The organism is Bacteroides sp. AF25-38AC, from assembly GCF_003602995.1.
GTDB lineage: Bacteria > Bacteroidota > Bacteroidia > Bacteroidales > Bacteroidaceae > Bacteroides > Bacteroides uniformis.
Map to the genome: position 1 here is coordinate 1 of NZ_QTMD01000001.1, position 336,956 is coordinate 336,956.

General features: G+C 46.4%; 291 protein-coding genes, 4 tRNA genes and 4 pseudogenes. 165 read left to right on the forward strand and 134 right to left on the reverse strand.

Annotation, left to right across the window (positions count from 1 at the left end; all coding sequences use genetic code 11):
* Positions 1-136 precede the first annotated feature (136 nt).
* Positions 137-805, forward strand: coding sequence for a pentapeptide repeat-containing protein (locus tag DWY55_RS00010; RefSeq protein ID WP_016273353.1), 669 nt, complete (start codon positions 137-139; stop codon positions 803-805).
* Positions 806-870: 65 nt separating this feature from the next.
* Positions 871-2,160 (forward strand): phosphopyruvate hydratase, encoded by a 1,290-nt coding sequence (gene eno, locus DWY55_RS00015; RefSeq protein ID WP_022402052.1) that lies wholly within the window; start codon positions 871-873, stop codon positions 2,158-2,160.
* 96 nt (positions 2,161-2,256) lie between these two features.
* Here eno and bglX read toward each other — a convergent pair whose 3' ends face one another.
* The 7 genes from bglX to DWY55_RS00050 form a co-directional block, all read right to left on the reverse strand.
* Positions 2,257-4,509: a beta-glucosidase BglX gene (bglX, locus tag DWY55_RS00020; RefSeq protein ID WP_057097658.1), complete on the reverse strand. Its 2,253-nt coding sequence runs from the start codon at positions 4,507-4,509 to the stop codon at positions 2,257-2,259.
* Positions 4,510-4,511: 2 nt separating this feature from the next.
* The gene (locus tag DWY55_RS00025; RefSeq protein ID WP_022402049.1) at positions 4,512-5,807 is read right to left on the reverse strand and encodes a glycoside hydrolase family 2 TIM barrel-domain containing protein; all 1,296 of its coding nucleotides are present in this window, start codon (positions 5,805-5,807) and stop codon (positions 4,512-4,514) included.
* Between the two features lie 18 nt (positions 5,808-5,825).
* A complete protein-coding gene (locus DWY55_RS00030) occupies positions 5,826-7,205 on the reverse strand; it encodes a family 16 glycosylhydrolase (protein WP_022402048.1) in 1,380 nt (459 codons plus the stop codon).
* Positions 7,206-7,281: 76 nt separating this feature from the next.
* A complete protein-coding gene (locus tag DWY55_RS00035) occupies positions 7,282-8,646 on the reverse strand; it encodes a hypothetical protein (protein ID WP_022402047.1) in 1,365 nt (454 codons plus the stop codon).
* A 24-nt stretch (positions 8,647-8,670) separates the two neighbouring features.
* Positions 8,671-10,278 (reverse strand): RagB/SusD family nutrient uptake outer membrane protein, encoded by a 1,608-nt coding sequence (locus DWY55_RS00040; RefSeq protein ID WP_022402046.1) that lies wholly within the window; start codon positions 10,276-10,278, stop codon positions 8,671-8,673.
* A 20-nt stretch (positions 10,279-10,298) separates the two neighbouring features.
* On the reverse strand, positions 10,299-13,493 hold the full coding sequence (locus DWY55_RS00045; RefSeq protein ID WP_022402045.1) for a SusC/RagA family TonB-linked outer membrane protein: 3,195 nt from the start codon (positions 13,491-13,493) through the stop codon (positions 10,299-10,301).
* Positions 13,494-13,784: 291 nt separating this feature from the next.
* Positions 13,785-16,676 carry a triple tyrosine motif-containing protein gene (locus DWY55_RS00050; protein ID WP_057097712.1) on the reverse strand — a complete coding sequence of 964 codons (2,892 nt, stop codon included), beginning with the start codon at positions 16,674-16,676 and terminating at the stop codon, positions 13,785-13,787.
* Between the two features lie 537 nt (positions 16,677-17,213).
* Here DWY55_RS00050 and DWY55_RS00060 point away from each other — a divergent pair.
* The 7 genes from DWY55_RS00060 (at position 17,214) to DWY55_RS00090 (ending at position 21,839) form a co-directional block, all read left to right on the forward strand.
* Positions 17,214-17,287 (forward strand) — tRNA-Thr (locus tag DWY55_RS00060).
* A gap of 145 nt (positions 17,288-17,432) precedes the next feature.
* Positions 17,433-17,978 carry a DUF4199 domain-containing protein gene (locus tag DWY55_RS00065; RefSeq protein ID WP_022401599.1) on the forward strand — a complete coding sequence of 182 codons (546 nt, stop codon included), beginning with the start codon at positions 17,433-17,435 and terminating at the stop codon, positions 17,976-17,978.
* Positions 17,979-18,032: 54 nt separating this feature from the next.
* The gene (locus DWY55_RS00070) at positions 18,033-18,986 is read left to right on the forward strand and encodes a glycosyltransferase family 2 protein (protein ID WP_016273343.1); all 954 of its coding nucleotides are present in this window, start codon (positions 18,033-18,035) and stop codon (positions 18,984-18,986) included.
* Positions 18,987-18,988: 2 nt separating this feature from the next.
* Entirely contained in the window at positions 18,989-19,474 is a 486-nt protein-coding gene (locus DWY55_RS00075; RefSeq protein WP_005835917.1) for a DUF6452 family protein, read from the forward strand.
* On the forward strand, positions 19,443-20,210 hold the full coding sequence (locus DWY55_RS00080; protein ID WP_022401600.1) for a DUF6048 family protein: 768 nt from the start codon (positions 19,443-19,445) through the stop codon (positions 20,208-20,210). The genes DWY55_RS00075 and DWY55_RS00080 overlap by 32 nt, the downstream gene beginning before the upstream one ends.
* Positions 20,211-20,217: 7 nt before the next feature.
* Positions 20,218-20,796 carry a manganese efflux pump MntP family protein gene (locus tag DWY55_RS00085; RefSeq protein ID WP_005826852.1) on the forward strand — a complete coding sequence of 193 codons (579 nt, stop codon included), beginning with the start codon at positions 20,218-20,220 and terminating at the stop codon, positions 20,794-20,796.
* Positions 20,797-20,822: 26 nt separating this feature from the next.
* On the forward strand, positions 20,823-21,839 hold the full coding sequence (locus DWY55_RS00090; RefSeq protein WP_005835913.1) for an FAD:protein FMN transferase: 1,017 nt from the start codon (positions 20,823-20,825) through the stop codon (positions 21,837-21,839).
* A 21-nt stretch (positions 21,840-21,860) separates the two neighbouring features.
* On the opposite strand, the gene DWY55_RS00095 is transcribed toward DWY55_RS00090, so the two are convergent.
* Together DWY55_RS00095 and DWY55_RS00100 are read right to left on the reverse strand one after the other, a co-directional pair.
* Positions 21,861-22,229: a DMT family protein gene (locus DWY55_RS00095; RefSeq protein WP_005826856.1), complete on the reverse strand. Its 369-nt coding sequence runs from the start codon at positions 22,227-22,229 to the stop codon at positions 21,861-21,863.
* Between the two features lie 21 nt (positions 22,230-22,250).
* Complete coding sequence (locus DWY55_RS00100; protein ID WP_022401601.1) at positions 22,251-23,000, reverse strand: ATP-binding protein; 750 nt, start codon at positions 22,998-23,000, stop codon at positions 22,251-22,253.
* 165 nt (positions 23,001-23,165) lie between these two features.
* Here DWY55_RS00100 and DWY55_RS00105 point away from each other — a divergent pair, with 165 nt between their 5' ends.
* The 6 genes from DWY55_RS00105 to DWY55_RS00135 all read left to right on the forward strand — a co-directional run bounded on the left by DWY55_RS00105 (position 23,166) and on the right by DWY55_RS00135 (position 30,129).
* Entirely contained in the window at positions 23,166-24,596 is a 1,431-nt protein-coding gene (locus tag DWY55_RS00105) for a tetratricopeptide repeat protein (protein WP_057097653.1), read from the forward strand.
* Between the two features lie 8 nt (positions 24,597-24,604).
* A complete protein-coding gene (locus DWY55_RS00110; RefSeq protein WP_005826862.1) occupies positions 24,605-25,075 on the forward strand; it encodes an NfeD family protein in 471 nt (156 codons plus the stop codon).
* Positions 25,076-25,123: 48 nt separating this feature from the next.
* Entirely contained in the window at positions 25,124-26,125 is a 1,002-nt protein-coding gene (floA, locus tag DWY55_RS00115; RefSeq protein ID WP_005826863.1) for a flotillin-like protein FloA, read from the forward strand.
* Between the two features lie 93 nt (positions 26,126-26,218).
* Positions 26,219-27,097 carry a nucleoside phosphorylase gene (locus DWY55_RS00120; protein WP_009036776.1) on the forward strand — a complete coding sequence of 293 codons (879 nt, stop codon included), beginning with the start codon at positions 26,219-26,221 and terminating at the stop codon, positions 27,095-27,097.
* Between the two features lie 281 nt (positions 27,098-27,378).
* On the forward strand, positions 27,379-28,773 hold the full coding sequence (gene mnmE / locus DWY55_RS00130) for a tRNA uridine-5-carboxymethylaminomethyl(34) synthesis GTPase MnmE (protein ID WP_005826869.1): 1,395 nt from the start codon (positions 27,379-27,381) through the stop codon (positions 28,771-28,773).
* Between the two features lie 189 nt (positions 28,774-28,962).
* Positions 28,963-30,129: a site-specific integrase gene (locus DWY55_RS00135; protein WP_120177977.1), complete on the forward strand. Its 1,167-nt coding sequence runs from the start codon at positions 28,963-28,965 to the stop codon at positions 30,127-30,129.
* Between the two features lie 15 nt (positions 30,130-30,144).
* Here DWY55_RS00135 and DWY55_RS00140 read toward each other — a convergent pair whose 3' ends face one another.
* Genes DWY55_RS00140 through DWY55_RS00150 form a run of 3 tightly spaced genes read right to left on the reverse strand, consistent with a single transcriptional unit; the run spans position 30,145 to position 31,337 of the window.
* Entirely contained in the window at positions 30,145-30,417 is a 273-nt protein-coding gene (locus tag DWY55_RS00140) for a hypothetical protein (RefSeq protein ID WP_007565103.1), read from the reverse strand.
* Complete coding sequence (locus DWY55_RS00145) at positions 30,390-30,866, reverse strand: hypothetical protein (RefSeq protein ID WP_120177978.1); 477 nt, start codon at positions 30,864-30,866, stop codon at positions 30,390-30,392. The genes DWY55_RS00140 and DWY55_RS00145 overlap by 28 nt, the downstream gene beginning before the upstream one ends.
* A 42-nt stretch (positions 30,867-30,908) precedes the next feature.
* Positions 30,909-31,337 (reverse strand): XRE family transcriptional regulator, encoded by a 429-nt coding sequence (locus DWY55_RS00150; protein ID WP_120177912.1) that lies wholly within the window; start codon positions 31,335-31,337, stop codon positions 30,909-30,911.
* A gap of 158 nt (positions 31,338-31,495) precedes the next feature.
* Here DWY55_RS00150 and DWY55_RS00155 point away from each other — a divergent pair, with 158 nt between their 5' ends.
* The 32 genes from DWY55_RS00155 (at position 31,496) to DWY55_RS00300 (ending at position 51,936) form a co-directional block, all read left to right on the forward strand.
* Complete coding sequence (locus DWY55_RS00155) at positions 31,496-32,035, forward strand: DUF2786 domain-containing protein (protein ID WP_007565097.1); 540 nt, start codon at positions 31,496-31,498, stop codon at positions 32,033-32,035.
* A gap of 4 nt (positions 32,036-32,039) precedes the next feature.
* Positions 32,040-32,273, forward strand: coding sequence for a hypothetical protein (locus DWY55_RS00160; RefSeq protein WP_007565095.1), 234 nt, complete (start codon positions 32,040-32,042; stop codon positions 32,271-32,273).
* Positions 32,260-32,664 carry a hypothetical protein gene (locus tag DWY55_RS00165; protein ID WP_120177914.1) on the forward strand — a complete coding sequence of 135 codons (405 nt, stop codon included), beginning with the start codon at positions 32,260-32,262 and terminating at the stop codon, positions 32,662-32,664. Before DWY55_RS00160 ends, DWY55_RS00165 begins: the two co-directional genes overlap by 14 nt.
* Positions 32,661-32,888: a hypothetical protein gene (locus tag DWY55_RS00170; RefSeq protein ID WP_120177915.1), complete on the forward strand. Its 228-nt coding sequence runs from the start codon at positions 32,661-32,663 to the stop codon at positions 32,886-32,888. Before DWY55_RS00165 ends, DWY55_RS00170 begins: the two co-directional genes overlap by 4 nt.
* A gap of 2 nt (positions 32,889-32,890) precedes the next feature.
* Positions 32,891-33,181: a helix-turn-helix domain-containing protein gene (locus tag DWY55_RS00175; protein ID WP_007565090.1), complete on the forward strand. Its 291-nt coding sequence runs from the start codon at positions 32,891-32,893 to the stop codon at positions 33,179-33,181.
* Between the two features lie 35 nt (positions 33,182-33,216).
* Complete coding sequence (locus tag DWY55_RS00180) at positions 33,217-34,125, forward strand: hypothetical protein (RefSeq protein WP_120177916.1); 909 nt, start codon at positions 33,217-33,219, stop codon at positions 34,123-34,125.
* Positions 34,126-34,131: 6 nt separating this feature from the next.
* Complete coding sequence (locus DWY55_RS00185; protein WP_120177917.1) at positions 34,132-34,740, forward strand: hypothetical protein; 609 nt, start codon at positions 34,132-34,134, stop codon at positions 34,738-34,740.
* A gap of 38 nt (positions 34,741-34,778) precedes the next feature.
* The gene (locus DWY55_RS00190; protein WP_120177918.1) at positions 34,779-35,090 is read left to right on the forward strand and encodes a hypothetical protein; all 312 of its coding nucleotides are present in this window, start codon (positions 34,779-34,781) and stop codon (positions 35,088-35,090) included.
* Positions 35,087-36,028 (forward strand): YqaJ viral recombinase family protein, encoded by a 942-nt coding sequence (locus tag DWY55_RS00195; protein WP_120177919.1) that lies wholly within the window; start codon positions 35,087-35,089, stop codon positions 36,026-36,028. Before DWY55_RS00190 ends, DWY55_RS00195 begins: the two co-directional genes overlap by 4 nt.
* A gap of 55 nt (positions 36,029-36,083) precedes the next feature.
* Positions 36,084-36,269, forward strand: coding sequence for a hypothetical protein (locus DWY55_RS00200; RefSeq protein WP_038606979.1), 186 nt, complete (start codon positions 36,084-36,086; stop codon positions 36,267-36,269).
* Positions 36,270-36,423: 154 nt separating this feature from the next.
* Positions 36,424-37,800 carry a putative quorum-sensing-regulated virulence factor gene (locus DWY55_RS00205; RefSeq protein ID WP_120177920.1) on the forward strand — a complete coding sequence of 459 codons (1,377 nt, stop codon included), beginning with the start codon at positions 36,424-36,426 and terminating at the stop codon, positions 37,798-37,800.
* Between the two features lie 12 nt (positions 37,801-37,812).
* Complete coding sequence (locus DWY55_RS00210; RefSeq protein ID WP_120177921.1) at positions 37,813-38,781, forward strand: DUF4373 domain-containing protein; 969 nt, start codon at positions 37,813-37,815, stop codon at positions 38,779-38,781.
* The gene (locus tag DWY55_RS00215) at positions 38,778-40,601 is read left to right on the forward strand and encodes a bifunctional DNA primase/helicase (RefSeq protein ID WP_120177922.1); all 1,824 of its coding nucleotides are present in this window, start codon (positions 38,778-38,780) and stop codon (positions 40,599-40,601) included. The genes DWY55_RS00210 and DWY55_RS00215 overlap by 4 nt, the downstream gene beginning before the upstream one ends.
* Before the next feature lie 20 nt (positions 40,602-40,621).
* Positions 40,622-41,188: a hypothetical protein gene (locus tag DWY55_RS00220; protein WP_120177923.1), complete on the forward strand. Its 567-nt coding sequence runs from the start codon at positions 40,622-40,624 to the stop codon at positions 41,186-41,188.
* A 1-nt stretch (position 41,189) separates the two neighbouring features.
* Positions 41,190-41,375 carry a hypothetical protein gene (locus tag DWY55_RS00225; RefSeq protein ID WP_120177924.1) on the forward strand — a complete coding sequence of 62 codons (186 nt, stop codon included), beginning with the start codon at positions 41,190-41,192 and terminating at the stop codon, positions 41,373-41,375.
* A complete protein-coding gene (locus DWY55_RS00230) occupies positions 41,363-41,596 on the forward strand; it encodes a hypothetical protein (RefSeq protein ID WP_120177925.1) in 234 nt (77 codons plus the stop codon). The genes DWY55_RS00225 and DWY55_RS00230 overlap by 13 nt, the downstream gene beginning before the upstream one ends.
* The gene (locus DWY55_RS00235) at positions 41,593-41,838 is read left to right on the forward strand and encodes a hypothetical protein (RefSeq protein ID WP_120177926.1); all 246 of its coding nucleotides are present in this window, start codon (positions 41,593-41,595) and stop codon (positions 41,836-41,838) included. The genes DWY55_RS00230 and DWY55_RS00235 overlap by 4 nt, the downstream gene beginning before the upstream one ends.
* Positions 41,839-41,851: 13 nt before the next feature.
* The gene (locus DWY55_RS21890) at positions 41,852-42,025 is read left to right on the forward strand and encodes a hypothetical protein (RefSeq protein WP_157232647.1); all 174 of its coding nucleotides are present in this window, start codon (positions 41,852-41,854) and stop codon (positions 42,023-42,025) included.
* Positions 42,026-42,027: 2 nt separating this feature from the next.
* The gene (locus DWY55_RS21895) at positions 42,028-42,183 is read left to right on the forward strand and encodes a hypothetical protein (RefSeq protein WP_165859498.1); all 156 of its coding nucleotides are present in this window, start codon (positions 42,028-42,030) and stop codon (positions 42,181-42,183) included.
* On the forward strand, positions 42,180-42,464 hold the full coding sequence (locus DWY55_RS00240) for a DUF4884 domain-containing protein (protein WP_120177927.1): 285 nt from the start codon (positions 42,180-42,182) through the stop codon (positions 42,462-42,464). Before DWY55_RS21895 ends, DWY55_RS00240 begins: the two co-directional genes overlap by 4 nt.
* On the forward strand, positions 42,442-42,639 hold the full coding sequence (locus DWY55_RS00245) for a hypothetical protein (RefSeq protein ID WP_120177928.1): 198 nt from the start codon (positions 42,442-42,444) through the stop codon (positions 42,637-42,639). Before DWY55_RS00240 ends, DWY55_RS00245 begins: the two co-directional genes overlap by 23 nt.
* Positions 42,636-42,893, forward strand: a complete 258-nt coding sequence (locus DWY55_RS00250; RefSeq protein WP_007565052.1) for a hypothetical protein — start codon at positions 42,636-42,638, stop codon at positions 42,891-42,893. Before DWY55_RS00245 ends, DWY55_RS00250 begins: the two co-directional genes overlap by 4 nt.
* Before the next feature lie 3 nt (positions 42,894-42,896).
* A complete protein-coding gene (locus DWY55_RS00255; protein ID WP_007565050.1) occupies positions 42,897-43,271 on the forward strand; it encodes a hypothetical protein in 375 nt (124 codons plus the stop codon).
* A 76-nt stretch (positions 43,272-43,347) separates the two neighbouring features.
* Positions 43,348-43,722, forward strand: a complete 375-nt coding sequence (locus tag DWY55_RS00260; RefSeq protein WP_007565048.1) for a hypothetical protein — start codon at positions 43,348-43,350, stop codon at positions 43,720-43,722.
* Between the two features lie 87 nt (positions 43,723-43,809).
* On the forward strand, positions 43,810-44,187 hold the full coding sequence (locus DWY55_RS00265; RefSeq protein WP_120177929.1) for a hypothetical protein: 378 nt from the start codon (positions 43,810-43,812) through the stop codon (positions 44,185-44,187).
* 90 nt (positions 44,188-44,277) lie between these two features.
* Positions 44,278-45,834, forward strand: coding sequence for a DNA methyltransferase (locus tag DWY55_RS00270; RefSeq protein ID WP_120177930.1), 1,557 nt, complete (start codon positions 44,278-44,280; stop codon positions 45,832-45,834).
* Positions 45,835-45,838: 4 nt separating this feature from the next.
* Positions 45,839-46,117 (forward strand): S-adenosylmethionine decarboxylase family protein, encoded by a 279-nt coding sequence (locus DWY55_RS00275; RefSeq protein ID WP_240058943.1) that lies wholly within the window; start codon positions 45,839-45,841, stop codon positions 46,115-46,117.
* Positions 46,114-46,692, forward strand: coding sequence for a hypothetical protein (locus tag DWY55_RS00280; protein WP_007565040.1), 579 nt, complete (start codon positions 46,114-46,116; stop codon positions 46,690-46,692). Before DWY55_RS00275 ends, DWY55_RS00280 begins: the two co-directional genes overlap by 4 nt.
* Before the next feature lie 102 nt (positions 46,693-46,794).
* Entirely contained in the window at positions 46,795-48,381 is a 1,587-nt protein-coding gene (locus tag DWY55_RS00285; RefSeq protein WP_243633615.1) for a hypothetical protein, read from the forward strand.
* Positions 48,382-48,414: 33 nt separating this feature from the next.
* Positions 48,415-49,803, forward strand: coding sequence for a phage portal protein (locus tag DWY55_RS00290; protein ID WP_120177932.1), 1,389 nt, complete (start codon positions 48,415-48,417; stop codon positions 49,801-49,803).
* Positions 49,804-49,820: 17 nt separating this feature from the next.
* Positions 49,821-50,045: a hypothetical protein gene (locus DWY55_RS00295; protein ID WP_007565033.1), complete on the forward strand. Its 225-nt coding sequence runs from the start codon at positions 49,821-49,823 to the stop codon at positions 50,043-50,045.
* Positions 50,029-51,936: a hypothetical protein gene (locus DWY55_RS00300; protein ID WP_133303477.1), complete on the forward strand. Its 1,908-nt coding sequence runs from the start codon at positions 50,029-50,031 to the stop codon at positions 51,934-51,936. The genes DWY55_RS00295 and DWY55_RS00300 overlap by 17 nt, the downstream gene beginning before the upstream one ends.
* Here the strand turns inward: DWY55_RS00300 and DWY55_RS00305 are convergent.
* The 10 genes from DWY55_RS00305 to DWY55_RS00345 form a co-directional block, all read right to left on the reverse strand.
* A complete protein-coding gene (locus DWY55_RS00305) occupies positions 51,923-52,144 on the reverse strand; it encodes a hypothetical protein (RefSeq protein WP_122132180.1) in 222 nt (73 codons plus the stop codon). The genes DWY55_RS00300 and DWY55_RS00305 overlap by 14 nt on opposite strands.
* 119 nt (positions 52,145-52,263) lie before the next feature.
* Complete coding sequence (locus DWY55_RS00310; protein WP_007565027.1) at positions 52,264-52,608, reverse strand: HigA family addiction module antitoxin; 345 nt, start codon at positions 52,606-52,608, stop codon at positions 52,264-52,266.
* Positions 52,609-52,614: 6 nt separating this feature from the next.
* Complete coding sequence (locus DWY55_RS00315; RefSeq protein ID WP_038607017.1) at positions 52,615-52,929, reverse strand: type II toxin-antitoxin system RelE/ParE family toxin; 315 nt, start codon at positions 52,927-52,929, stop codon at positions 52,615-52,617.
* 237 nt (positions 52,930-53,166) lie between these two features.
* Positions 53,167-53,421, reverse strand: a complete 255-nt coding sequence (locus DWY55_RS00320) for a hypothetical protein (protein WP_120177935.1) — start codon at positions 53,419-53,421, stop codon at positions 53,167-53,169.
* 223 nt (positions 53,422-53,644) lie between these two features.
* Positions 53,645-54,070 carry a hypothetical protein gene (locus DWY55_RS00325; RefSeq protein WP_133303478.1) on the reverse strand — a complete coding sequence of 142 codons (426 nt, stop codon included), beginning with the start codon at positions 54,068-54,070 and terminating at the stop codon, positions 53,645-53,647.
* A 129-nt stretch (positions 54,071-54,199) separates the two neighbouring features.
* A complete protein-coding gene (locus tag DWY55_RS00330; RefSeq protein WP_007565019.1) occupies positions 54,200-54,391 on the reverse strand; it encodes a hypothetical protein in 192 nt (63 codons plus the stop codon).
* A gap of 59 nt (positions 54,392-54,450) precedes the next feature.
* Positions 54,451-55,608 (reverse strand): hypothetical protein, encoded by a 1,158-nt coding sequence (locus tag DWY55_RS00335; protein WP_120177936.1) that lies wholly within the window; start codon positions 55,606-55,608, stop codon positions 54,451-54,453.
* Between the two features lie 20 nt (positions 55,609-55,628).
* Positions 55,629-55,760: a hypothetical protein gene (locus tag DWY55_RS22490; RefSeq protein WP_270369211.1), complete on the reverse strand. Its 132-nt coding sequence runs from the start codon at positions 55,758-55,760 to the stop codon at positions 55,629-55,631.
* Between the two features lie 16 nt (positions 55,761-55,776).
* Entirely contained in the window at positions 55,777-55,983 is a 207-nt protein-coding gene (locus tag DWY55_RS00340; protein WP_120177937.1) for a hypothetical protein, read from the reverse strand.
* 16 nt (positions 55,984-55,999) lie between these two features.
* Positions 56,000-56,239 carry a ribosomal large subunit pseudouridine synthase B gene (locus DWY55_RS00345; RefSeq protein ID WP_120177938.1) on the reverse strand — a complete coding sequence of 80 codons (240 nt, stop codon included), beginning with the start codon at positions 56,237-56,239 and terminating at the stop codon, positions 56,000-56,002.
* A gap of 319 nt (positions 56,240-56,558) precedes the next feature.
* On the opposite strand from DWY55_RS00345, the gene DWY55_RS00350 reads away from it, so the two are divergent.
* The 6 genes from DWY55_RS00350 (at position 56,559) to DWY55_RS00375 (ending at position 60,188) form a co-directional block, all read left to right on the forward strand.
* Positions 56,559-57,269: a hypothetical protein gene (locus DWY55_RS00350; RefSeq protein ID WP_120177939.1), complete on the forward strand. Its 711-nt coding sequence runs from the start codon at positions 56,559-56,561 to the stop codon at positions 57,267-57,269.
* A gap of 25 nt (positions 57,270-57,294) precedes the next feature.
* On the forward strand, positions 57,295-57,867 hold the full coding sequence (locus DWY55_RS00355) for a hypothetical protein (RefSeq protein ID WP_007565007.1): 573 nt from the start codon (positions 57,295-57,297) through the stop codon (positions 57,865-57,867).
* A gap of 13 nt (positions 57,868-57,880) precedes the next feature.
* Positions 57,881-58,972, forward strand: a complete 1,092-nt coding sequence (locus DWY55_RS00360) for a hypothetical protein (protein WP_007565006.1) — start codon at positions 57,881-57,883, stop codon at positions 58,970-58,972.
* A 13-nt stretch (positions 58,973-58,985) separates the two neighbouring features.
* Complete coding sequence (locus tag DWY55_RS00365) at positions 58,986-59,318, forward strand: hypothetical protein (protein ID WP_007565004.1); 333 nt, start codon at positions 58,986-58,988, stop codon at positions 59,316-59,318.
* Positions 59,315-59,638, forward strand: coding sequence for a hypothetical protein (locus DWY55_RS00370; RefSeq protein ID WP_007565002.1), 324 nt, complete (start codon positions 59,315-59,317; stop codon positions 59,636-59,638). The genes DWY55_RS00365 and DWY55_RS00370 overlap by 4 nt, the downstream gene beginning before the upstream one ends.
* A gap of 109 nt (positions 59,639-59,747) precedes the next feature.
* Positions 59,748-60,188, forward strand: coding sequence for a hypothetical protein (locus tag DWY55_RS00375; protein ID WP_007564998.1), 441 nt, complete (start codon positions 59,748-59,750; stop codon positions 60,186-60,188).
* A gap of 86 nt (positions 60,189-60,274) precedes the next feature.
* Here DWY55_RS00375 and DWY55_RS21900 read toward each other — a convergent pair whose 3' ends face one another.
* Positions 60,275-60,595 (reverse strand): hypothetical protein, encoded by a 321-nt coding sequence (locus tag DWY55_RS21900; protein WP_165859499.1) that lies wholly within the window; start codon positions 60,593-60,595, stop codon positions 60,275-60,277.
* A 73-nt stretch (positions 60,596-60,668) separates the two neighbouring features.
* On the opposite strand from DWY55_RS21900, the gene DWY55_RS00385 reads away from it, so the two are divergent.
* The 18 genes from DWY55_RS00385 to DWY55_RS00470 all read left to right on the forward strand — a co-directional run bounded on the left by DWY55_RS00385 (position 60,669) and on the right by DWY55_RS00470 (position 79,893).
* Entirely contained in the window at positions 60,669-61,127 is a 459-nt protein-coding gene (locus DWY55_RS00385) for a hypothetical protein (protein WP_007564993.1), read from the forward strand.
* A gap of 9 nt (positions 61,128-61,136) precedes the next feature.
* Positions 61,137-61,219 (forward strand) — tRNA-OTHER (locus DWY55_RS21905).
* Between the two features lie 28 nt (positions 61,220-61,247).
* Entirely contained in the window at positions 61,248-61,763 is a 516-nt protein-coding gene (locus DWY55_RS00390; protein ID WP_007564991.1) for a hypothetical protein, read from the forward strand.
* A 241-nt stretch (positions 61,764-62,004) separates the two neighbouring features.
* A complete protein-coding gene (locus DWY55_RS00395; protein WP_007564988.1) occupies positions 62,005-66,006 on the forward strand; it encodes a tape measure protein in 4,002 nt (1,333 codons plus the stop codon).
* 2 nt (positions 66,007-66,008) lie between these two features.
* Positions 66,009-66,494, forward strand: a complete 486-nt coding sequence (locus DWY55_RS00400) for a hypothetical protein (RefSeq protein WP_007564986.1) — start codon at positions 66,009-66,011, stop codon at positions 66,492-66,494.
* Entirely contained in the window at positions 66,491-67,417 is a 927-nt protein-coding gene (locus DWY55_RS00405; protein WP_007564984.1) for a hypothetical protein, read from the forward strand. Before DWY55_RS00400 ends, DWY55_RS00405 begins: the two co-directional genes overlap by 4 nt.
* Before the next feature lie 4 nt (positions 67,418-67,421).
* Positions 67,422-68,162 carry a hypothetical protein gene (locus DWY55_RS00410; protein WP_027200019.1) on the forward strand — a complete coding sequence of 247 codons (741 nt, stop codon included), beginning with the start codon at positions 67,422-67,424 and terminating at the stop codon, positions 68,160-68,162.
* Positions 68,163-68,179: 17 nt separating this feature from the next.
* A complete protein-coding gene (locus DWY55_RS00415; RefSeq protein WP_120177941.1) occupies positions 68,180-68,935 on the forward strand; it encodes a hypothetical protein in 756 nt (251 codons plus the stop codon).
* A gap of 320 nt (positions 68,936-69,255) precedes the next feature.
* On the forward strand, positions 69,256-70,398 hold the full coding sequence (locus DWY55_RS00420; protein WP_243633616.1) for a hypothetical protein: 1,143 nt from the start codon (positions 69,256-69,258) through the stop codon (positions 70,396-70,398).
* 70 nt (positions 70,399-70,468) lie between these two features.
* A complete protein-coding gene (locus DWY55_RS00425) occupies positions 70,469-70,837 on the forward strand; it encodes a hypothetical protein (RefSeq protein ID WP_007564976.1) in 369 nt (122 codons plus the stop codon).
* A 308-nt stretch (positions 70,838-71,145) separates the two neighbouring features.
* Positions 71,146-72,171 carry an RNA-directed DNA polymerase gene (locus tag DWY55_RS00435; protein ID WP_027200022.1) on the forward strand — a complete coding sequence of 342 codons (1,026 nt, stop codon included), beginning with the start codon at positions 71,146-71,148 and terminating at the stop codon, positions 72,169-72,171.
* Positions 72,155-72,568 (forward strand): hypothetical protein, encoded by a 414-nt coding sequence (locus DWY55_RS00440; RefSeq protein WP_027200023.1) that lies wholly within the window; start codon positions 72,155-72,157, stop codon positions 72,566-72,568. The genes DWY55_RS00435 and DWY55_RS00440 overlap by 17 nt, the downstream gene beginning before the upstream one ends.
* Before the next feature lie 187 nt (positions 72,569-72,755).
* Positions 72,756-76,418: a hypothetical protein gene (locus DWY55_RS00445; protein WP_120177944.1), complete on the forward strand. Its 3,663-nt coding sequence runs from the start codon at positions 72,756-72,758 to the stop codon at positions 76,416-76,418.
* A gap of 81 nt (positions 76,419-76,499) precedes the next feature.
* Entirely contained in the window at positions 76,500-77,102 is a 603-nt protein-coding gene (locus DWY55_RS00450; RefSeq protein ID WP_120177945.1) for a hypothetical protein, read from the forward strand.
* Positions 77,103-77,110: 8 nt separating this feature from the next.
* Positions 77,111-77,698, forward strand: coding sequence for an N-acetylmuramoyl-L-alanine amidase (locus DWY55_RS00455; protein ID WP_120177946.1), 588 nt, complete (start codon positions 77,111-77,113; stop codon positions 77,696-77,698).
* Positions 77,699-77,701: 3 nt separating this feature from the next.
* Complete coding sequence (locus DWY55_RS00460; RefSeq protein WP_120177947.1) at positions 77,702-78,193, forward strand: hypothetical protein; 492 nt, start codon at positions 77,702-77,704, stop codon at positions 78,191-78,193.
* 300 nt (positions 78,194-78,493) lie between these two features.
* Positions 78,494-79,564 carry a type I restriction endonuclease gene (locus tag DWY55_RS00465; RefSeq protein WP_120177948.1) on the forward strand — a complete coding sequence of 357 codons (1,071 nt, stop codon included), beginning with the start codon at positions 78,494-78,496 and terminating at the stop codon, positions 79,562-79,564.
* Positions 79,561-79,893: a hypothetical protein gene (locus tag DWY55_RS00470; protein WP_120177949.1), complete on the forward strand. Its 333-nt coding sequence runs from the start codon at positions 79,561-79,563 to the stop codon at positions 79,891-79,893. The genes DWY55_RS00465 and DWY55_RS00470 overlap by 4 nt, the downstream gene beginning before the upstream one ends.
* A gap of 408 nt (positions 79,894-80,301) precedes the next feature.
* On the opposite strand, the gene DWY55_RS00475 is transcribed toward DWY55_RS00470, so the two are convergent.
* Both DWY55_RS00475 and DWY55_RS00480 read right to left on the reverse strand, forming a co-directional pair.
* Positions 80,302-81,168 (reverse strand): P-loop NTPase fold protein, encoded by an 867-nt coding sequence (locus tag DWY55_RS00475; RefSeq protein WP_243633617.1) that lies wholly within the window; start codon positions 81,166-81,168, stop codon positions 80,302-80,304.
* A gap of 286 nt (positions 81,169-81,454) precedes the next feature.
* Positions 81,455-81,820, reverse strand: coding sequence for a trypco2 family protein (locus DWY55_RS00480; RefSeq protein WP_005646259.1), 366 nt, complete (start codon positions 81,818-81,820; stop codon positions 81,455-81,457).
* A gap of 311 nt (positions 81,821-82,131) precedes the next feature.
* Between DWY55_RS00480 and DWY55_RS22235 the strand changes: the two are divergent.
* A pseudogene (locus DWY55_RS22235) lies at positions 82,132-82,412 on the forward strand (hypothetical protein).
* Between the two features lie 139 nt (positions 82,413-82,551).
* Here the strand turns inward: DWY55_RS22235 and DWY55_RS00495 are convergent.
* Positions 82,552-83,445: a hypothetical protein gene (locus DWY55_RS00495; protein ID WP_005646255.1), complete on the reverse strand. Its 894-nt coding sequence runs from the start codon at positions 83,443-83,445 to the stop codon at positions 82,552-82,554.
* A gap of 175 nt (positions 83,446-83,620) precedes the next feature.
* Between DWY55_RS00495 and DWY55_RS00500 the strand changes: the two genes are divergently transcribed.
* From DWY55_RS00500 to DWY55_RS00550, 11 genes are read left to right on the forward strand one after another with little or no spacing between them, the layout of a single operon-like run.
* On the forward strand, positions 83,621-83,863 hold the full coding sequence (locus DWY55_RS00500) for a helix-turn-helix transcriptional regulator (RefSeq protein WP_005646253.1): 243 nt from the start codon (positions 83,621-83,623) through the stop codon (positions 83,861-83,863).
* A gap of 14 nt (positions 83,864-83,877) precedes the next feature.
* On the forward strand, positions 83,878-85,731 hold the full coding sequence (locus DWY55_RS00505) for a site-specific DNA-methyltransferase (protein WP_005646249.1): 1,854 nt from the start codon (positions 83,878-83,880) through the stop codon (positions 85,729-85,731).
* Positions 85,728-86,813, forward strand: coding sequence for a virulence RhuM family protein (locus tag DWY55_RS00510; RefSeq protein WP_007855535.1), 1,086 nt, complete (start codon positions 85,728-85,730; stop codon positions 86,811-86,813). Before DWY55_RS00505 ends, DWY55_RS00510 begins: the two co-directional genes overlap by 4 nt.
* A complete protein-coding gene (locus DWY55_RS00515) occupies positions 86,810-89,155 on the forward strand; it encodes a DEAD/DEAH box helicase (protein ID WP_007855534.1) in 2,346 nt (781 codons plus the stop codon). Before DWY55_RS00510 ends, DWY55_RS00515 begins: the two co-directional genes overlap by 4 nt.
* A 5-nt stretch (positions 89,156-89,160) precedes the next feature.
* Positions 89,161-89,379: a DNA modification system-associated small protein gene (locus DWY55_RS00520; protein WP_005646242.1), complete on the forward strand. Its 219-nt coding sequence runs from the start codon at positions 89,161-89,163 to the stop codon at positions 89,377-89,379.
* An 8-nt stretch (positions 89,380-89,387) separates the two neighbouring features.
* Positions 89,388-91,388, forward strand: a complete 2,001-nt coding sequence (locus tag DWY55_RS00525; protein ID WP_005646239.1) for an AAA family ATPase — start codon at positions 89,388-89,390, stop codon at positions 91,386-91,388.
* Positions 91,389-91,393: 5 nt separating this feature from the next.
* Positions 91,394-92,980: an ATP-binding protein gene (locus tag DWY55_RS00530; protein ID WP_005646237.1), complete on the forward strand. Its 1,587-nt coding sequence runs from the start codon at positions 91,394-91,396 to the stop codon at positions 92,978-92,980.
* 23 nt (positions 92,981-93,003) lie between these two features.
* Positions 93,004-94,836, forward strand: a complete 1,833-nt coding sequence (locus tag DWY55_RS00535; protein WP_005646236.1) for a P-loop NTPase fold protein — start codon at positions 93,004-93,006, stop codon at positions 94,834-94,836.
* A 5-nt stretch (positions 94,837-94,841) separates the two neighbouring features.
* The gene (locus DWY55_RS00540) at positions 94,842-95,591 is read left to right on the forward strand and encodes a hypothetical protein (RefSeq protein ID WP_005646234.1); all 750 of its coding nucleotides are present in this window, start codon (positions 94,842-94,844) and stop codon (positions 95,589-95,591) included.
* A complete protein-coding gene (gene qatC / locus DWY55_RS00545; protein WP_007855533.1) occupies positions 95,576-96,991 on the forward strand; it encodes a Qat anti-phage system QueC-like protein QatC in 1,416 nt (471 codons plus the stop codon). Before DWY55_RS00540 ends, qatC begins: the two co-directional genes overlap by 16 nt.
* On the forward strand, positions 96,988-97,677 hold the full coding sequence (locus DWY55_RS00550; RefSeq protein ID WP_005646230.1) for a TatD family hydrolase: 690 nt from the start codon (positions 96,988-96,990) through the stop codon (positions 97,675-97,677). Before qatC ends, DWY55_RS00550 begins: the two co-directional genes overlap by 4 nt.
* 109 nt (positions 97,678-97,786) lie before the next feature.
* Here the strand turns inward: DWY55_RS00550 and DWY55_RS00555 are convergent, their stop codons facing one another.
* From DWY55_RS00555 to DWY55_RS00575, 4 genes are all read right to left on the reverse strand, one after another.
* Positions 97,787-101,737, reverse strand: a complete 3,951-nt coding sequence (locus DWY55_RS00555) for a hypothetical protein (RefSeq protein ID WP_007855531.1) — start codon at positions 101,735-101,737, stop codon at positions 97,787-97,789.
* Positions 101,734-102,768 (reverse strand): ComEC/Rec2 family competence protein, encoded by a 1,035-nt coding sequence (locus DWY55_RS00560; protein WP_005646225.1) that lies wholly within the window; start codon positions 102,766-102,768, stop codon positions 101,734-101,736. Before DWY55_RS00560 ends, DWY55_RS00555 begins: the two co-directional genes overlap by 4 nt.
* A 117-nt stretch (positions 102,769-102,885) precedes the next feature.
* Positions 102,886-103,206: a helix-turn-helix domain-containing protein gene (locus DWY55_RS00565; protein WP_008151786.1), complete on the reverse strand. Its 321-nt coding sequence runs from the start codon at positions 103,204-103,206 to the stop codon at positions 102,886-102,888.
* A gap of 980 nt (positions 103,207-104,186) precedes the next feature.
* Positions 104,187-105,887: a response regulator gene (locus tag DWY55_RS00575; RefSeq protein WP_008663778.1), complete on the reverse strand. Its 1,701-nt coding sequence runs from the start codon at positions 105,885-105,887 to the stop codon at positions 104,187-104,189.
* Positions 105,888-106,294: 407 nt separating this feature from the next.
* Between DWY55_RS00575 and DWY55_RS00580 the strand changes: the two genes are divergently transcribed.
* The 4 genes from DWY55_RS00580 to DWY55_RS00595 all read left to right on the forward strand — a co-directional run bounded on the left by DWY55_RS00580 (position 106,295) and on the right by DWY55_RS00595 (position 110,485).
* On the forward strand, positions 106,295-107,470 hold the full coding sequence (locus tag DWY55_RS00580; protein ID WP_120177950.1) for an MFS transporter: 1,176 nt from the start codon (positions 106,295-106,297) through the stop codon (positions 107,468-107,470).
* A gap of 168 nt (positions 107,471-107,638) precedes the next feature.
* Positions 107,639-109,075 (forward strand): Na+/H+ antiporter NhaC, encoded by a 1,437-nt coding sequence (gene nhaC, locus DWY55_RS00585; RefSeq protein ID WP_005835906.1) that lies wholly within the window; start codon positions 107,639-107,641, stop codon positions 109,073-109,075.
* 66 nt (positions 109,076-109,141) lie between these two features.
* Positions 109,142-109,732 carry a DUF4251 domain-containing protein gene (locus DWY55_RS00590; RefSeq protein ID WP_005826513.1) on the forward strand — a complete coding sequence of 197 codons (591 nt, stop codon included), beginning with the start codon at positions 109,142-109,144 and terminating at the stop codon, positions 109,730-109,732.
* A 90-nt stretch (positions 109,733-109,822) separates the two neighbouring features.
* Complete coding sequence (locus tag DWY55_RS00595) at positions 109,823-110,485, forward strand: response regulator transcription factor (RefSeq protein WP_117878015.1); 663 nt, start codon at positions 109,823-109,825, stop codon at positions 110,483-110,485.
* Here the strand turns inward: DWY55_RS00595 and mnmA are convergent.
* Together mnmA and DWY55_RS00605 are read right to left on the reverse strand one after the other, a co-directional pair.
* Complete coding sequence (mnmA, locus tag DWY55_RS00600) at positions 110,476-111,540, reverse strand: tRNA 2-thiouridine(34) synthase MnmA (RefSeq protein WP_005826509.1); 1,065 nt, start codon at positions 111,538-111,540, stop codon at positions 110,476-110,478. The genes DWY55_RS00595 and mnmA overlap by 10 nt on opposite strands.
* Before the next feature lie 22 nt (positions 111,541-111,562).
* Entirely contained in the window at positions 111,563-112,849 is a 1,287-nt protein-coding gene (locus DWY55_RS00605) for an O-acetylhomoserine aminocarboxypropyltransferase/cysteine synthase family protein (RefSeq protein ID WP_005835904.1), read from the reverse strand.
* Between the two features lie 184 nt (positions 112,850-113,033).
* On the opposite strand from DWY55_RS00605, the gene DWY55_RS00610 reads away from it, so the two are divergent.
* Positions 113,034-114,455, forward strand: coding sequence for a S41 family peptidase (locus tag DWY55_RS00610; protein ID WP_022401627.1), 1,422 nt, complete (start codon positions 113,034-113,036; stop codon positions 114,453-114,455).
* A gap of 13 nt (positions 114,456-114,468) precedes the next feature.
* Entirely contained in the window at positions 114,469-115,374 is a 906-nt protein-coding gene (locus tag DWY55_RS00615) for a DUF4595 domain-containing protein (RefSeq protein WP_035449471.1), read from the forward strand.
* A gap of 8 nt (positions 115,375-115,382) precedes the next feature.
* Here DWY55_RS00615 and DWY55_RS00620 read toward each other — a convergent pair whose 3' ends face one another.
* Positions 115,383-116,195: an alpha/beta hydrolase gene (locus DWY55_RS00620; RefSeq protein ID WP_005826503.1), complete on the reverse strand. Its 813-nt coding sequence runs from the start codon at positions 116,193-116,195 to the stop codon at positions 115,383-115,385.
* Positions 116,196-116,289: 94 nt separating this feature from the next.
* Here DWY55_RS00620 and DWY55_RS00625 point away from each other — a divergent pair, with 94 nt between their 5' ends.
* From DWY55_RS00625 to aat, 9 genes are all read left to right on the forward strand, one after another.
* On the forward strand, positions 116,290-117,582 hold the full coding sequence (locus DWY55_RS00625) for a hemolysin family protein (RefSeq protein ID WP_120177951.1): 1,293 nt from the start codon (positions 116,290-116,292) through the stop codon (positions 117,580-117,582).
* A 44-nt stretch (positions 117,583-117,626) separates the two neighbouring features.
* Entirely contained in the window at positions 117,627-118,106 is a 480-nt protein-coding gene (locus DWY55_RS00630; protein WP_005826499.1) for a copper resistance protein NlpE N-terminal domain-containing protein, read from the forward strand.
* A gap of 160 nt (positions 118,107-118,266) precedes the next feature.
* Positions 118,267-118,701, forward strand: coding sequence for a DUF6078 family protein (locus DWY55_RS00635; protein ID WP_008663796.1), 435 nt, complete (start codon positions 118,267-118,269; stop codon positions 118,699-118,701).
* A gap of 503 nt (positions 118,702-119,204) precedes the next feature.
* Complete coding sequence (locus tag DWY55_RS00645; protein WP_009036640.1) at positions 119,205-119,654, forward strand: DUF1016 N-terminal domain-containing protein; 450 nt, start codon at positions 119,205-119,207, stop codon at positions 119,652-119,654.
* The gene (locus DWY55_RS00650; RefSeq protein ID WP_057252729.1) at positions 119,644-120,501 is read left to right on the forward strand and encodes an SDR family NAD(P)-dependent oxidoreductase; all 858 of its coding nucleotides are present in this window, start codon (positions 119,644-119,646) and stop codon (positions 120,499-120,501) included. Before DWY55_RS00645 ends, DWY55_RS00650 begins: the two co-directional genes overlap by 11 nt.
* Before the next feature lie 42 nt (positions 120,502-120,543).
* Positions 120,544-121,233, forward strand: coding sequence for a glycine zipper family protein (locus DWY55_RS00655; RefSeq protein WP_117749306.1), 690 nt, complete (start codon positions 120,544-120,546; stop codon positions 121,231-121,233).
* Positions 121,234-121,265: 32 nt separating this feature from the next.
* Positions 121,266-121,577, forward strand: coding sequence for an ATP-dependent Clp protease adaptor ClpS (locus DWY55_RS00660; protein ID WP_117878011.1), 312 nt, complete (start codon positions 121,266-121,268; stop codon positions 121,575-121,577).
* Between the two features lie 12 nt (positions 121,578-121,589).
* The gene (locus tag DWY55_RS00665) at positions 121,590-123,830 is read left to right on the forward strand and encodes an AAA family ATPase (RefSeq protein WP_117878009.1); all 2,241 of its coding nucleotides are present in this window, start codon (positions 121,590-121,592) and stop codon (positions 123,828-123,830) included.
* A gap of 4 nt (positions 123,831-123,834) precedes the next feature.
* Positions 123,835-124,485: a leucyl/phenylalanyl-tRNA--protein transferase gene (aat, locus tag DWY55_RS00670; protein ID WP_005835880.1), complete on the forward strand. Its 651-nt coding sequence runs from the start codon at positions 123,835-123,837 to the stop codon at positions 124,483-124,485.
* 90 nt (positions 124,486-124,575) lie between these two features.
* On the opposite strand, the gene DWY55_RS00675 is transcribed toward aat, so the two are convergent.
* Both DWY55_RS00675 and DWY55_RS00680 read right to left on the reverse strand, forming a co-directional pair.
* A complete protein-coding gene (locus DWY55_RS00675) occupies positions 124,576-125,433 on the reverse strand; it encodes an MBL fold metallo-hydrolase (protein WP_117878007.1) in 858 nt (285 codons plus the stop codon).
* A gap of 58 nt (positions 125,434-125,491) precedes the next feature.
* Positions 125,492-127,087: a sensor histidine kinase gene (locus DWY55_RS00680; protein ID WP_117878005.1), complete on the reverse strand. Its 1,596-nt coding sequence runs from the start codon at positions 127,085-127,087 to the stop codon at positions 125,492-125,494.
* Between the two features lie 451 nt (positions 127,088-127,538).
* Here DWY55_RS00680 and DWY55_RS00690 point away from each other — a divergent pair, with 451 nt between their 5' ends.
* Genes DWY55_RS00690 through DWY55_RS00700 form a run of 3 tightly spaced genes read left to right on the forward strand, consistent with a single transcriptional unit; the run spans position 127,539 to position 130,078 of the window.
* On the forward strand, positions 127,539-129,167 hold the full coding sequence (locus tag DWY55_RS00690; protein ID WP_165859500.1) for an RluA family pseudouridine synthase: 1,629 nt from the start codon (positions 127,539-127,541) through the stop codon (positions 129,165-129,167).
* Between the two features lie 38 nt (positions 129,168-129,205).
* Complete coding sequence (locus DWY55_RS00695) at positions 129,206-129,676, forward strand: GNAT family N-acetyltransferase (protein WP_035449481.1); 471 nt, start codon at positions 129,206-129,208, stop codon at positions 129,674-129,676.
* Between the two features lie 12 nt (positions 129,677-129,688).
* Positions 129,689-130,078: a VOC family protein gene (locus DWY55_RS00700; RefSeq protein WP_008663810.1), complete on the forward strand. Its 390-nt coding sequence runs from the start codon at positions 129,689-129,691 to the stop codon at positions 130,076-130,078.
* A gap of 4 nt (positions 130,079-130,082) precedes the next feature.
* Here DWY55_RS00700 and nfo read toward each other — a convergent pair whose 3' ends face one another.
* The 3 genes from nfo to DWY55_RS00715 are packed head-to-tail and all read right to left on the reverse strand — an operon-like array spanning position 130,083 to position 131,788.
* Positions 130,083-130,925: a deoxyribonuclease IV gene (gene nfo, locus DWY55_RS00705; protein ID WP_005826472.1), complete on the reverse strand. Its 843-nt coding sequence runs from the start codon at positions 130,923-130,925 to the stop codon at positions 130,083-130,085.
* A 4-nt stretch (positions 130,926-130,929) separates the two neighbouring features.
* Positions 130,930-131,247, reverse strand: coding sequence for an MGMT family protein (locus DWY55_RS00710; protein ID WP_117878003.1), 318 nt, complete (start codon positions 131,245-131,247; stop codon positions 130,930-130,932).
* Positions 131,248-131,305: 58 nt separating this feature from the next.
* Complete coding sequence (locus tag DWY55_RS00715) at positions 131,306-131,788, reverse strand: PepSY-like domain-containing protein (protein ID WP_005835865.1); 483 nt, start codon at positions 131,786-131,788, stop codon at positions 131,306-131,308.
* 145 nt (positions 131,789-131,933) lie between these two features.
* On the opposite strand from DWY55_RS00715, the gene DWY55_RS00725 reads away from it, so the two are divergent.
* From DWY55_RS00725 to DWY55_RS00735, 3 genes are read left to right on the forward strand one after another with little or no spacing between them, the layout of a single operon-like run.
* A complete protein-coding gene (locus DWY55_RS00725; RefSeq protein ID WP_005826468.1) occupies positions 131,934-132,392 on the forward strand; it encodes a GNAT family N-acetyltransferase in 459 nt (152 codons plus the stop codon).
* A gap of 36 nt (positions 132,393-132,428) precedes the next feature.
* Positions 132,429-132,707, forward strand: coding sequence for a zinc ribbon domain-containing protein (locus DWY55_RS00730; RefSeq protein ID WP_005826465.1), 279 nt, complete (start codon positions 132,429-132,431; stop codon positions 132,705-132,707).
* 2 nt (positions 132,708-132,709) lie between these two features.
* A complete protein-coding gene (locus DWY55_RS00735) occupies positions 132,710-133,066 on the forward strand; it encodes a nitrous oxide-stimulated promoter family protein (protein ID WP_034525499.1) in 357 nt (118 codons plus the stop codon).
* Here DWY55_RS00735 and DWY55_RS00740 read toward each other — a convergent pair.
* The 3 genes from DWY55_RS00740 to DWY55_RS00750 are packed head-to-tail and all read right to left on the reverse strand — an operon-like array spanning position 133,012 to position 134,454.
* Positions 133,012-133,218 carry a hypothetical protein gene (locus tag DWY55_RS00740; RefSeq protein ID WP_005826462.1) on the reverse strand — a complete coding sequence of 69 codons (207 nt, stop codon included), beginning with the start codon at positions 133,216-133,218 and terminating at the stop codon, positions 133,012-133,014. The genes DWY55_RS00735 and DWY55_RS00740 overlap by 55 nt on opposite strands.
* 2 nt (positions 133,219-133,220) lie before the next feature.
* Positions 133,221-133,685, reverse strand: a complete 465-nt coding sequence (locus DWY55_RS00745) for a MaoC family dehydratase (RefSeq protein WP_005826461.1) — start codon at positions 133,683-133,685, stop codon at positions 133,221-133,223.
* Between the two features lie 22 nt (positions 133,686-133,707).
* Positions 133,708-134,454, reverse strand: a complete 747-nt coding sequence (locus DWY55_RS00750; protein WP_009036626.1) for an SGNH/GDSL hydrolase family protein — start codon at positions 134,452-134,454, stop codon at positions 133,708-133,710.
* Between the two features lie 212 nt (positions 134,455-134,666).
* Between DWY55_RS00750 and DWY55_RS00760 the strand changes: the two genes are divergently transcribed.
* The 5 genes from DWY55_RS00760 to DWY55_RS00780 are packed head-to-tail and all read left to right on the forward strand — an operon-like array spanning position 134,667 to position 139,427.
* Positions 134,667-136,538 (forward strand): PAS domain-containing sensor histidine kinase, encoded by a 1,872-nt coding sequence (locus DWY55_RS00760; protein ID WP_117878001.1) that lies wholly within the window; start codon positions 134,667-134,669, stop codon positions 136,536-136,538.
* A 23-nt stretch (positions 136,539-136,561) separates the two neighbouring features.
* Entirely contained in the window at positions 136,562-136,972 is a 411-nt protein-coding gene (locus DWY55_RS00765) for a secondary thiamine-phosphate synthase enzyme YjbQ (protein ID WP_005826454.1), read from the forward strand.
* Positions 136,973-136,984: 12 nt separating this feature from the next.
* A complete protein-coding gene (locus tag DWY55_RS00770) occupies positions 136,985-137,710 on the forward strand; it encodes an SDR family NAD(P)-dependent oxidoreductase (protein ID WP_005826453.1) in 726 nt (241 codons plus the stop codon).
* A gap of 42 nt (positions 137,711-137,752) precedes the next feature.
* Entirely contained in the window at positions 137,753-138,733 is a 981-nt protein-coding gene (locus tag DWY55_RS00775; protein WP_117877999.1) for a lytic transglycosylase domain-containing protein, read from the forward strand.
* 25 nt (positions 138,734-138,758) lie between these two features.
* Positions 138,759-139,427: an MgtC/SapB family protein gene (locus tag DWY55_RS00780; RefSeq protein WP_009036622.1), complete on the forward strand. Its 669-nt coding sequence runs from the start codon at positions 138,759-138,761 to the stop codon at positions 139,425-139,427.
* A 6-nt stretch (positions 139,428-139,433) separates the two neighbouring features.
* Here the strand turns inward: DWY55_RS00780 and DWY55_RS00785 are convergent, their stop codons facing one another.
* From DWY55_RS00785 to DWY55_RS00795, 3 genes are all read right to left on the reverse strand, one after another.
* Entirely contained in the window at positions 139,434-140,207 is a 774-nt protein-coding gene (locus DWY55_RS00785; RefSeq protein ID WP_117877996.1) for a TIGR03915 family putative DNA repair protein, read from the reverse strand.
* A complete protein-coding gene (locus DWY55_RS00790; protein WP_117878062.1) occupies positions 140,204-141,469 on the reverse strand; it encodes a putative DNA modification/repair radical SAM protein in 1,266 nt (421 codons plus the stop codon). Before DWY55_RS00790 ends, DWY55_RS00785 begins: the two co-directional genes overlap by 4 nt.
* A gap of 94 nt (positions 141,470-141,563) precedes the next feature.
* Positions 141,564-141,740 carry a histone H1 gene (locus DWY55_RS00795; RefSeq protein ID WP_005826447.1) on the reverse strand — a complete coding sequence of 59 codons (177 nt, stop codon included), beginning with the start codon at positions 141,738-141,740 and terminating at the stop codon, positions 141,564-141,566.
* 149 nt (positions 141,741-141,889) lie between these two features.
* Between DWY55_RS00795 and DWY55_RS00800 the strand changes: the two genes are divergently transcribed.
* The 6 genes from DWY55_RS00800 (at position 141,890) to DWY55_RS00825 (ending at position 147,915) form a co-directional block, all read left to right on the forward strand.
* Complete coding sequence (locus DWY55_RS00800) at positions 141,890-142,531, forward strand: helix-turn-helix domain-containing protein (protein WP_025834754.1); 642 nt, start codon at positions 141,890-141,892, stop codon at positions 142,529-142,531.
* 244 nt (positions 142,532-142,775) lie between these two features.
* Positions 142,776-144,164 (forward strand): alanine/glycine:cation symporter family protein, encoded by a 1,389-nt coding sequence (locus DWY55_RS00805; protein ID WP_117877994.1) that lies wholly within the window; start codon positions 142,776-142,778, stop codon positions 144,162-144,164.
* An 86-nt stretch (positions 144,165-144,250) separates the two neighbouring features.
* Positions 144,251-144,877 carry a hypothetical protein gene (locus DWY55_RS00810; RefSeq protein ID WP_005826441.1) on the forward strand — a complete coding sequence of 209 codons (627 nt, stop codon included), beginning with the start codon at positions 144,251-144,253 and terminating at the stop codon, positions 144,875-144,877.
* 163 nt (positions 144,878-145,040) lie between these two features.
* Entirely contained in the window at positions 145,041-147,137 is a 2,097-nt protein-coding gene (locus tag DWY55_RS00815; protein WP_117877993.1) for a KamA family radical SAM protein, read from the forward strand.
* 54 nt (positions 147,138-147,191) lie between these two features.
* Entirely contained in the window at positions 147,192-147,767 is a 576-nt protein-coding gene (locus DWY55_RS00820; RefSeq protein WP_016273281.1) for a uracil-DNA glycosylase family protein, read from the forward strand.
* 75 nt (positions 147,768-147,842) lie between these two features.
* Positions 147,843-147,915 (forward strand) — tRNA-Trp (locus DWY55_RS00825).
* 57 nt (positions 147,916-147,972) lie between these two features.
* Here the strand turns inward: DWY55_RS00825 and DWY55_RS00830 are convergent.
* From DWY55_RS00830 to DWY55_RS00845, 4 genes are all read right to left on the reverse strand, one after another.
* A complete protein-coding gene (locus tag DWY55_RS00830; protein ID WP_025834749.1) occupies positions 147,973-148,518 on the reverse strand; it encodes a 7-carboxy-7-deazaguanine synthase QueE in 546 nt (181 codons plus the stop codon).
* Positions 148,505-148,837, reverse strand: coding sequence for a 6-carboxytetrahydropterin synthase QueD (gene queD, locus DWY55_RS00835; protein ID WP_005826426.1), 333 nt, complete (start codon positions 148,835-148,837; stop codon positions 148,505-148,507). Before queD ends, DWY55_RS00830 begins: the two co-directional genes overlap by 14 nt.
* A gap of 105 nt (positions 148,838-148,942) precedes the next feature.
* On the reverse strand, positions 148,943-149,776 hold the full coding sequence (locus DWY55_RS00840; RefSeq protein WP_117877991.1) for a phosphodiester glycosidase family protein: 834 nt from the start codon (positions 149,774-149,776) through the stop codon (positions 148,943-148,945).
* Between the two features lie 14 nt (positions 149,777-149,790).
* The gene (locus DWY55_RS00845; protein WP_005826422.1) at positions 149,791-150,663 is read right to left on the reverse strand and encodes a pyridoxamine kinase; all 873 of its coding nucleotides are present in this window, start codon (positions 150,661-150,663) and stop codon (positions 149,791-149,793) included.
* 35 nt (positions 150,664-150,698) lie between these two features.
* Here DWY55_RS00845 and DWY55_RS00850 point away from each other — a divergent pair, with 35 nt between their 5' ends.
* Positions 150,699-151,058, forward strand: a complete 360-nt coding sequence (locus DWY55_RS00850) for a YbaN family protein (RefSeq protein WP_025836368.1) — start codon at positions 150,699-150,701, stop codon at positions 151,056-151,058.
* Positions 151,059-151,184: 126 nt separating this feature from the next.
* Here DWY55_RS00850 and DWY55_RS00855 read toward each other — a convergent pair whose 3' ends face one another.
* From DWY55_RS00855 to DWY55_RS00875, 5 genes are all read right to left on the reverse strand, one after another.
* Positions 151,185-151,763: a nucleosidase gene (locus DWY55_RS00855; protein ID WP_117877988.1), complete on the reverse strand. Its 579-nt coding sequence runs from the start codon at positions 151,761-151,763 to the stop codon at positions 151,185-151,187.
* Between the two features lie 65 nt (positions 151,764-151,828).
* Positions 151,829-152,119: a winged helix-turn-helix domain-containing protein gene (locus tag DWY55_RS00860; protein WP_005835827.1), complete on the reverse strand. Its 291-nt coding sequence runs from the start codon at positions 152,117-152,119 to the stop codon at positions 151,829-151,831.
* A gap of 1 nt (position 152,120) precedes the next feature.
* Complete coding sequence (locus DWY55_RS00865) at positions 152,121-152,903, reverse strand: hypothetical protein (protein ID WP_008663830.1); 783 nt, start codon at positions 152,901-152,903, stop codon at positions 152,121-152,123.
* Entirely contained in the window at positions 152,900-153,523 is a 624-nt protein-coding gene (locus DWY55_RS00870) for a hypothetical protein (RefSeq protein ID WP_008663832.1), read from the reverse strand. Before DWY55_RS00870 ends, DWY55_RS00865 begins: the two co-directional genes overlap by 4 nt.
* Positions 153,524-153,538: 15 nt before the next feature.
* Entirely contained in the window at positions 153,539-153,913 is a 375-nt protein-coding gene (locus DWY55_RS00875; RefSeq protein ID WP_008663834.1) for a DUF2141 domain-containing protein, read from the reverse strand.
* A gap of 554 nt (positions 153,914-154,467) precedes the next feature.
* Here DWY55_RS00875 and DWY55_RS00885 point away from each other — a divergent pair.
* From DWY55_RS00885 to DWY55_RS00900, 4 genes are all read left to right on the forward strand, one after another.
* A complete protein-coding gene (locus DWY55_RS00885; protein WP_008663836.1) occupies positions 154,468-154,761 on the forward strand; it encodes a hypothetical protein in 294 nt (97 codons plus the stop codon).
* 14 nt (positions 154,762-154,775) lie between these two features.
* Complete coding sequence (locus tag DWY55_RS00890; RefSeq protein ID WP_008663838.1) at positions 154,776-155,066, forward strand: cell division protein ZapA; 291 nt, start codon at positions 154,776-154,778, stop codon at positions 155,064-155,066.
* Between the two features lie 125 nt (positions 155,067-155,191).
* A complete protein-coding gene (gene rny, locus DWY55_RS00895) occupies positions 155,192-156,730 on the forward strand; it encodes a ribonuclease Y (protein WP_005835816.1) in 1,539 nt (512 codons plus the stop codon).
* A gap of 85 nt (positions 156,731-156,815) precedes the next feature.
* A complete protein-coding gene (locus DWY55_RS00900; protein WP_008663843.1) occupies positions 156,816-157,586 on the forward strand; it encodes a copper homeostasis protein CutC in 771 nt (256 codons plus the stop codon).
* 136 nt (positions 157,587-157,722) lie between these two features.
* On the opposite strand, the gene DWY55_RS00905 is transcribed toward DWY55_RS00900, so the two are convergent.
* Both DWY55_RS00905 and DWY55_RS00910 read right to left on the reverse strand, forming a co-directional pair.
* On the reverse strand, positions 157,723-158,325 hold the full coding sequence (locus DWY55_RS00905; protein ID WP_005835815.1) for an OmpH family outer membrane protein: 603 nt from the start codon (positions 158,323-158,325) through the stop codon (positions 157,723-157,725).
* A 25-nt stretch (positions 158,326-158,350) separates the two neighbouring features.
* Positions 158,351-158,584, reverse strand: coding sequence for a hypothetical protein (locus DWY55_RS00910; RefSeq protein ID WP_005835814.1), 234 nt, complete (start codon positions 158,582-158,584; stop codon positions 158,351-158,353).
* A 238-nt stretch (positions 158,585-158,822) separates the two neighbouring features.
* Here DWY55_RS00910 and DWY55_RS00915 point away from each other — a divergent pair, with 238 nt between their 5' ends.
* The gene (locus DWY55_RS00915; protein WP_008663847.1) at positions 158,823-160,280 is read left to right on the forward strand and encodes an aminoacyl-histidine dipeptidase; all 1,458 of its coding nucleotides are present in this window, start codon (positions 158,823-158,825) and stop codon (positions 160,278-160,280) included.
* 39 nt (positions 160,281-160,319) lie between these two features.
* A complete protein-coding gene (locus tag DWY55_RS00920; RefSeq protein ID WP_117877983.1) occupies positions 160,320-161,378 on the forward strand; it encodes an endonuclease/exonuclease/phosphatase family protein in 1,059 nt (352 codons plus the stop codon).
* On the opposite strand, the gene DWY55_RS00925 is transcribed toward DWY55_RS00920, so the two are convergent.
* Genes DWY55_RS00925 through DWY55_RS00935 form a run of 3 tightly spaced genes read right to left on the reverse strand, consistent with a single transcriptional unit; the run spans position 161,375 to position 164,779 of the window.
* The gene (locus tag DWY55_RS00925; protein ID WP_117878060.1) at positions 161,375-162,544 is read right to left on the reverse strand and encodes a mechanosensitive ion channel family protein; all 1,170 of its coding nucleotides are present in this window, start codon (positions 162,542-162,544) and stop codon (positions 161,375-161,377) included. The two genes, DWY55_RS00920 and DWY55_RS00925, sit on opposite strands and share 4 nt — an antisense overlap.
* Positions 162,545-162,602: 58 nt before the next feature.
* Positions 162,603-163,286: a response regulator transcription factor gene (locus DWY55_RS00930; protein WP_005826392.1), complete on the reverse strand. Its 684-nt coding sequence runs from the start codon at positions 163,284-163,286 to the stop codon at positions 162,603-162,605.
* A 38-nt stretch (positions 163,287-163,324) separates the two neighbouring features.
* Entirely contained in the window at positions 163,325-164,779 is a 1,455-nt protein-coding gene (locus tag DWY55_RS00935) for a sensor histidine kinase (RefSeq protein WP_117877981.1), read from the reverse strand.
* A 198-nt stretch (positions 164,780-164,977) separates the two neighbouring features.
* On the opposite strand from DWY55_RS00935, the gene DWY55_RS00940 reads away from it, so the two are divergent.
* Together DWY55_RS00940 and DWY55_RS00945 are read left to right on the forward strand one after the other, a co-directional pair.
* A complete protein-coding gene (locus DWY55_RS00940; RefSeq protein WP_117680529.1) occupies positions 164,978-165,844 on the forward strand; it encodes a GLPGLI family protein in 867 nt (288 codons plus the stop codon).
* A 19-nt stretch (positions 165,845-165,863) separates the two neighbouring features.
* Positions 165,864-168,461: a carboxypeptidase regulatory-like domain-containing protein gene (locus DWY55_RS00945; RefSeq protein ID WP_117877979.1), complete on the forward strand. Its 2,598-nt coding sequence runs from the start codon at positions 165,864-165,866 to the stop codon at positions 168,459-168,461.
* Between the two features lie 10 nt (positions 168,462-168,471).
* Here the strand turns inward: DWY55_RS00945 and DWY55_RS00950 are convergent, their stop codons facing one another.
* The 7 genes from DWY55_RS00950 to DWY55_RS00980 form a co-directional block, all read right to left on the reverse strand.
* Positions 168,472-169,149 carry a phosphatase PAP2 family protein gene (locus DWY55_RS00950; RefSeq protein ID WP_117680531.1) on the reverse strand — a complete coding sequence of 226 codons (678 nt, stop codon included), beginning with the start codon at positions 169,147-169,149 and terminating at the stop codon, positions 168,472-168,474.
* 3 nt (positions 169,150-169,152) lie between these two features.
* Entirely contained in the window at positions 169,153-171,051 is a 1,899-nt protein-coding gene (locus DWY55_RS00955; RefSeq protein WP_120177952.1) for an LTA synthase family protein, read from the reverse strand.
* A gap of 115 nt (positions 171,052-171,166) precedes the next feature.
* Positions 171,167-171,823 (reverse strand): fructose-6-phosphate aldolase, encoded by a 657-nt coding sequence (gene fsa / locus DWY55_RS00960; protein ID WP_005835793.1) that lies wholly within the window; start codon positions 171,821-171,823, stop codon positions 171,167-171,169.
* Positions 171,824-171,925: 102 nt separating this feature from the next.
* Complete coding sequence (locus DWY55_RS00965; RefSeq protein ID WP_117703728.1) at positions 171,926-173,398, reverse strand: ATP-binding cassette domain-containing protein; 1,473 nt, start codon at positions 173,396-173,398, stop codon at positions 171,926-171,928.
* Positions 173,399-173,408: 10 nt separating this feature from the next.
* On the reverse strand, positions 173,409-175,406 hold the full coding sequence (gene pulA / locus DWY55_RS00970; RefSeq protein WP_117703706.1) for a type I pullulanase: 1,998 nt from the start codon (positions 175,404-175,406) through the stop codon (positions 173,409-173,411).
* 34 nt (positions 175,407-175,440) lie between these two features.
* Positions 175,441-176,010 carry a crossover junction endodeoxyribonuclease RuvC gene (gene ruvC, locus DWY55_RS00975; RefSeq protein ID WP_005826381.1) on the reverse strand — a complete coding sequence of 190 codons (570 nt, stop codon included), beginning with the start codon at positions 176,008-176,010 and terminating at the stop codon, positions 175,441-175,443.
* Complete coding sequence (locus DWY55_RS00980; RefSeq protein ID WP_022401655.1) at positions 176,007-176,312, reverse strand: DUF4286 family protein; 306 nt, start codon at positions 176,310-176,312, stop codon at positions 176,007-176,009. The genes ruvC and DWY55_RS00980 overlap by 4 nt, the downstream gene beginning before the upstream one ends.
* A gap of 103 nt (positions 176,313-176,415) precedes the next feature.
* Between DWY55_RS00980 and DWY55_RS00985 the strand changes: the two genes are divergently transcribed.
* Both DWY55_RS00985 and DWY55_RS00990 read left to right on the forward strand, forming a co-directional pair.
* A tRNA-Ala gene (locus DWY55_RS00985) sits at positions 176,416-176,489 on the forward strand.
* Between the two features lie 94 nt (positions 176,490-176,583).
* Positions 176,584-177,507, forward strand: a complete 924-nt coding sequence (locus tag DWY55_RS00990) for an urea transporter (RefSeq protein ID WP_022401656.1) — start codon at positions 176,584-176,586, stop codon at positions 177,505-177,507.
* Here the strand turns inward: DWY55_RS00990 and DWY55_RS00995 are convergent.
* Positions 177,435-177,860: pseudogene (locus DWY55_RS00995) on the reverse strand (MFS transporter); the annotation flags it as partial. The gene DWY55_RS00990 and the pseudogene DWY55_RS00995 overlap by 73 nt on opposite strands.
* A gap of 220 nt (positions 177,861-178,080) precedes the next feature.
* On the opposite strand from DWY55_RS00995, the gene DWY55_RS22565 reads away from it, so the two are divergent.
* The 8 genes from DWY55_RS22565 to DWY55_RS01035 all read left to right on the forward strand — a co-directional run bounded on the left by DWY55_RS22565 (position 178,081) and on the right by DWY55_RS01035 (position 186,909).
* The gene (locus DWY55_RS22565) at positions 178,081-179,379 is read left to right on the forward strand and encodes a site-specific integrase (RefSeq protein WP_120177953.1); all 1,299 of its coding nucleotides are present in this window, start codon (positions 178,081-178,083) and stop codon (positions 179,377-179,379) included.
* Between the two features lie 20 nt (positions 179,380-179,399).
* Positions 179,400-180,731: a site-specific integrase gene (locus DWY55_RS01005; RefSeq protein WP_120177954.1), complete on the forward strand. Its 1,332-nt coding sequence runs from the start codon at positions 179,400-179,402 to the stop codon at positions 180,729-180,731.
* Positions 180,732-180,773: 42 nt separating this feature from the next.
* Positions 180,774-181,907 (forward strand): DUF6043 family protein, encoded by a 1,134-nt coding sequence (locus tag DWY55_RS01010; protein ID WP_120177955.1) that lies wholly within the window; start codon positions 180,774-180,776, stop codon positions 181,905-181,907.
* A gap of 286 nt (positions 181,908-182,193) precedes the next feature.
* Positions 182,194-182,475, forward strand: coding sequence for a helix-turn-helix domain-containing protein (locus tag DWY55_RS01015; RefSeq protein WP_243633621.1), 282 nt, complete (start codon positions 182,194-182,196; stop codon positions 182,473-182,475).
* Complete coding sequence (locus DWY55_RS01020) at positions 182,468-183,886, forward strand: DUF3987 domain-containing protein (protein WP_120177957.1); 1,419 nt, start codon at positions 182,468-182,470, stop codon at positions 183,884-183,886. Before DWY55_RS01015 ends, DWY55_RS01020 begins: the two co-directional genes overlap by 8 nt.
* A 135-nt stretch (positions 183,887-184,021) precedes the next feature.
* Positions 184,022-185,089 carry a DUF6371 domain-containing protein gene (locus DWY55_RS01030; RefSeq protein ID WP_120177958.1) on the forward strand — a complete coding sequence of 356 codons (1,068 nt, stop codon included), beginning with the start codon at positions 184,022-184,024 and terminating at the stop codon, positions 185,087-185,089.
* On the forward strand, positions 185,086-185,229 hold the full coding sequence (locus DWY55_RS21910) for a hypothetical protein (RefSeq protein ID WP_165859501.1): 144 nt from the start codon (positions 185,086-185,088) through the stop codon (positions 185,227-185,229). The genes DWY55_RS01030 and DWY55_RS21910 overlap by 4 nt, the downstream gene beginning before the upstream one ends.
* A 246-nt stretch (positions 185,230-185,475) precedes the next feature.
* Positions 185,476-186,909: an AAA family ATPase gene (locus tag DWY55_RS01035; RefSeq protein ID WP_120177959.1), complete on the forward strand. Its 1,434-nt coding sequence runs from the start codon at positions 185,476-185,478 to the stop codon at positions 186,907-186,909.
* Positions 186,910-186,920: 11 nt separating this feature from the next.
* Here DWY55_RS01035 and DWY55_RS01040 read toward each other — a convergent pair whose 3' ends face one another.
* The 16 genes from DWY55_RS01040 to DWY55_RS21920 all read right to left on the reverse strand — a co-directional run bounded on the left by DWY55_RS01040 (position 186,921) and on the right by DWY55_RS21920 (position 204,836).
* Positions 186,921-187,661 carry a hypothetical protein gene (locus tag DWY55_RS01040; protein ID WP_165859502.1) on the reverse strand — a complete coding sequence of 247 codons (741 nt, stop codon included), beginning with the start codon at positions 187,659-187,661 and terminating at the stop codon, positions 186,921-186,923.
* Positions 187,662-187,856: 195 nt separating this feature from the next.
* Positions 187,857-189,587, reverse strand: a complete 1,731-nt coding sequence (locus tag DWY55_RS01045; protein ID WP_120177960.1) for an ABC transporter ATP-binding protein — start codon at positions 189,585-189,587, stop codon at positions 187,857-187,859.
* A 9-nt stretch (positions 189,588-189,596) separates the two neighbouring features.
* Positions 189,597-190,217 carry a class I SAM-dependent methyltransferase gene (locus tag DWY55_RS01050; RefSeq protein WP_120177961.1) on the reverse strand — a complete coding sequence of 207 codons (621 nt, stop codon included), beginning with the start codon at positions 190,215-190,217 and terminating at the stop codon, positions 189,597-189,599.
* A gap of 9 nt (positions 190,218-190,226) precedes the next feature.
* Entirely contained in the window at positions 190,227-192,029 is a 1,803-nt protein-coding gene (locus DWY55_RS01055; RefSeq protein WP_120177981.1) for an ABC transporter ATP-binding protein, read from the reverse strand.
* Positions 192,030-192,039: 10 nt separating this feature from the next.
* Positions 192,040-192,861: a class I SAM-dependent methyltransferase gene (locus DWY55_RS01060; protein WP_120177962.1), complete on the reverse strand. Its 822-nt coding sequence runs from the start codon at positions 192,859-192,861 to the stop codon at positions 192,040-192,042.
* Between the two features lie 194 nt (positions 192,862-193,055).
* Positions 193,056-193,667, reverse strand: a complete 612-nt coding sequence (locus DWY55_RS01070; protein ID WP_120177964.1) for a TetR/AcrR family transcriptional regulator — start codon at positions 193,665-193,667, stop codon at positions 193,056-193,058.
* Positions 193,668-193,750: 83 nt separating this feature from the next.
* On the reverse strand, positions 193,751-195,250 hold the full coding sequence (locus tag DWY55_RS01075; protein ID WP_025277674.1) for a PepSY domain-containing protein: 1,500 nt from the start codon (positions 195,248-195,250) through the stop codon (positions 193,751-193,753).
* Positions 195,247-196,140 carry a hypothetical protein gene (locus DWY55_RS01080; RefSeq protein WP_120177965.1) on the reverse strand — a complete coding sequence of 298 codons (894 nt, stop codon included), beginning with the start codon at positions 196,138-196,140 and terminating at the stop codon, positions 195,247-195,249. The genes DWY55_RS01075 and DWY55_RS01080 overlap by 4 nt, the downstream gene beginning before the upstream one ends.
* A 13-nt stretch (positions 196,141-196,153) precedes the next feature.
* Positions 196,154-197,068 carry a hypothetical protein gene (locus tag DWY55_RS01085; RefSeq protein WP_120177966.1) on the reverse strand — a complete coding sequence of 305 codons (915 nt, stop codon included), beginning with the start codon at positions 197,066-197,068 and terminating at the stop codon, positions 196,154-196,156.
* A complete protein-coding gene (locus DWY55_RS01090) occupies positions 197,037-197,309 on the reverse strand; it encodes a hypothetical protein (protein WP_243633622.1) in 273 nt (90 codons plus the stop codon). Before DWY55_RS01090 ends, DWY55_RS01085 begins: the two co-directional genes overlap by 32 nt.
* Before the next feature lie 8 nt (positions 197,310-197,317).
* Entirely contained in the window at positions 197,318-198,028 is a 711-nt protein-coding gene (locus DWY55_RS01095) for an HmuY family protein (protein WP_120177968.1), read from the reverse strand.
* The gene (locus tag DWY55_RS01100; protein ID WP_120177969.1) at positions 198,025-200,385 is read right to left on the reverse strand and encodes a TonB-dependent receptor; all 2,361 of its coding nucleotides are present in this window, start codon (positions 200,383-200,385) and stop codon (positions 198,025-198,027) included. Before DWY55_RS01100 ends, DWY55_RS01095 begins: the two co-directional genes overlap by 4 nt.
* Positions 200,386-200,466: 81 nt before the next feature.
* Positions 200,467-201,099, reverse strand: a complete 633-nt coding sequence (locus DWY55_RS01105) for a DUF4903 family protein (RefSeq protein ID WP_025277680.1) — start codon at positions 201,097-201,099, stop codon at positions 200,467-200,469.
* Between the two features lie 582 nt (positions 201,100-201,681).
* The gene (locus tag DWY55_RS01115; RefSeq protein WP_120177970.1) at positions 201,682-203,109 is read right to left on the reverse strand and encodes a hypothetical protein; all 1,428 of its coding nucleotides are present in this window, start codon (positions 203,107-203,109) and stop codon (positions 201,682-201,684) included.
* Positions 203,110-203,265: 156 nt separating this feature from the next.
* Positions 203,266-203,799 carry an outer membrane beta-barrel protein gene (locus tag DWY55_RS21915; RefSeq protein WP_165859503.1) on the reverse strand — a complete coding sequence of 178 codons (534 nt, stop codon included), beginning with the start codon at positions 203,797-203,799 and terminating at the stop codon, positions 203,266-203,268.
* Positions 203,760-204,836: a hypothetical protein gene (locus DWY55_RS21920; protein ID WP_165859504.1), complete on the reverse strand. Its 1,077-nt coding sequence runs from the start codon at positions 204,834-204,836 to the stop codon at positions 203,760-203,762. Before DWY55_RS21920 ends, DWY55_RS21915 begins: the two co-directional genes overlap by 40 nt.
* A gap of 154 nt (positions 204,837-204,990) precedes the next feature.
* Here DWY55_RS21920 and DWY55_RS01125 point away from each other — a divergent pair.
* Both DWY55_RS01125 and DWY55_RS01130 read left to right on the forward strand, forming a co-directional pair.
* A pseudogene (locus DWY55_RS01125) lies at positions 204,991-205,917 on the forward strand (ATP-binding protein); the annotation flags it as partial.
* Between the two features lie 120 nt (positions 205,918-206,037).
* Positions 206,038-206,319, forward strand: coding sequence for a helix-turn-helix domain-containing protein (locus tag DWY55_RS01130; RefSeq protein WP_120177971.1), 282 nt, complete (start codon positions 206,038-206,040; stop codon positions 206,317-206,319).
* A 95-nt stretch (positions 206,320-206,414) separates the two neighbouring features.
* Here the strand turns inward: DWY55_RS01130 and DWY55_RS01135 are convergent.
* The 4 genes and pseudogenes from DWY55_RS01135 to DWY55_RS01150 all read right to left on the reverse strand — a co-directional run.
* Positions 206,415-207,194, reverse strand: a pseudogene (locus DWY55_RS01135) (MFS transporter); the annotation flags it as partial.
* Positions 207,195-207,311: 117 nt separating this feature from the next.
* The gene (locus DWY55_RS01140) at positions 207,312-208,649 is read right to left on the reverse strand and encodes a RagB/SusD family nutrient uptake outer membrane protein (RefSeq protein ID WP_005826376.1); all 1,338 of its coding nucleotides are present in this window, start codon (positions 208,647-208,649) and stop codon (positions 207,312-207,314) included.
* Positions 208,650-208,668: 19 nt separating this feature from the next.
* Positions 208,669-211,962, reverse strand: a complete 3,294-nt coding sequence (locus DWY55_RS01145; protein WP_117703704.1) for a SusC/RagA family TonB-linked outer membrane protein — start codon at positions 211,960-211,962, stop codon at positions 208,669-208,671.
* A gap of 43 nt (positions 211,963-212,005) precedes the next feature.
* Positions 212,006-214,648: a zinc-dependent metalloprotease gene (locus DWY55_RS01150; protein WP_117703703.1), complete on the reverse strand. Its 2,643-nt coding sequence runs from the start codon at positions 214,646-214,648 to the stop codon at positions 212,006-212,008.
* 356 nt (positions 214,649-215,004) lie between these two features.
* Between DWY55_RS01150 and pheS the strand changes: the two genes are divergently transcribed.
* From pheS to DWY55_RS01180, 6 genes are all read left to right on the forward strand, one after another.
* Positions 215,005-216,039 carry a phenylalanine--tRNA ligase subunit alpha gene (gene pheS / locus DWY55_RS01155; RefSeq protein ID WP_117703702.1) on the forward strand — a complete coding sequence of 345 codons (1,035 nt, stop codon included), beginning with the start codon at positions 215,005-215,007 and terminating at the stop codon, positions 216,037-216,039.
* Between the two features lie 106 nt (positions 216,040-216,145).
* Complete coding sequence (locus DWY55_RS01160; protein WP_005826370.1) at positions 216,146-217,342, forward strand: MFS transporter; 1,197 nt, start codon at positions 216,146-216,148, stop codon at positions 217,340-217,342.
* Complete coding sequence (nth, locus tag DWY55_RS01165; protein WP_005826369.1) at positions 217,339-218,013, forward strand: endonuclease III; 675 nt, start codon at positions 217,339-217,341, stop codon at positions 218,011-218,013. The genes DWY55_RS01160 and nth overlap by 4 nt, the downstream gene beginning before the upstream one ends.
* A gap of 88 nt (positions 218,014-218,101) precedes the next feature.
* Positions 218,102-219,361 (forward strand): phosphoglycerate kinase, encoded by a 1,260-nt coding sequence (locus DWY55_RS01170; protein WP_085929901.1) that lies wholly within the window; start codon positions 218,102-218,104, stop codon positions 219,359-219,361.
* 74 nt (positions 219,362-219,435) lie between these two features.
* On the forward strand, positions 219,436-220,461 hold the full coding sequence (locus DWY55_RS01175) for a porin (protein ID WP_120177972.1): 1,026 nt from the start codon (positions 219,436-219,438) through the stop codon (positions 220,459-220,461).
* Positions 220,462-220,542: 81 nt separating this feature from the next.
* Complete coding sequence (locus DWY55_RS01180; protein ID WP_117703701.1) at positions 220,543-222,735, forward strand: tetratricopeptide repeat protein; 2,193 nt, start codon at positions 220,543-220,545, stop codon at positions 222,733-222,735.
* On the opposite strand, the gene DWY55_RS01185 is transcribed toward DWY55_RS01180, so the two are convergent.
* From DWY55_RS01185 to DWY55_RS01205, 5 genes are all read right to left on the reverse strand, one after another.
* Positions 222,732-223,313, reverse strand: coding sequence for a Maf-like protein (locus DWY55_RS01185; protein WP_008663872.1), 582 nt, complete (start codon positions 223,311-223,313; stop codon positions 222,732-222,734). The two genes, DWY55_RS01180 and DWY55_RS01185, sit on opposite strands and share 4 nt — an antisense overlap.
* Positions 223,314-223,359: 46 nt before the next feature.
* A complete protein-coding gene (locus tag DWY55_RS01190) occupies positions 223,360-223,890 on the reverse strand; it encodes a KdsC family phosphatase (RefSeq protein ID WP_005826358.1) in 531 nt (176 codons plus the stop codon).
* Between the two features lie 79 nt (positions 223,891-223,969).
* Positions 223,970-224,767 (reverse strand): Rossmann-like and DUF2520 domain-containing protein, encoded by a 798-nt coding sequence (locus DWY55_RS01195; protein ID WP_087332735.1) that lies wholly within the window; start codon positions 224,765-224,767, stop codon positions 223,970-223,972.
* Between the two features lie 4 nt (positions 224,768-224,771).
* The gene (locus DWY55_RS01200) at positions 224,772-225,107 is read right to left on the reverse strand and encodes a hypothetical protein (protein ID WP_087332736.1); all 336 of its coding nucleotides are present in this window, start codon (positions 225,105-225,107) and stop codon (positions 224,772-224,774) included.
* Between the two features lie 2 nt (positions 225,108-225,109).
* Positions 225,110-225,646, reverse strand: coding sequence for a nitroreductase family protein (locus DWY55_RS01205; protein ID WP_005826354.1), 537 nt, complete (start codon positions 225,644-225,646; stop codon positions 225,110-225,112).
* Positions 225,647-225,739: 93 nt separating this feature from the next.
* On the opposite strand from DWY55_RS01205, the gene DWY55_RS01210 reads away from it, so the two are divergent.
* Entirely contained in the window at positions 225,740-226,723 is a 984-nt protein-coding gene (locus DWY55_RS01210; RefSeq protein ID WP_087332737.1) for a GNAT family N-acetyltransferase, read from the forward strand.
* Positions 226,724-226,735: 12 nt separating this feature from the next.
* Here DWY55_RS01210 and DWY55_RS01215 read toward each other — a convergent pair whose 3' ends face one another.
* The 15 genes from DWY55_RS01215 to DWY55_RS01290 form a co-directional block, all read right to left on the reverse strand.
* Positions 226,736-229,315 (reverse strand): alpha-amylase family glycosyl hydrolase, encoded by a 2,580-nt coding sequence (locus DWY55_RS01215; RefSeq protein WP_117703700.1) that lies wholly within the window; start codon positions 229,313-229,315, stop codon positions 226,736-226,738.
* A gap of 171 nt (positions 229,316-229,486) precedes the next feature.
* A complete protein-coding gene (locus DWY55_RS01220) occupies positions 229,487-231,247 on the reverse strand; it encodes an AAA family ATPase (RefSeq protein WP_009036587.1) in 1,761 nt (586 codons plus the stop codon).
* A 727-nt stretch (positions 231,248-231,974) separates the two neighbouring features.
* Positions 231,975-233,864 carry a glycoside hydrolase family 13 protein gene (locus tag DWY55_RS01230; protein ID WP_009036586.1) on the reverse strand — a complete coding sequence of 630 codons (1,890 nt, stop codon included), beginning with the start codon at positions 233,862-233,864 and terminating at the stop codon, positions 231,975-231,977.
* Positions 233,865-233,933: 69 nt separating this feature from the next.
* Positions 233,934-235,034 carry a glycosyl hydrolase 53 family protein gene (locus DWY55_RS01235; protein ID WP_016273191.1) on the reverse strand — a complete coding sequence of 367 codons (1,101 nt, stop codon included), beginning with the start codon at positions 235,032-235,034 and terminating at the stop codon, positions 233,934-233,936.
* A 100-nt stretch (positions 235,035-235,134) separates the two neighbouring features.
* Positions 235,135-236,592, reverse strand: coding sequence for a DUF5115 domain-containing protein (locus DWY55_RS01240; protein ID WP_009036584.1), 1,458 nt, complete (start codon positions 236,590-236,592; stop codon positions 235,135-235,137).
* A gap of 34 nt (positions 236,593-236,626) precedes the next feature.
* Complete coding sequence (locus DWY55_RS01245) at positions 236,627-237,799, reverse strand: SusF/SusE family outer membrane protein (protein WP_009036583.1); 1,173 nt, start codon at positions 237,797-237,799, stop codon at positions 236,627-236,629.
* A gap of 39 nt (positions 237,800-237,838) precedes the next feature.
* Positions 237,839-239,515 carry a starch-binding outer membrane lipoprotein SusD gene (gene susD, locus DWY55_RS01250; RefSeq protein WP_009036582.1) on the reverse strand — a complete coding sequence of 559 codons (1,677 nt, stop codon included), beginning with the start codon at positions 239,513-239,515 and terminating at the stop codon, positions 237,839-237,841.
* A 20-nt stretch (positions 239,516-239,535) separates the two neighbouring features.
* A complete protein-coding gene (locus tag DWY55_RS01255) occupies positions 239,536-242,565 on the reverse strand; it encodes a SusC/RagA family TonB-linked outer membrane protein (RefSeq protein ID WP_117749329.1) in 3,030 nt (1,009 codons plus the stop codon).
* A gap of 719 nt (positions 242,566-243,284) precedes the next feature.
* The gene (locus DWY55_RS01260; RefSeq protein WP_117703698.1) at positions 243,285-245,762 is read right to left on the reverse strand and encodes a glycoside hydrolase family 2 TIM barrel-domain containing protein; all 2,478 of its coding nucleotides are present in this window, start codon (positions 245,760-245,762) and stop codon (positions 243,285-243,287) included.
* A gap of 28 nt (positions 245,763-245,790) precedes the next feature.
* Complete coding sequence (locus DWY55_RS01265) at positions 245,791-246,966, reverse strand: arabinogalactan endo-beta-1,4-galactanase (protein ID WP_117703697.1); 1,176 nt, start codon at positions 246,964-246,966, stop codon at positions 245,791-245,793.
* Positions 246,967-247,043: 77 nt separating this feature from the next.
* Positions 247,044-248,153, reverse strand: a complete 1,110-nt coding sequence (locus DWY55_RS01270; RefSeq protein ID WP_117703696.1) for an arabinogalactan endo-beta-1,4-galactanase — start codon at positions 248,151-248,153, stop codon at positions 247,044-247,046.
* 28 nt (positions 248,154-248,181) lie between these two features.
* Positions 248,182-249,351, reverse strand: a complete 1,170-nt coding sequence (locus tag DWY55_RS01275; RefSeq protein WP_117703695.1) for a SusE domain-containing protein — start codon at positions 249,349-249,351, stop codon at positions 248,182-248,184.
* Positions 249,352-249,369: 18 nt separating this feature from the next.
* Positions 249,370-250,983: a RagB/SusD family nutrient uptake outer membrane protein gene (locus tag DWY55_RS01280; protein ID WP_117703694.1), complete on the reverse strand. Its 1,614-nt coding sequence runs from the start codon at positions 250,981-250,983 to the stop codon at positions 249,370-249,372.
* A 21-nt stretch (positions 250,984-251,004) separates the two neighbouring features.
* Positions 251,005-254,073: a SusC/RagA family TonB-linked outer membrane protein gene (locus DWY55_RS01285; RefSeq protein WP_165853108.1), complete on the reverse strand. Its 3,069-nt coding sequence runs from the start codon at positions 254,071-254,073 to the stop codon at positions 251,005-251,007.
* Between the two features lie 232 nt (positions 254,074-254,305).
* Entirely contained in the window at positions 254,306-258,253 is a 3,948-nt protein-coding gene (locus tag DWY55_RS01290; protein WP_034528576.1) for a two-component regulator propeller domain-containing protein, read from the reverse strand.
* A 168-nt stretch (positions 258,254-258,421) separates the two neighbouring features.
* On the opposite strand from DWY55_RS01290, the gene DWY55_RS01295 reads away from it, so the two are divergent.
* The 6 genes from DWY55_RS01295 (at position 258,422) to DWY55_RS01320 (ending at position 269,058) form a co-directional block, all read left to right on the forward strand.
* Positions 258,422-259,426, forward strand: coding sequence for a LacI family DNA-binding transcriptional regulator (locus DWY55_RS01295; protein WP_005826336.1), 1,005 nt, complete (start codon positions 258,422-258,424; stop codon positions 259,424-259,426).
* Positions 259,427-259,445: 19 nt separating this feature from the next.
* Positions 259,446-260,819 carry an MFS transporter gene (locus tag DWY55_RS01300; protein WP_035449528.1) on the forward strand — a complete coding sequence of 458 codons (1,374 nt, stop codon included), beginning with the start codon at positions 259,446-259,448 and terminating at the stop codon, positions 260,817-260,819.
* A 321-nt stretch (positions 260,820-261,140) separates the two neighbouring features.
* Complete coding sequence (locus tag DWY55_RS01305; RefSeq protein ID WP_005826334.1) at positions 261,141-263,459, forward strand: family 65 glycosyl hydrolase domain-containing protein; 2,319 nt, start codon at positions 261,141-261,143, stop codon at positions 263,457-263,459.
* Between the two features lie 157 nt (positions 263,460-263,616).
* Positions 263,617-264,669, forward strand: coding sequence for an efflux RND transporter periplasmic adaptor subunit (locus DWY55_RS01310; RefSeq protein WP_009036569.1), 1,053 nt, complete (start codon positions 263,617-263,619; stop codon positions 264,667-264,669).
* A 50-nt stretch (positions 264,670-264,719) separates the two neighbouring features.
* Positions 264,720-267,749, forward strand: coding sequence for an efflux RND transporter permease subunit (locus DWY55_RS01315; RefSeq protein ID WP_009036568.1), 3,030 nt, complete (start codon positions 264,720-264,722; stop codon positions 267,747-267,749).
* Between the two features lie 34 nt (positions 267,750-267,783).
* Positions 267,784-269,058: a TolC family protein gene (locus tag DWY55_RS01320; protein ID WP_117703692.1), complete on the forward strand. Its 1,275-nt coding sequence runs from the start codon at positions 267,784-267,786 to the stop codon at positions 269,056-269,058.
* Positions 269,059-269,148: 90 nt separating this feature from the next.
* Here DWY55_RS01320 and DWY55_RS01325 read toward each other — a convergent pair whose 3' ends face one another.
* The 9 genes from DWY55_RS01325 to DWY55_RS01365 form a co-directional block, all read right to left on the reverse strand.
* Entirely contained in the window at positions 269,149-270,384 is a 1,236-nt protein-coding gene (locus DWY55_RS01325) for a sodium ion-translocating decarboxylase subunit beta (RefSeq protein WP_005826328.1), read from the reverse strand.
* The gene (locus tag DWY55_RS01330; RefSeq protein WP_005826327.1) at positions 270,384-272,222 is read right to left on the reverse strand and encodes a biotin/lipoyl-containing protein; all 1,839 of its coding nucleotides are present in this window, start codon (positions 272,220-272,222) and stop codon (positions 270,384-270,386) included. The genes DWY55_RS01325 and DWY55_RS01330 overlap by 1 nt, the downstream gene beginning before the upstream one ends.
* Positions 272,223-272,261: 39 nt before the next feature.
* Positions 272,262-272,519, reverse strand: a complete 258-nt coding sequence (locus DWY55_RS01335; protein WP_005826326.1) for an OadG family protein — start codon at positions 272,517-272,519, stop codon at positions 272,262-272,264.
* A gap of 192 nt (positions 272,520-272,711) precedes the next feature.
* Complete coding sequence (locus DWY55_RS01340) at positions 272,712-273,164, reverse strand: HU family DNA-binding protein (RefSeq protein ID WP_243633624.1); 453 nt, start codon at positions 273,162-273,164, stop codon at positions 272,712-272,714.
* 490 nt (positions 273,165-273,654) lie between these two features.
* Complete coding sequence (locus DWY55_RS22495) at positions 273,655-273,789, reverse strand: hypothetical protein (protein ID WP_005826323.1); 135 nt, start codon at positions 273,787-273,789, stop codon at positions 273,655-273,657.
* 221 nt (positions 273,790-274,010) lie between these two features.
* Positions 274,011-275,585, reverse strand: a complete 1,575-nt coding sequence (locus tag DWY55_RS01350; RefSeq protein ID WP_005826320.1) for a peptide chain release factor 3 — start codon at positions 275,583-275,585, stop codon at positions 274,011-274,013.
* A 21-nt stretch (positions 275,586-275,606) separates the two neighbouring features.
* A complete protein-coding gene (gene rfbD, locus DWY55_RS01355; protein WP_044468347.1) occupies positions 275,607-276,461 on the reverse strand; it encodes a dTDP-4-dehydrorhamnose reductase in 855 nt (284 codons plus the stop codon).
* Positions 276,462-276,535: 74 nt separating this feature from the next.
* Positions 276,536-277,081: a DUF4924 family protein gene (locus DWY55_RS01360; protein WP_057089248.1), complete on the reverse strand. Its 546-nt coding sequence runs from the start codon at positions 277,079-277,081 to the stop codon at positions 276,536-276,538.
* Positions 277,082-277,132: 51 nt separating this feature from the next.
* Entirely contained in the window at positions 277,133-277,786 is a 654-nt protein-coding gene (locus tag DWY55_RS01365) for a LysE family translocator (protein WP_044468349.1), read from the reverse strand.
* Between the two features lie 140 nt (positions 277,787-277,926).
* Between DWY55_RS01365 and DWY55_RS01370 the strand changes: the two genes are divergently transcribed.
* The 5 genes from DWY55_RS01370 to DWY55_RS01395 all read left to right on the forward strand — a co-directional run bounded on the left by DWY55_RS01370 (position 277,927) and on the right by DWY55_RS01395 (position 289,480).
* The gene (locus DWY55_RS01370) at positions 277,927-280,179 is read left to right on the forward strand and encodes a family 20 glycosylhydrolase (protein WP_117703683.1); all 2,253 of its coding nucleotides are present in this window, start codon (positions 277,927-277,929) and stop codon (positions 280,177-280,179) included.
* Between the two features lie 187 nt (positions 280,180-280,366).
* Entirely contained in the window at positions 280,367-284,071 is a 3,705-nt protein-coding gene (purL, locus tag DWY55_RS01380) for a phosphoribosylformylglycinamidine synthase (protein ID WP_117589138.1), read from the forward strand.
* A 172-nt stretch (positions 284,072-284,243) separates the two neighbouring features.
* Positions 284,244-288,287 carry a two-component regulator propeller domain-containing protein gene (locus DWY55_RS01385; RefSeq protein WP_117963503.1) on the forward strand — a complete coding sequence of 1,348 codons (4,044 nt, stop codon included), beginning with the start codon at positions 284,244-284,246 and terminating at the stop codon, positions 288,285-288,287.
* 17 nt (positions 288,288-288,304) lie between these two features.
* Positions 288,305-288,847, forward strand: coding sequence for a chromate transporter (locus DWY55_RS01390; RefSeq protein WP_005826309.1), 543 nt, complete (start codon positions 288,305-288,307; stop codon positions 288,845-288,847).
* A gap of 63 nt (positions 288,848-288,910) precedes the next feature.
* Positions 288,911-289,480: a chromate transporter gene (locus DWY55_RS01395; RefSeq protein WP_005835643.1), complete on the forward strand. Its 570-nt coding sequence runs from the start codon at positions 288,911-288,913 to the stop codon at positions 289,478-289,480.
* Positions 289,481-289,532: 52 nt separating this feature from the next.
* On the opposite strand, the gene DWY55_RS01400 is transcribed toward DWY55_RS01395, so the two are convergent.
* Both DWY55_RS01400 and DWY55_RS01405 read right to left on the reverse strand, forming a co-directional pair.
* Positions 289,533-291,044, reverse strand: a complete 1,512-nt coding sequence (locus DWY55_RS01400; RefSeq protein WP_034525493.1) for a glycoside hydrolase family 10 protein — start codon at positions 291,042-291,044, stop codon at positions 289,533-289,535.
* 40 nt (positions 291,045-291,084) lie between these two features.
* A complete protein-coding gene (locus DWY55_RS01405) occupies positions 291,085-293,034 on the reverse strand; it encodes a sensor histidine kinase (RefSeq protein ID WP_120177973.1) in 1,950 nt (649 codons plus the stop codon).
* A 184-nt stretch (positions 293,035-293,218) separates the two neighbouring features.
* Between DWY55_RS01405 and uvrA the strand changes: the two genes are divergently transcribed.
* Positions 293,219-296,002, forward strand: coding sequence for an excinuclease ABC subunit UvrA (gene uvrA, locus DWY55_RS01410; protein WP_120177974.1), 2,784 nt, complete (start codon positions 293,219-293,221; stop codon positions 296,000-296,002).
* A 100-nt stretch (positions 296,003-296,102) separates the two neighbouring features.
* On the opposite strand, the gene DWY55_RS01415 is transcribed toward uvrA, so the two are convergent.
* Positions 296,103-297,281 carry an energy transducer TonB gene (locus tag DWY55_RS01415; RefSeq protein ID WP_120177975.1) on the reverse strand — a complete coding sequence of 393 codons (1,179 nt, stop codon included), beginning with the start codon at positions 297,279-297,281 and terminating at the stop codon, positions 296,103-296,105.
* 112 nt (positions 297,282-297,393) lie between these two features.
* Between DWY55_RS01415 and DWY55_RS21925 the strand changes: the two genes are divergently transcribed.
* Entirely contained in the window at positions 297,394-297,576 is a 183-nt protein-coding gene (locus DWY55_RS21925; protein ID WP_044467943.1) for a hypothetical protein, read from the forward strand.
* Between the two features lie 208 nt (positions 297,577-297,784).
* Here the strand turns inward: DWY55_RS21925 and DWY55_RS01420 are convergent, their stop codons facing one another.
* The 3 genes from DWY55_RS01420 to DWY55_RS01430 are packed head-to-tail and all read right to left on the reverse strand — an operon-like array spanning position 297,785 to position 299,950.
* Positions 297,785-298,273, reverse strand: coding sequence for an outer membrane beta-barrel protein (locus DWY55_RS01420; protein WP_044467944.1), 489 nt, complete (start codon positions 298,271-298,273; stop codon positions 297,785-297,787).
* A gap of 25 nt (positions 298,274-298,298) precedes the next feature.
* Positions 298,299-298,520, reverse strand: a complete 222-nt coding sequence (locus DWY55_RS01425; protein ID WP_005826297.1) for a hypothetical protein — start codon at positions 298,518-298,520, stop codon at positions 298,299-298,301.
* Positions 298,520-299,950, reverse strand: a complete 1,431-nt coding sequence (locus DWY55_RS01430) for a carbon starvation protein A (RefSeq protein ID WP_008663941.1) — start codon at positions 299,948-299,950, stop codon at positions 298,520-298,522. The genes DWY55_RS01425 and DWY55_RS01430 overlap by 1 nt, the downstream gene beginning before the upstream one ends.
* Positions 299,951-300,072: 122 nt before the next feature.
* Between DWY55_RS01430 and DWY55_RS01435 the strand changes: the two genes are divergently transcribed.
* A complete protein-coding gene (locus tag DWY55_RS01435; RefSeq protein ID WP_227212859.1) occupies positions 300,073-301,530 on the forward strand; it encodes a glycoside hydrolase family 10 protein in 1,458 nt (485 codons plus the stop codon).
* Here DWY55_RS01435 and DWY55_RS01440 read toward each other — a convergent pair.
* Positions 301,514-302,722, reverse strand: coding sequence for a hypothetical protein (locus DWY55_RS01440; RefSeq protein WP_118931046.1), 1,209 nt, complete (start codon positions 302,720-302,722; stop codon positions 301,514-301,516). The genes DWY55_RS01435 and DWY55_RS01440 overlap by 17 nt on opposite strands.
* A gap of 128 nt (positions 302,723-302,850) precedes the next feature.
* Here DWY55_RS01440 and DWY55_RS01445 point away from each other — a divergent pair, with 128 nt between their 5' ends.
* The 3 genes from DWY55_RS01445 (at position 302,851) to DWY55_RS01455 (ending at position 307,907) form a co-directional block, all read left to right on the forward strand.
* Positions 302,851-304,029: an ATP-binding protein gene (locus DWY55_RS01445; protein WP_005826292.1), complete on the forward strand. Its 1,179-nt coding sequence runs from the start codon at positions 302,851-302,853 to the stop codon at positions 304,027-304,029.
* A gap of 41 nt (positions 304,030-304,070) precedes the next feature.
* Positions 304,071-307,628 carry a pyruvate:ferredoxin (flavodoxin) oxidoreductase gene (gene nifJ / locus DWY55_RS01450; RefSeq protein WP_005826291.1) on the forward strand — a complete coding sequence of 1,186 codons (3,558 nt, stop codon included), beginning with the start codon at positions 304,071-304,073 and terminating at the stop codon, positions 307,626-307,628.
* Between the two features lie 90 nt (positions 307,629-307,718).
* Positions 307,719-307,907 carry a hypothetical protein gene (locus tag DWY55_RS01455; RefSeq protein ID WP_005826290.1) on the forward strand — a complete coding sequence of 63 codons (189 nt, stop codon included), beginning with the start codon at positions 307,719-307,721 and terminating at the stop codon, positions 307,905-307,907.
* 62 nt (positions 307,908-307,969) lie between these two features.
* Here DWY55_RS01455 and DWY55_RS01460 read toward each other — a convergent pair whose 3' ends face one another.
* The 11 genes from DWY55_RS01460 to DWY55_RS01515 form a co-directional block, all read right to left on the reverse strand.
* Positions 307,970-310,729 (reverse strand): substrate-binding domain-containing protein, encoded by a 2,760-nt coding sequence (locus tag DWY55_RS01460; protein ID WP_120028790.1) that lies wholly within the window; start codon positions 310,727-310,729, stop codon positions 307,970-307,972.
* 71 nt (positions 310,730-310,800) lie between these two features.
* Positions 310,801-311,688 carry a carbohydrate kinase family protein gene (locus tag DWY55_RS01465; RefSeq protein WP_005826288.1) on the reverse strand — a complete coding sequence of 296 codons (888 nt, stop codon included), beginning with the start codon at positions 311,686-311,688 and terminating at the stop codon, positions 310,801-310,803.
* Between the two features lie 234 nt (positions 311,689-311,922).
* On the reverse strand, positions 311,923-313,089 hold the full coding sequence (locus DWY55_RS01475; protein WP_005826285.1) for an MFS transporter: 1,167 nt from the start codon (positions 313,087-313,089) through the stop codon (positions 311,923-311,925).
* 18 nt (positions 313,090-313,107) lie between these two features.
* Complete coding sequence (locus tag DWY55_RS01480) at positions 313,108-314,922, reverse strand: GH32 C-terminal domain-containing protein (RefSeq protein ID WP_005826284.1); 1,815 nt, start codon at positions 314,920-314,922, stop codon at positions 313,108-313,110.
* 133 nt (positions 314,923-315,055) lie between these two features.
* Complete coding sequence (locus DWY55_RS01485; RefSeq protein ID WP_005826283.1) at positions 315,056-317,236, reverse strand: glycoside hydrolase family 32 protein; 2,181 nt, start codon at positions 317,234-317,236, stop codon at positions 315,056-315,058.
* 4 nt (positions 317,237-317,240) lie between these two features.
* The gene (locus tag DWY55_RS01490; RefSeq protein ID WP_227212870.1) at positions 317,241-319,274 is read right to left on the reverse strand and encodes a glycoside hydrolase family 172 protein; all 2,034 of its coding nucleotides are present in this window, start codon (positions 319,272-319,274) and stop codon (positions 317,241-317,243) included.
* A gap of 35 nt (positions 319,275-319,309) precedes the next feature.
* Positions 319,310-320,794 (reverse strand): glycoside hydrolase family 32 protein, encoded by a 1,485-nt coding sequence (locus DWY55_RS01495; RefSeq protein WP_117877943.1) that lies wholly within the window; start codon positions 320,792-320,794, stop codon positions 319,310-319,312.
* A complete protein-coding gene (locus tag DWY55_RS01500) occupies positions 320,794-322,929 on the reverse strand; it encodes a glycoside hydrolase family 32 protein (RefSeq protein ID WP_005826278.1) in 2,136 nt (711 codons plus the stop codon). Before DWY55_RS01500 ends, DWY55_RS01495 begins: the two co-directional genes overlap by 1 nt.
* A gap of 73 nt (positions 322,930-323,002) precedes the next feature.
* A complete protein-coding gene (locus tag DWY55_RS01505) occupies positions 323,003-324,787 on the reverse strand; it encodes a RagB/SusD family nutrient uptake outer membrane protein (protein ID WP_117877941.1) in 1,785 nt (594 codons plus the stop codon).
* A 19-nt stretch (positions 324,788-324,806) separates the two neighbouring features.
* A complete protein-coding gene (locus DWY55_RS01510; RefSeq protein WP_061411206.1) occupies positions 324,807-327,878 on the reverse strand; it encodes a SusC/RagA family TonB-linked outer membrane protein in 3,072 nt (1,023 codons plus the stop codon).
* A gap of 258 nt (positions 327,879-328,136) precedes the next feature.
* Positions 328,137-328,988, reverse strand: a complete 852-nt coding sequence (locus DWY55_RS01515) for a patatin family protein (protein ID WP_008663962.1) — start codon at positions 328,986-328,988, stop codon at positions 328,137-328,139.
* A gap of 95 nt (positions 328,989-329,083) precedes the next feature.
* Between DWY55_RS01515 and DWY55_RS01520 the strand changes: the two genes are divergently transcribed.
* Complete coding sequence (locus DWY55_RS01520; RefSeq protein WP_034525503.1) at positions 329,084-330,283, forward strand: aminopeptidase C; 1,200 nt, start codon at positions 329,084-329,086, stop codon at positions 330,281-330,283.
* Positions 330,284-330,327: 44 nt separating this feature from the next.
* Here DWY55_RS01520 and DWY55_RS01525 read toward each other — a convergent pair whose 3' ends face one another.
* Complete coding sequence (locus DWY55_RS01525) at positions 330,328-332,088, reverse strand: 1-deoxy-D-xylulose-5-phosphate synthase (RefSeq protein ID WP_117877939.1); 1,761 nt, start codon at positions 332,086-332,088, stop codon at positions 330,328-330,330.
* A 336-nt stretch (positions 332,089-332,424) separates the two neighbouring features.
* On the opposite strand from DWY55_RS01525, the gene DWY55_RS01530 reads away from it, so the two are divergent.
* Genes DWY55_RS01530 through DWY55_RS01545 form a run of 4 tightly spaced genes read left to right on the forward strand, consistent with a single transcriptional unit; the run spans position 332,425 to position 336,895 of the window.
* Positions 332,425-333,318, forward strand: coding sequence for an electron transfer flavoprotein subunit beta/FixA family protein (locus DWY55_RS01530; protein WP_120177976.1), 894 nt, complete (start codon positions 332,425-332,427; stop codon positions 333,316-333,318).
* Between the two features lie 4 nt (positions 333,319-333,322).
* The gene (locus DWY55_RS01535; protein WP_005826260.1) at positions 333,323-334,342 is read left to right on the forward strand and encodes an electron transfer flavoprotein subunit alpha/FixB family protein; all 1,020 of its coding nucleotides are present in this window, start codon (positions 333,323-333,325) and stop codon (positions 334,340-334,342) included.
* Positions 334,343-334,356: 14 nt separating this feature from the next.
* A complete protein-coding gene (locus DWY55_RS01540) occupies positions 334,357-335,178 on the forward strand; it encodes an energy transducer TonB (RefSeq protein ID WP_044468029.1) in 822 nt (273 codons plus the stop codon).
* 10 nt (positions 335,179-335,188) lie between these two features.
* Positions 335,189-336,895 carry an acyl-CoA dehydrogenase family protein gene (locus DWY55_RS01545; protein ID WP_005826256.1) on the forward strand — a complete coding sequence of 569 codons (1,707 nt, stop codon included), beginning with the start codon at positions 335,189-335,191 and terminating at the stop codon, positions 336,893-336,895.
* The last annotated feature ends 61 nt before the right edge of the window (positions 336,896-336,956 follow it).

Consider the following 336,956-nt stretch of genomic DNA (forward strand, 5'->3'; position numbering starts at 1 on the left):
ACTTTTTGTTGCTCAGGAACTTATAAATAAAGTTAAATTATAGTGTTGCGGAATTAAGGATTAAGTATCACATTAGGAGTCCTGGCAGCCTTCGCCGGCGGCGCCTTCGGACGCTGTATATAACCCAAACACCCCTATGAAACCCAGCAAGCCTTTTGTCATGCCTCCCGTACGCATCATCCCTCCTACCTTAGAGGGACAAAGTGAAAGTTCCAAATCATTGGAAGAATGGCTGAATACGGAAGAAACTGTCAGAGACCTTCACTTCGGTAAACGGACAGAGGAACACATGGAGTATTCCTACAAAAGCATCACCAACTGTACTTTCAGTCATATCCAATTCAGCGCCTGCAAACTGAAATCCTGCCATTTCACTGATGTACGTTTTGAACATTGCGACCTTTCCAACATCTCATTTGCCGAAAGTTCTCTGTTCAGAGTGGAATTCATATCCTGCAAACTGGTGGGAACCAATCTGCCGGAAACAATATTGAACCATCTGACAATGAAGGACTGCAATGCCAGATACCTCAATCTTTCCATGAGTAAAATCAATCAAGCCCGCTTCACCTCTTGTGACTTGCGCAACAGCGACGTCAACGACTGCAAACTTGCCTCCATCGCCTTTGAAAACTGTGAGCTGGTAGAATCCGAGTTTTCACACACCCCTCTAAGAGGAATCGACTTGAGCGACTCACACATAGGAGGTATACGCCTCAACCTGCCCGACATACGGGGAGCCATCGTCAATACTTCCCAAGCCATGGAGTTGACTGCTCTTTTAGGCATTACAATAAAGGATTAAAAACGAAAAACAATTCCTTGTTTTCATTTGTTAGTAAGATAGTTTATAATTAAAATTGACTGAATATGAAAATAGAGAAGATTATCGGACGTGAAATCCTCGATTCAAGAGGTAACCCAACTGTAGAAGTAGACGTAACCTTGGAATCCGGCTTCATAGGCCGTGCATCTGTCCCGTCAGGAGCATCCACGGGAGAACACGAAGCATTGGAACTGCGTGACGGTGACAAAAAACGTTACGGAGGCAAAGGTGTCCTGAAAGCCGTGGACAATATCAATAATATCATTGCTCCCAAGCTCATCGGTATGTCCGCCCTCGACCAGATGGGTATCGACCATGCCATGCTTGCACTGGACGGAACCAAAACGAAAGCCAATCTGGGTGCCAATGCCATCCTCGGCGTATCTCTTGCTGTAGCCAAGGCTGCCGCCGCTTACCTTGACATCCCACTCTACCGATATATCGGTGGTACAAATACCTATGTGATGCCTGTACCGATGATGAACATCATCAACGGCGGTTCGCATAGTGACGCTCCCATTGCTTTCCAGGAATTCATGATACGCCCCGTAGGTGCCACTTCCTTCCGCGAAGGTTTGCGTATGGGTGCCGAAGTGTTCCACGCACTGAAGAAAGTCCTGAAAGACCGTGGCCTCAGCACAGCAGTAGGCGATGAAGGAGGTTTTGCTCCTAATCTGGAGGGTACAGAAGATGCCTTGAACTCCATCATTGCCGCCATCAAGGCTGCCGGATACGAACCGGGCAAAGATGTAATGATTGCCATGGACTGCGCTTCTTCCGAGTTCTACCATGATGGCATCTACGATTATACCAAATTCGAAGGTGAAAAAGGCAAGAAACGTACTGCCGACGAACAGATTGACTATCTGGAAGAGTTAATCAACAAGTATCCCATCGACTCTATCGAAGACGGCATGAGCGAGAACGACTGGGACGGCTGGAAAAAACTGACCGACCGTATCGGCAACCGTTGCCAGTTGGTAGGAGACGATTTGTTCGTCACCAATGTGGACTTCCTTGCAATGGGCATCGAAAAAGGCTGTGCCAACTCCATATTGATTAAAGTAAACCAGATAGGTTCGCTGACCGAAACACTGAATGCCATCGAAATGGCACACCGCCACGGATATACTACCGTAACTTCCCATCGTTCCGGTGAAACGGAAGATGCGACTATCGCAGACATAGCCGTAGCTACCAACAGCGGACAAATCAAGACCGGTTCGCTGAGCCGCTCAGACCGTATGGCAAAGTACAACCAACTGCTTCGCATCGAAGAAGAACTGGGAAGCAATGCGGTGTATGGATATAAGAAAGTTATAAGTAATAAGTGATGAGTTATTTGCCGGAAGGCGGGGCTTATAAAGAAGAAAGCAGAAGGGGCGAACCGTCACGGTCCGCCCCTTCTCTTTTTAACCTTAAATCAACAATCAATCTACTACCTTAAAGAAAACTTCTTCTCCACTTTGGCTATCCGGTGCCACCCAAAGAGCAAAGTCTCCGGCTTCCACCGTCTTCACCATATCTATATTCCAGAAAGCAAGTTCACTTATCGGAAGTTCAAACGATACATTTTTCTTCTCACCCGGCTTCAATGTGACGCGAGCAAAGCGTTTCAGCTCTTTCACCGGACGGGTCACCGAAGCAAACTTGTCCTGCACGTAAAGCTGGGCTACCTCGGTACCTTCATACTTTCCGGTATTCTCAAGATCGAAAGTCACAGTCAGCACATCTTCCTTCTTCAGATTGGCAGACGAGAGTTTCACATTATCATATTTGAACGTCGTATACGACAGACCGTAGCCAAACGGATACAGCGGATCGAAACCTGCATCCATATAGAAAGAAGTACATCCCAACGAAGTCTGCCCCGCTTCCAACGGAATGTCATTCAGCAAAACCTCATTCCGCGTAGCCGGACGTCCGGAACTGTTATGAGCATAATAAACCGGTATCTGTCCTACCATCTTCGGGAAAGTCACCGGAGTCTTGCCACTTGGCACAGCCTTACCCCACAGCAAGTCGACCAATGCCGGTCCTCCCATGGTTCCGGGATGGAACGAATAAAGTACAGCTGACGAGAGTTCGACTTCCTTTCCTATGGTCAACGGACGCCCTGCCATTACGACAGTAACCACCGGTTTTCCTGTTTTCGCCAAAGCGGCAATCAGTTCGCTTTGCGCACCTTGCAGGTTCAGGTCGGCCAGGCAATGCGCCTCTCCTGAAAGAATAGCCTCTTCGCCTACAAACGCCAAAATAACATCAGCACGTGCAGCGGCAGCAGCGGCTTTGGCAACACCTGCCATATTCTTGTCACGGCTATAAGTCAGACCCGGCTCGTATATCACCTGCACTTTGTCCCCCACCAGTTCCTTGATAGCCTTCAACGGTGTCACGGTTTTTGTCTTGTCACCATCAAATACCCAGGTACCCAATTGGTCATAAGGTGCATTTGCCATCGGACCTACCACAGCAACCGCCTTTACCGAAGATTGCAAAGGCAATGTCTCCTTTTCGTTCTTCAACAAGATGGCCGATTCCACAGCAGCTTGCTTGGCAGCCTCCAGATGAGAAGGAGCATAAAGTTCCTCTATCCGTTTCTCATCCACATAAGGATTATCAAACAGTCCCAACCGGAATTTGATACGCAGAATATTCCGCACGGCATCGTCTATAGCAGACTTCTTGACCTTACCTTCTTTTATCAATTCCGGCAATTCCTTGACAAACGTATAGCTGACCATCTCCATATCCACACCAGCATTCACCGCCTTCATTGCTGCCTCTTTAGAATCGGCAGCAAAGCCATGTGCCATCATTTCGGCTACCGAAGCCCAGTCTGACACTACTATTCCATCAAATCCCCATTCACCACGAAGCACATCTTTCAAAATAAAAGTGTTTCCGGTAGACGGTGCTCCGTCATTGTCATTAAACGAAGTCATGAAAGTGGCTGCCCCTGCCTTGGCCACAGCTTCAAAAGGAGGAAGGTATACATCCCTCAAACGACGCTCCGGAATGAAAGTGGAATTATAATCACGCCCGCCCTCGGCAGCACCATAACCTACAAAATGTTTAGGACATGCGGCTATGGAAGTCGGACTGTTCAGCGAATCTCCCTGGAAACCTTCGACCATAGCAACACCCATCACTGAAGTCAAATAAGTATCTTCGCCACATCCTTCGGCCATACGCCCCCAACGGGGATCGCGAGCCACATCTATCATCGGCGCAAATGTCCAGCGGATACCCACGGCAGAAGCCTCCACAGCCGCTACCCGTGCACCATCCTTAGCCACCTGCGGGTTGAAAGATGCCGCTTGTCCCAAAGGAATAGGGAATATGGTCTTGAAACCGTGGATCACATCACGCGCCATCAGCAAGGGGATGCCCAAGCGGGACTCCTCCATTGCCACACGCTGCAAGGCATTGACACGCACCGGATCTACTTCATTCAGGATAGACCCGACTTCACCTTTCTTTATCAATCCGCTCATATCCTCTATGTTACCATAAGAAGAAATCTGGTTCATCTGCCCAATTTTTTCTTCCAATGTCATACGGGACAACAGCGCTTCTATTTTCTGCTCGATGACTGCGTCATTTTTTGTATCCTGCACTTGAGTACAAGATATAAAAGGAAGCAGCAACAAACAAGCAGAGAGCATTTTCATTGTTTTCATCTTTAATCTATTACTTGAAATGGAATATTTGCTGTTGAGACAAAGCCCGTATTATCAAGTACATATACGTACAAACGATATTCTCCGGGAACTTTAATTGCAGTCTCATACACATTTTTATCTGACATAACCACCTCACCGACTCTTTCCGGACGCGGTTCATAAGAACCTCCAAAGCCCAGCACTGTAGCTTCTTTAAGCACTTCCCAAACATAAGTCAGAGAATCATTTTCCTTGTCTATGGCCGCAACCTCTGCTTTCAATGAAGCACCTGCCTTGATGCGGACATTATCAATAGCACTCTTCCCATTGACAGTCATCATACCCAGAATTACCGGAGCCGTTTCATCCAGTTCCTTACCAGTCCACACTCTTTGCATAGCCTCTACCATAGGAGTCTTTTCTCCTTTCAGAGGCAGCATATCCACCGTGTCTTCTACAAACATACTGAACCAGGTAGGCGTACGTTCTTCTTTTTGTCCCCACAAGAATACAAAAGAGCCCAAGCAACGGGGATTGGCAGAAATATATTGCGTATAACGCTCTTCGTACACCTGCCGTTTTTCTTCACTGGTCTGCTCTATGGGTGCTTTCCACTCGGTAGAAGCTGTTTCCCACCAACCGGTCGGTCCCCACTCGGTAATCATAAATGCACCCTTGTAGTCCGACTTGTCAACAACCATCTGTACCTCTCCCATCGGACCATATACATTGATGCCCACATAATCGAGAGATGGAGCATACTTTGCCACAGAGTCCAATGCCGACGGATTGTAGGAAATCACTGTCGAAACCAGATGACGCTTGTCTATCGACTTAATCAGCTGTGCCAGTTCTTCCACAAAATTCCATGCGGCAGCTATATTGGCATTTTCCAACTCAATTTCATTGCCAATACCCCAAGCCAGCAAACTCGTATCATTCTTGAACGTTTCTGCCAACAAGCGGACTTCTTCGCGCATCTTGTTCTTATATTCATCATCGTAATAGCGTATGGAGTCTTTGGTCATGCCTATTCCCTGCATTACGTACATGTTGTGCTCCGAAGCCAATGCCAGGTTTTTCTTTATCTCCTCCACATTACCTCCCCAGGTTCTGAAGGCATTGGCACCACTCTGGGCGGCAATGTCCAACCGATATGTGCCGCCTACGCCTTTAATATAGGTTTCTTTTCCGTCGATATAGAGCGCATAACTATCACCCATTCCTATTATCTTAATGCCGTTCTCTACAGAAGGAGAGCAAGCAAAAAAGAAAAGAGAGAACAAACAACAAACCTTATTAAATATTTTTTCCATTCTCCTAAATTTTAATGACTACTTTTTCTGAAACACACGTATATAATCTATAACACATGTAACAGGTAGTGCAGACTCATCAACTCCCTGCATACCACCCCAGCTACCTCCCCAGGCAAGGTTAAAAATAATATAATATGGTTTATCATATGGCCAATTGACCACCCCTTTATTATCATTATCATAAGTGAGTTGAACTTTACCATCCACATAAGTGGTAATATTTTGTGCAGTCCATTCTATGGCGTAAGTATGGAATTCTCCTTCAGCTTTCTCAATCGTCATAGCATGAGTCACTTGTGTGCCGTTAGTATGATTATGTCCTTCAGCATGAAGACTGGAAGACACTTCATTAGGTACCACACCTACTTCTTCCATAATATCTATTTCGCCACATTTTGGCCATCCCTCCTTATTCCAATCTACATTACAAGGCATCATCCAAAATGCCGGCCAAGTCCCCTTACCCTTAGGCAACATCATGCGAGCTTCAATGTATCCATACTGCCAGCCCTCCGATTCATGGGCATAGACACGACCGGAATATATCTTTCCATCATCTCCTTTAAAACAATGAATACGTAACTTCCCATCTGACAATTCTGTCACCCGCTTGCCATTGACTACTCCATCCACATAATTTTGGAGTTCATTGTTTACCCAACCTGCATTCTGCACTTCATGTCTCCAATGAGTGGCATTGAGCTCTGTACCTTCAGTAAACTCATCATGCCAAACTAATTCATATCCTTCACGTTCTGGTATGGCAGTAATTCCAGCACCCTCTTGAATGACAAAAAACATTCGTTTTTGTCCCTCTCCTGTCACCGCCATTGTAGCCGTACGGCTTGTCAAACTAGTATTGGCGGTATAAGCAACAATCACGCGTGCTTTATCGCGACTCACAGTCACCCAATCCGCATCAGATTGGACAGTCCAATCATCACTGTCATACACCGTCACCTCAGCATTACCTGCTCCTGAAGTACAAAGTACCTCTTGTACAGAAAATCTGATTCCACCTTTCTGCTTTACCTGCACATATTCACTTTGGGTGCCGGAAGTCACAGTTATCCTTCCATACCGCTCGGCATCCTTGTTCTCCTTTACGGTTACTTTAATTACTCCTTCCTTGCTTTCCCCATTTTCCAGAGTAAGGCTTATCCATCCATCTGTAGAATGAGCAGTCCATCCCTCGCTTGTCGTTGTTACCTTTATCTCATAAGTGTCTTCTAAAGCCATAGCATCCAAGACTGACGGTAATACAGACAGCTTCACTTCATTCGGAGTTTCGGGTATATCCGGTGTTCCAGAAGGTATTGAACCTTCATCTCCACCACCACAGGCCAGTAACAAGCCAGCCATACATAAAAGAGAAAATAGAGACATATTTTTCATTATATGTATTTTAGACAAAAGCCACTTCTCTCCGGTAAGTTCATGCCAGAAAGAAGTAGCTTTCGTATACAGTTAATTACTTCTTAATTATAGTGATATTAGCAATTACGAAATCAACACCAGCTTCACAACCACCAAAATCATAAATCAATTTTACAGGAGACGCAGCACCTTTAGCAAACTTACAATCTGCAAACTTAATAACCTGCAATTTTCCAGCCTTCAATTGAACATCATTCTTATAAAAGGCCTGATTATCATCGTCATCTATTTGACAAAGTTTCACTGTCACACGGCTATCTGCAGTTGCCATTACCACACAAGAGAAATCAAACACATCATCAGCTGAAAAACCAAGTGATGTTGTATTAAACACATTCTGTGCCTGCCACTCTGCAGCAGTAGCAGAGTTAGACGTAATAGTATATATACGACCATTAGCCTCGAATCCAGGATCACCAATCTGAGCCCAGCCTGCATCTGCCCACCAGAAAGACATTTCAAAAGCTTGAGTATCGTCTATGGCTTTCCAGATATTATCAGCTGAATTATAATCCAACGGAATGACATTTGCATCATTATGCTCTGTTATAAAAAAGTTCTTAACAGTAAATACTGTACCTTCTGGTGCACCCGCAAAGTCAAAAGCCACTTTGAGATTTCCATCAAATCCGACACAGCCAGTTAAAGCTATTACATTATTTCCCTTATGTAACGGGAATATATTTTCGGTAAAGAACGTACCATCATCACCTTCTTTCTGTGGCTTGACCGTCGCACCAACGCCATCCACACTCGAATTAATCACAACAGAGAAGTCGTAAGTCTTACCTGCCGACAGTACGATACCCGTATTTTCAACCTGCATCTGCGCCTGCCATCTCTCAGAACCACAGCCATTCATTGTAAAAGTAATGCCCGTTGCCACATCTCCTTCATTGTCCGGATCTGCTATCTGAGTCCAACTGCCATCTGCAAACCAAAAACGAAGCGTTGCTGACGTACCCTCAAAGAGATTTGTTCCTGCCGTAAAACCAAGCCATTCAGTCGGATCATCTGTAGGAGCATTAGGATCTACCCAATTTTCAGTTACTTCGATATTATGAGAAAGTACCTTTTGATCGCAAGCAGAAAATGCATACAAATAAACCGGATAACTACCTTTCTTCTTAAATTGGCAAGTGATGGAAGCGCCAACGGCAAACTCTTCTAATTTCTTACCATCAGTACTGATAAAATAACGAATATCATCCAAGTCTTGTGAAGAGTTAGTAATAGTATAAGTATTATCCGCTCCTTCACTAACTGTCAGCGACAAAGCATCTTGAGAAACGACAGAGCCTCCCAAACTATGGTCATCACTGTCCATTGGGGCACAAGACGATATCCCCATAATAGCCATGCTCAATGCAAAAAAGCCATATAATAGATTCTTTTTCATAATGATTCCTTTATTGATAGATGATTAATAACCTTCATTCTGTTTCAATTCAAATTCAGTTCCCTTAGTAGCATCAATATCACCTTGCGGAATAGCTACGTATTTATTGTGAGATTTCCAAGTACGCGCACTATTTATTCCCGGTACATTGCCTACGTTCAACACCTCTGTGATACCCCAACGAACTACATCATAATAACGGTGTCCTTCACCAACAAATTCATAATGATTCTCATTGATAATATTCTGTTTGTTCACTGCAACACGGTGGTTAGTATCACCAAACGCGCGGTCACGAACCATATCTAAGCATTGCTGTGCAGAAATACCTTTCTGTTCAGCCACACCTTCCACTCCTACAAGTTCAGCATATGCCAATAAAGTCTCGGCATAACGGAAAATACGCAAATTATTACAATAATTTAAAGCTATAGTACCCGTCGGTTTATGATAACCCTTGCGAGCCGCATATTTTGCCAACCAGAATCCCGTATCCTGAAAACGAATAACATAAGAACCTCCTGACGCAATTTCCACTTTGTCACCCACATTACCACCAGTACCTTTACCACGATAATCACGGATAGAGGCCTCGCGACGAGTATCACCAGCAGCAAACATTTCATAGGTTTCTTCACGCACCGGTCCAAATCCCCATCCGTCTTCGTAAGTATTAGTAGGATCACTCAAAGTACTTGGTGAAATGTAAGCCGGAAGATTGGTACCACCAGTAGCCCACTGATTTCCCCAGTCCTTACCTTCACCAATGTGATTGGCTTCAAAAATAGATTCTTTGTTGAATTCGCCTTCATCTACCCAAATATCAGCATACTTAGAAGTCAATTCAAACTCACCACTGGCAATAATCTCAGCCAATCCACTGGCTGCTTCCGCATATTTAGCATTATCTTTCTGATACATGACAACACGAGCTTTCAACATCAAGGCAGCAGCAAGACTAGCACGTCCGCTATTCGCTCCACCATTTGTAGAATACTTCACTCCAGCTTCTTTAAAGCTAGCGATAGAAGCGTCCACATCCTTGATAATTTGAGCATATACCTCATCCGGACTCAGTTGCGGACCAACATAGGGAGGTTCATACAATGTTTCCTGGAAAGGCACAGAGCCAAAACTTCTCCACAACATATAGAGATAATAGGCACGCAGGAAAAATCCTTCACCACGGTACTGTGAAATAAGTTTCAACTCTGCAGGGTTGTTTGTCGTAGCAGTCTCACAAAGTCCCAAAGCACTATTTACTCGAGTAATGCCAGAAGTATAAATATTCCAAGTACCATGCAATGTGCTATTACCCGTAGTAGTAAACATCGACACATTCAAGTTCATACCTGACATACCATCTTGAGCATCACCACCACCTTTCCAAAGATCATCGCTTTGAATGTCACCAATATAAACAGATGATTCATAAGAACCGCCTGCGTATGAATCCAACAAGAGAATTTGATAAGCTGCTGCTAGACCAGAGTTAATATTCATCGGGTCACCTGCTGCTCCAGCAGCACCCTTTGACGCCGGATCAGGATTTAAGAAACTATCGCCGCAAGAGGTCAAGGTCATGCCTGATGCCAAAACTGCCGCTACTATATAGAATTTAAATTTGTTCATAATCTGATTAATTTTAATGTTTAGAATGTGATGTTAGCTCCTACTGTAATTGTACGAGATTGTGGATAGATACCCTTGTCTACACCCAACGTGGTATAACCACCAGATGCCAGTTCAGGATCAAATCCTTCATAACCAGTAATGGTAATCAAGTTCTCAGCTCCCACATAAAGACGCAAGCGCTGAATAGAAGCTTTGCGAGTAAGAGTTGCAGGAAGCGTATAACCAATCTGAGCATTCTTCAAACGGAGATAAGAACCGTCGTGAATATAAAGGTCAGAAGAAGTCCAGTTTCCATTAGGATTGGCAGAAGTCATCCGAGGAATACGATTCGAAGTACCCTCCCCATGCCAACGGTCCATAATCCAAGAAGGACGGTTCATAGCTGGAACATCACCACGTTGCGCAAAATCAAATACATCATTACCCAAAGTCCCTTGGAAAGAAAGACTCAAATCGAAGCCTTTCCACTCTGCACCAAGCGAGAAACCGAAGGTCCAATCAGGCATACCTTTACCAATTTTAGTACGGTCTTGGTCATTGATAACACCATCACTAGTAACATCCACGAAACGAACATCACCTGGTCGTGCATTAGGTTGCAAGAGCTCGCCATCTTTATTCACATAACTGTTCACTTCATCCCAATTCTGGAAAATACCATCTGTCTTACGACCGTAAAAATAAGGCCATACCTCTCCGTTCTTGGCATGTACATAATCACCTACACCAGAAGCACCTGCACTCTCGTAATTCTGTTCACCAGAAGCATTACCCAAATCCAACAGTTTGTTTCTCGAATAAGACCAGTTAGTATTAACCCAATAAGAGAAATCTTTGATATTATCCTTCCAGCCGAGTTCCATTTCAATACCCCAGTTCTCCATAGAGCCTAAATTACCCCAAGGTTTGCTTTGACCAATATAAGTAGGAACCGGCATTTCTGCTAACATATCCGTTGTCTTTTTATAGTAATAGTCAAATCCAAAACTCAAACGCTGATTGAGGAAACGCATGTCTATACCAAAGTCTGTTTGTGTGGAGGTTTCCCATTTGATATCAGGATTAGCAGCAGCAGCCGGAGAAGTACCATATATCATCGCGCCACCATTTTCACCAGGTTTCGTAAAATCATTCATATTAGGTTTATAACTTCCACCAAAATAATAGTTTTGGCCACCACTCATCAAGGCACGATAACGGAAATCACCGATAGACTCATTACCATTCTGCCCCCATGAAAAACGGAATTTCAAAACATCAAACCACTCAGGTTTCATTTTTGCCAAATAAGGTTCATTCCAAACATTCCAACCTAATGAGAAGGACGGAAATACACCCCACTTATTGTTGGCACCGAAATGTGAAGAACCATCACGACGAACTGTCACCTGTAACATATAACGTTCAGCAAAGTTATAATCTATACGTCCGAAATAAGAGGCAATAGAAGTATGAGTTGCATCACCTATTCCACCCCATAAAATAGATTCTGTTTCAGCAGCTGTAGCAGATCCGATATTAGCATGAATAGGATTCAAATCAAACAAATCAAAATCTTTACCACCAATATTACGTGAACGATAGCGAGCAGCAGATTGTCCCAATACAACAGAAACATTATGCTTTTCAGCGAAAGTCTGATTATAAGAGAAATAATTTTCTGTCTGCCAACGCATACCACGGTTCATCTCACTTTGAACCCAGCTAGCATCTGTATGGGTCATTGTACCCAGATAATCGGGATAGCCATAACCGTCATACCCCCAGAAAGCCAAATCCACACCATAACTAGAACGGAATTTTAAGCCGGGGAGAATATTCAGCTCAGCATAAAATGTACCCACTATTTTATCTGAATTATTACGTCCCAATGTCGGTCTATTTAATTGTGCAACCGGATTGGTCAATTCTTGGAAACCTGAAGGCGGCAAAGAAAGCACTTTACCATCTTTCACAATAGCATTGGGATAGCTAGCAAGGATTGACTCTCCTTCTTCCTCAGAAGCATAAACCGGAACTAATGGAGAAAATGCAATAGCACTACCTAAAATAGAACCATACTCAGAGTTAGCTTCAACACTGGTTGAATGGTCACGAGTATAACCAAGGTTTACACCTACCGTAACTGCATTCAGATATTTACGATCTTCAACCTCGAATACTTTATAAGTAGAGTTACTACGAACAGACAAACGTTCATAATTGGAACGTCCATAATTACCGCCAACAATACCTTCTTGATTGAAATAACCCAAAGAAAGAAAATACGTCATTTTGTCATTACCACCATTAATACTCAGCTGATGTTGTTGAACTGGAGCATCGTAGTTGAAAACTTCATCCTGCCAATCTGTATCTACCATATTATTAGCAATATCCGCTGCTGAATAACGAGGAGCATTACCATCATTTATCTGCATTTCATTCATGATAGTCATATATTCATGAGCATTCAACACGGCTTTCTTTTTCCAAGGATTCTGCCAGCCATAACTGAAGTCATAGCTCACGGTAGTCTTTCCCTTACTACCAGACTTTGTGGTCACCAGAACCACACCGTTAGCGGCACGGGCACCATAGATAGCTGCAGAAGCAGCATCTTTCAAAATTTCAATGGATGCAATATCAGTAGGATTCAAATAATTAATTCCACCACCGACAGGCATGCCATCCACAATATATAACGGATCAGAATTATTAACCGTACCAATACCACGAATACGCACCTTAGAATCAGAATTAGGCTGACCGGATGATTGTGTGATCTGCACACCAGAAACTTTACCTTTTAAAGCATCTTCCACACGCGAAGGCTTCGTCAAATTCAATTCATCAGCTCCAACCTTGCTGATAGCAGCCGTCACAACAGATTTCTTCTGTACGCCGTAGCCCACAACAACCACTTCATCTAGTGTCTCAGTGTCTTCCTGAAGAATAATTTTTAAAGATCTCTGGCCATTTACCGCTACTTCTTGTGACTTAAAACCAATATAGGTAATAGAAAGTGTTGCGTCGGCAGGAACCGACAATGTAAAATTACCGTCCAAATCAGTAATTCCACCATTGGTAGTTCCTTTAACTACCACATTTACTCCAGGCAACGGTTCATTATCCGAACCGCTTACCACTGTACCTTTTACCTGTATATTTTGGGCATATACAGAAGCCAAGGTAAAGCTTAACAGAAATAAAACTGATAATAACTTTTTCATAAGTTTTACTAAATTAAGATTAACGTTTCTCGGTTTTGTTCTCAATCGAACAGTGCAAACATAGAGTAAAATGCAATAAAACAAATAAAAAACAATCATTCTTAAATACGTCAAATCTGAAATTCAAATACGTTATCAATACGTCATCAGCAAATAACTTACTAATAATCAATAATTAATATATACTTTTAAGTATTACGTCACAACATGTTATATAACACAAAAGGGAGAAATTTAACATTCCTCCCTTTCATACTCTTCCTTCTTTTAAAGGAAGTTAATATCTAAAGGCTACAGTTTATTGCTTAAATAATCCGTCAAACTATCCTCTCTCTCTAAAGCGAACTTCTTACGAAGACGATAACGGATTGTTTCAACTCCACGAACCGAAATGTTCAGCAGAGGTGCTATTTCTTTCGTGGAAAGATTCATCTTTAGATAAGCGCACATCATGCGTTCGTTGTGGGAAAGTTCAGGATGCTTGGCATGAAGACGTTTCATAAAATTGTTATGTATCAAATCGAACTGGTCTTCAATACGCTTCAAAACCTCATCACTCTGTATATTACCGTCTATTTTATTATTAATAAGTATGAGTTGCTGTTTTCCTTCCCGAGCCCCCTCACCCTTCAGCAAGGCGGATACTTTAAGTATCTCTGACTTGATTTCAGTCAGCATTTCATTCTTACGGACAAAGTTTATCATCAGATTGGCCATTTCCTGACTCTTATGTTGCAAATCGTATTCCAATTTTTCTTTCTCCAGCTGCATAATCTGCTTTTCCTGACGGGCTTTCTCCTCTTCGTACTCCCTTTCCATATCGTGCAACTCTTTATCTTTCTCGATTACCGCCTGCTGTTTCTTCCGTTTCACACGGACATCATCCCAACGATAGACATACCATAAGGCAAGCAAAGCCAAGATGATATAACAAACGTATGCAGCAGCACTACGATACCACGGCGGAAGTATACGGAAAGCAATTGTATCCGATGATGTCGTACCGTCAGGAAAGACCGCCTTAACTTCAAACGTATATTCACCTTCCGACAGATTACTATACTCTTTGGTGCGTACCGTTGTAAAATCGGACCAGCTCCCCTTATTCAGACGATATTGAAAACGGACATCATCTCCTACCGCAAAGAAAGAAAGGGCATAGTCAAAACGAACGGAATTCATGGAATAAGCTATCACCGGAACCGGCTTCTCTCCTAAAAAGTTTGCGGTATATACCAATGAATCCTTGGGATAAGACAGATACATGTTCCTTATATATAAGGAATGGCTACGATCCTGACGCTCCCTTACGGCCGGGATACTGAACAAAGCGAAACCTCCTTCATTAGGAACCACCATCAGCGAATCTGAAAGAGGAATAATCGTTTCAAAACCGGGTACCAGTTCAATCAGCGATTGCTGGATGGGATTAATGCTTGTATTCGCCCCCCGCTTATAGGTACCCAGATTGGCAATACAGATTTCGTGAGGGCTCAAACTTATCAACTTATCGTGATACTCCAAGATATGCGAATAGGCCGTGGTGCCATTCAAAAGGTTGTTCATATCCGGACAAGGCTCCATGACATCTTTATGAGGATTATGCTTATAGATTCCCCGGGGAGTGGCAAAATACACCCGGTCTTCTATCTTCGCTATATACATATCACGTCCTACCGGGAAACCATCCTTCGCGCTATATTCCTTTATACGGACAGCTTTTGTCAAATCATTATCCAAATCCACACGGGTAACGTGGTCTGTATTATACACCCAAATCACCTTATCACTTTCCTGCTCAAAAAGACGGCAAGAATCGTTCACACCCTCAATCTTGCCAACCACCTGCCATTCTCCATTCTTTTTCCCAACCAAATAAATACCGTTATATACCCCGACATACATAAGGTCCGTACGTCCTGCCACAAGCTGGCAACACCAGACGCCGGTAATGTCCGTCACACGTTTTACGGAAGTCCCATTGATAAGGAAAATACCACGGTCGTGCAGACAGAAGAGTTCATCACCTATACGGCAAAGGTTCCAGACCTGTCCGCTAGATTGGGGCATCGGACGGATATCCGGCAAATCGCCGTTCATCTGTACCGGATAAGAAGTGTAATACAGCCCCCGATTGGTGCCTAAATAAAGATAGCCGCCTTCTACCGCCGCCGTATATCCCGTGCCGTAAGAATAAGGATAGGAATAGAGATTCGTAAAAGGAGAACTCAGACAGACGTAGTCAATGCCGCTATCCAGACCGGCCCAGAGGTTTCCGGTCGTATCGAAGGAGACAGAAAGCACCGTATTGTTACGCAAGCCGTTGTTCTCATTGAAATATTTCAGTTGCATGGTGCTGCAATCCACCAGTACCAATCCTTTATGAATGGTTCCCAAGGCAATCTTATCATCCTTTTTGGCCACGCAAAAGACTTCATTCTCACGCATAAACTCTTCGGCACCGGTGATAAACGGTTCCATCGTACGCCCGTCACAATAGTAAAGTCCGTTGTATGCAGTCACCACCAGAACACCTTTCTTATAAGGTATAATGCCACGAATACGTTTGGAAGCCAACGCATCAGCACCCTGAAGAGGAAAAAAAGTGTTTCCAACCAAAAGCCATACGCCCCTGTCCGTACCGATATAAAGAATACCATTGACCATATTGGAACAGTCTATCTTGGCATTCATTTCAATGGCGGTATATTTTCCGTTCAGGTACTTCACCACGCACCCGTCCCCTTGGAAATACAAGATATTGTCAGTCTCATGGATGCCCCACACGTTTCCAAGAAAACGAACGGAACTCTCCAAAGTATCGGACATGCAATGATAGGCCAAAGAACCGTCCGCATCCGGTTCATAATAGCCGAACTCATTGATGCCCCCCACATAAATTCTTTTTTGGGTGGCAGAAGCCAGAACGGAACGCACATCGGAAGCATTGTTCAATGGAAACACGTTCCAGACATTGCCATCAAATTGCACCATACCGTTCTTGTTGGCGAAATATACCCACTTGTCATCATAGGGTGCTATCTGCCAAGTCTGGGTCCCCTTGCCATAAACACTTTTATCAAAATTGACGATAAAGCTATTCCAGCCGGCAATTGCTTCGACCAAAGGGAGAAAAAGAAAAAGGCAGAAAAAAAGGTAGAATGACAATATGTGTTTGTTCATGCGTATAATGACTATATAGTTAGTTGCACAAAAATAATGCTTATTTTCAAGGTAGCGCACAATAGCCTATCAGTTTTTTCGTCCCCGATTATTATTTTCTTCTCGAATGGCAATCTTTTGCATTACTATACTTTAGATTCCGGTATACTAAGAAGTATTCGTCCGACAGTTGTTGAATTATCGTCCGACAGCTGTCGGACGATAATTCAACAACTGTCGGACGATAAGGTTACACATATCGGACGAATACTTTTTAGTAAAAGGAATATTTGTCCATCGTAATGCCGGAAAGAATCCGTACCTCCCCTCCAAAGTATCTGTATAAGGAGCCGTGAAGAGGGATAGAATAGAGAATCTAAAAAAACAAATAAAAAAATCGCCGCAAGCTATTGCAGATTTCAAAATAATGCCTACCTTTGCAACCGCAAAACGAAAACGGGTAAGTCCTATACGGCCAGCTCCCTTCGAATCCTCCAGGGCTTGATCGCAGCAAAGGTAGTTGGTTGTAGCGGCGCGATATAGCAAGCTTACCCACCCGCCTCTTTAGCTCAGTTGGCCAGAGCACGTGATTTGTAATCTCGGGGTCGTTGGTTCGAATCCGACAAGAGGCTCGAAAGAAAAGCAGATGATACGAAAGTGTTACCTGCTTTTTTCTTTTTGCCCCGCAAAGAATCCTCTAATTTATTTAAAATCTACACATCGGCTTGCCCTTGAATCCAACTATATTTGTACCTTTGCATATTATTTCTAAGAAAGATGGCAGAAAATAGAGGTTACATGCAACGATACGCAATGCTGTTCGGTACCTATATGGGAGGTTTCTGGATATTGAAGTTCATACTCTTTCCTGTGGGGCTGTCGGTTCCTTTTTTACTTTTCCTTTTCATGGGACTCACGCTATGCGTACCTTTTATGGGATATTATTATGCACGGATGTATCGTAATCAGGTATGCGGAGGCGGCATCAGCTTCCTGCATGCATGGATATTCACCGTTTTCATGTATATGTTTGCTGCGCTGCTTGCCGCCGTGGCACACTACATCTACTTCAGGTTCATAGACCACGGATATGTGATAAACACGTGCGAAACGATGGTAGACACGCTTGCCCAAAGCAACATGCCGGGAATGGATTCGTACATCGCCACCTATCAGGAAGCTCTGGAGACAGCCCGACTGCTCAGTCCTATCGACATTACGCTACAGATGATATCGTCCAATGTGTTTTGGGGTTCGATACTGGCTTTCCCCACCGCCTTGTTCGTGATGAGACGCAAGAAAGACAACGCTCCGGCAAAGTGACGGAACAGTAAAAAGAAATGTTATTTCAATTGTAAATAGAAAAATCATACATCAATGGATATTTCAGTTGTCGTACCACTATATAATGAAGAAGAATCACTCCCCGAATTGTTCGCATGGATTGAGCGGGTGATGAATGCCAACGGCTTTTCATACGAAGTGATTTTCGTTAACGACGGAAGTACCGACCGTTCGTGGCAGGTTATCGAGCAATTGCAGGCACAAGCTCCGGACAAGGTACGGGGCATTAAGTTCCGCCGCAACTACGGGAAGTCGCCGGCATTGTTCTGTGGTTTCGAACAAGCACAAGGCGACGTCGTGATAACCATGGACGCCGACCTGCAGGACAGTCCCGACGAAATACCCGAACTCTACCGCATGATTACCCAGGAGGGCTACGACCTCGTATCGGGCTGGAAGCAGAAACGTTACGACCCGTTGTCGAAGACCCTCCCCACCAAATTGTTCAATGCCACCGCCCGCAAAGTATCGGGCATCAAAAACCTGCACGACTTTAATTGCGGACTGAAGGCATATCGCAAAGAGGTTGTCAAGAATATAGAGGTATACGGCGAAATGCACCGCTACATCCCCTACCTGGCCAAGAACGCCGGCTTCAAGAAAATCGGCGAGAAAGTGGTGCACCACCAGGCACGCAAATACGGAAAGACCAAGTTCGGGCTGAACCGATTTGTAAACGGGTATCTGGACTTGCTTTCCCTTTGGTTCCTTTCCCGGTTCGGCATCAAGCCCATGCATTTTTTCGGATTGCTGGGTTCATTGATGTTCATCTTCGGCTTCATAGCCGTGGTCATAGTGGGTGTCAGCAAGTTGTACTACATGCACCATGGCATGCCCTACCGTCTTGTAACGGACTCTCCCTACTTCTACCTCTCGTTGACCTCCATGATTATCGGCACACAACTATTCGTGGCAGGATTCCTCGGAGAGCTGATTTCACGTAATGCCCCGGAACGAAACAAATATCAAATAGAGAAAACCATTTAACGATGAAAAAATTAGTCAGACTTGTCATACTCGGAGCTATCCTTTGCCCGATAATAAGCATAGCTATCTCCTGCTCGGAGGAGGCAGATTGCTCCATGACGGCACGCCCCATGGTGAATTGCATTCTTTATAGAGTAGACCCCGAAACCCAATATGTGGAGAACGACACGCTCGACTCGCTCACCGTGACAGCATACGGCACCGACTCCATCATCATCAACAACCAGAAGAAGGTACACGACATCTCCCTGCCACTGCGCTATACGGAGGATTCCACCAAGCTGATATTCAAGTATAGCCGGACCAAGAGTGACACGATGGTGATACGCCACACCAACACCCCCTATTTTCTATCGATGGATTGCGGCTATCAGATGAAGCAGGCCATCACAGACGTAACGTGCACCCGCATCTCTCTGGACTCGATATACATCAAAGACAATGAAGCAGGCATCTATGGAAAGGAAAATCTTAAGTTATTCTATTAGTCTGGCACTCTGCCTGCTGATGTTCCTCCCCCTACGGGCGCAGAACGGGAATCCTACCGCTCCCCCCCAGGGAGCACCTCCCAAGAAGGAGAAGAAGGACGCGAAAGAAGAAGTGCACTATCCGTTATACAACGGCATGTCCGTCGGCTTGGACTTGTGGGGAATCGGAAGCTCCGTATTTGGAGGAGATTTCCTGAGTTCCGAAGTGGCCGTGGATGTAAACCTCAAGAACCGCTTCTTCCCTATTGCCGAACTGGGATATGGCTCCACGGACACCTGGAGTGACAAAGGCATACACTACAAAAGCAACGCCCCCTACTTCCGCATAGGAATGGACTATAACACGCTATACAAGAAGCAGCACGGACACATGCTACTCGTAGGCTTGCGTTACGGTGTAAGCAGCTTCAAGTATGATGTAGACGCCTTGGGACTGGACGACCCGATATACGGTGGCATCGTAGGCAATCCGAATCTGGACGACGAGATATGGGGAGGCAGCCTGCCCTATAACCATAAAGGAATGAAAGGCTCCATGCAATGGGCGGAATTTTGTGTCGGTATCCGGGCGCACGTCTGGAAGGCATTGTACATGGGCTGGTCACTACGCTTCAAGTTCAAATTGTCTGCCTCGGCCAATGAATACGGTGACCCGTGGTATGTGCCCGGTTTCGGGAAATATGGCTCCAACACGATGGGAGTAACCTATACGATAACTTATAAACTACCTCTTTAAGCGACTTATGACAGGGTTAGAGATTTGGCTACTGGCTGTAGGACTTGCGATGGATTGTTTCGCCGTTTCTATAGCCAGCGGAATTATATTGAAACGCGCCCGGCTGCGCCCTATGCTGGTGATGGCCATCAGCTTCGGCTTTTTCCAGGCTTTGATGCCTCTGCTGGGATGGATAGGCGCCAGTTTTTTCAGCCACCTGATAGAAAGTATTGACCATTGGATTGCATTCGGTATCCTTGCCTTCCTGGGCGGACGCATGATAATGGAATCCTTCAAGGACGAAGATTGCAAGCACGAGTATGACCCTACCAGCCTGAAGGTGGTGCTCGCTCTGGCCGTGGCAACCAGCATCGATGCATTGGCGGTAGGTGTTTCGTTTGCATTCCTCGGTATCAAGCAATTCTCGGCTATTCTTTCCCCCATCGGCATTATCGGTTTTGTATCATTCGCCTTGTCGATGGTCGGCCTGATGTTCGGCATCCGTTTCGGATGTGGCATAGCCCGCAGACTGCGCGCCGAACTTTGGGGAGGGATTATCCTCGTCATCATCGGTACCAAGATATTGGTAGAGCATCTCTTCTTTTAATTAAAAAGTAAAAACTCAGATAGGATATGGAAAAGAAAGTACAACGGAATTTTTTATGGATTGCCCTACTGGTACTGGGAACCATCTGGATACTTGCCCGCCACAACCAAGTCACTCCTTATCAGACGGATAACGGACTGATATTCGGTACGGTATATAAAGTGACTTATCAATGTGACCAAAATCTGAAGGCGGAGATAGAAGCGGAACTCAAACGTTTCGACGGTTCCTTGTCCCCTTTCAATGACACGGCGACCATTACGCGCATCAACCGCAACGAGGACATTGTGCCCGACACATTCTTTACCAACGTCTTCCGACGTAGCATGGAAATCTCCCGGGAGACCGATGGTGCCTTCGATATCACCGTTGCCCCTCTTGCCAATGCCTGGGGATTTGGGTTCAAGAAGGGTAACTTCCCCGACTCTGCCATGATAGACAGCCTGCTGGAGATGACAGGATACGAAAAAGTAAAATTGTCCGATGAAGGGAAAGTGGTGAAAACAGACTCGCGTATAATGCTCTCGTGCAGCGCTGTGGCAAAAGGATATGCAGTAGATGTCATAGCCCAACTTCTGAAGAAGAAGGGTATCCGCAACTTTATGGTCGATATAGGCGGAGAAGTGGTTGTTCACGGGCAAAACCCTCAAAATGGACCTTGGCGCATCGGTTTGAACAAGCCGATAGACGACTCACTGGCAGTGAACCAGGAACTGCAAGCAGTGCTGCAAGTCACGGATTTAGGCATGGCTACATCGGGCAATTATCGCAACTACTACTATAAAGACGGAAAGAAATATGCGCATACCATCGACCCGCGTACCGGCTATCCGGTACAGCACAGCATCTTGTCAGCCACCGTCATTGCCAAAGATTGCATGAGTGCAGACGCCTATGCCACGGCATTCATGGTGATGGGGCTGGAAGAAGCAGAACGCGTGGCGGATGCACATCCGGATATCGACGCCTGTTTCATTTATACGGATGAAGAAGGAAAGCTTCAAACGTTCTTAACAAAAGGAATGGAGAAGTATATGAAATAATGTGCAAATGCGATTAACCCATCATTTATAAAATACAAAATATACCGCCAGTACCAGACATACAAAAGCGGCAAAATGATTCCAATGCAGCGTTTCCCCCTTGAAAAGAACCGTTGTGAACACCGTAAAGATAATCAAAGTGATTACTTCCTGAATCACTTTGAGTTGCATCAATGAGAACGGGCCTCCATTGCCTAAAAAGCCTATCCGATTGGCCGGAACCTGGCAAGAATACTCTGCCAAAGCTATTACCCAGGAAAACAGCACCACGGCATACAACGGCCAGTTGGAGATGACTTTTGTCTCTTGTAGCTTCAGATGCCCATACCAGGCAAACGTCATGAAAATATTAGATACAATCAATAGCAAAATGGTATAAAATGCTTTCATATAGTGATTAATGATTAGTGATTAATGATTAATGATTGCAGGCAGCAATTCCTCTTGCACATTCGTCATACTCCCCCATAGACTATAGCGTGCCTCAGGATTCATTTCCTCCAACTGTTTCAGAATGCCTTTCATTGCACTACGACTGGATTGTGACTCATACGGACAATTCTTCACCTGCTTACGATACCCCCTCACTTGCGCCAACTCCATCAAATCCGCCTCATGTACCAGACACATCGGACGGATAATCGTCATATCAAACTTCTTCATTACCAGCCGGGGGGGCATAGAGCTGAACGCTCCCTGATAGGTGATATTCATCAGCAAGGTCTCCAGAATATCATCCATGTGATGGCCTAACGCGATTTTATTGCATCCCTGCTCCTTGGCTACGGTAAACAATGCCTTCCGCCTATTCCAAGAGCAAAGAAAACAAGGAGACTTGCGGGTATCGGTCGTGGCATCAAACTCCGTTTCAAAGAGAACAAAAGGCACTCCCCACGACTCTACGTACTCCCTCAGATAGTCCACATCGCTTTGATAAGGTATATTCTTCATCACTACATGTACGGCGACAACGGAAAAACAGGGTTTATAGACACGGGCACGCCGTGCCAACAATTCCACCAGCGCCAAAGAGTCCTTGCCTCCCGAAAGCCCGATAAGAATCTTATCGCCGTCCTCTATCAGCCCATATTCCACCACACCTTTGCTAAACCGCTTGTCTATGCGGCGCAACATCTTTTCTTCTTCAGTAAATTGTGCCATTGATACGAGTTATGAGTTATAAGTTATGAATTATAGCTCTTCCGGTTGCAAAAGTAAGGCAAAAGAACGATTTAAAGAAGAATTAACAAAATAGAATTACGGAAACCAGCTTTATTCACGATAAATTTGTATTTTTGACCTTCTGAACAATCAGCATGTATCAATATGAATAAAAAATATATCCTTTTCTTTCTATTCGGCCTTTTGAGCATAACAATTTCCGCACAAAGCCTGGCAGAAGCCAAAGCCTTGTACGAGAAGGGAGAATACGAAGAAGCCAAGCCCACTTTCAAGAAACTCGTCAAGACACAACCTGGTAATGGAAATTACAACCTATGGTACGGTGTATGTTGCCTGGAAACCGGCGAACCCGCAGAAGCCTTGAAGTACCTGGAAAGCGCCGTCAAGAGACGTGTCCCCAGCGGGCAACTCTATTTGGCCCTGGCATACAATGATCTATATCGGTTCGAAGATGCCATCGAGACTTATGAGACCTACATTTCCGACCTGAAAAAGAGAAAACGCTCCACCGAAGAGGCCGAACAATTATTGGAAAAAAGCAAATCCAACTTGCGCATGCTGAAAGGCGTGGAAGAGGTCTGCTTCATCGACAGCTTTGTGGTAGACAAGGAAAAATTCCTGGATGCATACAAAATCAGCCCCGAATCGGGCAAGCTGTTCATGTACGACACCTACTTCAATGATTCCGGTAAGGAAGGCGGAACGGTATACGAAACGGAGCTGGGCAATAAGCTATATTATAGCGAAATGCAACCGGACAGCACCCTCAGTATCCTTTCGCGCAACAAGTTGCTGGACAAATGGAGTGATGGCAGCTTGTTGCCCGGAAGCATCAACGAGGCCATGAATGCAGACTATCCCTATGTACTTACGGACGGTATCACTATCTACTATGCTTCGGATGGCCCTGGCTCGATGGGAGGATATGACATTTTCGTCACCCGTTACAATACGAATACCGACTCCTATCTGATGCCGGAAAATGTGGGCATGCCGTTCAATTCGCCCTACAACGACTATATGTACGTCATCGACGAATTCAACGACTTGGGATGGTTTGCCTCCGACCGCTACCAGCCCGAAGGCAAAGTGTGTATCTATGTATTCATTCCCAACTCATCCAAGCAAGTGTACAACTACGAAGGGATGGACCCGGACAAGATGATATCATTGGCGCAACTTCACTCTATCAAGGACACATGGACGGACACCGATGCGGTAAAGGGCGCCCGAGAAAGGCTTCGGACTGCTGCCAACGCAAAGCCGCGGACTACCAAGAAGCATGATTTCCAATTCATCATTGACGACCACTCCACCTACTACCAGCTGGACGATTTCCGCTCCCCACAGGCCAAAGCCTCGTATGGCAAATACAATCAGCTGGAGCAGAGCTACAAACAACTGCAGGAGAAACTGGAAGATATGCGTTCGGAATACTCCCGAGCCAACAAGCAGGAAAAGGACAAGATGTCCGCCGCCATCCTCGACCTGGAGCAACGTGTACGGCAATTGTCCACTGAGATGGAGCAGACTGCCATTCAAGTGCGCAACCTGGAAAAACAAGCCACCAAATAAAGACAACTATGGATATACTCATTATCGCCTCATTGATTATAGGAGCAGTAATCTTGTTCTTAGTGGAATTATTCGTAATTCCGGGCATCAGCGTTGCCGGTTTTCTGGCAGGAGGTTGCATCATCTTTGCCAACTACTATGCCTTTGCCTATATGGGCACCACGGCAGGTGTCATTACGCTTATCATATCTGCCCTGGCTTGTATCGGCTCGTTGGTATGGTTCATGCGCTCCAAGACACTCGACAAAATTGCATTGAAAAAAAACATCACCTCCAAAGTAGACCGTAGTGCCGAGGAAAAAGTCAAGGTAGGTGATATAGGCGTAACCACTACTCGCCTGGCTCTTATCGGCTATGCCGAAATCAACGGAGACATCGTGGAAGTAAAGTCATCAGACGGCTTCCTGAACGAAAAGACTCCGATTATCGTAGACCGTATTGCCGACGGAGTCCTCTTAGTGGAGCGGCTCAAGCAGTGAAATTTCAGAAATCAACCTATTTATAACTAACAATTAATATTTAATCTCATGGATCCAAGCACAATGTATTTAACCGCCTTCCTCATTATAGGAGGCATTATTTTCCTGGTACTTTTCTTCCATTATGTACCGTTCTTCTTGTGGCTGTCTGCCAAAGTATCGGGAGTAAACATCTCGCTGGTACAACTTTTCCTGATGCGTATCCGTAATGTTCCTCCTTATATCATTGTGCCCGGCATGATTGAAGCTCATAAAGCAGGATTGCAAAACATCACGCGCGACGAACTGGAAGCGCACTACCTTGCCGGAGGTCACGTAGAGCGGGTGGTACACGCACTGGTATCCGCCTCTAAAGCCAATATCGAGCTGCCGTTCCAGATGGCAACCGCCATCGACCTTGCCGGCCGTGACGTATTCGAAGCCGTACAGATGTCCGTTAACCCCAAAGTAATTGACACTCCTCCCGTGACAGCTGTTGCCAAAGACGGTATCCAGCTGATTGCCAAGGCCCGTGTAACGGTGCGCGCCAATATCCGCCAATTGGTGGGAGGTGCCGGAGAAGACACGATTCTGGCCCGTGTAGGCGAGGGTATTGTGTCTTCCATCGGTTCGTCAGAGAATCATAAGTCTGTATTGGAGAATCCGGATTCTATCTCCAAACTGGTATTGCGCAAGGGGTTGGATGCCGGAACAGCATTCGAAATTCTGTCCATTGACATTGCTGATATTGACATAGGTAAGAATATCGGTGCCGCCCTGCAGATAGACCAAGCCAATGCCGACAAGAACATTGCTCAAGCCAAGGCAGAGGAACGCCGCGCCATGGCCGTAGCCACAGAGCAGGAAATGAAGGCAAAAGCCCAGGAAGCCCGTGCCAAAGTTATCGAGGCAGAAGCGGAAGTACCCAAGGCCATGGCCGAAGCATTCCGCAACGGCAATCTGGGTATCATGGACTATTACCGGATGAAGAATATAGAAGCCGACACTTCCATGCGCGAAAACATTGCCAAACCGACGACGGGCAATACCAGCCAGCCGTTGAGTAAATAACCCGGAAAGTAACTGACGAAACGCCGGAACCGGTGAACAAGAATCGGTTCCCGACGTTTCTATTTATAAACAAAAGATTAAAGCCTCAAGCATATGAAGAAATATTTCGCCTCTTCCGAACTGATCATCAATGAAGACGGTTCTGTATTTCATCTTCACGTAAAGCCCGAATGGCTGGCAGATAAAGTCATCTTGGTAGGCGACCCCGGACGGGTGGCACTGGTTGCCTCCCATTTCGAGAACAAGGAATGTGAAGTGGAAAGCCGCGAGTTCAAGACTATCACCGGTACTTACCAGGGGAAACGTATTACGGTGGTTTCCACCGGTATCGGATGTGACAACATCGATATCGTGATGAACGAACTGGATGCCCTGGCAAACATCGACTTCGAGACGCGCGAAGAAAAGCCCCGCCTACGTAGCCTTGAGCTGGTACGTATCGGCACCTGCGGCGGCTTGCAACCCTACACTCCGGTGGGTACATTTGTATGTTCTGAAAAGTCCATTGGTTTCGATGGGCTGCTCAACTTCTATGCCGGACGCAACTCCGTGTGCGACCTGCCCATGGAGCGTGCCTTCCTCAACCATATGGGATGGTCCGGCAACATGTGTGCCCCTGCCCCCTACGTCATTGATGCAAGCACTGAACTGATAGACCGCATCGCACAAAACGACATGGTACGTGGCGTAACGATTGCCGCCGGGGGCTTCTTCGGACCTCAAGGACGCGAGTTACGCGTGCCGCTTGCCGACCCACATCAGAATGAGAAGATTGAAAAATTTGAATACAACGGCTACCGTATTACCAACTTCGAGATGGAAAGTTCTGCCCTGGCAGGCTTGAGCCGTCTGATGGGGCACAAGGCCATGACGGTATGCATGGTCATTGCCAACCGCCTGATAAAAGAAGCTAACACGGGATACAAGAATACGATAGATACTCTTATCAAAACAGTACTCGACCGTATCTAAGTATCCTTCAAGAAATGCTCCTCCCTTTCCTTCAGCCAATCCTAGGAGTAGGGTTTAGTAATGACTTCATCACATCCTGCCTGACGTGCCTGTTGCTGGTCTGTATAGTGTAGCAATGTCCTGCTATACCCACAATGGGCACAGAGGCGGATTAGGCTTTATAAGCATCTATCCATTATCGATTTGCACAAAGTTACGATAAAAGCCCATAAGTTGAATCACCATCTCTCTTTTTTGTAAAGAAACCATTATCTTTGCTGAATAAAAATAAGCCGGATAAAATGAACCAAGATACCATTTGTGCCATAGCCACCGCCCAAGGGGGAGCCATAGGATGCATCCGTGTCTCCGGACCGGATGCCATAGAGATAACATCCCGCATATTTACCCCTGCCCGGAAGGGGAAGAAGCTGAAGGATGCCAAGCCATACACACTTACCTTCGGTCATATCCATGAAGAAGAAAACATCATAGACGAAGTACTTGTAAGCTTATTCCGTGCCCCCCACTCGTACACGGGCGAGGATAGCACGGAAATCATGTGCCACGGTTCGAGCTATATTCTTCAGAAGGTGTTGCAATTGCTCATCGGCAATGGTTGCCGCCTGGCCGCTCCCGGTGAGTACACGCAACGGGCCTTCTTGGGCGGCAAAATGGACCTAAGCCAGGCCGAAGCCGTGGCCGACCTCATCGCCTCCACCTCTGCCGCCACTCACCGCCTCGCCATGAGCCAAATGCGCGGTGGGTTCAGTAAAGAGCTGGCCTCACTACGCGACCAATTGCTGCACTTCACATCACTCATAGAACTGGAGCTGGACTTCAGCGACCACGAAGAACTGGAATTTGCCGACCGCTCCGAGCTATGTCTCCTAGCAGACGGCATAGAGCAGGTAATTTCCCGTTTAGTACAATCCTTCAGTGTAGGCAATGCCATCAAGAACGGCGTGCCCGTAGCCATCATCGGCGAAACGAACGCTGGTAAATCCACCCTGTTGAATGCACTACTAAACGAGGAACGAGCCATTGTAAGCGACATACACGGGACAACCCGCGATGTGATAGAAGACACAGTCAATCTTGGTGGGATAACTTTCCGATTTATTGATACGGCAGGCATACGCGAAACGAACGACACCATCGAGAACCTAGGAATTGAGCGAACCTTCCAGAAATTGGAGCAGGCGGAAATCGTGCTCTGGATAGTTGATGCCACGAATGCCGTCTCACGGATACCACAACTAACTACCCAGATACTTCCCCGTTGCGAAGGGAAACGGCTCATTCTCGTATTCAACAAGACCGATTTGGTGCAAGATGCCTCAACCATCCCCAACTCCAGTTTCACCGTGGCCGCTACTAATGTGCAATGCATCTCCATCTCTGCCAAAGGACGTACCAACCTCGACAAGCTTCAGCAAATGCTAATCTCTGCCGCTAACCTGCCCACGGTTACCCAAAACGATGTCATTGTCACGAATATACGCCACTACGAGGCTTTGACCCATGCCTTGGAAGCCATCCACCGGGTCCAACAAGGATTAGCAGAAAATCTATCCGGAGATTTTGTTTCACAAGATATCCGCGAATGCATTTTCCATCTAAGCGATATTGCAGGGGAAGTTACGAACGATATGGTACTTGGGAATATTTTCGAACATTTTTGCATCGGAAAGTAAAGTAAGTAAAACGGAAAGCAAAAGGCATACAAAACGGGTGTAATCAATGATAGATAACAGTTAATCAATCAATGTTTTACACACCATATAAACCGATATAAAATTTTTCTCTGATTATACCCGTTTTATTATTTTTTTGTTGTTATTTTGTTGCTCGTATCGAAAACAGCAACAAAAGCAACAAAAATTATGGGAAAATCGAAAGAACCGATAAGGCTCAGACAGAGAAAGACCGCTTCGGGGAATATCACGTTATACCTCGACATCTACCTGAACGGGAAAAGGTCTTATGAATACTTGAAACTCTATCTTATCCCTGAAACGAACAGAAAGGATAAGGAGAAGAACCGTCAGACGCTTCAACTCGCCGAGGCGATAAAAGCCAAGCGGGTTGTTGAACTTCAAAACGGAGAATACGGTTTTAACGCCGCCTACAAACTTGAAACGAACTTTCTTGACTATTACCGGGCTATGTGTGAGAAACGTCACGGCAACCCCGAGAGCCGGGGAAACTGGGGTAATTGGTATAGCTGCCTCAAACACCTTGAACGGTATTGCAAGCCTAACACCACATTCAAGGACATAACACCTGAATGGATAATCGGTTTTCGTGAACACCTTGACAAGAACGCCCGTTGCAGAGACAAACGGAAGATTATCACAACGGAAGAAGTGACAAAGCCGCTTTCACAAAACAGCAAGGTCAGTTACTTCAACAAACTCCGTGCCTGCATCAACCAAGCATTTGAAGACAGGATAATACCGCATAACCCACTTCGTGGCATTGAGGGTTTCAAACAAGCTGAAACGGAAAGAAGTTATCTGACATTGGAAGAAGTCAAGGCGATGGCTGCTGCCCATTGCAAATACCCAGCCTTGAAAAATGCGTTCATGTTCTCATGCCTGACAGGTCTTCGCAAATCAGACATTGAGAAACTCCGTTGGCGTGAAGTTCAGCAGCAAGGAGACTTTACCCGGATAATCTTCAAACAGAAGAAGACGGGCGGGCAAGAATACCTTGACATCAATAAACAAGCGGTTCAATACATGGGGGTTCGCCGTGAACCTGATGACCGGGTTTTTGTCGGTTTCAAATACAGTGCCTATATGATAGCTGAGTTAAGGATGTGGGCAAATAGGGCGGGAATAACAAAAGACATCACGTTCCATTCAGGGCGGCACACATTCGCTGTCCTCATGCTTGACCTCGGCGCAGAAATCTACACGGTTCAGAAACTTCTCGGGCACAAGGAACTTTCAACAACACAGATTTACGCGAAAATCCTTGATAAGAAAAAGCAGGAGGCGGTTGCGATGATACCCGATATTTTCGGGGCTGATGACAACAAGGAATAAGGGACGGGGGCAGCTTCACGGCTTTGCCCCCGTCCTCGTTTCATAGAAATCCCCCTCGCCTGTCAGAAGCCAGCGTGCGGAAACCTTGTATTCTTTCACTATATAAGTCAACCAAGCGGGTTGAAAAATGTCACTTGCCAAGTTCTTTTCAAGTTTGTTCAAATTCCAACGATTTATATCAAACTCACGTGTAAAAGTCTGTTTTCCTCTTATCTTCCCGTCATCTTTCAGGCGGTAAAGAGCCTCAAAAAAACGGCGTACTACCTTTTGGCTGTCTTCTGTCTGCATAATTCATCTGATTTAGCGGCTGCGGTTGCAAATTTGGTGTTAATTTCTCTCTCCCGGAGATTAAGGCGTTCCCTCCATGATTGAAGCGTGTCGGGGCTGAAATCGGCTTTCTCCCCCTCTCTTACTTGACGTTCAAACATGCGGAGTTCATCGGGTGTCATAACGGGAATGAAACGTTCAAGTTCCATGACCTGAAAAACGTGTTCAAGGGCTTCACGGCGCAAGTCCGCTTGTTTCTCATCACTCAGCATTTCCCCCTGCCCTGTCAAGAACCAACGGGCGTTTATCTCGGGCAAAGCCTCAATGATTGAGACCACGGGTTGCAAGCCGAAATCAACACCTTTCAGAAGTTTAGACAGATATTGCGGCGACCAATTCAAAAGGGCTGCAAAGGCGGTCTGTCTCCCGCCAGTCTTATACTTTATAATATCTTGAAGTCTTCTATTCATATCCATATTTAGGTATTTTGAAAACACTTTTCCCGACAACCGCTATACGGCAACGGCAGAGCTTGCATTCCCTTCCCGGCGGGCATTGATTTTTTTGTTTTCCTGAATCTGTTCTTTCAGCATTTCCATTAATTCATCTATTTGCTTGTCACGGACTGAAAGGCTTTCCGCTTGCTGCTTGATGATTTCCCAAGCATCTTTAGGAACAGCCACCCCGCCGTCTTCACTGTTCAGATTATTAGAAAGGAACATTTCTCCCTCGCCTGATTGAAGCCAAACAAAGTTTATATTTTCATCAAGGGAACAAATTCGCTTCATAAACTTCTCGGAAAGAGGTACTTTACCCGTAACAATCTGAGAGAAAGAAGACTTTGTATATCCCAGAGTTTCAGCCAAAGCCCTTTCATTTTCCGCTATTTCCTTGAAAATAAGCCAATTTATAACTTTTTTCAATCGTCTAAGATGTTCCATTAGTAAATATAATTATTGTTAAATTATAAATTTAATTTCGATTTATTCTTTCAAAATAATTACTTTGTTTATATTTGCACCGTCATACAATTTTGTATGCGGACAAATATACGAAATAATAAATAAAATCGGAATAAACTGATAAGTAAATTTTTGATATGGAAAGAATTACTGACAAACTCAAAAAACTTCTCGCTCTCGCAGAACGGGGATGCGGAGGGGAGGCAGAGAACGCCCGCCGTCTTCTTGAAGAACATCTGAGAAAATACGGTATGACGCTTGAAGACATCTGCGAAAACAATATTTCACGCAGGACATTCAAGTATAGGAACAAAGAAGAACGCACGATTATCATTCAAGTCTTCCTATCGGTTCTTGGTAGCAAGAGCGAAGCATTTAATGGGTCAACTTACAGTGCTTCAAAGAAGACAATCTACATAGACCTGACAGACTTGGAATATGCCGAAATATCCGACATGGTTGCGTTCTTCAAGTCTCAGTTTAACAAAGAGAAAAAACGCCTAATGAAAGACATTCTCCACGCTTTCGTCAACAAACATAACATCTTTGATTGTACCCCTAACGATGATGACAAGGCAAGCGACAAGGAAATAGACCTTGAAGAACTCATGCGCATTTTATCCCTATCAAATGGTATGGAAGACGTGACATACAGAAAAGCAATTTCAAACAAATGACGATATGGAAACAATGATTTTTAAGACACCTTGCCAAACAGAACGGGAAACCCGTGACTTGGCTATTTACAACGAGTATAACGCCCTGATTGCCGTTGAGGGACAGAGTAAAACGCTCGTAACAGAACACCTGATGAAGAAATATAACATACACAGCGCAGGAACTATTTACTTGATTCGCCGCCGTGTGGAGAAGAAATTGGAAGCGCAGAAAGGGGGTATAAATGGCACTAAGTAAAGAGGCGCAAAAAATCAAGACCGAGTACAATAAAAAGTACATGGAAAGATATTGGGAGCGCAAAGCTGAAAAGAGAAAAAACGAGACCAAAGCGGCGGCAGAAAAGACAAAGACTGTGACAACAAAAAGAACGACAAAGACTGTGAGCACCGTTACAATCAAAGAAACAGAACTTTTTGAATGGCTTTTCCCCGAACCGCACGTCACGGAGGTAACGGTCTCCCGGAACGGACAGTCTGACGCACAGTATATCAAAGCCCTTGAAACGGCTAACAAGACCATAAACACGGAAAACGCCCGTCTTCAAAAACTCTTGATTAAATATCAAGACATCGTAAGAACGGGATTGAAAGCGATAATGTTTGACATCGAAAACTGTAGGTCATTATGAAAAAGAAAATTATTCAATGGGGGCTGATGACCGTTCTCGGTCTTTGGGGAATGGTTTCATTCATGGTTCTCGCAGGAGAAGAAGCCCCCGATGTATGTATGACATTGGGCGATTTCTTTCTGATTAAAGCCCTTGCGATAACAAGTTTTTCAGGTTGTATTCTATGCGGGAAATGGCTCTCAAAAAAGGGTCTTTTACCGGAAATAAACATACAGGAGGATTGAATATGGAAATCACTTTGGAACAACTCAATGAAAAAATAGACAACCTTTCACGGTTGACGCTTATCAGTTCAAAAACGGTTCTTGACTTTGAAGAAACGATTCTGTTCACGGGATTGAGCAAAGGACACCTTTACCGCCTGACAAGCAACCGACAAATACCATACTTCAAGAAAAACCGCAAACTATATTTCAAGAAGTCTGAATTGGAAGAATGGATGCTTGAACGGCGCATACCGACAGAAGAAGAAATTCAAAGTCAGGCTACAACATATTTAGCAACCCATAAAATTTAAATCAATCATTTTATTAACAATCAAATTTCATCATTATGGAAAATGACATTATTGAAATCAAACAAGCTGAAATGCTTGCGGGAATTACCCGGTCAGAAATTGACATTCAGATTGCCACGGCGAAGCAATATCCCCGTGACCTGAATACAGTCTTGAACAAAATCGCCACCTATGCCACAATGGATAGGGAAACGGCAGAAGACTGCTTCTATGTTCTCAGAAGAAAGGACGCAAACGGTAATGACAACACCATTGAAGGGCTTTCAATCCGTATGGCAGAAATTATCGCAGGGGCTTGGGGAAACCTGAGAGTTCAGACCCGTATAATCGGGAATGACGGGCGTAAAATCACGGCTCAGGCTGTCTGCCATGACCTTGAAACAAACTACGCCGTATGCAAGACCGTTGACCGCCGAATAACAACGAAAACGGGCAAAACATATAGTGACGATATGCAGGTTGTGACAGGCAACGCTGCCTCTTCAATCGCTTTCAGAAATGCAGTCTTGGCGGTCATACCGAAAGCCGTTACAAAACGTGTCATCAATGAAGTTAAAAAGGTTGCGCTCGGTCAGGCGATTGACGTTGAGACATCACGCAAGAACTGTTTGGCAAACTTCGCAAAAGCGGGTGTGACGGAAACCATGATTTGCCAATATCTCGGTATCAAGACTATCGCAGACATAGACAAAGAACGTCTGTTTGAACTGAGAGCCACTTGGAACGCAATCAAAGAGGGAACGACAACCGTTCAGGAAACCTTTGTCAAACCACAACTTGAAGCCAAAGCACAAGAAGAAGCCAATAAAAAGACCGCTTCGGCGGCTGACAAGGCGGCAGCGGCTATCGCACAAGCAACGGGAGAGATACCCGCCAACGTTGACCCTGAAACGGGTGAAATAAAAGAAGAAAAGTCAAAGAAAACATCAACATCTAAAAAGTAAAACATTATGAAAGAAGTAATTGAAGTCAAAAGAGACGATTTGCGGGAACTTTATCAGGTATTAACCAATTACCCGGCAATTTCAAAAGAACAGGTTCAGAACGAAATGCACAAGGTTTTCGGGGAAGATACATTCAAACCCAAAGACATCATGGAGCGTGTAAAGACCTTTGAAGACGCTTGCCGTGAACTTGGGGAAGAACACCCATTTGTAAGGTCATATAACGGTTATACAAACAACATCCACGAAAACAATAAAAACGATACGGACATACTTGCATACCTCAAACTCCGTATCATCTGCGCCGCCTTGAACGAGGGCTGGGAGCCTCAATTCACAGAGGACGAATGGCGTTATTATCCTTGGTTTTGGCTCTATACTCAGAAAGAAATCAATGACATGGATGAAGACGAAAAAACAGACCGCCGCTTAATGTCAACAGGCGAATATCAAACAGGTTATGCGGGTCTCGCTTATGCGGATTCGCATTACGCCCCCTCGAATGCGAATGCGAGTATCGGTTCTCGCCTTTGCTTAAAGAGCGACACGCTCGCCGTTTACTGCGGGAAACAGTTCATCAACATCTGGGCAGACTTCTGTCTTATCCGCAAGTGAGTAACAACAAATGTTTAACATTCAAATATCAACAATTTATGGAAACTAAAAATAACAGCGAATTTATGTCACAGGTTGACGCATTTTCAGAAGAAATGCAGAAGTTTATAGAAAAGTCTGATAAGAGACACGCCTTAATTATCATCGCCTCTGAGCCTGACGAAAACGGGGAAAGCTCACGTCAAACCGGGTCTATCATGGGAAATGAAGAAGAAGTCGTTCACGCTTTAGTCGGGTTTATAAGACAACCCCAAGGACGTGAGTTGTTAAAGAGAGCTGCTTCTCTAAGTATGCTTGATTCTTTAATGAAATCAGTATTAAACGCAAAAGAACGGGAGGAAAGAAAATGAGCTACACGATTATCAGACCGAAAGACCGTAACGAATGGCTTGAACATAGAAAGTCAGGTATCGGGAGCAGTGAGGTTGCAACCATTCTCGGGTTGAACCCGTGGGAAACCCCTTATCAGCTTTGGAGACGCAAGGTTGGTCTTGATGAACCTAAAACAGAGACCTTTGCTATGAAAGCGGGGCACTATCTCGAAGACGCAGTTGCGCAGTTTTGGCATGACGATACGGGACGTGAAATAATCAAGTCATCAGCCGGGGACTGGCTGATAAGAAACAATGAACGCCCCTATCTACAGGTCAGCCCTGACCGTACATATTGGCTCGCAGGAGAAAAGAAGAACGCTTCAAACAAAGGTATTTTGGAATGTAAGACCACCCAAATGAAAATTTCCTCTGACGATCTGCCGAAGCATTGGTTCTGTCAGGTTCAATATCAACTCGGAGTTGCAGAATTGAAAGAGGGCAGTTTGGCTTGGCTCTGTTCAGGACGTGAGTTCGGCTATAAAGACCTGTCTTTTGTTCCTGACTTCTACGCATGGATAGTTGAAGAAGTTGAAAAGTTTTGGCGTGACAACATTCAGGGGAAGAAAGAACCCGAAGCGACATCGGTTCAAGACATTCTGCTGAAATTCAACCGTCACACGGACGGGAAAATCGTTGAAGTGAATGACGCTATTTTCTCAGACTATCAAAAGTTGAAAGAAGTCAAGAAAGAGATGGATAAACTTGATGAAATCAAGACAGAGTTGGAAGAACGCATTAAACTTGGCTTCGGAGATGCAGAGGCTATCAGCTACGGAGGTCAGACGCTCGCCACATGGAAAGCCCCCAAGCCGTCAATGAAGTTTGATGACAAGGCTTTCAAAGCCGCACACCCTGAAATGGTTTCCGAGTTCTCAAGGGAGGTTCAGGGGGCACGCCGCTTCCTGTTAAAATAAGGTTCAATCAACAAAGAAAGGTCAGACGGTTATGTATATCATTTCAAATAAGCAAATGGAAGATATAATCAGCTATATCGAAGCATGGAAAGACGGGGTTCAGGTTGAAGAAAAGGACACCCGGACTTATAACAAGGTTCGCCTCGCAAATATCCTTGTGAAGAAACTGAAAGCGAAACAGCCGCTTTCAAAGCCTGAACTTTCTGAGAGCCTTAAAAAAAATCTTCGTGATTTAAAGTGATTATAATGTAATCACTTATCTTTGCAATAACCGAAATGAAAAGACAGTTAAACAACGATATAAACTCCGTACATGGGTTGAACATCCGAAAGGTTTTCAAACGCTTGCTGTTATGCGTGGTTAGCCCTAAATACGGAGTTTTATTCTCTCAAATATGATAACACTCAGAGAAAACCAAACAGAGCCGATAAACAAGGCTATTCAGTTCTTCACGGAAAAGAAACCGAAGCCGAGTTTGATTGTTCTCCCGACCGCTTGGGGAAAATCAATACTGACGGCTTTTGTCGCAAAGAACAGCAACGATAAAATGATTGTTCTTCAACCCTCGAAAGAGTTGCTCGAACAAAACTATTTGAAATATTGCTCACTATGCGGGGATTTCGCCTTGAATGCGGGCATTTACAGCGCGAGTTTCGGGCGAAAGGACATCGCCCATATAACTTACGCCACGATAGGCTCAATAAAGAGCCTCGGGGCTAAATTCAAGTCTCTCGGGTTTACAAAAATGTTGATTGATGAAGCGCACCTTTATCCCCGTGAGGCTGACAGTATGCTCGGGCGTTTCCTGAAAGAAAGCGGTATAACCCACGTTCTCGGAATCACGGCTACCCCCGTGAAGCTGCAAACGAACCGGGATAAGGACGGACAGAACTTCTCAAAACTTGTCATGCTGACCTCCCGTTCAAAAAAAGGAAACTTCTTCAAAGAAATCATTCATGTCGGACAGGTGGCTGAAATGGTTCGCCTCGGCTTTTGGTCTCCGCTTCAATATGAGACAACGGGATTCGACAGCAGTCTTCTTGTCTTCAACAGTTCAAAATCTGAATACACGGAAGAAAGCGTTCAGCGGGCGTATGACGCAAACGGAGGGTCTGAACAGATTGTTCAAGCCCTTGACAGACATTCAGACCGCCGCCATATTCTTGTCTTCGTTCCCTCTGTTGAGGACGCTATAACGCTTTCAAAGAAATACCCAAACTCAGCCGTGATTTACGGGGAAATGGATAAGACGGAACGTTCTCAGGTCATCACACGTTTCAGGGCGGGCGAAATACGGGTCATATTTAACGTCAGAGTGCTTTCGACAGGCTTTGACTATACAGGTATCGACTGCATCGTTTTAGGCGTTTCTACGGCTTCTATCGCCTTGTATTATCAGATTATCGGACGTGCGACACGTATTGACCCCGAAAAAACGGACGCTTTGATTGTTGACCTCGGCGGCAATGTTGAACGTTTCGGGCGTGTTGAAGACATCACGTTTGAGCAGGGTAAAATGTGGCGAATGTTCGGAACGGGCGGGCGGCTTCTGTCAGGCATACCCATTTCGGACATCGGTCATTACACCCGTGAAGACACACGGGCGATAGACGCTCGGGCAGAAGCCCCGATTGAAATCATGCCTTTCGGCAAATATAAGGGGAACAGAATAGCGGACATTCCCCTTGATTACCGTCAATGGATGATACGCTCCTTTGAATGGAACGCAAGGAACGAGAAACTCCGCAAATCAATTCTTACAACCCTATAAATCCATCAGGCTATGGCAAGACCGAAAAAACAAACCGTTGATTATTTCCCGCACTTCGTCAAGGGCGGGCGCACGATTTTCATCCTTGAAAATAAGTTCGGGAATGACGGATATGCGTTTTGGTTCAAACTCCTTGAAATTCTCGGGGAAAGTGAGGGGCATTTCTATGATTGTTCAAACGCTTCAAATTGGGAGTATCTTCTTGCCAAAACACGTGTCACAGAGGAAAAGGCGAAAGACATTATCAACGTCTTGATAAATCTAAACAAAATTGACATTGAGCTATGGAACGAACATCATGTTTTATGGATTGCGAATTTTGTCAGAAACCTTTCAGATGTTTACAGAACCCGTAACACCAACCTCCCGTCAAAACCCTGTTTTGAAGACAAGAAACAGCCTGAACAGAAAGTTCCTTCCGAGAAAACACAGGATGAAGAACGGTTTTCTACGCAAGAAACCCCTAAAGGAGAGGAAAGTAAAGAAAAGGAGAGCAAAGAAAAATATCCTTATCAGGATATATGCGCCTTGTGGAACTCAATCTGTGTTTCTCTGCCGAAAGTTCAAAAACTCAATGACAACAGGCGAACAAAAATAAAATGCCGTTGTGACGAATGGGGCAAAAGCCGTGAGACTTGGATACAGACCGCAGAAGACATCTTCAAGCGTGTTCAGGCTTCCGACTTCCTGACCGGGCGGCAATCCAACAAAAGGGCGTGGACGGCGACATTCGATTGGATTTTTGAGAACGGTTCAAACTGGATAAAGGTTCAAGAGGGCAACTACGACAACGATAAAGGCAGCGGCGTTCAGAACGGTTCAAAAGTCACAAAGGTTCAACTCGGTGTCGGCGAGTTCTATGACAACTCAGGGCGAAGGACATACGGTTCAGGCAAGGCAATAATACCTCCTACAGCCCCGCCACGTCCGTCTGACAGACACGCTTGGGATTCATCATCAAACACTTGGATTTTATTATGAGCATAAATTGGGAAAAATACGGGATAAAAGCCCCATACGGGCGTTCAGGGAACAGAAAGGTTTTCTGCCCACAGTGCCATGACCAGCGTCACGACAAACGTGACAAAAGTCTTTCTATCAACCTTGAAACAGGCGAGTTCAATTGTCATTACTGCGGCTTCTCGGGCTGTGCAGCGGAAAAAGAGCCTTGGGAAAAAGAAGACCGCCCGTGGCGCAACGCCGCCCCCATACGCCGCGAGAAACCCGTTTACAAGAAACCCGCCCCACGTCAGGACTGTTCTTCAATCTCTGGGAAAGCCCTTGAATGGTTCAAAGGGCGTGGCATCAGCGAAAAGACCCTGACGGCGATGAAAGTAACCGAGGGGCTTGAATGGATGCCACAGAAGAAAGGCAAAGCGAATACGGTTCAGTTCAACTACTACCATAACGGGGAACTTGTCAACACGAAATTCAGAACGGGAGACAAATGTTTCAAACTCTGTTCAGGCGCAGAACTTCTCCCATACGGGATTGACAACATCAAAGGTACGAAAGAATGTATCATCACAGAGGGCGAAATGGACGCTCTGTCATTCTTTGAATGCGGACGGACAGATGTTGTGAGCGTTCCGAACGGGGCTAACTCAAACCTTGACTACCTTGATGATTATCTCGAAGAATACTTTGATGACAAAGAGACAATATACATCGCATCCGACACGGACACGAAAGGCGTTGTTCTGAAAGAAGAACTGATAAGGCGTTTCGGGGCTGAACGTTGCCGGATAATTGAATACGGGGACGGATGCAAGGACGCTAACGAACACTTGCAGAAGTACGGGCGTGAAAGTCTTCTGAAATGTATCGCTGACGCTCCCGAGATAAAGATTGAGGGCGTTTTCACGCTGTCAGACTTTGAACAATCCCTTGACGCTCTGTTTGAGCATGGCTTGCAGAAAGGGGTAACAATCGGGCATGACAACTTCGACCGATTGTGTTCTTTTGAAACAAAGCGTCTGTGTATCATCACGGGCGTTCCGAGTTCGGGTAAGTCTGAATTTATTGACGAAATTGCAGAACGATTGAATATCCGCTACGGCTGGCGTTTCGCTTATTTCAGCCCGGAGAACGCCCCGCTGGAATATCACGCCTCAAAACTGATTGAGAAGTTCACGGGCAAACAGTTTGACAAAGAACACTTGACCTACGGGGAGTACAAACAAGTGAAACAACACCTTGAAACAAATTTCTTCTTCATATCCCCGAAAAGCGATTTCAGGGTTGACGCTATTCTCGAAAGGGCGAAATTCCTTGTCAGACGCAAGGGGATTAAAGTTCTCGTTATTGACCCATATAACAGGCTTGAAGATGAAAGCGAGGGCAAGAACGAGACTAAATACATATCAAGGCTGCTTGACAAACTGACAAACTTCGCACAGCAGCACGATGTGTTGGTCATCCTTATGGCGCACCCAACAAAGATGCAGAAGAACAAAGACGGCGAGCCTGAGATACCGACACTTTATGACATCAGCGGCTCGGCTAACTTCTACAACAAGGCTGATTTCGGTATTGTCGTTCACAGAAACCGACTTGAAAACACGGTTGAAATCTACGTGAAGAAAGTGAAGTTCAGACACCTCGGAGAGTGCGGCATGGCTCTGTTCAAATATAACCTGAACAACGGGCGTTACAGCCCCTTTGTCAACGGAACAGAACCCGTTTGGGACAACAGCAACCATTTACAGGAAGAAATCAAGCGGCGTGAACAGGAAGCCTTTGAAGCCTCTCAATTCAACTGGGATGACTTTCAGCCCTCCGATGAAGAATGCCCGTTTTAACCATTTAACAGAAAATAGATATGAAAACGTATGTAATCACACTCTCACAGGTTTTCCCGACATGGCACAAGCGAGCGGGAGAACCGACAAAATTCAGAGCAGCTTTCCTAAGCGGACAGACCTGTTCAAAATGCAAGAAACGTAACCATGCCATGTGTACGAGCGAATGTTTCTCAGGCTTGAAAATACACACCATACGGGCAAACTATCCACTATGGCTGAAACGCATCACAGAGGTTCAACAAGGCAAGGCAGTTCTCTCTGTCAGACAATGGTCGGGAAAACCATACAGAAGCCCACAAATTGAAATAACAAGACTGACTGTGAAACACAGTGTTGGTATTCAGAAAGTTGTATTTTATAGAACTGAGTGGTATGATGATGACAACAAATACCATTATTGCTATGATGTTACATTGGATAACGACAAAGGAATAAACATTGATGATATTGCTCGCAATGATGGTTTAAATCCTATTGATTTTATTGAATGGTTTGACAGGGATATATGTAAGCAAAAGTTAGATGATGATGGTAGAGTTCATAAAGAACTTGCAATTATTCACTTCACTAAATTCCGGTATTGACATGAAGCCGAAAGAATTTTTTGACGCTGTTGTCCGAATGAGAGAAAAGCAGCAAGAATACTTCAAAACAAAGACAAGTTCAGCCCTGACAGAAAGCAAGAGACTTGAACGGGTCATTGATGACGAAATAGAGAGAGTTCAAAGAATTATCCACGAAAGACAGAACCCGAAGTTATGGCAAGATTAGACATTGAAAGGCAAAAACGGCTTGAACCCACACGCATTGAACATGCTGTCAGTCGCATTCAGGAACTCGGCTTTGAGATTGTTCAACGTGACAACACTCAGATACAGTTCATTCACAAAGGACAATCAGTGACGTTCTTTCCGTACAGCGGATGGGCGACAGGAAAAAGCATAAAGGACGGGCGGGGTCTTGAAAGACTTCTTAAACAGTTGAGACCATGAGACCAAGAGGAAACGGACTGACAACGCTTCACGATGAGAAGCAAGAAGAACGGGGCTTCTTCTGTATAAAGCTGGTTCAGTTTCTGAACACAGAAGCCGAAATGGGAACAGAAGAATACAAGCGGCTTTGGGATGAAAGGTTCTCAGCCGCTAAGAGTGGTTCATGCTTTTATAGAAACCGCTGCCCGATATATGAAAGAACGGTCAAAAACAGACCCGTACAACTGAATTTATTCACTTAAAAAATAACGAAAAATGAAGAATTATCAATTTGAGGAAATAACATTTTGGCTCTCGTTGATTGCGTGTTTACTGGCTTATGATGCAGAAATATTGTGGCTTGCAAAAATATTGGCAGGAATAAGCGTGATAAACTTTTTTTGCGCAATCGTTACGGCTTGGATAGATGTGAAACATAAAAAGAATTGAAAATGAAAATGAGAAAACAGAAAAAACAAATCCCTGCGGATTTTCGCAAACAGATGTATGAGAATTACAAAGCTAATATGGCTTTCTACGGTAAGCCGATAAGTTCATATAAACAGTGGCTCAAAGATGTGTTTAACACTAAAATACCAACAAAATGAAAAAGATTATTATCATTTCAATCGCACTCTTAGCCCTGACAGCGTGCGAATCAAAACAAGTTGAAGAAGTCAAGGCGAGTTCTAACCAATCATACCCCGTTGAAAAACTGTTCACGGTTGACGGTATCACGGTTTATCGTTTCCGTGACAATGACCGTTACGTTTACTTCACAAACAGAACGGGCGATGTTCAATACAGTTATCAAAAGAGGGTTGGAAAAGCAACAGAAAATGTCAAGGTTCAAACAATGTGTAACAATGGGCAGGAAAATCAACATTGAAGAAGTCAGGGGCTTTCTTGAAGCCTCTAACAGACAGTTCGAGCAGGGAGGCATATACCTTGAACGTGCTCTGTTCAAACGTGACGATAACGGGGTTCTGACGGGTATCACGCTTTCATACGAGGACAGAACAACATCTGACACACAAGAAACAAAAAAGGAGAAACAAGTATGAAAAACGTGACACGGTGTAAAATAACGCTTTCAAACGGTCAGCGTTATACATTGAGAGACCCGGAAGACATCGGCGGCATTGACAGCAACCGCACGGCATTATTCGTCTTCAATAACGGGCAAATTTACAGAGGATGCACGGACGGAGAGGTTGACGATGACGGGGATTTCTGTCTTTCAAAAAAAGACACGCATCATCGCATAGGGCTTCCCTTTGACCGTCTTCTCGGATGGGCTTACGAAAAGGAGGGCTGACTTATGGGAAACAGCCTGAATGACGTTTGTGACCGTCTTCAAGAAAAGTTGGGTCTCCTTGATGAAGCGGTAAAAGAGTTAAAAGAGGCTTTGATAAACGCTCAGGAATCTTTAGGAATGTCTATCGCTGAGATTGAACGGGCTATCGAACAAATATCAAGGCTCGGGGCTGAATGTCTGATGGAGCAAGTTATTGAACGCAGCTTGGAATATGAACTGAAAAAAATAAGCCTTGAAGATTATAAAATCTGTTCTGAACCAGCAGAGCGTGACCCCTACCCTCCATATAGGGAACGGCTGCATCCCCGGAAGCACTGGCAACGGAAACCCTATTGGCTCAGAACCCGGAGCAACCCGAAGAAAAAAGGCTATCATTAAGCCTGAGAGCCTGAACGCAAATGAAGTGAACTTATTACAGAAAACGGATATTTAATCGAATAAAAAACAAGAAATTATGGGTAATTTTTCAATCAAAGAAGACCTTTTGAAACTGAAAGGGGCGTTCATAACAAACTTCAAAGGGCGCACGGAAACAAAACGCTGTCTTGTCATCCCGGTTGATGACAGCGGGCTTTATGTCGGGGAAAAAGGCGTTTATCTGAACCTAACAGCCATAGAAATGGAGAACCCGCAGTATAAAGAAACACACTGTATCAAACAGTCACTTGACAAGGAGATATACGAAGCCTTATCAGAAGAACAGAGGCAAGCCCTCCCGATTATCGGCGGCATGAGACCGCTTGTGAAGAAAGCCGCCCCACAGATGAATGTCGGTTCAACCTTTGACGGGGCGCAAGCTGTGGAAAATACGGATGACCTGCCATTCTGATGAAATGAGAATAAACACAGACAAAGGGGAGCAATCCCCTTTCTGTTTTCCTTGCCTTTAAACAAGCCCCAAAAATCACATTAAAACATGAAAGCTGATAAAAGTATCGCAAAAACAAAGAAAAGCCGACAGACGGCGGCAAAACCGCCCCTTCGTGACGTTTTCACGGTTATTTGTAAGACCGATTTAAAAGTAGATTGTGTAAAAGAGTTCAAATTTCACCCCGTCAGGAAGTGGCGGTTTGATTACGCCGTGCCTGAACACAAAATCGCCCTTGAAGTTGAGGGCGGTGTATGGACGGGCGGGCGGCACACTTCCCCAAAAGGTTTTCTCGGAGACATTGAGAAGTATAATACGGCTACACTTATGGGCTGGCGTGTGTTCAGAACAACGCCTGATGACTTGTACAAGAAAAAGACCCTTGATTTGATGAAATCAGCCATTTTGAATGATTTTGCCCCTTAAAAAGCCCCTTTTTTGTCTAAAAGTGATTACTTTATACTCACTTTTTCATATTTTTGTGCGTACAATGTAATCACTAAGCAAAAAAAGAGTATGAAAACAGAAACGATTCATCTTTCACAGATTCAGGTTAACGGGGCGAATCCCCGTACAATCAAGAATGACAAGTTTGAAAAGTTGATTAGGTCTATTCTAATTCTCCCGAAGATGCTTGAACTTCGCCCGATAGTCGTTGACAACACGTTCACGGTTCTTGGTGGGAATATGCGTCTTCGGGCTTTGTCTGCTATCGCTGAAATGTCTCCCGCTGAAATAAACACCCGGCTTGGGGAATGTTCAGGATACGCACAGAAGACAGAAGCAGAACGAGACCTTTTACGCAGTCATTGGGAAAAGTGGCTTGACAGACCAACAGCCCATGTTATCAAGGCTTCTGAACTGACAGACGCAGAACAGCGGGAGTTCATCATCAAAGACAACGTGGGTTATGGAGAGTGGGACATGGACGCTCTCGCCAATGAATGGGACACGGAAGAACTTGTTGATTGGGGCTTAGACCTGTGGGAAGACAAATCAAATAGCGAAAGCGGGAACAGTTCTTCTTCCCTGCCGAACAGCGCACCCGAATCATCATTGTTTGACCGCTTTGTCGTTCCCCCGTTCTCTATCCTTGACACCCGTAAAGGCTATTGGCAAGACCGCAAGAAGAAGTGGTACGACATCATCGGGGATATGGGAGAAAGCCGTAATGATACGCTTGTGACAAGCCTTGAAATCAAGTACAAAGACTTGTATCAAAGAACCCGTGAACACAGGAAAGAACTTGGCATTTCATTCAAAGAGTACATCGAAAAGTACGTTCCGAAAGAAGAGCTTGAACGGGAACAGTCGAAAATCGTTGCTCAGGGCGTTTCTATCCTTGACCCCGTTATGGCTGAAATCGTCTGCCGTTGGTTTGGGTTCAAGAACTGTCAGACGTTTGACTGTTTCGCGGGCGATAGCGTTTTCGGCTTTGTTTCTGCTTATCTCGGCAACCAATTCACGGGCATTGAACTGAGAGAACAGCAAGCGAGCCTGAACAACGAGCGTGTGGCTGAAATGACAGCCCGCTATATTTGCGATGACGGTCAGAATGTGGCAAAGCACATCAACCCCGAGAGCCAAGACCTGCTGTTCAGTTGTCCCCCATATTTTGACCTTGAAAAGTATTCAGACCTCCCGAATGACGCAAGCAATCAGGACAGCTATGAAGACTTCATTCAGATATTGAAGAACGCTTTCACGGCGGCTGTCGGCTGTCTGAAAAATAACCGTTTCGCCGTTATCTGTGTGGGCGATGTCCGTGACCGGAAGACGGGCTTTTATTATGACTTCTGCGGCGACATCAAGCGGATATTCAAAGAAGCGGGCGTTCTTCTGTATAATGAAATCATCCTTGTTGAACAAACCGCTTCAACAGCCCTGAGAGCCGCCCGGTATATGGAGACAAGAAAGGTCGCAAAGACGCACCAGCACATTCTCGTGTTCTTCAAAGGCAACCCGAAAGACATAAAGAAAGAATACCCGAAAATTGAGTACACAGAAGAAGACATGGTTCAGTTTGAAGCCACTGAAACTTCTTCTGAGAGTGAAACAACTGAAAATGAATAAGACCATGCAAGCAAAAATCTGGAATCACGCCCAATGGGTCAAAGAGACCGACCCGAAAGCACTGCGGGGAATGTTTGACGAACTTCTCCGTAAAGCGGGTTTCAATGTTCTGAGTTGCACGGAACATCATTTCAGCCCACAAGGTTACACGGCTTTATGGCTGCTTTCCGAGAGCCACTTTGCCGTTCATACGTTTCCTGAGTTCGGGCGAACATACATCGAACTGTCAAGCTGCAACCTTGACTTTTATCTGAACTTTCTTTCAATGACAAAAGAACTATGAGCAAGGCACAGGAAAAGAAAAGAAACCAACTGAAACAAGCCCGTCTCGAAATCGTGGCGGGAATGTACAAGCGGGGTTACAGCCTCAGAAAAATTCAATCAGAAGTCGTGAAGCGGCTTGAACTGTCTTCTTATTCTCTCGCCACGGTTCACAAAGACGTGCAGACGCTTCTTGACGAATGGCGGGAAAACAGAATTGAAGATATGGACGCTGCTCTGACGCTTGAACTTGAACGCATTGACGAAACCTGCCGGGAACTATGGGAACAGTGGGAAAAGTCAAAGACTGATTACAACAAGACACAACGCAAGCAGAAAGGCTCTCCCGCCCGTGACAACGAGACGGGGCAGACTTCAATCAGGACATATCAGACAGAAAGGACGGAAACAGAGGTTATCATGCTCGGAGACCCGTCATATATCGCCGAAATCAGGAAACAACTTGAAGAACGGCGTAAGCTGCTTGGTCTTTACGCTCCCGAAAAGAAAGACATCAACGGAAATGTATCTTTCGCCTCTCTGCTGATTGAAAGCGGCTTGTTGGATGAACCCGAAACGCAGGACGAAGCAGAATAACACCGATTGCGCCCGAATGTGGCTCTAAAATCATTCACTCGTATAAAGTTACCATTTGAAAACGAAAGCCCGGCACAGGGCGAATCAGCAAAAAATAACTCAATGAAGAAACAGAATAAAGATATTCTCCGCAAGAAAGGTCTTGAACTGATGAACCTATGGCGGGCAGACTGGAACAGGTTTGTCCGTGAAGCCCTCGGAGTGACCCTTGACAAAGAACAGCAAGAAATACTGTCAAGCGTTCAATACAACAGGCGAACATCGGTTGCATCGGGTACAGCCCGTGGAAAAGACTTCGTGGCGGCTTGTGCCGCTATCTGTTTCTTGTATCTCACACCTCGTTGGAGAAAGAACAGTTTGGGAGAAATTGAACTTATTGAAAACACCAAGGTCGCTTTGACTGCTCCAACAGACCGTCAAGTAAAAAACATTATGATGCCTGAGATAAGCCGCCTTTTCAACAGAGCCAAAGCCCGTGGCGTTGAACTTATCGGAAAACTGAACGCCTATGACATAAGAACAAACAACGATGAATGGTTTCTGACGGGCTTCAAGGCTGATGAACACAACCATGAAGCGTGGTCAGGCTTTCATGCGGTTCACACGATGTTTGTCGTAACCGAGGCAACAGGTATCGGGGATGACACGTTTGCCGCCATAGAGGGAAACCTGCAGGGCGACAGCCGTATCCTTCTTGTCTTCAACCCAAACAAGACGGTAGGTTATGCCGCCAAGTCTCAGAAAGGCGACCGTTGGCACAAATACCGTCTGAACAGCCTGACAGCCCCGAATATCGCGAGCAAGAAGATTATTATCCCCGGTCAGGTTGATTACGATTGGGTGTTGGATAAACTTGAAAATTGGTGTGAGAAAATATCCCCTGATGAAATCATATCAGAAATGGATGACTTTGAGTTCGAGGGGCAATGGTATCGTCCGGAAGACCTGTTCAGAAAGAAAGTCCTCGGTCTGTTCCCGAAAGTCGATGAAGACACGCTTATCCCCCGTCAATGGCTTGAAGAAGCGCATGAACGTTGGAAACAAGCCAAAGGGCGTGAACCGCTTCGGGCTGACCTCAATATTCTCGGTGTTGACGTGGCGGGCATGGGGCGTGACGCAACGTGCTATGTTCTTCGCCGTGACAACTGGGTGGCTTCCTTTGACACACACAATTCAGGCGGCGTGGCAGACCACATGAAAGTGGCTGGTAAAATCATGGTTGCCCGCCGACAGAACATCGGTCTTTACGTCAGCATTGACACAATCGGAGAGGGTGCGGGCGTTTATAGCCGCTGCGTTGAACTTGAAGACGAACCCCATTATATCCTGAGTTGCAAGTATTCAGAGAGCGCAAAGACCCCTAACGGGCGTGAACTGAGTGACATCACGGGGCAAAACAAGTTCTTCAATATGCGTGCTTATCTGTTTTGGGCTGTCCGTGATTGGCTGAATCCAAGAAACAACACGGGAGCCATGCTGCCTCCGGATGACAAGTTTGACGAAGAAGCCACGGAAATAAAGTTCTCGGTAAAGTCTAACGGCAAACTTTATATTGAGCCGAAAGAAGACATCAAAGAACGCCTCGGGCGAAGCCCTGATAAGTTTGACGCTTTGGCTAACACGTTCTATCCCGTTCGGTATGCGAAACCTATCAACGTGAACAGAATTGCGAAAATGATACGGAGATAACAAACAGAATGTTCAATTCAAAAAATATCAAAAATGACAATCGAAGAAATTTTAAATTCGGACATGACGGCAGAACAGAAGATAGCCGCCCTGAGTGAAAAGACCGTGAACGTCCCTGTTTGGGGCGGCAGAAAAGGGCTTGAAATGGAGTATAACCCGAAGTTTCATCCCGTCATGGATAGACAGAAATACCCCGACATCGTGAACGAAGACGGGATTCAGCCCGTGACCCGCATTGCGCTCGGCTTTCAGAAACTCGCATCAAAGAGAATGACAGAGCTGGTTACGGCTATACCTGTCAAGCGTGTGTTCAAGCCTGAGAACGACAAACAGAAAGAAGTGGCGACATTCATCACAAGCGTCCTCGACAAGAACCGCATCGACAGCGTTGACATAGACCGTGCGAACAGGTTCTTTGCCGGCTGCGAGATTATGACGTTATGGTACGCCCTTGAACAGAACAACACGCTTTACGGAAGAAAAAGCCCCCTGAAAATCCGTTGTCGCACGTTCTCCCCCATGCTCGGCGATGACCTATACCCCCTTTTTGATGAATACGGCGACATGATAGCAATGTCAGTCGGCTATCAAAGGAAGAAAGGGAGAAAGAACGTGAAGTTCTTTGACGCATACACGGCAAACAAGCACATCAAATGGTCTTCTGAAAGCGGTTCATGGCAGGAGATTGAGAATGAAGATATAACGCTTTTGAAAATCCCCGCAATTTACGCCTGCCGTCCTTTCCCGATTTGGGAATTCACGTCAGATACCGTTTACGAAATTGAATGGTCTTTGAGCCGTAACGGTAATTACATCCGTGAGAACTCAAAGCCACTGTTCTGTGTCTTCGCTGATGAAGCGATAAGTTACGGCGATGAAAAAAGCCCTGATAAGGAAGCCCGTGCCGTCATGCAATACCCGAAAGGCTCAACGGCGCAGTATGTCACTTGGCAACAAGCCGTTGAGAACCTGAAATTCCACGTCTCAGAGTTGAGAAACCTCTATTTCACAATGCTTCAACTCCCTGATTGGTCTTACGAGAAGATGTCGCAAGTCGCCTTGTCAGGAGAGAGCCGGAAACAACTGTTCATTGACGCACAACTGAAAGTCAACGATGAAAAAGGACCGCTGATTGAGTTCTTCGACCGTGAAATAAACGTTATCAAGGCTTACGCAAAGATTGTTTTCGGGGAAAGCTACGCCGCCGACATTGACGCTCTGAAAGCTGAAATCATCATTACCCCGTTCACAATATCGGATGAAAAGGATGACATCAACAACCTGATGACAGCCAACGGTGGCAAGCCTCTTATGTCTCAGCGTGAATCCATTGAGCGTTACGGGCAATCTGATGACGTTGACAAGACGCTAAAAGAAATCAAGGAAGAGGAAATGTACGATAACCTTGAAATGACTGAATAACAAGAAAGGGGGAGATTATGGCTATATCAAGAAGAAGACAACCGCCAAAAACCGAAGAACAACCGAAATTTCAATGCCGTGACTGCGGGCACAGCTATGATTGGCATGAGATAGGAGCAAACGGGAAACCGTTCATGTGCCGTTGCCCGTTCTACACGGGAGGCAAGTTCTGTCGCTTTCTCTCAGCCCCTCAGTGCGAACACTTCATCAAACGGGAGGTAAACAATGGCAAGGTTGAATAAATGGGAACGTCAACACCTGAAAGACCTGTCAGCCCTTGACAAACGCATAGAACAGATTTACGAGGCTGCTGTCAAGGAAGCCGCACGTATCGGTGCGACCATAAGCGATTTTAACCCCGACAGGCTTTTTTCTTTCAGCGACTATCCAATTACACGCAAAAGAATAGAAAAGCTGTTGTCGGGGCTAAAAAGCGGGTTGTCGGCGGCGATAGTCAACGGCATAAACTCCGCTTGGACGCTATCAAACAACAAGAACAACGAACTCACCCGTCAGGTCTTCGGGGATAACGTGGGAAAACTCTCTCAGGCTCAATACCGCCGTTATTTCTCCACGAACGATGAAGCCCGTGAAGCGTTCATTCAGAGAAAGACAAACGGGCTGAACCTATCAGACCGCGTATGGAACTATACGAACCAGTTCAAGGAGGAAATAGAACTCGGGCTTGATGTCAGTTTGAGAAACGGCGTATCTGCCGAGGACATGACAAAAGAACTGCGTCAATACCTTAAATTCCCCGACAAACTGTTCAGACGTGTCAGGGATGAACACGGGGTTTTGCAGCTATCCAAGCGTGCGGCGGCTTTTCATCCCGGTCAGGGCGTTTACCGTTCTTCATTCAAGAACGCCCGCCGCCTCGCCGCCACAGAAACGAACATCGCTTATCGCACGGCAGACTATACCCGCTGGCAAGACCTTGATTTCGTTGTCGGAATTGAAATCAAGCTGAGTAATAACCACACTTTGAACGGCGTTGCGTTCAGGGACATTTGCGATGAACTGAAAGGGCTTTACCCGAAAACGTTCAAGTTCACAGGGTGGCATCCACATTGCCGCTGTCATGCCGAAACAGTATTGAAGACCGAGGAAGAAATGGCAGAGGACAACCGCCGTATTATGGCGGGAGAAGAACCCGTTCAAGGAAGCAAGAACGAGGTCAAAGATGTACCCGATAATTTCAAACAATGGCTTGCTGATAATGAAGACCGGGCGAAACGTATGTCATCTGTTCCGTACTTCATCCGTGATAACGTGAAGTTTATTCCTGAAAGGTTCATTCAGAACATGGGGACACTGAAAGGCGGTCAGGATGCGGGGCTTATTGAGAACCTGAAAGAAGCCTTTCTGAAACTCAAAGACCCAAACTATATCACGGGCAAAGAGGTTCAGAACACGATTAAGACCTTTGCCCAGAACAACCCCGATTTATTCCTCGGCGGGTTGACAGATGTCGTGATAACACGGGCTAAAGGCGTAAGTTTCTTTATGGCAAACTCCCGGTCTTATCTGAACTCCACAGGGGCTTATAACATGGCGGGGAACACAATCAAGATTGCTAACCGGGAATTCAGACTTGTCAGCGGCGAGATATTCAACCCGCTTGAAGAAGTCAAGGGGGCTTTAAAAGCCATATCAACGGGTGTTGATATGACATTCAAACAAGAATACGCCCTTGAAAGCCTATGGCATGAAATACGCCATGCGCAAGCTGTCGGTTGGAAAAACCTGAGAAACAAAACTGATTTAAGAAGCCGTTCAATGGAAACTATCAATCAGTTCTGCGCACGTCATTCATACCGTGACTTTGTGAAAAGCCTCGGAGGAAAGGCGGTCAACGCTAAAGAAATCATTGAACGGGGTTATGGTTATGGGCGTTTCGTTTCTAATTTTCAAAACCTATTGAAGCATATAAACGTCACACAAGCAGAAGCGCACGCCCATTTCAAAGACATCATTCTGAAAACCCCGTATGAAGAAATCCACGAGGAAATCGTGAAGTTTGTTCAAACGAAAAGTAAATATGACTTGAAAACAGCAAAAGAACTTGTTAAAAATCTCAGAATGTCTTCAAGTGAATTTGCAGAAACACTAAGAATAATCAAGGGTGCGTAACCGTCCGATAAAAATCCAACTTCATATCAAGCGGAAGTTTATCAGCGTACCTTGCCATCCTGTTATTATCCCCTCGGGTATGAAAAAGGGTGGCAAGGTCTAAATATGCAGTATCTTCCCCCACAATAGCCAAATAACGCTCCTTGTCAGATATTCCGATGTCTTCACGCTCTTTGTCTGTTATGTTATAATCAAAAACTGTTTCCATACTCTGATTTGTTAAGTTATTTTCTCCGAATTTGACGTACAAACGCTTTACTTTCCAAATTGGTGTAAGTCTTCACGTTTTAAATTATCGCCCGGCATTCGGGCGCAATCGCAACGCCACTAAAGAACGGCGGCAATTTTGCGGATATTATCCAAACGCTGCATGAAAGATTTGTCTTTTTGGGCGATACGCACATTGTATCTCATTTGAAGACGCATCAACGGTTCAGCTTCAACCCCCAGCGCAGCCTCGAACATCATCGCTGTTTTTTCAGTGACAGGTCGGCGGGCGTTCAATATCTCATTCAGAACAGAATAGCCTATGCCCATCCGTTCTGCCAACTTGCGTTGAGAAATCCCCCTGTATTCGATTTCTTCTTTCAAGATTTCCCCCGGATGCGTGGGAAACGCAGGTTCAAGATTGTTAGCAATCATTTTTGGGTCAACTCCCGGTATTGTTATCATAATCAATCATTTATAATGGTTTGACAAATCTGTTATATTGCATATCGTGGCAACGGTTTCCCCGTCTTTGGTATGTTCCTCGAATTCAATGCGATATTGGTCATTCACTCTCACAGAAGAAAGACCCGCTTTATCGTCTTTCAATTTCTCGTAATTCAATGCGTTGTATCGCATTAACCCCAAGACATTTGAAGTGTCCCGCATCAAATCTATCACACGAATATATTTCCGTATAATTTGAGGCTGAAAACGGTGTTTCTTATCCGTTCGCCCGGTATTATACATTTCCCGAAGATATTCTTCGTTGAAGATTATTTCCATATTCAGTTCTTTTTCTGCGGCAAAGATAAGTTCTTTTCCTGAGAGTTCGCAAAAAAAGCGAATATTTTTTAAAGCCTCAAACGGGTAAGACGAACAGCATGATTACACTATAATCACAAACAACCCCGATTTACCCGTTTTTAGCCCCGCTGTTGAATTTTCACAGCTAATCTCGTAAGTTTATAATCCAACCTAAAATCACGTCTTAAATCGGCTTATTTGGGCTTGTTTTCATCATCAGCCTGTGAACGGGCTTTTTTGCGCCTTACTGTGAATCGCCTCCTGAGTTATCAGGCAACGTTTCCCGTCATACGGCGTACCGTCAGGCAGACCGATGTTGTACAAGCGATTGACCTTACAGCCGATTTGTTCTGCCGTGAAGACATCATAAATCGCCGCAAGTGACGTGAAGAAAAACTCTATTCTTTCGTCATCGTTCAATGGCGGTTCTTTGAACTGAACCCGGTAAATCGTCTTTTGCTCTTTCGCCATAGTCTTTTTCTGTTTAACGCCCCAAACCTTGTGTCAGGCGAACCCCTCCAAAAAACGGCGTGTGCGCCTGACCCGTCAGGGTCTTTTTTTATACTACGTTAGTAGTATTTTTTTCTATATTCTTTTCTTTCCTCTCCTTTAGGGGTTTCTTGCGTAGAAAACACTAATTAAACAGAGTTTTCTACGAGAAAACATATATTATCTCGTAGAAAACATTGATTTTTCAATTGAAAAGTTCTTCAACCCTATAAAAAGCCGACCTCCGTTTGATTGTTTTCGCTGTCTCTACACCCCATATCCCGGCAACAAGCCTGATAGCTTCTATATCCCCGTCAAAGGCAATGCAACATTCATGGTTATTGTATTCATAGCAATAAACCTCCTGCGGGTCACATTCATTCTTTATTCGGGCTTCCATGTCTTCGTAAAACTTGAACAGGCGTTCTATACCGTCTTTTGTACCATAGCCCCCTGCGCCGAAACTGTAAATCTTCTCCCCGTCATTCAAAGGGCGTATTCCTTTCATACCCCTTGCGAATGATTCATTACCGAAAGCGAAGAAGCAATCGTATTTCTTCACGTCAACCGAATCACGTTCATTACAGAGAGCCTTATAACGTCCCAAAGTCCGAGCGTTCTTCCATGTCATTAAACAATCATTTTCAATATCTTCATTGAACTCAAATTTCTTTTCGTCTGTCATCGTTGTTTCTCAGTTATTAAACCCGACACAGGGCTTTTACGGCTCTCTGTCGGGCGTGGTTAAACATCATGTCAACTATTCAAAATCGGGATAAGTCATTTCAATAGGCATATCAGGTTCTCCCTCAAAGTCATTATTGCAAGCTGAATATAATTCAGGCGTATCGCTCCCAAGCGTAATGTCTTTCCATAATTTGCCGTTGGTGTCTCTGTAAACGGGTCTGTCCCAACAGTCAATACCGATAAATGTCAAATCTGTCTTTTTCATTGCAGTCTATTTTTAAGCCCGCAAACCCGCTTTTGACGGGTTCACGGGAGATTGTTAATTTATGCTTGTAATTTCACTCGGTTGAGAAGTGCCCCTGAAATTTCATGTAGTTCACGGCTTCTTTCGGGTGTCAGTTCACGGGCGTGAGCCGTGATTGCCTGAGTGAGTTTCCAAAGGGTTGAACCGCCCTGAACGCCGTCATCTGGGTCATTGCGCATCAATATCTTTTCAACCTCTTTCCCCTCCTGTTTCAGAAGACTTCCGTTCTTCGTCAGGTTCTTCAACTCATGCTCGAAGTCAACATCAATTTCGGAAGCCCCCTGTATCTCGTAGGCTTTCTTCATCAGGTTCTCTTTGCTGAACAGTCCCTTTGTCAAGTCTTTGACCGCTGAAACTGTGGTCTTCGTGTCAAGTTCATACGTTTTGTTGGATAGTTTCAGGTTGTCCGGCAGTTTAGAACCCAAGTGAACCTGTTTCATCACGCTTTCACGAACCATGCCATTGAGACAAGCCCCGTTCAAAAGAAACGCCCGCATATCAACCGCCCCGTCCCCGTAATCAGAAGTTGAGAAGCGTGCGCCAGCGAATATAATAACATCGCCGTTCTTCGCTGTCGGGATAACAAGTGGCTGTGGCAGGATTGTTTCAGCCCAAACCTTTGTGTCGTTCATATAAGCGTCCGAAATAACCGCTCCTTGCTTTGCCGCTTCCTGAACAAAGGCGGTCAGGATTTCAACACTGTTCAAACGGCGATAACTGTCAGAGAGAACGCCTCGAACCTGTTCCCCTACGGTTCTGACAAGAACACGGCTTCTTTCCGTCCAACCGCTATGCTCGTTCAGGATTTCTGCGGCAAGGCTTTTCGCCCATGTAGCCCCTTGCGCAAGCTGTCTGAGATAACGTTGCGGAACTCCCATTCTGTCGGCAAGCTGACCTATGGCATTATCATGGAGTGAGAACTGACCGTCAGGCATGTTCATTACCAGCTTGTCGTCCCCGCCGTTGAATGTTATCACGGGGCTGTGGTCTTTCTGTCTCAGGTTAACGCCTATCGGGGCAATATAGTCCTGCGATATCTTTCCCTCGTTGATAAGGCGTTCCATTGTCGCCTGAACTCCAACGGCTTTGCCGTCAATCATTTTTTGAACCTTGTTGATTACAACATCATTCAAACCCTGTTGCAGGGTCTTTTCGTTTGTCACTGTCATTGTTTCCATACTTGAAAATTTTATTTGGGTTAATACTGAATTGATTTTTCTAAATATGCCTTTGCTTCCTCATACAAGGCGGCTTCTGTCAAGTCATCTGAACTTGGTTCAAATCCCGCCCAAAAAGCCGCTTCGATAATACTGCTCATATTGTCTTTCATAATTCTGCCCTCCTGTTCAGATTGAAAATTCGCGTTTGAAGTCTTCATCGAAATTGATAGTATCAACGAGAATAGTCATAAGGCTTCTTTTGCTCCCAACTTTTGCGATACTGAAAAGACCGCTTTCCTTTTGTTCGTCTGTGGCGATGAAGATAAATCCTTGTTTCGTTTCGGGCTTGAAAGGGAGAACCTGACGGTTCAGTTTTCTAAAATTGATTGCCATAATCTTTTCCTCCTGATTATTTGATATAAAATGAAAATTTGATACCTCTCCTGAGTTTGCATACGCATTTGTCTTCAACGCTGCTGAAAGCCCGCTTCAAAAGTTTGTTGAACATTTCAACGCCGATCAGAGCGATAGCCCCTGAAACACCAACCAGCTTGTGAACTCTGTTTCCCTTGCCGTCAACGCCTGAAACCTTAATTCTGAAATTACGGTTGATTTCTCTTGTGCTGTATGCTAAACTCGTTGTCTTCATATCTTCTGTTTTTTGAGGTTCAAAAGTGATTATATCTTAATCACGTTGCAAATATAAGTTAAGTATTTTGGAAATAATCAACTTTTTCGGATGAAAATTAACTGGACAGATTATTTTTAACCCCACTTAACTCCACTTCCGTAGTATTTAACTCCACTATCTTAAAAACAGCCTCAAAATAGCCTAAAAGCATATTTTATAGCATAAAAACTGAGACAAACAAGAAAAAAGCATTATTTTTCTGAGTATATTGTAATCACTTTAAGAAATAAAGCATACCTTTGTTGCGTAAACTTTTCAGTTAAACAAAGCATTCATTATGAAACAAAAGATTTTAGAGGCGTTGAAAGCCAAATTTCCGGGGGTCAACGCAAATGTATTGAACAGGATTGCCGATAAACTCGCCAAGACTGTAACCACAGATGAACAAATAACAACTGCTATTGCAGGGGTAACAAAAGAGTTCATCGAAATCATTGAAAGCTACGGCGACAGCCGTGCGACAGAAGCCCAACAGACAGCCGTACAAACCTATGAAACCAAATACGGTCTGAAAGACGGGCAAAAGATTGATAACGGGGGCGGCTCTCAGGGCGGTCAGCAAGGAGGAACGCAAACCGTTCAGACACAATCCGCAGGGGGCGAGCAAGTTCCGGCTTGGGCACAGGCTCTTATCGAAAGCAACAAGACGATAACCGAGCGTTTGAACAAAATGGATGGAGACCGTACAACTGCAACCCGCAAGCAACAACTTTCCACAATCATTGAAAAACTGCCTGAAAATCTACGTAAGGCTTACGAGCGCACACCTGTTGACGGTCTAACCGATGAACAGTTCAACACGCTTGTCGGCGAAATCACTACCGAAGTGGACGGCATTGTCAATGACACACGGGCAAAAGGGGCTGTTTTCGGAAGACCTGCCGCACAGAACGGCGGTTCATCAAGTCAAGGGAACGAACTGACAAAAGAGCAAATAGAGGCTATATCACACCGTGATAACAAGCCCGCTGACGGTCAGCCGTTCTAATGTTTAACATTCAAAATTTACCAAAATGGGAATGACAGTTCAAAGACGTAAGGATACCCGCACCCCCCGTGTCTTTATGCACAAAGTAGCGGATATTCGTGGCGGTGTTTCGGTCAAGGTTTCTGAACTCGGCGGCGATTTTCTGAATGAGGGCGCAGTACTAAGCGCACCCGACAACGGCATTTGCCACGCTGTGAAGATTGCCGTTCTGTCGGCAGAAGCGACAGATACCGCAACTGACATCAAAGTAAATAAAGGTCACAATTTCAAAGTAGGCGATTTCGTCATGGCTGATGAGGGCGGCAAGGCTTACGCTATCACATCTATTACAACCACAGAGAAAACCCATGACACAATCAAGGTCGGAACCACTCTCGGCGTGAAGATTGAGAAAGGCGGCTTTATCATTGAAGCCGCAGCGGAATCGGCAGAGAAAACCTCAAAACTGAAATACACCCCGCTTTCACTTGTCGGAACAGGCAAGCCCATCGTGCAAAACTCAAACCTTGACACGGACGCTTGGCTTATTGGCGTGACAAAGGGCAACCCGCTTCCTGAATGCGTGATGAAACACCTCAAAGGTATCATAAACTATTAATCGTAAGTAATTTATGGGAACTATTGTAAATACAATGATTCAGGGTTTGACCGAACAAATGGTTCAAGCCCGTCTGAACTCGGCTGACGCTTCGGGCTTCCTTTTCGGGAAACACTTCCCCGTTAAGAAAGTCAACGGCTTCAACTGGAAAACCTTAACGAACCAGCTTGAAAAGAAGAATGTCGCCGCCGACCTGCATACCGATAACGGAACTATCATGCGTAAACGCCGCCCGATATTCGAGAGCGCACGTGGAGATATTCCGTTTATCTCTATCAGCCGTGAACTTTCACGTTCTGAAATCAAAGATTATCAAACGGCTTTGGCTTTCGCTCAGGATGAAGATGCGACCAAACTTGTTGAATATTGGGGCAATGATGTTGACTTCTGTTTCAACGGCGTTCAGTCTGAGGAAGAATACATTGCATGGAAACTTGCTTCAAACGCTGGCGTGCTTAAATTCACAACCACCACGAACGCAACCTATGCCAATGAATTTGACCTTGACTATGACGTGGATGATGAGATGAAAACCAAATCATCCGTTGATTGGAACAGCAAGTCAACTGCTGACATTATCGGCGACCTTGCTAAATTCGTGAAGTTGGGTAAGGAGCATAACCTGAACTTGAAGTACGCTTTCATCAATTTGGATGAACTGTACAAAATCTGTTCTGCGGAACAAATTATTAAACAGTGCGCTTCTTTCGCCGCCAACGCCCTCGGTATCTCTCAAACACCTGACTTGGCTGCTGTAAATACCATGCTCGCAAAACAAGCATGGCTGAACGGTATTCAACTGCGTGTTATCGACCAAACCATCACCCGTGAATTTTCAGACGGTTCACAGACTTCTGGCAACCCGTTTGAGAACAGCCGTATGATTTTGTCAGAAAGTGAAATACTCGGTTCCACGCAGTATGACATTCTTCAGGAAAATGAAGAAACAATTCTGAGAGCCGTGCGTGCCCATACAGTCGTGAAGAAGTACGGCACGATTGAGCCTAAGAGCGAGGTTACAATCGGTCAGGCTGACGCTATTCCCGTATTTGATACGGCTTACCGTAACATCTACGTGAGAACGGACGCACAAGATTGGGATTAAAGACGGTTGACCTATGGCAAAAGTTATCGAAGCATTGAAAGGGCTGAACTCGTACCCCGTTCCTCTCCGCACGCTCGTTGAAACAGCGGAGAAACGGGGGCTGAACCTTGACACGGAAACGACAGCGGAAATCCTGAAAGGAAAGGCATACAACCTTGCCGCCGCTGACATCTTTCTGTGGCTGTCTTTCGCCCCTGACGTGTCTCAGGGCGGTCAGTCCTATTCATTCACGGACGAACAAAGAACGCAACTCCGCAATCACGCTAAAGCCTTGTACAAAGACTTTGACGATGACAGCGGCAGCGCAAACAAACCTATTTACGGATATAAAGGTTCTCGGCTATGATTATTCAAAACGGAACAATCGAATTCAAGACAAAGACAGCGGGCGGGATTGACCCTGAAACGGGTTATCCCGTCAAACCGTCTTCCGTGGCATGGGGCGAACCTGTTCCATGTCAATTCAAGGCGAAGAAGTTCAACCAACTCGGAATTATCAAGGGGGAACACTTCACAGTGGCTTCCTATGAAATCCTGATTGAAGAACAGCCCGTTCCATCGGAACAGCTACGCTTGAAAGACTTGTCAGGAAAAGAGATTGGCACATTTTCAATCATTCAGGCAGAACCGCTTGAAGCCGTGTGCGAAGTAAGAATTTTGGTCTAAAGCGATGTGCGGCTGTATGTCGGCTTTTCTTTTTCAACCCGGTCAAACATACCAATAAGAAAAGTAAACGCCACATGCGCCGATTTCGCAAAAAATAACTGAGAAGAATATGCCTATCACACAACTAACACCGATGTCGGAGATTGACAGATACACGGAACAGCAGCTTGAAAGGCTGAAACAAGTTCTTATCCGAAACCTGATGTATATCGGGGAGACAGTCTTGAACAGGGCACGTTCAACCAATTCTTACAAAGACCGCACGGGCAACCTGAGAAGTTCAATCGGCTACGTTATCACGGTTGACGGGCGAATAATCCATTCATCCAGCTTCCAAACCGTGAAACAAGGCAAGGACGGTTCTTCAAAGGGGGCAGCGTATGTGAAAAGCCTCGCAAGAAAATTCCCGCAGGGGATTTGCCTTATTGTCGTGGCTGGTATGAACTACGCTTCTTATGTGTCCGCAAAAGGGCTTGACGTTCTTGACAGTTCAGAACTTCTTGCCGAGCGTCTTGTACCGCAAATGTTGAAGCAACTCGGATTTCATTAAACAGAATTTATATGGCTAAGACTTCAAAACAGATTCAAGGGGATGTGTACCGACTACTGCAAGACAGCGTTCTTTCGGGAATGATTTCAGGCGAGGTTTACAGAAGCGGTTACCGCCCACGTGACAGTAACAGAGAAGATGCGGTGGTAATCTTCACAACGGGCTTGCCTGACGAAGTTCAGACAGGTGTCGTTACCGTGAATATCTATGTACCCGATACTGACTTGTACGGAAACGGAGTTCTCGTTGAAGATGGTCAACGGACAGAAGAAATTGAGCGTCTCGCCAATGATTGGGTCAACAGCCTGACCGCCGATAAGTCCTGTTATAAATTCAGGCTTCAACAAACCATTTACACGGAGGCTGAACCTGACATCAATCAGCATTTCATCGTTGTGAAACTTCATTACGAGTTCTTCGGCAGCGATGATGCGCCTCTAAATATCAAATAAATTGTAGAACATTAAAAACGAAGAAGTTATGGCAGTTTTATCATGGGGTAAATGTAAGATTGAAACAACCCCGTCAACAAATGGCGCACCCACTTCCCCGGAGGCTTGGAAAGCCCTTGACACGCCGAAAGAAGACACAACGAAAATCACCCCCACGGCGGGAACCGAGAAGACCGCCACAGAGGAGGGCGGCGAACTTGTTGATGTCCGTTACGGAAAGAATACTTATACACTCGAATTTGACATGTTTGTCAAAAAAGGTACGGAACGCCCGTTTGAAGACAATGACGGGTTAATCGCAGGAGAACACGCTTTCCGCATAACTCCCGAAGACGAAGAATGCGAGGGCGCACAGATTGACCGTTCCGTGGTTCGTTGTGATGAAAGCTATTCAACCGCTGACGGTAAAATGCTTCATTACGTTGCACGTTGCCTGAAACCCAAGACGGGCAAAACCGTTAAGCCTTACACAAAAGGGAGTGAGTAAGAATTTTCAGCGGGGTTGATACACTGGTTTATCCACCGTGAAGCCTGAACGCATTTCCCGGTTGCATGTCGGTTCGATTCCGACCCCCGTCTCTAATCATAACTTAGAAATTCGTCAGATATGAATAAGACAATAGAACAAACGGTTGCTGAAACCATCCTTGAACAACCTTTTGAAGTCAAGGTAGGCGAAAAGTCATATCAGGTTGCCTCCGCAAGCACGGCAACCCTCATACTTGTCTCAGAAGCGATTTCACAACTTCCACATATTGCGCTTGACACGGAGAAGGTCGTTGAAGAAACATTATCCGTAGCGAAAGACTGCCGTATTCTCGGAGATATAGCGGCTATTCTCATTCTTGGTGCAAAGAACATCACAGAAAAGAAAAAAGTTCCGCAAATCAAAGAAAAACGGTATCTGTGCGGGCTTATTCGCCGACCATACACGGTTGAAGTTGAAATTACCATTGACAAGAAAGCGGAACTCGCAAAAGAGCTTCTTGAAGATGTCTCCCCGAGGGAACTGAACCTGATTGTAAGCCAAATCTTATCAAGAATGCAGATAGCCGATTTTTTCGGGCTTACCACTTTCCTTGCAGAACTCAATCTTCTTCATCCGAGGAAAGTGGAGAACTAAATGACAGCATTTGGGCTGTCGTAGGCGGTTTTGCAAAAGGCTACAATCTGACCTTTGACTATGTTTTGTACAATATCAGCTATACGAACATGATAATGTACGGGGCTATTCTCCCGACATACGATAAAAAGAAAAATGACGGAAAAAAGGATGAAGGACAAAAAGTTATCAAGGCAGATGACCCAAGAAACAAAGAAGAAGTAAGGAAATTTTTTGAAACCTGTGATTAAAGGCAGAAACAATGAACAACGATAAAGGAAGACTGAATTACGGTGTCGGGCTTGACAACTCCCAGTTAAGGGTAGGAGTAGCCGAATCACGGCGTTTGCTCCAAGGCATAGGGCAGACAGCGGTTGACGAAGGCGCAAGGATTGACGATTCATTCAAAAGAATCGGCAGGACTGTCGCAGGCGTGTTTGCCGTGTCTCAGATAAAAGATTTCATCACGCACGTTGCGACTGTCCGTGGAGAATTCCAACAGCTTGAAATCGCTTTCAAAACCATGCTCGGCTCTGCGGGTCAGGCAGATGTTTTGATGACCCAGCTTGTCAAGACAGCCGCCACAACTCCGTTCGGTCTGAAAGACATCGGTCAAGCCGCAAAACAGCTTCTTGCCTACGGTGTCGCCGCAAATGACGTGAACAGCACTTTGATACGCCTCGGGGACATCGCCGCCGGGCTTTCAATCCCTATCAACGACCTTGCCTATCTGTACGGAACGACAATGGTTCAAGGACGTTTGTACACACAAGACCTGAACCAATTCTTGGGGCGTGGTATTCCTCTTATGGAAGAACTCGCAAAACAGTTCGGCGTAGCTGAAAATCAGGTCAAACAACTTGTAGAAGACGGAAAAGTCGGATTCCCCGAAGTTCAGAAAGCCATTGAGAACCTGACCAACGAGGGCGGTAAGTTCGGCGGTCTTATGGAAGCTCAGTCAAAAACAATCACAGGGCAGATTTCAAACATTGAGGACGCAATCGACACAATGTTCAATGCCATAGGTCAGTCACAGGAGGGGGTAATAAACACCTCTCTTGGTCTTGTCTCAACCCTGATTGAGAACTGGGAAACAGTCGGTAACATCCTTTTGACAATCATCGCTACATACGGGGCATATAAAGCCGCCGTTATCGCTGTCGCAGCCGCACATAAATTGATGAACATTTGGGGAACTGTTAGTGCTTTTCTGTCTCTAACAACCTCTATACGTTCAGCCAAAGACGCTATGTTGCTTTTCAACATGGCTGTAAAAGCAAATCCGCTTGGTTTGGTTCTGTCTGTTCTTGCAGCCGCCGTGACAGCTTTCCTTGCTTTCAGAAAATCAACGGACGAAGCCGCTGACGCTCTGAAAAAGGAACGTGAGGAAGCCGAAGCGTTCAACAAACAGGTTAGCGAATCAGCGGGCAAAGCCATTTCAACGTATAAACGTCTTCAAGACGAATACAAGAAATGCAAGTCAGCCCATGAAAAGCGTGAGTGGATAAAAGAAAGTCAGACGAAGTTCAAAGAATTGGGAATTGCCGTCAACAGCGTCAATGATGCTGAAAACATCTTTGTCAAGAACACTTCCTTGATGATGAAAGCATTTCAGAAACGTGCGGAAGCCGCCGCATGGCAATCCCGTCTTGATGAAGCCTACGCAAAGAGGGTTGAACGCCAAATGGCTCTTGAAGACCAAATGGATAAGATTCAGGCGGGAAGCAAAGTGCCGGGATATTCACACACGACACAAGGAGGCTATGAATACGTTGACCGCAACGGAGCATGGGTTTACACCGAGGCAGGTGCGAGAAAAGCCCGCGAAGCGTTCAAACAGACAATCGCCAATGACCCTGTTCTGAACGAAATAGACGCTCGTATAAACAAGTATTCCGAGAAAATGACCTCTGTTTCATCTGACTTTCAAAAACTGTTTGAACAAGCGGGTACAAGCCAGAAGACAACGCAGGAAAAGAACGAGGAAAAGAGACTCGCTAAAGAACAGCAAAAAATCGCCGATGAAACAGCCCAACGCACGGCTAAAATCAAGGAGTATTCAGCAAAGGTTTCAGAAGCAGTTTCACAAGCCGAGATAGACATCCGTCAGGCTCAAATCAACGAACTTGAAGACGGTTATGAAAAGACCGTTGCGCAGGTGCAGTTGAACTATGACCGCCTTATCGCCGAGAACGATAAACGGGCGCAGAAAATGATTGAAGACCTGAAAGACAAAAAAGTGCTTGAATGGCTCAATCAGAACCCGAAAGCGACAAAGGAACAACAGCTTGAATACCGGGCTTCCTTGAACCTGACAACCTCTGACCTTTCTTCCGAGCAGCAAGCAATGTTAAAGTCTTATGCCGAAGTTGCAAGGCAGATTCAAGTCAAAGGTAACAAACAAGCCCTTGACGATATGATGAAAGACATTCTGACCTATGAACAGCAACGTCTAAAAATAACAGAGGAATACGAGAAAAAACGTGAAAGCCTCTATGAAACAGATAAAGACGGCAACAAGAAGCTCCGTAAGGGTGTCACACAAGGAAACGTGGACGAACTGAACCGTGCTGAACAGGAAGCCTATAAAGGCATAGACGAACAGTTCGCACAACGTGAAGAAACGTATCAGGCATGGTGCGATGAAATAGCGGAACTAACCCTTAAACAGTTGAAGAATGTATTAGCGGAGGCAGAAAAGGAACTTGCCGAACTTGAAAAGAACGGCGGGTCTTCTGATAAAATCGCTGTTGCCCGTGCCAAAGTCGCAACAGCCAAAAAGAATGTTGAGAAAGCACAGGCTAAAAATGATATAAATCCCGGCAAACGCTCAATCAAAGAATGGGAGGACTTGTACAAGACGCTTCAAGAATGTGAACGGGAGTTTGAGAGCATTGGCGACACGGTCGGCGGCGTGGCAGGCGAAATCATTTCAACGGCTGGCAGCATCATGACCGCTTCTCTGTCAATGATAAACGGTATTGTTCAGCTTGTGAATATGTCTGCCACCGGTATTCAGGGAACAGCGACAGCGGCAGCAACAGCCATTCAAACGGTTGAAAAGGCTTCTGTCATCCTGACTATCATATCGGCTGCCATGTCAATAGCCATGCAGATTGTGAACCTGTTCAACAATGATGACAAGAAGCAAGAAGAAATTGAAGCCCTGCAGGATAGAATAGACCAACTCCAATGGGAACTTGACAACGCAGATATTGTGCGGTTACAAGAAAATAGCGGAAAAGCGGTTGAACGTGTGAAACGGGCTTTATCTGAGACTTACAAAGAACTCCTGAGAAATAAAATCGCTGTCAATGACGTAGCAGGGGCTTGGCGACTTCTGTTCAGCAACGTTTCAAACAACGCAGCACTGCTTCAAAAGACCGCAGAAAAACTCGCCACGGCGTATGCAAATATCGCTTACACGGCTGACAAGGCTCTCGGGGGTGAGAAATACAGCAACGCCCAAGAACAGCTTAAAAACCTCGCCCAGCAGCAACTTCTTATTCAAGAACAAATCAGGAATGAAGAAGACAAGAAAAAAACAGACCACGGTAAGATTGATGAATGGAACAGAAAAATTGAAGAACTCGGCGCACAGGCTGTCGCCATCATCAATGACATGGTTGAGGACATCATCGGCGGTTCAAGTTCCGATATTGCCAAAGAACTCGGAGACGCTTTTTTTGAAGCGTTTCAGGCTGGCGAAGATTACGCCGAGGCATGGGGCGATAAGGTCAAAGACATCGTGGCTGACGTGATGAAAAGAATGTTGGTTTCCAAGTTTCTTGAAGAACCTCTTGGGGAGATATTCGACAAGTACAAGGCTAAATGGTTCAAGGACGGTCAGTTTATCGGTCTTGACGCTGTTATCCAATCCATGAGTGGTTTCGCTTCTGACTTGAACGCTGTCGGAACAGATTTCGCCAAGATATGGGAAAACCTGCCTGAGAACGTCAAATCAATGTTTGAGGTAACAGCAGACGCAACCCGTGAAGCCTCTCAGAAAGGAATCGCCACAGCTTCGCAAGAAAGTGTTGATGAATTGAACGGACGTGCGACAGCCATTCAGGGGCACACGTATTCAATCGCTGAGAACACGAAAATCATTCTTTCTGTCGTGAACATGATTTTACAGTCAGTATTGAACATTGAGAAACACACCGAAAACATGGCAGGACGCATTGAACGCATTGAAAGCTCAGTCAAAGAGACAAAAGATACAGTTAACGATTTCGCCTTGAAAGGCATAAAAATGATATAAGTATGGAAGACATTATTAGACAAGTTTACGCCCAATGGAGGGTTGCCAAAGAGCAAGCCCGGCAGGAGTGCGATAGCCGTTCCCTGCCAAATATGGCAGAGAAATACCGTATGTGTGATATGTTCAAAGGCACGGAAGATTTACAGAGCCTTATACGGCTGTTCACAAGCCCACAAGGTATGGAGTTCTGTATCAAACACCGTTTCCCGAATATAGCGACTTTCAGGCTGTTCAAGCCGTTCAACCCCGAGAAGTACGGTGTTTACATTGATGCGGGTATAATCACGCTGAGAAACCCGGGAAAAGCGGTTCTTATCGGGCGTACAAACGCAACGATAAACTGTGACACGCTTGAACGCCATGAAATTTTTCTTCTTCACGGGGCTAAAGCGTTCATCAACGCCTCGGGCTGGGCGGTTGTTTCCGTCAAGGGGTCAACGGGTTGCCAACAAATTCGTAACGTGTCAGGAAATGCGGTAATATTATGATGTCAGGACGATTTTACATAGACGGTAAGGATGCGTTCACAGAGTACGGCATCTATGTTCAGGAGGGGGGCTACAACGAACTTGTGGCGTTCCCGCCTCTGAAAGCGGTCACAAGCAACGACTGGCAGGAAGAAGACGGCATAGAACCTGACTTGTCAGAACCTACCTTGAACACGAAGGAATTTTCCTTAAAAATTGTTCTCTCAGGCATGGATTACCGTTGGGGAGGCTTCATAGAACGATTGTCAGACAAAGCCTATCATACGTTTGATTTCAGGGAGATAGGACGTACTTACCGTCTTCGTCTTGTGTCAAACCCTAACACGGATTTGGCAACGCATCTCGGTTTCATCACGATAAAGCTTGCCGATGATTTCCCTTTGGACGGGTACACCTACAAAGAACCTGAAAGCACTGTTCCCGGTTCTGATTATTATGAACTTGACGGGAAGCCGTTCTCTGTTTATGGGGTTCATGTGTTGGAGGGAACGCTTAATGAAATAGAGAAATCGCCGAATGTCAAGACCAGCCTCCTGCGCAATATCAACAAATTGAACGGGGCTTTGTATGACGGGGAAAAAGTGACCTATAAGGCAAAGGACGTAAAGATAAACTGCCTTATGAAAGCCGCCTCACTGACTGAACTGTGGCGCAACTATAACGCTCTGCTGTATGACCTTGTGCGTCCTGAACAACGGCTGTTATACTCTGATGAAACGGGATATGAATACCCCTGCCATTATAAAAGCTGTTCCGTGTCCGAGTTTTACGCCTCTGATAAAATATGGCTCAAATTTACCGTTACCGTATGCTTCATTTCATTCAGGCTTGAAGACGATGAATTTGTGCTTGCCACGGAAACACGGGATTTGGTTGTGACAGAAGACGGGGAGTTTGCGATTGACTTACGAAAAATAATATGACATTATGGGATTGAAAAGAATTAAAATCAGCGAATTAACCCTTTCCGACAATCTGAAAGGATTATACACTATCGGCGTTAAGCTGATAAATGGGGTTCAAACGAGCGTCAAGGTCAGTCTGGAACACATTCAGACCGCCTATGAAAATGCCGTAGCCGCAACGAAAAAAGCCGAGACAGCCGCCAATAGTGCGAACACCGCAGCGGGTTCAGCCAACAGTGCCGCTTCCTCTGCAAACAATGCGGCTACGAAAGCAAACACGGCGGCGGGAAACGCTGACAAGGCAACCGCAGCAGCAAATACCGCCACAACCAACGCAAACAATGCGGCAACAAAAGCAAATACCGCCGCTTCCAATGCGGACAAAGCCCGTGAAGATTTAGAAGAGATAAAGGAAGCCGCCGTGACCGCCACCAACTCAGCCAACAGTGCCGCTTCCTCTGCCAACAGTGCGGCTACGAAAGCAAACACGGCGGCGGGAAACGCTGACACGCAAGCTGACCGGGCAAAGGAACAGGCTGACAACCCGCCCAAAATGGGAGACAATGGAAATTGGTGGAAATGGGATGAAGCTCAGAAAAAGTATGTCGATACAGGTGTGCTCGCAAAAGGCGGCGTGCTGTACCCGACATTCAGCATAGACGATGATGACATGATTCTATACATGGAATTTGAAGATGAAGTAAGCGACAAACTTATCAAGTTTGATGAACAGACGGGAGAACTTTATTTGAATGTTGGATAACTTAAAGTTACACGAATATGACAAAGATACCTTTAGGAAAAGTGGCGTTTACGGACGCAGGTTCTTATAACGCCGGAAAGACTTACAAGCGGTTTGACTTTGTTGACACGGAAGACAGTTCCTATTTGTCGTTACAAGACAATAACAATGGACACGCCGTCACTGAAACCGCTTGGTGGAAATGCCTCGCACGGGGCACAAAAGCCACAGAAGCCGCAAAAAAAGCCAACGATGCGGCTGCATTGGCAAACGAAAAAGCTGTGGCGGCAGATACGGCGGCTGGGCGTGTGAATGCCGCAATAACGCAAGCCAATACCGCTGCCACAAACGCTCAACAACAAGCGTCAGCCGCAGGAGAAGCGGCGGCAGAAGCAACGGAAAGTGTGGCTGAAATGAACGCCGCCCTCGCCCGTTTGGAAGAATTGGAGCAGACAATCACGGCTAAAGACCGTAAACAGCCAACGGGAATGGAATTAGAGTTTCCTAAAAAAATAACAAAAGGGAACAAAGACATTCTGAGAGTAATAGCTACCCTATCCCCGGCGGGAACGGGTAACAATGTCCTTTTCTTGGGCGATGACAAAGCGGTTTCCGTTGCCCCTGACGGTTTTCTGACCGTGAACAGTGTCGGCATAAGCAAAATACACGTCATTCCGACAGAAAACACAAGCATTTATCGAACCATTGATATTGAAGTCGTTCCGCAGTCTGTCAGGCTTTGCACGAAATCAACTTTGCGCCTAACCGCAAATGGCAAATTCAGGTTCAATTAAAATAATTTTTCAACAAATAAAACTTTTAAATTATGGCACTATCAACAGATGAAGAAAACAAAGTAAGGGAAATCATTGAAGCGTTCACAAACGGAAAACGATTGAGTGACTTACCCAATGTTTCTGGGAATAACCCATTCAATCTTTTGTGTGAGGTCTTAGAAGACGGAGAAAGCAAAAAAGCAGCTCTCGCAACTATGTTGCCTTATATGGAAGAGCAGTGTATGTACGGCATTGAGCGAGACAAGACCGTTTCATCACGTTTAGTAACCCGAATTGGCAATACTGCTCTTCACAAGTCCCTTCCCGTACATAACCGCATGAGGGGCTGTCTTCTTGACGATGACGGCAACGTGGTTGAATATCTCAATCCACGTGATTGGACGGGGCATGTCAGAGACGGTTCACGGGGACAAGTCATGGTCGAGTTTGGGGACTTCTATTGCCGTTTTGAAACAAGCGCAAATATTGAGCGGGTCAAATTCTCTCTCTTTCCTCTTCCCGGCTATCGTTATGTTCCTTTGATGTACGTATCGGCATACGAAGCTACTGTTCAGAGAAGTACGAACAAGCTATCTTCTGTGGTCAATACAACGGCTGACTACCGAGGCGGTGCAAATCAGGCTGACTGGGACACACTCTCAAAAACGGTTCTCGGAAGACCAGCTACACAAATCAGCCGCACGAATTTCAGAACGTATGCCCGAAACAGAAAAGCGGGCAGCACTAAGTGGAACTGTATGACGTATGACGTTCAAAAGATGCTCTATTGGCTCTTTGTTGTTGAATACGCAACGCTCAACTCTCAGGAGGCTTTCAACACCCAATTGACGGCTGAGGGCTATCGTCAAGGCGGTCTCGGAGACGGGGTTACAACACTTGACAGCGGCAAATGGAACACGTTTAACGGTTATTATCCTTTTATCCCTTGTGGCTATACGGATGAACTCGGAAACGGAACAGGCGAAAAAGAATATACCATGCCCACTGAATATGACGCTTCTTCAAAGAAAGTCAAAGTGTGCCGTTATCGTGGTATCGAAAACCCGTTTGGGCATATTTGGCAGTGGACTGATGGCATCAACGTACGCATTAATCCCGGCTCGAACGGCTTGTCAGAAGTCTTTGTTTGCTCTGACCCCTCAAAATTCAATGACAGTAACTATAACGGATATAGTCATGTTGGGAATGAAGCCCGTGCCGAGGGATATGTTAAAGAAATTATTTTTGGAGAAAGCGGCGAAATCATTCCTGCTCTCGTAGGCGGCGGTTCTACCACATATTTCTGTGACTATCACTATACAAACATCCCTGCTTCGGTGGCTCTCCGTGGTGTCCTGTTCGGCGGGCACGCGAATGACGGTGCGGGTGCGGGTCTCGCTTATGCGCTTTCGCATGACGCCCCCTCGAGTACGTATGCGTATCTCGGTTCTCGCCTTTGCTTTATACCCACGTCAGCGTAACACGCTTTGAGTGATAACCTTTTCCCTGCCTCTTTGTGGGGCAGGGTTCAAATAATAACAGTATAAAACGATGATTGAAGAAATGAACAACATACCAAAAGAAGATGACGGAAGCCTCGCTTTCCTGAATATCCCGAGAGATGAAAACAGCAGGAGTTTCAATTGTGATGAAACGACACAATCAAAACTCGTAAACACCACGTTTTGGGTGGTTGATTTCATTGAAGAAGTTCCGACAAGATTCAGCAAGGCTAAAGGAGTAAAAGGTCAGACGCTTGTAAAAATCAAGCCATCAAAAGACAGTTTGGAATCAGATGCCAAGAAATTTTTCACTGGTTCATCCGACATTCTTTATGTTTTGAAGAAAATCAAAGAAATGAATAAGTTTCCCCGAAAAGTTACTTTGAGGGGTAACGGTAACAGATATTATTTTGAATAAGAAAACAATGAAATAACAAAATAAAAAAGGTGGGTCATTCTTGTGGTGTCCTGTTCAGCGGTAACGCGAATAACAGTGCGAATGCAGGTCTCGCTTATGCGAATTCGAATAACACCCCCTCGAATACGAATGCGAATATCGGTTCTCACCTATGCTTTAAAATTGGTTTTGACAATATGAAACAATATAAAAGAATGACAGCCTTGCCACTTGGCAAAAGATTTCAAGCAAACCTCCTAAAAGTGTTGGTAGGAACGCCTGTTGTATGGGCTACCGAAGACTCTGAATAAGAAAAGCAAAGCAAAAAGATGAAAAGAATAGGTAATTTATACAATAAAGTAATCTCCGTGGAAAATTTGCGTGAAGCTGACGAAAAAGCACGCAAAGGCAAAACAAACACATACGGAGTTAAAGTTCACGACAAAAATCGTGAAGCAAATATTCTTGCTCTTCATGAAGCATTGCTGACAAAGACGTTCAAAACCTCCCCTTATGATGTCTTCACGATTTTTGAACCCAAGGAGAGGCTTATTTTCCGTCTTCCATACTATCCTGACAGAATAGTACATCATGCCGTCATGAATGTTCTTGAACCGATTTGGGTCAGGACTTTCACGCACAATACTTTTTCATGTGTCAAGGGACGTGGGATAGAGGGGTGTGCCCGGCATATAGATAAAATCATTGAGAAGTACAAAGGCAAGCCATTATACTGTCTTAAAATTGATATAACCAAATATTATCCCTCCATTAACCATGAAGTCTTAAAAAAAATTGTACGCCGGAAGATAAAAGACAAAGACCTACTGTGGCTTCTTGATGAAATTATTGACAGCGCAGAGGGGCTTCCTATCGGGAACTATCTTTCACAATATCTCGCCAACCTGTTCTTGTGCTATTTCATGCACCGTGTGAACGAAGTATTGAAACTTGACGCAGCCGAATACGCTGATGACATCACGTTTTTCTCTTCATCAAAAGAACAACTGCGGGAAGCGTTCAAAGAGATAAGAAAAATGATTGAAGATGAACTAAAACTGAAAATCAAAGGAAACTATCAGATATTCCCAATAGCAGCCAACCGTTATGACAAACACGGGCGTGCGCTTGATTATGTCGGTTACAAGTTCTACCGTAATCAAAAACTTATCAGAAAGAGTATAAAGAAGAATTTCTGCCATACCGTTTCACGGCTAAACCGACGTACCCCATTGCTTGACGCAAAGGCTTATAAACAAGCTGTTGCCCCGTGGCTCGGTTGGGCAAAACATAGTGATAGTAAACATTTATTAAAAACAATCATTAAACCGTGTTATTATGATAGCATTTTATGACAATCAGCCTGCCAAATTGGAGGCAGTCGGAAACGGAAGTTACGTTTACCGCTTCAACATTCAGAAAGTTGAAAAACCCGCCACCGTTGAACCAAGCGAACTCGCTTCTGACGATGAAGCCCCGGTTCAGGAACAATGGAAATGTGAAGAAGCTACCGTGTGGGCTCCGCTTTCTTCAAACAAGATAACTGAAACAGTTATCACGGAGAAGTGGGACAACAACCGGGAACAAAAACTTGTGAATGAGTTCAACGCAGCGAACCTCGGTATGATTGGAGGGGCGAAATCAAGCGAGGAAGCCAAGGCAAAGATTGAGGCATACAAAGCCTATCTATCCGAACGTGCTACCCTGAAAGCGCAAGTGGATGCAGACTGCCTTGAATACGGTATTCTGTAACTTGTAAAAACCGCTTCCCGTCACGTTATTCAAACATAAAATGTGACGGGAAGAATGGTTATTCTTGAAAAAGCCTTTTTTTAGCCCCGTAGAACGCTTAAAAAGTGATTACAATATAATCATACCATTTTAAAAAGAAAGTTTAACCACGGGGAAATTCGGAAAAAATAACTCAAAGTTTAGTAGTATGATAATTTACAATAATGCCGGAAACAAGGTTCTTGAAATCGAGGTTGATGATAACAGTTATCGCAATAGGGCTGTCATGGGAGACCATAGTTTAACGTTGTACTATTCACTCCCCGAACACGTTGAAATCCCAGTAGGCTCTTACTGTGAGTTTCAAGGCGAAACGTTCACGCTCAAACGCCCGGAGAATTTCAAGATGAAACATAAAAGACTGTTTGAATACACGGTGCTTTTTGACCCGCCCGAAGCAAACGCAAAAGTTTGGAAATTCAGAAACCCGGTTGACGGACGTTTGAAATTTTCGTTGACTGCAAAGCCGCATGAACATCTTCAAATGTTTGTTGACAATATGAACCGCCGTGACAAAGGATGGACGGTTGGCGAATGTATTGACGGTGTTGAAACCCTGATTGCCTATGACCATGATTTTTGTATTGACGCTCTAACCCGCATGGCATCAACATTCAAGACAGAATACGAGTTTACGGGAAAACGTGTGTCATTACGTAAGATTGAATACAACAAAAGTAACCCCCTCCCGCTGTCTTATGGATGTGGCAACGGGTTCAAGCCGGGTGTCGGACGTTCAAATACGGGAGACAACCCGCCAACGGAAATTTTGTTCGTTCAAGGCGGTACGGACAATATAGACCCGTCAAAATACGGTTCTTCCGAGCTTCTTCTTCCCAAGAACCAAACACTCGCTTATGACGGCGAACATTTTGAAGATGAAGACGGCTTCATAGCCAAGAACGCCCGCCGTTATGTCGTTGATGAAGCAGGGCTTTCAATACGCCGTGATGACAAACAACTGTCATCACTCGCCGAAGATAGTCTTGACTGTTCTGAGATTTACCCGAAACGTGTCGGTACGGTCAACACGGTTGTAGTTATTGATGAGAAAAACAACTTTTATGACATTGTTGACACGTCAATCCCATCTTCACTGAATTATGAAGAATGCTTGATAGAGGGGGAAACTATGACCGTTGTTTTTCAGACGGGTATGCTTGCCGGACGGGAGTTTGAGGTTAAATATTACCATAATGCCGTTAAAGGAAAGGCGGCACGCCGTTTTGAGATTGTTCCCGCAGACATAGACGGGCAAACTATGCCAAATACCACATTCGCCCCTAAATCGGGCGATAAGTATGCCGTATTCAAATGTATGCTTCCCACGGCTTACATTTGTGATAATGCCACGAAAACAGGCGCATCATGGGATATGTTCCGGGCGGCTGTAAAATGCTTGTTTGATAATGAAGACCTGAAATTCACATTCACGGGGGAACTTGACGGGATATGGTCGAAAAAAGATTGGGTAAACATCGGGGGGCGCATCAAACTCGGAGGATATATCCGTTTCTCTGACGAACAGTTTCAGAAAGATGGCGTTCTCGTGCGTATAACGGGTATAAAAGATTATATCAACAAACCACATAGCCCCGTGATTGAACTTTCAAACACAACGGTAAGCGGCAGTGTTTCATCAACATTGAATGACCTGAAAAGTGAGGAAGTCATCGTTGATGACCTACACCGTGACGCTATTCAATTCACAAAAAGACGGTTCAGGGACGCAAAGGAAACAATCAGCATGTTGGAAGAAGCATTGCTCGACAATTTCACGAACTCAATCAACCCGATTGCCGTTCAAACGATGTCAATGCTTGTAGGCGATGAAAGTCTTCAATTCCGTTTTGTGAACTCAAAGACAACCCCCGTCCCGGTTACGCACAGAATTGTCTATGACAATGAGACGAAACAACTGACAGCGGCAGCGGGTATCATACAACACATGACCCTCGGTATCAATACGGTTAGTGCATCGCACAAGGTTTCGGAATATAAATTTTGGGATATGACAGCCTACACAAGCGCATTGCTTGATGACGGTAAGAAGAAGTATTATTTGTATGCAAAAGTCTCAAAGACGGCACAAACAGGTGTTTTCACCCTGTCTGAAAATGCAATCAAATTAGAGGGTGTTTCAGGCTTCTATCATCTTCTTGTCGGTGTCCTGAACTCTGAATATAATGAAGAACGGAGTTTTGTCACTCTGTACGGTTTTACAGAAATCCTTCCGGGACGTATCACGACAGACAAGATTGTTTCCACAGACGGGAACACTTATTTTGATTTATTGAAAGGTATCATATCCGGGCAAATAAAGTTCAAATCAGGTTCATCGGGCTTATATGAACTTGATGAATGGGAAGCCGTGAACGGTTTGATAACTCAGGCTCAGAACACCGCCAACGCCGCCGTAGAGAGCGCAAAGAACGCCAATACCGCCGTTGGAAATTTAAACGACTATGTGGACGGTGCGTTCGCTGACGGCATTATTACGGAAGCGGAAGCGAAAGCGATTGAGAAGTACATCAACACAGTGAACAACACGAAAGCCGCCGTGGAAGCTGCGTATAACAAACTGTACACAAACGCCTATCTTACGGGAACGGCAAAAACCGGGCTTCTGAATGCCAAGGTTACGCTTATGGGCAGTATTGAGAACCTTATCAGCGCAATCAATTCCGCTATCGCCGATGGTAAAACCACCGTAACCGAAAAAAACAATGTTGACAGTAAATACGCCACTTTCAACAGTGCGTATGCAGACTTTAATACAGCCGTAGAAGCCGCCAATAAAGCTATTCAAGACACGCTGAAAGGGTATTCAGATTCGGTTCTAAACACCGCCAACGCCGCCGTAGAGAGCGCAAAGAACGCCATTGCACAGGATTTGGGTTACGCGAATTTCGCTGATTTGGCAGAGAAAGCCGCCGCGAATGAAACCATTATTGTAGGAGGCAAAATCAACACAACATTGATTAACGCAGAACTTATAGTTACGGCGGCTTTGCTTGCCAAATTGGTTAAAGTGACCGAACTTATTGCAGAAAATTTGACTGTTACCGGAAATTCAAAAATAGCCGGGTTCAGCGTCAGTGGAAACGGGCTTACCAACACCCCGTTTAACAATGATGCGTATGTGATATTCCGTAATGACGCACATAAATGTTTTGCGGGTATCGGAGGAAACGTGCTGCCGACATCATCAGGGTTGAGAGCCGTAGCAAGATTTGAGAATGAAGACACGTCCGATTGGTGGGGTTTGGGACGGAATGTCGCAATGTTGCTTTCTGCCAAAAACGGAACGTATAACCATGCTTTTTTAGGCGATGGCAACGGTACTCTGAACGGATGGATAGACGGCTACAAGTACAGCAAGCTTACGCTTTCTTCCGCTAATACAATTTATAACGGTTATTCCAATCTTAAAGACAATAACCGATGGGTAATTTATAGCAGCGTGGATAATTCAGGAATAACTCTGCCAAAACTCTCAGAGGTCAGAGAGGCACTTGGAATAGGCACAAGCACAAAGTTTTGTGTGGTATTTACCGTTATCTCAGACCTTGATTCAAAGGATTTCGATATATACGGAAGAAATAGCAAGAAGAGTAGTGATGGAACTTACCCATGGAATACGTCTGAATACCCCAATTTGGTACATTGGGACAACGACCACTGGGACAGCGTGGCAATGGGAGCAGGTGACAGCCTTACGGTGTTGCTTATATATGATTCAAGTAAAGGAGGAAGCAAAGGCGGTTATCCCCTGACCTATACAGCGAGAATAATCAATAGACAGAATTAAAATAGATTATAATTAAACAACTTTAAAAGTGAGTATATTGTAATCAGTTTGTATATATTTGCAAATAAAACTCAAAGACTTATGGAATATTTACCAGCTATTATCAGCGCAATAGGCACAATCATCGCCGCATGGTTTGCTTATAATCAGTACACGAAAAACAAGCTCACGGACTTAAAAATTGAGAAGTTCAGAAAGGATGAAGAAATCAAAAGCATTCGCCGAGCCGATAATTCTTCTATCGTTTACGGGGAATTATGGAACATTCTTCACGAACTTGACGCTGACAGAGTTTATATTGTTCAGCCCCACCCGTTGGGCAATGAAAGTCTGTTATCAATCTATTATGAAGTAAAGCGTAAAGGTGTTGAGCCAATGAAGCCACATGTACAAAATCTTCGTATCGCAGACGTGGCTAAATTCAGTTCTGATATGGTTAAAAACCTGTTTATGTATATCACGGATATAGACACACAGGTTCAAGACAAATACGCAAAATCAATTCTATCAAGTTACGGATGCGAGGCGGCTGTGGTAAAGCGTTTAAATGATAACAAGCATGATTGGGTCGGTTCAATTTTCTGTGAGTTTACACGCCCGATTCATGTATCAGAAGATGAAGCGAGAGAGATTATGCACCGATGTGCGATGAATATTCAATACCTATTACCAGAATATAAATAAGAACGAGTATGAAAATTCTAATTGACAACGGTCACGGGGTTGACACGGCGGGCAAGCGTTCCCCTGACGGCTCTTTGAGAGAGTACAAATACGCAAGAGAAATAGCCGAAAAAGTTGTATCAGAGTTGAAGAAACGAGGCTTTGACGCTGAACGTATCGTCACAGAAGAAAACGACATCAGCCTATCCGAACGGTGTCGGCGTGTAAATTCCATTTGTGACAGAGTAGGAACGAAGAACGTCATTTTCGTTTCTATTCATTGTAATGCAGCGGGAAACGGTTCTCAATGGATGAACGCACGTGGATGGGAAGCGTGGACTTCTGTCGGTCAGACAGCCGCCGATAAAATGGCAGACTGTCTGTATAAGGCGGCAGAGGAAACAGACTTCAAAATTAGAAAGGACACAACGGACGGAGACCCCGACAAGGAGGGGCATTTGTATATCTTGAAACACACGAAATGCCCCGCCGTTCTGACTGAGAACCTTTTTCAAGACAATAAAGAAGACGTGGCGTTTCTTCTGTCAGAAGCTGGAAAAGAAACGATTGTCTGTCTTCATGTCAAAGGTATTATCAACTACTTAAAGACAATCTGAAAAATGAAACATCTTCCCTTGCTCTTACTATTGACATTCATTATAGGCGGCTGTGCTTCAAGCCGCCGCCTTTCTGAAAGCGTTCATCAACAAGACAGCATTGGTATTAGGGTTGAAACCCGTATTGAATATGTACCCGATACTGTCTTTATTGAAATACCGGCACAAACGTCAGAACGTGAAACAGCCGATAGTACATCGCATCTTGAAAACGATTACGCAACGTCTGACGCACGGATAAACCCTGACGGAACTTTATACCATAATTTGAAGACTAAGCCGCAGAAAAAACCCGTAGAGTTTGAAAAGCCCGTTGAACGCAAAGACAGCGTTATTTATAAGACAAAGACCGTAACAAAAACGAAAATCGAAAAAGTTCCCCGTGACCTTACTTGGTGGCAGAAAACACAGATTTACGGCTTTTGGGTCATTCTTTTCATTCTTGTGATTATTTACAGGAAAAAGATTTTATCCCTTGTAAAATGGCTTATCTGATTATCTTATAAAGAAATAAAATCGGAAATTATATCGGAATTTGGCAATTATCTGTATCTTTGAACCGACATATTTGAAAAGTATAGCGTTTGCTATTGTTTTGAGGTCAAGAAAATCGCCAATTTTTATGCAGCCTTAAAAGCAATGGTAGATGCCCACGTCATATCCGTGGGCATTTCCCTTGTTAGGCTGCTGGTGTTTGGCGATACCTCTTGACCAATAAAGGAATGCCCACGTTTTTTTGTGTGTATCTGTGAACAACGGCAACCACTATAAGAAGAACCGTTAAATAACAGATATATGGATTTCAAAGATTCAATAAAACAAATCTCAGAACGAATCGAGACCCTCAAAGCCAATCTTCCGACAGAAGAAGCGACAAAGACGGCTTTGATTATGCCTTTTATAAACGCATTGGGGTATGATGTCTTCAACCCTTTGGAGGTGTTGCCTGAAATGTGTTGTGACATCGGCACAAAGAAAGGCGAAAAAATTGATTACGCCATAATGAAAGACGGCGAGCCGATTATACTTATTGAGTGCAAGCATTGGGAACAAGACCTAAACCTGCATGACAATCAACTGTTACGTTACTTCAATGTCTCAAAGGCAAAATTCGGCGTATTGACAAACGGCATAACATACAGGTTTTACACAGACCTTTCAGAACCAAACATTATGGATGAAAAGCCGTTCTTGGAAATCAATATGCTTGACCTGAAAGACACGCAAATCGAAGAATTGAAGAAATTCCATAAATCGTATTTTGATGTTGATATGATTCTGAGTTCAGCAAGCGAACTTAAATACATGGGGGAATTAAGAACCGTCATCGGGAAAGAGTTCACGAATCCGTCCACTGATTTTGTGCGTTTCTTCGGGAAACAAGTGTACGAGGGGGTATTTACACCGAAAGTGCTTGAACAGTTCACGACACTTGTAAAGCGGACAATTAACAACTATGTTAGCGATATAATATCAGACAGGCTGAAAGCTGCCATAAAAGATGAAGAACAGCCCACAGAACAAGGCATGCCAACGGTTCAACAACCGACAGAAGAACAGCCAGATAACGGGATTGTTACCACAGAGGAAGAACTGGAAGCATTCTATATCGTGAAATCACTTCTGAGAAACATTTTCCCGGCTGAACGGATAACTTATAAAGACACACGTTCTTATTTCGGTGTTTCCATAGACAATAATGTGCGAAAGACTGTCTGCCGCTTTTATTTTGACCCTCCTACAAGAAAAAGACTTGCGGTCATTGACGAAAACAAAAGTGAAAAGATGTACAAGTTAAATTCAATCAATGATATTTATAACTATGCCGATACTCTGATTGAGGCGGCAAAAAAATATTCATTATGAGGATTATTATTTTATTAATCATATCTATGGGGCTGTTCCTTTCTTGTGGAAATGGCAAGAAACTACCCAATGTAGGAGATAAGGTTTATGTGGTTCAAGAATGTCTTTCTGCTGTCAGTGAAGATGATTTTGCAGAATTGAACAAGGTGTGCAATAGAAAAGACGAAAGCAGGTTGGAAGAAATGATATTATCAGAAAAGGTTTTTATACTAAATCCAACAAATGAGTGTAAATTGATTGAGGCTAAATTTGGCAAATATAAAATTCGAGTAAAAGTTGATTGGGATAAAGAAATAGACTTGTGGGTTGCTTCTGAATTTATCAAATAAATATACATGCACATGAGAATAACATCAAGAAGTCAGCTAACACCGAATGGCGTTTTCTGTGCCCCGATGATTCCGGCAATGATAATTTACACCGATAAAAGATTTGGGCGGCACATACAGAAAATTCGATGAAAATAACTTTCAGATGGCAAGGCAGGGTGTTCACGGTTACGGACACCCTGTTTTCGTGAAGTCATCTTCTTCCTTGCAGAGATAACGGGCGACTTTATGACACACATCATCGGGAATAAACTAACCTTGATTAATGATTTTGCGGAGAGCAACAAAATCCGTATCTTTGATACCTGAGAACAACACAAAAAAAATGTGCTTTTACAAATTTGTTGCTACTTTGTTGCTCTCACTCACGCACCGAACGGCTAAAATTCTAAAAACCAATAGATTATATCAAATAAAGAACATTTTGCATCGGAAAATATCATCCTTTACAGCATATACGAAGACTATGTTTCTACTAACTATTTTAGATTCATTGAGTAATTGGTTTAACTCTCTTAGCTTTAGAAATATATCTGGACTGCCGAACCTATCCAAATCCTCTATAATAACAACATTATATTTAGTTACTTGAAAGAAATATAGAATTTCATCCAAATGATTATTAAAGATTGAAGTTTCTTCTTTAATTTCAATAACTCCATCTTTAAGGTTCAACTTATTGAGTTTTGAATTACCATATGATCGTACAAAATATTCCACAACAAAATAAAGGATTGTCAGCATATATAATATCGCTATGCTGTCAAATATAATATTATAATCACCCCAATTAAGTGCATTACATATACTTTCAACTCTCAACCATTTTGGTTCAAAAGCTATTAAAAACGATATAAAAAACAGGATAGCATTTAATGAGATTTTTCTTAATGTCCCCTCATCAATGTGTATAATTCGCTTAAATCTTGAATTCTGGACTGTTGAAGTTTTTTCCCGGTATATAAGTTGTTGTAATATACTATATTCAATTCTTCTGTTTAGCTTTTCAATTTCTTCATCAGTCTTTTGGGGAGGATTTTCTTCCTCATCTGCCTTTAAAGTTGCTAATGAAATAGGGAGATATTCATAATTACCAAAATTCTTCCTGAGAGTCAATAGAATTGAACTCTTACCGGAGCCAAATGGTCCAGTAAGAGCTATATTTTTTATTTTTCCTTTTTTCAAGGCTTCTTCAATTACTTCATTTAATTCCTTAACCGTTTTATAAGAGGAATCTTCAGAAGTCAGAATTTTTGGATTTAATGCTCTAATCATATTTTATCCTATCTCGTTTTTAAATCAATCTAATCTTTCCAGTCAGCAACTGCTGCATTATTATATTTAGCCTTTTTTACCTTCAAAGGCGTCTATTTCTCTGTCCATGCTTGAAAAATAGCTTTTGCTCCTGTAACTCTTTTGGGCAACCAACCTTTAAGTCTAAACATCATTTGGCGAAATCCTTTTTTGACTATTGGATGTTCCTTTAGATATGCCAATGAAATAAAGTGATTATTTACGACATTACCCTAAAATACCTCCTACTCTATAAAAAGCTTATGTATTACTTCCCAATTATATTTGTTACAGGTAAACAGACTGGGATCGAGAATTTCACTCTACTTTCATTTGATGTACTTTTACCTTCTTGAGATTTTCCACCAACTCCTATAAATGATACTCCTAATTTGCCTTCAATCTTTCCTTCTTCTGACTCAATAACAGTAACAGCGATATCCATATCTATCAATTGTACTCGTCTTTGGATATTAACGTGTTCTGGTTGTTTGGGAATACAAAAATCTCCTTGTTCCCCAATTGTAATATTAGGGTTTACAATAACGCCATACTGATTACATTTCTTAGATGCCTCTAATATACCTAATGATATTTGTTCAATGGTATTGCTTATAAAATCTTTCAGTTCCATATATTTATATGTTAATTCAGAATACAAAGGTAATGAATATCAGAGATAAACTATCCAAAGTTATTAGTTATAAAATAGCAAAATTGTAGATTTGAACAATTGAAGTACAAGACCGCGGGGTAAAGAGACTAGCATTCAACGTCAGAGGGAGCCTCAATTTATTGGTATATCAGAACCCCGAAAATCCAAGTGGTAAGATTTGATGGAAAAACGCTTGTACGGCGTTCGGATAATGATAAGATGTTCGACTACATTATTGCTTCCAATAATGAGAATAAGCCCAAAGAACGGATAACGAATATGTATGCGAAATGAATTTATACATCCGTTTTGGGGAATACGGTTGTGGTGTTGGCAGCATCTCCGACTGAAGCACCATCATTGTGCGCAGCAACTTTAAACTGAACCAGCAGGAAAATCTGAAAGACCTTGCCCGTTTCTTCAAGGAGTACGCCCCATGCTATGGTTACAAATACCTCTGCACCGAAGATGATGACTACAAGTATTATCAGACCCTTGGTTTGAAACTTATCCACAGAGGATTTTTCAGACAATATAATTATGGATGCCGTTGAAGGAGTTGGAGGTGTAATGTGTATGTCTTTATTAAGGAGAGGATTTTCCTCTCCTTTTTTACCGTTACCCCTAAAATAATGTAATGGTAATTACATTTCTTACATGTATAAACACCATTATTTTTATAAATTTATATTCCAGGTAATCATATTGTCTTATATTTTATATTCAAAATTTAGTCCTTGAAGAAATTTTTGAATATAGTGTTTGGGAATATTCTGATCACATAATACAGAAGAGAATGTTTTTGATAGTATCGATGAAAATTCATCAGGGAAAATATCTTTTAATGAAGACATTAACTTTCCAAGTAATGATATTCCGAAACTGTATACAGGATCAAAAAGTTCATCTTCCATTTCAAGATTTAGGTTACTTGTACTTAATCCATGAACATAATCAGAGAGTGATGAAAAGAAAGATGAAGGACATTTAAAGCCCATTAAGTCATACATTTTCTCCCATGAAAAGCGGCTTTTGGGAGAAGAACGAAGCGACTGAAATCTCCAATTATGACCTTCTATTAGTTTATCGATGAACATTTTATTATTTGCATAAATAGGTAATGATTTTATCTGACATACTGAAAAATTACAAGCCTCTTGATAATTCTGTTTGGCTGCTTTAACCTGTAGGCACAATTTTTCATAATCTTCCTTACTAATACTCTCATTATATGTAGGATTATTAGATAATTGATTTATACGATTTTGTAGTCCATCTATTATATAAAGATAGTGTCGCAATAATTTTACATTTATATCTTCCTCTCTGTAAATAAGAATAAAGGATGAAATACTATCTGCCATTGAACGAATGATCATATTTGCTATCACATAGTCTCTATCTCTTTCTATTACTGAATGTAAAGTGTCAGCTGTTTTTACAATACGTTCAGCTATCACTAAAGAATAGTCTTTTACAGAATTTATGTCACTGGAGTTATAGTTACCTTTTAAGAACATCACTTCATACTTTAGTGTGGTTAGAATTATTCTAAACGATTCTTCGCAAGTAATTCCTGTTCTTTCTAATTCGGGTATTTTCATTGTTATAATGTTTATTCAACCTACTTAAAAACAAAGTTAGTCATAGTTTGCGACTTTGCATCTTTTTAGTCTATATAATTGAATTAATTCGCAAATCTTATTGCAAATAGTCCTATTGAAATGATGAAAAATAGATAGGCTTTCTTATCTTTGCATGGAACGAAAGAAAATCCTTATGGAAAAAGAAAAAGACATAAACCGCATCAAGGTTGTGCTTGTGGAGAAGAAGCGGACCAACAAATGGTTGGCCGAACAATTAGGAAAGGACCCTGCCACGGTATCGAAGTGGTGTACAAACACATCACAACCCGGACTGGAAACGCTGCTGGAGATAGCGCGTGTTCTGGATGTAGATATTAAAGAACTGCTGAACTCTACACGTGACGATGTTCAGTTAGTTAGAATTCAAAAACAGTAAAGCCAAGTAATGTTATGAACAGTAATGATAGAGCCAATCTCATAAAACGTATCAATACTCTAGAAGGACTGACCGATAAAGAACGTAGTGACTTGTTAGGTTTGTTACGAGAAAATAAAACTTATGGTCTGGTATGGGAAGATAAGCCGGAGGACGTAGAAGAACGTCTTCGCGAAGAACTGCCCATCTTGACAGAGGTGCCGGAACGTGTCATTATTAGTGAAGATAATGATGCACCAAACCATATTCTGATTGAAGGAGATAATCTGGAAGCTCTTGCTATTTTGGCTTATACACATGAGGGAAAGATAGATGTAATCTATATCGATCCTCCATATAATACAGGAAATAAAGATTTTATATATAACGACAGTTATGTGGATAAGGAAGATTCTTATCGCCATTCTAAATGGTTGTCATTTATGAGTCGTCGTTTGAAAATTGCCAAGAAGTTGTTATCTGACCGTGGAGTAATTTTTATTTCTATTGATGATAATGAACAAGCGCAGTTAAAGTTGCTTTGCGATGAAATTTTTGGAGCAGATAGATTTATTACTAATTTAATTTGGCAAAAAAAAACAGGTGCAGCAGATGCCAATGGAATAGCAATAATTACCGAATATATCCTTGTATATTGTCTCGATCCTCAAAATGCTAAAAATATTTTTTCTTATAACAAAAATGCTTTTGATATAAAAAGATATAGATACACTGATGAATTTGAGAAAATACGAGGACCATTTTATTACGACTCTTTAGATAGAGGTAGTATTCAATATAGTGATGGACTTAATTACGGAATTGAAGCACCTGATGGCTCTATGATTTTCCCAAATGGAAGACTTTCTTTTGTTAATGATGGATGGACTTGGAAATGGAGTAAAGAAAAAGTTGAATGGGGAATCAAAAACAAATTTATTGAGATTGTACCAACAAACAAAAAGAAAAATGGTTGGGCTGTTAAATATAAGATATATTTAAATGTTGATAATGAAGGTAATGCAATAGAAAAATCTGTACCTTATAAAAATCTTATAAGTGGTATTTTAAATGCAGATGCAGCAAATGATATCAAAACTATTTTTAATTCTAAGGCTTTCAGCTATGCGAAGCCTATAGAATTAATCAAATTATTTATTAATTTAATAGCCAATAAAAAAGGAATTATTCTCGACTTTTTCGCGGGAAGTGGTACTACCCTCCATGCCACTATGCAACTTAATGCAGAAGATGGAGGTCACCGCCAATGTATTCTTGTTACAAATAATGAAAACAACATTTGTGAAGAAGTTACTTACGAACGAAACAGGCGAGTAATTCAAGGTTATACAAACGCAAAAGGCGAAGAGGTAGCAGGTTTAACAAAGAACAATCTCCGCTATTACCGTACCGGATTTGTTGGTCGCAACCGCTCGATGCAGAATATGCGAAAACTGGTTAATCTTGCTACAGATATGCTTTGTATCAAAGAAGACCTTTATACGGAACAAAACACCTTTGGAGGTCAGAAAACCTATAAAGGTATCTTCCGCTATTTCGATGATGGTAAAAAACAGATGCTTGTAATTTATCGTGAAGAAGCCATCGATGAATTGGTTGATATAATCTATGATATGGACATACCTCAACCAATAAAAGTTTATGTGTTCTCACCCAGTGAAGACCCTTGGGAAGGTTCGTTTGATGATGTCAGCGACAAGGTGGAGCTATGCGCTCTGCCACAAGCCATATACAATACTTACCGCAGAATTCTTCCCAAGAAAAAGGATGCCATCATTGCGCCGGAAGATGATGCTCTGGCAACCACTCAAAAAGATAAAGACCTGTTTGATGGAATGTTGAACTTTACAGATGAGGAGGAAGCATGAAAGAGCAGTCAGATAAGAATAAAAAGAAAAAAGAGCAAGTAACTGTACGCAGCAGTGCAGCAGAATACTTGAACTATGTGGCATGCGTGGGAAATGATGAACAGCAAATAGAAATACGCTACGAAGATGAAAACATTTGGCTCACCCAGAAACTGATGGCAGCACTATATGGTGTAGAAGTACATACCATCAATTATCATATCAAAAAGATATTCGCAGATAGTGAATTGCAAGCAGATTCAGTTATTCGAAAATTTCGAATAACTGCTCCGGATGGGAAACAGTATAACACAAATCATTATTCATTGGAAATGATTATTGCTGTTGGTTTCAAGGTTAATTCAGAAAAGGCCGTACAATTCAGAAAATGGGTAAATGGAATAGCCAAAGAGTACACCATTAAAGGGTGGGTTATGGACTCGGAAAGATTGAAGCGCGGAACTTTTCTTACTGATAAATATTTTGATGAACAACTGGAACGTATCCGTGAGATACGCGCCAGTGAACGTTTGTTCTATCAAAAAATAACGGATTTATATGCAACAGCCGTAGACTACGACAAGACAGCATTGGCTACTCGACGTTTTTATGCTACAGTACAGAATAAGATGCACTATGCTGTTCATGGACATACTGCAGCGGAACTCATTGTAGAACGTGCAGATGCCACAAAAGAACACATGGGATTGACTACATGGGCTGATGCTCCTGATGGGAAAATACGGAAAAGCGATGTAGTGATAGCTAAAAATTATTTGTCAGATACAGAAATGGGACAACTTCAACGCATGGTTACTGCCTATCTGGATTTTGCAGAATCAATGACTTTGCGTCACATTCCTCTGACTATGGCCGACTGGGAACAGCGTTTGAACAGTTTTATCAATCTCTTTGAATACGGTCTTCTTAATGATGCCGGACGTGTGACTGCTGAAATTGCACGTTTGCATGCAGAAACGGAATTTGAAAAGTACAGAATCATACAAGATCAGTTATTTTTATCTGATTATGACCGTTTCCTACTGGAAATGAAAGAGATAGAAAAGAAAAACTTAGAGAATAAAAAAGGAAGAAAACAATGAAAAATATACCATACCAACAGAACGCTGTCAATGAACTGACCGATAAAACAATCCGTCTGTTAAACCTCGGTGGCAAACGACACAAAATTGTGTGTGAAGCGCCAACAGGTGCGGGAAAAACGGTCATGACCTGTCAGGCTTTGGCAAATATAACCGACGAATTGAAAGAACGTGGTGACAGCCGTTATCAGGAAGTTGCCTATATTTGGTTTGCACCTCGTAAACTTCACCTGCAAAGTTATGTCAGCTTAAAGAATGCCTTTGGCGAAACACGGAAACTTCGGCCTGTAATGTTTGACGAGATTGACCAGAGTGAAGGCATACAATCTGGAGAAATATTGTTTGTCAACTGGGAAAGTGTGAACAAAGAAAGTAATGTCATGGTACGCGAAAACGAAAGCTTTGCTTCTTTGTATGAAATTGCACGACGGACACAAGAAGAATACGATTTGCCCATTGTTGCCATCATAGACGAGGAACACATGTTTTGGTCAAAAACTGCCGATAAATCGGCAGCAGTGCTGGAACGTATCAATCCGGCTGTGGAACTGCGTATTTCGGCCACTCCCAAGACACTTCATCCTGATGAAAAAGTAAAAGTTTACCGACAGGATGTTATTGCGGCTGAAATGATTAAGAAAGAAGTCGTGCTGAATCCGGATATAGAACTGGATTTCAGTGAAGAACGCACACTGAACGAAAATCTGATTAAGGCGGCATTGGCAAAACGTAATCAGTTGGCTGAGCTTTATCAGGAATTGGGCGTCAAAATCAATCCCCTATTACTTATCCAGCTGCCCAACGATGTGAAGGAAACCATGACTTCGGAAGATCAAGCTATCACAGAACAGGTGAAAACCTATTTGGAAGCTATATGCGGGATAACCGCCGAAAATGGATTATTGGCCGTATGGCTCGCCAACGAAAAAGAGAATCTCGCCGGACTGGAACGTCCCGATAATATGACGCAAGTATTGCTATTCAAAGAAGCAATTGCTTTGGGTTGGGACTGCCCTCGTGCAGCTGTTCTTTTGATCTTCAGAAAATTGCAAAGCGACCAGTTTACAATACAAACCGTAGGACGTATTCTGAGAATGCCGGAACAGAAACATTATCCGAAAGAACAGCTTAATATCGGTTATGTTTATACCGATATTGCAAAAGATAAAATTCAGATTGTCACAGCCGACTCTGACTATATCCTGAAAAATACAATTACGGCATGCAGACGTGAAAATCTTGAGAATGTGTCTCTACCGGCTTACTATTCAGAACGTCCTAATGTGGAACGAAATTATTTGGGGCCAGACTTCAAGAAAACATTGTATGAAGTAGCAGATGAATTCTGGAAACTGGAAAGAGGTGCCGGCTTGTTTTCTATCGCAGAATTGGCCACCTTAAGAAATGATAATGCTGAATTTACTCCGTTGCCGGAAAGTGATGACGATTTAGTAAATGAAAACAGAAGACGGGTAAAGAATTCAATTCGTTTGGATGTCAAGACAATCAATGTGGAGATTCCGAAAGATGTACACTTCCAGAATGAAGAACAGATATTGAAAGTAGATCAAGTGCGCTTTGCCCGTAAAGCATCTGAAATAGACCGCGTATTTATGGCATATATAAGCGGTAAAGGACATCAATTTGAGAGTAAAGGTAGAGCTGATAAAATAGCCAACTACCTGCTTGAAATGCTTGCTGACTATTTTGGAGTCTTCGATACTGATGCAAAAAAGGTAGTCCTTTATTATGATAACAAACCAAAGTTTGACCGTTTGCTGGACATGGCCTTAGAAACATACGCCCGTAAAAGAGAACATGCGAAAAGAAGATCTGCCGCTGCCAGAGAATTAAAACAATACAACTGGGAAGTTCCGGAAGAAAGAGTCTATGACAGTGAAACCAACCATATTGAGACTGCAAAAAATCATGCTTTGTTGCCATTCGTACAACTTAACGAAGCTTCTAATCCAGAGAAGGAATTTGTGAAATATTTGGAAGAACATTCACAATGGATTGACTGGTGGTATAAGAATGGGGACAAAGGAAAACAACATTATGCCATTGCATACGGAAAATCTTTATTTTACGTTGATTTTGTTATCCGTATGAAGAATGGACATGTATATCTTTTCGATACGAAAAGTGCCGGAAGTGATGTAACTGCTCCGGAGAAACATAATGCCTTGTTGCAATATATCCAGGAATATTCAACTAAAGATACACCTCTTTATGGAGGAGTTATCATTCAAGATGGAAGTAACTGGCTATATTCCAAACTACCTATTGAGAATACTACTGATTTGTTAAACTGGGATGCTTTTTATCCTGAAAACGCATAAAGATTATGGCTAAAGGTATAGATCCGAAATTTGTTCACTACGGCATCCGCAAAGATGATTTAGCTATGATAGAAGCAATCTGTGAAGCGGAAGGTGTAGATTTTGACTGGTTAAGTGAAGATATTCTGAAGGCCTATCATGCCAAGAAGGTTGACGTGATAGAAATGAGTGATAATGAAACGGAAGACATCATCCGTAATGCAATCCAAAAAATACGTCAATAAATACGATTATGCTGATACAGAGAATTAAAATAAGCAATTATAAGACTTACTTGTCACTTGATCTGGATTTGACAGTCGATGACGATCGCCCTATTATTCTGATTGGCGGTGCAAATGGTGGCGGTAAGACTACTTTATTCGAGGCCATAAGCGGAGCTCTTTATGGTTTGAAAATTGAAAACAAAGAGCATTTCATGGAATTGCTCAATCAGGGAGCCTTAAATACAGCCAAACCTGAGATTTCCTTACAAATAACATTTGTAGGGAAAGTACTCGGCCAGCAACAGAAGTACATATTAAAGCGTGTTTATCAGTTAAATCCGCAAGGCAAGCCATTGGAAAGCGTATCGCTGAACATGAACGGGAACATGTATGTTTACGGTACAATGACTGCTCCCAAAGACCGGGTAAAAGCAGAACAGGAAATCAATAAAATCATCAAAGCTAATCTGCCTCAGGAACTGAGCCAGTATTTCCTGTTTGATGCAATGCAATCGAGTGAATTGCTGAAGAAAAATGTATTTGCCCAAACCATTCGTGATAATTTTGAGAATGTGTTGGGCTTCAAAAAATACCTTCAGTTAAAGCGTGCTGCTGAAAAACTACAGCAAGAATGGGCACAGCAACGTCTTGAAGCAGAAAAAGAAGCACAGGAATATAATGAATTATGCGCACAAAAAGACAAACTGACCGCAGACTTAAATACGTGTATAGCGGAACAAGATACAAAATATAAGTATCTTGCGTCGGTAGAAGTGGAATATAAACGGGCAAAAGACGGTGCCCAAGAAGCATCTGCCCTTAATAAGAAGATACAGGAACTTGCCAGTAAAATTGACGATATTGTAAAACGTGCAGCAACGTATGCTGAGGACTTGAAAGCATTTGTTGATAACATAGAAATTGATTTATTCTTACCTAAATTAGCTTCGAACCTGGCACAAGAAATCAATAATATCCTCCACATAAAGGAACAACTTCAGAAAGAGAATACTGGTGCTTATCCGTTGGAGACATTGAAAGACGTGACAAATAAAATTATAACTTACTTAAAAGATTTGTCACTATGCAGTGAATCTGTGGATGAAGAACAGGTTGTATCTCATATTGTAGCTATCCAAAATAGTACTAATAAAGAAGATCCTTTTGGTTATCTTGACGAAGCGGAAGTAACCGCTTTATCCAACTTGGTAAAAAGAACTGGCTCCAATCAGTTCATTGCACTTGACCGCCAACGCCAGGAACTGGAAATTCAACTTTCCACGTTGGATAACTTACGTTCGCAAAAACAGACCTTGGAACAAACACAGGCCGGTGGTAATGAATATCTAATTCAAAATTATGAAGCCGCTCAAAAACAGATAGAGAAACTGAAAGGTCAGGAAGCGACTCTGAAAGCAGACATTCAACGTCTTGAGAAACGGATTCATCAGTTTGATGTACAAATCCAGCAAGAACCTGATATTAAATTCGACACTTTGGTCAAGCTTAAACCTCTGTTTGAAAAGATTGCAGACAGTTTGCTGAAGAAGAAAAAAGCCCAGATTGAAAGTGAAATGCAACAGCAACTCAACAAGTTACTGGTTTCATATAAAGGTCATGTAGCCAAAGTTGAGTTGTCCGACAGCATTGAACAATTCAATATAAAACTCTATCATACTGCCGGAAATGAGATTTCATTGAATCAGCTTAATGCTGCATCCAAACAAATCTTCATCCAGGTTTTATTGAAAGTATTGCGAAACCTGGGAGATTATAATCCACCTGTAATGATTGATACAGTAATGGGTGTTCTTGATAATGAAAGTCGTGATGCCTTGATGGAAGAATATTTTCCACAATTGGCAGAACAAACGATTTTGCTTTGTACGACCTCTGAAATCAGAACAGACAGCGACTACATCAAACTGGAACCGTTTATTTCCAAAACCTATACACTTCATCGCAATGTAGAAGCACAGAATACTACGGTTGAAGACGGTTATTTTGGTTTAACTCTTAATCAGTAAAAGAAATGAGCATCATAAATTTTTCAAATACGCGCCAGATGGAAGGATTGTTTGACGCAATCAATCCAATCAAGGAACTGATTGAATCAAAAATCAATCTTTCCAGAACAGCTGATCGGGAGAAACGTATAAACTTGAATCAGAATAAGGTAATGCGTATCTGCTTCATCGTGGGACTAAGTTTGCCTACAAAACGTTCCATAGATGATTATAAGGATATACAGCTATCAGTGTCATCAGCCAGAATCATACCAAGTTTTTTCACGATGCATGATTTAAGTACCTTATATTCAGCATTGTTAAAGCTAAGATATGCAGACTTGAATATTGATTGGACTCAAAACGCTACTCTTTCTCGAATTATCGCAGCAGAAATGCTTCGTGGACGTGACTATCTGATGTCTGACAACAATCTGGATTCCTTCTTATACGCTATGAACAACAAAGTAGCCATGACAAAAGATATTCCAGTGCTGAATCTTCTGATTGGCAACTATGGTGATGAAGAAATGGAAGCGACTTTGGACATAAACAGTCGTTCCATTACCAACTCACAGATTATCATTGCGGGAGCTACAGGATCTGGAAAGACTAATTTGCTGGCTGTTTTGATTCAGCAATTCAGAATGTTATCCACAGAATCACAATATCCCGTGAACTTCCTTTTGTTTGATTACAAAGGAGAGTTCAGCGATATACAGAATAACCATTGGTTATCACTTTTCGATGTGGACCGTTCTTGTATTCTGGATCCATTGACACAGCCATTGCCTTTTACTCCATTTAAGGATTTCACTGGGCGTTCTATCAATGAAATCAATCTGTACTCTACAGAAATGTCTTCTGCTTTATGTTCCATAGACCGAGTAAGTGCGAGTGCCAACATGAACAATCGTCTTAGTGAAGCTATTGTAGAAGCCTATAAATCGACAAATGGCGCCCCTATTTCATTTGAATTAATGCTGAAATGCTATCAATCACGAATGAAAGATGCAAATAATGATGATAGTATTTCTTCTGTTCTGAAGCAATTGGTTAATGCGCATATCTTTGAATCAGAAGATAAAGTTTCTTTGATTGATGACAGCTACATCATCAAGATGGATGGATATCCAAAAGATGGCCCTATAGCCAAAGCTATTGTGTATTTCCTGATGTCTAAACTTAATAACATTTATGAGTTATTGGATAAACAAGCAGTGAATGATGAAGTAGTACAAATACGTCATTTCTCTATTATTGATGAAGCTCACTATATGCTTGACTTTGACAATCGCCCTCTGCGTAATCTAATTGCTGTAGGCCGAAATAAAGGTCTGAGTATTATCCTTGCCACTCAGAACATGAGTAGCTTCAAATCAAAAGGTTTTGATTTTTATGCCAATGCACAATACCCACTTATTATGAAGCAGCAGACTATTGATGATAAGGTCATCAAAGACTTGTTTGGCGTGAGTGGTCAAGAACTTCAAGAAATCAGAACTGCTATAGCCGGACTTCAAAAGGGTGAGCTGATTATAAAAGACCAGATGGCTTTTGCCCTTGGCATGGGGAATAAGTATAAGAAAATTAATGTGACACACTTGATATAAACAATTTAATTTAAGAGTATAAGATGTGGTCAGATAATGAAACAACGCAAGATTTGCTTGGCTATCAGGTCCATGCAGATTTACTCAAAAAAATAATTTTGAATGATGATATGTTACCCATTTCCATAGGGGTATTTGGAAATTGGGGATCTGGAAAAAGTAGTTTGATGCTATTGCTTCAAAAGTCCTTGCATGAATGGGAAAAATCTCAACATGAAAAGGGTTGTAAGATTATACTTCAAGTGTATTTTAATAGTTGGCAGTTTGAAAGCTATGACTCAACAAAACTGACAATGATAGAAAGTATATTAGAAGCACTTGACAAAGATATTAATAAGCGAAAAAATGTATTTGAACGGGTAGATGATTTGCTCGAGCGAATCAACTTTTTGAAAGCAGGCGTATTTATCTTGAAGAAAGCCTATGAAAATCTCACTCCTGATTGGCTGAAGAAATGGTTGCCAACAAAGGAAGACCTTGATAAGATAACAAACAAGGATAAATACAACAATCTACTTAAAGATGTAGCAAAAGGTAATACATCAAAATTTATCGCAACATTCAGAGAACTCTTTGATGAATTGGTTGACGATATGGGATATAAGGCTGTTGTTGTCTATATTGATGATTTGGATAGATGTGAACCCAAAAGAATTATTGGTTGCCTGGAGGCCGTCAAGTTGTTTGTAAATGTAAGGAAAACCGCATTTATCATTGGTGCAGATGAACGTATTATTGAATATGCTATTAGTCAGCATTATCCTATTCAAATGAAGAAAGAAGATATATCCAGTCCATTTTCAGACTATTTGGAAAAACTCATTCAGCTACCATACAAACTGCCACGTTTGTCTGACAACGAGCAAGAGACTTATATCACACTTCTTCTATGCAAAAATCATTTAAATGATATCTACTTTAATGAAATACATCAGAAATATTTGGAGTTCAGAAAAACAGACAAGCATTCCAAATATAATATAGATGACATCAAAGCAAATATTTCCAAAGATAAAAAAATTGATTTTCATGCAGTAGAATATCGTTTACCAACTGTACCTCTTATTAAGCGTTTTTTAAATGGTAATCCACGACAACTAAAACGTTTTCTAAATACCTTATATGTACGTCAAGAGTTAGCTGAGGTAGCAGGTTTTACAGATATACGCCCTGAAGTATTAACCAAACTAATGGTATTGGAGTACAACACACTGTACAATTCTCGTTTTGAAGAACTTTATAAACTTCAAAATGCAAATGGAGGTGTTTTGCCATTGGATGATGTTGAGCAAGAAGCAAAAACTGAAAATGGTATTCAAAATCCACAATGGAAAGACAACTGGTCGTCAGATTATTTGAGGCAATGGTTAAGCTCAGATCCGTCATTAAAAGATATAAATTTACAAAACTACTTCTGGATAGCACGAGATGCTTTGAAAAATGAAAAACCAATAGCTTCGTTGGTTACAAACAAAGTCATGCTGTTATTCCGAAGATTATGTACCTTGCAAACAAACAGTATGATGAAGCGAGATTTGCCTGGAATTATTAATGCTTGCGATGATTCAGAAAAAGACATGATTATTCACTTGATTAATGATAACCTAAGAAAAGATCCAAAGTCAGAAAATTGTTGGAGAATACTTAATTGCGATGAGAATAATTTATTATTTGGTGACAAAATAGACAGATTAAAATTATTATTCAGTAATATAAAGACCGAAGATATAGATACAAAAGCGGATATATTTTTTGTTAGAATGCTTTCATTAAGCAATGAGATACATAACTATATAAATAGTTTGCCAAAAGCGAACCCTTTAACAAAAGCTATCGAACGAAAAATTCAAAAATAATAAATATGGGTACATCACAATCACATAATTTGAAATCTTCGCCTAATTGGTCTGCAGCAAAACGAGCCATGACGAGTCTAGCAAATGGAACAGACAATAAGCCTGCCTCAAATGCAAAGTTTTTTGGTAATTTAGGAATAGCGCTCGGCAATGGTTTGTATAGGGGTGGCAGAATTGGAGGGCATGGAGGTAAGAGAGGCGGCAGTTCGTTTGGACGTGCTGGTGGACATGCAGTCAGAGGGTTGGCTACTGTTTTAAACAATATTAAACAATATGGACTTGTATCAAGTTTAGGCATTGATAGACTGCCTGATACACAAAAGCCGAAAACGCCACATGATTTCAAGGAATTGCTTTTGCACGAGATCATTGGAGACAATGATTCTACAATGGATGATGCAGCAGCAACTTATGCAATGGATAAAGTGCTGAATGATATTTTGTCAGATTGTAAAGACGGACAAGAAATTGAAGATAAACTTCAGAATGCAACAGATGACGATCTTCATGAATGGATTATAACATTTGAAATTGAATACATACTGGAATATTCTGCAGAATTATTTCAAAGCCACATATTTGACAAAGGGAGTAATCCCGAAGAAATAAAGAAGGACATGAGAGGTTGGCTTCATAACGAACTAGATGAGAAGTTAAGCAAAGAACTAACTCAAATCGACTTCAATAGCCGAGAAGGAAAAGAATACCTGGATTCTTTAACATCAGAAATATTGGATATATGGAAACAAGAATAAACATTAATTATACTCCGTCAAAAACAAGCGAAGTTTTTGGCCTTTTTACTCTTTCATTTCAAGGAAGTGACGGAAAAATTCATTCTGTCAACACAAAGTTTAATCCCAAACAGTTATGGGAGTTTTCACGAGATACATCATCTGTTGCTTTTGATTTATTAGTTTTATCCATGATTGTATATAATGTGGACAGAGCTGTACTTCGTTTGTCTAATTCAGATGATGGATGGAAACGAAACTTGATATTATTGAATGTTCCTGTAATAAATCTTGAGGATATGAATAAAGGTCGTGAAGCTTTTAATAAAGCAATCAATTTTCTTACGGGCGACAATTGGGATATTCACTTTATACAGGCAGATTCATACTCGTATAATCCAACTAAAAAAGTAAAGGAATATGATCCTCAGTTTTTTGAAAAGGTTGCATTGTTTTCAGGAGGTTTAGACTCATTGATTGGATTTATAGATGAGGCCAGCACTCTCTCTGTTGATAAAAAGATACTACTTGTTTCACATATGGAACTGGGCAAAGAGCATAGTGATCAAAAAAGCATTTTAGAATATTGCAGGGAAAACAATATCTTTTCGAATAAATACGAACAAGTGTTGCTGAACGCAGGGCTTAAACCTCATTCTTGGAATATTAAAACTCCAACAGAGAGTACATTCCGCTCACGTTCCTTATTATTTTTTGCAGCAGGAATATATATTGCAAACAAAATATCCCCACAATGTCAATTGATAGTTCCAGAGAATGGAACTATATCAATAAATATACCTCTTGATAGTGGAAGAAGGAGTTCATGCAGTACTCGAACTACGCATCCTACTTTTATCAAACGCATACAGGAGGCTTTATATGCTATAGGTATATCAAACTCAATATACAACCCATATCGATTAAAATCAAAAGCAGACATGGTTCTTGAGTGCTGTCAAGATACTTCGAAAAAGGCAATTTTAGAATCATTAGTTGACTTATCATGCTCTTGTGCAAAACGTGGTCACAATGTTTTTTGGGACAAAAGCGGAATAGAAATACGCAATGCCAAAATCAAACATTGTGGTATGTGTTTGCCATGCTTATATAGAAGAGTCGCACTAGATACAATAGGTCTAGATAATGAGGCATTGCTTGGCACTGATGTACTTCATGGCATTAAATTTAATCTTGACAATAAACATCAAAAAAGGAATAGGGATTTTAACGCTCTTCTGTATTTCCTAAAAAACAGAATGAATGAACGTACAATTCGCCAAGAACTATTCTTTAATGGAATTATAGAAAAGCAGGAGTTAGATGAATATACATCATTAGCCTTACACTCATACAGACAAGTTATCAATTGGCTTAAGAAAAAAGCTACAAATGAAATACAAATAAGAGCAGGAATATGATTATAGACACCCATTGTCATTTTGACATGATGCCAAATCCTGAACAGTATCTCAAACAACAAGAGGTAAAAAAGAATATCTCGATAGGAATGACAAATCTGCCAAGTCATTTTTTATTGGGCTATGAGCATGTAAGACAATATAAGTTCTCACGTTTGGCTTTAGGATTTCATCCATTATATGCAAGCGAAAATAAAAATGAATTACGACTATTTAGCCAGTGTTTAGATAAAACTAGCTATATTGGTGAAATCGGTCTAGATTTTAGTAACGAAGGACTAAAAACAAAAGATGATCAAGTTTTCGTTTTAGAGAAAGTATTGCAGCTATTAAGTAAAAAAAATAAAATAGTAAGTGTCCATTCCAGACGAGCTGAAAAAGTCTTGTTCGAAATGCTGATTACCTATGGCATTAAGAATGTAATATTCCATTGGTATTCAGGTCCTCTCTCTCTAATTCCTAAGATAGTAGAACATGGATATTATTTTTCTGTCAACGAAAAAATGACAAAAACTAATAGTGGAATAGAAATAATTAAGCGCATACCACGTAATCTTATTCTAACAGAAACAGATGCCCCTTTTAATAAAGTTTGCTCAATCAGTAATACTCTAACAAATATAGGTTTGGGAGAAAGTGTCATTTATGATAATTTTAGCCGCCTTATATATACTATTAAAAGATAGTTAGGCACTAAAAATATATTGTGTAAATGGAAATACGGGATTCAATTTAGAGTCTCGTATTTCCAAGTACATAAAATTTTAGGTGGGGTGTGTACAGCGTTAATTATTTTCACATTCCGTGTCTTATCTTCCTAAAATCCTCTTCATCTTTCTCCATGTCAAGCAACTTCTTTTCGTTATTAATACATTTTTGTGCCCATTCCCGTACCTCTTGTTTTTGATGATCCAACAACTGTTCAAAACATTTGATATTCCTCTCGTAATATGGGGATATATCACCACTCCATGAGAAAGAGCCTAAATTAGATGAAATATTATCCCTTACATCTTTTCGTTCCCCGAAATTATCCAGAAGCCAGATAATCCATTTATTGAAATACTCTTTTTCATTTCCATCGTCTTCTTTTTCAAAGCAAGGTACCATTAAGGCAATCCTTGCAGGTGCAGACTCTGGATTCTCTATGCAAAGCTGTTTGATTAACTCTTCGTTGATATCAAATAGCGGACCTTTGTCAAAGCTAAACCCAGACCCCAGCTCATCCTTCACTTGGAAATAGAACAAGAAAGTATCTGTTCCCAAAAAAGCATTAACAAATTCCGGCCATACATCATCGAAATAATCCTTTAACAATTCTGTGAACACTCCTTCAGTATTTAAATGCACCATCTGAGTGTTGTACAAGTCGATAAACTTCCTGTTTACTTGCTTTGCAAATTCAGCATCATGCCATAATTGTAAGGTCTCTACAAGAAGACGGCTATAGTCATATAGTAAATGTCCCATATTGCTATTTATTTGAAACTTTAACATCGCTTCTTTTACAATGTTAACAGTTTCGTCTAGGTCGTCTTTTCGCATCATGAATCGTTCTGATATTACGTATGCAATCAAATCATTTGGACGATCAGGAAAACAATCTCTCAGAGCCTTTAGTATTAACAAGTAATGTTCGGAACTATTCGACCTGAAATACTGGAGATAAGTAGCTAGATAGTCTATCGTCAGAACTCCGCTCTCTTGTTCTGAAAAAAGCTGATAAAAATGACTTATCTTATCGTCTTCGGTGCTGGCCATTAATGATACATATAGGTATTCATGTCCGTCATCTCTTAATCTCTTCAGAAACGACAACAGTGGTTTCTTTTCCTTGGCGCATGAAGATAGGTTACCAAAAAACGGGCTATAGAAGTCTTGGGGCATTGTTGCTAATACATTAAAGATGGTATCAAAAAGTATTCCTAATTGTTCGTCTGTGGCTGTTGTTACTAATCGTTTTACAAACTCGATAGGAATATACTTGTTATCCTCAAGTAACGCTTTCACTTCTTCAGTATTAGCATATATCTCCTTGTCTATGAACTCAGCCGCCAGCGGAGCATACAGTTTCTCGGATAACTCGATTTGTTCTTTGTCCTTCAGTCGGTATTGTCCATGCTGTATATACCTGGCTTCGTTCAGTTGCATTTTAAAAGATTGGTTCCTCATTTTCTCCATCAGTCCCGCAATTCCTAAGGATTTCGCGTCGATGCCAAAGGTATGTACCATCTGGAATAAGGCCTCATAACCAGTGTCCCAGGCATAGTTTTTTAGTTCTGCTATTTTCTCCAAGAGCGGAACAAAGACTTCCTTTCGTACTGTACGTGCCCAATTGTAGACTTTTCTTTCTGCCATTTCGGCCAAGAGATTGACAATCTCAGGATTCTTGTTTATCCATTCCAACAACAAGTCCCGGCATCCGTACCAGTATTCGAAGATTTCATCCCAAGTATTCGGTGTATAGTCCTTCCTGTTCTCAAATCCGAACTTCTCGGCTCCACCTATCCGGACAAATCCTCCGTTTTGTAATGCAGCTTCAAAGCAACGTATGGTTAACGGTATATAAGTCTCTCTCTCATCGATGAGTCCTTGCAGGGTCGCCAAGCGATCCTTCAGATTTACTTCTGTTCCTGCTAAATAAATATGGAACAGTTGAACTAATTGTGCCGTAGCATTATTACCAATCTCTTCATTCTCGGCCACGGCCAATCGTGCCATCATGAACACGCCATCATGATAACTCTCGCGGGCAAAGCAAAGACGTTCTAGAGCCCAGATTATATTCCGCCTTACATCACCATAAACCTGTTCTCTCAGCCAATCGATATCCTTGTATCCAAGCACTCTCCGTAAATGTGTAGCTATAGCGGCAGGGTTCACGGTACTCATGGCGAGGAAAAGTTCAGAACCCAAACCAGAACATAAGTTCTCCTCGTCGAAAAAAGGGTGGTCGATGTTTGCATTGACCAGTTGCCCTACCATTTTAAATGCTTCCTTGTTACCGGACATCTGCTGTATGTGCTTACAGAAGCCTTCGCTAATGGCTGTTTGTATGCTTGGTGGCTGTTTTTTGATGTCCTCAATAAGTTCGTTGAAATGTATCCGTGAATTACACACATATTTAAACCACTCGGCAGTCAGCCAGACAGCTAGTGGAAATGGCCTTACATAAAGCCATTTGCCTTGTATATCAATCAGTGTTGGATGGTATTTCGTCACGATTCTTACCGCGATACTCCTCCGCTCTTCATATTCCATTCCGTTAAGTGGCGTTACGTGATTGTTACCTAACAGGTATGCAAAACCCTCATGTGTAGCATCTTCATAAGGGAGGGGTAAGCAAAGTGATAATGTTTGCCAAATCTTTTTTTCCTCTTCTTCTTTATTGGGGGTAAGGTTTAGTAACTTCGGCATTAGATGCGTTACATCCTCGGGACCAGCAATTTTGTTATTCTTGTATGCCTTAACAAGTTCTATCGCCATTTGAGGGTATCCACCTGCTAACTGTTTGATAACCAAAATGTCATTCTTATTCTGTTCATCTTCGTGCAGTGCCTCACTAATATAGTGTCCTATGCTCTCCTCCATGTCTTGAGGTCTTAACTTAATAACGGGGAAAGTGATACGTTCAAGCTCTTCATTAAAATAGTCATGATGAGCAAAAATCAATCGAAATAAGTTGTTGTATTTATCTCTGATACTGATAATTTCCGTAACAAGTTCCATTGGGCAGTCATCCACGATGATAATTCCATCACTTTCGGGATTATCTTTCAGTATTTGCTTCAACTCGCCCATCAGTTTATCTCGATTACCATTAAATTTCGTATAATATCGGTTTGGTTCGCGTTCTGTCTCCTTGAAAGCCTCATAAATCAGTTTTGACTTACCCATTCCCGATAATGCTGTCAGCAGCAGCGTTGAAGTATCATCGTCCCTCAGTTGGTCGATAATCTCTTTCGTCTTATCGTTTTCTATAAAGTAACCAGTCTGATTCAGATTATAATCGGATTTGTCTAATAGATTTAACAGTTGACGGCTATCAACCTCTCGAGCCACACCGGTGTCGGCAATAAACGTATATTCACGACTGTCGACAATGGAATCCAACAATCCGCTTGGAATATAATTGGATGAAGGCATACAAATAAACTCGTTGTTGTTCCCATCAAATCTACCTACTTCCGACATATAGGCAACCATATACAGTACGTCGTCCGTACCTTGATAGAAGATACCTCCTCCAGATGTTCCTTCAAAGTTTATTTTAGGACTTAAATTTTGAAACTGAAGTTGAATATCTGTACTTGCCCAACTTTTTTCCCCTCGTTTTACAACATCGTAGATTTTCAGAGAAGTGTCGTCTTTATGAAAACCACAGAGGATTGCTTGGCCAGATATATCCGTTGTCAATAGTCGCACTTGGTCAAGTCCCGATGTGGGCATACCGTTGGGTTTTATCACACGCAACACAGTAGCATCATCCTCTTCTGGCTTGTTGTAGTAAACCACTTCTTCCACAGTTAAGTGGAATGTCCGGCTGTTCCTCTTGAGCAAAATACCTATCTGCTCTTTGTCTAGAGGGCCATCCTTGGTATCTTTTTGTATTATATGTGCAGCAGTAAGGACATAGAGGTTCTCTCCGACAGAAACGATGATGCCCGATCCTTTATTGTTGTTGGAACACTCAATCTTAACTGTTACCTTTCTTAGGGCTTTTATGTTTGCTTTTGTCAGATTCATAGTTCTTTGATATTATCATGTACTTCAAAATTCCATTTTTCACATTCGCCTTCATTTAAAAAAGGAATACCATTTGTTTCAATCAGTTCTAATTTATAATTAAAATACAAATGTACTTTTGTGTCCATGTTCCTTTTCGTGTGGCATAAAATATGAGCGATTGTAGTTCTATCGGGGTGATTGGAACTTCCGTTGCCTCCGTTGGTCGATATAATAAACTTATCACATTGGATAATGTCCAATAAGCTATTGCTCGTATTGTTTCTACTTCCATGATGCGATACCTTTACGAAATCAACGACTAATGGGTTTTCTTCAGAGTAGCCTTTTTCCTCTCTCAGGTATCTCTCCACATTCTGGGGATAGCTGTCGCCCAACATCAATATGCTCAGATTATCACACCTTAGGATAAAGGCTATACTCGCTGCATTTGCCAATTCATTATCCTTCTTCAGATTAGGCTCTGGGGGTATTTCTTTTGCTAATTTATCGAGAGGTTTCTCTAGGTCTATCGTATCCTTCTGAGTCGCATTCAATAGCTGCCTCGCTTCATCTTTCTGTTTCTCTATGACCATCTTCGTGACATCCTCTGTAGGTGATACCACCTCTATGCTGGCAAAAGGCCTATCAAACTCCATCCCCTCATGCAAATCATTACGCCAGACCATTCCATGTTGCTTTGCCAATTCATTCAACCTTACGGATAGCAGCATACCGTGTGCGGCAGTTGTATACTTACTCGCTGCCACCTCTACGTAACCTGCGCAGTTTGCCCATACCTCTTTAGCTGGTATCATGTTATCGTCCAAGCATGTGTCTACCAACTGCAGAATTCCACCAATATGATCTTCATCATAATGGGTCAGTACCATAAGGTCAGGAGTGCCCAACTCATTCAACTTGCGCTTAAGCTCAAACCCACAACTCCTTGGCCCACCATCAACAACGACTACCCCCTGAGTATCTCCACGAACGCATTCTATAATGAACGCATCGCCATGTTTTACAGGAAGGAAATAAATCTTACTCATTTATGTGTCTATATTTTTTTTGTATCTACAATACTTCACTTATATATATTGATATGCCCTCCAATCAGTTTTGGCTCTTTAAGCCAATCAAAATCAACAAATATATAGAGTCTTTTCTTATTCCTTTTTGGATGCTCTTTCTCGTTTCTTAAGGCTCAAATCCTGCAAGGCCTTTCCCATTGCATCTTCTTTTGCAAGCAGAAGAATATCATCATCCAGCTGAAGTGCATAAAGCACCCTAAGATAAATGCCTATTGCCACCGTTGGTACACCTTTCTCTATGCGTGAAACCGTCAGAGGTGAACAGGTGGCACGTTCGGCGACTTGGGCAATACTAAGATTCCTGCGTAGTCTGGCCAGCCTGATCTGCTCACCTACTATCAACATCTTCTGCTCTAATTTTCTTGGCAACTTGGTACCCATTGTACTTTTTGTCATAGCTCAACATATCATATAATATACAAATATAGCAGTTTTACTTTATTTTATGATGTGTTACAGAGATAAATTTTTGAATTTATTCCTGTTGAAATCTGCTTTGGTCATATTATTGGGCGTTGGAGATATTAAATGCTATTATATTATTCATAAGGCTGATATTTTACAGATAACAAACAATATATTATTTATAGAAAGAAAGCAATAATTTGAACAGAAAAAGAAATAATACTTCCTTTTCTGTACAGAATATTACTACTTAGGTAATCTTGAAAAATAGCGACCGCTGTCACATAGGTCTGTTGTTTGTAACAATCACCGAAACACTGACCACACACAGCAATTGAACTATTTCAAAGCTCTTATTGCCGGCGAAAAGGCCATCAGTTCGACCGAAGTGATGCATCGCTATCAAATCTCTTCAACAACCTCAATATTCCGTTCAAAGGCAGTCCTTATCAAGAATGATTATTGGATAATAAAGCCGGTGAAATCTCGTTCCAAGACCCGATTTATGCCTATTGGTTGAAGACTGAATACTTCGCAAAATAATCATAATGTCCCCCCGGTTTCAGAGCCATTTTTGTACCTTTTCTCATCAAAAAACGGCATTTTTCACAAGTTTTTGTACCGCGCATTTTGATATTCAAGAAATTACACTTACTTTTACTTTCCAAAATGGAGGTACAAGCCGAGAATGGTGCTAAAAATCACTAACTTACACATTCTCAGATACTTGCCAACCTGCTGGTTGTACCTTTTAGAGCGCTATGCTATTGATAATCAACGATGTACACATGCTGCATCGGCAAGTAAAGCTAATCATATATACCCAGTTATCCCCAAAACGAAAACGATGAGAGATTTTCCTTTATAGATAGCTTAGGATGTTCAGTTCTCCTATCTCCCATTTCAAAACAAAGGCTGTCCATTATCTAATATGTGACAGCCTTTCTATGAAAGTTTTCTTCAGATAAATATCATACTTTTTTCATAAACTCCTTCGGTGTTTTTCCAAAATACTCCTTATACCTGCCTCTGAAGTTTTTCAGATTTCGCATACCCACCATTTCAGCAACCATAGTCACAGAAAATTTTCCGCTTTCCAAAAGTTCCCGTGCCTTCTCCATCCTGATTCTCGAAATCAAATATTTGGGTGCTTCTCCCGTCAACAACTTCCACTTATTATAAAAGGTTGTCCGGCTCATGCACATCCTGGAGGCAATATCATCTACTGTCAAATCCTCTTTATCCATATTCTCCATAATGTAAAGCTTCACTTCATTCAAAAATGCCAGATTGGCATCCTGCTGAGCCCGCTCCATAGGTTTCGTTAAAAAATCTTCTCCAAAAACTTTCTGAAGAAATGTCTTCCGAAGAAAACGGCTATTATTTATCAATATGGATATTTCCACTTTAAGGTCCTCCAGATTAAAGGGCTTACATACAAAGAGATCAGCCTGAGAAGAACAACGCTTTTCCCGCCGTTTCACATCAATGTGCGCCCCCATCAATATCACCGGAATAAAGGAGGTGTCCCTCGACGTCTTCAGTTTAGAAGAAAGTTCCTCACCGCTCATACCTTTCAACATGATATCACAAATCACCAAATCCGGATACTCTTCACATATTACCTCCAATGCTTCCTGACCGTCATCAAAGCTCCTCACTACAAAACATTCCGATAAACGTTTCTCAAGATAATCCTTGAATCCCTTGTCATTATCCGCAAGTATCACTAAAGGTCTATCCATATTTTTTTTCTTCGAGAAACCATGGAAAGCTATTTCCGACTCATTCACCTGAAAAGTGTCCGGAATATTTAAGGATGTATCCCCCCCCGAAACCGCACACGAACATCTTATGGGAAATCGAAGCAGAGCCTCCTTTTCCAAAGTCAGTATTTTCCCGTCACATATATTCATCAACTTGTCAAAAAACACACCGCCCATGCCATACTGCTTGCCATGCAGAGGTCGCAGAATAGGAAGCCGCGACGAGTACCATCTGCAACATTTCAGAAATCGCTTGTTGCCTGTATCCTTAATCCTGATTGCCCAGTAATCTCCCTTCAACGAAACCTGCATCGAGAGATGCGTTTCCGGCAGAGAACACTCGATGGCACTCAATACAAACCGGTCGATAACCGGAGATATCTTTCCCGGATCAAACCAAGCGCTTGCATAGTCAAAATCCGGAACCAAATCCAGCTTCATCTGTAACCCGGCCACATGAGACTGTAAAAAAGACACTTTCTTCCTCATAAATGCGCCGATTTCATGTTCTGCAACTACCAGGCTACCAGAATTGCCAAATAGTCGTTTCAACTCCATCAACGCTATCAAGTGCTGCTCCAGCCCGCCTATATGATGAAGTGCAACAGCCAGTTCCTTCTTTATGTCTTCCGGACAGTCTCCTTCGTAAACTGCCCCTAACGGTGTCTTAATCAAAGAAATGGGATTACGTATGTTTTGAAAGGTATCAATGAAATACTGATTTCCCTCTTTCAGTAAATCTCTTTCTTCACTGATACAGAGTAAATGGAACAAAAGCCAACATAATATACAGATTCCACTAGCCACTATTGGCAGAACAGACCAGGGAACCTTATGATATACGCCGATGGATAGCAGGAAAACGCATAATGACACTACTATTATTATTATCGATAAATGTTTCATACTATTATAAGTTTAAGTAATAATGATTCATACTAATATATACCCGAGTTTTCAGTCAATAGCAGGATAATCCCAAGTATGTCATCAGGAGGCGGTCTAATGGGGGAACGGTAGGTTCCTTGAGTCATCGAATTCACCTTACCAACCCTCGTTTGCTAGCAGAGCCTGCATTTCGTCCACCTGTATTTCATACCCAGCAACTCTCTAAACCATTCATTTCCCATGCCCAACGTATCTTTAAATATCAATACAACATTCCGCTTATCCAAGATAGCTCCAATCAATTATTCTCAAACAAAATAATAGTATAACAAACGGAAAGGCTAAAAAGATGATACCACTTCACACATATTCTTATCATACTCACATATCTTGCGCATGAAACAGAAAGACATTATCTTTGCAGCATGAAACAAGAACTGAAAGAAAACGGAGGATTACCGGCACATATACTCTGGACACTTGCTATCGTAGCTGGCGTGTCCGTAGCCAACTTGTATTACAATCAACCCCTGCTTAATATCATGCGGCATGAATTGGAAGTTTCTGAATTCAAAACGAACCTCATTGCCATGATTACACAAATCGGATATGCGCTGGGATTATTGTTCATCGTCCCATTAGGAGACCTCTATCGACGCAAGAATATCATCCTAACGAATTTCTTCCTACTCATATTTTCCCTTCTAGCCATTGCCATGGCACCGAACATCTACATCATCTGGGCAGCATCACTCATTACCGGCATCTGCTCCATGATACCCCAAATATTTGTACTGATTGCCTCGCAATTCTCACGCCCCGAAAACAAGGGACGGAATGTAGGTGTCGTCATCTCAGGATTACTGACTGGAATACTTGCATCACGTGTTGTCAGCGGATTTGTGGGTGAAGTGCTTGGCTGGCGTGAAATGTACTTCATCGCCGCTGGAATGATGTTACTATGCGCTATCGTTGTATTAAAGGTACTACCGGACATACAACCGACTTTCCAAGGCAAATATTCCGGGCTGATGAAGTCTCTTTTCTCATTAGTAAGAGAATACCCCTCTCTACGAATCTACTCGATACGTGCAGGACTGGCCTTTGGCTCATTCCTTGCCATGTGGTCCTGCCTTGCATTCAAAATGGGAGAAGCCCCGTTCCATGCATCCAGCGATGTCATCGGCATACTAGGGCTCTGCGGCATTGCCGGAGCCTTAACCGCATCTTTTGTAGGAAAATATGTAAAAAAGGTAGGCATACGCAATTTCAACTTTATCGGTTGCGGAATGATTCTGCTTGCATGGGCCTCGCTCTTTTTCTGCGGAAACAACTATGCAGGTATCATTACCGGTGTCATTCTTATAGACATAGGCATGCAATGTATCCAACTCAGCAACCAGACCAGTATTTTCGACATCTACCCGTCTGCCTCCAATCGGGTAAATACGATTTTCATGACCACTTACTTCATCGGCGGCTCTTTGGGTACCTTCCTTGCAGGAAGCAGTTGGCAGACTTGGGGATGGAGTGGCGTGGTCGGCACCGGCGTTATTTTAACAATAATATCGTTGTCCATCACCCTTTACAGCAAGAAATAACAAGGATACTATCATTTTTCCAAGCAAACGCAAAGATTTGATAATTTTTATTTGTCATGCAAAGGATAAGGAAGATATTGAACAGAATTGTTATACCTTTGTCGCATCAAACTATAAACGACAGATTGATAATAGATTCGTCAACCAAGCATAGTCAAAAACAACCCTATGAATTCAGCAAAGAAAATACCCTCTCCACTCGTTTCTCTATTTCCCATCGCTTTTCTCGTAGGAATGCTGTTCGCCACCATCCATACTTTCGGAAGTGACGCCTTGAGTGGAGGAAGCCAGATTTCCCTGCTTGCCACCACTGGTATGTGTGTCTTTATCGGCATGACTTTCTACCGCATCCCTTGGAAAGATTATGAACTTGCCATCACCAACAACATTTCAGGTGTTGCCACAGCTATCATTATTCTATTGATTATCGGTGCTTTGAGCGGCACATGGATGATAAGTGGGGTGGTACCTACCCTTATATATTATGGTATGCAGATTATCCATCCGAATTTTTTCCTTGCTTCTACCTGCATTATTTGTGCATTGGTATCAGTAATGACGGGAAGTTCATGGACCACTATCGCCACCATCGGTATCGCCCTTTTGGGCATAGGTAAGGCACAAGGTTTTGAAGAGGGATGGATAGCCGGTGCCATCATTTCGGGAGCCTATTTCGGAGACAAAATTTCACCGTTATCGGATACCACGGTCCTTGCCTCATCCGTAACGGAAACACCGTTATTCAGCCATATCCGCTATATGATGATCACCACCGTCCCCTCTCTCCTCATCACCCTTGTCATCTTTACAGTAATGGGACTCACACACGAAACGAACAATACACAACAGATCGCGGAATTTACGGCAGCATTGGACGCCAAATTCAACATTACTCCCTGGTTACTGGCTGTTCCCGTGATTACGGGAATACTGATTGCCCGGAGAGTGCCTTCCGTCATCACACTCTTTCTCTCCACTCTGCTGGCAGGGATATTCGCCTTCATCTTCCAACCGGGACTACTGAATGAGATAGCGGAAGGTGGGAATATGTTCAAAGGGATAATGATGACATTCTATGGCAGTACCAGTCTACAAACTGACAGTGACATGTTGACAGAACTGATTGCCACACGAGGTATGGCAGGAATGATGAATACCATCTGGCTCATCATCTGCGCCATGTGTTTCGGTGGAGCCATGACGGCAAGCGGCATGCTAGGAAGCATCACTTCCCTATTCGTCCGCTTCATGAAGAATACAGCCAGCATGGTAGCATCCACCGTATGTTCCGGATTGTTCCTGAACCTTGCCACGGCAGACCAGTACATCAGCATTATCCTCACCGGAAACATGTTCAGCAACGTTTACGCAAAGAAAGGCTACGAAAGCCGGCTACTTAGCCGTACCACGGAAGATGCCGTTACCGTCACCTCCCCGCTTATCCCATGGAACACCTGCGGCATGACGCAAGCCACCATTTTGAGTGTACCCACACTGACCTACCTTCCCTATTGCTTCTTCAACCTTATCAGTCCGGTAATGAGTATCTTTATTGCTGCTATCGGATATAAAATAATTAAAAAACCGGTGAACAATCCTGGATAGGCATTGTTCTTGCAATAAACTTATAACGAACAATTTATTTAAACCTAAACAAAAAAAGATTCGATTATGAAAAAGTTTATTGCATTAGCAGCAGTAGTATTGGTAAGCATGGCAACAACGACCATGTATGCACAAGAGAGTAGAGCTGAAAAGCGCGCAGACCGTAAAGCCCAAAGAGACGCAGAACGTGCACGCCTGAAAGCTGAAGAACAAGCACAGGATGCCATTTCGTACGATGACGCAATGGCGGCCTTGAAAGCTCACCAGTTCGTAATGGAGGCAGACCAAGTGATGTTCCGCAACGGACAGACCGCATTTGTAAACTCCAACACCAACTTCGTATTGGTCAACCAAGGACGTGGCACCGTGCAGGTAGCCTTCAACACCGTATACCCAGGTCCTAACGGCATTGGCGGTGTAACAGTAGACGGAACCGTATCGGACATCCAAATGACTACCGACAAACGGGGCAACGTGAATTGTAACTTCAGCATCCAGGGTATCGGCATTTCCGCCCAGATATTCCTTACGCTGACCGATGGCGGGAACAACGCAACCGTAACCATCAGCCCGAACTTCAACTCCAACACCATGACTTTGAGCGGGAACCTGGTTCCGCTGGAACAATCCAACATATTCAAGGGACGTTCCTGGTAAAACCCTTATATAAATATATATATTCCCACTCCGCCACAAATCACACTAAAAAGTGTACATTTGTAGCGGAGTTTTTTATATACCAATGTCATGAGAGAATTTATCATTGCAGACAATCAAGATATCACCAAAGCAGGCATGATGTTCCTATTGGGCAGACAGAAAGACACCTCCCTGCTGCTGGAAGCCGACAACAAGGCAGAACTGATACAGCAACTACGCCTGCATCCCACCGCCGTTGTCATTCTGGACTATACCCTTTTTGATTTTTCGGGAGCTGAAGAGCTAATGGTACTTCACGAACGCTTCAAGGAAGCCGATTGGCTACTCTTTTCCGACGAATTGAGCCTACCGTTCCTGCGCCAGGTATTGTTCAGCAGCATGGCATTCGGCGTAGCGCTGAAGGATAATTCCAAAGAAGAGATACTGACCGCACTACAATGCGCCTCACGCAAGGAGCGATTCATCTGTAATCACGTCAGTAACCTGCTGCTCGCAGGCAACGGTTCCTCCTCCCCCACTCATCCTACCATCAAAGATGATTTACTGACTACTGCCGAACGGAGCATCCTAAAAGAGATAGCCCTGGGGAAAACAACCAAAGAAATAGCTGCCGAACGAAACCTCAGCTTCCATACGGTAAACAGCCACCGGAAGAATATCTTCCGGAAACTGGGTGTAAACAATGCGCACGAAGTCACCAAATATGCCATGAAGGCAGGCATCGTAGACTTGGTGGAATATTATATATAAATCTCCCCGCTCCCGACACACAGCCGGGCATCAGCATCATACACCACTCCGAACTGGCCCGGAGCAATGCCTTGCAGCTTTTCTTCCGAAACAATGCGGTAACCCTCCGCCTCCTTTTGCAACCTGCCTTTGACAAACTCCGGCGTATGGCGTATCTTGAAAGTCACCTCCACCTCTTCCTGCGCTCCCTTCCAGGGATTATCCGTAATGAAATGAAAATCGTACATACGGAATTCATAGCCGTATTGCAATGCCGTATCACATCCGCGGGACACGTAAATCACATTCTCCTCCACATCCTTGCGGACAACAAACCACGGTCCTCCACCCAACCCCAATCCTTTACGCTGGCCGATGGTATGAAACCAATAGCCCCGATGCTTGCCCAACTTTCTACCCGTTTCCAACTCCACAATATCCCCTTCCCTTTCGCCAAGGAAACGGCGCACAAAATCATTATAATCAATCTTTCCCAGAAAGCAGATGCCCTGACTGTCACGACGTCTGGCGCTGGGCAATCCGGCACGCAGGGCTATGTCACGAACCTCATTCTTCATCAGTCTGCCCAATGGAAACATCAGTTTGGAAACTTGCAGATAATCTATCTGTGCCAGAAAGTCGGTCTGGTCTTTCACGGAATCGGCAGCGGTACCGAGCCATGTCTTTCCATCCCTCAACACCGTAGTGGCGTAGTGCCCGGTTGCCGTGACATCGAAATCCTTCCCCACACGTTGCTCAAAGCACCCGAACTTTATCAGCTTGTTGCACATCACATCCGGATTGGGAGTCAAGCCACGTCTTATTTTATCAATGGCATAAGCCGCCACCTGGTCCCAATACTCCCGGTGCAGGTCCACTACTTCCAACGATAATCCATAACGCCGGGCAATGGCAGAAGCCATCTCCATATCCTCTTCCGCAGAGCAGTCCATATAATCGGCATCGTCCCTCCCTATTTTGATATAAAATAGAGAAGGACGGTAACCTTGTTCGCAAAGGAGATGTACCACCACGGAGCTGTCTACACCTCCCGACAATAATACAGCAATATTCATTCTATCGTATACTGTTATTCTTTTAAATTCTGTCAAATGCCTGGGACAAGTCGTCCAGCAAATCATCGATATGTTCTGTCCCGATGGAGAGGCGGACCGTGCCCGGTTTGATGCCTTGTTCTTCCAATTCCCGTGCACTCAATTGGGAATGGGTAGTGGTGGCAGGATGGATAACCAGGGATTTCACATCAGCCACATTGGCAAGCAACGAGAATATCTGTAAACTGTCAATAAACGTCTGCGCTTCCTTCACACCGCCCCGCACCTCAAACGTAAAGATAGAACCGCCTCCATTCGGAAAGTATTTCCCGTAAAGCGCGTGGTCAGGATGCTCGGGCAGGGACGGGTGGTTCACGGCAACCACTTTGGGATGCTTCTTCAAGAATTCAACCACTTTCAAGGCATTCTCCACATGACGTTCCACGCGAAGCGACAACGTCTCCAATCCTTGCAACAGAATGAAAGCATTGAAAGGACTGATTGTGGCACCGGTATCACGCAACAATACGGCACGGATACGGATGGCATAGGCAGCAGGACCGGCAGCGTCGACGAAACGTACTCCATGATAACTCGGGTCCGGTTCCGTCAGTTGGGGAAACTTCCCCGAGGCCACCCAGTCGAACTTGCCGCTATCTACAATAACACCACCCAAGGACGTACCATGCCCTCCGATGAACTTCGTTGCCGAATGGACTACAATATCTGCCCCATGCTCTATGGGACGAATCAAGTAAGGAGTACCGAAGGTGTTATCTATAATCAGAGGAATCCGGTGACGGTGTGCTATTTCAGCAACGGCATCAATGTCAATGATGTTGCAATTCGGATTTCCCAGCGTTTCAATGAATACTGCCTTGGTATTCTCCTGAATCGCTTTCTCGAAATTGTCCAGATTGCCCGGGTCCACAAAAGTAGTGGTAACCCCGTAGGCAGGCAATGTGTGGGCCAGCAGATTATACGTTCCGCCGTAGATGGTCTTAGCTGCCACGATATGGTCGCCTGCACGGGTGATATTCTCAAAGGCATAAGTGATGGCTGCCGCACCCGAGGCTACGGCCAATCCGGCAACACCGCCTTCCAGAGCCGCCACACGTTTCTCGAACACATCCTGGGTGGAATTCGTCAACCGCCCGTAAATATTCCCCGGGTCCTGCAAGCCAAAGCGGGCTGCCGCATGGGCCGAATTACGAAATACATACGAAGTTGTCTGATAGATAGGTACGGCGCGGGCATCAGTTGCCGGGTCGGGTTGTTCTTGTCCAACGTGAAGTTGTAGAGTCTCAAAGTGCAATTTCTTTGTTTCCATTGTCGTTTGTATTTTAGGTGAATAAACCGTTTCTCATTCGGATGTTGCAAAGATAGAGCGATAAGCCGGGGCAGACAATGACACAGATTAGGGAATTTTATACCACAATTGTGGTAGATAAGCAAGCAATTTTCTATCTTTAGATAAGATAGACTGCATTTCGGCAAAACTTTTTCATGCAAGCATGAAAGTTCTGCACTCAATTTGCACTATCTTTGCCCCCATGAAAGCAAGAAATATACTGATACTCATATTGGGAACCCTGATTCTTCCCATTTATCTGACTTCCTGCGGGGTGGACCGCTGGAAAGAGTATGCCGGACAGACCCAGACAGACCGCTGGATTGACGATACCATGCGTGTGTGGTACTATTGGGTAGACGCTATCCCCCATACCAACGACCTGAACTATTTTCAAGCCCCTTTCACTTTCTTTGCCTCGCTCAAATCCGAAGAAGACAAATTCTCCACCATCGACAGTCTGGTCAGCGTCACCACTACCCGCAGCATCCCCTATACGGATTACAGCTACGGATTCCAGTTCACTACCAACCAGATAGAAGTAGAAGGAGAAGAGAATGCCATTGTTGCACAGATTCTTTACGTTGCCGACGGAAGCCCGGCCTCGGAAATCGGGCTAAAACGGGGTGACTGGATTATGAAGATGGACGGGAACTTTATTACTGAACAGAATTATAAGAAACTGTATGGAAGTAGTGCCATGGAACTTACAGTAGGTTATTACGACGTGGAGAAAAATGCCATCGTTGCTTACGACAAACCCAGACAGATAGCATCGGCGCGTCCCGTCAACGACAACCCGGTGCACTATAAGAATGTATATACATCAGGCAGCAAGAAAATAGGTTATCTGGTCTACAACCACTTCAGTTCCGGCCCCACGGACAACAGTAATGAATATGACAACGACCTGCGCAGCGCATTCCAATATTTCGCATCACAGCAAGTCAACGAATTCATCCTTGACTTGCGCTACAACAACGGTGGATTACTGAGTTGCGCAGAATTGCTGTGTACCATGCTTGCACCTTCCTCCGCCTTGGGACAAGAGTTGGGGTACCTGGAATTCAACAACCGCTTCAATCCGCAGATAGTACCGTTCACCCTGAATTCCGGACTCATCGGAAACGGAGCAAACCTAAACCTGAATACTCTCTACGTACTTACCAGCAGCCAGACTGCCTCCGCCTCCGAAATGGTGATTAACTGCCTCGACCCGTATATGGATGTTGTCATAATCGGCGGTACTACCGTAGGCAAGAATGTAGGTTCCAGGAATTTCTCCAGCCCCGAACTGATGATAACGATGAATCCCATCGTCTGCAAGATATACAATTCGGAAGGGAAATCTGATTATGAATCCGGATTCCAACCGGCCTACTCGGGATATGTAGTGAATGAGATGAGCGACATGTCACGTTTCCTGCCCTTTGGAGATACCAACGAAGCCTTATTGAGCACTGCACTCGGCGCCATCGACGGAAGCATACAACCGCCCGCACAAGAAGATACCCGTTCTTTAAGAGTGACCACTCTCGCAAACTCCATTGAACGTCGGGCAAGCCATGCCGTACGCATCAAATAAAAAGACAAATAGGATGAAACTAAACAGAAGAGTTACAATCATCACCCGATTTTCGGGAATCATGTTCAGCCTGCTGTTGCTCGGCGGACTGGCAGCTTGCAGCGATGATAACAATGGCAGTGATACGCCAGAACCGGAGCCGTCAACCTACCCCACCACTCCTTTCTCCAAAATCGAACTCAAAGAAGTGATAGAGAGCGATGCGCAACCGGTTACTGCCACCCACACCTACCTTTACAACAGTGCAGGCAGGCTGACCAGCTACACCGGCAAACAGAGCTTTACAGCAGGAGACGAACTCTTCGAGATAGAGAATACCACTACTGTCGAATACAAGGACCATCAAGCCGTGATAACCGACGAAGCAGGTACAGTATCAACCTACACGCTGAATGACAAAGGTTATGCCACCACTTGTACCAGTCAGGATATGGCAGGAAATACCCGTACTTACACCTTCTCCTACCTCATCAACACCGAAGACAAATACTATCTGGAAAACATCACAGAAAAGCTGGACGACGGAAAAGAATACTCATTCATTACAATAGACTACAGCAACTTCCGGGCATTGCGCATACAGCAAAAGGTTGACACTTTTGAGCACAACAGTACGGCTACCACACCATCAGGCAATGAAATTGCAAATATCTCCGAAATACCAAGCCTATTCATTACGGACATGTATCCGCTTTCCATGCATGCGGTTGCCATATACGGGAAGATATTGGGAGAACCTGCAAACTATCTGATTACCCAACTCATCCCGGACAGCAACGGAGAAAGTGAAGAGACCACCACCTATACTTATACGTTAGATAACCGGGGTATCGTCACTTCCTGCCATGCAGTCGTCAGGCATATAAGGAACGGCTACGAGCAGGACTACACACGCACCGTGAACTATACCATCGAATAATAAGTTACTTACTTCTTAAAGAACTTGTCGAAGAAAAGGACGTGATAGTCTATGGAGTTGTTCCAATACGTTCCGGTATGTCCACCGGGACGGGTGATGAAGTCATGGTCTATCTTCCTTGCCAGCAGCCGGTTGTGCAAGTCCTTGTTCACTTCAAGAAAGAAATCGGCCTCACCGCAGTCGATGATTAGCGCCAAGTCTCCATTTACAATCTTATCCAGCTGGTTGACCACCGTATGCGCATCCCAAGATGCCTTGTTGGCAGCAAACTCTCCCAACTGCTTGTTCATTTCCCAATTCTGGGGGAACGGCCGTATATCCACTCCTCCACTCATACTGCCCGCCGCACCGAACACATCCTTATGGCGGATAGCACTCCACAAAGCACCGTGGCCACCCATACTCAATCCACTGATGGCACGTGCCTTTCTATCGGGAATGGTAGCATAGTTCCCGTCTGTATACTTCACCAGTTCCGAGGTGACAAAAGTCTCATAACGGTAGGCAGGATTCTCCGGACTGTCCCAATACCAACTGTTCTTGCCGTCCGGACATACAAATATGATTCCTTTCTCATCCGCCATCTGCGGCAATTCCGGCTTCAGTTGCACCCAGCTCCGCGCATTGCCGCCATAACCGTGCAACAGATAAACCACCGGACAAGCCTGCTTGCCGATAGCCTTATCAGGCAATACATACACAACTTTTACATCCTTATTCATGGCTGCACTTCTCACCAACACCGTGTCTACACGTGCCGCCTGCAACATTACGGCAGACAGACACCACAAAAGCCCCAAGGCAATAATTCTTTTTTTCATCTATTTATTGTTTATTTTTTCTAACGGATGGCAATATTAACAATAAATACTGAAAAATCATTATCTTTGCCTCACAAACTATTCAAAATCCACTATGGAGTTTATTATCATTCTACTTTTACTTATTCTGAACGGCATTTTTGCCATGTATGAAATCGCTTTAGTCTCCTCAAGTAAAGCACGCCTTGAAACTCTTGTCGGAAAAGGGAACAAAAGAGCCAAAGGAGTATTGAAACAACTGGAAGAACCCGAAAAAATCCTCTCCACCATCCAAATCGGTATTACTCTTATCGGTATCGTATCCGGTGCCTATGGTGGTGCCACCATCGCTGATGACGTAGAACCGCTGTTCGCCCTCATTCCGGGAGTAGCCGCCTATGCCAAGACTCTCGCCATGATTACCGTAGTAGCCATCATCACCTATCTGTCGCTCATCATAGGCGAACTGGTGCCCAAGTCCATCGCCTTGAACAACCCGGAACGATGGGCCACCATGCTCAGCCCCTTCATGATTGTGCTGACCAAGATTTCCTATCCGTTTGTATGCCTGCTGAGCGCTTCCACCAAACTGATGAACAAACTCATCGGACTGAACAGCGGCGAAGAACGCCAAATGACACAAGACGAACTGAAGATGATTCTGCACCAAAGCTCGGAACAAGGCGTCATCGACAAAGACGAAACGGAAATGCTGCGTGACGTGTTCCGCTTCTCGGACAAAAGAGCGAATGACCTGATGACCTATCGCCGCGACATCGTCGTGCTCCATCCCACAGACACACCGGAAGAGGTGCTGCGTATCATCCACGAAGAACACTTCAGCAAATATCTCCTGGTGGAGCGGGGAAAGGACGAGATTATCGGTGTGGTTTCCGTAAAGGACATCATCTTGATGATGGGCGGCGAACAACCCTTCAACTTACGTAGTATTGCACGCCCTGCTTTGTTTATTCCGGAAAGTTTGTATGCAAAGAAAGTTTTAGAGCTGTTTAAGAAGAACAAAAACAAGTTCGGAGTTGTTGTAGACGAGTATGGAAATACAGAAGGTATCATCACCCTGCACGATTTGACGGAAAGTATCTTCGGAGACATCCTCGAAGAGAATGAAACGGAAGAAGAGGAAATCGTTGTTCGTCAGGACGGTTCCATGCTGGTGGAAGCTTCCATGAATCTGGATGACTTTATGGAGGCGATGGGCATTATGAACTATGATGACCTGAAAGAAGAAGACTTCACCACCTTGAGCGGTCTTGCCATGTTCTTGATAGGACGGGTGCCGAAAGCCGGAGACTTGTTCAGCTACAAAAACCTGGACTTCGAAGTGGTGGATATGGACCGCGGACGGGTGGACAAGCTGCTCGTCATCAAGAAAGAAGAAGATGAATAACAAACGCTATTGCGTCTTTATAATTAACTTAAACCATTAAAGCAATGAAAAAAGTAATGATGATTGCAGCCCTTGCCGCTGCATTGGTATCCTGCCAATCAAAAGGAACTCAGAACAATGACGCCGTCGCCATGGACGAAAGTGTAATGGCTGTTACCGGCAATGACTCGTCTGCCGTAGCCGTATACGAAGGAATCCTTCCCGCCGCCGACGGTCCGGGCATCCAGTATGTATTGAGCGTAGACAGTGTAGGTCCCGACGGAGAAAGCGGCTACACGCTGGTAACAACTTATCTGGATGCCGAAGGCCCCGGAAAGAACAAGAGCTTTACTTCCAAAGGAAAGAAAGAAGTTATCCAGAAAGACGTCGACAACAAGAAGAAAACAGCCATCAAGCTGACCCCGAACGACGGGGACACTCCGGTGTACTTCGTAGTAGTGAACGACACAACCCTGCGCCTTGTCAACGACAGCCTGCAGGAAGCAGTGAGTGACTTGAATTATGACATCATCCAGGTGAAATAGTCCATCCATACTTATAAGAAAGAACGGTACAGCCGGAATTACTGAATTCAGTGGTTCCGGCTGCTGTTTTTTCAATGAGGGGGCATTTCAAACAAGAGAACAGAAGGCTATATCAAAAAGTTAGTGCTATCTTTGTCGCTTCATCAAAGTATATATAAACATGAAACATTCTTCCGAGAAACCTTTAGCACCTGCCAACTACTCACGCTGTTTCAACAACCAATGCCCGAAAGCCGACAACTGCCTGCATCGCTTAGCCGCCCTTCGCGATACCCCCGAGTACCCGTCCATCCGCATCATCAATCCACTGTGTATTCCAGAGGATAGCAGCCAATGCGCCTATTTTCAATCGACACAAAAGATACATGTCGCGTGGGGAATCAGCCACTTGCTCGATGAAGTTCCCTACAAGAATCTCCAACCTCTGAAAAGCCAGTTGATAGCCCATTTCGGCCGCGGAAAATACTACCGCTTCTACCGGGAAGAATCTTACCTTTCCCCCGAAGACCAGAACTATATCCGCAGAACTTTCCACCAATACAACATTCCGGGAGAACCGGCTTTCGACTCTTACAGCGAGGAATACAAATGGTAGAAAGGTAATCTTCAGCCCCCTTTTCATATCATTTTATCACTGAAAATATAGATAACACTTTAGTTCACAACGGTGAACACTTTGTTACAACAGTAAGAAACAAAGTGTTCACATACTATGAAACAAACTGTTTTCTTTAACGGAACAAACTGTTTCCTACTAATGAAACAAACTGTTCTCCATATTGAAACAAACCGTTCTCCTTAGGGAAACAGACGGATTCCCTTTTGAAGCCCTACAAGGGGAATAATTATCGCCTGCGAAAATATAGGAGGAAATACAGCGACATAGTGCGATACCTATTCTCTGCAAAACGGGTGAACGTGTTCGGGAGGATATTGCAGCAACACGGGATGAGGTAAAGGAAAGAGAGGGGGAGATGGTATATTGTGTGGTAAAAGTGGAGAGGTAGAAAAGACGGAAAGGATTACAGTTGAAATAAATTCTTTTTCTTAACTTTGTGAAATAGAAACATCGAATATGACGATGAAGAAAATAAAAAGATGAAAACAACACTATCTATAAATCAACCGTTCAAGGATTGGGTAAACCACCTAAAACAAGACATTCGTAGTGCACAGATTAAAGCGGCTGTACGCGTGAACAGCGAACTGCTTCACCTTTACTGGCAACTGGGGGCAGAAATTATAGAACGGCAGAAAGAAATGACTTGGGGAAGCGGATTTCTCGAAGAGTTGAGTCGTGAGCTGATGGCAGAATTTCCTGATATGAAAGGGTTCTCATATAGAAACATACGCAGTATAAAGCAGTGGTATCTATTTTATAATGAGCCATATACAATTTGGCAACAAGTTGTTTCCAAATTAGGTGAAGAGAAATTTTTCTCCATCCCTTGGGGGCATCATCTCTATATCATCTCCCAATGCAAGGAAGTGAACTTATTCGGAGAAAGACAGTTAAACAATAAAACCGGAAACATATATGGCCGATAATTATCTTGAAAATCAGTACGAGCAATACCGGGCACGCAAAGCAGCTTGGGAGAAAGCGAAAAAATCCGGTAAGGCACAAACGCTACATAAGCCGACACTTCCTCTCAAAAAAGGCGGAAAGAAAGTGTTCGTTACCGGAGGTGCAGGAGGTATTGGCAAAGCCATTGTAGAAGCTTTCTGCAAGCTTAATTACCAAGTAGCCTTTTGTGACAAGAATGAACTGAAAGGGCAGCAAACCGCCCAAGCCACCGGAGCACAATTCTATCCCGTCGACCTAAACAGCAAAGAAGCATTGGAACTTTGCCTGCAAAATATTTTCAAGGAATGGGGGGATATTGACATCATTATAAACAATGCCGGCATCAGTGAATTCTCTCCCATCACAGAAACGAGTGTGGAGACTTTCGATAAAATATTGTCTGTGAATTTACGTCCGGTGTTCATTACTTCACATGCGTTGGCAGTACACCGCAAAAGTCAAAACAACACGAATACCTACGGAAGAATCATTAATCTCTGTTCTACGCGCTATCTGATGAGTGAACCGGGGAGTGAAGGATATGCAGCTTCCAAAGGAGGCATCTATTCGTTGACGCATGCGTTGGCTTTATCGCTTGCAGAGTGGCACATCACGGTCAACTCCATCTCTCCGGGCTGGATTCAGACACACGATTATGAACAATTACGGGCAGAAGACCATTCGCAACACCCCTCCGGACGGGTTGGCAAACCGGAAGATATTGCCCGTATGTGCGTATTCCTATGCCAAGACGAAAACGACTTCATCAATGGCGAAAACATAACCATTGACGGAGGCATGACCAAAAAGATGATTTACTGGGAATAGCCCTTTTATAAAACAATCTGCCCAACATAATAATTATAGGATATGAACATGAAAAAGTCTTTTATAGGAATCCTGGCAGCAACCATCATCCTCAGCGGATGCGGCACAAGCCAGATGGCTGCAGGCGACCCTAACGCAGTGCTCGCAGGAGCTGCCATCGGAAGTAATGTAGGCGGTGCCATCGGCGGGCTGATAGGTGACAGTAACGGAGGCTGGCGAGGAGGATACCGGGGTTCCGCCATCGGCACCATCATAGGAACCATTGCGGGAGCTGCCATTGCCAATGCAGCCACAGCCCCCAAGAAGCAGGAGGAGTACAGCTACCGGATAGAAAGGACACAGCCCTATCCCCCACAATCCGGAAGACAGCCGCAAGCATCGGCCATCGACCACTTGAGGATACGGAATATACGTTTCATTGACGACAGCCGCAACCACGTCATCAATTCGGGCGAAAACTGTAAAGTGATTTTTGAAATCATGAACGAAGGAAACAAAACAGCCTACAACGTAGTGCCGGTGGTGGCGGAAACCACGGGCATGAAGCGTATTTACATATCGCCGTCGGTCATGATAGAGCAAATAACTCCGCGCAACGGTGTGAAATACACCGCCAACATCAGTGCCGGAGAACGGATAAAGACGGGTAACGTCACCATACGCATAGCCATAGCCGACGAGTACGGAGACGAATATGACTGGCAGGAGTTTTCGTTGCCCACACAACGGTAGAACAATGTCTTAACAGTAGTTTTTAAAAAGAAATGGAACAACAGCAATCTTCTTTCAAAGAAAAAGAACGCATAGAACTACGGGAACCCCGACGCTTTAAAGTCACCATCTACAATGATGACTTCACCACCATGGAGTTTGTGGTAAAGGTACTCACCACCGTCTTTTACAAATCATCGGTAGAAGCGGAAACACTGATGCTGCAGGTGCACAAGAGCAACTCCACGGTAGTGGGCATCTACTCATACGACATCGCCCACTCCAAAGTACAGAAAGCCACCCGCATGGCACGCAATGAAGGTTTCCCCCTCCGGCTCACCGTCACCCCGGAGGAAGAAGAATAAGAAAGAAACAATATGGATATAAAAAATACGATATTCGTAAACCAAGCATTCGCTTCCGCACAAAGAAAAGCCGAGTCTTACCGGCACGAGTTCATCATGCCCGAACATCTGCTGAGCGCCATTCTGGAACAGGAACCCTTTATCAACACCCTGCAAGATACCTTCTACAATTATGTGGAGCTCAGCATCTCACTGGAAAACTATCTGACGGAAGAAGTGGAAACTATCCCCGACAATGTGGAATACGAGTTGGGACTTTCCGTCCAGCTCAGTTCACTCCTGCAACATGCCTATATGGTGACAGAGTATTCCAGCGCCGAAGAGCTGGGTGTTCCCCATCTGATACAAGGCTTGCTGCAACTGGAAGATTCCTGGGCATGCCATTTTCTAAAGGAAGCAGTCGGCGGCGACCTGCCCGAATTCCTCAGTCTGCTCATTACCCACTACGAAGAAGCGGAGCTGGCAGAAGAAGCAGGCGGTGTACAATCCCCCGATGAACAAGAGAAAACAGAACCATGGCGTAACTACGTGACCTGCCTCAACGACCGCCTGGCAGACCACAACCCGCTTATCGGCAGGGAGATGGAGTTGGAGCGAACCATACAAGTGCTCTGCCGCAAAGAAAAGAACAACCCGTTGCATGTGGGCGAACCCGGCGTAGGCAAAACAGCCCTTGCCTATGGGCTTGCCGCCCGTATCGAAGCGGGCAACGTCCCCGAACGGCTTGCCGGTTGCCGCATCTACGAGCTGGACTTGGGCAATCTGCTGGCAGGCACGCAATATCGCGGCGATTTCGAGAAGCGGTTGAAAACCATCATGGAGGGCATAGGCCGTGAAGGACACGCCATCGTCTACATCGACGAGATACACAACCTGATAGGCGCCGGACGCACGGGCGAAGGCTCTATGGATGCCTCCAACATGCTGAAACCCTATCTGGAAACCGGGGCAATACGTTTCATCGGCTCTACCACCTACGACGAGTACAACCGCTACTTCGCACGCAGCAAGGGACTGGTACGCCGCTTCCAGCAGATAGACATACTGGAACCGAGCATTGAAGAAGCCATACATATCGTAGAAGGCCTGAAAGAGAAATACGAAACCTACCACGGCGTCACCTACGAGCCCGACGTCATCCCCTACGCCGTAAAGGCAAGCGCCCGCTACATCAGCGACCGTTTCCTGCCCGACAAAGCCATCGACCTGGTGGACGAAGCAGGAGCTTACCGGGAAATACATCCCACAGACTCCGGAGAACAGACCGTGGACAAGGCACTGATAACCGACATACTGGCACGTACCTGCAAAGTCAATGCCCTCGCCATGAAAGAGGACGACACCACCGCCTTGGAAAGCCTGCACGAACGCATCAGCTCCCGCATCTACGGGCAGGAAGAAGCCGTCCGTCAGGTGGTGGAAGCTGTGCAAATGTCCAAAGCCGGACTGCTGGACGAAAACAAACCGCTGGCAAGCCTGCTCTTTGTAGGCCCCACCGGAGTAGGAAAGACCGAAGTTGCCAAAGTGCTCGCCGCCGAGCTGGGCATCGCCCTGCAACGTTTTGACATGAGCGAATATACCGAAAAGCATACCGTAGCCAAACTGATTGGCTCGCCTGCCGGCTACGTGGGTTACGAGGACGGCGGCCTGCTGACCGACGCCATACGCAAGACCCCAAACTGCGTGCTACTGCTCGATGAGATAGAAAAAGCCCATCCCGACGTATTCAACATCCTGCTGCAAGTAATGGATTATGCCGTACTGACCGACAACAAAGGACGGAAAGCCGACTGCCGACACGTGGTCCTCATCATGACCTCCAATGCCGGAGCACAATATGCCCGCCAAGCGTCCATCGGCTTCAACAGTCAGGTCACCGCCGGAGAAGCCATGCTGAAACAAGTCAAGAAAACCTTTAAGCCCGAATTCATCAACCGCCTCTCTGCCACGGTGGTCTTCCATGACATGGACCGCCCGATGGCATCACTTATCCTCGACAAGAAACTCGGAGAACTAGGCAGCAAGCTGTCTTCCCGCCAGGTGGAAATGGTATTGAGCCAGGAAGCACACGAATGGCTGCTCCAACGGGGTTTTATCCCCGAATACGGCGCCCGGGAGATGGACCGCGTGATAGCCGCCCACTTGAAACCCTTGCTGATGCGCGAAATTCTGTTCGGTACATTGAAGGCAGGAGGAAAAGTCCGCGTGCAAGTGGAAAACGGAGCATTGAAACTACAACCCGCAACCGAATAACGATATGGTCTTTCAACTGACGGATAAACTTGCTTTCCCCGACCCTCACTACGGCGACCCCGACGGGTTGCTCGCTGTGGGCGGTGACCTATCCATTGACCGCCTCATCCTGGCGTACTCCAACGGCATCTTCCCCTGGTACGCATTTCGGGAAGAACTGATACAATGGTGGTGCCCGATGGACCGTTTCGTCATCTTTCCGGACGAAATCCATATCTCCCACTCCATGCGTACGCTCATCAACAAAGGAAAGTACGAAATCACCTTTAACGAGGCTTTCGAAGACGTCATACAAACCTGCGGAGAATTGCGGATGGAACAAGAAGGAGCCTGGCTCGGAACGAAGATGATGGAAGCCTATACGCACCTGCACGAACAAGGATTCGCCGCCAGCGTGGAAGTATGGGAAGAAGAGCAATTGGTAGGTGGGCTGTACGGAGTGACCCTGGGACGTTGTTTCTTTGGAGAGAGCATGTTCTCACTCGTTCCCAGCGCCTCGAAGCTGGCCCTCATCCATCTGGCCCAATTCTTCAGGGAACATGGAGGCGTCATGATAGATTGCCAGTTCGAAACCCCTCACCTCAAAACAATGGGAGGCAGGCACATCAGTTACGACGAATATATGACATACATCGAACAAGACTGCCGCTTCTAAAAGTAAAAAGGAATAACGAGGGGCTCAGAACTATCCGCGCCTAAATATAGCATAATGAAAGTACTCATATACTTTTGACACTCTCCCATTCTATTTGAAGGCCGGAGCAGGAAGATGCATACCTGCCATCGTCAATTGGTTGTCCTTGGCATATTGGAGGAAATACTTGCGTGCTTTCACGGCAGCTTCCTTATCCATATCATAGGAAGCGCAGTATTCCGGATGCTCCAACTGAAGGGCCGCACCATGGATGAGGTCACCAATCACCAGTAACTTGCCACTCTGGAAAACCGTATGACCGGGAGTATGACCGACTGCCTCCATGGCAACCACATTGCCCGGCAAGGTATCGCCAAACTCAAACAGATGCAGCCGTTCCTTATAGGCATCCATCGTCTTTACGACCTGCGCCTTCCTTTCGGCAGGCATTGCCATCCAGGCATCATATTCCACTTTTGATGCGCACACTTCGGCATTCGGGAAGACTACACTGTCTCCCTTCATCATTCCACCGATATGGTCGCCATGGAAATGGGTAAGATACAGATATCCAATATCTGCCGGAGAGATACCCAAAGATTGTAATCCGGGCAACAGACGACTGCCGGGAGCTCCCATTCCCGTATCAAAAAGGATACGGATACCATTCGTATCTACCAGGAAGGTGCTCATGGAAGAAGGAATACCGCCTTGAAGCGACAAACTTTCCATCAATTCATCGCTTGCATCCGGGAAAATCGTTCTCGGCATCAAATGCTCACCAGCATTATCCTGAATCCAAGTGGCCTGCACTCCCTCCAGTTGCAAGGTCTTTACGCCACTGCATGTTACACCGACACTATCCATACTTACATCTTCATTTGTTTGTTTCTTTGTCCTGCTGCCGCAACCCGCCATCAGCAATGCTGCTGACACAACAACCAGGCACGTCCATGTCTTGTTTTTCATCGGTACAGAGTTTTTTATCCATAAATATTGAAGTTCGCACAAATATAGGCAAATAAAATCATCCGGCACACGGATGCCTGAACCAAAAACGGCTACCGACTCCCAATTCCGACTCAGCACCGATAGTCCCGCCAAGATGCTCAATGATACTTTTACAGATGGACAAGCCTAAACCCGTGCCCTTCGCAAAGGTATTAAGCTTTACAAAGCGGTCGAACACAGTAACCACGGCATCCGGAGCAATACCCATACCGGTGTCCGTCACAGAAAACTCTATCTGACCGGTACCTTCCACCGGATGATATTCCAAAAGGATCTGCCCTTCACTGGTGAACTTCAAAGCGTTGTTTATAAAATTGGTGACCACCTGCATCAGACGTTTCTTGTCGGTATAGATACGGTAATCGGGCAAGTCGGGAGCCAACAGAACCGGTACAGCCTTGTCTTCCTTTATATCATAGTTGCGCATCACGTCCTTACAGAAGTCACTGACATCCACATACCCCATATTATAATCAAGTGTTCCCGCTTCTATCTTTGCCAAATCCAGAATGTCGGATATCAGTTGCAAGAGCAGTTCCGTATTCTCCTGCATGATGGCAAGGTATTCCTGGCGTTCTTCCCTATCGTCCAGTTCGGCAATGATGCTTGCAAAACCGACAATGGAATTGAGCGGAGTACGGATTTCATGACTCATATTGGCCAGGAAAGCAGACTTCAAGCGGTCCAGATGTTCTGCCTTATCCTTGGCGACCCGCAATTCCTCCTCTATCTTTTTCTGATGGTCGATATCCACACTGGTAATGACATGCGCCATCTGCCCGTCCACCCAAGCAAAGGCTGCACTGAACACGCGAAACCAACACTTGTCAAATGGCCGTTGATAATCCCACGAATAGACTTTGGTGGGGTGTCCGTTTTCATCTATCAAATGCCTCTTTGGGCAGAACTCACACTCCCCCGTCTTGTTCGAGTAGAGGGCCTCCCAGCATTTTTTCCCCCAGAAATGCTCGATACCGCCATATGGTTCCACCATAGACCTATTGGCATACAACATATCGTGGGAATCGAAAGAGTTGACGTAAATATCAACGCCCATATTATTCATGATACTGCCTAATGTATTGCTGGCCCTCACTTCCCTTTCCTTATATTCCCTGACCGCAATTTCCTTAGAGAACGAGCCCAGCAAGAGATGAATGATTTGCAACTCCTCTTCCGTGAGATAGGTCTCTTCCTCCCTGCCTGCAAAACCTATGAATCCGATGATTTTACCCTCAGTATCTTCAAAATGCCTGATTAACAAAGAATCCTCACCGTAGAAATCAAGAATGTCAATATCGTCCCATGAAGCATCCGCATTTCTGTTTCCATAGAAAGGTTTATCCCGGGCTTTCATGGCATCGACATGCTCCTTTTTCAACTCTCCCATATCGAAACGAGGTTTCATAGTCCCACCTTCATTTCCAATCGTTTCTTTCAATAAGAAATAACGGAATCCGTCAGTCTGATAGATAAACCCTTTCGTAAAGTCATAGTAGTTGCAGAAATCGGTCAACGATTCAATAACTTTCCTTTTATTGGGTTCATTGCTATTCAACCGTTCTAAAAAATGAAGCAAGAATATGTTTAAGTTCTCTTTGTTTTTGCCCATATAATCTTTTGAAAAGCTTTAAGGCGCTAATATACAACTTTTTAAAGAGAAATAAGTTTCTTTTATATATCCAGGAAGTTTAAAAAACAACCATTCTCCAATAAAACAAAAAAGGCAATAACTTAATTTATTTTACAAGTATCACTAAGACAAAAGCTCTTCATCCGTATTCATACGACGGCATAACATCTAAAGTATACAAAAAGAAGTCTATGGAAGAAGAAAATATCCGAGACAGATTAATAGTCATTTTTTAAGGATAACAGAGTTGCCAATTTATCAAAAACAAAGTTAATTCACACATATATACATATTTGTATAAACGGAGAATAAGTAAAACTTTCCCAAAGATGTTTTTTTCTTCATAAGCGATACAACCTATATACAACGAAATAAAGATTTGCAGTACAAACGGTCTGTTATGAGAGAAATATAGTATCTTTGCAACATCATGTTGCACCGTTTTACTACTTCCATAACCGACATTCCGCTTCCGGAAAGGTTCACCTATCCTTTCTGCTATACTCCGCACCCATTATGTATATTGGCAGCCAAAGAAGTACAAAGCTATCTTACCCGACAAACTGCATGGAAGGACGAACTGCGCCAAGGCAAAATGTTCGGGGTACTGATTGTACAAACCGAGCATGGAGAAACCGGATATTTAGCTGCATTCTCAGGCATATTGGCCGGAAAGAACCTACATCCCTTTTTTGTTCCTCCCGTATATAACTTGCTACAGCCACAAGGCTTTTTCAAGATAGAAGAAGAGAACATCTCTTCCATCAACCGCAACATCCGGCAACTGGAAAATGACAAAGCATATGCCGCCTTATCAGCAGAGCTTGCCCGGACCATTCAGTCAGCAGAAAACATACTGGCAACAGCCAAAGCACAGTTGAAAGAAGCCAAAACAGCCAGAGAACAGCGCAGAAAAGAAAAAGAACTCAATGCGCAGGAAGAAGCCGAACTGATACGGGAAAGCCAGTTCCAAAAGGCAGAATATAAACGCCTGGAACGTTCATGGAAAGCAAGGATTACCACACTGCAAACGCAGACAGAAGACTGGGAAAGACGGATTTCAGCATTGAAGTCTGAACGTAAAACCCGCTCTGCAGCATTGCAGCAAAAGCTATTCGAACAGTTCGGGATGCTGAATTACCGGGGAGAAATCAAGAATCTCTGTGAGATATTCGGGCAGACCGTGCACAAGACACCTCCTGCCGGTGCGGGTGAATGTGCGGCCCCCAAACTGCTGCAACAAGCTTATCTGCACGGATGGAAACCTATTGCCATGGCCGAATTCTGGTGGGGTGATTCCCCCAAGACAGAGATACGCCATCACGGCCACTATTATCCGGCTTGCAAAGGAAAGTGCGAACCTATACTGCAACACATGCTGCAAGGTCTACAAGTAGAGGAAAACCCCATGTTGAAAAGAATGCAGGTACCCTCCAAGAATCTGGAGATTGTTTATGAGGACCCATGGCTTTCGGTCATCAACAAACCGGCAGGAATGCTGTCTGTTCCCGGCAAGGAAGATGCAGTCTCCGTCTATAGCCTGATGCGTGAGCAATATCCCGAAGCTGACAGTCCCCTGACGGTACATCGTCTCGACATGGCCACTTCCGGTTTAATGCTCATTGCCAAGACCAAGCGTGTACACCAGAACCTGCAGGCCCAGTTCAAGAACCGCCTGGTCAGGAAACGTTATGTCGCATTGCTCGAGGGTATTGTCCCAAAGGACAAAGGTACGGTCGACCTCCCGCTTTGCCTGAATCCACTTGACCGCCCACGGCAAATGGTACACACCGAACACGGGAAGCCCGCCATCACCGATTATCAAGTTCTGGAACGTCTGGACGGGAAACGGACCCGTATCGTTTTCTATCCGCGCACGGGAAGAACCCATCAGCTACGTATACATGCAGCACACCCGCTTGGCTTGCACTGCCCCATCATCGGTGATGAACTTTACGGGGAGAAAGCAGACCGGCTTTATCTGCATGCCGAATACTTAGAATTTACCCACCCTATAACGGGAGAAACCGTAAGGATTACCAAAGAAGCCGAATTCTGACTGTCTACTGATTAATAACCAGCAAAGTAATGCAATAAATGATGATACTCCGACCTACCCCACAAGATTATGACGAACTGTTGACCGTCTGGGAAGCCTCTGTCCGCAGCACACACCACTTCCTGGCAGAAAAGGATATACAGTTTTACAAACCGCTGATAAGAGAGCAGTACTTTCTTGCCGTAGAGCTTTACATCATCCGCAACGAAAAAGAAGAAATTGCCGCCTTTATGGGACTGAGCGATGAACTCATCGAGATGTTGTTTGTCCGTCCTGACCAACAAGGTAAGGGATACGGAAAACGGCTCATGGAGTACGCCGTCCACCAAAAACACATCCACAAAGTGGATGTAAACGAGCAGAACGGACAAGCTTGCCGATTTTACCAACATATGGGATTCCAAGTGGCCGGCTGGGACGAAACCGACCCGACGGGAAAGCCTTTCCCTATTCTGCACCTGCAATTACCAACCCCACCACAGATTACTCAGATTGAACACAGATTATAATTTAGCAAACTTATGAAGATACATCACATCGCCATCTGGACCTTCCGACTGGAAGAGATGAAAGAGTTCTACACACGTTACTTCAACGGGAGCAGCAATGAAAAGTACATCAACCCCCAAAAAGGATTCGAATCTTATTTCCTTCACTTCGATGAAGGAACGGATTTGGAACTGATGAGCCGTACGGACATACAGAATACCCCTATTGAGGAAAACAGACTGGGACTGACCCACTTTGCCTTTGCCTTCGACAGCCAGGAAGCTGTCCTCCGACAGACAGAACGGCTACATACAGCGGGATATACCATCGCAGGAGAGCCCCGTACCTCCGGCGACGGATATTTTGAAAGTGTCGTCCTCGACCCGGACGGTAACCGTATAGAATGTGTATTCAGGGCATAGTCTCTCAATCAGAGGAGACAAAGCTTCTCAACAGTTTTATCTCCTCTGCCCAAAGCGATTCATCGGGCGTCTCCAAAATAATAGGTATACCGTCAAAACGCACATCTTGCATAAAGCGCCGGAAGAAATCCATACCTATCAGCCCCTTGCCGATGCTGTCGTGACGGTCTACTCTGGAGCCGAGTGCTTTCTTGGAGTCATTCAGGTGTATACCGCGCAGATAGCCGAAACCTACCGCTGCGTCAAACTCCTCAAACACCTTGTCATACTCATTCACTATATCATAGCCTGCTGTATACGTGTGGCAGGTATCAAGGCAAACTCCAACGCGAGACTTGTCATCCACCCGGTCAATGATATGTCCCAGCTGCCAGAACTCGTTTCCCACATTGCTACCCTGCCCGGCTGTGTTCTCTATGACAGCCACCACATCGTGCGTCTTGCCCAATATAAGATTAATGGATTCAGCGACCTTGTCCAGACACTCTTCCACGGAAATCTTATTCAAATGGCTGCCCGGATGAAAATTCAGTAACTTCAGCCCTAATTGTTCGCAGCGCTGCATCTCATCCAGAAAAGCGGCACGGCTTTTCTGTAACCCTTCTTCTTCGGGATGCCCTAAATTTATCAGATAACTGTCGTGAGGCAGGATATAGCGGGAATCGAAGCCAAGCTTCCCACAATTTTCCTTAAACACCCTGATACTCTCCTCCGTCAGCGGCCTTGCCACCCACTGACGCTGGTTCTTGGTAAACAAGGCAAAAGCATTTGCCCCTATCTCACTGGCATTGACGGGAGCCGCTTCCACTCCCCCACTGGCCGATACATGTGCACCTATAAATTTCATAATCTTATTGTATTTGCTCTTTCATGAATTCCCACTGGCATTTTTTCATGTCCACACACCCATTCTTTCTGAACGTCACGCCCTCTGCCTCCAGCAAAGTCCGCTGTTCCGCCCAGCACGGTACCAGCCTGCCCTGGCTGTTCACTACCCGATGGCAGGGCAGACACATGCCGTCGGGCACATCGTGCATAGCATGTCCCACCATGCGCGAACATTGAGGTCTTCCGACAAGATAGGCTATCTGTCCGTACGTCACCACCCGCCCCGGAGGGATTGCGGCCACTACATTATAAACCTCCTGCTGAAAAGTGTCTTTGTCCATAAAAGTCTGGTTTGGGAAGGCAAAGATATGATAAATTCAGCAGGTATGCGAACAGACGTTACAAGAAAGTGGCTGCGCCGAGCGGATTGTATGTATAGGTGACATTACGGGCACGGATGATTTCGCCCGTCGGGGTAAACAATATCTGATATTTCGTCTGGAGATTTGCCATCCCTACCTCTACCGCCACGATGGACTGCCATTTGGGAAACTGTACCCAAGTGACATTCTGCACCATCCCTCCGGAATATTCACTGGCGGCAAAAGCATTGTAAACGGCAGGGGGCACTTCGTCCATTGTCTCCCAGTCCGTCTGTTGCATTACCCATTGCGCCTGCCCGTCAAACCAGACTTTCGTATCAAAACCGTTCATCAGGAAATCTGCCACATAATAAGATTCATCATGCGACCAGGCAACATCATCTGCCGTAGGATACATTTTCTTCAGTGCAGCCTGTACATCAGCAGGTGCCCAATCGGCAGAAGCCGAGACTGATACCATCAGCATCAAAACCAGAAAAGAGAATTTCAACTTACTCATAACTTCATCAGATTATCATGTTATGAGAAGAACGGCGTATGGCAGATTTTGTTCACCGGCAACTCTCAACCATTCAACAGTTAAAAAGAGATATCCATTGTAATTCAATAGAAAATGACTAACTTCACACCAGAAATTCAGAAATATGATAAGAATACATCCCATATCCGGCAACAAAAAGCAATATCTTGACCTGCTGCTGCTTGCCGACGAACAAGAGTCCATGATTGACCGTTATCTGGAACGGGGAGAGATGTTCATCCTATCCGATAATGATACAGTCAAAGCGTCTTGTGTAATCACCTGCGAGGATAAAGGAATCTACGAAATAAAGAGCATAGCTGTCTATCCGGAATACCAGCGCCAGGGATATGGAAGACAACTGATAGCATTCGTTCTTGAACATTATAAAGACCGGTGCCATACTATGCTTGTCGGCACTGGAGACAGTCCGCTAACCATCCCCTTCTATGAAAGCTGCGGATTTGCATACTCACACCGAGTACCCGATTTCTTTATCGATAATTACGACCACCCCATATTTGAAGGTGGCAAGCAATTGAAAGACATGATTTATCTGAAAAGGATGCTTCAACCAAAATAATATCCTATATTTGCATATCACTTAACTCCACACATTATGGAAGCTAAACTTTGCCAAAGCTGCGGAATGCCCTTGTCATCCGCAGAAGTACTCGGAACCAATGCCGACGGTAGCCTCAACGAGGAATATTGCACCTATTGCTATCAGCACGGTGATTTTGCACAAGACTGTACTATGGACGAAATGATAGAACACTGTGCACAGTTCACCGACGAATTCAACAAGGATTCCGGAATGAATTTCACTAAAGAGGAAGCCATTGCCGGTATGAAAGAATTCTTCCCGACCTTGAAACGCTGGCAGTCCAAACAATAAACATGCCGTCCCGTATCAAGCAGGAAAAACAGACAGTAGAACGGATGGTCCGCCTTTACTGCCGGAAAAAGGAAGGCAACAAGCAATTGTGTCCCCGATGCGAGGAACTGCTGGGGTATGCCCACATTCGTCTTTCACGCTGTCCTTTCGGTGAGAATAAATCCACCTGCAGGCAATGCAGCATTCACTGCTACAAGCCCGAAATGAAAGAACGGATGCGTGAAGTCATGCGGTATGCCGGACCACGGATGCTGTTGTACCATCCCGTGGCGGCACTCCGCCATTTGTGGCAAGAGTATGTCCATCAGTATCTCACCAAACGTTTCGGAGTCCCGCGCCAGGAACAGCACAAACAATAAACCGTATCCTGGTCGTATCCCTCCAACGAGGAGGTGCCGTCCTTAGGTACAATCTCACCTTTGTCAGAGATGTAGACCGGCAAGCGCTCACCTTGTCCGTTCATCACAAAAAATGCCCCCACCTTGCATTGGGGGCATACCATCTTACGCATAATCAATTGAAATAATACAAAAATATAGCCACCCCTTCCAGTGCCTTCTTCTTTTCACCTTGTATTTCGATGGCAAATTTTATTTCCGCCTTTGCCACACCGCGCAGATTCGACAGAGATTGCAAATGGGCAACCAGCCGGATGCTCTGTCCGGACAATACCGCCTGACCGAACTTCATCTTGTCCATACCATAATTAATCATCATCTTCAGGTTGTTCACTTCAATAATCTGGTTCCACAGATATGGCAACATGGACAAGGTGAGATACCCATGTGCAATAGTGCTCTTAAAAGGGCTTTCCACTTTGGCGCGTTCCGTATCGACGTGTATCCACTGATGGTCCAATGTCGCATCAGCAAACAGATTGATACGCTCCTGAGGGAGCTCTACATATTCCGAAACACCGATTTGCTGGCCTACCAGCTTTTCAAAATCCTCGTACGAGTTGATAATCACTTTTTCCATTACTCTCTATTTTATTGATAAATTATAAATTCACACGCTTTATCCACATATCCGCCATTCGTTTATGCCCTGCAGGAGTGGGGTGGATACCGTCCCAAATCCAATAGGTGTCTTGAGAAGCCGGAGCAGTGCCGAGAATTTCATCGAACATCGCATTATAAGGAAGAAATACCGTCTGATAGTCCTTCGCTATCCTCTCTACGATGGCGGCACAGCGACGCACCAGACTATCACGTTCTGCAAAGTCCTCACTCTTACGCATATTGCCGACATTGGCAACAAAAGGAGTGCCCAGCACTATCTTCAATTCCGGATTGGCCTGTAAAGAACGGTCAAGCAAGGAACGGTAACACTTCTCCCATCCTTCAAAATCAAAAGGCTCTTTTTTGTCACCCTGCAGATAGTAATGTACATCGTTTGTCCCCACCAAGACGGAAAGCACATCCGGTTTCATTCCAATGACATCCTCTTCCCAGCGTTTCTCCAAATCCCGGAGAGTGTTTCCACTGATGCCACGGTTAAAAAAAGCATATTCCTTTTCCGGAAAATCTCCTTGATAACGACTTGCACACAAATACATATAGCCGCTACCGTAAATATGGTTCATATCCCAAAGGCTTCGCTCCGCAGTCGGTTTGGGCATCCCGCAGGCATTTCCCCAGTTACCGTCCGTGATAGAATCTCCGATAAACAAGACACGCGGGCCGCTTGCATGGAGTAAGAGTGATATGCAGAAAAAAACTATTACAAAGAGTCCAATACGCTTCATGGCATTTTCTTGTTAGGATGTAAAAATTGCAACAAATATACGTCTTATTCCGGCAAGTACAAAAACTCGGGTATCTTTTTCCCATTCCCCAAAAACATATATAACCCTTATTTTTATTTCCGTTCATCACAGATTAATTTGGAAATAATGTATCTTTGTCAATATCTTAATTGTTGTGACAGAACAAAAACATCACTATTAAAGATTCCGGTATGAATTCTAAATTTGATTATGACTTACTGTCAGCAATGATGACCAATGCCAATATGGGATGGTGGGAAGCTGATTTAAAGACCGAAAGCTACATTTGCTCCGAATATATCTCCCGGTTGCTGGGACTGGATGAGGATGGAACCATCAGCTTTAAAGATTTCAACAAACGTATCCTAAAAGAGGAACAACGGCATACTACCACACATTCCTTCGACGACATCCGACAGACACAAGAGGCCGTATATCTGCTCAATACAACAAAAGGACCAACGTGGATAAGAAGCAAGGTATGCCTACAGAGAACCGACGAAAACGATAATGTCAAAATCTACGGCATTGCCGAAACACAAGACGGTCCCGACATGTCATCGGCATCCCAAGCCTTACAAGAGCGTAACCGTCTCCTCCATAATATTTATAAATATCTTCCGGTAGGAATTGAGCTCTATAACCGAGAGGGAATATTGATAGATATGAATGACAAAGAGCAGGAAATGTTCCATCTCAAACAGAAAGAAGATCTACTTGGAATTAATATTTTCGAGAATCCGATTTTCCCGGAAGAGATGAAAAGCAAGTTAAGAAAACATGAAAATGCAGACTTCACTTTCCGGTATGACTTCTCTAAAATAGGCAATTACTACAAGACACAGAAGAAGACGGGCACCATAGACCTTGTAACCAAAGTCACAAGCCTTTACGACGATAATCACAACCTGACCAACTATCTGCTAATCAACGCAGACAAAACGGAAACGACCGTCGCTTACAACAAAATACAAGAGTTCGAGAGCCACTTTGAGCTTATAGGTGACTATGCCAAAGTGGGATATGCCAATTATGACCTTCTTAATGAGCAAGGCTATGCCCAACGCAGCTGGTACAAGAACTTGGGTGAGAAAACAGAAACACCGTTGTCCGAAATCATCGGAACCTACAATCATCTCCACCCAGACGACCGTACTATCATGCTTGACTTCCTACAGAACGTAAAGAGAGGACTGGCACACAAGCTCAGCCGGGAAGTACGTGTTCTTAAAGAAGACGGTTCTTTCATGTGGACCCACGTCAACATCATTGTAGAACGCTACATGCCTGAACAGAACATCATAGAGATTATCTGCATCAATTACGACATCACCCAATTAAAGCAGACGGAGGCAATGCTGATACAAGCCAAGGAAAAGGCCGAAGAGGCAGACTGGCTGAAATCCGCTTTCCTTGCCAATATGAGCCATGAAATCCGCACGCCGCTAAATGCGATTATCGGTTTCTCCAGCCTGCTGCACTACGTGGAAAACGAGCAGGAAAGGGAACAGTACATCTCTTTGATAAACCACAACAACCAACTGTTGCTCAAACTAATCAACGACGTTCTGGACCTTTCCAAGATAGAGGCCGGACACATAGAGCTCCATTCCGAATGGTTCAATCCGGCAGAACTCATCGAGGAAAGTATTACCGAGTACGAACGGAACGTTCCGGCAGGAGTGAAACTCTTTGCCAGGTATCCGGCAGCCCCCGGCCAGATAGAGCACGACCCGATGCGCATCAAACAGATACTGAACAACTTCATATCGAATGCACTGAAAAACACCGTGCAGGGACATATCGAAGTGTACTACGAAACGGACACAGACGGAATAAGAATCAGTGTTTCCGATACTGGATGCGGTATTCCCCCCGAAAAACTGGGAATGATATTCGAACGGTTCGAAAAGGTGGACTCCTTTGCCCAAGGTGCCGGATTAGGACTCTCCATCTGCAAATCCATCGTTGAGAAAATGAATGGAGTGATTACCGTAGATTCGACAATGGGAGTGGGAAGCACATTCACCGTGGAACTGCCCTGCCGGACAAGACCATCCTGACAACAAACGAAAAACAATGATTTATGACCGCACAGAAAGAATTTACCCTAACCCCTCGCCGGCGTGGCTTTCACCTGGTGACAGAGGAGATTATACGCAACCTTCCACCGCTTCCGTCTGCCGGAATCCTGCATCTGTTCATCAAGCATACAAGCGCAGGCCTCACCATCAACGAGAATGCAGACCCTGACGTACAGACAGATATGGAAGCCATCTTCAACCGCCTCGTAAAAGAACGGGAACCTTATTACCAACATACATGCGAAGGCGATGACGATATGCCCGCCCATGCCAAGGCAACCCTCAGCGGAACCAGCCTCACCATCCCCATCACCAATGGGCGTCTGAACATAGGTATCTGGCAAGGCATCTATCTCTGCGAGTTCCGCAACCGGGGCGGAGGAAGAAGAATTGTAGCAACCGTCATCGGATAATCCCCTATCATCATGCAGAAAGCCATCATCATCGGTGCCACTTCAGGCATCGGACAAGAAGTAGCCAGGATACTTGTACAACAAGGCTGGCATATAGGTATTGCCGGCAGAAGAGAGGAAGCATTGCATGCCCTGCAAGCCACCGCACCCGACCGGATAGTCACGGAACAGCTGGACGTTACGGAAGAGACAGCGACTCTACACCTCCATAACCTGATAAAAAAGCTGGGAGGCATAGACCTGTTTTTCCTCAGTTCCGGCGTGGGACATCAAAACCGGGACTTACAACCGGACATCGAACTGAACACGGCACGTACCAATGTAGAGGGATTTACCCGCATGGTGACTGCCGCCTTCAACTATTTCAAGGAAAAAGGCTCCGGACATATTGCTGTCATCAGTTCCATTGCAGGCACTAAAGGACTGGGCGTTGCACCGGCCTACTCTGCCACCAAACGCTTCCAGAATACCTATATCGAAGCGCTGGCACAACTTGCCCGGATGCAGCATCTTGATATACACTTCACCGACATCCGTCCGGGATTTGTTGCCACCGATTTATTGAAAAGCGGGAAATACCCGATGCTGATGAAAGCAGACCGTGTAGCACAGCACATAATCAAGGCTTTAAGAGAAAAGAGACGGGTAGTTGTCATTGACGGACGCTACCGGGTACTGGTATTTTTTTGGCGTATGATTCCACGATGGCTATGGGAAAGGTTGCCTATAACGAATTGATTTCGTATCTTCACGTCTCCAAACAGAAATAGACATACAGACATGAAGAAAAATTCAAAATATATCGTGCTTACCGCTGCCATTGCACTGTGCGCAGGTTCCAGCCTCCCCTTCCTCGCAGGCAGCAGTACGCTGAATCCCGAACGCGATTCCGTGAAATCCGAAGTTCCCTACTGCGTGACCTCCCCCAGCGTACCGGACAAGATCACTTTTGCCGGACAAGCTATTGACCTGCTTCGCTACGACCACCACGAACGTATGGACCGCGAACTGATGTCCTTCACCTACATGCACTCCACCACCATGCTCATGGTGAAGCGTGCCAACCGCTACTTCCCCGTCATAGAGCCTATACTAAAAGCCAACGGCCTTCCCGATGACTTCAAGTACCTCGCTGTGATAGAAAGCAACCTGAACCCGCTTGCCAAATCGCCTGCGGGTGCCGCCGGCCTATGGCAGTTCATGTCTGCCACCGGACGCGAATTCGGACTGGAGGTGAACAGCAACATTGACGAACGATACCATATCGAGAAAGAGACCAAAGCAGCCTGCAAGTACCTGAAAGATGCTTATCAGAAATACGGGAACTGGCTGTGCGTAGCCGCCGCCTACAATGCCGGGCAAGGACGCATCTCCACACAACTGCAGAAGCAAATGGTGGAGCAGGCTGTCGACTTATGGCTGGTAGAAGAGACTTCGCGCTACATGTTCCGCCTGCTGGCAGCCAAAGCAGTCATCAGCAATCCGCAGCAGTACGGCTTTCTGTTGAAACGGGAACATCTTTATCCGCCCATCCCCTACACGGAAGTGACCGTCACAACGGGCATAGCCAACCTGGCACAGTTTGCCAAAGATAAAGGCATCACCTATGCCCAACTGAAAGATGCCAATCCGTGGCTGCGGGATACCTCGCTGATGAATAAAAGCGGACGTACATACATACTAAAAATACCGACACAAGCCGGAATGCATTACAACCCCAAGAAAACAGTGCCCCACAATAAGAATTGGGTCATCAATTAATAAAAAAGAAAGAGAGGATACGATGATGATGTTAAACTTTGATTTTGTGCTCAGGTTGCTGGTAGCCGGAATACTGGGTGCCATTATCGGACTGGATCGGGAATACCGTGCCAAAGAAGCAGGCTACCGCACCCATTTCCTGGTATCATTGGGAAGTGCGCTCATCATGATTGTATCCCAATATGGTTTTCAGGAAATCATCAAGGAAAGCAGTGTGACGCTGGACCCCAGCCGTGTTGCCGCACAAGTAGTCAGCGGTATCGGATTCATCGGTGCGGGTACCATCATTTTCCAGAAACAGATAGTCAGGGGACTGACAACAGCCGCTGGAATATGGGCTACTGCAGGCATCGGATTGGCAGTAGGTGCAGGAATGTACACCATCAGTATTGCCGCCACCCTGCTGACTCTGGCGGGGCTCGAACTGTTGAGCCTTATTTTCAAAAGCATTGGCATGAAAAGTTCCGTGATAACCTTTTCCACTTCCAGTAAAGAGATACTGCCGCAAGTGTCCCGGCGATTCAACTCCAAAGACTATCTGGTGGTGTCCTACAACCTGGACCGGCAAGTGCAGGGAGAGTACACCAACTATCAAGTGACCATGGTCATCAAATCCAAGAAAAGCTATGATGAGGGATATTTGCTGCAACTGATGCAGGAATTTCCCGAAGTGACAGTGGAGAAAATCGAATAAAGGGAATCACTGCTGTTTTTCCGTCAGATATTTCCAATATCGCACGGGCATGTCCTGCTTGTGCTTCCGGGGATTGAGGCGTTCCTTGATGCAGATTGCCTTAAAATAGGTTTTCCAGAGAGATTGGAAAAGCCGTTCGTCTTTGTCCATCAGACTTTCGTCGAGCATGCCGGTGACAAGATGCCCTTCGCGGCTGTCCTCACCAAAAGTCACTTGGCGCACCTCCTTCAAGTCGTAATAGTATCCATAGGCGCGTTTGATGTCATAAATCAGCCAACGCTGGTCGGAAAAACGGTCCTTGAAATGCTCCGTCACCAGGGGAAGGGCATTCTTCTCGGGCTCGACAGCCGCAAAGAAAGTACCGTCCGCAGCTTTCTGGAAACGGACAAACTGAAGCAGGCGTATACGCTCCCAATCCACCCGCTTCCACATACGGGAGAATTCCAGTACATCAGGGTCGGCAAAGTTCGTCTCAATAGAGCGCGGAGCATCTACTGCCTTGCGGATATAGCGGAAAAGGAGCATGGGAGTTTCCGGCTCCTCGGCCAGCCAGCACTGGGCCAGACAAGCAAGTGCCGTAGACGACAGCTTCTTCTGCAATCCCCGCCAAACACGACCTGCCTTCTCCTCATCGGTCACCACCGTAAACAGCCCGTCGTAAAACAAAGGAAGCGGCTCTCCTTCCAGAAGCAGCGCATCGGGAAAGGTACGGCGGGAATAGGCCTCGAACACGGAAGTCAGCAATCCCTCAAACGTATGGTCATACAGAAAAATATTCATTCCTCAAAATTAAGTACCAACTGTCTCTCATCCACCTTCTTACGGTTAGGCTTGGGCAGCAGCAGACTGCGTACCCCCTGCGGGGTCAGTTCGTTGACCGTGTGCATAGGCAACTCACAGCAGGTAATGAAATACTGTGCCTTCTTCATCACCACCCCTATCTTCTTCAACTGGTAGAAACCTATCTTGGAGAAACGCCGGGAAGCCACTATCAGCCGTGCAGACTTCACGCCGATGCCCGGCACGCGGAGCAACATCTCATAATCCGCCTTGTTCACATCGACCGGAAACTGCTCGGGATGGCGCAAAGCCCAGGACAGCTTGGGGTCAATCTCCAAATCAAGGTCCGGGTAGGCATCATCCACTATTTCCTCCACCTTGAACTGATAAAAACGCATTAACCAATCGGCCTGGTAGAGCCGGTTTTCACGTACCAAAGGGGGCTGCTTCAATGCCGGCAGGCGCTTATCGTAGGTATTGACGGAGATATAGCCCGAATAGTAAACACGCCGCATCGTAGGTCCTTTGTATAGGGCCGACGAAAGATACAGAATATCCTTATCCGTTTCGGCAGTGGCGCCCACTATCATCTGGGTACTTTGTCCGGCAGGAGCAAAACGGGGGGCATGGCGGTGTTTCTTGCGTTCTTCCGAACTTTCCAGCACCCCTTGCTGGATGTAACGCATCGGCGCATATACACTCTTATGGTCTTTCTCCGGCGCAAGCAGTTTCAGATTCTCCTCTTTCGGTATTTCTACATTGACGCTGAGACGGTCGGCATAGAGCCCCGCCTCATTCACCAGTTCGCGGCTGGCGCCGGGAATGCTTTTCAGATGGATATATCCGTTGAAACGATGGATAGTACGGAGGTCCTTGGCGACACGCACCAGACGCTCCATCGTGTAATCGGGATTGCGCACCACCCCACTGCTCAGGAAAAGCCCTTCGATGTAGTTGCGGCGATAAAACTCCATGGTGAGGTCCACAAGCTCGGTCACCGACAGCGTGGCACGCGGCAGGTCGTTGCTGCGGCGGTTGATGCAGTAGGCGCAGTCGTAGATGCAATAATTGGTAAGCATCACTTTGAGCAGGGAAATGCACCGGCCGTCCTCGGCAAAGCTGTGACAGATACCCCAACCGCCCACAGTGTTCCCCAGCATACCCGCCTTGCCGGAGCGCACCGTACCACTGGAGGAACAAGAGACGTCATACTTTGCCGACTCTGCCAGTATCTTCAATTTATTGAGAACGTTTTCATCCATAATACCTGCGTCAAAAGTAGCAATAATACTTTTCAAAAACAAAAAAGACCGCCAGTAGTGGCAGTCTTTCGCAGCATGAAATATGCTTTTTTTCTTACTTCTTAGAAGCTTCCAAAGATGCTTTGCGGAATTCCTTCATAGCTTTTTCGATTTCCAAAGAAGCCTTACGAGCGCGAGTTCCTGCTGCCTTGTTACCGTTTTCCAACTGAGCGTTTGCATCTTTTGAGAAGTCTGCATACAATGCAGCTACTTTTTCAACTAATTCTTTCATAATCCTTTTTAAATTACTTCGTTAATAATGTCTGGCAAAAATACATTCTTTCTTGAAATAAATGCAGAAAAACGATATTTTTTTTGAAATATTCGGTAAAATCGCCGCAAAAAGGGGCTCTTACGCGTTTTTTATCTACTTTTGCAAGCATGAAAACGCTTACTGACACCGAATATATACACGCTCTCATAGCCGAAGGAGAGCACCAACAGCAGGATTTCAAGTTCGAAATATCCGACGCCCGCAAGATAGCCAAAACCCTTTCAGCCTTTGCCAATACAGACGGTGGAAAACTGCTCATCGGAGTGAAAGATAACGGGAAAATTGCCGGTGTCCGTTCGGACGAAGAACAATATATGATAGAAGCGGCTGCCGGACTTTATTGCAGCCCCGAAGTGAACTACACCATGCAGACCTATCTGGTGGAAGGCCGCAGTGTGCTGGTGGTACAAATCGAGGAAAGTGACCGGAAACCGGTATATGCCAAGGACGAAACAGGAAAATACTTGGCTTATCTCCGCATCAAGGATGAAAACATCCTGGCTACTCCCGTCCATCTGCGCGTCTGGCAGCAAAGCGGAAGTCCGAAAGGAGAACTGATAGAATATACCGAACGGGAACAACTGTTGCTCAATCTGCTGGAAGAAAACGACCGCCTTTCACTGAACCGTTACTGCCGCCTGGCGCATCTTTCCCGACGCGCCGCCGAACATCTGCTGGCAAAGTTTGTTCGTTATGACATAGTGGAACCGGTGTTTGAAGGACACAAGTTTCACTTCAGGCTGAAATAGGCAAGGAGATTCCGTCAGGTTTGTCCTGATTTGTCCATGGTGCAAATTGCAGCACACGAGTTCATACCACGTTGATTATCATTAATTTGCAAGGTGTCTATCTCAGTTAACGACAGAGGTAGCCTTGAATAACGACAGAGGCAGCCTAAAGTAACGACAGAGGGCACCTTAGATAACGACAGAGGGCAGCACTTGTTTTGTGTGAGTTTTTTTTACTGCAAATAGATAACTGTATATATACATTATGGGAATAATAAATCTGATAAACGACCTGCTCTGGACCTACATCCTCGTTGCCCTGCTGTTGGGATGCGCCGTATGGTTTACGCTGAGAACCCGCTTTGTACAGTTCCGGATGATAAAGGAAATGGTACGTCTGCTGGGCAACTCGGGCGGGAAAGGCGATGCCAAGGAAAAGCATATCTCATCGTTCCAGGCATTTGCCATCTCCATTGCCAGCCGTGTAGGTACGGGCAATCTTGCAGGGGTTGCCACCGCCATTGCAGTAGGCGGTCCGGGCGCTGTATTCTGGATGTGGGTGATTGCCCTCCTGGGTGCTTCCAGCTCGTTTGTAGAGTCTACACTGGCCCAATTGTATAAGATAAAGGGCAAAGACTCCTTTATCGGCGGCCCGGCCTACTATATGCGTAAGGGACTGAAACAGCCGTGGATGGGGGCACTGTTTGCCGTACTTATCACCATTACCTTCGGATTTGCATTCAACTCGGTACAGAGCAATACACTGTGTGCCGCTTTCGAAAGCGCTTTCGGGTTCGACCATGCCGTTGTGGGAGGCATCATCACCGCACTCACGCTGACAATCATCTTTGGAGGCGTACAGCGCATAGCCAAAGTCAGCAGCATCATCGTCCCCATCATGGCGTTGGGATACATTGCGCTGGCACTTATCATCGTTCTGTTGAACATCAAAGAGCTGCCGGGAGTCCTGGCACTCATTGTCGGCCACGCCTTCGGATGGGAGCAGGCTTTGGGAGGAGGTGTCGGCATGGCGCTGATGCAGGGCATCAAACGCGGGCTGTTCAGCAACGAGGCCGGTATGGGGTCCGCTCCCAATGTGGCGGCAACCGCACACGTCAGCCACCCCGTGAAGCAAGGCTTGATTCAGACGCTGGGAGTATTTACCGATACGCTGATTATATGTACCTGCACCGCTTTCATCATTCTGTTCAGCGGTGCTCCACTGGATGGTTCCACAAACGGCGTACAGCTTACCCAGCATGCACTGACCAACGAGATAGGACCTTCGGGAGCCATCTTCGTTGCGGTAGCCTTGTTCTTCTTCGCATTCAGCAGCATTCTGGGAAATTATTATTACGGAGAAGCCAATGTGCGCTACCTTACCCGCCGTAAATGGGTGCTCAACATCTACCGTATACTGGTAGGCGGCATGGTCATGTTCGGTGCTGTTGCCACCCTCGACCAGGCATGGAGCCTTGCCGACGTCACTATGGGACTCATGGCGCTCTGCAATCTTATCGCCATCAGCCTGCTCGGAAAATACGCTTTCAGGCTGCTTGAAGACTACCGCGCACAGAAAAGCGCCGGTATCAAAGACCCCGTTTTCACCAAGAACCGCCTGAAAGAGGTAGAAAAAGACATAGAGTGCTGGTGATAACCAACTTATTTCGTACTTTTGCAGCCGGAACCGCCGGATGACCCGCGGTCTTGTAATTTGTAATCAGTAATTCGTAATTTGATATGAGTTTATTTGCCAAACTATTCAACAAGAATACCGGAGAAGTATCTTCGAAGAATGTGGAAGACTTCGTGTCACTGACACGCGTCTATTTCCAGTCTGTAATAGCCGCCAACCTGGGCATCACCAATATCCGCTTTGTGCCGGATGTAGCCAACTTCAAGCGTCTGTTCAAAATCCCCACACAGGGAGGCCGCCTGGGACAAGCAGAAAAGGCCGCTTCGCGCAAGATGCTGATGCAGGACTACGGCATCAGTGAAAACTTCTTCAAGGAAATTGACACTTCCGTCAAGAAGCATTGCCGTACGCAGAACGACGTACAAGGTTATCTCTTTATGTATCAAGGCTTCTCCAATGACTTGATGATGCTGATGGGAAACCTGATGCAATGGAAATTCCGCATGCCTTCCATCTTCAAGGGAGCACTGCGCAGCATGACCGAAAAAACCGTACACGACGTCTGTACTAAAACCGTATGGAAAAAGGACGATGTACACAAGACGGCAGCGGCAGTACGCCAGTACAAAGAGCGTCTGGGATATTCGGAACAATGGATGACCGAGTACGTTTACAACGTAGTGATGCTGGCTAAAAAGGAACCGAAACAGAAAGCCAACGAAGAGAAATAAAAGAAAAAGAATTCTAAAGAACTTTAGAAACAAGAAGGCGGGAAAGAAATTTCCCGCTTTTTTTTGTTATTTTTAGCAAATGAAATCATTTTCCCCTCACGGAACACAAGGACGCACCCCGCGTCAACCATCATAAATATTAACTTCAAAAAAACAACCGCTTATGAAACAAAAGAAAATGCTTGCACTCACTCTATCACAACTGGAACAACTTTATCGGCACGAACTCCCTGAATTGGTCAGCATCGCCGTTCAAAGCGACGATGCGGAAGCCTTCAAAGCCAATCTGGCGGAGTACATTGCCGGACATCCGGAAGTGGACAGCGAGGCCGGTAAGCAAATTCGACTCTTGATTGAATTTGACGGGCAGGAAGTACACGAACTCTCCATCGGAGAACAGCTGCCCATATCAACTTTATCAATGCTGCATTCCTTCCTCACGGGACAATGGGAAGAGGAAACGGAGACGGACCTGTTCATCGACTTGTTCCAGCAGTTCAAACGCCTCCACCAGCCAGCCCCCGCCCTCCCCTCCGCACAGAAAATCAAAACCCTGACCGAACGCTGGCCCAGCGGACTGGATGAAGACGTGCAGCATATCCGTGCAAAGAACAAGGAACGCATCCTGCATGCACTGGTGCAGAAGATTGAGCACCGCAAGAACCCTGCTTCCCGCTTCCATTTCGAAGAGGGACTCAGCTACGAGGAGAAGTTCAACCTCGTCAGCGAATGGTGGAATGACTTCCGTTTCCATCTTGCCATGGCCGTCAAAAGCCCTACGGAGCTAAACCGTCTTCTCGGCAACTCCCTTTCTGCCGAAACCATGTACCTGCTCTCAAAAGCCCGCAAGAAGGGAATGCCTTTCTTCGCCACCCCCTATTATCTGTCACTGCTGAACTGCACCGGCAGCGGATACGACGACGAGGCCCTGCGCAGCTATATACTCTATTCACCCCAACTGGTGGAAACCTACGGACAGATACGTGCCTGGGAACGGGAGGATATCGTAGAACCAGGTAAACCCAACGCCGCCGGCTGGCTGCTGCCCGACGGGCATAACATCCACCGCCGTTATCCGGAAGTGGCCATCCTCATCCCCGACACCATGGGACGCGCCTGCGGAGGGCTCTGCGCATCTTGTCAGCGTATGTACGACTTTCAAAGCAAACGGCTCAATTTTGAGTTTGACACCCTGCGTCCCAAGGAGACATGGGAAAAGAAGCTGCGCCGGCTGATGGCCTATTTTGAGGAAGACACGCAACTGCGTGACATTCTCATCACCGGCGGTGACGCACTGATGAGCCAGAACAAGACGCTGGGCAATATTCTGGATGCCGTCTACCGCATGGCAGTCCGCAAGCGGAAAGCCAATCAGGAACGACCCGAAGGAGAAAAGTATGCAGAACTGCAACGCGTACGCCTTGGCTCACGCCTCCCCGCCTACCTGCCCATGCGCATCAATGACGGGCTGGTGGAGATTCTAAGGGAATTCAAGGAAAAGGCGTCTACCATCGGCATCCGCCAGTTCATTATCCAGACACATTTCCAGACCCCGCTCGAAGTCACTCCGGAAGCTGCCGAAGGAATACGCAAACTGCTGGCGGCAGGCTGGCTCATTGACAACCAACTGGTATACAACGTAGCTGCCTCCCGCCGGGGGCATACCACCCGCCTGCGCCAAGTGCTCAATCAGTTGGGAGTGGTTTGCTACTACACCTTCTCCGTGAAAGGTTTTGAAGAAAACAATGCCGTGTTTACCCCCAACAGTCGTTCCGTACAAGAGCAACGGGAAGAAAAGCGCTTCGGGAAGCTGACCAAGGAAGATGCCCATAATCTGTCCGTACTGCTTGGAACCGTCCATGACCCGGCAGCCTGCATCCGGCGTTTCCTGAAAACGCACCACCTGCCTTTCCTCGCCACCGACCGCAGTGTGCTCAACCTGCCCGCCATCGGCAAGAGCATGACCTTCAACATGGTAGGCATCACTCCCGAAGGCAAGCGTATCCTGCGTTTCGACCATGACGGCACCCGGCACCACAGCCCTATAATAGACCGGCTGGGACAAATATATATCGTAGAGAACAAGTCCATAGCCTCCTACCTCCGCCAGCTGCAGGCCATGGGAGAAGACGCCGAAGAATATGCCACCATCTGGAACTATACGGAAGGCAAGACAGAATCCCGGTTCAGCCTCTACGAATATCCTGATTTCCCCTTCCAAATCACCGACAGAATGAGCAATCAGGACATTGCAGGATAGCATATCCAAGATATATTCCGTACTTTTGCAGGCAGAACAATGAAATTGGAAAGTATGGAAATAGAACAACACCCTTTAGAACCCTTCCTTCCCGGCAACGCCCGTCTGCTGATGCTGGGAAGCTTTCCTCCGCAGAAAAAGCGGTGGTCCATGGAGTTTTACTACCCCAACTGGAACAATGACATGTGGAGGATTACCGGATTCCTTTTCTTCAATGACAAGGATTATTTTGTAGACAAAACGAAGAAGGCTTTCTGCAAAGAACGCCTCATCAGTTTCCTGCAGGAAAAGGGTATTGCCTTGTTCGACACAGCCTCTGCCATACGGCGCCTGCAAGACAACGCCTCGGATAAGTTTCTGGAAGTGGTGCAACCCACGGACGTCCCTGCCCTGCTACACCGGATACCGCAATGCAAGGCTATCGTCACCACCGGCGAGAAGGCAACGGACACGCTGTGCACGCAGTTCTCCATCGACAAGCCCAAGGTAGGCGACTTCACAGAGTTTCTTTTCGAAAACCATCCGATGCGCCTCTACCGGATGCCTTCTTCCTCGAGAGCCTACCCGCTGGCACTGGAAAAAAAAGCAGCAGCGTATCGCATTATGTATCAGGACTTACAGATGTTGTAAGCAACTTTCTTTATAAAATAAGTACGTCTGTTACTTGCATATTTGAAAGTTTGCATTACCTTTGCAGCCGCAAACACGGGAGTAGCTCAGTTGGTAGAGCACCGGTCTCCAAAACCGGGTGTCGGGAGTTCGAGCCTCTCCTCCCGTGCATGAACGAATAATGGCTGTAAGCATTGCTTACAGCCACTATTCGTTTTATAAAAGCCTACCGGATATCTATCAACTTATGTGTCTGCAAACTAAGCCTCCACTTAGGATGCTTCATCACACAATCCACCGTTTCGACCGTATTGCTGCAAGAGCAAGGCTGAAGAAAGAAATGCCCGGCGGGCAACTGCTCATAAACAGTAATATCCTGCCCTTCATATACCACCTTCACTTCATTCATACGCGTAATTTCCAGCTTTGCCCCCTGCTTGGGAGAGCAGGTCACCCAGTCTATATTATCCGGCAGCGGACGGGTACCGTTTGTTTCAATGCAGACATATTTTCCCGCCTGGTGCAGACAATCCACAAATTCACGGTCAATCCAAAGGGAGGGTTCTCCGCCGGTCAGTATCACGGTAGCGGCAGGGTATTTACTGACTTCTGTTACGATATCTTCATCGGACATCAGTATGCCGTCCTCATGCTGCGTATCACAGAAGGGGCACTTCAGGTTGCAACCGGAAAAACGGATAAAGACAGCCGGAGTACCCGTATGGTATCCTTCTCCCTGCAAACTGTAGAATATCTCATTAATCTTCCTCATAGACGGCAATGTTTGATTCCGACTCCTGCACCTCTACCTTGAAGCAAGTGGGTATCTGGTCGCATATCCAACGGGCTATGTTCTCGGCTGTGGGATTGAAGGAAAGCACTTCATTAAGATTGTGGTGGTCCAGCTGTTCCTTTACCACCTGCTTGATGTGACTGAAGTCTACCACCATTCCGTCCGCATTCAGCTCTTTGGAACGGCAATAGACAGTGATAATCCAGTTGTGACCGTGCAGATTCTCACACTTACTGCGATAAGAAAGTTTCAGGCTATGGGCAGCCGACACTTCCATGCGTTTGATGACTGTGTACATATTGTTAATACGCTAATTAATATAATAAGTTGCCGCATCTAATGTCACCTCGATGCGACGGCAAAATTACAAAAAACTTAAGATTTATCCATTTACTTCCCTAACTTATTCGTACACACAAAGAGAATTGGCAACCTTACGCTCTGCACTGCCACTCGGGGTATTGGCTATTCCCTTATCCGGCAACGCCCCACTCCACAGCGTAGAAGAACCGCCACCGTCCAGATTCAGCGCATCCTCCCCGCCCAATATACGAATCATATGGGCAAGCTCGGGTATATTGATACCTTCCGCTTTTCCCTTCCGACGTCCGTCAACGACAATAAGCAGGATTTTTCCTTCTCTTGTCAGCGCCACAGCACTGCGGGGATGCTTGGTATTTACAAAATTCCGGTTAGTCCCGGACAAGTCGCACACTTGCCCGTCCTTCAGCATCAAAGGACCGGAAGCCAGCACAGTACCCTTTTTCAAAGTACATGCCTTTTCTTCCTGCTTGCTCCAGGGAATCAGTTCCAGCCTGCCCTTCTTTATGAGCACAGCTCCATTGGACACTGTTGCCAGAACCCCGATAGAGGTAGTATCTATCACCACCCCGTCCTTACGCAGATAGCAGACGGAATTCCCGGCTTTCATATCAAAATAGGAACCATTGATGGCCGCCACCGCACCTGCATGCCGGGCGGCTACACTGGTCTCCTCCTTGGGATTGTGGACGAGCACATCGAAACGGTAGTGCTTCGGGGATATTTCAAAAATGGACACTTCCTGAGGAACTCCATACAAAGAACTGAATACTGCCTTTTTATAAAGCATCCCTTTTTGCAGGGGCTCAGTCTGCCAGTCGGCAGAAACGATGGCAAGAGAGTCGGCAGCAGTCTGCGCCATTGCTGCAAACATACCGCAACAGAGAAACACTGCCAGGAATATTTTCTTTTTCATAAGATGGGATTGGTTTAAATTAATTCATAGCTGCAGATTTGAATCGGCATGTCGAGATTATGCAACACCTTTTCAAGCTGTATACCTTCACGGTTGTCGTACTCGTATCCGAAAGTAGCACGGATACCTTGCAGAATGAACTGCGTGGCACGGTCCAGGGCGATGGGCAAACTGTCGCCTTGCAACAGTGCTCCGGTGATGACACTGGTAAACGTATCCCCCGTTCCGGGATAATGGGCCGGCAGGTAAGGACACGTAACCTTCCAGTAGCGGTTACCGTTCCGGTTATAGGCATACACAGACGTCTTATGCTTATCATCCCGTACGGGCACACTGGTAATAATCACCACTTCGGGACCACAATCGGAAAGCTGGCGAAGGTATGACTTCAACTCTTCATCCGTATTCATCTCCTTATAAGGAATACCCAGCAGATAGAACAGCTCCGTCAGATTGGGAGTAACGACATCGGCCTTGGTGATGAGGTGTTTCATTTCATCAATCATGGACTCGTGGAAATTCGCATAAAGCCGTCCGTTATCACCCAACACCGGGTCTACCACAACCAGACCGTCCGGTCGGCGGAAGTCATCAATAAAGTCAGAAACAATATGTATCTGCCGCGGAGAGCCCAGATAGCCGGTATAAAAGGCATCAAACTGTACTTCCAGCTTCTTCCACTCGGAAATAATCTTCGGCATTTCATCCGTCAGGTCCAGAAAAGAGAACTCCGGATACTGGGTATGGCTCGACAATACGGCTGTAGGCAACGGACACACCTGGAAACCCATAGACGAAAGGATGGGAATGACCACCGTCAGAGACACCCGTCCGACTCCCGACAAGTCGTGGACGGCAACAACCTTCTTTACTTTATTCGCATACATATTATCTATATTATTATTTTTCCTACATTTGCCGCATGAAAACCGTCTACATCATTTTGGGAACAGTTTCTTTGGCACTCGGCATCATCGGCATCTTCCTGCCGTTGCTGCCCACTACGCCTTTCCTGCTGCTCACGGCAGCACTCTATTTCAGAGGCTCACCCAGACTGTACCAATGGTTGCTGAACCACAAATGCCTCGGTCCCTACATCCGCAGCTTCCGCGAGAACAAAGCCATCCCTCTACGTGCCAAAATCATCTCCCTACTGCTGATGTGGGGAACAATGGTTTACTGCATCTTCTTCCTGATTCCACTAACAGAAATAAAGATAGTATTGTTCCTTGTCGCTGTGGGGGTGACTTGGCATATACTGTCATTCAAGACGTTGAGATAAATGAATGTGCTAATGTGGTTAATGTGCTAATGTGGTTAATGTGCTGATGTGCCAATGACCTGCGGTGTGAGAGTCTAATATACACATAGCGCAGCCAATTAGCACATTGGCATATTAGCACATTAATCAAACTCCTCCCAATTTCTCAAAGAATTCTCCCAATCCCTTCCGGGCATCGGCAAGCTTGTCTTCCCAATGTTTCACGGAGTTCTGTCCGATAATATCCGTCACGTACTTCACCGAAATGAAAGGAACATTCTTGGCACGGCATACCAAAGCCTGGGCATAGGCTTCCATATCCACAACATCACCGGCCACATCCGAGAGTTCTGTCAGGAAAGTATCCCCCGTATTACATACACCGCCTACCGGCCAGTGCAAACAATATCCTTTTTGGGACAACAAATCCGTTGAATCAATCTCATACTCCATACCAAGCTCCACCAGCTTCTGCATATCACGGTCCACAAAATGACGGCATACGAAAATATCTCCTACCTGATGACGGATAGCCCCTGCCGTACCTACATTGACCACCAGGTCAGGTTGCGCATGGTTTATCGCTTCAGAAAGATAAAAGGCCGATTTCACCTTTCCCACTCCGGTACGGAGATAGCCAATCTGCACCTCTTCCTCCCCTATCAGTCCGGGAAATTTCAATTCAGTAAATTCGCCTTGTACGGCATAAGTAACCAAGATTCTCATATCAATTCATTGTTTTTAATCAGACACTGCCATTTTCCATCAATCCCATCAAATTCTCAGGAAAATCATAATTTTCCCACCAGATAAGATTTCAACGCCTCTATATATTCTTCAAAGGCATCCACTCCCTGCGGAGTAATCCTACAAAGTGTACAAGGCATTTTTCCTTTAAAAGTTTTTGTTATCTCCACATAACCCGCCTTGCTGAGCTTATCCAACTGCACACTGAGGTTTCCTGCCGTAGCTTTCGTTTGTTGACGGATATAGACAAAATCCGCTTCCTCGACACTGATGAGCAACGACATCACCGCAAGCCGCAGTTCACTGTGAAGCAAAGGGTTCAGTTCTTTAAACATATCAAATTTTATTCTTCCGTTTACTTTTCAACAATGCATAGAGAGATATTCCTACCAAAAGAAGGTGATACAATCCCAAATAAAACCCTGCATCGGTTGCAAAATTGCCCATGTTATAACAGCCAATGATAAACCCCACCAACGCCGTTACCCGCAGCAAAGTTAAATCAATATTTTCTTTACTCAATAGAAGCAGGACCAGAAAAACCGGAGTCATCGGACAAAATGCCATCGCCGAGCCTCCGGCAAACAGATGTATCGGGCTGAAATCGGGTTCTGCGCCACGCATCATGTCCATAGGCCACCATAGGCAAAAGAGTGCCACGGGTATCAGCCATGCTGTCCTTCGGTTCAGATTGCCGAAGGTCAGCATGCTGCTCCCCCGCCAGGCTTCCCTCATCCAAAGCAGGGCAACCAAGAGCATCATCACCACATTGACCGTCACCATGCTGAAACCAGATTTATCTGTTACTGCCACATTCTGTACAATGGCATACAGCACATAGCAACCTCCCACATAAAACATAAACCAGCGCGACATCGTCACGCGCCAAAGCACAAGCAGCATCAGCATGACAAGGGAAACAATCTGAAAAGTCCACGCATAAGGATACATCCCTTGTATAAGTGCATGGCTCAAGGTATAAATTATCAGATCACCGATGTTCTCCCACCGAAATCCTTTAGTAGCAATCGGCAATAGAATAAATTGCAAAACAATTATACACACAATAAACTTTCGGGAAAGCAGGAATTTGTCTAAAGCACTGTTTCGTGTCATCATACTTCACCCCACTCTCCGTTTCGATTTTCTTTCCGCGCCTTATAATTCAGTATATGCCCGGGAATAATCAGCGAAAATACCAGTACACCGACAAACCAAAGCAGGGATGAGAGGAAAGGCACTTCTCCCCAAGTATACAACAAATTCTTCAGCCCCCATAAAAAGCCAAACAGCGGGAAGATAAAAAACGTAGTATAGCGAATGATGCAGCCCGTAATGATGCTGCCCAACGAGAAGAAGATGGCACACAAAGGCAGAATAGTTTCGTAACGTCCGGCATCCGTTGCCGCCAGCACCCCCATCATACATACCATCCCGAACACCCCCCACACCCGCTCCAGTATCTTGTCAAGATAAAACTTCACAGGTTTTTGCCGCTTACGCAATAAGAGGAACATCAACAGATACCCCACAACCGGAATCCCCCAGAATCCCCACATCCAGACAGGATTACCCGTAAACGTGACACCTGCCCATACGGCCAAAGTCACCAACACACCTACATATCCCCACACTAAAAAACTATTTCCGCTACCCGTATCCAGGTTGCGACGCGTATTGCGTATCATTCGAGCGATAAGTTCCAAACTCTCTTTCTCGTTCAATTCTTTATCTTTCATAATTATACCATATGATTACTTCTTCATTCCCTTTCGGACATCCACCAACGGCACAACCACCGTCTCCGTATTTTCTTTTACCTCCCAATCGACAATGGCACAATACTCCATCGGTACTCCGTCCTCTCTGTCGAGCTGGTAATTACCGTTTTCATCGTGATAGACGTAAATCTTGCACTTGCCCGCAGGCACATCCTTCAGCTCCAGCACGACATCGCTCACAGCGGCATCCACCATATTATATTGCCCCTTGTCGGTAGCCGCCATCAGCTTCCCCTTGGCAGAAGGAACATTCGTCACTTTCAGCGTCAGAACACTCTGCGCCGACACACCCACTACAAACATACTAAAAAGAACGATTACCATACCTTTATAACCCATTGTTTTCATAATCACACTTCATTTTAAAGTTACACACATATTAATAAAAACACTTTTTAGGTTCGAACTCCAATGCAAATATAATTAGTTTATTTTATAAACCAAACTATTATATAAATTATTTTATTTATTTCTTTGCATCCTCCTTTACTGTAGGTTATTCCAATCATTCCCAAGCAGTAGTTCCGAAAACAGCAAAAAGTAATTCCTGCCTTACTAACTATTAATCGTCCGATAACCGTTTTATTATCGTCCGACATATGTCTAATTATCGTCCGACAGTTGTTGGACGATAATTCAACAACTGTCGGACGATTAATAGTTAGCAACAGAAATACTAAGCGTTTGAAAAGAAAGGAAGAGAATCCTTGCAGAAAACCAATAGTCCCACACCTATCCACATATCCTATCTTTTGATAAACAGTCCACCCCTTTTCAATCCCCCGAAACCAAGCTTTCATAGGCCATTTCGGTTATTTCGGCACTTCTACAACACATTTTCTCCGAAAAGTTTTTGTAATCTCCAAGTAAATTGTATTTTTGTGTACAATTTTGGTGTAGTGATGACAGACGAAGAAAAGAAGCTATTAAGTACCTTTGAAGCCAGACTGCGGCATTTAATCTATCTGCACGATGAATTAAAACGCGAAAATGCTGAGCTAAAGCAACTTCTTGAAGCCAAAGAGGAGGAATACGGGAAGGTACAAGCTGAATACCGGGAACTGGAACTTAACTACACGAACCTAAAAACAGCTACGACAATCAGCCTTAACGGCAGCGACGTGAAAGAGACGAAACTGCGATTGTCCAAATTAGTGCGTGAAGTCGATAAATGCATCGCTTTGTTGAATGAATAAAGAGAAGAGGATGTATGAACGATAAGATAAAGATAAACCTGCAGATGGCAGGAGCCTCCTACCCTCTCACAATCAACCGTGAGGACGAGGAAATGGTAAGAGAAGCCGCCAAGCAGGTAGATATCAGGCTCAATGCGTATCGGGAGCATTATCTGAATGTATCTCTAGAGAGAATTATAGCCATGGTGGCCTATCAGTTCGCTTTAGAAAACCTTCAGTTGAAGGATCGTAATGATACTGAACCCTATACCACCAAAATAAAGGAACTGACAGAGGTATTGGAGACCTATTTCAAGGAACAATAAGCTGCAATCCCTCCGTCGGGTCGGTAAAAGAGAGAAATTCGCGCACTGTACAAAAGTTTGCCCTTCATCAAAGCAAGCTTTTATGCAGTGCTTTTTTATTTATACACTAAAAACAAATTAATAAAATGACAGTAGTTACAATAGTATTATCCATTGCCTGCTTCATTGTCGGAGGGTTTGCCTCGTACTTGTTCTTCAAGCACGGGCTGAAAAACAAATACGACGGTATCCTGAGAGATGCGGAAGCGGAAGCGGAAGTGATTAAGAAAAATAAGTTGCTGGAAGTAAAGGAAAAATTCCTGAACAAGAAGGCAGACTTGGAAAAAGAAGTGGCCCAACGTAACCAAAAGATACAGCAGGCAGAAAACAAGCTGAAACAACGTGAATTGGTACTGAACCAACGCCAGGAAGAAATCCAGCGCAAGAAGATGGAAGCAGAAGCCGTGAAAGAAAATCTGGAAGCCCAACTGTCCATCGTAGACAAGAAGAAAGAAGAACTGGAGCACATGCAGCGCCAGGAAATAGAAAAGCTGGAAGCCATTTCCGGACTTTCTGCCGAAGAAGCCAAAGAGCGCATGGTAGAATCCCTAAAGGAAGAAGCCAAAACGCAGGCCCAGTCCTACATTAACGACATCATGGACGACGCCAAGCTGACGGCAAGCAAAGAGGCCAAGCGCATCGTGATACAGAGCATCCAGCGCGTGGCTACGGAAACAGCCATTGAAAACTCGGTAACTGTATTCCACATCGAATCAGATGAAATCAAGGGACGTATCATCGGTCGCGAAGGCCGCAACATCCGCGCCCTGGAAGCTGCCACCGGTGTGGAAATTGTGGTAGACGATACTCCGGAAGCTATCGTATTGTCAGCTTTCGACCCGGTTCGCCGTGAGATTGCACGCCTGGCATTGCACCAGTTGGTGACAGACGGACGTATCCACCCGGCACGCATCGAAGAGGTAGTTGCCAAAGTACGCAAGCAGGTAGAAGAGGAAATCATCGAAACCGGTAAACGTACTACTATCGACCTGGGCATCCACGGTCTGCATCCGGAACTTATCCGCATTATCGGTAAGATGAAATACCGTTCTTCATACGGCCAGAACCTTTTGCAGCATGCACGCGAGACAGCCAATCTTTGCGCTGTGATGGCATCAGAGCTGGGACTCAACCCGAAGAAAGCAAAACGTGCCGGACTGCTGCATGATATAGGTAAGGTACCCGATGAGGAACCGGAATTGCCGCATGCACTCTATGGTATGAAGCTGGCAGAAAAGTTCAAGGAAAAGCCAGACATCTGCAACGCCATCGGTGCCCACCACGACGAAGTGGAAATGACCAGCCTGCTGGCCCCAATCGTACAAGTATGCGATGCCATTTCAGGAGCACGCCCGGGAGCACGCCGCGAAATTGTAGAAGCATACATCAAGCGCCTGAACGACCTTGAGCAACTGGCCATGTCCTATCCGGGAGTGACAAAGACATATGCCATCCAGGCAGGCCGTGAGTTGCGTGTCATTGTCGGTGCAGACAAGATTGACGACAAGCAGACGGAGAACCTTTCCGGTGAAATCGCCAAGAAGATTCAGGACGAAATGACTTATCCGGGTCAGGTGAAGATTACCGTTATCCGTGAGACACGTGCGGTGAGCTACGCAAAGTAACATCAGAAAAGAAAATAAATGCAGAAAAGGGTGAATTCGTATTCACCCTTTTCTTATTTTTGCACCACAACCATAACTTTACAAAATGAAAGATTATCAGTTTGAAGTTTGTGCCAACTCCGTAGAGAGTTGTATTGCCGCACAAGCCGGCGGAGCAGACCGGGTGGAACTATGCGCAGGCATCCCCGAGGGAGGGACAACCCCCTCATACGGCGATATCCTCATCGCACGGGAAGTATTGCAGCAGACCAAATTGCATATCATTGTCCGTCCCCGTGGAGGAGACTTCCTTTACTCCTCCACCGAACAGCGCATCATGCTGAAAGACATAGAGAATGCCCGCCGCCTAGGCGCTGACGGAGTCGTGTTCGGTTGCCTGACGGCAGAAGGAGATGTAGACATTCCATTGATGGAGCAGCTTATGAAAGCCTCACAAGGGATGTCCGTCACCTTCCACCGTGCTTTCGATGTATGCAGAAATCCACAAAAAGCAATAGAAGATATTATCGCATTAGGATGCAACCGCATCCTAACTTCCGGACAGCAATCTACAGCAGAGCAAGGCATTCCCCTTTTGAAAGAGCTCCAACAACAAGCATCAGGCCGAATCATTCTATTGGCAGGCTGTGGGGTGAATGAAGCCAACATAGCCCACATTGCCCGAGAAACCGGTATCCGCGAGTTTCATTTCTCCGCCAGGGAAAATATCGAAAGCTCCATGCTCTATCACAATTCCGCCGTCTCTATGGGAGGAACGGTACATATTGATGAATACACACACACCATCACTACTGCGGAGCGGGTAAAGCGTACAATCGGAGCATTAAAAGCCTCTCCCCTAGCCCCTCCCCCGTAGGGAGGGGGACAGAGATAGTCCTACAAAATACAAACACTTCAAAACTCCCCTCCCTACGGGGGAGGGGTCGGGGGAGAGGCCTATAAAAAAAGGATGTACTTTTCAGCACATCCTTTTTTATATCATAGGATAAATATTATTTCTTCACCGGAGAAGAGTATCTTGCATTCAGACCATCCAGAATCTCACGGGTGATGTTGTAGACACTGTCTGCATAGAGCAGGTTGTCAAAACCCGTATTGCTGATAATCATGCTGTAACCTTTTGTCTTATTGTACTCCTTCAGGAAAGCATTGATAGAATCACGCAGTTGCAGGCTGTTCTTTTCATTCTCACTCATCAGCTCAGACTGCAGCTTGTTGCTCAGGTTCTGCAAATCCTGCTCCAACTTTGCAATGCGGTTGTATTCCTGCTGTGCTCTCTCCTGAGAAAGATAAGCGTTGTTCTGATACTTTGTCTGGAATTCCTGCTTCTGCTTCTCCAGTTCGCTGGCTTTCTGGTTCAATGTCAGACGGACATTCTCGCCCTTCTTCACCATAGCCTCATTCAAGTCTATGCAATAGTTGTATTTTGCCAAAAGCGTATCTATTTCAACATAAGCAATTTTCATTTCCGATAATCCGCCGGCTTGTGCAGGAGCGCTTGTCGTCTGTTTATCAGTATTGCCGGCACATTGAGCAAATAAAACGATCAGTGCGAGAGCTGCCAGACCGTTCATGAGGTAGTTTAATCTCTTCATAATTGATAAATATTGTTTTTTAAAATTAGTTCATACTATCGTTTAAGGCTTTTTCCAGTTCATCAATGGAAAAACGGGACTTGCGTTGCGCTTCCCTATCCTGCGACTGCACGCAACCGATACCTCTATCGCGCATTGCCTTATTGCCACTGACATGCCCGTTAGGGAATCTCCCGCCTTTCACAAAAAAGACCTTCACACCCAATAAAACAATGCAAATAGCAACTATTAACAGAGTTATCAATATTGTATCAAGCATTTCCATTAATTTTGTTACATGAAAATAGTGTTTTTACTATTTTTGTGGGTGCAAATATAGGGCTTTGGTTGGACTAACTCGCCTTTTTTACTCTAAAAAAAGAGAAAGGGGAATAAAATAGTCAATCAATTTAACCATATTTAGCAATAAGTGGTTAATTTAATGGAGAATTGATATTTGACAATTGATAATGAAGGCTGCATAAACACATGTAAGGCAGCCGCTAATTCAGATAATTATGGAAAAAAAAGACTTGAAACCGGCTGGTGTATTTCACTATTTTGAGGAAATCTGCCAAGTGCCGCGCCCTTCGAAGAAGGAAGAGAAAATCATTGCTTACTTAAAAGCATTCGGAGAAAAACATAAGTTGGAAACGAAGGTGGACGAAGCCGGAAACGTTCTGATAAAGAAACCCGCTACTCCGGGTATGGAAAACCGCAAGACTGTCGTACTTCAATCGCACATCGACATGGTATGTGAAAAGAACAACGACGTGAAGCACGACTTCCTGACCGACCCTATCGAAACCGAAATTGACGGTGAATGGCTGAAAGCCAAAGGTACAACCTTGGGAGCCGACAACGGCATCGGTGTAGCCACCGAACTGGCTATCCTTGCCGACGACAGCATCGAGCACGGTCCTATCGAATGCCTCTTCACCGTGGACGAGGAGACCGGACTGACCGGTGCCTTTGCATTGAAAGAAGGCTTCATGAACGGAGACATTCTGCTGAACCTCGATTCCGAGGATGAAGGCGAGCTCTTCATCGGCTGTGCAGGAGGTATAGATTCCGTTGCCGAATTCACCTACCGGGAAGTGGACGTACCGACAGGGTATTTCTGCTGCAAAGTGCAGGTAAAGGGGCTGAAAGGCGGACACTCCGGCGGCGACATACACCTGGGGCGCGGCAATGCCAACAAACTGCTGAACCGCTTCCTGAGCCAGGCATCCCAGAAGTACGACATGTACCTTTGCGAAATAGACGGTGGTAACCTGCGCAACGCCATTGCCCGCGAAGCACACGCGGTAATTGCCATACCCGATGCCGACAAGCATGCCCTGCGCACAGACTTGAATGTCTTTGCCGCCGAAGTGGAGGCAGAATATGCCGTCGTTGACCCGGACCTCCAATTCGTACTCGAATCGGAAGCAGCCCGTCCCAAAGCCATTGACAAAGATACCGCCAAGCGCTTGCTGCAAACCATCTATGCCGCACCTCACGGTGTGTATGCCATGAGCCAAGACATTCCGGGGCTGGTGGAAACCTCCACCAATCTGGCCTCCGTAAAGATGAAATCCGGCCATATCATCCGCATCGAGACCAGCCAGCGCAGCTCTACCGCCTCCTCCAAACAAGACATTGCCAATATGGTGCGTACTGTATTCGAAATGGGTGGAGCAGCCGTATCCTTCGGCGACGGGTATCCGGGCTGGAAGCCCAACCCGCATTCAGAAATCCTGGAAGTGGCTGTTGAGTCCTACAAACGTTTGTTCGGTGTAGATGCCAAGGTAAAAGCTATCCATGCAGGTCTGGAATGCGGACTGTTCCTTGACAAATACCCGGCACTGGACATGATTTCCTTCGGACCTACCCTGCAGGGTGTGCACTCTCCCGACGAACGGATGCTGATTCCTACCGTACAGAAGTTCTGGGACCATCTGCTGGATATACTGAAGCACATTCCGGTGAAATAAATATCCCGCGTTCCTTAAAGGGGAACGGGAATCGTTTGTATGAACGTTATCCATAAGATAGGAGTTATACTCTTCCTTCTCTGCCCGTACATCAGTCTGTACGGGCAAGAAGGAAAAGATACCCTCACGTTTCGGATAGTAAGCTACAATGTAGAAAACCTATTCGACTCCCGACATGACACACTAAAGAATGACTACGAGTTCCTGCCGGATGCCACCCGGCATTGGAATTACTCTAAATACAGAAAGAAACTGGATAATATAGCCCGCGTCATCATCGCCACCGGAGGATGGACGCCGTCCGCCCTTGTTGCCTTGTGTGAGGTGGAGAATGACAGTGTGATGCGCGACCTTACCCGCTACTCTGCCTTGCGCGAAGCAGACTACCGGTATGTGATGACACAATCTCCCGACGAACGCGGCATCGACGTAGCGCTGTTGTATCAACGTAATCTTTTCAAACTGCTTTCCTATCAGAGCCTCCCCGTAGACAAGCCCCGGAAGAATAGCCGTCCCACACGGGACATTCTTCACGTCAGCGGATTGTTGCTGAACCGGGATACGCTTGATGTACTGGTAGCTCACTTCCCATCCCGTTCGGGAGGGGCAAGAGAGTCTGAACCTTACCGGCTACTGGCTGCCCGAAAGGTGAAGCATGCCATAGACAGCCTATACACGATACGCCGACATCCGCAAATTGTCCTTTTAGGGGATTTCAACGATTATCCGGAGAATAAATCGGTAAAGGAGGTGTTGGAGGCAGCAGCACCGTCAACATTGCAAGACTCTCTACATCCACAAAAACTTTACCATCTACTGGCAAGAAAAACCAAGACACGCAAGCACTTCGGCAGCTACAAGTATCAAGGAGAATGGGGACTGCTGGACCACATCATCGTATCGGGTACGCTGCTGCAAGAACACGCACCGCTATATACAGAGGAAGCGAAGGCAGACGTATTCTGCCTGCCCTTCCTACTGACAAGAGACAAGAAATACGGAGGGCAGCAACCCTTCCGCACCTACTACGGGATGAAGTATCAAGGAGGATACAGCGACCACTTGCCTGTATATGCGGAGTTCCGGTTGATATATTAGTCGGAATACTGATACAGTTTCAAGTCAAACTTCTGTACCATCACCAGCAAGTGGTCGAAGATGTCGGACTGAATGCGCTCGTACTCTTTCCATACCTTGTTGCGAGAGAAGAAATATACCTGGATGGGTACCCCATACGTCGTGGGTTCCTTCTGGCTGATAATCAAGTCCATCTCCTGGTTCACCACCGGCAGGCTGCACAAATAGCGTTCGATGTAGATACGATAGAGCTGCGCATTGGTTGGCACCTCTCCTTCTGCAGGCTGATAGTCGGCCATCAAGGGGACTTCCTTGCGGATATTATCCAGCATTTCCGGAGTGCAGAACTTCAAGGTAGTCATATCCAGAAAGATATTCTTGTTTACCCGTCGCCCGCCACTTTCCTGCATGCCGCGCCAGTTCTGGAAGGAGTTGTTCACCAGGGTATACGGCGGTACGGTCGAGATGGTTTCGTCCCAGTTGCGTATCTTGACCGTGTTCAGCGTAATCTCCTCTACAACTCCATTGGCAACGCCACCCGGCAGTGCTATCCAGTCCCCTATCCGCAACATGTCGTTGGCAGAGAGCTGCACGCCGGCCACAAACCCCAGAATGCTGTCCTTAAATACCAGCATCAGTACAGCTGCAGATGCGCCCAGACCGGCAAACAAGGTCATAGGAGACTTGCCTATCAGCACTGAAACCACTATGATACCTCCGATAAAAAACAGCAGCACTTGCAATACCTGCACGAAGCCTTTCAGCGGACGGTTCTTCTGCTTGTCCTTCATGTTATAAACATCGAGCAGTACCAGCAACAAGCCGTTAATAGTAAGCAGCACCGCCACAATGATATAGACAGCACACACCTTTTGTGAGAACTCAAGCATCTCCTTTCCACGCACAAAGGCCATGGGCAGCAGGTAGTAGATGAGGATTCCCGGCAGAATATGTATCAAATGGTGTATCACCCTGCGTTTCATCAGCAACGTATTCCACTGATGGGGAGAGCGTCGGGTATAATGCTTCATACCGCCAACGAAGATTGCCTGGCACAAATAGTCCAGCCCTATCGAAAGCCCCACCATCAGCAGTGCAATAATCGTCTCGTCAAACATATCGGCAAACTTCGGGTCTATCCCCCAACCTATCAAGATTTTATTCATCCATCCTCCTAAACTCATCATAAGCTCTCTTTTTTTTGAAATGTCTTGTTTGTATAACAATCCAAAGATAAAGATGTTTTCAGAGAACGGCAAGCATATACCCTTTTTTCATCAACGACTCAATCCTCACGCTCGGGTCGTTTTTTAGCGACCGCCGCAGATAGGACATCTGTACATTCAAGGCAAGGGAGTTGGCATACGAGGCAGTGCCCCACACAGCATCCAGCAACGTATCGCGACTGACAGTCTTATTCACATTCAGCGCAAGCAAGCGAAGGATATCGGCTTGACGGGAAGTAATCAGCACCTTACTATTTCCCGTACGAATCTCGTTCGTACTGTAATTGAATACGGAATGGCCGAAAGCATACATCTCATCCTCTGCCACGCCGGACAACTGCGAAGTGAAACGCTCGCGGATACGCGCCGTAAGCTCTTCCGGATAGAAAGGTTTGGCAAGATAATCGTTCGCCTTCAGTTGGAATCCTTGCAGGCGGTCAGCCTTGTCGCTGCGGTCGGAAAGAAAAAAGATGAGGACATGCTTGTCCGCCTCCCGGATTCGTTTTGCCACTTCAAAGCCATTGAGCCCGGGCATATTGATGTCAAGCAAGACAAGGTCCGGTTTGACAAGAGGAAACTGGTCGAGGGCGATAAGACCATTTCCGGCATAGGTCACTTCATAACCCTCTTTCTCCAGGAAGCGTTTCAGAAGCATGGAATACTTCAGGTCATCGTCAGCAAAAAGAATTTTCAGTGGTTTCATGAGTTGCTATTTATATTCTCAATATCCATCTGTGCAGATTATTGTGGAATGGTTATTTCCACCGTCGTCCCCCTCCCAATCTGACTGGTCAGAAAGACGGTTCCCCTATGAGCCTCAACCAACAACTTGACATAACTCAACCCCAAACCGATGCCCGGCAAGGAACGGTCAGGCAAGTTGCTGCTACGGTAAAACTTATCGAATACCCGTCCCTGCTCGGAAACAGGGATACCAATGCCGTCATCGGAAACTTTCAATGTGAGCTCGTGGCCATGCAGGCGGCATTCTACCCGGATACTGACGGAGCTTCCCGAATATTTCACAGCATTTTCCATCAGATTACTGATGATATTTGCCATGTGCACGGGGTCGGCCGTAACCAGCAGGTTGTCCGTGAAATGTGTCTCGAAAGACACTTGTTTTCCCTCAGGAGCATGCTGCAGGCGTATCAACTTCTCCACAACCGGTTTCAAATCGAAAGTACTGAGGGAAAGTTGTGTCTGCTCATCGTCAGCACGGGTCATGTCGCGCAGCTTCCGGAGGTAGGCGGAAAGGTTGTCCAGCTCGGAAACAGAATCACGCACCACTTCATCCATGGCCTGCTCGTCGGTACGCATTGTTTTGTCATTGAGAAAAGAGACGCACATCTTCAAGGCCTGCACGGGACGTTTCAACTCGTGTATCATGGTGTTGACAAAGCTTTTCCGCAACTCGTCCACACGGTGCTGCTTCAAAATGGTCTTTATCTGGAACAGCAGACAGACAGCCAGCAGAAGAATCAATACCAAGCTGCCCAGAAGTTGCCAGCCCATACGGAGCAAAAGAGTATGCGGCATCACCTGCACATCCACTTGTACCAACTCCCGCTTCAGCGGATTGTAAGGATAAACCAGACGGATGACCGGATGCAAATCACTCCCCAGCCGTTCTACGGTTTCCACCCATTGATAGAGGCTGTCGCGCGGCGTGACTAGTCCGGTAGTGAAAGACATGCCGTCCAGTTTAGTCGCCAGCACCGAATCGAAGCGCTGCAACGTAAAAGGGACATCTATCTGCAACTGATAAGCAACTATCGCCTCGCTGAAGCTCATGTTGAAAAGCAGCTTGTCTTCGCCATGTATCACAATCTTGTCCTTATAGACAATACTATCCTTCATTGCCGTGGATAGAACGGATTTATCTGCCATGGCCCCCACCACAAACGTACGCGTATAGCGCTCTTTGAGCTTGTTGGTCAATGAATCCCTATCCGTATGCATGTCCACATTGGTGTTGAAAAAGGATATATTAGGCTTGTTGAACACTTTCTTCGGCTGTTCACGCCGGATAGAGTCGTTCACTGCCACGGCATCCATGACAAGGCGGTGTATCTCTTCTTCATATTCCTCATTCTTATACTGATACTGGTTCCACAACCAATATCCCTGCCCTGCTACAAGCAGCAGCATGGAGATCAGTGACAATGCCCATACTATTCTGATTCGTTTTTCCATCTCAGAGTCTGTTCTTCTTTTATACTATACAAAGGTAAGGGTTTCCTCCAATCAGAGGTACGCGCGAGGCGGTTATTCTCATTTGAGTAACATTTCAGTAATAACTTTCTCACTCCGGAAAGACAAATTCTGCATAGATTTGCGACGACAGGACACATGACACGTCCTCGAAACAGTAATTTCTAACAACGAAAAAGTATGAAAAAGCAGATTCTACTCACCGCCATGCTGTTGATAACCGCCGCAACCGCCTGCGCACAGTTCAACATCAAAATCGGCTCCGGCAAGACGTTCAGAAAAGATACCATAGACCAGGCTGTACTCATGGTGCAGTATGAAGTGGACGGCTGTACGGACACACTGTCGGAAGAGCGTTTCCAGGAAACCATGATGTTGGAAATCGGCAAGAAATGCTCCAAGTTCTACAGTTACACAAAGTATGTGGGCGACTCGGTATTTGCTGCCGACATTGCCAATAACGCCTCGCAAGAAACGATGATTGAACACGCCAAACAGTTCAGAAAAAGCAAGCTGAACGAACAGACCTACAAGAGATACCCCGTAGGCAAAGTGACCACACTGGATGAAATTGCCGGAGACATCAACAGACTCCGGTGCGAGGAACCGGAAGAGCGTCCACAGTGGACGCTGCAGACAGACACGGCAACCATCCTCTCGTATCTCTGCCAAAAAGCAGAATGCGTGTTTAAGGGACGCAGATGGATTGTCTGGTACAGTCCGGAGATTTCCTCCAGCGAAGGGCCGTGGAAGCTGTTCGGACTGCCCGGACTGATACTGAAAGCAGAAGACAACAGGGGGCATTATCTCTTTACCTGCACCGGTATGGAGCAATGCCATTCCTACCGACCTATCCTCTTCAACGGAAAAGATTATGAACCCGTAAACCGCAAGGCGTACAACAAAATCCACGAAAGATATTATGCCGACCCGGTAGGATTCATTATGGGCAACACGCCCAACGTACGTATCACCATACGCGACGACCAGGGCAATGAAGCCAGGAAGCCGAAGAATATAGCCCACAATCCGCTGGAACTTGACTGATTCATCCCATCGAACTCCAATGGATATACACTTCAAGAAACTCTTGCTGCCAATCCTTGCCTTGTTTGCAATGACAGCGCATGCACAGTCTCTCAGTGGCTTGGTAACGGACGAAGAAACCGGACAACCGCTGGAAGCCGTAATGATTAGTGTGCTGCGAAACGGCACCATGATAGATTACGCCCTGACCGATGCCCGGGGGAGATATTCCCTGCCATGGAAATACAACGGCAGCCTGCAAGTCAGCGTATCACTGCTGGGCTATAGATGGGAAATACGCAACATATCGGCAGCAGGAACACTCCATATTCGTCTGCATCCCGAAGCCATTGCACTGAAAGAAGTCCAAATACGTCCCGGCCGCATTCATGGCAGGAAAGATACCGTAAGGTATAATCTGGCAGAGTTTGCCTCTTCCAAGGACGTACACATCAAGGATGTTCTGAAAAAACTCCCCGGTGTGGATATTGACGACAACGGGCAGGTGAAATATAAAGGTAAAGCCATCGACCACTATTTTGTGGAGGGTATGGACGTGACGGGTGGACGCTACAGCCAAATCAACAACAACCTCAGTGCCAAAGCCGTAAAATCGGCAGAAATTATGGAGAACTACCAATCGGTCAAGGCATTGAAAGGAAAACTCAGTTCGGATGAAATAGCCCTGAACTTGAAACTCGACCCACAGGCACGCGACCAATGGATTGTCAACGGTACCCTGGGTGCAGGCTGGAGTGATGGAACACAAGAAACGACCGGAACGGCACAAACGAAGAGGGACAAAGGAACGCTTCTTTGGGAAAACGCCGCCAATGCCCTCCAACTGGGTAAAGGCAAGCAAAGCATCTACGGCTACAAGAGCAACAACAACGGTACCGACCTTAGCCGTGAGCAACATATACTGACAAACAACACATCCCAACAGATTCCCCTGCACGGCTTTCTGGTACAACCGGGCATCAGCGCTCCCCTCGACAAGCAACGGCTGCTCTTCAACGAAACCCATACACTGAACGCCAACCGCATGTATAAATGGAACGACGAACGTTCCCTGCGCCTGCAAGCCGGATATACCCATAACCGGATTACCCAGCAACGGGGCAACTCGCAAGTCTACTACCAGCCCGATGACACCATACGCATGGATGAAGCCTACCACTACTGCCTGCAGAACGATGCCGCCCATATGGAAATGCACTATGAGGATAACAAGACCATCCACTATCTGTCGAACCGCTTCCTGGCAGAAAGTGAAACGAACCGCGGCACCTCCCACGAGTTGCAGCAAACGATGCGCACCTCCCAGTTTACGGCAAAGAATTTCTTCAGCCTTATCCGCAATGGAGAGAAAAGCACATGGAAGTTCAATTCTGCCACACAGTATGCCTATCTGCCCTCCTCCTTGTCACTACACGACGGGGAAGACAAATTCATCCAGCACAGCCTTTACAGCGACAATAAGGCCAGCCACCTAAGAAAACACAACGGTTTCACCCGGCAATACACCGCCGGTATAAAGGGCGAATGGGCATCGGTAAAGTACCATTCCACCCGAATGGAAACATTTGGCGCATCCAGTTTTTCTCCCTACCTCTCCTCCTACTTCCAATTGGAGCAAGGCAAGTGGCAGGGAAGTCTGTCACTCCCTCTCAGCTATAAGCGCTACTTCTCGCAACAGCGTTCTTTTCTCTTTTTCAATCCGTCACTCTATCTGCGCTATCAGCCGGACTACCATTGGAAAATTTCCCTCTACGGCAGTTTACACCGCTCAGCAGGAGATGTCACAGACCTCTGCCCTTTTACCTATCGGACAGACTACCGTACCTGGAAAAACACTGACGGCCTCTTCCCCGTCAGTATACGCCAACAATACAACCTTTATGGAGAATACAAGAATACCGTGCAGGAATTTTTCGCCACCGCCACTTTGTCCTACCGACATGTACACTACAACACCTTGAATGAACAGAGTATCTCTGAAAACCGCATTGTCCACACCCTTCGCCTACATTCCAACAGTACACAAAGTTGGTTCCTGCTCAGCACTCTCTCCAAGGGATTTTTCGACTGGAATCTGAAAACCTCACTTGACTTACAACTGAGCCGCAATACCGGCTGGCAGTTGACACGGGTTTCAGATACAGACGCCCTCACTCCACAAACGGAAACAGCCGGAAACGGCCCGCCTCAAAAATACCGTTATGACTATCTTAAGATGGAACCCAAACTGATATGGTCGCCCGCCGAAGCTTTCGAAGCCGAATATCATGCCACAATCAGCTATGGCAGCAGTAAAATAGGGAACGACACGCACCTTGCTCCTCTACTGGACTTCGTACAGCGTATGCACCTCACATTCAGCATCGGACACGTCGACCTCTGCCTTTCCGGAGAACATTACCGGAACGATTTAAACAGCGATACGCATCTCAACACACTGTTTGTAGACGCATCACTCATTTATAAGACAAGGAAATGGAGAGTGGAAGCCAGCCTCAGCAATCTGTTCAACAAGAAAGAGTATGCCTATACTACCTACTCGGTCACACAAAGCTATACTTCACGGTTGAATATCCGTCCACGGGAGGTTATGGTGACTGCTGGTTATCAGTTCTAAAAACTGTCATCTACAACAATATCCGTATTCCGGCATAAACCTGCATCCCCGCTATCGTCAGCAACCCTACCCATATAGGAGCATAGACATGAGTGACATGCTCGGCACGCTTATATCCGCTAACCTTCACAAACAAGCGGTAAATCAGCCAGGCACCAATCAGCCCCACAATAGTCCCTGCTAGCAAATCACCCGGATAATGCACACCGAGATATACGCGCGAATAGCACGTCAGCAACGCCCAGGCCATAATGAAAAGAGTAAGCCACCGCTTGCGGAATAGAAAGAACAGGAAAAACGCCAATCCGAAGGTATTGGCGGCATGACACGAAGGAAAGCCATAACGCCCTCCACGATGATTGTTGACGATATGCACCATCTCCGAAATGGGATTATTCAGATTGGAAGGACGCATACGCTCCACATAGGGACGTATCCAAGTGGCACATGCCTGGTCGGCAAAAGTAATGGTGAGCGCAAGGCCTATCATGCAAAACAGTGTGACCTTCCAATGAAAATTGCGCAACATCACATACCAGATGGCAGCATACATGGGAATCCAAACCCACTTACCGCTATAAGCGCTCATAAAATAATCGAAATACATGTTGTGCATCCGATTGATGGAAAAAAATATGTTTGTGTCTACATCTATTGCCCCTTGCAAGGCGTCCATAAGTGCTGTCATACGTTATCTTTTGGCTATATCATCATATAATTTTTGCAAATAGGCTTTGCCCAACGGCAGGTTCTTCCCTTTTGCTGTGCCCTCATCCACTACCACAGTACCCGCCTGGCAATTGAATATCACTTGATTGTCCGCTGTCACCATACCGAAAGCATCGGGTACGGTAAAGAACGCGAAATGAGGGGAAGCGGGATTAAGCATATCTTTACTGAAAACAAACTCTTCATGGGGCAGCGCCAATTGGGCCAGCAATGTGGCTGCAATGTCATGTTGCGAGCCATAGACGTCAATGCGCCTCGGCTCTCGGACGGCACCGCCCACCATCAACAGAGGTATCCGGTAGCGTTCTACCGACAAATTGTCGATATGTTCGGGATAAGCTCCCAAGTGGTCTGGAACAAACACAATCACCGTATTCTTCCACTGGGGAAGCTCACGGAACTGTCTTACAAAATCGCCTGCACAACTATCCGTATAGGCAAAGGCGTTCAGCCGGTCATTCTCCAGACGACGGAAAGGTACTTCAAAAGGCTCGTGGCTGCTGGAGGTCTGCAAGACACGGAAATAAGGAGTTTTCTCTTCTGCAGTTCCTTCGGCAGCTTCGGTTTTCAAGTCTTCCAGCAGACGGTTGAATACGAGATGGTCGTGCGCCCCCCACTTACTTAAACGTTCCGTTACGGGAAAGTCCTGGTCGGAAACAATATCTTCAAAGCCCGATGACATCAGGTAGGAACGCATATTGGTAAAGTCGGCATCACCGCCATAATAATACTTGGTACCATAACCCGCCTTCCGCAAGCTGCCTGCAATGGCAGGAATGGACTGCGTTTTACGGGGATACTTCATAATACTCGTAGTGGGCTGGGCAGGATAGCCACTCAAGATAGCCACCAGTCCACGGTCCGTACGAAAACTGTTGGCGTAGAAGTTCGTAAAGAGCACCCCTTCCTTACTCAAGCTATCCAGATGGATGGCAATATTCGGCTCACCTCCCAAAGCTGTCATCAACCTAGAGGAAAAACTCTCAAGAATCACAAAGAGTACATCGGGACGCTGAGTATTGAATAAAGTATGCAGCGAATCGGCAGATTGCCGCACAGAATCCGTCTCTTCCGTTTGACCACCGGCAACTGCGGGTTCAAGCATGTCTTTAAAAAGCCGGTCGGCCTCCGCAGCTTCCATAAAACGGTATTGCTTGCTAAAGTCCTTCTGCTTGGCAAGAGATTCCATCAGACTGAATGCAGGGTTGATAGCTGCATGGTTCAGACGCTGCTCGGCACTGAAATAGACTTTCCCCACATTCATGGTAGATACTGTAAAGCCTCCACGGATAGGAATAAACAGCAGCCCCGTCATCAGCAACAATATACCTGACACCTTCAGGCGACGATAAGGCAGTTTCATCCGCAGCAACAGGTTCTTCTGCAGCAAGATGCCGTAGAAAACAGCATACAGCACGACAGCATAAACAGCCATTGCCACAATTCCCCCCAGCACCATCCAAATGCTGACACTGGCCACTGCGTCTTTAGGGGAGGAAAAGAAATAGAATAACGGAGTAGCATCCAAACGGAACCCCCAATACTCGTATAATCCTAAATCGACAGTAAAAATTATGGAGATAAGTACTGAAATGAAGAGGAAATAGCTGCACCAGATGCGATAAAGGGATTTAGAAAGTGTCCATACAGAGGTTATGAAAAGAAAACCGGGAATAGCTGTCAGATAACCAGCCAGAGATAGGTCTAAAGGTAACCCATGCCAAATGACACTGAACCAGTCCGCACACGAGGCATCCGGGTACAGCGATTTGTAAAACAGCATAAACAGTGGTTTTTGCAACACAAAAATGCAGACAAACAAGCAGTATGTCTTAATAAATCCTATGAGCCTATCTTTCATCGGTGCCTTATTGTATATCTAAATATAAGGCGCAAAAATAAATCTTTTTATTCTATTTCTCACCAATATTAGTCAATAATTACATTGAAAGATAGGCTTATAGGATATTTTAAGTTTATCCGTTCACGCGTTTGTAATCTTCAAGGAACTTCCTCAGACCGGAATCGGTCAGCGGATGATTAAGTAAACCCTTAATGGCCGAAAGCGGACAAGTAGCCACATCAGCACCCACCTCTATACACTGCATGATATGTGCCGTATGACGGATAGAGGCGGCAAGTACCTGGGTGGTATATCCATAATAACGGTACATCTCTACAATCTTCGCAACCAATGCAATGCCATCCTCACAGATATCATCGAGACGCCCCACAAACGGAGAAACATACGTTGCACCTGCCTTGGCTGCAAGCAATGCCTGACCGACAGAAAATACCAGAGTACAATTTGTACGGATACCTTTGCCCGAGAAGTATTTAACGGCCTTGATACCTTCTGCAATGCAAGGCACCTTCACTACGATATGCGGATTCAAGGCTGCCAATTCTTCACCCTCTTTAATCATGCCTTCATAGTCGGTGGCTATCACCTCGGCACTTACATCGCCTTGCACAATATTACAGATGTCCACATAGTGCTTACGCTGGTTCTCCACTCCTTTGATACCTTCTTTTGCCATAAGCGAAGGATTAGTGGTAACTCCGTCGAGTACGCCCAAGTCATAGGCCTCCCGAATCTGTTCCAAATTTGCCGTATCAATAAAAAACTTCATGATATAAATGTTTAGATGGTTGATATTACAAATATAACGATTTACATCATAAATGGTTCCCGCTAGTCCTTTATTATCTTTCCCTGACGCAATATTATTCGGTCAGCGGTTTCGCTTCAAGAATAAACGGTTAGTAATTGTTTGCGGCAATTCATTCTCATAGTGGGTTACCATAATCATCGTTTTATCCCGACGATGGCAGAATGCCTCTATTATCTTCTTGACCCGACGGCGGTTGTATGTATCGAGTCCATGAAGCGGTTCATCCAATATCAGCAGTTCCGGGTCCTTGACAAAAGCACGAGCCAATAATGCCAGACGCTGTTCTCCACTGGAGAGTTGCAGAAAAGGCTTGTCTTTCAAGGCTGCAATACCGAAAATATCCATCCACCACTCGCATACCGACATCTGTTCGGCATGAGGACGTTTATACAATCCGATGCTGTCGTGCAGACCGGAAGCGACAATCTCTATGGCAGGCAGATTCTTCAGATAAGCACGATGCATTTCCGGACTGACATAACCGATGTGTTTCTTGATTTCCCAAATACTCTCCCCCGTTCCGCGCTTCCGTCCGAAAAGACTGATATCGCAGGCGTATGACTGCGGATTATCCGCACAAACCAAACTAAGCAAGGTAGACTTGCCGGCACCGTTCTCGCCACTCAGCGCCCACTTCTCACCACGCATCACTGTCCAATCCAGCTCCTTCAGAATGGTACGGTCATCGTAACGGATGCTAACCCCGTTCAATTTCACCACTTCGTCCGAAGTGAAATTCGCATGTTCGTAGGGCAAATCGAGAATACGCCGCTGCAATTCCTCCAACGCTCCGGCCTCTTCCTGAATACGCATCTGATTGCCCGCACAGAATGCCTGCACATACTCCTCACGTTCCATCTTTTCGCCCACCTTCATGTCCTCTACCGGCACAACATGTGTAATAAATGAAGGTATGTCATCCAACATGGAAAGCACAAGGACAATCTGCAACTCGCCCAGCCGGGTAAGCCGCTCCAGCAAATTAAAAAGCAGTTCACGGGTAGGCGCATCCAGCCCTATGAAAGGATTGTCCATGATAAGAATTCGGGGAGCAGTCAGTAAAGCTTTAGTCAACTGAAACTTGCGCAGCTCCCCACTGCTGAGAAGAATGATTTTCTTGTCAAGCATCGGCTCTATGCTGAAAAGTTCAAATAGCTGCCGCCTCAAGACATCGTCTTTTACCTCTCCCAGCACTTCGCGTACTAGCGGAGCATCCTCTTGGTCGTGGGCATTCCAACGCTGTTGATAGTAATAATTGGCATCGGCAGAACCGTAAGTATCACGGAAGGCAATGTATTTGATATTGTCATAGGCAGTTTTCGTGAGGGAGGGAGAGAAATCATAGGTAAGCTCACCATCACGCAAAGGATACTTTCCCGTCAGCATATCCACCAGGAGGCTCTTTCCGGCTCCGTTCGGTCCTACAATGGCAATGTGTTCTCCTGCCAGGAAATCAAGAGTGACAGGCTCTGTCAAACGAACAAGCGGGTTGCGTACTACGCCCCCCGCTATGTGTATTGTATGTTGCTGCATCATCCAATCATCATTTATACATAATCAGTGCCGATTGGGCCGGAACAACAACTTCGGGGCCGTACAGTGTGCCCAAACCTTGTTCATTGATAAAGCCATCCTTGCAGACCACTGTATATTTACCTTCGGGTACGGTAAGTTTGGCAGGCTCCTTACGGGCATTCAAGACTACTATAATATCTCCCCATGCATCACCGTTGGCATTTTCTTTCAGACGGTAAACCACCACATTGCTGCCGTCAACCGGTAGAAATTCCAAATGCTTACGCACCAAATCCGCATCACCCATACGGAAAGCCGGATGCTTCTTACGAAGCTGTATCAACCCTTTATAATAAGCAAATACATCTGCATGCTCCGCCTTTCGTCTCCAATCAATCGCATTGATGGAATCGGGACTCTCAAAACTATTGTGTACTCCCTTCTTGTCACGCATCACTTCCTCACCGGCATAAATAAACGGTACACCTTGGGAAGTGAATACGGCTGTTTGCGCCAGTTTGTCAAGCTTTGCCAATTCTACGGGAGTAATACCCGGGATACTTGCTTTCAGCCTATCCACCAAGCACATATCATCATGGCAGGAAACATAGCTGATCATCTGTGTAGGTTGTTCCGCCCACGGATCCTTACTATAATTCACAGAGTCATTATTTACTTGCGGATGCCTGATGGCTCCTACAATACCAAACTTTATGCTCTCCTCTCCTCCCGGCAATCCGGCAAGGAAAGCACCTTGATGATTATCATTGAACGGACCGCGCAAAGCATCACGCATTTCGTCAGAGAAAGCAGCAACACCCGGCATCTTATAAGTATTGGCTTTCATTGCCAGAGAATCTTCCGCCATCTGTGGAGCCGATGCCGCCCATCCTTCACCATATATAAATATAGTCGGATCTACAGACGTTGCCGCCTTACGGATTTCGTTCATTGTCTCGATGTCATGAATACCCATCAGGTCAAAACGGAATCCGTCAATGTGATATTCATTAATCCAATGTAATACAGACTCTATCATGTATTTACGCATCATCGGACGGTTGCTGGCAGTTTCATTGCCACAAGCCGAACCGTCTGCATACGTTCCGTCCGGTCGCTGACGGTAAAAGTATCCCGGCACTGTACGTTCAAAATTACTGTCGGATGTATTGAAAGTATGGTTATACACCACATCCAGAACAACACGGATACCTGCTTTGTGCAGAGCCTGCACCATCTGCTTGAATTCCCGGATACGAACATCCGGTTTGTAGGGGTCGGTAGAATAAGAGCCGTCAGGCACATTGTAGTTCTGCGGATCATATCCCCAATTATACTTGTTCTCGTCCAGCCTTGTCTCATCAACGGAGGCATAGTCATAAGACGGAAGAAGATGTACATGTGTCACTCCCAATTCTTTCAGATGGTCAATGCCGGTTGCCAGCTTGTCGGGACTTACCGTTCCTTGTTCTGTCAATGCCAGGAACTTTCCTTTATGCTCAATACCCGACGACGGGTCGATGGACATATCACGATGGTGCATTTCATAAAGAATCACATCGGCAGGAGAGGCCAATGCCGGACGTTTATCATCTGCCCATCCTTCGGGGTCCGTGGATTTCATGTCGATGATGGCGGCACGCTTTCCATTCACCCCTACAGCTTTGGCATTGATACCCGGAGTGTCCCCCAACCACTTATCATTGATTTTCACATTGAATGTGTAGAATTTACCTATCAAGTCCTTTTCAACTTTAGTTTTCCAAGTTCCTTCTTCAGAGGATTCCATTGAAATAGTTTCATAGGCATGCCCTCCGTCTCCTGCTTCGAACAACATCAGGCGAACTTCATCCGCCGTAGGTGCCCACAATGTGAATTGCGTGGCAGCAGGTGTATATTCCATCTCTGTCAGACTACCCGAACGGACAGGGTAAAGTTCGTACGAAGCATACTCCGTCTTCGCGGGAGTGCAGCTTACAACCGTCGTTGCAGCCACTCCAATGATAGCAAGTTCATTCAATTTCATGATATTATTTTTAGATTCTACATTTCAATTCTTATCACTTCTTCACCTTATCCGGATTTTTGGCAATAAAGTCTTTCCAGCCATGATAGCCTTTCTCCACCGTGGGACGCCCCATCTGCAGAAAGTGACAATAGGCAGCAGCAAGCCCGTCCGTTGCATCCATAAAAGTAGGCATATCCTCTTTAGGAAAATGCAGCATACGCTGCAACATGTCCGCCACCTGTTCCTTGGATGCCTGTCCGTTTCCGGTGATGGCCATCTTTATTTTTAAAGGAGCATATTCCGTAATGGGAATATCCCTGCTCAAAGCAGCTGCCATTGCTACGCCTTGCGCACGCCCCAACTTCAACATGGACTGTACATTCTTTCCGAAGAAAGGGGCCTCAATAGCGAGCTCGTCAGGCAAATAACTCTCTATGATACTCAGTACCCGTTCATGAATATGACGTAACTTCAGATAGTGGTCTCCAAATTTGCGGAGGTCGATAATTCCCATGGCTATCATTTCCGGCTTGACACCTGCCACACGCAATACTCCATACCCCATAATGGTGGTACCAGGGTCTATACCCAATATTATTTTCTCTTTGACCGGTTGTATCACACTATTACCTCCATCAATGTAGGAAAGCCAATCACTTTATCTTTAAAGATATTCAGTAATTCCTCGTTCAGTTTCACTCCTTGCTCTTGATACCAACGATGCAGTTTGGCAGAGTTTTCTACCTCAAACTGAACAGAATAGCAGATGCTTCCTTCTTCAATATGACTCAAGATACGGGCTATACGTGGAGCATACAATGTTCCGTTCTTTTCTACCTCGGGAAGATAGTGTTCCTGCATCCATATCAGGAAGTTTTTGTCTTCTCCTTCCTCTACATGATAAGTGGTATTATATATCAGCATAACTTATTTTTTCAAATTCTTTCGCAAACATAGCAATTATTTCAGAATAATGCATTATATTTGCACCATCAAAAACGAAAGCAAGCCTGCAAACGTTGGCAACGGGGCGTTAGCTCATCTGGCTAGAGCGCGACACTGGCAGTGTCGAGGTGATGAGTTCGAGTCTCATACGCTCCACGAAAATTAAAACGGTTAGATTAGTCTAATCGTTTTTTTTGTACGCATTAACGAGCTATAAATTTACATATAGTCCATTTTCATTCGACAACTCATGAAAGAAGCTTTTACACGCAAGTCATTACTTATTTTAGGACGTGGCATAGGGCAAGTCATGTTCCAAAACAATGCATTGTCCGGATTATTGATGTTGATTGGAATCTTTTTGAATTCATGGCAAATGGGCCTATTGGCTGTAAGTGGCAACATAATAAGTACGTTGACAGCCCGTATCTCAGGATATGACTGTGATGATATAAAAAATGGATTATATGGTTTTAACGGTACACTGGTAGGAATAGCCGTAGGGGTCTTTATGCTTCTGACTGTAAGTTCCTTGATGCTGATGGCTATTGCCTCGTGTGCATCTACCTACATTGCACGGTTTTTCAACATGCAACGCGTGTTGCCCGGATTCACTACCCCTTTTATCCTTTCTGTATGGATGCTGCTGGGATTGTGCAGTTGGCTGATGCCTGACATGCTACTCGTCTCTGATACAGAAACACCCGCTTCTTCCTCCATAAATTACTTACAATGTTTCAGTATGGGCATAGGCCAGGTGATGTTTCAAGGAAACATGATGACCGGACTATTTTTCCTTGCAGGCATTCTCGTGAATTCCCGGAATGCAGCAGTATATACCATATTGGGAGCACTTCTCCCCCTCCTCCTAGCCACATTATTGGGAGTGGATTCCGAAGCTTTGAATATGGGTCTGATGGGATATAATGGCGTATTGTGTGCCCTTGCTTTAGGAGGTAAAAGCTGGATGAGCTGTATATGGGCTGCATGTTCCGTTTTACTCTCTGTTGTATTGCAAATTGTGGGAATGAATTGGGGAATTATTACATTGACCGCACCTTTCGTTCTCTCCGTATGGCTGACAATGGGAATAAAAAATCTCTATCTCTTTTTCAAATTAGGCAGAAAGCAAGCCACCAACCCCAGTAAAGGCATAAAGGCACATACATTATAAACAGCCTCTATACCATACTTATCTGCCATACCTCCCAATACAGCCGAAGCGATACCGGCAATTCCAAAAGCGAAACCAAAAAACAACCCGGAAATCAAACCCAGCTTATTGGGTAGCAATTCCTGGGCGTACAGCAATATGGCAGGAAAAGCGGAAGAAAGCATCAGACCGACACAGAAGCTCAGCACTACTGTCCATGCAAGCCCTACGTGAGGCATCATCATACTAAATGGAGCCGTTCCAAGAATGGAAGCCCAGATGACATATTTACGTCCTACCCTGTCACCTACGGGACCTCCCACCAATGTTCCGATGGCAGTGGCTACCAGGAAGACAAACAAGAAAAGCGTGGAACTGCAATATATGATATTCGGGAAGTCTAATAAAGACCAAAATGAAAAAAAGAGCTAAACATCTGCAAATATAATCATTGATTTTCTGTGCTTTATGCGGTATCAGATTCGGGAATGACTTTTTAATTTGTCTTAATCCGTTGCAAGTTTCTTCGGGATATATGGGAACATTTACGGGAATTTGTTATACCTTTGCCGCATAACCGAAAAAGCAACGCAGATGAAAGTCACCGTCTATCTGAAAAAGTGTTCCCCCGAGGCCTCGAACATCTGTTTCAGGGTCAGGGATAAAAATGTGGACATAAAGGTCGTTTCCACACTTGAAGTGCAGGACAGGTATTGGGACACCGATACCCTCAGCTACAGGCGCACGACAGCCGTGCCCGCCGCCGAGCAGAAACGGCTGCCGGAACAGATTGCCGCCATCATCGAGCGGGCGGAGAAGACCTTTTCGGACAAGGCGGACAGCCGGTGGATGAGACAAGTCATAGAGGATGTGCTGTACCCTGTTCGCGCCTTCGAGCGTAACCACCCGAACCTGCTCGCCCGTGTCCACGAGTATCTGGAAAAGTTCGACGGGGCGGAAAGGACCAAGGAGCACATCATACGCTTCGAGCGCAGGATGTCGCGCTACCATGACTACCGGCGGGAGATACTGGGCGAGGCTGATTTCACCCTCTTCGTGGAGACCGTCACGCTGGAGCAGATGAACGCTTTCAGAGATTATGTCGTGAACGAGTACAGGCTGCGGCAGGAGCATTCAAACTTCTATGCACCCCGCACGCTCATCAACCACAGGCCGAGGCCGCTTTCCGGCACGACCGTCATCAACATCATGAACCTGTTCTGCACCTTCCTGCACTGGTGCAAGAAGATGAAGTATTCCGACAACGAGGTCTATGTCCTCTACGGCTGCAAGGAGCCCACCTACGGCGACCCGTTCTTCCTCACTTCGGAAGAGAGGAACATCCTCTACGATGCGGACTTGAACGACAACCCGAAACTGGCCGTCATACGGGACATCTTCGTGTTCCACTGCTATGTCGGCTGCCGAGTGGGTGACCTTTATAGGCTCACGAGGGCCAACATCAAGGACGGCTTCCTGGAATACATGCCGCAGAAGACGAAGAAATGCCAGGCGAAGACCGTCAGGGTGCCGCTGCATGAGAAGGCACTGAAGATACTGGAACGCTACGATGCCAATGCCGACAGGCTGTTCCCGTTCAAGCAGATACACACCTACAACCTCGGCATACGGGAGCTGCTGAAGCGTTGCGGCTTAGACAGGATGGTCACCTTCCTCGACACGCACGGCTACAACACCGTGCAGAAGCCCCTGTACGAGGTGGCCACCAGCCATACGGCACGCAAGACCTTCGTGGGTAACCTATACCGGCAGGTGCCCGACCCAAACCTCATCGCTTCCATGTCGGGACATGTGGAGGGCAGCAGGGCGTTCAGCCGCTACCGCACGATAGACGATGACATGAAGCGAAGGCTTGTAGAAATGATAGACTAGACAGAAAGGAGGACTTATATATGAAAGTGACCGCATTCATCCGGAAGACCGCCGCCAAGAACAACATCACCGACCAGGCACGGGTCTATTTCCGTGTCCGGGACATCGGCGGAGTGGACATCAAGGCCGCGAGCGAACTGTCCATCAATCCCAACCACTGGAGCCCGGAACGGCAGGGCTACAAGCACCGCGTGGCCCTGGTGTCGGAGGAAAAGAAGATGAACTTCGACAAGGACGTGCAGCAGATCACCCATCTCATCACGAAAGAGTACCACCGGGGAGTGGACGGGAACTGGCTCAAGGGGCTGATAGAGGAATACCACCATCCCGGCATCAACGCGAGGGGCGGCAACAAGGCCGACGAGTACCTGCTCTCGTTCCAGATACGGAAATACGTCGAGGAAACACCGCTTGCGGATGAAAGCCGGAAACACCATCTCGACAATCTCAACAAGGTGCTGCGCTACGAGCGTTTCCGCCACGAAGTTCTGCACCAGAGAGGCTTCCACCTGTGCGTCGACACCGTCACGGCGGACGACATCAGGGACTTCAAGTTGTGGATGCAGGAGGAACACAAGTACGTGGACATGTACCCCGTATTCTACCGGAATGAGGTACGCCGCAACGTCGAACAGAAGCGTTCCGAGAACAGCATGTCGGGCTCCCTCTACCGCATCCGCACCGTCATCAAGTGGTGCGTCAAGCGCGGGCTGACAAGGAACAATCCCTTTGACCAGTACCAGATTGCCCGGCCGATGTACGGCGACCCGTTCTACCTGACGCTCGAAGAGCGGGACAAGGTGTACTATGCCGACCTGAGCGGCATGGGGGTAACCTATCCGGTCTATCGTGACATCTTCATGTTCCAGTGCCTGATAGGGTGCCGTGTCAGCGACCTGAACAGGCTGACCAAGGCAAATATCGTGGACGGCTTCGTGGAGTACATCCCGCAGAAGACGAAGATGGAACATGCCAATACAGTGCGCGTGCCGCTCAACCAGAAGGCATTGGACATACTGGAACGCTACAAGGATCTGGAGGACGCCCTGCTCCCCCGGTTCTCGCACTTCGGCTACAACAAGAAGATAAAGGAGATACTCAAGTATGTGGGCATCGACCGCAATGTCATAGTCCTCGACCCCAAGACAAGGGAGGATGTGGCAAGACCTTTATACGAGGTCGCATCTACCCATACGGCGCGCAAGACCTTCATCGGCAACCTTTACAGGCAGGTCAAGGATCCTAACCTGATAGCCTCCATGTCGGGACATTCGGAAGGGAGCCGGGCCTTCGCACGGTACCGCAAGATTGACGACGAGATGAAGAAGGAACTCGTAAACCTTTTAGACTGATTGTCATATTCCTCTTTTATTATCTTACATACAAAAAATCCTATGAATATGGACGGGCAGAAACAGACATACGAACAGTTCAAGGCGGACATCCTCCAGTGGAAAGACGCGCATAGGGAAGAATACACCCGCTTCGCGAAAATGATGGCGGACGGGAACGAGGTGCAGTACCTTGCCGTCTGCCGCGCCATCTTCAAGCAACTGCCCGGAATCAGGCGGGAATGGCAACAGTCATGGTGTGACGACAGCACGGACGGCTTCAGGAACATAGGCCTCCATTTCAAGGAGAACGCGGTGCCTGGGCAAATCGTGGAGCTGTACAGGAAACAGAGGGAAGAAGACACTGCCCCGCCTCCGACCACTTTCTGGGGCAGGATGAAATACATTTTCAGACAGAGCGTGAGAAAACACCGCGTGACATTGTCTGCCCCTCTCGTGCTGAGCTGGCTGTACTACGGCAAGAGTTTCGAGGCGATGGTTGACATGGTCAGCAGGCAGGCGGGACATCCCAAGGCAGGGAACGCCGAAAGGATGGGCTGCTCCATTGTCGTCAAACAGATTATTGAAGTGTCCATAAAGAACGGTTTCCGAACGCAGGAGGACTGGAACGAACACTTCGCCATGAAGGACGCAATTGAAAAAGGAAGCGTCGGCGAATGGGCTTTGCAGTCCTTAAAGGACGGGATGGGAGGCGGTGATACCGAATGCTGTCCGACAGCAACGGAGTCCGTCAGCGGTACGGTGCCGCAGGCGCAGCGGGCGGCCGGAAAGAAGAAGATACAGGAGCGGCCGCTTGCGGATTATCTCAAGTGTGGAAACAGGGAGGAAGTCCTGCAATGCATCCGCCGTTTCGTTTCCATAAACACGAGCGCGGTCCACCAGGCACTCCCGTTCTATGTGCTGAAAGACCTACAGCTGGTGGCCGGGATGCACGCCGCCAAGGAGTACAGTGTGGGGATGGCACTGCAGTTCCCCGACCTGCCCTCGCTGAAAAGCGAGAGCGCCATACGGCAGGCGGTCGGCTTCCTGAAGACGGCAAAGCATATCATCAAGGACGGGAAAGACCAGATGGCCCCGCTCATCGAAAGCGACGAGAACCGGGAACTGTACCGGACACTGGCGGCAGAAATCAAGGAAATCACCACCGATGATGAAGTCGAAACTACTACCGGATAAGGCAAAATAAGCCGTTTTATATGGTCATGCGGACTTGAATTGTCATGACAATTTAAGACAAGGCATTATATATCAATTCGTTTCAATCCGCATATACTTTTGCACCGTCAACCTTTTCCCTAAGGTCGGCGGTGCTTCTCTTTTATAAGCCATCGGAAGCGGGGCATCAGGGAACTTTTGAAGATGGTCATCACAAACTTCAAAACTGATATTTATGATTACCATAGAAAGTCTGGTCGAACAGGGCGCGAACGTGAAACTGGAAGTCACGCCCGCCGACCTGAAGATGTTTGCCGAGTCCATCGTGCAGCGCACCATCATGGCGCAGCAGGAGGAACGGGCGGCTGCAATGCAGCGTGAGGCAGAAGAGACATGGCTCAATACGAAACAAGTCCGTGAATTGCTCAATGTATGTGAGGGCACGCTCAACCTGTGGGCGAAGCGCGGCTACCTCGTCCCCGTCAAGGTGGGCAACAAGAACATGTACGCCAGGTCGGATGTCCGGCGTGTGCAGACGGGAGGGAAATCCGAGAGTGTGACATCCTATTGCAAGAAGAGAAATGGCTGACATGACACACACCCAACTTGAATTGTGCAACATGATCCGCATGGAGGCGGAACATACCGAAGACACCGGCTTCCCTCTGGAAGTGTTCCCGCAGACGGTTCAATCCGTCATCCTTGACATGGCCCGGTACGAGAACTACAAGACAGAGTTCATAGCGACTGCCATGATTTCGGCTGTATCTGCGGCATTGGGCGGCACCTACCGTATCCGCATCAAAGGCGAATGGCAGAGCAATGCCGCCCTCTACATCATCCTCGTGGGCAGGCCGGGACTGGGCAAGACACCGCCGCTGGAGGCGGCATACCGTCCCATACGGAAGCACGACTATGCCCTGTTCAAGGCGTATGAGTCGGAGTTGGAGGCATGGAAAGCTGCCGGGGAAAACGGGAAGAAGCCCGTGCTGCGGCGTACCGTCGTGTCCGACTTCACCCCCGAATCACTCCTGCTGACGCACAACAACAATCCCCGTAGCGTGGTCATCCTCGTGGACGAGATCATGGGGATGTTCAACTCCGCCAACCGCTATACCAACGGACAGCTCATAGAGCAGCTGCTCACGGCATGGAGCGGCGGGGCTTTGGACGTGACAAGGGTGAGCAGTACGATACCTGTCCACATAGAACAGCCGTGCATCAATATCGTCGGAACCACACAGACCAAGCGTGTGCATGAACTGCTCACGAAAGGATTCGAGGATAACGGACTGCTTGACCGCTTCCTGTTCGTGTTGCCCAAGTCCTGGAAAATGTCAAAATGGACTGATTGGGATGATGGCGGGGAGGACAGGGCATCTCTGGCAGCGGCACGCTGGGAGCAGATACTTGGCAAGGTACTCGCCCTGGACTATGACACGGGAGAGGAAGAAAGGAGGCCCCATGTGCTGTCTATGGACAAGGAGGCAAAAGAGTATTTCTTCTCATGGTGGAACAGGAAAGTGGAACGCATCAACCGGATAGAGGACGACGCCCAAGTGGAAAGCCGCGAGATGAAGCATCCGGCGCAGGTGGCACGGCTGGCCCTGCTCATGCAGGTACTGCGGTATGCATCCGACGAGAGCCATCTGCAGTTTGTGGATCTGGCTTCCGTCAAAGCCGCCATCCAGCTGAACAGCTATTTCGAGGACTCGTACCGCCGCATCCGCTCGTTCGTGGCGGAAGACATGTGCGAGGAACCGCCCAAGGTACTGCTGTCATTGCTGCCGGACACTTTCGACACGAAGACGGCCATCGCCACAGGCAGGGAACAACAGAATGTCAGCGAACGCACGGTGATGAACTACCTCAGGGAACTGTGCAGGAGCGGGCTGTTGCGGAAGTCAAAAGCCGGGCATTACGAGAAAGTCATATATGATAAATCTGGTAAACCTAATGAAAATGACAATGAACCGCCAGCCCAAAACTGCAACGGATGACCCCTTGTTGCAGCCTGCAGTCTTTGCAGTTTTGCAGTCTCGAAGTGACGGAAAAGTAGAATTCCTGCAAGACTGCAAGAATTGCAAACTGCAAATGGAGGTTTTCACTTGCAGAAATCTACAAAAGAGAGTATCATGAACGGATACAGATTCCATCTACAGAAATACCGTCCGGGCAGCAAGACCGTCTGTCCGGAGTGCGGCAGGAAGTCCTGCTTCACCCATTATATCGACGAGGAGGGAGAGATTGCCTTCCCTGACCATGTGGGCATCTGCGACCACATCAACAGTTGCGGCTACCACTATACTCCGAAAGAATACTTCCGGGACAATCCGGCTGTCAAAGAAAGATTGAATGGGCAGGAAAGGTTTGGCGGCACACCGATAGCTGCAAGACCGCCAGCAAGAGCATTGCCCGAACAGAAACCACGGATTTCTTTTCTTCCCTCTGATTGGGTGGAGCAGTCCATGCGCAGGTACGACATCAACCCCTTATACTGCTACTTCACTAAGGTGGCCGGCAAGGAGAATACGGACAGGTTGTTCCGTCTCTACAGGGTAGGCACGTCAAGGATGTGGGGCGGAGCAGCCGTATTCTGGCAGACAGACCGGGACGGCAATGTGCGTGCGGGCAAGATCATGGGCTATGACGCTGAAACGGGACACCGGGTTAAGGAGCCTTTCAACCAAGTCAGCTGGGTACATTCAGTAAGGAAGATACCGGATTTCAGGATGAAGCAGTGCCTGTTCGGAGAACATCTGCTGTCGGACAACTCCGCCGTAATGTCTGCCAAACCTGTAGCCATTGTCGAGAGCGAGAAGACGGCACTGGTCGCCGCCCATTTCATCCCCGACTTCATCTGGCTTGCCACCGGAGGGATACACGGGTGCTTCAACAGCGAGACCATGCAGGTATTGGGCGGCCGGGAGGTTGTCCTCTTCCCCGACCTTAAGGCAACGGAGGAATGGAGGCAGCGGCTGCCCATGCTGGAACCCGTATGCAGGCGTGCCACATGCTCCGACCTGTTGGAAAGAATAGCGACCGACGTACAGCGCAGTCAGGGACTGGACATCGCCGACTTCCTGCTGATGGAGGACACGCCGCAGATGATTCTCGCAAAGATGATAGAACGCAACCCCATGTTGCAGACCTTCATCGACACCTTCGGGCTCGAACTGGTGGATACCGGGAGGGTGGAATGACATTTGGCATCAGATACCTTTCCGCCATCCGCCCCTGCCAGTCCGATTCATCTCCGGGCTTGCCCGTCTGCCACGAAACAGAGGGATGGGGTAGCCTAATACCCCAACCGCCTTTCGGCGGCGGGATGCGTACCACTTGAAACAGCAAGCTGGGCACATAACTTATCCGAGAAAAACAGAAAAGCATCCGGCTAATATGGAACGCTACTATATACTGAACCGTTACTTTATCTCATAAAAAATCATAGATAAAGTAGTAACTCGGTATTATTGTGTTGGTGAGTTTGTACTTTTACTCAAATATTTTATGAGATAAAGTACAAACTCACTCTTTGAAATTTGGCAGATACATATGGATTGAGTACCTTTGCGGAAACGGAAATATTATGCAGGACAAACTGGTTTCACGAGACAGGGAATGTGACGAACTGCAGCGGTGTCTGGAATCAGACCGCTCCGAATTTGTCATCATCAGCGGACGGAGGCGTATCGGCAAGACATATCTCATAGACAAGTTCTTCAACTATAAATATGATTTCACCTTTGTAGGCGAACACAACACTCCGGCTTCGGTGCAGATACAGAATTTCATGAGGGCAATCAAGCGTCATTCGAAAAAAAGACAGCCGAAAGCCGAGACATGGTATGATGCCTTCAATGCGCTTGAAGATTATCTGGAGACATTGCCTTCAGACCGGAAAAAAGTCATATTCATTGATGAAATGCCTTGGATGGATACGCAGAGGTCGAATTTTGTCAATGCCCTGGAAACATTCTGGAACGGCTGGGGCAACAGGCGTACAGACATCATGCTCATCGCCACAGGATCGGCGACATCATGGATGGCGGACAAGATAGAAGCCAATCAGGGAGGATTGCACGCAAGAGTGACCTGCAACCTGCATCTTTCCCCGTTCAATCTGCATGAGACGGAAGAATATCTGAGGCAGCGCAACTGCAGATGGGACAGATACCAGATTCTGCAATGTTATATGATATTCGGCGGCGTTCCCTTTTACCTGAGCCTCCTGAATACCTCTGACAGTCTTGCACAGAACATTGACCGGCTCTTTTTTGCAGATGGTGCCCATCTCAAAGGGGAATTCGACGAACTGTACAATGCCCTGTTCAGCAATGCCGACACATATATATCAATAGTCAAGTTATTGTCGGAGAACAAGTCCGGACTGACAAGGGAGGACATAGCAAAAGCCACAGGTCTGGAAGGCTCTTTCTTGAGCAAGATACTGAAGAATCTTGAACGCTGCGATTTCGTAACCCGTCTGTCACATTTCGGGAGTAAGACCCGAGGAAGCATTTTCAGGCTTACGGACTTCTTTACATTGTTTTATTACAAGTTCATAGAATCCAACAATGCCAAGGATGAAAGGTGGTGGAGCAACAATATGGATTCCCGCAGCGTCTCTGCGTGGATGGGACTCAGTTTCGAACTTGTGTGTCTGGCACATCACCGGCAGATAAAGGCGGCACTCGGAATAGCCGGTGTCGGAACGGCCATATCCTCATGGAGAAGCAAGGCAGATTCTGACAAAAACATGCCTGGCTTCCAGATTGATATGATTATTGAGCGAGCAGACCGTATCATCCATTTGTGCGAAATGAAGTTCAGCACTGACCGTTATGCCATCACTGATAATTACGAGATGAAACTCCGTGAACGGATGGGATTGTTCCGTATGGCGACAAAGACCAGAAAGACATTGGTAATCACATTTGTCACCACATACGGAGTGGTGGACGGAAAACATAAAAGTATCGTCCACAGTGAAGTCACCATGGACGACCTTTTCAAATCATAGGAATATTATTGTTACGGAAGTCGGCCTATCATTGTCCTGATAGCATAAACGACAGATGTGGGACGGTTTCTTGCCGCAGACAGGGCAGTTGACAGGCTCGAAGCGGTCACGAACCGTTTTCCATCCTTGGAAACCAGAAATCTACCTCTTTCAAGAATGGACTGCCAGTGTGCCTGTATGCACGACCTTCCGAGCAGAGCGTCGAAAAGCACGGCCACATGGCGGATGTTATTTACCCGAATACGTAAGCCCTCCTCGCAGGCAAAAAGAGTTTCCATATCCTCCATACGAACCGTAGGAACACAGAACAGATGGTAAGTATTGGCACAAGACACAATACCTGCCATCTGTTCCTTCGAAAAATTACACTCGAATGAAAGTGAAGCTGCGGTCGCCATTGGATCCGCATCATACGCAAATGCCGGACTATTTATTTCAGATGTGTCATACATCCTTTTCAGTTCCATGCAATCATCCAATGAGAATGATTCGGTAGCGAACTTTTTTCGCACACAATCCTGATAATCATGCAGAATGCCTCGGACAACATGGATAATCATCTCATGGCAATTCCGGCAGACCACATTGCCGCAGTCTATATACCGGTGACTGTTGATGAAGTCGTCTACGAAGCGGCGATAAAGTTTGCCGCTGTCAACGACATCCCGGAGATAGGTTTCTCTCGCTGAAGCGAGCAATACAAAAAGTTCATTCCTTACATCCTGTTCGGCAATGATGTGCCGATGATGCAAATCTCTTCCAAAAAGAGAGAATACAGTTTTCTGACCTGTTCATTTTGAAATTGATTAAATGTTTATACTATTGTGATTGTTTCCTTTTCAGATTTTCTGACAATTATAATGCTGACTTCATACAGTAAGCCAATGCCACCGCACATTCAATACAGAAGTGATGGTAACGAAGTTTGCAATTTAACACATCTTTAGCTACAGTTTCCACCCGGAAATACTTTCCTGTATTTCCCACAAATGCGCATAAAGTCCTTCCTTTCGGACAAGTTCGTCGTGCGTGCCTTCTTCCCGTATCCGCCCGTTGTCAAGGACGATGATTCGGTCTGCATTCTTAATCGTTTTAAGCCGGTGGGCGATGGCGATGACGGTGCGTCCTTTAATCAACGAGTCGATGGCCCGTTGCACCTCCACTTCGTTTTCGGGGTCGAGCGAGGCGGTGGCTTCGTCCAGCAGAATGACCGGCGCATCTTTCAGTATGGCGCGGGCGATGGACAGGCGTTGCTTCTCGCCTCCGGACAAGGTGCAGCCGCCTTCGCCCACCATCGTGTCGTAGCCTTGCGGCAGGCGCATGATGAAGTCGTGGCAGCAGGCTTTCCGGGCGGCGGCGATGATTTCCTCGTCCGTCGCGTCCGTCTTGCCGAAACGGATGTTGTTGCGTATCGTGTCCTGAAACAGATAGACATCCTGGAACACCATCGAGATGTGGCTCATCAGGCTTTCGGGGGCGATTTCGTCCATCGGCACGCCGCCAAAGAAGATGCGTCCCCGTTGCGGGTCGTAGAAACGGGCGCAAAGTTTCATCACCGTGCTTTTCCCGCTTCCCGAAGGGCCTACGAGAGCCGTCAGTGAGTTTTTCGGAAGCGTGACAGACACGTCGTGCAGCACTTCCTTGTCCTGATAGGCAAACGACACGTGCTCGAACCGGATGTCGCCTGCCGCCGGCGATGGGCGTTCTCCTTTCATCTCCGGTTCGTTCATCAAAGTAAGGATGCGCCCTCCGGCAATGGAGAAATAACGGAACTCGGTAAAATTGGTCAGAGCGGAAGTCAGCGGGTCGAACACGCGGGAACCGACCACGAGGAACAGCACGAAGACGAGCAAAGACAATTCCCCTCCTAACAGCAGATAGGTTCCGCACAGCACCATTATCGTCAGCCCGGCACGTACCAGCGTGATGCTCAGCAGGACGAACGGCCCTAACAGGGCTTCCTGGCGGATGCAGGCACGGCGAAGTTCGGCAAAGGCATTGCGCAGCCGGACAAAACGGTCGCCCAGCAGATTGTAGGCTTTCATCACCCGGATGCCCTGCAAGTATTCTTCCAACCGGTTGCCGGCATTGATTTTCGCCTGGATTTGCCTGCCGCTCAGGCTTCGCTGTGCCTTTGTGCTTGCCCACAGCACGAGCAAGGCAAGCGGCAAGGCGGCAAACATGCTGACCGCCATCCGCCAGTCTATCCAAATCAGTGAGGCAAAAGCCAGCACGGGCATCACCACCGCGCCCATCAGTTGGGGCAGGTGGTGCGAGATTCCCGTTTCCGCCATCATGAAATCCGTGATGAGCATGGAAGACAAATCGCCGGGGTCGCGCCTCGACAGGAAACCCAGCGAGAGTTTCCGCAAGTGTTCCGCCAGCGACAAGCGTCCCGATGCGCTCATCTCGTATGCACCTCTGAAGTTGGCTCGGTAGGCAGCCCTTTCCGCCAAAGCCATGACCAGCATGTAAACAGCCATGATGCCGAATATCCACCACAGGCGGGTCGTGTCGAGCGGCTGTCCGCTGCCGTCAAACGCATGGAAGATGATGCGTATCGCCTCTACGGAGAGGCAAAACGGTACGATATTCACCAAGTTGGCAAGCATGGTGAAGCCCACGGGCTTGTAAAGCCGTTCGGTATGTCCTATTGTAATGTTTCTGATTGCGTTCATATCCTAAATTCATTTATGTGCTATAATATGTAGTTCTTCTTTTTTATGAATTGTTTTGACCGACGAGAAGCCTGCTTCAAACAATAGCTGTTTCAACTCATCGGCAGTATAGACCACCATTCCGTCTATCCGTTCCGTCCACATCTTTCCCTGCTCGGGGTCGCTCGCTTCCAGACTGATAAGGAAACAGCCCCCCTTTCGGAGCACACGCGCCACCTCAGACAGCGCCTTGTCTACAGGCGACCAGAAATAGACCGTTTCAAAAGCCGTTACAGCATCAAACGCTCCCTCTTTATAGGGCAAGGAGCAGACATCTCCTTGTTGTATGAAACATCTTTTGTCCAAGTGTTTTGCATTGTACTTTTGGGCGAATGAAACACTTTCTTCCGACCGGTCTATGCCGTAGACTTTTCCTTCCGGACACAAATTCAATAAACGTTTCAAATTCGCACCACCGCCACAGCCTATATCAAGCACATTCCATTCCGGTTGCCATTCCACTTGCTTCATGCCACGATTAGCCAAAGACGCATGAAAACTATTCATTCCTCGCAAAATCATCCGCCCCCAAAATCCTTGCGGACAGCTTGTGTTTTGCAAGACCTTGTTTAAGAAGTTCTTTTTTCCCATATATTGCTTTTAGTTTTTGTTCAACGTCCAATGGTATGCACTCGTATAGGCATCCCACATATTCTTATATACTCCCTCGGTTGCGGACAGTTGTTCATGCCTTCCGCACTGCACGATGCGCCCTTCTTTCATCACGACAATCTGATGCGCGGCAATGATGGATGAAAGCCGGTGGGCAATCACGATGACCGTCTTGTCTTTTATCAGCGATTGCAACGCCATCTGCATCCTGTGCTCGTTTTCCGGGTCGGCAAAGGCGGTAGCTTCGTCCAGCACCAGTATCGGCGCATTCTTCAATATGGCACGCGCCACGCATATCCGCTGGGCTTCGCCGCCGGAGAGAAATACGCCTTTGTCGCCTATCCGTGTGTCGTATCCCTGCGGCAGACGCTCGATGAAATCGTGGCACTGGGCGGCCTTGGCGGCGGCTATCACTTGTTCCCTCTTCGCGTCGGGAGAACCGACGGCGATGTTCTCATACAGCGTGTCGTAGAACAGGAACGTGTCTTGAAAGACGAACGACACCATGTCCATCAGCCGCTCCGTAGCTATCCGGCGTATGTCCACACCGCCTATGCGTATCTCCCCCTGCTCCACGTCCCAGAAGCGGGGTATCAGGTTGGCTACCGTGGACTTGCCGCTACCCGACGGGCCGACAAGGGCGGTTATCTTGCCCTGCGGCGCAACGAAACTGACATCACGCAAGGCTTCCGTCCGTGTGCCCTGCTCCGTGTTTTCGTAGGAGAACGACACCTGGCGGAACTCTACATCGTAGGCGGCAGGCACTTCAGGATGTTCCGGCTCGGGCACAGGCTGCTTTTCCAGTATGCGGTCGATGCGGCTTACCCCTTCGTTGATGTCGCGCGTATTGCCTCCCAAGAACGTCAGTTTGTAAACGGGTGAAGCCATGCCCGGCCCCATGATGAGGAAGAACAGCCATACCACCGCCAATGAGAGCGACTGCGGACTGGCTTGTAACAACAGAATGCCCATCGGAAGAATAAACGTCACCATTGAATTTAATAATACGGTAAAAGCCACCATCCCGTTCTGATAGGTGTCGCAACACTTCAAGGCGAATGTCTTGTAGGCCTGAATCTCGGCATTGAACTGACGGAACGAGCGGACGCTCTGCCCGAATATCTTGACTACGGGCATGCCCCGTACATATTGTACGGCAGACGCGCTCATCTTTTCCTGCGCATCGTAATAGATGCCCATGAACTCCCTTGCCTTTTTCCCCATGAAATTGGAGAATTGCAGAAAGATACTCAACACCACAACCGCCAGACAGGCCACCGTCAGCCACACATCCAACGAGAAGAAAATGACCAGCATGACCGCCACCGTGGCTACTACGTTCACCAAGTCTGGAATGGTGTGGGCAATGAAGCCTTCTATCTTCTCGATGTTCTGGTCCATGGTTTTCTTGATGGCTCCCGTAGAGGTGTTGTTCAGATACCCCAACGGAAGCCTGCCGATATGCTCGGACAGGCGGACACGCAACCCGTACAAGATGCGGAACGCAGCCACATGCGAAGACATCAGGGAGGCATACAGCAGTACCAATCCGCCGATAAGTCCTCCAAACGCTATCCATCCCCAGCGCATCATCTCCGCCCCGTCCGAAGCGGCAGGATTTACGCCGTGCGACAACAGCTCTTTCAAAATTTCATAAACCGCCCAATAAGGCACCAGCATACATGCCGCACTGCCGGCAGACAGAACCCCTGCCAATACAAGCAGCCCCTTCTTCTGCCCGGCTATCTCGAACAGGCGGGACAAACCTTCTTTCTTTTTTGACTTCTCCATATACATAATGTTATTTTGCAATGATTCTATACCCCAGCAACGAACTAAACTTGTAGCACAGCCTCGTCATGCGCCCCAATATCTGTCCGAAGAAAAATCCCCAGCGCGGGCGGAAGAACTTCATGTAGTTGGCTTGCTCGATGAGTTGCAAGGCCGGTTCCCATTGTTCCACCACGTGCCCGTCGCTCAGCCCGGAACGGATTTGTGCCTCGTGCTTGCGCAGCGAATCGGGCTTCACGCCGTGTCGGCTCATCATCGTGCCGCACACGTCGAACCACAGTTCCCCGCCCCCGAAACGGCTCGCCACGGCGCGCAGGAAGCTCTTTACCTGCTTCTCGTAGAAATACATCAGCACGCCTTCCACCACGAAGATGAATGCCCCATCGGGATGCCTGCGGCGCAGGTCGTCCATCCAGTCGGTTTCCAGCAAGGATGCCGCAATATAGACATTGCCCGGCTGTTCGGGTATCAGTTCCCGGCGCAGGGCGATGACTTCCGGCAAGTCCATATCATAGAAGATGGCTTTCCCGCCTCCGATACGCTGGAAACGGGTGTCCAGCCCGCAGCCCACATTGACCACGACGGGATTGGGGTGCGTCTCGATGAACCGCCGCACGGCACGGTCGAAATACCAGCCGCGCACCACGCATCCCACTTCGCTCAGCTTGGCCCCGTCAAATTGGGAGTAATCGTATTCCAGACTGTCCGCCAGCCGTTCCGCAGCCTTGTCGTCCAGGATGGGATGAGCGCGACGGCTTTCCTTTGCCCTCATATAGAGAGGGATGAGCAGCGTTTCTGCCACAATGTTCTTAAACTCGTGTTTCATCTTTATTCTATTTTAATAGTGAACGTTTCGATCAAGTGAGGGCAAAGCGAGTTTACTTGCTTTGCCGAACGTGAGAAAGGTGCGCAATAGCGAACGATATTCAGATTTGTTCATAAAAAAAGGAGGAAACCTCCGTGAAGATTTCCTCCTTACCAACCGTTCTGATGCGGTTGAATGTTCGTATGTACGTTGTCTGTATCTCATATCTTGATAATAGCCCTCCAACCTTGGATTTCAAACAGGATATAATCGTGCAGGATAGCTTCCATTTCCTGTCGGGGTACGGAATGCATCAGCAGTTCCTCGAACATCGTGAACATCCATACCGTATGCAGGTGGATGATAAAGTCTGACACGGAAGTGTTTATGTCGGGATACTTTTCCTGCATGGCTGCAAACCATGCCTTGACCACCTCTGTAGAACGGTCGGTGTAGCTTTCCCGGAAATGTTCCAACGAAGAACCTTGTGCTTTGAACAACAGTATTTCCATTAGCGAACGGTGTTTGTCTATAAGCGAAACATATTCGTCAATGCAGGATTTCAGGTATTTTTCCGACCGCATCATCATAATATCTTCGCCCCGTATGCCATGGTGTTCTTGCAGCATGGCTTCCAAAGCGCACAAAACAGGACGGACCACTTCACGGAATAATTCATCTTTGCTTGTGAAGTAGTTATAGATATTCCCAACACCAACACTCGACAATTCCGCTATTTCGCGCATGGAAGTCTTGGAATAGCCTTTCTTCTCGAATTGCTGTCTGGCAATCGTCAATATCCGACCCCTTATGTCCTCTTTCAGCACTTGCATTTATAGTGAACAGTGTCTGTTTTTAATTTTTTGCAAAGGTACAAGGCTTGAAATTGTCGGGCAATACCTATTTTTAGGGATTTTCAGTTATGAACCTGTTTATTCCTGTTCTTTTTCCGCAACTTCCATCCGCTCCACAGACACCACACAATGGCAATGCCGGCGATGAACACGAACACATACGTGGCGGCAATGCCGATGTAGATGCGTCCGCTGTGGACTTCCAGAGCGAAGTTCCAAAGCGACATGGGGAGCGCGGCGAGGCTTTCCGGCTGGGGAAGCGCGTTCGTCCCGTTGTAGTATTCCACGGCAAACGGCTCTTTACCCAAGTCCGCGCTGAAACCCGATATGGCTTTCTTGCCAAACGGAGGACCGGACTTATCCTCGGCCTGTTCGCCCGTGAACCAGTCGGTCGCCGTGCCTTGCGCTCTGTTCCATACAAACAGTCCGCTGAACGAGCCGCAGAGCCAATGACCTTGCACTTCGCGCTGCCATACGTTCAACCCCATCACGCTGACGGGTGGCGTATGTGTCAGCCTTTCGGGGATGGCTTCGAACGATTTCAGGGAATAAAAGCCTTCGGAAGTGGAGAGCAACCAGTCGCCGCAGGCGGTGTCGTAGCGCACCATTCGCAGTTTGTCGTTCCACGGGTTCGGGCTGTCAAGGGTGCTTCCGGGCAGGGCCGGCGTATCGGTCAGTGCAAGAGCTATCAGTACGGGCGGACGGAGACACCAGCCTGTCACGGCAATAAGTAGGGTCAATACAAGGGTGGTGCGGCCTAACTTGTCATGCCACAGCAACGAGAGGCGCGTCCAGCGTGCCGCCTTGTCCGCACTCTTTCCTTGTTTGTGTCTGCGCCGCATGTATTTAGGCAGTAGCCAGTAGAGGATACCCGTCAGGCTGAGCAACACCAATACCACGGCCACCGCATCCATGACGAGCTTGCCCGGCATACCGAACAGTTCGCCCGTATGCAGCACCCACACCGTGCGGAACAGGGAGACTTTGCCGTCATAGTCCGACGGGGCTTGCAACTGTATCTTACGGAATTGGGTATGGGGAGACATGGAGATATAGAGATAAGAACGGCCCAGCACCGCCAGCGTGTCGCCCTTGCAGGTCATGTCCGTCAGCATTTCATCTCCGTCCGTAGGGAGCGGTATCTGCTGCCAACCTGTGTGGATGCCGTAACGGTACAGCCCGAAAGGACTGAGCGCATACAGGCTGCCGTCCGCCGTTTGCGCCACGGCACGTATCTGCCGATAGTCTGCTCCATCGGACAGTCCGTCGTTGAAGTCGGCGAATGCGGAAGCGGAAGTGTCCGTCCGCCAGATGCCACCCGTGCCATAGACCAGCACACGGCGCACGCTGTCCTCGTCCGTATAGGGCAATGTGCCCCGCAGCAGGCCACCGTTCCATTTCGTGTATTCGTAACGGACAGGCAGCCACTTCCTGCTGATGTCGACATCACGCACAAGCCACCGGTGGTTCAGCACGATGCCCGACAGACAGAACATCAGCAGAAAAAGGCTGAGCGCGATGCCCAGCCACTTATGATGTTTTTTCCATGTAATCCGTTTCATGCCGTTGCCGTCTGTTTCTTGTGCAACTTATTATATATGAGGTAAGCGGCAGTCGCCAGTAGCGACAGTCCGATGACCGCCAGTTGGTCGGTATGTTCCGACGGTGCCGCCCACAGGCCTTCCAACACGTGGATACGGTCGAACACCTCCACACCTATCCAGAAGATGATGACCGTAGCGAAGCCATAACGCAGACTCATGCCCCATGAAGAATAACGCAGCAGACGGGCAAACATGAACAGCGAACCTATAAGCCCCAGCATCCCCACAAGCAATGTCACCGGATGACGGTCGCCCAGGAAACGCTCGTCATAACAGAACATAAGTGTGAGGTAACACGTCCACAACATCGTAATCACTTCCATAAATGCCACAATGCTGGTATGTCGCGTCATGGGTCGGGCGGCAATCTCCTTCTTGTGCTTGCCGAAGAACAGCCGCTGCCACCAGTTGAGGAAGTTGCAGCCGTTGCGTGTGCAAAACAGGTAGAGCATCATCGTCATCGCCCAGAAACCGAAGGTGGCGGGCAGCAGCAGGTACTCCGGGCGGCTGACAACCTCGCCCGTCACGGGGTCGAGCTGTGCCTGCGTGCCGAAGCGGTTGGCATAGTACATGAAGAGGAAGTCCACCGCCCCCATCCAGTAGCACATACCGCCGAACAGTCCGAGCAGGCTCTGCCGCGCATCTCCCTTGATAAAGACACCCGCAATGACCAGTCCCAGTCCGAAGGCTCCCATTCCCATTCCCGCATAAAACTGTTCAACTCCCGTAGTGCCGTCTTTCAGCATACGGGCAAGAATATGCGTAAGGGGCATCGCTGCCAGTGTCACCGCAATGGACACGATCGCTTTGCCCCAATTCATTTGTTTTCTATTTAATCCTGTTGTCATATTAACAGACTTTTTATCCGACAGCAGCCGATTTCCTTGCGCCCTTATACCAGAGATAGAACGCTAAAGCCACAAACACTACCAGTATTATCACCATCTCCATTACATGGTTCAAAGGGTCTGTCCATATCTCGCTGAACAGGTCCATACGTCCCAATACCTCGATAGGTGTCCAGAAAACCACCACCGTAGCAATGGCCATACGGATATTGGCTCCCCACGAAGCGATGCGCAGCTGTTTGGCAAAGATAAAGAACGAACCTATCAGACAGCCCAAGCCTACCAAAAGTGTAACAGGATGATTTTCGCCTAAGAATACGTCGTCATAACAGAACATCAGCAGTAAGTAGGAAGCCCACAGAATCATCATCAGCTCCATGAAGGTAACGATGCTCGTGTGACGTGTCATCGGGCGAGCGGCTATCTCGTTCTTCTTTCCCTTGAACAGCAGACGCTGCCACCAGTTGATGAAGTTGCAACCGTTGCGTGTGCTGAACAGATACATAATCATCACCATCATCCAGAATCCGAAAGAAGCCGGAAGTATAAGATATTCAGGACGGGTCACTATCTCTCCCGTCACAGGGTCGAGTTCCGGCTGTGTGCCGAAACGGTTGGCAAAATACATAAACAGGAATTCCACCCATCCCGTCCAGAACAGCAGACCGCCGAACAGTCCCCACAGAGTCTGGCGCGTATCTCCCTTGGCAAACACGCCTGCAATAACCATCAGCATACCCACGAATCCCATGGCAAAAGCCGAATAATGCAGTGTGGTCTCATCCAGAAAATGCTCCATCAGAATCATCACGGCATGGCCAAGCGGCATGGTGAACAATACCATCAGGAATGATGCGGTGGCTTTCCACCAATATTTTTTCTTTTCCATTTTTACTTCAGTTGTCTTTGTTTCCACTGTCTGTTTCATATTCCATTAATTTACCTTTGATATACTTTTTATAAATAACTATTACGATAATTGCCATAACCAATAATGCGGAATGCAGCATCGCTGTGAACTCCCATGAAGGAGCCTTCTCAGTATCTCCATATTTGGCGGACATCACGAAATGAGCGGCAGTTATTGCAATTACTGCAACCGTAATAAAAGGCCACTTCACCCATTTGCGGTTGCAGAATTTCCAAAAACGAAAGAGTGTCTTTTCCATAAGCATGCCTATTTCAGTTCGTCGCAATAGTAGCTGATGCGTCCGCCCTCGTCGCCTATCTCCACGTTGGCATCATACCAGCTGATAATCTGTATTTTGAAGTAACGCTGTCCGTCTGCCGTACGCACTACGTATGTGTGGAAAGACGGAGTATATACAGGAGGAGGTCCGGCAAACGTCATCGCCTCGGCCAGCAACGGATTGGCATTGGTCTTTGTCCTTTGCGGTCCGTTGTTCGGGTCGAACCAGGGATTAGAATCAAAATCCAGCCCGTTCTCCACCAGGTAATGGTTCCAGTCGTTCTGCGACATGGTCACACTGACCTCACCATTATCGACCACCCATTCCAAATCCGACGGTAACTGCGAAACGCTTGTCCACTTATTGTATTCGCCATATCCCAAGTCGGCTGCACCTCCACGGCCTATACCACTGGTACCGCTGTTCGTTCTCAACACGTAGCCGCAAAAAGCCAAGTCCCAATCCGTGCGGTCGTACTGTTCGCCTTCCTTGATGTCCTTGTTCACCCCATAGGCATTGAACATTTCGCCGGTACGCAGGTTAAAATAAATCCAGTCATTCGTCACACCGGTGGAATAACCCGACTTGCGCGGCAGTGTCTTTCCGTTGAAAGGCTGTATGTCGTCATAGTCCACGCAGGCGCACATCAGCAGACAGCCCAGCAGGAGGCACATCGTTTTCAGTCCTGTCTTTCTCATTTCTTCTTCCTTAAAGAGTTAATCACATCATCAAGCATAAATTCCATCTGTACCCATCCGCGGGTTCCGGCTGTAGCCGGAACATTGAACATCGTAATCCCGGAACCCAGTGTTTTCGGCACATAGTTGAACAGATTGTCCACACCGAGAGTCAGCTTCACCTTGTTCCAGAAAGTCTGCGATACGGAGAGGTTGCACAGTACATATTGCGGAAGGTCGCAACGGAAATAGGCATCATAGCTCTTGTTGTCCTCTTCCACGAATACGCGATCCTGCACATCGAACTTCTTGCTTCCCATATACGATGCACTGAACACAGCGTTCAGACGGTAATTCTTCCGTGCATATTTATAATCCAGACTTGCAGTAGCAGCGTGTGGAGATGTGGTATTTACCTGTATGCCCTCGTTCTTGCTCACATTGACATAACTGTAAGTTCCGTTAAGGGTCATACAATCCAATACCCTCCAGCGTAACAAAGCTTCAATACCCAACAGACGCTGCTTGCTCAGATTGGTATATTCAAAATTGTACTGCATGTCGTAGATGCGCCACACTCCTTCAATCTTGTCGCGGAAATAGTTGCCGTATGCCGTACCGGACACGAACAGGCAGTCGTTCGAATATTCTGCACCGAGCGAAAAGTAATTGTTCTTCTCCGGCTGCATGTTCTCATTACCGCGAATCATGAACATTCCCAAATGGTCCCAGTTAAAGAAAAGTTCCTTGATACTGGGAGAACGGTAACCCATTGAATAGTTGGCGCGGATAGCCCACTGCTCATTGGGTGAATATTTTGCAGCCACTTTAGGCATAGCCATGAAACCGAACGCACGCGAGAAGTTAGTGCGCAGTCCGGCAGACACCATCCATTGGGGATTAATGGTCCATTCGTCCTGCAGGAAATATTCCGTCTCTTTCAGGGCGCGGGTTTTCAGGTCATGGTTGGCATTGCCCGAAAAACGGTCGCTGGTCAATTCGTCAGAAGTGTGTTCGATGCCGAATATCAGACTGTGGCCGTCGAAGTAGTCGCTCGTCACGGTCAGACGGGGTTGCCAGATGCTGCTCTCATAGTCCTTATTACGGGTATCGATGCGCTCATGGCGCTTGTATCGGTTATAGAAATCCCCGTGCAGGCTTCCGGTCACGCTGAACCAGTCTTTCATATGGTAAGTCACCTTGGCCCCGGCGTTCCATTCGTTCGCCTGACTGAACGTCATGTCCTGTATCAGGTCGTACGTGTTCATGAAGAATCCTCCTCCATATAGCAAGACTGACAAATCTTTTATCGGATCGTAATAGACTTTCTGTGACATCGTGATGTGCTCCTTGCCTTCGATACCCATTGGCGGGCGGGCTGCGGTGCTGACCACCGTGATGTCATGGGGCAGGAAGGGGTTGGCCTCCTGCGTATAGACTTTTTTGTCGTTCTCCGCCTGATACATATAGAATGCGTCGGTGGAGCTGTACCACACATCGGTCTGCGAGGTCACTTTCCCCGCCTTGAAGCCTGCCGACACCCAGCCCTGTAGGTTGGGGCGGTCGGCATTCTGCTCGAACATATACAGGAAGTCGCTTGGCTGCGGATTTTTGTAGTTGCGCTCGTTCATCTGTCCATAACGCACTCCGGCGTCTATCGACAGCGGTTTGGAGGTCTTTTTGGTTATCAGGTTGATGACAGCTCCAGCCGCACGGCTTCCGTAGAGGGTGGAACTTGCACCTTTCACTATCTCGATGCGGTCGATGGCATGAAGGTTGAAACGTTCATAGTCCAGGTTGCCCGCCATGTCGCCCGTCATACGTTCGCCGTCCATCAGGAACAACACGTGCCGGGCATCCAGTCCCTGCATGGAAATTTCGTTTCCGAAGCCCACTTTCTGTATATTCAGTCCCGGAGTTTCCTGCTGGAGAGCCTGCTGCAGATTGGCGTATCCGGCATCCACCAGTTGCTTGCCGCCCAATACCTGCGTTGTTATGGGGGACAGTTTGATGGGGCGTGCCGCACGCGAACCCGTCACGACTACTTCGTTCAGCCCTAACGCATCATCTTTCATATATACGGTCTTCACCGTTTCGGTATTTTCTATTTTCCCTGTTTCCGGTACAAAGCTAACGTATGTCACCTTATAGTACCAACAGCCTTTCCCTGCAAGCTTCAGCACTGTCTGTCCGTCCACGTCCGTGATGGTGTGCATGGCGTTCCTCAGTTCCGGATTGTCGGCATAGGCCACATTAGCGGCTATGATGGGCTGTTCCGCCCCTTTCTCCAGCACCGTCAGCCTGACGATCCGCTGGGCTGCCGCATCCGTACAGACGCATAGCGCCAACAGCAGGATGAAGGTTGCAATCTGTTTCATATCGTTTTATTTAATAGCATTAAAAACAAGGGCACAGTCTGTTTCCCGTGTCCTTGTTTTTACAATTCCAACTGTTTATATTCAATTCTTACCCTGTTCTTTCTTCGCTTCTTCCAGGTCTTTCTCATACTGAGCGAACTCTTCCTCGAAGCGGTCGATGCGCGTAGGGTCGATGGTCTGCAAGAAGGTCTCCGTGCGCACGTTCATCATATTGTAGTCCACGATGAACTCCACTTGCTTGGTGTCCACGTTCAGGAAACCATCCACACGTGCACCGCTCCCTTCCTGGTTGTCCGCAGCGTCATCGCCGCTCGTGGTGACGTTTCCGTCCGTTCCCACGAACTTCACCCAACCGCTGCCGGGGTATTCATCCTTTTCCCAACTGTTGAGTTGCATAAACTTCGTTGCACAGCGGAAGGTGATGGCAAAGGGCATGGCGCCAACGGTGAAGTCGCTCAGGTCGAGCACCATCATACCGTCTTCTCGCCACGTAAAACTGAACTTGGTGGGGCAACCGCTTTCCAGCAGCGTCTTGTCCACGCCGCTCATTGTAGCACGGGTTGAGAGCACGATGTCTCCTACAAGGATTTCCTTTGCCTTATCAATATATTCCTGTGCAGGTGGCTCATTGGTAAGTGAATCGTCACTTTCACACGAACTTAATCCGATTACTGTTGCCATAAGAAAGCTGAATAAAAAGTATAACTTTTTCATTTTGCTTATATAATTTACTTGTTTTGTAACCTATAATTGTTTCCTGTTCATTACCCTTGCCTGCGTGTATTCCGCAAAGGGTATGTAAAGTCATGGTTTTTACATGATTAAAGGCAGGCTTTTTCCGATGGCAAAGTCTGTCTTTGATGTGTACCGCATGTAGGCTGGCGGTTTGGATAATTTTGTTTCCTCGCCGTCGGTTGCATACCGGGAGTGTTTTTAGCGGCATAGCAGCCTTGCCGACAAGATAATGGTTTTCTTCCCCATTGGGTGAGGTGAATATGTTGTGATAAATTTTTCTTAGTAAACACACAAAAAGAGCTAACAGAAAGCCGTTTGACGGCTTTCCCCTTACTCTTTCTGAATTTAAATTCGTTGCTTGACAAAATAATGACGAATTATTTTGTTCCAACAAAGTGTACGGATGCAGGGAAATCTGCACCTAAGAACTTACCGGATACCGCAAGAGTAAACTCAGCAGACTGCGCCATTCCGAAACTTGCTGCAACAAGGGTAGCTCCTAAGAAAAATTTTCGCATCGTTTTTATAATTAAAGTCTAACAAAAAAATAATTACACTTTATTATTGATTTTTCAATAAAGTCCTCCAACGGCATCCTTCATCATACATCAAAGAAGAACTGTAACCTAACCTTCTAACTTTATCGGATGAATCGATATCGGTATAGTTTGCTTTTAAGAATGCTTGAGTCGATTCTCTATAGAAAGTGCTTTCTGAACAGGCAAAAGTAGTACCGGCACGTCCATCTTCATTATAGAAAATGGTCAGTTCCGGATAGACCAGATTAAAGTCATTATTCAAATTACCAATAGCTATGTTAGATAGCATTTTGACATTCGACATGTCGAATGTTTCCAATGCGTTCAGGCTTTCGATGTCAATGGTGTTAACTTTCAATTCATCCTTTTCGGGCAATTTGATTTCTTTCAGTGCAGGACATCCAAGAACCATCAGATTACTGCCATACGTTTCATTACTTTCCGTCTCTTTATCTCGTTGTCCCCAAATAGTAGAATAGCTCAAATCTAATTTCTGCAAACCCGGGATATTCTGAATCCATACATTTACTAAATTAGTAGCATTGGATAAATCGATAGCTTCCACTTCTACATTTTGCAGGATGATTTGAGTAATGGATTTCCCTACTTTTACGTTAGGCATAGAAGCTACATTTTCTACTTCAGCGGCGTAAAGACCGAATTTAGAGCCTTCCCAAGAGAGACTTCCTATCAAATATTGAATACCTTCAAAGTTGGAAACATTATCACTAGGAGAAACAAGTAACTCCTTTGTTTTTTGGTCGAGTCCCAAGCGTTTGTTAAGGTCTATTTGGTCGCCGTTAAACAAATCGGAGAAGTCAGTCTTCAAACGGACGAGCAGGTTTGCGTCGGGCACGTCGCGCAGGGTGGTATAGGTTTGCAGATTGCCATCGACATCAGTCATCTTCATATCAATGGTGCCGGCGGTGATGGCTTCCTTGTTTTGGCGGTAGAAACGCACGAGATCTTCGATATTCTCTTTAGCGGTTTCCGGAAGGTAAAGTTTGGTAATTTCGTGCAGGTTAGTCACAGTTTCATCGCCGTTTTCTTCCACTACGACACTCACAAGATTATCATAGTCGTAGATTTCATTACCCGTCAGGTCTATTCCGGTGATTTGTTCCGGCAGCTTGGCGAAATCAAATGCCGGACCGTAACCATTGTCCGACAAATCTACTTCGGTCAGGTTGGGCAGTATGCTCAGTTCGGCAAGCGCGTCGGTGGAGATGTTTGTTCCCGAAAGGTCGAGGGTGGTGGTATTGTTGGCCAGTTCGTCCAGTAGCAGGTTGCCGTCGGCATTGAACTGGTAGCCCTTCTGGGCAAGGATGGTTTTCAGTTCCGTGTTCTGTACGGTGGCGGTGCTGTATGAAGGCCCGTCCTCATCGTCGCTACAGGCGGTGAAGCCGAGGCACAAGGCAAGAGCGGCCACACCCATGTAAAGTTTGTTCATCGTTTCAATTTAATTTAAGTTACACTTATTTTTATCGGTGCAAAATTACAATCATGTCAGAACCCTTACAATACCTTAAAATTGGTATTTTTGTGTTCACTATTTATGGGTGGGAATTTTAACGGAAATATATAACACGTTGAATCTCAAGACAAATTAGAATTGCTTATTGAAGCGGTATTTGAATGATACGATGAAGTAACTACCTATCTGTTGCGTGTGTGTTTCCGACAGCCCGGCAGAGGAAAAGCTGCGGGAGAAATTCTTCTTCTGGCTGAGGATGTCCGACCAGTAGAACGACAGCTCCGCTTTTTTCTGTTTGAGGAAACGCCACGTCAAGCGCACGTTCCACACCACTTGGTTGTCCGCGCCTTTGCGGATATTCGTCCCATTGCGGAAGGAATAGGCGGCATCGCTCCGCAACTGGATGCCACCCGTCACGGCGTTGTAGGTGACTGCACGTGTTATATTGTTGATTGTATTCGACCAGTTCAAATCGCCGCTCAGACCTATTTTCGTGTCCCGCGCTTCCAGCCTTATGTTCTGGTTGAAGGAAGGCTTCAGGCCGGGATTTCCACGGGTGATGTTCAGCGGGTCGCTGTTGTCGGTCAGGGTAAGCAGGTGCCCAAGGAAGGCTGCCGGGTATTCCCCTAATAGGTCAGTTGCACCCGCGTCTGTTTCCTGCGCCATGCCACTGTAAGATTGGGGCTGTAATTGCAGGATTGCCGGACGGTGTCTGCCTGCAGCATCCCCGTCTTCTGGTCAAGGCTTTGCCGTTCGGGGGAAACGGACACCCCGGCACGGATGTCCCACTCCTTGTCGGCATAGTTCAATGTAAGACCCATCGTATGGGAAATGCTGCGGCTTGCGCTTCGGTTGCTCAGGCTGTCCGTATAGCCGGTTTCGTAATTGTCGGGAAGATACCCTGCCGGACGGTCACCGTCGTCTTCCCCAAAGAACGGGGACAGGTCATACGTGTCGCGGTTGCTGTATTGGCGGTCGGACTGGAACTTGTAGGACAACTGCATCTTCAGCCGCTTGCCCAGCGGCTGCGTGAAAGACAATCCTGCCGCAAGGCTGCGGTTGCGCATCGGGCTGTGTTGGTACTGGTTGCGGTAGAGTACGGAGTCGCCGCCCATGTAACTCTCCAACTGGTAATAGGTGGTGGATGACACGGAGAAATTGTCGTTGTCATTCCGCCCGTCGGAATATCGCACGGTCAGGCTGATGTGGCTCCCCTTGCCGTTCAGCTTGCGGGTGGCTTCGCCCATAAGTATGTACTGGCTGTTGTGGTTTTTTGAGACGGAACTCATGTCGATGGAGTTTATCCGAATATCGTCCGCAACGCTTTCTTCCGCGCCTTCCCCGAATGGGTTGGACACATCCAGTCCGGGGTCGGCACTGTATGTGTCCTGCCGGTTGCCGTTCTCGCCGGAACTTTTCGAGGTGTTGAAATTCCCGGAAAAGCTTAAAAGCGTCTTGTCGTCCGCATACCATTGCGCCCCCAGCGCGGCACTTGCCATGCGGTTTTCCATGCGGTTGGTGTTGGAGGAATAGCGGTAAGTATTTCCGGTATTCAGATATTGTTCGTAATAGGATGTGCCTTCACTTCCATTTATAAAGTTGTTGTACATCACATTCCCGTTCACGGATAAGTCCGGACCGAATTTCTTTACGAAGTTTAAGGCGATATTATCCGTCCGGTTGTCTTCATAAGAGGTTGTCATATTCCGGTTGCCGGACTTGGCGATAAGTGAAAGGTTCTCGCCGCTTTTCTTAAAATAGTTGCCCGTCAGTTCCGCTTCTTTTTCTTGTTGTTACCCTTGCCTGCGGCTATGGAAGTCATCAGTGTACCGTTGAACTCCTTCTTGGTTTGCAGTGGAAAAGCAGGATGTTGTGGATTACGAACACTTCACCGTGCCATTTATATTAACCGTAGATGAGATTTTATCAAAGATTGAAAATCTGACAATGCGTGAAATGCCGGGAGGCACGCTCTTCCCTGACACTATGAAGCAATATGATGACTATACCATCCGCGAGGCACTTCATAATTGTATCGCACATCAAGACTATACGATGCAGCAGCGAATCAATTTTGTAGAAAATCCGACTTACCTTTATTACTCTAATGCAGGGGCTTTCATTCCTGGTACGTTGGAAAATGCTTTAACAAATGAAGAACCTCAAGCGTATTTTCGAAATGAATGTCTTTGCAGAGCAATGGTTGACTTCAACATGATAGATACAGTAAGTAGAGGCATAAAGAAGATGTTCAATGAACAATGGCGTCGTCATTTTCCAATGCCGGATTATGAAATTGATGCAAAAAACAGAAAAGTGTCGGTACGTATTTACGGCAATGAGATAAATAAAAGATACACCAACTTGCTCAAAACCAACAATTCACTAACCTTGTGGGATTGCATATCATTAGATGCTGTTCAGAAAGGAAGAACCATTCATGAGGATGTTGCGCAGGATTTACTGAACAGAGGACTCATTGAGGGCGAAGCCCCCAATTATACAATCTCTTTAGGGATTGCAAAGGCTACTCGTCAACTGCAAGGTTATACCAGACAAAAAGGACTTGATAAGGAGAAAATCAAACAAATGATTTTGCAGTATCTTAAGAATGCCGGCACAGATGGAGCGAAACGTGATAGCATTTATGAATATGTCAAAGATGTAATGCCGCAAGTTAAGACGCATGAACAGCAATTGAGACTTTTAGGAGATATACTTAGCGCATTAAGTGTGGATAAGCTTATTTATGCGAAAGGACGGATATGGTTCTTAAAAGAGTAGTCATAACGGAAGATTTTGACGGTTTATTCCAATTATAGCGGAAATTATAACGGATTCCGTCATATTATAGCGGACAATAATAATCCGGTTAATTCACGTCAAACTTGTAAATTAAAAAGTATGTTATTAGGAGAAAGAATAAGAGAATTAAGAGCAGAGCACGGAGTACTGCAAAGACAGTTGGCAGCCTTGCTTGAAATAGATACTCCGATGTTCAGCAAAATAGAGCGCGGAGACAGACGAGCTAAACGTACACAAGTAATACAATTAGCAGAATATTTCAATATAGATAAGAATGAACTTCTCACTCTGTGGTTAGCAGACAAAGTATTAGATGCGGTAGAGGATGAAGACGAATTAAAACACGATGCGATAGAGGTTGCACAAAAAAGAATAGGCTAATACTTACAATTATCGGGAACTATATGGTATCATAACTATATAATCCCTGATATTAATATTTGATAATCAATGAATTGGGCTACAATATTCGGTTCAAGCTGTGAAGCCTGAACAGTAACACCAAATTTATGGATCAGATAGAATGTATAGTAGCTCGTCAAACTTGCCATATAGATATATTTGGAGAAGATAAGTATCAGCAGAATACTTATGGCAAACACCGTCATCTTTGAGGAAAGAGGGCGTTCTATCTTTCCTGCCACAAGCATCGGGCGTTTCTTGATGTGGTTCAAGTAGGAACGGAACCAACGACATATAGGAATCATCACCACGATGGCAATCAAGGCAAAAACCATGAACAAGGCAATGTGATGCCTCCCGTAAGGAGCTACCAGCAAAGCCACCAGTAACGGTCCAAGCGAGCCACCCAAATTCCCGCCCACCTGAAATAGAGACTGCGCCAGTCCGCGTTTTCCGCCGGAAGCCAGAAAAGTAATACGTGACGCCTCCGGATGGAGTACAGACGAACCGATACCCACAATGAATACCGAAGCCAGCAACCAATACAGATTAGTAGCAAAAGCCAGATTCATGATACCGACCAAAGTAAAGCCCATACCTATCGGCAATGACCAGGCAATGGGGCGCTTATCAAAGAACAATCCCATTAGAGGCTGAAACACGGACGCCGACATCTGATACACCAACGTAATCAGACCAATCTGGGCAAAACTCAAGGATAAATCCTCCTTGAACAAAGGGTATACTGCCGAAATAACCGATTGCAGCATATCGTTCAAACAATGCGAAATACTCAATGCTATAAGAATAGGAAAAGCAATTCTACGGATAGGAGGTCTCTGATTCTGTATCATCTTATACTGTCTATTACAAAAAACGGTGCAAAGGTACGTAAAAAATACATATCCAATCCACATAAAGACAAAACTCCCCGATTCTCGTCAATACAGAATCGGGGAGTTTTATCTTTATCAGTTCAGCAATCCCGGATTGGCTTCTATGGCTTCTTTCGGAATGGCCAATGTATAGCGGGCATCATTCTCTTCGAGTACATAACGCGTACCATCAAGCACTTTCTCCAAACGCGGACGGGTGGAACGACGAAGGTCAAACCAGCGATGTCCTTCAAAAGCAAGTTCACGGGCACGTTCATCTAATATTTCCTGTACCAACGCTTCCTTATCCATGGCATTGACAACAACGGATTTCGCTTCGTAGGCCTCCGGTGCATAACGTTTCCGCATCAGTTCCAGCAGGCGAGTACGTGCTTGAGACAGTTCTCCAAGTCGGGCAGCAGCCTCAGCAGCCGTCAGATATATTTCACCCACACGGAAAGTACACAAGTAGTTATTGCTTCCCGCCTTCTTATTCTTCCGGAAACCTTTTTCATCCGTTTCAGCAAAATATTTGTCCAGCCGAAGGTCGTTCTCAGCATAAAGGGAGAGAAAAACCGGAGTAGCCAGAGCAGCCCCATTGATTGTACTGCTCAGAGGTGTCTCCAGTGGAGTAATATTTTCCACGGAATTATAACTGTTAGGAAGAGTTGCAGCGGCATCATTCAAATCTACCAATACAGACTTCACGGCAAGCACTGCCTCAGCAGCATCCCAAGCCGCCTGCCACTCGCCCTTATAAAGGGATACGCGTGATTGAAACGCCTCTACCGAAGCCGCATTGAAACGATATGAATATCTCTGTTCCCATTCTGCCTTCATGACCAGTTTGCGTGCCTCGTCAATATCTGCTTGGATGGAAGTATAAACTTCTTCCACCGTATTGCGTTTCAGGACTTTCTCTAAATCCGTATCCAATTTCAGCGGTACCGATTTGGTATCCAAAGCTCCCTCCTTAGTATAGGGCTGTCCATAAAGATTTACCAATAAGAAATGTACATAAGCACGGAGCATATACGCTTCTCCTACAAGCTGATTTATCTCTTCCTCAGTGCCTTCCTTAATATCACTTCTGCTCTCAATAACGTGATTGGCAATAAAAAGTACATTGTAATACTTGGCCCATTCAAACGATGAGGTATAGGCATTGGGAGCAAGGTCGTTCCAGCGCTCTATATCCATATAATAATTTTGGTCATATTCATTATCCCGAACCTGCATCTCGTCGGAACGGAAACAAGCCATTCCCCGGTCACTGAATTTACTCACGTCCTTATAAGAACGGGCAAGCAACGCTCTATACTCAGCCAAAGAATTGGGAATGACACTACCGGTAGGCTGTATATCCAGATAGTTGTCGCATGCCGCAAGCAGAAGCATGCAGGCCATTATCATCAGACTTATTGTTTTCTTCATTTTCTTTCTGCTTTTGAAGTTAGAAATTCAAGTTCAAACTGAATGTAACCGACTTGGGTACGGGAGTTGCATAAGGATTGTACATCGACTCCGGATCCATGTAGTTATTATATCCCGAACCAAACACGAAGAGATTACGTCCTTCAATAGATACCGTTGCCGAGTTCATTCCCAAACGCTTTGTCAGGAGCTCAAGGATACGGTAACCCAGACGCAGATTCTGCAAACGTACGTAGTTCAGCTTCTTCACCCAGATATCCAAATCTCTCCAGATGGTTTTAGAATCATACCAGGAGTACTCTTCCGGGTTGGAAGCACTCAGCATAAATGCCGGAAGCTCCGCATTCGGGTTTTCCGGAGTCCAGCGGTTCAGCACATCCGCATTATAGTTCTTGCCATAATCCGGATTGATGATGTCATAAGAGGGTTGCGTACGTACGTACCCGCCAAACGTCAAAGAGAAATTGACATTCAGCTCCCAGTTTTTATAGCTGAAGGTATTAATCAAACCTCCCGTATAAGGAGCATCGCTACTCCCGATATACGAATAAAAGGTTCTCTCTTCGGCTGCAGTTACATCGGAAGAGGCAATACCTATCCCCCACTCGTCCTTCAGGCGGTAAAGCTCCTTCAAGGTCACTTTCTCTCCCTCCGGATTATAGAACATCATATTACCGGTTTCCTTATTCACTCCCGCAGTCTTCAGTGCGAAAATTGCCCCTACAGGATAGCCTTCACGTCCCGGAGTGGTCTGCTGCTCCGGTATGTTTTCCTGCAATACCTTATTACCGTTATAGGCAAAATTGAAATTTGTGTACCAGGAGAAGTTTTTTGTCGTTATGTTACGGGTAGACAAGCTGATTTCCACACCTTTGTTCTCCATACTTGCCCAGTTGACGTTCATTGAAGTAAAGCCCGTCTCCAGAGGAAGCATGCGCAAAGCTATCAAATCGGTACCCTTACGGTAATAATAGTCCACGCTCAGATTGATAGCCTGGTTCAATACAGAAAAATCAAAGCCGGCATTGACAGACTGCGTCTTTTCCCAACGCAACTTCTTGTTGGGAGCGGAATTAATGATAATTACATCTTCCGATACTCCGGGCAAAATACTCTCCGACCGATATGTACCCAACAAGAACGGAGAAGTATTCTTGTCAATATTTCCCTGCAGACCGTAAGATGCACGGAACACCAGGTTATCTACCCACTTGGCCTGCTGCATAAACGGTTCTTGTGACAGACGCCACAAGGCACTGACAGAATAAAGAGGAAGATAGCGGTACTTCTTATCCACACCGAAAAGATCGGAACCGTCAAAACGGATACTTCCTCCCACCGTGTAGCGATTCAATAAAGAGTAGGAGGCCGTAGAGTAGAAAGACACATAAGCATTCTCCTTATACGTCGTCTGATGGAGCGGGAAAGACGTGGCGTAACTTTCGTTGGGGAAAATCACCGGCTTGGTGGTCAACGTCTTGCGGTCGAAGCCATACCCTGCCGAGAACAAGGTTTCGTACCAAGTCTTGCGCAGTTCGGTACCTGCCATCACTTCCAGTTCATGAATATCATTGAAGCTGTCGCGATATTCTCCCATCGCCTTCCAAGTAATCTGTGAATTGGAGTTTTCATAAGACTTCTGCATACCTCCTTCGGGCAGAAAGTGTTTGGTTTCTCCACCTTGGGAGTATTCGCTCAACTTATAGTAATAGCGCATGGCATAGCTTTCCCAGTCCGCTATTTCTTCTCTGGAAGTTTTTTCCAACTGATAGCCAAACTGGGAAGTCAGCTTCCACTTGTCATTGAACCGTAACTCCGCATCAAATATAGATGAAAAAGAATTCACCACGCTTTCATTAGACGTGTTCTGCCGTTCTTCAAAGATGTTGAATCCTAAATCCTTATCAGTGTTGTTCTGAATATCGTAGTCGTAATTATAGTTGCCATTCTTGTCATAAAGTTCAAAATACGGATTAGCCTTGCGTGAATAGAACACGGGATTCGACATACCGTATGCATCTGTCAGATAATTGGTATTTTTGCGACGGTTGGCAAACATGGAGGCACCCACTTTCAGTATACTGTTCACCTTATAGGAAGTCTTTCCTACCAAGTTGAAACGGTCCATACCCACACCGTCCACATTTCCATCCTCTTTATAATAGCCGAAAGAGGTATAATACGTAACCCTTTCCGTACCGCCGGAAAGGCTCAAGTTATATTCCTGGCTGAAAGCATCGCGGAAAAGGATATCTCCCCAGTTTGTATTAACACTCTTCAAACGGTTGATGGCAGCTTGTGTATCACTGCTCAAGGCATCCCATCCTCCATTCTGAAAAGCAGACAACTCATTGTAATTGGAAAGAATATTATATACGCCTCCTTTATGATTGTCCGGAGAATAGTTATTACGGATCATATCCATTTCCAATCCTACTTTCTCCGCTGAGTTCAGCAAGTTCAACCGGTCAAGGCTCAATGTAGGAGTATAGGTAAACCGGGACGAGAAATTGATAACCGGTTTACCGACCTTACCCTTCTTTGTTGTAATCACAATGACGCCATTGGCTGCCCTCGCACCATAGATGGCAGTGGCTGCCGCATCCTTCAGGATGGTGATATTCTCAATATCTGCCGGATTCAGGCCTGCAATGGAAGATTGCTTCATGTTGGTGATGTCATTCAGCTCATCCGGTTCGGGAACATCCGTTCCCTCCAAAGGAATGCCGTCCAGCACCCACAAAGGGTCTTGTGTACCATTCAATGAAGCAGTACCGCGAATGCGTATCTTTGCCGGAGCACCCGGAGCACCGGAAGTCGGGCTGACAGAAAGTCCGGCAATTTGTCCGGCAAGTGCCTGGTCGATACTTTTTACTGCACCGATGGTCTCGTCCGATATATCCAGTTTGGATACCGCTGCCGTCAGCTTGCGGCGCTCCACTGTCTGGTAACCCGTCACAACAACGGCATCGAGCATTTGGGAAGATGCATGAAGTGTTATTTCATAATGTTCCTTTCCCGGAACAAGCTTCACTTCCAATACGTCATATCCCACGTAGCTACAAAAGAAACGGGTTATCCCCGCAGGTATAGCGATAGAGAACTGACCATCCACATCAGTGATGACCCCCATTGTAGTCTGAGCACTCCCCGCCTTTTTCAAGTCTTCCGCAGTCACATAAACGGAAGCACCGATAAGCGGTAGGTTATCCTCTGAAGATATTACTACGCCCTGGACTTTTTTCTCTGCAGCAAAAGCAGATGACAAAGCTCCTACAAAGCATAGCAAAACGATTAATACACGTTTTTTCATGCGTTACATATAAAATTAATTAATACTCTATTGAAAAGAAAAATCACTTTACTCCTAATGCAGTATTGATACGCAAAATCAAATCCTTATAATGATATTTAGTGGCTATATCCGATGCACCCAGACGATTTTGGAGCAATTCTTTGATGCGAAGCAACTCACCACGCTTCACGGAGATGACATCAGATACGCGGTTTATCTGCGAACCGTAGAAGTTCAGTTCGCGGTGTGCACCCATACGGTCGGCATCCAAAGTCTTACCGGCATGCTCGTCACAGCTGCAAAGGGCAGTCTGATGGTCCAGCAAGAAGTGGTTGTCCATCAGTTTTTTGTTTATTTTCACTCCTTCGCTTTCGGCAGCTGCTGTAATCAGTGCATCTACGAAGTTCTTCTGCAAGGCGCGTGTCATGACGTCCGGCAAGGCACCGCGTTCCGTAGTGGCAAAGATGTTGCGATGCAGGCCATCCATCAGCTCTACCACCGTGAAAGCCTTTTTGCCGTTCACCGATTCGTTCTCCAACATACGCATCAGGCGGTTGTTGCCCAGCAAATCCCAAAGGATATAGGATTGGGCATTCTTCAACACTTGTGTCGGTGCATTCTCCACTACGCCCAGTGGAGTGTTGCGCAGCAAGTAAGTGTACTCTCCAACTTCCGTGTCGAACAGCCATTTGGGATAGGTCAGCACTTCGTCCAGCAGAAACTTCAGGGCGGCTTGCTGCTTTTCTTTTTCTACGAAAGTATAGGTTTTCTGTCCGTCGCCCACAACGGTGTTTTCTATATAGATACCACCGATGTTTGCCAATACATGATAGAGGTAATTGTTCCATTGGTTGATAACCGCATAGTATAGGCGGGAAGCTTCTTCATAAGTCTGTCCTTTCTCGCCAGTAGTAGTCCATTGGATGATTTGAGGAACAATACGCTTCAAGTTCTCAATACCCAGCAGAGATGAGCGGACAGCATCATCGCCCAAATCTTCATTCTGCGCACGCGGGTCTACGGCATCACGTACATCCTGCGCCTCACTATATTTATATAAACGGTCTGTATGACGGCTCAGGAAGTCGGCAAGCAAGTCCTTCTCTGCCTCTGGGGTTTCTTTACCATACCAACGATAGCCGTATTCTATGGCAAACATATCATACGGACCGATATGGGGAGAAAGCGCCGTAACACCGTCACCCGGCTGTGCCACATAGTTGAAACGTGCATAGTCCATGATAGAGGAGGAAGTGGTATTCATACGATCCGTAAATGTTTTGGAACGCAGGGAATCTGTCGGAAAAGTCCAGGAAGCAATCATATTGTGGCGCAAGCCCAACGAGTGCCCCACCTCGTGGCATGCCACAAAGCGCATGGCATCGCCCATCAGCTCATCCGGCAGCCTTACTCCTCTTGCTTCGGGACGTACGACACCGGTTTGCACTGTAATCCATTCCTGGAGCATGCCCAGCACATTATGCCACCACATGATGTCCGCTTCCAATATCTCGCCCGAACGGGGGTCGAGGATAGAGGGGCCCATGGCATTGGCTTTGGTGGAGGCGGCGTAGGTCAGCACGGAGTAGTTCACGTCATCCTTATCCACATTCATGCTGTCCGTCAGTTCCTTGGCTATGATAGCATTCTTGAATCCGGCACGTTCAAAAGCAGCCTGCCAATCCTCGATTCCCTGCTTGATATATTTCCGCCAACGACGGGGAGTGGAGTTCTCGATGTAGAACACAATCGGCTTGGCCGGTTCCACCAATTCACCGCGAAGGTAACGCTCCCGGTCTTCCGGTTTCGGTTCCAGACGCCAGCGGGTGATGAAGGGTTTCTTGTCTACACGCTGCTGACCGTCACTGTAATTCAACAACGGATTGGTAAAGTAACCTACGCGCGGACTATCCAGACGTCCCATCATAGGTTTCTCCGGCAACAGCAACAGAGAGGAACTGACTTCGACCGTAACAAACACAGTCGTTGTTCCCTCGGTCACCTTAGTTGTCAACTCGGAAGTGGCTACCACATTGTTCTCAAAAGCTTTGATAGATAAAATGCGGGAGAGATTCTTGATGGCCGAAGTTCCCAGGTTGATATTCGTAAAGACATTATTGATACTCGTCTCTGTACCATCATAAATATCGTTGACCTTGACCACTATCATGGTAGAGTCATTATTGAATGCCTCAATCTTGAAACCGGCTATCAGCGGAGAAATATAATTATCCAGTACGGACTGCCGTATGGCATCCTCATCCGGCGCCAACGGAAGAGGACGGCTCTGACGTACCAACAGCTTGTTGGCAGCCTTGTCCAATTCAAAACGCACCATCTGATTTTCGTAATTCGTACCACGGTTCACACCTGCCTCATTCAGTTCGGAAGGAACACGCTGTAATTTATTTACTACCAGCATATCACATCCCAGCAGCCTTGCCGGCACTTCAAAGTAATAATCGCTCTTCTTCTGGTAAACATTGAACATTCCCTTGCGGGCAATAGCACCGGAACCTGTCAATTTCTCGTAGTCGCTCTTGGATTGAACGCTGTCCTTGGTTTCACTCTTCTTTTTCTTACGGAACCATCCCATAGCTTCGGGAGAAGCAAAATCAGATGTACCGGCATGCAACAATACGGCAGGCTCACACATGAGTACTCCCGCAACTGCCACGACTGGCAGGATTGTCTTCAATTTCATCAATTCAAACTCTAACTTTAATGCAACAATTACTCCGTTAACTCTCTCTCTTTGACGTATGTTAATAAATACCAACCGCCAGTTTGTTCTACCTCCATAGAACGGTAAACGGGGCGCAAAGATACGAAAAGTATATTTTAAAAGTCACTAAACAACGCTCATTTATGTTTTTTCCATAAACAATATGAAGACTTTTACATATATATCATTTTTTCTCCCATCCTCTATCATTTCTTCTTCACATGAAATTTTGTACCACTGACACCAAATAATCTTCCCCAATTGGCGGCAAAACAATGATAATATTGTATCTTTGCACCGTTTTTAACTTAGAAAATAAATAAGATAACAACGATATGATAGCTAAAATCAATCAGCTTCTGCAGGAAGTAGAGGCGCTGAAAGCCGCTAACGCCGAGGAATTAGAGGCACTCCGCATCAAATACCTCAGTAAAAAAGGAGCCATCAATGACTTAATGGCAGATTTCCGCAATGTAGCCGCCGAACAGAAAAAAGAGGTGGGAATGCGCTTGAACGAACTGAAAAACAAAGCACAAGAAAAGATTGCCGCCTTGAAGGAACAATTCGAAAGCCAGGATACCGACTGTGACGATATTGACTTGACCCGTTCAGCCTACCCGGTAGAATTAGGAACCCGCCATCCGCTTTCCATCGTGAGAAACGAAATCATCGATATATTTGCCCGTATGGGATTCAACATCGCCGACGGACCGGAAATGGAAGACGACTGGCACGTATTCTCCTCCATGAATTTTGCCGAAGACCATCCGGCACGCGACATGCAGGATACATTCTTCATCGAAAATGATACAGAAAACGTATCGCACAGCATCATTCTTCGCACACACACATCCAGCGTGCAAAGCCGTGTTATGGAGACCACGCAGCCTCCTATCCGCGTACTTTGTCCGGGACGTGTATACCGTAATGAGGCCATCAGCTACCGCGCACACGCATTCTTCCATCAGGTAGAAGCCTTGTACGTAGACCGCAATGTATCTTTCACCGACCTGAAGCAGGCTTTATTGCTCTTTGCGCAAGAGATGTTCGGCAGTGACACCAAGATTCGTCTGCGTCCTTCCTACTTCCCCTTCACCGAGCCAAGTGCCGAAATGGACATCAGCTGCAACATCTGCGGCGGCAAGGGCTGCCCCTTCTGCAAGCACACGGGTTGGGTAGAAATTTTGGGATGCGGTATGGTAGATCCGAATGTATTGGAGCTGAACGGAATAGACAGCAAAGTGTATAGCGGATATGCCCTGGGTATGGGTATCGAACGCATCACCAACTTAAAATACCAAGTGAAAGACCTTCGTATGTTCTCTGAAAATGACACACGCTTCTTGAAAGAATTCGAGAGCGCTTACTAAATATAGTGAATAACGGTTAGTGATTAGTGATTAATAAGTTGCGCATTTTCAGCATATCATTAATCACCCATCACTAACCACTCATCGCTAACCACTATTTTTCGCTATGGCAAAAGACAAACTTGTAACCTCCGGCTATTGCCTTATCCTGGCTGCCAATTTCCTTTTGTATTTTGCCTTTTATCTGATACTACCGGTTCTTCCATTCTACCTAACTGAGGTATTCCATACCGGAAATGCAGCAGTAGGTGTCATCTTGTCATGCTACACCATTGCCTCGCTCTGCATACGCCCATTTTCGGGATACCTGCTCGACACACTGGCCCGCAAGCCTCTTTATCTGGTGGCATATTTCATCTTTATCACCATTTTCGCAGGTTACATGTTAGCGGGAGTCCTATCTTTATTCATCATGTTGCGGGTTGTCCACGGCCTTGCATTTGGAATGGTGACCGTAGCGGGAAATACAATTGTGATTGACATTACCCCTTCGTCCCGTCGCGGTGAAGCCGTAGGATATTATGGACTGATGAACAATACAGCCATGAGCTTCGGCCCGATGATTGGTCTTTTCATGCATGACATATATTCCTTTGAAACGATTTTTGCCTGCTCGCTCATATCAGGAACTATCGGTTTTGTTGCCGCATGCCTCGTCAAGACCCCACCCAAACAACCAGTCAAACGAGAACCTATCTCATTGGACCGCTTTGTGCTGCTGAAAGGTATCCCGGCAGGAATCGCACTGCTATTGCTCTCCATACCATATGGCATGACAAGCACTTATGTAGCCATGTATGCCAAAGAAATAGGAATTACCTTGAATTCCGGATTGTTTTTTACTTTTATGGCCGTCGGCATGGCAGTGTCCCGTATGTTCTCCGGCAAACAAGTGGATAAAGGACGTATCACCCAAGTCATAACTTTAGGACTATATCTGGTATGTAGCTGTTTCTTCATATTGTCCGCTTGCGGACTACTGATGAAGACCGTCCCGGAACTGACAAACATATTGTTTTTTATGGTTGCCCTCCTATTGGGAGTAGGCTTCGGGACGATGTTCCCCGCCTTCAATACGCTGTTCGTAAACCTGGCCCCCAACAACCAGCGCGGAACAGCCACCTCTACCTACCTGACTTCATGGGATGTAGGCATTGGTATAGGTCTGACAGCAGGAGGTTATATCGCACAGATTACCTCATTCGATATGGCATATTTTTTCGGAGCCTGCCTCACGGTTATCTCCATCTTCTATTTCAATCTGAAAGTATCTCCTCACTATCATAAAAACAAATTAAGATGAGAAAGAAAGAGCGTTATGAAAAAATCCTTGCTTGGTTTAGGGAGAACGTTCCCGTAGCCGAAACAGAGTTGCATTATGACAATCCGTTCGAGCTGTTGATAGCAGTTATTCTCTCTGCACAATGTACGGACAAACGCGTCAATATGATTACCCCCGCCCTTTACCGGGACTTCCCTACTCCCGAAGCACTCGCCGCTACTACTCCCGACGTGGTATACGAGTATATCCGCAGCGTCTCCTATCCCAACAACAAAGCTAAACATCTTGTAGGCATGGCACAGATGTTGGTGAAAGAATTCAACAGTGAGGTACCCGATACCCTTGAAGAACTGGTAAAACTGCCCGGCGTAGGCCGCAAAACAGCCAATGTCATCCAATCCGTTGTTTTCAATAAAGCGGCTATGGCAGTAGACACACACGTGTTCCGCGTCAGCCATCGCCTGGGTCTCGTATCAGATAAATGTACAACTCCGTTCAGTGTCGAAAAAGAATTGGTAAAACATATACCGGAAACAGACATCCCCATAGCTCACCACTGGCTTATCCTGCACGGTCGCTATGTATGCCAGGCACGTACTCCACAATGTGATACCTGCGGTTTGCAATTAATGTGCAAATATTACTGCCAGAAATATAAAGTTAGCAAAGAGAGCGGCAAAGACAAAGAATAAACAACGGTTTCATAGCAAAAAAAAGAAATAAATGCTAACTTTGCGCTCACTAAAAAGAAATTAGTAACACTTTTAAATAAAATAGAGTATTATGACAATTGATCAATTTAACTTTGCCGGAAAAAAGGCATTCGTTCGTGTGGACTTCAACGTACCCTTGGACGAAAACTTCAACATTACAGATGATACCCGTATGCGTGCCGCTCTTCCTACATTGAAGAAGATTTTGGCCGATGGCGGTAGTGTAATTATCGGTTCTCACCTCGGTCGTCCGAAAGGCCCGGCTGACAAGTTCTCCTTGAAGCACATTCTGAAGCATCTCGAAGAGTTGTTGGGTGTTGAGGTGCAATTTGCTAACGACTGTATGGGCGAAGAAGCTGCCGTAAAGGCTGCTGCTCTGCAACCGGGTGAAGTGTTGTTGCTCGAGAACCTCCGTTTCTACGCTGAAGAGGAAGGCAAACCCCGCGGTTTGGCTGAAGATGCTACAGACGAAGAAAAGAAGGCTGCCAAAGCTGCTGTTAAGGAAAGCCAGAAAGAATTCACCAAGAAATTGGCTTCTTATGCAGATTGCTATGTAAACGACGCTTTCGGTACCGCTCACCGTGCACACGCTTCTACTGCATTGATCGCTAAATATTTCGACAAGGACAACAAAATGTTCGGTTACCTGATGGAAAAAGAAGTAAAGGCTGTTGATAAAGTTTTGAACGATATCCAACGTCCGTTTACTGCCATCATGGGTGGTTCCAAAGTTTCTTCCAAGATTGAAATCATTGAAAACCTGCTGAACAAGGTAGACAACCTGATTATTGCCGGCGGTATGACTTATACTTTCACCAAAGCCATGGGCGGCAAAATCGGTATTTCTATCTGCGAAGATGACAAACTGGATTTGGCTCTTGACCTGGTGAAGAAAGCAAAAGAAAAAGGCGTAAACCTTGTTTTGGCTGTTGATGCCAAGATTGCCGATTCTTTCTCCAACGATGCCAACACCAAGTTCTGCCCGGTTGACGAAATTCCTGATGGCTGGGAAGGTCTTGATATCGGTCCTGAGACTGAAAAGATCTTTGCAGATGTCATCAAGAACTCCAAGACTATCCTTTGGAACGGTCCGACGGGTGTATTCGAATTCGAGAACTTCACTCACGGTTCACGCGCTGTAGGCGAAGCTATCGTAGAAGCTACCAAGAACGGTGCTTTCTCACTCGTAGGTGGCGGTGACTCTGTAGCTTGTGTCAACAAGTTCGGCTTGGCAAGCGGCGTGTCTTACGTATCTACCGGTGGCGGTGCATTGCTTGAAGCAATCGAAGGAAAAATCCTTCCGGGTATCGCTGCTATCAACGAATAAAAACAAGCAAAATAACACCCAAAGGCAGCTCTTTGAAAAAAGGGTTGCCTTTTTTACTACTATCCATCCCTATAATGAGACGAATTCTACTATCCTGCATCCTTTTATCAGCCACATGCATCCTGAAAGCACAAGATGCTTGTCTGAATGATGTAGTCAACACTTTAAAAGACCGCATTTCACTCTCCGGCTATGCCCAAGTGGGATATACATACGATGATGCGGGCGAAGGTACCAGCAATACTTTCGATATAAAGAGAGTTATCTTTATGGCGCGCGGTAAAATCACCGATAAATGGTCGGCTTACTTCATGTACAGCTTTGCCAATACCGGAAAAATTCTGGAAGCCTACACGGAATACCGCTTTCTCCCTCAACTCACAGCACGTATCGGACAGTTCAAAACCATGTATACCATTGAGAACCCGATGTCTCCCTGCTTTGTCGAATTAATAAACTGTTATTCTCAAGCCGTCAATTACCTGGCCGGTATCAATGGCAGTGATCCGTTGTATGGCTCTGCAAACGGTCGTGATATGGGATTGTTAATTTATGGAGACTTGTTCGACTCTTTGATGACTTATAACCTTGCCATCATGAACGGACAAGGCATCAACCTAAAAGATAAAAACAATCAGAAAGATATTGTAGGCAGCCTTATGGTACATCCATTGAAATGGTTGTCCGTCGGCGGTTCCTTTGTTAAAGGGAAAGGATGCGCCGTAGCCGTTTCTTCCATTAATCCAGACATAGCCATAGGAGAGAATTACACCCGAAACCGCTGGTCGGCAGGTGCCACCATCAAAACAAAATCCGTAGATGTACGTACAGAATACTTGGCCGGAAAAGACGGACACGTTAAAAGTGACGGTTACTATGCAACCGTATCTGCCCATGTGCTTCCCAAATTTGACGTAATAGCCTCTTATGACTATTTCAACAAAAATAAAACTATTTCCGATAAACAGACCAATTATGTAGCAGGTGTACAGTATTGGTTCTATCCCAAATGCCGTCTGCAAGCCCAGTATACATACTGTAACCGCCATAAAGGAGAAAACTCAAACCTGCTTCAAGCACAGTTGCAAGTTCGTTTCTGAGCTGGGGAAATGGAAATTTATGAACTTTTTGGCATCCTTTTTGTAGTTTTATAAGATACATACCCAAAAAGAGACTGATTTATGAACGAACAAGCCATACAAGAACAATATCAGCATATCGTTACTCTACTCAAGCAGCAACGGCTGAAGGAAGCACAATCCCAACTGGAAGCCTTTCTTTGGAACAGCGGTGACTGGACACTCCGCAACCGCTTGGAACAAGCTCAGACATCCTATCAGTACATGCTGCAATACATGCGCCAGGGAATCGACGATCCTGAACGACAGAAACTATATCGCCAGATTCTGACCGAAACTTGGGAAGTCGCTGACCAGGCACGTCTGTCTCTCCTTGACGGAGTTTCCACGCACTATTACCATTCCCTGCGCAATAACCGGGAACGCCTCCCCAAAGAATACAATATTGCCGCACTGCAGAAGGTATTGGAATCTTTCCCTGATGACCTGGCCGTTTGTCAGCTGATGCCGGATAACCAAGGCATGGACGCCGTACTGCAACGGCACGAACAAACCGCCCAGGTTCTTTTCCTTTCCACATGGAGTAACAGTGACTGGTCTGCAGAAGACGAACAGCAAGCCAAAGGATTACTGGAATCAGAAATGCTTCCCGTCAATGATTTGTGCCTGTTCACCAGTGCCGTCATGCTCAGTCTGATGGAATGCTTCGATACCCGCAAATTCTCATGGTTGCTGGACGCCGTAACGCATGCAAATACGCAAGTAAACCAACGGGCGTTGGTAGGTATCGCTTTCGCACTTCTTTTTCATCCCACCCGTCTGTCGCTTTATCCCGAATTGACAGCCCGCCTTTCCCTGCTCAACGAAGACAGCAGTTTCGGCAAGCAACTGAACCGTATTTACATCGAGCTACTCCGTAGCCAGGAAACGGAAAAAATAGACAAAAAGATGCGTGAAGAAATCATTCCGGAGATGATGAGGAATGTGAACATCATGCGTAACATGAAGTTCGGTTTTGAAGAGAACCCTGAGGAAAACGATCTTAATCCGGATTGGGAGAAAGCTTTTGAAAGTTCCGGACTGGGAGACAAGATACGGGAGATGAACGAATTACAGCTGGAAGGCGCTGACGTCTATATGAGTACGTTTGCACAACTCAAGACTTATCCGTTCTTTAAGGAACCGTACAACTGGTTCTATCCGTTCGACATGCATCACTCCAGCATCATCAAGGAATTCGGATTCAAGCCTACCGGAGACAATGCCATCCTCTCCCTTATCCTCCAATCCGGTTTCTTCTGCAATAGTGACAAGTATTCCCTTTGCTTTACAATGGCACATATACCACAGTCACAGCGTACGATGATGCTCAGCCAGATGACTTCCCAGGATTTGGATGCACTCATGGACGAAAGCAAATCTTCCGCTTTACGGCAGTATGCCGAACGACCGGATGTCATCAGCAACCAGTATGTCCACGACTTATACCGTTTCTTCAAGTTAAGCCAGCGCAGACACGAGTTCCGTGACATCTTCAAGGAAGAGATTGCCCTGCACCGTATCCCGGCACTCAAAGAGATTCTGTGCAAACCCGAGCTGCTGATTACCATCGCCGATTTCCACTTCCGCAAAGAACACCCGGCAGAAGCATTGGAGCTTTATAAGGAATTGATAGCCTTGAACCATGCAAATGCAGACATTTTCCAAAAGGCTGGCTATTGCCTGCAAAAGGAAAAGAGGTATAAGGAAGCGATAGACGCCTACCTGAAAGCCGATGTACTAAAGCCCGACCATGTCTGGACAATCCGCCATCTCGCTACGTGCTACAGGCAGATAAGGGACTTTGCCTCTGCACTGGAATACTACAAGAAAGTGGAGGCAATCCAGCCGGAAAACCATAATATCCTTTTCTACGCCGGAAGCTGCCTTGCCGAACTGGAAAGATATGAAGAGGCTCTGCAATATTTCTTCAAGCTTGATTTCATCGAAAGCAATTGTATCAAAGCATGGCGTGCTATAGGCTGGTGTTCGTTTGTCAACGGCAAGTATGAGCAAGCAATGAAGTATTACGAAAAGATACTCGCCTCCAAACCACTCGCAGCAGACTATCTCAATGCCGGACATGTTGCTTGGAGAACGGGCAAAATAGAAAAAGCTGCAGAACTTTACAGTAAAGCAGCTTTGGAATATGGCGGGCAGGAGATTTTTAGAGAAATGTTCGGTAAAGACAAAGAAACACTTGTCAGACAAGGAATCAGTGAAAAAGATATCCCTCTAATGATGGATCTGGTTTAGACCTCCAACAACTCCCTGTACAGCCTCTGTACGGGGAGCCCCATTATATTATAGTAACTCCCGGATATGTTTTCCACCCCGATGAATCCAATCCACTCTTGTACACCATAAGCTCCGGCTTTATCCATGGGGTGGTATTTGTCCACATAATAGGCAATTTCCTCTTCGTTCAGTTTGGCAAAACGCACTTCTGTTGCCGCCGCAAAACTGCGTTGCCACTCAGTGGTAGTGATGCATACACCGGTAAACACTTCATGGGTACGTCCGGACATGTCGCGCAACATCTGCATAGCTTCTTCCCTATTCTTGGGTTTTCCGAGAACTTGTCCATCCAGCCAGACAATGGTATCTGCTGTAATCATCAATTCGTCCGGATGCATCATATCACGGTAGGCATCTGCCTTTTCCCTGGATATGTAGAGAGGAATATCCGCTCCCCGCAACGTTTCGGGATAAGACTCGTCCACATCGGGCAAAGTTCTTACTTCATATTCCACTCCCAAACCAGCCAGCAATTCTTTCCTTCGCGGAGAGTTAGAGGCAAGAATCACCTTATATTTCTTCAGATTATCTAACATCATATCATTTACGATTTGACGATTTACAATTTAACGATTGAAACAACTACCAACCAAAAGCTTTTTCATCTGCCATCCAAAGCCCTTGCACTTTCAATACCTGTTCCACAATGTCGCGACCACAGCCATAACCGCCTTCTGCATACGAAATATAGCGAGCCACAGCCTTTACCTCAGGCACAGCATCCTTAGGACAACACGGCAAACCACACTCACGCATCACCTCCAAGTCGGGAATATCATCACCTACATACAATATTTCCTCGTCCTTCAAGCCATGACGGTCACGGAAGTCATGGTAATCATGGATTTTAACAGAAGAACCCATATAGATATTTCCATCCTCAAAACCTAAAGAAGTAAAACGCTTGCGGACTGCTTCTGTACGTCCACCCGTAATTATACCCAGCAACACACCTTGCTTAGCGGCCAGATGCAGGGAATAACCATCCTTTATGTTGACCGTACGCAGAGGTTCACCCTCCGAACTCATAGGGATAACATTGGCACTCAGCACACCGTCCACATCAAAAACAAGGGCTTTTATCTTTTTCAAATCATAGTTTATGGTACTCATTGCACTTTTTTCTTGTTCATTATAATATACCTATATGCAGCAAAACATTAGTTCAAAAGAGGCAAGCATCGGCATCCGGTTATCTTATTGCCAACCGATGTATATTCTCGCTAATCTCCCGATATAGTTCCAGCATTTGCGGCTCATCGGCAAGCATCCGCAGATGCTCGTCAATGACATTCTCATCATAGCGCACAGCCGGTCCTGTCTGTGCGGCAAGCGGTTCCAGCTCATGCACCTTGCGGGCCGTCTCGTCTATCAAGGGGAGCATTGCCTCGAACGGCAACCCGTACTTTTTCAGCAGTTCAGCAGCCAACACATACATGTGATTGGTAAAATTGCACGTAAACACAGCCGCCAGATGCAAACTTTTGCGCTGCTCAGAACTTGCTTCATACACTTTTTCCGATAGGGCAGAAGCAATGTCCTTCAGAAGCTGCACATCCTCTTCCGAGTTGCTTTCCACAAAACACGGTATCTGTCCAAAATCCACTTCACGCTGCTTACTGAAAGTCTGCATCGGATAAAGCACTCCATAACGCACTACATGCCCCTGCCAAATATTCATAGGAATACTGCCGGCTGTATGCACCCATAAAGCATTCTCCTTTCCAGAAACAATCTGGGGTAATAATTCTACAAAAGCCGCGTCCTTCAGCGAAACGATATAAAGCTGTGCCTCCTTCGTAACCGCCTGCAGCTCCGTGGTATATGCAGCTTCCACCGTCTGTGCCAATTCCTGCGCCGATTCTTTTGTACGGCTGTAGACCTGCACAATACGAAACCCTTTCCGATAAAGAGCCTTTGCCAGATTAGTAGCCAGATTTCCGGCACCGATAAAGGCAATGGACGTATCTTCTATACTTCTTCCTGCCATACGCTTATCTTGTTGCCAACCAATACAGAATAGTCCCTAATACCAGCAACGCCAACGGCAGCAGATAAGCGGACATCGTACCGAGTAAGGCAGTTATCAACCCGAAGTTCAATATCAGCCACAAACCTATCAATACCAATCCCACTGACTTGTCATGCTTGAACAGCAGAAAAATCACTGCGGTATACAATAGAAAATTATCCTTATTCATCACCCACGGCAAGCCGATTGCAGAAAAATGCACCAATTTGTCCACCAAGTAAAGAATGCCGAATACAATCAGTGTGATGGCAGTGGCCTTATATGTATCACGGTTATTGTTTGCTTTTGCTGCACTCACTGTTACTTTCCTCCGTACTTATTGATATGTATCTTTTCCCACTGCAGATTGTCTTCGTTGAAAGGCTTGCGCTCCATCCCCTTATGGCCGATAGCAATAACACTAAGCACCTGCAGCTGTAAAGGAATATCCAACACCTCGTGCACATACTCGCCGGAAGGCATACCGGAAGCCGTAAAACGTTCGCGCACCTGCACCCAGCAGCTTCCCAGCCCCATATCTTCGGCCTGAAGTTGCAGGTAGATGGAAGCAATGGAGGCATCTTCTATCCACACGTCGCTTGCCAGCGGGTCGGCAACAACCACTACTGCCAGTGCCGCATCGGCAATAAACTGCGATGCCTGCTCCTTGCAATAGGACAATTCCTTCAATTTATCCTTCTCGTCCACCACTATGAACTGCCATGCATTGCTGCGTTTCGACGTGGGTGCCATCAGGGCTGCTTTCATCAAAGTAACGACTTGTTCTTGTGTCAATTCTTCTTCTGTAAACTTCCGCATGCTGCGGCGTGCTTTTATCAATTCACTGAAACTTTCCATAATGATTTTATGTGCTAATATGCTAATGTGCACATCGACACATTAACAATAATTTTTGCAAAGATACGAGATTATTTTTTAAATTTGCAGACCATGCCTTTGAAACTCACTACATATTACCGTGGGAGCAAGGTTCCTGACCTGCCAGGCACCAACACCTTCCATTCCACAGAGTTGTTCCGAATCTACGAGGCAACTCCGGGGTATACCCCCATACTCATTGTGGCATCCGAAGATGACAAGCCCGTTGCGAAACTGCTTGCCGCCATACGTAAAAGTGTCCGCATGTTTCCACCCGGCATCATCAAAAGATGTGAGGTGTACGGTACGGGAGAATATTTCAATAACGAGGCAGACAAAGAGATTATCTTCAGTGACATGCTGCAAAGGCTTACCAATGAAGCATTGCGCGATTCTTTTCTCATCGAGTTCCGCAACCTGGAAAATGCCATGTTCGGATACAAATCTTTCCGAGACAACCAATACATCGCCATCAATTGGCTGCGGGTACGCAACTCGCTGCACAGCGTCGAAAAGGTGGAAGAGCGTTTCAGCCCGTCACGTATCCGGCAAATAAAGAAAGGGCTCAAAAACGGCGCCCAAGTACGGGAAGCACGTACCAAAGAGGAGATTCTCTGTTTTGCCCAGATGTTGCGCCACGTATATTCTTCCAAGATACGGCGCCACTTCCCCAGCATCAAGTTCTTTCAGCATCTCGAAAACCAGTTGACAAAAGGGCAGCAAAGCAAAATCTTCATCGTCATTTATAAGGAGAAGATTATCGGTGGCAGCGCATGCATTTATTCAGATGACAGCGCCTATCTATGGTTCTCTGGTGGCATGCGCAAGACTTATGCCCTGCAATATCCGGGGATTCTTGCCGTATGGAAAGCACTGGATGATGCCAAACAACGCGGATACCGCCACTTAGAGTTCATGGACGTGGGACTTCCCTTCCGCAGGCATGGCTACCGTGAGTTCGTTCTCCGCTTCGGGGGAAAACAAAGCAGCACCCGACGCTGGTTCCGTTTCCGTTGGAACTGGCTGAATCGGGTGCTGATAAAGATGTATGAATGATTTTTACCGAAATTAGAAATTAGTGTAGACTACATATCCATGAGCCGGTACATTGACCTGTGTATTTATTGTTTCACTCTTTCCGGTAAAATAATTGGTCCAGTTACCAGCTGTTGCCGGGAAAGCTACATCAACCGCATTATGCGTAAAGTTGCCCATAACAACCAGCTGCTTGCCCGTTACACTTTCGACCAACAATGAACGACCGTTGTCCCAATCAGAAACTCCGACCTTCCATGTCAAGATGGCACTTGAATCGAACAATTCCGGATGGGCGTTACGCAATTTCATTAAATCCGCATAAACATCGTGCAGCTCCTTGCGGTCAGTATTCTCCAGATACTCCCAATGCAACGGTTTCCTGCCCGTACGTCCATTCTCCCCAATGGAAATGTCATATCCCATCTCTCCAAATTGCCAAACCATCTTAGGACCTGGAACAGTAAGGAAGAATGTAGTGTTCAGCGCCAACTGATTCATGCGAGCATCAAGGTCGGTTTTCAGTATACCTTCACCCCATTGCGACTGTTTGTAAGCTGCGCGTTCTTCATCATGACTTTCCATAAAACCTACCCATGCAGGTGTTTTCTCATAAAGGCTGCTAAAAGAACTATTTTCAGCATATCCCATAGCCGACTGACAATAGGCATTATTCAGGTTGCGCCATAAGTGCATGCCATCTGCAGCCAGTTCATTTTCTTCCTTTGAATCACAGAAATGCTCCAGGATAACATAAGAGCCCTCTTTCACTTCCTTGATGGCAGCATTATAATCCTTTAGGATGGCAATGCGACTTGCATCGTAATTGGATGCCGTGCTTTCAGTACAAGAAGTCTGTGTGAATCCTTTCGTCAGGTCAAAGCGGAACCCATCCACCTTATATTCCTTCAACAAGAATTGCAGATTGCGCTTCACAAACTTACGCACTAACGGGCTTTCATGATTGAAGTCATGGAACACACTATAAGGATGAGGTGCTTCCACATTGAAATATGGATTATTCTTTGCAGTCTTATCACCATCCCAATAAAGTTTAGCCAGCGGATTGTTTCCTGTAGCGTGATTATAGACCACATCCAGAATAACTGCCATACCCGCCTCATGGCAAGCGTCAATAAACTGCTTATACATGGCCTTTGTGCCATAAGCCTTATCCATCGCAAAAAAGAAGCAAGGATTATACCCCCAACTGTCGTTTCCGTCAAACTCCTGCACCGGCATCAGTTCGATGGCATTGACTCCCATAGCCTTCAGATAAGAAAGCTTGCCCATTGCACCATTGATGTCGCTGGAGGCGGTAAAGTCACGTAGATGCAATTCGTATATCACCAATTGCTCAGGATTTGCTATTTTAAAGTCATTGACCTTCCAGTTATAACTGTCTTTCTGTATCTTGAAGGTCGAAACGATTCCTACTCCTCCCTCAGGATAAGCCATACTTTCGTTATAGGTAGAAGCCGGAATATATTTATCATTATCAGGATCAAGAATCTTTTCCGTATAGGCATCAGCCAGGCGAACCACTTCACCCGCCTTCGTACCTACATAATATTGGAAAGCATACTCTTTGCCAGCATCCAGCCCCGCCAACGTAATCCACCAACATCCGGAAGCATCATCACGATACATCTGCGATTTTTCGTCATTGCCCAATGTCCAGTTATTGAAGTCGCCCACTACATGGGCAAAGTCCTTATGATTCCCATTCGCATCTTTGTCATAAAGTACCAGTGTCACCGTAGAATTATCCACTACATTGATACCCTCGACCATACCGGCCGGCACTGCTGCAGTTTTAATTTCACCAGGAACAAAACCTTCATATTTTGTGTCGGTCACCTCAACAAAGGAATCCGATTCTATCCCTTTCTTATTGCCGTCTGCACTGCGAATCACTATTCCGAGCCGGTTCACCGGTGTCTTCCCGCTTCCAAACCATTCCCGGATATTCGGGCTCAGCGTAATGCTCCATACGTTGGCTTCGGTTGAAGTCATCTTACATTTATCCTTGTTTTCCGTCCACTCTGCCGGAACGAACAGCCAAGTTCCTTCACTGACCACACCAATATGCACATACACATCTCCTTTATGCCCATAGAGAGCAGACTTTGCATCCGCTTTAAAAGTAATTACAAGGGACTGGTCGGCATCCGGTGCTGCCGGTGTAAAACTCAAACCATCCGGAGCTACAATCGCATTGGCAGCCTGAGTGACAGATATTTCTTTCTTCTTCGAACCGGATACAATATTCAATTGTGCCGTCCGCGCTTTCCCTGTCTCATTCTTGCCGACAGAAACCATAATCGTAGCTTTCCCGGACGTACCTTTTGCCGGACTGATGTTGCACCAACCGGTATCTTCACCACTCAGCTCGGCTGTCCACTGCTGCCCGGCCTCAAAACTGACGCTTTGCGAAGAAGCAGCTTCACCAAAGCTAAAACCTTGCTCAAAGATTGATTCACTACCAGAAGCAGGGGTCAAATACTCCTGTAACTCCTCTTTATCGTCACTACATGCCGTGAATGCCAGCACTAAACTGAAGCATATTAAATGCCATAAAACAGAAATCTTACGTTGATTGATAATTTTCATAATATGAAGTATTCAAAGTTATCACTTCACAAATATAGCCGGAAAAGAAAGGGCAAACCGATTAACGCAAGAGAAAAGTAGCAGCAAGCTTACGGAAACGTTTGCATGGCAAGCAAATGTTCCCGTACCACCATGTTTTATGAAAGCTGAATGACAAACTTTTGTAGCCAATCAACCTACTTCCTCGCAGATACGCATTTCCATACCTTTATACACCACCACAATCTTATGCAACCGGGTGGCGCCGATGCCACGCTTCACCGTTTCCGTATCGGCATAGCGGTCGGCCTGGGCGATGGCTTCCCGGCGAAGTTCCTCCACACGGGTTTCGGAATCCTTATACTTGGCATATTTCAGTTCTACGATGTAGCTGTGCTTCATGTCGGAGTAGATTTCCAGCATCGGGCAGAGGAAAATATCTACATAACCTTCCTGCGTGTCCTGCTCGGAGACGGGACGGTAGAAACGGTTCTGCGCAGTCATGGCAAGGGTGAAGCCGTGGACGAAGGACTCGCCTTTCTGCTTGTCGCGCTGCGAGGCATAGCGGTGCAGGCAGTCGGCAATGTAGCCGAAGTAGGATTGCCAGTCGCCGTCGTAAGCCAGAGCCGAGGAAAGTTCGCTCTTTTCGTAACTGCTGAAACTCAGGTCGGCATCGTCGTAAGTATTCAGCAGATAGGTATAGAGCTGTTCCTGCACCACCATGTTGGGGATGGTGAGCCTTGCCTTTCCCTTATACGTGCCGCTGATGGTGAGCATTCCGAAGTAGTAGAGCAGACTGATGAAGTTGTCGGGATTGGTGATGCTGACGGCAGGGAAGCTGTCTTTCAGTTCACCGGTGATGAAGCCTTGACTCACGAGAGTCTGTATGACGGAAGCATCGTGGGCAAACTCCTTGTCCTTGCGGATGAGCATACGCAGTTTCTCGTAGTCAATGCGGATGTTGCTCTCTATCATGTTGCGTGGTGCTTTGCCATCATCAATGTAGTTCTTGACGAAGTAAAGCACCATATTGGAGTTGTACATCGTGGTTTCACCGTAGCATTCCTGCGCGAAGCAGTAGTTGTCGTACCACGGTTTCATCATCTCTATCAACTCGTCCACGCTGTGGTGGAAGGGGCTGTTTGCTGAATAATAGGCCAACATTCCGCGCACCTCCTCCTCGGTGAATCCCATCATCTGGTTGAACTTCGGCGCGAGGGAGTAGTTGGTGCCGATGTTGAAACCGCTGGTCAGGTCGTCCATCGTCACGGGGCTTACGCCGGTAATGAAGCAACGCTTGATGCTGGAATAAGTTCCTGCTTTCACCTTGTTGAAAAAAGAGCGCAGATAGCCTTCGCCATGCGTCTCATCCGTATAGCGGTGCAGGCTTTCGGGACTGGAAAGGATGGCGTTGGTGAAGTGGTCGTACTCGTCGATGAAGAGATACATATCCTGTCCGGCACGTGCGCAAGCCTGATAGAGGTAATCCAACTGCTCCACGGCTCCGCTCACCGCACGCAGTCCTTCCAGAGTATCTTGCGGAAGGAGGTCGGCGTATATCTTGCAGAAGTTCTCGAAAGTAATGCCGCAATGCGCGTCCAGCCCCTTGCGGTAGTCGTTCAGCTCGCCGCTGATGCCCGAGAAGTTGAGATAGAGCACCAGATAGCTATTGCGGCTCGGCGTGGGGTGTTGCCCGATGTACAGGTCACCGAAAAGGGCTTCGAACTTGTCGCGGGTGCGCACGTCGTAGTAGTGTTGCAGCATATTCAGCGTGAGGCTCTTGCCGAAGCGGCGCGGACGGATGAAGAAGAAGAAGCGGTCCGCCTCCTCTATCATGGGGATGAAGCGGGTCTTGTCCACATAATAATAATTGTCTTGGCGGATATCCGCGAAGTTCATCATGCCGTAGGGAAGTCTCTTTCTGCCGGGTACTATGTATTTCAATGGGTCCATCTGCTGTCCTCCTGCTATTTTTTCTATTTAATCCGTCCTTTTCTGCCGTTAACGACACAAAGATAACAAAAGAAATAAACTTTATCTTCTTCATGCCATCAGATTTTCGAGTCATTGCCCTGCTCAAGGATTACATAGGGCTATAAACAAGATGGAAAACAGCAGTAAGGTTACGGAAAATTTGCATGGCAAGCAGTTCTTTCGTTTTGTCTGCCAAGAATAACGGAATATTCAGCAGATTCGTTGTCTGTGAATTGATTCTTTTTCCATGCAAAAAAGATAATTGCCGGATAATTCGTTAGGAATCTTTCGTCGTTCTAAAGATGTCACAAAGTCTGCTTTCCATGCTGACAGATGCTTAAATACTTCTCTTCCAAACATAGCATTTCACGTTTTTGATATCAGAAACGTGAACTTTCTCACATTTCTGATATGAGTTTTGTGCAAAAACACACATTTTCGGCAGTAAGCCGAACTATTCATTTACGTGAACAATAACGCTCACTATAGTGAACTGTTGACATACAAGGTGTTTTAATACAACAAACATCTGTAATCAAGCATAGTAACGCCTTGCCCTCATGGTTACTCTCATAGCTATATGCCCGATGAATAAAGGGATGCAGTACATTATGAGAGCATGAGGGTAAAACTGCATTCAACTCTTAGCTGGCCCTGAAAATGTCTTCTGAAGCAAGACAAACAAAGTATTTGATCCGCAACGCAATCATAATTCAAGCATAAGCACTTCTTTCGGTTGTAGTCGGATAATTGCTCCTAACTTCACATCAGTATCTGTCAGCACATTCCTTGCATCGGTTTTATTTCCTATTACCTCCTTATAATGAGCCAAATCCCAATCGACCTCTTTATTTACCCCATTCATCACGACCAATATACTTTTCCCATTGTACGAACGTTCATATACATATATATTGTTGCGAGGCATAAAGTGCTTCATCTTGCCTTTGGAAATAACATCATTCCCCTTACGCCAATGCAGTAACTTTTTCATAAAACCGAAAGCTTCTTGCTGTATAGCCGTTCTCCCACTCTCTTCGAAAACACTGAGTGCATCTTCTTTCCATCCTCCCGACATATCCGGACGTATATATCCAAAATCAATTTTTGTAGTACCAGTCATCAACAGTTCCTGCCCATAATACAATTGCGGAATGCCAGGAATTGTCAATAACAAGACAACTGCCTGCTTATAGGCATCCAAAGAACTCGGAGTTTCCAATAAGAAACGATCAGAATCATGGTTCTCAAGCAAACGCATCACATTATTAATATCAGAATAGCAAAAGTCATAAGCCAAATGTTCAAAAACGAGTTGCAGACCGGTATTCCAGGAGGTTTCTTCATGAAAAGCCTTACTTGCCACTTCCCTTAAACGGAAATCCATCACAGACTTTAGTCCCGTATCGGCCTTCTCATTAACCAAACTGCCTTGTTGCCAATATGCAGCACCAACCGTATTATTAGGAATCATCACTTCGCCCACAATATTGAAATTGGGATACTCCTCAAACACTTCTCGACACCAACGTACCATCATGTCCGGATCGGGATATACATATGTATCTTGACGTACACCATCCAAATTGGCATATTCAATCCACCATATTGAATTCTGAATTAAATAATCAGCCACAAAATGATTCCTCTGATTCAAGTCGGGCATTGTGGGAACGAACCAGCCATCTGTCATCTCCTCCTTATCTATATCCGAGGCGTAAGGATCAAAAAAGACGGTTTTATCATGATTGGTCTCAACATATTTGTCCTTATCCCAATTATTAAACCAATTATGCATTGGCGGGTCAAGCAACCAAGGATGCTTGCTTCCACAATGATTGAAGACCATGTCCATTATCAATTTCATTCCACGCCGATGCAGGCACTCTGCCAACCGGACATAATCTTCATTTGTCCCCAACCGAGGGTCTATTTTATAATAATCAGTTGCGGCATAACCGTGATAAGAACCTTCTCCCATATCATTTTCCAACACGGGTGTTGTCCAGATGGCAGTAACTCCCAAACTATCCAAATAATCAAGATGTTGCATAATACCCGCCAAATCACCGCCATGCCGGGCATTGACATCTTTACGATTTACAGCATAGGGATAATTCATTTTTATTTGGTCATTGCTTTCATCGCCATTAGCAAAGCGATCCGGCATCAATAGATAAACAACATCAGAAGAATTAAATCCAACCTTTTCATCACCATTTCCTTGACGTTGTTTCAATTCATAAGAGCAGTTCAGTTTCTTCTTTCCTTTCACAAACTCAATATCGAACTTCCCCGGCATTGCCTCTTCCACATCTAAGTATAATACCAGATAGTTGGGGCTTTCCATTGGATGCACACTTTTCAGCACAACTCCCGGATAATTAATGACAGGTTTGTAAGCGCCTATATCATCACCATAAACCATCAATTGCAGTTGGGGATTTTTCATACCGCACCACCAAAAGGCCGGTTCTACTTTTATTGAAGATGTGGATTTTACTTCCACCAAATCAGCAGAAGATAAACCTTGCCATGCAGCGCTCCATTGGCACAAGCATAAAGCGAATAATGCAATAAAATATCTGGTTTTCATATCTATTTTAGATTTGCGCGTTCATTATAATTAGAATACAATTCAATCCATTGACGACTTTGGATGAAGTTAACGGATAAACCCACTGAATTCCTTCATCGCCGGAAGCGATTTACCAGTGCGATTATCAAAAAGCCCCCGATTCAGCCAACCTTCCGTCACCGTATTTCCGCAGGCATTTTCTTCGGGAAACCACCAGAATAGGCCGGTCACGTTGGCATGACGGCGCAATTCGGCTACCAGTTCGTGAGTAAAGATACGTTGCCCTTCAGTGCTGATGGGATAAAACTCAGAATACTGGTCCGCACTCTTTGCCCATTGGTCTTTCTCATGCGAATAATAGGCGGCAGTTTCCACAATCATGACTTCCTTATCGGGAAAATTTACAGCGAGAGAATCGAGCGTAGCACCAAGAACTCCCACCGCTTTGTGCCACATAGGATAATAACTAAGTCCGATAACATCATAATCGAGCTGTCGCAAATGGTTATAATAAGATTTCGTCTTGTCCCATTCGCCCGCCTTCTCTGTATGAATAATAATCTTTGCCCGTGGACATACTTCACGGCAGGCCTTGGCACCACTCTCCAATAGTTTTACAAGTATGTCCCAGTTATCCTTTCCAAGCGGCTCCACCTTCGCCGCAGGCCACATCATCCCGTTGGTTATCTCATTCCCCACTTGTATCAAGTCGGGGCATGCACCGGCTTTCACCATCACTTCAAGGCTTTTTCTGGTATATTGATAGACACTGTCGGGAAGCGATGCTACACCGCTATTTTTCCAACGATACGGCATGAACTGCTTGCCAGGGTCGGCCCACGTATCAGAATAGTGGAAGTCAAGCATAAACTGATACCCGGCTTTTTTTATTCTTTGCCCCAGTTTCATCACATAATCCAAATCTTGACACACGCCTTCTCCCTTATGCTCTGCCGAAGCCCTGTCCGGTTCCACAAACAAACGTACACGAATGGCATTCCAACCTTCTTCCTTGAAATATTCGAGGGGAGCGACAGCTTTTCCTGCTTCGTCACGATATACGGTTCCTGCTTCTTCGTAACTTGGCAACAAAGAGATGTCCCCACCAAGAAGACGCTGCTGTGCATGAATTCCCAAGCACAATACAAACAGAAAAAACAAAGTGGACATTAATCTAAAAGTCTTCATATCAATATCTGTAAATGATTGTTTAACGAAAACATAAAAGCCCTCTTCCTCGTATTTTCCATTGCGAGAAAAAGGGCTTTATTCTTATTTAAAAAAAAGATTATTTGAAAGAACCTATGCCGTCAGTAAAGTTCAAGTAAGCTTTCTGACCGGCAGCAACCTTTACTCGTTCTTGATCATTACCACTACCACGATATACAATCTTTCCATCGAGAACGATGAATTCAGTCTTCCACCAGTCGTAACCGCCAAAGTTCACACACATACGCACTTCATCGGCAGCGCCAAAGGCGGGAGAAACGAATTCGCCGTCTTTTCCCGTAGGAACGGTGAACTTGTTAACGTCTGCAACCTCCCATTTACCATCAGCAGCAGTACCGCCAATCAGATAAATATTCGGAGCAAGCACATTGACTATGCGGTCGGTTGTGTTCACTACGTGCAGTAAGTACCAACCGGCATTCTTAGCTAACAGATTGGTGCCATCAGCAGTCAAGCCGGCACCGGCTTCGTCATTAATCGTTGCCTCGCCACCAAAGTCATTTCCCCAACCGGCTTGCGGAGCAAACTTAATCTGTTCGCCAGCTTCCAGATATACAATAGTCCAGAATTCGCCTTCGGCACTATGAATCGGAGTTAACTGTTTCCATGTATCACCCCAACCATAGTTGCTGCCGGTCATAAAGAGGTCGATTGTCTTGATGGCAACTTTAAAGCTCATGTTGACAACATCCAGCGTAACTATAAAATCATTGATGCCGCTAATGGCAGGTGCTTGTGGGCTGGGGCAAGAAGGATCGCCAACCCACGTCAGGAAGTTTTCAGTCGCCACATCGCCATCTTCGAAAGTTCCCAATACACCGGGATTGATGTCGTCGTCCCAAGAAGGATTCGTTGTATCGTAAGCACGATAGAACTTGAACCAAGACTTCTCGGCAGTAGTTGTCACAACTGCCTTGTAAAGACCATCCCCAATCTTCTCCATCACAATAGGTTCATTTGCATTCCATTTCTGGAAATCACCCATCATGCAATATCCCTTCTCACTGATAGCGGGAGTAGTAACCGGAGTCAACTTCACCTGTGCAGTACCCGATGTAGATACAGCCTCACCGGTAGTCAATTTGGCTGCGGCATCCACATTTACATCCAGAGTACGCTCCACGTGGGCACGGCTGTTAAAAGCTTTTCGAACAGCCAAGTCAAGTTCCAACGTGTTTACCTTAACCTTCCCGTCTTTAAACGCTGCATCAATGGCGACGCCATTCACATTTACGCTTTTGAAGGCAATGGAAGCTATATTCGCATTGCTGCTTGACAATGAAGCAATCACAACCGAATCTACTTTAAGACCTTCTGCATCATCAGCGTATTTGGCATATACATCGTCCATCACAATGGCAGCGTCAGTACCCGCCGCATAATTAATCTCATATTTGGCAGCAGCATCCTCCGGAGAATTGGATTGGGGGTTAGCCCAATCCGTATAATCATCCGTACAAGCACCTAAGGTAATTCCGGCAAGGAACATACCTGCGAGTATTTGATTTTTCTTCATAATGTTTTTCTTTTAAAATAGATTATCATTCAGGTTATTTCACCTCACCCGTTTCGTTGGCATCTACACCCGGAGTACCGAACTTGACGTACAGCTTCTGGCCTGCAGCAGGAACCACACTGTAATCAGAGCCCTTGTCGTTGGCCCAGCTGTCAGGAATGTTGAGATTACGCCAGAATACATTACCTTCGAAGAGTGTAAACTCTGTGCGCCACCACTCGAACGTACCAGCTTTTACGTAAGCGCGCATTTCGCCTCCGCCTACAAATGCCGGAGACACCCAAATGCCACTACCATCGGCAGGAGCCGTCAACTGCAAGGCAGGACTTGCTTCATCCCATCCACCGGTAGCATTACCAATGATATAAAGAGCCGCAGGATATACGGTCAGAGTATAGTCAATGGCTTCACCGTTAATCTTAGCCTTGAAGCAAAGTGTATACCAGCCACCTTTTGCAAACTTGATGTTACCACCATCATCCGAGATTCCGGCTCCGGCCTCGTCAGCGTAAGTCTTCACATCGGCATAGCCCAACCATTGTTCAGCGAAAGTACCCCATTTGAAAGCGCCTCCGTCGGCAATATATACCACTGTAAAATAATTACCGTCCAGACCGAACACACCGGCAAACGGCTTCCAAGTCTTCCAAGCTTCACCAATGTCAGAACCTGCAATGAACAACTTTTCGGGCAACGTGATGCTCGGGGCCTGATAGGTAGCCTTCACTTGCAGTTTGATTACGTTAGAGTAGCAACTGCCCAACTCCAACTTATTCACGTTAGCATGCAAACGCACATAAAGGTCTTTCACCTCGTTAGAAGGATATTCCACACCTTCATTAGCATCCTGGAACATAGTAACTACAGCATCGTTCATTCTCTTGCCCGACACTTTGATGGAAGTAGAAGTGGAACTTGTCACTACCTTATACACAGGTTCTTCTGCGCTAAAATCGTCAAAGGAAATCTCCACATCATAGTTAACGCTCAAAGGTATACCACCATAATCCGGCTGGCTGGTAGTAAAAGTGAGTTCATCGGCAGTCAGCAAGTCCAATACATTATTGGCTGCGTTGGCAGGCATATTCAATACAAATCCTGTAGTATTTTCGTGGAATGTAGGATTGCTATCTATATCCTTCTCACAAGAGGTGACCAACACCAATGCAAGGACGGGAAGCAACATTCTTAACAATATTTTTTTCATATTATTGTTTCGATTTTAATAAATTCGACAATTATTCTATTAGTAACGCGGGTTTTGAGTCAAGTTCTTATTACCATTGATGTCATCAGCCGGAATAGGATACACGTTGAAGAAATCTTCCACGCTCTTGCCTTCGGCTACACCACCCTTGAAATCCCAGAGGTACCCATCACCTGTGAAAAGGCCAAAACGAATCAAGTCACTGCGACGACGGCCTTCCATATAGAACTCACGGCACCATTCGTCAATGATATATTGTTCGGTGATGGTGGCTGGAGTAGAAGCGCCTGCACGGTCGCGCAAAACTTTAATATCATCGCGAGCCTGCTGTGGGTCACCGCTCAAACGGAACTTAGCCTCGGCACGGGTCAGATACATTTCGGCATAACGAATCAAAGGAATGTCCACATCAGGGAATTCATTGTGTGAGGTGGCTGCACCATCTGTGCGGATATTGCTCCATTTCACGATAGAAAGACCGGAATTGAAGCCTGCAATCTGATCGGCCTGCAATTTGCGGAGTCCGCCACCGCAACCGGAATAGAACAATGCACGGTCATCATTCGCTTTCGCCTGCACATCTTTGGTTGTAGTACCTGCCGCCTTATCAAGCGCAATAATATCAGCTTCGGTAGCATCTTTGGGAGCAGCCTCAGTAGCAAGCGGACAATCCTCGATAGTAGAGAAGAATTTCTTAACCAAAGCAGCACGAGAGAAGTTACAACTCCAGCCGTTGGAAGTACCTATATAGGGCATTCCGGTGATACGAGTGGAACTTACCAAATAGTTGGCACCACTATAACACTTTGTCTTGGCACCATCTTGGCGAATGGGTAGAATGATTTCTTTCATGGCTTGTACGTTCTGATCGTTGTCGGCCATAAATACCTGTTCGTAGCCGGTATAGCCATTCTTCTCTGCTTTAGAAAGCTCGTATTTTCCATCAAGCAAGTTACAATAGTCGATAGCCTTCTGGTAATCTTTCACGGCACCTTTAGTATAAACCTCCGAGTTCAAGGCCAAACGGGCGTGAAGCATATAAGCAGCTCCCTTGTCGGCACGGCCAAAATTGGCGGAATTATTGAACTCACCCACTTCAGCAAGCTGCGGTTCTATATCGGTCAATTCCTGGTCAATCCAGTCGTAAAGGTCTTTACCGGCCTTCTCTACCGGCAACTCGTAAATGTCGTATGTAGTCTTGAAAGGAGCTTTGCCCCAAAGGTCAAGGAAATACCACAGATGAAGAGCACGCAGGAAACGAACCTCAGCACGATAAAGTTTGTAATTGGGGTCATCAGCCTTATCTTCAGTGTTAGTAAGATAGAAGTTGCAAAGTGTCACATCAAATGCCAAACGTTGGAATGTCCATTGCACACGAGGAGATGAAGCCGTCCAGTCGATATTGGTGATTTGAGGAATATCGGTGTCAGTCTGCCAAGCCCAAAGACATTCATCAGTACAGAGTTCCTGCAAATTGAATGTAGTACGGTAAAATCCACTTTCACCTTCATCACTACTGATATCGCCACTACCGGCAGGACCTTTTTGCCCTGTCAGGCCCAGCGTACTGTAAACTTTCGCCAGCAATTCCATATCTTCATAAGACGAACTGGATTGCGGGTCGATGGACGAAATATTCAAGTCGTTGATACACGACGTTGCCACTCCACCTATCAGAAGGGCGGCAAGGGCTGTTTTCAAAAATATATGTTTCATCTTTATATACATTTAACGGATTAGAAATTCAGGCTCAAGCCAATTTGAATACTGAAAGGACGTGGATAAGGATTGGAGTCGATACCGCTTGCCACTTCAGGGTCGATACCTTTGTACTTGGATATAATGAATGGATTTTGAGTAGTAACGAATGCACGGCCGGAACATGTTTCATGACCTGCGACCTTGAACAGTGCGGGGAAAGAATATCCCAAAGTAATGTTGGAGCACTTCAAGTAGGAAGCATTACGTACGAAATAGTCACTCAAATAGTTGTCGTTGCCGGCTCCTACACCTGTAAAGCCCAATGCCACAGCTTCGGGAGTAGAGTTGTGCAGAGCACTGTTGGAATACAGACCAGACTGGCTGACCACTGCACGGTTGGACAAAAAGTCATAGTAAACATAGTTACCGAGGGAAGCACGGAAAGACATGCTCAAATCCCAATTCTTATAGAGGAATTTAGTGGTAAAGCCCATGATGACATCGGCAGAGGGTTTCTTGTAGAAATAGCGGTCACCATTGTCAATACGTCCGTTACCGTCACGGTCCACATACATACCTTCAATGGGTTTGCCATTCTCGTCATATACTTGCTGATATACAAAGAATGAGTTAGTAGATTCACCTACCGTATTGGCCTGGATCAAAGTATTGTTACCACGACCGATTTTATCTCCGGCCCATGCATAATAGCCTACTTCACCATCTACCAAGTCGGTAATCTCATTGTGATTCCAAGCGACATTATAGCTTACATCCCAAGTGAAATCTTTTGTAACAATGGGTTTTGCATTGATGGAGAATTCCACACCATAATTCTTCAACGAACCGATATTCTTGGTCAACTGAGAACCGAACTGCATACCAACAGGAATAGTGATGGAGTTCAGCAAATCCTTCGTTTCACGATAGTAACCATCAATATTAGCAGTGATACGGTTGTTCAAAAAGCCGAGGTCGAAACCAGCATTATAAGTAGTAGTAGTCTCCCACTTCAAGTCGGGGTTATAAGCCGATGGACGCATTGTACCATAGTAAGTATCACCAAAGGGATACTGGGCAAAAGAGTCGCTTGAAGTATAATGAGTTTCATAACCGAAATCAGTTTTAATATCCTGCTGACCGGTCATACCCCAACCCAGACGAAGCTTAAACTCGTTCCACCAGGTAAACTTTTTCATAAATGCCTCTTCATTGATTTTCCATGCCAATGCCACTGAAGGGAAGTAACCCCATCTGTTGTCATCAGAGAAACGAGAGGAACCGTCGGCACGGAACGTAGCCGTAAGCATGTATCTGTTGAGTAAAGTATAGTTCAAACGGCCGAAGTAAGAAACCAAAGAACTGTGAGTGGCCCATGCCTGTTCTTCTCTCAGCTTAGCGTCATGAGGTTCACCATTGTAAGGGTCGGTACCCTGCCCGTAGTCATAACCACTGCGGTGGAAATGGCTCTCTTCACCACCAACCATAATGTCAAAGTTATGTGCACCGATTTCTTTCACATACTGGGCATAAGCATTGGCAGTGATACTATATTTATAAGTCTGAGTCACGCCGTTCCAACCGTAGTAGTTGGGGCTATAAGCATATTTAGAAGTTATATCGTCCTGCTTGCTCTCTGTGTACTGACCTCCATAACTTGCATGCAGACGCAAATCCTCAAAGCCATGTACCTTATAATCCACATCAAAATTACCCGTAAAGTCATTGGCTACAGCTTTCGTTTCTTTGAGCATCAGCAGAGCCAAGGGATTCTGGGGAGCGTTGGGGTTATTAGTATATTTCCACTCGGGATTGAGGTCCTTGGGTGCCTGCGTATGCTGGAAATAGCCGCCAAAGAAAGGAGCACGCTCATCATCAGCGTCGAAATAAACAGGCTGCGTAGGATCCATTGAGAGGGCTGCTCCTATCGCACCGCCTGCATCAGCATAACGGTCTTTTTCGTACATATACTTGGCATTAATCTTCAAATTGAGATGATTGTCAAAGAAAGAGGGAGAAAGGCTCAAGCCGACATTGGCACGACGCATCCAAGAGGTTTCGACGATACCGTCAGAAGAATTATATCCCACACTCAAACGGTAAGGCATGTTCTTCAAACCGCCGGACACCGATACATTGTGGCTGTGAGAGATGGCTGTACGGAAAATCAAGTCCTGCCAGTCGGTATTGGCCTTGCCCATACCGACTTCACCGGCTTTGTCGCCCCACATGTTATTAATAAGATCGCGGAATTCATCGCCATCAAGCACATCATACTTTTTCTGGACCATAGAGATGGTCATGTCACCATTGTAGGATACTTTGGGAGCAGATCCGCTCTTACCTTTCTTCGTAGTAATGATGATAACGCCATTGGATGCACGGCTACCATAGATGGCAGTGGCCGAAGCATCCTTCAAAACGGTGAAAGTCTCGATATCGTTCGGATTGACCATCGCCAAAGGATTACTCATGCCTTTCGGAGTTTCGTTATCGATAGTCAAACCATCGATTACAATCAGCGGGTCATTAGAAGCATTCAGAGAAGAACCGCCACGTACACGAATCTGCGCACCGGCGCCCGGGGTACCTCCCGCAGTGATAACGTCCACACCGGCAACTTTACCGACCAACATATCCTGCGCATTGTTGGTGATACCTTTACTGAGTTCATCCGGTTTAATAGCAGTAACCGAACCAGTCAAGTCATCTTTCTTAGTGCGGCCATAGCCCACAACAACAACTTCGTCCAGCAATTCGCTATCTTCTACTAAAGTTACGATGATACTGGGAGCCGCAGCCACTTCCTGAGTTTTATAACCGATGAAAGAAATAACCAAAGTGGAACCCTTCGGAACATTTAATGAGAAATTACCATCCAAATCGGTAATAGTACCATTTGTAGCATTCCCTTTTTCCACTATACTCGCGCCTATCACGCCACCCAAGGCATCTTTCACATGCCCTTTCACAGTGATGTTCTGTGCATAAGCGCCTACAGACAAGAATAGCCCTAAGATTAGGGTAAGAATCGTTTGACAGATTCTAAGATTAACTTGCTTCATGCATTTAATAAATTAAAGTTAACAATATTAATTACCTATATATATTATTCGTAAAAATAATTTCGTACTTTTGCTTTCTAATGTCTTTCAAGTACCTAAAGCATGACGCAACAAAAATATGCTTTATTAATTTAGTAAAGTATAAAGAAAGAGCAAAATGTGGGAAACGAACAGTGCAAACGATTGCATGCGGTTGCACAAGATAGAAAAATCACTTGATATATCATAATACAGCGCTTCTCTCCACTCTACATGTGGCATTCTTGCACATAACATATATGTTTATTCTGCTGAAGTACAGAGATTTTCACCGCCTAACGACCGTTAGGCGATTTGTTGATGGCCGTTGGCAGATCGCTTTACGGCCGTCAACAAATCGCTTTACGACCGTTAAGCACTACACAACATCAAGACAAAACAAAAGAAACACAAAGCTTTTACTGAAGAAATGCCATGCATGTATAAACCAAGCAACATACTTTCAGGATATGAATAACGTGTCTGCACAATATTAATATGCCATTAACACGATATTAACAAAATGGCCGACATGATATTAACTTATTACATTACAATAAGTTAACATCATGTCGGCCCTAAAAACAGAGGTGGAAGCAAAATTTGCTTCCACCTTTTTCTGTTGCTTCCACCGCACCTCAAACACCGATGAACAAAGGGGTACAGAGCAGGTGTGGTAGAGTGGAAGCAAATAGTGCTATTTATTTCTCTGAAGTATAAAGTACCAGCTTTCCGGACTTCAATCCTTTAGCCCTTGCCTCAAACACAATCTCACCGGCTTGCTCGCCACTCTGCACAATAGCCGTCAGCTGACCGCTGAAAGCCGGCATCTTGGGCAAATGGAACAAATCGAGGCTGGTAGCATCTCCATTGGCAGCAGCGCGATATTTTCCGGCACCCTTCACCGAGAAATTTACCATGCGGCTGTCTGCCGGACAAAGATTACCGTCCTTATCCACGACACGGACTGTGATATATGCCAGGTCCTTACCATCGGCAGACAAGCGGGTGCGGTCGGCAACCAGCTCCAGATGATGGGGCTTGCCAGCGGTACGAATCACCTTTTCTTCTGCAGGCTTGCCGGAAGCATCATAAGCCACCACTTTCACTTCGCCCGGTTCATAAGGAACATCCATCCACATCAAGCGATAGCGACGCTGCAAAGCAAGGGAGTCCCGGCCTTCCAAAGCACGGCTTTCATCAGCAGTAAGTTTCCGTTGTTTGCCATAACTCTTTCCGTTGACGAACAGTTCGGCACTGGGATAGCTGGTGTAAACAAAAACCGGAGTATTCTCCCCTTCCCTGCCCGGCCACGTCCAGTGCGGAAGGACATGCAAGGTATTTGCCTGCTTGTTCCATAGGCTGCGGTACAGATAGAAACGGTCTTTGGGGAGGCTTGCCAAGTCTATGATACCGAAAACGGAGCTGTGGCTGGGCCAGGAATCCGTACTATAAGGAGAAGGCTCACCCAAATAATCAAAGCCCGTCCAGACGAACTGTCCGATTGTCCAGTCATAATCATCAGACAAAGCAAAATCCTCATCGGGAAGATTCGACCAGGAACAACACTCCACATCATAACCGGAGCACTGATGGTCATCATACATCACACTGGCACCCTTCTGTACGGGAAATTTATAGACACCACGAGAACTTACAGTGGAAGCCGTCTCCGAACCGAGCACAATATTCTGTGGAAGAGTCTCATAAGACTCCACATAACGGTGAGCCCGATAATTAAGACCGGGTACATCAATCATTGCCGCAAACCCGTTGGCAAGCACGCAAGTTACCTGGTCCATACCGCAAGTAACGGGGCGTGTAGGGTCTTCGCGATGGCAAATATCCTGCAGGAAAGAAGCCACTTTGTAGCCCTCGGGACTACATTGGGTAGGAACCTCATTTCCTATACTCCACATTACCACACAAGGATTGTTCCGATACTGATGCAGCATGTTTACCATATCCTTTTCTGCCCATTCGTTGAAATAGCGGTGATAACCATTCTCACATTTGGCAATATCCCATTCATCGAAAGGTTCCAACATCATCATGAAGCCCATCTCGTCACAGAGTTCCACCAATTCGGGTGCAGGCATATTGTGGGAGGTACGGACTGCATCACATCCCATATCCTTCAATAATGTCAACTGACGGCGAAGAGCAGCCACATTGACAGCCGCACCCAACGGGCCCAAATCGTGGTGATTGCATACCCCCTGGAATTTACGGTGCTTACCATTCAGGAAGAATCCCTTATCAGCTATAATCTCAATGCTGCGGATACCAAAACGCGTGGTATATTCGTCAGTCTGTTTGCCATCTACATAAATCTTAGATACTGCCTTATATAAATAAGGTGTCTCAGGGGACCACAGAGACGGAGCATTTATCAGAAAATTCTGCTCAAATGGCTGTCCGTGATTAATTTTCCGGCTATTATCCTTACGGGCTACTATCTTACCGTCCGGCGCAATAATATCAGTAGAAATACGAACATCCGCATCACCGGCATTCCGTATTGTAGTACGCAGACGCACGGAAGCGTATTCAGCAGAAACATGCGGTGTGGTGAGCTGTGTACCCCAAACCGGAACATGGACACGTTCCGTAGTAACCAGGCGGACATTGCGATACAATCCCGCCCCCGGATACCAACGGGAGGACTGGGGTCTGTTTTCCAGACGGACAGCCAGCACATTGTTTTTACCGTCGGCATTCAGCAAACCGGTAACATCGCAATGAAAAGAGTTATATCCGAAAGGCCAGAAACAAGCTTCTTTCCCATTGACATAGACCCGAGCCTCACTCATAGCACCATCGAAAACCAGAGTGACCTGCTTGTCGGCAGGAGCATCAAAAGCCGTACGATACCAACCGACACCCACATAAGGCAACCCTCCGGTACGCCCGGTCTTTACGGAAGCTTGTTTTTCAAGGTCTTGCGTAACCGCTACCTCCTGCAAATCGTTGTTGCGGTCGAACGGACCAAAGATGGCCCAATCATGAGGAATGGTCACTGTTTCCCACTTACTGTCGTCGAAATTTGTTTGTGTTGCTTCGGGAACATCTCCCTTGGTGAACTTCCAGTTCTTTTCCAACAATGCTTCTGTACGCTGCGCCATTGCCGCCAAGGCAAAAAAGGCGCAGCAGGAAAAGATAAGTATTGTCTTTCTCATTCTTCTTTAAAAGATTTTGTTAATATAATTATTTAAAAGCATCCATTATCACAGTGGGGCGGCCGTCTTCAGTGAATGCCCCCAGCCGATATTGGTTCGGCCTGCATTCCGGTTCCCAGTAGAACACACCCTTGCAGCGTCCGTCAGTATTCTCTTTGCACTCTTTCAGGACACGGGCCAGTTGGCGTTTCCCTTCTGCCAGTACGGAAGCACTTGCCAGGTTCCCTTTGTCGTCGGCACACTCCATACCGGTTTCCACCACCATCACATCACAGTTATACTTCGCACTTACCACTTTGATATTTTTGATGCAGTCCGTAATAACGGCATCAGCCGCTGTATATTCCGGCTTGGCATCGCGCGACCAGTAAGGATAGAGTGACATACCTATCATATCCCACTTGCCTCCGTTCTTCTTCAGTTCGTCGAAAAACCAGTTGAACAAACCATTGTCCCATCCGTTGTCCAGGTGAACAATGACGATGGCATCGGGGCAGACCGACTTCACGGCATCATATCCGGTAGTGATAAATGCGCCGAGATTGGCCCAATTCATGGGATATACCACCTCGGAAGAAGCGTTTGCCGGAGCATCTTTCAAGTCGGATTCCTTCACGTCATAGGATGCGCCGCTCAAAGCCTTGTCTTTATCCCACAGCATGCCCGGACGGATTTCATTGCCCACTTGCACCCATTTGGGAGTGACACCGACCGCCTTCAGTTCCCGAAGCACACTCACCGTATGGTTGCTGAGAGCTTTCTTCAAGTCCGCCAGATTCTTACCAACCCATGCGGCAGGTTTATTCTGCTGGGCGGGGTCTGCCCACCAGTCACTGTAGTGGAAATCTATCATCACATCCATATTCAGCGCTTTGGCTCTTTGGGCCTTCACCACCACGTCGGCAGTGTTGCACCAGTTGTCGCTCGGGTCTACCCATACACGAATGCGGATGGCATTGAGTCCCAGCTCCTTCATCAAAGCCGTGCATTCACGCTTCTCGCCTTTAGCATTGTAGAAGTCGTATCCTTTGGATTCATATTCGGTGCACCAGCCTATGTCGGCACCTTTAGCAAAGTCCGTAGTAAGAGGCTCTTCCTTATCGGGAAGTCCACCTGCGTTGGGGTCTGTCTCATTATTGCTGCTGCATGCAAATACGGCAAAGGCAATACAAAAAAAGAAAGTCAAAAACTTCATGTGTTTCATGGCGTTATCTTAATTATTTCCGCAAATATAATAATTTAGCACATTTACTAAGGGATGAGGTTCCCAATAATTTGAAATCAACGGTCAATCGGCTGTACAAACCGTCTGAGCTCTTCCATTGCCGGAAGCACCTTTCCCGTATGGTTATCAAAGAGTCCACGGTTCAACCATCCCTCCGTCACAGTATTGCCACTGGCATTCTCCTCGGGAAACCACCAGAACAGCCCGGTTACATTGGCATGACGGCGCAGTTCAGCTACCAGCTCACGAGTGAAGATACGTTGCCCTTCTGCACTGACCGGATAAAACTCGGAATATTCGTCCGCACTTTTTGCCCATCTGTCATTCTCGTGCGAATAATAAGCTGCAGTCTCCACTATCATCACCTCCTTATTCGGGAAGTGGACTGCCAAAGAATCAAGCGTAGCGGCAAGTACCCCCACCGCCTTGTGCCACATAGGATAATAACTGAGTCCGATAATATCATAATCAAGCTGCTGCAGACGATTGTAGTAGGTCTTGGTTTTATTCCATTCGCCGGCTTTCTCGGTATGGATAATTATCTTTGTTTTGGGACAGACTTCACGGCAAGCCCTGGCGCCACTTTCCAAAAGTCTCACTAACAAATCCCAGTTATCACTTCCCAACGGATCGACTTTGGCAGCAGGCCACATCATCCCATTCGTTATCTCATTTCCTACTTGTATCAAATCGGGACATGCACCGGCTTCCACCATAGACCGAAGGGTGTTTTTAGTGTATCGGTACACACTGTCAGGCAATGAGGCCGTTTCGGCATCCAGCCAACAGTCCGGCATGAACTGTTTCCCCGGGTCAGCCCATGTATCGGAATAATGAAAGTCGAGCATGAACTGATAACCCATATCCTTTATCCGTTGTCCGAATTTGGTTACGTAATCCAAATCCTGGCATACTCCTTCTCCCTTATGCTCCGCGGAGGCTTTGGAAGGCTCAACGAAAAGCCGTACACGAACAGCATTCCAACCTTGTTCCTTGAAAAAGTCAAGGGGAGCAACCGGCTCTCCAACTGCATTTCTATATACAGTTCCTGCCGCCTCGTAAGAGGGGAGCAAAGAAATATCTCCCCCCAAAAGACGCTGCTGGGCATGCCCCAACAAAACTTGGAAAGCCAGCAGAATTCCTGAAAACAATACTTTTTTCTTCATATCGAATCTTACCTTATTATTTCATTAATTATTTGCTGAAGAAATGATAATAACCGTCAATGTCATTCAGGATAGCTACGTATTTGCCGGCAACTACCGGAATATTGGCACCTCCGTTCACTCCGAATCCATATGGGAAAGTGGAAGCTCCCCAGTTGGGGGTCCATCCAGCATATAAGAATTTTGCCGTGGTATCTCCACTTGTCGCATCCAACTCATACTTCCAGACATGATTGACCACACCTTCAACCGTATTTACGGGAATCATCTTCGTATCAGTACCCCAACCGTTGAAGTCACCGGAAATCAATAATCCATCATAAACATTTTTCGGTTCATCAGTGGCAACGATGGAGAGAGTGTTCTCTTTCGTGTTCAAGGAAATCTTATAATATCCACTGGCAGGAACATAAAAATCACTTCCCTCACCATCGGCATCCTTGAGACGCGGTTTGTTGAAGTCACCTCCATCAGCTCCCCACTGGTCATCCCACTCACCGGGCACCCTTACAATCTTGAAACCTTTGTCGGACGGGAAGTAACCGGTATAGGTCAATTCTCCCTTACCCGTCACATCATCATACTTGGCACCTTCCACCGGTGACAATGGAATGACTCCCGTACCTACTTCGCTTCCCCAAGAACCATCACCGATACAGCTTCCAATCAGGTACCACAGTTCCGGAGCAGCTGATACCAAAGCTACATAATAGGGAGCAACAGAAAGTTCTATGACATTTGAATAGCACTCGTAACCGGCATTCAGCCTTGCCCTCATTCTCACGTACAAGGATATCCCCTCAGCAGGCAGTTGGCTCGGGTCAGTATAATTGCCCAATTTCATGATAGCTTTGTTCACCAAATCAGCCGCCGCACCAAACTCACATACTGTAACAGAGCCGTCCATTTCGATATATGTAGCGTCATCCGCTTCTGCAGAAGTGGCGTCATTCCAGGTACCGGAGACAGAAATCTGCGCATAATACTTGACGGGAGCCGTATAACCATAGTCTGGTTGTTCATAGGTCAACCTAATGGAGTCTGTGTTAGCCAAGTCATATACACCGCCTCCTAAAGCAGGCATATTCAGTTCGAAAGTACTGGGTTGCTGTACTGTCGGATTGGAGTCTCTATCATCTGTACATGCAGTGAACATCGCCAATCCCACCAACAACAAAGTGAATAAATATCTTTTCATATTCTGTTCTTTTTTTGATTAATAACCCGGATTCTGAATTAAGTTGGAATTGTTCGCCAAATCGTTTTCAGGAAGCGCAAAAATCGCTCTGATATTGCTGAATTGCGCACCTTCATAAGTGCCTCCCATCCATTCCCATTTATAGGATGCCTGACCGGCATATTTATTGAACCGTATCAAATCCATGCGGCGGCGGCCTTCAAACCAGAATTCTCTCGCCCACTCATCACAAATATCATCCAACGTATATAGATTCTTCTGGGCAGCATTGGCACGGGAACGAAGTTCATTGATTTTCTCCTTTGCATCCGCATTAGACCCGTTCAAACGGGTAGAAGCTTCTGCATAAATCAAATAAGCCTCAGCAACACGGAAAAAAGGAAGGTCTGCATTTACATAATCGACCACCTGATTGGATTGTCCATCCGAACGGACATTACGAAACTTCACACATGCAAAACCTGCAGTCGCATCCGTTTCGTCTTTAATGGAAGCGGAAAAGCCGTCACCATAGAAAAGAGCACGGTCATCATTGGCCGGAGCTGTCATTTCCGCAACCGTCTTTCCCGCAGGAGGAGTTGCCGTATAGAACTTGTCAAGCAATTGCTTGCGGACCCGGGCGCACTTTCCCCAGCTGCAATTCGTGCCGGAAGGAATCGTAACATCCATTGTTGAATTATAAGTGGCAAGAACCAGAAAATTCATCCCACCATAGCTTTTTGTAGTAACCCCGTCAAAGAGTATCGGAAAAATGTTTTCATACTGTGCCCCATTCGTATTGTTGTCTGCCAGGAAAAGCATCTGATAGGCGGAATAAACCTCACCGGTCACCGGATTGGTAGCTCCCTCCGTACACAGATGATAATACCCGTTGTTTATCACCTTTTCTGCGTAATCCATGGCATTCTGCCACTGGGCAGTACCGGTATAAACCTCAGCATTCAAGTAGAGACGGGCCAGCAAATTCCATGCAGCCACCTTGTCAACACGCCCATAAGTATTCTGTCCCGGTTCTGCCATATCAGCCTCACACTCTTTCAGTTCTTTCTCAATATAATCGAAATACTGGGTACGTGTATAGCGTTCTGCCAATTCAGAAGAGACTTCTTCCGTAAATGCTGCGTTACCATACAAGTCCATGATGTAATAATACTGTAAAGCACGGATAAAACGGACTTCCGCACGTTGCATGGAAGACGTACCGCCATCATCCGGAATCTGCTCCAAGAAGAAGTTACACAACGTGACAGTAAAATAAAGACGATAATATAGTCCGATAGAGAATGCGGCACTCGCTCCATAAGAATTGTGGAGCATTTCATCCATACCGGTATCTGTGAGCCATATCCAGTGTGCCTCATCCGTAGTGAGCTCATTCAGGTTCCATGCCATGCGGAAAAACTCTGAACGTCCTTCGTCCATGTCGTCAATATCCGCATTACCGCTCGGGCCGGTCTGTCCGGTCAAACAGAAACTTGCATATATCTTGTTAAAAAGAGCATTTTGATCCAAAGTCATGGTTTGCTGCGGATTGATAGGCTTTACATCCAAATCTCCCACACAAGACGAAAACCCTATCATAAGTGTAAAGGCAGCAACCGGAATTAATGATTTCATATTGTTGAATTTCATACTATTTTTAGTTTTAAAGGATTAAAAATTAAGGCTGAGTCCGAAAATTCCCACCAGAGGACGAGGATAGATACTGCCATCATATCCACCGTTGATTTCAGGATCCAGACCTTTGTACTTGGTTATCGTAAACACATTCTGGGCCGTGAGATAAGCACGCCCGCTGATTTTCTGCCCGAACAATTTGTCGAAAGAATGGCCCAGCGTAATGTTGTCACACTTCAAGAAAGAGGCATTCTGGATGAAATAATCAGAAAGGGCATCCAAGGCATCCACTTTCTTCCAGTTCTTGGCCAGTGACATTTGAGGCACATTGTGCCATGCATTGCCCGAATAAATACCGGTAACCGACAAATCAGAACGGCTACATTCAACAGCATTATAAGCATAATTACCCAGACTGGCACGCAGCGAGAAACTAAAATCCCAATTTTTATAAATCAATTTCGAGGAAAGTCCCATCAATACGTCCGGGTCTGATTTCTTATAGAAATAACGGTCGTTGTCATTGATGATGCCATTATTGTCACGGTCTACAAATTCGCCCTCTATCGGCTGGCCTTTCTCATCATAGACTTGCTGATAGGTGTAGAAGGCAGAGACAGCTTCGCCTACGGAATATCCCTTGATTCCATTGGAACCACTATCACCAACGGCAATTCCTCCATGACGAATGATGTATTTGTCACCTGTACTCTTCACCAGCTCGTCTATTTCATTAGTGTTGTGTGTCAGATTGAATCCCAACTCCCAACGCCAATCCTTCTGCTGAATGGCTCTCCATGTCACTGCAAATTCAAAACCCTTATTATGCAGTGAACCGATATTGCTCGTCACCTTATTCTTGAAATTGGAACCGGCAGCTACATAAACATCATTAATCAAATCCTTCGTCTTGCGATAGTAATAATCAAAATTGGCAGTGATTCTGTTGTCCAGGAATCCCAAATCAACCCCAATGTTATAAGTAGTGGTCTTTTCCCAGGTCAAGTCATTATTATAGGCATCCGGACGGTAAGTGATGCCATTACCCAAAACCGGATAATATGCTCCTTCCGAATTGGGGGTATATGAAGCAAAATAGGTATAATCGCCAATGCCTTCCTGCTGTCCGGTGATACCATAACCTGCACGAAACTTGAAATCGGAAACAGCATCCACATCTTTCAAGAAACCCTCCTCCTTCACCTTCCATGCCAATGCAACGGACGGGAACAATCCCCAACGGTTCTTTTTGGAGAAACGGGAAGAGCCATCATCACGCAAGGTGAAGGTCAGCAGATAACGGTCGAGTAAAGAGTAGTTCATACGGCCAAAGAAAGAAACCAGATAGTTCTCCGTCTTGTAGAGTGTATTTTCTGACGGATTATAGATTTCACCGGCATGTTCAAGGTTCGTATCAGGGTAAGTTCCATAATAATAGTAATCTGTCTCTTTGTGGAAATGCTGCCATTCATAACCGGCCATGATATCAAAATGGTGCGCTTTCCCGAAGTCCTTCATGTACTGTGCATACATGTTCAATGACAAATTGTATGTATCTTGTGTATTCCAACCGACACGTCCATAATAATAATTGTCAAGGTCAAAACGGTTGTAATTCTTGTTGGACTTGCCGCTTGCCACATCCATACCACCATTGACATGCAAATGCAAATCCTCGAAACCATGAATCTTATAATCCAGTTCAATGTTCCCCATCAGCACTTTTGACTTTCCTTTATCCGAACGGTTATTCAGCATCCCGACGGGATTGGCCGTAGCCAAAGTATTGATGTTGTATCCCCATTCAGAATCTTTCCAGTCTACTGCTTCGGGCCATTCCCAATATCCACCAAAGTTTTTATCATAAAATTCCGTCCCGCCATAAACCGGCTTGGTAGGGTCCATTGAAGTGGCAGCTCCAATGGCATCGGTATTGGCATAGCTTGTCACAGAATACATGCCCTTTGCGTTGAAGTTAACCTTCAAATGCTCATCAAAAAGAGAAGGGGAAAGATTCACACTGGCTGTATAACGCTCAAAACTTGATGTTTTCAGGATACCTTGCTGATTGGTGTAGCCCAGGGAAACACGATAAGGCATATTTTTCAATCCACCGGAAACAGTGATATTATGGTCGGTACTGACTGCCGTACGATAAATCTCGTCCTGCCAGTCGGTATCGGCAAAAAGATGCTCGCCCTGAGCATTCGTATATCCTAATGCCTGATATTCCGCACTCGCCAGAAACTCTTCATCAGAATAACCATATGTGTTCTGTACAAGTTTCATGAACTCTTTGGCATTCAGTACATCCAGTTTGTCCGTAACCATGCTGACGGACACATTACCATTATAAGAAATACGAGGTTTAGAGTTACTCTGTCCTTTCTTAGTAGTAATCAGGATAACGCCATTGGAGGCACGGGAACCATAAATCGCTGTAGCCGAAGCATCTTTCAACACAGTAAAACTCTCTATATCAGCCGGATTCACCAAAGCCAACGGATTGGACATTCCTTGCACTCCATAATTATCCATGGCAAGTCCGTCAATTACAATCAACGGGTCATTACTGGCATTCAATGAAGAACCGCCACGGATACGAATAGTGGCACTGCCACCCGGCTCACCACCATTGTTGACAACACTGACACCGGCAATCTTGCCTTGCATCATGTCTTGGGCAGATGTCGTCAGCCCCTTGTTCATTTCATCCGGTTTAATTGCCGTTACAGACCCGGTCAAATCATTTTTCCTAGCCACACCGTAACCGATGACCACAACCTCATCCAACAATTCACTGTCTTCCTGCAGGGTCACGACTACACTGGAAGCTGCAACCACCTCCTGAGTCTTATAACCGATAAAAGAAACTACCAAAGTAGAACCTTTGGGTACATTCAGTGAAAAATTACCGTCAAGATCGGTGATAGTCCCGTTTGTGGTATTTCCTTTTTCTACTACACTTGCACCTATCACTCCACCCAGGGCATCTTTAACATGCCCTTTCACAGTGATGCTTTGTGCATAAGTGCCTACTGACAAGAATAGCCCTAGGATTAAGGGCAGAATCATCCGATAGATTCTAAGATTAACTTGCTTCATGCATTCAATAAATTAAAGTTAACAATATCAATTATCTGTATATTTGTACGTAAGAAAGTATCTGTAACCAGGAGTCTATTCTTCCGCTATCAAATTCAAGTCTTGCCTTTCACCGGCAAATTTAGAGCAACATCATTTTCCCCGAAAGCAGATATCGGACATAAGAGGATAAAAAAAGGACAAACCCTCACCAGATATATTCTGATGAGGGTTTGTCCTTGTAAAAGCGGCATTATTCCGCCGCGTATTGTTTAGGGGGAAGTCCGAACTCTGCCTGAAAACATTTAGAAAAATAAGAGTGATTGGAAAAGCCTACCATATACATTACCTCTGCCACTGTAAACTTTTTCTGCTGCAACAACATGGCTGCTTTTTTCATGCGGATGGACTTGATATATTCCACAGGGGTCATTCCCGTCAGCTGTTTCAGTTTGCGGTACATCTGCTTGTTGTTGGTCGCCGCCCAGTCACAAAGAGTATTCACATTCAACTCGGAATCCGAAATATGCTCTTCTATCAAGCGGGTGACATTTGCCAGAAATTTCTCGTCATACGAAACGGCCTCTATCGCTTTCGGAGTAGCAAGTACCTCCATACGCGCCTTGGCCTCATGAGTCTGCTTGCTGGAGAGTAACTGCTCTACCCGCAAGAGCAGGATATCCGGCTCGAAAGGTTTGGCTATGAAGGTATCAACGTGTAACTGTATACTCTCAAGTTCTGTCTCCTTATCACTCTTAGCCGTCAGCAGAATGATCGGGATGGTGGATGTAGGGATATGTTTTTTCAAACGCCGTACCATCTCTAACCCATCCATTACAGGCATCATTACATCCGAAACAATCAAATCGGGCAGCAATTCCATGGCAAGCTCCAATCCGGATTTGCCATTTTCTGCCACACGACAGCGATATTTGGCATGCAGAATCTGGTAAATGAATTCCGCCACTTCCGCATTATCATCTACAATCAATACAAGAGGAGCATCCGGTGAAAGAATATCCGGTGATGAATCAGGTACCCCTACCGGAGCTGTCTGCTCTTGATTCACAACCGGCAAAGTCAAGGTTACCGTAGTACCAACATTCTCCTCTGACATCAGCCGAACATTGCCACCATGCAATTCCGTATAGGTTTTCACCAAATAAAGTCCGATTCCAGTTCCCTCATTTTTTCCCGCAGTCTTGGATGATTGGAAGAAACGCTGGAAAATATACGGTTGGTCCTGAACTGGTATTCCGGTACCGGTATCTGCCACAGAAATATACACCTCCCTCCCACCTTCGGGAGCATCCAAAGAAAGAGTAACGGTTCCGCCTTCCGGCGTATATTTTACAGCATTGGAAAGCAGATTATCCAAAACAGACTCCAACTTGATGGCATCCATCTGAATGTATAGTTGTTCCCGATTCGTCCGAAATTCACAAGCGAGCTGTTTTTCCTTCATTTTTCCTTCTGTATAGAGTGCAAGCAAATCACGTGCAAAAGAGACCAGTTCTATCTGTGATAAAATCAATAAAGTCCTATTGCCGCTATCCACCCGGTTCAAGTCCAGCCCTTGATGAATCAATGAATTCAGTTTCATGGCATTGCGCTGAACCAATTCGAGCTGCTTCTTCTCCTGCTGATTCCTAATTTCCGGCAACATCCTGCTGATAGGGGCAATAATCATACTTAAAGGTGTCTTGAGGTCATGGGAAAGATTGGTAAAGAATTCCAGTTTGGCACGCGACTGTTCCAAAATCTTCTCCTTTTCCAAATGTTCCAGCTTCAAGCGGTTTTTCACACGGAAAAAGTGAATGGTCCAAACAATCAAAGCGCAGCATAACAGCATATAAAATGCCTTCGCCCACGAAGTATAGTACCATGGTGGAAGGATATGGACATCCAGACTATATATTTGTTCAAAGGGTTTGCCATAGGAATCCAGCTTACTTGCCATTAACCGATAGTTTCCATAATCCAGATTATTATAAATGATGCGGTTGGTATTGGGAGCCAGAAGAGTCCACTCACGCTCTACCCCTTCCAGACGATATACAATCCTGCTTTTCTCCTCCAGCGAGTAAGGCAAATCCGACAGTTCAAAAGCAAGATTATTCTGGTTGTACTCCAAGTTTATCTGTTCCATAAGACGGATGCTCCGGCAGTTTTTCTCCGAACCGGGCAAATAAAGCCGGTTATTCACATAAAGGGCTGTCAGCAATAACGGGCGTTCCGGATGTTCCGCCAGCAATGCATCCGGGGAGGAAATGGCAAAGCCATCCGCTGTGCCCAAGTATAGTTCACCCTCTTTCCTATCAAAGAACAAGCTGGTAAAACGTTTGTCGGCAATACTCAGGCGTCGCACTTCCAATGTCCGCTGGTCTGCCACCCAAAATCCGTCAGTAGTGGATATCCATATCTTTCCTTCAGCCTCTATCATGGAAAGCACTTCATAATGATTGAAAGCATCGAACGGCAAAACCTTTACCCTATTATCCGAAGGCTCCACACGCATTACTCCACCGGGAAAGCCAATCCAAATACAACCATCCTCGGCACACAAGACAAAATTGGGCCTTTGCCCCTCCTTGAACTCTCCTGAAGCAATATGGGTAATATTATTGGTAGAAGAATTTATTTTCTCAACACTGTTGGCACTACTGAGCAGGGCCAGTGCATTTCCTTCACTGTCGGGAACCATCTGGTTGATGAACATACCCGACAAACCATTGTGTATGGAATAGGTTCCTTCGGCTACATATGGGTGTGTAGAGGCATGCAGCAGTTTATGTTTGTCCACGACAAAAATACCGCCCAAACAAGTAGCTACCCATAACTTTCCATTCTTGTCTTCGAAAAGGCCATATGCCCAGTTAGTATTGTAGCGGCGGGTACTGTCTACTATACTATAAGGTATAAACTGGCGGCTTTCCTCATCATAGCGGCTGATGCTCCCGTCTGTTGCCACCCAAAGGTATCCGTCCCGGTCTTCATACAACTGTCGTACCCGGTTATGGGTCAAAGGAAAATTCTTATCTCCCATCTTGTACCAGGTAACATCCCTGCCCTTTCCCGGCACCCGGCCTTCCGGCCTTTCCTCCTCAGAAAACGTGAAACGGATAAGTCCATTTGTTCCCCCAAACCAAAAATTACCATGCACATCACGCAACATGGAATAAAACTGGTTTCCTTCCCCCGTCCCGGTAATCCGCGATATGGGAACATAGCGTAATGTCTCTTTACAACGTGCCATGGATATGCCATAGTCCGTCCCCAGCCAGATATTCCGTTCACAATCCGCATAAACAGTCCATACAATGTTGTTGGACAGTGACTGGAGGTTCCGCGAATCATGCACGATATGCTGTAAAGGTGAATCTTCTCCGTATATGTACAGTCCATTGTCTGTCCCCACCAACAATTGCCCATATCCATCCAAAGCCATTGATTTGACAGAATTGTCATGAAAAGCATCAATTCTCTGTATTTGCCCGTCGGCAGGAGTATATTTGAAAAGACATCCTTCCGTACCTATCCAAATACATTTCCTCACCGCATCTTCCAACAAAGAGTTTACAAACAGATTACTTTTATTCCTGCTAGCAGGTAGTTCTATCATTTCAAAACGTCCGGTAACGGATGTATAGCGGCAACAGCCATTATAGGTACCAATGTAAAGCTGATGGTCTGAAGAATGGATAAGAGAGTAAATTGTCTGATGAGGGATACCTTCTTTTACGGAAGAAATCTCACGGGTCTGTGGATGATACGTATACAGCCCGTTCAGTGTGCCCAACCACAGCAACCCATCGTACATCACCAGTGTACGGATGTCCGTCGGAAAATCAATTCCCGGTTCCTCATAAGTATCTGTCCGGTAATTGTATATCAATAACCCGTTGTCTGCTCCCAGATAAAGATAGGTACTGTCTACTACTTCTCCGCAATAAATACGCGTATTGCTACGTTCGCCAAAAATGAAATGCGGTTGGGTGGAATAGCCGTCATAGCTGAACAGACCTTTATCCGAACCTATCCATATCAGTCCTTGTGTATCTTGCAGAAAACAGCTGATGACAGATGCCTCTGTCCCTAAACTGATATTCTGAAACAACCGGTAATCGGGCTTCTGTGCCCACATATGGCAAGGAAGGACAGTCTGTAAAAGTATAAAAACAAAAAGAATATATTTGTACATACTCAAGGTTATATTCATTAAAGGTCCGGACAAAGATAAGAAACCGCAATCGTTTGCACAAACTTACAACCCGATAAACCTCAACGAATAAGCACAATTTACCATATTACGTTATTTTTGCAATCGGATTAGGGAAGTTTACCTTATCTTTGTCCTCAAAACTATACCATGAATAAACCGCAGATTACCATCAAGGATATTGCCCGGGCGCTGAATGTCTCCCCTTCCACCGTGTCAAGAGCGCTGAAAGACAATCCGGACATCAGCAAGGAAACTCGTGACCTTGTCCATGCCTATGCGCGCGAACATAACTACAAGCCCAATGTACTGGCCGTAAATCTCCGCGCAAGCCGCAGCAATACCATCGGCGTCATTGTCCCCCAACTGGTACACCACTTCTTTTCCTGCGTATTGAGCGGAATTGAGAAAGCGGCGGCAAATGCCGGATATAATATCATAGTGGCGCAGAGCAGCGAATCGTACGAGCAGGAAGTGAAGATTGTGCATTCTTTCCTTGCCGCCCGTGTCTGCGGAGTCATCGCTTCACTTGCCAAGGACACTTCCCAATACGACCATTACCAGGAGCTACTGAACAACGATATTCCCATCGTCTTTTACGATCGTATCTGCACGGGGCTGAAAACCGAGCGAGTGGTGGTGGACGATTATGCCGGCTCCTTTGCCGCCGTGGAATACATGATACAGACCGGATGCAAGCGTATCCTTTTCTATGGTGCGGCTCCCCACCTGGAGATTACCAAAAATCGCCGGAACGGCTACCTGGATGCCATGAAGAAGTATAAAATTCCGGTGGACGACAGCATGATTCTGTTGTGCGACACCCGTGAACGTGCCATCTCCATCACTCCCGACCTGCTGGAAAGCGAAGACCGCCCTGACGGTTTCTTTGCCATCAACGACGAGACAGCTTCGGGCATACTGTATGCCTGCAAACTGGTCGGCGTAAAAGTTCCCGATGAAGTATCCATCTGCGGATTCACCGACGGAGCCATTGCGCAAAGCACCGACCCGAAGCTGACTACCGTGGAGCAGCATGGCGAGGAAGTAGGTAAAAGCGCTTTCAGCATTCTGACCGGAAAGCTGGAGGGAGAAGAGAAAAGCAACAACAAGATAGTACGTACCAATCTGGTGATAAGAGGAACTACGAAATAATAAAACATATTAAACCATCATGAAAGTAAAACCCGATTTAAGTTTCTGGAAGCTGTGGAACATCAGCTTTGGTTTTTTCGGCGTACAGATTGCATATGCTTTGCAGAGTGCAAACATCAGCCGTATCTTTTCCACTTTGGGTGCAGACCCGCATAATTTGAGTTATTTCTGGATATTACCGCCGTTGGCAGGTATCATTGTACAACCCATTGTGGGAGCCGCCAGTGACAAGACCTGGACACGCTTCGGACGGCGCATCCCTTATCTGTTTATAGGTTCGTTGGTGGCCGTACTCGTCATGTGCCTGCTACCCAATGCCGGAAGCTTCGGCATGGCAGTAAGTACAGCCATGATTTTCGGACTGGTATCGCTGATGTTCCTCGACACCTCCATCAATATGGCCATGCAACCCTTCAAAATGATGGTGGGTGACATGGTGAATGAGAAACAAAAAGGGCTCGCCTACTCCATCCAGAGTTTTCTCTGCAATGCAGGCAGCCTGGTAGGCTATCTCTTCCCGTTCATCTTTGCATGGATTGGCATCAGCAATACAGCTCCCCAAGGAGTAATCCCCGACTCGGTGATTTACTCATTCTACATCGGAGCAGCCATCCTTATCTTCTGCGTTATCTACACTTCGGTCAAAGTAAAAGAGATGCCGCCTGCCGAATATGCAGAGTATCACGGCATCACCGAAGAAGAGGAACATGAAAAGACCAACATGCTGAAGCTGCTCATCAAGGCTCCGAAAGCATTCTGGACTATCGGACTGGTACAATTCTTCTGCTGGTTTGCCTTTATGTTCATGTGGACCTATACCAACGGCAGCATCGCTGCCAATGCTTTTGATGCTCCTACAGTAGAGCACCTGGTAGATGGTGTCACCAAAGTGGTACTCGACACCAAGAGCCTGCAATATCAGAATGCCGCCGACTGGGTAGGCGTACTGTTTGCCGTACAAGCCATCGGCTCTGTGCTTTGGGCCATCTGCATACCGATGTTCAAGGACCGTCGCCGGGTCTACTCACTCAGCCTTGTTCTGGGAGGTATAGGTTTCATTTCCACCTACTTCATACACGACCCTTATATGCTCTTCATTTCCTTCTTGCTGATAGGTTGTGCATGGGCTGCCATGCTGGCACTGCCGTTCACCATCCTGACCAACGCACTGAGCGGAGGACACATGGGTACTTATCTGGGACTTTTCAACGGTACTATCTGTATCCCGCAGATTATAGCAGCTGCTTTGGGCGGCACCATCCTTGCCTTGTTTACTCCCCAAGGAGGACTGCCTCCTGAAATCAATATGCTTGTGCTGGCAGGAATCATGCTGATAATCGGCGCCGCCTGCGTATACCTCATCAAAGAGAACCAAGGAGAAAAAAGCAAGTAAGCACACGCCTCCGAAACATAACACACAAAGAACCGAGACCGGCACACCGTACAAAGGACAGCCGTTATCTTTGTAATAAAGACATGAATCATACCGTATGATTACCATAATCATATCGTATGATTCATGCTTTCATACCGTATGATTGTTACCTCTTCTTCTGACCGTACATAGCATCTGTTATTGACGAGCCTACCAGCCCTCCGGCAAGAAAGCAGGTAAAAAAAAGCCTACCGCACGTTTGTTTTTTTCCTTTCCATTTCTTCTTTATTTCCGCATATTGCTTAACTTTACGGCGATAACTACAGAAAACACGTCGCCATGAAGAAATACCTCAAGACCGATGAATGGAACATCATCGAAGACCAATTCCACCCCGACCGTCAACGGATGTCGGAAAGTATATTCAGTCTCGGAAACGGACGTTTCGGGCAACGGGGGTATTTTGAGGAGCCTTACAGCAGTGACAGTTACCGTGGTTCATTTGTGGCCGGCATCACTTTCCTGGACAAAACCCGCGTAGGATGGTGGAAGAACGGATTTCCACCATATTACACCCGTATACCCAAGGCTGCCGACTGGAGCCGCATCAACCTGCGCCTCATCGATGAGGAACTCGATTTGGCAGGCTGGGATGTCGACAGCTTCAACCGCCGCCTGGATATGAAGGAAGGTATCTCCTACCGGGACATGGAGGTGACGTCTCCTCGTGGAAACCAGCTCCGCATCCATGTAGAGCATATCACAAATATGGCAAGACCCAACCTCTGTCTCATCAAGTACAGCGTGTCTTCCATCAACTATACCGGCAGAATCTCACTCGTGCCCATCCTTGACGGGAATATAGTAGACGATGCCGATCTGCCAAACCTGAAAATATGGAACATACTGCGTTCCGGTTCTACCAGCAGCTGTGCCTATCTCTGGACACAGACCCGCCGGGAAGATGCACAAGTGTGCTACGCCATGACTTACCAATTCTTCAAAAACAACAAGGAAACCACTGCCAACCCCATACGGATAGAAAAGGAAAAGCAGACCGGTTTCAGCGTAGGTGCCGACGTGAAACCCGGAGACAACGTGACACTCATCAAATACACCGCCATCGCTTCTTCTCTCTACCACGAACGGAGTGAATTGGTGGAACACTCCGTGGCCGAGGCACGCGAAGCCAAGAGCATAGGCTGGAATACGCTGGTAGAAGAGCATCGAAGGGCCTGGCAGGAAATCTGGGACGAAACGGATGTCGTCATCGAAGGGGACCCGGAAGCGCAACAAGGTATCCGGTACAACATATTCCAACTGTATCAGACTTACCGGGGAGATGATCCGCGCCTAAACATCGGCCCCAAAGGATTCACCGGAGAAAAATATGGCGGAAATACTTATTGGAACACGGAACTGTGTTGTGTACCGTTTTTTCTGCTCTCCACTCCCAAAGAGATTGCAAAGAACTTGCTGGCATATCGGTACAACCAGCTTCCCAAAGCCATCGAAAACGCCCGTAAACTGGGTTTCAAGGACGGTGCAGCGTTGTTTCCGCAGGTAACCAACAATGGAGAGGAATGCCACAGTGAATGGGAAATAACCTTCGAGGAAATCCACCGTAACAATATCATTGTCTATGCCATCGTTCAGCATGCAGCGCTGACGGGCAATATGGACTATATCGCTAAATATGGCCTGGAAGTAATGATTGCCGTCAGCCGTTTCTGGAGACAACGGGTATCCTTCTCCCAACCCAAACAGAAATATGTCATACTGGGGGTTACCGGCCCGGATGAATACGAAAACAATGTGGACAACAACTGGTACACTAACTATTCCTGTATACAGTGCCTCAAGATGACCCTCCGTTTTCTGGAAATGGTGGCACAGCAATATCCAGATGAATATGCCCACATACGCCGCATCACCAATCTCGACCAAGTGAAGGAAAGTGCCCGGTGGAGAGACATCATCGAACACATGTATCTGCCGGAAGACAAGGAACGGGGTATTTTTATCCAAAATGACGGCTATATGGATAAAGTACTGGAAAGTACAGATAACATTCCTGCCGAAGAACGCCCCATCAACCAACATTGGTCATGGGACCGCATTCTGCGCTCTTGCTACATCAAGCAGAGTGACGTGTTGCTCGGACTTTACCTCTATTATTTCTATTTTGACACGGAAACCGTCCGCCGCAATTTCGAGTTCTATGAGCCGATGACCGTACACGAATCCTCCCTTTCTCCCCACATCCATTCCATCCTGGCTGCACGCATCGGCAAAGTGGAAAAAGCTTACCAGCTTTTCCTGCATGCCACACGGCTTGACCTGGACGACTACAACAACGAAGCAGACCAAGGTCTGCACATAACCAGTATGCCCGGCAGCTGGCTGGCCATTGTACGCGGATTTGCAGGTATGCAGGTGCTGAAGGAGACGTTGTGTTTCTCCCCTGTCATACCGCAAAAATGGGACAGCTATTCATTCAAGGTGAATTATCTGAAAAACACACTTCACATACGGGTAGGAAAAGAAATCGAAATCTCGCTTACAGCAGGCAGCAAAGTGGACATACAAGTCTACGGACACCCATATACGCTGGAACGGGGGACGGAATTGAAAATTAATATGCCAATGTGCCAATGACCTGCGGCGTGATAGCGCAGCATAAACATTGCGCAGCCAATTAGCACATTGGCACATTAAATCATCATTTATCCTATAACCGGGAGAACATTTGGTTGTTTTCCCGGTTTTATGTTTTTATATATACCTGAACGAATAACTATATACTTGTTTACCAATGAAAAAAATGTTTCTTTTCGCCCTGGTCATGGCGTTGCTCATCACGTCGTGCGGGCAAAAACAAAAGGGTAGCAATACCCTTATCCGACCGGTGAAGACTGCGCAAGTCAGTTCACAGTCGGTTATCCGCAAAGACTTCTCCGGAATAGTGGAAGCCGTGGAATATGTGAGACTTGCCTTCCGCGTCAGCGGACAAATCATCAGCCTCCCGGTTGTAGAGGGACAGCGGGTAAAAAAGGGGCAACTGATTGCCGCCATCGACCCACGCGACATCTCCCTGCAATATGCAGCCGACAAGGCTGCCTACGAAACAGCTGCCGCACAAGTGGAACGTAACAAACGGCTGCTTGGCCGCCAGGCTATCTCCGTGCAGGAATACGAAATCAGCGTAGCCAACTATCAGAAAGCAAAATCCACTTACGAGTTGTCCGGCAACAATATGCGGGATACGCGGCTGACAGCCCCTTTCGAGGGTTCCATCGAAAAACGGCTGGTAGAGAACTATCAGCGTGTCAATGCAGGAGAAGGGGTTGTACAGCTGGTAAATACACAGAAGCTACGAATCAAGTTCACCGTACCGGATGATTATCTCTATCTGCTCCGTGCCAAGGACGTAAAGTTCAAGGTGGTGTTCGACAGCTACCCCACAGAGGCTTTCGATGCCAGACTGGAAGAGTATCTTGACATCTCCACAGCAGGGACGGGTATTCCGGTGACAATAACAATTGACGACCCGCACTTTGACCGTACACGTTATGACGTAAAACCGGGATTCACATGCAAAATAAAGCTGGCATCGGATGTCGCTCCCTTTCTGGAAGAAAAGCTGATGAATGTACCGTTAAGCGCCGTATTTGGCGACAGTGAAAACCGGAAAACGTATGTATGGGTGGTGGAAGGTAATAAAGTCAGTCGCCGCGAAGTGACCGTTTATTCTCCAACGGGAGAGGCAAACCTGCTTATTTCTAAAGGGTTGGAACCGGGAGAAACCGTTGTGACGGCCGGAGTATACCAGCTGACAGAAGGAGAAGCAATAAAGGTACTAATGTGATTAATCACATTGGCACATTACATTCCCCATTTATCTAAAAAATATTCATTATGAATCTAGCCCAATATTCATTAGACAACACGAAGATAGTCTACTTCTTTCTGGCTGTGCTGCTTATCGGCGGTATACTGTCATTCGGCAGGTTGGGAAAGAAGGAAGACGCACCTTTCGTCATCAAGTCGGCAGTCATCATGACACGCTACCCGGGAGCGGAGCCGGCAGAAGTGGAACGGCTCGTCACCGAACCCATCTCCCGAGAAATACAGTCGATGAGCGGCGTCTACAAGATAAAGTCAGAGTCTATGTACGGACTCTCCAAGATAACCTTCGAACTGCAACCGTCACTCTCTGCCGCATCCATTCCGCAGAAGTGGGACGAACTGCGGCGTAAAGTGCTCAATATACAGCCCCAACTGCCCGCAGGCTCTTCTGTACCGACCGTCTCGGATGATTTTGGAGACGTTTTCGGCATCTATTACGGCCTGGTGGGTGACGACGGTTTCTCTTATGAAGAAATGAGAAACTGGGCGGAACGAATCAAGACACAAGTCATCACGGCAGACGGTGTGATGAAGGTAGCCCTTTTCGGTACACAGACAGAGGTCATCCATATATTCATCTCCGTAAACAAGCTGGCAGGAATGGGTATCGACCCCAAGCAGCTGGCCAGCCTGCTACAATCGCAGAACCAGATTATCAATACGGGTGAAATCAGCGCCGGAGAACAACAGTTACGCATTGTGGCCAACGGTACCTACACGACTGTCGATGATATCCGCAACCAGGTTATCACTACCTCCGGCGGACAAGTCAAGCTGGGTGACATCGCCATCATTGAAAAGGGATACATGGAACCTCCCGGCAATATCATGCACGTCAACGGAAAGCGCGCCATCGGTATCGGCATCTCCACCGACCCGACAAAGGATGTGGTAAAAACCGGTGAACTGGTAGACCGGAGGCTTGCCGAACTCATGCCCCTCATCCCCGTGGGGCTGGAACTGGAAAGTCTGTATCCCGAAAACGTGATTGCCAAAGAAGCCAACAACGGGTTCATCATCAATCTGATAGAATCCATCCTGATTGTGATTGTAATCATCATGCTGGTGATGGGCATGCGTGCAGGAGTACTGATTGGCTCTTCCCTTATATTCTCTATCGGAGGCACACTGCTCATTATGTCGTTTCTTGGCGTAGGTCTGAACCGGACCTCCCTCGCCGGATTCATCATAGCCATGGGAATGCTGGTGGACAATGCCATCGTGGTGACAGATAATGCCCAAATTGCCATTGCCCGCGGCATCGACCGCCGAAAAGCGCTGATAGACGGTGCCACCGGTCCCCAATGGGGATTGCTGGGAGCAACGTTCATTGCCATCTGTTCGTTTCTGCCACTGTATCTGGCTCCCTCTTCCGTAGCCGAAATCGTGAAACCGCTATTCGTAGTGTTGGCCATTTCCCTGGGATTAAGTTGGGTGCTGGCGTTGACACAAACCACTACATTCGGCAACTTCATACTGAAAGCAAAGGCTAAAGATGGTAGCAAGGACCCATACGACAAGCCTTTCTACCATAAATTCGCCTCCATCCTCAGCACACTGATACGCAAGAAGGCGTTGACCCTTGGAAGCATTACAGCACTGTTCATCCTCTCCCTCATCGTCATGGGGCTGATGCCCCAGAACTTCTTCCCTTCTCTGGACAAGCCCTACTTTCGGGCAGATGTATTCTATCCGGACGGGTACAGCATCCGCGAAGTAGAAACCGAAATGAAAAAGGTGGAAGCGCATCTGATGCAGCAGCCGGAAGTGAAACGGGTATCCGTCACATTCGGCAGCACACCGTTGCGTTACTATCTGGCCTCCACTTCCGTCGGTCCCAAACCTAACTTCGCCAATATCCTGGTGGAAGTAACGGACAGCAAATATACCAAGAAGCAGGAAGAGAACCTTGATGCCTACATGAAGGCCAACTATCCCAATGCCATCACCCGTACCATGTTGTTCAAACTCTCTCCTGCTGTAGATGCCGCCATTGAAATCGGGTTCATCGGCAATAACACGGATACGCTGGTCATGTTGACCAACAAGGCTCTGGACATCATGCACCGTGACGGCGAACTTATCAACGTGCGCAACTCCTGGGGCAATAAGATACCGGTATGGCATCCCGTTTACAGTCAGGAGCGTGCACAACCGTTGGGTATCTCCCGTCAAAGCATGGCACAGAGTATCCAGATCGGTACGAACGGCATGACACTTGGGGAATACAGGGAAGGAGACCAGGTACTTCCCGTTCTGTTGAAGGATAAAACTATCGACTCTTTCCGCATCAACGACTTGCGTACACTCCCCGTATTCGGCACTGCACGCGAAACAACCACTCTGGAACAAGTCGTCAGCCGGTTCGACTTCCAGTACAAGTTCTCCAATGTGAAAGACTACAACCGGCAGATGGTGATGATGGCGCAGGCCGACCCACGCCGCGGTGTGAATGCCATTGCCGCCTTCAACCGTATATGGAAGCAAGTGCAAGAAGAGATTGATGTGCCCGAAGGTTACACCATGAAATACTTCGGAGAGCAGGAAAGCCAGGCAGAAAGCAATGCCGCACTGGCAGCTAACCTGCCGCTGACATTCTTCCTTATGTTCGTCACCTTGCTGTTTCTGTTCCGCAGCTACCGGAAGCCGATTGTTATCCTGCTGATGCTGCCGCTTATCTTTATAGGTATTGTACTGGGACTGGTGGTATTGGGGAAATCATTCGACTTCTTCTCCATCCTCGGCTTGCTGGGGCTGATTGGAATGAATATCAAGAATGCCATCGTGCTGGTGGACCAGATTGATACGGAAACCGCTGCCGGAAAAGCACCGCGTGAAGCCGTTATCAGTGCAACGACCACCCGTATTGTCCCGGTGGCCATGGCATCGGGTACCACTATCCTGGGAATGTTGCCGTTATTGTTCGACGCCATGTTCGGCGGCATGGCGGCAACCATCATGGGTGGTTTGCTGGTAGCCTCGGCATTGACACTATTCGTGCTGCCGGTGGCTTATTGCGCCATTCATAAAATCAAGTGAGAGAACATTCAACAATTTACAGTTTACCAATTGAATGATGAAAACAAATATACTTATTCTATCATTACTGTGCTCAGGACTGAATGCCGGGGCACAACAAGCATATCTGAGCCGCGAAGAATACCGCGACAAGGTAGAAGCATACAGCCAGATTCTGAAACAACAGCATCTGAAAACATTCGCCAGTACCGAGGCACGCAAGATTGCCTCCACCGGTTTCCTGCCCCAGATTGACATCACCGCCGAGGGTACCGCCAATCTCAATCATCTGGACCAATGGAACAGTCCGAAAGGAGACTACCACCCTTATACCTATCAGGCACTTGCCACCTTGACGCAGCCGCTTTATACCGGAGGTTCCCTAATAGCCCAAAAGAAAGTGGCGCAAGCCGAAGAGGCACTGGACCAACTTACCACAGAGCTGACCCTCGACCAGATACACTATCAAAGTGACGCCGTCTATTGGAATGCCTCTGCCGCCCGTGCCGGTCTGAAAGCCGCGGCTACCTTTCAGGATATTGTACAACAGCAGTACGACATCATCCAAGACCGCTTTGATGACGGTGCCATCAGCCGCACAGACTTGCTGATGATTTCCACCCGACGTAAGGAAGCCGAATTGCAGTACATCAAGGCACGCCAAAACCATACCCTTGCCCTGCAAAAACTGAATATCCTTATGGGCTCGGAACCGGACGCTCCCATAGACAGCATAGCCGAAATAGATATACCGACTGCTCCCATCATCCCTTTGGGCCTGGATGATGTGCTGCCCCGCCGGGCAGAATATGCCAGTACCTCCGTGAACATCGCCCGCAGTGAAGCGCAACGGCATGCTGCCCTCAGCCGCTACAACCCACAAGTCAGCATGTTCCTCGCCACCGGTTGGGATACGGGAATCGCCTATATGGGGCAGGATGTACCTCATACTCCCGTCGCAGGGGTCAACGTCAGCATCCCCATCTTCCGTTGGGGAGCCCGCTTCAAGACAAACCGCCAACAGAAAGCCTATATCGGCATACAGAAGCTGCAACAAAGCTATGTAACGGACAATATTCTGGAAGAGCTCTCCGCAGCCACCACAAAACTGACGGAAACTGAACAGCAAGTCAAGACGGCCCGGGAGAATATAACACTCGCCGAAGAGAATCTGGGCCTTGTCACCTTCTCTTATAATGAAGGAAAAGCCAGCATGGCAGATGTGTTGTCCGCACAACTCTCGTGGACGCAGGCACACACCAACCTGATTGATGCGTATCTGGCGGAGAAGATGGCGATGGCTGAATATTGGAAGGTGGTTAGTGAATGAAATGCCCCTCAAAGAAAAACATACAAAAAAACTCCGGCATAGCTTTACAAAGCCATACCGGAGTTTCTTTATATTTTTCTTACTGACCGTTTATCCCAGGAATGAAATCAGCACACCCGCCGCAACAGCCGAACCGATTACACCGGAGATATTACTGGACATACAGTAATTCAGCACATGGTTTTTCGGGTCATACTTCGTTGCTATTTCATTGCAGACACGGCTTGCCATGGGTACGGCACTCAGGCCGGTAGCACCAATCAGCGGATTGATCTTCTTCTTGCTGAATAGGTTGAACAGCTTCACAAAGAAAATACCTCCCGTAATGGACAATGCAAATGCCAGGAAACCACCAATCACAATACCGATAGTCGTCCAATTCAGGAATGCCTCACTGGTCATCGTGGCGCCAACGCTCAATCCTAAGAAGATGGTAGCTGCATTCATGATACTATTAGCAGCAGCATCAAACAAGCGGCTTGTATCCGAACCGATTTCCTTAATCAAGTTACCGAACATCAACATACCAATCAAAGGTACTGCTGTGGGCACAAATAAAGCAACAATCGTAGTCACTGCAATCGGGAAGATAATCTTCAATACACGCAGATTCTTAATCTCGGTTTTCGAAGGATACAGCTTCTCCTGCTCCTTCATGTTAATCATCAATTCCTTCTTGGTACAGAACAGCTTCACCACCATCGGAATGATGACCGGTACCAGCGCCATATAAGAATAAGCAGCAATGGCAATCGGTCCCAACAGATGGGGAGCCAGCTTGATGGTAGTAAAGATAGCCGTAGGACCATCGGCACCACCGATAATGCCCAACGCACCTGCTTCCTGCGGAGTGAACCCTATCATCACAGCACAAAGCAGTACGGTGAAAATACCTAACTGCGCAGCCGCACCGAATATGGAGAGACGCAAGTTACGGAGCATCGGACCGAAGTCTGTCAGCGCACCCACACCCATAAAGATAACAGGCGGCAGAAAGCCGGTCTTAATCAGCATATAATAAATGAAGTTCATCAGTCCGAGGTCGTGCGCAATCTCGTGCAACGGCATCTCCCAAATATTCTTCATCACCCCGCCTACCATGACCATTCCGTTTTCATCTGCCTGAATCACCCCCATCTCGCCGCCGGGAAAGTTGGCAATGAGCACACCGAAAGCGATGGGTACCAACAACAATGGTTCATAGTGTTTCTTGATACCTAAATAAAGCAGGATGAAAGCGATGGCATACATCACGAGGAACGACGGATCAGCAATGATGTTGCTGAAGGCCGTCATATCATAGAGTTTTGCAAATATATCTTCCATTATCCTATCTTCATTAATACATCATCTTCAGAAACAGAGTCACCCGGATTGACACAGATGGCAACAACCGTTCCATCAAAGTCTGCGCGGATGGCATTGTATGTCTTCATAGCTTCGATATAGCAGAGGAGGTCGCCACTCTTCACCTTGTCACCCACTTTCAACGGGGTTTCCTGCGCATTCTTTGTCAAGAAGAACTTGCCTTCGAGCGGAGCCGGAACGTCCTGACCTTCGCCTACGGGGGGAGCTGTCACCTTTTCGGTGGCCGAAGCGGGCAGGTCGATGTCACCGTATGCCACCGTCACGCGGTAAGCCTGACCGTCCACCTGCACAGTGAGCGTCTTGGGTTTGGCATCGTCCAGCGGAGACTTGTCACGTTCGGCACGGCGTTTCTCCACATCCTCCAGGAAGTCCTGCTTGGCCTTGCCACTCTTGTAAGCCTCGTATTGAGCCGGGTGCATGGCGTATTCGAAGAGCTCTTCGTCGTCCTCGCCCAGTTCCCACTTGTTCTCCTTCATCAGCTTGCGGTACTTGTCCAGAGCATCGGGATAGTTGTCCTGCGGATTGCCGGTGAAGAACTTGCGTCCTTCGCGTTCGGCCTTCTCTATGATTTCGGGAGCCAGCTGACCCGGCAGCTTACCTGCCTTGCCCAACAGCATATCCCAAATGTCATCGGCAATCATACCCCAGCGTTCCTTGCCTTTCTCCATAGCAATGACGTTCATCATGGAAAGGTTCTTGACGTACTGGCTGAACGGAGTCACCAACGGGGGATAACCCACGCGCGGCCAAACATATGCCACTTCGTTGAACAACTTGATGAGCAGTTCATCCTGCTTCATGAAGGGCAGGTTGCGTTTTGCCTTGTATTTGTTGATGGACTCCAGATTGGATTCCAAGTCTGCCATCAGACTGCCCATCATGCCACCCGGCAGTCCGGGACCAATCAGCAGGGAGTTCATCAGGCGGTTGCGCGGGCTGATGTACAAGCCAAGGAAGTCGTCCATAAACTCCTGGATGAGTGCGCGTACCTTCATATATGCCTCCATATTGACTTCGGGCACCTGGAAGCCTGCATCCTTCAGCATGGCCTGCACACTGAGCAAGTCGGCATGTCCCGTACCCCAGGAAAGCGGCTCCATGCCTACGTCGATATAGTCGCAACCCGCTTCGCACACTTCAAGAATACTTGCCATATTGAAACCGGGACCCGCATGACTATGATACTGGATAGGAATATCGGGATGCGCCGCCTTGATATTGGCCACAATCTTGCCCAAAGAAACCGGACGTCCGATACCTGCCATATCCTTGATGCAGATTTCGTCGGCACCTGCCTTGATAAGCTTCAGTGCCATCTCCGTGTAGTATTCTACGGTATGGATGGGTGAATGGGTGATGCAGAGCGAGCATTGGGAAATCATTCCGGCATCGTGTGCATAGCCAATAGAAGGAATGATATTGCGGGTATCGTTCAGACCGCAGAAAGTACGCGTGATGTCCGTACCTTGCGCTTTCTTCACCTTATAGAACAGCTTGCGCACATCGGCGGGCACGGGACTCATGCGGAGGCCATTCAGGGCACGGTCCAACATGTGGGTCTGGATACCGGCTTCATGGAACGGCTTCGTCCACTCGCGCACGGCTTTATTCGGATTCTCCCCAAACAGCAGATTTACTTGTTCAAAACCTCCACCATTGGTTTCCACGCGCGCAAAACAACCCATCTCAATGATGGCGGGAGCTACTTTCACCAGTTGGTCAACACGGGGTACATATTTTCCGGCACTCTGCCACATGTCCCTGAATACCAAACTGAACTTAATTTCCTTTTTCATACTAAATTATTCGGTGTGTTTTTATATAAGATTATTATTTCAGATTTTTTCTACCTTAGCAACTTTACCCTTACCTTGTGTCACTACTGTTACGGCTGCACTGATAGCTGCCAGAATATTACCGGGGACAGGTGCGGGACCATTTGCCGCAGCTTTAGCCGGTGTCACCTCTTCGGGCGCATATTTATTCACCAATGCAATAAGAGCTTTTCCTAAGTTAATAACAATCAGCAGGATAGCGAAGACTGTTGCCATACCTACCACCATCAGCAAAAGTGCTGTATTCAAGTTTTCCATATTATAAATTATTAGTTATTCAGCCGAATTTACGAAAAATCGCTCGAAATTAGCGATAATCCATTAAAGAAAGGCAGAGAAGAATGATAAAAGATGCTAAAAAGTAAAGCTTCCCGCACAACCAATGAGGCGGTACGGGAAACTTTTAGCATAAAACGGTGTCAGTCATCAATTGCTTTCAAGGAAGGAGAATCAGCCCAACGGATTCTCACCCTGGTCGCCGTCGTTGCCGCCGGGGGTTCCACCGGTATTGTCGCCGGGAGTAGTACCAGTGGAGGTAGAAGTCTTACCCCACTCTTTCCAAACAATCTTTGTATTCACCATGCTGCGGGTAGTCACCTGATTGCCACTATTACGCTCCACTTCGGGCAGGAAACGGACACGTACTCCGTTTATCAGCGAAGCGCTTACCTCCTCAGCCGTCGGCACCCCTCTTTTGGTAGAGGTAGCAGTATAGTAGAAAGTGCCTATACCGTCTATCTTCACAGTACGTCCCTGCCCCATGAAATTGCTCAATACACGCCCCAAGTTCTCCATCACCGCATACGTGTCACCACGGGTCACGGTAGAAATGAAAGACAGTTCATCTGCCACTTCACGGGTAGTAACCGCCTTGCCCCAGGTTACTGATTGAGGATACCACAAATCGTTTACTTTTTTCTGAACTCTTTAAAAAAATGCCATAATCGTAATGTTTTAAATGATTAATAATAGGTATATTCTGTTTCTCTTGTCTCACCCGAGAAGCAGAAGTTTTCATCGTGAGGCCTCAACGATTCAGCCGTCTGCTTTTCTCAAATTCGATGTTGCAAAGTTAGGGTGGGAAACAAGGGAAAACAAGAAAATGGCATCTACAACCGATTTTCACAAATCACTCAAAAACAAAGGATTACAAAAACCATATCTCTACAAGAAGAAGGGGGGAAATAAAGCTTAAATAAGAGGAATAAGGTGATAATCTCTACAAGCGACACACGCAAACCCCTGATAATGAAGCCACCTGTATCTTCCTATCTCTACAAGGTAATTGTTATAAGTTATTCTTTGCAATATGACATCATTTATGAGTTTATGCCAGTGAAAAGAAAGAATAAACACATAGAGAGAATGTGCCTCTCTACGTGTTTGGCTGATTTTACTTTGTTACCGCATTATACAAATCCTGATAGGTTTTCACCACACTATACACCAAAGTTCTATCGGCAGGTTTCGAGCAGGCTGTCAGCCCCAGAAGGAGAATCAGCAGGAGAAAAAGGAAGGTATGTTTCATCTTGAAATTTTGTGTTTATAATAAGTAAGGTGTAAAATCGGTAAGGAACGAGCTTACTTCAACAGTTTTCATAATCAATGCATATTAATCGTTGCAGAAACAAAGGTAACACTTTCTTCCCACAATAAATAAAGAGGTACAAAGTTTTTCATTACTTTGTACCTCCTCTTTTTCTTCGACTTGCATCATTTATAGCCGTGAGTCAGCAAAAATCATATAGCTTAGAACTCACTCGTAAAGTGGAACTTGATATGCTTGAAGTCCATCTGCGCCATCTGCAACACATATCCGCTGTCGGCCAGGAACACATCCCTACCCTCGCGGTCTTTCGCCATGTACTGGTATTTGCGCTTCTTGAAGGCTTCCAACTCCGCCGCATCATCGCTCTCAATCCAGCAGGCCTTATACAGACTGAGCGGCTCCCAACGGCACTTCGCACTGTATTCGTTCTCCAGACGATACTGGATGACCTCGAACTGCAACTGCCCCACCGTACCGATAATCTTACGCCCGTTGAACTGGTTGACGAACAACTGCGCCACACCTTCGTCCATCAACTGGTCGATACCCTTGGCAAGCTGTTTCTGCTTCATCGGGTCGGCATTCTCAATGTACTTGAACATCTCCGGAGAGAAACTCGGAAGTCCCTTGAAGTGAAGCGCCTCGCCTTCGGTCAGCGTATCGCCAATCTTGAACGTACCGTTATCCGGCAGGCCGATAATATCTCCCGCCCAAGCCTCATCGACAGTTGTCTTGCGCTGCGCCATGAACTGCGTAGGCGACGAGAAACGCATCGTCTTGCCATGACGTACATGCAAGTACGGGGCATTGCGTACAAACTTCCCGGAGCAGATTTTGCAGAAAGCGATACATGAACGGTGATTCGGGTCGATATTGGCGGTTATCTTAAAGATGAATCCGGTAAATTTAGGCTCTTCCGGCTCCACCTCACGCTCTTCCGCCTTCACGGGACGGGGACTGGGAGCAATCTCCACAAAGCAATCCAACAGTTCCTGCACACCGAAATTATTCAGTGCCGAACCGAAGAATACGGGAGCAAGCTCTCCTTTCAAGTATTCCTCCTTATCGAATTCGGGGTAAACACCGTCTATCAGTTCCAATTCTCCGCGCAGCTTGTCGGCCAGCTGGGCGCCAATCTGGTTGTCCAGCTCCTCGGTATGGATGTCTACTTCCACCTTCTCCGTCACTACCTGCTTGCTGGGCTGGTAGAGGTTGAGGTTATGCTCGTAGATATTGTAGACACCCTTGAAACGGACACCGCTCTCGATAGGCCACGTCAAAGGACGCACGTGGATGTGCAGTTCCTCCTCCAGTTCGTCCAGCAGGTCGAACGGGTCTTTGGCTTCACGGTCCATCTTGTTGATGAAGATAATCACCGGCGTATTACGCATACGGCAGACCTCCATCAGCTTGCGTGTCTGCGTTTCCACACCTTTCGCACCGTCCACCACGATGATAACGCTATCCACAGCCGTCAGCGTGCGGTAGGTATCTTCGGCAAAGTCCTGGTGACCCGGAGTATCGAGGATGTTGACCTTGTAGTCATGGTAGTCGAACTCCATTACAGAAGTGGTAACGGAAATACCACGCTGTTTTTCAATATCCATCCAGTCCGACGTTGCCGTCTTCTTTATCTTATTGCTCTTTACGGCACCCGCCACCTGGATTTGTCCACCAAAAAGCAACAGCTTCTCGGTCAATGATGTCTTACCGGCATCCGGATGCGCGATAATCGCAAACGTTCTCCGTCTCTCTATTTCGTTGTTATTGGCCATATATCAATTAGTCAGTAATAATCACTCTTCCAAATTCTTCATGCAGACGGCAAGGCTCGCCTCCCAATGGGGTATATCGATGCCGAATGTCTTCTTTATCTTTGTCTTGTCCAACACGGAATAATGCGGACGCGGCGCCTTGGCAGGAAACTCATCCGTATGCAGCGGGCTTACCTTGCAGGTCTTTATGCCGGCCAGGCGATGGATAGCCAACGTGAAATCATACCACGAGCACACACCCTCGTTGCTGAAATGATAGATACCGGGAACAATCCCCCGGTTGACAGCCGCAAAAATGGCACGTGCCAAATCATTGGCATATGTCGGTGTGCCTATCTGGTCGAAGACAACCCCCAGCGTCTCTCGCTCACGTCCCAGACGAAGCATCGTCTTCACAAAATTATTCCCGTAAATGGAATAGAGCCATGCTGTACGGATAATCATGGCACGGCTGCAATGCTTCATCACCGCCTGCTCACCTGCCAGTTTAGTAGAGCCATATACCGAATTGGGGCAAGTGTCCGCCTCTTCCGTATAGGGAGTGTGTCCGGTTCCGTCGAAAACATAATCGGTGGACACTTGTATCAAGGCAGCACCGCAAGCTTCGGCAGCAGCAGCCAGATAGCCAGGAGCGACATGATTCAGCTTGTCGCAAAGTTCCTGATTGTCCTCTGCCTTGTCCACCGCCGTATAAGCAGCGCAATTCACAATCACATCTATCCGGTTACCCTTCACAAACCTGTGCACAGCTTGTTCGTCGCAAATGTCCAATTCCTGCACGTCAGTGAAAAAATAAGCATGTTGTCCGTTTTCTTTCGACAACACTCGCATTTCATTGCCAAGTTGACCGTTGGCACCGGTTATCAGAATATTCATTTAATAAAGTTACACTTATATATAGAATGTTACGATGAACAATATTTTCCTTCATAATTATCAATCATCCACTATCAATTATCCATCAACTCCAGTTCTCCCCGCTTCTCCTTGTCATAATAGTTGGCAAGCAACGAGATGAAACCACTGATGGCCTCCATAGCCTTTGCCGTGCCCTGACTGATTTCCTTCTTCTGCAAGCGCAACAGCAGCACTCCATAAAGCGCCTCGAAACAAGTGTCTACCTCAGACTCCTCTTTCCGGCCGTTCTTCTGACGCAGTTCCACGATAAAAGGCAGTGCCTTGAAATAAGCCGCATTATAGAACGGATATTTCGTAGAAGCCAGCAATTCGCCATGCAGCTCCGTCAGATTCAGAATGACATTACGGTTGATTTGCAGATGCCCTTTTTCCATTACGCCTTCCGCACGCATCATACCTGCCAGATTTCCATACCATTCTTCCAGCGCAGGCCGTTCCTCCTCCGGATAGCGCAAAATGATGTTCTGGCGTATCCGGTCTATGTCACAGCCGTTGGCACGGAGCAAATCCTCCACCTGCCACATATATATAAGGTATTCGGCTATATTCTTCTCTTTCAGTTGTTGCGCAATCTTCACGATAAAATGTATGAATTATGATTTTTCACCTTCCCACTTTCACCTTTCCACTCAATACAGTGATTCACCCATCAGCGTAAACACCAGTCCCAGCACAGACACCACAATGACAATGCTCCCGATAATACGGTTCAGTATCCAGATACCTCGCAGGTTGAATTGTGTACGGACCTTATTGACAAAAAAGGTTATGCCAAACCACCAAGCCAAAGCACCCAATGCGATGGCCAGGTATCCGGTAACGGCCTCGAACACCAGCACACCCTCACTTACAAAAGCAAAGCGAGCAAAAAGACCTACAAAAAGGAAAATAATCAGTGGATTGGAAAGTGTGACGGCAAATGCCGTTATGAAGTTATGGAAATAGGAACCCTTATTGGTGGATACCGGCCGGATGGACTGTACCGGATTGCTGCGGAACGTATAAACGCCAAACGCCAACAGAAGAATGCTTCCGAAAAGTTGCAGGTAAAAGATGTTCTTGTTGACATAATCAAAAACGAAACTCATCCCGTAGCCCGTCAGCAAAGCATATGCAATATCGCTTAGCGAAGCTCCTATCCCCGTTACGAAACCATACCACCGTCCTTTATTCAAAGTACGCTGAATACACAATACTCCTACAGGACCCAATGGCGCGGACACAATGACGCCGATAATGAACCCCTTCCACAATATGTCAAATATGGTCTCTATCTGAATCATGGCTGCAAATATCGGACTTTTTTATGAGACGAACGAATAGTGTTAACGTTTTTTCGACGGAAAAGGATTTTAAGAAGTAAAGATTATCCATTTTACATATTATTCCGTATATTTACCTCCGAACTTAACAATACCCCCTTATGAAACGAATAAAAAAAACTCTAACACTCGTTTCCATGGCCGTCTTACTACTGACGGCATGCGAATCCCCCAAGGAACTCGGTGTGGTTCCATATCCGCAGTATGCCCAAACAACGTCAAAAACAGTAGAACTGCCATCTACGGTAACCTTCTCGACCAATCTGGCGAAATCCGACATGAATGACCTGCTGGCCTATCTGCCGGACTTTGCCATCCCCATGAAGCTTGTCAACAAGAACCCTTTTGTAACGATAGAAATAACGGACGCAACGGATAATCCAATCGCTGCCGAAGGCTACAACCTGACAGTCAGCAAACAAGGTGTAAACATTCAGGCCTCCTCCGCTGCAGGTGCCTTCTATGGACTGCAAACCCTGGCACAACTTGCCCGTAACGGGAAGGAACTGCCAGTCACGACCATCAAGGACGAACCCAGATTCCCCTATCGTGGGCTGCACCTGGATGTTTCAAGACACTTCTTTAACACGGACTATGTCAAGAAGCAAATAGACCTGGTAGCCACCTACAAAATCAACCGCCTGCATTGGCATCTGACCGACGGTGCCGGATGGCGGCTGGAGATTCCGGGCTACCCTCGCCTGACGGAATTCGCAGCCTGGAGAAAAGCCGCCAATCTGCAGGATTGGGGGAAATACGACCACCGCTTCTGCGAGAAGAATGAAGAAGGAGCCTATGGAGGCTACTATACGGAAGCAGATGTACGCGAAGTTTTAGAATACGCCCGCTTGAGGCATGTCACCGTTATCCCCGAAATAGAAATGCCGGGACACTCAGGAGAAGTGCTGGCTGCCTATCCGCAATTGTCCTGCACCGGCAAGCCTTATACATCCGGCGAAGTCTGTATCGGTAACGAAGAGACCTTCAAGTTCTTCGAAGACGTGCTGGATGAAGTGATACGGCTGTTTCCTTCCCGGTATATCCATATTGGAGGCGATGAAGCCAGCAGACGCCACTGGAAGACATGCCCCAAATGCCAGAAGCGCATGAAGGAAGAAGGACTCAAAGATGAAAGTGAGCTGCAAAGCTATATGATAGCCCGCATAGAGAAGTACCTCAACGACAAAGGGCGTGAAATCATCGGCTGGGATGAGATACTGGATGGAGGTCTGGCCCCCAATGCAACCGTCATGTCGTGGCGAGGTACGGAGGGTGGCATTGCCGCCGCCCGCATGGGGCATTATGCCATCATGACACCGGAGAGCCACTGCTATCTGGACCACTACCAGGATGACCCTGAGACACAGCCTCTGGCGTTTGGCGCCTGCGTCCCCATCGGACAGACCTACTCCTACGACCCGGCTCCCGATTCATTGGGAACAGATATCTGCAAATATATATTAGGTGTGCAAGGCAATGTGTGGGCAGAATATCTGCCCACCTACGAGCATGCCGAATACATGATATATCCGCGTATCATCGCCCTGGCAGAAGTAGGCTGGACTCCCGTAAAGAACAAGCATCCGGAAAGTTTCAAGAGACGTATCAACAACGAAATACGCCATATCAAGGCAAAAGGCTACAACCCGTTCACCCTGTCCGAACTAGTGCAGACCAGCCAGACCGTTGACTATGCCAAGAAGAGAATCATGCTCTCCCTCACCTCCGAAAAACATCCGATTGACATCCGCTATACAACAGACGGCTCCGAACCGACCGCATCTTCCAAATTATACAAAAAACCATTTGCCGTAAAAGATTCGATATTGCTGACAGCCCGTCTTTTCGACGGAAATAAGCCACTCGGCAAAAGCCTCGAGCTGCGCACCGACTACCACAAAGGCATAGGCAAAAAGATAACCTATGCGCCGGATGGCGGATACTACCAGAACAAAGATGTATATAAAGGCGGCGGCGATACCGGACTACTTGACGGACTACGTGGCGGTAAAAGCTATATGGACGGACGTTGGCAGGGATTCTGCCCCAATGATTTGGATGCTACCATCGACTTGGGCGAAGTGACCGCTATACACCGGGTCATGGCCAACTTCATGCAAATCCGTACCCCACAGGTTTTTCTTCCAGCCAAAGTAGAAGTGTGGGCATCAGTGGACGGCAAAGAATTCACCCTGCTGGGCAGTGATACTTGCAGTGAGGAGGAGGCCGGAAAAGACGTGATTTTCAGAGATTTCGGCTGGACCGGCACCCCTACTGAAGCACGGTATGTACGTTTCCACGCCATACAAGGGAAGAAGCAATTCTTATTTACGGATGAAATCGTCATACAATAATACGCATCCAGCTTTATAAAACAGAACAAAAAAACGCATGCAAGTAAAATTGCATGCGTTTTTTGTTTTCTTTTTTTCTCCTCCCCACCGATTTTGCGTATCTTTGTCCCCAAGAAGAAAAGATGAAGATACTCAAAAAAGTAACTTCAATCGTAAAATCGTAAATCGTAAAATCGTAAATATAACTATGATTCTTTTTTTCAGAACCCCATCCAAGAGTGTGATTGCCGTAGAATGTAATCATGAACTCCCCCAGGCAGACAGCGACAAACTCTGCTGGCTTTTTGGAGAAGCCACCCCCGAAAGTGAAGACAACCTGAAAGGACATTTCGTCGGCCCGCGCCGTGAGATGATTACTCCTTGGAGTACAAACGCCGTAGAAATCACCCAGAATATGGGGCTGGACGGCATCATACGCATCGAAGAGTACTTCCCCGTAAAAGATGAGAACGCAGACCACGACCCGATGCTGCAACGTATGTACAAGGGGCTGGACCAGAATGTATTTACAACCAACCGGCAGCCGGAACCGATTGTACACATCGAAGACCTGGAGGCATACAATGAAAAGGAAGGTCTGGCACTTTCCAAAGAGGAAATGGATTACCTCAAGAAGGTAGAGAAAGACCTCGGGCGCCCTCTGACAGACTCCGAAGTATTCGGCTTCGCGCAAATCAACTCCGAGCACTGCCGTCACAAAATCTTCGGCGGAACATTCATCATCGATGGAGTGGAACAGGAATCTTCACTCTTCCAAATGATAAAGAAGACCACACAAGAGAATCCCAACAAGATTATCTCTGCCTACAAAGACAATGTGGCCTTTGCCGAAGGTCCGGTTATCGAACAGTTTGCTCCGGCAGACCACTCCAAGCCCGACTATTTCCAAGTAAAAGACATCAAGAGTGTCATCTCCCTGAAAGCGGAAACACATAACTTTCCCACAACAGTAGAACCGTTCAACGGTGCGTCTACCGGTACGGGCGGTGAGATTCGCGACCGTATGGGCGGCGGTAAGGGCTCTTGGCCGATTGCCGGAACAGCCGTTTACATGACCTCCTACCCCCGTACGGAAGAAGGACGTCCCTGGGAAGAGATTCTGCCGGTACGCAAATGGCTGTATCAAACTCCCGAACAAATACTAATCAAAGCCTCCAATGGTGCCAGTGATTTCGGGAACAAATTCGGCCAACCGCTAATCTGCGGTTCCGTGCTCACTTTCGAACATAAGGAAAAAGATGAAGTCTATGGTTACGACAAAGTGATTATGCTTGCCGGAGGCGTAGGCTACGGTACCCAGCGTGACTGTTTGAAAGGTACACCGGAAGCCAGCAACAAAGTGGTTGTCATCGGTGGAGACAATTATCGCATCGGTTTGGGCGGCGGCTCCGTATCTTCCGTAGATACCGGACGCTACAGCAGTGGCATCGAGCTGAATGCCGTGCAACGCGCCAACGCCGAAATGCAGAAACGCGCCTACAACGTGGTACGCGCACTTTGTGAGGAAGAGACCAATCCGGTGGTTTCCATCCACGACCACGGCTCTGCCGGACATGTAAACTGTCTGTCCGAATTGGTAGAGGAATGCGGCGGTTTAATTGACATGAGCAAGTTGCCCATCGGTGACACGACTCTGTCTGCCAAGGAAATCATTGCCAACGAAAGCCAGGAACGCATGGGCTTGCTGATTCAGGAAGAGGCCATCGAACATGTACGCAAGGTAGCCGAACGTGAGCGTGCCCCGATGTACGTAGTCGGTGAAACGACCGGCGACCATCGCTTTGCCTTCCAGCAAGCTGACGGTGTACGTCCGTTCGACCTCGCCGTAGAACAGATGTTCGGCTCTTCCCCCAAGACCTATATGGTGGACAAGACCGTGGAACGTCACTACGAAATGCCCCAATACGAAGTTTCCCAACTACACGAATACCTCACCAATGTGCTCCAACTGGAAGCTGTGGCTTGTAAAGACTGGTTAACAAACAAGGTGGACCGTTCTGTAACAGGCAAGATTGCCCGCCAACAGTGCCAGGGTGAATTGCAGTTGCCTCTGAGCGATTGTGGTGTGGTAGCTTTGGACTATCGCGGCGAAAAGGGTATCGCAACCTCTCTGGGCCATGCTCCCCAGGCGGCACTTGCCGACCCGGCAGCCGGCTCCGTTCTTTCCGTCAGCGAAGCATTGACCAACTTGGTTTGGGCACCGCTTGCCGAAGGTCTGGACAGCGTTTCCCTTTCTGCCAACTGGATGTGGCCTTGCCGTTCGCAAGAAGGTGAAGATGCCCGTCTGTACACGGCAGTAAAGGCCTTGAGTGACTTCTGCTGTTCCCTGCAAATCAATGTACCGACCGGTAAAGACTCTCTTTCCATGACACAGAAATACCCCGACGGCAGCAAAGTAATTTCTCCGGGCACGGTAATTGTTTCTGCCGGTGGAGAAGTTTCCGACGTCAAGAAAGTCGTATCTCCGGTGCTGGTTAACAATGAAAAGACTACCATTTATCATATAGACTTCAGTTTCGACAACCTGAAACTCGGCGGTTCTGCCTTTGCTCAGACCCTGGGCAAGGTAGGTGACGAAGTTCCCAGCGTGCAGGATGCCGAATACTTCCGCGATGCTTTCCTTGCCGTGCAGGAACTGGTCAACAAGGGACTGATTCTTGCCGGACATGATATTTCCGCCGGTGGTCTTATCACTACACTGCTTGAAATGTGCTTTGCCAATGTGGAAGGCGGTATGGAAATCAACCTGGATAAAATCAAGGAGCAAGACCTTATCAAGATTCTGTTTGCGGAGAACCCGGGTATCGTTATCCAGGTGAGCGACAAGCACAAGGAAGCTGTAAAGCAAATCCTGGAAGATGCAGGCGTAGGTTACGTGAAGCTCGGCAAACCGACAGACGAACGCCATATTCTTGTATCAAAAGGCGATGCTACTTATCAGTTTGGCATCGACTATATGCGTGATGTATGGTACTCTACTTCTTATCTCCTTGACCGTAAGCAGTCCATGAACGGCTGTGCCAAGAAGCGTTTCGAGAACTACAAGATGCAACCGGTGGAATTCGCCTTCATGCCGGACTTCAAAGGCAAGTTCTCACAATACGGCATCGACCCGGACCGCCGCACACCTTCCGGTATCCGCGCCGCCATCATCCGTGAAAAAGGAACCAACGGCGAACGCGAAATGGCCTACTCACTCTATCTGGCAGGCTTCGATGTGAAGGACGTTACCATGACCGACCTTATCAGCGGTCGCGAAACGTTGGAAGATGTAAACATGATTGTTTACTGCGGTGGTTTCTCCAACTCCGACGTTCTTGGTTCTGCTAAGGGTTGGGCAGGTGCTTTCCTCTTCAATCCGAAAGCAAAAGAAGCGCTCGACAAATATTATGCACGCGAGGATACGCTTTCACTGGGTGTCTGCAACGGCTGCCAGCTCATGATGGAACTTAATCTTATCAATCCCGAGCACAAGAAAAACGGCAAGATGCTTCATAACGACTCACACAAGTTTGAATCCAGATTCCTCGGTGTTACTGTCCCCACCAACCGCAGCGTAATGCTCGGCTCACTGAGTGGAAGCAAACTGGGTATCTGGGTAGCTCACGGTGAAGGAAAATTCTCCTTGCCATACGACGAGGACAAATACAACGTCGTGCTGAAATACTCATACGACGAATACCCTTCCAACCCCAACGGCTCAGATTATTCCATAGCCGGATTGGCAAGTGCCGACGGACGTCATCTGGCCATGATGCCCCACTTGGAACGTGCCATCTTCCCCTGGCAGAACGGTTGCTACCCCGCAGACCGCGTAAACAGCGACCAAATCACTCCTTGGGTAGAAGCATTTGTCAATGCACGCAAGTGGGTGGAAGCCAATAAAAAATGAACTGAACTTCCTTTTTTATAGAAATGTAACAAGCGCGGGTTATGAATAATCCCGCGCTTGTTACATTTCTATTCTTCGCTTTCTTTTTTTGCTTTTCTCAAACAAAAGCATTATTTTTGTGTTTATTTTCAACTCTCCCTCAGTACAACATTCAAAAAACCGCTCGACAATTATGAAAAAGTACTTCTTTTTCTGCATACTACTATTATTGCCAATTATAGGCATTGCACAAACATACAAATACATCGGTGTGGAAGACGGTTTGAGCAACAGACGGGTATATGCTATTCAAAAGGGACCCAAAGGTTACATGTGGTTTCTTACCCACGACGGCATCGACCGATACAACGGAAAAGAATTCAAGCCGTACAAACTGATGGATGGAGATGAGGAAGTGAATTCCATGATGAACCTGAACTGGCTCTATGTGGATTCCAAAGGAACCATATGGGAAATTGGCAAGAAAGGACGCGTGTTCCGCTATGATACAAAACACGACCGTTTTGTCCTGGTATACAAGCTACCCGAAAGCGAAGTGAAAGGACGTCCAACCCCTATCAGTTACGGTTTTGTGGATGCCAACAGCGTAATATGGCTTTGCAATGAAGATGCCCTATATCTGTACGACAGCAATACCCAGAAGGTGACATTCATTCAAAACGAAATAGGAGAACGAATTACTGATATCGCACAGATTGATTCGACCCACTTCTTCATCGGGACCGACATCGGCATACATTATGCTGAGCTGGCCAACAACACCCTCACCCTCAGTCCCTGCAACCAATTGGACACCTTGAAGATACAAATCAACGAACTATACTATCATAAACCGTCTCACAAGGTTTTTATCGGTACTTTCCAACGGGGAATATTTACCTATGACCTGAATGAGCACAAAGTCATGCATATCCCATCCGGACTGATGGACGTTAGTATTAACTGTATCCGTGCCTACAATAACAATGAAATCCTCATAGCTACAGACGGGGCCGGTGTCTACAAAATGAATACCGATACCTATGAATCTATACCATACATTGTTGCTGACTATAACCGGTACAACTCAATGAACGGAAATACCATCAATGATATCTACATTGACAGTGAACAACGCATCTGGATGGCTAATTATCCCATTGGTATAACTGTACGCAACAACCGATATGCCGATTATCAATGGATAAAACACTCTATCGGCAATAAACAGTCACTCATCAATGACCAGGTAAATGCCATCATTGAAGACCATGACGGCGATTTATGGTTTGCCACCAATAACGGCATCAGCCTTTATTATAGCAAGACGAAACAATGGCATTCTTTTCTCAGCAGTTTCGACACCGCAAGCCATAGTAAAAACCATATCTTCATCTCATTGTGCGAAGTGGAGCCCGGCATCATCTGGGCCGGAGGATATAGTTCCGGCATCTACCAGATCAACAAGAAACTACTGTCCACAGAGTTCTTTACTCCGTCTTTATTCAGTAATCTGAATATCCGGCCGGACAAGTATATCCGTTCCATTATGAAAGATTCTTCAGGAAACATCTGGTTCGGAGGGTATTATAACTTAAAAGAAATAGATTATTCCAGAAAAAATATACGCCATTTCCCGGGCTTGAATGGTATCACTGCCATCATAGAGAAAGACTCCACACATATGTGGATAGGCACTTCCACCGGCTTGTACCTGTTGGAAAAAGCAACCGGTAAGTATACCTATATCCAGATGCCGGTAGAATCCTACTACATCTACTCCCTATGCCAAGCTTCCGACGGAATGCTGTATATCGGTACCAACAATGCCGGTTTACTGGTATATGATACGACCAAAAACACATTCAGACATTATCATAGAGACAACTGCGCCTTGATTTCCAATAATATCTATACACTATTGTCTGATGGTAAAGGAAATATCTTTCTGAGTACAGAACACGGTCTGTCCACCTTCTATCCTGTCGAAGAGACATTCCATAACTGGACCAAAGAACAAGGACTGAAGTCTGACCATTTCAACGCAGCCTCAGGCACCTTGAGGAAAAACGGCAATTTCATTTTCGGCAGTACGGATGGAGCCATAGAATTCAACAAAGACATGATCCTGCCTCGCGACTATAAGTTCAAAATGGTATTCAGTGACCTGCGGGTATTCTATCAGACCGTTTATCCCAAGGATGAAGGTTCTCCACTTATTCTGGATATTGACGAGACAAAAACCTTGCGTTTGAAGTACAACCAGAACATCTTCTCATTGCAGGTCTCAGACATCAACTATGACTATCCTTCCCTAATTCTGTACTCCTGGAAACTGGAAGGCTTCTATGAGGGTTGGAGCCGTCCGGGAGAGGAAAACGTCATCCGTTTTACCAACCTGAGTCCGGGCAACTATACCCTCCGCGTACGTGCCATCTCCAACGAAGACCGTCGTATTGTCCTGGAGGAACGCAGTATGGACATCATTATCGAGCAACCCCTCTGGCTCAGTTTCTGGGCGCTGATACTCTATGCAGTGATTATCATATCCATTGCAAGCATCACTCTACGAATAATAGTCTTGAGAAAACAGCGGAAAGAATCCGATGAGAAAATACGCTTCTTCGTCAATACAGCGCATGATATACGTACTCCACTGACGCTCATCAAAGCACCCTTGGAAGAAATCACCGAACGCGAGCAACTGACTTCCAGCGGACAGAGCAACATCAATACAGCCCTGCGAAACGTAAATGCCTTGTTGCGCCTGACCACCAACCTTATTAATTTCGAACGCGCAGACACCTATTCCGGAAGTCTATACGTATCCGAATACGAACTGAGCACATATATGGAAGAGACGATCGATGCTTTCCGTTCATACGCAAACATAAAACACATCAACCTAACCTACGAAAGCAGCTTCCGTTATCTGAACGTATGGTTAGATAAGGACAAGATGGATTCCATTTTGAAAAATATCATATCCAACGCACTGAAATATACACCGGACGGCGGCAATGTACATGTCTTTACTTCCGAGACAGAAGATACCTGGAGTATTGAGGTGAAAGATACCGGTATCGGAATTCCGGCTTCAGAACAGAAAAAGCTGTTCAAGATGCATTTCCGTGGCAGTAATGCTATCAATTCCAAAGTTATCGGCAGCGGCATCGGACTACTTCTGGTAGGGAAACTTGTACGCTTACATAAAGGAAAGCTCAACTTCAGCAGCATGGAAGGGAAAGGCTCTTGCATCAAAATCACGTTCCCCAAAGGGAACAAGCATTTCCGCAAAGCAATCCAACGCCCTCAACCCAAAAACGAACGGATTGTTTATTCGGCCTCCGGAGTGCCTATCAATGCCTCTACTACATCATCCCCTGCTTCCAGTGGAATCTACGACAAGACGCAACAACAGTCACAAAACAACAGTAACCACCAGAAAATTCTTATTGTAGAGGACAATGACGAATTAAGGGAATATCTGCGTAGAACATTGTCTGAACAATACAACATACAAGTATGCTCCAATGGAAAAGAAGCACTGACCATTGTCAAGGAGTATATGCCCAACCTCGTCATTTCAGACATCATGATGCCGGAAATGAGAGGAGACGAATTGTGTCATATCCTGAAGAACGACATCGAGACATCACATATCCCCATCATCCTGCTCACAGCACTGAATACCGACAAGAATATCATCGAGGGACTGCAAAGCGGAGCGGATGAATATATTGTGAAACCCTTCAATATCGGTATATTGCGGGCAAACATTGCCAACCTGCTGACTAACCGGGCACTGTTGCGCCACAAATATGCCAGCCTGGACCTGAACGACGAGAAGAACAATACGGATTGCATCAACTGCTCCAACGACTTGGACTGGAAATTCATTGCAACCGTCAAAAAGAGCGTCGAAGACAATATGGACAACCCAAGCTTCAACGTCGACGTGCTCTGCAACCTGCTGAATATGAGTAGGACCAGCTTCTACAATAAGATAAAGGCACTGACCGACCAAGCTCCGGCTGACTACATCCGGCTGATTCGACTGAAACATGCTGCCCAACTTCTGAAAGAACAAAAGCATACCATCACCGAGATTTCAGAGCTGACCGGTTTCAGTGATGCGAAATATTTCCGTGAAGTATTCAAGAAACATTTCAATATGAGCCCAAGCCAGTATGCCAAGAGAGGGAAGGAAGGGAAAGATGATAAAGAAATAAAGTAAATTACAACATTTTGAATATGAATATATATCTTGAAGCATTCTCCATTTTCTTTAAGATAGGAGCCTTTACCATCGGCGGCGGTTATGCTATGGTACCGCTGATAGAAAACGAAATCGTAACCAAACGAAACTGGATAGCCAAAGAAGATTTCATTGACCTGCTTGCTATATCACAGTCCGCTCCGGGCATCCTTGCCGTCAATATATCCATTTTTATAGGGTACCGGCTACGGGGAATACGAGGGAGCATAATCACTGCATTGGGAACCATACTTCCTTCGTTTCTCATCATCCTCGCCATAGCGTTGTTCTTTCACAACTTCAAGGACAACACCATTGTGGAACGTATATTCAAAGGTATTCGCCCGGCAGTGGTTGCATTGATTGCAGCCCCTACATTCAGCATGGCTAAATCGGCCCGGATAAACCGATACAACATATGGATACCGGTGGTTTCAGCACTGCTCATCTGGCTGTTGGGCTTCTCTCCCATCTGGATTATCATTGCGGCAGGTGTAGGAGGATACTGCTTCGGACGTTTTCAACGTCCGAAGAATTAAAAATTAAAGAATTAAAAAGGATAGCAACATTAATCACTAACCATTTATCATTAATTACTAATCATGGTTTTCTTACAGTTATTCTATACATTCTTTAAGATTGGGCTTTTCGGCTTTGGTGGCGGATATGCCATGTTGTCTATGATACAAGGTGAAGTAGTTACCCGTTACGGTTGGCTTACAGCGCAGGAATTTACTGATATTGTGGCAATCAGCCAGATGACACCCGGTCCGATAGGAATCAATTCGGCAACTTATGTGGGTTATACTACGATAGCTGATTGCTACGGTACAAGCTATGGTATTTTAGGTTCTATTATTGCTACGTTTGCCGTGGTGCTTCCTTCTTTCCTACTGATGCTGACCATCAGCAAATTCTTTCTGAAATACCAGAAACATCCTTCCGTGGAAGCGGTATTCAGTGGGCTCCGCCCGGCAGTAGTCGGTCTGCTGGCCTCAGCCGCGCTGGTATTGATGAATTCGGAAAACTTCAGTTCTCCCAAAGAAGACATATATTCCTTCGTCATCAGCTGCCTCATCTTCCTCGTGGCATTTATAGGCACAAAGAAATATAAACTGAACCCGATAGGAATGATTGTAGCTTGTGGAATAGCAGGATTGATACTTTATTAGGGATTAAGGATTAAACGTTAATGATTAATCCCTAATCCTTAATCCCTAATTTTTAAAGTTTAATCTTCTTTCCAACGGATTTCGATTCATTATGCAGACGGTCCAAGGCTGTCACCACATAGCGGTACTTTGTCTTTCCGTCTTCATAAGGAAGTTTATAGAAATTATCGCGCGTGATGGCTACAATATGGGAAGGGTCATCTATATTCACTTTCTCTTTGTCATTAAAGCGATAGACCACATATTGGACGGCACGGTTCATTTCCTCTTTATACTTGGGAGCTGTCCAGAAAAGAATATATCCGTCTTCCGTCCACACCGGTTTCATCTTACGTACCTTTGCCGGGGCTTCGTTATCCATGAAATCGAAAACGGGAGGCAGCGCCGGATACTTATGATATTCGGCAATCAGGGCATCGCGATACTTGCCTGCATTCTCTACAACCGCACTGGCAGGCCACTGGCAACTGCCACCGATGGTCTGATAGGCCCGTTGCAAGGCCATTTTGCGAGGAAGCTGATTTATCGACGGGTTCTTGGGGTCGGCATTCTGCACGGTGTTCATCACGGACTGGCCAATAAACAAGGGGCGGTTTTCCGTATTCCTGGCCCACCACTTCACCAGTGTCTCATAGTCGGCAACCGGATGTCCTATATGCCAATAAATCTGCGGAATATTATAGTCTATCCAACCTTCACGGGCCCACAGCAACACGTCCGCATAAAGGTCATCGTAGTTTTGCAGGCCTTTGGTCTTACTGCCAAGCGGGTCACTGCTTTCATTCCGGTAAATGCCAAACGGAGAAACCCCGAACTTCACCCACGGCTTGATTTCACGAATTGTTTCATGCAGTTTCTTAATCAGCACATTCACGTTGCTCCGGCGCCAGTCTCCTTTATTGCTGAAACCTCCGCCAAAACGTGCAAAACTTGCATCGTCAGGGAAATCCTTTCCCTTAATGGGATAAGGATAAAAGTAATCGTCCATATGAATGGCATCCACATCATAGCGGGAAACGATGTCGCTCACCACCATGCAGATGTGCCGGCGGCTCTCAGGCAGTGCCGGGTCAAAATACAACTGGTCGCCATAAGTGACAAACCATTCCGGATGGATATTGTACACATGATTGGGAGCCAACTCACTCTTCAAGGTCGTCTTCGTGCGATACGGATTAATCCATGCATGAAACTCCATACCACGCTTATGGCATTCATCAATCATAAACTGCATAGGGTCCCAATAGGGTTCGGGCGCTTTACCCTGCACTCCGGTAAGGAAACGACTCCACGGTTCCAGTCTGGAAGCATACAGAGCATCCGCTTCGGGACGTACCTGGAAAATTATGGCGTTGATTCCCGCCTTCTGCAAGGAATTCAACTGCCCGATCAGATTCTGCTTCAGTTTTTCGGTCGGCATTCCACGGAACTGTCCGTTTACTGACTGTATCCATGCTGCACGAAATTCACGTTTAGGATAGGCAGACCCGGTCTGCACTTGCGCAAATACTCCTCCCGCCATTAGCAGCAAGAAGAATACACATAAAAGGGATTTTACTCTCATTCTCTAATTACAGCTTTTTAATACTTAAAATAGTTTATAATTAAGGTTTGTCCTTCATCGGCCATTCCACAATAAAGCGGCATCCTCCGCAATAGGTGTCATCCAGATAAATCCGGCCTCCCACCAACTCCATTATCTCATTGGCTATGGCAAGCCCCAATCCGGACCCTTTGGTAAACGTGTCCACTTTATAAAAACGTTCGAAAATACGGTCCGATTCGTCCGGCCTGATGCCTATACCGGTATCCTCTATCACGAAGCGCAATACATGTCGGGACTTATCTTCCTCGCAGGAAACGCGTATATGACCTTCTTCCGTAAACTTCACCGCATTATCCAACAAAGACACCAGCACCATTTTCAGCCATTGCCGGGCTGCATAAAAGGCCGCAATACCGGAAGCAGGCACATATTCCAGTTCAACTCCCGGCTTCAGTTCCGGGCGGAAGCCCTCAATACATTCCTTGCAACACGCATCCACTTCTATCTCCTCCCGCGGCATCTCCCACACTCGCGAATCCATATCCGCAATATTGAGTATGTTCTCCATCAGACTCAACAGATATGTATTGTTGCTCTCCACTTGTTCAACATACTCGCGCTTCTCCGCATCATCCAGTTTCTCTTGAGCCAGCAAGGTAGAAAAGCCGACGATGGAATTCAACGGAGTACGGATTTCATGGGTGATATGCTGTATAAAGGAACTTTTGACCTGGCTCATTTTTTCCACCGCCCTGCGTGCAGCTTCCAACTTGCGGTTCATGGAGAGGGTGCGGATATACAGATAAGTAATGAGCAGCAAAAGCAACAATACCAGTCCGCCAACGGTCAAGGCTATCATCAGTCGTTCCTCGTTCAATCTGGCACTCAGTTCCAGCTTCTCCATCTTCAACCGGTCCACTTCAAACTGTGCCGTATATTTGCTTAGCTTGTCATCCATTTCTGCCGTACGCACGGAGTCACTCACGGCGGCATATCTGGCATAACTGCGGCAAGCCGCACGATAATCGCCCAACTGTTCCTGCAGTTCTCCTTTCATATAATGGTTATAAGGATAGCAAAGCCCCAGTGAATGCTGATAATCCATGAGTGAATCCACGTAAGCAATGTTACCTTTCAAATCACCGAGGATACGGCAACACATTATCTTATAGCCAAACCATGCTTCGGGTGTCGAGCTCTCCGGATGTTGGCGGTAGAAGCGGTCGGTCTCCTCAATATAAGGCTCAGCAGCCTTTCTACCTTCATTGGCCAATAAGCCTATAACCCTGAATTCACAGAAACGCAAGTGCAGGGAAGGGTCTATGCTGACTTGTTTACGATTCAGTTTGTCCTCCAGTTGCGACAATTTACTCAGATACTCGCCGGCTTCCGCATACTCACTGCGTGAAAGATAAGTCTGGATAATATTAAGCAACACCACGTATGCGTCACGATAATAGCTGCCCTCCTCGAAAAGTTTCAGTGCATTGTTGTAATTCTCTATACACAGTTTTACGTTGTTTCCAAAGACCCGATGGTTATACCCGATGCACATTTCGCCACATGCCAATCCGTATTTGTCCCGGGCTTGCTCGGCATCCTGATGGAGTCTGACGGTTTCAGCCATCGCCTCCTCCTGCATACCTTTCTCCGTCATGCGCTGAATGTACTGCCGCCACGCCATATACCGGTCTCGTGTCCGTTGGTATTTCCGGCACCAGTCCATATATTCATAGGTTGCGGCTTTCAAGTGGTCAATGTCCCCCAACTGATAATAATGAGAAATCAAGTTGTTATGGGCATCACTAATCTGTACCGTATCGTTCAGTTCGCGGGCAAGTTTTATCCACCGGGCATTGATGGAAGGCAGTCGGTCTTGTCCCAACACTTTCTGCGCACTATCTGCCAGAGCTTTCATCTCTCCATAAGGGTCTTCGGCATGCAGGATTGAGGGGCATAAACCTAACACCAGCACAACAAGAAGCCATTTTATATTACGCTTTACCATGTTCGGACATTAAAAGGAGTCGGATGCGAATTTAGTGCTTTTATTTAATGTAAATTAGCAGTCATCCTAAAGTATAACAAATCTTAACCTTGCCTATCTGATACGATTTTTCCAGCAGGTTCGTTTTATTCTACCCCGGTTTGCATTATCTTTGCAAATCCTAAATCACATAAGTGACTTTTATATGGCAGAAAATACATCGATTATCATAAAGGGAGCCCGTGTCAATAACCTCAAGAACATTGACGTAGAGATTCCCCGTAACAAACTCGTAGTCATCACCGGACTGTCCGGTTCCGGAAAATCCTCACTTGCTTTCGATACATTATATGCCGAGGGGCAGCGCCGCTACGTGGAGAGCTTAAGCAGTTATGCCCGCCAGTTTCTGGGACGTATGAGCAAGCCCGAATGCGATTTCATCAAAGGGATTCCACCTGCCATTGCCATTGAGCAGAAAGTAAGCAGCCGTAACCCACGGTCCACCGTGGGTACCTCCACTGAAATATACGAATATCTGCGGTTGCTCTACGCACGTGTCGGAAAGACCTTCAGCCCGGTCAGCGGACAAGAAGTGAAGAAACACTCGGCAGAAGACATCGTGAAGTGCATGCCGGAATATCCGGAAGGAACCAGATATACCGTGCTCGCCCCGATATTGCTGCGCGAAGACCGCACCCTGCAACAACAACTGGAGATAGACATGAAGCAAGGTTTCACCCGTCTGGAAGTGAACGGTGAAATGATGCGCATCGACGAATACAAGCCGAAAGCCGGAGACACTGTTTTTCTGTTGATTGACCGTATGACAGCCTCTTCAGAAAAGGATTCCGTCAGCCGCCTCACCGACTCGGCCGAAACAGCCATGTACGAAGGAGACGGTGCCTGCCTGCTGCGTTTCTACCAGCCCGACGGGAGTACCTGCCTCTATCGTTTCAGCACCAAGTTCGAAGCAGACGGCATCACCTTCGAAGAACCGAACGACCAGATGTTCTCCTTCAACTCTCCCATCGGCGCATGCCCCGTATGCGAGGGATTCGGGAAAGTCATCGGCATTGACGAGCATCTCGTGATACCCGACCGCTCCTTGTCCGTCTATGACGGCGCTGTAGTATGCTGGCGGGGCGAAAAGATGGGTGAATGGAGGGATATGGTGATACACGGAGCCGAGAAAGCCGGCTTCCCCATCTTCACTCCCTATTATGAACTGACCGACGAGCAACGCCGGATGCTGTGGGAAGGGACACCCTACTTTGAAGGCATCAACGCCTTCTTCAAGATGGTGCAGGAAAACCAGTACAAGATACAATACCGTGTGATGCTGGCACGCTACCGCGGAAAGACGCTCTGTCCCAAATGCCACGGTACCCGCCTGAAACCTGAAGCAAACTACGTACGCGTGGGAGGACGCAACATCTCCGAACTGGTAGATTTGCCCATCACTGAGTTGAAGCTCTTCTTCGACAACCTGCAGCTGGACCCGCATGACGCCGACATAGCCCGCCGCATCCTGACAGAAATCAACAGCCGCATCCAGTTCCTATTGGATGTCGGTTTAGGATACCTCACGCTGAACCGCCTCAGCAACTCGCTCTCCGGCGGTGAAAGCCAGCGAATCAACCTGGCCACTTCACTGGGTAGCAGCCTGGTGGGCAGTCTGTATATTCTTGACGAACCGAGCATCGGCCTGCATAGCCGCGATACGGACAAACTGATACACGTGCTCCGCCAGCTGCAACAGTTGGGCAATACGGTAGTGGTAGTGGAACATGATGAAGAGATTATCCGCGCTGCCGACTATATCATCGACATCGGTCCCCGGGCAGGCCGCCTGGGAGGGGAGGTCGTCTACCAAGGAGATATGAAAGACCTTCAGAAAGACAGTGACAGCTATACCGTGCGTTATCTGCTGGGCGAAGAAACCATCCCCCTGCCGGAACACCGCCGCCCGTGGAACAACTACATAGAAATAAAAGGTGCCCGCGAAAACAACCTGAAGGGTGTAGAGGCACGGTTCCCGCTGAATGTAATGACCGTAGTCACCGGTGTCAGCGGTTCGGGCAAGAGTACGCTGGTACGCGACATCTTCTACCGCGCCTTGAAACGGGAGTTGGATGAATGCAACGAACGTCCGGGCGAGTTCACTTCCATTGGAGGAGACTTGCAGAACCTGCGCAATGTAGAGTTTGTTGACCAGAATCCTATCGGGAAGTCATCGAGAAGTAACCCCGTGACCTACATCAAGGCCTACGATGAAATCCGTAAACTATGGGCGGACCAACCGCTTGCCAAGCAGATGGGATACAGTGCCGGATACTTCAGCTTCAACAGCGAAGGCGGCCGTTGCGAGGAATGCAAGGGTGAAGGCACCATCACGGTGGAGATGCAATTCATGGCAGACCTTGTACTGGAATGCGAATCCTGCCACGGCAAACGCTTCAAGGCGGACACGCTGGAAGTGAAGTTCCACGACATGAATATCTACGACGTATTGGAGATGACCGTAAACCAAGCCATCGAATTCTTTACGCAACACGGACAGAAAAAGATTGTGAAGAAGCTGCAACCCTTGCAGGATGTAGGTTTGGGATATATCAAACTGGGGCAAGCCTCCTCCACCCTCTCCGGTGGAGAGAACCAGCGCGTGAAACTCGCCTTCTACCTCAGCCAGGAGAAAGCAGACCCGACCATGTTCATCTTCGATGAACCGACCACCGGACTACACTTCCATGACATCAAGAAACTGCTCGAAGCCTTCGACGCCCTGATACGCCGCGGGCACAGCATTGTCATCATCGAACATAATCTGGATGTGGTGAAGTGTGCGGACCATGTGATAGACCTGGGACCCGAAGGAGGGGACAAAGGAGGAAACATCGTAGCTACCGGTACACCGGAGGAAGTGGCGAAGTGTGCGGCAAGTTATACGGGACAATTCTTGCAAGAGAAATTATATCCCTCGCTTCCTTAAATAGAGCACAGAGACACGGAGACACAGAGATATTAAATTCAAGGAAAAAGAATAAAACTCTATGCCTCCGTGTCTTTGTGCTTAATCTTACCGGGTGCTACTACTCCAATTTAAAAGTAACCGGAAAAGTAAATTCCACCTTCACGGCTTTACCCTGCTGCATCCCCGGTTTCCATTGTGGCATCAATCCTACAATCCGTAATGCTTCCTCATCCAAGGCAGGATACCTGCTGCGCATAATAACGGGGTCCGTCACACGACCATTCTCGTCAATCACCACGCTGACAGCAACTCTTCCCTGAATGCCATTCTTACGGGCTTCTTCCGGATAACGGATATTCTTTTGAATAAAATCCATTAAGGCTTTCATACCTCCCGGAAACTCGGGCATCACTTCCACTACTTTATAGACCGGTTCCTCCATTGGCTCTTCCGTTATCAATTGTGGGCTTCCGCCCTTCCCTGCATCCGAAATATAAGGGGGAAGAGATGTCTTTTCCGCCGTTCTCCATTCTTCCTCATTGTCCGTCAATCTGAACTCAGTCATCATCAAGACAGGTTTCCTCCTGATGGTTATCTCATAAAAGTAACGGTAGCGTCCCGGCTTGTTGGGATGCACATCCGGATAAAGAGAGGCTTTCATAACCCTTTCCTCCCCATCCCGCAGCACATAGGCGATGTCCCAAAAGGCAGCGTTTATCGGCAATTCCCGCCAGGTACCTTTTTCGTCTTCGAACGTCAGGTAGTAATGCTCGCCGCAGGTCAAATCTCCGCCACTGTGATTGCTGAGGATGAATGTCGCATGAGGCGCTTTCGTTGAAAAGACTGGATATTCGGGACGGATATGGATGCCACGAATATGATTCCTGCCTACTCTCTCGTTGATGACGGGGACTTCTACACCATGAAAACAGAAAACGGGGGAGTCCATTATCTCCTCCCGGAACTCTTTCCGTTTTTCAGGAGTATTCACAATCAAATCTATATCTATGCAATGCATCCCCACCCCATATCCGGTCACATTCCTCCGGATGTGTGTGTAGGTTGTGTTTTCCAACCGCTTTCTCAGTTCGTCGTGAATGGCAAGCAATTGTTTTTGCAAGCAGTCACCGTCATCCACGAGCCCTATCTTGAGGCTATCGCTCACTGATTTTTCCTGCAACCGTCGGTCTAACCCTACCGTATCTACAGAATCTTCAGGCATTTCTACGCGTTCCGTCTTATTCATCTTGCAGGATGAAAGGCAACAAAGCAATAGGAGAAAACAAACTCTGTTCATAGCATTTTGTATTTCAAGTCCATAGCATCAAATATACTCATTTTCGCAATCATAATCAAAAATAGAACCCCTAATCTCATAAGACTATATTAGGAATACATGTAATAACGGTATGAGAATAGAAAAGATTACGGCTAAAAGACACTGCATCGCCACTGCAAAGTCACTGCATTCCTTTTGCAGTGCTGCTGCACGCCCATTGCAGTACGACTGCAACCGTATTGCAGAGCTACTGCAAGCCTCATGCAGTGACACTGCAAAAAGCGTGCAGAACTTTGCAGTAGGAAAGAACTGATAACTAAGATAATAGCGCCAATGAAAGAAGTATGCAGTACAATTGAAATGGAAACGAAATGGGCGTGACAGATAAGTGTAACGATTCTTATCTATCACGCCTATCTATCACGCGGTAAGGTATTTGTAATCAATAGAATATACCCCTCCGCGTGATAGCATGACAGATGTTTTGCAAAAACAAACTCTGTGGTAGTAGCAAAATGAGATTAGAAATAGAATCCGAAACCTACTTTCAGACCAAATTTAGAACGGTCGTCGTTAATGTTCCAATAAGCAGCAGGCTCAATGGTTACCGTACGCGTCAGGAAGAACGCATAACCGGCTTCCAGACCGAAAGAGAACTTGGTATCATCCAAATCGTGTCCCCAATCCCAACGGTCCACATTGACATCGGCACCCAGATACACGCCAATCTTGTCGAAATAATAACGTCCACCTACACCCAGCGTATAGACATCGAGGTCAGACCCTCCGGTATTCCAAGCAGCCCCGGCATGCACCAGCAAGGCGATGTTGTCGAGCAGGAAAGCACCTCCCTTGGCTTCAAGGCCAAAACTTGTCTTGTCGGTTCCCGTGTCATGAGAAAATTCCAAACCGGTGATGGACGGGTTCAAAATCCACTTACCTTTTTCAAACTGTGCCTGAGCTGCCACTGTGACAACAAGCAAGCAAACGAATAATGCCAGTTTTTTCATCTTGTTCTGTTTTTTGAGTAAATAATCAATGTTGTTTATTGTCTTCTTCGAATCGCTTGCGTTGCAGCGCCTCCTTCTTGCGAAGCACCAGCCACAGCACAAATACAATGAGGTACGAAGCAGCTACGGTGACATACTTCTCAGTATCGCTGATTTCCGTATTGCGGGGAAGGAAATAAGCGGCAGTAGCAGAAACGTAAATAAGCAGGGCCAACGTGAGCCCGGTAGATTTCTTGATTTTCTTCATTACCAAAGTTTTTTAGTCGTCTTAAAATACCAAATATTAAACCAAATAGCAGCCAGCACAACAGCTATCAAGGCTATGCCCAGCGCATAATTCGGACCGAGCCCGAAACCTTCGGGAGCAATGCAGATGTAAGTGGTACACACAGCCGTCATGAATAATGCCGGGAAATAGGTGACGTAATAATAACGTCCTTTCTTCTCGCGTACCAGATAGACCGTAATGGCCCACAACGTAAAGACGGACAGAGTCTGATTGGCCCAGGCAAAATAACGCCAAATCATATCAAATCCATCCTTGTCCCGCAGGCTGTAAAGCAACAAGCTAATGGCTACCAGGAACATCGGGATGCATATATATAAACGGCGACGCATGGATTTTTGTTCCATTCCCAAGAAATCCGCCACAATGAGGCGCGCTGAACGGAAAGCCGTGTCGCCACTGGTAATAGGCGCGGCAATAACACCCAGAATGGCCAATACGCCACCTACGGCACCCAGCCAGTCTTTTGTAATGGCGTCTACAATGATAGAGGCATTCGTCTCCCCCATCCCGTTCTCGTGGAAGAAATAAGTGGCGGCGGCAGCCCATATCAGGGCTACAATGCCTTCGGTTATCATTGCCCCATAGAAAACGGGGCGTCCGTGGCGCTCGCTTGTCATGCAACGTGCCATCAGCGGACTCTGCGTGGCATGGAAGCCACTGATGGCACCGCAGGCAATGCTGACGAACATGATGGGGAAGATGGGCAATGCAACCGCATCGGGATGCGTGTTCTGCAATCCGTCCCATATCTCCGGCAATGCAGGATGGTTGACGTAAAGCATTACCAGAATACCGACCGCCATGAACAGCAGGGCAACGGCGAACAGTGGGTATATCTTACCGATAATCTTATCTACCGGCAGCAAAGTGGCAAAGATATAATAAGCGAAAACAACAATAATCCAGAAGGTGGTATCCAAGCTGTCGGGGGTCAACTTGGCAAGCAGTCCGGCCGGCCCTGCCACAAAGACAGCTCCCACCAATATCATCAGGATGACGGTAAAGCCGCGCATCACCTGCTTGGTGGTCAGCCCCAGATAGCGTCCGATGATTTCCGGCAGGCTTTCCCCGTCATGCCGCAAGGAGAGCATACCGGCAAGATAGTCGTGCACTGCACCGGCAAAGATACTGCCAAGTACAATCCACAGATAGGATGCCGTACCGAACTTAGCTCCCATGATGGCACCGAAGATAGGTCCCAACCCGGCAATATTGAGAAACTGTATCATAAAGATTTTCCAAGTAGGCAGTGGAATGTAATCCACACCATCGGCTTTGGTAAGGGCGGGTGTTTTGCGGTCATCGGGACCAAAGACGCGTTCTATGAAGCGTCCGTAGATAAAATAGCCGGCTATCAACGCCAGCAGGCAAAGCGTAAATGTAATCATGGCGTGTTAATATCTTTAATGTATGCAAATGTAACAGTTTCCAAGTAAACAGCACAAAATAATCGGGTGTTTTGCTTATCTTCGCCGAGAAATATGACAGAAATAAAGAAGAAAAGAGAAAAATGAAACGAATTATTTCCATTTTACTATATATGGCCGTCTTGCTGCCACTGGCTGCGCAACCGCCCAAGCATGAAGTGCGTGCCGCCTGGATAACTGCCGTCTATGGCCTGGACTGGCCGCAGACACGCACCACTTCGCCCGAAGGCATCCGCAAGCAACAGGCCGAACTGATTGAAATATTGGACAGACTGAAAGCCGCCAATTTCAACACAGTACTGTTCCAGACCCGTACACGGGGAGATGTCCTCTACAAATCAGCCATCGAGCCCTACAACTCCATACTGACCGGAAAGGTGGGCGGCGACCCCGGCTACGATCCGCTGGCTTTTGCCATAGCCGAATGCCACAAGCGCGGTATGGAGTGCCATGCCTGGATGGTGACCATCCCTCTGGGCAACCGCAAGCATGTAGCCGCCCTCGGTAAAGAGTCCGTCACCAAAAAGAAACGCGCCATCTGCGTACCCTACAAACGCGAATACTTCCTGAATCCCGGACATCCGCAAACCAAAGAGTACCTGATGAGCCTTGTCCGCGAAGTGGTGGAACGCTACGATGTAGACGGGATACACTTCGACTACCTGCGCTATCCGGAAAACGCCCCCCGTTTTCCCGACAGCTACGACTACCGCAAATACAGCAAAGGACGCAGCCTTGCCCAATGGCGCAGAGACAACCTGACGGAAATAGTACGCTATATATATAAAGGTGTAAAAGCCATGAAACCCTGGGTAAAGGTCAGCACCTGCCCGGTAGGAAAATACAAAGACACTTCCCGCTACCCCTCCCGTGGCTGGAATGCCTTCCACACCGTCTATCAAGACGTGCAGGGTTGGCTGGGCGAGGGCATCCAGGACCAGATTTATCCGATGCTCTATTTCCGTGGCAATCATTTCTATCCCTTTGCCCTCGACTGGCAGGAACAAAGTAACGGACGCCAAATCATTCCCGGTCTGGGCATCTACTTCCTCGACCCCAGCGAAGGGAACTGGACGCTGGACGAGATTGAACGGCAGATGCACTTTATCCGCGCCCACGGTCTGGCGGGGGAGGCACACTACCGTGTGAAGTATCTGATGGACAATACGCAAGGGCTTTATGATGCGCTGGAAGAAGACTTCTATACCGCCCCGGCCCTGCAACCCGCCATGCCGTGGATAGACAATGCAGCTCCTACACCTCCCTCCGGACTCACGGTGGAAACACCGGAAAACGGCTATTGGAAACTAAGCTGGCAACCCGCCACGGACAATGACAAGCGGAATGCTCCGATGTATGTAATCTACGGTTCGGACACCTATCCCGTAGATACCTCCAATCCGGAGAATATCCTGGCACAACGAGTACAAGGCACGGAATATACCTATGCCCCCATCCGCCCGTGGACTGCCCGAAAATATTTTGCCGTGACAGCCATAGACCGTTGCGGAAACGAAAGCGAAGCTATTCAGCAGCAGTGACACAGACAAAAGCCCGGTAACGGCTCTTCGGAGTGACCGGTACCAGAGGCAGATAGCCGGAAACAACCCTGCCGTCCTTCACCACCAGCGGATAGCTTTGCACATCCTGCTCATGCCGCTCCATCAAAGCTTCATGGGTCGGAAAGCAATCAATGGAAAAACGTCCCTCCCCACCGGGGACAATGAAATGCTCACTAAGCACATGGGAAACGATTCCCATATTCATCCGTAGATTTATTTCGACATGGGGGTTGATGGCATACGGATGCCCTTCCTTCTGACGGCAGACCATCATGTCCACACCCAAGAAACCCATATAAGATGTAGCATAACTCGTTTCCAATGCTTTCTGCATCATATTGCGTATGCGTACAAATGCTTCAAAGGGTACATATTGCTGAATCCATTCCTCCACTTGCTCATCCGAAGTAAGGATATTACCACGATATGCCCCTTTGTCATCCGTAACAAAACGGGAATAGCCGACAAAAAGAAGCTTTCCCCGACCATCCGAATAAAATTCCATGGCAAAGTCTTCCACCTTATCAAATATAGGCTCCATCACAAAACCTCTATTTTCTTTCAGCGCCCTACTACACCAATCGGAAACATTTTTCGTAAAGCCATGACGGCACCAACACAATCCCTTTCCACTTCCCGACCAAAGTGATTTGAACACACATCCCTCCTTGTAACGATCAACAATATCCGGAGAGATATCCGTCATTCTACCATCAGCCTCCACCAAGCAACAACCGTCACCACAAGTATAATCTATTTTATTGAAATAGAAAAGTGCGCGAAAAGCCAAAGCGTTACTACGGGCAGCCTTCATACGATATTTATCCAAAGCATCCGGCGTAGGAAGATTTTTTTCCAGAACACCGCCTTTCAACATCCGTTTACGGATAGCGGGGTTCCATCCCCAAGGCATTACCCGCACATCAGCATAATCGGGTAGCTCCGGCTCTGTCACCAAATGCACATCCAGCCGGAACAACTGTTGCATCTGTTTCAGATAATCTGCATTATAGGCGGAAGAGGCCAGTACCCCACTACCCGGCTGGGCATACCAAATCGGCAACAAAGCCAAGTCTTCAGCCATACGGCGGATGGTAGCGGGCGCCATATAATTTTCTTCATTATTTCCCAATGCCATATCTGCATCAGGATTGAACACATAAAGTTTCATCTTTCAAATGTTAACCAATTACTCACGTTTTGTATGAGAGTGCAAAGTTATATAATATTTTGCCATCTCTACTTTGCAAATCTATAAAAAAGCCGTATATTTGTCGCCCGATAAACCGAATTTAAAGCATGGAAGCATTTTACCGTACACACGCTTATCTCGTAGAGCATACCAATGCCCCCGTACGCCGCGACCTAATGGACGAAATAGACTGGAATGACCGTCTTATCGGTATCAAAGGCACAAGAGGCGTAGGTAAGACTACTTTCTTGCTGCAATATGCCAAAGAGAAATTCGGCACAGACCGCTCCTGCCTCTTCATCAACATGAACAACTTCTACTTCTCCGGACATGGCATCGTGGAGTTCGCCGCCGAATTCCAGCGCCGCGGAGGAAAAGTGCTGTTGATAGACCAAGTATTCAAGTACCCGGAATGGAGCAAGGAACTGCGTATGTGCTACGACCGCTTCCCCAACCTGAAAATCGTGTTCACCGGCTCGTCCGTGATGCGTCTGAAAGAGGAGAATATGGAGTTGCGCGACATCGTGAAGAGCTACAACCTGCGCGGCTTCTCCTTCCGCGAATACCTGAACCTGCAGACGGGCATGAAGTTCCATGCCTATCCGTTGGAAGAAATCCTGAGCAACCACGAACAGATAGCCAAAGGCATCCTCTCCAAAGTACGTCCATTGGACTACATGCAGGACTATATGCACCACGGCTTCTACCCTTTCTTCCTCGAAAAGCGTAACTTCTCGGAGAATCTGCTCAAGACAATGAACATGATGGTGGAAGTAGACATCCTGCTCATCAAACAAATTGAGCTGAAATACCTTTCGAAGATAAAGAAATTACTATATTTGTTGGCCGTGGACGGGCCGAAAGCGCCGAATGTCAGCCAACTGGCAAACGACATACAGACCTCCCGCGCCACAGTAATGAATTACATCAAGTATCTGGCAGACGCACGACTCATCAATATGGTCTATCCGAAGGGAGAAGAATTCCCCAAGAAGCCGTCGAAGATAATGATGCACAATTCAAATCTGATGTATTCCATCTATCCCGTCAAGGTGGAAGAGCAAGACGTACTGGACACTTTCTTTGCCAACACAATGTGGAAGGACCACAAGGTGAACAAGGGCGACAAGAACATCTCGTTCATGGTAGATGAGGTGATGCCTTTCAAGATTTGTCCGGAAGGAACAAAGATAAAGAATAATCCGGGAGTTACTTATGTACTGCATAAGGCAGAAATAGGCCGAGGCAACCAAATACCTCTCTGGTTATTCGGTTTCTTGTATTAAGAGAGAGATTTTTTTACTTAAATAAATAATTCAATTTAGTTATGACTAAACAGAAGAAATTCATTACTTGTGATGGTAACCAGGCTGCTGCACATATCTCGTATATGTTCTCCGAAGTAGCTGCCATCTACCCCATCACCCCCTCTTCTACGATGGCTGAATACGTAGACGAATGGGCTGCCGCAGGTCGCAAGAACATCTTCGGCGAAACAGTATTGGTACAGGAAATGCAGTCAGAAGGTGGTGCTGCAGGTGCCGTCCACGGCTCTCTGCAAGCCGGTGCGCTGACTACTACTTACACAGCTTCACAAGGTCTGTTGCTGATGATCCCGAACATGTACAAGATTGCCGGTGAATTCCTGCCTTGTGTATTCCACGTATCAGCACGTACATTGGCAAGCCATGCACTGTGTATCTTCGGTGACCACCAGGACGTTATGTCTGCACGCCAGACTGGTTTTGCCATGTTGGCCGAAGGTTCTGTACAAGAAGTTATGGACTTGGCAGGTGTTGCCCACCTAGCCACCATCAAGGCCCGTGTTCCGTTTATGAACTTCTTCGACGGCTTCCGTACTTCTCACGAAATCCAGAAGATTGAAATGTTGGAGAACGAAGACCTCGCTCCGCTTATCGACCAGGAAGCTTTGGCTGAATTCCGCGCACGTGCATTGAACCCGATGAACCCGGTTGCCCGTGGTATGGCCGAAAACCCCGACCACTTCTTCCAACACCGTGAATCTTGCAACAACTACTATGAAGCAGTTCCGGCTATCGTTGAGGAATACATGAACGAGATTTCCAAAATCACAGGCCGCAAGTACGGTTTGTTCGATTACTACGGTGCAGAAGATGCAGAACGCGTTATCATCGCCATGGGTTCTGTAACGGAAGCTGCCCGCGAAGCTATCGACCACCTCGTTGCCAATGGCGAAAAGGTAGGTTTGGTTGCCGTTCACTTGTATCGTCCGTTCTCTGCCAAGCACTTCCTTGCCGCCGTTCCCAAGACTGCCAAGAAGATTGCCGTACTGGACCGTACGAAAGAACCGGGTGCTAACGGCGAACCGTTGTACCTCGACGTAAAAGACTGCTTCTACGGTGCAGAGAATGCTCCGGTTATCGTAGGCGGCCGTTACGGTTTGGGATCCAAGGACACTACTCCCGCGCAAATCCTCGCCGTTTACAAGAACCTGGCTATGCCGATGCCGAAGAACCACTTCACTATCGGTATCGTGGACGACGTTACCTTCACTTCTCTGCCCCAGGAAGAAGAAATCGCATTGGGCGGCGAAGGCATGTTCGAAGCCAAATTCTACGGTTTGGGCGCTGACGGTACAGTAGGTGCCAACAAGAACTCTGTGAAGATTATCGGTGACAATACCGACAAGCACTGCCAGGCTTATTTCTCTTACGACTCCAAGAAATCAGGCGGTTTCACCTGCTCGCACCTGCGTTTCGGTGATACTCCTATCCGCTCTACATACCTGGTAAACACGCCTAACTTCGTGGCTTGCCACGTTCAAGCTTACCTGCACATGTACGACGTAACCCGCGGCTTGCGTAAGAACGGCTCTTTCTTGCTGAACACCATCTGGGAAGGCGAAGAGCTTGCCAAGAACCTGCCCAACAAGGTGAAGAAGTACTTTGCACAGAACAATATCACTGTTTACTATATCAATGCAACCCAGATTGCACAGGAAATCGGTTTGGGCAACCGTACCAACACCATCCTGCAATCCGCATTCTTCCGTATCACCGGCGTTATTCCGGTTGACCTGGCTGTAGAACAGATGAAGAAATTCATCGTTAAGTCTTACGGCAAGAAGGGTGAAGACGTTGTCAACAAGAACTACGCAGCAGTTGACCGTGGCGGCGAATACAAGCAACTGACCGTTGACCCGGCTTGGGCCAATCTGGCAGACGACGCCAAGGCTGAAAACAACGATCCTGCATTCATCAACGAAGTGGTTCGTCCTATCAACGCACAAGACGGTGACTTATTGCCGGTATCCGCTTTCAAGGGTATTGAAGACGGTACTTGGGAACAAGGTACTGCCAAATATGAAAAACGTGGTGTAGCTGCATTCGTACCCGAGTGGAACGCTGAAAACTGTATCCAGTGTAACAAGTGTGCATACGTTTGTCCTCACGCTTCCATCCGTCCGTTCGTACTCGATGCTGAAGAGCAGAAGGGTGCCAACTTCACTCAACTGAAGGCTGTAGGTAAAGCATTCGACGGCATGACATTCCGTATTCAGGTAGACGTTCTCGACTGTCTGGGTTGCGGCAACTGTGCCGATGTTTGTCCGGGCAACCCGAAGAAGGGTGGCAAGGCTCTGACTATGAAACACCTCGAAAGCCAATTGCCGGAAGCTGCCAACTGGACCTACTGTGCTGAAAACGTGAAGAGCAAACAACATTTGGTTGACATCAAGGCCAACGTGAAGAACTCTCAGTTCGCCACTCCGTTGTTCGAGTTCTCAGGTGCTTGCTCCGGTTGTGGTGAAACTCCGTATGTGAAGTTGATTTCCCAGTTGTTCGGTGACCGCGAAATGGTAGCCAACGCAACAGGATGTTCTTCCATCTACTCCGGTTCAGTACCTTCTACTCCTTATACCAAGAACGAAAAGGGTCACGGTCCTGCTTGGGCTAACTCATTGTTCGAGGACTTCTGCGAATTCGGTCTGGGTATGGAGCTTGCCAACGAAAAGATGCGCGCACGTATCGTGAAGGCTATGGAAGATGCCATCGCAGCAGAAGGAACTCCGGCTGAATACAAAGAAGTATTCCAGGCTTGGATTGAAAACATGTACGATGCAGACAAGAGCAAGGAACTGGCTGAAAAGATTATTCCGATGGTAGAAGCTGCCAAAGACAAGTGCGACAGCTGCAAGACTATCGCCAGTCTGTCTCAATACCTGGTAAAACGCAGCCAGTGGATTATCGGTGGCGACGGTGCCTCTTACGACATCGGTTACGGTGGTCTCGACCATGTAATCGCAAGCGGTAAGGATGTCAACATCCTCGTACTGGATACTGAGGTTTACTCCAACACAGGCGGTCAGTCTTCCAAGGCTACCCCGGTAGGCGCTATCGCCAAGTTTGCCGCTGCCGGTAAGCGTGTACGCAAGAAAGACCTCGGTCTGATGGCTACTACTTACGGTTACGTATACGTTGCCCAAATCGCTATGGGTGCCGACCAGGCTCAGACTTTAAAGGCTATCCGTGAAGCAGAAGCATATCCCGGTCCGTCACTCATCATCGCTTACGCTCCGTGTATCAACCACGGTCTGAAGGCAGGTATGGGCAAGAGCCAGGCAGAGGAAGAAAAGGCCGTTAAGTGCGGTTACTGGCACTTGTGGCGTTACAACCCGGCTCTGGAGGCTGAAGGCAAGAATCCGTTCACGCTGGATAGCAAGGAACCGGATTGGAGCGGATTCCAAGACTTCCTGAAGGGTGAAGTTCGTTACGCATCCGTAATGAAGCAATATCCGCAGGAGGCCGACGAGCTGTTCAAGGCTGCTGAAGAAAACGCTAAATGGCGTTACAACAGCTACAAGCGTCTTTCCAAAGAAAATTGGGGCGCTGAAGTTACAGAGTAATTCCGATTACTAAATAAAGAATAGAGGCTGCTCCTGAATAAGGCGTAGTCTCTATTTGTTTTTAATTAACAATACTAAATATCACAGGTTATGATTGGATTTATCATTTGGATTATCGGTGTGGTTCTGTGTGTCAAAGCCGTACTTGAAATCATGAAGTGGCCGGTAGACGGCGTGAAGAAACTATTAGTTGCAATTATCATCCTGCTCACAAGCTGGATTGGAATCTGTGTTTACTACTTCTGGGGAAGGGAAAACCTGCCTCAAATACTGAAATAAGTTCCAGTATCATTTACAGAAGTAAACAGACGTGTATTAAGAACAAGGGGGATAGACAACAGCTATCCCCTTCTTTTCAGAAACTCGGTAGGACTCTCCCCAAACTGTTCCTTATAGCATTTCGTGAAATAGGAAGGTGACGAAAAGCCCACTTCATAGGCAATCTCCGCTACCGTCATGTCAGAGGAGGCAAGCAGTGAGGCAGCCTTTTTCAACCTCATCTGGCGCAGCAGCTCATTCGGCGAATAGTTGGTCAGCGATTTCAGCTTACGGTAAAGCTGCACACGGCTCATACCCATATTCCGTCCCAAATCCTCCACATTGAGTTCCGCATCTTTCATCCTCTCCTCGACAAGCGATTTGAAGCGGGAGACGAAACCCTTATCCAAATCACTGATGGCTTCCTTCTCGATAGTCTGGTTATCTCCGAAGAACTGCCTCAACTGACGGCGGTTTGCAATAAGATTGCGGACACGAGACAAGAGCAACTGCGAATTGAATGGTTTGGAAATATAAGAATCGGCACCGCCATCATAGCCCTGGATACGCTGTTCGTCCAGCGAGCAGGCCGTCAGCAGAATCACCGGGATATGGCATGTCTGCAACTCTCCCTTCAAGCGGCGGCAGCATTCCACACCATCCATACCGGGCATCATTACATCCGAGATAATCACATCCGGCACATACCTCATGGCCAGCCTGATACCCTCTGCCCCGTCCGCCGCATCCAATACACGAAATTCGTTCGATAACAGCGACTTCACATAGCTGCGGATATCCGCATTATCGTCAATTACCAGCACAGTAGGACAATCGGCCTCAACCACCTCTTCGCCTGCTTTCACTTCCGTATCTATCAAGGTGGACGACACGTCCTGCTCTTCGGCAGGCAACGTCACTATGGTGGGATGGTACTGCGAAACATCCTGCTGCGGGAAAGTAACGATGAAAGTAGTGCCTTTCTCGTCACTGCGTGCCGTAATGTTACCGCCATGCATCTCTACAAAGGCACGTACCAGCGCCAGTCCGATACCGGTACCGGCTTGATGCCCGTCCACTTGATAGAAGCGCTCGAAGATGGCTTCCACATCGGTCGAAGAAATGTAGCTGCCGGAATTGAAGACGGACAGACTGTAGTTCTGTTCCGACTTTAACAACCGTACGGTGATTTTCCCGTTCTCCGGCGTATACTTCACGGCATTGGAGAAGAGATTGAAGTAAATGCGCTCCATCTTCTCCGCATCCGCCATCATCCGGAAGTCCGTATCGGGAGATGCCTCAAAGCTGAAAGCAATATGTTTCTTCAGCAACGCCATGCGGAAAGAGTCGTTCCAGCCCCGGAAGCTGTCGAGCAAATCAAAAGGTTCGAGATGGAGCTCCATGCGCCCGTTCTCCACCTTCCGGAAATCAAGTATCTGGTTGACCAGGCGAAGCAGGATATGCACATTCTTTTTCATCAGCTCGAGGAGCTGGCGCGGCTGTCCGTCGAGGGTGCGGTTGGCAAGAAGCTGCTCTATGGGATCGGCTATCAGCGTCAGCGGAGTACGGAAATCGTGCGAAATATTCGTGAAGAACACCAGCTTGGCATGCGTAGCCTCCTCCAGTTCATGGGAAAGCTGTTCCAACTGCGACTTCTGCACTTCCAACAGTTCCTTCTGCTGTATCAACTGAGTTTTCTGTTCTTCCAGTTTCTTTTTCTGCATGGACAGCTCACGGTTCAACCGGTTCTTGGCACGCAAGGAGAGGTAGACAGCCACCAACAAACCGACCAGCAACAATAGGGCAGACAGACTGCCGTACAAGACAACCTGCTGCGTGGCATAACTGGCCAAATACTGGTTTATCTTTCCGTTCAGGGTTTCTATCTTTCCATCCAGGGTGCCGATGTGGGCGGTCTGCATCTTCATGATGAGAGCATTGTCGTGGTCGACGACGGAAGTGCCCAGGATAGTTTCACGGGGGAAATCACGCTTGTTCAGGATATCCATGGCAATCTGCATCACGCGGTCGCCACCGGTAGGATATATAAACGTGGCATCCAGTTCGCCGGCAAGCACTTTCTCCACTCCGTAGTCTTTGCCGGGCAGGGCGTCTATGCCGATAAACCGCATTTCCTTCTCCCGCCCCTTGCGGGCAGCGGCAGCATAGGCTCCGGCCGCCATACGGTCATTCTGCGCATACACCAGGTCGATATGCGGAAAGCGGCTCAGCAGGGTATCCATTTTCTCTCCGGCCTTGAGTTGCAACCAGGCACCGTCTTCAGCGGCCAGCAACCGGATACCAGGATAATCGGATATAGCCTTCACAAATCCTTGATGACGGTCTACGGCAGGTGTGGAACCCACCAAACCGGAGATTTCCACCACATCTCCCTGCCCATGCAGCACATTGGCCACATACTCTCCCACAGCTTTCCCTATCTCGTAGTTGTCTGCACCGACGTAGGCCGTGTATTTGTCCGAAAGGATTTTACGGTCCACTACAATCACCGGAATGCCCCGGTTGTATGCCTCCTCCACAACCGGAGTTATCGGAGTGGCTTCATTAGGGGCCACAATCAGCAGGTCCACCCCTTCGGCTATCAGTTCACGAATATCTTTTGCCTGACGGTCATTATCGTCGACGGCAGTACGGATGTCCACCTCCACATCCTCGTAGAAATGGGCTTCACGGAGTATCTCACTGTTCATCTGGCGCCGCCATTCATCCTCGCTACATTGGGAAACGCCGATACGGAAACGTGCCTCGCGCCGGGAGCAGGCAACCGCCACTCCCCAAAGCACGAGCAGAAAGAATAAAATCCGAAGGTTATGCTGTCTCATCTTCACTTTCCTCTGATTTAAGATTGCAGATGAGCAAAGATAACGAAAAATGTGAAAAGAATAAGAAAAATCTATGCCAGCCTTTCTTTCAAGGCCACCGGCAATTCCGGCATGGCACCGCTCTGGGTACATACATAGGCAGAGACTTCCACCGCCAGTTTATGGGCATCGGGCACCTGCTTCCCGCTGAGAATGGCAGCGGTGAAGGCTGCCGTGAACGAGTCACCGGCTCCAACGGTGTCCGCCACCGGTACCTTGGGCGTCTCCTGGAAGGAAACCACTCCCGGAGTGAACACATAGCTGCCGTTCGTTCCGCAAGTCAAGATAAGCATCTTCAGGTTATATTTAGCCAGCAGAATCCAGCATTTGTCCTGCAAGTCGATGCCCGGGTAGCCGAAAATACGGCTGATGGTCACCAGCTCCTCATCGTTTATCTTGAGGATGTTGCAGCGGCGCATGGATTCGCAGAGTATCTCTTTGGTATAGAACCCTTGGCGGAGATTGATGTCGAATATCTTCAGTTGCCCCTCCGCATCGGGCATCGTGTCGAGAAAACGGTTGATGGTGATGCGGCTTGTTTCACTGCGTTGCGCCAAAGAGCCGAAACATACGGCACGCGTGTTCAGTGCCAGACGCTTCAGTTCGTCGGTAAAGGGAATGTTGTCCCAGGCCACGCCTTCTTTTATCTCATAGCACGGCACGCCCACGGCATCGAGCGTCACCTGCACCGTTCCCGTGGGGTAAGGCACGCGCTCAATCTGCGTGCGCAGCCCCTTCCGGGCGAACACATCCAGAATCTCGTCCCCATCCGCATCGGCACCTACGGCACTGACCACACGGCTGTCGAAACCAAACTGCGATGCATGGTAAGCAAAGTTTGCCGGAGCACCGCCTATCTTCTTTCCTTCGGGGAGGCAGTCCCACAGAGCCTCGCCCATACCTACTATTATCTTATTCATAATATTATATTGTTTAATGAATGATATATTTTATTCACGGCAAACTCAATGTCCTACCCACTGCAAACCTAATAAAAAAGTTCCTAACTATAGAATGAAAAGTTGCCAATTATCTATTAAAAAGTCTCTAAGAACTAAGGATTATCTCTATCCCAAGGCTTGGGATAGACATCCGCAACCTTGGGACAGATATCCGCAGCCTTGGGATATGTGTCCGCAGCCTGCGAACAAAGATTACCGCTTCATACGCAGCATATAGAAGAACAAGTACACTACCCCTACCGTCATCACAGCCACGGCACCGCTTTGTCCTACAGCATCACTTGCCAAGCCCATTGCTATCGGAAATACCGTACCGCCGAAGAGCCCCATAATCATCAAACCGGAAACCTCGTTCTTCTTTTGTGGCATAGCAAGCAACGCCTGAGAGAAGATAACCGGAAAGATGTTCGAATTGCCGAAACCGATAAGGGCAATGCAAATGTATATCATTGTCTTTTCATGGAAAACGAACAACCCTACCATCGCAGCCAACATACATAACACGCTGATGCCGAAGAAGGTTCGGGGAGCCATCTTCTGAAGAATGAAGGCGCCGAGAAAGCAACCCGCCGTGCGGAAAATGAAGTAAAGGCTGGTGGCAAAGCCGGCATCGGCCAGCGTCATGCCCAGACGCTCCATCAGGATTTTGGGCGCTGTGGTATTCGTACCTACATCAATGCCCACATGGCACATGATGCCCAGGAAGCAGAGAAAGATAAACGGCTTGCCCAGCAGGGCGAGGCACTCCCCGAAGGTGGAAGGGCGTCCCTCTTCCTTTTCCTCGCGGATGGAAGTACCGCTCAGCCAGAGAATGGCAATCACCGCAATAACCATATAGACCGGGAACAGCACCCTCCAGCCCATGCCCAGAGACGGAATGGCCTGCGTAGCTCCCCACATGGCGATGTATGGAGCCAGAAACGAAGCAATGGCTTTTACAAACTGTCCGAAGGTGAGCGTACTTGCCAGCCGCTCGCCGCTTACGATATTGGAAAGCAGCGGGTTGAGCGACGTTTGCATCAGCGCATTGCCGATGCCCAGCAATGAGAACGAGAGCAGCATCAGCACGTAGCCGTCTCCGAAAACCGGGAGAAGCAAAGAGGCAAACGTGATGACAAGGCTGAGAAGCACCGTCTTCTTGCGTCCGATGCGGTTCATCAGCATACCCGTAGGTACGGAGAAGATGAGGAACCAGAAGAACACCAGAGACGGGAATATGTTGGCTTGCGAGTCGGTCAGGTTCAAGTCGGCCTTCACGTAGTTGGAGGCGATGCCCACCAAATCCACAAAGCCCATGGCGAAGAAGCAAAGCATGACCGGAAAGAGCTTTGCCAAGGAAGAATTCTTAGTATTTTCCATGCTGAAGATTATTATCTGTTATTTTAATCCGAGTTTGTACACAGTAAACGAGGTGACATTGCAGCTTCCACCTTTAGCATAGAAACTGATGCGGTTGTAAGGTTCCGACGGGAATACAAGATTTGTCATGGCAAAACGTCCGTCGTTGCCAAACGCTTCAATGCTCGACTTGTCTACGAACAAGCGGAGTTTCATTTCATTGCCACCCTCGACAGGAGCCACGGTCACTGCAGGGAAGTCCTTGCTGAACGACACCTCACCACTCTCGGTACGGTCCATGGTGAACGTCTTTTCCGCCAGGTTATAGTACATCTCCACCTCCTCGCCTTTCGAGTTAAAGAGCTGGAATCCTATCACATCCGCATCCTTGTTCTTGATGGTCATTTCGATTTCATACGTTCCGGAATTGTCATTCAGCAGTTTGTCCAGATTATACGTGCGGTCTACCTTGAAAGCACGCTTCTTGCTGCCTTTATCCCTCAGTTTCAGCAATTCGGGAGACGGGGTTACCTTTACATAGGTTTCACCCTCCGAGGTATAGAGCGAAAGGTCGCGCGGCACGGAGTTGGCACTACGGTATTGGCGGGTGGGCACATCGTTGGCATATTGCCAGTTGCTCATCCATGCCAATGCAATGGCACGTCCTGCAGGAGCATTGCTCCAAGTGACAGTTGCATAATGGTCTTTTCCCCAGTCCATCCATTTCGTCACTGCGGGAGACTCGTTCACGAATCTCTTTCCGTCAAATGTCCCCACGAAATATTGTGTGGCAGAGCCACCGAACGGTCCACCCGGATTGAGGTTACAGACGAGTACCCACTTCTTCAGTTCCGTACCTTCAACCGGCAGTTCAAGCAGGTCGGGACACTCCCAGACTCCGCCGTGAGCACCTTGTCCTTCACCGAATTTGCTCTCCAGCGTCCAGCTCTTCAGGTCGGCAGAAGAGTATATCTCCATTTCCTGCCCTACGGCAAGAACCATGATCCATTTCTTGGTATCTTCGTGCCAGATGACTTTAGGGTCACGGAAGTCGCGCTGCGTGGAAGTCAGGATGGGATTTCGCGCATACTTCTTGAAGGTCTTTCCGTTGTCAAGGCTATAGGCCATGCTCTGCACTTGGCGGTCGCTTGCCGATGTATAGAAAGCAATGACGGCACCGGCACCGAACCCGGCCGTATTATCCTTGTCGACAACACAAGAGCCACTGAAAATTGTTCCCAGCGCATCGGGCGAAATAGCATCTCCGTGATGTTCCCAAGTGACGAGGTCCGTACTGGTGGCATGTCCCCAATGCATGTTCCCCCACATGGAGCCGTAGGGATTATGCTGGTAGAACAAATGGTAGACCCCGTCTTTGTAGAACATTCCGTTAGGATCATTCATCCAACCGTAAGCCGGGCTGAAATGATACACCGGACGGTACTTCTCCCGGTTCGAAACATCGAATTCATCCGACAGTTTCATTTCTTCCCAGCATAAGGCCGAATCCGGAATAAGCTGGAAGTTGAAAGAGAGATGTTTATTATCGAAGCCGGTCAAATCGACCGGAACAAAATAGTCAACCTTATTGACTGCCAATCGCACGTTCATACTGCGTACAACATCATTGTCCGCTATCATATACAATTTTGCCTCCGGAGAAGCCTCTTCCACCGGCAGCAGCAAAAACTTCTTCTGCTCGTCAATTTGGACGATACTCTGTCCGTCACCCAGATGTTTAATCACGAAAGGAGGATTTATGGCCTGGCATGTGAAGACAGCCACGGTAGTTCCTAATATAAATACGGTAAGCGTCCTTCTGATTGTCCGCCAAAAGTCTTTTAAATGAATCATGTTTCTGTTGGTATTAAATTAATTATGTTTTTCTAGCATGCAAAGATACGCCACCAAGCAGCAGGAGACTATCTTTTTTGTTTCAAAGCATACTACAAATGTTACATTCCATCCTTAAAAAGGTATCTGTATGTCACTGGGGAACATACATAGAATTCAATTCATGAATTGTCAACTGTTTCAACTTTGTTTGTCCGCCTTCAACTGATATGGTGACAGAAGGAGTGTTTTTTTCAATCAGATGATAGAAAGCAGCAGACAGTGCTCCTTGATTGACGAAGATTTCTACAGAAGCAATATCCGACAATATATCCAATTCAATTCTTCCTTCATTGGGCTTTAGCACCATCTGCTTCAAGGTTTCCCCATTCTCTTTCTCAACAGTGAGTATCTGTTTGACAGAATCGTAAATCAAATTCAAACCATTAATATCAAAAGCCAATATCTGCGCATCAACACTATCTACAGCAAAACCCGTTTTCAGATAGAAGGCAGGAGTATTCAACTTTGTCGTGAAACAATTCTTTTCTTCAACTACCAGACTCTTCCAGATGTACTTTCTCCCATATAATAAAGCGAGTTCATTTACCGGCATACTTTTTAAGACATATCCTTTATCAACCCGATGTAATGTTAATTCACGCGGAAAGGACATTTGTTGATTGAAAGGCATATCCGGGAAATTACTTCCGTTCATCCATGCTATTTGTATTCTTCGGTCATCTGGTGCATTACTATATGTTTGAACCGCATAATAGTTTGTACCACTATCCATTTTTACAGGTTTCGTCTCAGTCCGAAAACGATATCCATCAAAACTCCCAACCAAATAGGTACTGTTCGCCCCGGTAAAGACCCATTTCCGGACAGTAGGTTCATTGGTTACGGACATTTCAAAAAAGTCGGGACACTCATCCGCCCCCTCTAATTTAAAACGGTCCGTTTCAGTCCAATCCATCAAATTGGGAGATGAAAAGATAGCATACTCCTGCTTATCCAAGTACAATACCATAATCCATCTGCCAGTCGGCGTATGCCACGTCACCTTAGGATCACGATTGTACCTGACCAACGTGGGAAGTACCGGATTACCGGAAAAAGTAACCCAATTACGCCCCTTATCCAAACTATATCCTATACTTTGTGAATGTTGCAAATGCCGGGTGTGATACCCGAATCCACCTGCCGAAGTATAAACAGCAACCAATACTGTATCTCCATTTTGTTGACACCCCAGCGTATTCTTTTTATCAACAACTACCGAACCGGAAAAAATAGGTCCCAACGAGTCCGGATGTAATACATCCCCCAACTCAGTCCAATGTGCCAAATCCCGGCTCACAGCATGCCCCCATGTCATATTACCCCAAATACAGCCATAGGGATTATGCTGATAAAACAGATGCCACTCCCCTTCATGCCAAACCAGACCATTCGGATCATTCAGCCATCCCCGGCGAGAAGTAAAATGTACTTTAGGACGTAACGGTTCTTTATAAAACAAGTTCTCTTCCTTAGGAGTTTCAGAACAAAAGCATTGATTCAAAGCTTGCTCTACATTAGGACTCTTACTCGCCTCTATCCGTAATTCTTGCCCAATCCAATCCTTGACCTCCAATGTAACCCAATAATCAGGTTCATCGCCGCCAAGCTCCACTTCCATATTACGTACCATTTTATCACCAATCCATATATCCATCTGTTCTATAACCGCTCCCATCTTTACCGGAATATTCAAATAACGGTGAGTTACCAACATTCTTTTCGCAAAAATTTCTTTTTCCAATTTGGTATCAGACTGGTAGAAACAGTCGGCATTGATAAATCCCCAGCCCTCTTTTGATTGGTCCACTAAAACAATCCGGGCATTTTTTCCCATATATTCAGCAACATCCCAAGACTCATATTCCATGACACGTCTATTATACCCCGTACTTCTTTTCACCTCCTTTCCATCAATCCAAAGGGCTACATACTCCCGCTGATAATCAACACCCCCACCTATCAGAAAATTAACATATCTGCGTTCTATCCTGAAAAGAGGTGACTTCAATACACCGGTACCGGCATCTCCATTGACAAAGCTAGAAGCCATCCGATTTCCTTCAAACCTATTATCCCCCCATATTGACAAACGTTCCATAGAAACTGGTGAATTGCCAAAAGCATTTCCTTCCAATATCCAGTTTCCAAAAGTATCTCCTTCAAAATTATCTATCAGTAAATCATCCGGACGTAGTGCCATGTGAATATTTTGTGCCTGCATACTACAAACAGTAGCCAGTAGTAAAAGTATCAGTATCCTCTCTTTCATAATATCATTGTTTTTTCATAAGTTGTATAGCATCTAATCCAAACAAATTCTTCTCCTCAACAGCTTTTGGGTTAGCTCCTGACAAAGATATTTTCAAAGTCAATGCTCCACGCACCGGACTATAGCATCCTAAAGAAATAGGGTCAGAAAGAGTAACTTTTGTATCATATCCATCCCACTTTATATGTGTATCTTGTCCATTTACGGAAAAAGAAACTATGCCATAATCAGGAGCTTTCGTGGCATACACCACCAGTTGATAAGGACAGTCTTCCAATTGATTGAACTCAAACTCTACAGAATCACCCGGTTTTCCACCAATACACAAGAGTTGGGTTCCTCCACTCCATTGCCCGTCAACGAAACCAAGCATACTCTGCTTGTCAAAATGAATGGATGGAGAAGAGGCTATTGGAGTTGTTTCCTCAAATTCTATGCTATTTTCTCTTCGATATTTAGATAAATCGCCGGGAACGGGTAGCAAGTCTTGGGCTGCTTCCTCAAGTCCTGAAGTATCAACAGCTTTCGCTCCCATATCTCCATACCAGTAAACGGTAGTTGCATAATCTACAGTTCCCCTTACCCAACTCAACAATTCAATGTCGAAACGCAATAATGAAGAAAACGGTATACCGTCCAAATTCCTTGTACGGAAGAATGTATTATAACCGTGAGAACTCGCCTGGTCGGCACGGGGTGCGCCACCAAAAGGCGTTTGGAATATTACGACCGGAGCCCACGAACTATTGTAGTAATCTTCTGTTCCGGTACCGAAATGCGATGGAAAAACATCATCATCTACCCATATCTTTTCATCCCCTTCTCCGTACCAGGCACGCGAATGGTTATACAGAGTCAGGACATCCCCTTTGTATATGCCTCGTCCGGTCAATGTGGCAAAGTTCCACTCCCGGCAATTTGCATCATCATCCGGACGCTCATAAACCGGAAGTCCGGTCTGCTGGCGCCAGGAAGCATGGAAATAGAGGGAACGCCCTCCCCATGGCAAAGGTGCCGTTCCCACTTCCATACTCACGTCTGCAGTGTGTGCGGAGATATTTTGTAACAATAGTCTGCCTTCTGTCTTGTAGGGCATCAGCCAGCGGCTCACCACCTTGCCTTGTCCGTCTGCAGACAAGAACCAGCTATCAACAGCCGGAGCACCCATACCCCCTCCCGAATAATCCGAAAGAGGAACCCAAACCGTAGACCGGCCGTCAAAATCAGCCTTAAATATAAGATTGCGCATCAGTTGGGCATAAGCCGTAGAATCTGCATTCGCGAGCTGGAAACTGATTTCATAAACCGCATTTTCCCCTTGCGGCAGGTCAATCCACAAAGAATCGCCCGGCTGGAGCACCTGCCGCTTCTTGTCCACCTGCAAACCGGAACGGGATGCAGGATGCAGCAAGGCATCATCTACCTCTGAAATCTTTTTACCGACGCGGGCTACGGATGCCGCAGAGAAGGTTTCCACAGAAGTTCCTTCGGGATACTTGCGATAATTGATGTGATAGTATTTGGGAGTAGGCGCAATGCCCGGTTCGTCTTCAAATGTAATTTTACAACTCCGGGCAAAAGGGATGGGCAGGAAAAGAGTATTGCCGCCTTTCCCGTCCGGAGTATAGCTGGTGTGGGGTTGAAGCAGTCCCCTACCCAACCTGGGTATTCCGAAACGCATCAAATCATAGGCAGGAACTATCCATCCGGGAGTACTTTCGCCATCAAAATAAAATCTCCAAGTCCCACGCTTGTCAACTGTGGTTATCCAGATACGGGTAATAGCTCCAGGGCCCTTTTCATCGAACATCACACGTTCCACTCTCCCATCAACCGTATCCGTACAGACAATGCCATAGCCATCATTGTTGGCAAACCATCCCGGCGAATCGGGAGACACGGAGGAGCGGTCATAACTGCTGACTTGCAGGCAACGATATGGCACCAGCGGATAACGTGCGGATTCTTCTACAGATATCATTTCATCCAGCAAAGAGTCCAAAGTCACTTGTGCCGTATCCTTCACACAAGAGGCCATCAAAGGCAAAAGCAGCAATGCAAACAATAAATTCCTCATCTCCATATTGATTTAAGCATCCAGGCATCCAACTCCATCTTCGTCCCCTTCTTCTGCGCAAAAAGTTCGATACCGGTTTGAGCCTCGCCCGGATAGGTTAATAATGTGAATACATCCTTCCCGTCATTGGCAAAGATTTCAATACTCGATTTGTCTACAAATATATGCAAACGTATCTTATTATCTACCGGTTCCACCCTGGCATATGCCATACGGCTGAATTTAGGAATCTGCACATCGGAGCAATGGGTGCGGTCAATCACCAGATTATGTGAATCCGTATCATAGCTGACCACCACTTTGCGCCCTTCACCCACACACAAATTCAAGCCAAAGGTGTTGGATACGTCAGTAGAAAACGAAGCATCGAGTTCGTAGACATTCTCATCGGGAACAAAGCCGGGTAACCTCTGTGTTCCCACCGATAAAGCACGTTTCACCGATGCAGGCTTATGGCGAAGTGTTTGCAACTGTTCCACCGGTTTCTGCACCAGCCTCACGCCTTCCTTGTATGTCTTCAGTTCCAGATTACGGGGAATGGACCAGAAGCCCTTCCCATACTTCGATGGAGCTACCGGTGCATAGTCCCAGGTTGCAATCCAGCCCATCGAAATTTTGGAATCCAACGTTCCGTCAAAATCCTGAAATGTGCGGGATGCATAAAAGTCCAGCCCTTTGTCCACATATAGAGGCTCTGCAGGATGGTTCTCCATCAGCTTAAAAGAAGTGCCGTCGAAGTCTCCTATAAAATATTGTTCTTGCGCCCAGTTTACAGATACGACCATCACCCACCTTTTCTTGTCAGAATCCCCGTCAACCGGCAACTGGAATAAATCCGGGCACTCCCAAGACTTTTCACTGTCACCGGCAGGGCCAAAATCACTGGTCCAAGTCCAGCTCTTCAAATCAGGAGAGGTATAAAACTTTATTTTCTTCTCCAGGGCCTTGGCTACAACCATCACCCATTTTTGGGTCGGCTCGTGCCAGAAGACGGTAGGGTCCCTGAATTCCGTACTCCAAAGGTCCAGAACCGGGTTACCTTCATAATAATGAAATGTCTTTCCGTCATGACTGAAAGAGATGCCCTGCGCCTGTTTCTTGGAGTCCTTCTCAAAAACGGTGTAAGCCGCCACATAAGCCCCCTTGCCGAAGCCGGCCGTGTTGTTCTTGTCTATGACCGCAGAACCGGTGAAGTAACTGATATTGTCATCCGTTCCGGTCATGGCATAAGGGGTTATCTGTTGGTAATGTACCAAATCTGTAGATTCGACTTTGCCCCACCAGTACATATGATATTTACCCTGATAGTACATGAATCCCGAGGGATCACCAATCCATCCCTTCTCCGGACTGAAATGATACTGAGGACGATACGGCTCTTTGTATAAACTGTCTGAATTCATTTGTGCACCGGCAGACAATGTTCCTGCCAATAAAAGTGCACCCAATATAGCTGGTATCTTCATTTTCTGTATTTTCATTAAAAGTTCATCTTTACCTTTACATCTTTCAGTTTCCAAACTTCGGCAGCAACTTCCGTTGTTTTTCCATCAGAGAATAGCTCCAATAGCGTACTATTTTCTTTCAAAGGGAAGATTCTTGTAGTGAACGCATCTTCGTTATTAATAAATCCTTCCACTACAGAACCGTCAATAAACAAACGAATCTCCACCGGTTTAGCAGTATCCAACCGATAATGATCCTTACGAATCTTCAAAGGAATGTGTGCACGCAAGGAAGAATGCGTCTGGTCCACAATAAGTTCCTCCTTCTCCACATCATAATAAATCAGGCTATATTCGCTATTATCCGGATTCTTACACAATGTAAATCCAAACCGTTTTGCGTCACCGGGATAAAAAGTCGCCTTGACTTCAAGCTGATGTTCCCTTCTGCTCACAATGCACGGTTTCGCAGCAGTCAATGCCTGTCTGGAATAAACCGTCGGTTGTTCACGCAATTGTTTCATCACGGGATGGGGTGTTTGGCATAGTTTCCCATCTTTCAGCTGCCATCTTCTGGGCATACTGTAGAGATGTGCCCATCCTTGTTCATAAGTGGCCTCCCCTCCTATTTCATCGGGTATAATGGCAATGGCAGCAACATCCCCTTCCGGAGTCTCAACAACAGAGGGGGACAGCAAGCGATTGATGACCTCCAGATTTTGAGGGACTGGGTTGTCCGGTATAAACTTTTCATTCTTGAAATCTCCTATCCAATACTGGCAACGCGCAGGTATGCCTTTATGAGGAACCCTATTCACCAAAAGAACATATTTGCCGCCCATCTTCTTAAAGACCGGCATTTCCCAGAAAATACCGGAGTCATCCACTTCCGGATTGCCCTCAAACAGCAAATGTACAAAATCCCATCTCTTCAAGTCCGCCGATTTATAAAGCAGCAAAGCCCCGTGGGGTGTATCGGTCTGCTCAATGCCGAAACCGATAATCATATACCAGACATCACCCTCTTTCCAAACATACTGGTCACGCATGTCCGTACGGGTATATCCGGCAGGCTTCTCGGCAATAACCGGATTACCCGCATATTTCTCCCATTCTATCAACGCAGTATCTTTTGGAAAAGCAATACCCACTCCCATCTTGTCTCCACCGGCTGTGTATATCAGCTGGGGGATACCGTCATCATTGATAACAGCATGCCCGGACCATATTCCATTCTTGTCATAAGCAGCATCAGGAGTCAAAGCCGGCTTTTCCTCCGTCCAATGAAGCATATCGGGACTGCTGAAATGTCCCCAATTTATCTGTCCCAGGAAGATTGCAGAAGCATTCTTCTGATTGAATATATGATATTTACCTTTATAAAGAAGTAAACCATGCGTCTCATTCGTCCAGTTGGCAGCCGGCAACAGATGATAGCGAGGACGGTTGAAGTCCTTCGCAAAACGGGTTTCCGGAATAGCCAAAACCGGAGTCTTCTTCAATCCTAAGGCAATCTCGTCTCTCCATGCAGACGAATCATCGGAAAAGGGAGTGAGGCTTATCCCGTCAATCAACCCGTTTATAGCCGTAACATCGTACATCCAAACCTTCTTTTCCCTGAAATCCTTACCTACCCGAAACATCATTTCACCATCCTGCAAGTTCCGGGGCCATACCTCTGCACTCATCCTCTGTCCATTCAGGCAAACCGATTCATTACTCAAATCAAGGACCACATGCAGCCACTTGAAACGGTCGACTTTTGTCTTTAATGAACAGTAAGAGTATGAGCCATTCTGCCCCATTCCCAACAGCAGCTCACCATAACGGTCTACACATACCGCTACAGATGTTCCTGCCATGTCTCTGATTCCCATAAAGGCAGCAGTATCCGTCGGATAAGATTCCAGAGCAAACCATCCGGACAACGACGAAACATCTCCTTCCGTGGTTGTATCCATCCAAGTGGAATACCCGTCTGTACGAAGGGCTTTACCTTCGACTCCGGTAACAAATTCTGGTATTTCCTTTATAGTGTACAAATTCAACAATGACTTACCGTCACAGGAAAGTAAGGGGTCCTGCCCGTCAAACGACCATGTTTTTTGAGCAAAAGCTGCATTCAAAGAAAGCAATAGACAGCCTAATATAGAATAGGCAAAGTTTTTCATAATAAAAGATTGTTTAAAGGAAAAGAGGGAAACAAACGTTTCCCCTCCCTTACGTTTTTATTTCAAAATATAATTAGTTGAACGGAGCATAACCGGGATTCTGTACATACTTGCCTCCAGAAAATCCGTATTGATTGTTCGGAACCGGATAATACTCATCCTTTCCACCCGTAAAGTGCGCATTGGCATAATAAATGCGATTGTCCGACTCCGCGGTAATGTACTTGTTCATGGTTGTTTCCACTATGCCCCAACGGACTAGGTCGAAGAAACGTTCACCTTCCAAAGCCTTCTCCAGACGTGTTTCCCAACGGAGGGCCTGACGGGCATAATCCTGATTCCAGACATCAGCAGGATAAGGATTGACAAGGTAGTTGGCCGCATATTTGGAATGGTCGTTGAAATCCTTTACATAGGCGCTGTTCCGGGCACGATTGCGTATCTGATTAATCAAATCACGGGCAGTTTCGAGTCCATTGCCTTCATTGAGTTCAATAAGAGCCTCAGCTTTCCAAAGAAGAATATCCGCGTAACGTATAATCTGCCAGTTCAACTGTGAAGCCCCCCAAGGCCAGCCATTAAACATATCACTACTTTCCGGAGAAACCCAGAAGCGCTTCGCGCAATTATAGCCATAAGTTTCCTTATCACGCACCCATCCTTCACATGGTTTGTCCGGGTAAGTTTTCCAAGTTATAGTAGGACGGCCCACAACAAAATCGAGACGCGGGTCTACATTGGGAGTCGTGTTTTGTAAAGTATAAACCCCATTGTTCAATACCGCCCAACTATAATCAGACTTTGACTGATAATTAAAATCGGGCAGACCGTTTGCATCTGTCTGATAAGCATTAATCAGGTCTTGGCTGGGCAGGAAGAAACCGTCACCTCCGTAAGGGCTGCCTCCACCCGGAGAATTCAACAGATTGCTCCAATTGATGCGGCCGGCACTTTCGGTACCGTCATTCATGGAATATTGAATGGCAAAAACAGACTCTTTACCGTTTTCATTAGCTACTAAATCCAATCCCTGGAAATCGTCAAGCAAACCGTAACGATTGCTGGCAGTCACCTGGTCGCAAAGCGAAACGACTTCCCTCAGCAGCTCTTTATTGATGGAAGTTACGGCATGCGTAGTCTCATCTTGCTGATACGCCTGGTACAGCTTGATTTTAGCCGCATAGGCCAGTGCTATGTATTTATGAATACGCCCTACCTCCGGCTGTGATGCAGGAAGCTGTTCGGCGGCATCAAGCATCTCCTCGGCCAGCATACTCAGAATCTCGTCACGGGTAAACTCATTGTTCGGAATATCCGGATATTGGGAAATCTCAACGTTCTCATCAAAATAAGGTATCTTGTTGAAAAGGCGGCTTAATTCAAAATAATAATGGGCACGAAGCACTTTCATCTCCGCAATACGGGATACACGTCCGTTCACCTGCTCATCTGTTGCAGCATTCAGTACGCGCAATGCAGAGTTACAACGCTGTACACTGCAATATAGATGATACCACTTGCTGTCCAAGAATCCATTGGTTGCATCCATATCAAATGTCTCCATACGGTGCACTTCATTAAGGTCACCGACACCGCCACCGCCTTTATAGGCATTATCCGAACGTACCTCACCATAGGTCCAATTGGAAGTAGGATGACACCATACACTCCAGCTCTGTCCCTCGGGACCACCCAAAGCTGCATACGCGGCATTCACCAAAAGGTCGGCACCTTCTGTAGAAGTCATAATATCTTCGTTCAAGCTACCCTGGGGCTTCAAATCCAGGAAACGGTCTTCATTACAACTTGCAGTCATCAGCGCTACTGCGCCAAGTATATATAAATGTTTCAATTTCATAATAGTATAGTTTTAAAGTTTAGAAACCAAATGATAATCCCAAAGAGAACGTACGGGGCAGCGGATAAGGATAGCCCAGCCCTTCAGGGTCGGCACCCGTATAACCGGTAATCGTAAACAAATTCTGAGCCTGGAAATAAATGCGTGCATGACGCATCTTCATCTTGTCGAGAACTGCTTTAGGAAGCGTGTAACCCAATGTCAGGCTTTTCAGCTTGATATACGAACCATTTTCAATATAGAACTCAGAAACTTCGTGCTCATTGTTGCTGTTAAGGGTGGTCAAAGCAGGTACACTGCTATTGTAAACACCCGTCTTTTCAAAGTTCTCGTAAGCATGCATGGCATCGAGCAGGCGGGTAGAGTGATTACCGGTCCAGCACTGGAACAAATCCGTATAATATTTGGAGTTGTTATAGGCATCACGAATCATACCGTTGAAGAACATGCTGAGGTCAAAGCCTTTCCAAGATGCCCCAAGATTCAGACCTGCAATCACTTTCGGATTGTCAGAACCCAACCATACACGGTCGTTCGTATCAATCGTACCGTTACCGTCAGCATCCACGTATTTGATACGTCCTACTCCGGGAGCGCCAAACTGTACATTATATTTGGATTTATACTCATCCACCTCCTGCTGGGTACGGAACACTCCATCTGTCTTGAAGCCCATCCATGAACCGAACGGTTGGCCAACCAAAGTCTTGTCAACACCATTACCGCCACCGTAAGTATAGTAAATTTCTTCCGTCAGCTCCGTCACTTCATTTTTGTAATATGAAAGGTTGAATGCTACATTATACTGAAAATCCTTTACCTTATCATTCCAAGTCAATGCCATCTCGAAACCTTTATTGTTCATCGTACCACCATTATACCAGCAGTAACCACCCTCGCCAATGACAGCAATATACGGTTTCTCCACAAGCATATCACTTGTCTTCTTATCAAAATAATCGAGAGAAGCGCTCAGGCGTCCGTTCAAGAAAGCGGCGTCCACACCGATATTGAGTTGTCTTGTACTCTCCCACTTCAAATCAGGATTGGTAGACCTCACTTTGTAGCCACCGGGGGCCAAAGTCGTTCCATCACCGTTCATGTTGTAGCTTGCATCCTTCAGACTAATCAAGTATTTAGTATAGGGGGCCTCATTATCAATAATATCGTTACCATTGATACCCCATGAAGCACGTAGTTTCAAATCTGCCAACCAATTCTTGGTCGCTTCCATAAACTTCTCACTTGAAATGCGCCAGCCTGCCGACACTGAAGGGAAGTAATCAACGTTATTACCCTTTGCCAAGCGGGAAGAAGCATCACGGCGTACTGTAACAGAAGCCAGATACCGTCCTTCATAATCATAGTTCACTTTACCAAAGTAAGATACCATGCCATAATTGGAAGCACCGGCACCTACATTCTTACCGGCAGTCACACCGTCGAGATAAATATAATCTTCATCTTCTACAGCCAGTCCCGTACCATAACCGAACATGGATTCCGAATGATTCTTCTTGGCCTCTGTACCAAGAAGTGCAGTCAGATTGTTCTTTCCAAATGCTTTGCTATAAGTCACGGTATTAGTCCATACCCAATCCAGTCTTTTGTTGGATGATTGAGTCAGCTTATTGACCTCATCGCGTGCCCATGCCGGCTCAAAAGTTTTGTTGGTTTCATCATAATAATTCATACCGAAATTGGTTTTCAGCACCAGGTTCTTAATCGGTTCAATTTCAAGGAATGCATTACCAAAGATACGCCAATAATCATGTTTGTTCTGTTTTTCATTCTCCAACAAACGTGCCATATTGGGGGCATCACCCAAAACATCATTGATGGCATCGTTATAATTACCATTCTCATCATAAACCGTCTTGGCAGGATGCTGTTTGATGGCATTCTCATCTACACCGGCCGGACTGAGGGTCTGTGTCCAACGATTGATGGCAACGTTCTCGCCGATGCGCAAGCGATTGTCAAGATAATGATAGTTAGAACTGATACGGGTATTGATTCGCTGGAAATTCGTATTCTCTACCAGACCGTCATGATCGAGATAGTTCAACGCTAACGAGAAGGCACCATTGTCAGAGCCCTTTGAAAGTGTCGCACTGTAATTCTGCATCAAGGCAGTGCGATAAACCACATCGCGCCAATCCGTATCAACGGCATGTACTTTAGCTCCATTCAGGCCGATATAGTCCTGAAGTTGGGGAGTTGCACCATTACCATATATTTCGCTACTTGGCGTAGCTCCATTATTGGCATACTTATAAGCCGACCAATAAACCTGGCCCCACTCATCTGCATTCAACATATCAAAACCACATTGATAGGTCTGCAAAGTCAACGACATATCAAAATCCACACGGGTCTCCCCTTTCTTGGCACGCTTGGTAGTAATGATAATCACACCATTGGCAGCCTGTGCACCATAAATAGAAGCGGAAGCGGCATCCTTCAATACCTGAATGGATTCTACATCATTGGAAGAAAGGATAGACGAGATGTTCTCACGGGTCATCACACCGTCAATGACATAAAGCGGGGAATTGGCATCATTTCGGAAAGATGACTTACCACGGACCAATGTAGAAGTATTTCCACCGCCCGGTGTGCCATCAGTCGTAATGTTCATACCGGCAACACGTCCCTGCAAGCTCGACAACACATTTCCCGTAGGAATATCTGCTACATCCTTCATCTTGACCACAGCCACCGAACCAGTCAAACTAGCCTTCTTCTCGGACATATAGCCGGTCACTACTACTTCATCAATCAACTGGGAATCTTCCGTCAACTCAATGCGTAAAATGGGCTGTGCCTTTACTGTAACGGTTTTATATCCTATATAGGATACAGACAATGTGGCACCGGAAGCTACAGACAGAATGAAATTTCCGTCAATATCCGTAATTGTTCCATTACTGTTGGAACCTACTTCCATGACAGAAGCACCGATAATGGATTCACCACTCGATTTTTCAACGACAGTACCTTTTACCTGGACTTGCTGGGCAAAGGAAGAGATGCCCGCAAAGAGAAGCACAATTAGTGTGCAAAGCCTGAGACTAATGCTTTTCAACATATCTATCAATTTAAAGTTAATAATAAACCAATTCTGCAATTGAGTTTTGTGTCAGCAAAATTAAGCGAAACCAGAATTTGCACCTATAACAAATGTTACGAAAGGTGGTATTTTTGATACATCCCCTTTCTAAAGGTATTCTACGCGTGTTTTTTGCTAAATAAACTTTAGCTTTAGCAGCAAATTAATAGAAAAGAATGAAAACAATATGGGAGCAGATGCTAATTGCACCAGCTCTCATAGTATACTCTCTCAGAATCAAAAACGAAAAGCAAACTGTTCCGCACACCGGTATCCTTCTTCATAAAGCTCCGTCAGCTTCTTGATGTCACGCTCGATGCGGTCTACCACTACCGGCTTTTGTGGACGGATCACAACGATTTCCCCGGCGGCTTCCATCCGTTCCACCTGCTCCAACTGTTGATTATAGACAATGCTGCGGCGGTTGATGGCTTCACGCAATAGCGGATATTTCTTATATATAAAAGGTGGAACCTTCGTTCCCTGAATTTCCTTACGGTACCCATGATTGCGCGTCAACACCACCACATTATTGGTAAATCCATCCTGACGGGCACGCATCAAAGGGATACTGTCCACAATACCTCCATCCAGCATCGGGATGTTGTCCACGTAGGTAATGGGACAGACAAACGGCAGACTGCTCGAAGCACGCACAATATCAATGACGCGCTCTTTACTCCGCTTCTCCTCAAAATAGTTCGCTTCGCCCGTCTCGCAGTTGGTAGTTACCATCACATAGCGTTCGGGACAATGAAAGTATGCCTCGTAGTCGTAGGGAAGTATGTGTTCCGGAAACTCCTGGAACAACAAGTCGAAATCCATGATATTCCGCTTCTTCAACAGATACTTCAATCCGATGTAATTGTATTTTTCCAGCAAGTCGATATTGCTGTACTTGGCACGCCCGCGCTGACCGGACATATAAGAAAGTCCGTTGCAGGCTCCGGCACTGACGCCGATGGTATAGGGAAAGCGAATGCCACGATCCATAAAGCTGTCGAGCACACCGCAAGTGAAGACGCCGCGCATACCGCCGCCCTCCAAAACAAGACCGCTATGGTCGTCGATACGTATTATTTTCTCCATAAGTGTCAGAATTAACGCTCCAAAGATAGCTTTTGTTTACGATATTCTATCTATATTTGCAGTTGCAACTATAAATCTATAACATTTTAATTATGATGAAGAAATCAATACTGATGGCTGCATTGGGTTTATTAAGTTTAAACACAATAGCACAAGACACTCCGAAAGAGGAAGGTTTCATTTTTACAACCGTAAAAGAAAATCCTATCACTTCTGTTAAGAACCAAAACCGTGCCGGTACATGCTGGTGCTATTCCGGACTGGCATTCATCGAATCCGAACTGCTCCGCATGGGCAAAGGCGAATACGACTTTTCTGAAATGTTTATCGTACACAACACCTATCTGGACCGTGCCGACAAGGCAGTGCGTACACATGGTGACGTTTCGTTCTCACAAGGCGGTTCGTTCTACGATGTAATTTATGGTATGAAAACTTTCGGTCTGGTGCCCGAAGAGGAAATGCGTCCGGGCGTTATGTATGGCGACACGCTGAGCAACCACACCGAATTGACAGCCGTATCTGATGCCGTAGTGGCAGCCATTGCCAAGGGAAGACACCGTAGCCTGCAAGCAGACAAGGAAAATAACCCGCTTTGGAAGAAGGCCATCACTGCCATCCACGACATCTATCTGGGCGAACGTCCCGAGAAGTTCACCTACAAAGGCAAGGAATATACTCCGAAGTCTTTCTATGAATCTACCGGACTGAATGCAGATGACTATATCTCACTGACTTCCTATACCCACCATCCCTTCTACCAGCCGTTCGTCCTGGAAATACAAGACAACTGGCGTTGGGCTTCTTCCTACAACTTGCCTATCGACGAGTTGATGGAAGTGTTTGACAACGCTATCAATAAGGGTTACACCATTGCATGGGGTAGTGACGTAAGCGAACAAGGCTTCACACGCGACGGTATAGCCGTAATGCCCGATGCAGAAAAGGTGCAAGAACTGAGCGGTTCGGACATGGCACACTGGCTGAAAATGAAACCCGAAGAAAAGAAACTGAACAGCAAGCCTCAACCGCAGAAGTGGTGCACACAAGAAGAGCGCCAGCTGGCATACGACAACTGGGAAACTACTGACGACCACGGTATGCTGATTTACGGTATAGCCAAAGACCAGGAAGGCAACGAATACTATATGGTAAAGAACTCTTGGGGTGAAGCCGGAAAGTACAAAGGACTGTGGTATGCTTCCAAAGCTTTCGTGCGCTATAAAACAATGAACATCATTGTGCACAAGGATGCACTGCCTAAGGATATTGCCAAGAAACTGGGTATTAAATAAATAAAAGAAGGAGATGCAGTTTGATGCATCTCCTTTTTCAATTCTTACCAAATCCTACAGATATCTTCCACAATCTGCGGAACCGTCAACCGGTTCTTCTTCAACTGCTCCTCCACATCGTAACGGTCGATAAACTCTTTCTTCACACCATAGTTCAGTACCTTCATATCCGACGGACCGTAATAACGGGCAATCTTCTCGCCAAAGCCACCGTCCAGCACTCCGTCCTCAAGAGTAATGACCAGTGTATGGTCGCGCTTCAGGTCATCGAGCAAAGCCTCGTCCACACCCGTGATGTAGCGAGGATTGACAAGCGTGGCATCCACTCCTTTCTCTTCCTTCAACCGGGCAGCCACGGCTTCGCCCAACTGATAGAAAGAGCCCAGTCCCAATATGGCGACCTTCTCTCCACGATGGGACACCTCATAACGGTTCAGCGTCTTGCCGTAATCCTTCTCCGGTTCTACATTCCTGCGGACAACCCCATTGGCCGGCACGCGAATGGCAACCGGATGTTCCGTTTGACGGATGCCCCACTCCAGCATTGCCATATACTCCTCACGACAAGTAGGTGCCAGATAAACCATATTCGGAATATTACCGATGACCGGAATATCAAAAAGACAAAGATGGGTAACATCATTCATACTCGATAAGCTTCCCCAGAAGACAAGAATCAGTGCAGGATTATTGTTGATGCAAAGAGCCTGGGACAACTGGTCGTAGGCGCGCTGGATAAAGGTGCTGTAGACCCCGAATACCGGTTTTCCACCTCCGGCAGCAATGGCAGAAGCCATGGCAACAGCCTGCTCTTCGGCAATGCCCATATCGATGAACTGCCGCCCTGCCTCCTTGCGGCGCTCCGGTGTAAAGCCAAATACCGTAGGTGTACCTGCGGTGATGCCCACCACAGTCGGGTCTTTCTTCATCTCCTGCAACAAATAACCGGCGGTAAGGTCGGCATAGTCTTCACCCTCTCCAGACTCACCGGTCAGATTGCCGGTTTCAAGGTCGAACGGAACACTGTAATGGAAACGTTCTTTTTGCTCTTCTGCCAATTTGTATCCCTTACCTTTCAAGGTATTGATATGTACCACAACCGGATGCTTCTTGTCCTTCACTTCACGGAAAGCCTCTATCAATTGCTCCACGTCATTGCCATCCTTCACATAGAGATAATCATATCCCATTGCCTTAAAATAGTTGCAGGGAGCCTGCCCCTCCGTTTCGCGTAACTGTTGCAGATTGCGGTATAGCCCGCCATGATTCTCGGCAATGGACATCTGGTTATCGTTGACAATGACGATGAAGTTCGTGCCCAGTTCGGCACCTACATTCAATCCTTCGAAGGCTTCACCTCCACTCAACGAGCCATCGCCGATGACGGCAATCACATTACCCGCCTCCCCCTTCAGGTCACGCGCCTTGGCAAGTCCGCTTGCCAGACTGACGGAGGTAGAGGTATGCCCAATGACGAAGAAGTCGTGCTCGCTTTCCGACGGTTCGGAATATCCGGAGACTTCGTCATACTCGTCCGCATTCATAAACGCTGCCCGGCGGCCTGTCAATATCTTATGGGTATAACTTTGGTGAGACACGTCATAGACTATCTTGTCCGTTGGTGAATCGAACACGTAATGCAGGGCTATGGTGGCTTCTACCATTCCCAGGTTGGGACCTACGTGTCCTCCGTGGGAGCTTAACTTGTTTAACAACACCTGGCGGATTTCTCCACCCAATCCGTTCATTTCGCTGACTGATAACTTTTTCACGTCAGCAGGGGAATTTACTTTTTCAATATACATATTCTATAATAACATTTAAGTAGCAATGCTTGTTTATCCGATGCTGCCCGTTATGCAGACCTCATCCAGACGCTGCAAAAGTACAGAGGAAACGGGAACGGAAAGGTAGATAAATTACCGGTTTTATTACCTTTTTTACAGATATAGAGCCAACTGATATTTGCGCAAAATCCCTCAACTTGTGCATTTTTCACCCCATTTTCTTGTCAAACCCAACTCTTTCCGTAAATTTGCAGGCTAATAATGAGTTAACCGGCCAATTTCAGTAGCAGGATTCTACTACTCCTATTCCCGGTACTGACATACAAAGAAATACTAATACTAATAATTAATAGCATGAGTTTGAAAATTGTTGTATTGGCAAAACAAGTTCCCGACACGCGCAACGTTGGGAAAGATGCCATGAAAGCCGACGGAACCATCAACCGCGCGGCACTCCCTGCCATCTTCAACCCCGAGGACCTGAACGCTCTTGAACAGGCTCTCCGACTGAAAGATGAACATCCGGGCTCCACCGTTACCATCCTGACCATGGGACCGGGACGTGCAGCCGAAGTTATTCGTGAAGGACTTTACCGTGGTGCCGACAACGGCTATCTGCTGACCGACCGCGCCTTTGCAGGTGCCGATACGCTTGCCACTTCGTATGCCCTTGCCACAGCCATCAAGAAGATAGGCGACTATGACGTCATCATTGGCGGACGCCAGGCCATCGACGGTGATACCGCCCAAGTAGGCCCGCAGGTTGCCGAAAAGCTGGGGCTGACGCAAGTGACCTACGCAGAAGAGATTCTGAACGTGGATAAAGCCGCCAAGAAGATTACCGTGAAACGTCATATTGACGGTGGTGTGGAAACCGTTGAGGCTCCCCTGCCCATAGTCATCACCATAAACGGAAGTGCCGCTCCCTGCCGCCCGCGCAATGCCAAACTGGTGCAGAAGTACAAACGCGCCCTCGGTGCCCAGGAAAAAGCTGCCATCACCAAGGAAGGCGCTGAGCTTGCCTACGCCGGCCTCTACGAGAAATATCCCTATCTGAACATCACGGAATGGAGTGTTGCCGACGTGAACGGCGACCTTGCACAATGCGGTCTGAGCGGTTCGCCTACCAAGGTGAAGACCATTCAGAACATCTCATTCCAGGCCAAAGAAAGCAAAACGCTGACGGGCAGCGACAAGGATGTGGAAGATTTGATTGTTGAACTGTTAGCTAACCATACGATAGGATAAGATTATGAATAATGTATTTGTATATTTAGAGATAGAAGGCACAACAGTTGCCGACGTCAGTCTCGAACTCTTGACCAAAGGTCGTAAATTAGCCAATCAGTTGGGCTGTCAACTGGAGGCAGTTGCTGCCGGCAACAATCTGGCAGGCATTGAAAAACAAGTATTGCCCTTCGGAGTAGACAAACTCCACGTATTCGACGCTCCGGGCTTGTTCCCCTATACTTCCCTTCCCCACTCCTCTGTCCTCATCAATTTGTTCAAAGAAGAAAAGCCGCAAATCTGCCTGATGGGCGCCACCGTTATCGGTCGCGACCTCGGCCCGCGCGTTTCTTCCGCTTTGACCAGCGGACTGACTGCCGACTGTACCTCACTGGAAATCGGCAACCACGAAGACAAGAAGGAAGGCAAGGTTTACGAGAACCTGCTGTATCAAATCCGTCCCGCATTCGGCGGTAACATCGTTGCCACGATTGTGAATCCCGAGCACCGTCCGCAGATGGCAACCGTTCGCGAAGGCGTGATGAAGAAAGAGATACTGGACGCTGACTATAAGGGCGAAGTCATCAACCACGACGTTGCCAAGTACGTGCCCGAGACGGATTATGTGGTAAAAGTCATCGACCGCCACGTAGAAAAGGCAAAACACAACCTGAAAGGCGCTCCCATCGTGATTGCCGGCGGCTACGGCATGGGAAGCAAGGAAGGTTTTGACATGTTGTTCGAGCTTGCCAAAGAACTCCATGCAGAGGTAGGCGCCAGCCGTGCTGCCGTCGATGCCGGTTATGCCGACCATGACCGCCAGATTGGCCAGACCGGTGTCACTGTCCGCCCCAAACTGTATATTGCTTGCGGCATCAGCGGACAAATCCAGCACATTGCCGGTATGCAGGAAAGTGGTATTATCATCTCCATCAACAATGACGAGAACGCTCCCATCAATACGATTGCCGACTATGTCATCAACGGTACGGTGGAAGAGGTTATCCCGAAGATGATAAAATATTATAAATCACACAGTAAATAACAATAAAGGTAATCATGAAAGGGCTGATTCTTATATTTGTTCTTCTTTCAGGTATATCTTCCGCTATCGCTCAAGAAAAGCTCTGGTTGGACAAGAATTACCAATGGACGGACGACTCCATCCAGGCAGTCAAGTATGCTCTTGTTTCCAAGATAAACAAGAAATGCATCAAGGTGGAAGAGTATGCTTTGGAAGGACAAAAGAAGGATGTCTGGCATTTCTCCGAATACAAAAGCAATCCCCGCAAAAGGATAAGGGAAGGCCTGCATACATCATTCTATGCAAATGGCAAGGACAGCCTGACAGAAGTATATAGAGACAACCGCCTGGAGGGGCAGACCATGGTGTATTATCCCGACGGTGCCATACATCTGGCCCGGAGCTACAGCGATGGTAAACTTGACGGAACACTCCTGCAGTACTATCCCGACGGGAAACTCCGTAGAGAGGAACACTATTCAGAGAATCAGTGTACCGGTGGAAAGATGTTCGACGAGCACGGAACTGAAATGGAACATCAGCCGTATTTCGTGTTTCCATCCTTCCCCGGCGGAATAGAGAACCTTATGAAACTGGTGGCCAATGTTACCAAATATCCGGAAGACGCCTGGAAACAAAAGGCGGAAGGAAGGGTAATCCTGCGATTCGTTGTAGACGAAGAAGGCAAGATGACCCATCCCAAAATTCTCCAGTCCGTGCGCTATGACATCGACAAAGAAGCCATACGCGCTTTCGAGGCCATTGCCGACGTCTACCGCTGGTCGCCCGGCTATCAGGACGGAGAGGCCAAGCGAGTGAAATTCACCATACCCCTATACTTCAGAATACCTAAATAACCAAGAAATTATGGCAAATTTTTATACCGAAGTTCCCGAATTGAAGTATCATCTGAACAACTCGATGATGGAACGTATCTGCGAACTGAAAGAACGCGGTTACCAAGACAAAGACAAGTATGACTATGCCCCGCAGGACTATGCGGATGCTATGGACTCTTTTGACAAGGTACTTGAAATCACCGGAGAGATTACCGGAGAGATTATCGCTCCCAATGCCGAGGGCGTGGACGAAGAAGGTCCCCACTGTGCCAACGGCCGTGTGGAATATGCCAGCGGCACCAAGCAGAACCTCGACGCCATGGTAAAAGCCGGATTGAACGGTATGACCATGCCGCGCCGTTTCGGTGGCTTGAACTTCCCGATTACTCCGTACACCATGTGTGCGGAAATCGTTGCCGCCGCCGATGCCGGTTTCGGTAACATCTGGTCACTGCAAGACTGTATCGAAACGCTCTACGAATTCGGTAACGAAGACCAGCACAGCCGTTTTATACCGCGTGTCTGCGCCGGAGAGACCATGTCTATGGACCTGACAGAACCGGATGCCGGTTCCGACTTGCAGAGCGTAATGCTGAAAGCGACCTATGACGAGGCCAACAACTGCTGGCGCCTGAACGGCGTGAAGCGTTTTATTACTAACGGTGACGCCAATCTCCACCTCGTACTGGCACGTTCAGAAGAGGGTACCAAAGACGGACGTGGCTTGTCCATGTTCATCTACGATAAGAATGAAGGCGGTGTAGACGTGCGCCGCATCGAGAACAAGCTGGGTATCCACGGCTCTCCCACCTGCGAGCTGGTTTACAAGAATGCAAAGGCAGAACTTTGCGGCGACCGCAAGCTTGGTTTGATTAAATACGTTATGGCTTTGATGAACGGTGCCCGTCTGGGTATTGCCGCACAGTCGGTAGGCCTTTCACAAGCTGCCTACAACGAAGGTCTGGCTTATGCCAAAGACCGCAAGCAGTTCGGCAAGGCTATCATCGAATTCCCGGCTGTATATGACATGCTGGCTATTATGAAAGCCAAGTTGGATGCAGGACGCTCCTTGCTGTACCAGACTTCCCGCTACGTTGACATCTACAAAGCGCTGGACGACATTGCTCGCGAACGCAAACTGACTCCGGAAGAACGCCAGGAACAAAAGAAGTATGCCAAACTTGCCGACGCCTTCACTCCGCTGGCAAAAGGTATGAACTCTGAATATGCCAATCAGAATGCTTACGACAGCATCCAGATTCACGGCGGTTCGGGCTTCATGCTGGAGTATGCTTGCCAACGTATCTATCGTGATGCACGTATCACTTCTATCTACGAAGGTACTACTCAGTTGCAGACCGTAGCTGCTATCCGCTATGTAACAAACGGCTCATACTCTGCCACCTTGCGCGACTACGAGCAAGTGCCGTGCAGCGAAGAAATGCAACCGTTGATGGACCGCATCAAAGAGATGACCAACAAGTTCGAAGCCTGCACCAATGCGGTGAAAGAGGCACAGAATCAGGAATTGCTGGACTTCGTGGCACGTCGCCTCTATGAGATGGCTGCGGTATGTATCATGTCGCACCTCATCATTCAGGACGCGACAAAGGCTCCCGAACTGTTCGGCAAGTCGGCTCTGGTGTATGTGAACTACGCAGAAGCTGAAGTGGAAAAACACTTTAACTTCATCCGTAAGTTCAAGGCAGAAGAGCTGGAAAGCTACCGCAAATAAATGCATTGCTTGGACAAGGCAAATATAGCGGGCACCGGAGTTTAGCTACTCCGGTGCCCGC

Bases quoted from the DNA above. Each gene is read 5' to 3' on its own strand.
- DWY55_RS01465 (WP_005826288.1), bottom strand. From the start codon at position 311,688: ATGAATAAGATAATAGTAGGTATGGGCGAGGCTCTGTGGGACTGCCTC.
- DWY55_RS01435 (WP_227212859.1), top strand. From the start codon at position 300,073: ATGAAACGAATTATTTCCATTTTACTATATATGGCCGTCTTGCTGCCA.
- aat (WP_005835880.1), top strand. From the start codon at position 123,835: ATGGTCTTTCAACTGACGGATAAACTTGCTTTCCCCGACCCTCACTAC.
- DWY55_RS00225 (WP_120177924.1), top strand. From the start codon at position 41,190: ATGAAGCCGAAAGAATTTTTTGACGCTGTTGTCCGAATGAGAGAAAAG.
- rny (WP_005835816.1), top strand. From the start codon at position 155,192: ATGACAGTAGTTACAATAGTATTATCCATTGCCTGCTTCATTGTCGGA.
- DWY55_RS01180 (WP_117703701.1), top strand. From the start codon at position 220,543: ATGAACGAACAAGCCATACAAGAACAATATCAGCATATCGTTACTCTA.
- DWY55_RS01350 (WP_005826320.1), bottom strand. From the start codon at position 275,585: ATGGCCAATAACAACGAAATAGAGAGACGGAGAACGTTTGCGATTATC.
- DWY55_RS00675 (WP_117878007.1), bottom strand. From the start codon at position 125,433: ATGAAAAACAAGACATGGACGTGCCTGGTTGTTGTGTCAGCAGCATTG.
- DWY55_RS01530 (WP_120177976.1), top strand. From the start codon at position 332,425: ATGAGTTTGAAAATTGTTGTATTGGCAAAACAAGTTCCCGACACGCGC.
- DWY55_RS00285 (WP_243633615.1), top strand. From the start codon at position 46,795: ATGAAGAAACAGAATAAAGATATTCTCCGCAAGAAAGGTCTTGAACTG.
- DWY55_RS00360 (WP_007565006.1), top strand. From the start codon at position 57,881: ATGGGAACTATTGTAAATACAATGATTCAGGGTTTGACCGAACAAATG.
- DWY55_RS00050 (WP_057097712.1), bottom strand. From the start codon at position 16,676: ATGAACAAACACATATTGTCATTCTACCTTTTTTTCTGCCTTTTTCTT.
- DWY55_RS00645 (WP_009036640.1), top strand. From the start codon at position 119,205: ATGAAAACAACACTATCTATAAATCAACCGTTCAAGGATTGGGTAAAC.
- DWY55_RS01055 (WP_120177981.1), bottom strand. From the start codon at position 192,029: ATGGAGAAGTCAAAAAAGAAAGAAGGTTTGTCCCGCCTGTTCGAGATA.
- DWY55_RS00655 (WP_117749306.1), top strand. From the start codon at position 120,544: ATGAACATGAAAAAGTCTTTTATAGGAATCCTGGCAGCAACCATCATC.
- DWY55_RS01140 (WP_005826376.1), bottom strand. From the start codon at position 208,649: ATGAAGAAAACAATAAGTCTGATGATAATGGCCTGCATGCTTCTGCTT.
- DWY55_RS00260 (WP_007565048.1), top strand. From the start codon at position 43,348: ATGGGTAATTTTTCAATCAAAGAAGACCTTTTGAAACTGAAAGGGGCG.
- DWY55_RS00375 (WP_007564998.1), top strand. From the start codon at position 59,748: ATGCCTATCACACAACTAACACCGATGTCGGAGATTGACAGATACACG.
- DWY55_RS01305 (WP_005826334.1), top strand. From the start codon at position 261,141: ATGAAGAAATACCTCAAGACCGATGAATGGAACATCATCGAAGACCAA.
- DWY55_RS00650 (WP_057252729.1), top strand. From the start codon at position 119,644: ATGGCCGATAATTATCTTGAAAATCAGTACGAGCAATACCGGGCACGC.
- DWY55_RS00555 (WP_007855531.1), bottom strand. From the start codon at position 101,737: ATGAATCTGACAAAAGCAAACATAAAAGCCCTAAGAAAGGTAACAGTT.
- DWY55_RS01500 (WP_005826278.1), bottom strand. From the start codon at position 322,929: ATGAAAAACTTTGCCTATTCTATATTAGGCTGTCTATTGCTTTCTTTG.
- DWY55_RS00255 (WP_007565050.1), top strand. From the start codon at position 42,897: ATGGGAAACAGCCTGAATGACGTTTGTGACCGTCTTCAAGAAAAGTTG.
- DWY55_RS00025 (WP_022402049.1), bottom strand. From the start codon at position 5,807: ATGGAAAAAATATTTAATAAGGTTTGTTGTTTGTTCTCTCTTTTCTTT.
- DWY55_RS00990 (WP_022401656.1), top strand. From the start codon at position 176,584: ATGAAAGAAGCTTTTACACGCAAGTCATTACTTATTTTAGGACGTGGC.
- DWY55_RS00780 (WP_009036622.1), top strand. From the start codon at position 138,759: ATGATGTTAAACTTTGATTTTGTGCTCAGGTTGCTGGTAGCCGGAATA.
- DWY55_RS00205 (WP_120177920.1), top strand. From the start codon at position 36,424: ATGATAACACTCAGAGAAAACCAAACAGAGCCGATAAACAAGGCTATT.
- fsa (WP_005835793.1), bottom strand. From the start codon at position 171,823: ATGAAGTTTTTTATTGATACGGCAAATTTGGAACAGATTCGGGAGGCC.
- DWY55_RS00460 (WP_120177947.1), top strand. From the start codon at position 77,702: ATGAAACATCTTCCCTTGCTCTTACTATTGACATTCATTATAGGCGGC.
- DWY55_RS00385 (WP_007564993.1), top strand. From the start codon at position 60,669: ATGGCAGTTTTATCATGGGGTAAATGTAAGATTGAAACAACCCCGTCA.
- DWY55_RS00405 (WP_007564984.1), top strand. From the start codon at position 66,491: ATGATGTCAGGACGATTTTACATAGACGGTAAGGATGCGTTCACAGAG.
- DWY55_RS01480 (WP_005826284.1), bottom strand. From the start codon at position 314,922: ATGATTCATTTAAAAGACTTTTGGCGGACAATCAGAAGGACGCTTACC.
- DWY55_RS00140 (WP_007565103.1), bottom strand. From the start codon at position 30,417: ATGCAGACAGAAGACAGCCAAAAGGTAGTACGCCGTTTTTTTGAGGCT.
- DWY55_RS00445 (WP_120177944.1), top strand. From the start codon at position 72,756: ATGATAATTTACAATAATGCCGGAAACAAGGTTCTTGAAATCGAGGTT.
- DWY55_RS00820 (WP_016273281.1), top strand. From the start codon at position 147,192: ATGGAAATAGAACAACACCCTTTAGAACCCTTCCTTCCCGGCAACGCC.
- DWY55_RS00540 (WP_005646234.1), top strand. From the start codon at position 94,842: ATGGGTACATCACAATCACATAATTTGAAATCTTCGCCTAATTGGTCT.
- DWY55_RS00440 (WP_027200023.1), top strand. From the start codon at position 72,155: ATGATAGCATTTTATGACAATCAGCCTGCCAAATTGGAGGCAGTCGGA.
- DWY55_RS01185 (WP_008663872.1), bottom strand. From the start codon at position 223,313: ATGTTAGATAATCTGAAGAAATATAAGGTGATTCTTGCCTCTAACTCT.
- DWY55_RS00495 (WP_005646255.1), bottom strand. From the start codon at position 83,445: ATGAAAATACCCGAATTAGAAAGAACAGGAATTACTTGCGAAGAATCG.
- DWY55_RS00865 (WP_008663830.1), bottom strand. From the start codon at position 152,903: ATGATGACACGAAACAGTGCTTTAGACAAATTCCTGCTTTCCCGAAAG.
- DWY55_RS00785 (WP_117877996.1), bottom strand. From the start codon at position 140,207: ATGAATATTTTTCTGTATGACCATACGTTTGAGGGATTGCTGACTTCC.
- DWY55_RS01440 (WP_118931046.1), bottom strand. From the start codon at position 302,722: ATGAAACTTTATGTGTTCAATCCTGATGCAGATATGGCATTGGGAAAT.
- DWY55_RS00105 (WP_057097653.1), top strand. From the start codon at position 23,166: ATGAATAAAAAATATATCCTTTTCTTTCTATTCGGCCTTTTGAGCATA.
- DWY55_RS00515 (WP_007855534.1), top strand. From the start codon at position 86,810: ATGAAAAATATACCATACCAACAGAACGCTGTCAATGAACTGACCGAT.
- DWY55_RS01335 (WP_005826326.1), bottom strand. From the start codon at position 272,519: ATGGAAAACTTGAATACAGCACTTTTGCTGATGGTGGTAGGTATGGCA.
- DWY55_RS01070 (WP_120177964.1), bottom strand. From the start codon at position 193,667: ATGCAAGTGCTGAAAGAGGACATAAGGGGTCGGATATTGACGATTGCC.
- DWY55_RS00810 (WP_005826441.1), top strand. From the start codon at position 144,251: ATGAGTTTATTTGCCAAACTATTCAACAAGAATACCGGAGAAGTATCT.
- DWY55_RS01455 (WP_005826290.1), top strand. From the start codon at position 307,719: ATGATTGGATTTATCATTTGGATTATCGGTGTGGTTCTGTGTGTCAAA.
- DWY55_RS01445 (WP_005826292.1), top strand. From the start codon at position 302,851: ATGGAAGCATTTTACCGTACACACGCTTATCTCGTAGAGCATACCAAT.
- DWY55_RS01245 (WP_009036583.1), bottom strand. From the start codon at position 237,799: ATGAAAAAAATATTGTTAAGAATGTTGCTTCCCGTCCTTGCATTGGTG.
- DWY55_RS01115 (WP_120177970.1), bottom strand. From the start codon at position 203,109: ATGAACAAACTTTACATGGGTGTGGCCGCTCTTGCCTTGTGCCTCGGC.
- DWY55_RS01020 (WP_120177957.1), top strand. From the start codon at position 182,468: ATGGCTGACATGACACACACCCAACTTGAATTGTGCAACATGATCCGC.
- DWY55_RS00455 (WP_120177946.1), top strand. From the start codon at position 77,111: ATGAAAATTCTAATTGACAACGGTCACGGGGTTGACACGGCGGGCAAG.
- DWY55_RS00575 (WP_008663778.1), bottom strand. From the start codon at position 105,887: ATGAAACATTTATCGATAATAATAATAGTAGTGTCATTATGCGTTTTC.
- DWY55_RS00940 (WP_117680529.1), top strand. From the start codon at position 164,978: ATGAAAAAGCAGATTCTACTCACCGCCATGCTGTTGATAACCGCCGCA.
- DWY55_RS00950 (WP_117680531.1), bottom strand. From the start codon at position 169,149: ATGACAGCACTTATGGACGCCTTGCAAGGGGCAATAGATGTAGACACA.
- pulA (WP_117703706.1), bottom strand. From the start codon at position 175,406: ATGAAATTGAATGAACTTGCTATCATTGGAGTGGCTGCAACGACGGTT.
- DWY55_RS00565 (WP_008151786.1), bottom strand. From the start codon at position 103,206: ATGACAAAAAGTACAATGGGTACCAAGTTGCCAAGAAAATTAGAGCAG.
- DWY55_RS00595 (WP_117878015.1), top strand. From the start codon at position 109,823: ATGAGAGAATTTATCATTGCAGACAATCAAGATATCACCAAAGCAGGC.
- DWY55_RS00885 (WP_008663836.1), top strand. From the start codon at position 154,468: ATGACAGACGAAGAAAAGAAGCTATTAAGTACCTTTGAAGCCAGACTG.
- DWY55_RS01255 (WP_117749329.1), bottom strand. From the start codon at position 242,565: ATGAAGCAAGTTAATCTTAGAATCTGTCAAACGATTCTTACCCTAATC.
- DWY55_RS00710 (WP_117878003.1), bottom strand. From the start codon at position 131,247: ATGGACAAAGACACTTTTCAGCAGGAGGTTTATAATGTAGTGGCCGCA.
- DWY55_RS00695 (WP_035449481.1), top strand. From the start codon at position 129,206: ATGATGATACTCCGACCTACCCCACAAGATTATGACGAACTGTTGACC.
- DWY55_RS00620 (WP_005826503.1), bottom strand. From the start codon at position 116,195: ATGAAAAAAAGAATTATTGCCTTGGGGCTTTTGTGGTGTCTGTCTGCC.
- DWY55_RS00135 (WP_120177977.1), top strand. From the start codon at position 28,963: ATGGGAAAATCGAAAGAACCGATAAGGCTCAGACAGAGAAAGACCGCT.
- DWY55_RS00925 (WP_117878060.1), bottom strand. From the start codon at position 162,544: ATGATGAGTTTAGGAGGATGGATGAATAAAATCTTGATAGGTTGGGGG.
- DWY55_RS00590 (WP_005826513.1), top strand. From the start codon at position 109,142: ATGAAAAAGTTTATTGCATTAGCAGCAGTAGTATTGGTAAGCATGGCA.
- DWY55_RS00095 (WP_005826856.1), bottom strand. From the start codon at position 22,229: ATGAAAGCATTTTATACCATTTTGCTATTGATTGTATCTAATATTTTC.
- DWY55_RS00745 (WP_005826461.1), bottom strand. From the start codon at position 133,685: ATGGAAAAAGTGATTATCAACTCGTACGAGGATTTTGAAAAGCTGGTA.
- DWY55_RS00765 (WP_005826454.1), top strand. From the start codon at position 136,562: ATGACCGCACAGAAAGAATTTACCCTAACCCCTCGCCGGCGTGGCTTT.
- DWY55_RS00665 (WP_117878009.1), top strand. From the start codon at position 121,590: ATGGATATAAAAAATACGATATTCGTAAACCAAGCATTCGCTTCCGCA.
- DWY55_RS01515 (WP_008663962.1), bottom strand. From the start codon at position 328,988: ATGGAGAAAATAATACGTATCGACGACCATAGCGGTCTTGTTTTGGAG.
- DWY55_RS21910 (WP_165859501.1), top strand. From the start codon at position 185,086: ATGACATTTGGCATCAGATACCTTTCCGCCATCCGCCCCTGCCAGTCC.
- DWY55_RS00295 (WP_007565033.1), top strand. From the start codon at position 49,821: ATGGCTATATCAAGAAGAAGACAACCGCCAAAAACCGAAGAACAACCG.
- DWY55_RS00930 (WP_005826392.1), bottom strand. From the start codon at position 163,286: ATGAAACCACTGAAAATTCTTTTTGCTGACGATGACCTGAAGTATTCC.
- DWY55_RS00090 (WP_005835913.1), top strand. From the start codon at position 20,823: ATGGAAAAGAAAGTACAACGGAATTTTTTATGGATTGCCCTACTGGTA.
- DWY55_RS00905 (WP_005835815.1), bottom strand. From the start codon at position 158,325: ATGAAGAGATTAAACTACCTCATGAACGGTCTGGCAGCTCTCGCACTG.
- DWY55_RS00365 (WP_007565004.1), top strand. From the start codon at position 58,986: ATGGCAAAAGTTATCGAAGCATTGAAAGGGCTGAACTCGTACCCCGTT.
- DWY55_RS01365 (WP_044468349.1), bottom strand. From the start codon at position 277,786: ATGATTCAGATAGAGACCATATTTGACATATTGTGGAAGGGGTTCATT.
- DWY55_RS01475 (WP_005826285.1), bottom strand. From the start codon at position 313,089: ATGGAAAATACTAAGAATTCTTCCTTGGCAAAGCTCTTTCCGGTCATG.
- DWY55_RS00345 (WP_120177938.1), bottom strand. From the start codon at position 56,239: ATGAAGACAACGAGTTTAGCATACAGCACAAGAGAAATCAACCGTAAT.
- DWY55_RS00200 (WP_038606979.1), top strand. From the start codon at position 36,084: ATGGAAGATATAATCAGCTATATCGAAGCATGGAAAGACGGGGTTCAG.
- DWY55_RS00235 (WP_120177926.1), top strand. From the start codon at position 41,593: ATGAGACCAAGAGGAAACGGACTGACAACGCTTCACGATGAGAAGCAA.
- DWY55_RS01260 (WP_117703698.1), bottom strand. From the start codon at position 245,762: ATGAGAAAGACAATACTTATCTTTTCCTGCTGCGCCTTTTTTGCCTTG.
- DWY55_RS00250 (WP_007565052.1), top strand. From the start codon at position 42,636: ATGAAAAACGTGACACGGTGTAAAATAACGCTTTCAAACGGTCAGCGT.
- DWY55_RS00450 (WP_120177945.1), top strand. From the start codon at position 76,500: ATGGAATATTTACCAGCTATTATCAGCGCAATAGGCACAATCATCGCC.
- DWY55_RS00530 (WP_005646237.1), top strand. From the start codon at position 91,394: ATGAGCATCATAAATTTTTCAAATACGCGCCAGATGGAAGGATTGTTT.
- DWY55_RS00045 (WP_022402045.1), bottom strand. From the start codon at position 13,493: ATGAAAAAGTTATTATCAGTTTTATTTCTGTTAAGCTTTACCTTGGCT.
- DWY55_RS01505 (WP_117877941.1), bottom strand. From the start codon at position 324,787: ATGAAATTGAAACATTTATATATACTTGGCGCAGTAGCGCTGATGACT.
- DWY55_RS00325 (WP_133303478.1), bottom strand. From the start codon at position 54,070: ATGACATGGAAGAACGCTCGGACTTTGGGACGTTATAAGGCTCTCTGT.
- DWY55_RS00175 (WP_007565090.1), top strand. From the start codon at position 32,891: ATGGAAATCACTTTGGAACAACTCAATGAAAAAATAGACAACCTTTCA.
- DWY55_RS01195 (WP_087332735.1), bottom strand. From the start codon at position 224,767: ATGGCAGGAAGAAGTATAGAAGATACGTCCATTGCCTTTATCGGTGCC.
- DWY55_RS00875 (WP_008663834.1), bottom strand. From the start codon at position 153,913: ATGAAAACAATGGGTTATAAAGGTATGGTAATCGTTCTTTTTAGTATG.
- DWY55_RS00220 (WP_120177923.1), top strand. From the start codon at position 40,622: ATGAAAACGTATGTAATCACACTCTCACAGGTTTTCCCGACATGGCAC.
- DWY55_RS00845 (WP_005826422.1), bottom strand. From the start codon at position 150,663: ATGTATGCGAATAAAGTAAAGAAGGTTGTTGCCGTCCACGACTTGTCG.
- DWY55_RS00400 (WP_007564986.1), top strand. From the start codon at position 66,009: ATGGAAGACATTATTAGACAAGTTTACGCCCAATGGAGGGTTGCCAAA.
- DWY55_RS01215 (WP_117703700.1), bottom strand. From the start codon at position 229,315: ATGAAAATTATCAATCAACGTAAGATTTCTGTTTTATGGCATTTAATA.
- DWY55_RS00815 (WP_117877993.1), top strand. From the start codon at position 145,041: ATGAAACAAAAGAAAATGCTTGCACTCACTCTATCACAACTGGAACAA.
- DWY55_RS00185 (WP_120177917.1), top strand. From the start codon at position 34,132: ATGAAAGAAGTAATTGAAGTCAAAAGAGACGATTTGCGGGAACTTTAT.
- DWY55_RS00860 (WP_005835827.1), bottom strand. From the start codon at position 152,119: ATGTTTAAAGAACTGAACCCTTTGCTTCACAGTGAACTGCGGCTTGCG.
- DWY55_RS00035 (WP_022402047.1), bottom strand. From the start codon at position 8,646: ATGAAAAAGAATCTATTATATGGCTTTTTTGCATTGAGCATGGCTATT.
- DWY55_RS00420 (WP_243633616.1), top strand. From the start codon at position 69,256: ATGAGGGGCTGTCTTCTTGACGATGACGGCAACGTGGTTGAATATCTC.
- DWY55_RS00935 (WP_117877981.1), bottom strand. From the start codon at position 164,779: ATGGAAAAACGAATCAGAATAGTATGGGCATTGTCACTGATCTCCATG.
- DWY55_RS01030 (WP_120177958.1), top strand. From the start codon at position 184,022: ATGAACGGATACAGATTCCATCTACAGAAATACCGTCCGGGCAGCAAG.
- DWY55_RS00795 (WP_005826447.1), bottom strand. From the start codon at position 141,740: ATGAAAGAATTAGTTGAAAAAGTAGCTGCATTGTATGCAGACTTCTCA.
- DWY55_RS00625 (WP_120177951.1), top strand. From the start codon at position 116,290: ATGGAGTTTATTATCATTCTACTTTTACTTATTCTGAACGGCATTTTT.
- DWY55_RS00790 (WP_117878062.1), bottom strand. From the start codon at position 141,469: ATGGATGAAAACGTTCTCAATAAATTGAAGATACTGGCAGAGTCGGCA.
- DWY55_RS01415 (WP_120177975.1), bottom strand. From the start codon at position 297,281: ATGAACAGAGTTTGTTTTCTCCTATTGCTTTGTTGCCTTTCATCCTGC.
- DWY55_RS00390 (WP_007564991.1), top strand. From the start codon at position 61,248: ATGAATAAGACAATAGAACAAACGGTTGCTGAAACCATCCTTGAACAA.
- DWY55_RS01545 (WP_005826256.1), top strand. From the start codon at position 335,189: ATGGCAAATTTTTATACCGAAGTTCCCGAATTGAAGTATCATCTGAAC.
- DWY55_RS01050 (WP_120177961.1), bottom strand. From the start codon at position 190,217: ATGGGAAAAAAGAACTTCTTAAACAAGGTCTTGCAAAACACAAGCTGT.
- DWY55_RS00475 (WP_243633617.1), bottom strand. From the start codon at position 81,168: ATGATTAGAGCATTAAATCCAAAAATTCTGACTTCTGAAGATTCCTCT.
- DWY55_RS01100 (WP_120177969.1), bottom strand. From the start codon at position 200,385: ATGAAACAGATTGCAACCTTCATCCTGCTGTTGGCGCTATGCGTCTGT.
- DWY55_RS00030 (WP_022402048.1), bottom strand. From the start codon at position 7,205: ATGAAAAATATGTCTCTATTTTCTCTTTTATGTATGGCTGGCTTGTTA.
- DWY55_RS00335 (WP_120177936.1), bottom strand. From the start codon at position 55,608: ATGGAAACAATGACAGTGACAAACGAAAAGACCCTGCAACAGGGTTTG.
- DWY55_RS01400 (WP_034525493.1), bottom strand. From the start codon at position 291,044: ATGAGAGTAAAATCCCTTTTATGTGTATTCTTCTTGCTGCTAATGGCG.
- DWY55_RS00315 (WP_038607017.1), bottom strand. From the start codon at position 52,929: ATGGAAATAATCTTCAACGAAGAATATCTTCGGGAAATGTATAATACC.
- DWY55_RS00120 (WP_009036776.1), top strand. From the start codon at position 26,219: ATGAAGAAATATTTCGCCTCTTCCGAACTGATCATCAATGAAGACGGT.
- DWY55_RS01420 (WP_044467944.1), bottom strand. From the start codon at position 298,273: ATGAAAAAACTGGCATTATTCGTTTGCTTGCTTGTTGTCACAGTGGCA.
- eno (WP_022402052.1), top strand. From the start codon at position 871: ATGAAAATAGAGAAGATTATCGGACGTGAAATCCTCGATTCAAGAGGT.
- DWY55_RS00305 (WP_122132180.1), bottom strand. From the start codon at position 52,144: ATGGAAACAGTTTTTGATTATAACATAACAGACAAAGAGCGTGAAGAC.
- DWY55_RS01045 (WP_120177960.1), bottom strand. From the start codon at position 189,587: ATGAACGCAATCAGAAACATTACAATAGGACATACCGAACGGCTTTAC.
- DWY55_RS00910 (WP_005835814.1), bottom strand. From the start codon at position 158,584: ATGCTTGATACAATATTGATAACTCTGTTAATAGTTGCTATTTGCATT.
- DWY55_RS01330 (WP_005826327.1), bottom strand. From the start codon at position 272,222: ATGAAAAAGGAAATTAAGTTCAGTTTGGTATTCAGGGACATGTGGCAG.
- floA (WP_005826863.1), top strand. From the start codon at position 25,124: ATGGATCCAAGCACAATGTATTTAACCGCCTTCCTCATTATAGGAGGC.
- DWY55_RS00965 (WP_117703728.1), bottom strand. From the start codon at position 173,398: ATGCAGCAACATACAATACACATAGCGGGGGGCGTAGTACGCAACCCG.
- DWY55_RS01520 (WP_034525503.1), top strand. From the start codon at position 329,084: ATGAAGAAATCAATACTGATGGCTGCATTGGGTTTATTAAGTTTAAAC.
- DWY55_RS01235 (WP_016273191.1), bottom strand. From the start codon at position 235,034: ATGAAGACTTTTAGATTAATGTCCACTTTGTTTTTTCTGTTTGTATTG.
- DWY55_RS00160 (WP_007565095.1), top strand. From the start codon at position 32,040: ATGGAAACAATGATTTTTAAGACACCTTGCCAAACAGAACGGGAAACC.
- DWY55_RS00505 (WP_005646249.1), top strand. From the start codon at position 83,878: ATGAACAGTAATGATAGAGCCAATCTCATAAAACGTATCAATACTCTA.
- rfbD (WP_044468347.1), bottom strand. From the start codon at position 276,461: ATGAATATTCTGATAACCGGTGCCAACGGTCAACTTGGCAATGAAATG.
- nfo (WP_005826472.1), bottom strand. From the start codon at position 130,925: ATGAAATTTATAGGTGCACATGTATCGGCCAGTGGGGGAGTGGAAGCG.
- DWY55_RS00100 (WP_022401601.1), bottom strand. From the start codon at position 23,000: ATGGCACAATTTACTGAAGAAGAAAAGATGTTGCGCCGCATAGACAAG.
- DWY55_RS00245 (WP_120177928.1), top strand. From the start codon at position 42,442: ATGGGCAGGAAAATCAACATTGAAGAAGTCAGGGGCTTTCTTGAAGCC.
- DWY55_RS00750 (WP_009036626.1), bottom strand. From the start codon at position 134,454: ATGAAGCGTATTGGACTCTTTGTAATAGTTTTTTTCTGCATATCACTC.
- DWY55_RS01175 (WP_120177972.1), top strand. From the start codon at position 219,436: ATGAGACGAATTCTACTATCCTGCATCCTTTTATCAGCCACATGCATC.
- queD (WP_005826426.1), bottom strand. From the start codon at position 148,837: ATGTACACAGTCATCAAACGCATGGAAGTGTCGGCTGCCCATAGCCTG.
- DWY55_RS00550 (WP_005646230.1), top strand. From the start codon at position 96,988: ATGATTATAGACACCCATTGTCATTTTGACATGATGCCAAATCCTGAA.
- DWY55_RS01295 (WP_005826336.1), top strand. From the start codon at position 258,422: ATGAATAAACCGCAGATTACCATCAAGGATATTGCCCGGGCGCTGAAT.
- mnmE (WP_005826869.1), top strand. From the start codon at position 27,379: ATGAACCAAGATACCATTTGTGCCATAGCCACCGCCCAAGGGGGAGCC.
- DWY55_RS01290 (WP_034528576.1), bottom strand. From the start codon at position 258,253: ATGTACAAATATATTCTTTTTGTTTTTATACTTTTACAGACTGTCCTT.
- DWY55_RS01540 (WP_044468029.1), top strand. From the start codon at position 334,357: ATGAAAGGGCTGATTCTTATATTTGTTCTTCTTTCAGGTATATCTTCC.
- DWY55_RS00465 (WP_120177948.1), top strand. From the start codon at position 78,494: ATGGATTTCAAAGATTCAATAAAACAAATCTCAGAACGAATCGAGACC.
- DWY55_RS01075 (WP_025277674.1), bottom strand. From the start codon at position 195,250: ATGAAACGGATTACATGGAAAAAACATCATAAGTGGCTGGGCATCGCG.
- DWY55_RS21890 (WP_157232647.1), top strand. From the start codon at position 41,852: ATGAAGAATTATCAATTTGAGGAAATAACATTTTGGCTCTCGTTGATT.
- DWY55_RS00680 (WP_117878005.1), bottom strand. From the start codon at position 127,087: ATGGGCAAAAACAAAGAGAACTTAAACATATTCTTGCTTCATTTTTTA.
- DWY55_RS00230 (WP_120177925.1), top strand. From the start codon at position 41,363: ATGGCAAGATTAGACATTGAAAGGCAAAAACGGCTTGAACCCACACGC.
- DWY55_RS00480 (WP_005646259.1), bottom strand. From the start codon at position 81,820: ATGGAACTGAAAGATTTTATAAGCAATACCATTGAACAAATATCATTA.
- DWY55_RS00350 (WP_120177939.1), top strand. From the start codon at position 56,559: ATGAAACAAAAGATTTTAGAGGCGTTGAAAGCCAAATTTCCGGGGGTC.
- DWY55_RS00065 (WP_022401599.1), top strand. From the start codon at position 17,433: ATGGCAGAAAATAGAGGTTACATGCAACGATACGCAATGCTGTTCGGT.
- DWY55_RS01275 (WP_117703695.1), bottom strand. From the start codon at position 249,351: ATGAAAAGATATTTATTCACTTTGTTGTTGGTGGGATTGGCGATGTTC.
- DWY55_RS00725 (WP_005826468.1), top strand. From the start codon at position 131,934: ATGATAAGAATACATCCCATATCCGGCAACAAAAAGCAATATCTTGAC.
- DWY55_RS22490 (WP_270369211.1), bottom strand. From the start codon at position 55,760: ATGAAAGACAATATGAGCAGTATTATCGAAGCGGCTTTTTGGGCGGGA.
- DWY55_RS01220 (WP_009036587.1), bottom strand. From the start codon at position 231,247: ATGGACCCATTGAAATACATAGTACCCGGCAGAAAGAGACTTCCCTAC.
- DWY55_RS00580 (WP_120177950.1), top strand. From the start codon at position 106,295: ATGAAACAAGAACTGAAAGAAAACGGAGGATTACCGGCACATATACTC.
- DWY55_RS00980 (WP_022401655.1), bottom strand. From the start codon at position 176,312: ATGCTGATATATAATACCACTTATCATGTAGAGGAAGGAGAAGACAAA.
- DWY55_RS00150 (WP_120177912.1), bottom strand. From the start codon at position 31,337: ATGGAACATCTTAGACGATTGAAAAAAGTTATAAATTGGCTTATTTTC.
- DWY55_RS01080 (WP_120177965.1), bottom strand. From the start codon at position 196,140: ATGACAACAGGATTAAATAGAAAACAAATGAATTGGGGCAAAGCGATC.
- DWY55_RS00915 (WP_008663847.1), top strand. From the start codon at position 158,823: ATGGAAAAAAAAGACTTGAAACCGGCTGGTGTATTTCACTATTTTGAG.
- DWY55_RS00165 (WP_120177914.1), top strand. From the start codon at position 32,260: ATGGCACTAAGTAAAGAGGCGCAAAAAATCAAGACCGAGTACAATAAA.
- DWY55_RS21920 (WP_165859504.1), bottom strand. From the start codon at position 204,836: ATGACAACCTCTTATGAAGACAACCGGACGGATAATATCGCCTTAAAC.
- DWY55_RS00605 (WP_005835904.1), bottom strand. From the start codon at position 112,849: ATGGAAACAAAGAAATTGCACTTTGAGACTCTACAACTTCACGTTGGA.
- DWY55_RS01495 (WP_117877943.1), bottom strand. From the start codon at position 320,794: ATGAAAATACAGAAAATGAAGATACCAGCTATATTGGGTGCACTTTTA.
- DWY55_RS00920 (WP_117877983.1), top strand. From the start codon at position 160,320: ATGAACGTTATCCATAAGATAGGAGTTATACTCTTCCTTCTCTGCCCG.
- DWY55_RS00410 (WP_027200019.1), top strand. From the start codon at position 67,422: ATGGGATTGAAAAGAATTAAAATCAGCGAATTAACCCTTTCCGACAAT.
- DWY55_RS00340 (WP_120177937.1), bottom strand. From the start codon at position 55,983: ATGGCAATCAATTTTAGAAAACTGAACCGTCAGGTTCTCCCTTTCAAG.
- DWY55_RS00635 (WP_008663796.1), top strand. From the start codon at position 118,267: ATGAAACATTCTTCCGAGAAACCTTTAGCACCTGCCAACTACTCACGC.
- DWY55_RS21900 (WP_165859499.1), bottom strand. From the start codon at position 60,595: ATGAAGTTTCACAACGATGAAATGCTGATTGATGTCAGGTTCAGCCTC.
- uvrA (WP_120177974.1), top strand. From the start codon at position 293,219: ATGGCAGAAAATACATCGATTATCATAAAGGGAGCCCGTGTCAATAAC.
- DWY55_RS01145 (WP_117703704.1), bottom strand. From the start codon at position 211,962: ATGAAAAAACGTGTATTAATCGTTTTGCTATGCTTTGTAGGAGCTTTG.
- DWY55_RS01240 (WP_009036584.1), bottom strand. From the start codon at position 236,592: ATGAAGAAAAATCAAATACTCGCAGGTATGTTCCTTGCCGGAATTACC.
- DWY55_RS00275 (WP_240058943.1), top strand. From the start codon at position 45,839: ATGCAAGCAAAAATCTGGAATCACGCCCAATGGGTCAAAGAGACCGAC.
- DWY55_RS00300 (WP_133303477.1), top strand. From the start codon at position 50,029: ATGGCAAGGTTGAATAAATGGGAACGTCAACACCTGAAAGACCTGTCA.
- DWY55_RS00210 (WP_120177921.1), top strand. From the start codon at position 37,813: ATGGCAAGACCGAAAAAACAAACCGTTGATTATTTCCCGCACTTCGTC.
- DWY55_RS00355 (WP_007565007.1), top strand. From the start codon at position 57,295: ATGGGAATGACAGTTCAAAGACGTAAGGATACCCGCACCCCCCGTGTC.
- DWY55_RS00435 (WP_027200022.1), top strand. From the start codon at position 71,146: ATGAAAAGAATAGGTAATTTATACAATAAAGTAATCTCCGTGGAAAAT.
- DWY55_RS01035 (WP_120177959.1), top strand. From the start codon at position 185,476: ATGCAGGACAAACTGGTTTCACGAGACAGGGAATGTGACGAACTGCAG.
- DWY55_RS00320 (WP_120177935.1), bottom strand. From the start codon at position 53,421: ATGGCGAAAGAGCAAAAGACGATTTACCGGGTTCAGTTCAAAGAACCG.
- DWY55_RS00215 (WP_120177922.1), top strand. From the start codon at position 38,778: ATGAGCATAAATTGGGAAAAATACGGGATAAAAGCCCCATACGGGCGT.
- DWY55_RS00195 (WP_120177919.1), top strand. From the start codon at position 35,087: ATGAGCTACACGATTATCAGACCGAAAGACCGTAACGAATGGCTTGAA.
- DWY55_RS22495 (WP_005826323.1), bottom strand. From the start codon at position 273,789: ATGAAACATACCTTCCTTTTTCTCCTGCTGATTCTCCTTCTGGGGCTG.
- DWY55_RS01535 (WP_005826260.1), top strand. From the start codon at position 333,323: ATGAATAATGTATTTGTATATTTAGAGATAGAAGGCACAACAGTTGCC.
- DWY55_RS01270 (WP_117703696.1), bottom strand. From the start codon at position 248,153: ATGAAGAAAAAAGTATTGTTTTCAGGAATTCTGCTGGCTTTCCAAGTT.
- DWY55_RS00700 (WP_008663810.1), top strand. From the start codon at position 129,689: ATGAAGATACATCACATCGCCATCTGGACCTTCCGACTGGAAGAGATG.
- DWY55_RS00770 (WP_005826453.1), top strand. From the start codon at position 136,985: ATGCAGAAAGCCATCATCATCGGTGCCACTTCAGGCATCGGACAAGAA.
- DWY55_RS21895 (WP_165859498.1), top strand. From the start codon at position 42,028: ATGAAAATGAGAAAACAGAAAAAACAAATCCCTGCGGATTTTCGCAAA.
- DWY55_RS00945 (WP_117877979.1), top strand. From the start codon at position 165,864: ATGGATATACACTTCAAGAAACTCTTGCTGCCAATCCTTGCCTTGTTT.
- DWY55_RS01325 (WP_005826328.1), bottom strand. From the start codon at position 270,384: ATGGAAGATATATTTGCAAAACTCTATGATATGACGGCCTTCAGCAAC.
- DWY55_RS00075 (WP_005835917.1), top strand. From the start codon at position 18,989: ATGAAAAAATTAGTCAGACTTGTCATACTCGGAGCTATCCTTTGCCCG.
- DWY55_RS00800 (WP_025834754.1), top strand. From the start codon at position 141,890: ATGAAAACGCTTACTGACACCGAATATATACACGCTCTCATAGCCGAA.
- DWY55_RS00240 (WP_120177927.1), top strand. From the start codon at position 42,180: ATGAAAAAGATTATTATCATTTCAATCGCACTCTTAGCCCTGACAGCG.
- DWY55_RS01525 (WP_117877939.1), bottom strand. From the start codon at position 332,088: ATGTATATTGAAAAAGTAAATTCCCCTGCTGACGTGAAAAAGTTATCA.
- DWY55_RS00080 (WP_022401600.1), top strand. From the start codon at position 19,443: ATGGAAAGGAAAATCTTAAGTTATTCTATTAGTCTGGCACTCTGCCTG.
- DWY55_RS01150 (WP_117703703.1), bottom strand. From the start codon at position 214,648: ATGAAATTGAAGACAATCCTGCCAGTCGTGGCAGTTGCGGGAGTACTC.
- DWY55_RS00610 (WP_022401627.1), top strand. From the start codon at position 113,034: ATGAAAGTTCTGCACTCAATTTGCACTATCTTTGCCCCCATGAAAGCA.
- pheS (WP_117703702.1), top strand. From the start codon at position 215,005: ATGATAGCTAAAATCAATCAGCTTCTGCAGGAAGTAGAGGCGCTGAAA.
- DWY55_RS01320 (WP_117703692.1), top strand. From the start codon at position 267,784: ATGATGAAAACAAATATACTTATTCTATCATTACTGTGCTCAGGACTG.
- DWY55_RS01395 (WP_005835643.1), top strand. From the start codon at position 288,911: ATGGTTTTCTTACAGTTATTCTATACATTCTTTAAGATTGGGCTTTTC.
- DWY55_RS00840 (WP_117877991.1), bottom strand. From the start codon at position 149,776: ATGAAAAAGAAAATATTCCTGGCAGTGTTTCTCTGTTGCGGTATGTTT.
- DWY55_RS01010 (WP_120177955.1), top strand. From the start codon at position 180,774: ATGAATATGGACGGGCAGAAACAGACATACGAACAGTTCAAGGCGGAC.
- DWY55_RS01130 (WP_120177971.1), top strand. From the start codon at position 206,038: ATGTTATTAGGAGAAAGAATAAGAGAATTAAGAGCAGAGCACGGAGTA.
- DWY55_RS00510 (WP_007855535.1), top strand. From the start codon at position 85,728: ATGAAAGAGCAGTCAGATAAGAATAAAAAGAAAAAAGAGCAAGTAACT.
- DWY55_RS00425 (WP_007564976.1), top strand. From the start codon at position 70,469: ATGATTGAAGAAATGAACAACATACCAAAAGAAGATGACGGAAGCCTC.
- DWY55_RS01265 (WP_117703697.1), bottom strand. From the start codon at position 246,966: ATGAAACACATGAAGTTTTTGACTTTCTTTTTTTGTATTGCCTTTGCC.
- DWY55_RS01090 (WP_243633622.1), bottom strand. From the start codon at position 197,309: ATGGAAAAGACACTCTTTCGTTTTTGGAAATTCTGCAACCGCAAATGG.
- DWY55_RS22565 (WP_120177953.1), top strand. From the start codon at position 178,081: ATGAAAGTCACCGTCTATCTGAAAAAGTGTTCCCCCGAGGCCTCGAAC.
- DWY55_RS01300 (WP_035449528.1), top strand. From the start codon at position 259,446: ATGAAAGTAAAACCCGATTTAAGTTTCTGGAAGCTGTGGAACATCAGC.
- DWY55_RS01510 (WP_061411206.1), bottom strand. From the start codon at position 327,878: ATGTTGAAAAGCATTAGTCTCAGGCTTTGCACACTAATTGTGCTTCTC.
- DWY55_RS00870 (WP_008663832.1), bottom strand. From the start codon at position 153,523: ATGAAAGATAAAGAATTGAACGAGAAAGAGAGTTTGGAACTTATCGCT.
- DWY55_RS00775 (WP_117877999.1), top strand. From the start codon at position 137,753: ATGAAGAAAAATTCAAAATATATCGTGCTTACCGCTGCCATTGCACTG.
- DWY55_RS00715 (WP_005835865.1), bottom strand. From the start codon at position 131,788: ATGAGTAAGTTGAAATTCTCTTTTCTGGTTTTGATGCTGATGGTATCA.
- DWY55_RS01405 (WP_120177973.1), bottom strand. From the start codon at position 293,034: ATGGTAAAGCGTAATATAAAATGGCTTCTTGTTGTGCTGGTGTTAGGT.
- DWY55_RS01430 (WP_008663941.1), bottom strand. From the start codon at position 299,950: ATGATTACATTTACGCTTTGCCTGCTGGCGTTGATAGCCGGCTATTTT.
- DWY55_RS01230 (WP_009036586.1), bottom strand. From the start codon at position 233,864: ATGAAAACCAGATATTTTATTGCATTATTCGCTTTATGCTTGTGCCAA.
- DWY55_RS00180 (WP_120177916.1), top strand. From the start codon at position 33,217: ATGGAAAATGACATTATTGAAATCAAACAAGCTGAAATGCTTGCGGGA.
- DWY55_RS00830 (WP_025834749.1), bottom strand. From the start codon at position 148,518: ATGAGGAAGATTAATGAGATATTCTACAGTTTGCAGGGAGAAGGATAC.
- DWY55_RS01490 (WP_227212870.1), bottom strand. From the start codon at position 319,274: ATGGCCTCTTGTGTGAAGGATACGGCACAAGTGACTTTGGACTCTTTG.
- nhaC (WP_005835906.1), top strand. From the start codon at position 107,639: ATGAATTCAGCAAAGAAAATACCCTCTCCACTCGTTTCTCTATTTCCC.
- DWY55_RS00070 (WP_016273343.1), top strand. From the start codon at position 18,033: ATGGATATTTCAGTTGTCGTACCACTATATAATGAAGAAGAATCACTC.
- susD (WP_009036582.1), bottom strand. From the start codon at position 239,515: ATGAAACATATATTTTTGAAAACAGCCCTTGCCGCCCTTCTGATAGGT.
- mnmA (WP_005826509.1), bottom strand. From the start codon at position 111,540: ATGAATATTGCTGTATTATTGTCGGGAGGTGTAGACAGCTCCGTGGTG.
- DWY55_RS00395 (WP_007564988.1), top strand. From the start codon at position 62,005: ATGAACAACGATAAAGGAAGACTGAATTACGGTGTCGGGCTTGACAAC.
- DWY55_RS00370 (WP_007565002.1), top strand. From the start codon at position 59,315: ATGATTATTCAAAACGGAACAATCGAATTCAAGACAAAGACAGCGGGC.
- DWY55_RS01190 (WP_005826358.1), bottom strand. From the start codon at position 223,890: ATGAGTACCATAAACTATGATTTGAAAAAGATAAAAGCCCTTGTTTTT.
- DWY55_RS00660 (WP_117878011.1), top strand. From the start codon at position 121,266: ATGGAACAACAGCAATCTTCTTTCAAAGAAAAAGAACGCATAGAACTA.
- DWY55_RS21915 (WP_165859503.1), bottom strand. From the start codon at position 203,799: ATGGCGCAGGAAACAGACGCGGGTGCAACTGACCTATTAGGGGAATAC.
- DWY55_RS01015 (WP_243633621.1), top strand. From the start codon at position 182,194: ATGTTTGCCGAGTCCATCGTGCAGCGCACCATCATGGCGCAGCAGGAG.
- DWY55_RS00850 (WP_025836368.1), top strand. From the start codon at position 150,699: ATGAAAACCGTCTACATCATTTTGGGAACAGTTTCTTTGGCACTCGGC.
- DWY55_RS01105 (WP_025277680.1), bottom strand. From the start codon at position 201,099: ATGAAAAAGTTATACTTTTTATTCAGCTTTCTTATGGCAACAGTAATC.
- DWY55_RS00730 (WP_005826465.1), top strand. From the start codon at position 132,429: ATGGAAGCTAAACTTTGCCAAAGCTGCGGAATGCCCTTGTCATCCGCA.
- DWY55_RS00735 (WP_034525499.1), top strand. From the start codon at position 132,710: ATGCCGTCCCGTATCAAGCAGGAAAAACAGACAGTAGAACGGATGGTC.
- DWY55_RS00630 (WP_005826499.1), top strand. From the start codon at position 117,627: ATGAAAAAAGTAATGATGATTGCAGCCCTTGCCGCTGCATTGGTATCC.
- nth (WP_005826369.1), top strand. From the start codon at position 217,339: ATGAGAAAGAAAGAGCGTTATGAAAAAATCCTTGCTTGGTTTAGGGAG.
- DWY55_RS00190 (WP_120177918.1), top strand. From the start codon at position 34,779: ATGGAAACTAAAAATAACAGCGAATTTATGTCACAGGTTGACGCATTT.
- DWY55_RS01485 (WP_005826283.1), bottom strand. From the start codon at position 317,236: ATGAAAGAGAGGATACTGATACTTTTACTACTGGCTACTGTTTGTAGT.
- DWY55_RS01390 (WP_005826309.1), top strand. From the start codon at position 288,305: ATGAATATATATCTTGAAGCATTCTCCATTTTCTTTAAGATAGGAGCC.
- DWY55_RS00280 (WP_007565040.1), top strand. From the start codon at position 46,114: ATGAGCAAGGCACAGGAAAAGAAAAGAAACCAACTGAAACAAGCCCGT.
- DWY55_RS00145 (WP_120177978.1), bottom strand. From the start codon at position 30,866: ATGAATAGAAGACTTCAAGATATTATAAAGTATAAGACTGGCGGGAGA.
- DWY55_RS00085 (WP_005826852.1), top strand. From the start codon at position 20,218: ATGACAGGGTTAGAGATTTGGCTACTGGCTGTAGGACTTGCGATGGAT.
- DWY55_RS01425 (WP_005826297.1), bottom strand. From the start codon at position 298,520: ATGAAGAAAATCAAGAAATCTACCGGGCTCACGTTGGCCCTGCTTATT.
- DWY55_RS21925 (WP_044467943.1), top strand. From the start codon at position 297,394: ATGAGAATAGAAAAGATTACGGCTAAAAGACACTGCATCGCCACTGCA.
- DWY55_RS01160 (WP_005826370.1), top strand. From the start codon at position 216,146: ATGGCAAAAGACAAACTTGTAACCTCCGGCTATTGCCTTATCCTGGCT.
- DWY55_RS01285 (WP_165853108.1), bottom strand. From the start codon at position 254,073: ATGAAGCAAGTTAATCTTAGAATCTATCGGATGATTCTGCCCTTAATC.
- DWY55_RS00330 (WP_007565019.1), bottom strand. From the start codon at position 54,391: ATGAAAAAGACAGATTTGACATTTATCGGTATTGACTGTTGGGACAGA.
- DWY55_RS01385 (WP_117963503.1), top strand. From the start codon at position 284,244: ATGAAAAAGTACTTCTTTTTCTGCATACTACTATTATTGCCAATTATA.
- DWY55_RS01085 (WP_120177966.1), bottom strand. From the start codon at position 197,068: ATGAAACAGACAGTGGAAACAAAGACAACTGAAGTAAAAATGGAAAAG.
- DWY55_RS00040 (WP_022402046.1), bottom strand. From the start codon at position 10,278: ATGAACAAATTTAAATTCTATATAGTAGCGGCAGTTTTGGCATCAGGC.
- DWY55_RS00500 (WP_005646253.1), top strand. From the start codon at position 83,621: ATGGAAAAAGAAAAAGACATAAACCGCATCAAGGTTGTGCTTGTGGAG.
- DWY55_RS00740 (WP_005826462.1), bottom strand. From the start codon at position 133,218: ATGCGTAAGATGGTATGCCCCCAATGCAAGGTGGGGGCATTTTTTGTG.
- DWY55_RS00615 (WP_035449471.1), top strand. From the start codon at position 114,469: ATGAAACTAAACAGAAGAGTTACAATCATCACCCGATTTTCGGGAATC.
- DWY55_RS00890 (WP_008663838.1), top strand. From the start codon at position 154,776: ATGAACGATAAGATAAAGATAAACCTGCAGATGGCAGGAGCCTCCTAC.
- DWY55_RS00170 (WP_120177915.1), top strand. From the start codon at position 32,661: ATGAAAAAGAAAATTATTCAATGGGGGCTGATGACCGTTCTCGGTCTT.
- DWY55_RS00900 (WP_008663843.1), top strand. From the start codon at position 156,816: ATGAAAGATTATCAGTTTGAAGTTTGTGCCAACTCCGTAGAGAGTTGT.
- DWY55_RS01310 (WP_009036569.1), top strand. From the start codon at position 263,617: ATGAAAAAAATGTTTCTTTTCGCCCTGGTCATGGCGTTGCTCATCACG.
- DWY55_RS01005 (WP_120177954.1), top strand. From the start codon at position 179,400: ATGAAAGTGACCGCATTCATCCGGAAGACCGCCGCCAAGAACAACATC.
- DWY55_RS00290 (WP_120177932.1), top strand. From the start codon at position 48,415: ATGACAATCGAAGAAATTTTAAATTCGGACATGACGGCAGAACAGAAG.
- DWY55_RS01370 (WP_117703683.1), top strand. From the start codon at position 277,927: ATGAAACGAATAAAAAAAACTCTAACACTCGTTTCCATGGCCGTCTTA.
- DWY55_RS00805 (WP_117877994.1), top strand. From the start codon at position 142,776: ATGGGAATAATAAATCTGATAAACGACCTGCTCTGGACCTACATCCTC.
- DWY55_RS01315 (WP_009036568.1), top strand. From the start codon at position 264,720: ATGAATCTAGCCCAATATTCATTAGACAACACGAAGATAGTCTACTTC.
- DWY55_RS00760 (WP_117878001.1), top strand. From the start codon at position 134,667: ATGAATTCTAAATTTGATTATGACTTACTGTCAGCAATGATGACCAAT.
- DWY55_RS01280 (WP_117703694.1), bottom strand. From the start codon at position 250,983: ATGAAATTCAACAATATGAAATCATTAATTCCGGTTGCTGCCTTTACA.
- nifJ (WP_005826291.1), top strand. From the start codon at position 304,071: ATGACTAAACAGAAGAAATTCATTACTTGTGATGGTAACCAGGCTGCT.
- DWY55_RS00415 (WP_120177941.1), top strand. From the start codon at position 68,180: ATGACAAAGATACCTTTAGGAAAAGTGGCGTTTACGGACGCAGGTTCT.
- bglX (WP_057097658.1), bottom strand. From the start codon at position 4,509: ATGAAAACAATGAAAATGCTCTCTGCTTGTTTGTTGCTGCTTCCTTTT.
- DWY55_RS00560 (WP_005646225.1), bottom strand. From the start codon at position 102,768: ATGAGTAAGATTTATTTCCTTCCTGTAAAACATGGCGATGCGTTCATT.
- DWY55_RS00310 (WP_007565027.1), bottom strand. From the start codon at position 52,608: ATGATAACAATACCGGGAGTTGACCCAAAAATGATTGCTAACAATCTT.
- DWY55_RS01210 (WP_087332737.1), top strand. From the start codon at position 225,740: ATGCCTTTGAAACTCACTACATATTACCGTGGGAGCAAGGTTCCTGAC.
- DWY55_RS00535 (WP_005646236.1), top strand. From the start codon at position 93,004: ATGTGGTCAGATAATGAAACAACGCAAGATTTGCTTGGCTATCAGGTC.
- DWY55_RS01095 (WP_120177968.1), bottom strand. From the start codon at position 198,028: ATGAGAAAGACAGGACTGAAAACGATGTGCCTCCTGCTGGGCTGTCTG.
- DWY55_RS00955 (WP_120177952.1), bottom strand. From the start codon at position 171,051: ATGAAAGATAGGCTCATAGGATTTATTAAGACATACTGCTTGTTTGTC.
- DWY55_RS00525 (WP_005646239.1), top strand. From the start codon at position 89,388: ATGCTGATACAGAGAATTAAAATAAGCAATTATAAGACTTACTTGTCA.
- DWY55_RS00110 (WP_005826862.1), top strand. From the start codon at position 24,605: ATGGATATACTCATTATCGCCTCATTGATTATAGGAGCAGTAATCTTG.
- DWY55_RS00470 (WP_120177949.1), top strand. From the start codon at position 79,561: ATGAGGATTATTATTTTATTAATCATATCTATGGGGCTGTTCCTTTCT.
- DWY55_RS01460 (WP_120028790.1), bottom strand. From the start codon at position 310,729: ATGAGACAGCATAACCTTCGGATTTTATTCTTTCTGCTCGTGCTTTGG.
- DWY55_RS00855 (WP_117877988.1), bottom strand. From the start codon at position 151,763: ATGAGAATCTTGGTTACTTATGCCGTACAAGGCGAATTTACTGAATTG.
- DWY55_RS00265 (WP_120177929.1), top strand. From the start codon at position 43,810: ATGAAAGCTGATAAAAGTATCGCAAAAACAAAGAAAAGCCGACAGACG.
- DWY55_RS00520 (WP_005646242.1), top strand. From the start codon at position 89,161: ATGGCTAAAGGTATAGATCCGAAATTTGTTCACTACGGCATCCGCAAA.
- DWY55_RS00010 (WP_016273353.1), top strand. From the start codon at position 137: ATGAAACCCAGCAAGCCTTTTGTCATGCCTCCCGTACGCATCATCCCT.
- DWY55_RS01205 (WP_005826354.1), bottom strand. From the start codon at position 225,646: ATGGAAAGTTTCAGTGAATTGATAAAAGCACGCCGCAGCATGCGGAAG.
- qatC (WP_007855533.1), top strand. From the start codon at position 95,576: ATGGAAACAAGAATAAACATTAATTATACTCCGTCAAAAACAAGCGAA.
- DWY55_RS00690 (WP_165859500.1), top strand. From the start codon at position 127,539: ATGTTGCACCGTTTTACTACTTCCATAACCGACATTCCGCTTCCGGAA.
- DWY55_RS00155 (WP_007565097.1), top strand. From the start codon at position 31,496: ATGGAAAGAATTACTGACAAACTCAAAAAACTTCTCGCTCTCGCAGAA.
- purL (WP_117589138.1), top strand. From the start codon at position 280,367: ATGATTCTTTTTTTCAGAACCCCATCCAAGAGTGTGATTGCCGTAGAA.
- DWY55_RS00270 (WP_120177930.1), top strand. From the start codon at position 44,278: ATGAAAACAGAAACGATTCATCTTTCACAGATTCAGGTTAACGGGGCG.